The following is a 461,373-nucleotide window of genomic DNA, read 5'->3' on the forward strand; positions in this document are numbered from 1 at the left end:
GAGTTGATCAGATCATGGCGGAAAGGGGTTAGCAGGTGGGCACTGATATCGCCGGAGTGCGCTTCGACGCCGTCCGCAACTACAACCGGGTCATCCGACTGCAGGGCCGACTGAGCCTGGATGCCGACGACAACGAGCAGCACGCGATCTATGACCGCCGGTCCCGCGCCGCCGCTGCCGACTTGGGCAGTCCTGGCCCCCGACCCGGCATCGCGGGTACCGCCGTAGTCCCGCGCACCACACCCGATGCCTTCGCGCTGTCGGTCTCCGGGGGCTCCCTGATGATCGGGACCGGCCGAATGTACATCGACGGAATTGCCGCCGAGAATCACGGAGTTCCATCGGCGCCCGGACCCGTCCCCGTCGATCCACTGCTGGGCGGCACCGAGTACGGAACGCCGGTGCCGTACCCCACTCAACCGTATTTCACCCCGGCACCTGCCCTCCCCACTACCGGTACCCACCTGGTGTACCTGGACGTGTGGGAGCGGGAGATCACGGCTGTCGAATCGCCGGATCTGATCGATGACGCCCTAGGCGTGGACACTACCGCTCGTTCACAGGTGGTGTGGCAGGTGCGGGTACACGCCCCCGACAGCCCCGGAATAGACTGCAAAACCATCGATTCCGCCATCCCGGGCTGGATCGAGGTCATCGCCGCATCGGCGGGTCGATTGACCGTGGAAACCACCCCCGTCGACCCCGACGACAACCCGTGCTGCCTTCCGCTATCCGGGGGGTTCCGCGGCCGCGGCAACCAAACCTACCGAGTGGAGATTCACGACCCCGGACCCGCGGGAACCGCCACCTTCAAGTGGTCCCGGGAAAACGCTTCCATCACCCTGGCGGTCACCGAGGTCCTCCCGGACCACCGGCTCCGCCTGACCTCGCTCGGTCACGATGACATCCTGGGACTGCACACCGATGACTGGTGCGAAATCATCGATGACCATTGTGAACTCGATGGCCGCCCAGGAGCCATGCGCCGGATCATCGTGGACACCGACCGCAACGAGGTGAGTTTTGACAGCGCGCTTCCCGCCGAGCTCGCTGTTGATACTGCAGGCGCACTACAGCGTCACCTCCGGGTGCGGCGCTGGGATCAGTCCGGACTGGTCCGCACCAACACCGGCGCGACTGTTGCCGACCTCGACCTACCCACCGCCACGGGCATTCTGACTGTTCCCGCGGTTGCCACCCCGATCGTGCTCGAGGACGGGATCACGGCCACTCTCACCGCACCCGGTGGCGTTTTCCACACCGGCGACCATTGGATCTTCGAGGCGCGCACCGGCACTGCCTGGGTCCGCCCACTCGTGGATGCACCCCCCGTCGGACCCCTGCACCATTACGCACGGCTTGGCATCCTGGTCAACGGCGTTCCCGCCTCGGATTGCCGAGTCCCCTGGCCACCGGAGCCCGGCGGCGACTGCGGAGACTGCGCGGTGTGCGTGAGCGCCGAGGAACACAACAGCGGAGCGCACACCATCCAGATGGCCATAGACGACATTGCGGCCACCGGCGGTGTGGTGTGCCTGGGACCCGGCGACTTCGTGCTCGATCGTCCGGCGGAACTCATCAAGATCGGCGACGTGCACATTCATGGTCAGGGCGCCGCCACCCGGCTGGTCGGGTCTAACGACATTTTCGTCATCATGGTCTCATTCGGAATCACGCTCAGCGACTTCGCCGTTCTGTCCGGCGGCCTGAGAACATCTGTCCCCCTCATCGACTACGAGGGGCCGGCTGCGGCGATTCGGATCATCAGTGCCGAACGCATCCACGTCGAGCACCTCGCCATCGACATCAAATCTGTGGCGGATCAGCCGGGCCGTGCAGTCAAGATGCACGAATCACTGCTCGATGCCACCTTCAGGAACAACAGAATTCACGCTCCGATCGGATTCTGCGGCTGGGAGAACAACGATCATCCACTGCTGCTAGACAACGTCGCGATCCGGGAGAACACCATGGTGGTCGAGGCCGCCGGTGTCCATATCGACGGCCAGGCATATTTCCGCGGCGATGTCACCGTCGCGGACAATCGGATCAGCGGTTCGGCCCAGAGGGCAGCGATTACGGCACGCGGGTCGACAAGCGACGACGGTGCGACACTGGTGAAACGTAACCACATCACCATAGCCGAGGGCGCCGGGATCCTCGTCGGCTCGGCGGGAATCACCGTCACCGACAACATCGTGACAGCGCATCCACCCGACATTGCGGACATATTCGTCGCCAACGGCATCACCAGCGACCCCAACGGAGAGAAGAGCGAAAACTCCTGTCCCACGCGCATCTGTGGTAACCAGGTGTCGGGCTTCCTCGGCGCTGCCATCGACGTGCGACACGCCACCGTCGCTATCGACGTATGCGACAACCAAGTGCACGACACCGGAGATGGCATCGCAATCCGCTTTCAGGTTTCAGATATGTCGGCCCGAGTATCCGGCAACACGTTGCGCGACATCTTGTCACGTTTCGGTGGCGGTGCGCAGATGGTCGCGGGGATCCTCATCGCCGGCGCCGCCGGCGCCGAGGTCGCCGACAACACCGTGATCCGGGTGGGCCCGGAACGAAACCCCGAATGCACAGCGGTGGGCGTGCTGCTGTACGGGATTGCCGGGTGCCGGGTGCTCGGCAACGACATCACCGATGTGGGATATCCGATGGACCCGGGGCAGTCGTTCGACTGTACCGTCCTCGCGGTAAGCCGAATCACTCTGCACGGCAATCAATCGGCCCGACAACGTGGATACCCCACTGCTGACAGAGCGAGAGGAGTCGGGTTGCTGGTGCAGTCCGTGCTGGGTGATTTCGCGGCAGCGCTGAACCCCGATACCGCCTACATTGACGACCAGGTGGTCTATTCGGACGGCGGATCCTGGCTGGGCAATCCAGCCCTGGAACCGGCATGCGCCATCGATGGGAACACCTGGACGGGCAGCATCGAGCAGCCCGCCGTGGTCATCGAGACGCGCGAACATCCCGTGGTGCTGGCCAATAATATTTGCAACGCACCGGACTTCAGTACGGCGTTCACCGTCCAAATCGCGGGCCATTCGGCAGCAATTACCGGCAATCACATTCGGGGTGGCCAGCACTCGCTCGCCCTGGGGGTGTCCAACACACGGCTGAGTGTGCTCGGCAATCTGGTCTCCGCAGGTTCGATCAGCGGTCTTCCAGCAGGATTCGCACCCTTCAACATCTACGGAGTGAACTGATGCCCTACCTCATCACCGGCAAGCGGATCGGCGTCGATCGGCTGGTCGACGGACTGCTCACCGCCCGGGCCGGCACGACACAGCGGGAATGGGCGAAAACCGCCCTGATCGACGCCAATCCGGCGCTCGGCCGCGCAGCGGTGCCCAGGGGCACCCTGTTGCGGATCCCGAAGATGACGAACCTGCGGCAGGATCTCAGCGCCCTCGGCGAGGTGCTCGAGAGCGCCCGTCGTGCCGACGTTGCCGCGACCATCGCCGGGTTACCCGCTCGCGCGGCCAAGGACTGCGCCGCGGCGCGCAACCTGCAGAAACAGCGGTCCGAGCATCTCGATCGACTCGCGGCCGGCGCCGCCAATCGCGGACCTGGTCTGGGCAAGCGCAGCCTCAGCCGGCTCCGCAACGGCCTGGATCAAACTGTCGCAGACGCCGATGCCCGCGCCGAACGACTTTCGGCGGCCGTACCGAACTGGCTGGACCGCCTAGCGGCGCTCGACGAGCTGCAAGCCCAGCGACGGTACTAGCGCACACGCGACGGGAGGGTGTGATGCCATGAGCAACGCGCGGGCGGCGGCTGGCGTCACCGCGGCATTGGTCACGCTGGTGCAGCAGGCCGTCGACACCCTGGGCATCACGCCCGGCCCGGTGGTCACCGCCTCCAGTCTGGAGGACAGCGGCGATCACGGCCGAATCAGCATCACGCTGTACCGAATCACGCGAAACGGATACCTCGGCAACGACACCCTGCCCAGCCGGCACGGTACCGGGCGAATACACACGACCCCTCGGGCAGCTTTCGATCTGCACTATCTGCTCTGTTTCCGTGCCGATTCAGATTTCGACGCCCACACCATGCTCGCAGCGGCGGCCGTTGCCGTGGAGGCACAGCCCACAGTGTCGGCGAACCTGCTGGCGCTGGCAGCGGCCGATCATCCGGAGATCGTCGGCAACGACCTTGCCGACGCTGCCGAGTACGTGCGATTGAGCACCGAAACCCTCGGCTCCGACGAGGTCGCCCGGCTCTGGGCGCTGTACCCGCCCGGTTCCTTCGCTCCGACCCTCGCCGTCACTGCCGGGCCGGTGGTGATCGACTCGACCTTGGTGGCCCCGCCGACGTATCCGGTCCGCACGGTGGGCAATTCGATTCGGCCGAGCACGGCGGGCCCGCGGCTGGATACCATCGCGGGGCCCGACGGTATCGGGGCGCCGATCCGAGCCACATCCGCGCCGGCGCCGCTTACGTTGCGCGGTGCCGGATTTTGCGCCGGCGGGCAAATGGACGCACTCATCGACGGCGTTGTCGCACCTACCACTGTCGTCGACGACGGCGAGATCACTGTCGCGACGCCCATTCTCGACGCCGGCGGCCATCGGATTCAGGTACGCCGCAGCGATCCCCCGGGAGACAGTCAGGTGTCAAGCACTCGACAGCTCCAGTTCAGCGAAACCCGGGTGGCCTGGATCGTGCCGAGCATCGACGGCACACCCACGGTGGCGGCCGCGGCACCCCCGGCCATCGGCTCGGGGGTGATCAGCGCAACGGTGCACCCCCCGGTTCGGCGGGGTCAGCGGGTTTCGCTGATCCTGGACACCGACGCACGTACTCTCGTGCTGCCGTGCGCACCCCTCGCGGATGCCCCCGGCACCGGCGTGGACTTCCCCTTCCTAGACCTGCCCTCGGCTACCTATCGGATCACACTGGACGTCAACGGGGTACGCAGCATTCCGCCGGTCGATGCCAGCGACAGGTACGCACCGATAGCGGTGACGCTGTGAACAGCCCCGACCCACGCTGTCCATCGGCGACTGCAGAACTGCAGCGCTGGTGGTATCGCGAGAATCAACGCCATCTGGCGCTTTCTGCCGCTGCCGTCACCGCTCGGCTCGTCGGTGACCTGGCTGCCGCCGAGACCGGTGAGCAGGCCGCCAGGGATGTGGCCAGCGACGTATTGCATCGCACCGGCATCCGGGTGGGAATAGAAACTGTCTCCACACTGTTTGACCTGACCCGGTTTGAAACCAGCATTGTGGTGGCCGCCGCAGCCCCCGAGCTGGGCGTGGCGGAACCCGGCGGCATCAGCTTTCAGCAAGCCCTGGAGAACTTGCCGGAACCGCACTGGAGTGCGGTACTCCCGGACCGGCCGTTGCGAGGTTGGCGACTGCTGACTCTTCCGGGGTCCGCTACCGGCATCGGGATGACCAACATCGCCCTGACGCTCGATGAGCGGGTCCTACACGGACTGCTCGGGGCCCGCACCGTCGACGGGCAGCTCGCCGGGCTGGCCGAACTGGCCAGCCCGGTGTGCGAACTGACCGACGCACAGACGACCTCAGCGCAGCGCCTGGCCCGGATGTGTGCTTCGGCGGCCGGCGGGGGGCCAGGCTTCGAACCGGTGGTGCTGACCGGCGAGGATCAGTTGACTCGCCGTCAGGTCACAATCACCGCCGGCGCCGAACTCAGCTATGAGGCGCTGGTGGTGCGCGGTGACGGGCTGCGGCCGGCGACGCGTCTGCCCGAGCATCCGGCGGACCGGGCGGCTCTCACTCGACTGCTGGCGCGTGAAGCGGGCCTGGGCCGGCGACTGCTTCTCATCGAGGCCGAGAGCCTCGACGATATCGCAGAATTCGGCCGCCAGACGGCCGCGCACGGCGCTCCAGTAGTGCTCTCGGTGCCCGTGGTGTCAGCTGAGAACAGCCATTCCGATCTACCGAGAATCCTCATCCCACCGTGCACCGTTGCCGACCGCGTGGCGCTGCTGCAGGCCGATCTCAGCCTGCACGGGCGGCCGATCGAGAGCGACGCTGCGCGCGACCTTGCCGCCAGGCATGCACTGACCGCCGCGCAAGTTCCCACCGTGGTTTCCCGTGCCGTCCGATTGACCGCCGAAGACGGTCCGGTATCCCTCAACGAACTGGAGGAGGCCGCGCACTCCGCTGCCGCTCAACCTCTCTCAGGACTGGCGATGGTGCGTCGCGCCCACGCCCAACTGTCCGATCTGGTGTTGCCTGATTCGGCGCTGCGCAGCCTGCACGCCTTGGTGGCCACCGTGCGCCAGCGCGAGCGGGTGTACGGCGAGTGGGGTTACCGCACCCGGCTGCGCGGCACCGGTGTCACCGCCATGTTCGCCGGGCCGTCGGGCACCGGGAAGACCACCGCGGCCGAAGCCGTCGCGCACGAGCTGGGGCGCGATGTCGTCGCCGTGGATCTCAGCCAGGTGGTGAGCAAGTACATCGGCGACACGCAGAAGAATCTCGCCACGCTGTTCGCCGCCAACGAGGGCGGTTCGGTCCTGTTGTTCGATGAGGGGGATGCGTTGTTCGGCCGTCGCACCGCTGTGCGGGACAGCCATGACAGGTACGCCAACCTCGAGGTGAGCTATCTGCTGCAACGTATGGAGACATTCGACGGCATTGCGATCATCACCACCAATACCCGGGAGAACGTCGACTCCGCCTTTACCCGCCGATTTCGCTTCGTGGTGAATTTCCCGTTCCCCGATCAGGCCCAACGTGCGCAGCTGTGGAGCGCCGCATTTCCGGCCGGGGTGCCTACCGAGGGCCTGCAACCGGAGCGACTGGCCCAGCTATCGGTCAGTGGCGGCACGATCAGCCAGATCGCCATGCACGCAGCGTTCCTCGCCGCCGACGAAGGCTGCCCGGTGACCATGTCACATCTGCTGCAGGCCGTGCGCATCGAATGTGACAAACTGGAACGCGCGCTGGCAGCCAATGAGGTCAAGGGCTGGGTTACCCAGTGACCGAACCCCGCGATGGCAGTCGCGACTGGGTCGCGCCGCCGGCCCCCTACACAGTCGACTACGGCGGCGAGCAACGCACCATCACCCGGGAACAGTGGAGCCCGGAAGATCCCACGTTCGCCCGGATTAACCTCGGAGCGTTCAACATTCCGCGGTCCAAGGGCCCATGGCAGCAGCACTATGACAGGTTGGCGAAAGACAATGCCCTGCAGGCGGTCACCTCGGTCAGCTCCGGGAGAATCAGTGCGGCGCTGTGGCAGCAACGGGCGCCCACCGCCGAGCTGCGCAACCTGTGGCTGCTGCGGATGGGATGGCCCAGGGCCCAGGCCCCCAGCTGGTGGGAAGAAGCCGGCGGAAACAACAGCGACGGAACCGAGTTCAATCCCCGTGCCGGTGGCAAAGCCGCCCAAATCGACCACATCGTGGAACTGCAGCTCGGGGGGACCAATGTGCCGGAGAACCTTGCACCGCACACCGACACCGACAATACGGCCAGCGGGCGCGAGATTTGGACGGGTCTGCGCAGCGCGGCGCAGTCCGCTGCCACTGAGATAGCCAAGCGGCCGGGCGGCAACAAGCTGACAAGCCTGGCGCTGCACTTCGATTCGGCAAAGCAGTCGGGCGCCTATGACCTCGGGGATCCACTTCCCGAGCTGCCGGCTCCCGGTGCCTCCAATCGAGCAGAGGTGCTCGCCAGCCGCAAGGGCAAGGCGAAAACGGCGCTGCGTGTGCATTTCACCGCGGAGAAGGATCGCGAAAACCGGACGCGGCCGACCGAAGCGGATATGACTGTTCAAGCGGCGATGAACTCGACGCTGCCGGAGTACCCCATCCGGGCCGCGACCTCGGCTGTGCTTCGGGTATCCGAGACCGCAGACAAGGACCAGATCGAGAACTCCACTATTCCTGAGAACCACGCGGCTCGTGAGTTGATCAGCGGGATGGTGCTATCCCAGCTGCACCGCCCAAAGGGTTCCGGCAAGACCCACACCATCGACGCCTGGCTGGATTCACCCGCCCATCCCGCCGAGGGCGGCCGTAAGAAGACGCGCAATCCCATCAAGTTCGACCAGGGCGACAAACCGATCAAGCTCACCGTCACCGATCCCAAGGGCACCGGGAAGCTTCAAATGCCGGACAAGGGGACGGCCGTGGCCTTCACTTATCCGTATCTGTCCCGCGGCCAGATGACGCTCAAACTCAACGACGCCGGCGAACTTTCCGGACACGGCACGTTGACCCCAAGCGTACCGCTGCTGTCCAAGGTGCCGATCATCGTCGACTGGGATTCGACGGGATTGCGCGGATCGATACAGCCGCCTGTTGACAAGCTCAGCCTGCCGCCCTTCCGGATCACCGAGGCGGCTCTAACGGTTTCATTCGCCCCCGAGTTGTCGGCCGGCGGGCACATCGCCTTCGTGATCGGCAGCTTCGCCGAGGGGCGGATCACCGCCGGAGTCGACACCCGGGGGCTTTACGCCACCGGCGACCTCGCTGCCAAGATACCGGGGCTGGACGCCGCCGGCGGCCATGTCGAGTACCGACCGTCCACGGGTTTGACCGGGTGGGCCGAGGCGCGCGCCAGCAAGGGCACCGGCGTGATCCGATCCGGGTTGTTGAGGGTTGACCTCGCCCAGGGTAATTGGAGCGTCCAGGGCGAAGTTTCCGCGATGCTGCCGGGTGACTCGCCGGCCGTTCTGTCTGCCAAGCGGGTCGGCGACAAAGTGGTGTATTCGGGTCGGGCCACACTGAATGTCCCCGGCCTGCATCCCGTAGAGGTCACCGACCTCAGCTATGACGGCACACAAGTGTCCGGCAGCGCCCGTACAACATTTTCCGTTCTCGGAGCAACGGGCACGTTGGTGCTGGGTTACCGCGACGGTAAGTTCACCGGCCGCGGGGACGCTGAGCTGAAGCGAGGCAAATTCACCGGTAAGCTCGGCGCCGAACTGCATCCGACCGGAGCGCTAACCGGGACGGGTTCCGGACAGATCGAGTTCAAGCCTGGCTTGGTCGGGGCCGTCAGGCTCGAGTACGGAGCGGACCGACGGTTGAAGACAACCGGCGAAATACGTTTCCCGCCTTACACTTTCCTGCAGCCACACAGCAACCGAAGGCAGATATTTCAACGCAGCTTACCCGATATTCCGCTATTCGCCATCCCGCTCGGAGTCGGGGCAGTGGGGCTCGTGGGACGCATCGGCGGCGGTTTGGCGGTGCGGTACGGATACGGGCCGGGTGTGCTGCGCGACATGGTAATTCGCGCGACCATGTATCCGCTCGAACCGGATCATCAGCTCGAGGCGGCCGCCGAGGCCACCCTGGACCTGCCCGCCGAGGCCGGTATCGAACTGTCAGTGCGGGCCGGGATAGGGGCATCGGTGGCCTTTGCCAGTGCTACCGGGGGAATCACCGTTGTCGGTGGCGTGCTGCTGCGCGGCGGCATGTCGGCAAAGGCGACGCTGAGCTACGCGCGCGATGTGCTGATTCTCGATGCCGCCGCGAAGATTTCCGCCACTCCGATTCTCACGCTGCGGGTTGACGCCGACATCGTCATCGAGGCGGTGACCGGCGGCTCGTGGCGCTGGCCCTACAACCTGGCCGCCTATTCGTTGCCGCTCGGTGGCGAGTTCGGTTTGATCGCGCCGTTTTCCTACCGCAGTGATCAACCCCTGCGCCTACCGGCGGTAAGCGACATCCGGTGGATCGTGCCCGACATCGATGTCACGGCCCTTGCTACCCAGGTCGGCAACCGCGTTCGCGCGGCGATCAGCAGCTAGCCAAGCACGCAGTAGACAACCAATCTGTGCCAGCACGGTGTCGGCAGGCCTACAGCAGCGCGGCCTGGATGTCGCTGGCGGCCTCGGGGCCGTAGGCGCCGCGGATGCGCTCGATGCCGGCTTCCTTGTTCCAGGTCCATTCCTGGGTGCCGTCGGTCTCCAGCACCAGCACCGCCACCAGCGAGCCCAGCTCGGCGCATCGTTGCAGGCTCAGCCCGGCGCTGCGGCCGGTGAGGAAGCCGGAGCGGAACGCGTCGCCGACGCCGGTCGGGTCGACCTTGGCGGTCTCCGGGACGACGTCGACGTGCAGCACGGTGCCGTCGGGGTCGACGATGTCGACGCCCTTCTCGCCGAGGGTGGTGATCCGCAGCCCGATCTGGGACATCACCTCGGCCTCGGTCCAGCCGGACTTGCTCAGCAGCAGGTCCCACTCGTAGTCGTTGGTGAACAGCAGCTCCGCGCCGCCGATCAGGGCCCGGATCTCCTCGCCGGAGAGCCGGGCCAGCTGCTGCGACGGGTCGGCGGCGAACTTCAGACCGAGCGTGCGGCACTCCTGGGTGTGGGCGAACATCGCCTCGGGGTCGTTGGCGCCGATGATCACCAGCTCGGGGGTGCCGATGCGGTCCACCAGCTTCGCCAGCGAGATGTCGCGGGCCTGCGACATCGCGCCGGGGTAGAACGACGCGATCTGCGCCATGTCCTGGTCGGTGGTGCAGACGAACCGGGCGGTGTGCGCGGTCTGCGAGATCAGCACGTCTTCGCAGTCCACACCGACGGACTCCAGAGCGCTGCGGTAGTCGGCGAAGTCCGCGCCTGCCGCGCCGACCAGCGCGGCGTTGCCGCCCAACACGCCGATCGCGTAGGCCATGTTGCCGGCCACGCCGCCGCGGTGGATGACCAGGTCGTCGACCAGGAAGCTCAGCGACACCTTCTGCAGGTGCTCGGCCAGCAACTGTTCAGAGAACCGGCCGGGGAAGCGCATCAGGTGATCGGTGGCAATGGATCCGGTCACAGCAATGGTCACGAACGGCCACCCTTTCGAAGTTCTGCGGCGAAGGTTACCCAGGCTACCCAACCAGCCAACCAGCCCGAACTGGGGTGCGCGCCGCCACCGGCCCGGCGCCACCCCGGTTGGCCGGGTAGTTTTGCGGGGGCAGGCGGCCAGACGCCTGCCCGACGCCAATCAGGAGAACCCTCGATGCACGACGCTCCCCCGCCGTCACCGGACCCCCAGCCCGACGGGCCGGTGGGCGCCGCACCGGAGTCGGTGGACACAGCGCAGGCCGTCGCACCCGAGACCGCGGAGGCCGTCGCACCCGCGGCCGCGGAGGCCGTCGCACCCGCGGCCGCGCAGGTCCAGCCCGCGCCGTCCGAGCCGGCCGCCGAGGAGTACCCGTCGGGCTACGCCGAGCCCTATCCTGATCCCGCGGCGCAGCAGACCTATGTCGCGCCGCCGATGACCTATCCCGGCTACCCGGGCGCGGCCACCGCGCCGGCGCCGTTTCCCGGATCACCGGAGTACCGCCAGCTCTACGGTTCCAGCCCGGGCTACCCCGGCACCATGCCGCCGCCGGTGGCCTATCCGGCCCGGCGCCGACGCTGGCGCACCTGGGCCGGCGCCGCGGCGGCCGCCCTGGTCGCCGCGGGCGCGGTGTTCGGTGTGGCGGCCCTGGCCCGCAGCCACGGCTCCGGCAGCGTCGGGTCGATCACCGATGCCACCGCCAAGGACTCGATCCAGCGGTTCCTCAACGCCCTGGCCGAACAGGACCTGGAGACCATCTCCCGCAATCAGCTCTGCGGCCTGTACGACGGGATCACCGACCGGCGGGCCGACGAGGCGGTGGCGAAGCTGGCCAGCGCGGCGTACCGCAAGCAGTACTCCAAGACCGAGGTGACCTCGATCGACGCGCTGGTGCCGACGTCGGACCTGGCCGCCCAGGTGCTGTTCACCATGAAGGCCACCCCGGCCGGAAGTCAGCGCGGGACCGCCGAGCGTCAGGGCATCGCGCAGGTACAGCTGGTCAAGGACCAGGTGCTGACCTGCTCGTACATCCCGCACGTCGCGATGACCTTCTGATCCGCACAGCCTGACCCGCACAACGCAGCGCGGCCGCACCCGGATCGGGTGCGGCCGCGCTGTGCTGTGCTGTGAGGTCAGTTGAACGAGTCGCCGCAGGCGCACGAGCCGGTGGCGTTGGGGTTGTCGATGGTGAACCCCTGCTTCTCGATGGTGTCAACGAAGTCGATGACGGCGCCCTGCACGTAGGGGGCGCTCATCCGGTCCACGGTCAGGTTGACCCCGGCGAAGTCGACGACCAGGTCGCCGTCGAGGCTGCGGTCGTCGAAGAACAGGTTGTAGCGCAGGCCCGCGCAGCCGCCGGGCTGGACCGCGATGCGCAGCGCCAGGTCGTCGCGACCTTCCTGGTCGAGCAGCGAGCGTGCCTTGCTCGCCGCCGCCTCGGTCAGGGTTACGCCGTGTGCCTCGGTTGCGGCCTGAGTAGCCGCGTCGTCCTGAACAGTCATTGTTTCTCCTCGATTGCGCGGCGCACCGGCCGCGGAATGTCCAGCTGCTTTAACGGTACCCCGAATGCCGGTTATTCCCGAGTCGCCCACCCGTCGACGCCCTCGGCGGTGACTAGGGCCAGGCCGTGCAGCTGGTTCGCGGCGTCGTCGATGGCCAGGCGCAACGAGCCCGCGTAGTCCACCAGCGAGGCCGCCCGGGCCACCCCGGCGGCGTTCAGTGTCCGCTCGTCGAGGTCGACCTGCCCGGCCAGCACCACCACCGGTACCAGGCGGCGACCGGCCGCGACGGCCAGCGCGCTGATCACCTTGCCGTGCAGCGACTGGTCGTCGATCCGGCCCTCCCCGGTGACGATCAGGTCGCTGCCGTCGATATCGGCGCGCAGCCCGGTGTGATCGGCGATGACGGCCGCGCCGGACTCGCGGCGCGCGCCGAGCGCCAGCAGCGCCGCACCCAGTCCCCCGGCGGCCCCGGCACCCGGCAGCCCGGATACCGGCCCGGCGCCCATCCCGTCGAGCACGACCGCCCATTCGGCCAGCCGGTCTTCGAGTTGCGCGACGGTGTCGGCGTCGGCGCCCTTCTGCGGCCCGAACACCGTCGCGGCACCGCCGGGGCCCAGCAGCGGGTGTTCGACGTCGGTGGCGGCGATGAGCTCGACGCCGGACAGACGGGCCCGGGCGTCCACGGGACCACCGAGCGCCTCGATCATGCCCCGGCCGCCGTCGGTGCAGCAGCTGCCGCCCAGCCCGACGACGATCCGGCGCGCCCCGCCGTCGCACGCCGCCGCGATCAGGTCTCCGACGCCCCCGCTGTGCGCGGCCAGCGCGGTGTGCGGCGTGGGCGGTCCGGGCAGCAGCGCCAGCCCGCAGGCCTGCGCGGATTCCAGGTAGGCGGTGTCGCCGATGGACACCCAGTCGGCGTCGACGGTGTCGGCCAGCGGGCCGGCGACCGGTACCCGGTGCCTGGTGCCGTTTCGGGCGGCCAGCACGTCGACGAACCCCGGGCCACCGTCGGACTGCGGCGCCAGCTTCAACACGTCGTCGGGCCGCGCGCTCCGCCAGCCCGCCGCGATGGCCTCGGCGGCCGCCACCGCGGTCAGGCTGTCACCGAAACAGTCCGGAGCGATCAGCACGCGCAGCACGGTCATCCCGGCAGGGTACGGTGATCTGCGTGAAGTTGCTGGGCCGAAAGCGCGACGACGACGGCACCGAGGACCCCGAGGGTGCGTCCGACGCCGTCGAAATCACCACCTCAGACGCCTCCGAAGAGGGAGCGAAGCGGACCACCGCGCCCAAGGGCCGGCCCACGCCCAAGCGTGACCAGGGCCGGCGCGGCCCGGTTGTCGCCGCGCCGCAGACCATGGCCGAGGCGCGGGCCCGCCGCAAGCAGATGGCCGGGCCGAAGCTGAGCAGGGAAGAACGCAAGGCCGCGCGGCTGGAACGGCGCGCCGTGATGGACGACCGCCGGGCTCGGATGATGGCCGGCGACGAGCGCTACCTGATGCCCCGCGACCAGGGACCGGTCAAGCGCTACGTCCGCGACCTGGTGGACTCCCGGCGGTTCAGCCTGCTGGGCATGTTCATGCCGGCCGCGCTGGTGATGCTGGCGATGATGTTCGCCATGCCGCAGCAGGCCGCGGTATTCGGCTCCACCCCGATGCTGATGTTGATGCTGATGATGGCGATCGACGCGGTCCTGCTGGGCCGTCAGGTGTCGCGGCGGGTCGACGAGAAGTTCCCGGACAACACCGAGGGCAAGTTCCGCCTCGGCATGTACGCCGCCGGGCGGGCTTCCCAGCTGCGCCGGATGCGGGCACCCAAGCCCATGGTCAACCGTGGCGCCGACGTCGGCTGAACCGGGCACCCGGGTCCTGATCCTGGGCGGCATCCGGTCGGGAAAATCCGTTGTCGCCGAACAGATCATCGCCGAGCTCGCCTGCGGCATCCCGGTGCGCTACCTGGCCACCGGCACCGGCAACGACGAGGAGTGGGAACGCCGGGTCGCCGCGCACCGGCTGCGCCGGACGCACGGCTGGATCACCGTGGAGAGCACCGACGTCGCGGGCATCCTGACCGACGACACCGTGCCGACCCTGGTCGACGACCTCGGTGGCTGGCTGACCTCGATCTACGACCAACGTGGGTGGTGCGGCTCCGTCGAACCCGAGATCGACGCGTTGGCCACCGCGGTCGACGGCCACCGCGGCGCGGTGGTGCTGGTCAGCTCCGAGGTGGGCCTGACCCTGGTGCCGACGACGGCCTCCGGGCGGCTGTTCAGCGATGCCCTGGGCACCGTCAACCAGCGGCTGGCCGCGGTGTGCGACCGGGTACTGCTGGTGGTGGCCGGGATTCCCGTGGAGATCAAGGGGTCTGCCGCGGCCAAGGGCCTGCGGTGACACCGTTTACGGTGACCTGGCCCAAGATATCCCCGCCCGATGCGGCCGCAGCGGCCGACGCCCGGGCCCGCCAGGACCGACTGACCAAACCGGCCGGCGCGCTGGGCCGGCTTGAGCAACTGTCGATCTGGGTGGCCGGATGCCAGGGCGCGTGTCCCCCGCGCCAGTTCACCCGCGCCCGGATCGTGGTGTTCGCCGCCGACCACGGGGTGGCCGCGGCCGGGGTGTCGGCCTACCCCAGCGAGGTGACGGCCCAGATGGTGGCCAACATCGAGGCCGGCGGCGCGGCGATCAACGCGCTGGCCGCCGTCGCCGACGCCGGGGTCCGGGTCGTTGACATCGCGGTGGACTCCGAGGCTCCCGGCCCGCACCGGGTCCGGCGAGCAAGCGGCAACATCGCCGTCGAGGACGCGCTGAGTCCCGCCGAGGCCGACGCCGCGCTGGCCGCCGGGCGGGCGATCGCCGACGAGGAGGTCGACGGCGGCGCGGATCTGTTGATCGCCGGGGATATGGGCATCGGCAACACCACCGCCGCCACCGCCCTGGTCGCCACCGTGTCCGGCACCGAACCGGTGGCCGCCGTCGGGCGCGGCACCGGCATCGACGACGCCGGCTGGATGCGCAAGACGGCCGCGGTCCGCGACGCCATGTTCCGCGCCCGTCGTGCCGAACCGGCGGAACTGCTGCGCATCGCCGGCGGCGCCGATCTGGCCGCGATGACGGGATTCCTGGCCCAGGCCGCGGTGCGGCGCACCCCGGTGCTGCTCGACGGCCTGGTGGTCACCGCCGCGGCCCTGCTGGCCGAACGGCTGGCGCCCGGCGCCCGCGCCTGGTGGCAGGCCGCCCACCGCTCCCCCGAACCGGCCCACACGCTGGCATTGAATTCCCTTGGCCTGGAACCGATCCTGGATCTCGGCATGCGCCTGGGCGAGGGCACCGGCGCGGCGGTGGCGCTGCCGGTGCTGCGCGGTGCGGTCGAAACGCTGAGCTCAATGGCGACCTTCGACGCGGCCGGGGTGACCGACCGGGCTTCCCGGTGATCCGGTCGCTGGCCGGGGCGCTGACCTTCGGCACGGTGGCGCCGGTCCGCAGTTCGACGCCGCCGGGCCGCGGGGTGCTGACCGCGCTCCCGGTGGTCGGTGCCGCGCTGGGCGGTATGGCGGCCGCGGTCGTCGTCGGTGCCCGCGAGGTGTTCGGTGCCGGCTCTCCGCTGGCCGGACTGTTGGCGGTGGCGGCGCTGGTGCTGGCAACCCGCGGTCTGCACATCGACGGGCTGGCCGACACGGCCGACGGGCTGGGTTGCTACGGCCCGCCGGAGCGGGCGCTGGCGGTGATGCGCGACGGCAGCACCGGTCCTTTCGGGGTGGCCGCGGTGTTTCTGGCACTGGCGTGCCAGGCCATGTCGTTCTCGGTGCTCGCGCCGGCGGCGATTGCGCTGGCCGTCGGGACCGGCCGGGTGGCCGCGGTGTGCGCGGCGCGGCGCGGGGTGCCGGCCGCGCCGGGCAGTTCGCTGGGCGCCGAGGTGGCCGGCAGTCAGCCGGTCTGGGTGGTGGCGGCGTGGGTGGCCGTCGCCGCGGTGGCCGCGGTGTTCGTCACGGCGCGCCCGTGGCAGGGCCCGCTCGTCGTCGTCGCGGCATTGCTGCTGGTCGCCGGGCTGGTCGCGCACTGCGTGCGGCGGTTCGGCGGGATCACCGGCGATGTGCTGGGCGCCGGGATCGAGCTGACGGTCACCCTGGTTGCGCTGGGGCTGGCAGCGAGCTGACCGGCACGGGCCGGCCCGTCGAGGATCGCCGGCGGCGCACCACCGCCTTCTCCAGCTCGACGACGACGAACACCATTGCGCCCACACCGGCGGCCTTCAGCCAGTCCAGATGGCCCAGCGGGGTCGATCCGAACACCGAGTTCATCGCCGGGAGGTAGGTGAACGCCAGTTGCAGCCCTACGCACGCCGCCACCGCGGCCACCGCGACCTTGTTGCCGAACAACCCGGTCCAATTGAGCACCGGGGCCAACAGGTACCGGTTGTTGAGCACGTAGAACATCTCGGCCACCACGATCGCATTGACCGCCATGGTGCGGGCGGTCTCGACCGAGGTGCCGGCGCGCAACTCCAGCAGAAACATGGTCAGAGCTCCGCCGGCCATCAGCACCGACACCAGGCACACCCGCCAGAGGAAATACCCGGACAGCAGGCTCTCGCCGGGCGGGCGGGGATCGCGGGCCATCACGTCGGACTCGGACCGCTCGAACGCCAGCGCCACACCGAGCGTGGCCGAGGTCACCAGGTTCACCCACAGCACCTGCGCGGGAGTGAGCGGCAACGTCAGTTCGAACAGGATCGCGGCGACCACGACGAGCGCCTCACCGCCGTTGGTGGGCAGCATGAACAGGATGAACTTGCGGATGTTGTCGTAGACGGCGCGCCCCTCAGCCACCGCCGCCGCGATGGTGGCGAAGTTGTCGTCGGCGAGCACGATGTCGGACGCTTCCTTGGCCGCTTCGGTTCCCTTGCGTCCCATGGCCACACCGACATCGGCGCGTTTGAGCGCGGGCGCGTCGTTCACCCCGTCGCCGGTCATCGCCACCACGTCGCCATTGGCCTGCATCGCTGTGACGAGTCGCAGTTTGTGTTCGGGACTGGCGCGGGCGAAAACCTCCCGCTCGCGTACGAGTTCGCGTAGCGCGGCGTCGTCGGCCGCCTCGATCTCCGGGCCGGTCACCGCCGGTTTGCCCGCGCCGATGCCGAGCTCGGCGCCGATGGCGCCGGCCGTCGCCGCGTGATCGCCGGTGATCATCGCCACCCTGATCCCCGCCCGGTGGCAGTCCCTGATCGCCGCAGCCGCCTCCGGCCGCTGCGGATCGATGAACCCGATCAGACCGAGCATGGTGAATCCGCCCGCAACATCGCCGCGGTCCAGCCCCCGGCGGTCGGCTCCGCTGTCCCGCCGCTGCGCGACGGCGAGCACCCGCAGTCCCTGCCCCGCGGTCTCGGCGGCCTGGCGCTGCCAGTAGTCGGCGTCCAGCGGCTGCTCGCCGCGTGCGTTCAGCTGGGTGCCGCACAGCGCCACCACCTGTTCGGGGGCACCCTTGACGAACACCACCGAACCGTCGCCGTCGGCGTGCCGGGTGGCCATGATGCGGTGCTCGGATTCGAACGGCAGCTCGCCCGTGCGGGGCAGTTCGGCCGCCGCACTGCGATACGGCAGGCCCATCTTCTCCCCGAGCACCAGCAGCGCCGCTTCGGTGGGATCGCCGGTGATGGTCCATTCGCCGTCGGACTCGTCGAGCTGGGCGTCATTGCAGAGCAGCCCGGCCCGAACGGCCGACCGGAACGTGGGATAGCGGTCGGGATCGATGACCCGGCCGTCGACGCTGACGTCGCCGACCGGTGCATAGCCGACCCCGCCGACGTCGAACTCGTGGCCGCCGCACAGCACCCGTTGCACCGTCATCTCATTGCTGGTGAGCGTGCCCGTCTTGTCCGAGCAGATCACGGTCACCGAACCGAGCGTCTCCACGGCGGGCAGCCGCCGCACGATCGCCTGCCGGCGCGCCATCCGCTGCACGCCGATCGCCAGGGTGACCGTCAGGATCGCGGGCAGCCCCTCCGGGATCGCCGAAGCCGCCAGCGCCACCGCCATCATGAACATCTCGTCGACCGCGTGCCCCCGCCACAGCACACCGAGGGCGTAGGTGACGGCGGCGAGGACGACGATGACCTGCGCGAGGATTCGGCCGAAGCGGCCGATCTGGCGGAGCAGCGGGGTACTGGACACCGAAATGCCGGAGAGCAGCACGTCGATCCGCCCGATCTCGGTGTCGCTGCCGGTGCCGACGGCCACCCCGGTCGCCATCCCGTGCACCACCAGCGTTCCCGAGTACGCCATCCCCGTACGGTCACCGACCGTGGCATCCTCGGCCACCGCCGCAACGGATTTCTCCACGGGCAACGACTCCCCGGTCAGCGCCGCCTCGTCGATCCTCAACTCGGTGGCCGACACCAGACGCAGGTCGGCGGGAACGCGATCGCCGGATTCCAGCCGCACCAGGTCCCCGGGTACCAGATCGGCGGCGTCCACGTCGATGGTGCGTCCGCCGCGCACCACGGTCGCGTGCGGAGACAGCATCGACCTGATGGCGTCCATCGCCGCCTCGGCCTTGCCCTCCTGCAGGAAGGCGACCACCACGTTGACCAGCACCGCGGCCATCAGCACCGCGGTGTCGACCCAGTGTTGCAGCAGGGCCGTGATCACCGCAGCGGCCATCATGACGTACAGCAGCACGTTGTGGAACTGCCGGATGAAGCGGACGACGGGGTTGGGCGGCTTGGTCCCGGGCAGCCGGTTCGGGCCGTGCTCGGCCCGGCGCCGCGTCACCTCGGCGGCATCGAGTCCCAGCGGCCCGCAACCGAGTTCGTCGAGTACCTCCTGCGCCGCCATGCCGTGCCAGGACTTCCCGGATGGGCTCGTCGACCGCCCGGATTGCCGGTGCTGCTCGGTGAGGGCGTCCATGACACCCTCAGTCTGCGCTTCGGTGGGTGGCGCGCGACATCGGGCGCAACACCCATTCTTCCGGGGATCGGAGCCGTATGGACAAGCCGTCGCAGAGCACTCAGTCTGGATGGATGGACTGCCGGGCGTCGTTGCGGCGACGCGGCCACCCGACGGGCAACGCCGTGAACGCACTGTTCCTTCGGCTATTCACGATCAACGGCCTGATTTTCGCGGCGGGCACGCTGGTGCTGGCGATCTCGCCGGCGTCGGTGTCGTCGCGGGTTCAACCGGCCGAGATCCCGGTCCTGGTGGTCGGCCTGGTGCTGATGGTGGCCGCGAACGCGGTTCTGCTGCGTTCCAGTCTCGCGCCGCTGGACCGTCTGGTCGGCGCGATGCGCCGCGTCGACCCGCCGTCGGTGAGTGACCGCGTCCTCGACCGGGGCAACGGAGATCTCGATCACCTGATCTCGTCGTTCAACGCGATGCTCGACCGGATGGAGGCCGAGCGGGCGTCGGCCAATGCCGCCATCATCTCGGTGCAGGAGAACGAGCGGCAACGGATCGCCCGCGAGCTGCACGACGAGATGGGCCAGAGTCTGACCGTCGTACTGCTGACGCTGAAACGGACGATGGATCGTGCTCCGGACGCGTTGCGCGATGAACTGCACAGCATTCAGGAAACCGTGCGGGAGTGTCTCGACGAGGTCCGCGAGATGGCCCGACGGCTGCGGCCCGGCGTGCTGACCGATCTCGGCCTGCACAGCGCGCTCAACGCGTTGTGCAGCGAGTTCACCGCCGCGACGGGAATCGGGGTCGTCAAGCGTATCGGCGGGCAACCGTTGACCCCCGATGTTGAACTGGTCTGCTACCGGATAGCCCAGGAGAGCCTGACCAACGTCGCGCGTCATGCCCGGGCCAACCGCGTCACACTGGACCTGCACACCGACGTCGGGCAGCTGACCCTGCGCATCGTCGACGACGGCGTGGGCGGCATCTCCGACTACGGCGGCGGGATCACCGGGATGCGCGAACGCGCCCTGCTCGTCAACGGCCGATTCACAGTCTGCACCTCACCGGGCGGTGGCACCGAGGTCCGGCTGACCGTTCCGCTGACCCCGGAGCACCAGCGGTGACCGCCGCCTCGCCCGCGCGCATCGTGCTGGCCGACGACCACGCCCTGGTCCGCAGCGGGCTTCGGCTGATCCTGGACGCCGAGCCGGATCTCCAGGTGGTGGCCGAGGCCGCCGACGGATACGAAACGCTGGCCGTGCTCGACCACACCCCCGCCGATCTGGTGATCCTGGATATCGCGATGCCCCGGATGACGGGTCTGCAGGCGGCCCGGGAGATCCACCGCGCACACCCGCACCTGCGGATTCTCATCCTCTCGATGTACGACAACGAGCAGTACTTCTTCGAGGCGCTCAAGGCCGGCGCGTCCGGTTACGTGCTCAAATCGGTGGCCGACCGGGATCTTCTGGAGGCGTGCCGGGCGACGCTGCGCGGCGAGCCCTTTCTGTATCCGGGTGCCGTCACCGCCCTGATTCGCGAGTTTCTGCACCGCACCTCCCAGGGCGAAGCCCTGCCGGCCAATCTGTTGACACCCCGCGAGGAGGAGGTGCTCAAGCTGATCGCCGAAAGCTACTCCGCTCGTGAGATCGCCAAAACGCTGGGCATCAGTGCGAAGACCGTGGATCGTCACCGCGCCAACGTGCTGAAAAAACTCGGGCTGCGGGACCGCCTCGAACTCACCCGCTACGCCATCCGGGTGGGTCTGATCGAACCCTGAACCGGCGCCGGGCTATCCCAGCCGGGTCATCCAGCCGTGGGTGTCGGCGAAGGTGCCCCGCTGGATCCCGGTGAGGGTGTCGCGCAGCGCCATGGTCACCTCGCCGGGGGTGCCGTCGCCGATGGTGAACTCGCCGCCGTCGTAGCGGACGGTGGAGACCGGAGTGATGACGGCCGCCGTGCCGCAGGCGAACACCTCGGTGATCTCCCCGCTGGCCGCGCCCTTGCGCCACTCCTCGACGTCGATCTTGCGTTCCTCGACGGTGAATCCCGCATCAACGGCCAACTGCAGCAACGAATCCCGGGTGATTCCGGGCAGCAGTGAGCCGGACAGCTCGGGGGTGACCAGGCGCGCCGACCCCCCGCTGCCGAGGACGAAGAACAGGTTCATCCCGCCCATCTCCTCGACGTAGCGCCGCTCGGTGGCATCCAGCCACACCACCTGGTCGCAGCCCTGCTCGGCGGCCTGGGCCTGGGCCAGCAGCGACGCCGCGTAGTTGCCGCCGAACTTGGCCGCGCCGGTACCGCCGGGGCTGGCGCGGACGTACTCGGTGGACAGCCACACGCTGACCGGGGTGATCCCGCCGGAGAAGTAGGCGCCGGCCGGCGAGGCGATGACCAGGTAGCGGTACTGCTTGGCCGGGCGCACACCCAGTCCGGATTCGGTCGCGATGGCGAACGGCCGCAGGTAGAGCGCCGCTTCCCCGCCGGCGGCCGGCACCCAGGCCTCATCGACGGCGATCAGCTCGCGCAGCGAGGCCAGGAACAGTTCCTCGGACAGTTCCGGCATGGCCAGCCGGTGCGCCGAGGCCTGCATCCGGGCGGCGTTGGCCTGCGGCCGGAACGACACGATGGAGCCGTCGGGCCAGCGGTAGGCCTTCAGCCCCTCGAAGATCTCCTGGGCGTAATGCAGCACGACGGCCGACGGGTCCAGCTCGATGGGCCCGTAGGGCAGCACCTGCGCGTCGTGCCAGCCGCGGCCGGCGTCGTAGGTGATCGACACCATGTGATCGGTGAAGTACTTGCCGAATCCGGGGTTGGCCAGGACGGCGTCCCGCGCCTCATCGCTCGCCGGGTTGGGGTTGCGGGCAAGCGTGAACTCCAGCGGCGCGTCGGTCATGAAAGCGATTCTATAGCCGCGCGTCCAGCCGATATTCGCCGCGGTCGGCGGCTATTTGGGTGCGGCGGTGACGAACGGCGGCTTGACGACCTCGCACTCGATACCGCGGCCGCGGACGTCGACGGTGACGGTGTCCCCGTCGGCGATCCCGGCCGCCGAATCGATCAGCGCCAGGGCGATGCCCGTTTTCAGCGTCGGGGAGAAGGTGCCCGACGTGGTGACCCCGACCCGGTTGCCGTCGGCCAGCACGTCGAGGTCGGCGCGCAGCACTCCGCGGCCCAGCGCGCGCAGGCCGCGCAATCGGCGCTTGGGGCCGGCCTCCTTCTCGGCCAACAGCGCATCGCGTCCCCAGAACGCGTCCTTGCGCCACCCGACGGCCCAGCCACAGCCGGCCTGCACCGGGGTGATGGCGGTCGAAAGTTCGTGGCCGTGCAGCGGATAACCCATCTCGGTGCGCAGGGTGTCGCGGGCGCCGAGCCCGGCCAGTTCGCCGCCGGCGGCACCGACGGCGGCGACCAGCGCGTCGAACACCACGGGCGCCTGATCCCACGGCGGCAGGATTTCGTAGCCGTGTTCGCCGGTGTAGCCGGTGCGGCACACCCGGACCGGAACACCGGCGTACTCGGCGTCGGCCCAGGCCATGTAGTCCATGTCGGTGGGCAGTCCCAGTTCGGTGAGCACCCGGGTCGACTCCGGTCCCTGCACGGCCAGCACGGCGCGCGAACGGTGTTCGTCGGTCACGGTGATGCCTTCGGGTACAACGGCTTTCATCGCGGCGACGACGGCCGCGGTGTTCGCCGCGTTGGGTACCAGGAAGACCTCGTCATCGGAGACGTAGTAGGCGATCAGGTCGTCGATCACCCCGCCGTCGTCGGTGCAGCACAGCGTGTACTGGGCCTGGCCGGGTCCGATCCGGTTCAGGTCGTTGGTCAGCGCGGAGTTGACGAACGCGGCGGCGCCCGGCCCGCGCACCAGCGCCTTGCCCAGGTGGCTGACGTCGAACAGGCCGACGGTGCCCCGGGTCGCGTTGTGCTCGGCGACGGTTCCGGCGTAGGACACCGGCATCAGCCAGCCGCCGAACTCGGCGAAGCTCGCACCCAGGGCGCGGTGGCGATCCTCCAGGGGCCCGTGCAGCAGGTTATCGGTCACGGGCGTTCAGCCTAGTGGGTGATTACTGTGGGTCCTCGTGAGCACCGAATCCGACCGCCAGTCCCCCGCCGTCACCGTCGCCGCGACCCTCTCCGACGCCGTCTCCGCCACCGATACCCGCGATCCTCAGCCGCGGGCGCTGGTGGTCGGGATCGTCGCCGGAGAGGACGGCGGCCCGGCCGTCGTGCTGGCCAACCCGTTCCTCGACGCCGAAGCCACCGGGGAGATCGAGAGCCAGCTGCGCGCGCTGGGCGCCAAGACCGGCCCGGAGCAGGTGACCCGGGTGGTGGTCCCGTCGCTGCCGTTCGAACAGGTACTGGCCGTCGGCGTGGGCCGCAGCGCCGAGGACCTGTCCGCCGATCTCGTCCGGCGCTGCTCGGGTGCGGCGGCCCGCGCCGCCTCCGGGGTCCCGGTGCTGGTCACCGCGCTGGCCGACGTCGACGTGGCGGCGGCGGTCGAGGGCACGGTGCTCGGCGGCTACCGGTTCGCCGAGTTCCGCAGCGCCAAGACCGCGCCGACCGACCCCGCGCTGAACACGGTGGTGGCGCTGTCGGTGGCCGCCGACGCCGAGGCCACCGCCAACCGGGCCGCCCTGGTCGCCGACGCCGTCGCGACCGCCCGCGACCTGGTCAACACCCCGCCGAATGCCCTGTTCCCGAAGTCGTTCGCCAAGCGCGCGCGCAAGCTCGGCGAGGCCGCCGGCCTGGAGGTCGAGGTGCTCGGCGTCGAGGAACTGGAGAAGGAGGGCTTCGGCGGCATCCTCGCGGTCGGCCAGGGCTCGACGCGTGCGCCGCGGCTGGTGCGGCTGCGGCACAAGGGCGCCAAGGGCGGCAAGAAGGTGGCGCTGGTCGGCAAGGGTGTCACCTTCGACACCGGTGGCATCTCCATCAAGCCGGCCGCTTCCATGCACCACATGACCTCCGATATGGGCGGTGCCGCGGCGGTGATCGCCACCGTGGTGCTGGCCGCCCGGCTCAAGCTGCCGATCGACGTGACCGCGACGGTGCCGATGGCCGAGAACATGCCGTCGGGTTCGGCGCAGCGTCCCGGGGACGTGCTGACCCAGTACGGCGGCACCACCGTGGAGGTGCTCAACACCGACGCCGAGGGGCGGCTGATCCTGGCCGACGCCATCGTGCGGGCCTGTGAGGACTCCCCCGACTACCTGATCGAGACCTCGACGCTGACCGGGGCGCAGCTGATCGCCCTCGGCGCGCGGATACCCGGGGTGATGGGCTCCGACGACTTCCGCGACCGGGTCGCCGCGCGCTCGGCCGACGTCGGCGAGAACGCCTGGCCGATGCCGCTGCCCGACGAGCTCAAGGACGACCTGAAGTCGACGGTCGCCGATCTGGCGAATGTCAGCGGCCAGCGGTTCGCCGGCATGCTGGTGGCCGGGGTGTACCTGCGCGAGTTCGTCGCCGACGGCGTGGACTGGGTGCACATCGACATCGCCGGGCCGTCGTACAACACCGGCAGCGCGTGGGGCTACACCCCCAAGGGCGGTACCGGTGTTCCGGTGCGGACCATGCTCGCCGTCCTGGAGGACATCGCAAGCAACGGCTGAGGCCCACCCAAAGCTACTGGTGGGTAATAAATATCTGGTGTCGACCTCGGTGGGAAGCCCAGCGGTAACAGTGACAGGATGGTGTCGTAAACCGCCTGCCACCCGGCCGACCCGTCGTTGTGGTAAGCCAGAGCCGTACCCGTCGCGCCAGAGTCTTCGAGGAGCCAAACACATGGCCGTGTCCGTACAGATGCCCGCACTCGGTGAGAGCGTCACCGAGGGGACCGTCACCCGCTGGCTCAAGCAGGAGGGCGACCCGGTCGCGGTCGACGAGCCGCTGCTGGAGGTGTCCACCGACAAGGTTGACACCGAGATCCCGTCGCCGGTGGCCGGCGTCCTGACCAAGATTGTTGCCGCCGAAGACGATGTGGTCGAGGTCGGCGGCGAGTTGGCGGTCATCGGCGAGGCCGGCGAGGCGCCCCCGGCCGCGCCCGCGCCCGAGCCGGCGGCAGCCCCCGCGCCCGCTGCGGCACCGGAGCCGGCGCCCGCTGCGGCACCGGCTGCACCCGCGGCGACCCAGACTCCCTCGCCGTCGGTCGCCACCGCCGCCGCCGCGGCGTCGATCGTGATGCCCGAGCTCGGCGAGTCGGTCACCGAGGGCACGGTGACCCGCTGGCTGAAGAAGGTCGGCGACCCGGTCGCGGTCGACGACCCGCTGGTCGAGGTGTCCACCGACAAGGTCGACACCGAGATCCCGTCGCCGGTCGCCGGCGTGCTGTTGTCGATCACCGCCGAGGAAGACGTCGTCGTCCCGGTCGGCGGCGAGCTCGCCGTGGTCGGTGCCGCCGACGCCGCGCCCGCTCCGGCTCCCGCCGCACCCGCGCCCGCTCCGGCTCCGGCTCCGGAGCCCAAGCCCGAACCTGCGCCGGAACCCAAGCCGGCCCCGGCCGCCGCCGCACCGGCGGCACCTGCCCCGGCCGCGGCCGCGCCGTCGGCCGGTGACGACGGCCCGTACGTCACCCCGCTGGTGCGCAAGCTGGCCGCCGAGCACAACGTCGACCTGTCCGCCGTCACCGGCACCGGTGTCGGCGGGCGCATCCGCAAGCAGGATGTGCTGGCCGCCGCCGAGGCCCAGAAGCCCGCCGCGGCTCCGGCTGCCGCCCCCGCGACCGCGGCGCCCGCCGCTGCCGCACCGACCCCGTCGGTACCCGCGGTCTCCTCGGCCCCGAGCCCGCTGGCCCACCTGCGCGGCACCACCCAGAAGGCCAGCCGGATCCGGCAGCTCACCGCGAAGAAGACCCGCGAGTCGCTGCAGGCCACCGCGCAGCTGACCCAGACCCACGAAGTCGACATGACCAAGATCGTGTCGCTGCGGGCCCGCGCCAAGGACGCCTTCGCCGAGCGGGAGGGCGTCAACCTGACCTACCTGCCGTTCATCGCCCGCGCGGTGATCGACGCGCTCAAGCAGCACCCGAACGTCAACGCCAGCTACAACGAGGACACCGCCGAGATCACCTATTTCGACGCCGAGCACCTCGGCTTCGCGGTGGACACTGAGCAGGGCCTGCTGTCGCCGGTCGTGCACAACGCCGGTGACCTGTCACTGGGTGGTCTGGCCCGGGCCATCGTCGACATCGCCGCCCGCGCCCGCTCGGGCAACCTGCGGCCCGACGAGCTGTCCGGCGGCACCTTCACCATCACCAACATCGGCAGCCAGGGCGCACTGTTCGACACCCCGATCCTGGTCCCGCCGCAGGCCGCCATGCTGGGCACCGGCGCGATCGTCAAGCGCCCGCGCGTCATCGTCGACGACTCCGGCAACGAGTCGATCGGTGTCCGTTCGGTCTGCTACCTGCCGCTGACCTATGACCACCGGCTGATCGACGGCGCGGACGCCGGCCGGTTCGTCACCACCATCAAGCGACGCCTGGAAGAGGGCGCGTTCGAGGCCGAACTCGGCCTGTAGAGCCGATGGCGCCCGACCGGTCCGTCGTCGCGATCGCCGGCTCGTCGGGCCTGATCGGTTCGGCGCTGGCGGTGGCGCTGCGCGACGCCGGCCGGCCGGTGCTCCGGCTCGTCCGGCGTCCCCCGGCCGGGCCGGACCAGCGGTACTGGAACCCCGACACCGGCGAGCTGGACCCCGGCGTCCTCGACGGCGTCGCGGCAGTGGTGAACCTGTGCGGTGCCCCGGTTGCCGGGCGGCGGTGGTCGGGGGCCTATCAGCAGCAGCTGCGCAACAGCCGCATCATCCCGACCGACGTGCTCGCGACGGCCGTCGCCCGAGCCGGCGTTCCCGTGCTGGTCAACGGCAGTGCGATCGGCTTCTACGGGGACACGGGATCCCGCGCGGTCGACGAAACCGCCTGCGCCGGTGCAGGATTCCTGTCCGGACTGTGTGTGGACTGGGAGGCCGCGACCGCCCCGGCCGCGGACGCCGGCGCCCGGGTGGTCAACATCCGCACCGGCCACGTGCTGTCGGCCACCGGCGGCCTGCTCGGGGCGCTGCGGCCGCTGTTCCGGCTCGGCCTGGGTGCCCGGTTCGGCGACGGGCGCCAGTACCTGTCCTGGATCAGCCTGGCGGACACCGTTGCGGCGCTGCAGCTGATCATCGACGACCCGGGGATATCCGGGCCGGTGAATCTGACCGGGCCCGAACCGGTCACCAATGCCGAGTTCACCACCGCACTGGGCCGGGCGCTGGGCCGGCCGACACCGCTGCGGGTGCCGGGTTTCGCCGCCCGGGCGCTGCTGGGCGAGTTCGCCGAGGAGGGTCTGCTGACCGGCCAGCGGGTGTTGCCCGCGGCGCTGGCCGCCGCCGGATTCCAGTTCCGGCACAACACCCTCGGCGAGGCCCTGGACTACGCGGTCCGCGGGTAGATCCCGGCGGCCGGGTCCGCGGTGATCTGCTCGGTTTCGGCGTCGTAGTCATACAGCTCGCCGTAGCGGCCCCAGTCGACGGCGGTGTCGAGTTGCCGGCGCGCGTCCTCGGGTCCGAAGCCGCGGCGCAGCACGTCCAGGAAGAACCCGGCCCGCAGGGTCCCGTCGGCGGAGGCGCCCAGGGCCCGGCAGACGGTCCGGACCAGCGGCGCGCGCTCGCGGGCCTGCGCCGCGAAAATCTGCTTGCTGCGCCGGATGTCGGCCGTGGTGAACTCCACGCCGACCGGTGTCACCGAGATGCGGCCGGCGCTGACGGTAATGAACCCGAGCAGCTCCGCGGCGTCGACCAGCGGCAGCAGATCGTCGAGTTCGAAGTTGAGCTCGGCTGCGATATCGGGCAGATCGAGGTGTCCGCCGGCGGCGTGGGCGATCTGCACCAGGCCGGCCAGCCCGCCCACCGAGGCCTCCGGCAGCGGCCGGCCGGTGGCGCTCGCCGCGGCGGGCGCGGGCGCCGGTGCGGACCCGGCGGCGCCGGTCAGCAGCGCGTACAGCTTGTCGACGACGGCTTCGAACCCGGCGGCGCGCCGGTCCCGCGGCCGGTCCAGGCCGACGGTCAGCTCGGCGCGGATGCGGCCGGGGTTGGCGCCGAGCACGATCACCCGGTCGGCCAGCAGCACGGCCTCTTCGATGTTGTGGGTGACCAGGCAGATGGCCTTGGTGGGGAACTCGTTCCCCGACCACAGCTGCATCAGTTCGTTGCGCAGGTTCTCCGCGGTCAGCACGTCCAGCGCCGAGAACGGCTCGTCCATCAGCAGCAGATCCGGTTCGAGCACCAGGGCGCGGGCGAATCCGACGCGCTGGCGCATGCCGCCAGAAAGCTCCTTGGGATAGGCGGATTCGAAGCCGTCCAGGCCGATGGTGTCGATGGCGGCCAGCGCCCGGGTCCGGCGTTGGGCGGGTGGCACCCCGCGGGCGGCCAACCCGAGTTCGACGTTGTCCTGCACGGTCAGCCACGGCATCAGGGCGAAGGTCTGAAACACCATCGCGGTGCCCGGGTTGGCGCCGTTGAGCTCCCGGCCGCGGTAGCCGACCATCCCGGAACTCGGTGCGATCAGTCCGGCGATGGTACGCAGCAGGGTGGATTTGCCGGAGCCGGACCGGCCCAGCAGCGCGACGATCTCCCCCTCGCGCAGGTCGAGGTTGATGTCGTCGAGCACCAGCAGCTGCTCGCCCGACGGTCCGGGGAAGCTCTTGGTGAGGTGATCGAGCGAGACGATCACCGGAGTGTTGTCGGTCATCGGTGGTTCTCCCGTTCGGGTCAGGCCGGCGAGTAGCGGCGTTCGGCGAGCACGTAGAGGCGCCGCCAGAGGGTGCGGTTGGTGCCGACGACGAACATGCTCATCACCATGACGCCGACCAGGATTCGGCCCCAGTCGCCGTCGGCGGTGGCGGCGGTGATGTAGGAGCCCAGGCCGGTGGCGGTCAGCGTCTGGCCGCGGTAGGTGACCACCTCGGCGACGATGGACGCGTTCCAGGCGCCGCCGGCCGCGGTGATGCCGCCGGTGACGTAGCCGGCGAAGATCGCGGGCAGGATCAGCCGGCGCCATTTCAGCGCGGTCGGCAGCCCCAGGTTGGCGGCGGCCTCGCGCAGGTCATTGGGGATGGCGCTGGCACCGGCGATGACGTTGAACAGGATGTACCACTGCGAGCCGAGCGCCATCAGCACGATGCCGCCGATGTCGAGGCTGACGCCGGTGGCGATCAGGGCGGCGGTCACCAGCGGGAACAGGAAGTTCGCCGGGAACGAGGCCAGCACCTGGACCACCGGCTGGGCCAGCCGGGATACCCGCGGGTTCATCCCGATCCACACCCCGACCGGCACCCAGATCAGCGTGGACACCACCACGACGACGGCGACCCGCGCGAAGGTGGCCAGGCCGAGCAGCCCGGCGTGGCCGACTTCGGCGAACCCCACGCCGTCGTGGATGAACCTCACCGCACGGTAGGCGCCGTAGCCGATGATGGCGGCCACGGCCGCGGCGAACACGACATCGCCGAGTCGGCGGCGCGCCACGGGAGTGCGCAGCGGGTGGTCGGCCACACCGAAGACCGCCATCACCCGGTCCAGCGGGTACACCAGGTGCCCGAGCGGTCGGCCGACCAGACGCGGGAGCCGGGACCGGCGCAGCACCTCGAGGGTGAGGCTGCGCGGTGCCTCCGCGGATTCGGACTCCTCCACCCGGAACCGTTCGGCCCAGGCCGTCAGCGGCCGCCAGAATGCCACGTTGACCGCGATGACCAGCGCGATCATCACCAGGATCGCCAGCCCCACCCGGCCCAGTTCCCCATTGTCGCCGGCGGCCGCGACATAGGCGCCGATGCCGGGCAGCGCGAATTGGTGCCCGTTGACGCTGAGTGCCTCCGAGGCGGTCAGGAAGAACCAGCCGCCGCCGAAGCTCATCATGCCGTTCCAGACCAGCGGGATCATCCCGCCGGGCAGGTCGACCCGCCAGAACCGTTGCCAGCGCGACAGCCGCAGCAACCGGGACGCCTCGTCGAGGTCGCGCGGCTGCGACTTCAGCGAGTAGTAGAACGCGAACGTCATGTTCCACGCCTGCGAGGTGAAGATCGCGAAGACCGACGCGCATTCCAGGCCGAGCTGCGAGCCCGGGAACAGCGCGATGAACCCGGTGACGGTGATCGACAGGAAGCCCAGGATCGGCACCGACTGCAGGACGTCCAGCGCCGGGACGAGGACCTTCTCGGCGCGGCGCGAGCGGGCGGCCGCGGTGGCGTAGACGAAGGTGAACACGATCGAGACGCCGAGCGCGATGAACATCCGCAGCAGCGAACGGGCCGCGTAGTAGGGCAGATTCGCCGGGTCGGTGGACGCCGACGGCGGCGCGGTGTCGACGGTCCACGGCACGCTCGCACCGGAGCCCACCCGGACGAGCAGCCAGACCAGCGCGGCGGTGCCGACGAAGACGGCGGCGTCGGCGGTGCGGCTGCGGATGGGCCGGGCGGCAGCCCGGGCGGGAACGGAGGCAAGCGAAACCATGCGCGGGTCACCCCGGCTTTCCGGTTTGGGCGCGACGGTGGTGCGCGGTGATCAGCCGATCACGCGCACCGTCACGGCGACGGGTCAGGAGCCTGTCAGAACCGGATCCGGGCGGCGGTGTGCACTGACGACCGACCGGACCCGCGACTACTTCCCTCGATCATCGGCACTCACCTCCCAGCGTCTGCCCGCGCGCCGTCGTTCGGTGCGCTGCCGGGGCGAACCCTACGTTCGCCGCGCCGCCCGGGTCAAGCCGAATCACCTGCGGGATTGCGGACAATGCGGCGCGCGTAGCGTGAGGCAGATGACGCCTTCCATCCGGTCCTCGACCGCCCCGGTCGACGTCCGCAACCTGGGGCTGATCGACTACACCGCGGCCTGGGATCTGCAGCGGGAGTTGGCCGACGCCCGGGTGGCCGGCGGCCCGGACACCCTGCTGCTGCTGCAACATCCGCCGGTGTACACCGCGGGACGGCGCACCGAGGCCCATGAACGGCCGTTCGACGGCACACCCGTCATCGACACCGACCGCGGCGGCAAGATCACTTGGCATGGGCCCGGGCAGTTGGTGGGCTATCCGATCATCGGCCTCACCGAACCCCTGGATGTGGTGAATTTCGTTCGGCGCCTTGAGGAATCGTTGATCGAGGTGTGTGCGACATTCGGCCTGGACGCCGGGCGGGTGGACGGGCGGTCCGGGGTGTGGCTGCCCGACGACGGCCTGCGCCGCACGCGCAAGATCGGGGCGATCGGGATCCGCGTTGCCCGCGGCGTCACCCTGCACGGGTTCGCGCTGAACTGCGACTGCGATCTGAGCGCCTTCGGCGGCATCATCCCGTGCGGCATCGCCGACGCCGGTGTCACCTCGCTGACCGCCGAGCTGGGCCGACGGGTGAGCGTCGACGACGTGCGCGCGCAGGTCGCCGACGCGGTGTGCCGGGCCCTGGACGGAGAGCTGCCCGTCGCCGAGCACAACCTGACCGAGGCCAGCCGCGTAGCATCACAGCCGTGAGTATCGATCCCGGGAACCGCAAGCTGCTCCGGCTGGAGGTGCGCAACGCGCAGACCCCGATCGAACGCAAACCCTCGTGGATCAAGACCCGCGCCAAGATGGGCCCGGAGTACACCGAGCTGAAGTCCCTGGTGCGGCGGGAGGGCCTGCACACGGTGTGCGAGGAGGCCGGCTGCCCCAACATCTACGAGTGCTGGGAAGACCGCGAGGCCACCTTCCTGATCGGCGGCGACCAGTGCACCCGGCGCTGCGACTTCTGCCAGATCGACACCGGTAAGCCGGCCGAGTTCGACCGTGACGAGCCGCGCCGGGTGGCCGAGAGCGTGGCCACCATGGGGTTGCGCTACGCGACGGTGACCGGGGTCGCCCGTGATGATCTGCCCGACGGCGGTGCCTGGCTTTACGCCGAAACCGTGCGCGTCATCAAGGAGTTGAACCCGGGCACCGGGGTGGAGCTGCTGGCGCCGGACTTCAACGGTGACGAGGATCTGCTGCGCGAGGTCTTCGAGACCCGCCCGGAGGTGTTCGCGCACAACGTCGAGACGGTGCCGCGGATCTTCAAGCGGGTCCGCCCGGCGTTCCGCTATCAGCGCAGCCTCGACGTGCTGACCGCGGCGCGCGAGTTCGGTCTGGTGACCAAGTCGAACCTGATCCTCGGTCTGGGTGAGACCCCCGAGGAGGTCCGCGAGGCGCTGGCCGACCTGCTCGACGCCGGCTGCGACATCGTCACCATCACCCAGTACCTGCGACCCTCGGCCCGCCACCATCCCGTCGAGCGCTGGGTCAAGCCCGAGGAGTTCGTCGAGCATCAGCGCTTCGCCGAGGAACTCGGCTACGCCGGGGTGCTGGCCGGGCCCCTGGTCCGCTCGTCGTATCGAGCGGGCCGGCTGTACGCGCAGGTGATGGCCTCGCGCGCGGCGGCCCAAACCGGTGCCGCGGCGTCGGTGCCGAACGCCGCCGCCGTATCCTGAACCCATGGCAAAACCCCGTAACGCTGCCGAGACGAAGGCGGCCAAGGCCGAGGCCCGCAAGGCCGCCAAGGCGGCGTCCAAGGCGCGCCGCCAGCAGCTGTGGCAGGCGTTCAACATCCAGCGCAAGGAAGATCGTCGGCTCATCCCGTACATGGTGCTGGCGTTCGTCCTGGTGGCCGGCGCCTCGGTGGCGATCGCGGTGCTCACCGGGACCGGGCCGATCAGCACCACGCTGTTCTGCGTCTTCGGGGTCGTGCTGGGTGCCCTGGTTGCGTTCATCATCTTCGGGCGCCGTGCGCAGAAGTCGGTGTACGCCAAGGCCGAGGGCCAGACCGGGGCGGCCGCCTGGGCGCTGGACAATCTGCGCGGCAAGTGGCGGGTGACCCCAGGGGTGGCCGCGACCGGGCATTTCGACGCCGTGCACCGGGTGATCGGCAAGCCCGGGGTGATCTTCGTCGCCGAGGGTGACCCGGGACGGGTGAAATCGCTGCTGGCACAGGAGAAGAAGCGCACCGCCCGGCTCGTCGGCGAGGTGCCGATCTACGACATCATCGTCGGCAACGACGAGGGCCAGGTTCCGCTGGCCAAGCTGGAGCGGCACCTGAATCGGTTGCCCGCCAACATCTCGGTCGCGAAGATCGACACCATCGAGTCCCGACTGACGGCGCTGAGCACCAAGGGCGGCCCGGGCGCGATTCCCAAGGGCCCGATGCCCGGTGGCGCCAAGATGAAGGGCGTGCAGCGGCGCGTGCAAAGGCGCTGAGTCGGCCGGAGCTCGCAGGCCCTCTTCTACCGGCGGACCACGGCCGTCGCGGTGACCCGGTCCTGGACGCCGCGGCCGTCGGAGTCGGTGAACAACGCCGGCACCACCAGACCCACCAGCACGCCACGCACCAGCGCACGGCCGATCCCGACGTGCAACCGGTTGTCCACCGAGGCCACCCGCAGCCCCAGGGCCAGCTGGCCGGGGGTGAATCCGTACAGCCGTACCGAGATCACACCCAGGATCAGCCAGATCACCAGCACCGCGGTCGACAACCACTGGATCGGGTAGATTCCGAGCGCCATCAGCAGTCCGGCCAGCCCGTAGGCGATCAGCCAGTCGACCAGCAGCGCGGCCAGCCGTCGGCCCATCCCGGCCAGCGATCCCGGCCCGCTGGGCGGCAGGCCCATGCGCTGTCCGGGATAGTCGCCCCGGCCGGTGCCGGGTTCGGGCAGTTCCGCCCCGGACAACCAGTCCCCATATGGTCGGCTCATGACCTCCAGTTTAGGTGGCCCGATTCGTGTCACCACCGACCTCACCGCGCGGCACGGCCCGGGTCCGGTGATTGTGTAACCTCCGCGCAACATTTGGTTGACTGCCGCGCAACATCGACTTCATAGCGTCAGCCGCGAGTGATCCGCACGCTTGTGCCCGATGCAGTGCATATGCGCGACTTGGTTCGGATACATACGCAAAGGAGCAGTTCGTGGCCGAAACCACCCGCGACGACGTTTTCAAGCTGATCAAGGACGAGGGCGTCGAGTATGTCGACATCCGGTTCTGCGATCTGCCGGGCGTCGTCCAGCACTTCTCGATCCCCGCCGAGGCGTTCGACGAGAGCGTTTTCGAAGACGGCCTGGCGTTCGACGGATCGTCGGTCCGTGGCTTCCAGTCCATTCACGAGTCCGACATGATGCTGCTGCCGGATCCCGCCACCGCGCAGATCGACCCGTTCCGCAAGGCCAAGACGCTGAACATGATGTTCTTCGTCCACGACCCGTTCACCCGCGAGGCCTACTCGCGCGACCCCCGCAACGTCGCCCGCAAGGCGGAGAACTACCTGACCAGCACCGGGATCGCCGACACCTGTTACTTCGGTGCCGAGGCGGAGTTCTACATCTTCGACTCGGTCGCCTTCGATTCCAAGATCAACGGCACCTTCTACGAGATCGACTCCGAGTCGGGCTGGTGGAACACCGGCCAGCCGACCGAGCCGGACGGCTCCCCCAACCTCGGTTACAAGGTCCGCCCCAAGGGCGGGTACTTCCCCGTCGCACCGTATGACCACTACGTCGACCTGCGCGACGAGATGTCGACCAACCTGATCAACGCTGGATTCACCCTGGAGCGCGGCCACCACGAGGTCGGCACCGCCGGGCAGGCCGAGATCAATTACAAGTTCAACACCATGCTGCATGCGGCCGACGACGTGCTGCTGTTCAAGTACATCATCAAGAACACCGCGTGGCAGAACGGCAAGACCGTCACCTTCATGCCCAAGCCGCTGTTCGGCGACAACGGTTCGGGCATGCACGCCCACCAGTCGCTGTGGAAGGACGGCAAGCCGCTGTTCCACGACGAGGCCGGGTACGCGGGCCTGTCGGATCTGGCCCGGCACTACATCGGCGGCATCCTGCACCACGCCCCGTCGCTGCTGGCGTTCACCAACCCCACGGTGAACTCCTACAAGCGCCTGGTGCCCGGCTACGAGGCCCCGATCAACCTGGTGTACAGCCAGCGCAACCGGTCCGCCTGCGTGCGTATCCCGATCACCGGCAACAACCCGAAGGCCAAGCGCCTGGAGTTCCGTTGCCCGGACAGCTCGGGTAACCCGTACCTGGCCTTCGCAGCCATGCTGATGGCCGGTATCGACGGCATCAAGAACAAGATCGAGCCGCTGGCCCCGGTCGACAAGGACCTCTACGAGCTGCCGCCGGACGAGGCCGCCAACATCCCGCAGGCGCCCACCTCGCTGGCCGCGGTGATCGACAAGCTCGAAGAGGACCACGAATACCTCACCGAGGGTGGCGTGTTCACCGAGGACCTGATCGAGACCTACATCGCCTACAAGCGGGAGAACGAGATCCTGCCGGTGCAGATCCGTCCTCACCCGTACGAGTTCAGCCTGTACTACGACTGCTGAGACAGGTGGGAAAAGCCGGGCGGCGCGCGAGTGCCGCCCGGCTTTTTCTCGAGCGATAGGGTGATCGGCGTGGCTGCGACAACACCGAACCCCTGGCAACGCATCACCTACGCCTACGGTCGCCGGCTGCCCGACTCGATGAGGGATTGGGTGCGCCAGGACCTCACCGGCCCGGGCGCGGTCCGCCGTCACCTCATCCGGATGGCGATTCCGTCGGCGCTGGTGCTGGCTCCGGTGTGGTTGCTGCCGGCCCCGGTGTCGATCCTGCTCCAGATGACGGGACCGCTGTTCTTCTGGGCGGTGGTGATGGCGATGGCGCTGAACAAGCCGTGGCGGCGCCACCGGCTGGCTCAGCACGGCCTGCCGATGGAGCTGATCGAGGCCAAGAAGTCCAAGCGCGCCCAACGGATGCACGACAACTACATCGAGAAGTATGGGCCGCGCCCCGAAGAGGCGCGCTGGCAGGCCAACAGCAGCCCGTTCTGACCCGTGCGGGTTCTGCTGCAGCGCGTCACGTCCGCGCAGGTGCACGTCGACGGTGAGGTCGTCGGGGCCATTTCGCCCGCCACCCAGGGCCTGGTGGCTCTGGTGGGTGTCACCCACACCGACGACGCCGCGGTGGCCGCCAAGCTGGCCGAGAAGTTGTGGCGGCTGCGGATCCTCGACGACGAGCGCAGCGCCGCCGATATCGGCGCCCCGATCCTGGTGATCAGCCAGTTCACCCTGTATGCCAACACTGCCAAGGGCCGGCGACCGGCGTGGAACGCCGCCGCGCCCGGGCCGGTGGCCGAACCCCTGGTCGAGGCGTTCGCCGAGGCGCTGCGGGGGCTCGGCGCCGAGGTCGCCACCGGCGTGTTCGGCGCCCATATGCACGTCGAGCTGATCAACGACGGCCCCGTGACCCTGCTCCTCGAATCAGAAAGATAGAGTGATCTATATGGTGACGAAGTACATCCCCTCCTGGTACGACGACGAGGTCAGCGCCCTCTACGAGCTGGCGCTGGGCTTCTTCGAGCGCGAGGTCGTCGGGCAGCACGAGAAGTGGGACGCCCAGCGTCACATCGACCGCAGCGTGTGGCTGGAGGCCGGCAAGCTGGGTCTGCTGCTGTGCTCGGTGCCCGCCGAGTACGGCGGCGGCGGTGGCACCTTCGCCCACGACCTGGCCGTGCTGGAGGCCCAGGGCTACGCCGGGGACCTGTCGCTCGGGGTGGGCGTGCACAGCGGGATCGTCGCGCACTACGTCCTGGCCTACGGCTCCGAGGAGCAGAAGCGCTACTGGCTGCCGCTGATGGCCAGCGGTGAGGTGCTCGGCGCGATCGGTATGACCGAGCCCGGCGCCGGTTCCGACCTGAAGGCCATCCGCGCCACCGCCATCCGCGAGGACGACCAGTATGTGATCAACGGCTCCAAGACCTTCATCACCAACGGTGGTTCGGCCGACATGATCGTGCTCGCGGTCAAGACCGACCCGAAGGCCGGCGCGCGCGGTGTGTCGCTGCTGATCGTCGACCTGCGCGATTGCCCCGGCTACCAGGTGACCCGTGTGCTGGACAAGGTCGGTATCCACGGCGGTGACACCGCCGAGTTGGCGTTCACCGATGTGCGGGTACCGGTCAGCGCACTGCTGGGCCCCGAGGAGGGTAAGGGCTTCGGCCAGCTGATGGCCCAGCTGCGCCAGGAGCGGCTCACCATCGCCGCCTCCGGAGTGGCCGGCATGGAGCGCGCCGTCGACGACACCGTGGCCTACACCAAGTCTCGGGAAGCGTTCGGGCACAGCATCTTCGAGTTCCAGAACACCGCGTTCGAGCTGGCCGAGTGCAAGACCATCGCGCGGACCGGGCGGATCTTCTACGACCACTGCGTCCAATCCCATTTGCGCGGCGAGCTTTCCGACACCGACGCCGCGATGGCCAAGTACTGGCTGACCGACCGCAAATGCGAGGTCATCGACCGGTGCGTGCAGCTCTACGGCGGCTACGGCTACATGCGCGAGTACCTGATCGCGCGGATGTACGAGGATGCCCGGGTGGAGCGCATCTACGGCGGCGCCAACGAGGTGATGAAGCAGATCATCGCCCGCTCGCTGTAGCGGGAGTTCCGCGGCCGCCACTGCTAGAAGGGCGGGGCGTCGTCCCAGGGTTCGCTGGTGATCTCGGTGGCGCCCACACCGAACCCCGGCGCAGTCGGGTCACACCACCGATCGAGGTAGTCGACGATTGAGCGGCCGGACAACGGCCCCTCAGTCCAGCCCGTTGTCCACCCGGAAGCGGCGCAGCCCGTCGATCTTCTCGGCCAGGGGCGCATCGGGTGTGCAGTAGAACATCCACGGGGCGGTCAGCACGGCGCTGACTCCCCCGGCCTCGGCCCGCGCGTACTGCTCGGGGGTGAAGGCGTCGGCCAGCGGCGTGATGACGGTGAAATCATCCATGCCCAAGCCCTTTTCGGCCCGCAGATCCCGAATCCGGGCGATCGAGGCGATGACCCGGTCGGTACTCAGCAGGTCGCCGATCCAGCCGTCGTAGCGGGCGGCGCGGCGCAGCGCGATGTCGGACTGGCCACCGATGTAGATCGGGATCCGCGGCGGTGTGGGTTCCATCTCCAGGCGCGGCGCCCGGTAGAACTCGCCGTCGAACTCGGTCCAGCCCGGCGACCACAGCCGCCGCATCAGTTCCAGCATCTCGTCGGTGCGCCGGCCACGGTTGCCGAAATCCTGTTCCATCAATGCGAATTCGTCGGCGCACCAGCCCACTCCGGCACCGAGCTCGACCCGGCCGCCGGCCAGTTCGGCCGCCGTGCCGATGGATTTGGCGGCCAGGTACGGGTTGCGCAGCGCCGGGACCGTGACGGTGGTGACGAACCGGATCTGCCGGGTGACGGCGGCCATCGCGCCGATCAGCACCCACGGGTCGGGCCACGGGGTGAACGGCTGCCAGCGGGGCTTGCCGTCGCTGGTGTACGGGTAGGGGGTGGTGAGGGTTTCCAGGTTCACCACATGCTCGGGAATGGCGATCCCGTCGTAACCCAGATCATCGGCCGCCCGGGCGATCTCGACCGCCTCGTGGACGTCCATGAAGGCCGTTCCGACGTAGAACCGCATCAATTCTCCTCTCGTGCCCACGCGGGTGTGATGAACACGCCTTCGGCCTGCACGGTGGGCCCGTCGGCGTCGGCGATATGACCGCGCGCGTAGGTCTTCACCCCGTCGACGCGTTCGATGAACGCCTCGGCCCGCAGCGCACCCAGCGGGGTGCCGCGCAGATAGCGACAGCTGATGGTGCCAGTGAAGTTCGGCTTGGTCAGCCCGTCGCTGGCGGCCTCACCCAGCAGGTGGTCGAGGATCAGGGCGCTCATGCCACCGTGCACGTGCCCGGGCGGACCCTCGTACGGCGCGCCGAGGACGAACTCGGTCCAGACCCGCCCGCCGGGTTCGCGGTGGATCTCCACCGGCGGCGCGATCGGGTTGCGCACCCCGATCACCGGATTCCCCCAGGTGACCCCCTGGCCGTCGGGCATGAAACGCACTCCGTGCGTGCCGTCGATCTGGCGCTCGGTCAGTAACGCGGTGACCTCGTCGATCGTCCGGCGCGCCCGGTCCACCTCGTCCTGGTCGGCCTCGGTCCGGATACACGCATCGATGAGTGCGCGCACCGACTGGGCCAGCGGCTCGTAGCGGGCGCGCAGCCGCTGGTATTCGGCGGTGTCGATTAGTTCCTCGGAGAACTTCACCGAACCTTCATAACACCGCGCAGTTTCGACGGCGCCCGCGGACACCCAAACGCCTCAGGCGAAGCGTCAGCCGAACACCTCTCGGACCACGGCCTTGGCCCGCCGTGTCACCCGCAGGTAGTTGTCCAGGAACTCGCCGCCGTCGTCGGTGGGCCAGCCGGCGGCGACGGCGACCGCGTTGAGGAATCGTCCCGGACCGGGCAGTTGATCGATCGGTTTCCCCTTGACCAGCACCAGCGCATTGCGGCTGGCGGTGGCTGTCAGCCAGGCCCAGCGCAACTGCGCCACCTGGCCCGAATCGAGCAGACCGGCCTCCTCGATCGCGTCCAGGGTGTCCAGCGTCGAGGTGTTGTGCAGACCGGGCACGTCGTGGGCGTGTCGCAGCTGCAGCAGCTGGACGGTCCATTCGACGTCGGCCAGTCCGCCGCGGCCCAGCTTGGTGTGGGTGTTGGGATCCGCGCCGCGTGGCAGGCGCTCGGCGTCGACGCGGGCCTTGATCCGGCGGATCTCCTGCACCGTGGCGGGCGAGATGCCGTCGGCCGGATAGCGGAATTCGTCGATCATCAGCAGGAACCGGTCACCGAGATCCAGATCGCCGGCCACCCGGTGGGCGCGCAGCAGCGCCTGGATCTCCCACGCCTGGGCCCACTGGGTGTAGTAGGCCTGATAGGAGGCCAACGTGCGCACCAGCGGCCCATTGCGGCCCTCCGGGCGCAGGTTCGCGTCCACCTCCAGCGGCGGATCGGCGCTCGGGGTGCCCAGCAGGGCGCGTACCTGCTCGGCGATGGTCGTCGACCATTTGACCGCGGCGACGTCGTCGAATCCCTCGTTGGCCTCGCAGACGAACATCACGTCGGCGTCCGAGCCGTAGCCGAGTTCGCCGCCCCCGAGCCGGCCCATCGCGATCACCGCGAACCGCGCCGGAACCCGCCCGTCGGCGGGTGTGTGCGCCCGGATCACCGCGTCCAGCGACGCCTGCAGCACCGCCACCCACACCGAGGTCAGCGCCGCGCACACCGACCGCACGTCCAGCAGGCCCAGCAGGTCCGCCGAGGCGATCCGGGCCAGTTCCCGGCGGCGCAGGCTGCGCGCGGCCTGGATGGCGTGCACCGGATCGCGGTGCCGGGCGGCGGCGGCCACCAGCGACTTGGCCACCCCGTCGGGATCGGTGTCGAGCAGCTTCGGCCCGGTGGGCCCGTCGCCGTAGGCCTGAATGATCTCTGGGGCCCGGATCAGCAAATCCGGGAGGTACGCCGAGGTGCCCAGCACGTGCATCAGCCGCTTGGCGACCGCGCTCTCGTCGCGCAGGGTGGCCAGATACCAGCGCTGGTCCGACAGCGCCTCGCTGAGCTTGCGGTAGGACAGCAGCCCGCCGTCGGGATCCGGGGTGTCCGACAGCCAGTCCAGCAGCGTCGGCAGCAGCACCGTTTGGACCCGGCCGCGCCGGCCGGTCTGGTTGCTCAGCGCCGACAGGTGTGTCAACGCGCTCGCCGGTGCCCGGTAGCCCAGGGCGGCGAGCTGACGCTCGGCCGCCTCGGTGTTCAGTCCGGAACCCAATTCGACTGCGCCGCCGACGCTTTCCAACAGTGGTTGGTAGAAGAGCTTGGCGTGCAGCCGGGACACCCGCAGGCTGTGCCGCTTGAGGTCCTCGCGCAGCATGCCCAGGGCGTCGTAGTTGCCGCCGGGGCGGATGTGCGCCGCACGCGCCAGCCAGCGCAGCGCCTCGGCATCGTCGGGTGCGGGCAGCAGGTGGGTCCGCTTGAGCCGCTGCAACTGCAGCCGGTGCTCCAGCAACCTCAGGAACTCGTACGACGCCGTCAGGTTCGCGGCGTCGTCGCGCCCGATGTAGCCGCCCGCGGCCAGTGCGCCCAGCGCGTCGACGGTGGAGGCGACCTGCAGCGACGTGTCGTTGCGGCCGTGCACGAGTTGCAGTAGCTGAACGGCGAATTCGACGTCGCGCAGTCCCCCGGTGCCCAGTTTCAGTTCCCGGTCGCGCACCTCCGCGGGTACCAGTGCCTCCACCCGGCGACGCATGGCCTGCACGTCGGGGACGAAGTCCTCGCGTTCGCGGGCGTTCCACACCATCGGCATCAGCGCGTCGATGTAGGCGCGGCCCAGCTCCGGGTCGCCGACGGCCGCCCGGGCCTTCAGAAGTGCCTGAAACTCCCAGGTTTTGGCCCATCGCTGGTAGTAGGCGATGTGACTGTCCAGGGTGCGGACGAGTTGTCCGGCCTTGCCCTCGGGCCGCAGCGCGGCGTCGACCTCGAAGAAGGTGTCCGAGGCGAACCGCATCATCTCCCCGGCCACCCGGGTGGTGACCGAATCCGCCTCCGCGCCGACGAAGATGATGTCGACGTCGGACACGTAGTTCAGTTCGCGCGCACCGCATTTGCCCATGGCGATGACGGCCAGCCGGGGCGCCTCCACACCGTCGGTGCACACGGTCGCCACGGCGATCTGCAACGACGCGGCCAGCGCCGCGTCGGCGAGATCCGACAGGTGCGCACCGACCGCCGGGAACGCCAGCACCGGTTCGTTCTCCACCGTCGGGGCGGTGTCGAGTGCGGCGAGCACCAGCAACCGGTCCCGGTAGAGCTTGCGCAACGCCGAAGACACTGCCGGACCGGCGTTTTCGTCCGCGCAGGCGCAGAACACGGTGCGCAGCTCGTCGGCCGACGGCAGCCGCACCGAACCGGCCAGCAGTTTCCACGACTGCGGGTGGGCGACCAGGTGGTCGCCGAGGGCCAGTGACGACCCGAGCACCCCGAACAGCCTGCCGCGCAATCCCCGGTCGGCCAACAAAGCGGCGGCCAGCTCGTCGAAATCAGGCCCCAGCGACTCCGCGAGCCGCACCATCGCCTTCAGCGCGGCGTCGGCGTCGGGTGCGCGCGACAGCGACCACAACAGTTCGACGTGCCCGGGGGTGTCCCACCCCAGCTGGGTCAGGCTCGCCCGCGCCCCTGGATCGACCAGTCCCAGCCGTCCGGTACCGGGGATGGTGGGGCGACCGGTCGCCGGCCGGGCGGGAGACTCGCGCACGTTCGCCACCGTAACGCACCGCCGAACCCCGAACGGGGCCGGTTACAGCGACAGGTACTGCTTGAGCTCGTACGGCGTGACGTTGCTGCGGTAGTTCTCCCACTCGGTGCGCTTGTTGCGCAGGAAGAAGTCAAACACATGCTCACCGAGGGCCTCGGCCACCAGCTCGCTGCGCTCCATCGCCTCCAGCGCCTGGCCCAGGCTGTTGGGCAGCTCCCGGAAGCCCATCGCGCGGCGCTCCTCGGGGGTCAGGGTCCACACGTTGTCCTCGGCCTCGGGCCCCAGCACATAACCCTGCTCGACGCCGCGCAGCCCGGCGGCCAGCAGCACCGCGAAGGTCAGGTACGGGTTGCACGCCGAGTCGGGGCTGCGCACCTCGATGCGCCGCGACGACGCCTTGTTCAGCGTGTACATCGGCACCCGGACCAGCGCCGAGCGGTTGGCCGCACCCCAGGACGCCGCCGTCGGCGCCTCGCCGCCGTGCACCAGCCGCTTGTAGGAATTCACCCACTGGTTGGTGACGGCGCTGATCTCCACGGCGTGCTCCAGGATGCCGGCGATGAACGACTTGCCGACGTTGGACAACTGCAGCGGATCGTCGGGGCTGTGAAAGGCGTTGTTCTCCCCCTCGAACAGGCTGATGTGGGTGTGCATCGCCGAGCCGGGGTAGTCGGTGAACGGCTTGGGCATGAACGACGCCCGCACCCCCTCGCCGAGGGCGACCTCCTTGACCAGGTGCCGGAAGGTCATCACGTTGTCGGCCATGGACAGCGCGTCGGCGTAGCGCAGGTCGATCTCCTGCTGGCCGGGAGCGCCCTCGTGATGGCTGAATTCGACGGAGATGCCCATCTTCTCTAGCGCCTCGATGGCGTGCCGCCGGAAGTTGGGGGCACCCTCGTGCACGGACTGGTCGAAGTAGCCGCCATTGTCCGCGGGCACCGGCACGCTGCCGTCGTACGGGCCGGGTTCGAGTAGGAAGAACTCGATCTCCGGGTGCACGTAGCAGGAGAACCCCAGATCGCCGGCCTTGGCGAGCTGGCGGCGCAGCACGTGCCGGGAGTCCGCCCACGACGGCGACCCGTCGGGCATGGTGATGTCGCAGAACATGCGTGCGGTGTGGAACGCGCCGTCCTCGCTGGCCCGCCACGGCAGGATCTGGAAGGTCGACGGGTCGGGCCGGGCCACCGTGTCCGATTCCGACACCCGGGCGAAACCCTCGATGGAGGAACCGTCGAAGCCGATGCCCTCCTCGAAGGCACCCTCGAGTTCGGCGGGCGCGATCGCCACCGACTTGAGAAATCCGAGCACATCGGTGAACCACAGCCGGACGAAGCGAATGTCGCGTTCCTCCAGCGTGCGCAGCACGAATTCCATCTGGCGATCCATGCTGGCGACCCTAGGCGTCGGCTGTTAATTCCGTGTTACGGCCCGGGCGGTTCGGCGAGGCTCGGCGGCGGTGGCGCGAGCGGAGCGAGTGCCGGCGCAGCCGAGGGGAAGCCGGGACCGACCGCAAAAAAACCGTCAGGCGCGGCACGTCAACCCGGACTGCGGCACCGTCTGGTTGAGCAGGAAGTCCAGGATCGCGGTGTCGATGCATTCGTAGCCGTTGAACACCACCGTGTGCTGGGTGCCCTCGAAGCTGACCAGTGAGGCGCCGAGCTGTCGGGCCAGGTCCACACCGGACTGGTACGGGGTAGCCGGGTCGTGGGTCGTGGAGACCACCACCACCTGACCGGGTGCGGCCGGGCTGGCCGCCTTGGGTGTCGAGGTTGCCGGCACCGGCCAGAACGAGCAGATGTCGCGCGGGGCATTGCCGGTGAACTGACCGTACGACGAGAACGGGGACACCTGGCGGACCCGCTTGTCGGCGGCAATCCACACCGCGGGGTCCGTCGGTGACGGCGCGTCCACGCAGCGCACCGCGTTGAAGGCGTCCTGGTCATTGCTGTAGTGCCCGCGTTCGTCGCGACCCTGATATTCGTCGGCCAGCATCAGCAGGTCGCCGGGGTCGGTGCCGCGGGCCAGGCCCAGCAGGCCGCTGGTCAGGAACCGCCAGAACTGCGGCGTGTAGAGCGCGTTGAAGGTGCCGGTCAGCGCGTCGGCGTAGGACAGCCCGCGCGGGTCGGCGGTGCGGGCCGGTTTGGTGACCAGCGGATCGACCAGCTGGTGGTAGCGGGTGACGGCCTGGGCCGGGTCGTTGCCCAGCGGGCAGCCCGCGCTCTGCGCGCAGTCGGCGGCGTAGTCGTCGAAGGCGGCCTGGAATCCGGCCATCTGCCGGATCATCGACTCCACCGGGTCGATGCTGGGGTCGATCGCGCCGTCGAGCACCATGGCCCGCACGTGCGAGCCGAACTGGTTGACGTACTGGGTACCGATCGCCGTGCCGTAGCTGAAGCCCAGGTAGTTGATCTTGTCGTCGCCGAGCATGCGGCGCACCGAATCCATGTCGCGGGCGACCTCGCGGGTGCCGACGTGCCCGAGTACCGCGGTCCCCATCCGCGCGGCGCAGCTCTGCGCGTACTGCTTGTTGAGCGCGTCGATACGCGCCACCCCGGCGGGGCTGAAGTCGACCATGGGTTCGCGCCGCCACGCGTCGAACTCGGCGTCGGTGCGGCAGCGCAGCTCCGGGGTGGAGTAGCCGACGCCGCGCGGGTCGAAGCCGACGAGGTCGAAGTGGTCGGTGATCGGGCTGCCGGCCAGCGCCGAGCCGATGCCGACGACGGTGTCCACCGCCGAGGCGCCCGGCCCACCCGGGTTGACGAACAGCGAACCGATGCGTTGTCCGGTCGCCGGGATCCGGATGACGGCGAGCTTGACCGTTCCGGTGGAGGGCGCGTCGTAGTCGATGGGGACGCTGAGCATGGTGCACTGGGCGCCCGGCAGATCGGCCGCGGTCTTCACCGCCGGGGTGCAACTACCCCAATTCGCCTGTGCCACCGCAGGGCTGGGTTCCGCGGCGGCGATCGGTGCGGACATGCTGAAGACAAGCGCCGCCGAGAGCAGCGCAGAGCCCAGCCGAGCGGTGCGCTGCATGTGCACATCGTCGCATGCCGAAGGTGCACAACCCGCACCGACGAGGTCACGCGTCGATTGCGATCCGCGGCCCGGCTACGGGCACTTGGCGCCCTCCGGCGGCAGGGTGTTGTCGATCAGGTAGGCGGTTGCGTAGTCGTCAACGCACTTCTGCCCCTGGAACACCACGGTGTGCTGGGTGCCGTCGTAGGTCAGCAGCGCGCCGCCGAGCTGACGGGCCAGTTCCACGCCGGCCTGGTACGGGGTGGCCGGGTCACCGGTGACCGACACCACCAGCGGTGGGGCCAGCCCCTCGACCTTCACCTCATGCGGCTGGCTGGTCGGCGCCACCGGCCAGAACGCGCACGTGCCCAGCGGGGCGTGGCCGGTGAATTCGCCGTAGCTCATGAACGGTGCGACCTCGCGGCTGCGCCGGTCGGCTTCGATGACCTTCTCCCGGTCGGTGACCGCGGGCCGGTCCACACAGTTGATGGCCACCCGCGCGTCGGTGGAGTTGTCGTAGTGCCCGTCCTTGTCGCGGCGCATGTACAGGTCGGCCATCTTCAGCAGGGTGTCGCCCTCGCCGTTGCGCAGCTCGGTCAGCCCGGTCTTCAGATGCGGCCAGAAATTCGGCGAGTACATCGCCAGGATGGTGCCGACGATGGCGTCGTTGTAGCTCAGGCCGCGCGGATCCTTGGTCTTGGCCGGATTCTTGGCCAGCGGTTGCACCATCGACAGGTACTCGGCGACCGCCTGGTCCGGGTCGGTGCCCAGCGGGCAGTCCGCACTCTTGGCGCAGTCGGCGGCAAAACTGTTGAACGCCTTCTGGAATGCGGCGGCTTGGTCGATCTCGGCTTCGATCGGATCGGCGTTGGGATCGATCGCGCCGTCGAGGATCAGCGCCCGCACGTTGTGCGGGAACATCTCGGCGTACACCGCGCCGATCCGGGTGCCGTAGGAGTAGCCGAGGTAGGTCAACTTGTCGTCGCCGAGGGACGCCCGCAGCGCATCGAGATCCTTGGCCACGTTGACGGTTCCGACGTTGGCCAGGAAGTCCTTGCCCATCTTGTCGACGCAGCGCTGGACGAACGCCTTGGTCTCGGACTCCATGTGCTCGACGCCCTCGGGGGTGTACTCCACGATCTGGTCGGCCCGGGACTTGTCGTTGTCGGCGTCGGAGTTGCACCACAGTGCCGGCTTGGACCGGGCGACCCCGCGCGGGTCGAAGCCGACCAGGTCGAACCGCTGGCGGATCGCCTCGGGCATGCCCTGCACGAGGTTCATCGCGGCCTCCAGGCCGGACTCGCCGGGGCCGCCGGGATTGATCACCAGCGAGCCGATCTTGTCCCCGGTGGCCGGGAACCGGATCAGCGCCAGCGTGACGATGCCGTCGTCGGGCTTGTCGTAGTTCACCGGGACTGTGATGGTGCCGCACTGCCCCGAGCGCAGGTAGTCCGGCGCGGCGTCGGTGAAGGCGCACGGATGCCACTCGACCGGGGCCCCGATCTGCGGGGCTTCCCGCACCGCCTGCCCGTCGACGACCTGAGCGCAGCCGGACAGCAGCGTCAGCGTCGACGCCACGGCGACGGCCAGGCCCGCCCTGGTGCCCGGGCGCGCTCGTTTTCGCGGGTTCATGGCACCACATGCTGCCATGCGTACCCAGCGAAGCCGCTGAGCGTCGCTCAGTCGCGGGTCGCGGCGACCAGCGCGGCGAGCTCGGTGGCGAATCCGTCGGCCATGTCCCAGAGGTCCGGCAGCAGGTCCGGACAGGAGATGATGCCGACGTCGAGCTGCCCGGACAGCGACATGACGGTGATGTTGAGCCCCGATCCGTGGAACAGCGGCCCCAGCGGGTACATGGCCGACACCTCGGCGCCCAGGAAGTACAGCGATTCCTGCGGGCCCGGGACGTTGGAGACGACGAGGTTGTGCACGGGACGGGCCTCGGTCAGCCGGGAGCTGGCGTAGACCCGCATGGCGACACCGAATACCGCGGGCGCGGCGAATTGGGACCAGTCCTGCAGCAGGCTGGCGGGGATCGCCGAGCTGTGTTCCTTGGCGACGGCGCTGGCCGCGGCGATCGCCCGCAGCCGCTCGGCCGGGTCGGCGATGTCGCTGTGCAGGCCGGTGAACATACCCGACACCTTGTTGCGGCCGGGTCGGTCCGAACGCCCGTGCACCGACACCGGGACCATCGCGACCAGCTGCTGTTCGGGCAGTTCACCGCGGTTGAGCAGGTATTGCCGCAGCACCCCGGCGACCAGCACCATCACCACGTCGTTGACCTTCACATCGAAGTGGTTCTTCACGGTCTTGACGTCGTCGAGGTCGAGCCGGGCGAACGCGACGTTGCGCCGCGGGGTGACGGTGGCGTTGAAGGCGGTCTTCGGGGCATTGAACGGGCTGGCCATCGCCGCGCCGTTCACCGCGCGGCGCACGGTGTCCACCACGGTCCCGACGGTGTCCGGCAGCACCCGGGTGGCCAGGTTCACCGGCCGGGTGGCGAAGCGGGCGAATCCGCGGGCCGCGATGACCAGCGCTCCCGCCCCGCCCGGGGCCTCCACCGGCTCGGGTGCGGGGGCGTCGGGCTCGGTGGAACACAACTGCGACATCAGGTTCGCCCCGGTCACGCCGTCGACGGCGGCGTGGTGGACCTTGGTGACCACCGCCAGCGGGCCGCCGGCGCGCGCATCGGTGCCGTCGATGTTCTCCACCACCAGCATCTCCCACAGCGGCCGGCTGCGGTCCAGCGGCAGCGACGCGAAATGCCCGACCATCTCGGCGAGTTCCTCGCGGCCGCCCGGGGCGGGCAGGCCGATCCGGTGCACGTGGTGGTCGACGGCGAATTCGGGGTCCTCCACCCAGACCGGATGGTCGATGTTGAGGAAGCTGTCGGACAGTTTCATCCGGAACTCCGGCATCGCCCGGACCCGTTCGGCCAGGGTCGCCAACAGGCCGTCGAAGGTGTAGCCGCCCGGGATGCTGGTGGTGTCCAGCTCCAGGATCGAGCAGACGTGCAGCGGCTGGCTGGTGTTTTCGAGGTAGAGAAAGCTGGCGTCCAGGCCGCTGAGTCTCTGATATCCGGGCATGGCGCCGATGCTATGTCGTGCACCGCGGCGATTGTGAGGAAGTCCACTCACCTGGCGTGTTCTTTCCCGTGGTCACCGATGGCAGACTGAACGGGTCAGACGACCCGGGGACCCGGATGGGCCTCGAGGAAACGAACCGACAAACAACACTGAGGACGATGATGTCTGAAACACCGGTATACGGCGCTGTCGCCGACTCCACCGTCACCCGCCCCACCAAGGTCCGCACCCACCACCTGCAGCAGTGGAAGGCCGAAGGGCACAAGTGGGCCATGCTCACCGCCTACGACTACTCCACCGCGTGCGCCTTCTCCGACGCCGGCATCCCGGTGCTGCTGGTCGGCGATTCCGCCGCCAACGTGGTCTACGGCTACGACACGACGGTGCCGATCTCGGTCGACGAGCTGATCCCGCTGGCCCGCGGCGTGGTGCGTGGCGCGCCGAACGCGCTGGTCGTCGTCGATCTGCCGTTCGGCAGCTACGAAGCCGGGCCCACCCAGGCACTGGCGACGGCGACCCGGTTCCTCAAGGAGACCGGTGCGCATGCGGTGAAGGTCGAGGGCGGCGAGCGGATCGTCGACCAGATCGCCACCTTGACCCAGGCCGGGATTCCCGTCGTCGGCCATCTGGGCTTCACCCCGCAGAGCGTCAACAGCCTGGGCGGGTTCCGCGTGCAGGGCCGCGGGGACACCGGCGAACAGATCATTCACGACGCCATCGCCGTCGCCGAGGCCGGCGCCATCGCCGTCGTTCTGGAGATGGTGCCCGCCGATCTGGCCACCCAGATCACCGGCAAGCTCACCATCCCCACCGTCGGGATCGGCGCCGGGCCCAACTGCGACGCCCAGGTTCTGGTGTGGCAGGACATGGCCGGGATGACGACCGGACGGACCGCGAAGTTCGTCAAGCGGTTCGGCGACGTGGGTGCCGAGTTGCGCCGCGCGGCCGGCGACTACGCGGCCGAGGTGGCCAGCGGGGCGTTCCCGGCGGAACAGCACAGCTTCTGAGGCGTACGCTGCGCGGTCATGTCGGATTTGCAACTGCGCGACCGCGCAATCGTCGTTGACGATCCCCAATACGACATCGATCGCGGCCGGGCGCTGCGCAGCCAGTCACCGCGCAAGGCACTGGCCGAACTCACCGTCGCCGACCGGACCGCGACCGAGATCCTGGTCGACCAGAACCGCTCCCGGGTGCCCGAGCTGATCGGGCTCCGGTTCGCCCGGATGCTGGTCAGCCCGCTGACCTTCTACCGCGGCGCGGCGGCGGTGATGGCCGCCGATCTCGCCGCCAGCCCGACCAGCAACATCGAAGTGATGTCCTGCGGCGACGCCCACCTGTCGAACTTCGGGGTCTTCGCCACCCCCGACCGGGCGCTGGTGTTCGACCTGAACGACTTCGACGAGGCGGCCATGGCCCCGGCCGAATGGGACCTGAAACGGCTGGTCACCAGCGCGATCCTGGGTGCCCGGCAGCTGAAGTTCCCGGAAACCGCCGTCAGCGACATCGCCCACGGGGCCGCCGGAGCGTACCGCGATGCACTGGTGGCGATGATGCAGATGAGCGTGCTGGACCGCTTCTACCTGCGGGCCGAGCCGATCAAGCAGAGCGACCTGGTCTCCGCCCCGTTCGGCGAAGTCATCCACCGGACCGTCGAGCGGGCGCGCAAGCGCACCTCGGAACGAGCCTTCGCCAAGCTCACCGAGCTGGATGCCGAGGGCACCCCCCGGTTCCGGGAGGACCCTCCGCTGACCCGGCATGTGCCGCTGTCGGATGAAACCGCGCTGCTGCAGGCCGTCGACGAGTACATGACGTCGGTCCCGGTGGACGTCCGGCTGCTGCTGGCGCACTTCCGCGCGACCGACATCGCCATGCGGGTGGTGGGGGTCGGCAGTGTCGGCACCCGCTGCTATCTGGCCTCGGTGGTCGACCGGTACGGCACCCCGCTGATCCTGCAGATCAAGGAGGCCAAGCGATCGGTCCTGCAGGAGTACGGGAAGCGCACCCAGCTCCCGTTGCTGACCGCCGCGATCGCCGCCCACGGCGAGGGCCGCCGCGTCGTCGACGGGCAGCGGATCCTGCAGTCCATGTCCGATCTGCTGCTGGGCACCATCCGCATCGACGGGGCCGACTTCTACGTGCGCCAATTCCACGACATGAAGGGCAGCGTCGACCTCGGCGAACTCAACGCAGAGACGTTCGCCGAATACGCCGCCGGCTGCGCGGCGATCCTGGCCCGCGCACACGCCCAGAGCGCCAACGCCGCGGTGCTGCGCGGCTACTTCGGCAGCGGCGGCAAGGCCGCCGAAGCCGTCGTCACCTGGTGCTACCGCTACGCCGACAAGACGGTCGACGATTTCGATCAGCTGACCGCGGCCGCCCGCGACGGTGCCATCGAGGTCGCCGACAGCCCGGAGATGAAATAGCTCAGCCGAAAAGCGGCGCCCGCTTGTTGACGAACGCGTCGATGCCTTCGCGGCCGTCGGCGGCCTCGGCGTTGCCGGAGATCGTCGCCGACTCCAGGTCCAGCTGGGTGGCGTAGTCGTTGTGCTGGCTGGCCGACAGCAGCCGGCGGACCGACGACTGGGCGGTGCCCGATCCGGCGGCCATCGCCTCGGCCAGCGCGTCGGCGCGGGCGGCCAGCTCGGCGTCGGAGACCACCTCGGTCACCATCCCCCAGTCCAGGCCCTGCGCGGCCGAGAGCCGCCGGTTGGTGAGTATCAGCTCCTGCGCGCGCCGCAGCCCGACCAGGCGCGGCAGCAGGTAGGAGGCGCCGCCGTCGGGGCTCAGTCCGGCGCGGGTGTAGGCCATGGTGAACGACGCCGATTCGGCCGCGAGCACCAGATCGCCGGTCACCGCGAGGGAGAAGCCGGCACCGGCGGCGGCCCCGTTGACGGCGGTGATCAGCACCGCGTCCATCTGCGCGAAGGCCTTCAGCGCGGCGTGCAGGTCGTCGGCGATGCCCTTGACGAACGCGCTCGGCCCCAGCGGGGAGGACGCCATGGCCTTGAGGTCGCCTCCGGCGCAGAAGAACCGACCGGTGCCGGTCAGCAGGACCACCTTGACGTCCGGATCGGCGCACCGGCGCGCGGCGTCGGCGAGCTCGGTGCACAGCGCGTCGTCGAGGCCGTTGGCCGCGTCCGGCCGGTTCAGCGTGATGCGGGTGATGCGGCCCGGCTCGAACAGCAGCGTCTGGTATGCCATCCGCCGACGGTAGCCGGTGCGCCGTCACCGACCGCCGCCGGGTTGCCACCGACCTCCGGCGGTTATGGCAGGGTAGGGAGTAATCCCCGAGCGAAGGTGACGTGAGCCGGTCATGGCCAAAAAATCCAAGGAAGTTGAACGCAAGTACGACGTCGCGGACGCCACCGTGTCGCCGTCGTTCGAGGGCCTTGCGTCGGTGTTGCGCATCGAGCAGCTACCGGCCCAGCAGCTGGACGCCGTGTACTACGACACCGCCGATCATCGCCTTGCCGCACACCGGATCACGCTGCGGCGCCGCACCGGTGGCGACGACGCCGGCTGGCACCTGAAGCTGCCCGCCGGCACCGACGCCCGCACCGAAATCCACGCCCCGCTGGCCGACACCGTGCCCGAGGAACTCCGCGACGTGGTGCTGGCCATCGTGCGCGACACCGAACTGGTCCCGGTGGCCCGGATCCGCAACGAGCGATTCGCCCAGCGGCTCTACGGCGCCGACGAGGCGGTGCTCGCCGAGTTCTGCGACGACCATGTGCACTCCACCGCCGGAGACGACGAACAACGTTGGCGGGAATGGGAATTGGAGCTGGTGGCCGATCCCGAGGACCGCGAGCTGCTGGAACGCCTCGGCCATCGGCTGCTCGACGCCGGCGCGACGCCGTCCCGCTCGGCCGCCAAGCTGGCCCGCGTGCTCGGCGATCCGCCCGCGTCGGCGCCCGTCCCGGCCGACCCGATCCACCGCGCCGTCGCCGAACACGTCGACGAACTGATCGTCTGGGACCGGGCGGTGCGCGCCGACGAGTGGGACTCGGTGCACCAGATGCGGGTGACCACCCGCAAGCTGCGCAGCCTGCTCAAGGACTCCGAGGCGTCGTTCGGGCTGACCGACGACGCCTGGGTGCTCGACGAGCTGCGGGTGCTGGCCGCGATTCTCGGGGTCGCGCGCGACGCCGAGGTGCTGGCCGAGAAGTACGAACACGCCCTCGGCGAGCTGGAGCCCGGGCTGATCCGCGGACCCGTGCGGGAACGGCTGGTCGACGGGTCACGACGGCGCTACGAGGCCGGATGGCGGCGTTCCCTGGCCGCGATGCGCACCCCCCGGTACTTCCGCCTGCTCGACGCCCTCGACGAACTGGCCACCGCCGCGCCGGTCCCGGTCGAGCAGCACGGTGAGCAGCCGGGCAACCTGAGCGGCGCATACGCGCGGCTGCGCAAATCGGTGCGAACCGCCAAGGCGGCCGAGAAGTCCCACGACCCGCACCGGGACGAGGCGCTGCACCGGATCCGCAAGACTGCCAAGCGGCTGCGCTACACCGCCGCGGCGGTCGGCCGGCGCCGGGTGACCGATGCCGCCAAGACCATTCAGACGCTGCTGGGCGACCACCAGGACGCCACCGTCAGTCGCACCCACTTGGCGCATCAGGCCGAGGTCGCGCACGCCGCCGGTGAGGACACCTTCACCTACGGGTTGCTGTATCAGCGCGAGGACGACCTGGCCCACCGCTGCCGCGCCGAGCTCGACGACGCCTTGGCCAAGCTGAAGCGGGCGATGAAGTAGGGGCGAACGAGCTGGCCTGTAAGCCGGATTCTGTGACCGTGTTTCCACGGCGGCGACCATCCATCTGGGCACACCGTCACCGGGTGCCTCAAGCGGCCTACCCGCAGGCGTGGGCGAGCAACCTTCCTGCGCAGTCGCAAGCGACCTCTTGGCCTTGCTTCGGGTGGGGTTTACCGAGCCATCCCGGTCGCCCGGGATGCTGGTGCGCTCTTACCGCACCGTTTCACCCTTACCTCCCGGACCGAAGCCCGGGCGGCGGTTTGTTTTCTGTGGCACTGTCCCGCGAGTCACCTCGGATTGCCGTTAGCAATCACCCTGCTCTGTGAAGTCCGGACTTTCCTCGGATTGCTCCGCGGCCGCCCGGCCAACTCGTTCGCGCTGGTCATGGTAGTGCCAATTGCCGCCGCGGGCCAGCGGCGGCCGCGCTCAGCCGCGCGGCACCCGCTGCACCACGATGACGTTGTCGATCAGGTGCGCCGGCTTGTCGTCGGGCCCGATGGCGTCGCGTTCGGCCGGCCCGCACCGCAGCACCCGCCAGCCCTCGCCCAGCGCGAGCCCGTCGAGCACCTGCTGCGCGCTGGGGAACTCGTGGTGGTGGGCGGCCATGGTCGACGCCCACGGCGGGGCCTCGCCGTGATCCACGATCAGCAGGATGCCGTCGGGTGCCACCGCGGCCGCCGCCCGTCGCAGGATCTGCTCCCGCTCCAGCGGGGCGTGCGAGTGCAGGAACTGCGCCGACACCAGGTCGTACTCCCCGTCGGGAAACGAGGTGTTCAGGTCGTGCTGCTGGAATTCGATGCGCTCGGCCAGTGCCCCGGCGTCCTCGGCGCCGCGGGCCAGCGCGGTTTCGGAGATGTCGACGGCCACCACCCGCCAGCCCGCCCGGGCCAGCCAGATCGCGTCGGCGCCCTCGCCGGCGCCCAGATCCAGCGCCCGGCCCGGCGCCAACCCGTCGGCCACCTCGGCCAGCCGGGCATTGACCCGGCCGCTCCAGATCCGCTCGGATTCGGCGTAGCGCTGCTCCCAGCTGGTGTGCGCGTCGCCGTGGGTGTCGTGTCCGTCGGTCACGGTGTCACCGTCCCAGGTAGTCGGTCTGATTGACCAGGCGCACCGAGCTCAGCCCGTCGGAGTAGAACTCGGCGATGCTCAGCGACGCGAGGTCCAGGTGCAGCCGGTAGAGCAGGTCGGGGCCGGCGTTGAGCGCCATCCGCAGTAGCGTCTTGATCGGCGTGACGTGCGAGACCACCAGCACCGTCGCACCACCGTAGCTGGCGATGAGCCGGTTGCGGGCCCGTCGTACCCGGTCGCCGACGGCGTCGAAGCTCTCCCCGCCCGGCGGCACGATGCTGGTGTCCCCCAGCCAGTTTCGGTGCAGTTCCGGATGCGCATCGGCGGCCTCGGTGAACGTCAGGCCCTCCCAGGCACCGAAATCCGTCTCGGTCAGGTCCTCGTCGACGGTCACCGGCAGACCCAGCGCATCGGCCGCGGCGGTGGCGGTCTGGCGGGCCCGGTCCAGCGGCGAGGACACCACGGCGGCGATGCCGCCGCGGGCGGCCAGATACGACGCGGCCAACGACGCCTGCCGCCGACCCAGGTCGGTCAGTTCCGGGTTGCCGCGCCCGGAGTAGCGGCGCTGCACCGACAATTCGGTCTGCCCGTGACGCAGCAGCAGCAGCCGGGTGGGAGTTCCGCGAGCACCCGTCCAACCGGGGGCCTTGAGGGCCGAATCAGGTTGGACTTTGGGCTCTTTCGGCGACTCGGCGGGCCGGTGGACGGTGGGTTCGGCGTCGGCTAGGCCCTCGGCCGCCGCATCCATCGCCTCGTTGGCCAGCCGGTCGGCGTGCGAGTTCTTGGCCCGGGGAATCCAGCCGTAGGAGATGCGGGAGAACCCCGACGCCAACTGGCGGGCCTGCCGGTTCAACTCGGCCATGTCCGGGTTCTTCACCTTCCAGCGCCCGGACATCTGCTCGACGACCAGCTTGGAGTCCATCCGGACCTCGACCTCGGTGGCGCCCAGTTCGGCGGCCTCGGTCAAACCCGCGATCAGACCGCGGTATTCGGCGACGTTGTTCGTCGCCCGCCCGATGGCCTGTTTGCTTTCGGCCAGCACCGTGGCGCGGTCGGCCGACCACACCACCGCCCCGAAACCGGCCGGGCCCGGGTTACCGCGCGATCCGCCGTCGGCCTCGATGAGCACCCGCACCGCTCAGGCCTCGATTCGCAGCAGGATCGCTCCGCATTCCGGGCAGCGCACGACCTCGTCGGCGGCGGCCGCGGCGATCCGCGCCGATTCCCCGCGGTCGATCTCGATCCGGCAGGCGCCGCACCGGCGGCCCTGCAGCACACCGGCGCCCGATCCCGTCGTCGCCCGCTGGCGCTCGTAGAGGGCCAGCAGATCGGCATCGATCTGGCCGGTGAGCTCACTGCGTTCAGCGGCCAGACGTGTTTGGCTGGACTCGATCTCGGTGCGCGCGGCATCCCGGGCGGCGATCGCCTCGGCGAGGTCGGTGCGCGCCTGCTCGCATGTCGTGGTGTTCTCGTCGCGGCGCGCAGTCAGCGTCTCGCGTTCCTCCATGATCTCCAGTTCGGAGTCCTCCAGCGCCGACTGCCGTCGTTCCAGCGTTTCCAGCTCGTGGGCCAGCTCGGCCTGCGCCTTGCCGTCCACCCCGGAGTCGAGCAGCTTGCGGTCGCGCTCCTCGCGTTTGCGGACCCCGTCGATCTCGCTCTCCAGCTTGGCGATCGCCCCGTCCAGGTCATCGAGGGCCAGGCCGACGACGGCGACGGCATCCTCGGCGGCGGTCACCGCCACGGTGAGCTCATCGACGCGTTTCTGCTCGGCCAGGTTCGCGGCGCGGTGGGCGGCGCGGGCCAGCTCGGTGTCGAGCTCGACGAGCTTGCGCAGGTGATGCTGTTGCCACGGATCGGCTTTCATCGATCGTCCTTCGGTGGGTGGGTCCCCATGTTCCAGGGGTCGGTTCGAATGGTGCTGACGCTCACCGGGAGCCGGTCGCCGAACGCGCCGCGCAGCAGCCCCGCGGCCTGCGCGCACCACGGGTACTCCCCCGCCCAGTGCGCGACGTCGACCAGCGCCATCGGGCTGCGGCGGCGCTGTTCGTCGGCCGGGTGGTGCCGCAGATCCGAGGTCAGGTAGACGTCGACGCCGGCCGCCGCGGCGGCGCCCAGCAGGGAGTCCCCGGAGCCACCGGACACCGCGACCCGGGAGACCACGGCGTCGGGATCACCGCTGGCGCGCACACCCCAGCTGGTGGCCGGCAGCCGGGCACCCACCCGGGCGACGAACGCGGCGAGGGTTTCCGGCTCGGGCAGCACCCCGATGCGGCCGATACCCACCGGCGCCGGCAGCGGGGCCAGTTCCAGGACGTCGAACGCGGGTTCCTCGTAGGGGTGCGCTGCGCGCATGGCGGCCAGGATCTGCGCCCGCAGGCGTGCAGGAGCGATGACCTCGACCCGATCTTCGGCCAGACGCTCCACCTGCCCGACGGTTCCGATGGCCGGGTTGGCGCCGTCGTGGGGCAGGAACTGGCCGGTGCCGCCGACGCTCCAGCTGCATTGCGAGTAGTCGCCGATGCGCCCGGCGCCGGCGGCGAACACCGCGGCGCGCACCGCTTCGGCGTCCGCGGCGGGCACGAAGATCACCCACTTGTCCAGGGCCGGGCCCGCCGGCACCGGTTCCAGCACGTCGGTGACGGTGATGCCGAGGGTTTCGGCGAGTGCGTCGGACACCCCGGGGTTGGCGGCGTCGGCGTTGGTGTGGGCGGTGAACAGCGAGGCGCCGGTGCGGATCAGCCGGTGCAGCAGGGCACCCTTGGCGGTGGAGGCGGCGACGGTGTCGACGCCGCGCAGCAGCAGCGGGTGGTGTACCAGCAGCAGTCCGCCGTCCGGCACGGTGTCGACGACGGCGTCGGTGGCGTCCACGGCGATGGTCACCGACGTGACGCGATCGCACGGGTCCCCGCAGACCAGGCCGACCGAGTCCCAGGACTGGGCCAGCGCCGGTGGGTACGCGGCGTCGAGCACCGCGATGATCTCGGCCAGTGTCATCGCATCACCTCCGCAAGAGCCTCGACCAGCAGCGGCCACTCCGGGCGTACCGTGGCCCGCAGGTACCGGTCCGTCAAGCCGACGAAGGTGTCGCCGCGGCGGATCGCAATCCCGTTGTCCGCCAGTCGGTTACGCACCAGTTCGGCGTCCTCGACGGTGAACAGCACGAACGGCGCCTGGCCCGGGACCACGTCGACGCCGATCCCGGTCAGCCCGGCGGCCATCTGCGTGCGCAGTTCGGCCAGGTCCGCGGCCTCCGCGGCGGCTTGGGCCACCGCCTCCGGGGCGCAGCACGCCGCGATGGCCTCCAGCGCCAGGGTGTTGACCGGCCAGTGCTGGCGCCGGGCGGCCAGTCGGGTCAGCAGCGCCGGGTCACCGAGGGCGTAGCCGACCCGCAGGCCGGCCAGGCCCCAGGTCTTGGTGAGGCTGCGTAGCACCAGCACGTCGCCGTCTGCCGGATCCAGCCGCTGCCCGGCCAGCGACTGCGGTTCGCCGGGGATGGCGTCGGCGAACGCCTCGTCGACCACCAGCAGCCGGCCGGGCCGGCGCAACGCCAGGATGTCGGCCCGGGTGTGTGTCACGCCGGTGGGATTGGTCGGGTTGCCGACGACGACGAGATCGGCCTGCTCGGGGACCCGGGCGCCGGCCAGCCCGAACGGCGGGTCCAGCACCACGTGTTCGATCGGCACCCCGGCGGCGGCCAGCAGCGCCTCCGGTTCGGTGAACGACGGGGCGATCAGCGCCGCGCACCGCGGGCTCAGCGCGGGCAGCAGGGCGAACGCCTCGGCCGCGCCGGTCAGCGGCAGCACCTCGTCGGCGCTTCGGCCGTGCCGGGCCGCCACGGCGTCGACGGCGGCCTCGGTGTCGGCTGCGCTGGGATAGTTCCCCAGGTCGGCCAGCCGAAACGCCAGCCGTCGGGTCAGCCAGCCGGGTGGGCGGGCCCGGCGGACGTTGACGGCGAAGTCCAGCAGGCCGGGCGCGGCCGCGGCGTCGCCGTGGTAGCGCGCCCCGGCCCGGACGGTATCGACGCCGGTGATGGACACGGTGCAAACAGTAGTGGTCGCCGCATCGGGGACAATGGAGGCGTGACCGATCTCTGCTGCGCCACCAGACCCGAGCTGGTGCTGTTCGACCTGGACGGCACCCTGACCGATTCGGCGCCCGGGATCGTGGCCAGTTTCTGCCACGCCCTGGCCCAGGTGGGGATGCCGGCACCCGACGGTGACATCGCCGCCCGGATCGTCGGGCCGCCGATGCACCACACCATGGGCGCGCTCGGCCTCGGCGGTCCCGGGGACCCCGCGATGCTCGCCTACCGGGCGCACTACACCAGCGAGGGCTGGTCGATGAACACCCCGTTCGACGGGATCGCCGAACTGCTGGCGGATCTGCGGGCGGCCGGGGTGCGGCTGGCGGTGGCGACGTCGAAGTCGGAGCCGACGGCGGTGCGGATTCTGGAGCATTTCGGCTTCGCCGGGTTCTTCGAGGTGATCGCCGGCGCCACCCCCGACGGGTCCCGCTCGGCCAAGTCCGACGTGATCGCGCATGCCCTGGCCCAGCTGGGGCCGCTGCCGGAGCGGGTGCTGATGGTCGGTGACCGCAGTCACGACGTGGAGGGCGCCGCCGAGCACGGCATCGACACCGTCGTCGTCGGATGGGGTTACGGCGCGGGTGATTTCGACGATGACGCGGCAATCGAGCGGATCGCCGACGTCGCGACCTTGCGCGAGGTGCTCGGTGTCTGAGCTGCACGTTACCTTCATCTGCTCGGGGAACATCTGCCGCTCCCCGATGGCGGAGAAGATGTTCGCCCACCAGCTCGCGCAGCGCGGCCTGGCCGAGCGGGTGCGGGTGTCCAGCGCGGGCACCGGCGGCTGGCACATTGGCTCCGGCGCCGATGAGCGGGCGGTGGCGGTACTGCGCGGGCACGGATATCCCAGCGAGCACCGCGCCGCACAGATGGACGACGAGCACCTGTCGGCCGACCTGGTGATCGCCCTGGGCCGCAACCACGAGCGGCTGTTGCGCCAGGCCGGGGTGGATCCGGTGCGGCTGGCGATGCTGCGGTCCTTCGATCCCCGGTCCGGGGCGCACCCCGAGGATGTCGAGGACCCGTACTACGGAACCATCGCCGACTTCGAGGAGACCTTCACCGTCATCACCGCGGCGCTGCCCGGGCTGCATGACTGGGTCGATGAGCAGCTGGGCGCGTCGTGAAAAGACTCGCGTTCCTCTTGCGCCCGAGCTGGCTGGCCCTGGCCGCCGTCGTCGCGCTGTTCGCCTACCTGTGCTTCACCGTGCTCGCGCCCTGGCAGCTCGGCAAGAACGCGCGGGTGTCCAAGGAGAACGACCAGATCAGCGCGTCGATGACGGCCGACCCGGTGCCGGTGGCCACGCTGCTGCCGCACCAGGATTCGACCGCCACCGATCACGAGTGGAGCCGGGTCACCGCCACCGGTCACTATCTGCCCGGCAAGCAGGCGCTGGCCCGGTTGCGGATGGTGCAGGGCGCCACGGTGTTCGAGGTGGTGGCCCCGTTCGCGGTGGACGGCGGGCCGACGGTGCTGGTCGACCGCGGTTGGGTGGCACCGCAGGCCGGTTCGCGGCCGCCGGAGATCGACGCGCCGCCGTCGGGCACCGTCACCTTGGCGGCGCGTCTGCGCGACGGCGAGACCGCCCCGCCGGATAAGGCTCCGTTCGTCGCCGATGGCGCCCAGCAGGTCTACGCGATCGACCCGGGCCAGTTGTCGTCGTTGCTCGGTGTCCCGCTGGCCGGGTCGTATCTGCAGTTGGCGGCCGATCAGCCGGGTGGGCTGGGGGTGCTGGAGTTGCCGCATCTGGACAGCGGGCCGTTCCTGTCCTACGGGATCCAGTGGATCGCGTTCGGCATCGTCGCACCGCTCGGGCTGGGCTATTTCGCCTGGTCGGAAATACAGGCCCGGCGCCGCGAGCGCGCGGCCGCCGAGGCGTTGTCGGCCGGTGAACCAGCCGGTGAGGACACGCCGGAACCGCAGGCGCAGCCCGCGCCGCGTGCGCCCAGCGTCGAGCAGAAGCTCACCGACCGCTACGGCCGCCGCCGATAGCCAGTGCCACGGCGGCCACCAGAGCGGCGGCGCACCCCTGCACCAGGGTGGACAGTCGTACGGCGCGGCGCAGGTCCGCCGTCGTGGGCGGGTGCCCGTCGCCGAGGGTCGGCCGGTTCTCGACGCCGTGGCGGTACGGCGTGCGCCCGCCGAGCTGCACCCCGAGCGCACCGGCGAAGCTCGCCTCCACCACCCCGGCGTTCGGGCTGGGATGGCGGGCCGCGTCGCGTCGCCAGGCCAGGGTCGCCGTCGACGGCGCACCGCCGATCAGCGGAGCGCAGGCCGCGACCAGCAGCCCGGTGACCCGGGCCGGCAGGTAGTTCGTCATATCGTCGAATCGTGCTGCCGCCCAACCGAATCGGGTGTAGCGGTCGGATCGGTAGCCGATCATCGCGTCGAGGGTGTTGGCGCCGCGGTAGACCAGCACCCCGGGCAGCCCGGCCACGGCTCCCCAAAGCAGCGGTGCGACGGTCGCGTCAGCGGTGTTCTCCGCCACCGATTCCAGGGCGGCGCGCGCCAGCCCGTCGGCGTCCAGGGTTGCCGGGTCGCGTCCGCACAGCGACGGCAGCAAGGCGCGGGCGGCGTCGATGTCACCCGAGTCGAGCAGGTCGGCCATCCTGGCTCCGGTGCGGGCCAGCGACCGGCCACCGAGGCTGGCCCAGGTGCCCAACCCGACCGCCACCGCACCCGAGACGCCGCGCTTCGGCGCAGCAGTGGCCAGGATTGCCAGGCCACCGAGCAGGACGACGACGTGCCCGACCCCGGCGGCACGGTCGTCGCGGTAGTCGGCGCGCTCCAGCGCGGCCGCGACGGCGCCGAACCCGGCGACCGGGTGGCCGCGGCGCGGGTCGGCGAACGCCAGGTCGGCCAGGTATCCGGCCAGCAGCCCGGCGGCGCGTGCAATCACCCCGGCAGCGTCTCACAAACTCTCGACCCCACGGGGCGGCCGGACCCTAGGCTGGGCGGCATGACCGATGCCGTCCTCGCCGCCGGAACCGTCGTGACCATGAACGAGGCCGCGCCGCGGGCGCAGGCCGTCGCGGTCTCCGGCGGGCGGATCGTCGCCGTCGGGACACTCGCCGAGTGCCGCGCCGCACTCCCGGAGGCCGAGGTGGTCGACACCGGGGCGGCCGTGCTGGCACCGGGTTTCGTCGAGCCGCACGGTCACCCGCTGATCTCCGGTATCGCCACCCAGCCCCCGGTGCGTTCCATCGCACCGTGGGACACCCCCACCTGGGCCGACGTGCTGGACTGTTTCGCCGACGCCCTGGCTGGCGCGCCCGCGTCGGAGCCATTGTGGTTCAACGGTTTCGACGCGCTGCTGCACGGCCGGCCGGCGCCGCGGGCGACAGACATCGACGCCATCTTCGGTGACCGCGAGGTGATGATCACCGACAACTCCGGGCACGGGGTGTACTTCAGCACGGCGTTGATCCGCGCCCGCGGCTGGGATGTCAGCCCGCCGCCGGATCCCGTCGCCGCACATTTCGGCCGCAATCCGGACGGATCGCTCAACGGCCAGGGCTTCGAGCTGCCCGTCGTCACCGCGGTCGCCGGGCCGCTGTTGGCCACCCTCGGCAATCCCCTGGTCTCCGGGGCGGAGTTCTACGTGCAGATGGCCCGCGGCGGGTACACCAGCACCTCGGACATGACCTTCGACCCGGGGTTCGCCGCCGGCTACCGGGCGCTGGCCGCGGCCCCGTCGTGCCCGCTGCGGGTCAGCATGTGGGAGGTGTCGAGTTCGGCCAGCTACCCCGAGCCGGTGGCGTTCGAGGACCCGCTGATGCTGACCAAGGCCGGGGTCAAGCTGTGGACCGACGGATCCCCCTGGGTCGGCAACATCGCGATCTCGTTCCCCTATCTGGACACCGAGGTCACCCGCACGGCCGGGATCGACCCGGCGACGGCCGGTGGAGCGCGGTCGATGAACTACACCCGCGAACAACTCGACGCCATCATCGACCGGGCCGTTCCGGCGGGCTGGCCGCTGGCCTTTCACGCCAACGGGGACCTGGCGATCGATCTGGCCCTGGACGCCTACGCCGACGCCCTGGCCAGGCACGGGCTGCTCGGCACCGACCACCGCTGGCGGCTGGAGCACTGCGGTGCCGGTACCCGCGCCCAGTTCGACCGGGCCGCCGCGCTCGGTGTGCACGTGTCGCTGGCGCCGTTCCAGTACTACTACTGGGGCGACCTGCTCGACGGCGCGATGTTCGACCACGCGCACGGGGCCCGATGGGCGGCGTTCGCCGACGCCGTCGGGTCCGGTGCGTGCGTTTCCCTGCACAACGACGGGTCGGTGTCCCCGCCGCTGCCGGTCACCAATGTTGCGACCGCGGTCACCCGTCGTACCCGATCCGGCGCGATCCACGATGCGGCACAGGCGATTTCGCTGGACCAGGCGTGGCGGGCGCAGACCATCGACGCCGCGCGCACGCTGCGCCGCGACCACCTCGTCGGGTCCATCGAGGTCGGCAAGCTCGCCGATTTCGTCGAGCTCAGCGCCGACCCGTGGGCGGTGGACCGGGACCGGTTGATCGACGAGGTGCAGGTGGCCGGCACCTGGCTGGGCGGACGGCGCATCGACCTCGACGAGTTCCTGAGCGCCGTCGCCGCGGCCAGCCATCCGGGCCTTCCGCCTCGGACGCACCAGGGGTGCTGCTGAGCGAGGTACGCCGCGCACCCCCCGATCAACCTCCCGATACAGCATCTCCTGAATTCAGATTTCGATGTACGGTATTGCGGTGCAGACGCTCACCCACACCGATGCGCTGGCGCGCTTCGGTCATGCACTGTCGGACACCACCCGCACCCGGATTCTGCTGGCGCTCGCCGAGTCGCCGAACTATCCGGCGGAGCTGGCCGATCAGATCGGCGTGTCCCGGCAGACGCTGTCCAACCATCTGGCCTGCCTGCGCGGCTGCGGTCTGGTGGTTGCCGCGCCCGAGGGACGGCGAACCCGCTACGAACTCGCCGACGCCCGCATCGGAAAGGCGCTCGGCGACCTGTTGGGCCTGGTGCTGGCGGTGGACCCGAACTGCCGATGCGTCGGCGCCGACGGTGAACCCTGCGGGTGCCGGTGATGGCCGCCGTGCCCACGCTCTCCCCGGACCGGCGCGCGCTGCTGGCCCGGCGGATCCGGTGGTTCGTCGCCGCGACGATCAGCTACAACGTCATCGAGGCCGTCGTCGCGCTGTCGGAGGGCGCCCGGGTGTCCTCGACCGCCCTCATCGGGTTCGGTCTGGACTCGGTGATCGAGGTGTCCTCGGCGGCCGCGGTCGCCTGGCAGTTCGCATCGCCGACCCCGGAGGACCGGGAGAGGGTTGCGCTACGGATCATTGCGTTCTCGTTCTTCGGGCTCGCCGTCTACGTCACGGTCGACGCCGTGCGTTCGCTGCTCGGCGTCGGCGAGGCGCAACATTCCACCGTGGGCCTCGTACTGGCCGGACTCAGCCTGGTGATCATGCCGGTGCTGTCCTACGCGCAGCGACGGGCCGGGCGCGAACTCGGATCACTGTCGGCGGTGGCCGATTCCAAACAGACGCTGCTGTGCACCTACCTGTCGGCGGTGCTGCTGGTCGGCTTGGCGCTCAACAGCCTGTTCGGCTGGTCCTGGGCCGACCCGATCGCCGGTCTGGTCATCGCCGGCATCGCCGTGAAGGAGGGCATCAACGCTTGGCGGGGCGATACCTGTTGCCCGGCCCCGGGGTCCCTGCTCGCTGCCGAGACCACCGGTGATGAGTGCGGGTGCGACTGCTGCCCGGACTAAGTCAAGCGCCCGCGTAGGTTCTTCAACCATGAGAATCGGTTTGATGGTCGGCTCGGACCGGGAGCGTTCGCGCGCCGATCGACTGCCGGGCCTGCTGGACGACGCCCGCGGCGCCGAGGCGGCCGGTTTCGACTCCTTCTGGATGCCGCAGGTGCCCGGCTATCTCGACGCGTTGACCGCCGTGGCGCTGATCGGCCAGGTGACCGAGCGCATCGAACTCGGTACCGCCGTCGTGCCCATCCAGACCCGGCACCCGCTGATCATGGCGCAGCAGGCACTGACCACCGACCTCGCCTGCGGCGGCCGGTTCACCCTGGGCCTGGGCCCGTCGCACCACTGGATCATCAGCGATCAACTGGGTCTGTCCTACGACCGTCCCGCCAAGCAGGTGCGCGACTACCTCGACGTGCTCACTGCCTCGGTCACCGCTCCCGGGCCCGTTCAGGTGAGCAACGACGGCTTCACCGTCAACGCGTCGATCGACGTCGCGGATGCCCCGAGCATGCCGATTCTGCTTGCCGCACTGGGGAACACGATGTTGCGGATCGCGGGCGAACGCGCCGACGGCACCATTTTGTGGATGGCCGATGAGCGCACCATCGCCGATCACGTCGTGCCTCGGATCACCGCCGCGGCCGGCAGCACCGGGCGGCCGGCGCCGCGGATCGTCGCGGGCGTTCCCGTCGCACTGTGCGGAGCCGACGAGACCGACCGGGCCCGCGCCTACGCCAGTGAAGTTCTCGGGCACGCGGAGCTCTCGCCGAACTATGTGCGGCTGCTGGAGCACGGCGACGCCCGGGACGTCGGCGACACCATGGCAGCCGGTGACGAGGCGGCCGTGCTGGCCCGGCTGCGCCGCTACCGCGATGCCGGTGTCACCGACCTCGCCGCCCGGATCGTGCCGCTCGGCGACGACGCCGCGGCCCGGGCCGCCTCACGCGCGCGGACCAGTGAGTTCCTGGCCTCGATCAGACTGTGACGGCCCGGGAAATTCCTGGTGGGCGCGGACGGTATCGAACCGCCGACCGCTGGTGTGTAAAGGAACCGTAGAAAGTGAACACCCGTTCTACCGTGTCCAGTGTGTGCAGCTCAGAGCGGCGCGCGTGTCCGGCCGATGGCGTCGTGTCCACTGCGTTAGGCGGTGTCTTGGCAACTTGGCGGCAACACGACGAACACCCGTTCGGCGGTCTCGCGGCGCTGCTACCCGGTCATGAGGTTGCCGCCAGCGCCTCCGAGAGCGCCGACCGCAATCTGGTACGCCGCACCGCGCAGCGACAGCGCGAGTTGGCGGAACCGCCCGCGTTCCTCGTCCTGGCGCGACTCGTCGTCAGCGGCGCTCTCGATTGCGACGATCAGTCGTTCGAGCTGCGCCTCGGGCGACGGCCACTGTCCTGCGACCCTCAGCGCCTCGCTGGTCGGGGTGCCAACCATGATGAGTCCGCCGCCCCACGACCCGTTGCCCTTCGTGAAATAGGGCTGGGTGTAGAGAGCGCGCAACGCCCGTTGCACCGTGTCACCGTCAAACCCGGTGCGCTGCTGGACGGCGGTCACTCGCGGACCTCTGCCGGTTTCCTCGTACAGCTCCACAACGGCCCTAAGCACAGGCAGGTCTCGGGATGTCCAAGTGTCGTCAGTCATGCCGGGAGTATCGCGCATCGCTGCGACATCCACCGGCGAGCCCGCGGTCAGTCGGGCAACCGCTCCACACGCAGTCCGTCATAGGTGGTCTTCGATACGCCAGCTGTGGACACCGAGGTCTTCATCTGCGCGGTGATACGAACCCGATCGAGAATTGCAATTCCCACGGTCTGCTCATGCGGGATGCTTGCGTGCTTGATCGCGACCGGGTCGCCGTCGGTCGGTTCGATTAGCCATTGTTGGCTCTGGACAGTACTGACGGTCAGCACGCGTCCTTCGATGATGACTGGCTCGGTATCGGACTCTGAAAGCTCGATGGCCCTGGCGATCAGATCAGCTTTACCCGCGCCGAGGTGGACCCGCGCTGTCGCCCGCTGAGGCTGTCGCCACTCGACATCTACGTCGAACTGGCTGCGGTGAACAGAACGCGTGAAATCACGCATACAAGCGGCAGTGCGAGGCCCCAACTCAACGATGCCGTCGATGAAGTCCGAGCCGGTCAGTTCCGGCGATAAGTCATTACCCCTCGTCAGCAGGGTGATTGCCTCAACGACGGCATGGTCGATCTGTTGGTCGTCATCGCTGGGCTCGCGAAACATGGATACGGCTCCCTGCGGGCCGTCTCCGACCTCGTCGGCTGGCGACGACTCGGGCATGAGGTCGAACACCAGTGATCCCCGACCAGGGCTTCCAGCGATCATCAGTCTGCTTTTGCGCATCACCGCGGCACTGGCCTGCTTCCCAAGTTCCTTGTCGCCGTCCTCTGCCGCGGCTATCGCAGTGGTGAGCCGCTGGAAGTGGTGCAGTGCTCGGGTCACCTCGGATAGTGGTGCGGCCGAGTGCATTACACCTGAGCCGCTGAATCGCAAAACGCCTAGCGACGGCAGCGTGCGAACGATCGACAGATCGGCAGCGAGTGCCTCGAAGCTCATCCGGCTCACGTCGCCCGGTGTCTGCCAGCCCGCGGGTCCGGACGCCGACGCCATGATGACGTGTTCGAGGTCTTCGAGGCTCGGATCATTTAAAGCCATCGAAGATCACCTCCAAGTAGCCACGGCGCGGTAAAGCGTCGGTCCGGACGGCTGGCGCGCCCTTGGGACCAGACCTCATTCTGGCCCAAAAGTCGTCCCAGTGACCACGTGCCGCCCAATAATCCCTGGTATCGGGCATCGCCTGAGTGATATCTGGGCAGCAGTTCCAGGCGACGACGAAAGTATCTACCCGAAGGCCGACAAGTCCCCGAAGCTGATCCTTCTTCGAGAACACCTCGACCATGTGCGCGCTCGCCGGGTTTAGCTGCGCAATCTTCAATGCCATGTAGTCGACCCAATACACGCAGTCGATGTCATCCGGCGCATCCTTGCTGGTGAAAAAGCTGCCGCTGACCCATGTCGCCAGAATCGCGACATGCTGTTGAAGCAGCGCCGTGGCCTTCTGCCAGTCGTTCCACACCTGTTCGCGAGCAGACCCCTTGCCGTCGACAAATTCAGCCTGGATCTCGGCGAGCTGTGCGGGGTAACGCCCGACCGGCAACGCGCCGGTCGACGCGTCGAGTGCTGGAATCAACGTCCCCCCGAACCATCACCGCTCCGACTATGTGCTGACGATCTGCCATCATCGCCGCTGTGGTCAGCAACCGGGTCAACAACCGGATATCAAAGGGATCACGATAACGCCTACGCCGTCGGGCTCCGCATACTGCTCAGGCACACGGGACGCTCGCCCGACCGGTCAGCAGTGGGTCGGGCAGCCGCCGCCGTCGATCGACGCGGCCACCGCCCCGAGCGCGTACAGCACGGCCTCGCGGTCGCTGACGTGGCGCAGCGTCAGCTCGGCCTCGATGCCGCCCAGCGGGGCGTCCCTCGCCGCACACCGCGGACAGCGGCAGCCCGACCCCGACGGCGGGGACATAGCTTCGGGTGGGCAGGATTTCGATGATCTGGTGGTTGGCGACATCGGCGACGGTGGTCGCATACGAGCGGCCCCGACGGCCGGCGAGTTTGACGAACGAGGTCTCGTCCAAGCCGATCGCGGTGGTGGCGTTGAGGCGACGCCGATCAGCAGCCAGCAGCGCCGCACCGTAGGTCATGACTGCGTCGTTGACGGTATGCCAGTCACACGAGAGCTCACCGGCGACATCGGAGACCGCACGACCGGTCCCGACCTGCAGAGTCGCCCATTTGGCGCACCGGGTCGTCAGCAGGCAGTTCTTAGCGGCGATGCGGTGATCGGCACTGGTCCAGCTCGCCCCCGCACAGTCGGGTCGCCGGCAGATCAACCGGTGCTTGCGCCACGCCAGCCGCATCGGCTGGCCGTACACGGGCAGGTCAACATAGCGCACGGTCGGCCGTTCCTTGATCTGGCCGGGAACCCCGCAGGTCGGGCAGGTTCGCTCGACGACGGTCTGCTCGATCACCAGCTCGACATCGGGACCGATGCGCCGGTAGGCCAACACGCGGACGTCCTTGAGCCCGACCAGGGCTTCGACGATCTGACTAGGCTCACAACCGACGAAGGTGCTTTTGGATTTGATGGTCGCGCTTCAAAGACTCAGGCACCTTCGCCCCTCACAACCGCAGGGCACGCCGACCTCAAAGCCAACACCGGACCCCGCTGCAATCCGAAGAACCGCTAAATCCCCCTGTTGAGCTGGTGGGCGCGGACGGTATCGAACCGCCGACCGCTGGTGTGTAAAACCAGAGCTCTACCACTGAGCTACGCGCCCGGACCGGTGCAGGTTACCCGCCGCGGGCGGCAACCCCCAAAACCGCAAGCCCCGGAAACCGCAACCCGCGGAAACCTCAGCCCCGGGAAACCGTCAGGCCAGGGAAGCTAGCGCGGCGGTCCACACGCTCTGGTCGCGGACCTCACCGGGCTGCTTGCACTCGGCGAAGCGGACCACGCCGGCCTTGTCGATGACGAAGGTGCCGCGGTTGGCCACGCCCGCGCCGTCGTTGAACACCCCGTAGGACTGCGCGACGGCCCCGTGCGGCCAGAAGTCCGACAGCAGCGGGAAGGTGAACCCGTTGGTCAACGCCCACACCTTGTGGGTGGGCGACGGCCCGACGGAGATCGCCAGGGTGACGGTGTCCTCGTTCTCGTAGACGTCCAGGTTGTCCCGGATCTCGTCGAGTTCGCCCTGGCAGATGCCGGTGAACGCCAGCGGGTAGAAGACCAGCAGCACGTTGCGCCCGCCGCGGAAATCCGCCAAGCGCACCGGCTGGTTGTTCTGATCCTTGAGGGTGAAATCCGGTGCCTCATCGCCGACCGCAACCACGTCAGCGTTGCTTTCCGGCGGCCCGGGGTTGCACCAGCCGGCTGCCGATCCAGGTTCCCAGGTTGGCCGAGGAGGTCTGCATCAGGCCCGCCGTCGGCGCGCTCTCGGCGATGTCAGCGGGCTGCACGTGTCCGGGCCGGCCGGTCTTGGGTGTCAGCACCCAGATGACACCGTCATCGGCCAGCGGGGTGATCGCGTCCATCAGCGCGTCGACCAGGTCGCCGTCCTCGTCGCGCCACCACAGCAGGACCACGTCGACGACCTCGTCGGTGTCGTCGTCGAGCAACTCCGATCCGCAGGCCTCCTCCAGGTCGGCGCGGATGTCGTCGTCGGTGTCGGAGTCCCAGCCCAACTCCTGGACCACCTGACCTTTTTGCACGCCCAGGCGCTGGGCGTAGTTCGGGGCGCCATCGGCCGCCACCACCGTGAGTCCTCCTCGAAGATTCGTCGCTCACCGATACCGACTGCCTATCGTCGCACAGCGAGCCCCGCCAGAAAACGGGCATCACCGATACGTTGCATCACAGAGCTCCAGCGCTCGCTTGCGGGTGGTGTTCACCTGGTCCACCGCGGTGTTGAAATCGGCCGGCGCGGCATCGGTGGTGATCGCGGTGGCGGTCGCCCGCGACGCCGTCACCCAGGCGGTCAGCGCATCGCGCAGGTCCCCGGTGACCGGATCCGAGAGCGTCTTCTCGACGTTGTCGGCGCTGTTGTTGAGGGCGTCGACGGCCGGCTTCTTGGCGGCCTCCACGTCGCCGTCGCCGTTGACCGCCGACACGTAGGTGTTGACGGCGCTGACCGCGTCGGCGCTGCCGGTCGCCAGCGTCTCGCACACCGCGTGGATGGCCTTGGTCGTCGAGGTGGCGGCCCGCTCGGCGGCCAGCGCGCTGGAGGTGGCCGCCGACGCCGACGCCGACCGCGACATCGAGGTGCGGAACACCGGCGCATCGGCGGCATTGGGAGTGGCGGTGCCGCCGGTCATGACGGTGCAGCCGATGACCCCCATCGAGATGATCGCGACGCCACCGGCCAGCCGGCCGGCCAGCCGGATTCGGCGCGCATCGATCACAGACGCAGACGTTACCGGCTGGCACCGCCGCGCACCGATACACCGTCCGCGCGGTCGAGAAAAAAGTTACCCACCGGTACCCCAGGCGACCGAACACGACGGTCCGCGTTGGGGTTTGATAGGAGGTGCACCACGCACTTGTCTATACCGAGGAGCCGACGTTGACCACCGAGTTCAATCGCGACAACAAGGCTCGCACCTCCGAGCACGACCGGGTCCGGGTGATCCGCGAGGGCGTCGCGTCGTACCTGCCCGACATCGACCCCGACGAGACCGGTGAATGGCTGGAATCGTTCGACGACATGGTGGGCCGCTCCGGCCCGGCCCGCGCCCGCTATCTGATGCTGCGGCTGCTGGAACGCGCCGGCGAGCAGCGGGTGGCGATCCCGGCACTGACCTCCACCGACTACGTCAACACCATCCCCACCGAACTGGAGCCGTGGTTCCCCGGCGACGAGGAACTCGAGCGCCGCTACCGGCTGTGGATCCGGTGGAACGCCGCGATCATGGTGCACCGCGCCCAGCGACCGGGCATCGGGGTGGGCGGGCACATCTCCACCTACGCCTCCTCGGCCAGCCTCTACGAGGTCGGCTTCAACCACTTCTTCCGGGGTAAGGCCCACCCCGGCGGCGGTGACCAGATTTTCATCCAGGGCCACGCCTCCCCCGGCATCTACGCCCGCGCCTTCCTGGAGGGCCGCCTCACCGAGGACCGCCTCGACGGGTTCCGCCAGGAACACAGCCATCGCGGCGGCGGCCTGCCGTCCTACCCGCACCCCCGGCTGATGCCCGACTTCTGGGAGTTCCCGACGGTATCGATGGGCCTGGGCCCGATGAACGCCATCTACCAGGCCCGGTTCAACCACTACCTGCACGACCGCGGCATCAAGGACACCTCCGACCAGCACGTGTGGGCGTTCCTGGGCGACGGCGAGATGGACGAGCCGGAGAGCCGCGGGCTGCTGCAGGTCGCGGCGAACGAGGGCCTGGACAACCTCACCTTCGTCATCAACTGCAACCTGCAGCGCCTGGACGGTCCGGTACGCGGCAACGGCAAGATCATCCAGGAGCTGGAGTCGTTCTTCCGGGGTGCGGGCTGGAACGTCATCAAGGTGGTGTGGGGCCGGGAATGGGACGCCCTGCTGCACGCCGACAAGGACGGCGCGCTGGTCAACCTGATGAACAACACCCCCGACGGCGACTACCAGACGCTGCGCGCCAACGACGGCGGGTTCATCCGGGAGAACTGGTTCAACCGGGACCCGCGCACCAAGGAACTGGCCAAGAACCTCTCCGACGCCGACATCTGGCGGCTCAAGCGCGGCGGCCACGACTACCGGAAGGTGTACGCCGCCTACCGGGCGGCGCTGGATCACCACGGGCAGCCGACGGTGATCCTGGCCAAGACCATCAAGGGCTACACGCTGGGTACCCACTTCGAGGGCCGAAACGCCACCCACCAGATGAAGAAGCTGGCACTCGACGATCTCAAGGCGTTCCGCGACACCGCGCGGGTGCCGATCACCGATGCCCAGCTGGAGGCCGATCCCTACCTGCCGCCGTACTACCACCCCGGCCCCGACGCCCCGGAAATCCGCTACATGCTGGATCGCCGCCGCGCGCTCGGCGGGTTCGTTCCGGAGCGCCGCACCAAGGCCAAGGCCCTGGAGATTCCCGGGACCGACATCTACGCCTCGGTGCTGAAGGGGTCCGGGAACCAGGAGGTCGCCACCACCATGGCGACGGTCCGGGTGTTCAAAGAACTGTTGCGGGACAAGAACATCGGCTGGCGGATCGTGCCGATCATCCCCGACGAGGCCCGCACCTTCGGCATGGACTCGTGGTTCCCCACGCTCAAGATCTACAACCGCAACGGGCAGACGTACCGCTCGGTGGACTCCGAACTGATGCTGGCCTATCGGGAGAGCGAAGACGGGCACATCCTGCACGAGGGCATCAACGAGGCCGGGTCGTCGGCGTCGTTCATCGCCGTCGGCACCTCGTATGCCACCCACGACGAGCCGATGATCCCGATCTACATCTTCTATTCGATGTTCGGGTTCCAGCGCACCGGCGACAACTTCTGGGCCGCCGCCGACCAGATGACGCGCGGGTTCGTGCTCGGCGCCACCGCGGGGCGGACCACGCTGACCGGTGAGGGACTGCAGCACGCCGACGGGCACTCGCTGCTGCTGGCCGCGACCAACCCGGCGGTGGTCTCCTACGATCCGGCGTTCGCCTACGAGGTCGCCCACATCATCGACAGCGGCCTGCACCGGATGTTCGGCGAGAACCCGGAGAACGTCTACTTCTATATGACGATCTACAACGAGCCCTACCCGCAGCCCGCCCAGCCCGAGGACCTCGACGTCGACGGCCTGCGTCGGGGCATCTACCGCTACCGCGCCGCCACCGAGCGCCGCGCCAACACCGCCCAGATCCTGGCCTCCGGGGTGGCGATGCCCGAGGCGCTGCGCGCGGCCGACATGCTGGCCGCCGAATGGGACGTCGCCGCCGACGTGTGGTCGGTGACCAGCTGGGGCGAGCTCAACCGGGACGGCGTCGCCGTCGAGCGGGAGTTGCTGCGCCACCCCGAACGGTTCGGCGCGGACGCCCCGCAGCCCTATGTCACCCGGGCACTGGCCAACAGCGCGGGCCCGGTGGTGGCGGTGTCGGACTGGATGCGGGCGGTGCCCGAGCAGATCCGGCCGTGGGTGCCCGGCACCTACGTCACGCTGGGCACCGACGGCTTCGGCTTCTCCGATACCCGCCCCGCCGCCCGGCGCTACTTCAACACCGACGCCGAGTCGGTGGTGGTGGCCACGCTGCAGGGACTGGCCCGCGACGGTGCCATCGACCCGTCGGTCGCGGTCGCCGCGGCCAAGCAGTACCGGATCGACGACGTCTTCGCCGCCGCGGTCTCCTATCGGGACACCGGTAGCGCGTAGCGTTTCCTCTGTGCCCGATACCCGGTTCGTGCCCCGCTCGGCGCTCGAGGTGCTGGAGAACGTCCCGGAGTCGACGCTGCGCCGGATCAAGCAGTACTCGGGGCGCCTGGCCACCGACGCCGTCGGGGTGATGGCCGAACGGCTGAGCTTCTTCGAGGACCTGACGGCCGATCAGCGGGCCAGCGTGCAACTCGTGGTGCAGACCGCGGTGGCCAAGTTCGTCGAGTGGATGGCCGACCCGCAGTCCAACACCGACCACACCGCCGAGGCGTTCGCGCTGGTCCCGGCGGATCTGACCCGGACCATCTCGTTGCGTCACACCGTCGACATGGTCCGGGTGGCCATGGAGTACTTCGAGCAGGTGGTGCCGCTGCTGGCCCGCTCCGAGGAGCAGCTGACCGCACTGACCGTCGGCATCCTGCGCTATTCGCGGGACCTGGCGTTCGCGGCGGCCTCGGGCTACGCCAACGCCGCCGAGGCTCGGGGCAGCTGGGACGCGAGGATGGAGGCCAGCGTCGTCGACGCCGTCGTCCGCGGTGACACCGGCCCCGAGCTGCTGTCCCGGGCGGCGACGCTGAACTGGGACACCACCGCGCCGGCCACCGTCGTCGTCGGCACCCCGCACCCGGGCACCGACGAGAAACACGCGATCGACGAGATCCGCCGGATCGCCACCCGGCACGGCCGCGCCGCCCTCAGCGACATCCACGGAACCCTGCTGGTGACCATCGTCTCCGGCCAGCTCGGCCCCACCGACCGGTTCCGCTCCGATCTGCTGACGGCGTTCTCCGACGGCCCGGTGGTGCTCGGGCCGACGGCGCCGACGCTGACCGCCGCCTCGCACAGCGCCCGCGAGGCGATCTCCGGTATGAACGCCGTCGCCGGCTGGTCCGGGGCACCGCGGCCGGTCGCCGCGCGCGAGCTGCTGCCCGAGCGTGCGCTGATCGGCGATCCGACCGCGATTGCGACGTTGCAGCTCGACGTCATGCGTCCGCTTGCCGAGGCCGGACCGGCACTGACCGAGACCCTGGACGCATATCTCGATTCCGGCGGCGCCATCGAGGCGTGTGCGCGCCGGTTGTTCGTCCACCCCAACACCGTGCGCTACCGACTGCGCCGGATCGCCGACTTCACCGGCCGCGACCCCGCCGTCCCGCGCGACGGGTATGTCTTGCGGATCGCCTCCACCCTGGGCCGGCTGGGCCTGCAGTCGTCCGGGCCGCAGCACGCGGACGTCGCGGAGCCGGCGGCCGTCGACCCGGGGCATCCCGACGGTTTCCCGCCTGTGGAGTCCCTAAATTAAGGAAGTAACCCGTCTTTCTGGAGAGATCCGAGACACAACCGGCCTACTTCCTAGCTCCCCCACCCGCCGTTTTGTGGGATACCTACAAAAATCCAAGACGACATTCATAATGTCGCACACCGCGCAAAACACCCTTCACAGTGTTCTCTTAATTACGTGCCCGAATCGACTATTGCGCTGCTCGCACCCGGCCAGGGATCTCAGACCCCCGGGATGCTGAGCCCTTGGCTCGAACTGCCCGGCGCCGTCGACCAGATCGCGGCCTGGTCCGCCGCCAGCGGCCTGGACCTGGCCCGCCTCGGCACCACCGCCGAGGCCGACGAGATCACCGATACCGCCATCACTCAGCCGCTGGTGGTCGCCGCGACCCTGCTGGCCGCCCGTCAGCTGCGCGAACGCGGGCTGCTGGCCGACCGCCCGACCATCCTCGCCGGCCACTCCGTGGGCGAGATCGCCGCCTACGCCATCGCTGGGGTGATCAGCCCCGACGATGCCGTCGCGCTGGCCGCCACCCGCGGCCGGGAGATGGCCAAGGCCTGCGCCGAGGTGCCCACCGGCATGTCCGCGGTGCTCGGCGGTGACGAGACCGAGGTGCTGGCGGCGCTGGCCGATTTGGACCTGGTCCCGGCCAACCGCAACGCCGCCGGCCAGATCGTCGCCGCCGGCCGGGTCGAGGCACTGGCCAAGCTGGCCGAGAACCCGCCGGCCAAGGCCCGGGTCCGCCCGCTGGCCACCGCCGGCGCGTTCCACACCCACTTCATGGCATCGGCCCAGGACGCCTACGCCGCCGCGGCGGCCGGGATCGCCCCCAGCGAGCCGACCACCACGCTGCTGTCCAACGCCGACGGCCGGCCGGTCACCTCCGCCGCGGACGCGATGGAAAAGCTGGTCGCGCAGATGACCCGCCCGGTGCGTTGGGACCTGTGCACCGCCACCATGCGCGACGCCGGCGTCGCCGCCGTCGTCGAGTTCCCGCCGGCCGGAGCGCTGGCCGGGATCGCCAAGCGGGAGCTGAAGGGCACCCCGACGCACGCCATCAAGACCCCGTCCGACCTGGACGGACTCGCCGAGATCTGACCGTCCAGGACGAAAAGACCAGCACCACCGAAAGACCAGCACCACCGCAGTACCAGCACTACCTGAAAGCAGCTGGCAACCGTCAGCTGTCCGTTGATAAATAGAAGGAGCCCCCGTGGCCACCACCCCCGAGCAGGAACGAATCATCGCCGGCATCGCCGAGATCATCGAAGAAGTGACCGGCATCGAGCCGTCCGAGGTCACCATGGAGAAGTCCTTCGTCGACGACCTGGACATCGACTCGCTGTCGATGGTCGAGATCGCCGTGCAGACCGAGGACAAGTACGGCGTGAAGATCCCCGACGAGGACCTGGCCGGTCTGCGTACCGTCGGTGACGTCGTCGCCTACATCCAGAAGCTGGAAGAAGAGAACCCCGAGGCCGCCGCCGCGCTGCGCGAGAAGTTCGGTTCGGACTCGTGACCCGTCCTTCCACTGCCAATGGCGGTTTCCCCTCGGTCGTCGTAACGGCTGTCGAGGCCACCACGGCGCTCGCGGCGGATGCCGAGGGCACGTGGAAGGCCCTGCTGGCCGGCGAGAGCGGTATCCGCGTCCTCGAGGACGATTTCGTCACCAAGTGGGACCTTCCGGTCCGCATCGGCGGCCACCTCGTGGACGACATCGACGACCACATGACGCGAATCGACATGCGCCGCATGTCCTACGTCCAGCGGATGTCCAAGCTGGTCTCCGGTCGACTGTGGGAGTCCGCGGGTAATCCCGAGGTCGACCCCGACCGGTTCGCGGTGGTCATCGGTACCGGTCTCGGCGGCGGCGAGAAGATCGTCGAAACCTACGACGCGATGAACGAGGGCGGGCCCCGCAAGGTGTCCCCGCTCGCCGTTCAGATGATCATGCCCAACGGCGCTGCCGCCGTGGCCGGCCTGCAGCTCGGCGCCCGCGCCGGGGTCGTCACCCCGGTCTCGGCGTGTTCGTCGGGCTCGGAGGCCATCGCCCACGCGTGGCGCCACATCGTCATGGGTGACGCCGACTTCGTCGTCTGCGGCGGCGTGGAGGGCGGCATCGAGGCGTTGCCGATCGCGGCGTTCTCGATGATGCGCGCCATGTCCACCCGCAACGATGACCCGGCCGGGGCGTCGCGCCCGTTCGACAAGGACCGCGACGGCTTCGTGTTCGGTGAGGCCGGGGCCATGATGATCATCGAGACCGAGGAGCATGCACTGGCCCGCGGCGCCAAGCCGCTGGCCCGCCTGATGGGTGCGGGCATCACCTCCGACGCGTTCCACATGGTGGCTCCGGCCTCCGACGGTGCACGCGCCGGCCAGGCGATGAAGCGGGCGATCGAGACGGCGGGCTTGTCCGCCGGCGACATCTCCCACGTCAACGCGCACGCCACCGCCACTCCGATCGGCGACGTCGCCGAGGCCAACGCCCTGCGCGTGGCCGGTGTGGACCACGCCGCCGTGTATGCCCCGAAGTCGGCGCTGGGTCACTCGATCGGCGCCGTCGGTGCCCTCGAGTCGATCCTGACCGTGCTCGCCCTGCGCGACGGCGTCATCCCGCCGACGCTCAACTACGAGACACCGGATCCGGAGATCGACCTCGACGTCGTCGCCAAGGAACCGCGCTACGGTGACTACCAGTACGCCATCAACAACTCGTTCGGGTTCGGTGGCCACAACGTCGCGCTGGCATTCGGAAAGTACTGATCGCAGCAGAAGGGACCTGAGCTAGATCCATGGCACCGCTGGCTACGGGCAACGGTCTGCCCAACGTCGTCGTCACCGGAATTGCGATGACGACCGCGTTGGGGACCAGCGCCGAAGACACCTGGAAGAACCTGCTCGACGGGCAGTCCGGCATTCGCACCCTCACCGACTCGTTCGTCGAGGAGTACGACCTCCCGGTCCGCATCGGAGGTCACCTCCTCGAGGAGTTCGACGACGAGTTGTCCAAGGTGGAACGCCGGCGGATGTCCTATCTGCAGAAGATGGCGGTCGTACTGGGCCGCCGGGTCTGGGAGAACGCCGGTAATCCGGAGGTCGACACCAACCGTCTGATGGTGTCGGTCGGCACCGGGCTGGGATCGGCCGAGGAGCTGGTCTTCGCCTACGACGGCATGCGGTCCCGCGGTCTGCGGGCGGTGTCCCCGCTCGTCGTGCAGATGTACATGCCCAACGGCGCCGCGGCGGTCATCGGCCTGGACCGCGGCGCCAAGGCCGGCGTCTGCACCTCGATCTCGGCGTGCGCGTCGGGCTCGGAGGCGATCGCCAACGCCTGGCGCAACATCGCCTACGGCGAGGCCGACATCGCCATCTGCGGCGGCGTGGAGACCAAGATCGAGGCGGTGCCGATCGCCGGCTTCGCCCAGATGCGGATCGTGCTGTCCAACTCCAACGACGACCCCCAGGGCGCCTGCCGGCCGTTCGACCGGGACCGCAACGGGTTCGTCTTCGGTGAGGCCGGCGCGCTGCTGGTCATCGAGACCGAGGAGCACGCCAAGGCCCGCGGCGCCAACATCCTGGCCCGCATCATGGGTGCCTCGGTCACCTCCGACGGTTTCCACATGGTGGCTCCGGACCCCAACGGGGAACGCGCCGGGCACGCCATGAGCCGGGCCATCGAACTGGCCGGCCTGGTGCCCACCGACATCGACCACATCAACGCCCACGCGACGGGCACCAACGTCGGTGACGTCGCCGAGGGCAAGGCCATCAACCGGGCGATGCGCGGGCACAAGCCCGCGGTGTACGCGCCCAAGTCGGCGCTGGGCCACTCGGTCGGCGCCGTCGGTGCGGTCGAGTCCATCCTGACCGTCCAGGCGCTGCGCGACGGGATCGTCCCCGCCACCCGCAACCTGGTCAATCTCGACCCCGAGATCGATCTCGATGTCGTCGCGGGTTCCCCGCGTACCGGTGACTACCAGTACGCCATCAACAACTCTTTCGGATTTGGCGGGCACAACGTCGCGATCGCCTTCGGAAAGTACTGATCACATCTAGGAGTTCCATGACAGCCCCGGCCCCCGACGCGGTGAACGAGTCCGTAGACCCCCGTGACCCGCTGCTGCGGCTGTCCACGTTCTTCGACGACGGCACCGTCGAGCTGCTGCACGAGCGCGACAAGTCGGGCGTGCTGGCCGCCGGCGGCAACGTCAACGGCGTGCGCACCATCGCCTTCGCCACCGACGGGACCGTGATGGGCGGCGCCATGGGCGTCGACGGCTGCGCGCACATCGTCAACGCCTACGACGTCGCCATCAACGAGGGCAGCCCGATCGTCGGCATCTGGCACTCCGGTGGCGCCCGGCTGGCCGAGGGCGTGCGCGCCCTGCACGCCGTCGGCCTTGTCTTCGAGGCGATGATCCGGGCGTCCGGCTTCATCCCGCAGATCTCGGTGGTCGTCGGCTTCGCGGCCGGCGGCGCGGCCTACGGCCCGGCGCTGACCGACATCGTCATCATGGCGCCCGAGGGCCGGGTGTTCGTCACCGGTCCGGACGTGGTGCGCAGCGTCACCGGCGAGGACGTCGACATGGAGTCCCTCGGCGGCCCGAACACCCATCACCGCAAGTCCGGTGTCTGTCACATCGTCGCCGACGACGAGCTCGACGCCTACGAGCGCGGCCGCCGGTTGATCGGCTACTTCTGCCAGCAGGGTCACTTCGACCGGTCCAAGGCCGAGGCCGGCGACACCGACCTGCACGCCCTGCTGCCCGAGTCCGCCAAGCGCGCCTACGACGTGCATCCGCTGGTCGAGGCGCTGCTCGACGCCGACGCGCCGTTCGAGGAGTTCCAGGCCAAGTGGGCGCCGTCGATGGTGGTGGGGCTGGGCCGGCTGGCCGGGCGCACCGTCGGTGTGCTGGCCAACAACCCGCTGCGCCTCGGTGGCTGCCTGAACTCCGAGAGCGCGGAGAAGGCCGCCCGGTTCGTCCGGCTGTGCAACGCGTTCGGCATCCCGCTGGTCGTGGTGGTCGACGTGCCCGGGTATCTGCCCGGCGTGGACCAGGAGTGGGGCGGCGTGGTTCGCCGCGGCGCCAAGCTGCTGCACGCCTTCGGTGAGGCGTCGGTCCCCCGCGTCACCCTGGTGACCCGCAAGATCTACGGCGGCGCGTACATCGCGATGAACTCTCGCTCGCTGGGCGCCACCAAGGTGTTCGCCTGGCCGGACGCCGAGGTCGCCGTCATGGGCGCCAAGGCCGCCGTCGGGATCCTGCACAAGCGCAAGCTGGCCGCCGTCGAGGACGCCGCCGAGCGCGACGCCCTGCACGAGGAACTCGCGCTCGAGCACGAGCGGATCGCCGGCGGCGTGGACTCGGCCGTCGAGATCGGCGTCGTCGACGAGAAGATCGATCCCGCGCACACCCGGTCGGCACTGGCCCAGGCACTGGCCGAGGCCCCGACCCGACGCGGGCGGCACAAGAACATCCCGCTGTAATCCCCAACCGACGCGATCGCCCGGGCTCATGCGAGCCCGGGCGATCGTGTTTTTCGCGAGGTGGCCGTTTACAGCGCGTTCCAGCGCCCCTGTTCCCAGTAGCCCCAACCGCGGCCGTCCCCCGAGCGCATCGGGTCGACGCGGTGACCGTTGTGCCAGAACGCCTGGTGGTCGCGGCGGGCGTCCTCGAGGCCGCGCTGCTCCAGCGGACGTCCGCCGACCTGGCAACCCGGGTGGTCGCAGCGGCCGTAGTCGGCACTGGCGGTGCCCATGGCCAGACCCAGCCCGGCCGCACCCAGCCCGGCCACCAAGGCCGATGCCACGAAATAACGACTCATTGTCACAATGTTCTCCTTGCTTTTCGATGCTCGGGTGTTCACCCCGATGCGAGTGAAATTAGGGAGACGACGTTGGTGATCGCTGCGCCGGCGCTGGCGGCGGGCTGGCAAACCGGTCGCGTTTGGGTGTCGATACCGTCTCGGAAAGAGTTTTGCGCTTTACGGTCAAGCCTGACACGGATGTGGTTTATGTGATCTCTGTTGCAGGGGTGGCGGGTGTTTCAGGTACTGAACTGCGACTATCAGGACCTGCTGCACGACGGCTGGCAAACGGGTGGGAGCCGAAGGGGGCGAAAAGAGAATCGCCCGGACCCCGTTCGGGGTCCGGGCGACTCGCCGGCAAGTCTGCGGAGGGGTTACAGCCAGTTCCAGATGCCGCCGTCCCAGTAGCCCCAGCCACGGCCATCACCCGAGCGCATCGGGTCGACCCGGTGGCCGTTGTGCCAGAACGGCTGGTGGTCACGGCGAGCGTCGTCGATGCCGCGCTGCTCGATCGGACGTCCCCCAATCTGGCAGCCCGGGTGATCGCAGCGGCCGGGGTCGGCGGCGGCGGTGCCCATGGCCAGGCCCAGGCCCGCGGCGCCCAGACCCGCCGCCAGCGCGGAGGCGGCAACAATGCGGCTGATCGTCATGGTTTATCTCCTGTTCTGTCGGGCGGTCGACCCGATGGCACCGACGGTAGGGAGCGGACGTGGGTGGCAGCTTTGGCCGCGCTGGCGGGCCGCTGGCAAACGGGTCACGGATCGACCACCGGAGCTGGGGCGGCACAGGATTCAAGCCTGACACGCCCGGGGCCCCTGTGAAAAAAGTGACAATTGTGCAGGCTGCGCTATACAGTGGTGCCGACTTTCCGAACCTGTGAGTCGTTGCGTTTTCGCTGTAAGTTCGCTGCGGCCGGGATTGGATGGCAGTCATACGTCGGGGGGTCGACGGAATTCAGGGAGCGGTTGCGTGAAGTCTTCAGCAATTATCGGTCGGGTCGGCACACTGGCGGTGGTGCTGGGCGTCGGCGCCGCGATATCCGGCGTGACCGGGATCGCCCAGGCCGACAACCCCAAGCACAACGACCGCAATTCCTCGGCCTCATCGGACAACAGGCCCGGCAACTCCCGGGCCGAGCGACGCGCCGCCCGGGCTGCGGGGTCGGGGCAGGACAAGGGCGCCGATGCCGGCGGCAACCAGGAATCCGGCCAGGCCCGGGCCTCGCACACCCCCAAGACCAAGACGACCCCGTCGGCCGCCGGTGACACCGACAGCACCAGTCCGGATCCCCGGCCGCGGCTGGGCGAACGCCTGCGCACGATCACCGGCAGCCTGACCGGATCGGCCCCCTCGACCGGCGCGCCCAAGACGACCACCCGCACCGTCGAGGAGAGCGCCCCGGCCGCCCAGCCAGAAACTCGGGCCCCGCGGCCGAAGGTGCGCGACCCGTTCGCGGGCGTGCAAGAGGCCGTCGCGAACATTCCCGCGGTCGTCGCCAAGACGCCCGCCCAGTTGGTCGACCGGTCGGCCTCCGGCCTGGGTGCCACCCCCATCACCCGCCCGGATGCCGCAGACGTCCCGACGCGCTCGAACAATCGACGCTCGATCACCGACGTCGCCGCCCGACTGGGCGCCGCGGCGACTCCGGCCGTCACCATGGCCACCGGCCGCGCGGCCGACGTGCCCGCGCTGAGCCGCGCCGCCCTGGCCAAGGCAGAGAACACCGTCGACTCCCAGGGCAGCCCGTTCCGCGGCCTGTCCGTCTTCGGCGAGAAGCAGCTGAGCGATACCCCCGCACCGGTGCAGGCGTTCGTCGCCAATGCGTCCGGCACGCTCGCGAACACTTCGCTCCCCAGCGTCGACGTTCCGGGGGTGAAGCCCGGCGCCGCGGCCACCCTGGTGTCCAGCCTGCTGGTGGCCACCGGGCTCTCGCCGCTGGCCGGCGGTGGCCCCGGGACGCCCACCCAGTCGCCGTTCGCCTGGGCGCTGGCCGCCTGGACCCGCAAGGAAGCCGACAAGGACCTCGAGATCGACGGGGTGGAGGTCAAGTCGGCCAAGGACGGCGAGTCGGTGGGAACCGGCGCCGCGCCAATCACCGCCAGCAGCAACACCGCGATGCGGACCATGGCGGTGGCGCAGAACCAGGACAGCACACCGCAGGTCGGCGAAACCGTGACGGGACCCGGACAGAGCAAGGCCCCGGTGCTCTCCGGCGATATGAGCTCCAAGCAGGTCGGCTGGACCACGGGCCCCAATACCAACACCATGCAGAACTGGTACGTCGGCGGCACCGACCTCGGCATCACCTGGGTCGGTGGCACCGACAAGAACGGCAACCCAGTCGTCTACTCCATCTTCGGCGACACCTACAACACCGGCGGCGCGCCGAACGAGGGCAACGGCTGGCGAGACAATGTGCTGCTGCGCTCGAACGACCTGGATCTGACCAACGGCATCCAGTACAACGACGCCGTGATCAGCCCGGGCGGGGACTACACGAAGAACGCTTGGTGGAACCCCAGCCGCTGGAAGGTCACAGACAACCCGGACGGCAACCGGGCAGGTGCTACCCAGATCATCCCCGACACGGAAATCGACCGGATCGACAAGACCCAGGGCAACAACGTTAAGACGTTCACCCTCATCCCGACCGCGGGACTCGGGGGGAAAGCCGTGATTGACGAAACCGGTCAACAGGCCATCGACGAAGATGGCAACCCGGTGTTCCGGCAGTACGCCACCGTCATGTCGATCAAGCAATGGGGCCAGGCGGGTAGTTGGACCACAAACTGGTCGGCAGTGGCGCATTCCGATGACGGCGGCAAGACCTGGACGATCGATGACAGCAGCGTCCGCCCGTCGACCGGCGGTAATGCCAACTTCCAGCAGAACGCCATGACCTACGGCAAGCCGGGTGATCCCAACTCCTATGTCGACGGGGACACCGCCGGCGAACGCTATGTGTATGTGTACGGCACCCCATCCGGGCGACAGGGCAACGCCTATCTGGCCCGGGTTCCGGAGAACTCCATCGGCGACCTCGACAGCTATCAGTACTACGCCGGTGACAACAAGGACGGCACGGGGAACTGGGTCGTCGGCAAGCCGGACCAAGCCGTCGCCGTGATCACGGCGAATGGCACGAACACCTCGGTGTTCCCGGAGACCGGAATCATCGGCACCATCCTGAAGCCGTTCGTCGGCTTGCTGAAGCTGGTCTACCCGTCAGGCTTCAAGCCCGGTGGCATCTTCTCGTCCAGCAACGGCAACGGCAATGTCAGCGAGATGTCGGTGCAGTACAACGAGTACCTGGGCAAATACGTCGTCATGTACACCGACGGCGGGAACAACGTGGTGATGCGGGTTTCGGACACCCCTGAGGGCGCCTGGTCCAATGCGGTGGTCGTACAGGGCAATGACGGCTACCTGCCCAACACCTCGATGTACGCGCCGATGATCCACCCGCTGTCCGGCACCGGGCAACTCGCCGGCGGAAAGCAGTACCTGTACTACAACCTGTCCCAGTGGAATAACACCGGCAATGGCAGCAATGACTACAACCCGCGGATGATGCAGACCGACCTGTCCAAGTTGAAGATCAGCTACGCCTGATGAACCGCCGCTCGCTCGCCCTGGCTGCTGCCACTGCAACGGTGACCGCAGCCCTCGGCGCGGCCTGCGCTTCCGCCGACCCTGGCCCTGATCCGGCACCGACTCAGGCCGGATCGCCACAGTCCGGGGCCGTGTGCGCGGCGACGCTGGACGGCGCGGTGACGCAACTGCCGGACCAGTCCACCGAGCCCGGCGCCCGCAAGAGCCTGTTGGAGTGCAAGGACGGCTCGTGGCAGGACTACCGTGCCGAGTACCCCAACTCCGACCGGTGGCTGTCCACCGGCCCCGAGCTGGTGCTGCACGGTCAAGGGGTGCGGAACCCGGAGTTCATGGCCGGCCACTGGACGGGTACCCCGCAGGAGTCGGACGCCATCTGCCATGCGACGTATGTGCAGGGCGGCGACGACAACCCGAAGATCACCCAGACCCACGAGGTCAACGGTGATGCCGGCAAACCGGTCGAATTCGAAGCGCCGGTCCGGCTGTTCACCGTCACGCTCACCGGCAACTGCCTCTGGGAGCGCTCCGAGTAGGTCTCGGCTGCAATGCCCGCAGCGACGTCCGTCGGGCGGTCGTCCGAACGTATGAATCTGGTTGCCGGCCCAGGATTCCCGGACACACCACGCCCATGCTGTCGGCCAGCGCCACCTGCAGAAAGGTGGGGGACCTCAGTATCCTCTCGTTCGACAACGGCATGTGTGGTGCCGCGGGAAACAACCAATTCCTCAATCTCCGCTGACGAGTCAACCGGAGAAACGCAGTTGAGCCGCTGACGGGGTCAGCGGCTCAACCTCTCTGCCGTGGGCTTGCGCCCCAAGATCTGGGTCCCGGCCAAGTACTACGTCCCGACGGCGCGGCCCAGCCAGACGGTCTCGGCGACCTCGCCGCCGTTGCGGTAGGGCTCCAGGGCCTCGTCCCAGGCGGTGCCCAGCACGTTGTCGAGTTCGGCGGCGAGGGTGTCGGCGCCGGCGTCCATCAGCGACCGCAGGCGCATCTCCCCCACCATGATGTCGCCGTTGGCGCTCATGGTGCCGCTCCACAGGCCCAGGCTCGGGGTGTGGCAGAAACGCTGTCCGTCGACGCCCTCGCTGGGCTCCTCGGTGACCTCGAAGCGCAGCACCGACCAGGACCTCAGGGCCGACGCCAGCGCGGCGCCGGTGCCCACCGGACCGACCCAGTTGGTGATCGCGCGCAGTTGTCCGGGCAGCGCCGGCTGCGGCGACCACTTCAGGTTCGCCCGGGCATTGAGGGTCGACGACAACGCCCACTCGACGTGTGGGCACACCGCCGCGGGTGAGGCGTGGATGTAGACCACGCCCGATGCCACGTCGGCGAATTGGTTCGACGCACGCATGACTGCTCCTTCAAGTTCGACGAGGGACGTCTTCCCCAACGACCTCTGCCGATCCGAAGCATCACAATGTGTGTGTCTCGCGTGTCTATTGTGCCTCGTGTGGCACCTGTTGCGCTAGTCTGCGCCGATTTCTCTCAGAACCTCATCAGAGAGCGCCGGCCACAGCGGCTTCGCCCAGTCCCCGAAGTCCCGGTCGGTCAGCACCACCAGGGCCAGCTCGGCGACCGGATCGGCCCAGATGAACGTGCCGGACTGGCCGAAATGGCCGAACGTCGACGGGGAGTTCGTCGCACCGGTCCAGTGCGGTGACTTGCCGTCGCGCAGCTCGAAGCCCAGCCCCCAGTCATTGGGCCGCTGGGAGCCGTAGCCGGGCAGGATCCCGCCCAGGCCGGGGAAGGCCACGGTGATCGCCTCGGCGTGCATCTGCGGGGACACCGTCACCGGCGAGAGCAGATCGGCGGCGAATCGGGACAGGTCGGCGACCGTCGACTCCCCGCCGTAGCCCGCGGTCTCGGCTCCCCCGGGCAACGACGAGTCGGCCATGCCCAGCGGCGCGAAGACCGCCTCGGCCAGGTACTCGCCGAACTCGATGCCCGCCCGCTCGGCCACCGTCTGCGCGGCGACCCGGAAGCCGGTGTTGGAGTAGATCCGCTTGATGCCCGGCGGGGCGAGGATCGCGTCGTCGAGCATGGCCAACCCCGACGCGTGGGCCAGCAGGTGGCGCAGCGTCGATCCGGGCGGCCCGGCCGGGGTGTCCCAGTCGCAGGCGCCCTCCTCGACGGCGACCTGCACGGCTCGGGCCACCAGCGGTTTTGTCACCGACGCCAGCCGGAACCGGCGGTTCACGTCGCCGTGGACGGCCAGCACCCGGCCGTCGACATCGATGACCGCGGCGGCGGCGTTCGGTACCGGCCAGTCCGCGATTGCGTCGAGGGCGCTCACTCGCCGAGCAGCCGCCGGATGGCGGCGGCGGTGGCCGAGTCGGCCTCGGCGGCCGCCGAGTCACCGAGGCTGCGGTGGGCCATCATTCGCCACTCGTAGGCGTCGGCGACGTCACGGTGCGGCTGTAGCACTCGGTATTCGCACAATGCGGCGGACAGTGCTTCCACCGCCCGGCGGTGCGCCCCGGTGCGGACGGCGACGACACCCCGCGCGTGCGACGCCCAACCGCGATACAGCCCGCCCAGCCCCAACCGCTCACACCAGCGGTCCATGGCGTCGGCGCCGCGGGCGCTGGTTGCGAGCTCACCGTCGCGGCGCAGGTGGCGCAGCGCGGTGCCGTAGACCTCGCCGGCCCATTCGATCGGCACCCGGGGGTCGTCGGCGCCCGCCAGTGCCTGCGCCAACAGCCGGTGACCGGCATCGGCACGGTCGTCGGCCAGCGCCAGCCGGCCCCGGGCGACCAGGGTCAGCGCCCGCACGGCCGGGTTGGCCAGCAGATCGTCGAGCGCGGCGAGCTCGTCGGTCCCGGCGGTGGCGTCGTCGACCCGGTGCTCGTCGGCCAGGATCGACACCTCCAGATAGGCCAGATAGCCACTGCCCGGTCCGGCGCCGTCGGTCAGCGCGCGCGCCCGCTGGATCCAGCCGCGCGCACTCACCCGGTCACCGCGGGTCAGCCAGGCCAGGGCCAGCTCGGTGGCCTGTTCGCCGGCCAACACCGGGTCGCGGCGGGCGTAGCGGGTGAAGACCAGCTCGGCCAAGCGGGTGGACTCGGCCAGTCGGCCCAGCCGACGGGCCGCGATCGCCAGCGCCGCCAGGTCCTCGGTGTCCAGGGGGCCCAGCGAGCTGGCGGCGGTGAAGCCCGCATAGCTGCCCTGCCAGTCGCCCGCGGCATGCGCGGTCCGCGCCGCAGCCGTCAGGCCGCGCCGCACGTCATCGCGGGATTGCGCGGAGGTGGTCATACCACCCCACGGTACTGCCGTCGCGGACTCGCGCAACGTGCGCCGCGCCCGCTCAGGCCACCGAGACGAGTGTTTGGACACCATTCCAACAAACCTTGCGCGGGGCGCTAGGTTGATAGCCATGAGCCAGACAGTGCGCGGTGTGATTTCTCGGAAAAAGGGCGACCCGGTCGAGCTGGTCGACATCGTCATCCCCGATCCCGGCCCCGGCGAGGTCGTCGTCGACGTCATCGCGTGCGGCGTCTGCCACACCGACCTGACCTACCGCGAGGGCGGCATCAACGACGAGTACCCGTTCCTGCTGGGCCACGAGGCCGCCGGCACGGTCTCGGCCGTCGGGCCCGGGGTCAGCCACGTCGAGGTCGGCGACTTCGTCGTGCTGAACTGGCGCGCGGTGTGCGGCGAATGCCGGGCCTGCAAGCGCGGCCGGCCGCAGTACTGCTTCGACACCTTCAACGCCACCCAGAAGATGACGCTGACCGACGGCACCGAGCTGACCCCGGCGCTGGGCATCGGCGCGTTCGCCGAGAAGACCCTGGTCCACCAGGGGCAGTGCACCAAGGTCGACGCCGCTGCCGATCCCGCGGTGGCCGGCCTGCTGGGCTGCGGCGTGATGGCCGGCCTGGGCGCGGCGGTCAACACCGGCAACGTCGGGCGCAACGACACCGTCGCGGTGATCGGCTGCGGCGGCGTGGGCGATGCCGCCATCGCCGGTGCCGCGCTGGTCGGCGCGAAGACCATCATCGCCGTCGACACCGACAACCAGAAGCTGCGCTGGGCGCGGGAATTCGGCGCCACCCACACCATCAACGCGAAAGAGCTCGACGTCGTCGCGACCATCCAGGACCTCACCGACGGGTTCGGCACCGACGTCGTCATCGACGCGGTCGGCCGCCCGGAAACCTGGAAGCAGGCGTTCTACGCCCGCGATCTGGCCGGAACTGTTGTGCTGGTGGGTGTTCCGACGCCCGACATGCAACTGGAGATGCCGCTGGTGGACTTCTTCTCCCGCGGCGGATCACTGAAGTCGTCGTGGTACGGCGACTGCCTGCCCGAGCGCGACTTCCCCACCCTGATCAGCCTCTACCTGCAGGGTCGGCTGCCGCTGGACAAATTCGTCACCGAGCGCATCGGCCTGGAAGCCGTCGAGGATGCCTTCCACAAGATGCACGATGGCGGGGTGCTGCGCTCCGTGGTGGTGCTCAAGTGAGTCCACAGCCCGGGATCGAGCGCGTCGTCACCCACGGCACCTTCGAACTCGACGGCGGCAGTTGGGAAGTCGACAACAACATTTGGATCGTCGGTGACGACAAGGAGGTCATCGTCATCGACGCCGCCCACGACGCGGCGGCCATCGAGTCGGCCGTCGGCAATCGGCATGTGGTGGCGGTGGTCTGCACGCACGGCCACAACGACCACATCACCGTCGCCCCGCAGCTGTCGAAGGACTTCGACGCACCGGTGCTGCTGAACCCGGCCGATGAGATGTTGTGGCGAATGACCCACCCGGACAGCACATTCCGGACTCTGACCGACGGCGAGACGCTCCGCGCCGACGGTATCGAACTGCACGCCATCGCCACTCCCGGGCATTCGCCCGGATCGACCTGTCTGTACGCGCCGGACCTCGGCGCGGTGTTCTCCGGGGACACCCTGTTCCAGGGCGGGCCAGGCGCCACCGGTCGGTCGTTCTCCGACTTCCCCACCATCCTGGGGTCGATCAAGGACAAGCTGGGCAAGCTGCCCGCCGACACCGTCGTCTACACCGGACACGGGGACACCACCCGCATCGGTGACGAGATGGTGCACTACGACGACTGGGTCGCCCGCGGTCACTGACCGTGGTGGCCCCGCGCGTCGGGGTTGGCAGTGGAAGCCGGTGACCCGGCCGACGGTGCCGGCTCCTGAGGTTCGGGTTCCTGGCGCTTGGGTGCCGGGCTGGGGCTCGGAGCCGGGGCGCTGTGCGTCGGGCTGGGCGGCGTCGCGGTTGACGACGGGGCGCTCGGCTCCGGTGACTTCGGCGTCGGGCTCGGGGAACTCGGCGCCGGCTTCGGACTGGACGGCTCCGGACTCGGCTTGGGGCTGGGCGCCGGTGAGGTCGGACTCGGCGTGGGCGATGCCGGGGCCTCACGCGGCTGCGACGGCTGGTTGCCGCGCGGCAGGCCGTCGCCGAGGATCGGCAGGCCCAGCGTGAGGTCGGGGATCTGCAGGCTCGGCACCGGGAACGGCACCGCAACGGGGTCCACCGCCGGCGCGGGTATCTCGGCGGGCGCCGCGGCGGGTTCGGGTGCCGGAGCCGCCGCGATCGGCCGCTGATTGTTGACCTGGACCACCGGACCCTGGACAACCTGCGGCGCTTCGGCGACAGGTGCCGCCGGGGCGGCGACGGTCGGCGCGACGGGCGCGGTCCCGGTCTGCGCGACGGGCGTGGCCACCGGGGCCATCGTCGGCGCGTCCGCCTGCGGAGCGGGTGAAGCCGCCGGGGCGGCGGTGACCGGAGCTGCCTGCGTCGCCGTGGAGGACTCCGAGGAGGTGTAGGTGAGCGCAACGGCCACCCCGCTGATCCCGCCGGCAATCAGCGCCGCCGCCACCAGGGCCGTCAGCACCGGATGGCGACGCCGGGTATCCGGGACGGCGGGCGGTTCCGGGACCGGGTCGAAGGCGATCAGCGGCCGGGCCGTCGTCCGGTTCTCCCCGGCCTCGGCCGGCTCCCGGTCGACATCCGGGCCGTAGCTGTCCGCGTCGTCGATGTCCGCGTCGAGGGCCGCCAGGTCGATTTCCCCGGTGAACGGCACCGGTTCGGGGGCGTCGTCGCACTCCGACCAGGCCAGCGCCAGCACGGGCGCCGCGTTGGCGAGCTCGGTCGCCGGGGCGACCGCGGGTGCGACGGCGGCGGACTGCAGTGCGGTGGCGGCCTCGGCGGCCGGGTTGCGCACGGCGCGCAGCGCCGCACCGGTGGCTGCGGTCAGCGCCGGTGCCGGCGCGGTGATCACCGGGACGCGCAGCCGCTGTGACAGCGCGGTGGTCACCGCGGGCATGGCGGCCATCCCGCCGACGGTGGCGACCGCGGCCAGCCGCGACGGCCCGATGCCGTGGTCGGTCAGCAGGCTCTCCATCTCGTCGAGCAGACGGCGCAGGCCCGGCGCGGTCAGCTCGTCGAGTTCGGCGCGGGTCAGCCGCAGCTCGGCCGGCCCGCCGGGCAGGTGCGCGGTCACGGCGGTGACCGTCGCGGCCGACAATCGGTGTTTGGCATCGCGGCATTCGCGGCGCAGTTCGCCGAGGGTGCCGATCGCGGAGGTGGCGGTGGCATCCAACCGGCCGGGCAGCGCGTCGAGCACATGAGTCAGCACGGTGCGGTCGACCAGGTCCCCGCCGAATTCACCCGATCGCCGGGTCTCCCCCACGCGGCGGTAGCCGTTGTCGGCGTCGAGCAGGGTCAGCGATGTCCCGCTGCCGCCGATGTCGCACAGCGCGATGATTCCGTGGGTCGGCAGGCCGGGCCGTCGTATCAGCGCGGCGACGGCGGCCGCGTAGTCGGGCAGCAGCACGGGTGGGGTGCCGTCGAAATACCGGGGAAGTGCGTGGCGCAGGGCGGTGACCGCGGCCGGGCTCCAGTGGCCGGGCAGGCTGATCGCCAGGCCCGGTGGACGCCGACGGCCGCCGAGCGCGACGTCGGCGATATCGCGCAGCGCACCGGCCAGCAGGTCCTCGGCGCGATGGGCCCCGCCGCGCTCGTCGATCACGGCGATCGGGTCGCCGACCCGGTCCACGAACCCGCCGATCGGCGCGGCGCCCGCGCCCTCTGCGCCGACTCCGCCTGAGTCTGCGGCGGACCTCGTGCTCGCGGAACTACACCGCTCGCCGAATCCGCCGGGCAACCGGCGCACCGCATCGCCGGTGATGCCGCGTTCGGCGGTCACCGCCGCCAGCCGGGTAGCACCGACCGAGAGCCCGATACCGGGGACGTCCGCCATCTCACCCGCCCAAGTAATTAGTTCCACGAACCTTTCGTTGGGTTTCTCGGCGGGCGGCGCGCAAGCGTTACATCACCGGATGGTGCCGGTCCCCGGGATCAGCGGCAGGTCCAGCGCGGTGACCCAGCCGGGCGGCAGATCGTTGACGGCAGGCACCGCGTTGAGTGCCCGCAGCCCCGTGGCCAGGCAGCCCGCCGTCGCGGCGTCGCGACCGGACCCGTCGGTGAACCGGAACGCGGTCTCCTGCGAAATGCTGGGGGTGCCGTCGATGTCGACGCGGTAGACATCGTCCTGGGTGCCCGACGGCCAGTCCGGCGCGGCGTCGCGGCCGATGCGGTTGACGTGCTCGATCTGGATGCGGGTTTCGCCCCGGTAGACACCGTTGATGGTGAACCGGACGGCCGCGACCCGGCCGGGTTCGATCACGCCCTTGACGGTCCGGCGCGGGGTATCGGTGACCCACTTGTCCCAGGTGGTGGTGATCTCGTCGAGCTCGATCCCGGCGGCGTGGGCGATCATCGGGACCGTCGCACCCCAGGCCATGATCAGGATGTCACGGTGTTCGAGCAGCGGACGGTAGTCGGGCTCGCACCCGATGCCCATCTCGAACTCGTAGTCGCCCTCGTAGTTGGTGTAGTCGAGCAGTTCCGAGGCGCGGACCCGGCGCACCCGCGAGCACAGGCCCATCAGGGTCATCGGGAACAGGTCGTTGGCGAAGCCGGGATCGATGCCGGTGGTGAAGCAGGACGCGCCGCCCTCGGCGCAGGCCTGGGTGATGGGCTCGATCCAGCCCGGCGGGTTCAGCGACATGGCCGGCCACACCCACGGCGTCATGGCGGTGGAGCACACGTCGATGCCGGCCCGCAGGAAACGGCCGATGACCTCGATGTTGGCGTCGGCGTGCGCAGCGGTGGGCCCGTAGTGCACCAGCGCGTCGGGCCGCAGCGCGATGAGCGCGTCGATGTCCCGGGTGGCGGTGATGCCCAGGGGTTCCAGGCCGCAGATCTCGCCGGCGTCGCGACCATCCTTGTCCGCGCTGCTGACCCCGACGCCGACCAGCTCGAATCCGGGGTGGTCGACGATCTCCGCGATCACCATCTTGCCGACGAACCCGGTACCCCAGACCACCACTCGTTTCATGGCGTCACCATAAGCGCCCGGGGCGGCCGTGCCGTAGCATTCCCGCTGGGTCCGGGGAGATTCTGGGGATTTGGTCATGGGTAACCGAGCAGGCGGCCGACACCGCGCGCAGCCGGTCCGACGGGCTCGCCGCGTTCTCCCCACTGGCCAGGTCCGCCGGGCAACGGGCCTGCCGGTCGCGGGCATCGCCGTCGCCGGGGCGACCATGCTCGCCCTGACGCCGGGGCTGGCGCCGGTTGCGCAGGCCGCGGACACGACGCGGACCGTCAGCGCGGATGCCCGGTTGGCCGGGAACGTGTACTACCTGCGCGGGACGAATATCGGCAACGAGCCCACCGACAACCAGTACGTGGACTTCGTCGATAGGGTGCTGACCGGCACGAACATCGGTGGTGTCGCGGATGATGGCGGCAAGATCAACTATCCCGCCAGCATTTGGCCCGTGTCCAAGGGTTACTTCAACGACCCGAAATGGAACGACTCGGTCGCCGAGGGCGTCGACAATCTCGGCGAAAAGCACCCAACAACCGGCGACGTGGTTTTCGGCTTCTCACAGGGCGCCGTCGTCGCGTCCAAATACAAGGCGGACCATCCCAGCACCGCGGCCAATCCCGGCCCGACATACGTCCTGGTCGAGAACCCCAGCCGACCCAATGGCGGCGTCATGGCGCGCTTCGCCGGGCTGACGGTACCGATCATGGACCTCACCTTCAGCGGCGCGACGCCGGTGGGAGACGAAACTTCGCCGAGCAAGACGATCGACGTCGCCCGTCAGTACGACGGATGGGCCGACTTCCCGACCTATCCGCTGAACCTGCTGGCCACCGCGAACGCCATCATGGGCATCGTGCTGGTGCACGGTAAGACCCAGACCGAGCTGACCGACCAGAACCTCGTCGACGCCAAGGGCAACGGCACGGACAGCATGTACTACCAGCAGCACGGCGACACCACCTACTACCTGATCCGCACCGACACCCTCCCGCTGCTCATGCCGGTCGCGGCGATCTCCCCGCAGCTGGCCGCCGCGCTGGACCCGCCGCTGCGGGCGCTGATCGAAACCGGTTACGACCGAACCGATTACAGCAAGCCGACCACGGCCCAATTGTTCCCGTCGCTGAGCGCACTGCAGAAGTCCCTGGACAACACCGCCACCGACGCCGACGTCATCGCGGGCAACGCCTCCGGCGCGGAGAAGCTCAGCGCGCAGGCAACCGGTTCGGTCGCCGGTGCCATCGCCACCGCGCTCAAGCCGCTGACCCCGCAAACGACGACCACCACGACCAACCAGCTGCTCCGCAAGAGCGGGCCCGCCGAAGCCGCCGCGGTCTCCAACACCGACGACCTGACGGACGGCCCCGCCGACCCCGAGAAGCCCACACCCGCCAAGCAGTTCACGCTGCCGCAGCTCAAGGCCGGCCAGTTCACCCTGCCGAAGCTCAAGCCCACCACCGCGAGCCGCCTCTTCACGGCGAAGCCGAAGCCCGAGGCCGCACCCGCCGTCAAGCCCGAGAACGAAACCGAGCGCCAGGCGCAGCAGCCCAACCAGAGCCAGTACTCGGCCAACGACACCACCGATCACCGGGCGTCCGGGTTCGGTCGGCACCGCAAGGGCACCGGCGATGAGTCGGCGGGCTCGAACGCACGGACCCATGCGGATCACAAGGACCGCAAGGACAACGGCGCCAGCTCCTAGCGGTCGGCGCATTCCGGCGGCGATCAGCCGTCGATAGTGATTCACTCATGTCAATGAGATCTGGAGGGGGCGACGAGCGTGTCTGCGGGAACCTCACGGGCCGGTAGCCGGTTCGGGAAGTATGAGCTGGTCGCGCTGCTGGGCCGAGGCGGGATGGGCGAGGTGTACGAGGCCCGCGACACCGAGAAGGACCGCACCGTCGCGCTGAAGATCCTCTCCGAGCAGTACACCCAGGACGCCGAGTTCCGTCAGCGATTCACCCGGGAGGCGCACGCCGCCGCCAAGGTCGAGGACCCGCACGTCATCCCCATTCACGACTGGGGCGAGATCGACGGCAACCTGTACATCGACATGCGCCTGGTCAAGGGCGATGACCTGCACGCGATCCTGACCCGCGGGCCGATGGCACCCGAGCGCTCGGTGAACGTCATCGGCCAGGTCGCCGGGGCGCTCGACGCCGCGCACGCCGCGGGCCTCATCCACCGCGACGTCAAGCCCGCCAACATCGTGCTCACCGCCGACGATTTCGCCTATCTGCTCGACTTCGGTATCGCCGAGGGAGCCGGTGAATCGCACCTGACCCAGACCGGGATGACCGTCGGCTCGTTCGCCTATATCGCGCCCGAACGCCTGTCCGGGGAAGAGGCCACCGCTGCCGTCGACATCTACGCACTGGCCTGCGTCCTGCATGAAACCCTCACCGGCGCAAGACCGTTCGGTGATGGCACCGCGCAGCAGCAGCTCACCGCGCACCTGACCAAGCCGCCGCCACGGCCCAGCCTGGTCAATCCCGCGGTACCCGCGGCGATGGACGCGGTCATCGCGCGCGGCATGGCCAAGGAGCCCGGCGACCGCTACTCCACCGCCGCCGGGCTGGCCCGCGCCGCCGCGGACGCCCTGCGCGCGCCGGTCGAGGAAGCGCCCTCCCCGACCCGGCAGGCCGGTACCGGCGACTGGTTCAACGCACTGCACACGCCCGGTCCCGACGATCCGCCCGTCTCCTCGGGCGCACCCGTGGGCTACGGCCCCACGCACTCGACCGGGCCACGGCCGCAGCAGCCGCCGCAACCCACACCGCCACCGAGTGGACCCGTCCCCTACCCGCCGCAGCAGAGCGGGCCCTCGGGGTACCAGACCGGGCCAACGCCCTACTACGCCCCGCCGATGAGTAGCGCCGGACCGGCCTACCCGCCGCCGGCCGCGCCTCCGGTGATGGCCCAGCCCACCGGCGGCAACAACAAGCCCTGGCTGATCCCGGTACTGATCGCCGTCGCGGTGATCGCCGTGGTGCTCGGCGGCATCGGCATCGTCGTCGGCATGTCCGACAACGGCTCGGATACCGCGACCGCACCCACCACCAGCCGCGGCCGGTCCACCGAGACCGGTAGCTACGCCAGCCCCACCTCCAGCGTTCCCACCCGCCCGGCCGCGCTGCCGCCGGGGGTGCACGGCGCCGACAGCCTGGGCAACTCCTGCGACGCCGGATTCAGCCACGGCAGTTCGACGGAGTTCGGCAGCCGGGCGGTACGCGGTACCGACGGCACCAGCTGCACCTTCGCCCGCAACATCCTCGACGCCTACTGGGCGGCGGGCACCCCCGACTCCGGCCGCCGGACACTGAGCGTTCCGGGTGCGGTCCTCTGCAAACCCGCCTCGCAGCGCTGCAACGGCAGCAATTTCGTCGTGGAATGCTTCAAACTGTCCACCGATGACTGGATCACCTGCGAGGGAGGCACGTTAGCGCGTGTCTACATCTACTAGACGCGCGTGCCGTCGGCTGCGCGCCGCCGCGTCCGCCGTCGCGGTCCTGATGACGTTAACCGGTTGTACCGCAGTCAAACACGGTGAGGCGACGCGTATGCCCGGCGTCGAGGTGCCCGCCGAAACCCCCGCCCCGGAGACCACCGAACCGGCTGCCCCGGCCGCGCTGGCCGACAGCTTCGCGGGCCTGGACCTGCCCGGCGGTCAAGTCGGAATCGCGGTCACCGACGGCACGACGACGTTGACCTTCGGCGACTGGACCCGCGGCCCGGCCTGGTCGACGATCAAGGTGCCGCTGTCGATCGCCGCGGTCCGGCACGCGCAGCAGTCGCAGTCCGATGCCCCCGGCGCCGACATCGCCTCGGCCATCACCCAATCCGACAACGCCGCCGCCGACCGGTTGTGGAACGGGCTCGGCGGCGGCGAGCAGGCCGCCCAGGCCGTGCAGCAGGTCCTCGCCGATGCGGGTGACAGCGAAACCGTCGTACAACCCTGGCAGGTCCGCCCGCCGTTCAGCCCGTTCGGGCAGACCGACTGGCCGCTGAGTCAGGCCGCCCGGCTGGCCTTCGAGCTGCCCTGCCTGGCGGGCTCGGAATCGGTGCTGACGCAGATGCGTCAACTCGGCGGAAATCAGCAGTGGGGCCTGGCCGTCGATGACGGCGTCGCCGCCAAGGGCGGTTGGGGTCCGGACACCTCGGGTGGCTACCTGGTGCGACAGGTGGCATTGATACCCAGCGGGGAAGCCACCATCGGGGTGGCGATGGCCGCCTATCCGGCCAACGGCAGCTTCGACACCGGCACCTCGATGCTCACCGCCCTGGGTCGCTGGCTCGACGAGCACCGCGCCGAGCTGCCCGCCGGGACCTGCAAGCCTCGATAATCGCCCCCGGACCCTGCGGGTCACGACTTCCAAATGGGTTGGTAACAACGCAATCACGGCGCGCGCCGTGAACCGGTCTCTCGATCCTCCGCTGCTAGCTTCACCAGCGATGAGCGCGTCGAGGAGGTCAGCTGTGATCGGCACTATCGCACGGCGCTGCGCGCGGACGGCGGCCTCGGCGGTGGCCACCGTCGCGATGCTGGCGGCCATTCCCACACCGACCGCCGCCGCGTTTTCCCGCGAAGGGCTGCCGGTGGAGACCCTCAACGTGCCGTCGCCGTCGATGGGCCGCGACATCAAGATCCAGTTCCAGAACGGCGGCTCGCATTCGGTGCTGCTGCTCGACGGCCTGCGCGCCCAGGACGATTTCAACGGCTGGGACATCAACACCGCGGCGTTCGAGTGGTTCTACAAGTCGGGACTGTCGGTGATCATGCCGGTCGGCGGCCAGTCCAGCTTCTACACCGACTGGTATGAGCCGGCCAAGGGCAACGCGGGCACCTTCACCTACAAGTGGGAGACGTTCCTGACCCAGGAGCTGCCGACCTGGATGGCCGCGCACAAGAACCAGGACGCGCTGGGCAATGCGGTGGTCGGGGTGTCGATGGCCGGTGGCGCCGCGCTGACGCTGGCCACCTGGCACCCCCAGCAGTTCCTGTTCGCGTCGGCACTGTCGGGGTTCCTCAACCCGTCGCAGGGCCTGTGGCCCACGCTGATCGGCGTGGCGATGAACGACGCGGGCGGGTTCAATCCGCGCAATATGTGGGGTCCGAGCAGCGACCCGGCCTGGCAACGCAACGACCCGATGGTCAACATCCCGCGGCTGGTCGCCAACGGCACCGCCCTGTGGGTGTACTGCGGCAACGGCACCATGGCCGAGTTCGACACCGGTGGCGACTTCGGGCTCAACTTCTCCGCGTCCTACCTGGAGAACATCACCATCTCCACCAACAAGGAGTTCCAGCAGCGCTATGTCGCCGCCGGCGGCCGCAACGCCGTCTTCAACTTCCCGTCCAACGGCACGCACAACTGGGGCTACTGGGGTTCGCAGCTGCAGCAGATGAAACCGGAGATCCTCAAGGTGCTCCGGGTCGGCGAATACGCCCCGCCGCCCACGCCGACACCTGCGCCGGTCGCCGTCGACCCTGCGACCGGAGCCGCGGCCACCGGCGCGGCACCCGCGGCAGCACCGGCGGCTGCTGCCCCCGCGGCAGCACCGGCCGCCGTTGCTCCGGCGCCGGTACCGACCCGGTAGGTCAGCGGGTCTGCAGGGTCAGTCGCTCCAGCCGGCGGACCAGGATGCTGGGCAACCACTGTCCGACGTCGACGGCATCGACCCAGTTGGTGTTCTCGATCAGGTGACCCAGGACGATTCGGGCCTCCAACCGGGCCAGCGACGCGCCGACGCAGAAGTGCACGCCCTTGCCGAAGGTGATGTGCGCCTTTCCATTAGCACGATCGAGCCGGAATTCCTCCGGGGATTCGAACTGCGCCGGATCGTGGTTCGCCGCGCCCCACAGCAGCAGCAGGTGAGAACCCGCCGGAATGTCCACCCCGCAGAGCGCCGTGTCGCGCCAGACATGCCGGTAGTGCCCCCGGAAGGGCGCCTCGAAACGCAGGGTCTCCTCGATGAACGGCCCCAGCAGAGCTGGGTCTTCGCGTACCCGCCGTTGAACGTCGGGCTCGGTGGCCAGAATCCACGCTGCGCTGCCCAGCAGGGACGCGGTGGACTCACCGGCGGCGCTGAACAGCGTCAGCATCATGCCCATCGCTGTGATCTGCTCCAGCTCGCCCGAGGCGTACCTCTGTGCCATATCGGCGATCAGGCCGGAACCCCGTGTCGCCACGCCGGGTTCACCCGTCGCCTTCTCGAAGTTCTCCATCACATAGCCGGCCAGCTCCATCGCGGCGGCGCCCGCGGCGGCGATCTGCTCCGAATCGACGATGCCGTCGAGCAGGGTGGTCGTCGCGTAGCCCAGCCGGATGAGGTCGTCGACGTCGGTGTCGGGTAGCCCGAGCAGCCCGGCCACCACCATCATCGGCAGCCGGTTGGCGACGGCACTCATCCACTCAATCCTGTTGTCATGCAGGTTCTCCACCCACAGACGTTCGACGGTAGCGGCGGCGAACTCCTCGATGACCTGCACGCGCCGCGCCGACAGATGCGGTAGCAGGATCTTGCGGTGCACGGCGTGCACCGGATCGTCCGCGGTGGCCAGCGAGTGGATGGACCCGCCCGGCTCCCCCATCGACAGTGCCGTCACCGAGCCGTCGGCGTTGAAGACCATGGTCGCGGTGAGGTTCGACGAGAAGTCGTCCACCCGGGTGACCGCATCGACCACCGCGTCCCAGCCGCACACCGCGTAGAACTCGGAATCACCGACGCGGTGCACGGGCGCCTCCGCGCGCATCCGGGCGTACAGCGGATACGGGTCCTGGATGGCGTCGGCGCCGAAGAAGCTCCGGGGGTCCGCCAGCACTGTCATCCGCCCAGGCTGTCCCGGACGAGTGCACGGGTCAAGGACTGAGCAGAATATTGATCATCACACCGACGTGATCTCGGGGCAGTAATTCTCACCGCACCCGTCTGGACTGCAGTTTCTTCACTCACGGTAAGGCAATCGGTTCTCACTGTGAGAATCTGACCGCCTAAGGTGTGAGCTTCGAGACCAACCGCCGGGAGGGTGCATGGCGAAGCGGCAGGATTGGCTGATCGGCGGAGACCGGAGAACCGAAGCGGTGGAACGGATCTTCGCCGCGGCCGCACAGCTCGTCTCCCAGCAGGGGTTCGACGCATTCACCATCGAGGCGTTGTCGACGAAGGCGCACTGCTCGCCCGCCACGATCTACCGGCATGTCGGCGGCAAGGCCGTGATCACCGAAGGTCTGTTGCAGCGACTTTCCGCGCGCATCGTGGAGCGGGTTTCGAAGGCGATCGAGGGTCTGAACGGTTCCGAGCGGGTCGTCACAGCCCTGGTCGTCGCTCTGGATCACATTCGCTCCGAGCCACTCGGCCCGGCGGCGATGGGCACCATCAGGCCGGACCGGGACAACAGCTGGCTGACGGCGTCGCCGCTGGTCGCCGGGCTTGCCGAGCACATGATGGGACGCTCCGATCCGTTGGCTGCGCAGTGGCTGATCCGAGTCACGCTGGCCCTGTGGTACTTCCCGATGAAAGATCGGGATGCCGAGTACGAGCTGGTGGCCCGCTTCGTCGGCCCGGGATTCTGCCCGGAAGCCTGACCGCGGCCGGCGGTGCATACAGGCTCAGCAGGTGATGGGGATCTTCGGGTCGCTGGTGTAGTCCAGGAACTTGCCGTATTTGCCCGGGCCGGCGGCCCGGACCGCGGTACACAGCTCAGACATGCTGCGCCCGCCGTAGCGGTACACCGCATAGATGGCGTTGCCTTTGTCGTCGACCGGCCGCAACGACGGGCAGGCTTGGTCGGTACGCAGGTACGACGCACCCGGGTACTGCGCCAAGGCTGAGGAGATCTCCTGCGCGTACTGCCCAGGGGTGACCGCGTTGTACAGCACGACGATGCCCTGGCCGTCGCACTCCGGGCGGGTCATCGGGGTGCTCAGCCCGAGGTCGCCGGGCACCACGGTGGGCGTCGGCGGCGCGGCGACGGTCTCCGAGGTCGGCACCACCGGCGCCGCGGCCAGGGTGCCAGTTCCCGAGGTCGACGGGGCGGTGCGGGTCCGGGTGGTGGCCACCGGGGTCTCGTCGTGATCGCCCCAGATCCGCGTGCCGGCCCAGATCCCCGCCGCCACCAGTGCCAGCACCACGGCGACGGCGCCGACCAGAAGGCCGGTGCGCGGTCCCGACGGCGGCGGGACCGGCGCCATCGGGTACTGCCCCATCGGGCCGGATCCCATCGGTCCGGATCCCATCGGAGGCCCGATCGGCCCGGAAGGCATAGTGCCGGACGGTATGGCGGCGGGGCCCGTCGGCGGCGGGCCGACCGGCGGCGTCGGCGTCCATTGCGGTGTGCCCACCGAGACCGGTGCTTCGGTGGGGATCAGCGCGGTCGGTGCCGGTGGCGGCTCGGCGGCACCGGCGCGCAGGGCCGCGGCGAATGCCGCGCAGCTCTCGAACCGTTCACCGGGCTCCTTGGCCATCCCCCGGGCCAGCACCGGGTCCAGCCCGGCCAGCTCGGGGTGCACGTCGGACACCCGCGGCGGTGGCGCCGACAGATGCCGCCCGATCACCACCGCCGGGTTCGAATCGGCGAACGGCTTCACCCCGGTCAACAGGTTGTAGGCGGTGGCCGCCAACGCGTACTGATCGGCCCGCCCGTCCAGCGCCGACCCGGTCAACTGCTCGGGCGCCGCGTAATTCACCGTACCCAGGGTGAAGTTGGTGGCCGTCAGACCTGCCGTGTCCTCCATACCCCGGGCGATGCCGAAATCGGCGAGCAGCACCCGCCGCTTGCCGCCCTGGTCGGCGATCAGCAGATTCGCCGGTTTGACGTCGCGGTGCAGCAACCCGCTGTCATGCGCGAAATCGAGCGCTCCCGCAATGGCGTCGATGATCTCCACGGCATCGTCGACCGGCAAGCCGCCGGGGTGGGACTCCAGCAGGCTGTCGGCGTCGGCACCGTCGACGTAGTCCATCGAGATCCACAATTGACCGTCGTGCTCACCGCGATCGTGCACACCGACGACGTGCGCATGCCACAGCCCCGCTGCCAGATCGGCCTCCCGGACGAACCGCGCCCGGTACTCCTGGTCGGCCGACAGCGCCACCGGCAGGACCTTGAGCGCGTCGCGACGGTTCAGCCGCGGATGCTGCGCCAGGTACACCTCGCCCATTCCGCCCGAACCCAGCGACGCCACAATCGTGTAGCCGGCGAACTCGTCCCCCTCGGTCAACCGCATGACGGCATGGTACGGCGCCGCCGGTGGCCGGTCGTGGCGAGCATTGGTGCTGCAGAACCGTCGGGGCGGTGTTAGCTTCCGGTCGGACGCATTGACCGCCGGCCTAAGGATGACGATGAGCGACGTTATGGACGATCTCGGCGAAGACGAACAGCGCAGCCCGACGGGCCTGTCCCGCACCGGCATGACGGCGCACGCACTGCGGACCGCCATCGCCGATCATCTGCTGTACTCCATCGCCAGCCCCCCGGCGATCCTGACCACCCAGCACTACTACCACGCGCTCGCGCTGGCCATCCGGGACCGGATGCAAGCCCGGTGGATGTCCACCGTGCAGACCGGCCTGAGCCAGGGCCTCAAGGCGGTCTGCTACCTGTCCGCGGAGTTCCTGATGGGGCCGCAGCTGGGCAACAACCTGATCAACCTGCAGATCGAGGACGAGGCGCGGGAGGCGCTGGCCGACCTCGGTCAGGACTTCGACGAGGTGCTGGCCTGCGAGGAAGAACCCGGCCTGGGCAATGGTGGTCTCGGCCGGCTGGCGGCCTGTTATCTGGATTCGCTGGCGACACTGCAGCGCCCATCGGTCGGCTACGGCATCCGCTACGAATTCGGCATCTTCGACCAGCAGATCCAAGAGGGCTGGCAGATCGAGAAGACCGACAACTGGCTGGTTCGCGGAAATCCCTGGGAGATCGCCAAGCCCGACTCGACCCACGATGTCTTCTGGCGCGGACACACCGAGAAATACGTCGACGTCGCCGGGCATTTCCGGGTGCGCTGGGTGCCCGGGCAGGTGATCAAGGGCGTCGCCTACGACACCCCGATCCAGGGCTACGACGTCATCAACTGCAACCACCTGCGCCTGTGGAGCGCCCGGGCCATCGAATCCTTCGCCCTGGACGCGTTCAACACCGGCGACTACTACAAGGCCGTCGAAGAGGAAGTCCACGCCGAGACCGTCACCAAGGTGCTCTACCCCAACGACGAGCCCGACATCGGCAAGCGCCTGCGGCTGCTGCAGCAATACTTCTTCGTCACCTGCTCGCTGCAGGACATCATCCACATCCAGATCGACGTCGCCGGGCTGCCGCTGCGCGAGCTGCCGAACAACTGGGCCGTCCAGCTCAACGACACCCATCCCTCCATCGCGGTGGCCGAGCTGATGCGCCTGCTCGTCGACGTGCACCACCTCGACTGGCACGAGGCCTGGAAGATCACCGTGGCCACCTTCGGCTACACCAACCACACCCTGCTGCCCGAGGCCCTGGAGACCTGGCCGCTGAGCCTGTTCGGTGAGTCGCTGCCGCGGCACCTGGAGATCATCTACGAGATCAACCAGCATTTCCTGGAGCAGGTCCGCGACCGTTTCCCCGGCGACGAGGACCGGGTGCGCCGGATGTCGCTGATCGACGAGAGCGGCGGCAAGAGCGTGCGGATGGCGTACCTGGCCACGGTCGGCAGCCATGCCGTCAACGGTGTGGCCGAGCTACATTCGGAGTTGCTCAAAGCCAGTGTGCTCAAAGACTTCTACGAGATGTGGCCGGAGCGGTTCGGCAACATCACCAACGGGGTGACGCCGCGGCGCTTCCTGGCCCTGTCCAACCACGGGCTGCGGGAACTGTTCGACGACACCATCGGCGACGGCTGGCTGACCGACCTGGGCAAGCTGCGCGAGTTGGAGAACTACGTCGAGGACGACGAGTTCCGCCGCCGCTGGCGGATGGTCAAGCGCGCCAACAAGGCCCGGCTGGCCGAGTACGTGCACGCCACCACCGGCATCGAACTCGATCCGTCCTGGCTGTTCGACATCCAGGTGAAACGGATCCACGAGTACAAGCGCCAGCATCTCAACGTGCTGCACATCATCACCCTGTACCACCGGCTGAAGACCCAGCGCCGATTGTCAATCCCGCCGCGGGCCTTCATCTTCGGCGGCAAGGCCGCGCCCGGCTACCACATGGCGAAGCGGATCATCAAGTTGATCAACGCCGTCGGCGAGACGATCAACAACGACCCCGACGTCAACCGGTTCCTGCGGGTCGCGTTCCTGCCGAACTTCAACGTGCAGAACGCGCATCTGATCTACCCGGCGGCCAACCTGTCCGAGCAGATCTCCACCGCCGGCAAGGAGGCCTCCGGCACCGGCAACATGAAGTTCATGATGAATGGCGCGTTGACCATCGGTACGCTCGACGGCGCCAACGTCGAGATCCGCGAGGAGGCCGGACCGGAGAACTTCTTCCTGTTCGGGCTGACCGTGGAGGAGGTCGAGCACCTGCAGGCGACCGGCTACCGGCCCGCCGACTACATCGAGCGCAACCCCGAACTCACCGCGGCGCTGCAGCTGATCGCCGACGGGACATTCACCCACGGCGACACCGAAATCCTTCGGCCGCTGTTGGATTCGCTGGTGTTCCATGATCCGTTCCTGGTGCTGGCGGACTACGCGTCCTACATCGAATGCCAGGACCGGGTGGACCAGGCGTGGAAGGACCGCGACACCTGGTCGAGGATGTCGATCCTCAACGCCGCCCGCAGCGGCAAGTTCTCCTCGGACCGGTCCATCCGCGAATACTGCGACCAGATCTGGAATGTTCCGCCGATGAACGTGCGCACTTGAGCGACGGGATCGGCACCCGGCTGGACCGGTTCTTCGAGGTAACCGCCCGCGGCTCGACGGTCGGCACCGAATTGCGCGGCGGGCTGGTCACGTTCATCGCGATGGCCTACATCCTGGTGCTCAATCCGATCATCCTGTCCTCGGCCGCCGACGTCGACGGACACCGGCTGGGCTTCGCGCAGGTCTCCGCGGTCACCGCACTCGCCGCGGGTGTGATGACCGTGGTCTTCGCGGTGGTGGCCCGGCTGCCGTTCGCATTCGCCGCCGGCCTGGGCATCAACTCGTTTCTTGCCAGCTCGGTGGTGGGATCGCTGACCTGGGCCGAGGCGATGGGCCTGGTGGTCGTCAACGGTCTGATCATCGTGGCGATGGCGGCCACCGGTGTCCGCAAGATGGTGTTCGACGCCGTCCCGATTCAACTCAAGCTGGCGATCACCGCCGGCATCGGACTGTTCATCCTGTTTATCGGCCTGGTCAATGCCGGCTTCGTCGCCGCGACCGGAAGTCCCTCTCCCCCAGTCGGACTCGGACCGCAGGGAGCCGGGTCGATCAACGGTGCGCCGACCGCGGTGTTCATCGTGACGCTGCTGGTGACCGGGGTGCTGATCGTGCGCAAGGTGCGCGGCGCGATCCTGATCGGACTGGTGACCGGCACCGTGCTGGCGGTGGCCGTCGAGGCGATCTGGCATCTCGGTCCGGCGAACGAGCACCCGGGCGGGTGGCGGCTGTCGGTGCCGTCGCTGTCGGGTTCACCGGTCGCGGTGCCCGACCTGTCGCTGCTCGGCGACGTCAGCTTCGGCGGGTTCGGCCGGATCGGCGCACTGGCCGCGCTGATGCTGGTGTTCACCCTGGTCTTCACCAACTTCTTCGACGCCATGGGCACGTTCACCGGGCTGTCGCGCCAGGCGGGTCTGGCCGATGTCGACGGCAACTTCCCGCGCCTGCAGTCCGCGCTGGTCATCGAGGGCACCGGCGCCGTCGTCGGCGGCCTGGCCTCGGCGTCGTCGAACACGGTGTTCGTCGAGTCCGGTTCGGGTATCGGCGAGGGCGCCCGCACCGGGCTGGCCGGCATCACCACCGGGCTGCTGTTCCTGTCCGCGATGTTCCTGACCCCGGTGGCCGAGATCGTGCCGTCGGAGGTTGCCGCGGCGGCCCTGGTGGTGGTCGGCGCGATGATGGCCGGCAACCTGCGCGACATCGACCTGTCCGATTTCTCGGTCGCCCTGCCGGTGGTGCTGACCGTGGCGGTGATGCCGCTGAGCTACTCGATCGCCAACGGCATCGGGGTCGGATTCGTGTCCTGGGTGGTGATCCGGTCGGCGGCGGGCCGGGCGCGTGAAATCAACCCGCTGCTGTGGGTGGTCGCGGCCGGCTTCCTGCTGTTCTTCGTGCGCGATTCGCTGGGGACCCTGTTCGGCTGACGCCCGGGCGGGGAACTCAGCGCGGCGCCGCGTCGACCATCGCGCGTTGCACCATCCAGGTCTCCATCCCCCACTTCTTGGCGATGTCGCGGTAGGCCCCGGTGTCGATCAGATGCTGCAGCGCCTTCTGCAGCGATTCGGTCAGCGTCGAACCCTTCGCAACGGCCCAGCCGTAGGGCACCCGGTCGAAGGTCTCACCGGCTGCCTCCAGGCTGCCGTGGCTGAGCCCGATCGCGTAGCCGGTGACCGGCGCGTCGGCCGACATCGCGTCGATGCGCCCGTCCAGCAGGGCGGCGGTCACCTCGTTCTGGGCGTCGAAGTTCACCACATCGACCGCCGGCAGGCCCGCGGCCACGCACGCCGCGCTCTTGGCGGGCAGTTCGGCACTGAGCTGCAGTCCGCTGGTCGCGCCCACCCGCAGGCCGCACGGTTGCGCCGGGTCCACCGCCGATCCGGTCCGGCGCGCCCACAGCGTGCCCGACCGCAGGTAGCCGACCATCCGCACCTGCCGCTCCCGCTCCCGGGTGTCGGCGATCGAGGAGGCTCCGACGTCGAGGTCGCCGTCGACGACACCGGTCACGATGGCGTCGAATTCGGTTTCCCGGTAGTGCGGTTTCAGGTTCAGCGTGTCGGCGATCGCGTTCATCAGGTCGATGTCGAATCCCTGGAGCCGGCCGTCGGCACCGCGAAACTCGTTGGGCGCGTAAGGCACATTGACGCCGATCACCAGGGTGCCGCGGTCCTTGATGTCCTGTGGAACCCCGGCGGCGATGGACGCGAGAGTGTCCCCGGGCGCCGGCGCGGGCGATTGGGCAGACCGGTCGCGCCACACCCACCAGCCGGTGACCGCGCCGACGAGGATCAGCAGCGCGGCGGCAGCGAACGCCAACCGTTTGGGAGTCACGGTTCGCGTCGGCATCGGTGCCGAGTGCCGACCCGAACCCGCGCGCACCGGGACGGCCAGCGCCTTGCGCGCGGCCTCGCCGAGTGCCGCACCGGTCTGGTAGCGCCGTTCGGGGTTCTTGGCCATCCCCTTGGCGACGACCTCGTCGAAGGCCGCCAGCCGGGGCCGGTTCGCCGACGGTTTGGGCGCCGCGTGGCGCACGTGCGCCGACAGCTGCGCTTCCAGACTGTCGCCCTGGAAGGGACGCTCCCCGGTCAGGCACTCGTAGAAGACGGCGGCCAGCGCATAGATGTCCGAGCGCGGATCGGTGACCGTGTTGTCGAATCGTTCGGGCGCCATGTAGGCCAACGTCCCGAGGGTGCTGCCGGCCGTCGTCAACCCGGAGTCCCGGGCACCGCGGGCCAGCCCGAAGTCGATCAGGTACGCAAAATCGCTGCCGGTGACCAGGATGTTCGACGGTTTGACGTCGCGGTGGGTGATGCCCTCGGCGTGCGCGGCGTCCAGCGCCGCACCGATCTGCTCGACGATGCGCACACAGCGTTCCGGGGGCAGGCCCGTCGGCCCGTCCTCGGTGATCACCGTGTCCAGCGTTCGCCCCTCCACCAGGCGCATGTCGAGATACAGCCGGCCGTCGACGTCGCCGTAGCCGTGGATCGGGACCACGTGCGGTTCGGTGATCGCGGCCACCGCGTGCGCCTCGCGGCGGAAACGCTGCTGGAACGCCTCGTCCTCGGCAAGCTCCGGCGGCAACAGCTTGAGTGCCACCTCGCGATCCGTGCGGGTGTCGTAGGCGCGGTACACCTCGCCCATCCCGCCGCGACCCAGCCGCTCCCGCAGCTCATAGTGGCCAAACGGTCTGGCTTCCACCCCGATCTCCTCGCTACCCCATGCGTGGATCTGAAGCTACAACACCGGGGTGGACATCGGCGGTCGACGCGCTCCGGCCGGCGGCGGTGCGAGGACACGGTCTGGTCAACAGGGGAACCGCCGTCGCACCGGTGGTCAATAATGCACGCCATGGCCATCCTGGCGGCGATCATCGTCATCCTCACCCTGGTGGCGATGGCAAGCGGCCGGGTCCAGCCGGTGCTCGCGTTGATCACCGGGCTGGTGGTCGCCGGGCTGGTCGGGATCGCCACGCCCACCGAGCTGTTCGGCGGGCTGAGCAACGGCGGCGTGATCACGATCGCGGCAATGCTGGTGATCGCCAAGGGCGTACTGCACACCGGGGTGATCTCCCGGGTCACCTACCGGCTGCTCAACGGGGTGGACAGCTCCCGGCACGCGCTGCTGCGGCTCATCCCACCGGTCGGAACCATTTCGGCGCTGATCAACACCACCCCGATCGTGGCGATGCTGATCCCGGCGACCCGGGAACTGGAGCAGCAGTCCGGGGTGCCGGCCCGCAGCGTGCTGTTGCCGATCGCGCACGCCACCACCCTGGCCGGGTCGGCGACGCTGATCGGCACCAGTTCCAACCTGCTGATCGCCGGGCTGGCCGCCCCCCAGGTGCACATGTCGATGTTCTCCTTCGCGCCGATCGCGGTCCCGGTGGCGCTGGTCGGCTGGGTGGTGCTGGTGGTCACCAGCCGCCCGATGCTGCGCGGCACCCCGCACCGCCACCAGCCCGAGCTGTCCTGGCGCGCGGAGATCCCGATCGCCTCCGGCGCCATCGCCGTCGGCCACACCGCGGCCGAGGTGGGCGTGTCCACCACCCCGGAGTTCGAACTCGTCGAGGTGCAGCGCTGGGGCCGCAGCATCCCCGACAACGAGGTGCTGGAGAGCGGCGACGTGCTGGTCTACCGGGCCAGCGAGTCCGGTGTACGGATGTTGTGGGCCAGTCCGCGCTTCGGCCAGTCACCGCAGCACCTCTACATGGTGTCGATCGCCACCGACGAGCAGGCCACCATCCGCGACCTCGAGGAGGACGAGGACGTCGAGGTGATCGCCGCCGAGACCGACGAGCTGCTGCGCGACACGCCGGCACGCCCCGGGGAGATGTGCATGGTGACCGCCCGCTCGGTCGACGTGCTGGAGAACCATCCGCTGGTCGGCCTGTGGCAGAAGGTGTCCGACAAGGCACCCGAAACCGGCAAGACCTGGGTGGCGTTGAGCATCCTGGCGGCGGTCATCGTCGCGGGGTCGATGGGCCTGGCCCCCATCGAACTGGCCGCGACCACCGGCGCGGCCCTGATGGTGATCACCCGGGTGCTGACGCCCCGATCCGCGGTTCGGGCCCTGAACTGGCAAATCCTGACGATCATCGCGGGCTCGGTCGGGCTCGGGGTGATCGTCGTCAAGAGCGGACTGGGCAACTACATCAGCGACGGGTTGCTGGCCATCGGACAGGGCAATATCGCCGTGGAGGTGGCCGCGATTGCGATCGCCACCACCGTGCTGACCAATTTCGTCACCAACGCCGCCGCGGCGGCCATCCTGACCCCGATGGCCCTGGTGGTCGCCGACAAGATGCAGATGGACCCGGTCATGCTGCTGGCCCTGATCGGAACCTGCATCTCGTTCACCTTCCTCAACCCCTACAGCCACCAGTCCAACCTGATGGTGCTCAAACCCGGTCGCTACACCAACGGGACGTTTTTCCGGTTCGGTCTGCCGCTGACCGTGGTGTGCCTGGCGACGGTGATCGGCATCGGATACCTATTACTGTCCTGACCTGCGGTTTCGCGTCGCCGGTTCGTCGCTGTCCGGCGAGCTGTGCGAGGATGCCCTAATGCTTTCTCGCCTGTCTCTCAGCGGCCTGCTCGCCGCCGCCGTACTGACCCCGCTGTCCGTGGCGGCCGCCCCGGCCGCAATCGCCGACGACTGCCCCCGCGCCGAGCTGGTGTTCGCCCGCGGTACCGCCGAAGCCCCCGGACTGGGCCTCGTCGGCGACGCGCTGGCCGCCGCACTGACCAACAAGGTTTCCGGCATGGGCACCTACGCGGTGAACTATCCGGCTAGCTACAACTTCCTGAACACCCAGAACGGCGCCAACGACGCCGCCGCGCACATCGCGTGGATGGCGGATAACTGCCCGAACACCAAGATCGTGCTGGGCGGCTATTCGCAGGGCGCCGCCGCGATGTCGATGCTGGCCGGGGTTCCGCCGGTGGGTGAGCGGATCGGCATGTTCGGTTCGGCCCCGGCACTGGCGCCGGATCTGGCCAACAACGTCGCCGCGGTGGCGGTGTTCGGCAACCCGGGCCGTCGCTTCGGTGAGCCGCTGTCGTCCAACGGTCAGTTCGCCGGCCGCACCATCGACCTGTGCAGCCCGGGTGACCCGATCTGCTCCGACGGCCGGGACCGCTCGGCGCACAGCAACTACGAGCAGTCGCCGTACCCGCAGCAGGCCGCCAGCTTCATCGCCGCTCGCGTCTGATCCGGTCTGCCCGTCCCGCCGACGACGGCGGAACCACCGGCGCGCCGGGGTAGGTTAGGCTCTCGTAACGACCTCTAGATAGACTAGATACCTGCCGCGGGAGGAAGGAGCGCCGACGCCCGTGTCGGAGGCACCCCCGGCCGTTGACCAAGCGGCGCAGACCAATACGCACCGCGGCATCGGACGATTCCTGCGCCGCTACGCGGTGTTCGTCGTGCTCGCCTGGATCGGGTTGATCGCGGTCCTGTCCACCACCGTTCCGCAGCTCGAAGTGGTCGGCGAAATGCGTTCGGTGTCGATGAGCCCGGACAACGCCCCGTCGATGATCGCGATGAAGCGCATCGGCGTGGACTTCGACGAGTTCAAGTCCGACGCCTCGGCGATGATCGTGCTGGAAAGCAAGGACCCGCTCGGCGACGCCGCGCACCGCTACTACGACGAGATGGTCGCCCGGCTGCGCGCCGACACCGCCCACGTCGAGCACGTGCAGGACTTCTGGGGCGACCCGATTACCGCGGCCGGCGCCCAGAGCAACGACGGCCTGGCCACCTACGTGCAGGTGTATCTCAAGGGCAACATGGGTGAGGCCCTGGCCAACGAGTCCACCCACGCCGTCCAGGATCTGGTGCGCGATCTGCCCCGGCCCGACGGCCTCGACGTCTACGTGACCGGGGTGACGGCGCTGGCCGCCGACCAGCAGGTCGCCGGCACCAAGAGCGTGCGGATCATCGAGTTCACCACCTTCGGGGTGATCATCGGCATGCTGCTGTGGGTATACCGCTCGATTACCAGCGTGCTGGTGATGCTGTTCATGGTGATGCTGCTGTTGGCGGCTGCGCGCGGTGTCGTCGCCTTCCTGGGCTACCACGATCTGATCGGGCTCTCCACGTTCGCCACCCAACTGCTGGTGACGCTGGCCATCGCCGCGTCCACCGACTACGCGATCTTCTTCATCGGGCGCTATCAGGAGGCGCGGTCGGCCGGCGAGGACAAGGAGTCGGCCTACTACACGATGTTCCACGGCACCGCACACGTGGTGTTGGGCTCGGGTATGACGATCGCCGGCGCACTGTTCTGCCTGCACTTCACCAATCTCCCGTACTTCCAGACCCTCGGCATCCCCATCTCGGTCGGGATGACGGTGGCCGTGCTGGCCGCGCTGACCCTGGGGCCGGCCATCATCAGCATCGCCACCCGGTTCGGCAAGCTGCTGGAACCGCGGCGCGCCATGCGGATCCGGGAGTGGCGCCGCCTGGGTGCGGTGGTGGTGCGCTGGCCGGGCGCGGTGCTGCTGGCCACCATCGCGCTGTCACTGGTCGGCCTGCTGACCCTGCCCGGGTACCGGACCAACTACAACGACCGCAACTACCTGCCGAAGTCGTTGCCCGCCAACGAGGGATTCGCCGCGGCGGACCGGCATTTCTCCCCCGCCCGGATGAACCCGGAGATCCTGCTGATCGAGACCGATCACGACCTGCGCAATTCGGCGGACTTCCTGGTGCTGGAGAAGGTGGCCCGCACCGTGTTCCGGGTGCCGGGCATCGGCAGCGTGCAGGCGATCAGCCGGCCCGACGGCAAACCCATTGATTTCACCACTCTTCCGGCGATGATCAGCCGCAGCGGCGTGATGTCGGAGATGAACCGCAGCTATCAGGAGAAGGGCCTGGCGGACATGCTCACCCAGGCCCAGGACATGCAGACGACCATCGACACGATGGAGTCGATGGTGAAGCTGATGGGCGAGATGATCGGCACCATGAACTCCATGGTGACCAAGATGCACACCATGTTCGGTGACATCGACGATCTGCGGAATCACATCGCCGACTTCGAGGATTTCATCCGGCCGCTGCGCAACTATCTGCAGTGGGAGCCGCACTGCTACAACATCCCGATGTGCTGGTCGATCCGGTCGATCTTCGACGCGATCGACAAGATGGACCCGATGCTGGACACCTTCAATTCGATGATGTCCGACATGGACCGTCTGGTCATCCTGATGCCGCAGATGCTGGCGACGCTGCCGACGCAGATCGAGACCATGCGCTCGTCGAAAACCATGATGCTGCAGATGTATCAGGTGCAGAAGGGCATGCAGGATCAGGGCAACGCCATGTCCGACGGCCAGACGAAGATGGGTGACGCGTTCAACAAGGCGAAGAACGACGACTCGTTCTACGTGCCGCCGGAGATCTTCAACAACGCCGATTTCAAGCGCGGGATGAAGAGCTTCATCTCCCCCGACGGCAAGGCTGTGCGGTTCATCGTCTCCCACGACGCGGACCCGCTCACCGCCGATGGCATCAAGAACATCGATGCCATCAAGCAGGCCGCCCGCGAGGCGATGAAGGGCACCCCGTGGGAGGGCTCGAAGATCTATCTGGCCGGTACCGCCTCGGCGTTCAAAGACATGCAGGAGGGCAACAACTACGACCTGCTGATCGCCGGAATCGCCGCGCTGAGCCTGATTTTCATCATCATGCTGATCATCACCCGCTCGGTGATCGCAGCGGCGGTGATCGTGGGCACGGTGCTGGTATCGCTGGGCTCGTCGTTCGGCCTGTCGATCCTGTTGTGGCAGCACATCATCGGCATCGAGTTGCACTTCATGGTGATGGCGATGGCGGTGATCGTGCTGCTCGCCGTGGGTGCGGACTACAACCTGCTGCTGGTGGCCCGATTACGCGAGGAACTGCCCGCCGGTATCAACACCGCGATCATCCGGGCGATGGGCGGTTCCGGGTCGGTGGTCACCTCGGCCGGGTTGGTGTTCGCGTTCACCATGATCTCCATGTCGGTGAGCGCGATGACGGTGGTGGCCCAGGTGGGCACCACCATCGGGCTGGGCCTGCTGTTCGACACCCTGGTCATCCGTGCGTTCATGACACCGTCCATCGCGGCGCTGATGGGACGCTGGTTCTGGTGGCCGCAACTGGTGCGGCCCCGTCCCAAGCCCTCTCCCTGGCCGGAGGTGCCGACCAGGGACGAGGAACCGGCCGGGGTTTAGCGGGTACGGGTCAGCACAGCTCCCGTAGCTGCTCGATGAGCGCGACCCGCTCGGCCGGGGTCCCGGCCAGCGGCACGACGTTGAGCACGGTCACGCCGGCCTCCCGGTAGGCCGCCACCCGCTCCTTGACGAAGCCGAGCGGCCCGATCAGCGACACGTCGCGGACCAGATCGTCGGGCACCGCCTGCGCCGCGGCCTCCTTCTCCCCGGCCAGGTACAGCTCCTGGATGCGGTCGGCCGCCGCACCGTAGCCGTACCGGGTGGCCAGGTCGTGGTAGAAGTTCTTGCCGCGCGCACCCATGCCGCCGATGTAGAGCGCCAGGTGCGGTTTGATGAGTTCGCGCAGCGGCTCAACGTCCTCGCCGATGGCCAGGGCCGGCCCGGCGTAGACGTCCAGCGGTCCGAGTGCCGGGTCCCGTTTGGCGGTACCCGCGGCGAGCGCGTCGCCCCAGACGTCGCCCGCGCGCTCGGGCAGGTAGAAGATCGGCTGCCAGCCCTCGGCGATCTCCGCGGCGAGTTCGACGTTCTTGGGCCCGAGGGCGGCCAGCAGCACCGGAATGCGTTCCCGCACCGGCTGATTGATCAGCTTGAGCGGCTTGCCCAGGCCGGTGCCCCGGTCGGCCGGCAGCGGGATGGTGTAGTAGCGGCCGTCGTATTCCAGCGGTTCGCGCCGCCACACCCGCCGGCAGATGTCGACGACCTCGCGGGTGCGCCCGATCGGCGCGTCATACGGCACGCCGTGGAACCCTTCGATCACCTGCGGGCCGGACGCGCCCAGCCCCAGGATGTAGCGGCCGTCGGAAACGTAGTCCAGGCCGGCGGCCGTCATGGCGGTCAGCGTGGGGGTGCGGGTGTAGAGCTGCAGGATTCCCGAGGCCAGTTGCACCCGTTCGGTTTTCGCGGCCAGGTAGCCCAGCGCGCTGACCGCGTCGAAGGAGTATGCCTCGGGGACGAAGACGACGTCGAGGCCGGCGCGTTCCAGGTCGGCGACCTCGGCGGCAACCTCCTTGAATCCGCCCGCGTAGTTGATGCCCAGGCCGATTCGCATATCAGCTCTCCCTCTGTTGTGCGGCGAGGCTATCGAGTGGCGGTCGGGATGTCCAGACGCACGCCGCGGCGGCGCCGGTATTGACCGATCAGCACGTCGACGGCCAGGAACGCGGCCAGGCTAATGCCCAACAGCGGGATGAACCAGCCGATCCCCGCCGCCACCAGGAGCGTCGCGACCGCCGGTGCGGACCCCATCGCGGCCAGCGCCCCGCGTCCGGGCGGGCGGCCGAATCCGCAGCGGGTGGGCCGGCGCTGCCACCACATCCGGTAGCCGTACACGATCAGCACCACCAGGGCTACGGCCAGTGCGAGCAGCACCACCTGGTTGGCCAGGCCGAACAAGGTGCCCATGTGCAGTTGGATACCCCACGCCGACAGCTTCGCGGCCAACGGCCAGTCGGCGAACCACGAGACGTCGGTGAGAGTCCCGGTGGCGCCGTCGACGGCGACGGCGTTGTTCGACAGCACCCAGGGCTGACGGGTCTGGGCGACCGTGAACGCCGTCGTCGCCTCGGCCGGGATCCCGATCTGCACCGGGCCGTCGAGCCCCGCGTCTCGCGCCGCCGCCAACACCCGGTCCAGGTCGGCGATCGGCGTTCCCGACGGTGCGACCGCCGGCGCGGCGGTCATCGGGTGATGGTGTCCGGCGTGCTCACCGGCCATCGGAGTGGACCCGCCGGGGACCAGCTCGGTGCTGACCGACGGCGTGGTCCACGACAGCGCGGCGCGCAGTTTATCGACGTTGGCTCCGGCGTAGGTCGACCAGGTCAACCCGGTGGCCGACAGGAACAGCAGGCCCACGGCGATCCAGATGCCGACGACGCCGTGGCGGTTCAGCGTGCGCCGTCGGCCCTTGGCTGTACGTTCCACGGTGAGTAGCCGGGCCCGCGCGGAACCTTGAGCCCGCATCCGCCGGTACCGCCGGATCCACATCCACAGGCCGCCGAGGGCGATCACCCACAGCCAGGAGGCGGCCAGTTCGCTGTAGAGCCGGCCGGGTTCCCCAAGGTGCAGGCTACGGTGCAGATTGTCCAGCCAGGTCCGCACCGGTAGTGCGCCACTGCTGCCGTAGACGGTCAGCTCACCGGTTGAGGCGCCGGTGACCGGGTCGATGAACACCGCCCGGGTCTCCGACTCCCCCAGCATCGGGTCGGTGAACATCACCCGGGTGGTGTCCGACGGGCGCTCGGCGGGGCGCACGGCCGACACCACCAGATCCGGCCGCACATCCTGGGCGGCGCGTACCTGATCGGCCAGCGGCAGGGCCGGGCCCCGGTTGGCGGTGTGCAACTGGTCGCGGTACATCCAGGATTCGATGCTGGGGGCCACCGCATACAGGCCGCCGGTGAGCGCGGCGATCAGCAGGAAGGGGCCGACCAGCAGGCCGGCGTAGAAGTGCAGCCGGACGACCAGGAAGCGGTGGCCGGTGCGGGCGAGCGGTTCGGCGCGGTCGGCTTCGACGGTCGACAACCGGGCCTCTCTTCCGGGGGTGCGAACCCGCCGGGCGGGCAGGCATTTCGCCTACCGTCGCATGCGCTCGGCGACCTGCGCAAACAGCGAGAAAACCCGGGTACGGCCGGGAACTTTTCGGCCGTTCGCTCCGACTAATAGGGGTTTTCCGACCGGTTTCAGCGGCCGAGCGCGGTTTCCAGTTCGGTCAGCGCAGCCTCGGTGTGCCCGATCAGCGTGTCGACGTCGGGCACCAGGTTGCGCCCGGCGACGTAGCCGAAGGACACCGTGTCCGCATAGGAGCAGATCGTGGCGTTGAGGCCGAAGCCGTCGAACACCGTGGAGACCGGGTACAGCGCGTCCAGGTGGGCGCCGTTGAAGTACATGTCCTGCGCCGGCCCGCGGACGTTGGAGATCGGCACGTTGTAGCCGGTGCGCCATTTCGGCGTCAGCGGGAGCATGGACAGCAGCAGGGTGGGGACCAGGTTCGGTGTGGTCAGCAGGACCGTGGCCGCCGAGCCCCGACGGGCCACCTGGTCTTTGGCCCAGGCCATGGCCCGGTGGACCAGGGTCAGCCGGGCCACCGGATCGGCCAGGTCGGTACCCAGCGGGCACTGTTGCAGGCCGAACATGTTGCCGGTGCCCGATCCGGCGCTGCCGTCCCCGGCGCGCACGCTGATCGGGCAGAAACCGATCAGGGAGCTGGCGGGGAGCTCGTCGTGATCCTGCAGCCAACCGCGCAGCGCCCCGGAGACGACGGCGGTCAGCACGTCGTTGATGGTGACGGTGTCGGCGATGCCCTCCCGCGCCACCTGGGTGACGCTGCGGAATCGTGGCAGTGGCCAACTACCGCCGGCGGCCGCGCGTTTGAATCCCAGGGCGTCGTTGAACCGGGTGAACGGCGCGCTCAGCGGTGCCGGGCTGATGCCCTCGGCTGCAGCGGCAAGGTAGTCGATGCCGCCGCCGATGAGGTTGCGCGCCAGCCCGATCGACGATCCGGCGGTCGAGGCGATCGCCGATAGCAGCGACAGCGGGTTCGGCGGGCCGCCCGCGGCCTCGGCCCTCGGTTCGGGCGCGTGCACGCCGGCGGAGTAGAAGGGTTTGACGTCGCGGGCGTCGGGGTCGGTGGTGAGACCGTCGGCGATCATCTGCATCCCTTCCACCCCGTCGACCAGGGTGTGGTGCAGCTTGATGTAAAACGCGAACCGGCCGTCGGGCAGCCCGTCGATCAGATAGGCCATCCACAGCGGGCGGTGCCGGTCCAGCGGCAGGCTATGCAGGTCGGCGACCAGCTGCCACAGACCGGCTTCCCCGGACTCCGGCGGCAGCACCCGCCGCTGCACATGGCTGTACAGGTCGACGTCGACCTCCTGCCAGACCCAGCGGCCGAACGTGCCCGCCCCGATGTGCGGGCGCTTGCTGAGCCGGGGATCGACGCCGCCGAGGTGGAGCAGACCGTCGCGGAACAGGTCGTCGACGTAGTGGCAGTCGGAACCGGGCGGCGGGGTGAAGATGAGCAGCGCGGCGACGTGCATCGGGTTGGTGAGCACGTCTCCGGTCATCATCGCCGCGTCCAGCGCGGCCATCGGTCGCTCGGTGGCCATCGACGGAGAGTAGTGCTTCCCGACCGGTCCCGACCGCACAACTCCGCAAACCCGGTGCGGAATTGCCCGTGGCCTCAGGGGCCGGATCCGGAAAATCGAATTTCCCGGGGTCGATGGGCGGTCGACCAGCCGCCGGCGGGATACCGGGAATCGAACTTCGCCGAGTCTTTCTGGCGAATTCCGTGTTAGGGTGGGTACGCGCGCATTTTGGTTGTCGCGTTTTGAAATGAGAGAAGTAGATTCAATGGCACAGGGTACTGTGAAATGGTTCAACGGCGAAAAGGGCTTCGGCTTCATCGCTCCGGACGGCGGCGCGGCTGACGTTTTCGTCCACTACTCCGAGATCCAGGGCAGCGGATTCCGCACGCTCGAAGAGAACGCTCGGGTTCAGTTCGAGGTCGAGCAGGGCGCCAAAGGCCCGCAGGCCGTAGGCGTTTCGGCCATCTGATCAAGACGCAAACTTCAGAACAGGGCTGGTGCGGTATGCACCAGCCCTGTTCTTTTCGTCTACCGGATCTGGCGATTCATCCGGTGCCCGCGTCGCATCCGCGGTGGGTCCAGGACAGGCTCTCGGCACGCGCGGCGACCACCACCCGCTGAGCCTGCCGCGTACCTTCGCCAGAGTCATCTGATCCGCGGATCGGAAGTCCGGCAGCAACTTTGAGCACCAACGTGCCGAACTCCACCGACGTCAAGCTCGGAATGACCAACAGTTTCGCCGAACTGCGGGCACCACGGACCCACATCACCCTGGGCCGCCGATGCAATCCCACAGGCGCAGCAGGTTCCATCGCAACGGAGCGAAGATCGGACGCACCTTCGGTCGCCGACCAGTTGATCTCGATGCCGTCAACCTCGCCCAGCCGCGTTCGCAGCACCGACACCAGCTCCGGTAGCTCACCGGCCACGGATGCGTGCCTCGGCCACCAGGCCCCGTCGATGTCTGAGCCGAGCCGGGGCGCAAGCGCCAGGCGTACCGGGCGCGCCAACCGCCGGGCGGTCATCGTGTGGATTCGATCCGCTTGACGTGCCGAGCGGGCGGGGAGGCGGGAATATCCGAAAAGACCAGCGCTACAACGTTATTACTGTCGATCACCGGGGGCGAACAGGTCTCGTCGGGATGGGAGAACAAAGATGCCGAATCCATTGCGCGTTTTCCTAACGTCGCGGACGTCTGTGCGGGGCCTGCGCAAGGCGCGCGGAGCGCAATATGACGTGAGAGCGGTGGAGCCGTACCGGCATCCTCCGCCTACAACGCTACACGTACCGGCGGTAATCAAACACAATTCGGTTTTTATGTACCCGTGCGAAAGTAGCTAACGGTTTCCCACCAGCCCCGACTGCACCAGCGCCGCATCGACGAATTTCTGTACCGGCCGGGCGGTGAAGAACCCGGCATGGCCACCGCGGTACCAGACGATTTCGGGTTTACCCCAGTGTTCCCAGAGCTTGACCACCTGGTCCCGGGGATGCACGACCCGGTCGGCGACGCCGCCGTAGATGAACCGGCCCTTCGGTGGCACCTTCGGTTCCAGCGACAGCGGTGTCACCATGGCGGCCAGCGGTGCAGCGTCCTGCAGGGTCTGATAGCGCGGGTCGCCGGGGGCGAAACCCGAGTGCCGGCCGAGCAGGCTGATCAGGTCGGCGACGGGTACCCCGAGGATCGCGCAGGTGAGGTGGGGGTCGAGGCTGGCTACCAGCGAGGACACATAGCCGCCGAGGGAGATGGCGTTGAGCCCGATCGGCGCGGCCGGTTCCTGCCTGCGGATCCAGGACAGCACCCGGCGCACATCCCAGACGGCCTGGGCCGCGAAATGCACGTCGTCGAGGACCTCTTCGCCCGGAATCGCCTTGCCGCGGGGCAGATCTCGCGCCCGCGGGCCGTGCAGCGGCATGACCGGAAGAATGACGTTCAGGCCGAAGTCCTCGTGCAGATGCCGCGCCCGAAACAGCGCCAGGTCGATACCGGCGCGACCCATTTCGGCGCCGTGCACACATACCAGCCAGGGGCGGGGTTCATTGTGCCGCAGCAGCAGGCCGTACACCTGCGCGTTGGCGGCGTAGGACGCCCACCGCTGGGCCCCCGGCTCGTCGGGATCGGGGTGGTAGCTGCTTTCGAACTCAAACCGCGAATAGGATCGGCCGCGGCCTTTGACCTTGTGGATCTCAACCTCGGCGACTTCGAGCTCCGGTGGTGCGGCGAAGAACGCCTCGGGGTTTTCCAGGAATCCCCGTTCGCCGTAGAAGTCCAGCGCGGCGTGGACTTCCCGATCGATCCGCTGGAATGCCTTCGGGCGGCTCAGCGGGCGGGTGGTGCGCAGCCCGGTGAGCACGATCTCGTCGCGCAGCGCCTGGCCCAGCAGCGCCACCGTCGGGCGCGCGACCGGCAGTCCGGACTCTGTGTCCGCGCCGCCCAGGTAGTGGCGCCAGGCGCCGGCATAGAACCGGCCGGTGCGGGTGATGGGCCCGAGCGCGGTCTGCACCGCCGCGGGCATCCGCGGGCCCGCCTTCTTCGGCGAGTTCTCGGTGCCCGGCTGGGGCGAGGCCTGCTCGGCCGGAGACTGCTCGGCCGGAGACTGCTCGGCCGGGAACGGTTCCGGGGGCGTTTCGGCACTGGCGGGTGTCACCGGCTCACTCTTGCGCACGGCGGCCGTGGGAGCAAATGCCGCGTTGCGAAGCTCGCCCGGCAGCGGCCCGGGGACGCGGCCTGGGGATCAGCGCTCTGATAGCCCCAGTGCCCGCACAATGGTGAAGAACAGGTCGGTCTGATCACTCAGACCGACGACATTGGCCGCGCCCGGACCGTAGCCGGCGATCCGCAGCTGGGATCCGGTGTGACCCTGGTCCAGCACGTCCAGGTTGTCCGAGGTTCCGTAGGAGACGGTCAGCGGTGCGCCGTCCTTGCCGCGCAACACCCGGGTCAGCCCCGGGTAGATGGCGTCCCGGGCGATCGGCCACGACACCTTGGCCTCGTCGGCGGCCGCCTGCACGTCCTGGGCCGTCATCGACTCGACGACCTGGCTGCTGTGCGCGTGATCGGCGGTGACGATCACCAGGGTGTCCTTGTTCTGCCGGGCGAAATCAAGGGCCACCTGGGCCGCCTCGTCGAGGTCGACGGTCTCGCCGATCTGGCCGCAGGGGTTGGCGGCGTGGTCCTGCTTGTCGATCGAGGCGCCCTCGACCTGTAGGAAGAATCCGTTTTCGTTGTGACCGAGCAACTCGATCGACTTCTTGATCATCGTCGCCAGCGTCGGTACCGCCGCGGAGCGCGCGGCGTTGTCGGTGCACTCCACCGCGGGCTCCAGGTAGCCGCCCCTGCTGGCAACGGGGCCGGTCCAGCGGGTCGGCATGTTGCCGTCGGCGAACAGGCCCAGCAGCGGCGCGTCCTGGCTCGCCGCGGTGGTCGCCGCCAGTTCATCGGCGGTGCGCACGATGTGGAAACCGCGTTCCTTGGCCTGCACCTCGAGTGTCTTGCCTTGGTGGTCACCGGCCTTGGCGACCTGCTGGAAAGTCTTGGCCCCGCCGCCGAACACCAGGTCGGCGCGGGTGGTCAGCAGTTGCTCGGTAATCGAGCCGGCGCCACCGTGTTCCAGCGCGTTGGTCGGGCATTTGGCGCTGGTCTCCTCGGGTCCGTAGCAGCGACGGGAGGCGACGTGGGCGACCTGCACGGCCGGGGTGGCGTCCTGGACTTCGGCGGTGGAGATGTCGCCGGTGGCCTTGCCCGCCTCCTTTGCCAGTTGCAGCAGCGTCTTCTGGTCGTGGCCGGCGATGTCCACCGAGATCGCGCCGTTGTAGGTCTTGGTGCCGGTGGCCCAGGCCGAGCCGCTGGCGGCGGAGTCGGTGACGTAGCTGGGCTTGCCGTCCTTGGTCAGCGAGTAGTGGGTGTACTGGCCGGTCAGCGGGAAGGCGTCCAGGGCCGCGAATGCGCCACCGGCGCCCCGGGCGTAGTTGCGGGCCACGGTGATCTCCGAGTCACCCATGCCGTCGCCGATCAGCAGGATGACGTTGCGGGCGCCGCTGTTACGGATGGAGTCGGCGATGAGCTGGGCGCGGTTGTCCCCGGCCCGAGTGGCGCCGCCGTGTTCGGACAGCGTGCCGGTGGCCATGGGATCGAGCAGCGGCGGCGCGCCCTGATCGTTGGTGCCCCCGCTGCAGCCGGCCAGCAGGACACCGGCAATGGCGGCCGTCACCAGATAGCGCATGCGGATCATCCTCGGTCTCCCCGTCGTCGTCGGCTTCAGGCTCTCCCATGCTCGAAGCCCGAGGTGAACAGGCGCCGACCGGAAGGCCACGCCCAGATTGCGGGACGGAATCGTATGTGGGTTGGCGCGGCACGTGGGATTCTGAGCAGCATGAACCCGGGATCACGAACACTGGCCGCGACGGTGCTCGCCGCCGGTCTGTTGACCACCGCGTGCGGCGGGTCGTCGAACCCGGGGACGGCCTCCTCGGCCACGGGCTCGCCGACGCCGGCCTCCACCGTCGCCGCGGCTGACCTGCCCGCGCTGGTGCCCACTCCGGCGCAGGCGACGGTGACCAAGGGGCCCGACGGCATCGCCGACGGCGGTATCCATCTGCACTTCCAGGCCGACGGCGCACCGGCGGAGGTAATGGCGGCCTACGAGAAGGCGCTGCAGGATAAGGGCTGGCAGGTCACCACGATCATCACCTCCGGGGGCTCTGGCGGCGGTGGCGCCACCTACACCGGAACCCACGGCGAGGCGTACGGGGTGTTCGACGGCGGCGGATTCAACACCACCACCTACCTGGATGTGTGCGCCTGGCCGACCAAGCCCGCCGAACCGAATTGCAGTCGCAGCCAACGCTGATCAGCGCCAGTAGCCCCGATGCGCTTGTGCGGCTTCATCTTCCAGAAGCGGCCCGACGACCGTCACCGGGCGCGCCCCGTGCGTCAGAACTTCGCGCGACGGTAGCGCGAACGACGCGTGATCAGGTGTGTCCCCGGTGAATTCGAGCAGCCGGGCGACGGAAAGCCCGTAGACCACGCGCCCGATCCCGGTCCAATAGGCGGCGCCGGAGCACATGGTGCACGGCTCGGTGCTGGCGTACAGCGTCGCCACGGCCATGCCGTCGTAACCCAGGGTCCGCCAGGCCGACGACGTCGCGACCAGCTCGGCGTGCTGGGTCGGGTCTCCCCCGGACAGCGACGACGTGTTGCCCTGTTCGGCGACGACGTTGCCGTCGACGTCGGCCACCAGTGCCCCGTAGGGCGCTCCCCCGATGCTGCGCGCCTGCTCGGCCAGCGTGAAGGTGCGCCGCAACAGGTTCAGATCCACCCGTTCATCGGGGTCGGCGCGGGCCGTTGGCGCGGTGCGGGTGGTCCAGCCCGCCAGGCCGGCCAGAACCCCCGCGCCGAGCAGTATCGCGCGCCGGTCCACATCCCGCATGGGAGCCGATGCTAGCGGCGAGAGGGACGCTGCCCGGGGTTTTGGGACACGCGTGTACACCAGCACCAGGGCGGTGCGTGTTCGGTGGAGCTCTTCAGCGGGGCAGTTCAGTGGGGCGACCGGGGCTCGAACCCGGGACCAGCGGATTATGAGTCCGCGGCTCTAACCGACTGAGCTATCGCCCCCAGCGTTTTGCGCGGGACCCATGTTCGCACGCCGCCGCAGCCGGCACCGCCCTGGGTGATCCGACAGCCATGTGTGACACCTAGAATCGAAGTGTTACACTTCGCGGGTGCCGACCAGTCACCGGCGCCACGCCGTCACCGAAACCGAGGACATCGCCGAGGCCCTCGGAATCGCCCGACGCCGATGGCCGGAACTCGCGGCCAAGCCCGGCCTGCTGCTGCGCCGCCTCATCCTCACCGGCGGCGACGCACTGGCGCGGATGGACTCCGAGGACCACCACCGCCGTCAGGACGCGATCACCGAAACCAGCGGAGCACTGACCGGGGTCTTCGGACCCGGCTACCTCGACGAGCTCCGCCGCGACTGGCCCGAATGATCGTTCTCGACGCCAGTGTCTTGATCGGCCATTTCGAGTCCACCGACCTCCACCACCGGCGGGCATCCCGCCTGCTCACGGCGAACGCAGCCGAGGAGTTCGCTTCCAGCGTGGTGACACTCGCGGAGCTCTACGTCGGCGCCGCCCGGGCAGGACGCTCCGACCGGCTCACCGAGCTGATCCGCCGCCTGGGCATCCGGACACTGGAGCTACCCGCCGAAGCAGCCCAGCGGCTCGGAGCGATCCGGGCCGCAACCGGTCTGAAGCTGCCGGACTGCTGCGTGCTCTATGCCGCAGAGACATCCCGGGCCGCCGTCGCAACCTTCGATCGGCCCCTCGCCGCGCGCGCCCGGGAATGCGGACTGACCGTCGTCGACTCCCCGGCCCCGGCCTGATCGATACTCGGCTCAGCTCCCGGCGAACCGGTTGCTGCCCAGATGACCGATGAACGCCGGGCCGCGGCGGTCGAGGTCGCGCCGGTACTGCCCCGCCCAGGCGCCGAAGGCATGCTTTGCCAGGTATTCGTTGCGGAACCGGTCGTCCTCGGACACCTCGGTGATGCAGAAGTCGGGGATCTCCAGATCGATCACCGGCCCGCCGCGCTCCACTTCGGCCAGCACCAGCGGCGCATTGCCACCGAGGAACCGATCCAGCACCCAGCCGTCCTCGCCCAACCACACCGAGTAACGAACCTTGACCACGACGTCGTCGGCGCGGCGGACAATCTGAGAAGCGACCTGTGCGTCCAGTTCCCGCTCGGCCTCGTAGCGGGTGCCCCCGACGGCGGGCCCCTTCGCGGTCATGGTGCCCACCGCGTCGTCACCGAGTGCGTCGAGCAACGCCGGCACCGGCGCATCCACCGTGGCCGGCGCCGAGCCCTGCACCCGGATGCGGACGGCATAGCCGTCGACGCCGAACAGGTAGGCCTGCACGATCAGTCCTGGGGCCGGGTCCGAGGCCGCCACCGCGGGCAGCCCGTCGACGAAGAACTTCCGCTCGAATTCGAAATCCCCGTAACCGGCATCCGACATTGGCCAACCGTATCCCGTCCGGCGCCGAATACCGGGTATTGCGCGCCTGCTCAGCCGTAGATCGGCAACCCGTCGGGGCCGATCCGGTAGTTCTCGGTACCCTCGGCGACCCGGGCGGCGTCGGCACCGAGTGACACCGCGATCTTGTTGCAGGAGTTGCGCAGGATGTCGAAGGTGAGCTCGACGGCCGCGTCGCGGTCATAGTGCGACAGCAACTCCGCACCGTCGAGCTGCGACGGCGTCCAGATCATCGCGTCGGTGTAGCGCAGCGCCGCCTTGTGCGCCACCGACAGGTCCGAGCTCTCGTAGTCGTCGATCCGGGAGTACATGGACTCCGACGCCCCGGCGTCCAGCGCGCTGGTCTCCCGCAGTGACTTGCACAGCCGACAGTTGTGGGCGCGGGCCACCCGCAGCCGCACCACCTCGGTGGTCACCGGGTCCAGCTGCTGGCCCTGTCCGATGCGGCCGACCATCTTGCCCAGCAGCAGCGCCCCCGGATCGGTGCGGTGGTCCCACTCGGTCACCTCGGTGGTGATGTCCACCCCGAGTGCGCGCAGTCCGGCGATCACCCGCGGGACGAAGTCGGCGACGTAGATGAGCAGGGTCACGCTTGCCGCGTCCGTCCCGAGCAGCTCGGTGTAGGCGGCGCGCTGCGCCGCGGTGATCCCGGAAACGTCGGCGCTGAACTGTTCGGCGAATTCGGTGATCATCGGGTCCACCGCGCCGCCGGGTGATTCCGCGGGCAACGGCGCCAGGCCGATCGTCGTCGCGCATACTTCCCGCACCGCGGCGTTGGTCGCCGAGTGTGCGGGCGGCGAGATGGCCACCAGGCGTTTCAGATCTGTCAGCACCCTGCCAGTATCGGCCATCGACGCGCGTGTGTCGCCTGCTCTACTGAGCCTGGCTGACCGAGGACATGTGGAAATCCGGGATGCGCAGCGACGGCATCGCGGCTCGGTTGAACCAGTCGCCCCACTCTCGCGGCAGCGTCGTCTCGGTGCGGCCGGCCTCGGTAGCGCGGCGCAGCAGATCCAGCGGCGATTCGTTGAACCGGAAGTTGTTCACCGCGGCGGTCACCTCGCCGTCGGAGATCAGGTACACCCCGTCGCGGGTCAGCCCGGTCAGCAGCAGCGTGGTGGGGTCGACCTCGCGGATGTACCAGAGCGTGGTCAGCAGCAGACCCCGCTCGGTGGCGGCGACCATATCGGCCAGATCGGCGTCACCGCCGGTCATCAACAGGTTCGAGGCGCCGACGGCGACCGGCGCATCGAATTCCGCCGCAGCGGCACGCGGGTAGGCCAGCGCGTTGATGCGCCCGTCGCGGATCCAGTCGACCCGCGCGACATCCAGTCCGTTGTCGAACACCGACGTGGTGTCCGACGAGCTGGCGGCCGCGACGAACGGGGCGCATTCCAGACCGGGGGCATCCGGATCGGAATACAGGGTCAACCCCAGATCGCCGAGCCGTTCCCCCACCCTGGTGCCGCCGCCGGGGGCGGCCAGTGCGGTCCGGCCCTCCTGCGCGCCGCGGCCGCCCATCGTCCAGCCCAGGTAGATCATCATGTCGGCGACGGTCGACGGCGGCATGATCGTCTCGTACCGCCCGGCCGGCAGCTCGACGCGCCGCCGCGCCCAGTCCAGCCGCATCGACAGCTCGGCCAGCATCCCTTCGGTCGGTACGTCGACGAACCACGGGGTGGAGACACCGGCCCAGGCACTGCCCCCGTCCCGTTTGGCGTTGATCTCCACCGACCCGGTCGGCTGGGTATAGCGCCGGCGCACCCCGGTCGAGGTGGCCAGCCAGGTGGTCTCGACGACATGATGGGCGAACCCGTAGAGCGTGTCGGGCCCGGTGAAGCCGCGGGCCAGATCGGCGGCGACCGAGCCGAAGGCGTCGACCCCGGTCCCGGGGGCGGGAGTCTCCCAATCCGGCGGGGTGGTGCCGGCGCCCAGCAATGGAAAGGCATCCCGTGACGGTGGTGCACCGCGGGCCGCGGCGGCCGAGGCCGCCACCAGCGCGGGGATGTCGTCGGGATCGACCTGGGCGGTCGACAGCGAGCCCACCCGGGCCACCCGGCCGTCGCGCACGATGGAGATGACGGTGAGCTGTCGCGAGGTGGACACGCCGTTGGTGGTCATGGTGTTCCCGGCCCAGCGCAGTGCGGCGGTCGCGGTGTCGGTGACCAGGACGATGGTCTCGTCGGCGACGGCCGCGGCCAGCGCCCGTTCGACGACCTGATGCGCGGGGATCATCGGTGGCCCGCCTCGGTGACGGTGTTGAGCACGTTGATGCCGCGGAACAGCGCCGACGGGCAGCCGTGGCTGACGGCGGCGACCTGGCCGGGTTGCGCCTTGCCGCAGTTGAACGCGCCGCCGAGGCGCCAGGTGCCGGGCCCGCCGACGGCCTCCATCGCGTTCCAGAAGTCCGTCGTCGTCGCCTGGTAGGCGACGTCGCGCACCTGACCGGCCAGCCGCCCGTCGCGGATCCGGTAGAAGCGCTGCCCGGTGAACTGGAAGTTGTACCGCTGCATGTCGATTGACCAGGATTTGTCGCCGACGATGTAGATGCCGTCGTCCACCCGAGAGACGAGGTCGTCGGTGGAGATGTCCTCGGGGGCCGGGGCCAGTGACACGTTGGCCATCCGCTGGATCGGCACGTGGTGCGGCGAGTCGGCGTAGGAGCAGCCGTTGGAGCGCGTCTTGCCCAGTCGCGGCGCGAAGACGCGGTCCAGTTGGTAGCCGACGAAGATGCCGTCGCGCACCAGGTCCCAGGACTGGGCGGCCACCCCCTCGTCGTCGAAACCGATGGTGGCCAGGCCGTGCTCGACCGTGCGGTCGGCGGTCACGTTCATCACCTCCGACCCGTAGCGCAGGGTGCCCAGCTTGTCCGGGGTGGCGAACGAGGTGCCGGCGTAGGCCGCCTCGTAGCCGATGGCCCGGTCGTATTCGGTTGCATGCCCGATGGATTCGTGGATGGTCAGCCACAGGTTGGTGGGGTCGATGACCAGGTCGGTGGGCCCGGGGGTGACCGAGGGTGCCTTGGTCTTCTCGGCGAGGTACTCGGGCAGCCGTGCCAGTTCGGTACTCCAGTCCCAGACGTCGTCGCCGGCCAGTGCCTCCCAGCCGCGGCCCATCGGCGGGGCCAGGGTGCGCATCGATTCGAAGTGCCCGGCGGCGGCGTCGACGGCGACGGCCTCCAGCGTCGGCATCACCCGCACCCGCTGCTGGGTGATCGACGAGCCGAACGTGTCGGCGTAGAAGACCTGCTCCTTGACCGCGTTGAGCCCGGCCGAGACGTGGTCGACGCCGTCGGCGGCCAGCAGTCGCTCCGAGTACTCGCCGAGCACCGCGATCTTGTCACCGGTGGGGATCACGAACGGGTCGATGCCGTAGCTCGACACCCACTGCACACCGGCATAGACGGGTTCGTCGGCCAGCTCGATGGCTTCGGCGTTGAGCGCGGCCAGGGTGTTGGCGACCTCGACCGCGCGCCGGGCGGTGGCGGCGGCGACGTCGACGCTCAACTCGGCGTGTGAGGCGAAGCCCCAGGTGCCGGCGACGATCACCCGGACCGCCAGGCCCAGTTCGCGGGTGAGCACCGAGCTCTCCAATTCGCCGTCGCGCAACTGGATGATCTCGGTGCTGATGCGGTGCACCCGCAGGTCGGCGTAGCTGGCCCCGGCGGCCACCGCCGCCGACAGGGCGGCGTCGGCCAGTTCCACCCGGGGCAGCGACAGGAACTCGGCGTCGACGGCGTTCACGTTGAGCTACCGTAGCGGCCCGGCCGCGCCCTGTGCCGGACATCCGCGCGGTTTAATGGCCTCATGTCCCGGCGGCGCGACACCACGCTCGGCTATGCGCTGTTGGCGCCGAGCCTGTTCGGGGTGCTGGTGTTCCTGCTGCTGCCGATGTTGGTGGTGATCTGGCTGAGTTTCCGCAGTTGGGACCTGCTGGGGCCGATCGGCTATGTGGGGACCGACAATTGGCGTTCGGTGTTGACCGATGCGTCGTTCGGGAATTCCCTGCTGGTCACCTTGGCATTCATCGCCCTGGTGGTGCCGGTGCAGATCGTGCTGGGGATGGCGCTGGCGGCGCTGCTGGCCCGCGACCTGCCCGGCAGCGGTTTCTTCCGCACGGTGTACGTGCTGCCGTGGATCTGCGCGCCGCTGGCCATCGCCGTGCTGTGGCGGTGGATCCTGGCGCCGACCGACGGCGCGGTGGCGACGGTGCTGGGCCGTCACGTCGAGTGGTTGACCGACCCGGGGTTGGCGTTGCCGGTGGTCTCGGCGGTGACGGTGTGGACCAACGTCGGTTATGTGGCGTTGTTCTTCCTGGCCGGGATGCTGTCGATTCCGCCCGCGGTGCACGACGCCGCCCGGATCGACGGTGCCACGTCCTGGCAGCGGTTCTGGCGGATCACCCTGCCGATGCTGCGCCCCACCCTGTTCTTCGTCGCCGTGACCGGGGTGATCAGCGCCGCGCAGATCTTCGACACCGTGTACGCGCTGACCGGCGGTGGGCCGGCCGGGCGCACCGACCTGGTCGCGCACCGCATCTATGCCGAGGCGTTCGGCAACGCCGCGATCGGGCGGGCCGCGGTGATGGCCATCGTGTTGTTCGTGTTGTTGGTCGGCGTCACCGTCGTCCAGCAGCTCTATTTCCGCCGCCGGATCAGCTATGACCTGCACTGAGTCCCGGGCGCTGCGCCGCGGTGGCGTGTACCTGCTGTTGGCGGCCGCGGCCGTCATCACCCTGGTGCCGTTCGCGCTGGGTCTGGTGACGTCGTTGACGTCGGCGAGTCAGTTCGCCACCTCGGCCGGCCTGGCGCTGCCCGCACCGCCGACGGTGCAGAATTACGCGGCGCTCTCGGGTGCGGGGTTCGGCCGGGCGGCGGTGGTCACCGCGCTGATGACGGCGGTGATCCTGGTGGGTCAGTTGACGTCGTCGGTGGCGGCGGCGTATGCGTTCGCGCGGTTGAGTTTTCCCGGCCGGGACGCGCTGTTCTGGGTGTACTTGGCGACGTTGATGGTGCCGGCCACGGTGACCGTGGTGCCGCTGTATCTGATGATGGCGTCGCTGGGGCTGCGGAACACCTTCTGGGCTTTGGTGCTGCCGTTCGTCTTCGGTTCGCCGTATGCGATCTTCCTGCTGCGGGAGCATTTTCGCGGTATCCCGCGGGATCTGGAGCGCGCGGCGCGGCTCGACGGGGCCAACACCCTCGACGTGCTGGTGCATGTGATCATCCCGGCGAGTCGCCCGGTGCTGGTGACGTTGACGTTGATCACCGTGGTGTCGCAATGGAATTCGTTCATGTGGCCGCTGGTGATCACCAGCGGCGGCAAGTGGCGGGTGCTGACGGTGGCCACCGCGGGCCTGCAGTCGCAGTACAACGCACAGTGGCCGCTGGTGATGGCGGCCACCACCGTCGCGATGCTCCCGTTGCTGGTGCTGTTCGTGGTGTTTCAGCGTCACATCGTGAAATCCATTGTGCTGACGGGCCTAAAATGAGGCTGCGGTTTTCGACGTACGCGGCGCTGGTGATGGGACTGGTGTTGGTGCTGCTGCTGTCGGCGGCGGTGCTGCTGGGCCGCGAACCCGGTCCGTCGGACCGCACGGTGTTGACGCTGCGGCTGTGGGATCCGCAGATCGGTGCGGCCTACCGCAAGTCGCTGGATGCGTTCACCGCCGCGAATCCCGACATCGAGGTCCGCATCGACACGGTCGCCTACGCCGGGTATTTCGACTCGCTGCGCGCCGACGTCGCCGGGCACAGCGCCGATGACGTGTTCTGGCTCAACAGCAGTTATCTGGCGCCGTATGCCGACAGCGGGCGGCTGCTGCCGATCGAGGCCGACCCGGACTGGGAGCCCAGCGTCGTCGGACAGTTCACCCGCGGCGGCACGCTGTGGGGGGTACCGCAGCTCACCGACGCCGGCATCGCGCTGTACTACAACCGCGATCTGCTGGCCGCCGCCGGCGTGGGTCCCGACGATCTGGCCGACCTGCGCTGGGGCACCGACGCCGACACCCTGCGACCGCTGCTGGCCCGGCTGACCGTCGATACCGTGGGCCGCAGTGCCGCCGATCCCGGCTTCGATGCCGGGCGCACCCGGACGTGGGGCTACAACGCGGCCAACGACCTGCAGGCGATCAACCTGAACTACCTGGCGTCGGCGGGCGGGCGCTTGGTCACCGAGGACGCGTTCACCTTCGACAGTCCGGCCGGGCGCACGGCGTTCGGCTATCTGGTCGCACTGATCAATACCGACCGGGTCGCCCCTCCCGCGTCGGCCACCAACAACAACGGCGATTTCTCCCGGAATCAGTTCCTGGCCGGGAAGATGGCGCTGTTCCAGTCCGGGACCTACAACCTGGCGATGATCGCCGGGTCGGCCGACTTCGGTTGGGGTATCGCCCCGATGCCCGCCGGCCCGCAAGGCCGGGTCAGCGTCACCAACGGCATCGTCGCCGCCGGCAACGCCGCGACCGCCCATCCCGAGCAGGTACGACGGCTGCTGGCCTGGCTCGGCAGCGCCGAGGCCAACGCGTATCTGGGGGCCGACGGGGTGGCCATCCCGGCGGTGCGGTCCGCCCAGCACGGTTACCTGCAGTACTGGGCCGGGCGCGGCGTCGACGTCGCGCCGTTCTTCGATGTGTTGGCCGGCCCGCACGCCGAGGTGCCCGCCGGGGCGGGCGTGCCGGCAGGATTGGCCGCCATCAAGCCGTTTTTCGACGAGATGTTTCTCGGCCGGCTGCCGGTGGATACCGCGCTGGCCCGAGCGCAGGCGGCTACAGCGCGATAACCGCGACGCAGACCAGCGCCACGATCGCCAGCGCCACCGCGTCGCTGCGGCCGGGCCGGGCGGTGCTTGCCGAGATCTGGCCCATGCCGCCGCGGGCGGTGATCGCATCGCCCATCTCGTCGGCGCGGCGCAGCGCGGCGGTGATCGCCGCGACCAGCATGTCGACCAGCTCGAACAGGAAACGCCGCCACCGCATCCGGCGCATGGGCAGCACCGTCCGGGGCCGCAGCTTGCGGGCGGCGTAGAGCACCCGGAACTCCTCGATCAGCATCGGGAAGGAGCGCAGCGCCAACGCGATCGCTACCGCCCACTCGTCGACCGGGATGCGCAGGAATTTCAGCGGCCGGCCCAATGTGGCCAGGGCGGGCGCGATTTCGGCGACATTGGTGGTCCACGACACCATCATCGACAAACCCAGCAGCACCACGGCCAGCGTGGTCACCCGGGTGAACGTCAACAACCCGCCGAGGGCCACATTGGTGTCGAAGAGCTGCACGATGGGTTCACCGCCACTGAGCGCCGCGGTGAACGCGCCGAAGGCGATCAGCAGCCACAGCACCTTGGGTACCGACGGCAGCACCCCGAACGGGATGCGGGCCAACGCCGCGGCGAGGACGACCACCGCCGCCACCGCACCGATGCCCACCCAGCCCGGATAGAACGTAAGCAGCGCCGACAACACGAATACCGTCAACAGCTTGGTGCCGGCCCACAGCCGATGGATGACCGAGTCACCCGGGACCGGGCGCAGCAGCACCACCGGCCGCGGTTGTTTCGTCGCGGGTTCTTCGCGGGTCATGACACTCCCTCCGCCGAGGCCGACGCGGGCTCCAGCACACCGCCGGACAGGTGCAGGATCCGGGGGCACAGGCCCTCCAGCCCGACGAAGTCGTGCGAGATGACGACGACGGTCAGCCCGGTGTCGCGGCGCAGATCTTCCAGCAGCCGCACCAGCTTTCGCTGATTGGGCGCGTCGACACCGGCGAGCGGTTCGTCGAGGATCAGTACCCGCGGCCGCCGGGCCAGCAGTCCGGCCAGCACCACGCGGCGCATCTGGCCGCCGGAAAGTTGGTCGATGCGACGCCGGGCCAGCGAGGCGTCCAGGCCCACGGTGCGCAGCGCCTCGGCGACGCGCGCCCGGTCGTCCGGGGAGAAGCCGGCCGCGGAGGCGACCTCCAGATCCACCCGGGGCCGCAGCAGCTGCAGCCGGGCCGCCTGGAAGGCGACCGCGACCTCGCCGTGCTGGCTGCTCGCGGGACGGCCGGCCACCCGGCATTCGCCGACCGTCGGCGTCACCAGCCCGGCCATGATCCAGGCCAGCGTCGACTTGCCCGACCCGTTGCCGCCGTGCACCAGAACCCCGTCACCGGCGCGGACGGTGAAGCTGACGTCGCGCAGCGCGGTCTTGGCCCACGGAGTGCCGGCGTTGTAACGGTGGGTGATGCGGTCGCATTCGATGACGACCTCGCCCAGGCTCTCGGGGGCCGCCGCCGACGGCACCGCGGAGGTCTCCACCATGGTCGTGTTGTCCAGCGACTCGGACAGGGTGACTATCCGGTCGGCGGTCTGCGCCTCGCCCGCGTAGTGGGTGATCTGCACGACGCTCATGTCGTGGCGCTCGGTCAGCCCGGACATCATCGAGGTCAACGCGTCGCGGCCGGCCTGGTCGATCATCGAGGTGACCTCGTCGGCGATGAGCAGATGCGGATCGCGCGCCAGCGCGCCGGCGAACGCCAGCCGCTGCAGTTCGCCGCCGGACAGGCCGCCGGTGTCGCGCTCGCCGAACCCGGCCAGCCCCACCTCGGTGAGCAGGCCGTCGACGTCGACGCGGCGCTGCGGCGGCAGTCCCCACACCACGTCGTCGGCGACCCGGGTGCCGAGTACCTGGGTTTCCGGATGCTGCAGCACCACGGCGGTGCCGCCGGGCTCACCGAGCCCCACCGCGCCGGGGCGCACGATGGTGCCCGACGTCGGTTCGCGGCCGGCCAGGATCAGCATCAGCGTGGTCTTGCCGGAGCCATTGGCGCCGGTCACCGCGACGTTCTCGCCTGGCTCTATCTCCAGGCTGACCGGGGCCAGTGCGTCGTGGTCGGCGCCGGGATAGCGGAACGCGACGTCGTCGAGACGGACCGGTACCGGACCGGGTGCACCGGGCGGGGGTGTCTCCAGCTTGTGCACATCGGGGATGCCGCGCAGCCGCTCCAGTACCCGCGACAGGATCCACCAGCCGAACATGGTGACTCCCATGATGATGACGACGGAGTAGCCGCCGATCAGCAGCGGCCAGTACCGCAGGGCGCCGTCGACCAGGTTGCGCAGCGGCTCGGCGGGCCCGCGGATGATGTCGGCGCTCTGCTGGCCATTGGGCAGATCCAGCCGCTGGACACCGTCGGCCATGGCCTCCAGGAACCGCGCGGTGCCCTCGGCATTGGCGCGCACTGTGTCGAAGATCAGTTCACGCAGCCGGGACAGTACCGCCAGGGCGGCGACGACGAACGCCCCGAACGCCACGCCCGCGACGAACGATGCGGCGAGCACGGTCGGGGTGCCCCGGCCTTTGCGCTTGACGACCCCGGCCAGCCCGCCGATGTAGGCGCAGTTGACCACCGTCATCAGGCCGCCGACGCCGGCGACCAGGAACGCAATGGCCGAGCCGGCAACCGCGGCGGCCAGCAGTACGCGCGGCCGGTACCGGTAGGCCAGCAGTCCCATCGGGACCATGCCCAGCAGTGATGCCCCCTGGGCGAACGGAACGACCACCGCTATGACCGCGCAGGCGGCGGTGAGCGCCGCGGTGACGGCGGCGTGGGCGGTTTCGGTCGGCTGCAGGGAACGCGACGGTCGGCGTGCGGCCGGCGGGCTGTCTGCAGTCACCGCCCAATTCTGCCAGGTGACCGGTGCATGACCGGACGGCCCTTCGCGGGGCACGGTATATGGTTGATGTATATAGCAATGCTATGTAACTTGGTGGTATGACGTCCGGCGCACCGAAAACCGAGCTGGGCTCGGCGCTGCTGACGGTGGTCACCCAGCTCAACCGGCTGGCCACCCAGCGCACCCGGCTACCGCTGCCCTGGGCCCAGGCCCGGCTGCTGTCGACCATCGAGGGCTGCGGTTCGGCTCGCATCTCCGACTTGGCGACGCTGGATCACTGCTCTCAACCCACCATGACCACCCAGGTGCGCCGGCTCGAAGACGCCGGCCTGGTCACCCGGACCACCGATCCCGTGGACGCCCGCGCGGTGCGCATCACCATCACCGAGGCCGGTGTGGCGACGCTGGCCCGGGTGCGCGCCGACCGCGCCGCCGTCATCGACCCGCTGCTGGCCGACCTCGACGACGACGAACGCCAGACGCTGGGTTCCGCGGTGGAGATTCTCGGTCGGCTACTGGCCGCCGGTCACAACCGGTAGCCGCGTCACTGGTTGGGGATCGGGTCCAGCGCGGCCAGCTTGCCGTCGTTGCCGATGCCGAACCGGACGCTGCCGATACCGGTCGGGCAGCAGTTCGGCTCGTCTCCCTTGAGCCACTGGTACTGCAGCGTCACAGTTTCGGCGCCGGTCTCACGGACGGTCAGGTACGGCTTGGGCTCCGGGGTCGCCGGGCCCAGTGGGGTGTTGCGGTCGAAGAACAGCACCTGCGACGGCGACGAACCGGTGGCGTGCTCGACGGAGATCTGCACCCAGTACAGCCGGCAGTTGCCGGTGTGACCACGCCCGGTCTCCTGCCAGGTCATCCCCTGGGGTGCGGCCACCCCGGCGATCGCCGCCGACACGGTAGGCGCCGTCGGGCTGTCCGCCTCGGTGCAGGAGTCAGCGGGTTTTGCCTCGGGACCCGACGGACTCCACCCGCAGCCGGTCAGGGTCAGCCCGAGAATCGCGAGCAGAACGGCGATCAGCCGTGGAATCCTCATCCGGTCAGCGTAGAGCGCCGAATGTGCAACAGGCCAGAGGAAACATCGCCGAGAGCGCGGAGTTCGGTGTTGCTCCCCCGGATGGACTCGAACCATCAACCGCCCGATTAACAGTCGGGAGCTCTGCCAGTTGAGCTACAGGGGATTGGCCATCCGCGGCGCGCGCGGACCGAGGCATGACTCTAGCGCACAGCACCCGCCGGGCGCCAAAACGGGTGGTTCGGCGAGCGCAGGCGGAGGTGGCGCGAGCGCAGCGAGTGCCGGCGGAGCCGAAGCGAAACCGGGACCGCCCGCAACTACAACGGGTGGTTCGGCGAGCGCAGGCGGAGGTGGCGCGAGCGCAGCGAGTGCCGGCGGAGCCGAAGCGAAACCGGGACCGCCCGTGACCAGATCGGGTGGTCGCGCGCCGGGCGCGTGCACGGCCGCCTCGACATCAGGCAGGATGGACACCGAACGAAGTTGTCGGGAGGCAGTGGATTGTTGGGATATGTGGCCGTGCTCGGCGTCGGCTATGTGCTGGGCACCAAGGCCGGACGTCGCCGGTATGAGCAGATCGTCGTCGCCTACAAGGCGGTGTCGGAGAGTCCGGCCACCAAGGCGATCGTCGACGCCGGCCGACGCAAGATCGCCAGCCGCGTCTCCCCCGACCGGATGCCCGTCATCACCGAGATCGACGAGGTCACCGTGATCGAGCCGCCGAAGAAGCGCTAGACCCCGCACGTGCCTTACGCGCCTTCCTGACAGCGTCGCCCCACTACCGCAGCGGGTGCAGCATCTCGGCATCCCGGCACTGTTCGGGCACACCGAATCCGTCGACCAGCAATTCGGCATACGGGCGCAGGGTGCGGCAGCGTTCATTGATCCCCCGGGTGACGGCCTTGGCCCGTTCGGTGGACAGGAACCGATGCTCAATGAACCAGGCCTTGTCCTGCTCGATTGTCGATAGCGCGTAGAGGTCGCAGACCATCTCCAGAACCTCGCGGGCCTGATCGTCCCGACAGGAATCGATACCGGCGACGAAGGCTTCCATAATGATCCGGTCGACATGGGCCTTGGCGGCGTGCAGCACATGATCCTGCACGGCGTTGAAGGCGTCGAACTCCGAGGACTCCTTGGATTTGCCCTGTAGCCGCCGGGCCACCGAGGACAGCGTGTACTCCTCACGGTCCTCGAACATCTTGACCTGGGTGCCGCGGTTGAACAGGCTGCCCTCCTCCTCGTTGTCCTGACGGGTGTCGAGGATGGTCTGGATGATGGTCTCCGCCGCGGTGCGTTTGAGCACCCGCTCCCCGGCGAAGTTGGCGGCGAACCGCACCCAGCCGACCGGGCTCATGCTCTTGATGTCGTCGGCGTATGCGGTGAGCAGTTCCTTGGCCACCAGCTGAGTCAGCACGACGTTGTCGCCCTCGAAGGTCGTGAACACGTCGGTATCGGCCTTCAGTGCCACCAGCCGGTTCTCAGCCATATAGCCCGCCCCTCCGCAGGCCTCGCGGCACTCCTGGATGGCCCGGGTGGCATGCCAGGTGTTGGCGGCCTTCAGCCCGGCCGCCCGGGCCTCCAATTCACGCTGCTCCTCCGGGTCGGGGCCATCGGTGGTCTGCAGCTCGTGACACTTGGCCACCAGCTCGTTCTGCGCGAACTGCAGCGCATAGGAACCGGCGATCAGCGGCAGCAGCCGCCGCTGATGCGCCAGGTAATCCATGATCAAAATCTCCGGGCCGCCGCCGGGTGCGTCGAACTGCCTGCGCAGCAGGGCGTAGCGGGTCGCGATGTCGAGGGCGACCTGCGCCGCGGCGGCTGCGCTGCCGCCGACGGTGACCCGGCCCCGGATCAGGGTGCCGAGCATGGTGAAGAACCGGCGGCTGGGGTTCTCGATCGGCGAACTGTAGGTGCCGTCGGGGGCCACGTCGGCGTATTTGTTGAGCAGGTTCTCCCGCGGCACCCGCACCCGGTCGAACGTGATCCGGCCGTTGTCCACCCCGGGCAGCCCACCCTTGAACTCGCAGTCGGAGGTGGTGATCCCGGGCAGGTCGTTGCCGTCGTCGTCGCGGATCGGCACCACCAGGCAGTGCACCCCGTGGCCCTGGCCGTCCGGGGTGATCAACTGCGCGAACACCGCTGCCACCCGGGCCGATGCCGCCGCGCCGCCTATGTAGTCCTTGCGCGCGGACGGCGTCGGTGAGTGGACGACGAATTCCTGTGTGCCCGGATCGTAGGTGGCGGTAGTTTCCAGGGATTGCACGTCGCTGCCGTGACCGGTCTCGGTCATGGCGAAACAGCCCAGCAGATCCAGGTCGATGATCTTGCGCACGTAGGCGCGGTGGTGCCGCTCGGTACCCAGGTTCTCGATGGCCCCGCCGAACAGCCCCCACTGCACCCCGGCTTTGACCATCAGCGACAGATCGGACATGGCGATCATCTGGGTCTGAATGATCGCCGCGCCGACGTCGCCGGTGCCGCCGTTCTCCTTCCGAAACCCGTCCGCCGCTGCGCCGAACGCAGCGACGATCCGCAGCTGTTCGGCAACCCTCGACCGGGCGATCACGGTGTTGGGCGTGTACTGCGGCCGGAACGGCTGGGTACCCAGTTCCGCGCGAATCCTGTTCTTCACGTCCCGCCAGCGCCCGTCGAGGGTGTCCCGCAAATGCTCCGCAACTGAGTTCATACCCGAAGGTATCCCGAGCCAGCGCGCGATAAACGTCTCTGGGGTGCGGTGGCAAGAAATATAACGGCCGGCTCTTCAAGAGCCGGCCGCCGGAGGTCTGTGGCTCAGCCGACCGGGATCGACCCGCTCACCGAGGTGCCCGGCAGCATGGGCCCGGACTGGACGCCGCCGTTGCCGACGCCGATACCCGGAGTGCCCGCCGAAATGCCGCCGCTGTTGGACATCGAGTAGCCGATGCACTTGCCGGTGCCGCGGGCACCGATCCAGGCCAGGCATTTGGGGCCGGCCTCGTGGGACACCGTCGGGGCGGGAATCGCGGCGATCGCCGATCCGGCCACGGCGGTCAGCACCGCTGCGGCGGCGACGAGCCGTCCCACGCGTGTACCCATTCGGGCCCCTTTCCCACTGGTGCAGTTGCTCCACCCTAACCGGTGCGCGTCCGCGATGCGTGGTGTTGGCGCGCCGCGCACGGCTCAGGCCGACACGTCGTCGCCGACGGCCTGAGCCAGCAGGCTGCGCCTATAGGCCTCCATCGCCACCAGGTCGCCGAACAGCTCGTGATATTCCTCATTGTCGTCGACCGGCGACATGCGCTGCAGTTTCGACTTCATCTCGGCGATCTGGCGGCCCACCCAGACCTCCTGCAGCCGGGCCAGCACCCCGCCGATGTAACGCGGCAGCTTCTCCTCCTCGACGTTGATGCTCTCCACGCCGAGTTCGCTGATCAGCGCCGCGGCCGCCGTCGATGACGTCTGACGGCGGACCGCGTCGATCCAGGTCGGCCCGGAGATCGCGGCCGAGGTGCCGCCGGCGGCGGCCAGCGCCGTGGCGACGGCCGCGTAGCCGGGATGGGTGAAGCTTTCCACCGTCAGCGAATCGAACACCGGTCCGGCCAGTCCCGGGTACTGCAGCGCCGCCTTGAGCGCCTCCCGCTGCGGCCACAGGGTGGGGTCCCGTGGGTCGGGACGACGGGCCGGTTCGGTACGCGCCGGTTCGGCGCCGCGCTGCTCGGTGCCCCGCGCCGGGGTGCCGGCCGGCCGCGGCCCGCTGCGGGCGGTGTCGCGGACCCGTTTGAGCACCATGGCGACGTCGTCCCAGCCGACCCAGCCGGCCAGCTGACGGGCGTACTCGTCGCGCAGGGTGGATTCCTTGATCTGGGCGACCATCGGCACGCAGCGCCGCAGCGCGGACACCCGGCCCTCGGCGGTGTCCAGGTCGAACTCGGTCAGCGCGGTGCGGATGGCGAACTCGAACAACGGGGTACGCCGTGCCACCAAGTCCCGCAGGGCGGCATCGCCATGCGCCAGCCGCAGATCGCAGGGGTCCATTCCGTCGGCGGCGACGGCCACGAACGACTGGCCGGCCAGGTTCTGCTCACCGGCGAACGCCTTGAGCGCGGCCGCCCGTCCGGCCGCGTCGCCGTCGAACACGTAGATCAGTTCGCCGCGGAAGAACTTGTCGTCCATCATCAATCGGCGCAGCATCGACAGGTGCTCGTCGCCGAACGCGGTTCCGCAGGAAGCCACCGCGGTACCGACCCCGGCCAGGTGCATGGCCATCACGTCGGTGTAGCCCTCGACCACCACCGCCTGGTGGCCTTTGGCGATCTCCCGCTTCGCCAGGTCGATACCGAACAGCACGTGAGACTTCTTGTACAGCACCGTTTCCGGCGTGTTGACGTACTTGGCCTCCATCGGGTCGTCGTCGAACAACCGGCGCGCCCCGAAGCCCACCACCTCGCCGGACGCCCCGCGGATCGGCCACAGCAGCCGGCGGTGGAACCGGTCCATCGGGCCGCGGCGGCCTTCCCGGGACACGCCGGCGGCCTCCAGCTCCTTGAACTCGAAACCCTTGCGCAGCAGGTGTTTTGTCAACCGGTCCCAGCCCGATGGCGCGTACCCGCAGCCGAACCGGTTGGCCGCGGCGGCGTCGAAGTTGCGGTCGGTCAGGTACTTTCGCGCGGTCGCCGCCTCGTCGGAGCCGAGCTCGCCGGCGTAGAACTCGGCGGCGGCGGCATTGGCGGCGATCAGCCGGCTGCGGCTGCCGCGGTCGCGCTGCACGTTGGTCGCCGAGGCGCCGGTGTAGCTGATGGTGTGCCCGACCCGGTCGGCCAGCAGTTCGACGGCCTCGACGAAGCTGACGTGCTCGATCTTCTGCAGGAAGGCGTAGACGTCGCCGCCCTCGCCGCAGCCGAAGCAGTGGAAGTGCCCGTGGTTGGGCCGGACGTGGAACGACGGGGACTTCTCGTCGTGGAACGGGCACAGTCCCTTCATCGAGTCCGCCCCGGCCCGACGCAGCTGCACGTAGTCCCCGACCACGTCCTCGATCCGGACCTTCTCACGGATCGCCGCGATATCGCGATCGGAGATACGGCCGGCCATGGGCACAGTGTAGGCACTGGCCGGTGCGACAAACTGCCGCGGTGACCGGGGCTGCGCACTGCTTACGCTGATCTGACGACCGGCGACGAGCGAACGGGAGGCGAGCGGTGATGACGTCGGGCTACGGCGCCGCGGCCCCCGCACCGAAGATCTCCCGGTGGTGGCGGGTGAGGATGGCCTTGACGACGGCCGCGGCGGCGGTGTGCTGCCTGGTCGGCGTGGCGGCGGACCTGCGCTGGGTCGACCTGCTCCCGGGCAGCCTGTTCGGCGTTTTCGGGCTACTCGGCTGCGGCCTGGTGTGGCTGGTACTGGTGATCATCGGTTTGGCGCAGTTCACCGGCCGGCGCCGCGGCGTGCTCGGCTGGGCGGCACCGGCGGTGCTGGGTGTGGCGGCGAGCCTGGCGATGATCGACGTCGGGCCGAAGCTGCAGTGGGCGGTGTCCCGCGATGCACTGGCGCGCACCGCCGAGCAGTGCCCGCAGAGCTCGTCGACGAGCTGGTCCGGCGCGGTCCGATTGGCCAGGGTCCAACGGATCAACGGGCACTGTCATCTGTTTCAGTACGCGCCGTTCATGACCCAGACCGGCTGGGTCCGACTGCCCGCCGGGCCCCCGGAGCGCCCGGCGAAGGGAATGGGCTACACCCACCTCGACGGCGACTGGTACCGGTTCTCCTGGGATCCGTTCTGACCGTCTGCCGTCAAGAGCTGAGCAGGAGCCGCTCCAGCCGGGTCTCGGTGCACGACGCGATCTGGTCGACGACGGCCCGTTTGCGGGCGGCGTCGTCGGGCGCGTTCTCGAACACCGGTGCCAGCAGCGGGTCCAGCGAGCCGGGGGCGCCGTGCAGCAGCAGGTCGTACACCGCGGCGATGCGCTCACGTTGCACCCGCTGGATGGCCAAATGCCGCGGGTCGCTCATGATGAACTGCAGCGCCAGCGTCTTGAGGACGGCGACCTCGGCGCGCACCAGCGGCGGAACCGCCAGGTCGGCGCGGTAACGGCGGACCGGCGTCGGCCCGACCTCCTCGCGGGTCGCCGCGACGGCGGCGTTGGCGAACCGTCCGACCAGCTCGCTGGTCAGCCGCTTGAGGGCGCCGGAGGCGGCGAGGCTGCCGTCGTAGCGGCCGACGGCGGCGACCACCGGCATGACCGAGAGCCGCTGGGCGGCGGCCAGCAGGTCGTCATAGTCGGCGCCGTGGCTGGAATCGCCGAGTTCCGCCAGCGCCGCGGCGGCGTCCGGGTCGGCGAGCACCCGCAGGTCGATGCGCCCGGAGATGACGCCGTCCTCCACATCGTGCACCGAGTAGGCGACGTCGTCGGCCCAGTCCATCACCTGGGCCTCCAGGCACGGCCACGCCGACGGGGCACCGGAGCGCATCCACCCCGCGGCGGGCAGGTCGTCGTCGTAGAACGCGAACTTGGTGGGCCCGGTCCGGCCGGGCTCGCGCGGCCACGGGTACTTGGTGACGGCGTCCAGCGCCGCGCGGGTCAGGTTCAGCCCGGCCGAACGCCCGTCGGGACCGAACACCTTGGGCTCCAACCGGGTCAGGATCCGGAAGTTCTGCGCATTGCCCTCGAACCCGCCGTACTCGGCGGCCAGCCGGTTCAGTTCGCGTTCGCCGTTGTGCCCGTAGGGCGGATGCCCGATGTCGTGCGCCAGCCCGGCCAAATCGACCAGGTCCGGATCGCAGCCCAGCCCCAGCGCCATGCCGCGGCCGATCTGTGCCACCTCCAGCGAATGGGTGAGCCGGGTGCGCGGGGTGTCACCCTCGCGTGGCCCCACCACCTGGGTCTTGTCGGCCAGCCGGCGCAGCGCCGCGCAATGCAGCACCCGCGCCCGGTCCCGCGCGAAATCGTTGCGCGCCAACGCGTCGGTGCCGGGCAGCCCCGCGGTCTTGGGGGCCTCCTCGACGGCGCGCTGCCGGTCGTGGTCGGTGTATTGCTCGCAGGTCTGGGCGTTCACGATGGCCACAGCATAGATTGGCCGTCATGCGCATCCTCCGTTTGCTGGCCGCGTTGCTGGCGGTACTGCTGACCGCGTGCGCGGTCGCCCCCGCCGCCGTCGCCGATACCCCGGCCCGGCTGATCAGCCGGATCACCGACAACTCCGGTGTGCTGTCGGCGTCGGACCGGGCCTCGGTCACCGGCGCGCTCAACGATCTCTACGACGGCCACCGGATCAAACTCTGGGTGGTCTACGTCGACGACTTCTCCGGCCAGAGTGCGCTGAACTGGGCGAAGCAGACGATGACCGTCTCCGATTTCGGCGACAACGACGCGCTGCTGGCGGTCGCGGTCAAGGACCGCTCGGTGGCGTTCCAGGTGCCCGTCGAGCTGACCGGCGGCACCGCCGCACCCGCGGACGTCATCCGGCGCAACTACATCGAACCGGCGCTGAGCCGCGACGATTGGGCCGGTGCCGCGATCACCGCCGCCCAGCAGCTGGGCACCGTCGGCAACGACACCGAAAGCCGCGGGAACCTGCCGTTGACCACGGTGGCGCTGATCCTGGGACTCGTCGTGCTGGCCATGTTGGGGCTGTGGCTGTGGTCGCGGCGCAGCCGTCGCCGCCGCCGGGCCGCCGAGCTGGAGGCCGCGCGACACGTGGATCCGACCGACCCGCGGGCGTTGGCCCGGGTGCCGCTGGAGGCGCTGGACGGGCTGAGCCGCCAGATCGTCGTCGACGTGGACAATGCGGTGCGCACCAGCAGCAACGAATTGGCGTTGGCCGAAGAGGAATTCGGCACCGCGCGCACCGCACCGTTCCGCGCCGCGGTCGACGCCGCCCAAGCCGCGCTGGCCAAGGCGTTGCACACCCGCCAGATCCTCGACGACGCCATCCCGGAGACGCCGCAGCAGCGCCGCGAGCTGCTGACCGCGGTGATCGTCTCCGCCGCCCAGGCCGACCGGGAGCTCGACGCGCAGACGCACGCCTTCGACGAGCTGCGCGACCTGGTCATCAACGCTCCCGAACGCCTGGATGCGCTGGCCCAGCAGCTGGTGGCGCTGACCGCGCGGGTGGATCCGGCCGAGGCGACACTCGGCGCGCTGCGCAACCGGTACACCGAAACCGCGTTGGCGTCGGTGGCCGGCAATGTCGAGGAAGCCCGGGACCGGGTGCGGTTCGCCGACGAGACCATCGCGGCGAGTCGCACGCTGATTGCCGCACCCGCAGCGGATCAGACGGCCCTGGTCGACCGCGTGCGGGCCGCCGAGGCGGCGCTGCAGCAGGCCCAGGCGCTGCTGGATGCCATCGACACCGCATCCGGCGACATCGACCGGGCCACGGCGGCGCTGCCGCAGGCGATCGCCGATCTGGGCGCCCGGATCGGCGAGGCCGAGCAACTCGGGCCGGGCGTGCCGCCGGAACTGCAGACCGCCCACGACGCGGCCACCCGCGCCGTCGCCGACGCCCAAACCGGCTCGGCCACCGATCCACTGGGCGTTTTCGTCCGGTTGACCCGCGCCGACGCGGACCTGGACCGGGTGCTGACCCAGGTCACCGAGGCCCGCCAGGCCGCCGCGGCCCAGGCACAGGTGCTGGCCCAGTCCCTGTTCGCCGCCCAGGCGCGGGTCGGCGCCGTGTCGGAGTACATCGACACCCGCCGCGGCAGCATCGGTCCGGAGGCGCGCACCCGGCTGGCCGAGGCCCGTCGTCAACTGGAGGCCGCCCAGGCCAAGAAGGACGCCAATCCGGGCGAGGCCATCGCGTACGCCAACGGCGCGACCACCCTGGCCGCCCAGGCCCAGGCGTTGGCCAACGACGATGTGCGCGCGGCGCAGCGGTCCTACGCCGGTGACTACGGGCAGCAGTCCGATCTGGGGTCGGTGCTCGGCGGGATCCTGATCGGCAGTGTGCTGCGCGGCGGGGGTGGCGGTTTCGGCGGAGGTTTCGGGGGCGGCTACGGCGGTGGCCGCAGTTCGGGGCGCCCGACGTCCTACGGCGGCGCCGCGCGGTCGTCGGGCCGCAGTTACGGCGGGGGCAGCGGCCGGTTCTGAACCGCTACTCTCCTCACCCGGGGGTCCCGGGTCAGCAGCCCTTGAGCCGGCTCGCCAGGTAGTCCGACACCCGGTCGATGCCGACGCGTTCCTGGGTCATGGCGTCGCGTTCGCGGATGGTGACCGCGTTGTCCTCCAGGGTGTCGAAGTCGACGGTGACGCAGTACGGGGTGCCGATCTCGTCCTGGCGGCGGTAGCGGCGCCCGATCGCGCCCGCGTCGTCGAACTCGATGTTCCAGTAGCCGCGCAGTTCGGCGGCCAGGTCACGAGCCTTGGGCGACAGGTCGGCGTGCCGCGACAGCGGCAGCACGGCCGCCTTGACCGGGGCCAGCCGCGGGTCCAGCCGCAGCACGGTGCGCTTGTCCACCCCGCCCTTGGCGTTGGGGGCCTCGTCCTCGGTGTACGCGTCGACCAGGAATGCCATCAGCGAGCGGGTCAGCCCGGCCGCCGGTTCGATGACGTAGGGCACGTAGCGGGTGTCGGTCGCCTGGTCGTAGTAGGACAGGTCGGTCCCGGAGTGTTCACCGTGGGTGGTGAGGTCGAAATCGGTGCGGTTGGCGATGCCCTCCAGCTCACCCCAGCCGCTGCCGGCGAAGCCGAACTTGTACTCGATGTCGGTGGTGCCGGCGCTGTAGTGCGACAGCTTCTCCAGCGGGTGCTCGTAGAGCCGCAGGTTCTCCGGGTCGATGCCCAGGTCGATGTACCACTGCAGCCGGTGCTCGATCCAGTACCTGTGCCACTCGGGTGCGGTGGACGGCTCGACGAAAAACTCCATCTCCATCTGCTCGAACTCGCGGGTGCGGAAAATGAAGTTGCCCGGGGTGATCTCGTTGCGGAAGCTCTTGCCGATCTGGGCGATGCCGAACGGCGGCTTGCGCCGGGCCGTGGTGACGACGTTGGCGAAGTTGACGAAGATGCCCTGGGCGGTCTCCGGGCGCAGGTAGTGCAGGCCTTCCTCGGACTCGATCGGACCCAGGTAGGTCTTGAGCATCATGTTGAAGTCGCGGGGCTCGGTCCACTGCCCCTTGGTGCCGCAGTCGGGGCAGACGACATCGGCCATCGGGATGTCGTCGGGATCGACCGTGGTGCCCTTGGCGGCCAGCTTGGCCGCGACGGCTTCCTGCATGTGGTCCTGGCGGTGCCTTTTGTGGCAGTTGAGACATTCCACCAGCGGGTCGTTGAACACCGCGACGTGGCCCGAGGCCACCCACACCTGGCGCGGCAGGATGATCGAGGAGTCCAGGCCGACGACGTCGTCGCGGCTGGTGACCATGGAGCGCCACCACTGGCGCTTGATGTTCTCCTTGAGCTCCACCCCGAGCGGCCCGTAGTCCCACGCCGATTTGGTGCCGCCGTAGATCTCGCCGGACTGGTAGACCAGACCGCGGCGTTTGGCCAGGTTGGCGACGGTGTCGATGATGGACGCCACGATGCTCGGCACTCCTTGGTGGGTGGTTGAGACAGTCCGATCAGCGTAGACGAGGCGCAGAGCGGCACTTTGCACGTGGGCTCCGAGGGCGGGCACCCGCCTGGGCGAGGTCGACGCCCGAAACCACGCTCACCGCACTCCCGAACACGCTCACCGCACTGCCGACACCCAAGAACCGGCCCGGCACAGGGGTTCGGACGCGCCGATATGCGTAGAACCGCATGGTTCCCAATTTTCAGCTAAACTGAAAACGATTTCCAATAACGGCGCAGGGAGCCCGATGACGATCACGACCGACGACGAGACGCAGCCAGACCGTGACGGCACCTCGCCCGAGGCGCCCGACCCGGCCCTGCTGGACGCCGCGGGCGATCTGCTGCGGGCACTGGCCGCTCCGGTGCGCATCGCGATCGTGTTGCAGCTACACCAGACTCCGCGCCGGGTACACGAGCTCGTCGACGTGCTGCGGGTACCCCAGCCGCTGGTCAGCCAGCATCTGCGAGTGCTCAAGGCCGCGGGCGTGGTGTCCGCCGAACGGTCCGGACGCGAGATGGTCTACCGCCTCGTCGACCACCACCTGGCGCACATCGTGCTCGATGCCGTCGCGCACGCCGGCGAGGGCCACGCATGACGGCGACCCGCTCCACCCGCCAGCGCACGGCCATCGGCGACCTGTTGGAGACCATCGACGGCTTCCGGTCCGCCCAGGAGCTGCACGACGAGCTGCGCCGCCGGGGCGAGAACATCGGGCTGACCACCGTCTACCGGACCCTGCAGTCGATGGCCGCGGCCAACCAGGTCGACACGCTGCGCACCGACACCGGCGAGTCGGTGTACCGGCGCTGTTCCGAGCACCACCACCATCACCTGGTGTGCCGCCAGTGCGGCGCCACCGTCGAGGTCGACGGGCCCGCGGTGGAGGAATGGGCGACCGAGGTCGCCGCCGCCAACGGTTTCACCGATGTCAGTCACACCGTGGAGATCTTCGGGGTGTGCGGGAAGTGCGACTGATTCAGTTCGCCTGAGCGCGAACCCAATCCAGCACCGCACCGACGGTGAGCGGGGCCAGCTCGACGTCGCCCGGGGCATGGGGATCCACCCAGGCCAGCTCGTCGATCTCGGCGCACACCCGCGGCGGCGCGTCCAGCTCGACGAGGAACAGATCGGCCTCGACCGTGTGGCCGGGCTCGTTGGCCGCAGGCGCCTCACGGTGGCCGATCTCCCGCACGGTCAACACCCCGGCACCGAGTTCCTCGCGGACCTCACGGACCAGGGCCTCCGCGGGGGTCTCCCCCGGCTCGACCTTGCCGCCGGGCTGGATGAATACCGTCGTGCCGCGTTTGCGCACCACCAGCAGCCGCCCGTCGTCGTCGAGAACCACGGCGGCCACGATCCGGATGACGCTCACGACGCCAGGTCGGCCCGCAGGTCCGCGCCGTTGGCCAGCACCATCAGGATCAGGGTGCGCAGCGCCTCGTCGGACAGCCCGTTACCCGGGAAGTTGTAGCGCAGCATCACGTCGGCGACCTTGCTCGCCGGCGCCTTCCGCCGGGCCCCGCCGGACGAATCGCCGTTGGCCGCCACCTCCTCGGTCCGCTCGACCAGCGTGACGGTGCCCAGCATGGTCGCCGCGGCGTGCCGCAGCACCTGCTCGCGGGTCTTGGCGTTGCACGGCAGGTCCCAGGCCAGCGGCTGGTTGAGCGAGACGATGTCCAGCCCGTCGGCGATGCCGACCACCCGCACCGAGGCCACCGATCCGGCGGCGGCGACGGTCAGCGCACCGTCGGGTTCGACGGTCACCGTGGCCGCCTCGCCGAGCACCCCGGCGAGCCGGTCCACCAGCGCCGGGGCGCCCATCTCAGGCCCGACCGAAACGCCGGTTGCGCGACACGTACTCCTCACACGCCGCCCAGAGGTCGCGGCGGTCGTAGTCCGGCCACAGCTTGTCCTGGAAGACGTATTCGGCGTAGGCGGACTGCCAGAGCAGGAAGTTGCTGGCCCGCTGCTCCCCGGAAGTCCGGATGAACAGGTCCACGTCGGGGATATCGGGGCGGTTCAGGTGCGCGGCGACGGTCTCCTCGTCGACCCGCTCGGGGTCGAGTTTCCCGTCGGCGGCCAGCCGGGCGATCTCCTTGGCGGACTCGGCGATCTCGGCGCGCCCGCCATAGTTGACGCAGTAGTTGACGGTGATGGTGTCGTTGGTGAGCGTCATCTGCTCGGCGATCTCGAACTCCTTGATGACGCTGCGCCACATCCGCGGCCGCGATCCCACCCAGCGCATGTTGACGCCCATGATGTCCAGGGCCACCCGGCGCCGGCGCACCACCTCGCGGTTGAAGCCCATCAGGAAGCGCACCTCCTCGGCCGACCGGCGCCAGTTCTCCGTGGAGAAGGCGTACACCGACAGGTGCTTGATGCCGATTTCGATTGCCCCGCAGGTGATGTCGATCAGCACCGCCTCGCCCATCTTGTGGCCGTCGGTGCGGGCCAGGCCGCGCTGCTGGGCCCAGCGGCCGTTGCCGTCCATCACCACCGCGACGTGGTTGGGCAGCTGATCGGCCGGGATCTGCGGGGCCGAGGCCTTGGACGGGTGCTGCGGGGGGCGCCGCGGCCCGCCGTCGGGGGCCTCCGGCAGCTCGGGGAACACCACCGGCCAGGTGGAGATGTCCGGGAAGACCGGGTAGTCGTCAGGCGCCGGCGGCAGCTGCGGATAGCCCGTCGGCTTCCGGTCCCGTTTCAATGCCATGCGCCACATCCTGCCCGACCACGGCGTAAACCTGGCGATCGACCCGCTCGGAATGCTCCCCCACCCGCTCGCCCGAAGACCGCTCCACCAGCGCCAAGGTGCGCAGCTTGCGCTCCAGGTGCCACTGCAGATGCGCGGCCACCAGACCGCTGGCCTGGCTGCGGTGCGCGGCGGTGGCCACCTCGGCACCGGCCCAGTCCCCGTCGTGCAGCGCCGCCATCAGGTCCAGCACCTGTTGCGGCGGGGTGACCGAGCCCGACGGCCGGCAGTGCATGCACACGCTGCCACCGGCGGCGATGTGGAACGCCCGGTGCGGTCCCGGGGCCGCGCACCGGGCGCATTCGGTCAGCGCCGGCGCCCAGCCGGCGATCGACATGGCGCGCAGCAGGTAGGCGTCGAGCACCAGGTCCTTGGGCCGGGACCCGTCGGCGACCGCGCGCAGCGCTCCGACGGTCAGCCGGTGCAGCGACGGGACCGGGGCGTGTTCCTCGCCGGCGAGGCGTTCGGCGGTCTCCAGGATCGCGCAGGCGCTGGTGTAGCGGCCGTAGTCGCTGACGATGTCGGCGGCGAACGCGTCGATGGCCTGGACCTGGGTGACGATGTCGAGGTTGCGGCCCGGGTGCAGCTGCACGTCGATGTGGGCGAACGGCTCCAGCCGGGCGCCGAACTTGCTGCGGGTGCGCCGAACCCCCTTGGCGACGGCGCGGACCAGGCCGTGATCGCGGGTCAGCAGGGTGACGATGCGGTCGGCCTCACCGAGCTTGTGCTGACGCACCACCACCGCCCGGTCCCGATACAGCCGCATGGGGACACAGTCTGGCACCGGATGCCGACAGTGCGCGGGACGCGCGCCGCAGAGGCGTTGGGGTGCCGCTCACACCCAGAATGGCTCCCGTCGGGTTCACCGCCACCGATACGCTGACGGCACCATGGCCTTCTCCGAATTCCCCACCGTCGCGCATCAGCTGTACCAGCTCGCCGGCGGCGAACGCACCGCGCTCGAGCTGACCCGGCGGTCGCTGGCCGCCATCGAAGCCAGCCAGCCGACGCTGAACGCCTTTCGGGTGGTGCTGGCCGAGCGGGCGCTGGCCACCGCGGCCGAGGCCGACCGCCGCCGCGCCGCCGGGCAGAGGGCGCCGCTGCTCGGTGTGCCGATCGCCATCAAGGACGACGTGGACCTGGCCGGGGCGCCGACGGCGTTCGGCACCGACGGCTGGATCCCCCCGGCGGCCACCGACGCCGAGCTGGTCCGCCGCCTGGACGCGGCCGGCGCGGTGATCGTCGGCAAGACCAACACCTGCGAGCTCGGCCAGTGGCCGTTCACCAGCGGGCCGGGCTTCGGGCACACGCGGAATCCGTGGAGCCGCAAACACACCCCGGGTGGTTCCTCCGGTGGCGCCGCGGCGGCCGTCGCGGCGGGTCTGGTGGCCGCGGCGATCGGCTCCGACGGGGCCGGCAGCGTCCGCATCCCGGCGGCCTGGACGAATCTGGTCGGCATCAAACCGCAGCGCGGCCGCATCTCGACGTGGCCGCTGCCGGACACCTTCAACGGCATCACCGTCAACGGGGTGCTGGCCCACACCGTCGCCGACGCCGCGCTGGTGCTCGACGCGATATCCGGCAGCACCGACGGCGACGTGCACATCCCCGAGCCGGTGTCGGCGTACGACGGCGTCCGCAGCGCACCGGGGGATCTGCGGGTCGCGCTGTCCACCCGGTTCCCGTTCACCGGGTTCCCGGCCCGGCTGGATCCGCAGATCGCCGCGGCGCTGAGGACGGTGGCCGGTCAGCTGACCGAGCTCGGGCACACCGTGGTCGAGGGCAACCCGGACTACGGGCTGCGACTGTCCTGGAGTTTTCTGGCGCGCTCCACCTCCGGACTGCTGCCCTGGCGGGAACGGCTGAGCCCGGGTGCCCGCTGGGACCGTCGGACATTGTCGAATTTCACCATGGGGCAACTACTTTCGCAGCGCATCTTGAAGCGGGCCCGCCGCGAGGAGAAGAACCAGCAGCGCCGGATCGGCGCGATCTTCGACCTGGTCGACGTGGTCCTGGCACCGACGACGGCGCTGCCCCCACCCCGGGTGGACGCGTTCGACGGCCTGAGCCCGACGGCGACCGACCGCGCGATCATCGCCGCCTGCCCGGTGTGCTGGCCGTGGAATGCGCTGGGCTGGCCGTCGATCAACATCCCGGCCGGGTTCACCACCGACGGGCTGCCGATCGGCGTGCAGTTGATGGGCCCGGCGAACTCCGAGCCGCTGCTGGTGTCGCTGGCCGCCGAACTGGAAGCCGTCAGCGACTGGTCCGGGCGCCGGCCGCAGCGCTGGTGGGACGCCCCGGCTCGGCCCCAGCCCTAAAAGCCCAGCCGGCCCAGCTGTTTGGGGTCGCGCTGCCAGTTCTTGGCGACCTTCACCCGCAGGTCCAGGAACACCTTGGTGCCCAACAGTTTTTCGATCTGGCCGCGCGCGGCGGTGCCGACGTGGCGCAGCCGCGCCCCGCCCTTGCCGATGACGATGCCCCTCTGCGAGTCCCGTTCGACGTAGAGCACGGCGTACACGTCGACCATCGGGTCGTCCTCGGGCCGGTCGGGGCGGTCCTCGACGCTCTCGATGACGACGGCCAGCGAGTGCGGCAGTTCATCGCGCACGCCCTCTAAGGCGGCCTCCCGGATGAACTCGGCCATCAGGGTTTCCTCGGGCTCGTCGGTGAGTTCGCCGTCGGGGTAGAACGCCGGGCCCGGTTCCAGCAGGCCGGCCAGCACGTCGATGACCACGTCGACCTGCTGTCCGGTGGTCGCCGAAACCGGCACGATCTCGGCGGCGTGCTCACCGAATTCGGTTGCCACCGAGGCCAATTGCGCGGCGACCCGGTCCTTGGACACCTTGTCGATCTTGGTGACCAGCACCACCAGGGCGGTGCGCGGGGCGACATCGCGGATCTGCTGGTAGATCCACCGGTCGCCGGGGCCGATGGGCTCGTCGGCCGGGATGCACAGACCGATCACGTCGACCTGCGAGTAGGTGTCGCGGACCAGGTCGTTGAGCCGTTTGCCGAGCAGGGTACGCGGCCGGTGCAAGCCGGGGGTGTCGACCAGGATGATCTGGAAACCGTCGCGGTGCACGATGCCGCGAATGGTGTGCCGGGTGGTCTGCGGCCGGTTCGAGGTGATGGCCACCTTCGCCCCCACCAGCGCATTGGTCAGGGTGGATTTCCCGGCGTTGGGCCGGCCCACCAGACAGACGAAGCCAGAACGGAATTCGGTCACGATGCCTCCACACCAGGTTCGACCAGCACGGTGTTGACCCGCATCCGGCCGCGCTGATCACGCCCGCCCTCGGCGCGCAGCCGAAGACCGTGCGCGGTCACCTCCGAACCGGGCAACGGCACCCGGCCCAGCTCGAGGGCCAGCAACCCGCCGACGGTGTCGACGGTCTCGGACTGGTCCTCGTCAAACTCGATGCCGTAGAGCTCGGCGAGGTCGTCGATCGGCAACCGCGCCGACACCCGGTACCGCCCGTCGCCGAGCTCGTGGATCGGGGCGATCTCCGCGTCGTCGTACTCGTCGGCGATCTCCCCGACGATCTCCTCCAACACGTCCTCGATGGTCACCAGCCCGGCGATGGCGCCGTACTCGTCGACCAGCAGCGCCATGTGATTGCGGGTGCGCTGCATCTCGGCGAGCAGGTCATCCAGCGGTTTGGTGTCCGGGACGAACACGGCCGGGCGCATCACCTGGGACACCTGGGTGTCGCGGCCGCCCGTCGTCGAGGTGTAGGTGCGGCGCACCAGGTCCTTGAGGTAGACGACGCCGAGCACGTCATCGACGTTGTCGCCGATCACCGGGATGCGGGAGTGTCCGCTGCGCACGGCCAGCGAGGTGGCCTGCCCGGCGTGCTTGTCGTGCTCGATCCAGACCATCTCGGTCCGCGGCACCATGACCTCGCGAGCGACGGTGTCCCCCAGTTCGAACACCGACTGGATCATCCGGCGTTCCTCGTCGGCGACGACGCCGCGTTGGCCGGCCAGCTCGACGACCTCGCGCAGTTCGATTTCCGAGGCGAACGGTCCGTTGCGGAACCCGCGACCGGGTGTCAGCGCGTTGCCGATCAGGATCAGCAACCGGCTGATCGGCATCAGCAGCACCGAAATCGCCTGCAGCACAGCGGCGGACATCAGCGAGATGGAGTAGGCGTTCTGCCGACCGACGGTCCGCGGCCCGACGCCGATGAGGACGAAACTGGTGACCACCATGATGGCCGCGGCGACCACCAGCGCCCAGCCCAGGCTCATATGCGCGCTGAGGTAGGCGACCAGCAGCACCGTCGCGGTGGTCTCGCAGACGATGCGCAGCAGCACCACCAGGCTGACGTAGCGGGGCCGTTCGGCGATCACCGCCGAGAGCCGCACGGCGCCGGGCCGCTCCTCGCGCACCATCTCCGACACCCGCGCGATCGACACCGTGCCGATCGCCGCGTCCAGCGCCGAGAACAGTCCGCCGAGCGCAACCAGGGCGATCGCGCCGACCAGCGCGGCCGGTCCGCTCACCAGCTTCCCAATTCGCTGCGCGCAGGCTCCGGTCCTCGCTGCGCTGCGATCCTCACCGGCGCTGCGCTCACAGGCCGTCGGACTGGTTGTGGAACTCGTTGGACCGGTCCAGCAGGTAGCGGTCCTTCTCGCCCTGGCGGTTGCGGTGATACAGCTTCTCCTGATCGCGGTACCACTCGGCCAGCAGCCGGTTCTGCAGGGCGAACATCTCCTTCTCCTCATCCGGCTCGGCGTGGTCGTAGCCGAGCAGATGCAGCACGCCGTGCACGGTGAGCAGGGCGAGTTCGTGGGCCAGCGGATGTCCGGCGGCCTTGGCCTGTTCGGCGGCGAACGGCGGGCACAGCACGATGTCGCCGAGCATCGCCGGGCCGGGCTCACCGGCGTCCGGGCGACCGCCGGGCTCCAGCTCGTCCATCGGGAAGCTCATCACGTCGGTGGGACCGGGCAGGTCCATCCAGCGCAGGTGCAGATCGGCCATCGCCTCGGAGTCGAGCAGGATCATCGACAGTTCCGCGCCGGGGTTGACCTCCATCGCCGCGATGACGAACCGGGCGACGCTGATCAGCTCCTCCTCGCTGACGTCGACGCCGGATTCGTTGGACACTTCGATGGTCACGGCCGGACCTCCCGCGGTCCCCGCGACGGTCGCCGTCGCTGCTCCCGGTTGGCCGGCCCCTCGGCACGCGCGTACGCGTCGACGATGTCGGACACCAGCCGGTGGCGGACCACGTCGGCGCTGGTCAACTGGGCGAAATGAATGTCGTCGATGCCGTCGAGAATATCCACCGCGGCGGCCAGCCCCGAACGTGCCCCGCCGGGCAGGTCCACCTGGGTGATGTCGCCGGTGACGACGATCCGGGAGCCGAAGCCCAGCCGGGTGAGGAACATCTTCATCTGCTCGGCGGTGGTGTTCTGCGCCTCATCGAGGATGACGAATGCGTCATTGAGGGTCCGGCCGCGCATAAATGCCAGCGGCGCCACCTCGATCACCCCGGCGGCCATCAGCTTCGGGATCGCCTCGGCGTCCATCATGTCGTGCAGGGCGTCGTACAGCGGCCGCAGATAGGGGTCGATCTTGTCGGCCATCGTGCCGGGCAGGAAGCCCAGCCGCTCGCCGGCTTCCACCGCCGGGCGGGTGAGGATGATCCTGGTGACCTGCTTGGTGCGCAGTGCGTTGACGGCCTTGGCCATCGCCAGATAGGTCTTGCCGGTGCCGGCCGGGCCGATGGCGAACACGATGGTGTTCTTGTCGATGGCGTCGACGTAATGCTTCTGGTTCAGCGTCTTGGGCCGGATGGTCTTGCCGCGACGGCTCAGGATGTCCAGGCTGAGCACCTCGGCCGGCGAGGCGACGCCGGAGTCGGTCATCATGCCGACGCTGCGGCGCACGCTGTCCGGGGTCAGCGCGTGCCCGGCGGCGACCAGGGCGATGAGTTCGCTGAGTACCCGGTCGGCCAGCGCGACGTCGGCGGGTGCGCCGGTGACGGTGACGGTGTTGCCACGGACGTGCAGATCGGCGGTGAGGGCCTGCTCCAGCACCCGCAGGTTCTCGTCGGCGGAACCAAGCAGCGCGACGACAAGGTCGGAGGGGACTTCGATGGTGCTGCGCACCGAGTTGCCGGGCGCGGGATCGCGGGGGGTCACGTGGGGTGTTTTGCCTGCCTGTCGGTTCACCGGAACACCTGGAGTCTACCGCCGGGGCTCAGGCCCACCGCGGGGTCAGCACCCCCAGGGCGCCCAGTGCGACGGCGGCGGCGGTGGACGTGCGCAGCACGGTGGGGCCCAGCCGCACCGGGTGCGCGCCGACGGCGGTGAGGGCGGACAGCTCGTCGTCGCCGATGCCACCCTCCGGGCCGATGATCAGCGTGATCGACGACGCGGCGGCGGGCTCCAGCGTCGCCAGCGCAACGACGGCGTCCTCGTGCAGTACCAGCGTCAGGGTGCCCGGGGCGGCGTCGGCGATGCGGCGGGCCAGTTCGGCGGTGTCGATGACGCCGTCGACCGGCGGGATGTGTGCGCGGCGGGACTGCCGGGCGGCCGAGCGGATGACCGCCGACCAGCGGCGCAGCCCCTTCTCGGCCCGCGGGCCGTCCCAGCGGGCCACGCAGCGCGCGGCCTGCCAGGCGCAGAAGGCGTCGGCGCCGGCCTCGGTGGCCAGCTCGACGGCCAGCTCGGAGCGCTCGGATTTGGGGATGGCCTGCACGACAGTGACCGGTGGCGTCGGGGCCGGAACGGTGGCCCGGGTCTGCACCTGTGCGGTCAGTTCCTTCTTGGCGACGTCGATGACCTCGCAGTCGGCGACCTCACCCGCGCCGTCGCTCAGCACGATCGCTTCGCCCACCCGCAGCCGGCGTACCGAGGCGGCGTGGAAGCCCTCGTCGCCGTCGAGCAGTACCCGGGCGCCGACCGCGGGCAGCGCGTCGACATAGAACAGCGGCTTGGACACCGGTCAGCGGCCGGTGAAGGTCTCGCGGAGTCGGCTGAAGATGCCGCCGCCGTTGTGGGCGGCCGCCGAGCGGGTCGCGGTGACCTCGCTGCGTTCGTGTTGCCGGTTGGCGCGCAGTTGGCCCAGCAGTTCGGTGTCGCGGGCGTCGAGCCGGGTCGGCACCACCACGTTGACGTGCGCGTGCAGGTCACCGCGGGCCCCGGAACGCAGGTGCGGCATGCCGCGGCCGCGCAGGGTGACGACGGTCTCCGGCTGGGTGCCGGCGGGCACGGTCAGCTCGGTGGGGCCGTCGAGGATCACGTCGATGCTGACGCTGGTGCCCAGCGCGGCGTCGACCATCGGGACGTCGATGCTGCAGTGCAGGTCGTCGCCGTCGCGCTCGAACAGCTCGTGCGGCTTTTCGTGCACCTCGACGTACAGGTCACCGGCCGGTCCGCCGCCGGGGCCGACCTCGCCCTGGGCGGCCAGCCGCACCCGCATGCCCTCGCCGACACCGGCCGGGATCTTGACGCTGATGTCGCGGCGGGCCCGGACCCGGCCGTCGCCACCGCAGTTGTGGCACGGATCGAGAATGACCTCGCCGACGCCGCGGCAGGTGGGGCACGGCCGGGACGTCATCACCTGGCCGAGCAGGGAACGCTGCAGGGTCTGCACCTCGCCGCGGCCACCGCAGGTGTCGCAGGTGCTCGGCCGGGAGTCGCCGTGGGTGCCGCGGCCCTGGCAGCCGTCGCACAGGATCGCGGTGTCGACGGTGACCTGCTTGGTGACGCCGGTGGCGCATTCGGTCAGGTCGAGGCGCAGTCGCAGCAGCGAATCCGATCCGGGCCGGACCCGCCCGACGGGTCCGCGGGAGCCGCCGCCACCGCCGAAGAACGCCTCGAAGACGTCACCGAGGCCGCCGAACCCGCCGAAGCCGGCACCGCCGCCGCCCATGCCGGTTTCCATCGGGTCGCCGCCCAGGTCGACGATGCGGCGCTTCTCCGGGTCGGTCAGCACCTCATAGGCGACCGAAATCTCCTGGAACCGGATCTGCGCCTGCTGGTCGGGGTTGACGTCAGGGTGCAATTCGCGGGCCAGTTTCCGGTAGGCGCGCTTGAGCTCCGCGTCGGTGGCGCCTTGGGCGACGCCGAGCAGACCGTAGTAATCCCGAGCCACGCTTGTCCCACACCTTCGCCAAATCCGGCCGGGGCCAGTCAGCGGCTGCCCAGCACCTCTCCGATATACAACGCAACAGCGGCGACGCTGGAAATGGTTCCCGGATAATCCATCCGGGTCGGTCCAAGCACGCCCATGCCGCCGTAGACGGTATCCATTGTGCCGTATGTAGTGGTAACCACCGAGGTCCCGGCCATCTCCCCGGCCCCGGCGGCCACCTCCGTCTCGTGGCCGATGCGCACGGTCACCTTACCGGCCTCCTGCTGCGCGGCCAGCAGCTTGAGCACCACCACCTGCTCCTCCAGCGCCTCCAGCACGGTGCGCAGCGAGCCGCCGAAATCGGCGGTGTTGTGCGTGAGGTTGGCGGTCCCGCCGGTCAGCAGCCGCTCCTCGCGATGCTCGACCAGGGTCTCCACCAGCACGGTCGCGGCCCGGCCGATCGCGTCGGCCAGCGGATTGCCGGCGCCCATCGGCTGGTTGCGGTCCCCGCCGACCAGCTGGCCGGCCAGGTCCGCCACCGCGATCGACGCGGCCGAGAGACTCTTGCCGTCCAGTGCCTTGCCCAGCAGATCCCGCAGCTGGGCCAGTTGATGCTCGTCGAGGGGGTTGCCGAGCTCCACGATGCGCTGATCGACCCGGCCGGAGTCGGTGATGACCACCAGCAGCAGCCGGGCCGGGGTGAGCGCGACGACCTCCAGGTGGCGCACCGTGGACGCCGACAGCGTCGGGTACTGCACGACGGCGACCTGGCGGGTCAGCTGCGCCAGCAGTCGCACCGCCCGGCGCAGCACGTCGTCGAGGTCAACGCCGGAGTCGAGGAAGTCCAGGATCGCGCGGCGCTCTGGGGCCGACATGGGTTTGACGCCATCGAGCCGGTCGACGAATTCTCGGTAGCCCTTCTCGGTGGGGATGCGCCCGGAGCTGGTGTGCGGCTGGGTGATGTAGCCCTCGGCCTCCAGCACGGCCATGTCGTTGCGGACGGTGGCGCTGGAGACACCCAGGTTGTGGCGTTCGACGAGGGTTTTCGAGCCGATCGGTTCGCGGGTCGCGACGAAGTCGGCCACGATGGCCCGCAGCACCCCGAAACGGCGGTCGTCGGCGCTGCTCACGGTAGGTGTCTCCCCTCTGCTGCGGTGTTGCGCCCAGCTTACGGCGGCCCGATACCCGAGCGGTTAACGTGTGCACATGATCTTCAAGGGTGTCCGGGAGGGCAAGCCGTATCCCCCACACCAACTACAGCATCGGGACTGGGCGAAGATCCCCCCTCGACAGATCCGGCTCGATGAGCTGGTGACCACGACGACGGTGCTGGCCCTGGACCGCCTGCTGTCGGAGGACTCGACGTTCTACGGCGACCTCTTCCCGCACGCGGTGAAGTGGAAGGGCGTGGTGTATCTGGAGGACGGTCTGCACCGCGCGGTGCGGGCCGCCCTGCGCAATCGGACTGTGCTGCACGCCCGGGTGTTCGACATGGACACCGGCCTGATCCCGCCGGCCGGGCCGCCGTCGGGGCCGCCGAGCATCGTCCGCGGCTGACTCTTGCGTTCGTCCGCGCTGACTTTTCCGCGCTCGTTCGCGTCTCCCGCGCCGGCTCTTCCGCGCTTACTCGAGGCTCGGCCCCAAGTTCTCTAGCTGCGTAGTGTTCCGGTGGTTCTGGGTCGGTGGTGGTAGCGGGTGAGTAGGCGCACCGGGTGGTGGTAGTTGTTGACCCGCGGTCCGTCGGTGTCGAGTTTGGGGGGTGGGACCCATTCGACGAGGCCGTCTTTGCGCAGGCGGACGGTCCAGCGGGTGTTGGGGTGGCCTTCGGTCATCCGGTGATGGCCCGGACAGGTTTGGGCCATGGCATCGACGTTGGTCTGTCCCACACCGCGCCAGGGGTCGCAGTGGTGGATCTCGCACCGGTACCCGGGAGTGGTGCAGGTGGGGAACGTGCACCCCAGATCGCGGGCGTAGAGCACGATCCGCTGCCCCGGACTCGCGGTGCGCCGGGTGCGTCCCAGGTACAGGGGGATGTTGGTGTGGCGGTCGAACACCGTGAGGTAGTGATAGGCCTCGCGGGCTTCGCGGATCACATCCGACATGGGCAGGACGGTGCCCCCGGCGGTGATGCCCACTCCGGTCGCGTCGGTCAAATCTTGCAGGGTGGTGGTGATGACGATGGTCGCCGGTAGGCCGTTGAGTTTGCCGAGGCTGCCGGAGGCGAGGACGGCACGTGCGGCGGCCAGTAGCGCGTCGTGGGTGCGCTGCTCCACACTGCGTTTGTCACCATCGATCTGTTCGGCCGACGGGGTCCCCTCAACGCAGGGATCCTTCGGGGTGGGGTCGCACATGCCGGGGGCGCCGAGTTTGGCGCAGATCACTTCGACGGTGGCCCGCCACTGCGGGGTGACCCAGCCGGTGAGTTTGCTCATCCCGTCGACGCCTTGGGGGCCGATGACGATACCGCGCCGCCGCGCCCGGTCTTCGTCATCGAGGGGCCCGTCGGTGTCGATCATCGACGCCAACCGCAACGCCAGGGTGCGCAGGTCTTCGGGGGTGGCGTCGGTGGCGTATCCGGCGAGCTCGGCTTCCACCTCGGCGCGCAGTTCCGGGTCGACGCGCTGGGGCAATCTGGCCATGAAGTCGGCGATGACGGTGACGTGTTCGCCGCTGATGCGCCCGTCGGCGACCCCGGCCGCGGTTGCGGGCAGTTTCGGCGGCAACGCCGGGCCGGTGACGGTGAGCTGCGGGGACAGTAGGGCCGCGGCGCGCAGCCGGGTGTGGACGGCGCGGCGGCTGATCCGCAAACGGGTCGCGAGCAGCTCCACCACACTTTTGGCGCCGAACTCTCGCGGGCTGAGCCGGGCCAGGCGGCCCATGACTCGGTGATCGGTGACCGCATGGGAGCGGGTCATGGCTTCTAAACGCTCGGCGACGGCCAGCACATCGGCCTCGGTCAGTGCGTCGAGGTTCAACGCGTCGAAGTCGGAGGCGGCGGCCTCCAGCCGGCCCAGAGCGGCGGCCACGGTCCCGCGATCCGCCAGCCGGCCCACCAGCCGGGCCACCCCCGGCTCCGGGAGCCCACATCCGGGAATCCCCTCCCCGGGAACCGTCGTCGAACTCATACCCAAACGCTAGTTCGAGCCACTGACAAAAACGCCGGTCAGACCGACAAAACAAGACCCCAAACCCTAAGAATCCTGTGAGAAATTATCGGGGCGGGTCGCCATCGGCGCCAGCGGCGGAAGGGCTGCGTCAGCGCCGCCGCCAACGGGCTCGACAGCGTCCGTTTCGGCCGGGCGATCGTCGGCCTCCCCGGTCAGCACCGCCCCCGCGGCGACCCGGTCCACCCGGCCCTCGGCGGTATACGGCAGCCGGCCGGTCAGCCGGATCACCGTGGGAACCTGGTGTACCGGCAGCAGCCCGGACATCGCCCGGGCCAGCCGCTCCTCGGTCATCTCCGGGTCGTCGACCTGCACCAGCGCGGCCAGCACGCCGCCGTCGTCGCCGGGCAACGCGAGCACGACCGCGCCGGCGACCCCACGGATGCGGTGCACGGCTGTGGTCACCTCGTCGAGATTCACCCGCCGGTCACCGATCACCGCCTCGTTCCCGGCCCGGCCGACGACTTCCAGCGTGCCGTTCGGCCAGTACCGGGCCCGGTCGCCGGTGCGGAACCACCGGCCGCCGTTGTCGTCGGTGAATCGCAGGGCGGTCAGCTCCGGGTCCCCGGAGTAGCCCTGCGCCAGTCCTCGCCCACTGATCAGCAGCTCCCCGACCACCCAGTCCGGGCAGTCGGCGCCGTCGGCGGTGACCACCCGGCAGGCGGTGTTGGGCAGCGGCCTCCCGTAGGGCAGCCCGGTCCAGTACGACGGGATGATCGCCGGTTCGCAGAAGCAGGCGGCCAGCGCCGTCTCGGTCGAGCCGCCCAGGCCGATGAATCGGGTCTGCGGAGCCTCCCGGCGCACCGCGGTGGCCAGGTCGACGTGGATCGGATCGGAGCCGGTGACCACCACCCGCAGCGACCCGAGCCGCCCGGCCCCCGCCTCGATGAGTTGCCGCACGGCGCCGGGGGCGGCGTTGAGCACGGTGACGCCGTAGGCGGCCACCAGCCGGGCCCACGCCGCCGGGTCGCGCCGGCGCGCCTCGTCGACGACGACCACGGTTCCGCCGGTGGCCAGGGTGGCGAACACGTCGAGGATCGTCCAGGCGGTGGCCGACGGCGACACGGCCAGGACCCGGTCGGCGGGGCTCAAACCGAAGTGGCGGGCCGCGAATTCGACGGTGTTCATCAGCGCGTCGTGGGTCAGCTCGACGGCCCGGTGCGATCCGGCAGTGAACAGGATCGCCGCCCGGTCGCCCGGATCGCCGTCCACCGGCTCGGCGCGGTGACCCTCGGCGACCGCGTCGGCCACCGACAGCGCGCCGGTGACGGGTTCGGCCGCCGCGGACAACACCAGCGCCGGCTGCACCGGCAGGTCGGCCGGATCGGTGACCGGCAGGAAGGCGGCCCCGGCGGCCAGTGTGCCCAGCAGCGCGGCGATGTAGTCGATGCCGTCGCCGGTGACCGAGACGATGTCACCGCGGCCCACCCCGCGCCGGGTCAGCGCCGACGCGACCGCCAATGCCCGCCGGGCCAGGCCGAGGTAGCTGATCTGGCCGGTGGCCGCGATCACCGCAATGGCGCTCGGCTGCACCTGCGCGGCACGGAAAAGACCGTCGTGCAGGCGTTTTCCGCTCGGCACCGAGGTCGCGGCGTTCAGTGCGGCGCGGATGGAGAACTGGCCCTCGGGCACCACCGAGCTGGCCGCGACGGTCCACGGGTCGACGTCAGCGGTGGTGTCGGCCAGTCGCACCAGTTCGTCGACATAGTGCGCGAACATCGCGTCCATGGCGCCCGGGCGGAAGACGTCTTCGCGCACGCTCCAGTTCACCAGCAGCTCACCGCCGACCTCGATGACCTGGACGTCCAGGTCCACCCCGGGTATCCGGGTGGTCAGCCAGACCGGCTCGCCGAACGTCGCGGTGACCGCGGGGGTGAAGAAGTCACCGGCGCCGAGCAGGCCGGTGAACGCGACCGGGGCTGCCTTTTCCCGGTGCACGGCCAGCTCCTCGAGCACCGCGCGGCCGGGGTAGCCGGCGTGCGCGGCGGCCTCGCCGACGGCGGCGGTCACCGCGCGGGCGCAGTCGACTGCGGTGACGGCCGCGCCCGGATCCACCTGCACCGGCAGCACCGAGCTGAAATCGCCGACCAGCCAACCGACTTGGGCGTGCACGGGGCGACGGTCGAAGATCATCAGGGCCAGCAGCATCGGTGATCGCGACGACCAGGCGGCCAGCGACGAGGTCAACACGGATGCGGCGGCGGCCGGGACGCTGACGCCGTGCTGGTGCGCCGCGCGGTACAGGCCGTCGCGGACGGCGTCGCCCAGTCGTCGGGAACGACGGGTGATGCGACGGGGGTCGGTCTGTTCCCAGCGGGGCAATGTCGGCAGTCCCGGCGCCGGGGCCAGTCCCGGCAACCGCTCCCGCCACCACGCGCGGTCGCGGGACACCGTGGCGTCGTCGGGCGGCGGGACGGCCCGCCGGTACTGCTCGACGGTGACGTTCAGCTCTGGAGTCTCGGCGCCGGTGTAGGCCGAGGCCAGGTCCGCCATCAGGATGCCGAGGCTCGGCAGGTCGGCGTCGTGCAGGTCCAGGTGGACGTGCAGCCGGGCGCGCCCGCCCGGCAGTCGGGTCAGGCCCAGCCGCAGCGGGCTGGTCCCGAGCCCGGCGGCCGTGCCGGCTTCGCGGATGGCGGTCAGTTCCCGCTCGGCGTCGGTGTCCGGACGCTCGCGAAGGTCGTCGACCGGGATCGACGGGTCACCGGCGGTCTCGCCGACGCGCAGCTGCGGGTGCCGTGCGGTCAGGGCCGCCGCGGCTCGCGTCAGGCGCTGCGGGTCGAGGTCCGGGCCGTCGAATTCGGCGTAGAGCTGTCCGTGATCGTCGTCGTCGGCCATGGGGCTATCGTCTCGTGCGGCCACCGGCGCCGTGCAGGCACCCCGACCCCCGGTCCGGCGGGCGTGTGCTAGTTCGCCAGCGCCTCACGCAGGCTGCGCGGGCGGATATCGGCCCAGTTCGCCTCGACGTAGGCCAGGCAGTCGGTGCGGGGCGCCGGGCCGACGGCGATCGTCCAGCCCGCGGGGACCTCGGCGAACGACGGCCACAGGCTGTGCTGCTCCTCGTCGTTGACCAGGACGTAGAAGGTGCCGTTCTCGTCATCGAACGGATTGGTGCTCATCGGTTCTCCTTCGCGTGGGGTGCGGGGCAGCCAGGTCGGAACCCAATACCCGGTCGGACAGCAGGCCCAGGCAGCTCAGGTTCGGGAACCCCGGTCCCTGATTGAGCCCGGACAGGTTGGGCAGGAACAACTTCGGCGTCAGGTGTTCGACGGATAGGTCGTGGCCGATGGATTCGGCGAGCCGCTCCCCCGTCATCGGGCCGCCGAGGCCCAGCTCGATCAGGTCCAGCGCGTCCTGGCTGAACAGCTCGGTGAACCACAGCGTGTCGGCGCCGGAGCCGTCGATGACCAGGTCGAAGCCGTGCACGGTCTCCGACGGCTCGCCGGCCCGATCGCTGTGCAGGGTCAGCCGGATCTGCTCGTCGCGGGCGACCGCATGCGCGACCCGGCCGCGCAGGTGCCGGATGCGGTCGTCGGCCAGCAGTGACTCCTGCACCCGCGCGGAGAACACCCCGCGGTCGGTGCGGGCGATGGCGTCGCGGCGTTCCGCCGAGGTCAGGCCGGCCCAGTGGGTCGGGTCGGAGAACAGGCTGTTCTCGAAGAATCCCTCGCCGCGGGTGAACAGGGTGACCTGCGGGGAGATAACGGTGATCGTCGAAACCCGGTGCGCGAAAAGCTCGTTGAGGATCGCTGCGGCGCTCTCCCCGCCGCCGATGACGACCACCCGTTCGGCGGTGATCCGCTCGTGCCCGGCGGCACGGTGCCAGAACTGGGCGATGGACAGCACCCGCGGGTTCCCCGGCAGGATGGACCGCTCGGCCTGGCCGGGGCCGGTGACCAGCACCCCGTCGGCGACGGTGCTGCTCGGGCCGTCCTCCCCGTCGACAGCCAGGGTCCAGCGCGACCCGTCGACGCCGAGGGCGGTGACCTCACCGGGCACCACGGTCATCTCGACCTGATCGGCCACCCAGTGCAGGTAGCGCGCCCAGTTGCGGTGCCGGGGTGCGGGCCGGCCGCGATCCACCCATTCGGCGAACTGCCCGGTGGCCACCAGGTACGCCTGCCAGCTATAGCGAAGCATCCGCTCGTCGACCTCGCTGTTGCGCCGCGGCACCAGCGACGAGCGGTACGGGAAGCCGATGTCCTTCTCCGGTCCGGTGCCCAGCCGGTGGTTGCCGTCGGTCCAGCCGCCGCTGGCCTGCCAGTTGGCGCCGACGGCGGTGCGTTCCACGCTGATCACCTCGGGCGTGGGGACGCCCATGGAGCGCAGTACCGCGGCCTTGGCCGCCACCGCGACGGCCTTCGGTCCGGCACCGATGATCGCCAGTGTCGCCGTCATGAGGCCACCTCCGCCAGTGCGTCCTGCCACAGTGACTGCAGCACCGTGATGTCCTCCGTGGTGAAAATTTCAGGCAGCCAACGCCATTGGGTGGCCAGCACCGGGTCGTCGCCACCGTCGGGGTCGAGCATGATGGCGGCGATGACGGTCAGTTCGTGGTAGACCGCCAGGTTCTGCTCGGGTACCAGGGAGACCCCGTTCAGCAGGCTGCGGTCCTGCATGGCGGCCCCGCCGCCGCCGATTTCGGTGCGGCCCAGGTAGTTCAGCATGAGTTGCGGATCTCGATGGGAGGCCAGCCGCTCGGCGGTGTCGGGCCGCAGATAGCGCAGCAGGGCGTAGTCGATGCCGTCTCCCGGGATCTGGGGAACCCCGGTGTCCTCGGGGACCCGGACCGGGTAGATGGCGCTGAGCAGGCCGAGGGTGTCGGCGGTGTCGGTGATTCCGTCCGGGTCGACGGCGGCGTCGGCGCGGCCGTGGGTTTCCAGGGCCAACAGCGGCGCCGGGGTCGACTGGTGTCGCCGGGTCCGCCACGCGGTGATCATCCGGGCGGCCGCGGCGGCGAGCAGTTCGGTGATCGGCCGATCGTCGGCCAGCAGGGCGGCGGTCAGGACGGGATCACTGATCGACACCGAGATCTGCAGGTCGGCGGCCCGGTCGGTGTCCGGCCGTACCGGGCGCGCACCGAGAACCGGGTCGGGGCCGCGTAATTGGGTCTCCCAGAACTCGCAGGTGTCCAGTGTCCGGGCCCGCTCGTGCAGCAGTTGCGACCAGCGCCGGTAGCCGGTCTGTTCACCCACCGGTGCGAGCGCCCGCCCGCACGCCAGGGTGTGCCAGTGGGCGTCCAACTCGCCGATGAGGATGCGCCAGGACGCCGGGTCCAGGGCCAGCACGTGGCCGGTGAGCACCAGCACGCCGGACTCGCCGGGCGCGTGCAGCCAGGCGGCCACCAGCAGCCGGCCCTGTTGCGGGTCAAGGCTTTCCACGGCGTCGGCCGTCTGCTGCCGGACCGCGGCGGCCAGGTCGCCGGCGATGATCACCTCGGTCAGCGTCACCGGGTCGGCGTCGGGAATCAGCGTCATCTCGGTCAGATCGAGCCGGCAGCGCAGCACCTCGTGCCCGGCCACCGCGGCGGCCAGCATGGCGCGCAGCTGTTCGCCGGTGACCCCGGCCGGCAGCCGGATCGCCTCGGTCTGGGCGAGCCGGCGCGGGTCACCGTGCCGGTAGAGCCAGTGCACATTCGGCAGCACCGGGATCGGCCCGCTGCCGGCGTCGGCGCCGAGGTCCGGGTGCACGGCCGCGTCGTCGACGGCGGCGGCCAGTTCCCGGATCGAGGCGCACTCCAGCATCAGGCGGGCGCGCAGTGCCAGCCCGCGGCGCCGCGCCGCCTGCACCACCGACAGCGCGACGATGCTGTCCAGGCCCAGGTCCAGCAGGTCCGCGGTGACGTCTACGGCGGGGACGTCGAGCAGCTCCGCCACCACCTCGGCCAGCACCGTCTCGGTCGGGGTTTCCGCGGCGGTCGCCACGGCCGCGTCGTCGGCGGTGTCCAGGGCGGCCAGCGCCCGGTCGTCGACCTTGTCGTTGGGCGTGAGCGGCAGGTCGTCGAGCACCTGGATGCGGTGCGGGATCAGATAGCGGGGCAATCGGTCCGACAGCCTGCGGCGCAGGGCGGTGACCGGAAGTTCGGCGCCGCCGGTGCCGACGTAGGCCATCAGCCGCGGTCCGGCGCGGTGTTCACGGACGACGACGTGCGCGGTCTTGACCTCCGGGTGGGCCAGCAAGACGGCGGCGACCTCGCCGGGTTCGACGCGGTAGCCGCGGATCTTGGTCTGGTCATCGCTGCGGCCCAGGTAGTGCAGGGACCCGTCCGGGGCGCGGCGCACCACGTCCCCGGTGCGGTACATCCGGTGACCGGAGTGCAGCGGGTCGGCGACGTAGCGGGCGGCGGTTTCACCCGGCCGACCGAGATAGCCGCGGGTCAGCTGGTCGCCGGACAGGTACAGCTCGCCGGCCGCACCGTCGGGCACCGGCCGCAGCCAGGAGTCGAGGATCTGGATTCCGGTGCCGGTGGTGGGGCGGCCGATGGTCGGCCGCAGGTGGCGGTCGATCTCGGCGACCACCGCCTCCACCGTCGTCTCGGTGGGTCCGTAACAGTTGTAGGCCGCCATGCTGGTGCGTTCGCACGCCTGGCGGATCGCGCGCCAGGTGGCCACGCCGATCGCCTCCCCGCCCAGCGCGAGGACGGCCAGGTCGACGTGCGTGAGCAGGCCGGCGTTGTGCAGCTGGGCGAACATCGACGGGGTGGTGTCGATCATGTCGATGCGGCGGGATTCGATGGCCTCGACGAGTCGTTCGGCGTCGCGGCGGATGTCGTCGCCGACGATGTGCACGCGGTGGCCGTCGAGCAGCCCGGCCAGCGGCTGCCAGGCCGCGTCGAAGGTGAACGACCAGGCGTGGGCGATGGTCAGCGGCCGGTCCAGCCGCGCCGCGGCGGGCCGCAGCACGTGGTCGGCGTGATCGGCGGCATAGGCCAGCAGGGCGCGGTGGGTTCCGATGACGCCCTTGGGTTTTCCGGTGGTGCCGGAGGTGAACACCGCGTAGGCGGCCCGGTCGGGGTGCACGACGGCGGGCCGGTAGCCCGGCGGGGGTTCGGCAGCCGGGATCGGCCAGTCTTCGTCGATGATGATGCGAGCGCCGGATTGGGCGAGGATGTCGGCGATACGTTCGGCGGGCATCTCCGGTTCCAGCGGGACGATCATGGCGCCGGCCTTGAGGACGGCGAGCATCGCGATCACGTAGCGGGATCCGCGGCTCAGCGAGATCGCCACCGGTTCCTCTGCGGTGACGCCGCGGGCCAGCAGGTCCGCGGCCGCCCGGTCGGCCGCGTGGTCCAGCTCGGCGTAGGTCAGCGTGCCGGCGGCGTCGGACAGCGCCACCCGGTCGGGGTATTCGGCGGCCACCGCGGCGAACCGGGTGTGCACCGAATCCCCCTCGGTGACCGAGGATTCGGTCGGTCCGGTGGGGGCGGTCTCGTCGTCGATCAGGGTGCTGACCTCGGCCAGCGGCCGGTCCCAGCAGCCGATCAGCCGCTGCACCAGCTCCAGCACCCGGCGGGCCAGGCCGGCCCGGGTCATCATGCCCAGCGCGCCGTCCAGGGACTCCACCAGCACGGTGAGTTCGTCGGCGACCAGATGCGCGGCGACGGTGACCGGGAAGTGCGCCAGGCTTTCCAGCGCGGCGGGTTTGAAGGTGGCGCCGTTGACGGTGAACTCCCCGCCGCCCACCAAGGCCCCGGGCGGGAAGTTCTCGTAGACGAGCAGGGTGTCGAACAGCTCGCCGATGCCGGCCACCCGGCGCAGGTCGGCGTGGGTGAGGTGACTGTGGTCGCGCAGTGCGGCGGCTTCGCGTTGCAGCCGAAGGCACTGCTGCCCAACGGTTTCGGCCGGGTCGAGGCGGACCCGAAGTGGCACGGTGTTGATGAACAGCCCGACCATCGTCTCCACCCCGGCGATCTCGCCGGGCCGGCCCGACACGGTGACCCCGAACACCACATCGCTGCGCCCGGTGCACGTGGACAGCAACCGGGCCCAGGCCAGCTGCACCAGGGTGTTGACGGTGACGCCGCGGCTCCGGGCGGCCTCGGTCAGCGCCCGGGTGGCCGCGGGGTCCAGCCGGACCTCGGCTGTGCCGGGCAGCCCCGGCGCGGGTTCCTCGGCGGTCAGCGCGGGGGTCAGCAGCGTCGGGTCGGACAGGCCGTCGAGGTGACGGCGCCACAGGTCCAGGCTCTGCTGGTCGTCGCGGTCGGCCAGCCAGCCGATGTAGTCGCGGTAGGGCCGGGGAGCGGGCGGCAGCGCGGCGGTGTCGCCGCCGGCGCGGTAGGTGGCGATGAGCTCCCCCACGAACAGCGGCAGCGACCATCCGTCGATCACGATGTGGTGCGCCACCACCGCGAGTCGCCAGTGGGCGTCCGGGAGTTCGATCAGCAGGAACCGGATGACCGGGCCGTTGCCGAGGTCGAACGGTGTGGCCCGTTCCTCGGCCTCCAGTCGCAGCGCCTCATCGCGGTCGGCGGCGGGCAGGTGCCGCCAGGGCAGCCGCACCTCGGCGGGGATCACCTGGACGGGTTTGCGCAGGTCGCCGCGGTAGAAGCTGGCCCGCAGGTTGGGGTGGCGGACCAGCATGGCGGTCGCGCAGTCGCGCAGCAGGTCGACGTCCAACGGGCCGTCGATATCGGCGGCCATCGCGATGGTGTACGGGTCGACGCGGCCGCCGTCCCCGTCGGCGAAGGCGGCCATCGAATACAGGCCGAGTTGCAGTGGGCTCAGCGCGATGACGTCCTCGATGGTCGCCCCGGCTGCGCTCACTCGGTACCGCCCCAGGATGCGGTGAGGGCGGCCAGCTCGTCCTCGGAGAGGCCCGAGACGCTCATCGGCGCGTGATGGGTGTCGGCGGGTTCCTCTGCGGGGTCGGCGTTTTCGGCGGCGGCGGCCAGATCGGTGAGCACCGGGTGCTCGAAGATCATCCGGGCGGTCACCGCCAGTCCGGCGTCGCGGGCGCGGGCGGCCAGCTGCACGGCGAGGATGCTGTCACCGCCGAGGGCGAAGAACTCGTCGTGCCGGCCGATCTCCTCGGTCTCCAGCAGTTCGCCGAGCAGGGCGGCCAGCCGTCGCTCGGTGTCGGTCGCCGGTTCCTCGAAGGTGTGCGTCGCCGCCGCTGTCCCGCCGGGCGCGGCCGTCGTGACCGGCTCGCCGAGGTACTCCAGGACCCCGTCGTCGGACCAGCGGGCCCGCTCCCCGGTGCGGTAGAGCCGCGATCCGGCCGGGGACCCGAACGGATTCGCCACGATCCGGGTCGCCGTCGAGGCGGGGGCCTCGCGGTGCCCGGCGGCCTGTACGCCGCCGACGTAGACGTCGCCGGCCACGCCGACCGGTACCGGGGCCAGGGTGCCGTCGAGGAGGTACACCGGCGCCACCGGGCCGCCGCTGAACTCGGTGAGGATCCGCTGCCGTTCGGCGGCGTCGTTGACGGCGACGTCGGCCAGCGCGGTGTCGGGGTCGGCGGCGAAGGCCGCGACGACGCGGGCCAGCCAGTCGGCGAAGCGTTGTACGGTGGCCCGCCGGTAGAGCTCGGGGCGGAACATGATGTGCCCGCGGTAGCCGTCCTCGCGAGAGAAGAAGGCCAGCGACAGGTCGGCGTGCGCGACGTCGAAAACCGGTTCCAGCGCGGTGAATACGGTGTCGCCGTCCGGGCCGGAGGCGAGTACCTGGCCGGTCGGGACCTGTTCGCGCACGTGCACGACGACCTGGAACAGCGGGTTGCGCGACAGGGTCCGCGTCGGGCTGACCGCGTCGACCACCTGGTCGAACGGCAGGTCCTGGTTTCCGTACGCGGACAGCGCCATATCGCGGGCGCGCACCAGGATCTCGCGCAGCGTGGGGTTTCCGCCCAGGTCGTTGCGCAGCGTCAGGATGTTGACGAAGAACCCGACCAGGTCGTCGAGTTCGGTTTCGCTGCGTCCGGCGACCGGCGTCCCGATGGGGATGTCGGTGCCGCTGCCGGCCTTGCTCAACACCACCGCGACGGCGGCCTGCAGCAGCATGAACTCGGTGGCGTTCTCGGCCCGGGCCAGCTCGGCCAACCGGTCCCGGGTCTGCGCATCGATGGTGAACTCGACGGTGTCGGCGGCTCCGCTGGGCATCGGGGGCCGCGGGAAGTCGGTGCGCAGTCCGGTCTCCTCGGGCAGCCCCGCCAGTTGGCCGCGCCAGTAGTCGCGTTGCGGTTCGGCGATGTCCCACGCCTCGCCGAGCAGTTCGGCCTGCCAGGCGCCGTAGTCGCCGTACTGCACCGGAAGCGGCGCCCAGTCGGGTCCGTGGCCGCCGGTGCGAGCCAGGTGGGCGGTGAGCAGATCGCGGAACAGCACCCCGGCCGACCAGTGGTCGCCGGCGATGTGGTGCACCAGCAGCGACACCACGTGTTCGTCGCCGGTGCTGAAGATCGCCGCGCGCACCGGCCATTCGTTCTCCAGGTCGAACGCGTAGCGGCGTTCGGCGTCGAGTTCGGCCAGCGCCCACACCACGTCGTCGCCGCGCACGGTGCGCACCGGCAGTCCGGCGGCGGGATGGACGATCTGGTGCGGGACACCGTCGATCTCGCGGTAGGTGGTGCGCAGGATGGCGTGCCGGTCCACCACATCGGCGATGGCGGCGGCCAGCGCGTCGACGTCGCAGGGCCCGGACAGGCGCGCCGCGAACGGGATGTTGCTGACCGCGCTGCGCCCCTCGATCCGGTAGGAGAACCAGCTGCGCAGCTGCGCCGACGACAGCGGGGGCGGGCCGTCGCCGGTGGCCGGGGCCAACCGGGGTCGCTGCGGGCCCGATGCCATCGCGCGGCTGTCGATGTGACGGGCGAGTTCCCCGACGGTGGGGTGCTCGAAGATGTCGCGGACTTCGATCTCCACCCCGCAGCCGGATCGCACGGCCGCGACCAGCCGGGTCGCCAGCAGCGAATGTCCGCCGAGGTCGAAGAAGGAGTCGTCGGCGCCGACGCGGTCGTGACCGAGCAGTTCGCCGAAGATCTCGGCCAGCCGGTATTGCGTGCTGTTCTCCGGTTCGCGGTATTCCGTGGCGGCGCTGATCTCCGGTTCCGGCAAAGCGTCCCGGTCGATCTTGCCGTGGTTGGTGAGCGGGATCTCCTCGAGTACGACGTACCCGGCGGGCACCATGTATTCCGGTAGCGCGGCGGCGACTCGGGCCCGAATCCGTTCCACCTCAACTGATTCGATCAGTTGGCCGGCCGCCGGGGTGAGGTAGCCGACCAGGCTGCGACCGAGCCGGTCGAGGTTGCGCACCAGCACGACGGCCTGGCCGACGCTCGGGTCGACGGAGATCGCGGCGGCGACGTCGCCGAGTTCGATGCGGAAGCCGCGGATCTTGACCTGCTCGTCGGCGCGGCCGACGAATTCGATGTCGCCGTCGGCGTTGCGCCGGGCCAGGTCACCGGAGCGGTACATCCGGGCGCCGGCCACGAACGGGTCGGCGACGAAGCGCTCCGCGGTCAGCCCGGGCCGGCGGTGGTAGCCGTGCGCGACATGGGTTCCGCCGATGTAGATCTCGCCGATCACCCCGACCGGCACCGGCGCCAGGTTGTCGTCGAGCAGATAGATGTTGGTGTTGATCTTGGGGGTGCCGATCGGCACGATGCCCGCGCCCTGCTTGCCCTCCACCTTGTAGCGGCTGGCGTTGATCACCGTTTCGGTGGGGCCGTAGAAGTTGTGCAGCATCGCGTCGAAGGTGGCGTGGAACCGGTCGGCGACCTCACCGGGCAGCGGTTCTCCGCCGATGGGCACGCGCTGTAGGGTGCGCCACTGGTTGACACCGGGCAGCGACAGGAACAGCCCGAGCAGCGACGGCACGAAGTGCATGGCGGTGATGCCCTCGTTGCGCAGCAGTTCGGTCAGGTAGCCGATGTCGGCCAATCCGCCGGGCTTGTGCACGACGACCCGCGCCCCGCAGGCCAGGGTCCCGAACACCTCGGCCAGCGAGATGTCGAAGCTGGGCGAGGCGACCTGCAGCATGCGGTCGCCGGCGCCGACGTTGTAGTCACCCTTGAACCAGACGAAGTATTCGGCGATCGGGCGGTGCGGCACCGGGACGCCCTTGGGGGTTCCGGTGGTGCCGGAGGTGTAGATCAGGTAGGCGGTGTTGTCCGGGGTCAGCGGCCGGATCCGGTCGGCGTCGGTGGGGTCGCCACTCGGCTGTCCGTCGAGGTCGCCGACGGGTTCCCGGATGACGAGTTTGGCGTCGCAGTCGGCCAGGATGAACTCCAGGCGCTCGGGCGGGTAGGTCGGGTCCACCGGCAGGTACACCGCACCGGACTTGGCCACGCCGAGTGCGGTGATCACCAGTTCCGGGGATTTGTCCAGCAGCACCGCCACCCGGTCCTCGGTGCCGATGCCCGCCGAGATCAGCCGGTGGGCGATCCGGTTGGCCTCCTCGTTGACCTCGCGGTAGGTGTAGTTGCGGCCCTCGTAGACCATGGCGACCGCGTCCGGGGTCCGGGCGACCTGCGCTTCGACCAGATCGGCCAGGGTGGCCGGTTCGGTGTCGAAATCCTCACCGCGGGAGACCTTGTCCAGCCAGTTGGCTTCCTCGGCGCCCAGCAAGTCGAGCCGGTACAGCGGTTCGTCGGGGCGGGCGAGTGCGTCGCCGAGCAGGATCACCAGGTGATCGAGCAGCTGGCGGGCCAGCGCCGGGGTGAGGATCTCGATGAGGTATTCGGCCTCGATCAGCACGCCGCCGTTTTCCGAGGCGTCGAATTCGGCCATCAGGCCCAGCGGCAATTGGGTGAGGTGGCCGCGCAGTTCGGCGCGCCGGCAGCCGATGCCCGGCGGGCAGAAGCCGCCGCCGTCGGGCTCGCGGAATCCGAAGCTAACCCGGGTCTGTCGTTCGGCGCCGTGGCGCCGGTCGACGTTGAGTTCGCGGACCACCCGGTCCAGGTTGACGCGCTGGTGGCTGAACGCACCGACCGCGACGTCGCGGGTGTGTTCCAGCATCTCCCGGAAGGTCATCGTCGGGGACGGCCGCAGCCGCATGGCGACGGTATTGCCGTAGTAGCCGATGGTGTCCTCGGTCTGCCCATCGCGGTTGAGAACGGGTGCGGCGACCAGGAAGTCGTCGCTGTGGGTGTAGCGGTGCATGAGCACGCCGAACGCCGCGAGCAGCGCCATGTACGGGGTGGCGCCCACGGTTCGGGCGAGCTCGGCCAGCGCCACCGCGGTGTGCGCGGGCAGCCGCACGTCGACGCGGCCCGAGCGCCAGCCGGTGGGCACCGCAGACCCGTTCGAGCCCGGAAGTTCCAGGGGCTCGGGCATATCCGCCATGACCGCCCGCCAGTACGCCAGATCCTCCTCGAGGGTTTCCGGGCCGGGTAGCGCGGCGGCGGGCGCCGGCGGCAGGTCTCCGTCGCGGTAGGCGCGGGTCAGGTCGGCGAAGAACACCCGCCAGGAGCCGTCGTCCCAGGCGATGTGATGGGCGACCAGCAGCAGTACGTGTTCGTCCGGGCCGATCCGCACCAGGGTGATGCGCAGGGGCGCGTCGGTGCCGAGATCGAAGGGGGCGGCGAACTCGCGCTGGGCGATGACCTCCAGGCGCAGCGCACGGGCCTGTTCGGAGAGCCCGGACAGGTCATGTTCGGTGAACGACGGGCACAGGTCGTCGTGCACGGTCGGCACCGGGTCGCCGTTCTCGTCGGCGCGGTAGGTGGTGCGCAGCACGGCGTGGCGCCAGGCCACGGTGGCGATCGCGCGGCGCAGCTGTGCCGGATCGAGCGGCCCGGTGATCCGGTAAGACACCGATACGTTGAGCAGGGCGCCGCTGGGATCGGCGTTGTGCACGAACCACATTCGCCGCTGGCCGTCGCTGGGCCCGTCGGGCGCGGCGGCCGTGGGCTGCGGCTGCCCGGTCAGACCGCGCTGGGCGAGCCGGCGGCGCAGCAGCTCCAGTCGCGGGTCCTCGATCCGGGCGGCTGTTTCGGTGGTATCAGTCACGCGAGGAATCCACTCTCTGTGCTCCTTCGGATGGTTGCCCGCCGTCCCCGGCGAGTTCGTCGATCAGTGCGCTGCCGGTCACCCCGCCCAGCAGGGTGGCCAGCGCGATCTTGCGGCCGGTGGCTCGTTGCAGGCGCTTGCGCAGGTCCAGTGCCAGCAACGAGTCGATGCCCAGGTCGAACAGCGACGCCTGCAGGTCGAGCTCGGCGGGCTCGGCGACGCGCAGCACGGCGGCCAGCTCGGTGCGTACCGCGGCGGGGATGTCCTGGATGTCACCACCGGGACTCGGCGCCCGGTCGTCCGGGTCGGGTTCGCGGTGTCCGGTACGCAGGTCGGTGTCGACGAACAGGCGCAGCCGCTGGCCGTCGATCGCCATCACCATCGGGTCGACGTCGAACTCGTGTAGGCAGGCCTCGATGGCGGCGTCCGGCGGCATCGGGCGCAGCCCGGAGCGGGCGATCTGGGCCCGCTCGGCGGCGTCGGCGATGCCGTCGACCGGCCACAGGCCCCAGCGGATGGAGGTGGCAGACTGGTTCTTGGCGCGCAGCTGGCCGGCCAGCACATCCAGCATGCGGTTGGCCGCCGGGTAGGCGGGATGCCCGCGCCCACCCCAGACGCCCGACACCGAGGAACACAGCACGATCCGGGCCTGCGGGCGCAGCGGCCAGTGCTCGGCCATCCGGGTCAGGCCGATCACCTTGGCGCCGAAAGTATCGGCGAATTCGGCTGGAGTCCACCCTGTTCCGGAGCCGAGGGTGGCCACCGCGGCGGTGTGCACCAGCAGGCTCGCCCCGGTTCCGCCGAATTCGGCGGCGGCTGCCCGCACCTGCTCGGGGTCGGTGATATCGCAGCGCACCGATGTCACGACGGTGCCGTGTCGTTCGGCCAGGCTGGCCGTCGCGGCGGGGTCGGCGCCGCGGCGGCTCAGCAGCAGGATGCGCCGCGCCCCCCGCGCCGCGAGGTAGCGGGCGAACTCCGTTGCGACGCCGCCGCTTCCGCCGGTGATGACGACGTCGTCGAGCAGACCGTCTCCGGTCGCCAGGGCGGGTGTCGGCGCGGCGTCGACCAGGGTGCGACGGTAGAGCACCGGGCCGGACCGTCCGGCGCGCAGCGCCGCCTCGCCGAGGTCGCTGAGCGCGACTGCCGCAGCAGCCTCGGCGGTGCGCGGGTCCAGCTCCCAGGACGGCAGGTCCAGGTGGCGGAACTGCTGGTCGGTGTGCTCGGAGCCGATGCTGCGGTGCATCGCGGCCATCGCCGCCTGGGCGGGCAGCGCCACCGGTTCCTGCGCGTCGACCTGCTCTCCGCCCACGGTCAGCAGCCGCACGTCGCGGCAGTGGGCTCCGATGCCGGATGCGTAGTCCAGCAGTCCGTGGCCGACCAGGGCGGTGAGTTCCTCGGCCGAGCGGGCGGCGTCGGGATGGTCCAGTTCGGGCGCCACCACCAGCAGCGTCTCGGCGTCGGCGGCGGGCACCGGCACCACCCCGAGGACCGCGGTCAGCGCGGCGATCAGTTGCCCGGCCAGCGGCGTCCGGGCGCCGGGGCCGACGACGGCGACGCGGCGCCGGGCCCCGGTGGCCGGTTCGGGCAGGGCCTGCTGTTCCCACCGTTCGACCGCGACGGTGAGTTCGACCGGGGTGGCGGCCGCGCGCGGGGCCAGCCAGTGGTGGTCGGTCTTCATCGGCGCGTTGGGGAATCCGGGCAGTAGCGGTTCGGTGCCCGAGAGGTAGTCGCGCCAGGGGTGCTCGGGGTCGGCCACGGCCGCCGCGCCGATCTGTCCGGCGAGTTCGTCCATCGGGTCGGTGTCGCGCCGCCCGGAACACAGGGTGAGCACCGTCTGGGGTGTGTCCTCGGTCAGCTCGTTGAGGGCCATCAGCAACGCCGGGTGCGCGGACAGTTCGACGAAGGTGCGCGCGCCCAGGTCGACGGCGGTGCGTACAGCCGCGTCGAAGCGCACCGCGGTGCGCAGGTTGTGTCGCCAGTAGCCGGCGAACTCGGTGTCCCCGGGTACGGCGGCGCCGGTGGCCGCGCCGATGAACGGGATGGCGGGGTGGGCAAAGCGCAGATCCGGCAGTCCGGCGGCCATGGCTTGCGCGGCGGAGTCCAGCCGGCTGGTGTGTGCGGGGAAATCCACCGCCAGTTCGCGGACGAACGTTCCCTCGGCGGCGACCCGGGCGGTCAGCGTCGCGATGGCGTCGCGGTCTCCGGAGACCACCACCGACGACGGTGAGTTGACCACGGAAAGTTCGAGCCAGCCGGGGGTTTCGGCGATCAGCGCCTCGGCGGCGTCGGGCGAGATGCCCAGGACCGCCATGCCGTAGCGGCCGGTGAAGCCTTCCACGGCGCCGGCGCGCGCGGTGATCGCGGCGACTGCCTCCGGCAGGGCGATGGCGCCGGCCAGATGCGCCGCGGCGATCTCGCCGAGGCTGTGGCCGACGGTCAGATGCGGTGCCAGGTGGTGGGATTCCCAGACCCGGGCCAGTGCGAGGGCGTGGATGAACTGGGCGCCCTGGATTTCCACCTGGGTGACCGGCGCCGTTCCGGCCTGCTCGGCGGTGAGCAGGTACCGCAGCGGGGACACCGCGCCGATGCCGGCGAAGGCGGCGGCGCACCGGTCGGCCTCGGCGCGGTAGGCGGCCAACCGCCGGTAGTGGGTCGCGCCCATTGCGGGCCACTGGCCACCCTGGCCGGGGAAGACGAAGGCCCGCGGCGCGGTGGCGCTCGCCGAGGACCGGGCCAGCAGCGGGTGCGCCGCGCCGTCGACGACGGCCCGCAGGCCGTCGGCGAGTTCGCCCGCGTCGGCGGCCCGCACCAGTGCGCGGTGCCGGCGCACCCGTCGGGTCCGCAGGACCGCGGCGGCGACGGCGGCGACGCCGGGGTCGCGATCCAGATAGCGCAGCAGCGCCGCGGCGTCTCTGGCGAGCAGGCTCTCGTCGTGGGCGGACAGCAGTACCGGGATCCGGCCGTCCGGGAACACCCGCGCGGCGGTCATGCGGCGGCTCCCCGGTCCGGCATGGCGAGGATCACGTGCGCGTTGGTGCCGCTCATGCCGAACGCCGAGACGGCCGCCACCCGCCGGCCCGCGGTGGCCGGCCAGTCGGTGAGTTCCCGGGCCAGGCGCAATCCGGTTTGCCGCCAGTCGATCTCGGTGCTGGGATCCTCGACGTACAGGGTCGGGGGGATCTGCCCGTGTTCGGCGGCGACGAGGACCTTGGCCATCCCGAGAGCGCCGGCGGCGGCCTGGGCGTGGCCGATGTTGGATTTGACCGAGCCGAGTACCGGACCGGTGCCGGGTTCGCCCGCGCCGTAGGTCTGCGCCAGGGAGCGCAGTTCGGTGCGGTCCCCCAGCCGGGTGCCGGTGCCGTGGCCTTCGATGACGTCGACGTCGCCGGGACCGAGGCCGGCCCGGTCCATGGCGCGGGCGAACAGTCGGGCCTGCGCGGACTCACTCGGTGCGGTCAGCCCGGGTGTGGTGCCGTCGGAGTTCAAGCCGCTGGCCAGCACCTCGGCCAGTACCGTGTGGCCGTCGCGCTCGGCCGTCGACCGTCGTTGCAGCAGGAACATGGCCGCGCCTTCGGCCCACACCGTCCCGCCGGGCTGTGCACTGTAGGGGCGGGCGCGTCCGTCCTCGGACAGGGCGTGCTGTTTGGCGAATTCGACGAAGTAGCCGGGTGATCCCATCACGGCGACCCCGCCGGTCAGGGCCAGGTCGCAGTCACCGTCTCGGACGGCGGTGACGGCGGTGTGGAAGGCGGTCAGCGACGACGAGCAGGAGGTGTCGACGGTGAGCGCCGGACCGGTCAGACCCAGCAGGTAGGCGATCCTCCCGGAGATCACACCGAGCGAGGTGCCGGTGAGCAGATGCCCGCTGTGCGGGGAGAATTCGGACATCGGCGGCCCGTACTCCAGCGCGGACGCCCCGACGTAGCAGCCGACGTCGCGGCCGGCCAGGTCGTCGGGGTTGATTCCGCCGTTCTCCACCGCGCGCCACGCCTGCCGCAGCGCCACCCGCTGCTGGGGGTCCATCGCGATCGCCTCACGCGGCGAGATGCCGAAGAAGGACGGGTCGAATTCGGTGGCACTGGACAGGAATCCGCCGAGATCGCTGATCGGGGTGTAGCCCTCCCGACACGATCCGGCGAGCAGTTCGGCCACCGGCCAGCCACGGTCGGCGGGGAACTGGACCAGCGCGCTGCGCCGCTCGGCCAGCAGCGCCCAGTACTGCTCGGGGGTGCCGACTCCCCCGGGTGCCTCCACCGCCATGCCGGTGATGACGACCGGGTCGGCTTCGGTGCTGCGGTCAGCCACGGCCGATCAGCTCCGCGACGGTGTCGGTGTGATCGTTGATGTAGAAGTGGCCGCCGTCGAACAGCGTGCAGGTGAAGGCGCCCGAGGTGTGAAACTCCCAGCCGCGCAGCATGTCCTCGCTGATCCGGTGGTCGTCTCGCCCGCCGAGGACGTGCACGTCGGCGTCGATGCGGGTGGTGCGGTCGCAGGAGTAACGGTTGAAGGCGCGGTAGTCGGCGCGCACGGCCATCAGCAGGAGTTCGACGAAATCCTCGTCGGCGAGCAATCGCGGGTCGGTGCCGTCCAGGTCGACCATGTCGGCGAGCACCTCGCGGTCGGTCAGCGGTGCCGGCGGGGAGCCGGCGACCGTCCACGGCGCCTGCCCGGCCGAACACCAGACCTCGGCGACCGGCACCCCGCGGCGTTGCGCGGCGCGGGCGAATTCGAAGGCCACCAGGGCACCCATGCAGTGGCCGAAGAGCCGCAGTCTGCCGGCCCGGCGCCAGTCACCGGCGGCGAACAGTTCCTCGGCGATCTCCTCGATGGACTCCGGTGCGGGATCGGCGAGCCGGTCGGCCCGCTGCGGGTACTGCATGACGAAGGTGTCGGCACCGGTGGCCGCCAGGGCGCCGGCCAGCGGGCGGTAGGCGGTCGCCGCGCCGCCGGCGTGCGGGAACAGCACGGTGGCCCCGGTTCCGGCATCGCCGGGGAAATGCTTGATCCACGGCTGGAGGGCAAGCGTGCGGGTGTTCATCGCGCCTCGGCTTCCAGTAGGGATTCGGCCTGGCTGCGGTCCATCCCGGCCACCTCCAGGTAGATCTCGGCGACCTGGGTGAGCCGGTCGCTGCCGGGTTCGCGCCCGGTCAGCAGTGCGGCCAGGCCGGCGACCGTGCGTGCGGCGAACACGTCGGCCACCATCAGGGTCGGGGTGTCCAACCAGTCGCGGATCCGCGCGATCAGCGCGGTGGCCAGCACGGAATCACCGCCGAGGGCGAAGAAGTCGTCGTCGGCGCCGACCCGCTCGAGGCCCAACAGGGTGGCGGTGATGTCGGCCAGCGCCGTTTCCAGCGGTGTCGCCGGTGCCCGTGATCCGGCCAGGGGTGCGGCTTCCCGTCGGCGCGCCTCGTCGACCAGCCGGGCCTCGGCGGTCTTGCGGTCGGTTTTGCCGGCGACGGTGTAGGGCATCGCCGCGACGGTGAGCACCAGGTCCGGAATCATGTGCGGCGGAACGAATCCGGCCATCGCCGCGGCCAGCTGCGGTTCGCCGAGTGTGTCGTCGTCGACGGCGACCAGCGCGCCGAGCTGGACGCCCGCGCGCCCGCCGGTGCACGGTAACACCACGGCCACCGCGCCGTGCACGCCGTCGATCCGATTCAGGGCTGCTTCTACTTCGCCGAGTTCCACCCGGTAGCCGCTGATCTTGACCCGGTGATCGGCGCGACCGACGAATTCCAGTGTCCCGTCGGGCAGATAGCGGACCAGGTCCCCGGTGCGGTACCAGGTCAGGCCGTCATGCTCGACGAATCGCTGTGCGGTGAGGTCGGGCCGGCCGCGGTAGCCGTCGGCGATGCCGCGTCCGCCGACCCACAGTTCGCCGGGCACCCAGTCCGGGCAGTCGGTGCCGTCGGCGGCGACCACCCGGCAGGCGTTGTTGGGCAACGGAATCCCGAACGGTACCGCCGACCAGCGCTCGGGCAGCTCACCCGGTTCGCAGATGGTGTTGTGGATCGCGGTTTCGGTGGCACCGCCCAGGCCCGCGGCGCGGACCCCGGGGGCTTGGCGGCGCAGCGCGCGGACCATGTCGGTGCGCACCCAGTCCCCGCCGGTGGGCACCGCCCGCACCGTGGACAACCTGCCCGAGCGGAGGGCAACCAGCATCTCCAGCCAACCGGTCAGCCAGTGCAGCACGGTGACCCGGTGTTCCTCGATCAGCCGGGCCCAGGTGTCCGGGTCACGGCGGTCGCCCTCGTCGACGACGACGAGGGCGCCACCGGCGGTCAGCATCCCGAAGACGTCCAGCACGGAGATGTCGCCGTCGAGGGTGGACAGCGCCAGTGCTCGATCGTCCGGACCGATGTCGAAGTGGGCGTTGATGAATTCCACGGTGTTCATCGCCGCGGCGTGGCTGACCTGGACGCCCTTGGGTTCCCCGGTCGAGCCGGAGGTGAACAGCACATAGGCCACAGCGGTGTCGTTACCGGGCAGCGGTGCGGGCAGCGGCCTGCGCGCGCCGCGGCGGATCGCCTCGGTGACGCTGATCACCGGCACGGGCAGATCCTCGATCGCGGGGCCGCCGACCAGCGCCGCGGCGACGGCCGCGGTGTCCAGGATGCGCCGGGCCCGGTCGACGGGTTGGTCGGTGCCGATCGGCAGGTACGCCGCACCGGCGGCGTGGATGCCCAGCACGGCCGGAATCTGTTGGACGCCTTTGGGTCCCAGTACAGCGACGACGTCGCCAGGTGCGACCCCGAGGTCGATGAGGGCGGCGGCAACGGCCAGCGCCTGCGCGGCGAGTTCGCGGTAGGTCAGTTGACCGCGGGAGTGATACACCCCGTCGGGGGGGTGGTACACCGCCGGCGCAGACGGCTGCTCGCCGGCCCGGCGGAAGAAGCCGTCATGCAGGCGTTCGCCGGACCGGGGCGCGAGAACGCTGTTGATCGCGGCGCGGCGCTGCTGCTGGTCGGCCGGCACGGCCGGCGGGTCGGCGGCCTCCCAGGCGCCGGGATCGCCGGCCAGCCGGTGCAGTTCGGCGATGTGATGTTCGAACATCGCGTCGATGACGCCCGGGCGGAACAGGTCTTCGCGGACGTCCCAGTTCACCAGGATGCCGCCGTTGAATTCGGTCACCTGGGCGTCCAGCAGCACCTGCGGGCCCTGGGAGATGATCCAGACCGGCTCGCCGAATTCGGTGACGACGTCGGCGGAGAACAGGTCGCCCAGGCCCAGGGCGCTGGTGAACACGACGGGCGCGTAGCTGGGTTTGCCGCGATGTCGGCCGAGGTCGCGCAGCACCTGCAGACCTGTGTAGCCGGAGTGCGCGGCCGCGGTGTGCAGGGTCTGCTGCACCGAGCGGGCACGGTCGAGGGCGGTTGTCGCGCCGTGCAGGTCGACGTCCAGCAGCAGCGAGGAGGTGAAGTCGCCGACCAGCGCGTCGACGTCGGGGTGGCGGGGTTGGCGGGCGAACATCGGCACGTTGAGCAGGAATCGCGGCCCGGTCGACCAGCGGGCCAGGGTGCCGGAGAAGGAGGCCGCCACCGCCATCGCCGGGGTGATGCCGTGGCGTTGGGCGGACGCGCACAGCGCGGTAGCGGTCTGCGGGTCCAGCCAGTGCCAGCGGCGGGTGCTGCGGCGCGGGTCGGCCGCCTCGGCCGGCGGGACCGTCGGCAGGCCCGGGGCGTCGGGCAACTCGGGGATGCGTTCGGCCCACCAGGTCCGGTCGGCGTCGGCCCTGGCGTCGGAGACGGTGGCCTCGCACCGGTATCGGCGGTAGCTGTAGCCGAGTTCGCCCAACTCCTCGCCACGGTAGAGCCGAGCCAGGTCGTCCATCAGGGTCCGGTAGCTGACCGCGTCGGCGGCCTGCATGTCCAGGTCGACGTGCAGCCTGGTGGTTCCGCCGGGCAGCAGGGTCAGGCTCAGCTGCAGCACCTCGCCGGTCAGCAGCTGGTGGGACTTCGCCTCCCGGGTGTGCTGCAGCCGGGCCGCCGCGTCGGCGTCGCCGAGCCCGCGCAGGTCGTCGACGGTGACCGGCAGGGCGCGCCGGCTGATGCACTGGGTGCCGTCGGGCAGGAACTCGACCCGCAGCATCGGGTGTCGCCGGGCCAGCGCATCGGCGGCGGCCCGCAGCCGGTCCGCGTCGATCCGGCCGCCGTCGAATTCGACGTAGAGGTGCCCGGCCACCCCGCCGAGTTCCTGGTTGTCGTTGCGCCCGACCCACATTGCGTGCTGCATGGGTGCCAGTGGGAAGGGCGCGTCTTCACCGTCGTCGGTGTGCGTATCCTCGGCGGGTGGGGTGACGGCTGCGGGCGCGCCCAGCAGCTGCGCCCAGCCGGTGATGGTGGGGTTGGCCGCCAGCGCGGCGAAGTCGACGTCGAAGCCCTCGCGGCGCCAGCGTCCCGATAGCGACATCATCCGGATGGAGTCCAGTCCGGCGGCGATCAGGTCGGCATCGAGGTCCAGCGTCTGCGGGTCGACGTCGAGCAGTTCGGCGACCAGGCGCCGTACGTCGGTCGGATCTGTCGCAGCGCGCACCACGATTAACCCTCCCAAAGCATGAATAGAGGCTATCCTAACTTTGAGAAGGCTACCCTAGGTAGTTGCGTTCAAAAACGCCCCCCCAAAACCCCTGCTCAGCTGGTGTTCTGCGCCCGGAGCGCGCGGATCGCCGCGATCGACTTGACGCAGGCGGCCAGCACCGGAGCGCCGATGACCATGCCCAGCAGCCCGGCGACGGTGCCGCCGATCATGGTCGCCAGCAGTACCGCCACCGGATGCAGCCGCAGTGAGGAGCCCAGCGCCCAGGAGTTGACCGCGCTCTGAATCGTGCCGTTGGAGATGATGAAGGTGATCCCGATGATCAGCGCCGCGCTCGGCCCGCCGGTGCCGAGCGCGATGAGCACGGCAAAGGCCCCGGTGATCCAGGCGCCCAGGAACGGGATGAAGGACAGGAAGAAGTACAAGATGAAGATCGGCACCGCCAGCGGGATGCCCAGCAGCACCAGCGGCACCATGAAGATCGGGGCGGTCACCACCGCGGTAATCGCGGTCCCCCGGAAATAGCCGCGCACCGATTCCCGTGACAGCGCCACCACCTCGGTGACCTCGGCCGGATCGAACCCGCCGGTGCGTGACAGCCAGGCCGGGAAGCGGTCCGCGTCGCGCAGCGTGAAGAACAGGAAGAACAGGGCGAAGAAGATGCCCATGAACAGCGACAGCGCGCCGTAGAACGTGCTGGCCACCGCGCCCACCACGCCCTCGGCCAGGCCGGCGGCGTGGCCCTCCAGCGCCACCCGGGCCCGGTCGAGGACGTCGGCCTCCAAGTCGAGGCTGCGCACCCAGTTCAGCAGCGAGCTCCAGCCGGCCATCAGCTGCCGATAGATTTCCGGCCACTGGGCCAGGAACCCGCGCACGACGACGGTGACGGTCACGGCGCCGACGACGACGGCCACCAGCAGCGCCAGCACCACCGACAGGGTCGGCGGGACGCGGAACCGCCGCAGCAACGCGGCCAGCGGTTCCAGCACGATGCCGAGCAGCACCGCGACCACCAGCGGCACCAGGATGCCGCTGACCGCGCTCAGGCCGAGGGCCACCACCACCGCCAGCGCGATGATGCCCAGCGCCGACCAGCTCGCCAGGCCGGCGCGGCGCAGCGGGCCCGACCATGCGTCACTGCTGTTCATCGGGTCACATCCTGCCCGACCGGCCCCGCCGGGGCGGGACCGCGCCCGGCACTCAGCCCAGAATGTCGCGAACCACCCCGTCGGCCAGCAGCCGGCCGCGGTCGGTGAGCACCAACCGGTCCCCGGCACGGGTCAACAGGCCGTCGGCCACCGCGGTCTCGGCGCGTGAGCGTTCCGCGCCGTCCAGCAGCGACACCGGCAGCCCGTCGCGCAGCCGCACCCGCAGCAGCACCTCCTCGACGTGCGCCTCCTGCGCGCCGAGTTCCTCGAAGCCGGCGACCGGCAGTGCACCGCCGTCCAGTGCTTCGGCGTAGGCGTTGGGGTGCTTGATGTTCCACCAGCGCAGCGCGCCGAGATGACCGTGCGCGCCGGGTCCGGCGCCCCACCACTGACCGCCGTTCCAATAGCCCAGGTTGTGCCGGCAGGCACCGCCGTCGCGGCTCCAGTTCGACACCTCGTACCAGTGCAGGCCGGCGCCGGACAACCGCGCGTCGAGCAGCTCGTAGCGGGCGGCCAGCACGTCGGAGTCGACGGCGGGCATCTCGCCGCGGCGAACCCGCCGGGCCAGGGCGGTGCCGTCCTCGACCACCAGCGCGTACGCCGAGACGTGGTCGACGCCGGTGGCCACGGCCGCATCGACCGAGCGGGCCAGGTCGTCGTCGGTCTCCCCCGGCGTGCCGTAGATCAGGTCCAGGTTGACGTGCTCGAACCCGGCGCGGCGGGCCTCCCGGGCGGCCTCGGGGGCCCGGCCGGCCGAGTGCACCCGGTCCAGCAGCGCCAGCACCCCGGGGGCACTGGACTGCATGCCCAGCGACACCCGGGTGTAGCCGGCGTCGAGGATCCCGGCGAAGAACTGCGGGGAGGTGGACTCGGGGTTGGCCTCGGTGGTCACCTCGGCGTCGCCGGCAAGGGTGAAGTTGGCCCGCACGGCATCCAGCGCGGCCGCCAGCCCGTCGGCCCCCAGCAGCGACGGGGTACCGCCGCCGACGAACACGGTGTCCACCCGCCGGGGGCCCCCCGGGGCCGTTGCCAGCAGGTTCGCTGCCAATTCCAGCTCCCTGCCCAGCCCCGCCAGCCAGCCCGCCGGCGTCGACCCCGCCGGGGTTTCCGCGGCACCGGCCAGCTCGGCCGGGGTGTAGGTGTTGAAATCGCAATATCCGCAGCGAGAGGCACAGAACGGCACGTGCAGGTAGATGCCGAACTGGCCGTCGGCGCGCACGGCGACGGGCGGCAGCACGGGCACGGTCACGGTGCGCAATTGTCCTCCAGTCCGCGCCCACCCCCTTCATGCGGTCTCCGGGGTGGGCGCGATTGGGCGAACCGGCGGCCCCCGTGGCAGAATGGCCAGGTGACCGCCGTAGCCCACCAGACGCCCTCCGTGTCGGTGACGCTGCCTCGGCACTTCGACCTCAAGCAAGCCCCGCACTGTCGCTGTCAGTCTTGATGTTGCGTTGATTTCGGAAGACCTGCCCGCCCCCGCATATTCAGCTGGCACCCGGATCCGCGCCCGCCGGGTCAGCCACCGGTCGTGAGCGAGTTCCGTACGCCGGCTCCTTGAAATCCAGAGGAGCACCGAATGACCGAGACGACCGAGCGTCCCGCCCGGGCCGCGAAAACCCGCGACGAGGGGCAGTGGGCGCTGGGCAGCCGGGACCCGCTGAACCACAACGAGGAGTTCAAACAGCTGGACGACGCGCTCAACGTCCGTGCCAGGATCCTCGACGAATACTCCAAGCAGGGGTTCGACTCGATCAGCATGGACGACCTGCGCGGCCGGTTCCGCTGGATGGGTCTCTACACCCAGCGCGCCGAGGGCTACGACGGCACCTTCACCGGCGACGACAACATGGATCTGCTTGAGGCCCCGTACTTCATGATGCGGGTGCGCACCGACGGCAAGGCGATGTCGGCGCGGGCGATTCGCACCCTCGGGCAGATCTCCATCGACTTCGCTCGCGACAGCGCCGACATCACCGACCGCGAGAACCTTCAGTACCACTGGCTGCGGATCGAGGACATTCCGGAGATCTGGCGGCGCCTGGACGAGGTCGGCCTGCAGACCATGGAGGCCTGCGGCGACTGCCCGCGCGGCATGCTCGGGTCGCCATTGGCCGGTGACTCACTGACCGAGGTGCTCGACCCGACCCCGGCGCTTCATGCGATCGAAGAGCGTTACATCGGCAGCCCGGAGTTCTCCAACCTGCCGCGAAAGTTCAAGACCGCGGTCTCTGGCCTGCAGGACGTCGCGCACGAGGTCAACGACGTGTCGTTCATCGGGGTGAACCACCCCGAGCACGGACCGGGTCTGGACCTATGGGTGGGCGGCGGCCTGTCGACAAACCCGATGCTCGCCCAGCGCCTCGGCGTATGGGTTCCGCTGGACGAGGTGGCGGACGTCTGGGCCGGTGTGATCGGCATCTTCCGCGACTACGGCTACCGCCGGCTGCGCTCCAAGGCGCGACTGAAGTTCCTGGTGAAGGACTGGGGTCCGGAAAAGTTCCGAGAGGTCCTGGAGACCGAGTACCTGCACCGCAAGCTGATCGACGGCCCGGCGCCCGAGCCCGTCGCGCACACCATCGACCACGTCGGGGTGCAGCGGACCAAGAACGGCCTCAACGCCGTCGGGCTGTCGGCAATCGCCGGCCGGGTCTCGGGTTCCATTCTCACCCAGGTGGCTGATCTGATGGAGGCGGCGGGTTCGGACCGCGCCCGGATGACGGCGTATCAGAAGCTGATCATCCTCGATGTGGCCGACGACAAGCTCGATGCGCTGCAGGCGGGCCTGGACGCGCTGGGTTTGCAGTCACGACCCTCACATTGGCGCAAGAACCTGCTGGCCTGCACCGGAATCGAGTACTGCAAGCTGTCCTTTGCCGACACCCGCGGCCGCGCCCAGTATCTGGTGCCGCAGCTGGAGGAACGCCTGGCCGATCTGAACGCCGCGCTGGAGGTTCCGGTCACCGTCGGGCTCAACGGCTGCCCCAACTCGTGCGCCCGAATCCAGGTGTCCGACATCGGTTTCAAGGCCCAGATGGTCGACGAGGGCAACGGGCCCGAGGAGGGCTTCCAGGTGCACCTGGGCGGCAGCCTCGGCCTGGACAGCGGCTTCGGCCGCAAGCTGCGTCAGCACAAAGTGCTGGCCACCGAGCTCGTCGACTACATCGAGCGGGTGGTCCGCAACTACGTGGAACAACGCGAGTCCGGTGAGCGTTTCGCCGTGTGGGCCGTGCGGGCCGACGAGGCGCTGCTGCGCTGACCGCCGGTTGCGATTCGCACGAGGGATGACGACCAGATGACCGTTGACACCAACAGCGCCGACACCGACCAGCTGCGCGAGATCGCCGAGCGCGGAGCCGCCGAACTCGACGGCGCGAGCGCCGAGGAACTGCTGCGCTGGACCGACGAGACGTTCGGTGGGTTCGTCGGCGCGGGCGGCCGCAGCGGCTACGTGGTGGCCTCCAATATGCAGGATGCGGTGCTGGTCGATCTGGCCGCCAAGGTCCGCCCCGGCGTCGACATCCTGTTCCTGGACACCGGCTATCACTTCGCCGAGACCATCGGCACCCGCGACGCGGTGGAAACCGTGTACGACGTGCACGTCCTCAACGTCACCCCGGAACTGACCGTCGCGCAACAGGACGAGCGGTACGGCAAGGACCTGTTCGCCCGGGACGCCGGTGCCTGCTGCGGCATGCGCAAGGTGGAACCGTTGAGCAGGTTCCTGCGCGGCTATTCGGCGTGGGTCACCGGGATCCGCCGGGTCGAGTCACCGACCCGGGCCAACGCCCCGCTGATCTCCTTCGACGAGGGTTTCGGCCTGGTCAAGATCAACCCGCTGGCCGCGTGGTCGGACGAACAGATGCAGGACTACATCGACGAGCACGGCATTCTGGTGAATACCCTTGTCGACGAGGGCTATCCGTCGATCGGCTGCGCCCCCTGCACGGCCAAGCCGGTGCCCGGCGCCGATCCGCGCAGCGGCCGGTGGGCGGGCCAGACCAAGACCGAATGCGGTCTGCACGTCTCGTGATACCCACCCTCATCCTGACCGCGCACGGCAGCGCCGATCCGCGGGCCGCGACGGTGACGCACGCCGTCGCCGGCCGGATCCGCCGGCTGCGCCCGGATCTGGCGGTGCGGGTCGCGTTCTGCGAGAAGCACGGACCCAACCTCGCCGAGGTGCTGTCCGGCCTCGACGGTCCCGCGGTGGTGACCCCGCTGCTGCTCGCCGACGCCTACCACGCCCGGGTGGACATTCCCGCGATGATCGCCGCGTCCGGCGCCACCGGTGTCCGCCAGGCCCCGGTGCTGGGTGCGGATCCGGCGCTGCTGGCCGTGTTCCGCCAGCGCCTCACCGAAACGGGCGTGTCCCGCCACGACGGTGACGTCGGGGTGATCGTCGCGGCGGTCGGTTCCTCGGATCCGGCCGCCAACGCCGTCACCGCCCGGGTCGCCGCCACACTCGGTGCCGGAACCCATTGGGCCGGAGCCACTCTCGGATTGGCCACCCGACCGCACCCGAGCCTCGCCGACGCCGCGCTGCGCCTGCGCGCCGCCGGTGCGACCCGGCTGGTCATCGCCCCGTGGTTCCTGGCGCCCGGTGTGATCACCGACCGAGTCGCCGAATACGCTCGCGCCCACCAGATTCCGATGACCGAGCCGCTGGGCTCGCACAACCTGGTGGCCGCGACCGTGCTGGACCGCTACGAGATGACGGTCTCGGGCACCTTGGCCGCCTGAACCTCACCGGCGATCGGCGGGATCCGGGTGGCGCGCACGTAGACGGTCTCCCCCGCCTCGATGCGCAGCGCCTCGGCGTCACCGCGGGTGATCTGCGCGAGGAACGGGGCACCGGTCAGCGCGCTGGTCAACTCGACGCGCACCTCGAAGCCCAGGTACACCACCCGGTCGACGACAGCCCGGGTCACCCCGGCGCTCTCGGCGGTGCCGTCGCCGGCGGCGATCGCCAACTCCGGGTTGCGTCCGACGCGAATGTCGTGCGGGCGCACCAACACACCGTTGAGCGACGAGACCGTTCCCAGGAACCCCATCACGAAGGCGTTGGCGGGCGAGTCGTAGACCTCGGTCGGCGACCCGACCTGTTCGACCCGGCCCTTGTTCAGCACGGCGATCCGGTCGGCGACGTCGAGCGCCTCGGCCTGGTCGTGGGTGACCAGCACCGTGGTGACGTGCACCTCGTCGTGCAGGCGGCGCAACCATACCCGCAGATCGTCGCGGACCTTCGCGTCCAGGGCGCCGAACGGTTCGTCGAGCAGCAGCACCTCGGGGTCGACGGCCAGCGCGCGGGCCAGTGCCATGCGCTGGCGCTGACCACCGGAGAGCTGGCTCGGGTAGCGGTTCTGAAAACCGGCCAGCCCCACCACCTCCAGCAGGTTGTCCACCTTCTCGTTGATCTCGGCCTTGGGGCGTTTGCGGATTTTCGGTCCGAAGGCCACGTTGTCGCGCACCGTCAGGTGTTTGAACGCGGCGTAGTGCTGGAAGACGAAGCCGATACCGCGCTTCTGCGGCGGCACCCCGGTGACGTCGCGGCCGTTGATGGTGACGGTTCCCGAATCCGGGTGATCCAGGCCGGCGATGGCGCGCAGCAGCGTCGACTTGCCGGAGCCGCTGGGCCCCAGCAGTGCGGTCAGCGAGCCCTTCGGCACCACGAAGTCGACGTTGTCGAGGGCGGCGAAGTCGCCGTAGTGCTTGTTCGCGCCGGCGACGGTGATCGCGTTCACCGCGTCGGTCACCGGGCCGCCATCGGCGGGCATGCTGTGCTTGGACATGAATGTTCTCCTTGGCCAGGTTTATTGTGCGGCGTTGTTGCGGCGGGCGTCGAGGATTATCTGCACGACGAGCACCAGCACGGCGGTGGCCATCAGCAGTGTCGACAGCGCGTACGCGCCGTATTCGTTGCCGCGGTTGTAGCGGTCGGCGACCAGCAGGGTCAGCGTCTGGGACTGTCCCGGCAGGTTCGACGACACCATGATCACCGCACCGAACTCGCCGAGGGTTCGGGCGATGGTCAGCACGACGCCGTAGGTGAGTCCCCACCGGATCGACGGGAGGGTGATCCGCCAGAAGGTCTGCCACCAGGTGGCGCCGAGGGTGGAGGCGGCTTCCTCCTGGTCGGTGCCCAGTTCGTGCAGCAGCGGTTCGACCTCCCGGATCACGAACGGCACGGTCACGAAGATCGACGCCAGCACGATGCCGGGCAGGCCGAAAATGATCTTGATGCCGAAGTCGTTCTCCACGAAGCCCAGCAGCCCCGAGGAACCCCACAGCAGGATCAGGGCGACGCCGACGACCACCGGCGACACGGCGAACGGCAGGTCGATGACGGCCTGCAGTGCGCCTTTGCCGCGGAACTTGTTGCGCGCCAACACCAGTGCGGTGGGCACCCCGAACACCACGTTCAGCGGCACCACGATGGCCACCACCAGCAGGGTCAGCTGCAGCGCCGAGATGGCCGCCGGGGTGGTGATCCAGTCCCAGAACTGGCCCAGGCCGGGCTCAAAGGTGCGATACAGGATCAGCCCGACCGGCACCGCGACCAGCACACCGATGTAGGCCAGTGCGGTATAGCGCAGCAGGTACCGGACGGCGGGCGACAGGGTCATGAGCTGAGCTCCTCACGCCGCGCGGCGCGGGAGCCGAGCAGCCGCAGAACGAAGAGGACGGCGAACGAGAGCGACAGCAGCACAATGGAGATCGCTGCGGCACCGGTCCGGTCGTCGTTCTCGATCAGGGTCCGAATCCACTGCGAGGACACCTCGGTCTCCCCCGGGATGGCACCGCCGATGAGCACCACCGAGCCGTATTCGCCGATGGCCCGGGAGAACGCCAGTCCGGCGCCGGACAGCAGCGACGGCAGCAGCGCGGGCAGTATCACCTTGACGAAGATGATCCGGCCGTTGGCGCCCAGGGACGCCGCGGCCTGTTCCACCTCGGTGTCCAGTTCGATGAGCACTGGCTGCACCGAGCGGACGACGAATGGCAGCGTCACGAACAGCAGTGCCACCCCGATGCCCCACCGGGTGTGCTGCCAGTGCAGCCCGACCGGGCTGCCCGGCCCGTACAGCGCCAGCATCACCAGGCTCGCGACGATGGTGGGCAGGGCGAACGGCAGGTCGATGACGGCGTCGACGATGCGCTTGCCGGGGAAGTCGTCGCGGGTGAGCACCCAGGCGACCAGCAGGCCGAACACCGCGTTGACCAGCGCCACGCCGAACGAGATGGTCAGCGTGACCCGGAAGGACTCCAGTGCGGCGTTGGAGGTGATCGCGGCCCAGAAGCCGCTCCACCCGCCCTTGGCGGACTGCCACAGGATCGCCGCCAGCGGCAGCAGCACGATCACCGACAGCCACAGGGTGGCCGCGCCGACCCGCAGCGACAGTCCCCCTCGGTGCACCGCCCGGGCGGCCACCGGGGGCGGCGGGGCGGTGTCGGTCTCGGTGATGGTCATCCCGTCGCCTTCTTGTAGATCGCGGTGATGGAGCCGTTCTCCTTGTCGAACAGCGCCGAGTCGACGACCTTCCAGCCGCCCAGGTCCGCAATGGTCCACAGTTTCGCCGGGGCCGGGAAGTCGTCGGCGAACTCCGCGGCCACCGCCGGGTCGACCGGGCGGAAGCCCGACTGGGCCCACAGCCGCTGACCGGCCGTCGTGTAGAGGAAGTTGTTCAGCGCCACCGCCTGCTTCTGGTGGGCGCTGTTGCTGGTCACGGCGACCGGGTTGTCGATCTTGAACGTGTCGGCGGGCACCACGTAGTCGATGGCGTCGCCCCGGCGCTTGGTGTTGATGGCCTCGTTTTCGTAGCTGATCAGCACGTCACCGGTGCCGCGCAGGAACACGTCGGTGGCCTCCCGGCCGGAGCCCGGGCGGGTCCGGACGTGGCCGTTGACCAGCTCGTTGATGTAGGCCAGTCCGGCCGCCGGGTCCGCGCCCCCGGCGCTCTTGGCGGCATACGGCGCCAGCAGGTTCCACTTGGCCGAACCGGAGCTCAGCGGGCTGGGGGTGACCACCTCGATACCCGGCGCCAGCAGGTCGTCCCAGGAGTGGATGTTCTTCGGGTTGCCGGGGCGGACCACCAGCGCGACCACCGAGCCGAACGGGATGCCGTGGGTGACCCCGGAGTCCCAGTCCGCGGCGACCTTGCCGGCCTTCACCAGCCGGGTGATGTCGGGTTCGACGGAGAAGTTGACGATGTCGGCATTCTTGCCGTCGACGACCGAGCGGGACTGGTCCCCGGATGCGCCGTAGGAGGTGGTCACGCCGACATCCGCGCCGTCCGGGGTGGCCGTGAACGCCGGGATGATCACGCTCCACCCCGGTTCGGGGACGGCGTAGGCGACCAGCGTCAAGGTAGTCGCCGCGTTGCCGGACCGGTCGCCGGGAACGTCGCTGGCGCCGCCACCGCACCCGGTCAGCACCGCCAGCGTCGCGGTCAGCGCGACCGCCGGGCGCCATCGCCATCGGGATCGGGATGTGTTCATGAAAGACAGCCTTCCGGGGAACTCAACGGGGAACAAGCGGATCCCGCGAGCACGGAAGAGTGACGCCGCAACAGCACGGCGGATCCAGCTCCGCCGACACCCCCAGACCGTGCACGGGTCAGGTTCAGCGACAACAACACGAATCGGCGACGGTGAACCCGTCCACAACGGTCAGGGCCGACTGCCCCGCCCCGTGTCCCGCCGATTTCATGGGCCGAACAGTAGCAGAACCCCTCGTCGTGCGCGCGCCGAGCGGGCGCCGGGCTACCGGTTGAGCAGCCACACGACGATGACCAGCGCCAGCAGCAGCATCAGCGCCAGCGTCACCCGGGACCGGGGCATCCCGCTCATCGGTGGTCCATCCGGCGTTTGTAGGTCAGGCGCGCCACCCGCAGGCCGCGCAGCAGGTAGCCCAGCGCGGCGTCCCCGGCGACCGCCAGGCCCCAGGCGAGCAGCAGCGCCACCGGCATCACGATGACCACCTGCAGGATGAAAGGCAGGCCGGTCAGCCACAGCTCGACCCCGTCCCACCAGCTCAAAATCGCGTTCATCGGGTTCCAGCCTACGGTCCGGCGGTCTCAGCGCTAGACGGCACCCGCGCGACGGCCGATCATGTGAGCATGACCTCCGATGACAACTCGCCGGCACCGCTGCGCAACGCGTTCCCGCCGATCGCCGACTACGGGTTCCTCTCGGATTGCGAGAACACCTGCCTGGTGTCGGCGGCGGGGGCGGTGGAGTGGTTGTGCATCCCGCGGCCGGACTCGCCGAGTGTGTTCGGCGCCATCCTGGACCGCGGCGCCGGGCACTTCCGGCTGGCGCCGTACGGGGTGTCGGTGCCCTCGGCGCGGCGCTATCTGCCCGGCAGCCTGATCCTGGAGACCACCTGGCAGACCCACACCGGCTGGCTGATCGTGCGTGAGGCGCTGGTGATGGGGCCCTGGCACGACCTGGAGGCCCGGTCCCGCACCCACCGGCGCACCCCGATGGACTGGGACGCCGAGCACATCCTGCTGCGCACCGTGCGCTGCGTGTCGGGCACCGTCGAGCTGACCATGACCTGTCAGCCGGCGTTCGACTACCACCGGGTCCGGGCGGCCTGGGAGTACTCCGGACCGGCCTACGGGGAGGCGACCGCCCGCGCAGTCACCGACGCCGACGCCCATCCGGCGCTGCGGCTGACCACCAGCCTGCGCCTGGGGCTGGAGGGCAACACCGCCCGGGCCCGCACCCGGCTGTCCGAGGGTGAGACCGCGTTCGTCGCGCTGAGCTGGTCCAAGCACCCGCAACCGCGCACTTTCGACGAGGCGGCCAAGAAGATGTGGACCACCAGCGAGTGTTGGCGGCAATGGATCAACATCGGGGATTTCCCGGATCACCCGTGGCGGTCCTATCTGCAGCGCAGTGCGCTGACGCTGAAGGGCCTGACCTATTCGCCGACCGGCGCGCTGCTGGCCGCCAGCACCACCTCACTACCGGAAACCCCGCAGGGCGAACGGAACTGGGACTACCGGTACGCCTGGGTCCGGGACTCGACCTTCGCGCTGTGGGGCCTCTACACCCTCGGGCTCGACCGGGAGGCCGACGACTTCTTCGCGTTCATGGCCGACGTGTCCGGCGCCAACAACGGCGAGCGGCACCCGCTGCAGGTCATGTACGGCGTCGGCGGCGAACGCAGCCTGCCGGAATCTGAGCTGCACCACCTGTCCGGCTACGACGACGCACGTCCGGTCCGCATCGGCAACGGCGCCTTCGACCAGGTGCAGCACGACATCTGGGGCACCATGCTCGATTCGGTGTACCTGCACACCAAGTCCCGCGACCAGGTCCCGGACAACCTGTGGCCGGTGCTCAAAGAACAGGTCGAGGAGGCCGTGAAGCACTGGCGCCAGCCCGACCGCGGGATCTGGGAGGTCCGCGGCGAGCCGCAGCACTTCACCTCCAGCAAGATCATGTGCTGGGTGGCGCTGGACCGCGGCGCCAAACTCGCCGGACGCCAGGGCGAGAAGAGCTACGCCCAGCAGTGGTCGGCCATCGCCGAGGAGATCAAGGACGACATCCTGACGCACGGGGTGGACTCCCGCGGGGTGCTCACCCAGCGCTACGGCGACGACGCGCTGGACGCCTCGCTGCTGCTGGCCGTGCTGACCCGCTTCCTGCCACCCGACGATCCGCGCATCCGGGCGACCGTGCTGGCCATCGCCGACGAACTGACCGAGGAAGGCCTGGTGCTGCGCTATCGCACCGACGAGACCGACGACGGCCTGTCCGGCGAGGAGGGCACCTTCACCATCTGCTCGTTCTGGCTGGTGTCGGCGCTGGTGGAGATCGGCGAACTGCACCGGGCGCGGCATCTGTGCGAGCGGCTACTGAGCTTCGCCAGCCCGCTGCACCTGTACGCCGAGGAGATCGAGCCCCGCACCGGCCGGCACCTGGGCAACTTCCCGCAGGCGTTCACCCACCTGGCGCTGATCAACGCCGTCGTGCACGTCATCCGCGCCGAGGAGAACTGCAGCGCCGACGCCGCCGGGATGTTCCAGCCCGCACACGGCCCGGTCTGACGCCGGGGTGTTCACCAGGCGAGGTCGAACTCGACCACCGACTGGGTGGGCACCACCAGCGCGACCGGAGTGAACCGCTGCGAATTCTCTTCGCGCGCAACGCCGGTCAGCACCCGCCCGCCGTGCCCGTCGCTGCGCCCGGGCACCTTCATGGTCAGCGTCACCGACCTCCTCGCGCGGGCGTGCGCCCCCAGACTCAGGTAGAAGGCGGCGCCGGGCTCCAGCGGTCCGTCGATCACCGTCCCGGTGGCATCGACCACCTGCGCGCCGTCGCCGGCCAGCGCGGCGGCCGAGCCGGCGCACAGTCGGAACGGCCCGATCACCGCATCGTCCTGCGTGACGAGGACCCCGGCCGCGCCGACGGCGGGCGCGGCGCTGTGGGCGCGGGCCCATCGTGCACCCTCGATCAGGTAGCGGTAGGCGTGCACGATGCGCGGTGAGTTGCGGTACACCGCGCAGCCGGCCAGCGAGAAGGCCGTCTCGCCGATGGTGGCCGGCCCGTCGACGGTCAACCGATAGTGCCGGTGCCCGCGGCGGGTATGCCCGTGGCCGTGCGACACCGTTGCACCAACGCCCAGTGGCTTGTGGTGCTCGCCGGAACCGGCGGTCAGCGCCGAGGCCGCGACCTCGTCCCAGCGCTGTCCGTCGACCGACTTGTGCAGCCGCACCGTGACCGGGCCGGATCCGGCGATGTCCACGGTGTAGCCGTCGAGTTCGATGTCGTCGGCGAATTCGACGGTCACGCCGCGCTCGTCGTGCACGACGCGGTCGGGCCGGTTGCGCGGGCGGGTGTCCAGCGCCAGCCCGTTGGTGAAGTGCCAGATCGCCGCCTGGGTGGCGGCGATGGCCTCGTGCTCGCCGATGTGCCCGGCGCCCAGCGGGTATCCGGCGTCTCGCAGTCGTCGGCTCAGTTCCGCGGCGCGCAACGTCGGGAAGGAGTTCCGCAGGATCCAGTCGATCTCCACCTCGAACGAGCGGGCCCGCGCATTCGGCAGGGCGGCAAAGGACTCCACGTCGTAGCGCGACGGCCGCAGCGGCGCGACGCCGGTGAAGTCCAGCGAGTAGGCCTCCACCCCGGGGTTGAGCCGGATCAGGTCGGTGCGGGCGAATGTACCGTCGGTGAACACGATTCGGTCGACGGTGTGCGAGTAGGTGCCGCCGTGATAGCGCGTCAGCCGGGACAGTTCGATCGCCGGGCGCGGCTGGATCCGGCGACGCACGACGACGGGACGCGCGGCGGGCAGCAGGCGCCCGGCGGCTATGGGTAGGGAGGTCATGGCTGGTTGTCGGCTTTCGCATACTGAGGCGGCGCGCTCGGGATCACACCGCCGGATTCAGGGCGGATCCACGACGCAGGACGGAGGCGTCAGATACAGCGACAACAACGCACGGCGAAGCATCGCGACATGGCGATGCGCTGCGGTGCGTCAGACATGGGCCCGAGCATACGGCACCGTCGGCAGCTGCGCCAAGCAAGGCGACCTGTCAAAAAGCCGGCCTGCTCCCCGGCGGTTGCCAGGTTCAATTCAGCCTGCGCGCAATTCGTGCACCCGGGCACACCGGGGCGCATCATGGACCCGGCAAGCCACGTGCCAGGCGATGACACGTGGCTTCAGTCCATATTTCGATCACTCCCGTCGTGGAAAGAGGAACGTCGATGACATCGGCCCAGAACGAATCCCAGGCACTCGGCGACCTCGCCGCACGGCAGCTTGCCAATGCCACCAAGACCGTCCCCCAGCTGTCCACGATCACTCCGCGGTGGCTGCTGCACCTGCTGAGCTGGGTGCCCGTCGAGGCCGGCATCTACCGGGTGAACCGGGTGGTCAACCCCGAGCGGGTCGCCATCCACACCGAGGAGGGCGCGGGCACCTCCGAGCCGCTGCCGCAGACGTTCGTCGATTACCAGACCAGCCCGCGCGAGTACACGCTGCGCGCCATCTCCACCCTGCTGGACGTGCACACCCGAGTCTCGGACCTGTACTCCAGCCCGCACGATCAGATCGCCCAACAGCTGCGGCTGACCATCGAGACGATCAAGGAACGCCAGGAGTCCGAGCTGATCAACAACCCGGAGTACGGGCTGCTGGCGCAGGTCACCCCGGAGCAGACCATCAAGCCGCGCACCGGCGTCCCGACGCCCGACGACCTGGATTCGCTGCTGACCAAGGTGTGGAAGACGCCCGGCTTCTTCCTCACCCACCCGCTCGGTGTCGCCGCGTTCGGCCGCGAGGCCACCCGGCGCGGTGTGCCGCCGGTCGTGGTCAACCTGTTCGGGGCGCAGTTCATCACCTGGCGCGGCATCCCGATCATCCCCAGCGACAAGGTGCCGGTGCAGGACTCCAAGACCAAGTTCATCCTGATCCGTACCGGCGAGGAGCGCCAGGGCGTGGTCGGGCTGTTCCAGCCGGGCCTGGTCGGCGAGCAAGCCCCGGGGTTGTCGGTCCGCTTCACCGGGATCAACCGGTCGGCGATCGCCTCCTACCTGGTAACGCTGTACAACTCGCTCGCGGTGCTCACCGAGGATTCGCTCGCCGTGCTCGACGGCGTCTCGGTGGACAAGTTCCATGAGTACAAGTAACGAGCCGGCCGGGGTCCCGACCGCCGAGGAGATCGCCGCGCTGGCCGGTCAGATGTACTCGTCGGGTGTACGGCCCGGCCCGGACACGCCGCCGCAGCTGGTTCCGGTGGCACCGCGGGGCAGCGCACCGGCCGATCCGCTGCTGCCCGACCTGACGGCCTTCGCGGTGCCCTCGGGCCTGGTCCCGACGGTGCCCGGGGTGCTGGCCGGGGCCCGGCCCACCGCACCGGTCGCCCCGCGGGGCTCGGCGCCTGCGTGGCCGGACTCGGCACCGAGCGTGCCGAGTGGGATCTGGTCACCGGCGCAGCCGCAGACTTCGGGCAACGAGGCCGACTATTACTTCCTGTCCGGGCCCTCGGCCCGGCCGGGGGTGCTGGCCCCGGCTCCCGACGTCCCGGATTCGCACGAGGTCTTCGATGTGCACGCGCTGCGGGCCGATTTCCCGATTCTGGGAGAGACGGTCAACGGCCGGCCGCTGATCTGGTTCGACAATGCGGCGACCACCCAGAAGCCGCAGGCGGTCATCGACCGACTGGCGCACTTCTACGCGCACGAGAACTCCAACATCCACCGGGCGGCGCACGAGCTGGCCGCCCGGGCCACCGACGCGTACGAGGATGCCCGGGAGACGGTGCGCCGGTTCATCAACGCACCGCGGGCCGAAGACATCGTGTTCGTCCGGGGCACCACCGAGGCGATCAACCTGGTCGCCTACGCATGGGGCGGCAAGAACCTCGGCCCCGGTGACGAGATCGTCCTCACCCACCTGGAGCACCACGCGAACATCGTTCCGTGGCAGTTCGTCGCCCGCCAGACCGGTGCGGTGATCAAGGTCGCCCCGGTCGACGACGCGGGGAACCTGCTGCTGGCGGATTTCGAGCGGCTGCTGGGTCCGCGGACGAAGCTGGTGGCGGCCACCCACGTGTCGAACGCCCTGGGCACCGTCACCCCGGTGCACGAGATCGTCGAGCTCGGCCACCGCTACGGCGCCCGGGTGCTGATCGACGGGGCACAGTCGATCCCGCACATCCCGATCGACGTGGCATCGCTGGGCGCGGATTTCTTCGTGTTCTCCGGGCACAAGATCTTCGGGCCCACTGGCATCGGGGCGCTGTACGCCACCGAGGACGCGCTGGCCGAGACCCCGCCGTGGCAGGGCGGCGGGAACATGATCACCGACGTCACCTTCGAGCGGTCGCTGTTCGCACCGCCCCCGGGCCGGTTCGAGGCAGGCACCGGGAACATCGCCGACGCAGTCGGGCTGGCCGAGGCGCTGCGCTATGTGGAGAAGGTCGGCATCGAGCGGATCAACGCCTATGAGCATGCGCTGCTGGACTACGCCACGCCGCTGCTGGCCGACATCCCCGGGGTACGGCTGGTCGGCACCGCCGACGAGAAGGCCAGCGTGCTGTCGTTCGTGCTGGCCGGCCACGAGCCGTTGGAGGTCGGCAAGGCCCTGAACGCCGAGGGTATTGCGGTGCGCGCCGGGCATCACTGCGCCCAGCCGATTCTGCGCCGGCTCGGTTTGGAGGCAACGGTGCGCCCGTCGTTCGCCTTCTACAACACCTTCGACGAGATCGACGTGTTCATCGCCGCGGTGCGGCGGATCGCGGCCGACGGCTGACTCGGCGGCGGCTGCGGGGCACCCGCCCCGCGGCCGCCGTCGGGGACTGTGGTGCAGTAGTCAGAGGGATTGCCTCGCGGAAGGGATGAAGGGCTGATGAGCAAGATTTACGACAACGTCACCGAGTTGGTCGGACGCACCCCCCTGGTACGGCTGAACCGGCTCACCGAGGAACTCGGCGCCCAGGTCGTTGTCAAACTCGAGTTCTACAACCCCGCCAACAGCGTCAAGGACCGCATCGGAGTGTCCATCATCGACGCCGCCGAACGCGTCGGCGCGCTGCGTCCGGGCGGCACCATCGTGGAGGCGACCAGCGGAAACACCGGTATCGCGCTGGCCATGGTCGGCGCCGCCCGCGGCTACCGGGTGATCCTGACCATGCCGGACACCATGTCCCTGGAACGACGGGCGATGCTGCGGGCGTTCGGCGCCGAGATCGTACTGACCCCGGGCTCCGAGGGGATGGCCGGCGCGGTCAACAAGGCCCGGGAGATCATCGCCGAGACCGACAACGCGGTGGCCGCCGACCAGTTCGCCAACCCCGCCAACCCGGAGATCCACCAGCGGACCACCGGCGAGGAGATCTGGAACGACACCGACGGCGCGGTCGACATTTTCGTCGCCGGCATCGGCACCGGGGGCACGCTCACCGGCGTCGGCCGCAATCTGAAGGCCCGCAAGCCCGAGGTGCAGGTGGTCGGAGTCGAGCCCAAGGATTCGCCGATCCTGACCGGCGGGCAGCCCGGCCCGCACAAGATCCAGGGTCTGGGCGCGAACTTCATCCCGGAGGCGCTCGACCGGTCGGTGTACGACGAGATCATCGACGTCGACGCCGACGACGCGATCCGGGTGTCCCGGGAGCTGGGCACCCGGGAGGGCATCCTGGGCGGCATCTCCGCCGGCGCCAACGTGTGGGCCGCGCTGCAGTTGGCGGGCCGGCCGGAGAACGCCGGCAAGCTCATCGTGGCCGTCATCCCCGACTTCGGCGAACGCTACATCTCGACCGTTCTGTTCGACCACGTCAGAGAGTAGATAAACATGGCCCTGCTGTCGGTGCTGCGCGAAGATCTGCGCAATGCACGCGGCCACGATCCGGCCGCCCGCGGCGACCTGGAGAACGCACTGGTCTATTCCGGGCTGCATGCCATCTGGTCCTACCGGTTGGCGCACCGACTCTGGACCCGGCCCGGCCTGCAGGGCCTGGCCCGGCTGCTCTCCCAGTTCACCCGGTTCGCCACCGGTATCGAGATCCATCCGGGAGCGACGATCGGCCGGCGGTTCTTCATCGACCACGGCATGGGCGTGGTGATCGGCGAGACCGCCGAGATCGGTGACGACGTGATGCTCTATCACGGTGTCACCCTGGGCGGGCGCAGCCTTCAGAAGGGTAAGCGTCACCCCACCCTCGGCGACCGGGTCACCGTGGGGGCCGGCGCAAAGGTGTTGGGGCCCATCATGATCGGCGACGACAGCGCCATCGGCGCCAACGCCGTGGTCACCCACGACGTGCCGGCCGAGGCGATTGCCACCGGCATTCCCGCGGTGGTGCGCCCGCGCACGGAAAAGCAGCGCGAGCCGCTGGTCGACCCGACCAGCTACATCGACCCGGCGATGTATATCTAGCGCGCGTAGGCCGCCAGGTTGGCGCCCAGTTCGGCGAAGATCGCCTGGTTGAGGCCGAACGCCACCTTCACCTCGTCGACGATCCGCGCGGTGTCGGCATCCGACAGCTCCAGCGCGTCGAGGCGGTGCCGGTAGGCGTCCTTGTACAGCTTGGGTTTTGCGATGGCCGGGAAGTCGTAGAAGGCCAGCCCCGCGCCGTGCAGGTGGTAGGTGCGGTTGAGGTTCTTGCCGATGATCCGCCCGCCGGACAGGTCCCCGAGGTAGCGGGTGTAGTGATGCGCCAGCAGCGCGCCGCCCCAGTCGGCGTCGCGCAGCCGGGCGGCGTAGGCGGCCGCGGCCGGACTGTCGGTGTCGCGCGGCTGTCCCGGGGCCCAGTGCGCAAGGTCGGACTCCAGGGCCGCGCGGCGCTGCAGCGCCGGGTCGTAGACCGCGGCGACCAGCCGATCATGCCGGTGGGCGAAGACCGCGGCCTCCAGCGCCGTGTAGATCGTGAGCAGCCGGCGCAGGTAGTCGGCGTAGCCGGTCTCGTTGATCCGGCCGTCGAGCAGTTCGGTGACGAAACCGGAGTTCTCGGCGTCCTCGTGCTCAGCCTTCGACCCCTCCCGCAGCGCCACCGACAGCGGCTGCCGCAACAGTTCAGGTGCGATGGTCATCAGGCTCCCGTCGTGGCCATCCGGATTTGTTAGCCAATCATAACTTCCCGTAGGTCTGGGCACGGACCGCGCTAACGTGGCCCGATGACAACGGAGAACGGCGCCGCGCACTGGTCGATCGCCGACGGCGGGCGCTGCTACCTGCGATCGCTGCCGGTGCTCACCGGTGACGCCCCCGGCTTCGACGAGGCCAAGGCGCCGGCGGAGCCGGTGACCCTGTTCGTCGACTGGCTGCAGACCGCGGTGGCCGCCGGTGTCCCCGAACCGCATGCCATGACGCTGTGCACGGTGGATGAACAGGGTTTCCCGCGTGCCCGGGTGCTGATCCTGAAGGCCGTCGACGAGCGGGGCTGGCATTTGGCGGTCAGCTCGGTCAGCCAGAAGGGCCGCGAACTGGCCGCTCATCCGGTCGCCACGCTGACCTTCTACTGGCCCGCGCTGGTCCGACAGGTCCGGGTCGTCGGCGAGGTGGTCGACGATGGGGAGCGGGCGAGCGCCGAGGATTTCCTGGCCCGCCCGCCGGGTTCGCGGGCGATGGCCTGGACCCGCCGGCAAAGCCAGCCGCTGACCGACCCCGCCGAGCTCGAGCACGAGCTGGTCAAGGCCCACCGGCGGCTGCGCGAGGACCCTGATGCGGTTCCCGCCGAATGGATTTCGTACGCGGTGCGCCCGCACCAGGTCGAGTTCTGGGAGGGTGCACCGGACCGTCGGCACCGCCGGCTCAGCTACACCCGCGACGGGCAGGGGTGGGCCCGAACCGTGTTGTGGCCGTAGGAGTTATTTCTTGGCTGTCTTGCTGTCGGCGGGGGCATCCGTGGACAGCGCGGCAACGAACGCCTCCTGGGGGACCTCGACGCGGCCGATGGTCTTCATCCGCTTCTTGCCCTCCTTCTGCTTCTCCAGCAGCTTGCGCTTGCGGGTGATGTCACCGCCGTAGCACTTGGAGAGCACATCCTTGCGGATGGCCCGGATGTTCTCGCGGGCAATGATCTTCGATCCGATGGCGGCCTGCACCGGAACCTCGAACTGCTGACGCGGGATGAGTTCCTTGAGCTTGGTGGTCATCTTGTTGCCGTAGGCGAAAGCCGAATCCTTGTGCACGATCGCGGAGAACGCGTCGACGGCCTCGCCCTGGAGCAGGATGTCGACCTTGACCAGCTCGGCCTCCTGCTCGCCGGCCTCCTCGTAGTCCAGCGACGCGTAGCCGCGGGTACGGGACTTCAGTGAGTCGAAGAAGTCGAAGATGATCTCGCCCAGCGGCATGGTGTAGCGCAGTTCGACGCGTTCGGGCGAGAGGTAGTCCATGCCGCCGAGTTCGCCGCGGCGGGACTGGCACAGTTCCATGATGGTGCCGATGAATTCGCTCGGCGCGATGATCGTCGTCTTCACCACGGGTTCGTAGACGGTGCGGACCTTGCCCTCGGGCCAGTCCGACGGGTTGGTGACGATGAGTTCGGTGTTGTCGTCTTTGACCACGCGGTAGACGACGTTGGGCGAGGTGGAGATCAGGTCCAGGTCGAATTCGCGTTCCAGGCGTTCGCGGGTGATCTCCATGTGCAGCAGGCCGAGGAACCCGCAGCGGAACCCGAACCCCAGGGCCACCGAGGTTTCCGGTTCGTAGGTCAGCGCGGCGTCGTTGAGCTGCAGTTTGTCCAGCGCGTCGCGCAGGTTCGGGTAGTCCGACCCGTCGACGGGGTACAGCCCGGAATACACCATCGGTCTGGGTTCGCGGTATCCGGTGAGCGCCTCGGTGGCGCCGTGGCGCGCCGTCGTGACGGTGTCACCGACCTTGGACTGGCGCACGTCCTTCACGCCGGTGATCAGGTAGCCGACCTCCCCGACGCCGAGGCCTTTGGACGGCTTCGGTTCGGGCGAGACGATGCCGACCTCGAGCAGCTCGTGGGTGGCGCCGGTGGACATCATCGCGATCCGCTCGCGGGGGGTGATCTTGCCGTCGACGACGCGGACGTAGGTCACCACGCCGCGGTAGATGTCATAGACCGAGTCGAAGATCATCGCCCGGGCCGGCGCGTCGGCGTCACCGCGTGGGGCGGGCACCTGGCGCACCACCTCGTCGAGCAGCTCGGCCACGCCCTCGCCGGTCTTGCCGGACACCCGCAGCACGTCGGTGGGCTCGCAGCCGATGATGTGGGCGAGTTCGGCGGCGTAGCGGTCCGGGTCGGCGGCGGGCAGGTCGATCTTGTTGAGCACCGGGATGACGGTCAGGTCGCGGTCCAGCGCCAGGTACAGATTCGCCAGGGTCTGCGCCTCGATGCCCTGGGCAGCGTCGACCAGCAGCACCGCGCCCTCGCAGGCCTCCAGCGCCCGGGACACCTCGTAGGTGAAGTCGACGTGGCCGGGGGTGTCGATCAGGTGCAGGACGAAATCCTCGCCTGCGTTTTCGCCTTCCCGGACCGTCCACGGCAGCCGGACGTTCTGCGCCTTGATGGTGATGCCGCGTTCCCGCTCGATGTCCATCCGGTCCAGGTACTGCGCGCGCATCGACCGGTCGTCGACGACGCCGGTGAGCTGCAGCATCCGGTCGGCCAGCGTCGATTTGCCGTGGTCGATGTGAGCGATGATGCAGAAGTTCCGAATCTGCGCCGGCGCGGTGAACGTTGTGTCGGCGAAACTGCTGATGGGAATCTCCTGGTGAGCGGTGCGCGTGGCAGGGGGCGGACCCTGCCAGCCTATCCAGCGGCCGTGCTCGCGACACAATCGCTGGCCTATGCTGGCCGATATGGCATCGCAGTGGAAGACGGTGCAGCGATTCGCCGAGCGGCTGGTGTTCGAGGAGGCACCCCGGTTCGTCAAGGGATTGCAGCACCCCGAGGGCCTGCGACGCGGTTTCCAGACCACCGTGCAGCAGAGCCTGGTGCAGGCGCTGACCATCGGCATCGACGTGCTCAGCGAGGCGGCGCTGCAGCAGCGCGCGCTGACCGCCGGGCGCCCGGTCACCCGCGACGGTGTGCCGACCGCCCACCGGGCGCGGCGCATCAGCTACTCCCCGGCGCTGGACGGGCGCGCCGACCCCGGCGAGATCGTCTGGACCTGGGTGGTCTTCTCCGACGACCCGACGCGCGGCAAGGACCGGCCGGTGCTGGTGGTGGGCCGCGACCGCAAGACGCTGCTGGGGCTGATGCTGTCGAGTCAGGCGTACCACGCCGAGGACCCGAACTGGGTCGGGATCGGCAGCGGAACCTGGGACGACGACGGCCGGGACAGCTGGGTGCGGCTGGACCGGGTGCTCGACGTCCCCGAGGAGGGCATCCGCCGCGAGGGCGCGATCCTGGACCGTGCGACGTTCGAGACCGTCGCCGTGCACCTGCGCACGCGCTACTCCTGGTCCTGAGCACCTCGGTGCGCCGTCGCGGTTTTCACCCGGGGTTGCGCCACATCTGCCACAGGGTGGGGCCGTCCGGAACGACGATTTCGCCGGTCACCGTGAAGCCGAATCGCTGATAGTAGGGCACGTTGTCGGCGTTGCTCGACTCCAGGTAGGCCGGCGCGAATTCCCGGTCGCAGCGGGACAATCGGGAGCGCATCAGCGCGGCACCGTAGCCGTCACCACGGACATCGGGATCGCTGCCGATAATCCCCAGATACCAGTGCGGTTCCGCCGGGTGTCGGGCCTGCATTGCGTCGTCGACTGCCTTTCCCCGCAGCACATCGCGGCCCAGCGCCCGCAGCATGGCGGGCGCCATCGCCAGAAACTCCCGGGGAGTGCTCTGCCAGTGCTGCGGCGGCGCCCACAATGCGGCGGCTCCGATTCGGCCGGCGCCGCCGGTAGCGACCTCGGCCCCGCCCCCGCGCAGATAGTGGTGCCGGGTCAGGGCTGCGTACAACCGCGGCAGTGCCACCTCGCGTCGCCGCGGGTCCGGCACCATCCAGGACATCACCGGATCGTCGCGGAATGCCCGCGCCAGCGCCGCCGATAGGTCCGCGATATCAGCGGCAGCTGCAGGCCGGGCCACAACAGGAGTCATCGGGTTCCAGCCTGCCAGACGACGCCCGGTTGGATGGGGCGTCAGGTGGATGGGGTGTCAGGCCAGCCGGGTGATCTCCACCACCACGTCGAGGTCGGTGGACCCCTCACCGGAGTAGATGCCCTTCAGCGGCGTCACGTCGGCGTAGTCGCGCCCGGTGCCGACGGTGATGTACTGCTCGTTGATCGCGCAGTCGTTGGTCGGGTCGTAGTCCCACCACGACCCGGTCCAGGCCTGCACCCAGGCGTGGCTCTGACCCTCGACGGTCTCCCCGACCGCGGCCTTGCGCTTGGGGTACTGGTAGCCGGATACGTAGCGGGCCGGGATGCCCATGCTGCGCAACAGGATCAGCGTCAGGTGCGCATAGTCCTGGCAGACGCCCTTGCCCTCGGCGAGTGCGTCCAGGCCTGAGGAGTGCACGGCGGTGGAGCCGGGAACGTAGTCCAGTTCCGAGCGCGTCCACTGCGCCGCGGCGATCACGGCCTCGGTCGGATCGTATTGGCGCGCCAGGGTTTTCCCGACGGCGGATACACGCCGACTGGCCGGGGCGTAGCGGGTCTGGCCGAACAGCTCGTCGTACTTGTCGGCGACCGCATCGGTGCGCAGCGCCGCCCAGTCGAGCCGTTTGGCGGGCGGTTCGGGGACGTCGGTCTCCACCACCGAGGATCCGGTGACCTCAAGTTCGCTGTGCGGGGCGTGCAGGTCGAAGGCCGTGACGGCGGTGCCCCAGTAGTCGACGTAGCGGTAGAGCCGGGTGGCCGGGGTGGTCTCCACCCGGTTGAGCACGACGTTCTGCCGCAGATCCGACCGCGGGGTCAGCCGCGCCTCGTTGAACGACGCCCGCACCGGCGACTTGTAGGCGTATCCGGTGGAGTGCACCACCCGCATCCGCCACATCAGAGTTCCGCCGATTCCAGCGCGTGGTCGCCTGCGCGACCGGTGTCGGTCCAGGCCACCCAGGGTGCGGAGTGGAAGTACTGCAGGGCCAGCGCCTCGCCGACGTCGATGCACAGTTGTTGCAGCCCGGCCAGGCGTTCCTCGAACGACTCCAGGAGTTCCCCGGCGCGCAGGAACTCCAGTTCGCTGCGCGCGCGGCCGAGCAGGCGCCGCGCCTCGGCGGTGGTGCCGACCCGGTTGGACGGCCGGTTCATCAGCGCGTCGACGCTGTGTTCGGCGACCTTGAGCGAGTAGAACACCGACCGCGGGAACAGCCGGTCCAGCAGCAGGAACTCCACCACCCGGCCGGCGTCGAGCACTCCTCGGTAGGTGCGCAGGAACGCGTCGTGCGCCCCCGCCGAGCGCAGCACCGTCACCCACGCCGGCGACGACGCACTGTCACCGGCCCGGGCGAACAGCAGCCGGGCGGTCATGTCCACCCGCTCGATGGCCCGGCCGAGCACCAGGAACCGGTAGCCGTCGTCGCGGGCCAGGGTGGAGTCGGCCAGCCCGGCGAACATCGCCGCCCGGTTCTCGATGAAGGCCAGGAATTCGTGCGGGCCGAGTCGGCGGGCGGCGTCCTCGCGTTCGGCCAGGGCGTTGTAGGTGGTGTTCAGGCACTCCCACATCTCGGTGGAGGTGACCTCCCGCGACGAGCGGGCGTTCTCCCGGCCGGCGGAGATCGCGTCGACGATGGAGCAGCCGCTTTTCAGGTCGCGGCTGAACGCCACCAGGTTGGTCAGCGACCACATGTCCAGTTCGTCCTCCGGCGCCTCGATGCCGAGTACCTGCAGCAGCTGGCGGCAGGTGCTGTCGGCGTCGACGCTGGAGTCCTCCAGCAGCTGGTGCACGGTGACGTCGAGGATGCGTGCGGTATCGTCTGCGCGCTCGACGTAGCGACCGATCCAGTACAGAGCCTCTGCGTTGCGGGCCAACATCAGCCGATCACCCCCTGTTGTTGTTGCTGCTGCTGTTGCTGTTGGCCCGGGGTCGCGGACTCGCCGCCGCGCTCGGGTGCGGGCGCGGTCACCGGGGCCCGCGAACCGCCCTTTTTCGCCTTCGACGCTGGCAGTGAGCGCACCAGTTCGGCCGCCCCGAGCTCCCGGTCCACCGCCGAGGTGCGCGGCGCCAGCACCCAGGTGTCCTTGGACCCGCCGCCCTGGCTGGAGTTCACCACCAGCGACCCCTCGGTCAGCGCCACCCGGGTCAGCCCGCCGGGCAGCACCCACACGCCGTCGCCGTCGTTGACCGCGAACGGGCGCAGGTCGACGTGGCGGGGCACTAGGTGGTCGCCGACCTGGGTCGGCACGGTGGACAGCTGCACCACCGGCTGGGCGATCCAGCCGCGCGGGTCGTCGCGGATCTTGCGGGCGACGGCGTTTCGCTCCCGGGCGCTGGCCTGATGGCCGAACACGATGCCGTAGCCGCCGGAACCCTCCACCGGCTTGATGACCAGCTCACCGATCCGGTCCAGCACCTCTTCGCGCTCGTCGTCGAGCCAGCAGCGCAGGGTGTCGACGTTGGCGAGCAGCGGTTTCTCACCGAGGTAGTAGTCGATGATCGTCGGGACGTAGGTGTAGACCAGCTTGTCGTCGCCCACCCCGTTGCCCACGGCGCTGGAGATGACCACGTTGCCGGCCCGGGCGGCGTTGAGCACACCGGCCACCCCGAGCACCGAGTCAGGGCGGAAGTGCATCGGGTCGAGGAACACGTCGTCTATGCGCCGGTAGATGACGTCGACCTGGCGCTCCCCCTCCGTGCTACGCATGTAGACGGTGTTGTCTCGGCAGAACAGGTCGCGGCCCTCAACCAGCTCGACACCCATCTGCCGGGCCAGCAGAGAGTGCTCGAAGTAGGCGGAGTTGAACGGGCCCGGGGTCAGCACAACAACGGTCGGGTCGGCCTCGTTGGTCGCCGCGGCGTTGCGCAGCGCGCGCAGCAGGTGCGCGGAGTAGCCGTCGACCGCCCGGACCCGGTGGGTGGCGAACAGGTTCGGGAAGACCCGCGCCATAGCGCGGCGGTTCTCCATGACGTAGGAGACGCCCGACGGGGACCGCAGGTTGTCCTCCAGCACCCGGAAGACGCCCTGGTCGTCGCGGATCAGGTCGATGCCGGCGACGTGGATCCGCACCCCGTTGGGGGGTTTGATCCCGGCGGCCTCCCGGTGGAAGTGCTCGCACGAGGTGATCAGCCGGCGCGGCAGCACGCCGTCGCGCAGGATCTCCTGCTCGCCGTAGATGTCGTCGAGGAAACATTCCAGGGCTCTCACCCGCTGGGCGATGCCCTTCTCCAGCCGCGACCACTCGCCGGCCGCGATCACCCGGGGCACCAGGTCCAGCGGGAAGGGGCGCTCCTGGCCCGACAGTGAGAAGGTGATGCCCTGGTCGATGAACGCCCGGCCCAGCGCCTCGGCGCGGGCGGCCAGTTCGGCGGTGTTCGACGGGGTCAGCTCGGCGTGGATGCCGCGGTAGGGCGTCCGGACGTGCCCGCGCTTGTCGAACATCTCGTCGAACGCCGCGGCGTAGCTCGGCACGTCGTCGCGGCTGGCGTAGGCGCCGAAGATCGCCGGACGTTCGGACGCGGCGGTGGATACAGATCGCGGGCTCACGCCGGTAATGCTGCCGCAGAAACGGCGTCTCTGCAGGCCAGGCGTTCGAGTTGGGGAGAGCCGGGCGGGACTGATAGCCTGGATAACTGCTGCCCGTGATCCGGGCGCCCAGAAGCATCCCCGGTAAGAATTCGTAAAGGAACTCACGCGTGGCCAACATCAAGTCGCAGCAGAAGCGCATCAAGACCAACGAGCGCCGCCGTCTGCGCAACCAGTCGGCGAAGTCCTCCCTTCGCACGGCTGTCCGTGGCTTCCGTGAGGCCGTCGAGGCCGGCGAGAAGGAGAAGGCCGGCGAGCTGCTGGTCTCGACCAGCCGCAAGCTGGACAAGGCCGCTTCGAAGGGCATCATCCACAAGAACCAGGCCGCCAACAAGAAGTCGGCGCTGGCCCTGGCGTTCAACAAGATCTAGTCTTCGCCAGACCCAAAAGAACCGGCCCCCGCGGGCCGGTTCTTTGGCGTTCCGGGCCGGTTACCGGCGGCCGGTCTGCCCGCCGGCGGCCAGCTCGGCCACCCGGCGCACCGCGTGCTCCAGGGCGTAGTCGGCGTCGGCGGCCGCGCCCTTGACGTCGGCGTTGAGCTGGGCCACCGTGGTGATCGCCTGCGCGACGCTGTCGCGGCCCCACCGGCGGGCCTGGCGCTGCACCTTCTTGATCCGCCACGGCGGCATGCCGACATCGGAGGCCAGCCGGAACGGGTCCCCCGACAGCGGCCCGATCCGGGCGATCGCGTGTACCGCCTCGGCCAGCGCGTCGGCCAGCACCACCCGCGCCTCCCCCGCCGACATGGCCCAGCGCAGCGCCTCGGCCGCGCCGCCGACGTCCCCGGCGACGGCCAGGTCGGCGATGTCGAAGCCGCGGACCTCGGCCCGGCCGCTGTGATAGCGGCGGACGGCGGCGACGTCGATGTGGCCGTCGGTGTCGGCGACCAGCTGCGAGCAGGCCGCGGCCAGCTCGCGGATGTCGGAGCCGACGGCATCCAGCAGCGCGGTGACCACGTCCTCGGACACCCGCTGGCCGACGGCGGTGAACTCGGCGCGGACGAACGCGGCGCGCTCCTCGGGCTTGGTGATCTTGGCGCACGGGTACACCCGGGCACCGGCGTCGCGCAGCTGGGTGGCCAGCGCCTTGGCCCGTCCGCCGCCGGAGTGCACGACGACCAGCTCGGTGCCCGGCGGCAGATCGACCGCGACCGTCGCGATCAGCGCGGCGGCGTCCTTGCCCGCCTCCCCGGCGGACTCCAGCACGACGACGCGTTCGTCGGCGAACAGCGACGGGCTCAGCAGCTCGGCGAGCTCACTGGTGCCGACCTCCCCGGCGCGCAACCGGTCCACCGGGATGTCGGGCGTCCCGGCGCTCTCGCGCGCCGCGCGCAGCACGTCGGCCACCGTCCGCTCGACGAGCAGCTCCTCGTCGCCGAGGATCAGATGCAGTCCCGGTTGACTCACGCCTGTGATGGTGTCACGCCGCACCGACATCGCGCCGATGGGCCCGCAGACGCAGGTGACGGACGCCCAGGGCCACCAGCACCGTCGCCGCGCCGACGAACAGGAACCCGGCCGGGCCCGAAGGCACCCCGAGGACGGCCGCCGGGGCGGCGGCACCGTAGTGCGCGACGGCCAGCACCCACCACACCAGCGGCCGGACCGCGCGGATCAGCACCGTCGCGGCAGCCGGCCACACCCCGGTCAGTGCCGCGGCGACGGTGCCCGCCACAGTGATCGGCGCGACGACGACCGTCACCGCGAGGTTCGCGACCACCGCCACGACACTGAAGGTCCCGGTCAGCGCGGCGATCAGCGGCGCGGTGCACAACTGGGCGGCGGTGCAGACCGCGACGGCGTCGGCCAGCGGCTTGGGCCAGCCGCGGGCGGTCAGCCGCCGTGACCAGCCCGGCGCGACGAGCACCAGCCCGGCGGTGGCGGCCGCCGAGAGGGCGAAGCCGATGTCGACGGCCAGTTGCGGCGCGAGGATCAACAGCACCAACACCGCGGCCGCCAGCGCCGGCAGGGCGTTGCGGGGCCGCGCCGTGACCACCGCCAGCAGCCCGATCGTGCCCATCACCGCCGCCCGCACCACCGAGGCCGACGGCTGCACCACGAGCACGAACCCGGCCAGGGCCGGTGCGGCGACGAGCACGGCGATCCGCGGTCCGGCCAGCCCGGCGACCAGCACCACCGCTCCCACCACGATGGACACGTTCGCCCCGGAGACCGCCATCAGGTGGGTCAGACCGGTGGCGCGGAACTCGGCGGCGGTCGATGCCGTCACGGCCGATGTGTCCCCGAGGATCAGGCCGGGCAGGATCGCGGCGGGGCCATCGGGCAGCACCGTCGCCGCGGTCGCGAACCTCTCGCGTATGCGTTGGGCCACCCGTTGCACCGGGGGTGCACGGCCCAGCGTCGGCCGGCCGGTTGCGATCAGCACCGCCACGCTGAGATCTCTGCGGTCCGGTTTGCCGACCCGGGCGCGGAAGCCCACCGGTTGCCCGACACCGACCTGCCCGTAGTCCGCCGACGGTGCGAATACCGTTACCAGTCCACCGATTTCGGTGTCTCCGACCGAGACCAGTGGCCCTTTCAGCAGTACCCGCCCGGAGCTGATCTCGCGTGGGCTTTCCGACGGCGTCATCACCACCGACACCGTCTGGCCGGTGCGCCCGGCCAGCGGATGGTGCGCGACGGCGTGGTTACGCAGCGTGATGGCCAGGGCGAATCCGGCCGAGACCGCCGACGCCGCGGCAACCGCGACGGCCACCGTGCGCCCAGGTGCCCGGCGCAGCCGGTGGCCGGCCACCATTGCCGCGAGGAAAACCAGCAGCGCCGCGGCCACCAGCACCGGCCCGGTCTGCCACCGGATCCCGGCGGCGGTGACCAGCCAGGCCGACAGCGCGGCCGGTACCAGCCGCAGGTCCACCGGGTCGCGGTCAGACTCGGACATGCTCGCGCAGCCGCGCCAGCCGCGCCGCGCCGATGCCGTCCACCTCGGCCAACTGGTCCACGGTGGTGAAGGCTCCGTGGGCGTCGCGCCAGGCGATGATCGCCTCCGCGGTGACCGGCCCGACTCCGGGCAGCGTGTCGAGTTCCTCGACGGTGGCGGTGTTGAGGTTCACCGGGCCGTCCGGTTTCGGTGCAGCGGTGGGCCGCTTACCGGGTGCGGTGGGGCGCCCGGGTGCGGTGGGGTGCCCGGGTGCGGCGGAGGTGGCCGCGGGTGCGGCCGCTTGGTCGCCGGGGCCGACCGAACTGCCGAGCATGGACCGCTGCCCCGGGCCGGCGGCGATGCCGACGACCACCTGCTCGCCGTCGGACAGCGGCCGGGCCATGTTCAGTCCGGTGGTGTCGGCGCGGGCCAGCGCGCCGCCGGCGGCGGCCAGCGCGTCGGCGACCCGGGCGCCCGGGGCGAGGGTGACCACCCCGGGGGTGGTGACCAGTCCGACGATGCTGACGACGACCGGGCCCTCGGGTGCGGCGGTGGTGATCGGCGCGGCCGAGGACACCGCGGCGACCGGTGGCAGGTTCACCGCCGACACCGGCGGGGTGTCGTCGCGCAGCAGGCTCCACGCGGTGACGAGCACGGCGATCAGGGCGACGGCGCCCAGACCCATCATCCCGGCCCGGCCCGGGTCCGCGCGGGCGCTCGCCCACCAGCCGGCGGGTTCCTCGGGTACCTGCGGCAGCCAGCGCGGCAGCAGTGAACGCTGGTCGTCCTCGTCGGTGTCCCCTGTATCGGAGTCGGCGGTGACCCACGGGGGCTCGTCGGCCCGGCGATTGGCACTGTCCTCGGTCATGTCGGCGACCGTAGATCTCCGGTTCCGGTGGTGCGGTGCCGATTCGGTTCCCGCTGTGCAGGAATCGCGATGTGTGGACAGGCGGGCGCGGGTCAGCGCCGGGCGAGAACCACCCCGAGCGCCCCGGACCCGACGTGCAGGGCCAGTACCGGCCCCAGCTCGGTGATCATCGCCGGGTCGCACTGCGGCAGCCGAGCCGCGAGTTCGGCAGCGACCTGATCGGCCCCGTCGGGGTTGGCGACGTGGTGCACCGCCAGCTCGGCGTCGCCGCCACCGACCGTTTCGGCCACCCGGTCGATCATGGTGGCGATCGCCTTGCTCGCCGTGCGCACCCGCTGCGCCAGAACGAGTTTGCCGTCCTCCACCCGCAACAGGGGTTTGAGGGACAGCGCGGTGCCCAGCCAGGCCGCGGCCCCGCCGATGCGGCCGCTGCGGCGCAGATTGTCCAACCGTTGCACGACGATGTAACCGTCGGTGCGCCCCGAAACCGACTGGGCCCGGGCGGCAACCGATTCCAGGTCGGCACCGTCGGCGGCAGCGGTGGCCGCGGCCAGCGCGACGAATCCGGTGCCCATCGCCGCGGACCGGGAATCGACCACCCGGATCTGCGGCCCGACCTCGGCGGCGGCCAGCTCGGCCGCCGCGCAGGTGCCCGACAGCTGCCCCGACAGGTGCACGGCGACCACGCCGTCGCCGGCGCTGTCGGCCAACGCCGCGCGGTAGGCCGCGGCCAGCTCGGCCGGGGACGCACCCGCGGTCGAAGCCACCCGGTCGTCGAGGTCGGCGAGGAGGTCGTCCACCCCGTCGCGCAGGTCGGCACCGTCGATCAGGATGTGCAGCGGAACCACCCGGATCCCTTTCGCGACAGCCAGTTCCGCGGGTATCCGGGCCGACGAGTCGGTGACGACGGTGACCGTCATCGACTCAGCCGTCGCTTTCTGCCGCGGTCACCCCGGCCAGCCGCAGGGCCGTCAGCATCAGCTCGGCTACCGCGTCATGTCCCTCGAAATTCCAGTGGATACCGTCGGGATTGCCCCGGCCCGCCCAGATGTGCTCGGCGACCGCGGCTTTCAGGTCGACCAGCGCCACCTGGTGCCGGTCGGCCCATTCGGTGATGGCCGCGACGGTGTCGTCGCGCCAGCGGTGCGACCGGCCGTAGGTTTCGGCGATGTGCACGCTCGGCAGCGCGGCCACCATCGGGATGCCGGGGCGGTTGAAATCGATGGCACCGCGGGTCATTTCGAGGTAATCGGCAGTCAGCTTCGCCGGCAGTGCGGGCCGGGCTAACGGGGACAGCCGCGGCTGCAGCCAGCCGTAGCCGTCGCGGACCCACCGGCGCAGCCGCGGCGGCCGGACGTAGCGGATGAGTTCCCGGGCGGCGGTCGGCAGCGGGGAGGGCAGCGAGTCCATCCCGCTGGTGGCGAAGATGACCGCACCGGCGCGCGGCAGCGCCGCCCACGCCCGCGGGTCCTGGGTGGCGGCCCACCAGACGTCGCGGCTGGTCCAGCCGATCCGGCCGATCAGCTCCAAATCCCAGCCCAGCCGGTCGGCGACCTGATTCGGCCAGATCCGCGGGTCGTCGGACGGCAGGCCGCCGGTCGGCCCGTAGTAGGACAGGGAGTCGGCGAAGACCAGCAGGGTCTTGCGTTCTGCGGAACCGTTCTCAGAGGACATCGTTGGCCACCTGCGCCGAAGCGTTCCACACGTCCAGACGCCACCGGATGTCGTCGAACGACGCCGGGTCACCGCCTACGGCGGTATGGCCGGACAGCTGCACCCAGCTGGCATTGCCCATGCCGCCCAGCACCGGCCAGTTGTCCACCGGCAGCGCCAGCAGCGCCGCGGTGAGCGCGGCGATCAGGCCGCCGTGCGCGACCAGGACCACCGGACGGTCCGTGTCTCCTTGGCCCCAATCCCCCACCGCCGTCACCAGTTCGGCGACCAGCGGCACACTGCGTTCGGCGACGTCGACGCGGTTCTCCCCGCCGTGCGGAGCCCAGCGGGCGTCCTCGCGCCAGGCCAGCCGGGCGCCGGGCGCCGCGGCGTCGACCTGCGTGTGGGTCAGACCCTGCCAGTCCCCGAGGTGGGTCTCGCGCAGCCGGGTGTCCACCTCGACGGCGACGTCGCAGCGCTGCCCCAGCGCCACCGCGGTGTCGTAGGCGCGGCGCAGATCCGAGGAGACGATGGCCACCGGCGCCCGCTTGGCGAGCACCTCGGCGGCGGCGACCGCCTGGGCACGGCCCAGGTCGGTCAGGTCGGTGTCGAGTTGACCCTGCATGCGGCTGTCGGCGTTGAACTCGGTTTGGCCGTGCCGAAGCAGCACCAGACGGCGGATCGTCACGACGACGAATCCGTCCCGGCGTCATCGGGCGTGACGTCACTCAGGTCGACGGCGACCGTCGGGCAGTCGCGCCACAGCCGGTCCAGCCCGTAGAACTCGCGCTCCTCGGTGTGCTGGATGTGCACGACGATGTCGATGTAGTCCAGCAGCACCCAGCGGCCCTCCCGGGTGCCCTCGCGGCGGGCGGGTTTGTAGCCGGCTTCGCGCATCCGCAGTTCGACCTCGTCGACGATGGCGTTGACCTGCCGGTCGTTGCTTCCGGTGGCGATGACGAAGCAGTCGGTGATGGCCAGCTGCTCGGAGACGTCGATGACGACGATGTCGGTGGCCAGTTTGGCGGCGGCGGCACGGGCAGCCGTCCGGGCCATCTGCACGGCTTCCTCGGTGGCGGTCACGGGTTCTCTCCTCCGGTCCTCGGGACACCGGCGTTGCGGTAGAGCCCACGTTTGGACACATATTGCACGACGCCGTCGGGCACCAGGTACCAGATGGGCCGGGATGCAGCGGCCCGGCCGCGGCAGTCGGTCGACGAGATCGCCAGCGCCGGGATCTCCACCAGAGTGAGCGCGTCGGCGGGCAGTTCGGTGATGGCTTCGGCGATGTGCTTGCCGTGCAGTTCGAACCCGGGCCGGCTCACCCCGACGAAGCGGGCCATGGTGAACAGGTCCTCCCAGTTCTGCCAGGACAGGATCGAGCCGAGCGCGTCGGCACCGGTGATGAAGTACAGGTCGGCGTCGGGGTTCTGGGTGCGCAGGTCGGCCAGGGTGTCCTTGGTGTAGGTGGCGCCGCCGCGGTCGATGTCGACGCGGCTGACCGAGAACCGGGGGTTGGCCGCGGTGGCGATGACGGTCATCAGGTAGCGGTCCTCGGCGGCGGTGACCGGCCGGCCGTGCTTCTGCCAGGGTTCGCCGGTGGGCACGAAGATCACTTCGTCGAGGTCGAACAGGTCGGCGACCTCGCTGGCGGCGACCAGGTGCCCGTTGTGGATGGGGTCGAAGGTCCCCCCCATCACGCCGAGCCTGCGCCGAGTCACGATTGGCCAGCTTACGGCAGCGGGTCAGACCGGCAGCAGGCCGTCGATGACGCCGGCCAGCTGCTTTGCCGACCGGCATTCGTGCATGGGGATCAGCTCGGCGTAACGCGGGGCGGCCGAATCACCGCTGCCCCACTGATTGCGGGGTTCGGGGTTGAGCCAGTGCGCATGCCGACTGGCGGTCGCCAGGTGCTCCAACGTGGCCAGCTGCGGGTCCCGGTAGTTGGTCCTGGCGTCGCCGAGGATCAGCAGTGAGCTGCGCGGGGACAGCACCTCGTGGAAGTTGTCCACGAACGAGGTCAGCGCGTGCCCGTAGTCGCTGTGCCCGTCGCGGGTGTAGACACCCGCTTCGCGGGTGATGCGCTGCACGGCGACGGCCAGGTCGGCGTCCGGGCCGAACAGGTGGGTGACCTCGTCGGTGGTGTCGATGAACGCGAACACCCGGACCCGGGAGAACTGCTGGCGCAGCGCGTGCACCAGCAGCAGGGTGAAGTGGCTGAACCCGGCCACCGATCCGGACATGTCGCAGAGCACCACGAGTTCCGGGCGGGCGGGGCGCGGTTTGCGCAGCACCAGGTCGATCGGCACGCCGCCGGTGGACATGGATTTGCGCAGGGTGCGGCGCAGATCGATGGCGCCGGCGCGGTGCCGCCGGCGTTTGGCCGCCAGCCGGGTGGCCAGCATCCGGGCCAGCGGTGCGACGGTCTTGCGCATTTGGTTCAGCTGTTCGCCGGAGGCGCGCAAGAATTCGACGTTCTCGGCGAGCTCGGGGATGCCGTAGGTCTGCACGTGCTCGCGGCCCAGCTGTTCGGCGGTGCGTCGTTTTGTTTCCGCCTCGACCATCTTGCGCACCGCGGTGATCCTCTGGGCGGCAATTGCTTTGGCGATCTGCTCTTGGGTGGGCGTGGGATCGTCGCCGTACTGGGACAGCAGCCCGGCCAGCAGCCGGCCCTCCAGGTCGTCCAGCGCCATGGCCTTGAGCGCCTGATACGACGAGTACGACGGCCCGCGGCCGGACTGGTAGCGCCCGTGCGCCTCCACGATCGCGGCGATCATCGCCAGCAGTCGGTCGTCGATGGCCGCGAGGTCCTCGTTGTCGGCCAGCAGGTCCAGCAGCATGTCCCGCATCATCTCGATGTCCTCGGCGGGCAGTCCCGGGGCATCGTCGCCGTCGTCGTCGTCGGTCTCGTCGAGGATGGTGCGGGCCCCCAGCGCGGCGGGCCACCACAGGTCGAACAGGGCGTCGTAGGTATCGCGGTGGTCGGGCCGGCGCAGCAGCGCACAGGCCAGGCCCTCGCGCATCACCTCGCGGCTGCCCAGGCCAAGGGTGGCCAGCACCCGTCCGGCGTCGACGGTCTCCGACGGCCCGACCGCGATGCCGCGGGCCCGCAGTGCCTCGACGAACCCGACCAGGTGCCCCGGCAGCCCGTGCGGAGCCAGCGGTTGGGCGGGGCGGATTCTGCGGGGCGTCATCGGGACCGATTCACCTAGTTGAGCCGCAGTTCACCGGCGGCACGCACCTGGTCGGACTGGTGCTTGAGCACCACCCCCATGGTGGCGGCCACGGTGGCGTCGTCGACGGTGTCCATGCCCAGTGCCAGCATGGTGCGTCCCCAGTCGATGGTCTCGGCCACCGACGGGGTCTTCTTGAGCTGCATGGAGCGCAGCACCCCGATGATCCGCACGAGCTCACTCGCCATCCGCTCGGGCAGTTCCGGCACCCGCGACGCTAGGATCCGTCGTTCCAGATCGGGGTCCGGGAAGTCGATGTGCAGGAACAGGCAGCGGCGCTTGAGCGCCTCGGACAGTTCCCGGGTGGCGTTCGAGGTCAGCACGACGAAGGGTTTGCGGGTGGCGGTGATGGTGCCCAGTTCCGGGACGGTCACGGCGAAGTCGGACAGCACCTCCAGCAGCAGGCCTTCGATCTCGATGTCGGCCTTGTCGGTCTCGTCGATCAGCAGCACGGTCGGCTCGGTGCGCCGGATCGCGGTCAGCAGCGGGCGGGACAGTAGGAACTCCTCGCTGAACACGTCGGTGCGGGTCTGGTCCCAGTCCTCGGCCGCGCCGGAGGCCGCCGCGTGCGACCCGGCCTGGATCCGCAGGATCTGCTTGGCGTGGTTCCACTCGTAGAGCGCACGGGATTCGTCGACACCCTCATAACACTGCAGTCGCACCAGGCCCGATCCGGTGGCGGCCGCGACCGCCTTGGCCAGCTCGGTCTTCCCTACGCCGGCGGGGCCCTCGACCAGCAGCGGCTTGCCCAGCCGGTCGGCGAGGAACACCGCCGTCGCGGTCGCGGTGTCGGCCAGGTAGCCGGTCTCGGCCAGCCGGGCGATCACGTCGTCGGTGTCGATGAACAGCGGCACGGTGGAAGTCGGGGTATCCAACGGTTTCTCCTCGGTGGGTGACGGATCGGGTCAGGCCGGCCGAACGTGGCCGTCGCCCCAGACGATCCACTTGGTCGAGGTCAGCTCGGTGAGCCCCATCGGCCCGCGGGCGTGCAGTTTCTGGGTGGAGATGCCGATCTCGGCGCCGAACCCGAACTGCTCCCCGTCGGTGAACGAGGTGGCCGCGTTGACCATGACGGCGGCGGCGTCGACCCGGTCGGTAAACCGTTGCGCGGCAGCCAGATCGGTGGTGACGATGGCCTCGGTGTGCCCGGTGCCGTAGGTGTTGATGTGCTCGACGGCGGCGTCCACCCCGTCGACCACGGCCACCGCGATGTCCAAGGTGAGGAATTCCGCGCGCAGCTGGTCCTCGGTCGGGTCGGTGTGCACCCGCACCCCGGCCTCGGTCAGCGCGTCGCGCAGCCGCGGCAGGGCGATGTCGGCGATCGCGGCGTCCACCAGCAGAGTCTCGGCGGAGTTGCACACCGACGGCCGGCGGGTCTTGGAGTTCAGCACGATGGTCTCGGCGACGTCGAGGTCGGCGGCGGCGTCCACGTAGACGTGGCAGTTGCCGACGCCGGTCTCGATGGTCGGGACGGTGGCGTCCCGCACGACGGCGTCGATCAGCCCGGCCCCGCCGCGCGGGATGGCGACGTCGACCAGACCGCGGGCCTGGATGAGATGGGTGACGGTAGCGCGGTCGGCCGAGGACAGCAGCGCCACGGCGTCGGCGGGCAGGCCCTCGTCGACCAGTGCCCGTCGCAGTGCGGTCACCAGCGCGGCGTTGGAGTCGGCCGCCGAGGAGCTGCCGCGCAGCAGCACGGCGTTGCCGGATTTCAGCGTCAGCCCGAAGGCGTCGACCGTCACGTTGGGCCGGCCCTCGTAGACGATGCCGACCACTCCGAGCGGGACGCGCTGCTGGCGCAGCCGCAGACCGTTGGGCAGGGTCCGGCCGAGCAGCACCTCGCCGATCGGGTCAGGCAGCCCGGCGACCTGACGCAGTCCGGCGGCGATGCCGTCGATGCGCTGGGGGTTCAGCGCCAGCCGGTCCAGCATCGCCTCGCCGGTGCCGGCGTCGCGGGCCCGGTCGAGGTCGGTGGCGTTGGCGGCGAGGATGTCCGGCGCCGCGGCGAGCAGCGCGTCGGCGGCGGCGTGCAGCGCCCGGTCCTTGACGACGGTGCTGAGCGTGGCGAGTTCGCGGGAGGCGACCCGGGCCCGGCGGGCGGCGGCGTGGACGTCGGCGCGCAGCTGCTCGTTGTCGGTCATCGCGGCAGCTTCAGCGGTCATCAGTGCAGCTTATCGGGTGTGCATGCGTCTCACGCGGGCCGGTGGATCACCAGGGGCAACACCGCCTTGGCTCCGGCGTCGCGCAGGTGCGCAGCGGCGACGGTGACCGGCCACCCGGTCGAGGTCACGTCGGCGACCAGCAGCACCGTCCGCCCGGACACCGCGTCCAGCAGGGCGCCGTCGACGCCGATCGCCGTACGCCAGTACGCGGCCTGCTCGGCGCCGGCGGCGTCGCGCCCCGGTGGCGTCCCGGCGGCCACCGGTATGACCGTCCGCGGCAGCCGGCCGACCTCGGCGATCCGGTCGGTGACCGGGCCCACCGGCGTCTGCGATGCGGTGAGCTGCAGGGACACCGCGACTTCGGGGCGGGCGATCCACTCCGAGCGCCACCGACCGAGCACGCCGACGGCGGCCTCGGCGAGCTCTGCGATGGCACCGGGATTCCCGGCGGTAGCGGCCGGGATCACCCCGGTCCATTCCGGGGCGTCGGCGTGCACGAGTACCCGGCCCGGTTCGGCTGCCAGTTGCGCGGGGATCTTGCCGCGGGCGCCGAACGCACCGCCCGGCCACATCTTGCGCGGTTCCAACACGGTGGCGTTGGCCCGCAAGGTGCGGGCGACGGTGCGGGTGAGGTCGTCGTCGGCGGGTTCGGCCAGCCCGTCGGGAACCCGGCCCAGGCAGACCGAGCACCGTCCGCACGGCTGCTCCCGGGGGTCGTCCAGCGAGGCGGTGAGCAGCTGCATCAGGCACTGCTTCCCGTGCGTGTAGGCGGCCATGATGTCGGCTTCGCGGCGCCGCGTCGCGACGATGCCGGCGTAGTGCTCGGCGTCGTAGTGCCACGGCGTCCCGGTGACCCGCCAGCCGCCGTCGACCCGCTCGACCGCACCGTCGACGGCGAGCTGTTTGAGCATCAGGTCGACCCGGGTGCGCCGGATTCCGGTGGCGGCCTCCAGCGCGACCGCCGACGCCGGCTGGTCGCCGGTCTGCGACTCGTCGGCCAGCGCGGCCAGCAGGCCCTGCATTTGGTCGGGGTCGGGGATGGTGGCGGTGGCGAAGTAGTCCCAGACGCCGGTGTCGGACTCCGACGGCAGCAGCACCACCGTCGCGTTGTCGATGGCGCGGCCGGCCCGGCCGACCTGCTGGTAGTAGCTGACCGGTGAAGGCGGCGAACCGATGTGCACGACGAAGCCCAAGTCGGGTTTGTCGAAACCCATACCGAGCGCCGAGGTGGCGATCAGCGCCTTGATCCGGTTGTCGCGCAACGCATCTTCGCACCCGGCGCGGGTATCGGCGTCGAGCTGACCGGTGTAGGCGGCGACCTTGGCGTTCGGGTGCACCGATTTGACCGCATCGACCAGGCGTTGCGCGTCGACGACGGTCAGGACATAGACGATGCCCGATCCCGGCAGTTCGTCGAGGTGGCGGGCGACCCAGGCGTAGCGGTTCAGCGGGGACATCGAATCGAGCACGTTGAGTTGCAGTGACCGCCGCGCCAGTGGGCCGCGCAGCACCAGGGTCGCGTCGCCGAGCTGACCGGCGACGTCCGCGGTGACCCGGGCGTTGGCAGTTGCGGTGGTGGCCAGCACCGGGGTCGCCGGATTGAGCCGGGTCAGGACGTCGGCGACGCGGCGGTAGTCGGGCCGGAAGTCGTGGCCCCAGTCCGAGACCGCGTGCGCCTCGTCGATCACCAGCAGCCCCATGGTGCCTTCCAGCGCGGCGAGCACCCGTCGTCCGAACGACGGGTTGGCCAGGCGCTCCGGGCTCACCAGCAGCACGTCGATCTCCCCGTCGTGCAGACGGGCTTCGATGGTGTTCCATTCCTCGAAGTTCGACGAGTTCAGGGTGGCGGCGCGCAGGCCCGCCCGTTCCGCGGCGGCGACCTGGTCACGCATCAGCGACAGCAGCGGCGAGACGATCAGTGCCGGGCCGGCGCCCTCGGCCCGGCGGATCGCGGTTGCCACCCAGTACACCGCCGACTTGCCCCACCCGGTGGCCTGCACGACGAGTACCCGGGCGGCTGGTTCCAATAGTGCGGCGACGGCTCTCTGCTGGTCCTCGCGCAGGGTGGCGCCGGGGCCGGCGAGGGCTTCGATGACCTCGCGGGCCCGCTGTTCGCGGGTACCGCTCAACGGTTCGGTCACGCTGGCCTCCTCCCCTCGTAGTCCGCTCCACCCACGCTATCGGGCGGGTACGACATCTTCGTCGCCTCGTGGGAGGACCCCCGCGCCGGCGCGATTGGTTCTACGCTCGTTCCATGACGGAATCGCTGAGCCCGTGGATGCCCGCGGTCGCCCTGTCCCTGCTGCTTGTCTACGGTCTGCTCGGTTTCGGGTGGCGCAGCTGGCTGCAGTACCGGCGGACCGGTTCGTCCGGTTTGAAGGGGGTCAGCGGAGCGCTGGGCTCGGCGGAGTGGTTCGCCGGCGCCGGGTTCGCGGTCGCGATCGTGGTGGAGGTGGTTGCACCGGCGCTGCAGTGGGCCGGCGTGCTGGCGCCGATCCCGGCCTTGGTGACGCCGTGGCTGCAGGTCACCGGGATGGTGCTGGCCGTCGTCGGCATTGCGGGCATGATCTATGCGCAGCTGGACATGGGTGCGTCCTGGCGTATCGGGATGGACCCCGCCGAGCGGACGGCGCTGGTCCGGTCCGGGGTGTTCGCGCGGGTGCGCAATCCGATCTTCACGACGATGCTGGTGTTCGGCGCCGGTATCGCGTTGGTCACCCCGAATGTGTTGGCGCTCATCGGGTTTGCTCTGCTGCTGGTGACCATCGAGATGCAGGTTCGGATGGTCGAGGAGCCGTATCTGGCGTCGGTGCACGGCGCGGACTATCACGGATACACCGCTACCGTGGGCCGGTTCGTTCCGGGCGTCGGGCGGATCCCCGACGCACAGTAACCACATTGGCTCTACGCTGGCCGAATGTCTTCGGTCGCGGTGGTGGGCAGCGTCAACATGGACCTGGTGTTCGACGTGACCGCCCTGCCACAGCCGGGACAGACCGTGTTGGCCGCCGATGTGCGCCGCAGTCCGGGCGGCAAGGGTGGCAACCAGGCGATCGCGGCGGCGCGGGTCGGCGCGTCGGTGGACCTGGTCGCCGCCGTCGGTGACGACGAGGCCGGCGCGGAGCTGACCGAACATCTGCGCGCCAACGGCATCGGGACCGACGGCGTGCTGCGGTTGCCCGGGACCAGCGGAACGGCGGCCATCGTGGTGGGCGCGGCTGCATCGTCGGGAAGGGGGAGAACATAATCGTCGTCGCCCCCGGGGCCAATGCGCATCTGAGGCTGGACGACGCGGCTCTGCGTGCGATCGTCGCCGGCGCCGATGTGGTTTTGGTGCAGTTGGAGATTCCCGTCGAGACCGCGGTTGCCGCCGCACGTCAGGGTCAGCACAGCGGAGCGACGGTGATCGTCAACGCTTCCCCCGCCGGTGCCGACCCGCAGCAGCTTGCCGATCTCGCCTCGGCGGCCGACGTGGTGGTGGTCAACGACACCGAGGTTGACGAATGGCAGTGGCCGGTCCCGTATCTGGTGGTCACCCGCGGTGGCGCCGGCGTCACGCTGATCGCGGGCGAGACCGCGGTCGACGTACCTGCCACGGCGGTCGAGCCGATCGACACCACCGGGGCCGGTGACGTGTTCGCCGGGGTGCTGGCGGCCAGCTGGTGCGCCATGGCGCCACAGGCCGCGGTGCGCCGCGCGGCAGCCGCTGGTGCGCTGGCGACGCTGATTCCGGGTGCCGGCGACTGCGCGCCGACCGCCGAGATGATCGAGGACGCGCTGAGCCGCTGAACGTAAATCCGTTCCAGACGACACCCGATCGACCACTTCGTGGCACATGACGATATGGCCCTGAAGCGAATCACCACAACGGTGGACCAAGACGATCTCGCGCTGGTCAGGGAGCCCGCACGCCGTGAGAGCCGGTCCGTGACCGAGGGGACGCCACTTCCCACCGTGGACTTCCCTCGGCCGATCTGCGCGAATTCGCCGGGTAGCGGACTCCGGCTACAGCACCTCGGGGATGTCACTCTCGATCTCGGCGAGCCAGGTGCGGGCGGACATGTCCGACGGGGCGCGCCAGTCGCCGCGCGGCGACAGCGAACCACCGCTGGAAACCTTGGGTCCGTTGGGCATTGCCGATCGCTTGAACTGGCTGAACGAGTAGAACCGCTGCGCGAACACCTTCAGCCAGGACCGGATCTCGGTCAGCGAGTACTGCGGCCGTTCCTCGTCGGGATAGCCTTCGGGCCACTCGCCGGCCCCCGCGTCATGCCAGGCGTGCCAGGCCAGGAATGCGATCTTGGCCGGGCCGAATCCCCAGCGCAGCGCGTGGAACAGTGAGAAGTCCTGCAGTGCATAGGGTCCGACGACGGCCTCACTGCTCTGCACCGGGTTGTCGTCGTCGGTGGGCACCAGTTCCGGGGTGATCTCGGTGTCCAGCACGCTCTGCAGCACGTCGCTGACGTCGCTGCCGAATTCACCGTTGGCCATCACCCACCGGATCAGGTGCTGGATCAGGGTTTTGGGCACTCCGCCGTTGACGTTGTAGTGCGACATCTGATCACCCACGCCGTAGGTACACCACCCCAGCGCCAGCTCGGACAGGTCGCCGGTGCCCAGCACGATGCCGCCGTGCTGGTGGGCCAGCCGGAACAGATAGTCGGTGCGCAGACCGGCCTGCACGTTCTCGAAGGTGACATCGTAGACGTTCTCGCCCTTGCCGTAGGGGTGGCCCATCTTTTGCAGCATCAGCTTGGCAGTGTCGCGGATGTCCAGTTCGGCGAATGTCACCCCCAACGCCCGGCTCAGCGCGATGGCGTTGTTCTTGGTGTGCTCGCCGGTGGCGAACCCGGGCATGGTGTAGGCCAGGATGTCGCTGCGCGGGCGGTTCTCCCGGTCCATGGCGCGGGCCGCGACGATCAGCGCGTGGGTGGAGTCCAGCCCGCCGGACACCCCGATGACCACCTTCGGGAAGTTCAGCGCACGCAGCCGCTGCTCCAGCCCGGACACCTGGATGCTGTAGGCCTCGTAGCAATCCTGTTGCAGCCGCTCAAGATCCGCCGGCACGAACGGGAACCGCTCGATGGTGCGGCGCAGGCCGATATCGGTGGACGGCGGATCCAGGGTGAACTTGATGCGGCGGAAGTCACCGGCCTGCCGGTGGTGGCGGCGGTTGTCGTCGAAGGTGCCCATTCGCCGCCGTTCGGAACGCAGCAGCCCGGTGTCCACGTCGGCGACGCAGCGCGCCGCGCCGCGCGGGAACCGGTCGGATTCGGCCAGCAGCTCGCCGTTTTCGTAGATCATCGTCTGGCCGTCCCAGGCCAGATCGGTGCTGGACTCCCCCGCGCCCGCGGCGGCGTAGATATAGGCGGCCAAGCCCCGGGCCGACGCCGAGGCGGCCATCAGCTTGCGGTCCCGTTCGCGTCCGATGGTGATCGGGCTGCCCGAGGCGTTGGCGATGACCGTCGCGCCGGCCAGCACGGCGTTGGAGCTCGGTGGGATCGGCACCCACATGTCCTCGCAGATCTCGGCGTGCAGGACGAATCCCGGCAGATCGGTGGCGGCGAACAGCAGGTCCGGCCCGAACGGGACGTCGCACCCGGCGACCCGGATGGTGCCGCTTTCCCCGGCCCCCGACGCGCACTGGCGGCTGTCGTAGAACTCGCGGTAGGTGGGCAGGTAGGACTTGGGCACCACACCCAGGATGCGGCCGCGGTGGATGACGACGACGGTGTTGTAGATGCGGTGCAGGTGCCGCAGCGGCGCGCCGACCACCAGCACGGGCAGCAGTTGCTCGCTGGCGGAGACCAAATCGGCCAGCGCGTCGTCGACCGCGTCGAGCAAGGTGTCCTGCAGCAGGATGTCGTCGAGGGAGTAGCCGGTCAGGGTCAGTTCGGGGAAGACCGCCAGCCCGACGCCGTCGTCGTGGCACTCGCGGGCGGTGGACAGCACGGCGGCGGCGTTGGCGGTCGGGTCGGCGAGGGTGGTGTGCAGCGTGCAGGCGGCCACCCGCAGGAACCCGTGCCGGTAGGCCGAGAAGAAGTCCGCATCAGCTGTACTCACGTGGGCAATTGTGTCAAAGCCACCCACGTGTGCGAGGCACTACCGGCGCTACCGGGGACTCAGCGTCCCCGCCCGCAGCACGGTTCCGAGATTGGCCATCACCCGGTCCAGCAGCGCCGCGTAGGAGCCGCCGTCGTCGCGCAGCCTGCGCAGCCCGTTGCGATTCAGATAGGCGTCGACCCGCCGATCGATCGACCAGTTCGCATATGGCTTGCCGGTGAATTCAGATCGCAAGAACTTCAACGCAACCTCATCGAGATCGCCTACTGGCATTCCACACCCCTTGCACCCGCCGCGGTAATTCCATACTGCGTCCCCACCGCGTTCGATACTAGTGACGAAAGTCATTGTTGTCCGGTGTTGTGATCACCGCGATCTTGACCGGGGCGGTCAGGCGGCGATTCTTGACCGGGGCGGTCAGGCGGCGATTGAGGTGCCCCGGGTCGAGCCACCCGGCGGGATCCCGACGGTATCGAAGGCCTTCGTGACCGCCGCGAGCTGCTCGTCGGTGAAGTCTTCGTTGCGCGCCGCGAATTCAACGGCAGCGCGGGCGTCGGCGAACGTCGCGTTTTGAGGCAGCACCTGCATCGACGCGTAGTAGACCGCCGCCCACTGATCGTCGGAGATGTCCTTCGTGCGGGTGTCGGTCATCATCAGGTACGCCGCGTTGCTGAAGACCAGGCTGTTGTCGTGCACGTCGGCATCTTCCTTGTAGGTGGCCGAGGTGCGCATGTCGCGGACAGGGGGCGCGGTCGACTCCTCACCGATCGTCCAGCGGGTCGGGTCGTCCTTGGCCTTGTTTTCGACCTTGGCCTCGATCAGGCTGCCCGTGATATCGGCGTAGGACTCGTTGAGCGCGCCGGTCTGGCCGGTGTTGGAGGCGGGGTTGACGACGGAGGTGAACACGGCGTGGGTGTACTCGTGGCCGGCCACGTCCAGGGCGCCCGCGTAGCCGCCGGCGTCGCCGAACGCCAGCTCACGCTGGTCGGGATCCCACTGGGCGTTCTGGTATGGCGAAAACAGGCCGAGTAGCCGACCGTTGGGGTTGTAGTCGATGACGACGCTGATCGGCGCCCCCGCGTTGTCGTAGGACGTCCGATCCAGCGTGACGAGGTAGAAGTCGTACACCTCGGCCATATTGGACTGCGCGGAGACCGCGGTCGGGTTCCAGCCGGTCAGCAGGCTCTTCATCACCGGCGGTCCGGGGATGAGCCCGAAGAGGTAGGGCGCCTCGTAGGTGGTGATGTTGCGGTCGTCGTCGCGCAGAGTGTCGATGTTGAAGATGATCAGGCTGATCCGCTGCACGTTGAACTGCTGGGTGACGCCGTGCAGGTCGGTCCCGGATGTCCTGACCTTCGTGATGGGTGCGCCGGCGGCATCGACGATGGCCGTGCCGGCGTCCGCGCCGTCGGCGTAGACGTAGTAGGAGGTGGCCGGCCCGGCCTCGGTCAGCCCGAGCTGCGCCAGTGGGTCGGACGGGCCGACGGTCACCCGCCAGGCCAGCCGCGGTGGCGCGTCGGGATCCAGGTCGTAGATCACCAGCTGCCGGTCGACCGGCGACAGCACCAGCGACGGCAGCAACGCCAGCCCCGACGGCGAGCTGAGCATGGCCCGCCCCACCGCCTCGACGACCTCGAACGGCTGATCCATCCGGGCATTCGGCGTGACGTCGACGTCGGCGACGCGGGGGTCGTAGTAGTTGAAGACGCCGGTCACCGTGCCGTCGCGGTCGGTCACCAGGATCACCTGGCTGCCCTGTACCGGCACGCCGTTGACGGTGGGCGAGAGCCGGTAGTAGGTCTGGCCGGCCCGGGAGACGGTGATGTCACCCGCGCTGGCGAAGCCGTCGGATGCACCCAGCACCGGTGCCAGCTGGTTGAGCACCCGCGCGGCGTCCTCGTTGCTGGTCACCGTCTCGTCGGTGAAGGTGCCGTCGATGACGTGCACGCTGCCGTCGTCGCGCAGGGTCACGTTCACGTCGGGCCGGGACGCCACATCGGCGAGCGCGATCGGGTCCGGCCCGGCGATACGGTCAGTGGGCACGGCCGAGGTGGTCTGCTGGGCGGCCGGTGACTGGCCGGTCAGCCGGTACTCGGTCTCCCGCACCGCCAGCCACAGGGACTGGGCCACCCAGCTCAGCGGTGCGCCGGGGGTCGGCACCCCGGTCGCCGACGAGCGCAGCCCGGTCCAGCTCAGCACGTCGGCCACCACGCGGGCCAACGTCATCGGCGCGGCGGTCGGAGCGGCAGCCGGGGGCGAAACGGCGAACACCGTCGGCTCGGCGGGCAGGCGGGGGGCGACAACGGCGGTCACCGCGGGCGTGATCCCGGCGGCGGCCTCAACCGCCTCCTGAATCAGGGCGCGTGGGGTCTCGCCGGTTAGTTGCGACGCGAGGCGGGTGGCGTCGTCCGGCGCGGCCGTATTCGCCGCCTCGATGCGCGTCGCCAGGATTCGCGTGCGCAGGCCCGTGTCGCGCGCCGGGAACCGCGAACGGCTGCCGGTGCGGGGCACGTCGGTATCGGCGATCCGGGCATCCACCGGCTGAATGCCCGGGTCCCTGGGATCTGTGAACCCGGTGTCGACCGGCCCAGCAGTGATCGCAGCTGCCTTGTTCTCGGTGAGCGCTCCGATGCGCAGCCGCCCGGGATTCAACCGCTCCAGCGTCGACTGCAGCCGCTTGGTGAACCGCGGGGTGTCGGTGGCGTCCGCGGCGCTCTCGGCCGTCGCGGTCCGGGCGGCCCGCTTGGGTACCTGGCCGAGCGACCGCGGCGCCCGCGCTTGACGGGCACCGTCACCGTCGCGGTGCCTGGTCTGGCTGCTGTGATCCGTGCCCGAGTCGTCCGGCGTCGCGGCGGCCACACCGTGGCCGAAGGTGACGGCGGCGCCGAGGCCGACGGCGAGGGCCCCGGCACTCATCCATTGTTTGCACGCATCCCCGGCGTGCCGGCGTTCCCGTGCGACCACGGCTCGATCTCCCCGAATCAGCACCGCTCGGTGCCGACGGCTTCGGCGGTTTGCGGTGCGTTTGGGGGAAAACTACCAGGAAGGCGGCCGGAAACCGGCTCAGACCGCCACAAGATCGTCCGCGTGCACCGCGGGTCGGCGCAGTTCGGCGGGCAGATCCGCCGTCGAGGACCCCAGCATGGTGGCCAGCTCGGCGGCGTCGTAGGCGACCATACCGCGGCCGATCAGGTGCCCGTCGGGATCGCGCAGCTCGACGACGTCGCCACCGTGGAAGCGGCCGGACAGCGCGGTGATCCCCGCGGGCAACAGCGATCGGCGGTGTTCACGGACCGCACGGACCGCACCGGCGTCCAGGGTGAGCGCTCCCGAGGTCTCGGCGGCGTGCCGCAGCCAGAACCGTCGCGACGACATCCGGGCCGGGCGGGCGGCGAAGACCGTGCCCACCGAGGCGGCCGACAGTGCCGCGGCGGCATCTGAGGCGGCGGCCAGCAGCACCGGGACACCGGCGTCGGCGGCCAGCAGTGCCGCCGACAGCTTCGAGGTCATACCCCCGGTGCCGAGGTGACTGCCTTCACTGGCGACCACCCCGTCGAGGTCCCCGTCGGCGGCGATCTCGGGGATGAATCGGACGGGTCGGTCTTCGGTGGCCTTGCGGGGGTCTCCGTCGTAGAGGCCGTCGATGTCCGACAGCAGGATCAGCGCGTCGGCGCCCACCAGATGGGCGACCAGCGCGGAGAGCCGGTCGTTGTCACCGAACCGGATCTCGTTGGTCGCCACGGTGTCGTTCTCGTTGACGATGGCCACCGCGTGCAGCGAGCGCAGCCGGTCGAGGGTGCGCGCGGCGTTGGTGTGCTGCACGCGCTGGGAGATGTCGTGGGCGGTCAGCAGCACCTGGCCGACGGTGCGCTGGTAGCGCCGGAAGGCCGTGCTCCAGGAGTTCACCAGTGCCACCTGACCGACGCTGGCCGCGGCCTGCTTGGTCGCCAGATCCCTTGGCCGCTTGGACAATCCGAGCGGATCCAGGCCCGCGGCGATGGCACCCGAGGAGACGATGACGACGTCGGAGCCGGCTTTCATCCGGGACTCGATCGCCTCGGCGAGGTCGTTGAGCCGGGCGACGTCGAACTCACCGGTGGGGGTGGTCAGCGCGGTGGTGCCGATCTTGACCACGACGCTGCGCGCGGTGCGAATCGCCGCGCGGTGCGACGATTCGGTCATTGCGATTCACCGGATTCGGGTGCGGGCGAATCGGATGCCGCACGGCGGTCCTTGCGGGCCTGTTTGCGTTCGGCGGCGCCCACCCGGTCGGTGCGCTCCAGCCGGATGTCGGTGCCGCGGCCCGACGGCGTGACGTCCACCCCGGCCGGGGTGGTCGGCTCCCAGTCGAAGGTCATGTCGCCGATGGTGACCGCGCAGCCGGGTTTGGCGCCGCAGCGCAGCAATTCGTCCTCCACGCCGAGCCGGGCCAGCCGGTCGCCGAGATAACCGACAGCCTCGTCGTTGTCGAAGTTGGTCTGGGCGATCCAGCGTTCCGGGCGCGTGCCGCGAACCAGGAAGCCGCCGTCGCCGTCGGGCAGGACCTCGAAGGCCTTCTCGTTGACCGGAACCGGCCGGATGACGGGCCGCCGCGGCACCGGCGCGGGCTGCGCGGCCCGGTAGGCGGCGACCATATCCCACAGGCCGAAGATCAACGGCCGCAGTCCGATACGGGCGACGGTGGAGATCTCGAAGACCGGCCAGCCGCGGGCCTCGATGTCCGAGCGGACGATGTCGGCCAGGTCTTTGGCGTCGGGGACGTCGATCTTGTTGAGCACCACCGCGCGGGGCCGCTGGGCCAGATCGCCCAGGGTCGAATCCCCTTCCAGCGTCGGCGAATAGGCGGCGAGTTCGGCCTCCAGCGCGTCGATGTCGGAGAGCGGGTCGCGCCCGGGCTCCAGCGTCGCGCAGTCGACGACGTGCACCAGCACCGCGCAGCGTTCGATGTGCCTCAGGAAGTCCAGTCCCAGTCCGCGACCGGTCGAGGCGCCGGGGATGAGGCCGGGCACGTCGGCGACGGTGAAGGTGTGGTCGCCCGCACTCACCACGCCGAGGTTCGGCACCAGGGTGGTGAAGGGATAGTCGGCGATCTTCGGTTTGGCCGCCGAGATCGCAGAGACCAGTGAGGATTTACCGGCCGAGGGGAAGCCGACCAGGCCGACATCGGCGACGGTCTTGAGCTCCAGGGTGAGCTCGCGTTCCTCGCCCTTCTCGCCCAGCAGGGCAAAACCCGGAGCCTTGCGGGCCCGTGAGGCCAGCGCGGCGTTGCCCAGTCCGCCACGACCGCCGACGGCGGCCTCGAATCGAGTGCCTGCGCCGACCAGATCGGCCAGTACCCGGCCCCGCTTGTCGACGACGACCGTGCCGTCGGGAACCTTGATCTCCAGGTCGGCGCCCGCGGCGCCCTCGCGATTGCTGCCCTGCCCCGGTTTGCCCGACGGCGCGACCACATGGGGATGGAAATGGAAGTCCAGCAGGGTGTGTACCTGCGGGTCGACGACCAGCACGATGCTGCCGCCGCGGCCGCCGTTACCGCCGTCCGGGCCGCCGAGTGGCTTGAATTTCTCCCGGTGCACCGAGGCGCAGCCGTGGCCGCCGGAACCGGCGCGCGCATGGATGACGACGCGGTCGACGAAGCGCGTCATGCCGGTTCCTTTCGCCCACGAATTCGCCGGGGCTAGGTCAGTCGCAAATGCGCCCCGGCGTCACATTCGCGAAGCTCAGACGTCGGCCGGAACGATGTTGACGGTCTTGCGGCCGCGCTTGACACCGAACTCGACCGAGCCGGCAGCCGTCGCGAACAGCGTGTCGTCGCCACCGCGGCCGACGTTGACGCCCGGGTGGAAGTGGGTGCCGCGCTGACGGACCAGGATCTCGCCGGCCTTGACGACCTGGCCGCCGAACCGCTTGACCCCGAGCCGCTGGGCGGCGGAGTCACGACCGTTGCGCGAGCTGGATGCGCCCTTCTTGTGTGCCATGAAAAGCTCCTGTGAGGTGTGTGGGTGACGGGTAGCCGCGGGCTACTTGATGCCGGTGACCTTGAGGACCGTCAGCTGCTGACGGTGGCCCTGCCGCTTGTGGTAGCCGGTCTTGTTCTTGAACTTGTGGATCCGGATCTTCGGGCCCTTGGTGTGCTCGAGGACCTCGCCGGTAACGGCGACCTTGGCCAGCGCCGCGGCGTCGGTGGTGACGGTGGCGCCGTCCACGACCAGCGCGACCGGCAGCGACACCGAGGCGCCCGGCTCGGCGTCGAGCTTCTCGACCTTGACGATGTCACCGGCGGCGACCTTGTACTGCTTGCCGCCGGTCTTGACGATCGCGTAGGTGGCGTTCTGTGTGGCCATCGAGGTCTTTCCTTCGGTGCGTCTTCTCACGGGGCGCGCGCCACCCGGAGGCTGCGAGCGCGGGTCTTTGGGTGCGGGGGCCGTTACCTCCCCGCCGCTGCGGGCTCAAAAGCGCGCAGACAACCTTGGTAGGTTACGTGACCAGCGTCGGGAGGGGCAAATCAGCCGGTCACCGGCGGACCGGCCGGCCGTGCCGCGGCGCGGCGGCGACGCGGCCGTTCGGGAGCCGGATTCACCGCCTCGTCGACGGGCTCGGGTTCGGCGGCGTCGTCCTCATCGTCACCGTCGGTGTCGTCGTCGACGAGGTCCTCGTCGTCCTCATCGCCGTCGTCGTCCTCATCGGAGTCGTCCTCATCGAGGTCGTCCTCGTCAGAGTCCTCGTCCTCAGAGTCTTCGTCGGCGTCCTCGTCATCGGCGTCACCGTCGACGAGATCGATGTCATCGAGGTCGTCGTCCTCCTCGTCGTCGTCGCCGTCGAGATCGATCTCCTCCTCGTCGGCCTCGACATCGTCCTCGTCGTCGAGATCGGCCGCGGCGGTCTCCTCGGTGACCTGCTCGGCCGTCTCGGCCTCGACGATCTGCTCCTCGGCGGTCGGCGTCTCATCATCATCGTCGACCGGGACGGACTCACCGTCCTCGTCCTCGTCGCCGTGCCGGTGCGCCATCGCCTTGAACATCGGGTGGTCCCCGACCGAGTGCGCCGGGATCTTGGCCACCGGCGTCTCCTCGACCTTCCCGGGCTTGCGGGCCCGGCGATTGCGCCGGTTCTCGGTCTTGCGAGGGGCCGGCGGCGCGGAATCGACCGGATCGGCGTGCAGCACGATGCCGCGACCCGCGCAGTGGGTACAGGTGGTGGAGAACGCCTCGACCAGACCGGTGCCCAGCCGCTTACGGGTCAACTGGACCAGCCCCAGCGAGGTGACCTCGGAAACCTGGTGCCGGGTGCGGTCGCGGCCCAGCGCCTCGGTGAGCCGGCGCAGCACCAGATCCCGGTTGGACTCCAGCACCATGTCGATGAAGTCGATCACCACGATGCCGCCGATGTCACGCAGCCGCAGCTGGCGCACGACCTCCTCGGCCGCCTCCAGGTTGTTCTTGGTGACGGTCTGTTCCAGGTTCCCGCCGGCACCGGTGAACTTGCCGGTGTTGACGTCGACAACGGTCATCGCCTCGGTCCGGTCGATCACCAGGGTGCCGCCCGATGGCAACCACACCTTGCGGTCCATCGCCTTGGTCAACTGCTCGTCGATGCGGTGCACGGCGAACACGTCGGGCCCACCGTCGACCGGCTCGTACTTGGTGACCTTGGAAACCAGCTCGGGGGCAACCGAACTCACGTATTCGTCGATGGTCTCCCAGGCACTCTCCCCCTGCACGGTCAGCCCGGAGAAGTCCTCGTTGAACAGGTCGCGGATGACCTTGACCAGAACGTCGGGTTCCTCGTAGAGCGCGACGGCCGCACCGGCGGCGTTGGCGGTGGTCTGCGCGGCGGTGGCCTCGATCTCGGCCCAGCGTTCCTGCAGCCGGGCGACATCGGTGCGGATGTCGGATTCCTTCACGCCCTCTGACGCGGTGCGGATGATGACGCCGGCGTCGGCGGGCACCACCTCGCGCAGGATCTCCTTGAGGCGCTGGCGTTCGGTGTCGGGCAGCTTGCGGCTGATCCCGGTCGAGGACGCGCCGGGCACGTAGACCAGGTAGCGTCCGGCCAGCGAGATCTGCGTGGTGAGCCGGGCACCCTTGTGCCCGACGGGGTCCTTGCTGACCTGCACCACGACGTAGTCGCCGGGCTTGAGGGCCTGCTCGATCTTGCGGTTGGCGCCACCGAGACCGGCGGCCTCCCAGTTCACCTCACCGGCGTAAAGCACACCGTTTCGGCCGCGGCCGATGTCGACGAACGCCGCCTCCATCGAGGGCAGCACGTTCTGCACGATGCCCAGGTACACGTTGCCGACCAGCGACGCCGATGCCGCCGAGGTGACGAAGTGTTCGACGACGATGCCGTCTTCGAGCACCGCGATCTGGGTGTAGCGGGCGCCCTCGTGCGGGGGTTCGGTGCGCACCTTGTCGCGGACCACCATCACCCGGTCGACGGCCTCGCGCCGCGCCAGGAATTCGGCCTCGGACAGGATCGGCGGACGGCGACGGCCCGCGTCGCGGCCGTCACGGCGGCGCTGGCGCTTGGCCTCCAGCCGGGTCGATCCGGTGATGCCCTGGATCTCGTCGGGATCCTTGTCGCCCTTGCCAGAGCGCCGTCCGACACGCTCGTGCACGACGGTGTTCGGCGGGTCGTCGGGAGAACCGGCATCCGAGTCGTCGGCGGCGACGGCGCCGGACTTGCGGCGACGCCGACGCCGGCGGCGCTTGGTGGCCCCTTCGCCGCCCTCGGCACCTTCTTCGCCCTCGGCGTCCTCGTCTTCGTCGCCCTCGGCGTCCGCTTCGGCCTCGTCGGAGTCGGCTCCGGTGTCCTCGGCGCCCTCGCCGTCGGTTTCCTCACCCTCGTCGGCGCCGGCCTCTCCGCCGCGGCCCCGTCCGCGCCCTCGGCGGCCGCGGCGCCGGCGACGGTTGGCCGGGCGGGCGCCCTCGTCCTCGCCACCCTCGGCGTCGGCGTCGCCACCCTCGGCGTCGTCCTCGCCACCCTCGGCGTCGGCGTCGGCGTCGGTGCCCTCGGTGTCGGCATCCTCGGTGTCGATGTCATCGGTCTCTTCGACCTCGACCGCGTCGGAGACGTCGGCAGCCGCGTCATCGGCGGGCTCGGGTGTCGGCGGCAGCACGATCGGCTGGGGTGCGACGAACAGCGGCACGTCGACGGGCTGGGTCTCGGCGGGCGGCGTCTCCAGCATCAGCCGGGATTCCGGCTCCTCGGCAAGCGTCTCGGCGGCGGCCAGCAGGTCGCGGACCCGCACGGCCTCCTCGCGGTCGACGCCGGAGTGCGCGCTGCGGGCGCGACCGTCGAGTTCGACCAGGGCGTCGAGCACCTTGCGGCTGGTGGTGCCCAGCACCCGGGCCAGCGAATGCACCCGCAACCGCTCGGGCAGCTCGGGTTCGGCGGGTGCCGGAGTCAGCTCACCGCTGATTGCGGTGGTGTCGTCGGTGTTGTCGGCTGTGAAGTCATCGTCGTGCACGTAGGCTCCTTCGACCCCCGGGCGCGTCGGCTGGACGCGGCCGCGCGGGGGCCTCGCTATGAACCCGGAACATCGCGAACCGGGTTTGTCGTGGTCTCGCCCCGGGTAGCTCTTGTGAAGCCCGCCCGGTGCCTGGGTCGGGTGAAAACCGCCGCGGCCCGCGCCGCACCGCCGAAGCGATGGTCGCGCTCGTTTAGGTCCTCACTCAGGCTTGCGCCGCCGGCCAGGATATCCGGTCGCGACGTTCACCTGTGATCAGTATCCCACACCGGTACAGAGCGGTTGACCAGGCAGGGCCGAGTCAGAGGCCGGGGAACCAGAGCGCGATCTCGCGGGCGGCGGATTCCGCCGAGTCCGAGCCGTGCACCAGGTTGTACTGGGTCTCCAGGCCGAAATCACCGCGGATGGTCCCGGGAGTCGCCTTCTCGACGGGGTCGGTGCCGCCGGCCAGCTGGCGGAACGCCGCCACGGCGCGGGGTCCCTCCAGGACCGCTGCCACCACCGGGCCCGAGGTGATGAACTCCAGCAGCTCACCGAAGAACGACCGCTCGGCGTGCTCGGCGTAGTGCTCGCGGGCCACCGCCTCACTGACGTTCACCAGCGACAGCGCCACGATGTTCAGGCCCTTGCGCTCGATCCGATTGAGGATCTCGCCGACCAGCTTGCGCTCGACGCCATCGGGCTTCACCAAAACCAGAGTCCGCTCAGTCACGGCGCAAAGCGTAAGGGACACCGCGGCGACCCACAAATGCGGGGCGCCGGTGGCCGATCACTGCTGGCTGGGCAACAATCCCCGGCGCTGCCGGCGCAGCACCTCCCCGCGCAGATAGGCAACGAGCAACCAGACGCCGGTGAAGATCAGGCCCATCACCCCGACCAGCGAGTAGATCCACCAGCCGCCGATCAGCACCAGCTGAAGGCCCAGGTTCGCCCAGATCGCCCAGGGCCGGCCCTGCAGGCCGGCCATCAGCACCAGCAACGCCACGAAGCCCAGCAGGTAGGCGCGCGAGGCCGGGGTCAGCCCCGGGCCGACGGCACTGACGACCGGCAGTGCCAGGGCCACCACGATGGCCTCCAGCAGCAGGATCCCGGACATCACGCCGCGGAAGCTCTTCCACGGATCGCCGACGGGCGGTGCCGGGTTCTCCTCGGGTTCGGTCATGCCGGGTCCTTTCCGAACAGGGTGCGCGCGGCGCCGGCGGTCAGAACCGATCCGGTGATGACGATGCCGGCTCCCGACATCGACGTGCCGGCACCGGACTCCTCGACCAGCGCGGTGGCCAGTTCGATGGCATCACTGAGGTTCTCGGCCGCGTGCACCCGGTCGGGGCCGAACTCCTCGGCGGCCAGGGCGGCAAGCTCGGCGACCGACAGCGCCCGCGGGGATCCGTTGTGGGTGACCACCACCTGGTCGAAGACCGGTTCCCAGGCGGCCAGCATGGCGGCAACGTCCTTGCCGTCGGACACGCTGAGCACGCCGATCAGGAAGTGGAAGTCGAATTCGTCGGCCAGGGTCTGAGCCAGCGCGGTCGCGCCCGCCGGGTTGTGCGCGGCGTCGATGAACACCGACGGCGCGCTGCGCATGCGCTCCATCCGGCCGGGACTGGTGACGGCCGCGAAGCCGGCGCGCACGGCGTCGACGTCGAGCTGCCGGTCGGCGCCGGCACCGAAGAAGGCCTCCACCGCGGCCAGTGCGACGGCGGCGTTGTGCGCCTGGTGCTCGCCGTGCAGCGGCAGGAAGATGTCCGGGTAGACGCCGCCGAGTCCCTGCAGGGTGAGCACCTGGCCGCCGACGGCGACCCGGCGTTCCAACACCGCGAACTCCGAGCCCTCGCGGGCGACCGCGGCGTCGACGCGGGCGGCCTGGGTCAGCAGCGCGTCCATGGCGGCCGGCTCCTGACGGGCGATGATCGCGACGGTGTCCACGCTGCCGGAGCCCGGACGGATGATGCCGGCCTTCTCGGTGGCGATGCCGGCCAGTTCGTCACCGAGGTACTCGACGTGGTCGATGCCGATCGGGGTGATGACGGCGACCGGCGCGTCCACGACATTGGTGGCGTCCCAGCGCCCGCCCATCCCCACCTCGACGACGGCGATGTCGACGGGTGCGTCGGCGAACGCCGCGAACGCCATCGCGGTGAGCACCTCGAACTTGCTCATCGCCGGGCCCGGCTCCCCCATCGCCCCGGTCAGCGACTGCTCGTCGACCATCAGCACGTACGGCTCGATCTCCCGGTAGGTCTCGACGTAGCGAGCCGGCGAGATCGGTTGGTCGTCGACGGCGATGCGCTCCACCGCGGACTGCAGGTGCGGGCTGGTGGTACGCCCGGTCCGCCGGTGCAGCGCGGTCAGCAGCGCGTCGACCATCCGGGTCACCGAGGTCTTGCCGTTGGTGCCGGTGACGTGAATGGCCGGGTAGCTGAGCTGCGGGTTGCCCAGCAGGTCCAGCAGCGCGGTGATCCGGGCCAGCGACGGCTCGATCTTGGTCTCCGGCCAGCGGGCGTCGAGCAGGTGCTCGACCTGCAGCAGCGCGGCGACCTCGTCGGGCGTCGGTGCGCTCACAGCGCGGCCAGCCGCGCGGTGATCCGTTCGACCTCTTCGGTGGCCAGCTGGTGGCGACCGCGGATCTTCTGCACCTCGGATTCGGGGGCCTTGGCCAGGAACGCCTCGTTGCCCAGTTTGGCGCCTGCTCCCTTGAGTTCCTTCTCGGCGGCGGCCAGCGCCTTCTCCAGCCGGCGTCGCTCGGCCTCGACGTCCACCGCGCCGGAGGTGTCCAGTTCGACCAGCACCGTCGCGTCGGTGAGCCGAACCTCGACCGAGGCGGTGGGGGTGAATCCGTCGGCGGCCTCGGTGAGCCAGGCCAGCGCCGCGACGGCCGGCAGCTGGGCGTCCAGGTCGGCCTCGGTGACCCGCGCCAGCCGGGCCGAGACCTTCTTGCGGTCGGCCAGGCCCTGATCGCTGCGGAACCGCCGGATCTCGGTGACCAGCGCCTGCAGATCCGAAATCCGTTTGTCGGCAACCCGGTCCGACCGGATGCCGGACGGCGTCGGCCAGTCGGCGATCACCAGCGACTCCTCGCCGGTGAGTGCGGTCCACAGGCTTTCGGTGACGAACGGCATCACCGGGTGCAGCAGTTTGAGCAGGGTGTCGAGCACGGCGGCCAGCACGGCGGTGGTGTGTTCGGCACCCGAATTCAGCTGCACCTTGGCCAGTTCCAGGTACCAGTCGCAGAACTCATCCCAGGCGAAGTGGTAGAGCGCCTCGCAGGCCCGATTGAAGTCGTAGTCGTCCAGCGCCGAATCCACCTCGGCGCGAACGGTTTCCAGCCTGCCGAGGATCCACCGGTCGGCGTCGGTGAGTTTGGCGGGCTCCGGCAGCGGCGCCGGAGCCGCGCCGTTCATCAGGGCGAACCGGGTGGCGTTGAACACCTTGGTGGCGAAGTTGCGCGACGCGCGGGCGTGGTCCGGCCCGATGGACAGGTCACCGCCGGGGCTGGCGCCGCGGGCCAGGGTGAACCGCAGGGCGTCGGCGCCGAACTCCTCGACCCAGTCCAGCGGGTCGATGCCGTTGCCCTTGGACTTGCTCATCTTTGAGCCGTGTTCGTCGCGGATGAGACCGTGCAGGAACACATTCTCGAACGGCACCTGCGCGCCGCGGGTGCCACCGGCGGTGATCGCGTCGTCGTCGCCGACGAACGTGCCGAACATCATCATCCGGGCCACCCAAAAGAACAGGATGTCGTAGCCGGTGACCAGCACGCTGGTGGGATAGAACTTCTCCAGCTCGGGGGTCCGGTCCGGCCAGCCCATGGTGGAGAACGGCCACAGCGCCGAGGAGAACCAGGTGTCGAGCACGTCGGGGTCCTGGGTCCAGCCGGCCGGCGGGGTCTCGTCGGGTCCGACGCACACCTTCTCCCCGTCCGGACCGTGCCAGATCGGGATGCGGTGACCCCACCAGAGCTGGCGCGAGATGCACCAGTCGTGCATGTCGTCGACCCAGCCGAACCACCGGGGCTCCAGGCTCTTGGGGTGAATGACGGTGTCGCCGCCCCGGACCGCGTCGCCGGCGGCCTTGGCCATCGACTCGACCCGGACCCACCACTGCAGGCTCAGCCGCGGTTCGATCGGTTCGCCGCTGCGTTCGGAGTGCCCGACGCTGTGCAGATACGGGCGCTTCTCGGCGACGATGCGGCCCTCGGCGGCCAGCGCCTCGCGCACCGCGACACGGGCCTCGAAGCGGTCCATGCCGTCGAATCGTGTTCCGGTATCGGCGATCCGGCCGGCCTTGTCCATGATCGTCGGCATCGCCAGCCCGTGCCGCTGGCCGATCTCGAAGTCATTGGGGTCGTGCGCCGGGGTGACCTTGACCGCGCCGGTGCCGAATTCGGGATCGACGTGCCCGTCGGCGACGATGACGATCTCCCGGTCGGTGAACGGGTGGGCCAGGGTGCGCCCGACCAGGCCGCGGTAGCGGTCGTCATCGGGATGCACGGCGATCGCGGTGTCGCCGAGCATGGTCTCGACCCGGGTGGTGGCCACCACGATGTGGGGCTCGTCGTCGTTCATCGAGCCGTAACGGAAGGAGACCAGTTCGCCCTCGACATCGGAGTATTTGACCTCGAGGTCGCTGATCGCGGTCTGCAGTACCGGCGACCAGTTGACCAGCCGCTCGGCCTGGTAGATCAGCCCGGCGTCGTAGAGACGTTTGAAGATGGTGCGCACGGCCCGGGACAGGCCGTCGTCCATGGTGAAGCGGTCGCGGCTCCAGTCCACCCCGTCGCCGATACGGCGCATCTGCTCACCGATGGTGCCGCCGGACTCGCGCTTCCAGTCCCAGACCTTCTCGACGAAGGCCTCCCGGCCCAGGTCCTCCTTGGTGGTCCCGGCGGCGGCGAGCTGCTTTTCCACCACCGACTGGGTGGCGATGCCGGCGTGGTCCATACCCGGCAGCCACAGCACCTCGAAACCCTGCATGCGCTTGCGGCGGGTCAGCGCGTCCATCAGCGTGTGGTCGAGCGCGTGGCCCATGTGCAGGCTGCCGGTGACGTTCGGCGGCGGCAGCACGATCGAGTACGGCGGCTTGTCACTGGTGGGGTCGGCGGTGAAATACCCGGCGTCGACCCAGCCCCGATACAGGGCGTCTTCTACCGCACCCGGATCCCACGACTTGGGCAGGGACGTCTGGGCATCAGAATGGGCGCTGGTCACCGGTTGATTCTAGGAAGCCGGTGCCGCCCGGCGCGAAAGCCCCCGTCGGCGGAGGCTTTCGGCGCCGGGTGACCGGTGCTGATTACTTCTTGCCGCCCAGCAGGCCGCCGAGGATATCCCCGATCGGGTTGTTGGACTTGCCGCCGCCGAGCACGCTGCCCAGGATGCTGCCCAGCGGGTTGTTGCCGCCGGAGGCGCCCGCGCCGGCTCCGCCGAGGATGCCGCCCAGCAGGTCGCCGAGGATGTTGCCCGACCCCTGCGCCTGGTTGCCCGCGTCGGCGGTGCGGTTGGCGAACTGCTTGCCGATGTAGGCCAGCACGATGGGAGCCAGCAGCGGCAGCAGCTTCTGCATCAGGCCGCTGTCGGCGCCGCCCTGACCGGCCAGCGCCGAGGCCACCGCCGAGCTGTCGTTGCCGCCGAAGATCCGCGCGACGGCCTGGTCGCCCGCGGCCTCGTCGACGTCGTCGACGACCACGCCGCCGTCCAGCAGACCGCTGGCCGCGTGCTCCTCGGCGACCTCCGCGATCTTGTCGGCCGCGCCCTCCTCGGCGTTGGCCTGCATGCCGCCGACCATCACCGGGACCAGCGTCTGGATGGCCTTGTTCACGTCGTCTTCGGAGGCACCCACCCGAGCTGCGATGTCGGCAACCGGGATCTGCGCGAGCAGATCGTCGAGGTCAGCCATGTCTGTCCACCCTTCGTCATCGGCGGCCGCACCCACGTCGGCCGCGCTGCCGATGACCCTAGTCGCCGCCGGTGGCCGCTACTACCCCTCAGTACCGCGTCAGCGCTGCGCCTCAGACCAGCCGCTCGACGTCGAGACGGACACCGGCCGCGGGCAGCCGCGTCAGCAGGGCGTCGCCCATCGCCGAGGCGGGGGTGAGCACGCCCAGCAGGTCCGACAGCTTGTCACGGTCCAGAGCCAGCGCCAGACCGCTCTCCCCCAGCAGCACGGCGGTGGCCTTGTACCCGGGGTCGCCCTGCTGGGCGATGGTGGCCCGGTAGCGGGCGCCGCCGGAGGTGCTGGTGTAGGTCTCGATGGTGTAGTGGCCGTTCTCCCGGGCCGCCTCACTGGGCCCGTTGCCCGGCTTGGGCACCACCTTGTCGACTAGGGTGCGAGGCAGCTTGTTGAAGAACCGGGTGCCCAGGGCTGCCGAGGCGGCCTGTACGCCGGTGACCAGTCCCGCGATCACCGGTGCGGCCACCGAGCGGCCGAAGCTCATCTGTTCGGCGTAGGCGAAGCGGCGGCCGTAGACGTAGTCCAGCAGTGCGTTGCTGCGGCGGACGATGCGGGTGTTGGAGCCCGCCATCACGAACGCGCCGGTCCAGTAGCCGGCCAACTCGGGGGCGATCTCGGCGCCGCGGTGCCAGCGAGTGTCGGACTGCCCGCCCAACTCCGGTTCTGCGCCGCGGTCGGGGCTCAGCGTGTAAGGGTCTTCCAGCACCCGGCGCAGCTCGGGGTCGGCCGACGCCTCGTCGAACATCTCCAGCGCGGAGGCGACGGTGCCGCCGGACACCCCACCCGACATCGACCGAACCACCAGGTTGGTGTCCAGCAGGTCCCCGGTGCCGTCGGCCTCGGCGCGGCGGTGCAGCGCGAAGACGGTCAGATCCGACGGGATCGAATCGAAGCCGCACGCGTGCACGATGCGGGCGCCGGTGTCGATGGCCTGCTTGTGGTGGCCGTCGATGCTTTCCAGGATGAAGTTCGGCTCGCCGGTCAGGTCGGCGTAGTCGGTACCGGCCGCTGCACAGGCGGCAACCAGGGGCAGACCGTACTTCGCGTACGGGCCGACGGTGGTGACCACCACCTGGGTGCGGGCGGCCATCGCGTCCAGGGTCTCCGGCCGTCCGGCGTCGGCGATGACGATCGGCCACTTGCGGGCCGCCTCACCGAGACCGTCGCGGACGGCGACCAGCTTGGACTCGGATCGACCGGCCAGCGCAATCCGCGCGTCGCCGGCGACGACGGCGGGGTGAGTGGACAGGTATTGCGCGGTCAGGCGACCGACGAAGCCGGTCGCGCCGTACAGGACGATGTCGAATTCACGCTGCGGTGTGGGCATGACCGAAAACCTACCCGCACCCTGCCGCAGCGGCCGTCGCGTACGTTCCTTCTCATGAGCCGTCGGATCGTGGTGATCGGAGCGGGCATCGCCGGTCTTGCCACCGCCGCCGCACTGCAGGGCCGCGGGCACCAGGTGTCGGTGATCGAAGCGCGCGAGGACACCTCGTCGGGCGCCGGCATCAGTATCTGGCCCAACGCGCTGGCCGCGCTGGACGTCATCGGGGTGGGCGACGACGCGCGCGCCGCGGGCGGCCGGATCGGTGCGGGCGCGGTGCGCTGGCGCAGCGGCGCCTGGCTGCGCCGCCCGGAACCGGAACGCATCATCACCGCCCTGGGCGAGCCGCTGGTGGTGGTGCGGCGCTCGGTGCTGCGCGACATCCTGACCGCGGCGCTGTCCCCCGGCACCGTCAGGCACGGCCTCGCCGCGACGACGGTGCTCGACGAGCCGAGCCCGGTGCGCATCCGGTTGTCCGATGGCACCGTCGCCGAAGCCGACGCGGTGGTGGGCGCCGACGGTACCCATTCCATGCTGGCGCGTCACCTCAACGGGACGCTGACGCAGCACTACGTGCGCTATACGGCGTGGCGGGGTGTGGCGGACTACCCGCTGGACCCCGATCTGGCCGGCGAGACGCTCGGCCCCGGCCTCGAAGTCGGCCACGTGCCGATGGGCCCGGACCACACCTACTGGTTCGCCACCGAAATGACACCGGAGGGCGGGAGCTCACCGGGTGGCGAGCTCGCCTATCTGCGGACCAAGTTCGCGGACTGGGCCGAACCGGTGCCGTCGATCCTGGCCGCGACGCCCGAGGACGAGGTGCTGCGCAACGATCTGTACGACCGGACGCGAGCCCGGACCTGGGCGCGGGGCGCGCTGGTGCTGGTCGGCGACGCGGCCCACCCGATGCGCCCGCATCTGGGCCAGGGCGGCTGCCAGGCCATCGAGGACGCCGCGGTGCTGGCGGCGCTGCTGGACGCCGACGTCGATCCGGCGGTCGCCTTCGCCCGGTTCGCGGCGTTCCGCCGACCCCGGGTGCGCGCCCTGGTGCGCGAGTCGCGGGTGATCGGGGAGGTCGTCAACCTGCGGCCGGTGCTGCTCGGTGCGGCCGCCGCGCGGGCCAGCAGGCTGATCCCTGAGGCACTGGTCACTCGGCACCTGGCCACCATCGCCGCGCGATCGGCGTTCCGGCTGCCCGGATAGCCGACAGTGCCGGGCACCCGAAGGTGCCCGGCACTGTCGTCAGAGATATAGAGGCGAAGATCAGCCGCGGCGGCCGCACACCGGCCAGGCGCCCCGGCCCTGCGAGCGCAGCACGTTCTCGGCGACCCGGATCTGCTCCTCACGGCTGGCGTTGTGCGGCGAACCGTTGCCGCCGTTGGCCCGCCAGGTGCCCAGGGAGAACTGCAGGCCGCCGTAGTAGCCGTTGCCGGTGTTGATGGCCCAGTTCCCGCCGGACTCGCACGCGGCGACCGCGTCCCAGTTCATTCCGTCGGCCGACGCGGTGGCGCTGGAGAAGGCGAGCGGGGTGGCAATGATCGCGCCACCGAGCAGGGCCATTCCGGCCGACTGAGCGAGCTTGGTACGGAGGTTCGTCAACGTCGTTCCTTTCGCCGCGCGCGCGCCGTCCGGCCGTCCATCGCTGTGGACGCCGCGGGTTGCCCTGGTCGGGCTGTGGATTCGGTTCGTGCCGTCTCGGTCGGGCACGACAGCGGGTGCATTCGCCGGATTCGGATACCGGTCGGCTTCGCTACATCGACCGCCGGGCCTGCCGGCCGTCTGCGGTCCCGCTCACACGCAAGGTTTATTGGTTTTAAGTTGTGTGTCCCGGATGGAACGAAATTGACCGTACGGAGTAATTCGCGTCGAGTCACATCGGCGACACGCCTATATCGGTTTGATAACGGGACGATCACAACCAACCCTATGAGGAGTCTGTGCAGGTCAATAGGCGGTTCTTAGATAGCGCCGCAATGACGGACTTCGCAGGTCAGCGTGATCGACGTCACGGGCATTCTGTGAGCCCGACCACTCGAATTCAGGCTGATCGGCGCCGTTATAGAGACGAGATAGGGGCGTATGGCGTTACCCACGGCCGCGGCGGGCCGGATCCAATTGCGTAACATAAGTCACATTACGCACCATTGTTCACACGGTTACCAGTTAGGGGGCTTAACGAAATATACGGGATTGAAATCATTGAATCAATTTCCGTGGCGTGTCATTGTCGAATTCATTCAGCATGCATGGTAGGCAACGCCGACGGGCCCAAAAAACACCGGCCGTGCGCATCCTGGGGTGCGCACGGCCGGTGTCGGAGGCGTCGGGACGCGGTCAGTCCACCGTCCAGGTATCCCGACCGCGCAGCAACGACTGCAGCGCGGCGGTGTCGTGCGGCGTCGCCGCCATCGCCTGGGCCAACTGCGCCTGCGCCTCGTCGTTGTACACCGGGCGGTTCACCTGACGGAAGATGCCCATCACGGTGTGCTCCAGGTTCTGGTCGGAGAGCCGCGACAGCGCAAAGGAGTAGGACGAGTCCTGCTGCGACGGGTCGTGCACGACGATATCGGCCGGGTCCACGTCGACCGTCTTGGCCACATCCAGGCCGAATCCGGATTGCACGACGGCGTACTCGCCGTTGGCGCCGAAGGTGATGGGCTGGCCGGGGGTCACCTTGATGACCCGCTCCTCGGCGCCCTCCTTGCGCAGCACGTCGAAGGAGCCGTCGTTGAAGATCGGGCAGTCCTGCAGGATCTCGACGATCGCCGCACCGCGGTGCTCGGCGGCTGCCCGCAGCACCTCGGTCAGGCCTGCGCGGTCGGAGTCCAGGGCCCGGCCGACGAACGTGGCCTCGGCACCCAGGGCCAGCGACACCGGGTTGAACGGCTGGTCCAGCGAACCCATCGGGGTCGACTTGGTGACCTTGCCGACCTCCGAGGTGGGCGAATACTGCCCCTTGGTCAGGCCGTAGATCCGGTTGTTGAACAGCAGGATGGTGATGTTCATGTTCCGGCGCAGGGCGTGGATCAGGTGGTTGCCACCGATGGACAGCGCGTCGCCGTCACCGGTGACCACCCACACCGACAGATCACTGCGGGCCAGCGACAGGCCGGTGGCGATGGTCGGGGCGCGGCCATGGATCGAGTGGAAGCCGTAGGTCTCCAGGTAGTACGGGAACCGGCTGGAGCAGCCGATACCGCTGACGAACACCATGTTCTCGCGCCGCAGCCCGAGCTCGGGCAGGAAGTTGCGGATGGTGTTGAGGATGACGTAGTCACCGCAGCCCGGGCACCAGCGGACCTCCTGGTCGCTGGTGAAGTCCTTGGCCTTCTGCGGCTCGTCGGTGGTCGGGACCAGGCTCATCTTGGACAGCGGTTCCAACCCCAGGTCGGTACCGCCGTGGCTGCCGATCAGATCAGTCATGAGCGCGGCTTCCCTTCATCACGTCGTTCTGCATCGTCGGCCGGGTCATGCCTCTGCTCCTACGCCGCTTCCGACGGTCACCGCACCGAGGCGGGCGACCATCGTCTTGTCCTGCTCGATCTCTGCCAGTGTTCCACCGAGGGCGGCACGGATCACGCGACCGATCTCGTCGGCCAGGAACGCCAGGCCCTGCACCTTGGTGACCGACTGCACGTCCACCAGGTACCGGGCGCGCAGCAGCAGCGCCAGCTGCCCCAGGTTCATCTCGGGGCAGACCACCTGCGGGTAGCGGGCCAGCACGTCGCCGAGGTTGGCCGGGAAGGGGTTGAGGTGACGCAGCTGGGCGTGGGCCACCTTGATGCCCTTCTTGCGCGCCTGGCGGCACGCCTCGCCGATCGGGCCGTAGGAACTGCCCCAGCCCAGGATCAGCAGCTCGGCGTCGCCGGTGGGGTCGTCGACCTGCAGATCCGGCACCTCGATACCGGCCACCTTCGCCTGGCGCAGCCGCACCATCAGGTCGTGGTTGCCCGGGTCGTAGGAGATGTTGCCCGACCCGTTGGCCGATTCCAGGCCGCCGATGCGGTGTTCGAGGCCCGGGGTGCCCGGGATCGCGAACTGGCGGGCCAGCGTCTCGGGATCGCGCGCGTAGGGCTGGAACGGCTCGCCGGGCTCGGCGAAGGTGTGCTCGATCGGCGCGTAGCCCGCGATGTCCGGGATCCGCCAGGGCTCCGAGCCGTTGGCGATCGCACCGTCGGACAGCACTACCACCGGGGTGTGGTACTTGATGGCGATGCGGGCAGCCTCCACCGCGATGTCGAAGCAGTCCGACGGCGAGCGCGGCGCCAGCACCGCCACCGGCGACTCGCCGTTGCGGCCGAACATCGCCTGCAGCAGGTCGGCCTGCTCGGTCTTGGTGGGCAGGCCGGTGGACGGCCCGCCGCGCTGCACGTCGACGATCACCAGCGGCAGCTCGGTCATCACCGCCAGGCCCATCGCCTCGGACTTCAGCGAGACGCCCGGGCCCGAGGTGGTGGTGACGCCGAGCGCCCCGCCGTAGGACGCGCCGATGGCCGCGCCGATGCCGGCGATCTCGTCCTCGGCCTGGAAGGTCAGCACGTTGAAGTTCTTGTGCTTGGACAGCTCATGCAGGATGTCGCTGGCCGGGGTGATCGGGTAGCTGCCGAGCACCACCTGCAGGTTCGCCAGATGCCCGGCCGCCACCAGTCCGTAGGCCATGGCGGTGTTGCCGGAGATCTGCCGGTACTCGCCGGAGACCAGCTTGGCCGGCGCCACCTCGTAGGTGGTGCCGAACGCCTCGGTGGTCTCGCCGTAGTTCCAACCCGCGCGCAGCGCCAGCACGTTCGCCTCGGCGATATCGGGTTTGCGGGCGAACTTCTCCCGGATGAACGTCTCGCTGGTCTCGATCGGACGGCCGTACATCCACGACAGCAGGCCGAGCGCGAACATGTTCTTGGCGCGCTGGCCGTCCTTCTTGGTGGCGCCGATCTCCTCGACCGCACCGAGGGTCAGCGTGGTCATCGCGACGGCCTGCACGACGTAGTCGGACAGGCTGTCGTCGTCGAGCGGGTTGGCGTCGTAGCCGACCTTGGCCAGGTTGCGCTTGGTGAATTCGTCGGAGTTGGCGATCACCAGGCCGCCGCGGGGCAGGTCGTCGATGTTGGCCTTCAGCGCCGCCGGGTTCATCGCGACCAGCACGTCGGGCCGGTCGCCCGCGGTGAGGATGTCGTAGTCGGCGATCTGGATCTGGAACGACGAGACGCCCGGCAGGGTGCCCTGAGGTGCACGGATCTCGGCCGGGTAGTTGGGCTGGGTCGCCAGGTCGTTGCCGAACAGCGCGGCCTCGGAGGTGAATCGATCACCGGTGAGCTGCATGCCGTCGCCGGAGTCACCGGCGAACCGGATGACGACACGTTCCAGCTTCTGCCGCGGCTGCGACCCGGTTCCATTGCTGCTGGGACCCACGTCCCCGCCTTTCCTCAGCTGACTCTGTACTGCGGCGTGCCGACCGTCCCATGCGCACCACCGGGGCGCTGCGTCCGAGGGGCGCATCGCCGGGTGAATACAGCGGGGCGAGTTGGTGTCACTCGCAGTACCGATTATTGCACTTCTCTTAGGGAGCCCTTCACTCCGGGGTCTGCCGACACGCCGATCGGACCCGGAGAAACTCCCAGGTCACCGGCACGACGAAATCATTACTAGGACAATAATGTGGTTTCCGTCACGTAATGACGGGAGTCAAGTCTAAGAATTCCGGGTACCCGTCGGTAACTTCGCCACGCTGTACGCTGAGCAACTGCTCAGCGCTACTTTCCACCATAATTTTCTGCGCCCGGATGTCAAATCTCGGGCCCTCCAACGCCGAGCGTGCGTGTCCCCGGCGGGGACACGCACGCTCGGCGTATTGAGCGATCAGGCGGGTGTGCAGTTGCTCCAGACCACATAGGAGCCGAAGATGCTGCTCGGATGGCGCTCGCGGGCGATCCGATCGGCATCGCCGGCATCGGCCGCGTTCTCCACGAACTCGAAGTTCGGATTGCCCCACGCCGCCCACCCCGAGCCGATGCCCAGGACGCAGTTGAAGTTGTCCGCCTGGGCGACACCACCGGACAACGGGCCGGTCAGTGCCACCACGGCGCCCGTCGCCATCGCGACGAGCAGTCCGGTGAAACGGTGTTTGGTCATGTCAGTCCTCCAATAGGTCGTTGACGGTGGTGCCGGTCAAGAGGTGATCGGGCGGTCGCGGCTGGGCATCAATCCGGGATGACCCAGTTCGACCAGGTGTCGACCGGATTGACCGAATAGGAGCTGGGATAGACCCGCGCCATCGCCTGCCGGAGCGTCTCGCCGCCCATGGGATGGGTCACCGGAGGTCCCCAGTAAACGCAGGAGAGTTCAGTGCCGAAGAAACCGAAGTTGATTGGGCCGGTCCCGGGTACCAGGTCCTGGCACGCCTGGGTCGGGGTCAGGGTGCGGTCGGCATGCGCGACGGGCGCCACCACCAACGCCGCACCGACCAGCGTCACTGCAATCAGATGCCTCATGTCGTCCCCTCCCCCGCGGTCTGCCGCCGCCGAAGCGATCTCGTGACCTCAGGGAACCCCGGATCCGCGGCGGGCGCGAGGCGGCGTCCCGGCCAGTGGAACGAGGTGTGCGCCTAGCATCAGGGTCATGAGTTCCGGTGTGCTGCAGGTCGGTCCGCTGATCCCGTCGCTACAGGAGGCATTGCGGACGTCGTATGACGTCGTGCGGTTGCCGGACAATCCCGGCGAGCGTCCCGCATTCCTCGCCGCGAACGCCGATGCCGTCCGAGTCATCGTCACCGCCGGCGTCACCGGCTCGCCGCGCATCGACGCCGAGCTGATCGCGTCGCTGCCGAGACTGGCCGCCGTCGTCTATTGCGCGGTCGGCTACGACAGCATCGACCTGTCGGCCGCGGCGGCCCGGTCCATCCGGGTGAGCAACACCCCCGATGTACTCACCGACTGCGTCGCCGACGCCGCCGTCGGCCTGCTGATCGACGTGTTACGAGGGTTCAGCGCCGCCGACCGCTACCTGCGCGCCGGCCGGTGGGTCACCGACGGCCCGTACCCGCTGACCCGCCGCGTCACCGGCAGCCGGGTCGGCATCCTCGGCCTGGGCCGTATCGGGGCGGCAATCGCCCGTCGACTCGAGGCGTTCGACTGCCGGATCGGCTACCACAACCGCACCCCGGTGCCCGGCTGCGCGTACCAGTACTTCGACTCACCGACAGGGTTGGCGCACGGCGTCGACGTCCTGGTGGTGGCCACCCCGGGCGGCGCCGGAACCCGCGCGCTGGTCGACGCCGACGTGCTCGCGGCCCTCGGCGAGACCGGCTATCTGATCAATATCGCCCGCGGCAGCGTCGTCGACGAATCCGCGCTGGCCGACGCGCTGACCAGCGGACGGCTCGCCGGCGCCGGCCTGGACGTCTTCGCCCACGAGCCAAACGTTCCCGAGGCGCTCCTCGGGCTGGACAATGTGGTGCTGCTGCCGCATATGGCCAGCGCGACGGTACAGACGCGCGCGGCGATGGCCGAGCTGGCGCTGCGCAATCTGGCGAGTTTTTGCGACCGCGGCGAGCTGGTCACCCCGGTCGAGGTGCCTTAAGCGGTACCCATTTCGCCGGACTCCTCATCGCGGCTCGTTCCTCGCCGCTTGATCGTCGCCCGGGTGCCGCTTGATCGTCGTCAGGCGGTCTTATCCCGGCGCTCGGAACGCGACGGCTTGCGCGGGACGATCGTCGGGAGCACGTTGTCCTCGACGGTCTCCTGGGTGACGACCACCTTGGCGACGTCATCGCGGCTGGGGATGTCGTACATCACCGGCAGCAGAACTTCCTCCATGATGGCGCGCAGGCCGCGGGCCCCGGTGCCACGGTGGATCGCCTGGTCGGCGACGGCTTCCAGCGCCTCGTCGGTGAACTCCAACTCCACGCCATCCATCTCGAACAGCCGGACGTACTGCTTGACCAGCGCGTTCTTCGGCTCGGAGAGGATCTTGACCAGCGATTCCTTGTCCAAGTTGGTCACCGAGGCGACGACCGGGAGCCGGCCGATGAACTCCGGGATCAGCCCGAACTTGATCAGGTCCTCGGGCATGACCTCGGCGAAGTGGTCGGCGGTGTCGATGTCGGCCTTGGAGTGCACCTCGGCGCCGAAGCCCAGGCCGCGCTTGCCAACCCGGTCGGAGACGATCTTCTCCAACCCGGCGAACGCACCGGCGACGATGAACAGCACGTTGGTGGTGTCGATCTGGATGAACTCCTGGTGCGGGTGCTTGCGGCCGCCCTGCGGGGGCACCGACGCCTGGGTGCCCTCCAGGATCTTCAGCAGCGCCTGCTGCACACCCTCGCCGGAAACGTCGCGGGTGATCGACGGGTTCTCGCTCTTGCGGGCGATCTTGTCGACCTCGTCGATGTAGATGATGCCGGTCTCGGCGCGCTTGACGTCGTAGTCGGCGGCCTGGATCAGCTTGAGCAGAATGTTCTCGACGTCTTCACCGACGTAGCCGGCTTCGGTCAGGGCGGTGGCGTCGGCGATGGCGAACGGGACGTTGAGCATCTTGGCCAGCGTCTGCGCCAGGTAGGTCTTGCCGCAGCCGGTGGGGCCAAGCATCAGGATGTTGGACTTGGCCAGTTCGACGGCCTCGCCGCCGCGGCTCTTCTCCCCGGCCTGGATGCGCTTGTAGTGGTTGTAGACGGCAACCGCGAGGGTGCGCTTGGCGGCGTCCTGGCCGATGACGTAGCTCTCCAGGAATTCACGGATCTCGGCGGGCTTGGGCAGCTCGTCGAGTTTCACGTCGTCGGCGTCGGCGAGTTCTTCCTCGATGATCTCGTTGCACAGGTCGATGCACTCGTCGCAGATGTACACACCGGGGCCCGCGATGAGTTTCTTGACCTGCTTCTGACTCTTCCCGCAGAACGAGCACTTCAGCAGGTCACCGCCGTCTCCGATGCGCGCCATGAGATGAGGCCTACTTCCTGTCGCCGACCTGTCAGGTGTTCTTCCCCCCGACGCTACCCGCACTCCCGGTGATGGTGCGACCGATAAGGCGAATAGCGCCGGTGGGATTCGTGTGCGGAAAACATATCCCCTACCGCACCGGTCGGCGCTGTCCGACGCGCGCGGTTATCAAGCTGTTTCCCACCGCAAGAAGTACGCCGGGCACATGGCCCGTCCGGCTACTTCTTCGCCGAGAGCTTCCGGTACTCCAGCACGGTGTCGATGATCCCGTAATCCTTGGCCTCCTCGGCCGTCAGGATCTTGTCGCGGTCGGTGTCCTTGCGGATCACGGCGGGATCCTTGCCGGTGTGCCGCGCCAGAGTGGTGTCCATCAGCGTGCGCATGCGCTCGATCTCGGCGGCCTGGATCTCCAGATCGGAGACCTGGCCCTGGATCGCCCCGCCGACGGCCGGCTGGTGGATCAGGACACGGGCGTTGGGCAGCGCCATCCGCTTGCCGGGGGTGCCGGCGGCCAACAGGACGGCGGCCGCCGAGGCGGCCTGCCCCAGGCACACCGTCGAGATGTCGGCGCGCACGTACTGCATGGTGTCGTAGATCGCCATCAGCGAGGTGAACGAACCACCGGGCGAGTTGATGTACATGATGATGTCGCGGTCGGGATCCAGCGACTCCAGCACTAGCAGCTGGGCCATGACGTCGTTGGCCGACGCGTCGTCCACCTGCACGCCGAGGAAGATGATGCGCTCCTCGAACAGCTTGTTGTACGGATTGGACTCCTTGACGCCGTAGCTGGAGTGCTCGATGAACGACGGCAGGATGTAGCGCGACTGCATCGAGTTCACGCCGTGGGCGGGGTTGGTCATTCGGCACTCCCGTTCAGGTGGGCGCGGGTGATGATGTGATCGACGAAGCCGTAGTCGAGGGCCTCCGGCGCGGTGAACCAGCGATCGCGGTCGGCGTCGGCCTCGATCTTCTCCAGGGTCTGACCGGTGAACTCGGCGTTGAGCCGGTTCATCTCCTTCTTGGTCAGGGCGAACTGCTCGGCCTGGATGGCGATGTCGGCGGCGCTGCCGCCGATACCCGCCGACGGCTGGTGCATCATGATCCGCGCGTGCGGCAGGGCGTAGCGCTTGCCCTTGGTGCCGGCGGCCAGCAGGAACTGGCCCATCGAGGCGGCCATGCCCATCGCGTAGGTCGCCACGTCGCACGGCGCGAGCACCATGGTGTCGTAGATCGCCATACCGGCGGTCACCGAACCACCCGGTGAGTTGATGTAGAGGTTGATGTCCTTGGTGGGATCCTCGGCGGCCAACAACAGGATCTGCGCGCAGAGCCGGTTGGCGATGTCGTCGTCGACCTGGGTGCCCAGGAAGATGATCCGCTCGGCCAGCAATCGCTCATAGACGGAGTCCGTGAGGTTGAGGCCGGACAAGCCGGAACGCATGTTGGTCACGACCGGTACCTGCTTTCTCGTGTGTGGTTCACGTTCGACACTAACCAACCGCGGCGTCCGCGCACTCCCTTGCGGGGGCGCGTTCGCTCACAGCGTCACCGACTAGTCGTCCTCGTCGTCGGCGGCGGCCAGCGCGTCGGCGACGACGTCGGCGTCGGCCTCGGCGGTTTCCGGGCTGGCCTTACCGAAGAACTCGGCGGTGTCGATGACGTTGCCGTCGGTGTCGGTCACCGTGGCGGCCTCGACGACGGCGGCGACGGTCAGCCCGCGGCGCACGTCGGCGAAGACGGCCGGCAGCTGGTTGTTCTGCTGCAGGATCCCGATCAGCTGCTGCGGCTCGATGCCGTACTGGCGCGACATCAGCACCAGGCGCTCCATGATGTCCTGCTGGCCGACCTCGATCTCCAGGTCGTCGGCGATGGCGTCCATCAGCAGCTGGGTCTTGACGGCCTTCTCGGCGTTGCTGCGGGTGTCGGCGTCGAACTCCTCGCGGGAGCTTCCCTGCTCGGTGAGCAGCTCGGCGAACCGGGCCTCGTCGTGGTCGAGCTCGTGGATGGCGTTGTGCACCACGTCGTCGATCTGGGCCTGCACGATCTTCTCCGGCAGGGCGACCTCGACGGTCTCCAGCAGGGTCTCCAGCGCGTTGTCGCGGATCTTCTCGGCCTGCTGGATGCGCTTGAACCGCTCGACCTGCTCGCGCAGGTTGGCGTTCAGCTCGTCGATGGTGTCGAACTCGCTGGCCAGCTGGGCGAACTCGTCGTCGGCGTCGGGCAGCTCGCGCTCCTTGACCGAGACGACGGTGACGGTGACCTCGGCGTCCTTGCCGGCGTGCTCACCGGCGACCAGCTTGGTGGTGAAGGTCTTGGTCTCGCCGGCCTTCAGACCGGTGACGGCCTCGTCCAGGCCCTCGATGAGCTGACCGGAGCCGACCTCGTGGCTCAGGCCCTCGGTCTTGGCCTCCGGCACGTCCTCGCCGTCGACGGTGGCCGACAGGTCGATGGAGATGAAGTCGCCCTCGGCGACCGGCCGGTCGACGCCCTTGAGGGTGCCGAACCGCTCGCGCAGGGACTGCAGTTCCTTGTCCACGTCGGCGTCGTCGATCTCGATCGGGTCGACGGAGATGGTCAGGCTGGACAGGTCCGGCAGGGTGATCTCGGGGCGGATGTCGACCTCGGCGCTGAAGGCCAGCTGCTCGCCGTCCTCCAGCTTGGTGACCTCGATGTCGGGCTGGCCCAGCGGCTTGATGTCGTTGGCGGCAACGGCCTCGCTGTAGCGCGCCGGCAGCGCCTCGTTGACGACCTGCTCCAGGATCGCGGCGCGGCCCACGCGGGCCTCCAGCAGCTTGGCCGGGGCCTTGCCGGGCCGGAAACCGGGCAGCCGGACCTGCTGGGCAAGCTGCTTGAACGCACGGTCGAAGTCGCTCTTGAGCTCCTCGAAGGGCACCTCCACGTTCAGGCGAACCCGGGTGGGGCTCAGGTTCTCGACGGTGCTCTTCACAGGTGCTCCTCGCGGTGATTCGGTCGTTCTGTCATGGGTCAAGTCGTGCGGGTCGTGCTGGTCGGGGTGACAGGATTTGAACCTGCGGCCTTCCGCTCCCAAAGCGGATGCGCTACCAAGCTGCGCTACACCCCGGTCGCTCCTGGCGGTATGCCGAGGCGCCCACGGCATCCTACGGCCTGGGCGCCGACGGCGGCCAAGCCGCCCGGACCTGAGCGGACCCGGGTTGGCCTTTCCCACAGGCCATACAGTCGCGCGTCGGGCAGCACGCGCAGGCGCCACCACCCCAGTCTTGCCCAGTTCACGCCTGCCGCGGCGTCATGAGAAGGCGATCGCGGTTGATCAGCAGGTTCCCCTGAACTCCGGTTTCGGTGCCCGCAGCACCGCCCACGACGTCGTCTCGCGTCCGTCACCCCCGTGCGCAAAAGCGGCGCGAGAGGTCACCCTTTCCTCCGCGACCGGCCAACCAGTGCCTTCTTTCCGCCGCGAGCGGCCAGTTGGGGCACGAGCGGCCAGCCAGGTACGCATAAGCCCAGGACCGCCCAGCGCGGGCCGAACACCATGGAGCGCTGGTGCGCCAACTGGCCGCTCGCGTGGGTTCTCGCGCCAAAAGTGGCCTCCCGCGGGGTTCTCGTGCGGCAACTGGCCGCTCGCAGCGCTCCGGTAATGGAAGATCGTCCCCGGCGCCCCGTCAGCGTCGGTTTACGCCCGCCGGGTCGTCTGTGACCGGGTGGCGATCCAAGCCGGAAATCGCCACTGAAGTGCTGGTGGCCGCTTCCGTGTGGTGCAACGCCCCCCGGCTTGGCATTTGGCTCGGCGGGGCCGTACAGTCTGGCTTCGAGCAGCACATGCGGGCGTAGCTCAATGGTAGAGCCCTAGTCTTCCAAACTAGCTACGCGGGTTCGATTCCCGTCGCCCGCTCCAAACCGCCTGGCGACGGCCGGTTTTTGCTTTCGCAGTCCTACAGCTTGTGCAGCGCGGAACCCTTGTGCATCGCGATGTGATCGGTCTTGTCGCTCTTAATTTCGTACTGCGGTTCGGCGGGGCTGGCGTGGTGCGTGTAGCCCTTGTAATCCACGTCCCGGGTATGGACGGCGATGATCGTTCCGCTGACGTGGCCGGCCTCGGAGTTCCACCCGACGTGGTCCCCGACCTGGAATTGTGTGTTCGATGGCTTCGACATCACGCTGATCAATCGGCGGGATTCAGTGGACTGATCCGGACGAATCCGCGGCTGCGCAGCAGGTCGTTCGCGACGAACAAGGCGGTGCGTTTGTTTCTGTCCTCGAACGGCTGTGCTTTTGCCAGGGCGACGAAGAGATCCGGTGCGTTATCGCGCACTTCGTCACCGGCAGTCGCGACGTCGATGATCGCGGACACGGCACACCCCTTCGCTCTCGCACTCCAATGGCTCCGGAATCATTCTCTCGCGCCTCACCGACAATTCGGTTGAGAAACCACCCACCAACCTGCCGCTGATCCCGAGCTCAGCTATCCACACCGACCACGACGAGTTACGGCCGACGGCCGCGGCCCGACGGCAAACCCCCGTCGGCATAGCGGGCACCCGTCGACTTATACGGATACAACCGTGACTAGGCCTTCAAGGCCACGGAAATCGTCCGCATTGCGCGTGTAGAGCGGGAGCCCTGCGGCCAGCGCCGTCGCTGCAATGAGCAGGTCGACCGCGCGCCGCCGAGGCTGGCGCCCGGCAGCCACAACGGCGGCATAGACGCGCCCATACTCCCTTGCACAGTCGGCGTCGAACGCCAGCGGTTCGACCCAGGATTCGAGCTGCTGCAGCCGGTCTTGGCGTCGAGCCCGCTCGGCTGGATCATCAGTAGCGTGCGTACCGGCGGAGAGCTCCGCGAGCGTGAGTGCGCTGACCGAAGTCTCATCGGGCAAATCAGCCGGCTCGATGACGTCCAGGTCGATCACCACCGACGTGTCGAGCAGGCCGCTGTCCGTCTCAGCCACGCGGGGTGATGTCCTGATCGACGGCTCGGTCCAAATCCTCGCGGAACTGCCGGCAGTCGATATGCGGGGCGCCCCGGAACGCCTCAGCCAACGCCGGCCCGTTGACGACACGGCGGCGGCGCAGCGGGACCAACTCCCCCACCGGAACACCATTTCGGGTGACGACGAAAGCTTCCCCCTGGTCCAGGCGGCGCATGATCTCACCGCTGCTGTTACGCAGCTCGCGCTGGGTGATTTCACTGGCCATCGACTAACTGTAGCACCGACGCTACAGCCCGGCGCGAGATCGCAGCAGCCCAGCGCGGACCAGCAACAATCAGCGTTGTGCGTCCGGCCGCGGGCCCAGGCACGAGTACCAATAGGTCAGGCCGGCGGCCACGAACTCCACGACGCCGGCGACGACGAAGACGGGATCCGGCAGGCCCACGGCGATGATCGAGACAACACGCGTCAGCGCCAACAGGGCCATGCTGGCCGCGAGGAATCGCACCGCGACGACCGGGATCTCGGCTTTGCGGATCGCCCAGAGGTAACCGACACCCAAGGCAATCAACAGGGCACCCGCCGCACGCGTCTCGCTGTCCATGGTCGCCGTCACCGCGCCGGCACCGGGGATGGTCTCCAAGGGGAAGAAGATGCGGCCCGCCCCCAGGACCATCAGGGAGACCCCGGTCACCCAGCCAAGAATCTTGAGGGTTCTGACGATCACAACGTGCTCCTTTGCTGCCATCTCGGTCCCGACGGCATCGTCCGGGCAGGGCATCCGCGGCGGTGTGCCAGAATGCGGTCTACCAGGCATTGTCCGCTGGGTGTGTCGCCGGAGGCCACCGGGTGCACACCGAACGTCTCGGGGGGATCGCGTTGACCGACGGTTGGTCGGGCTATTGCCCACGGGGACACCAGCTCCCGGACGAAACCAGCCCATGCCCGTCCTGCGCGATCGAGGACGACCAAGCCCGTATCGACGCCCAGGCGTCGGCCGCCGTTGCACCACCGCAATACGAAAACCAGCCCCAGGCCGCGGTCAACTACTCCCACGACGACTCCGCCGAGGCCCCGGTCAGCCAAGCCCAGTTTGGGCACACTCAGGTGCCCTATCAGCAGCAGTGGTCGCCGGAGGCAACCGGTCCGTATCCGGTGCCGTCCGGAGGCGGATCGAAACTGCCGATCATCATCGGCGTGGGGGCGCTGGTAGCCGTGGTGCTGGTCGCGCTGGCGGTATTCGGGCTCCGCGGTTCATCGAGTGACTCCGGCGATTCGCCGAGGGCATCCGGCGGTTCACCCTCGGCAGCGGCCGGCACTTCAAGCTGGACGGCGTCGCCCAGCACCACCGTCGCCATGCGGGGTTCGCCTCGTCAGTTCGTCAACGTCGCGCTGTGGCCCTTCGATTCCCCTCAGGCCGCCGACCAGTGGGTGCAACAGGCCGGGGACAGCGACGCCTGGCGGTTCGACGCCGGCCAGACCGCCCTGCGATTTGTCAACGAGTACCTCGGATTCACCGAGGTCAATCAGATCGTCGGCGTCGACGAACGCGGCGATCACGCGTGGGTGAAGGTCGGACAATCCGTCGGAAACAGCACACACACCGCGGCGAACATCCACCTGCAGCGCGTGGGCAGCGCCGTCGTCGCACCGTGGGTGGTCGTCGGCACCGAAGACAACCTCCTGACGCTGGACAGTCCAGTCTACGGTTCTACCGTTGCCGGACAGACGATCTCGGCCGGTGGGAAGATCACCGGCGTCGACGAGTGCATCGGCGTCCGGATCCTGCAGCAGGGGCGGACCCTGGGCGAGGCGCGCTGTGTAATGGCGGGCGGGTCCTCGTCGCCCTGGTCCAACCCGGTCACCATCAGTGGCGTGCAAACCGGCCCGGTGACCGTGGTGGCGTGGACCGGCGGGCACGTCGAGCGGGTCGAGACTTTCGCGATCACCGGGCTGCACGCGAACTGACGGTCAGGGCGCGACGGGCTCGTGCCAGCGGTTGGACATCCCGAGCAGCCGGTCGCCGCTGGGTTTACGTTCCAGCAGCGGGATATCGCTGCAACCCGATTGATTCAGGGCCCATTTCAACCGGTCCAAGTCGAACTTCGACGCCGGCACCGACACCCGCGCCGGCAGATCGCCGAGCACCGCGTCGGACCGCACGGGCATCGGGTTCACCGGCACTCCGGGCACCGGAACCACACCGATCTCGACCATGCCGGGCTCGTTCGCGCGGGCGATGATCACCTTGCCGACGGCGTTCCACCCACCGGCGAAGTCCTTGTCCCGCGCGAAGGTCAATCCGTCCGCGTTGCCCAGGAACAGAGTGGACCAGCGGGCGTACTGCTTCAGCACGAAGACGCCGGTACCGATCGCCGCCACGATGACGGCGATACCGGCCTTGCTGCCCTCGAATCCCAACGCCTTGATCAGCTCGACGAGCCCCCAGCCGACCAGGCTGACCGCTGCCACGGCCGCCGGGCCCACCAGCAGCCAACCGAATTCGCTGTGCGGCCGGGTGATCCGGTAACCGGTCCGCTGCGCCACCGCCCAGATCCACCAGGCACCGGCCACCGCAGCGAGCAGTCCGGCCGCGGTGATGACCCAGGCTTCGGTGTTGGCCGGATCGAGGTCGATGTTGTACACGCCGAGCATCACCGCGAACCCGCCCGCGAAGACCACGACGTACGGGTACTTGTACCAGCGTGATGTCTTTTCCTTCGCCGCGACGGCCTGCGCGCGCGTCACCGGCTCCAGTGAATACCGAGCCATTCCCCCACCCTCCGATCGGTGTCGGTTCCACCCTAATTGCGTACACAACGGGGCCGTGACACTGATTTCCCGGGGGGATCAGCCCTTGTTCAGCAGCGGCTCGATGTTGGCGACGCCGTGGATGCCGGTGTTGCGGTCGCTCTCCAGCACGACAAAGCCGGTGCCCTGCTTGTTCTGGGTGATCAGCATCGTCTCGTGCTCCATCCCGGCGCCGGAGTGGGACTTCTTCAACGGCTTGACGATGTCGTCGTTGAGCTTGGCGAAGAAGTTGTAGTCCATGCTGTCGGTGTTCCAGGCGCGGTAGGCGTGCTTGTTGTCATTGCCGTGCTGGTCGTGGCCGGTGACCTCGATGACCGACTTCTGCCAGTCGTGCTCGTTGCGCGGAACCTTGTTCTCCTTGACGGCCCTGTCGATATCGGCGCGGGCCGGGCCGTAGAGCCGGGTGAGGTGGATGTGCAGCTGGTCCTGGTCCCGCTCGTCCTTGGAGTTGATGCCCAGAGCCCAGTCCGGACCCTTCATCAGGCTGACTTCGGAGTAGGCGTCGTTGAAGTAGTGCGGCGCGGCGGCGTCGAGCAGGTTGTCGCACTCGATGCCGTGCTCGCGGACCGTCGGCACTACCAGCAGGTTGACGTCGCTGCGCGGCTTGGCCTGCCCGTCGTGCACGGCGTAGCCGAGCGAGCGGTCCTTGTTCGGGAAGACGACGTCGCGGTTGCCGAGCTTGAGCATGGGAGTGGCGTGCTTGACGCCGTTCCAGATGTGGCTGGTGGTGTCCTTGGGGTTGCCGCACGGGGAGAAGGCGGGCGTCGCACCCGTCGAGGCCTGGGCCATCGGGGACAGCGCCAGGCCCACCACCGGTGCGGCCGCCAGGGTGGCGATCACGGCGAAGCGGTGCAAGCGGGCGGGGCGAAGGGCGGTGGTCACTGGTGGGCTCCTGACGGGTGTCGTTGTGTTGCAACAACGATCCCGTCATCGCGGCGTCCGGTCAGTCCGCCGGCCGGCCCGAACCCGGGGGGAATTTTGGGTCCACCGATCGGTGGACCCCGTCAGCTCAGAACCGGCTCTCCAGACGCGCGGTGACGCCGGCCTCCTGCAGATCCAGGCGTTCCAGCATCGCCCGGGCCGCCTCGTCCTCGATGTTGCCGGCATCGAGCTCGGCGATCAGTGCCGCCCGCTGGGCCACCAGCACATTCCGGTAGAGCTTGGAATAGACCTCGGCGCGCGGGGTGTGCTCGTCGGGATCGGGCATCTGGTCGGCGTCGTCGGATTGCCGCGCGATGGTGGCCAGGATCTCCTCGGCGAGCTCGCCGTCCACTCCGGCCGGCGGGTTATCCCGGAACGCGGCGAACACCCCTTCGGCGGCATCGTGCACCACCTGCGCAGCCCTGAGAGACTCCGCGAGCTCGGCGTCGGCGTCGGCGCGAATGTGCAGGCGGCGGATCAGCAACGGCAGCGTCCAGCCCTGCAGCAGTAGCGTTCCCACGCTGACCAGGAAGGCGATCGCCTGGATCGAGGCCCGCTCCGGGAACGGCTCTCCGGAGGCCGTCGTCACCGGGATCGCCGCGGCGGCGGCCAGTGTCACCACCCCGCGCATGCCGGTCCAGGACACCACCAGTGATTCCTGCCAGGTCAGTTTGGCGTGGTCCACCCGGCGACGCCGCAACCGAAGCCGCCAGCCGCGCTCTCCGTTCTCGACGGTGGGCAGGCGTACTCGGGCACCGACGTGCTCGGTCAGCTTGCGGCGCCCGAAGATGACGAACACCGACAGCGGCCGGATCAGCAGCACGACGGCCAGCACGATCAGCGAGGCGACGACGACCTCCATCAGCGATTCGTGCGCCTCCTGCAGGTGCACCAGGACGAATCGCAGGTGCAGACCGATATAGGCGAAGACGAACGCCTCCAGCAGCACGTCGAGGGCATTCCAGACGTGCCGTTCCTGCAGTCGGGTCTGGTAGCCGGCGCTCAGCGTGCCGTTGCCGACGATGAACCCGGCGACCACCACCGCGAGCACACCGGAGGCGTGCAGTTCCTCGGCGGTGATGAACGCCGCGAACGGCACCAGCAGCCCCTGCGCGGTCTCCAGGCCCGGACTCTCCAGCTGGTTGCGGATCCACAGCGTGATGTAGCCGAGCGCCGCGCCGACCAGGGGCCCGACGACGGCGCTGTAGCCGAACAGTGCGACGGGGTTCTCGATGAACGTCTTGGTGCCGGCCACATGCGCGACGGCGAAGCTGAACAGGGTGAGCGCGGCGGCGTCGTTGATCAGGCTCTCCCCGGTCAGGATCGCCATCATCCGCCGCGGCAGGCCGAGCTTGCGGCCCACCGCCACCGCGGTGACGGCGTCCGGTGGCGCCACGATGGCACCCAGCACCAGGGCGATGCCGAAGGACAGCGGGACCGCGTCGGCCCAGGCGGAGAACCCGGCGACGGCGAACGCGGTCACCACCACCAACCCCACGCCGAGGCCGAGGATCGGGCGGATGTTGCGCCGGAACGTCGGGAAGGAGAAGTTCAGGGCGGCCGAGTAGAGCAGCGGTGGCAGCACCAAGGTGAGCAGGACGTGCGAATCCAGTTCCGGCGGTTCGAAATCCGGCAGGAACGACACGGCGATACCGACGACGACGATGACGAGCGCGGGTTCCAGGCCCCGGCGGTGCGCCATCACGGTGATCACGATCGCCCCGACGACGACGAGTATCAATTCCACGGGATCATTGTGCCGGGTGATGTCCCGCGATCGCGCGGCCGAGCCGCCGAGCCGGAGCGGGACGGCGGTTTCAGAGGACGACCAGGACCTGTGCGGCGATCACCTTGACGATCATCGCGGTGGGATAGGCCAGCGTGTAGCCCAGAGACACCCGGGCGTCGTAGCCGGTGCGTTCGTTGGCGAAACCGAGCAGCGCCGGCTGGGTCTGCACCCCGCCGAGTACCCCCGAGCTGCGCACGCCGCCAAGGGAGAACACCCACCGGGTCAGCGCATAGCTCCCGACGGCGACGACGGCCGACGCGGCCGCGCCGACCCCGACGAGTTTGACCACCTCGCCGGATGCGAACGCCACGGCGATCAGGCCGCCGGCCTTGCATCCGGCGTAGGCCAGGAACAACATCAGGCCGATCTCGGCCAAGACCGTCGCCGAGGTCACCGGCATGCTGGTCAGGATCGGGCCGATCCGGCGCATCCGGCCCATCACCAACCCGACCAACAGGGTGCCGGCGGCCGCGCCGATCGAAACCGTCAGCCCGCCGGGCAGCGAGATCGGGATCAGGCCGATGCCCAACCCGATCGCCAGTCCACCGCCGAGCGCCAGGGGCGCGAACGCCGTCTGCCCGCGATTGGAGTCACCCAGCAGTTCGGTCACCGCGTGCATGTTCTCCGGCGGCGCGACCACCCGCAGCCGGTCACCGAGCTGCAGTCGCAACGACGGCTCGCTGACCAAGTCGACGTCACCGCGCCGGACCCGGGACACCGTCGCACCGTGGCCGGCGAAAGGAAGATCGGCGACGCGGTGTCCGCCGAACCGCGGGTTCGACAGGGTGATGCGCCGGAAGTCCAGGCCGGAACGGTCGTCGGTCAGGTCGTGGCTGGAGCGGTGGCCGAGCCGGTCGGCGATCGCGTCGATGTCGTCGGCCTCCCCCACCACCGACACCTTGTCGCCGTGGCCGAACTGGGTGTCCGGGGTGACGGCGGTGACCTCGGACTGGCCCGCGTGGCAGACCCGGACGAGTTTGACGGCGCCGCCGATCCGGCTCTGCACGTCGGCGGCGGTCACCGGCTGGTGGCGGTCGACCCGGATGGTGGCGCCGACGATGGGCTGCGGGGCGTCGGTGTCCGACGCTGCCCGGCGCAGCGACCACGCCGTCGCCGCCAGCATCGCCAACACACCGAACAGATACGCGGAGGCATAGCCGACGGTGGCCTCGGCACCACCACCGGCGGCGGCCAGCGCCGGGGTGTTGGTCTGCGAACCGGCGAACACCCCGGCGATCGCGTCGCTGTCCAGTCCCATCGCCCGACCGAGGATCAACGTCACCGCGGCGGCCGCGAAGATCACCCCGGCCGCCGACAGCATCAGCGGCCAGGACGTGCGGATCGCCGCGAAGAAGCCGGGCCCGGACACCACCCCGGTGGCGAAGGCGAACAGGGCCAGTCCGAACGACCCGAGCGCGTCGGGCACTTCGATATTCACGCCGGCGGCGGCACCCCAGGCGGACAGCCCCAGCGCCGCGAACAGGATCCCGGCCGCCCCGAGCTGGATCCCGCGTATCGACACCGCCCCGAGTGCGGTCCCGGCCATGATCACCAACGCGACCGTGATCAGCGGTTGGTCACCCAGAAACTGCAGAACTGCGTTCACTCGGCCTCCACCCCGACGCGGACGCTCTCACCCTAGGGCGTCGACGGCGAACGTGCCGGACCGAAGAGGTCAGTGCTGGCAGGCGGGACACCAGAACAGGTTTCGGCCTTCCAGCTCGGTGGTGAGCACCGGTGAACCGCAGATCCGGCAGGGCTCTCCGGCCCGCCGGTAGACGTAGGTGCGGGGCCGCCCGGCGCGATACGACGGTGCGCCGTGGTCGTCCTCGGGGCGCACGACGACGATCTGCCCGCGGCGTTGCCCGACCTTCATCATCGCGACCAGGTCGGCCCAGATGGCGTCGAACTCCTCGGCGCTGATCGACGTGCCGGGCCGCATCGGGTCGATGCCGTGCCGGAACAGCACCTCACTGCGGTAGATGTTGCCGACGCCGGCCAGCACCGACTGGTCCATCAGCAGGGCGCCGATGCTGCGCCGAGATTTCGAGATCCGCCACCAGGCTTTGTCCGGCTCGGCGTCGGCGCGCAGCGGGTCGGGTCCGAGCCGGTCCAGCACGTCGGCGATCCCGCCGTCGTCGAGCACCTCGCAGACCATCGGTCCGCGCAGGTCGGTGCCGTAGTCGGTGCCCAGCATGCGCATCCGCACCTGCCCAATCGGATCCGGGGGCCCGTCGCCGTCGAGGGCGTACTCGGAGAACGCGCCGTAGATGCCGAGGTGGATGTGCACGGCGCGGCCGCCGTCGTAGTGGTGGAACAGGTGCTTGCCCCAGGCGTCCGCCCGGCGCAAGACCCGGCCGTGTACCAGAGCGGCGCCGTCGTCGAACCTGCCCTGCGGGCTGCCGACGGCCACCGGGTGCCCGCCGAAGCGGCGCTGGTGCAGCCGCGCGAGGCGGTGCAGGACGTGCCCCTCCGGCATGGGTCAGCTCAGGCGGGGGCGCCGGGGACCGGCGGTGCGGCGTGGTCGACCTCGTAGGCGGTGAGGATGTCGATGCGGCGCTGGTGGCGCTCCTCCCCCGACCACGGAGTGGCCAGGAAGGTGTCGACGATGGCCAGTGCTTCTTCGCGGCTGTGCATCCGGCCGCCGATGCCGATCAGCTGCGCGTTGTTGTGCTCGCGGGCCAGCGCGGCGGTCTCGGTGCTCCAGGCCAGCGCGCAGCGCGCCCCGGGCACCTTGTTCGCGGCGATCTGCTCGCCGTTGCCGGAACCGCCCAGCACGATGCCGAGGCTGCCCGGGTCGGCGACGACGCGACGTGCGGCGTCGATGCAGAACGCCGGGTAGTCGTCGACGGCGTCGTATTCGAACGCCCCGCAATCCACCGGTTCGTGCCCGGTGTCGGTCAGGTGCTCGATGATGGCCTGCTTGAGTTCGTAGCCGGCGTGGTCGGCACCGAGGTAGACGCGCATGCGGGTAACCCTAACCGGGGCGGGATCAATCGAACACAGGTGACTCGGTGCGGCTGCGCTTGAGCTCCCAGAAGTGCGGGTAGGACGCGAACGTGACGGACGCGTCCCATAGCTTGCCGGCTTCCTCGCCGCGCGGGATGCGGGAGAGCACCGGACCGAAGAACGCCACGCCGTTGACGTGAATGGTGGGTGTGCCGACATCGGTGCCGACGGGATCCATCCCGGCGTGGTGGCTGGCGCGCAGGGCGTCGTCGTACTCGGTGGAGGTGGCGGCCTCGGCGAGTGAGGCGGGCAGCCCGACTTCGGCCAGCGCTTCGGCGATGACGACGTCGGGATCCTTGATGCCCTGATTGTGGACGCGGGTGCCCATCGCGTTGTACAGCGGGCCCAGCACCTGCGGACCGGCCAGCTGCTCGGCGGCGATGGCGACCCGCACCGGGCCCCACGCCCTGGTCATCAGCTCGCGGTAGTGCTCGTCGAGGTTGTCGCGGCCCTCGTTGAGGACGGCGAGGCTCATGACGTGGAAAACCACGTCGATGTCACGGACCTGCTCGACTTCGAGGATCCAGCGTGAGGTGATCCAGCACCAGGGACACAGTGGGTCGAACCAGAAATCGGCGCGGGACTTCTCGGACATATCGGCGGTCCTCTCGATGATGGCGGGCGTACTCCCCTACGGGTGCAACCCGCGCGGTGCGCGCGGTGTTCCGGCCGCAGCCGCTACGGTGGTTAACACAGCGGTCCGCGGCTGCGACACACATTGTGTGCAAGTCCTGACCGAACCGTGTCGTCATCGTTACCAACGACGACCATTGTTACCAAAGCGACATCTGTTACCCAAGTGAGATGTGGTCCCGCAGGGCGTTCCTATTGCCCGACCCAATTCCAGGAGCCCACGACATGACCATCACGTTCTCCCGTACGGCGCGGCGAACCGCCGGCGCGCTCGCCGCGGTGACCGCGGCCGTACTGATGACCGCCGCCCCGGCCCAGGCCGACGGCGACGACGACTTCATCTCAGCGCTGAGCAACGCCGGGATGTCGACCAGCGATCCCGGCATGACGGCCGCCCTGGGCGAGTCGATCTGCCCGGCGCTGGTCAAGCCCGGATCCTCGTTCGCCGAGGCCGCGGCCACCGCCCGCAACGGCGGAGTGCCCCCGCAGCTCGCCGGCTTCTTCGCCGGCCTGGCCATTCAGCACTACTGCCCGCAGATGATGACCTCCATCGGCGACGGCACCATCATCAACCAGCTCTCCGGACTGCAGGGCCTGACCGGCATTATCGGCGGGTAGCCCGCAGCACGGTTAGGGTGAGTGGTTGTGGCACTCCCCAACCTCACCCGGGACCAGGCAGCCGAACGCGCCGCGCTGGTCACCGTCGCGAACTACCGCATCGACCTCGACCTGACCGACGGCGCCGGCGCGCCCGGTGAGCGCACCTTCTCCTCGGTCACCACCGTCGAGTTCGACGCCCTGGCCGGCGCCGACACCTATCTGGATCTGGCGGCCGAGCGCGTGCGTCGGGCCACCCTCAACGGCCGCGAAATCGACGTCTCCGGCTACGACGAGTCGACCGGGATCCCGTTGCGCGGACTGACCGCCCACAACGTCGTGGTGGTCGAGGCCGACTGCCGCTACTCCAACACCGGCGAGGGCCTGCACCGATTCGTCGACCCGGTCGACTCGCAGGTCTACCTGTACTCGCAGTTCGAGACCGCCGACGCCAAGCGGATGTTCGCCTGCTTCGACCAGCCCGACATCAAGGCCACCTTCGACGTCACGGTCACCGCACCCGCGCACTGGCAGGTGATCTCCAACGGCGCGCCGGTGTCCGCCGAACGCGGCGACCTGGACGACACCACGGTGCACACCTTCGCCACCACCCCGCGGATGAGCACCTATCTGGTCGCACTGATCGCCGGTCCGTATGCGGTGTGGCGCGACGTCTACACCGACGCCCACGGCGAGATTCCGCTGGGCATCTTCTGCCGCGCATCGCTGGCGCAGTACATGGACCACGCGCGATTGTTCACCGAGACCAAGCAGGGCTTCGGCTTCTATCACGAAAACTTCGGTGTGCCTTATGCGTTCGGCAAGTACGATCAGCTGTTCGTGCCGGAGTTCAACGCGGGCGCGATGGAGAACGCCGGCGCAGTCACCTTCCTGGAGGACTACGTCTTCCGGTCCAAGGTCACCCGGTATTCCTACGAGCGCCGGGCCGAGACCGTGCTGCACGAGATGGCGCACATGTGGTTCGGCGACCTGGTCACCATGACCTGGTGGGATGACCTGTGGCTCAACGAATCCTTCGCCACCTTCGCCTCGGTGCTGTGCCAGGCCGCCGCTACCGAGTACACCCAGGCGTGGACCACGTTCGCCAACGTCGAGAAGTCCTGGGCCTACCGTCAGGACCAGTTGCCCTCGACGCACCCAGTCGCCGCCGACATCCCCGACCTGCACGCCGTAGAGGTCAACTTCGACGGGATCACCTACGCCAAGGGCGCCAGCGTGCTCAAGCAGCTGGTCGCCTATGTGGGGCTGGACGCCTTCCTGGCCGGACTGCGCGCGTACTTCGCCGAGCACGCGTTCGACAACGCCCGGTTCGCGGATCTGCTTGGCGCACTGGAGCGCTCCTCGGGTCGGGATCTGTCCGGCTGGGGCGCGCAGTGGCTCAAGACCACCGGCCTGAACACCCTGGCCCCGGACTTCGACGTCGATGCCGACGGGCGCTTCACCCGGTTCGCCGTGCGTCAGGGCGGCGCGGCGCCGGGCGCCGGGGAGACCCGGGTGCACCGACTGGCCATCGGCATCTACGACGACGATCCCGCGGGGTCTCCCAAGCTCGTCCGGGTGTACCGCGAGGAGGTCGACGTCGACGGTGAGTCGACGGATATTCCTGCGCTGCAGGGCATTTCCCGCGGCAAACTGATCCTGGTCAACGACGACGACCTGACCTACTGCTCGCTGCGGCTGGACACCGAATCACTGGAGACGCTGCTGGAGCGGATCGCCGATATCGCCGAACCGCTGCCGCGCACGCTGGCCTGGTCGGCAGCCTGGGAGATGACCCGCGACGCCGAGCTGCGGGCCCGGGACTTCGTCGCGCTGGTACAGCGCGGCATCGGTGCCGAGACCGAGGTGGGCGTGGCGCAGCGGCTGCTGCTGCAGGCGCAGACGGCGCTGGGCTCCTACGCCGAACCCGGGTGGGCCCGCGAGCAGGGCTGGCCCGGCTTCGCCGACCGGCTCGCCGCACTCGCGCATGAGGCCGACGCCGGCTCGGATCACCAGTTGGCCTTCGTCAACGCGTTGTGTTCGTCGGTGCTGGCTACCCGCCACGTCACGCTCCTGGCGGATCTGCTGGATTCCGATCCGGCCGATCTGGGCCTGCCGGGCCTGCAGGTCGACACCGATCTGCGCTGGCGGATCGTGACGGCGCTGGCCGGCGCCGGGCACATCGACGCCGACGGACCGGAAACCCCGTTCATCGACGCCGAGGCCGCCCGCGACAACACCGCCGCCGGGCGACGCAGCGCTGCCGCTGCGGCGGCCGCCCGCCCGCAGGCCGCGGTCAAGCAGGCCGCCTGGACCCAGGTGATCGAGGACGACACCCTGGCCAATATCACCGCGCGCTCGATCATCAACGGGTTCGTCGCACCCGGGCAGGCCGCGGTGCTGGCGCCGTTCACCGCGCGCTACTTCCACTCGGTCTCCGGGGTGTGGGAGCGCCGCTCCAGCGAGGTCGCCCAGACCGTGGTCGTCGGGCTGTACCCGTCGTGGGACATCAGCGAGGAAGCCCTGGCGGCCGCCGATATGTTCCTGTCGGACCCGGAGTTGCCGTCGGCGCTGCGCCGACTGGTGCTCGAGGGCCGCGCCGGGGTCGAGCGGTCCCTGCGCGCGCGGAACTTCGACAACTCGTAGCGACCCACCCCGCGTGTCGGACCGGGAACACGCACGCTCGCGCAAAAGAGGAGGGCCCCGCCGGCGGCGGAGCCCTCCTTTACAGCTCGTGCGCTACGGACGCGCGATGGACGCCGACATCACCCGAATGGCGCTGACCAGGCCGTCGATCAGGTTGCCCTCCTGGAAGCTGGCCTTGGCCGCAGCGATGCCCAGCGGCGCGGCCGCCTCGGCGCCACGGCCGCGCACGTGCGAACCGAAGACCACCTCGATGGCCTTCTGGTTCGGCGAGACGGCCAGCAGCACCGCGTCGTCCGGGGTCGGCACCCGGCCGAGGATCCGCTCGGCCTCGGCGCGCGGGTCACTGCCCAGCTCGCCGAGGTAGATCGCGAACCGCGCCTTGGACTGACGGGTGCCCCACTTCAGCGCCTCGTCGACCTTGACCCGGTCGGCAATGGAGAAGGGGCTGTCATCGCTGAGCTCGCCCGGCTCCGCGGTCCCGGAAACCCGGCCGCTGGAGGTCACCACCGAGCCGTAGGGCAGTCGCTCCGGATGCGCGACGACGGGGAATTCACCACTTGCCACTTGCGCCACCTCCCACGGTGTAGGCGTGCCCACCATGACCATGCCCGTGACCCGAGCCGACCACCTCGTCGGTGGCGGCCCACAACACCGGGGCGTGGGTCCAACGCTCGGCCAGCGTGTATGACGGCGGACGCGGGCCCTTCTTCAGCATCGTCATCAGGTACAGCACGATAAACAGCAGGAGCGGAACGCCCCCGAGGATCATGTGTGTAGTTCCGGTCTCGCTCACCGGTTCAACTTAACCCACCGCCGCCACGCGCACCGGCCGGACCCCGAAGAATCTCAGGCCGCGCCGTCGTCCAGATAGCGCAACCACGCCGGGTCGAGGTCGGTGATCGTCGACAGCAGCCGCCAGTGCCTGCCCGACGGCGGCAGCGGCACCGCCGACAGGGTCCAACCGATCTCGGTCAGCAGCCGGTCCGCCTTGCGGTGGTTGCAGGTCGAACAGCACGCCACGCAGTTCTCCCAGCTGTGCTCCCCACCCCGGCTGCGGGGCACCACATGGTCGACGGTGTCAGCCTTGGCGCCGCAGTAACCGCAGCGAAAACCGTCCCGGCGCATCAGGGCCGCCCGGGTCATCGGCACCCGGGCGCGGTAGGGCACCCGGACGTAGGCCCGCAGCCGGATCACCGTCGGGACCGTGACGCTGGTGGTCGCGGCGTGCAGCACCGCGCCGTCGGCGTCCTCGTGCACCACCTCGGCCTTGCCGCACAGCAGCATGACGACGGCACGCCGCAGCGGCAGCGCAGTCAACGGCTCGTAGGTGGCGTTGAGCAGCAGCACCCGACGCCGGCTGAAGACCGAACCGGGATCGCGCGGGGGCGCACAGTTTTCGGCCCGGTGCAGACCCGAGGCCGCAACCGGACCCAAGCGACTGACCGTGGCTCGTCGAGCCCGGTGAGGGTTTCGCTGCGCCATGAATCCTCCGCAGGACAGTTCACCACGGATCAGGTCCACCCGCATCCGAATTCTCGACGTGCCCGCAGGTCAATCCGGTTAACCTCCGGTGTCCACCGGGTTGAACCAGGAGGCCGCGCCCGCCCCCGCGGGACCGCCCACGTGGCCGACCGGGGTGGCCCGCACAATGAAGAGGTGCAGCCAACACAGCAGTCCTTCTATGACGAGATCGGCGGCCACGCCACCTTCGACCGCATCGTGTCGCGGTTCTACGAGCTGGTCGCCGACGACGAGCTCCTGCGGCCGATGTATCCCGAGGAGGACCTGACCGGCGCCGAGGATCGGCTGCGGATGTTCCTGGAGCAGTACTGGGGCGGCCCGCGCACCTACTCCGACCAGCGCGGACATCCCCGCCTGCGGATGCGGCACGTGCCGTACCGGATCGGCTATCTGGAGCGCGATGCGTGGCTGCGCTGCATGCACACCGCGGTCGCCGAGATCGACTCGCAGACCCTCGACGACGCGCATCGGCGCGAGCTGCTGGACTACCTGGTGATGGCCGCCGACGCGATGGTCAACGCCCCGTTCTGATCGATCAGTGCAGGACCACGTTCGGGTCGCCGCGGCGGCGGTAGACCGAGCCGAAGCGGGTGTCCACCCGCAGCCAGCCCGGTGTCGCCCGGACGCGTACGATCTCGTCGGCACCGACCGCGGCCGGGTCGGTCGGCAGGAAACTCATCCCGGTCAGCGCGAACACCGCGCGCATCTCGACGCCGATCGCCTCGCCGTCGTCGCCGGTCACGGTGATGACGTCCTGACTCAGCAGCGACGCGGGTGCGCCGGGGGTGCCGGCGTCGCGGGCCGCGTCCGACCCGCGCCGGCCCAGCTCGATGACGGCGGCGGCCGGCAGGTCCTCGACATGGCTGAACCCCGATCGTGGCGGCAGCATGGCGTGCCAGGAGGAATCCATCGACCAGCCGGGGTCACCGAACCCGTCGGGTCGCGCGGCGGCCAGCCCGGCGGCTACCGCGTCGGCACCGGCGCACAGATCGTCGGGCGCGACGCGGCCGGCCACCAGCCGCATCGCGAGCACGTCCAGGCCGGTGTTGACCCACACCTCGAAACAGTCGGCGTCGCGGGTGCGCAACCGCAGCACCGCGGCCGGATCCAGCCGGCAGGCTCGGTCGGCGAACACCGCGAGATCGGCCCGGGCGCTGCGCTCCGGTACCCAGACGCCGCGTTCGGTCACCGCGACCAGCGTTCCAGGAACTCCCGGTGGTGTGGCGCCAACCGGACCAGCTTCTGCTCTTCGATGTCGAACGCCGCCAACTGGGTTTCGGCGACGACGGCGGCGCGGGAGTCCGGCGCGGCGTGTACCGACCGCACCTCGTAGCCGATGGTGAAGTCGACCGCGCGCAGCCGCTTGATCCACATGGTGACCTGCAGCGGCGAATCGGTGAGCCGCAGTTGGCCCTTGTAGCCCACCTTCACCTCGGCGATCAGCAGCCCGGTGGTGGCCACGTCGACGGCGAACGCCTGCTTGAGGAACACCACCCGCGCCTCTTCCAGGATGGTGACCATGACGGCGTGGTTGACGTGCTGGTACATGTCGATGTCGGACCAGCGCACCGGCACCTCGGCGACGAATCCGGGTTCACCACTGCTCACCGGCGGTCCCCTGCATTCATCCCTGGCTCCCCGTTCCCGTCGTGGCGGTCATGTTCCTGATCTGGCGCGCGGCCACCGACAGCGTAGCGAGGTCGTATTCGCCGTCGGCGTCTATCTCGGCCAGCGTGCGCGAGGCCCGGCCCAGTCGCGAGGAGTTCATCTGCTGCCACTCGGCGATCTTCTCCTCGCCGGTCTCGTCGGGTTCACCGACGGCCAGCACGTCGAAGGTGAGCAGTCGGATCGAACTGTAGATGTCGTCGCGGACGGCCAGCCGGGCCAGCGCGTGCCAGCGATCGTCGCGCGGCAGCCGGGACACCGCCGACAGCAGCCGGTCGGAATTGAGATGGTCCAGCAGGGTGAAATAGGTGTCGGCCACCTCCTCGGTGTCCCGTTCGGCGATGTCGGCGATGTCGATGACGTCGAGCAGGCTGTACTGGTAGAGCCCACTGGCCACGGTGTAGGCCAGCTCTGCGGGTACGCCGGCGTCGATGAACTCCGCGGTCACGCTGGTGACGATCTTCTCGTCGTCGCCGCGCAGCCAGTCCGGCATCCGCGGAGTCAGGGCCGCGACCTTGGCGGCGAACCGGTTGATCTCCGCCCCGACGGCCAGCGGCTGCGGCCGGTAGTTCATCAGCCAGCGGCCGGCGCGGTCGATCAGCCGCCGCAGATCCAGCGTCATCCGGTCGCTGACGGCCACCGGCACGGTGTTGCTGCGGCCCACCTCCCGAATGGCCGCCCAGGTCTTGCCGACCCCGAAGATCGCGTCGGTGGCCGCGAACGCGCGCACGGCGTCCACCGAGGACACCCCGGTGTCCTCGACGATGCGGAATCCGAAGGTGATGCCCGCGGTGTCGATGACGTCGTTGACCAGCATGGTGGCGACGATCTCCCGGCGCAGCTGATGGCCGCGGATGTCCCCGGCGAACCGCGAGCGCAGTTGCTGCGGAAAGTATTCCGGCAACCGGGAGGCGAACACATCCTGGTCGGGCAGCTCAGTGGCAAGCAGATCGTCCTTGAGCGCAAGTTTGACGTGCGCCATCAGGGTTGCCAGCTCCGGTGAGGTCAGCCCCAGCCCGGTCTCCTGCCGGCGGGCGATCTCCTTGGGACCGGGCAGCGCCTCCAGTTCGCGGTTGAGCCCGCGGGTTGCCTCCAGGTCGTCGATCTGACGCGCATGGACATTGAGCAACGAGGGTGCCTGCGCCCGGCTGGTGCCCATCAGATCGTTCTGCGCGGCGTTGTCCACCAGAACCAGTTCGGCGACCTCATCGGTCATCGACTCCAACAGCGCGGCCCGCGCGTCGGGGGCCACCGTGCCCTGGCTGACCAGCGAATCCACCAGGATCTTGATGTTGACCTCGTGATCGGAGCAGTCCACGCCGGCGGAGTTGTCCAGCGCGTCGGTGTTGATCCGCCCGCCGGACAGATCGAACTCGATGCGCCCCCGGGAGGTGACGCCGAGGTTGCCGCCTTCGCCGATCACCTTGGCGCGCACCTGGTTTCCGTTTACCCGCACGGCGTCGTTGGCGCGGTCTCCGACGTCGGCGTCGGACTCCGTCTCGGCCTTGACGTAGGTGCCGATGCCGCCGTTCCACAGCAGATCGACCGGCGCCTGCAGGATCGCCTTCACCAGCGCGGGCGGCGCCATCTCGGTAACCGTCTCATCCAGTCCGAGCGCGGCTGCCATCTGCGAACTGATCGGGATCGACTTCTGCTGCCGGCTGAACACCCCGCCCCCGGGCGAGATCAGCGCGGGGTCGTAGTCGTCCCAGCCCGACCTCGGCAGCTCGAACAGGCGGCGCCGCTCGGGAAACGATCTCGCCGCGTCCGGGTCGGGGTCGACGAAGATGTGCAGGTGGTTGAACGCCGCCACCAGCCGGATGTGTTCGGAGAGCAACATTCCGTTGCCGAAGACGTCACCGCTCATGTCGCCGATGCCGACGACGGTGAAGTCCTGGCGCTGGGTGTCGACACCCATCTCCCGGAAGTGCCGTTTCACGCTCTCCCATGCGCCCTTGGCGGTGATGCCCATGGCCTTGTGGTCATAGCCCACCGATCCGCCGGAGGCGAAAGCGTCGCCGAGCCAGAAACCATATTGGGCCGCAACGTCGTTGGCGATGTCGGAGAACGATGCGGTGCCCTTGTCGGCGGCAACCACCAGGTAGGCGTCGTCCCCGTCGCGGCGCACCACCTGCGCGGGCGGCAGCACCGCACCGTCGGACCGGTCCACGTTGTCGGTGAGATCCAGCAGCCCGGCGATGAACAGCCGGTAGCAATTGACCCCCTCGGTGCGGGTGGCGTCGCGGTCGGCAGCGGGGTCCCCGGTCGGCGCCGGCGGGTTCTTGACGACGAAGCCGCCCTTGGCGCCGACGGGCACGATCACGGCGTTCTTGACCGCCTGCGCCTTGACCAGCCCAAGAACCTCGGTGCGGAAGTCCTCCCGGCGGTCCGACCAGCGCAGCCCACCGCGGGCGACCGCACCGAAGCGCAGATGCACCCCCTCGACACGGGGCGAATACACGAAGATCTCGAATCGCGGTCTGGGCAGCGGCAACTCGTCGATCAGCCCGGATTCCAGCTTGATCGCCAGCACGCCATTGGCCCGCGCCGAGTCTTCTTTGGTGACAAAGTAGTTGGTGCGCAGGGTGGCCTGGATCAACGAGGCGAATGCCCGCAGCACCCGGTCGGTGTCCATGCTGACCAGGGCGTCGATGTCGGCGGCCACCGCCACCGCTGCGGCCTGGGCGCGGGCGGCGCGCTCGGCGTCGGCCAGACCCGGATCGAAGATCGCCTCGAACAACGCCACCAGGGCCCGCACGGTGCGCGGATTGTCGTTGAGCACCGACTCGATGTAGGGCTGACTGTAGGGAAAACGTGCCTGCCGCAGGTACTTTGCATAGGCACGCAGGACGGCGACCTGCTGCCAGGTCAGGCCGGCGCGCAGCACCAGCTCGTTGAACCCGTCGATCTCCACCCGCCCCTGCCAGATGGCGGTGACCGAATCGGCGAACCGGTCGGCGACATTGCTCTCGGCATCGACGTACGCAGCCTGATCCGCGGCGATATCCGCGCTCAGCGCAATCCGGAACCGGTAGATCCAGACCTCCATGCCGTCGGGGCGGGTGACCGAGAACGGCCGCTCGTCAAGCACTTCCACACCCATGGACTGCAGCATCGGCAGCAGGTCCGACAGCGAGGCCGCCCGACCGCCCAGATACCAGGTCAGCGTGGCGACGTCGTCGCCGTCCTCGTCGGGCTCCTCACCGCCGTCGGCGAACACCAGCCGTACCGAGTCGTGGTGCAGCGCCTCGATGATCGCGATGTCGCCAATGGCGTCGTCGGGGGTGTGGAACTGCCGGTAGGTCGCGGAGAACGCCGACGCGTAGTGCTCGGCCGTGGCGAGGTCGATCCGGCCGTCGGCGACCGCACCGTAGAGCCGATCACTCCAGGTCCGTGCCGCCGCGGTGAGCAGACCCTGGATCCGGGCCGCGTCGGCGGCGGAGACATCGGCGGCCGACGCGGACTCGCCCTCGGGCAGACGGACGGTGAAATGAACAACCGCCCAGGGTGATTCACTGACCCGGGCCGAATAGTCGATCCCGGTTCCGCCGAGTTCGCGGACCAGGATGTCCTGAATCTCCAGGCGCACGGCGGTGGTGTAGCGATCCCGGGGCAGGTACACCAGACACGAGACGAAGTGCCCGAGCGAATCGGTACGGGCGAACAGCAGCGTGCGCCGGCTGGAGCCCAGCCCGATCACGGTGCTCGCCATGTCGTAGAGCTCGCGGGCCGACAGTGCGAACAGTTCCGGGCGCGGGATGGTCTGCATGACGTCCAGCAGCAGCGCCCCGGGGTTGGTGGGGTCGTCGGCGGCCAGGGCCAGGGCGCCGCGCACCCGGCCGGCGACCAGCGGGATGTCCAGCACGTTGGCGTTGACGGCGGCGACGGTGAACAGGCCGACGAAGCGGTGCTCGACCGCATCGTTGCCCGGGTGCTCGCGAACCACGACGATGTAGGGGTAGGCGCCGTAGCGCAGGTAGCTGGGCACGGTGGCATGCGCGAGCACCAGCGGATCGTTGTTATCGGTCAGCTGCGGCAGCACCTCGGTGCGCCGGAGCATGGTGCCCAGCCGGGAGTCGGGGTCGACGGTGGCCCTGCCGTCGCGGACCGGGCAGCGCTGATAGCCCAGCAGCACGAAGTGCCCGTCGGCCAGCCAGCGCAGCAGCGCGGCGACATCGGCGCGGTCGGGACCCGGGAACCGGTCACCGGAATCGGCGGCGATCTGCTCTGACAGCGACAGCAGTTGAGCGTTCATGGCGTCGGCGTCGCAGCTCACCTGGTAGGCGTCGCCCAGCACGTCGGGCAGCTGCCGGCGCAGTTCGGCCAGCGCCGAGCGGTCGACCGTCGGGGCCAGCCGCACGTGGATCCAGACCTCATCGACACCCGCGCCGTCCCCCGGCCCGGCCGGGGCGATGCCGAGCAGCTCGCCGTCGTCATTGCGCTCCGCCCGCAGCACCGGGCTCATGATGGCGGCGTAGCCGACGCCCAGACGGTGCAGCAGTACCGTCAGCGAGTCGGTCAGCATCGGCCCGGCGTCGGTGATCACCTGCAGCACCGCGCCGCCGTCACCGGAATCCGGGGCCTCGTCGACGGTGACCAGGGTCTGACCGGCGGTGCGCCGCCGGCCCAGTCGCAACGCGGCGGTCAGCAGGTCCCCGGGCACCCGGGCGGGACCGGTGGCCGTCGTCGCGCTCTGCGGGGCGTCACCCTGGGGTGCGCGGTAGGCCGCCGCGTAGGCGGCCGCGAGCTGTTCGGCCGCTTCCGGCGACAGATCCGACCAGTCTCCGATGGGCTCCGTCCGCGCGCGTTGCGCCATGCCACACCCCTGCGTTCACCGGGTACCGTCCGCCGTTGGACGGGGCCGACCGGTACGGCCCACGGGTACCAAAGCAACCCTAATCGGGGACGCCGCCCCGGCGCCTCGAGAACGCCAAAGCGGTTGCCGTGACGCGCTAGTCGCGGGTGAGGCGGCGGTGGGTCACCCGGTGTGGGCGCGCGGCCTCGGCGCCGAGGCGCTCGATCTTGTTCTCCTCGTAGGCGCCGAAGTTGCCCTCGAACCAGAACCACTTGGCCGGGTTGTCGTCGTCACCTTCCCAGGCCAGGATGTGGGTACAGGTGCGGTCCAGGAACCAGCGGTCGTGGCTGATCACCACGGCGCAGCCGGGGAACTGTTCCAACGCGTTCTCCAGCGAGCCCAGGGTCTCGACGTCGAGGTCGTTGGTGGGCTCGTCGAGCAGGATCAGGTTGCCGCCCTGCTTGAGCGTCAGCGCCAGGTTCAGCCGGTTGCGCTCACCGCCGGAGAGTACCCCGGCCGGCTTCTGCTGGTCGGGGCCTTTGAAGCCGAAGGCCGACACGTAGGCGCGCGACGGGATCTCGTTCTGCCCGACCTCGATGTAGTCCAGCCCGTCGGAGACCACCTGCCAGACGGTCTTCTTCGGGTCGATACCGGCGCGGTTCTGGTCGACATAGCTGAGCTTGACCGTCTCCCCGACCTTCACGGTGCCGCTGTCGGGCTCCTCCAGTCCGACGATGGTCTTGAACAGGGTGGTCTTGCCAACGCCGTTGGGGCCGATGACGCCGACGATGCCGTTGCGCGGCAGGGTGAAGGACAGGTCCTTGATCAGCTGCCTGCCGCCGAATCCCTTGTCCAGGTGCTCGACCTCGACGACCACGCTGCCCAGTCGCGGGCCGACCGGGATCTGGATCTCCTCGAAGTCGAGCTTGCGGGTCTTCTCGGCCTCGGTGACCATCTCCTCGTAGCGCTGCAGGCGGGCCTTGTTCTTGGCCTGGCGGGCCTTGGCGCCGGAGCGCACCCAGGCCAGCTCGTCCTTGAGCCGCTTCTGCAGTTTCTGGTCCTTCTTGCCCTGGACCTCCAGGCGCTTGGCCTTGGTCTCCAGGTAGGTGGAGTAGTTGCCCTCGTACGGGTAGGCCCGGCCGCGGTCGAGTTCCAGGATCCACTCGGCGACGTTGTCCAGGAAGTACCGGTCGTGGGTGACGGCCAGCACCGCACCCGGGTAGCTCGCCAGGTGCTGTTCCAGCCACAGCACGCTCTCGGCGTCCAGGTGGTTGGTGGGCTCGTCCAGCAGCAGCAGGTCCGGCTTGCTCAGCAGCAGCTTGCACAGCGCGACGCGGCGGCGCTCACCACCGGACAGCTTGGTGACCGGCTCGTCCGGCGGCGGGCAGCGCAGTGCGTCCATGGCCTGCTCGAGCTGCGAGTCGATGTCCCACGCGTCGGCGGCGTCGAGCTCCTCCTGCAGCTTGCCCATCTCCTCCATCAGCTCGTCGCTGTAGTCGGTCGCCATCAGCTCGGCGACCTCGTTGTAGCGGTTGAGCTTGGCCTTGATCGGCACGCCGTCTTCGACGTTCTCTCGGACAGTCTTGGTGTCGTCCAGCGGCGGCTCCTGCAGCAGGATGCCGACCGTGGCGTCCGGGGCCAGGAATGCATCGCCGTTGTTCGGCGTGTCCAGACCGGCCATGATCCGCAGCACGCTGGACTTGCCGGCGCCGTTGGGGCCGACGACGCCGATCTTTGCGCCCGGGTAGAAGCTCAGCGTGACGTCATCGAGGATGACCTTGTCGCCGTGCGCCTTGCGGACCTTCTTCATCGTGTAGATGAACTCAGCCATGCCGCAGTGTTGCCTTTCTCGTCGGGCAGGAAGCTCCGACGCGTCACGCGCGTCGAAGACCTCGGTGGCTTCCCATCCTAGGAGTCCGGCCAAATCGGCACCCGGGGGCCCGCGCCCGCACGCCCCCGGGCGCCTGGGTCCTCAGGCCACCTCGACCTCGACCTGCCCACCGATGTCGGCGCCGGGGCCGTCGTCGCCGTCGGCGGTCTGGTCGGCGCCGGGCCTCGTGCTCGCAGAACTACACCGCTCGCCGAACCCGACGGTCTCGGCGTCCCGATCACCGGGGAAACCGTCGCCGACGCCCGGCGCGGGCTCGGCGGGCACACCGTGCTTTTCCAGCCTGGTGATGTAGCGGTTCAGATCGGGCCCGACGGCGGTCGCCCGCAACTCCAGCGAGGAGCGATGCTGCCCGTCCCGGTCGTCGTATTCGCTGGTGTAGAGGTGCCCGACGACGATGACGGCGTCGCCTTTCTTCAGGCTGGCGGCCACGCCGGTCACCAACCGGCCCCAGCAGTTGACGTTGACGAACAGGGTTTCGCCGGTGACCCAGCTGCCGTCGTCGGCGCGACGGCGGGAATTGCTGGCCACCCGGAACTTGACGACGTCGGAGTTCCCGGTGTCGCGGCGCCGGGGGTCGGTGACGATGCGGCCGACGACGGTGATGGGGGTCTCGTACATGGTGATGTCCCTTCCGGTGATGGTTGCCCGCACCGACGCGATGCGGGCTGCTTCCATTCACCGCCGGAACACCGACAACTGCGTTCGCCGACGGCGCGGTTCAGGCCGCGCTGGGGAACGATCGAGGACTGTGGATAACCGAGGGGGTGCAGATCACCCGGGCTCGGCGCCCGGCACGGGTTCGGCCGTCGCTTCGGAGTCTTCCCACAGCACCGCGCTGATGCACGCGGTCAGCACCCAGCCGGTGCCGATCACCCCGGCCCAGATCAACAGCGTCATGGCGACGCCCATCGGGCCGAACTCCTCCCAGCTGCGCAGGATGATGGGAAACACCAGCCGGGCCACCAGCGGAATGACGATCCCGTCGATGACGACGCCGGCCAGACCGGCCCGCGCGAGGTAACGGGCTCCGCGCCCACCGTCACGCACCAGCAGCAGCGGCGTCATCGCCCAGAAAATCCAGGCCGGCACCAGGCCGACGGCGAACAGCAGCACCCGCACCGGGCCGGAGTGGTCGCCGCCGAACGCGACGAATTCGCGGACGGCCACCATGACCAGGTAGAGCAGGAACCACAGCGCACCGCGGCCCAGGCCCTGACGCCAGCCGAACGGCGCCCGGCGCCACGCCTTGGCCCAGATCCCGGCGATGGTCATCGACATCGGGATACCCCACAGCAGGAATCCGCCGAGGCCCAGGATGGTCCAGTCCCGGCGCAGGCCCGACGCGTTGCCGAACGCATCGCGCACCCAGTCGCTCAACGGCCGCACCAGGCCGAGTTCCCGGGTGATGAGAACACCGGGGCTGGCGTTCTCGGCGAACCCGGAGAGGTAGCTGAACCCGAGGATGATCAGCGGGATGACGGTGGTGAACAACTGCAGTGAAACCAGTCCGCCCAGGGAGCTGCCGTCGATCTCGCGGAATCGGGCCATGGCCCGCGCGGGCAGCCGTTGGCGGTGTTCGTCGATCAGTCGGCGAACACCGCCACCGGTTTCGGACAACTTCGTCGTCCCTCGGGCGCTCAGTGCTCGCCGGTGTCCGGATCGGGAACCCGATCGGAGGACCGTTGCGTCTCCCGGCTGATGAACTGCCGCAGCGAGATCGTGTTGAGGCGGTCCATGTCGGCCAGGATCGCCCGCAGCTCGGCGCGAAACGCCCGCCGGCGCTCGGGCAGATCGGCCGAGGCGGTGAGCAGCCCTTGGTCGGCGACCACCTGCCGCGCGGTGGTGAACAGCAGCGCCGATACCGCCTCGTTGCTGCGGATCAGCTTCTGCGCGGCGTACTGCCGGCCCAGCCCCAATGCGCGTTCGGTGAGTTCCTTCTCACCGATGTCTGCCGACGCGTCGCACAGCACGTCGGCCACGATGGAGTACGCCTCGATGAACGGCCGCAGCATGGCGTGGGCCATCATCGGCCGTTTGGCCTCCAGCAGTGTGTTCACCCCGGCGACGCCGGCCGACACGCTGTCCTCCCAGTTGGCGTGCCAGTCCATCTCCTCGGCGATGTTGCGGCGGAACGCCGCGGTGTCGGCGAAGTAGAACTCGAACTTCAGCAGGTCGCGGAGCCGCATGGCCTGATCCCAGAACGCGGTCAGCCGGTCACCGTCGGCGCGCGCCACCGAGGCCAGAGCCAGCTCGACGATCGAGGTCTCCAGGAAGGCGTGGATGAGGGTGTTGCGGTAGAACGCGCCCTGCAGCTCGTCCTCGGGCTTGATCCGCCACACCGGTTCCCGGCCGCCGTCGGTGCGGGTGACCGGCTGCCCGCCGGAGAGTGCGTCCAGGGCGGCCCGCACGCCGTCGGTGCTGCGCAGCCTGCGGGTGCTCTCGGTGAGCGGTGTGTTTTTGCGTTCCAGGTAGTCGAGAGAGTCCTGCAGCGTGTGGTGCACCTGGCCCACGGTCATCGCCGCGCCGCGGGTGGTCAGCAGCAGCGCCGAGACCAGCGCGGTGGCGTTGATCGGCGTGGTTCGCAGGATCCGCCAGGCCACCTCGAAGGCCATCTTCTGCAGCGCCAGGCGGAACTCGGCCGAGCCCTCGGCCGGTTCCGAGCCCGGTTCGCCGAGGTAGTCACGCATGGACACCGCCGCGGGGAACCGCACGTAGATCTTGCCGAAGTTCCGTTCGCCCTGTGCCTTGATGTAGTTGTACAGCCAGCCGACCCCCTCGGGGGCCTTCTCGCCACCGCGCGCATAGGCGGCGTACTCGGCCGTCTCGTGCAGCTGGTCGAAACTGATCGAGACCGGTTGCAGCAGGATGTCCTCGCTGCGGCCCTCCACGTAGGCATCGGCCACGTACGACAGCAGACCGAGCTTGGGCGGCAACATCTTTCCGGTTCGTGACCGGGTGCCCTCGATGGACCAGGACAGGTTGAAGCGCTTGGCCACCAGGTAGCCTACGTACTCCTTGAGCACGTACTTGTAGACCGGATCGGACCCGACGTTGCGGCGGATGAAGATGACCCCGGACCGGCGCAGCAGCGGCCCCATGAACCCGAAGGACATGTTGATGCCGGCGAACAGGTGTGCGCGCGGCAGCTGATTCTCCTGCAGTGCCACGGTGAGCACCGCGCTGTCCAGATTGGACCGGTGTGACCACAGCATCACCGCGGGATGGGTCTCCAGCGCCGTCCGCATGGTCTCCACCTGGTCGGTGTCGTAGTCGATCTGCGGATCGAAGCCGCGCCCGTAGAGGAACCGGGAGAACGACGGGATGAGGTCGACGGAGAACCGACTCCAACCGGTGGCCAGCTCGTCGAGAATCGCACCGGCGGCGTCGACGGTGGCGCCGGGCACCTTGGCCAGCCCGTCGCGGAACCTGGCCGAGGACAGCATCTCCGGCTTGATCAGCCGCGGCGATTTGTACTCCGGGCCCAGCAGCCGGTATTCGATGCGTTCCACCGCGAGCTCGGCCCGGCGCAGCACGAAGCGGGCGAAATCGCGGGGGTGGCCACCTCCGGTGTTCTCCTGCCACTGCTCACGCAGCGCCGACACCTGGGCCGGCTCGCCGGCGACCACCCGGGCCCGGCTCGGATCGCGTTGCAGAATGCGGCGCTGCAGCATCTCCGGCGGTCGGTAGGTGTCGCGTCCGGCCAGCAGTCCGACGACCTTGACCCGTGTCGGCAGTCCGGCGGCGTTCCAGAACACCCGCACCGGAACGACGGTGCGGTCCTGATCCCGCGCCAGTTGGTCGACGAGCTGGGCGACGACCGGCGCCGGCGGCTCCTCGCGGGGCAGCTGGAGGACCTCGATGTCGGCGTCGGGATGGGCCCGGCGTTGTTCGTCGACCCAGGCGTTGAGCAGGTCGAGTTCGGCAGCCGAGGACACCGACGCCAGCACCAGGGCAGCACCGTCGATCGCGGGGGCGTCGTGTTCGGTCATGACCGGGTGTCCGACTCGGGGGCCTGCTCGACGGCGGTCGGTCCGGATGGCGGGGCGGCCTTTTTGGCCGGCACCTTTTTCACCGGTGCCTTCTTGGCCGGCGACTTCTTCGCAACGGCCTTCTTGGCGGGGGCCTTCTTGGCCGGCGCCTTCTTGGCCGGCGCCTTCTTGGCCGGCGCCTTCTTGGCCGGCGCCGCTGCGTCGACGCCGAGATACGGTGCGATATCGGGCAATTCGCCGTCCGGCCAGTCCTTCAGGGTGTCCAGATAGAGCCGGCGGATACCGTCGATGTGCTCGGCGAGATCATCATGGGTCCAGTCGGCGACCGAGACCGGCGGGAACACCACGATGTCGACGGTGCCCGGGTTCATCGTCGAGGAATCACGAGCGGCGATCGCATCCGCGTTGCGGATGACCACCGGGACGACGGGCACACCGGCGGACATCGCCAGCCGGAACGGGCCCTTCTTGAACGGCCCGACCTCGGTGGTGTCCAGCCGGGTGCCCTCGGGCGCCATCAGAATCGACAGCCCTTTGGCGATGGCCTCTTCGACCTGCTGCAGGGACGCCACCGCTGAGGCGGTGTCCTCCCGGTCGATGAAGACGCCGTCGAGCAGTTTGCCGACCGGGCCCAGCAGCGGGTCGTCGGCGAGTTCCTTCTTGCCGACGCCGGTGACGTTGTCCCCGATCAGCGACGCGGTGATGATCGGGTCGAAGTTGTTGCGATGGTTGAAGATATAGACCGCCGGCTGCTGCTTCTTCAGATTGTCCCGGCCGATCACGTTGAGGTTGACCCCGTTGATCGACAACCACAGCGGGAAGAAGGTGCGGGTGAACAGGTTGACGCCCCGGCGGCGATTCCGGTTCAGCAGCCCCCACCCGACGGCACCGGCGGCGACCGGTCCCATCGTGGAGATGCCGGCGATGTTGCGCACCAGCCCGGAGATGCCGCTGCCACTGCGGCTGTTGAACTTCAGCACCGGCCAGCCCCGTTGTTTGGCCAGCGCCTCCATTTTCGGCTCGGGATTGGTGGGACGCGGATTGCCCACCAGATACATCAGCGCGACGTCCTCGTCGCCGTCGGCGTAGAAGTAGCTGTCCTTGAGGTCGATCCCGTGTTCGGCCGCGAACTTCTGCACCGCGTTGGCCTTGCCCGGCCCCCACAGGATCGGTTTGGCCACCTCGCCGGTGAGCACGCCGTCGTCGTCGACCTCGAAGATGTTGGTCAAGGTGTTGGGGATGCTGAGGTAACGCGCCACGGGTTCGACCTGGATGGTCAGCGCCGACGAACTCAGACAGACCGTGTGCCCGCGCTCCAGGTGGGCACGGACCAGCTCCCGCATCTCCGGGTACACCCGGTTGCGGATCCGCTGGTGGAACAGCCGCTCCCCCACCTCATCCAGGTCGATCAGCGACCGGCCGCGCATGGCCTGGGATGCCTTGCGGATCAGGCCCTCGAACTCCAGGCGCCCCAGCTTGTGACTGATTCCGCCCTCGATCATGCCGATCAGGTCGCCGATGCCCAGCTGGCGGGACAGGAACTGCTCCTGGGTCAAGATGACGCCGGTGAAGCCGGCGACCAGGGTGCCGTCCAGGTCGAAGAACGCCCCGATATGCGGGCCGGCGGGGCTGGCCTGGATCTCGGCGACCGATCCGGGCAGCCGCATGTCCTTGGAGCCGGTCATGACCGTTCCACCTTTCCGTCGTCTCCGTCGTCGAACGATGCCGGTCGGGCGGTGCCCGCGGCGTCTCCGGCCAATGCCAGTACCTCGTCGAATCCCTCCCGCAGGCAGCGGGCGAACAACTCGGGGTCGCTGATGGAGGCACGGTCATACCGTGCGGTGATCGTGGCCCACCCGCCGCGCGTCACCAGCACCACCATCATCGCGACTCCGGGCAACGGCCCGACTCCGTACTGCCGCAACACCTTTGATCCGGCGATGTAGGTGTCGCCGGGGAAGCCCGGCACGTTGGATGCCTGGACATCGGAGACGACGACCGATCCGGTCATGGCCTCGAGCACCGGGTCGGGAAGCAATGACAGCACCGGGGCGACGGCGCCCATCACCCCGATGGCGGCCTCCTCGCGGCGTTTGATCATCTGGCTGCGGATGCGGGCCATCCGCCGCTGCGGGTCGGCGGTGCCGATCGGCGCGGCCAGGTTCACCCCGGCGAACCGGTTGCCGCCGGCGGGATCGGAATCGGAACGCAGATTGACCGGCACCGCCATCGGCAGCGTGGCCACCGGCATCCCCATCGCCTCGTGATAGCGGCGCAACGCCGCGCACACACCGGCCAGATAGGCGTCGTTGATCGACCCGCCGACGGCCTTGGCCGCCCGGTGCAGGTCGGAGAACCGGATGTCGATCGATTCCGTGCGGCTGGACAGACTGCGCCGGGCCAGCAACGGGGAATGCTCGGCGGCCGGTCGCATCACCCGGGCGCCGGACGCGAGGTAGCCGACCGTCCCGGTCACCGCACCGATCGGATTGCCGAGCACCCGGCCGATCCCGCCGGCCGCGCCGCCGATCAGGCCCAGGGCCCCGCCGGCGATGGCCGACGGCAGGTGTCGCAAACCCTCGCGCATGAGGTCGTTGCTACTCAGATCCTGCGGGATCAGCAGCGGGGGTGACGGTCTGGGCGAAGGTTCGGCTTCCAGGTCGTAGATGCTGGCAAACATCTCCACACCACCGACACCGTCGGTGATCGCGTGACTCAGATGCAGAATCTGCGCCGCCCCGCCGTCGGCCAGCCCCTCGACCAGGGTCGCGGTCCACAGCGGCCGGGAGATGTCCATCGACGACTGCAGCGCCACCTCCGCCAGGTCCAGCACATCGCGCAGCGTGCCGGCGCCCGGGGCGCGTACACGTCGCACATGGAAATCGAGGTTGAAGTCCGGGTCGACCACCCAGCGCGGCGCCGCCGTCGGCAGAGTCGGCATCACCACCTTCTGGCGCAACCGTTTGATTTCCTGCGACGCCCGCTCATAGGTGCTGCGGTAGCGCGACCAGTCCGGCGTCGTTTCCAGGAGTTCCACCGCCATGATGCCCGAGCGGGTGCGCGGGTTGGCCTCCCCGCGATGCAACAGCTGATCCACGGCACCCAATTCGTCGGGCAATCCGGCTGCCGCCGATTCGGTCACGGTCGGTTCTCCCCTCGCGGCGTGCTGACTCTGGGCGTCAGCGCATCGGTCATGCCGCAGCAACGCTAGCCCGCGCTGCGGCGGCACGCTGTCGATTGTGCCGAACGGCGCCGCGGGTGTCAGAGCGTGGTCGCCGCGGAGGAGGACACCGGGACTACACCGCCTGACGTACCTCGCCCGAGGCGAGATGACGCGCGTAGGTGATACCCAGGAACGACGCCACCGCCGAGGCGGTGAGCTGGGACCGCAGGGTGCCCAGCACGTCGAAGGCGTGGTGCGCATTGGGCAGGTCGGCGTGCACGACGGTGGACGCTCCCGCCGAGCGCAGCGCATCGACGAACGCCGTGGCCTGCCCGCGCGGGATCACCGCGTCGTGGCTGCCGTGCAGCACGAAGAACGGCGGTGCGTCGCGATGCACACGGTGGATCGGCGAGGCCTGGTGGAACAGTTCCGGGCGGTCGGCGATCCGGGCGTGCATGACGAACTGCTCGAGGAACGGCATCATCAACGTGCACATGTTGCTCGGGTCGGTCAGGTCGTAGGCGCCGTAGTACGGAACGGCGGCGGCCACCCGGGTGTCGACGTCCTCGAATCCCGGCTGCAGGCTCAGGTCGTCGGCGGTAAGCGCGGCCAGCGACGCCAGGTGCCCACCGGCCGAGCCGCCGGTGAGGGCGATGAAGTCGGGATCCCCGCCGTAGTCAGCGATGTTCTCCCGCACCCAGGCGATGGCGCGTTTGACGTCGGTGATGTGCGCGGGCCAGGCGGAGAACGGGCTGCGGCTGTAGTTGATCGCCACGCAGATCCAGCCGTGCTCGACCATCCGGCTCATCAGCGGGTAGGCCTGGCCGCGCTTCTCGCTGATCGCCCAGGCGCCGCCGGGAATCTGCAGCAGCACCGGCGCGCGGCCGTTGGCGGGCAGCTCCGGCGAACGCCAGATGTCGAGGCGATGGTCACGGCGATGCGGACCGTAGGAGATCTCCTTGGTGGTGGCCGCGTAGCGGCGACGACGCTGGGAGGCGTGCCAGACACCGGCGGCACTGTGGCGTGGGCGGTGGTCCTCGAACGGGTGACGAACCTGGGTTTCGAACCCCTCGCCGAACTCCGCACCGAGGGCCTCGGTCAGCACCCGACCGGCACGCTGACCGCCCCAATGGTGGGTCAGCCCGTGCAGTCCGGCGTGTCCGACGGCCGAGAGCGCATGTCCGGCCACCGCCTCGGGAGCGAGTTCGGTGGCTGCCCAGCCGGCGACCCAGCCGGCAAGGGTCGGCGCGCCGCGCAGCAGCACTGAGGTGGACCGCATGGTGTTGGCAGGGCTCACGGCCGGTGCACTCCTCGGATTCCTCGGTGCCGGGCCCCATCGCCCAGCAACCAGCGCGTCACCGTTACAAACAACGTGGCGCGCGTCACACATTAGCGGACTTACGGAGCGTAGGAGCGCATTTGTCGCCGAATCGTGTCACCCCGGGCCGCGCCGACGGTCCGGTACACCCGTCCCACAGACGCGCAAAACGCACAAAACCCACGCAAAGGCCCACAAGCGTGCGTTGTGATCTGGACTACAGCGATTCTGACCGACGGATCCCCATCACCTCAGCGCAGGAGGACGGCATGCTCACAGTTCTGGGATTGACCATGGTGGCCACGTTCATGGTGGTCATCATGACCCGGCGCGCCACGCCGATTGTCGCCCTTATCGCCGTGCCGGTTACCTTCGGCCTGATCGCCGGCTCCGGCACGCGCATCGGCGCGATGATCATCGACGGCATCGAAGATCTCGCACCGACCGCCGCAATGCTGTTCTTCGCCATCATCTACTTCGGGGTGATGATCGACGTCGGCCTGTTCGACCCGATCGTGAAGGTCGTGGTCCGACTGGTGCACAACGACCCGGCGCGCCTGGTGCTGGGCACCGCTGCGCTGTCGGGCGTCGTCTCCCTCGACGGCGACGGCTCCACCACCTACATCATCACCACTTCGGCGCTGTTACCGCTGTATCTGAAGCTGGGCGTGAGCCCCGTCGTGCTCACCGTCGTGGCCGGCCTGGCCAACGGGACGATGAACATCGTGCCGTGGGGCGGACCCACCGCGCGGGCCGCGGCCGCGCTCAAGCTCTCCCCCTCGGAGGTCTTCGTGCCGATGATCCCCGCACTCGTCGCCGGCCTGGCCGTGGTCTTCTCGTTCGCCTGGCATCTCGGCGTGCTGGAACGCCGGCGCATCGGCTCGATCGTGGTCCGCGAGCGGGTACTCGCCGGCGTCGGCGACAGCGCGCTGATCGCCGCCACCCCGCCCGGTGGGGACGAAACCACCGGCAACGGCGGCATCTCCGGTCAGCACGCCCGACCCCGGCTGATGTGGGTGAACGCCGCGCTCACCATCGCACTGCTGAGCGTGCTGACCCTCGACATCCTGCCGATCGCCGTGCTGTTCATGATCGCCGCCGCCGTCGCACTGGCCATCAACTTCCCGAAGGTCGCCGAGCAGCAGTCCGCCATCACCCGGCACTCCTCCTCGATCGTCGCCGTGGTCGGCATGGTGCTCGCCGCCGCCGTACTCACCGGGATCTTCAAGGGCACCGGCATGGTCGACGCGGTCGCCACCTGGGTGGCTCACGTCATCCCGACGAGTATGGGCTCGCATCTGGCGATCATCACCGGGCTGCTGTCGATCCCGTTCACCTTCCTGATGTCCAACGACGCCTTCTACTTCGGCGTGCTGCCGGTTCTGTCGGAGACCGCCGGGAACTACGGCATCAGCGCGGCGGAGATGGCCCGCGCATCCATCACCGGGCAGCCGTTCCACATGCAGAGTCCTCTGGTGCCGGCGATTCTGCTGCTGGTGTCGCTGGCCGGAGTGAGCCTGGCCGACCACCACAAGAAGGTGTTGTGGCGCGCCGCCGTGGTGGCGATCGTCATGCTGGTCACCGGCACGGTGATCGGCGCCATTCCATTCTGACCGCCCGATCCCGCGTTCTGCGTAGGTTGCAGGGATGCCCCGCTTCCGGCTGCGCACCCAGATTCTGCTGTTGCAGACGGCGGTGATCATCGCCAGTCTCACCGCCGGCTTCGCGTTCGTCTTCGACCGGATGGACACCGCCACCCGCGACCAGTACGCCCAGCGCGCACAGGGGATCGCCGAAGCCGTCGCCTCTGATTCCGACGTCCGCGCCGCCGCCGCGGCCCAGACCGCGCGACGCCGATCCGGAAGCCCGGCCGAGCCGGCCGAACTGGCGAACTCGGAACTGCAGCGGCAGACCGCAACCATCACCGCCCGCACCGGCGCGCTGTTCGTCGTCGTCGCCGACGACGACGGCTACCGGATCGCCCACCCCGACCGCACGCTGCTGGGTCAACGGGTCAGCACCGATCCGTCGGCGCCGCTGCACGGTCGGCTGGAGGTGGCCGAGGACACCGGAACGCTGGGCGGTTCGGTGCGGGCCAAGGTGCCGGTGTTCGGACCCGACGGAGCCGTTGTGGGGTTGGTCAGCGTCGGTATCTCGACCGACGCGGTGGATCGAGCCAGCCGGCACAACCTGGCGATTCTGCTGGGACTGGTGGTGGCCGGCCTGCTGGTGGGCGTCGGCGGGTCGGCGTTGCTGGCACGACACTGGCGCCGGGTCACGCTGGGACTGGAGCCCGAGGAGATGGCCGAGTTGATCCGCGAACAGCACGCGGTCCTGCACTCCGGCGCCGAGGCGGTCATCGCCTTCGACGCCGCCCTGGTGGCGCGGGTGATCAATCCGCAGGCGCGAGAACTACTGGGCGTCACCGCGCCGACCGGGACACCGCTGCGCGACCTGGGACTGACCGCCCGGGTGGCCGGCGTGGTGATCGCACCCACGGATGTGCCCGTCGCCGCGGCGGTGAACGAACGCATCGTGCTGCTCAGCTGCCGCCGGGTGCACCGGGACGGCACCGACCTCGGCACGGTCCTGACGGCGGTCGATCGGACCGACGTCGAGCAATTGACCCGGGAACTCGATTCGGTGCAGGCGATGAGTTCGGCACTGCGCGCCCAGCGGCACGAAACCGCCAACCGCATGCATGCGCTGGCCGGCCTGTTGCGCGATGATCGGCCCGGGGAGGCGCTGGCCTACCTGGACGAGATCGCCGGCCGCACGGGGATCGCGGCCATCGCCGGCCTTGAGCGCGTCGGCGAACCGCATCTGACGGCGTTCCTCGCCGCCAAGGCCGCACAGGCCCGCGAGCGCGGGGTGAGCCTGCGAATCGGCGAGGACACCGCGCTGGTCGGTGCGCTGTCCCATCCGGTGGACACCACCACGCTGGTGGGCAACCTCATCGACAATGCGATCGATGCCGCGTGCGACGGACCCGCGCCTGCCGAAGTGGAGATCGACGTGCTGCGCGACGGTGCGACACTGGTCGTCGTGGTCACCGACACCGGACCGGGATTTGCCGTCGAGGATCCGTTCTCCGAGGGCGTCACCACCCGCCGTGACCCCACGGTGCCGGGTGGTCGCGGCATGGGCCTGGCCATCGCCCGGCAGGTCGCCCGCTGCCACGGCGGCGATGTCACCGTCGGCTCACCGGGCGGTCCGGACTGTCCCGAGCCAACAGCGGTGATCGCCACCCTGCCCGACGGGATCCGCCCCGATGAGACCTGACCTGCGGGTGCTCGTCGTCGACGACGATTTCCGTGTCGCCGGCCTGCACGCGAAGGTCGTCGACACGATGGCCGGCCTGACCACCGTGGGTTCGACGCGCACCCTCGCCGAGGCGCGCAAGCTGGTGGCTGCCGGGCCGGTGGATCTGGCCCTGGTCGACGTCTATCTCCCGGACGGGTCGGGCCTCGATCTGGTTCGGGAATTGCGTTGCGACGCTTTCATTCTCGGCGCTGCCGATGATGCCGCGAGTGTCCGTTCCGGGCTCGCCGCCGGGGCGCTGCACTACCTGATCAAACCGTTCACCACCACGGAGCTGGCGCACCGGCTGGCGGCCTACTGCGCGTATCGGCGGATCCTGGCCGCGCCGACGTTACGCCAGGACGACGTCGACGCCGCCCTGGGCGCACTGCGCTCCGGCCGCACCTCGACCACTCGCCCCGAGACCGTCTCGGTCACTGAGAACAGGATCGTCGCCGTGCTGAGCACCGCCGACCGACCGCTGCCGGCCGACGACATCGCCGCGGAGGTCGGCGTGTCGGTACCGACGGCGCGACGCTATCTGGCGGACCTGGTGCGCGCCGGGACCGTCAGCATGCACCTGCAGTACGGCTCGACCGGGCGCCCCCGTCAGCTGTACGCAGCGGGCACGGTGACCGGGTGAGCGGACCAGACGCAGAGAGAAGCGCCCCCGGCAGGAATCGAACCTGCGACCTAGGGATTAGAAGGCGCTAGAAATAGGGCCTGACCTGGCCTTATGTTGTTTTTGGGCACTTGCGGACGCCTGCGGTTGGTAGCGGTAAAAATATGGCCTCACCTGCGTTAATTCCGACTATCCGGGCCAACACTCGCCAACACTGGCCAGCGTGGTGCGGACTGACTGCGGACTAACGGACTACTCGGGCAGTAGGTGCTCCACGCTCAGCAGGTACTCGATGAACTCCCAAAACTCAGCCCGGGTAGGTAGCTCAACGGTGCCGTCGATGAACGCTGCGGCCTCGCCGGGGGTGGACTCGTCCACGCCGACCTCGCCACGGCCGAACGTTCGGCTGGCCAACAGTCGGTAGTAGTCATCGGGGATATCTGTCGTGTCGGTGGTCGTCATGGGCCGGGACGGTAAGGCCATCCGGGAGTACGGCGCGGGTACGGCCAGGCCGTGCGGCGTGTCGCGGTGCGGATGGTGGGCAGTACCTCACCCGTAACCCAATCTTGGAACCTCTCAGCACCGGGGACGTTGGACCGCATGATGAGCCGGTACAAACCGGGCTCATTGATAAGCGTCATGTTCTGGAACCCGGTAGCCGAAGCGGGCATCGGGATACGCGATGCCCGGGACTGACCTGCGGAAACGTGGTCTCTGACAGCCTTAGGTCCGTTGGCATATCCAAGTAGGTCGGTCACGTCCTTAGCAACAAACCAAGGCTCACCCTCAACCAACACCACCCGCACAGCAAACCCGACTAACCCCGATTAAAACGCCTGTACCTGGCCTAATGGCTTTGCCGGCCAAGCAGGTCAGCAAAGGTTGGGCCCGGTCGATGTTCCTCACACCGACCGGGCCCCGCCCCCGGGACCACACTCATTAGCGGTAGAGAATCCGCAAGCATGGCCCCTTATATGACTCAACACATTTCGTTACTTTTTGTATGTAAAGCGGGCAAGTGGTTGGTCCTATGAGACCAGCATTCCCCTCCCATTAGCTAGTGGGAACCCATTGGTTCCCACTAGTAACTCATACCCGCCGGAACCTAATTGTTCCGGCGGGTTGTGGCAGCACACGGCAAGCCGCTAAGGACTCTCCACCACCTAATTAATAGGAGTCACCGCGTGCCTTATCCACGTCGCACGGTTCCTAAGCCGCGCGACAACCACCCAACCTAAGCCAGGTGGAAAATTATTTACTGGGCGCGTTCGCGGTAACGGTTTAGAACATACAGTTCGTTAGTCGTCCACCCCGTAAACCCATCCCTATACGAGACCGCAAAGGGCCCCATTCGTTCATCGGTAACCATCTGCGACGTATCGGTGAGAAGCCGCGCAGCCGCGGTAAGGATCACGGCCCGAATATCACTACTCGGTTCCCCTGCCATGTCCCAACCGCGACCGCGCGTGTAACTCTTAGCCTGAGCCGAAACAATCGCTATGATCGCCTCGGCCTGGCTAGCGTTAACACTCTCACCAACAAACGCCGACAAATCAGCCACAGTCGGCGCAGCCATAATTTAAGCCGCGGTCAGCAGCGTCACAGCCTTAGGCTGCAACAAAGCCACATCAAACCGAGCCGTCACACGGATAGCCTTGGTGTCATAGTTCGCCAGGGTATCCTCGGCCACGTAAACCTCGCTGTCGTTGTCGCGGACCACGGCCACCCGGCTAAAGTCCACCAAACCGACACGGGCCTTACCCGACGCATTCGGAATGTGGTTGGTAACGATCACCGGCAGTCCCAAAAGCTGGAACGCGGTACCGTTCTGCACCGTCTGCGGGTCGATCACGTAACGCGCATCGGTGGAACCAACCTTGATTTTACGGAAAGCGGCGAACGTCGCCGGGGTCATCACCCAGTGAGTCGGCTGCACAAAGTTAGCCTGAGCCGTCGCCACCGCATCAATCAAAGAATCGACATCGGTCACGTCCAGAACACCCGTAGCAATACCGGACTGCCGGAAAATACCCTTAATGGTGTTCGATGCTCCGGTGCCGTCCCACATAGCAGTGTCGAGCGCGTTAGCGACATCGGTCACGAGGCGGGTCTTAAGCACGCTATCGAGACCAGCCACAGCACTACCACGCAACAGTTCATTACTGACCGGCAGCCACACCTTAATGGACTGCAAAGTGGACGGGAGTGCCGTTACCTCGTCAAAGGTCACCGAGCCATCGGAAATAAGTTGGCCCTCGCCGACAAACCCGGCGGTAGTACCCGACACAATGCGCGGGATACGAACCTGTTGGTTACTGTCGATAATCAGCGGGCCAGCACCCAAAAAGGTAGATACCTGTTCCAGCGGCTCAATAAGCAGCTTCTGTACCTGAGCCTGTAGCAGGGTTGAATTACCCGAAGTAGTTTGAATCGTCAATTTTATTCACTTGTCCTTATTAAATTGTTTGTTAAGTTGTTTAGCTTCCCGCCTCCCGGGCGGTATTTGTGTTTGCGCTCCTGGCGCTTAGCCGGTAACAGCCTCAAGCTGATAGGCGACGTTTTTGGGAGTGTTCCCGGTAATCGGGTGCGGGCCGTCCCACATTGGTCCGCCGACGACGGCGAACACTTGCCCGGATGCGCGTGTGATTCGGTCGCGGGCCCGTAGGTCGGTACCGGCTTTCACATACAGTTCGGGTGCTCCGCTGGCAGATTCCGCGCGTTGGCCGGTTGCCCTCGTGAATCCGTGCCAGGCGATCACGCCGACAACCTCATGGGTGCCGGTGTTCTCGCGGTTGCCGAACCTGTCAGTTGCGCCGCGGGTGACGGTGAGGGTTTCCCCGGCGATCACTTGCCGCCCCGCAGGATGCCCAACAGATCAACACCCGGATCGGCCCCGCCGCGCTTGCCCTGCCCGGCATCCCCGACGACGGCACGCTTCGCCCGCCCGGGGCGCTCAGCCAGCAACGCATCCAGCGCGGCCGTGAGTTTCGTGTCATCGTCCAAGTGCTCAGGATCAAACGGGAGATCGTCGGCATATTCCAACCGATGCGTCGATTCAACGAGGGCCCGGTGCAACCGCCGAGCGGCCTTGTCGGCCAGTTCCTCGGCTGCCTTGGTCCGGGCCCGCAAAGCCGCGTTTTCGTTCCGCAGCCGCCGCAGGTCGTCCAATGTCTTGGAATTGTCCGCATTGCCGTCTAGCTGCCCGTCTCCCGGGTTATCTACCGTCTCGGCGGTATCCGTATCCGTAGCGTCGGTTTCGTCATTGTCTGCGCCATCTGGGCGCGTTTCTGTATCACTCATGCCGCATAATCCCCCGTCTTATCATTGTGGTTAAGCATTAGCTCGGCGTGCTTACTGACCGCCATAGAAAACTCAGGATTAGCCGTCGCCATAGCGTCACGCTCGGCGTAATAGAGTTCCTTCTCAATTTCCGGTTCGGTGTACCCCAACCTGCGCAGCGCGCCAGACTTACTCAGAATCCCGGACTGGACAAGTTTGGTAACAGCATCAGATTCCGCCGCGATGCTGGTTGAACTCGGGTCGCGCCATTGCACAATCACCGGCACAACGTCTACTTGCGTGCGGTTCCGCACCGCGACCATGAGCCGCGCCACCTGTTCCCAGGACCGGCCAAACACGGCCTGCCGTTGTTCCGCCCGCGCAGTAAGTGCCGATTCACTGGCCCTAATAGCCTCGGATGAACTGGGATTCTCGGTCGTAATTCCGCACATATGCGCAGGCAATGCTGATACGGCCATGATTTGACCGAGCCAAATCCTTACCGCGGCCTCATACCCGGACAGATCGGCACCGGGAAGCTGGCCAAACGCCGCCTTTTCCGCCTCGCTGATCATGGCCCGATTGCCCTCGGGAATAGGGTTGACCGCTTCCATAACGGGTTCCCCGTCGTCACCGATGACAGGCTCATTATTGGCGTCGAGCAGCGGCTTTTCGACCAGCTCAATACCCGTCGCCCACCGTCGCGGCCGGGCCGTGTACTCCTGCGCAACAGCCAAACCGCTTAGCGTGGCGTTAAGGCCGTCCACCAGCGGGATAATGTCATCCAGCTCAGAATGCCCATCACCAAGAATCCACTTTTGATTACGAAAACCGACTACCGGCACAACACCCAAAACATGCGGGATAGTTTCGATAAGTTCAAACGCGCTACTAGCCGCGCCCGCAGTAAGTGCCCGCCAATGTTCTAAACGATCCGCCAAATACACCATTGCATGAGTCTCGGTCTTAGTGGTCCACCGCTTAACTGCCGCGGTAATCTCCCGTGTCGCCGGATCATAAATAGCGGCCACCTGCTTAGGGGACTCAATCGAGACAAGCGGCGACCCGTCCGGCCGCGCCCACACAATCGCGTAAGCATCCCCGTACGTCAAAGCCTCACGATGCAGATTAACCGCAAGCTGATCGAGATTATTGGCCAGCCAATCGTCCCAAACATCTAAACCACGAAAACCAGTCACCTTAAGCCGCTCAGCCAAACTAGACACCGCAAGATCACACAAGTTAGTGCCTATACGGTTCAGCGACGGCAACGCAATACGCGCCTCCGGGCTCAAATAAGCTAGCTGTTGGCGGTTAGTGGCGTATTCTTCCAATTCCCGATAATAGTGTTGCGGCCCGTCGAGCTTCTGCAACAAATCCACCAATAGTGGAGAAGTCATATGTTTTCCTTACTTTTTCAGTTGCGCTAAGCGGCGAACGACCACGCCCGTTTACGCTTAGGTTTCTGCGACGCTAACCACGATGCCCTCGAATGAGCCATCATTAACGCCGTACACAAGTCGATTTTCCCGGCCCGTTTAGACCGCGAAGTTTTAGCCAAACGCAAACCCGTACCGGTATCCAATACCGTCGCATTCAGCACATGACGCCTAAGGTCCGCATCGCCAGAATGTGTGAGACGACCGTTAACCGCATCCGAATACAGATCGGTAGTCGCCGCTGTCTGCCGCGACGGTGATTGCCGAAACTCCACCATAGGGATGCCCTCGACCGCCAAGGCTTGCGCTGAGCGGGTCCAGAGATACGGGTCGAATGCAACCTCGCGCACCCGCCACCGCTTACAAGCCTCACGTATGGCCTGTTCCACGTCCAGTACGGGCACCCGCCATTCGTCATTATCCGGCGGCTTCTCCCACACACCGAGCGTGTCAAAATGCGGTACCCCGGCCACGGTGCCGACAACTAGCGCAGTGCTGTCATCCTTAAGCGACCCGTCCAGGGCCAGGACCACATCAGCCCCGTCCGGGATCGCACCCGCCACGGCAAGGCCGTCCCACACGGCCGATTCCAGAAACGGAGTCTCGTTAACGTCAATCGGCTGGCACAACCGGGCCCGCCTAAAGTGTGCCTCGGTCATCTTCGGCGGCAACAGGGCCCGCAAAGCATCCCTATGCAAAAAGTCATCTAAGGCCGGATTGGCCAGCTCCCAACAATGCTCACAACCCGGCGAATGATCCTCAAACCCCGCCGCGCTGAACTCCTTGTAAACCTGACTGGTGTCCTCGGGATGCTCAATCGAATATGCCCGCAGCCGCGCCAGAACACTATCCGTGTTAGTACTGGGAGTGCCGATGCCGATAAGGGTTGATCGTTCCTGCTTACCCTGCGCTAGGGCCACAACCTCCCACGTTTCCGGGAGAATACGGCCGATCTCGTCGCAAATGGCTAGGTGGTAATCCAGGCCCTCAAGTGACGCCGGGGACGCCGGTAGGCACTGAAAAGTGCCGCCCCGGCCCGTCTCTATACGTTCCTTAAAGACCTGTACTCGCTTTTCGAGTTCCGGGTGCAAAGCGACCATGCGGGCCGCGATACCGAACACAATCCCGGCTTGGCGTTCATCAACCGCCGCCACAATCACCGACGTACCGATATCGCCCTCAAGTAGGGCGTACAGGGCGTACACCGCGCACAACGTCGATTTACCCTGGCCTCGTGGTAGACACCACCCCGCAATACGAGGTTGAGTCTCGGCGTCCATTACCGACCCAACGAGGTCGAGCTGCCAGTCCCGCAGTTTCATCGGCTTACCGGCCCCGGTGCCCTTAGGTACCCGAATGAAGCGCTCAACCCAAGCGGCGAAACGGGCCGTACCCGATTTCGTGGACCGGAACGGAAGCCGTGTTGAGTCCAAAAGTTTGGGACGGCTCATAAGCTGCCACCCCCTTATGAAGTTGTAAGCGCTGGTCAGCGCATGTTTTACTAGTATTTGGTGCCCTATCGCGCGGCTCCGGGCTGGCCGTTCGAGTAGCCTGGACGGCTTAGCTGGGGTCACTCCCCACCGGCTGCGTCGGCCACACTGTTTCCGCAGGTCAAAGCCTTTTTGGTGCTTAGCGTTAAGGCTAAGGTTTGTTTGCTGCGGGCTGTCGTTAGCGTTGCGCTTAGCGTGCTTAGCCGCTGGTCACGGCCTTAGCGTTGGCCTTAGCGGTGTTTGTGCAGGTCAGGCTCAGCCATATCGGATTGATACTCCCGGTGCGGATCGCGCACACCCTCACTGTTGGCTTGCGTAGAAGCGCGCTAGCCGTTGCTTACGCCGAGTGATCGCATCGAGTACCTGCTTACGTTCGGCGTCGGTTGCTCGGTTGCCGCGTGATCGGTTACAGGTTCGGCATAGGACGCGCGTGTTAAGCGGTTCCAGTGCCAGGTCTGGTCGTTCGGCCAGCGGGATTATGTGATCGCATTCGAGCGTTTGGGTACTGCCGCAGCGTTCGCAGAATGGGCTGGCTTTTCGTTGTTTGGTTGAGAGTTGCCGCCAGCGGTGGTCGTATCCGCGTTCGGGTGCGGTGCGTTTGGGTTGCGGTCGGCATGGGCCGCATCGGCTGCCGCTACCTATGAGCTTTCCGCAGCCAAGACAAGGCCGTTGTATGCCGCTCACCATTCCCGCGGTTCGCGGCCCGCGAGGTAATCGCTATGTGCGACCAGTGCGCGGCCGACGTACTGCGCGCTCTGCGCGGTCATTGCGACGGTCAACCCCTGGCCGTCTGCGAGTACAAGACCGAGACCGATATATGGCTGGTCGTGGCTGTCGGTGTCTAGTGAGAACTCGAAAGCCTCGGGAGTGATTGTGTTCATGGATTAGTGTCCTGTTCTGCTAAATCTATCAGTGCATTGCACACGTTGGTTAGGTCGTCTTTGCCTAAAACCATTCGGGTGTGTTCACCGTCTGCTAGCTGTCTGCTGATAAAGGTGGCACCCGTTCGTGTGCGGTTTATGCGGTATGGGTTGCCGCCGTCTGCGGCGGGTACCTTAACCCTCACGGTTGATTGGATACCGTTGCGGCGGGGGCGCTACTCGGCGCATCCGTGCCTTAGCCGGTGTCCGTGCCGTGGGTGGCCGGTAAGTGAGTTGGGATAGTTCTTCTGGTGTGAGGTCCGTTAGGACTATGCCGGTTATGTGGCCGTCGTGATCGCGGACTGTTTGCAGTGTTGACATTGGTTCCCCCCGTTTTACGTCTGTGCGGCGTTCTAAGCCGCAATAATTGGTTCTGTAGGCAATCCCACTAGGGTTACCCTGTTTGTGTCTTAGGATTGAAGCTAGGCCGCTTTAATCGCTGGTTCCTAGTATCCGGTCGGCGTGCTCCCGTAGTTCTAACCATTCTTGCCTAGACATGAGTATTGCGTGGCCGCTCTGACTCACCACAATTCCCGGACGGCCGTCCTGGCGCTCTTTCACGTTGATATGCGCCCGACGCTTACCCGTATCAGTTCTAACCTTCATCGTCGTATGCCTCCCAGCTAGAAAAGTCTTGGTAGTAATCGTTGTCGTATCCGTCTGCCGGGTACGGCTCACTGTCGGGCGGTGCCTCGCTCCTCAACATCTCTTTGAATTGGTCGATGGCCGCATAGGTGGCGGCGTCGTCCTGTCCCTGATTTTTTTGATCGGTCGCGTCCGGTGTGGTCACGTCTGGTGACGTACCCGGCTCACGTAACCACGTACCCGAAGAAGCGTCCGAAGAAATACCCATAGAAGAACCCATAGCGGTAGACAGTGGAGTCACCCCTAACGGTCTGCATTGTCTACCCTGGCGGTCTCTAGAGTCACCCCTACCGGTCTCTATTGTCACCCCTGAATCACTAGGGGTGACTGTGCTGTCACCTCTAATTTCGGGCATCACCAACCGGTATCGGGCTGAGTGCCGCCGGTCCGCATCCCGCGTCACCCACAGCAGGCCGTGCGCAACCGCCGCAGCCCTGGCCCGTGTGACCGTCCTAGTCGTCACACTCAACCGCTTTGAAATAGTCGCATTATCTCGCCAGGCATCATTACCGTTTTGGTCGGCGGTCGCGCCGATATCCATAATCACCAGACGTTGATCCGCCGGGATATCGGTAGCCTGCCGCACCGCGTCCATCCATGCCAATTTGCTAAAACTCATTCAATTGTTCCGATCTGCGCCTAAGTTGGCGCTATCCAATCAACCCCCTAAAGGGGTTCCCTTGTGCCCGCCGAAGCGGGCCCTACTAACTTGCCGCAGCGCAGCGGGAAGTAACCCGACCACCCCGCAACGTCAGCGCCCGCTGATCGGCCAGCCACCGATCCAACGCGCAACGCTCATACACAACCCGACCATTCAACTTGAACGACTGCGGCCCAATGTCCAGACTCCGATACCTGCGCAACCCGCAGACCGAAACACCCGTGTACTGTGCCGCCGCCGTAATTGACAGCAACTCACTTTCCATAATTTTCCCCCTCTGAAATGCAGAAACGCACCCAAGGGTGACGCTCAGCGTCCGGGTGCGAATGATTGGTTTGACCTGCTTTTGCGCATGGCCGTTGTGCCCTTAGTGTATCGTTACTAATTGCCACATTCGGGCACGGTTAGTAATTACTAACTATTTTTGCGCATGGTTGTTGTGCCCTTACTTTATCATGATTAATTGCACATTTTTTCGCAGTTAATCATGATTAAGTATTCTTGCGCAGATTTGTCCAAACCAAGCGTAATTTGATTACCCGATGGATATCTGTGGATATTCGATTGTTGTCACTGTTGCCACCGGTTAAGCGTTGGCGAATTGGTCATCGAGCCACGCAACCACATCAGCGCGCCGATACCGCAGATTCTTACCGATCTTGATTGCCTTAGGGCCGTAGCCCTTTTGCCGCCAGTAGTAGGCGGTGCCTTTGGTGATGCCAAGCATTTCGCAGAACTCGGGAGAGTCGAGAAGGTCAGTCATTTGGTGTAATCTGGTGATAATTAGGTACCGCCCTTTTGGCGATATCCGTGAGTGCTCCGCCCCTATTCGCGGTCACCATATTTAACACTCACTGATTCCCACATTACCGGCCAAGTGCCCGAAATCGAAGGGATACACTCGAAAATGTGTTCGACCTGCGATTATGCGACGGTGGTCGCCTTGTCCATCGCCGCCGCAAGGTTGTCGAAGTCGTCCGGCAGCATGTGCGAGTAGACCCGCAACGTCGTCATAGGGTCCTTGTGCCCGAGCATCCGCTGCACCACCGTCACCGACGCACCCTCTGCAAGCGCCAAGCTCCCCGCAGTGTGCCGAAAAGTCTTGGGAGTCACATCGGTAAGACCCGTTGCCCGGCAAGCCTTGTCGACCCGCCACGCCACATAGTCATTGGTCATCGGCCCGCCATCGGGCCCCGGAAACAGGTAGTCATCACCCGCGCGGCCCGCCATCACGTCGCGCAGAGTGTCGGCCAGTGCCGTCGTCAGGATCGGCACCATGCGCTCCTGACTGGTCTTAGTGGTGTCCTCGACCAAGCCAGCGCCGGTCACCTGAGCAACCCCCTTGGCCACATGGATACGCCGCCGCGTCAGATTCACATCGGCCACCCGCAGCGCCGCAAGCTCTCCGAACCTCATGCCCGTGTAGCCCAGCGTCAGCAGGATCGGACCGAACCCCTCATCGGCAGCGGCCACCAACGCGGCAACCTCGTCGTGACTGAGCGCCCGATCCCTCTTGCTGACTACGCGGGGCAGCTCCACGCCCTTAGCCGGATTGGCCGCTAGGCGCTTAGTGCGCACCGCGAAGTCGAGCACTTGGCTTAGCCTCCCGTGCGCTTGCACGGCACGCCTTGCTGACAGCGGCTTGCGCTTAGCGTTGGTGTCGGCGTTCTTGCTCCGGGGTTGCCGCGCATCTTTGTTTGTCGTCAACCACGCCACCCACTCCTGTACGTCGGCGTGCGTGATGTCTGACAGCTTCACGTCTCGCCAGCGCGGAAGGATGGTCATATCAAGTAGGGAACGGTAGCCAGCAGCCGTCGACTGTTTCCACTTGGGGCACACCGCCGCGAACCACTCCTCGGCCACCGTCCCGAACGTGGCCGACGAACTCTGCTTGTCTACGTAGGTGCCGATATGAAACTCGGCGCGAACCTCGTTCGCCTTGGCCTCGGCGTCGGCCTTGCGGACAAAGCTCGCGGTCTCCTCGTTGTTGTTGTGTACCCACCGGGCCAGCCAACGTCGCCCCGAGTTGTGTCGGCTGGTGCATACGAGGGTGCCCGGTTTGCCGTGCTTGGCGTCGGTACACCAGTCGGCGTCGGTCTCGTCGGGGCGCGGCTTGCGGTGCCAGCGGTCCTCGACTCCTGCGCGGTCCTTGCGTCGGGTGGTCGCGCGTTCCTCGGCGGCGGTCATACGGCAAGGGTAGCGCTCTGCGGACTGATTGCGGACTGACTGCGGCGTGTCAGTCGGACTCGGCAGAGAAAATAGTGCCTGACCTGCTCAGAGAAGCGCCCCCGGCAGGAATCGAACCTGCGACCTAGGGATTAGAAGGCCCTTGCTCTATCCAACTGAGCTACGGGGGCTCATCTCTGCGCGCCCATGCTAATGGATGATCCGGCCCGAACCGGTGCTCGATCCACCGCACGTCGGCGAAGTTCACCGGCAATCAACGACACCGCTGCCGGACGCAGCCGGGTTCGCACGGTTGTCGATGATCGCGCCGAGGCGTAGGGTTTGAATCGGTTGAGTTCACAGCCGCTGCATATGTCGAGTTGACATCCGGGCGGAACTCGCGCCCCCGGTCGGTCGGCATCACCGCAGTACGAATACACGTATTCCGACTGATGGAGTGACCATGGCTACCATCTCACCGATCCCCGCCGTGGCGGCGGGACGCCGCCCGACGGCGTCATTCACGACGACGTGGCTATCGCCGGGAACCGCCGTGATCAGCGTCTTCGGCGAACTCGACGCCGCCAGCGCGCCGGAATTCGACGCCTACGCCGATCGCCACACCCAGCAGGCCGACAAGATCGTCATCGACCTGTCCGGCGTCGCGTTCTTCGGAACATCGGGACTCACCGCGCTGTCCGCATTCGGCGAGCGCTGTGGCACCAGCAACGTTGCGTGGAGCCTTGCATCCGGACGCGAGGTCGGCCGATTGCTCGAAGTATGCGACGTGGACCTGCCGGCGCACCGGACGGTCACCGCCGCCCTTCACGCCGTGCGGTCCAAGACCACCCGGTCAGTCAAGCTGATCACGTAGTTTCTGCAGCGACCTGGCGAGCAGCCGCGACACATGCATCTGCGAGACGCCGATGCGTTCGGCGATCTGCGTCTGCGTCTGGCCCTCGAAGAAACGCAGCAGCAGCACCGTACGGTCGCGCTCGGGCAGGGCGGCCAACGCCGGCCGTAGCGTCTCCCGGTTCTCAACCCGCTCCAGCGCGGCGTCGAGGTCTCCGAGGGAGTCCCCGATCGACGGTGCGTCTTCCTCACCGCCACCGCCGCTTTCGATGGACACGGTGTTATAGGAACTGCCGGCGATGAGACCCTCGACCACTTCCTCGCGGTTCATGTCGAGTTCGGCGGCGAGTTCGGAGGCGTTCGGCGCCCGACCCAGCTTCTGGGACAGTTCGGCACTGGTCGAGCTCAACAGCAGGTGGAGTTCTTTGAGCCGACGCGGCACCTTGACCGACCAGCTGTTGTCCCGGAAATACCTTCGGACCTCGCCCATAATCGTTGGGACGGCGAACGATTCGAAATCCGAACCGGCATCCGGATCGAACCGGTTCACTGCATTGAGCAGCCCGACCCGGGCCACCTGAACGAGATCATCGTGGGCTTCGCCGCGACCGCCGAAGCGCCGAGCTATGTGGTCGGCCAGCGGTAGGCAGCGGGTGACGATCCGTTCCCGCTGTTCGGTGTGGGCGGATGTGCCTTCGGCCATACCGCTCAACGTGCGGAACATCGGCACGACATCCGCATATTCCGAGGTCACTGCAAGTGACTCGCTCGCCTGGTGAGTAGGGATATCGCGGCGCCCCCGGCCTGCTCGGCCCCGTCGCGCGGCGGCTGCGTGGTGACCTCGTCGACCAGTGAACTCATCACATGCCAGCTGAAGGTGCCGGGTGCGACGGCGGCGCCCCCACCGTGGTTCGTCGACGCGGTGATCAGCAGTGCATCCTCGCGTGGATCGATGACCAGCAGCAACTCGGCGTCGGGAAGCGCGGCGCCGATCAGCGCCGTACACGCCTCATCGACGGCCAGGCGCAGATCCGCCACCGCGTCCAGGTCGAAATCCTCGGAGGTGGCGATGGCGGCCACGACCGCCCGCACCGTGGCGAGGTTCTCCACCCTGGCCGCCACCTTGATCTCCACCGACCGCGAGCCCGGACACGGCGGAGTCGCGAAGAATTCCTCGTGTCCCATCAGACCTCCAGAGATTTTGTGGACACCCTACTCCGCTCGCCCCTCTCCGATCGTTCTGCGACGCCGCTCCGGTCAACTGTTCGGGGGTTGCCGAACCTCGTCGGGATGCTCCGCATACCAACGGTCTTCAATCCGTCGCACGCGCCGGTGCTCCAGCGCGAGCCAGGCGAGGCCGATGACGAACCCGACCGCGGCCGACCCACCCAGGATCATTCCGATCCCCGCCCGATAGGTCGCAAACGCCACCAGCGACGTCACGAACAGCACCAGGGACACCGAGAGGACGGCCAGCGCCGGCATGTTCCCGGTGTCGGTCATCGTCTCACCGGCATGCGGCCGGGTGGTCCGCGCGTGGTCGACGGGATCTTCGGATGTCTTCATCGTTGGTTCCTTTCGCTTGGTTGGCGGCTTCCTTGGTTGGCGGCGAGGTCAGTACCAGTACCGGCGGCCGGCGACCGGGCGGCCGACCATGCCGAGCAGCCAGAAGGCCACGCCCACCACCAACAGCACAACCCCGAGTACCCACAACACATAGATGCCCAGCACCCACCCGAGAATGAGCAGAATCGCTCCGACGGCAATCATCGTGACCTCACTTCCAGTGATCGTTCAATTCGCAACATGACAAACGTGACTACTGGCTCGGTTCGGGCAGCCGGCACTCACCTGCCTGCGGGTTGACCCCCAGGTAGTTGAGGGGCCCGGCGATGACGGTGACTCCGATGTCGGCAGCCACGGCGCAACTCGGCGCTCCGGCACCGAAGTATCCGCGCTGCCATACTGCGAAAACGCCTATGAGCAGCCAGATCAACACAATCGTCCCGGCAATCCGCGAGATCCTCATGGGCAGCGGGTACCCGTCACGCCGTCATCCAAACCTAGAACCAGGATTCGTAATTACTGGGAGATAACAGGTTTCGGAATCCGCAGGAGCGGTTAACCCGTGATCATGAGCAATTTCAACCTGAAACCCAGAATTGTCCTTCGCGCTGCACCCCTGCTGGTCGCGGGTGCTGTGGTCTCGGCGGTCAGTGCGGCTCCGTTTGCCGCCGCGAGTTTCACCGAGGCGAATCTGCTGCCCGGCACCATCACCACGACGCACAGTTCCATCGAATTTCCGCTGGATCCCGGCGGCGGCGGCTGCGTCGGTGACCACTGCGGCTCGGGCGGAACCGACAGCGGTCCCGGCGGCGGCGCCGGTGGGCAGGGCTGTGTCCCGACGGCCGGCGGAACCGCCTGTGGTTCCGGAGGGGTCAACGGCGGCCCCGGCGGCGTTCCGGGCGGACAAGGCTGTATCCCCGGCGTGGGCTGCGGCTCCGGGCACGGCTGATCAGACCATCACCGCGGTGGGGCCACTCAGCACGAGTGGCCCCACCTTTCTTGCGCCGTGGCCGTTTCGGACCGGCCCATCGGGGGTATATCCGCACGGTATGACCGCCAGCACAACAACTTCGCCCGCTCGACTCGACCAACCCCGTCTACCCACCCCTCGTGGGCCGGTATCGGCGATGGTGGTCGAGGCGTTGACCCACCCCGCCGTGGACACCGTCCCGCGCGACCCCGCACCGGGTGAGATCGACCCGTTCGGCTCGGATCTGCAGCTGGCGCTCACCGTGTGCTACGAGCTGCACTACCGGGGATTCGCCGGCGTGGACCCGGAGTGGGAATGGCACCCCGACCTCCTGCGGTTGCGCTCGGGCATGGAGCGGACGCTGCTGTCCGCACTGCACCGGGAAATTGCGCCGGTGGACCCTGCGACCACGGTCGCCGACGAGTTGGCTCGACTGTCCGCCGAACCGGTCCACGGCTCGGGTGTCAGTCATCGGTTGCGCGAGCGCGGTACCTGGGCGCAGATGCGCGAGTACTTCGCACACCGCTCCATCTACCACCTCAAGGAGGGCGACCCGCACGCCTGGCTCATTCCGCGGCTCGCCGGTCCGGCCAAAGCGTCCTTCGTCGCCGTCGAGTTCGACGAATTCGGCGCCGGCCGGGCCCACCGGGCGCACCACCGGCTCTTCGCCGACCTGATGGGCGCGGCGGACCTCGATGCGCGCTACCTCGGCTACCTCGATGCGGTTCCCGCGACGTCCCTGCTGGTGGTCAACCTGATGTCGCTGTTTGGCCTGCACCGACGGCTGCGCGGTGCGGCGGCGGGGCAGTTCGCCGCGATCGAGATCACCTCGTCGCCGGGTTCGCGTCGCATGGTCGATGCACTGCGGCGGCTGGCGGCGCCGGCGGCCTGCGTGCATTTCTACGCCGAGCACGTGGAGGCCGATGCGGTGCACGAACAGGTGGTCCGCCACGAACTGATCGACGAACTGCTGCGCACCGAGCCGGACCTGGCCCCCGACGTCATCTTCGGTATCCGGGCGTGGGAGTTCACCGAGGACCGCCTCGATGCCCACCTGCAGCGCAGCTGGGACCGCGGGGACGGCTCGCTACGCCGTCCGCTTGGGTGATCGGTGGCTGGTATCGCAGAGCGGGTAGCAGCTCGAGCGACGGCAGGTGCACAGTGCGACCACGAACCGGTCCGACTCGACGGTTCGGCCGTCGGGCAACTCGATACACACCGGGCCGTCCACCAACACCGGACCCCGCTCCACGATCCGCACGCGCGTCGGGACTCTCATGGCTTGTCCGCCCGGATGACCACCAGACGCTCGGTGCGGCGGCCCGGCGCCAGTCGCCCCGCGGACTGCAGCCCGTCCGCCACGGAGAACAACACCGGACCGAAGGGGATGGTATGTGCAGCAACAATTTTCGCCTGGAGACCGGCGTCGCGGAGCCTTCCCAGTGAATCGTCAATACCGGCGTACTCGGACTGGACGACGAGCAACGTCCCCCCGTCGCTCAGCATCTCCGGCGCGGCCGCGCACAGCGGGTCGAGAACCCGTCGGCCGTCCTCACCGCCGTCCCAGGCCTGCCGCGGGCCCGCCCAAGCGGGCGGCGCCGGTTCATCCGCCTCGGCCGTGACGGGCACATACGGCGGGTTGCACAGCACCACGTCGAAGGGGTCGCATTCCAGTGCGCGGGTCCACGAGCCGAGTCGCACCGTCACTTCGGCACCGTCGGCGGCGATATTCGCGCGGGCACATCGCACGGCGCTCGCCGAAATGTCGAAAGCCGTCACCGATTCCGCACCCATTCCGGCGGCGGCCAGCGCCACCACCCCGGTGCCGGTCCCGAGGTCGGCGACCCGCCGCCCGTTCATGTCTCCCATCGCAGAAAGCGCGTCGATGAGCAGGTGTGAATCCTGCTGCGGCCGGTAGACACCGGCGAAGGCGGTGGTCATCTGGGTCCTCTCGGTCGATGACCCTCTGTACCCGCCGGCGCGCAACGGTAAACATCGCCCGGCCGCTACCGTTGGCCGGCGACCCGCCGATGCGCGGTGAGCAGCAGGCGGTCGAAGACGACCCGGGACGGCAGCGTCTCGCTGTAGTCCAGGCTCGCGAAGTCCGCGACGATCTGTTCGGCCAGTGGCCGCAGCTTGGTGTTGGTCTCCTGCGACCGCCACCGCAGCAGGTCGAAGGCCGCCTCGGCGTCTATCCCGTAGACCACCATCAACATGCCCTTGGCCTGTTCGATGATGCCGCGGTTCTCGGCGATCTCCGCGACGGCATCGCTGACCACCTGCTGGTGGACATCGGAGATGGCCGGTGTCACTTCGACGTAGAAGCCCTGGGTGCCCACGACGGCGCCGTCGTCGTCGAACAGTTGGTCCCCGACCACCACCACGTGATGGACGACGCCGGCCGTGTCGATGATGCGGTGCCGGGTGCTGAACGCCGCCCCCGTGCGTCGCATCGCCTCCAGCGTCGAGGCCACTTGGCGACGGTCCGCGGGGTGCTTGTGCGAGAGCACCAGCTCGGTGGTGGGTTTGGCCGTGCCGGGGGCGTAGCCGTGCATGCGTTCCACCTGCGGTGACCACTCCCAGCGTTCGCCGTTGAGCAAAAACCGGAACCACCCGACACGAAGCGGCTCGCCGCCGGCCAGAGCGTGCTCGACCGGGGATTGCGGGCCGGGCCCTATCGCGTCGTCCGCCATGGTTGCCCCGTGGCCCTCCCCCTCGACCGCGGTCGGAGCGTTGTGCCCGACACCCGAACCTGCAGCCTACGACAGTTTCGGACGTCGCCTATTTACTAGGACGCACGGTCTCGGTAAAGTCGAGTTACGGACTCCGCTACCGCAAGGAGGCAATGATGCCGCCGGTCTCGGCACCTGCGACCACCCACGACCCCGATTACGACGCGCTGCTGGCAGTGCTGTCCGCCGGGTCGGTACGGCGCAACTTCAACCCGTACGACGACATCGACTGGGACGCGCCGCACATGGCGATGTCCGCCGACGATCCCCGCTGGGTGCTGTCGAAGACGGTGGACTCCCTGGGAGCCACCGCCTGGTACCAGAGCCAACCGCTGGAGCGCCAAATCGCGATCGGCCGCTGGCGCACCATCAACACCGTCAAGGTGGGGGCGGCGTTCGAGAGCATTCTGATCCGCGGCCTGATGGCCTTCATCATGGGCCTGCCGAACAACTCCCCGGAGTTCCGCTACGCACTGCACGAGATGACCGAGGAGTGCAACCACATCCAGATGTTCCAGGAGCTGGTCAACCGATCCGGGGCCGACGTACCGGGCATGAGCCCGTTGTTCCGCCGCATGGCCCCCTTCATCGGTCTGGTCGGCCACATCTCACCTTCGGCGTTCATGGCCGGGATCCTGGCCGGCGAAGAGCCCATCGACCATTTCCAGAAGGCCCTGATCCGCGAGGGTGCCGATATCCCGCCGGCGGTGCTGCGCACCATGCAGATCCACATCGCCGAGGAAGCCCGGCACATCTCCTGGGCGAACGAGTTCCTCAAGACCCACTGGTCGCAGCGCTCCTGGCGCTTCCGCGCCTTCGCCACCGTCGCGTTCCCGGTGTTGCTGCGCTACCTGGCCTTCGAGATCATGACGCCGCAGAAGAAGGCCTTCATGGCCGAATTCGACATTCCCCAGTCGGTGTTCCGGGAGGCCTTCTGGCGCGGGCCGCGGGCTCGCCAGATCATGGCCGGGTACTTCCCCGAGATGCGGGCGCTGGCAGGCGAACTCGGGTTGATGAACCGCGTCGGACGCCGGATCTGGAAGCTCTGTCGCATCGACGGCGATGCCGCGCGCTATCGCAGCGCACCGGATCGCGAAGCGATTGCGATCTCCTGATGCCCCACGTCATCACGCAGTCCTGTTGCAGCGACGCGTCCTGTGTCTATGCCTGCCCGGTCAACTGCATCCACCCCACGCCGGACGAGCCGGATTTCCACACCGCGGAGATGCTCTACATCGATCCGCAGGAGTGCGTGGACTGCGGCGCCTGCGTCACCGCCTGTCCGGTCGATGCCATCCGGTTCGACGGATCGCTGGCTCCGAACGAAACGCTGTTCGCCGAGCTGAACGCGGACTTCTACCGCGACGGCCGCGACCGGCCGCTACTCGCTCCGCCGGTGCCGGCGCTGCGGGTCCGCCGCGGTCAGGACCTGCGGGTCGCCATCGTCGGGTCCGGACCCGCCGCGATGTACGCCGCCGACGAGATCCTGACCATTCCCGGTGCGCGAGTGCGGATCTACGAGCGGCTGCAGACACCGTTCGGTCTGGCGCGCTTCGGCGTCGCACCGGACCATCAGCGGACCCGCGGTGTGCTGCGTCAGTTCGATCGCATCCTGGCCGATCCGCGGGTGGAACTGGTGCTGGGCACCGAGGTCGGAATGACCATCACGCACGACGATCTGCTGGCGTCCCACCACGGCGTCATCTACGCGGTGGGCGCATCGGCGGATCGCGCGCTCGACATCCCGGGCGCCGACCTGGCCGGTGTGACCTCGGCGACGCAGTTCGTCGCCTGGTACAACGGCCATCCGGATTTCGCCGACCGTCGATTCGATCTGTCGGGATCCCGGGCGATCGTCATCGGCAACGGCAACGTCGCCCTCGACGTCGCCCGCATCCTCACCATGGACCCGGACCTGCTGGCGGACACCGACATTGCGCCCTACGCACTGGATGCGTTGCGCGACAGCCGAATCGAAGAAGTCACCGTCGTCGGGCGACGCGGGCTCGAACAGGCCGCGTTCACCGTCCCCGAACTGATCGGCCTGTGCGCCACCCCCGGCGTCGACGTCGTCGTCGCCGAGGAGCAGCTGGGGATTCTGCCCGCCGACGACGCCCGCGCGGTTGCGCTGCGCGGCGCCTCTCGGCGCGACGGCAACCGCCGGGTGGTGTTGGACTTCCTGCTCTCACCGACCGCTCTCTCCGGCACGGAGTCAGTGCGCACGATGGAATTCGTCCACAACGAGCTGATTCCGGCGGCGGACGGATCGATGCGGGTCAAGGCGACGGGCGAGGGTCACACCAAGGAGGCCGGGCTGGTGCTGACGTCGATCGGCTACCGCGGCCGGCCGGTGCCCGGGTTGCCGTTCGACGAGGCGACGGCCACGGTCCCCAACGACGCGGGCCGGGTCATCGGTGCGCGCCGCGCATACGTGACCGGCTGGATCAAGCGCAGAGCACGCGGCTTCATCGGGACGAACAAGTATTGCGCGCAGGAGACCGTCCGCTCCCTGATCGACGACTACAACTCGACCGGCTGAGACGACAACGGGTCCGGCCCGCCGGCCCGGGTGGTCAACGCAGCGATCATCGAGGCGAACGGCTCGTCCGGGGCGATCTCGACACCGGCGGCCCGCGCCGCCCCGTCCAGCACATACCAGGCGTAGTCGGCCAGGTCGGCGACGATGTCCTCGCGCGAGCATTCCGGTGCCGCACCGCGGATCCAGGCCGACAGGGTGGCCTCCACCATGGTCACCACGGCGAACGGCACGGACCGGAAGGGTGCGTCGTCGGCGTGTAGTACCTGCGCCACCGAGGCGATGATGCCCTCGGCGTGCGCGGCGATCCGCTGCTTGAACTGGCTCAACGCATCCAGCGAGCCGTCGCTTTCGAAAATCGGTCCGCGCCGCACGAACTCGTCGAGCCGCGAGTGGTCGCGCATCCAGTCGGCAACGGCGGCGACGGTGCGACGCAGGATCTCCCGCAGCGAGCCGTCGGAGAGGTCGAGGTTGTCTTCCAACACGGCCGCGAACTCGGTGAAGATCAGCGACCGCATCCGCCGTTCGAGTTCGTCCTTGCTGCCGAACTGGCGGTACACCACGGATTTCGCCAGGCCGGCGCGGCGCGCGACCTCGCGCATCGCCAGATCCGCATCCGCCGGGCCCTCCTCGAGCAGCGCGATCGCCGCCCGCACGATCTGACCGCGCCGCTCGCTGTTGTGCTGCTCCCAGCGCGCCTCATAACCGCTGACGGCGGCGGCTTCCGGTGCGATCGACACGGTGTCCAGGGTACTCAACGGGTACGGTTTGCCCATGGTGAGTCGGCGATGAGCGCGGGACTGTTCGCCCTGCTCGACGACGTCGCCGCGCTGGCGAAGCTGGCTGCGGCGTCCGTCGACGACCTCGGCGCGGCGACCGGGCGCGCCGCGGCCAAGACCGCCGGCGTGGTCGTCGACGACGCCGCAGTCACCCCGCAGTACGTGCACGGCGTCGCGGCGGAGCGGGAACTGCCGATGGTCAAGCGCATCGCCATCGGATCGTTGCGCAACAAGTTGCTGATCATCCTGCCGCTGGCGCTGCTGCTCAGCCAGTTCGCGCCGTGGGCACTCACCCCGATCCTGATGGTCGGAGCGACGTTCCTGTGTTACGAGGGCGCCGAGAAGGTGTGGGGCCGGCTGCTCGGACACAGCGAGCACGCTCCGGTGGCCGCCGGTACCGGCGCCGACGCGGAATCCACCACGGTCTCGGCGGCCATCCGCACCGACCTCATCCTATCCGCCGAGATCATGGTCATCGCCCTCTACGAGGTCGCCGAGCAATCGTTTTGGCCGCGGCTGATGATCCTGGTGATCGTTGCGATCGTGATGACCATCGCGGTGTACGGCACCGTCGGGGTGATCGTCAAAATGGACGACGTCGGATTGCGTTTGGCGCAAGGTGATTCGGCCCCGGTGCGGCGGTTCGGCCGGGCCCTGGTGTCGGCCATGCCGAAGGTGATGGCCACGCTGTCGATCGTCGGAGTGGTCGCGATGCTCTGGGTCGGCGGCCACATCCTGCTCACCGGCACCGACACCCTCGGCTGGCACCCGATCTACGCCTTCGTCCACCACCTCCAGGAGTCCGTGGCGCACGCCACCGGCGCGGCTGGACCCGCGTTGGGCTTCCTGACCAACACTGCGGCGTCGGCGGTGATCGGGCTGGTGGTCGGAACCGTGGTGTTCGGCGTCATCAGCCTGCTGCCGTGGTCCCGGGACTCACACGACGCGGAGTAGCGTGGCCAGCCATGAGCGCAGACCTGGTGCTGATGGAGCTGACCGAACCGTCGGAGTCCGGCGGGCGGACGGCCGTCATCACGGTGAACGACCCCGATCGCCGCAACGCCGTCACCGACGCGATGTCCGCCCAGCTGCGGACGGCGGTGGACGCCGCGGAGGCCGACCCCAGCGTGCACGCCGTCGTCGTCACCGGCGCCGGGAAGGCGTTCTGCGCGGGCGCGGACCTGTCGGCACTCGGTGCGGCGGCCGAAGAGGGACTGCTGCGGATCTACGACGGGTTCATGGCGATCGCCGGGTGCTCACTGCCGACCATCGCCGCGGTCAACGGCGCCGCCGTCGGCGCCGGGCTCAACCTGGCCCTGGCCGCCGACGTCCGGATCGCCGGGCCGCACGCTGTGTTCGACGCCCGGTTCCAGAAACTGGGCATCCACCCCGGCGGCGGCGCGACGTGGATGCTGCAGCGCGCGGTCGGCCCGCAGGTCGCCCGGGCGGCGCTGCTGTTCGGCATGCGGCTGGGCGCCGAGGACGCCGTCCGGCACGGCCTGGCCCTGTCTCTGGCCGAGGACCCGCTGGCTGCGGCCCTGGAGATGACCGAAGGTCCGGCGAACGCGCCGCGGGAAGTGGTGCTGGCCACCAAGGCCAGCATGCGGGCCACCTGCCACCCAGGCGAGCAGGACACCGAGGTGCACGAGTCGGCGATGCGCATCGAGTTGGGCCCGCAGGCCGCCTCCATCCGGTCCCCGGAGTTCCAGGAGCGGCTGCGCTGGGCGATGAAGCACTGAACCGTCAGGATTGTCGCGGGTCAGAGCTCCGCGAGCGCGAGGTCGGGTTCCTCGATCAGCTCGCGTAGTGCCACCAGGAACGCCGCAACCTGCGCGCCGTCGGCGACCCGGTGATCGAATGCGCAGGTCAACCGCATGGTGGACCGTACGGCCAAGGCTCCGTCGACGACGACGGCCCGCGGCCGGATCGCCCCCATCCCCAGGATCGCCGCCTCCGGGTGGTTGATCACCGGGACACCGTCATCGAGGCCCAGCGGACCGAAGTTCGACACGGTGAACGTCGAGCCGGTCAGGTCGGCCGGCGCGATCCGGCCGGCGCGGGCGGCGTCGACGAGGCCGGTCACCACCGCCGCAAGTTCCCGGGTGGTCCGGGTCTGGGCGTCGCGCACCACCGGAACCAGCAGCCCGCGTGACGTGGCAACGCCGAAGCCCAGGTGCACGTGGCGGTGCAGCTGCACGCGGGGGCCGTCGGGACCGTCCACCCAGCGCCCGTTGAGGATCCGGTGGCTGCCCAGGGCCAGCACCAGCAGCCGCAGCACCAGCACGAACGGGCTGATCTGCAATCGCTCTTGCAGTGCCAGCAGCCGGGTGCAGTCCACGTCGACGCCGGCGTGCGCGTCGGGGATCTCCCGGCGCGAAGTGGCCATCCGGGTGGCCATCTCGGCCTGGACCCCGCGCACCGCAGTGCTGTCGTTCTCCGCGTCCCCGGCGGTTGCGCCGGCCGTGGCCAGTACCGCCTCCCGGGTGATGATGCCGTTTTCTGCGGGGGCTACGGCGTTCAAGTCAACCTGCAGTTCGGCGGCCAGCTTGCGGACCGACGGCCGGGTGCGTGGGCGCTGAGACTGCGGTGGGCGACGACTCCGGTCGGCCTCGGCGTCGGTGCCGTAGCCGACCAGTACCCCGCCGCTGGAGGGAGCGGGATCGAAGCGCACCAGGATCGCACCGACCGGCAGCACGTCACCCTCGGCCCCGCCGAGTTCGACGACTCGACCGGCGACCGGGCTGGGGATCTCGACGGCGGCCTTGGCGGTCTCCACCGTGCACAGCACCTGGTTGAGTTCCACCTGGTCGCCGACGGCCACCTGCCACTGCGACACCGTGGCGTCTTCCAGCCCTTCGCCGAGGTCGGGAACCGCGAAGTCGATCACGGTGCGTCCAGGGCGCGCTCGACGCAGTCCAGCAGCCGGTCCACACCGGGCAGCCAGAGTTTCTCCAGCCGGGCGGGTGGGTAGGGCGTGTCGAATCCGGTGGCGCGCAGCACGGGAGCCTCCAGGTCGTAGAACAGCTCCTCGGCGACTCGCGCTGCCAGCTCCGCGCCGAATCCCAGGGTCCGGGGCCCCTCGTGCATGATCACGCAGCGCCCGGTGCGGCGTACGGATTCGGCGACGGTGTCGAAGTCCAGCGGGCTCAATGACCGCAGGTCGACGACCTCCAGGCTCCAATCATGTTCGGCTTCGGCCGATTCGGCTGCCGCGCAGGCGGTCGCCACCAGGCCGCCGTAGGTGACGACGGTGACGTCGGTGCCCGTCCGGGCGATCGCCGCGCGGCCGATCGGCGGGCCCGGCCGGGTGGTGTCGACGACGCCGCGGCTCCAGTACCGGCGTTTGGGTTCCAAGAAGATCACCGGGTCCGGGCAGTCGATGGCGTGGCGCAGCAGCCAGTAGGCGTCCGAGGGGTTCGACGGCGCCACCACCTTCAGGCCCGCGGTGTGTACCCAGTAGGTTTCGGTGGATTCCGAATGATGTTCGACCGCACCGATTCCGCCGAACGACGGGATGCGGATCGTCACCGGCAGTTCGATGTCGCCGCGGGTGCGCATGCGGTATTTCGCGAGGTGACTGACGATCTGGTCGACGGCCGGGTAGGCGAAGCCGTCGAACTGGATCTCCGGGACCGGTAGGAGGCCGCGGATGGCCAGCCCAATGGCAATACCGACGATGCCGGACTCGGCCAGCGGGGTGTCGAAACAACGAGTGTCACCGAAGGTTTCGGCCAGACCCTGGGTCACCCGGAACACTCCGCCGAGGCGGGCGACGTCTTCGCCGAACACCAGCACCCGTTCATCGGCGGCCATCGCGTCGTGCAGCGCGCGATTGATCGCCGCCGACAGGGCGATCTCGGGCTCGGTGTGCAACCGGGTGAGCAGCGGTGGCCGCTCGTCGATCTGGGTCATTGTCCGGCCCCCCTCGCCAATTCGGTGCGCAGCTGGTCGCGCTGGGCGGCCAGCTCCGGGGTGATGTCGTGATAGACGGAGTCGAACAGTTCGCCGGGGTCCGGGTCGGGTGCGCCGACGGTGGTGTTGCGCGCCTCGGCGGACAATCGGGTTGCGTGGGCCTCGGCGCGTTCGGCCAGCCGCGGTGTCCACACGCCGGTGTGCTCCAGGTAGCGACGGTAGCGCTCGATCGGGTCCAGGTCGGCCCAGCGGGCGAGCTCGGCCGGATTGCGGTAGCGCGCCGGGTCGTCGGAGGTGGTGTGCGGGCCCATCCGGTAGGTCAGCGCTTCGATGAGCACCGGGCCGCCCCCGCCGCGCACCTGCGCGGCGGCGGAGTCCATCACCGCGTAGCAGGCCAGCACGTCGTTGCCGTCGACCTGGATGCCGGGCATGCCGTAGCCGGCGGCCCGGGCGGCGATGCTGCCACCGGCGACCTGCTGCTGCACCGGCACGGAGATCGCCCAGTGGTTGTTCTGGACGAAGAACACGCACGGGGCGCCGAAGACGGCGGCCATATTCAGGGCTTCGTGCACATCGCCCTCGCTGGTCGCGCCGTCACCGAGGAACCCGACGGTCACCGAGTCCTCCCCGAGCCGCTGCGCGGCCATCGCGGCGCCGACGGCGTGCAGCTGCTGGGTGCCGATCGGGATGGAAATCGGGGCGCAGTGCCGGGCGGTGAATCCCAGTCCGCCGTGCCAGGATCCGCGCCAGACGGCTCCCATCTGCGCGACTGTGATGCCCCGCACCAGGAATACGCCGAGCTCACGGTACTGCGGAAACAACCAGTCGGTCTTGCGCAACGCGGCCGTCGCACCGATCTGGGCGGCCTCCTGACCGCGGCAAGAGGCGTAGAGGGCCAACTCGCCCTGGCGCTGCAGGTTGGTGAACTCGTCGTCGACGGCGCGGGTCGCGACCATCATCTCGTAGAGCCAGGACAGGGTTTCCGGCGGCAGGTCGCGACGGTATCGCCGCTCGGCGGTGGGCGCACCGTCGGGCGCGACGAGTTGCACGGGCTCGAGAGCCACCGCGTCAGCCATACCGCCTCCTGGTCCGGCGACGGCAGGTCACACCGTCGATCCGCGAGGTCTCAGTGGGTGGGCGTCAGCGGGAGGATCGCTCTGCTCGACGCCGTCACTGGGGCACTTCCCAGTATGCGCCCGACCGGGGGTCGGTGCCGGGATGCGGCGGTGACGTTTCGGGCTCGGTTACGGCGCGAGCGCGACGATCCGCTCGGCGCGGCGCAGGATCGGGGCGTCGATCATCAGCCCGTCCAGGGCGAAGGCACCCCGGTTGGTGACGGCCGCGTCGAGCACCCGTTTCGCCCAGGCGACCTGTTCGACGGTGGGCCGGTAGCCGTCGCGGATCACGGTGACCTGGCTGGGATGCAGCGCCACCTTGATGTCGAAGCCGACCGCGACGGCGTCGTCGACCTCGGTGCGCAGGCCGTCGAGGTTCTTGATGTCGATGTAGACCGAGTCCAGCGCGAGCTTTCCGTGCGCCTTGGCGGCCAGCAGCGACTGGGAGCGGACGTGAACGGCGACGTCGCGGTAGCTGCCGTCGGCGAACCGGTTGGCAGTGCCCCCGAGTGAGCCGAACAGATCCTCCGCACCCCACATCACCCCGACGGTGTTGTCCACCGCCGCGGTATCGGCGACCCGCAACGCGCCGAGCGGGGTTTCCACGATCAGCACCACATCCCGCGGCGCCAGCGCGCTGACCTGCTGCGGCACCTCGCATTTGGGCAGCATCACGGTGTGGTAGCCGGTGCGCTCGAGGACGGTCAGGTCCAGCCGCTGGTCCTCGGTGCCGGCCGGGTTGATCCGGATGACGGTGCGGTCGGGGTCCAGCGGGGTGTCGAGCAGCGCGTGGCGGGCGGCGGGTTTGTCGCCGGCGCCGTCCTCCAGATCGAGGATGACGATATCGGCTGCCGCAGCGGCCTTTTCAAAACGTTCCGGGCGATCGGCCGGGCAGAACATCCAGGCCGGACCGGTGGCGGCAAGCGGCATCAGGACTCCTGCCCGGTCGGGCGCATCCGCACCATGGTCTTGCGGGTGGCCGTCGCGACGATGTCGCCGTGCTGGTTGCGGCCGGTGTGAGTGAGGGTGACGATGCCCTCCCCCGGCCGGCTGCGCGATTCGCGCTTGTCGGTCACCACGGACTCGGCGTACAGCGTGTCGCCGTGGAAAACGGGCTTCGGGAAGGCAATTTCGGAGAAGCCGAGGTTCCCGACGATGGTGCCCTGGGTCAGTTGCGCCACCGACAGGCCGACCAGGGTCGACAGGGTGAACATCGAGTTGACCAGCCGCTGGTTGAACGGCGGCAGCGCATCGGAGAACGCCGCATCCAGGTGCAGGGCCTGGGTGTTCATGGTGAGCGTGGTGAACAGGACGTTGTCGGCCTCGGTGATGGTGCGCCCGGGCGCGTGCAGGTACCGCACACCGATCTCGAATTCCTCGAACCACAGGCCGCGTTGGCGGACCACACGCTGCCCGTCCTCGCCCACCAGAGCGTCGTCCACCACAATGCACCCCATTCCGTTCCGGTCCATCGCCGTTCGGCAAAACCGCGTTTCATCACTACCAGATCACGATGCGGGCGCGGCGAGGCGGTCGGATCCGCCTCGGCGGGGCAATCGCCGTGGCGCACGTGTGACGCCCGGGTAGCCTGGCGGGCCAGGAGGTTGGGTATGAGTGATGCACGGCGACCGCACGGCGCCGGCGACGGTTCCGTCGGCGGGTCACCGTCTGGCGGCGGACCGTCGGCACCCGATCCCGCCTACGCCCAGCAGTACGTCTACCCGGCCCAGTTGCCGTCGTCGGCGGAGACCCGGCCGCTGCCCGCGTACTGGACCCAGACGCAGACCCCGACTCCCGCGGGGGCGGCACCGCCGCCCGACGAACCGGAACCGCCTAAGCGCTCCCGGCGCTGGCTGTGGCTGGGCGCTGCCGCCGCGATCCTACTGGTCGCGGCCCTGATCCTGGCCCTGGTGATCACCAGCGGCTCGCCGCGCAAGACGACCGCGACAGCACCGTCGACGACCACCACTACCCGGGTGCCGAGCACCACCACGAGACCGCCGATCACCACGACGACGGCGCCGACCACCACGACGGCGCCGACCACCATCGCACCGCAGCCCACCGTCCCGCCGGCCACCACGACCCCGCCGCGCACCACGGCGACCACCAGCCCGGGCGGCACCGACACCGTCGTGTACTCGGTGTCCGGCACCGGCCGGGCGATCAACATCACCTACATCGACGACGGCGGGGTGGTGCAGGTGCTGTTCAATGTTCCGCTGCCGTGGTCCCAGCAGGTCAGCCTGGCGGCCCCGGCGAAGAACCTGGCCAGCGTCACCGTCGTCAACGCCGGGCGCAACATCACCTGCTCGTTGAGCATCAACGGCCAGGTCGTCAAGCAGCGGACCGGCGCCGGGCTGACCGTCTGCGCCTCGATCAACTGACGGTGCGGGGCGCGGGGCTGCGCACCGTCAGCATGGCGGCCAGCCCGGCGGCCAGCACCACCGCGACACCGCCCAGACCCGCGCGCACGGAATCGAAAGCGTCGACGAACAGGGCGAACATCCACGGTGCGAGGAAGGCCACCGCGCGGCCGGTCATGGTGTAGAGCCCGAACACGACGCCCTCGCGGCCCTCGCCGGTCATCCGCAGCAGCATGGTCCGCGACGCCGACTGGGTCGGCCCGATGAACAGGCACAGCGCCAGTCCGAGCCCCCAGAACGCCGCCGGTCCCGATACGGAGAGCAGCGCGGCGGTCAGCAGCACCATGGCACAAAGCGACACGACGATGACGGGTTTGGCGCCCACCCGGTCGTCGGCGATCCCGCCGGCCAGCGCGCCGAGGGCCGCCACCACACTGGCGGCCACGCCGAACAGCAGGATGTTGCCGGCCGATACCCCGTAGGCCGTGACTCCGACGACGGCCCCGAAGGTGAACACCCCGACCAGCCCGTCCCGGAAGATCGCGCTGGCTGCCAGGAACCGCACCAGGTTCGGGTCGCGCCGCCATTCCGCGCGCAGGTCGACCCACACCCGCCGGTAGGCACCGGCCAGGCCGCCCGGTTCCGCGTCGGGAACCGCGACGGGTGCCGCCCGCATGATGTGGCCGGCCCGGACCAGCAGGGCGGTGCCGAACACTGCGAACCAGGCCGCCGCCGCCAGCATCGCCGCCCGGACGTTGGCGCCGTCGGCCAGCGGGATGTCCAGCGCACCGCGGGTGGATCCGTCGCCGCGCACGAATCCCGTGTAGATCAGCGCCAGCAGCACCACGCTGCCCAGATATCCGGCCGCCCAGCCCAGCCCGGAGATGCGACCGGCGGTCGCCGGTGTGGACAGCTGACGCAGCATGGCGTTGTACGGCACGCTGGCCAGGTCCCCGGCCGCGGCGGTGGCGGCCAGCAGCGCCAGTCCCGGGAACAGGTACGACGGGTCGGCGCGGACCATCGACATGGTGGCGGTCAGGGTGACCGCCAGCACGGTCAGGACGGTCAGCGCTGCCCGCCGCCGGGTGGGGGCCTGCACGAGTTCGCCGAGCGCGGGCGCCAACACGGCCACAGTGATCCCGGCGATGGTGAGTGCGACGCCGAGTGCCGATTCCGGGATGACGCCGGGGCCGGCGTCCAGCCCCACGGTGTTGGTCAGATAGACCGAGAAGACGAAGGTGACGACGATCGCGTTCATGCCGGTCGATCCGCAGTCCCACAGCGCCCACGCGAGGACGTCACGGCGCCGCGCCCCGGGGACGCGGGCGGGCCTGGTCATGGCGGGAACTCTACGATGGCCCCATGCCCGTACCCTCTCCCAGCCCGGATGCCCGCGCCGTCGTCACCGGGGCCTCGCAAGGCATCGGTGAAGCTCTGGCCACCGAGCTGGCCGCCCGCGGCCATCATCTGATCGTTACCGCTCGCCGCGGCGAGGTGCTCGACGGGCTGGCTGCCCGGTTGACGGAGCAGTACGGCGTCGTCGTCGAGGTGCGCGCGGTGGATCTGGTCGATCCGGTCGCCCGCGGCGTGCTGTGCGACGAGCTGGCCGATCGCAACATCTCGATCCTGTGCAACAACGCCGGGACGGCGACCTTCGGTCCGATCGCCGGGCTCGATCCCGCCGGTGAGCGGGCGCAGGTGCAGCTCAACGTGAACGCCGTGCAGGATCTGACTCTGGCGGTGCTGCCGGGCATGCTGTCCCGGCGCGCGGGCGGCATCCTGACGTCGGGTTCGGCCGCGGGTAACTCGCCCATCCCCAACAACGCCACCTATGCCGCCTCGAAGGCCTTCGCCAACACCTTCAGCGAGTCGCTGCGCGGCGAGCTGAAGAAGGAGGGCATCCACGTCACGCTGCTGGCTCCGGGTCCGGTGCGCACCGAGCTGCCCGATGAATCCGAGCAGTCCCTGGTGGAGCGGCTGATCCCGGATTTCCTGTGGATCAACACCGAGTACACCGCCAAGCTGTCGCTGGACGCCCTGGAGCGCAACAAGATGCGCGTCGTGCCGGGCTTGACGTCGAAGGCCATGTCGGTGGGCGCCGGCTACGGCCCCCGCGGCATCGTCGCGCCGATCACCGGGGCGATCTACAAAAAGCTCGGCGGGCAGTAGCCGGGATCGCTCGCTACCATCGGCGGGTATGCGTATTCGAACTGCACTGGCCACCGGATTGGGTGCCGCCGCCGCGGCCGTCGTCGGGACTGTGGCGAGCAAGCCCAATATCGACACCTGGTACGCGGGGCTGGACAAACCCCGGTATGTGCCGCCGAACGCGGTGTTCCCGATCGCCTGGACCTCGTTGTACGCGACGATCGCGTGGACCTCGGCGGCGGCGATCGACCGGCTGCGCGCGAACGGCCGCGACGCCGAGGCAGCGGCCTACGGGCGTGCGCTGGCCACCAACTATGTGCTCAACGGCGCGTGGAGCTGGGTGTTCTTCAAAGGCCACCGGTTGCCGGCGGCGGCCGTCGTCGCGGCGGTGCTGGCCGCCAGCAGCGCGGACCTGACCCGGCGCGCCGCATCTGCCGACCCCAAGCTCGGCGCGGCGCTCGCGCCGTACCCCGCTTGGACCTCATTTGCCACGGTGATGTCCGCCGACATCGCCCGGCTCAACCGCTGACCCGGCGGAACGGAACTAACTCACCGGGGTCAAGGTGAACGGCACGCCGTCCGTGTCAAGCCCGGGCAGCGCATTGCAGGCGCCGCTGTCGTCGGTTGCCCAGGTCTGGCCGACCAGAGTGACCGGGTCCCAGGAGAAATGGGCGGAGTCGGGATGCTCGGAGCCATCGGAGACGCATTTGACCGCGGTTGGGTTATCCAGTTCGTCCAGTCGCCGTTGACCACGCCGACGACGTCGCCGAGACCCGGGTTCTGGCCGCGGACAGGGCGGTGATCATCGCGGCCGCGGTAATCCTCGTCGCTGTCGTGGTCATTGCCGGCCCGTTGGCCGCGCCCGTCGCGGCCGCCGTGCCGTTGGCCTGGTGAACACCGGGCCGGTATTTCCACCGATAGCCCGAAACCCCCGTCTGCCTGGGCAGACGGGGGTTCCTTATCGGGGTGGCTGACGGGACTCGAACCCGCGACAGCCAGGATCACAACCTGGTGCTCTACCAACTGAACTACAGCCACCATTGCCGGCACCGGCGAACCGGTTAACGCAGCGTGGACGATACTAGCGGCAAATGGCCGTCGCGCCGAATCGGTTTAGTGCGCGCCGTCCGGCGGCGGGCCCAGCTCGGCTGCCACCGCGGCGATGTCGCTGGTAGACGGCCCGGGTGGGGCGACGAACGCGGTCTGGCGGTAGTACTTGAGTTCCCGGATCGACTCGTGGATGTCGGCCAGCGCCCGGTGGGCCAGTCCCTTGTCCGGCTGGCCAAAGTAGATCCGCGGGTACCAGCGCCGGCACAGTTCCTTGATGGAGCTGACGTCGATCATCCGGTAGTGCAGGTAGGAGTCCAGGGCCGGCATGTCGCGGGCGATGAACCCGCGGTCGGTGGCGATCGAGTTGCCGCACAGCGGCGCCACCTTGGCCGTCTTGACATGGGCCTTGATGTAGTCGAGGACCATGGCCTCGGCAGTCGCCACGTCCAGGGTGGCGGCCCGGACCTCGTCGATCAGCCCGGATTTGGTGTGCATCGCGGTGACCACCTCGACCATGGAGCCCAGCGCCGCGTCGTCGGCGTGGATCACCACGTCGATGCCGTCGCCCAGCACGTTGAGCTCCGCGTCGGTGACCAGCGCCGCGATCTCGATGAGCTTGTCGGACCGCAGGTCCAGCCCGGTCATCTCACAGTCGATCCACACCAATTCGTCGCGCACAGGGCTCACAGTAGAACCACGTTAGACGATGCGGGGACTTCCGAATCCAGGCAGGACCGCCGAGGGCCGGCTTCCCGTCGCACCCGCGCCGTCGGAGCAAAGTAGTCTCAAGCACTGGATGCGACCGGGCGGCACGACCCGGTGCATCCCTGGTGAAAGGACCAGCAGGTGAGCACAGAACCGACCGCGCCGTCCTCGGCGATGACTCCCGCGCAGCGCATCGCCGCCGGTTACGCCGTCGACGCCGCCTCCCTGGAACTGGGCACGGTCGTCGTCGACGGCCAGGTGGACCCCAAGGCCCGGGTTCGGATCCCGCTGGCCACCGTCAACCGGCACGGCCTGATCGCCGGCGCGACCGGTACCGGCAAGACCAAGTCGCTGCAGTTGATGGCCGAGCAGCTCTCCGCCGCCGGGGTTCCGGTGGTGATGGCCGACGTCAAGGGCGACCTGTCGGGGCTGTCGCGGCCGGGCGAGGCCGGCGATCGGACCACCGCGCGGGCCGCGGACACCGGAGACGACTGGACGCCGACGGCCTTCCCGGTGGAGTTCCTGTCCCTGGGCACGGGAGGATCCGGGGTTCCGGTGCGGGCGACCATCACCAGCTTCGGCCCGATCCTGCTGTCGAAGGTGCTGGGGCTCAACGCCACCCAGGAATCCACGCTCGGCCTGATCTTCCACTGGGCCGACACCAACGGCCTGCCGCTGCTGGACCTCAAGGACCTGAGGGCGGTCATCTCCTTCCTCACCAGCGACGAGGGCAAGCCGGAGCTGAAGAATCTGGGTGCGGTCAGCCCGGCGACGGCCGGGGTCATCCTGCGGGCGCTGATCAACCTGGAGGCCGACGGCGGCGACACCTTCTTCGGCGAGCCGGAGCTGGAACCGAAGGATCTGATGCGGCTGGATCCGTCGGGCCGCGGTGTCATCACGCTGCTGGAGCTCGGCGACCAGGCGACCCGGCCGGTGCTGTTCTCCACCTTCCTGATGTGGGTGCTGGCCGACCTGTTCACCGGCCTGCCCGAGATCGGTGACGTCGACAAGCCGAAGCTGGTGTTTTTCTTCGACGAGGCGCATCTGCTGTTCAGCGACGCCTCCAAGGCGTTCCTGGAGCAGGTCGAGCAGACGGTGAAGCTGATCCGGTCCAAGGGGGTGGGCGTGTTCTTCTGCACGCAGCTGCCCACCGACGTGCCCAACAATGTGCTCTCCCAGCTCGGCGCCCGCGTCCAGCACGCGCTGCGCGCCTTCACCCCGGACGACCAGCAGGCGCTGTCCAAGACGGTGCGCACCTATCCCAAGACCGACGTCTACGACCTGGAGTCGGCGCTGACCTCGCTGGGGATCGGCGAGGCCGTCGTGACGGTGCTGTCCGAGCGCGGCGCCCCGACCCCGGTCGCCTGGACCCGGATGCGCGCACCCCGGTCGTTGATGGCCTCCATCGGCGACGACGCGATCAAGGCCGCCGCGGCGGCCAGCCCGCTGCAGGCCACCTACGGCCAGAGCATCGACCGGGATTCGGCCTACGAGCGATTGACCGCCAAACTCGCCCCGCCGGCGGACGCACCGATCTCCGTCGGCGGTGAAGCGTCGGGGACGGCGCGCGAGGAGGGCGCGCCGTCGGGGCGTGCGGCGAAGCCGGAACCGTCCACGGTGGACAAGGTGATGGCCAACCCGGCGTTCAAGAGCTTCATTCGCTCGGCCGGCACGGTACTGGGCCGGGAGATCACCCGCAGCGTGCTGGGCACCGGTCGGCGCCGCTGAGGCCCGGCGATTCGCGGGGTCACGCGGCAGGTGGAACCCGGGGCGACGCGGCCTGTTCGTCGTCGGCGGAGCCGGTGATCAGCTCCTCGATGATCGGCAGCGCCACCCGGCTGGCGAGTTCCAGGGCGTTGCGTTCATCGGCCGTCAGTTCCGCCAGCTTGGCGGCCAGCCGCGCCCGGATGCCGCGATGGCGCCGCTGGACGAACTCCAGTCCCACCCCGGTGAGCACGACCAGCGTCGCGCGACGGTCGGTCGGGTCGGCGTCGCGCGCCACCAGTGACTGTCGCTCCAGCCGTTGCACCACCTGGGTCATGGCGGGCTGACTCACCCCGACCGCGGTGGCCAGTGCGGTCAGCCTCGTCGGTCCGTCGGTCTGCAGGCGGTGCAGCACCTCGGCCGCGGTGATGCTGATCTCGGCGCGGTCGATGAGATGGCGGAAGATGAGCGTGGACGACGCCTCCAGCGTCGACGCGATGGCGTCGACCTCGATACCGGCGCAAGGCTCCACGGCATCCAGATTACATCAGTGACTTATGTGATTTGAGAAATATTTACGCCCGTTGGTTTGAAGCTCACCGGGTTCATAGCTAATCTACATTCATTCCTTATGGAGATCGGATCGGGCTCACCCGCCGACCGAACGCTGAACCCCACTCGCCACACGAAGGCTTAGGAGACGCCGCGTGCTCTACCGGTTGCTCAAGAAGACCTGGATACCGCTGACCATCGTGGTCGTCGTCGCGCTCGGTGCCTACGCGATCCTGCGGGTCCGCGACTCCACCACGCACCACGACACGACGACGGCGGAGGGCAGCGGAATCACCGAGAACTTCAACCCGAAGCACATCACCTACGAGGTGACCGGGTCCGGCGGCACCGCGAACCTCAACTACCTCGACGAGAACGGCCAGCCGCATCTGGTCGAGAACGCCACCCTGCCCTGGTCGTACACGATCGTGACCACGCTGCCGTCGATGTCGGCCAACATCATGGCCCAGGGCAGTCGGAACGTGGCCGGCCTCGGCTGCCGGGTGGTCGTCGACGACGAGGTCCGCGACGAACGCTCCAGCGGCGACCACATCAAACCGTTCATCTACTGCCTGGTGAAATCCGTATGAGCACGACAACCGCGCCGGAGAAGCCCCACCGGCCGTTCCTGGGCCATATGATCCGGGTCTTCTCCCTCCCGGTCATCGTGTTCTGGGTGCTGGCCGCCGTCGCTCTCGGCGCCCTGGTCCCCTCGCTGGACGAGGTGGCGGCCACCCGGTCGGTGCCGATCAGTCCGACCAACGCGCCGTCCTACCAGGCCATGCTGAACATCGGCAAGGTGTTCCAGGAGTACGACTCCGACTCGTCGGCGATGGTGGTGCTCGAGTCCGACGACCAGCTCGGCGACGCCGCGCACGCCTTCTACGACAAGATCGTCGCGAAGCTCAACGCCGATCACCAGCACGTGCAGAACGTGCAGGACTTCTGGAGCGACCCGCTGACGGCCGCGGGTTCCCAGAGCGTGGACGGCCATTCGGCCTATGTGCAGATCTTCCTCAACGGATCCCAGGGCACCACCGCCAGCCACGAGTCGGTGGAGGCGGTGCGCGACATCGTCGCCTCAGTGCCCCCGCCGCCGGGGATCAAGGCCCACGTCGCCGGTAACTCGGTGCTCAACGCCGACACCCGGGTGGCCGGGCACCAGAGCCTCTCACGCATGGAGGGGATCTCGGTCGGCGTCATCATCGTGATGCTGCTGTTCATCTACCGCTCGGTGGTGACGATGCTCATCTCGATGGTGATCATCGGACTGGAACTCATGACCGCCCAAGGGGTCACCGCCCTGGCCGGCTACTTCAACATCGTCGGCCTGACGCCGTACGCGGTGAGCATGGTGACCATGCTGTCGCTGGCCGCCGGCACCGACTACGTCATCTTCCTACTGGGCCGATATCAGGAGGAACGGGTCAACGGCCTGGATCGCGAAGCCGCGTTCTACAAGTCGTATCACGGTGTGTCACACGTGATCCTGGGCTCGGGGCTGACCATCGTCGGCGCCTGCATGTGCTTGACCATGTGCACCCTGCCGTACTTCACCACGATGGCCCTGCCCTGTGCGCTGGCAATCCTGGTGATCGTCGCGGCCGCGCTCACCCTGGCACCGGCGGTACTGACCATTGCCTCGAAGTTCGGCCTGCTGGACGCCAAACGTGAACTGTCCACCCGCAACTGGCGCAAGGTCGGCACGGCCGTCGTGCGTTGGCCGGTGCCGATCCTGTTCGTGACGATCCTCATCGCGGTGATCGGCTTCGCGGCGCTGCTGACCTACATCCCGCAGTACAACGACAAGAAGTTCACCCCGCCGGACATGCCCGCGAACCTCGCGATGGACGTCGCGGACCGGCACTTCTCCCAAGCCCGGATGAACCCCGAACTGCTGATGCTCGAAGCCGACCACGACCTTCGCAACTCCGCCGACATGCTAGTCATCGACCGGGTCGCCAAGGGCGTCGTGCACATGCGCGGCATCGAACGCGTGCAGACCATCACCCGCCCGCTCGGGGCCCCGATCCAGCACAGTTCCATCCCGTTCCTGCTCGGGGCACAGAACTCCGGCACCCTGCAGGCCGCCAAGTTCAACAACGATAACTCCGCGCAGATGCTCGAACAGGCCGACGAGATGGGCCGCACCGTCGCCAGCATGGAGCGGATGTACACGATCATGTCGGAGCTGACCGCGACGACGCACAGCATGGTGGGGCGCACGCACGAGCTGGTGGACACCACCAAGGACATGCGCAACAGCATCGCCGATTTCGACGACTTCTTCCGGCCGATCCGCAACTACCTGTACTGGGAGCCGCACTGCTACGACATCCCGGTCTGCTGGTCGATGCGGGGCATCTTCGACACCATCGACGGCATCGACGCCCTCACCGACCAGATGGACGGGCTGCTCATCGATCTGGACCGGATGGATGTGCTCATGCCGCAGACGCTTCCGGTTCTGCGCAGCACCATCGATTCGATGACCAAGATGCGTGATTTCATGATCGCCACGCACTCCACGATCGCGGGCACCCAGGCGCAGCAGCAGGAACTGGCCAAGGGCGCCACCGAGATCGGGCTGTTCTTCGACCAGGCCAAGAACGACGACTTCTTCTATCTGCCGCCCGATGTGTTCACCAACCCGGATTTCGAACGCGGACTGAAGATGTTCGTCTCCCCCGACGGCAAGTCGGTGCGCTACATCATCACCCACCAGGGCGACCCGGTCTCCGTCGACGGCATCGACCACGTCCGGGACCTCAAGGGGATCGTCGCCGACTCCGTCAAGGGCACCCCGCTGGCCAACGCCAAGGTGTCGCTGGCCGGCACCGCCTCCATGTACTCCGACATGCAGGACGGCGTGGTCACCGACCTGATGATTGCGCTCATCGCCTCGATGATCCTGATCTTCTCGATCATGCTGATCATCACCCGCAGCGTCATCGCGGCGATGGTGATCGTCGGGACGGTGGCCGCGTCACTGGGCACGGCCTGCGGGCTGTCGGTGCTGCTCTGGCAGGACATCCTGGGGCTCGGGGTGCAGTGGATCGTGATCCCGCTGTCCATGGTGATCCTGCTGGCGGTCGGCTCGGACTACAACTTGCTGGTGGTGTCCCGGCTCCGCGAGGAGATCCACGCCGGTTTGAACACCGGCATCATCCGCGGCATGGGCGCCACCGGGCGGGTGGTGACGGCAGCCGGGCTGGTGTTCGCCTTCACCATGATGTCGATGATCGTCAGCGACCTGCGGGTGGTCGGCCAGCTGGGCACGACGATCGGCATCGGCCTGATCGTCGACACGCTGATCGTGCGGTCGTTCATGACGCCGTCGATCGCCGCGCTGCTGGGCCGCTGGTTCTGGTGGCCGCTGGATGTGTTCAAGATCCTCGACCGCTACCGGCGGCCCACGACACCGGCGCTCAGCACCCCGGCGGAGACATAAGTGCGCCCCGGTCGCAGCCATGGGGGGTTGGGCGACCGGGGCAGTGCCGACATTATCCGGCGCCCCTGCGCGCGGGCTGGCGACGGACTGTGAAAATGCCAGAGCTCCTCGGGCCCGGCCGCCGTGACACCAACGGTATTAGGTTAGCCTTAGTCAGCAGTCCCGGAATGCGCCAGGAGCCTCGATGCCAGAGCCCGAAACCGCCGGCGGCACGGTCGGCTTTGTTCCCTTTCCGCCGGATCGGGCCGCCCGGTACCGCGACGAGGGCCTGTGGACGGGCCGGCCGCTGGACACCCTGCTGCGTGACACCACCGTCGCCGCGCCGCAGCGCACCGCCGTCGTCGACCCCCACGGGCGGCTGAGTTACGCCGAGCTCGACGCGGCCGCCGACGCCGCAGCGGCGGGCCTGACCCGCCTCGGCATCCGTCCGGGCGACCGGGTCCTGCTGCAGCTGCCGAACCGAAACAGCTTCGCGGTGGCCCTGTTCGGCCTGCTGCGCGCCGGCGCGTGGCCGGTGATGTGCCTGCCCGGGCACCGGGAGGCCGAACTGGGGCACTTCATCGAGGTGGCCGGCGCTACGGCGCTGATCGTCGCCGACGTGCACGGCGGCTTCGACTACCGCGAGATGGCCGCCGGACTGTCCGACCGGCATCCGGGCCTGCGCCACGTCGTCGTCGACGGCGACCCGGGTGGGTTCACCCCGTGGTCGGCGGTGGTCGCTACCCCCTTCGGACCCACCGCACCCGTCGCCGTCGACACGTCCGGTCCGGCGGTGCTGCTGGTCTCCGGGGGCACCACCAACGTGCCGAAGCTGATCCCCCGCACCCACGACGACTACCGGTACAACGCCGTGGCCGCCGCGCAGGCGTGCGGGCTCACCGCCGACGACGTGTATCTCGCGGTACTGCCCGCCGGCCACAACTTTCCCCTGGCCTGCCCGGGCCTGCTGGGTGCGATCGCGGTCGGCGCAACGACGGTCTTCGCCACCGACCCCAGCCCGGAATCGGCGTTCGCCGTCATCAACACCCACCGGGTCAGCGCCACCGCCCTGGTGCCGTCGCTGGCGACGCTGTGGGCGCAGGCGACCGAGTGGGAGCCGGCCGTGCCGGATTCGCTGCGGCTGCTGCAGGTCGGGGGCGCCAAGCTGGCCGCCGCCGATGCCCGCCGGATCCGGGAGTGCCTCACCGAGGGGGTGCAGCAGGTGTTCGGGATGGCCGAGGGACTGCTGTGCCTGACCCGCCCCGGCGACCCGGCCGACATCGTGGACAACACCCAGGGACGGCCGTTGTCGGCGAGCGACGAGATCCGCATCCTCGGCTCCGACGGCACGCCGGTCCCGCCGGGTGAACCGGGCGAGTTGGCGGCCCGCGGGCCCTACACGATCAACGGCTACTACCGCGCCGAGGCCGCCAACCGGTCGTCGTTCGACGCCGAAGGCTTCTACCGCAGCGGCGATGAGGTCCGGCGGCGTCCCGACGGCTACCTGGAGGTGACCGGACGGATCAAGGACGTCATCCTGCGGGCCGGGGAATCACTGTCGGCCGCCGAGCTGGAGACACATCTGCGGACCCATCCCGCCGTCCGGTCGATCGCGGCGGTCGGGCTCGCCGATGCGTTTCTGGGCGAACTCGTCTGCGCCGCGGGCACGTTTGACGGCGATCCGCCGTCGGTCGCGGACCTCAACGAGCACCTGCGCGCCCGCGGGGCGGCGACCCAGCTGCGGGTGGACCGGGTGGCGGCGGTCGCCGCGCTGCCGCTGACCTCGGTCGGCAAGGTCGACAAGCGGGCCCTGGCAACGGCTTTGGCCTGAGCGCCGGGCCTATCCCCGGCGCGGCACCAGATAACCGGCGATACAGGACAGTTTCTCGCAGGTTTCCTCGAACTCCCGCTCGGGATCGGACTCGGCGATGATGCCGGCTCCGGCGCGCAGCCAGGTCCGGTCCCCGTGCTGGTAGAGCGAGCGCAGCACCAGTGCGGCGTCCAGGCCGCCGTCGGGCGAGAACATCGCCATGGCACCGGAATACATGCCGCGCGGCGCCTCGTCGAGACGCAGAATCGCCTCCACGCCGGCCCGTTTGGGAATGCCCGACGCCGTGACGGCCGGGAACAGCGCGGCGAGCGCGTCCATCCGGGTCATCGGTGAGCGCAGCCGCCCGCCCACCGTCGAGCCGAGGTGCTGGACGCTGCCGCGTTCGCGCACCGACATGAAGTCGGTGACCGCCGCGCTGCCGGGTTCGGCCACCTCGCCCAGCTCGGACAGTGCCGCGCGAACCGATATCGCGTGTTCCACAATCTCTTTGGAGTTGGACTCCAGGTCCTGGCGCGCCCGGCGGTCATGTTCGGCGCCGCGCCCGAAGGCCCGGGTGCCGGCCAGCGGCTCGGTGAGCACCGAACCGTCGGCGCCGACCGCGGTCACCACCTCCGGGCTGTAGCCCAGCGCCCGGACCGGGCCCAGCGACAGCAGGAAGGACCGGGCGGGAGTGTTGTGGGTGCGGCCGAGCCGATACGTGGAGGGGAAGTCCACCGGGAACGGCACCGGCATCGGCCGCGACAGGATGACCTTTTCGTAGCGGCCGGAACGGATCTCCGCCGTCGCCGCGGACACCCGGTCCCGGTAGTGAGTGTGATCGGCGCGGATGTCGACCGGCGCGGGCGTCCCCGGCCCGGTGTACCCGGCGGCGAGCACCGCCTGCGCTGCGGCGTGGTGGCGCGGATCGGCGGTCCGCACCCCGTCGGCGGTGATCAGCACCTCGCTGCGCGGGGCGAACAGCCGGGCCAGCGGCGTCCCCGGGCTCAGCAGGTGCTGCAGCCCGAACCGGTAGGCCCCGAATTCGAAGCAGATCCAGCCGAACACCCGGTGCGTCCCGGCGGCGATCCGCCGGACCGCCTGCTCCAGCGCCGGGCCCGGATCCCCGGTCAGCAACCGGTGCTCGGCGGTGCCGTCGATGTTGACCCGTAGTTCACCCGCGTCGAGTTCGACACCGGCCCGGGCGCCGATCCCCAGAATCCATTGGCCGTCGCACTCGTAGAGCAGGTAGTCCTCGCCGTCGCGGTCGGCGAGCTCGTGGGCCAACAGCCCGGCGGCGTCCGACGGCTCCAAACCGAACGGAAGCGGAATCGATTGCCCGACTTCCGAATACCGGTCGTTCATCTGCAGCATGACACTTCCTGGCTCATCGGTCGGGCGACGCGGCCGCGACGGTGCGGACGGTCGCGGCACCGGTGGTGATCGTGATCGTGACCTGTCGCCGTCGAGGGGACGGGATCCATCCGCACGCTACCAGAACTTAGGATAGCCTCTACAAAGTGTCGGGGCTGGCCTCCCCTGCGGCACGGCCCCCAACTCGACTGCGCGGAATTGGTGCAGAAATGAGTGTGCCCCGGCCGCAACCATGGGGGGGATGGGCGACCGGGGCGTTATTGAAACTATCGAGTCAACCTGACAGGAACCTGAGGGCGACATGTGGCGTCCCAGAGAACCGAGACGACAGCCGGCCTCTGAGTCGCCTCGCAACGATCAGTTGACGGCGACCAGCACGATTCCGAAGATCGTGAATGCCACCGCCATCAGGAACCAGGCCTGCAGGTAGATCGGCCCTTCGGGATCCTGGTACTTCGGCGAATCGGCAACGGGGAGTTCACGAGTAGTAGTTTGCGAAGTCATGCTAACTACTTTTGTCGATTTTGCGCCGGGCTTCAATGTATTGCTCAGCGCATCGGTCCCCCCGATGAGACGCGCGCCACAACGAGGCTCGGGTGAAACGTGAAAACCCCTCCTGCACCGAGGGGCAGGAGGGGTCTTGCTGTGCGCCGTCAGGGTTTCGAACCCCGGACCCGCTGATTAAGAGTCAGCTGCTCTACCAACTGAGCTAACGGCGCGTGAACGCTCAGGAACAATAACAGGAGTGCCGACCCGGAGGAAAATCGAGACGGTCTCCCCTGGTCACCGGCGCATCGCCTTACCGGAGAGCCAGTTGCCGAGGAATTGCGCGGCCTGTACCCCGGCGATGATGGTCAGCACCGCCACCCCGGTGACCGCCCAGTTGAACCGCTGATAGCCGTAGACGATGGCGAAGTTGCCCAGCCCCCCGCCACCGACCGATCCAGCCACCGCCGTCATGTCCACGATCGAGATGAACACGAACGTGTAGCCCAGGATCAGCGGTGCGAGCGCCTCGGGCAGCAGCACCCGGGTGATGATCCGCCAGGGTGAGGCGCCCATCGCCTGGGCTGCCTCGATCACCCCGGGATCCACCGAGACCAGGTTCTGTTCGACGATCCGGGATATCCCGAACGTCGCGGCGATGACCAGGGCGAAGATGGCCGCCCGGGTGCCGATGGTGGTGCCCACCACCCCCAGGGTCAGGGGGCCGATCGCGACGATGAAGATGATGAACGGGATCGGCCGCACGAAGTTCACCCCGATGTTGAGCACGGTGTAGACCCACCGATTGGCCAAGATGCTTCCCGAGCGGGTGGTGTAGAGCAGCACGCCGAGCACCAGCCCGAGGAAGCCGCCGAGCACCAGGGTGACGACCACCATCTGCAGCGTCTCCCACAGCGACTCCCAGAAGACCGGCCGCAGCAGTTCCCAGTCGGTGTTCACCGCCGGGCCCCTTCGACGGTGGCGCCCAGCTCGTCGACCCGGGCGTGCCGGCGCAGCCGGGCGATCATCTCGTCGACGTCGGCGTCCGGGCCGCTGAGCGCCAGGGTGACGTTGCCGACGGAGCGGCCGCCGAGCGCCGAGATGCCGCCGTAGACGAATTCGAAACCGGCCGCGGTGGTCCGCACCGCGTCGGCGAGCACCGCACCGATGCGTTCGGTATCGCTGACTCCCACGGTCACCAGCCGGCCCTCATGGCGGCGCGCCAGGGCGGCGGCGTCGTCGGCCGACGGCCTGTCGTGCAGCGAGCCGGCGACGAAGCTCGCGGTCAGCTCGGCCTGCGGATCGGCGAACACGTCGTAGACCTCGCCCTGTTCCACCAGGTGCCCGGCGTCGAGCACGGCGACCCGATCGGCGATCTTGCGCACCACGTCCATCTCGTGGGTGATGACGACGACGGTGATGCCGAACTCGGCGTTGACCTTGCGCAGCAGCCGCAGCACGTCGTTGGTGGTCTGCGGATCCAGCGCCGAGGTGGCCTCGTCGGCCAGCAGGATCTGCGGTTGGGCCGCCAGCGCCCGGGCGATGCCGACGCGCTGCTGCTGGCCGCCGGACAGCTGCGCGGGATAGGCCCAGGCCTTCTCGGCCAGCCCGACGAAGTGCAGCAGCTGCGCGATCCGGTCCCGGTGCTCATCGCGCGGGACGCCGGCGGCTTCCAGCGCGAACGCGACGTTGCCGTACACGGTCCGCGAGCCCAGCAGGTTGAACCGCTGGAACACCATCCCGATCCGGCTGCGCAGCCGCCGGATCTCCCGGGCCGACAGCGTGGTGATGTCGACGCCTTCCACCAGCACCCGTCCCGAGGTGGGCGTCTCCAGCGCATTGATCATCCTCACCAGGGTGGACTTGCCGGCCCCGGATCCGCCGATCACCGCCGAGATGCTGCCGGCCTCGATGGCCAGGTTGATGTGCGAGAGCGCCTCGGAACTCGCCGTTCCGGCGCCGGCCGGGTAGCGCTTGGTGACGTCGACGAACTCGACGATCGGCACCGACTTCCGTTGTGCCTCAGGACTTCCCACCGCGCAGCACCTCCTCCAGATCGGTGGTTATTTGCTCCAACTCCCGTCCCGGCAGGTCGACGATGACGGCGGTGTTGCGCGACTGCGCAACCACCACCCGGGTCACCTCCGGATCGTGGTAGAGCTCGACGATCCGTCGGTACACCGGGTTGTCGCGGTCCTGCGCGCGGGCGACGAACGCATTGATGTAGGGCCGCGCCTGCGGTGTGTTGGGGTCGTCGGCGTAGATGGCCGAGGACGGGTCGATGTCGGCGTCCATGGCGAAGCCGTTGTTGATGACGGCCGCGGCCACCGACGGTAACGCGGCGACGGTCTGCTGGGCGCCCAGCGGCACCACACTCACCCGGGACGCGTGCGCGTCGATGTCGGCCGGGGTGGACACCACGCTGCCCCCGCCGCGCAGCTTGATCAGGCCGGCCTGTTGCAGCACCAGCAGCGCGCGGGCCTGGTTTGTCGGATCGTTGGGCACCGCGACCTGGGAGCCGGCCGGGATCGTCGCGACGGACTTGTAGCGCTTGGAGTACACGCCCAGCGGGACGACGACCGTCGACCCGACCGGCACCAGGTTCTGTCCGGCCGAGACGTTGTAGCCCGCCAGGAACACCAGGTGCTGGAACAGGTTGAGGTCGACCTGTTTCTGCGCGAGGGCGGGGTTGGGGGCGGCGTAGTCGCTGAAACTGACGATACGGATGGTGATGCCCTCGGCGGCGGCCAGCCGCCGCAGCACCGGCCAGAAGTCGGCCGCGGCCTCGGTGGTACCGATCGTCACCACGGTGCCGCCGGGGCCGCCGTCGACGCGCACCAGCGCACTCGGACCGCCGAACAGCGAGAACACCACTCCGGCGACCAGCGCGACGGCCAACAGCGATCCGGCGATCAGCAGCGAGCGGGGCCGCCGGGGTTTCGGCGGCAGCCACAGCGGATCGGTCGGGTCCCGCTGCACCGGCTGCCCCACCGTCGTCAACCGGTCAGACGAGGCTGCTGCGCAGCATGCGGCGCGTGCGCACCCGGCGGATCGCCAGCAGCAACACCAACGCCACCACCCCGGCCACCGTCAGCTTCACCGCGGGCTGGTTGAGGAAGGCCACCGCCTTCGACTTGGCGTCGTCGGCGATGCGGCGCGGATTGGCCCGGTCGGCCAAAGTGTCGACGGTGGCGGCCAGCTGAGTGCGCGTCGATTCGATCTCGGCCTTGATGACCTCGGGATCCCGATCCACCACTTGACGCCTCCTGAGGATTCGCTGTCGTTCTGCCGCACTACCCTAGACCCCATGACCGAGAACGTTCGTCTGCAACCGGGCGACAAGGCCCCTGCATTTGCGCTGCCCGACGCCGACGGCAACGTCGTCAAGCTCTCCGACTACGCCGGACGCAAGGTGATCGTCTACTTCTACCCCGCCGCGATGACCCCGGGCTGCACCAAGCAGGCCTGCGACTTCCGAGACAATCTGGCTGAGTTGAACGGCGCCGGTCTCGACGTCATCGCCGTCTCCCCGGACAAGCCGGAGAAGCTGGCGAAATTCCGTGACCGCGACGGCCTGACCTTCCCGCTGCTGAGCGACCCGGACCGCAAGGTGTTGACCGCGTGGGGCGCGTTCGGCGAGAAGAAGCTCTACGGCAAGGTCGTCACCGGGGTGATCCGGTCCACCTTCCTGGTCGACGAGAAGGGCAAGATCGAGCTCGCCCAGTACAACGTGAAGGCGACCGGTCACGTCGCCAAGCTGCGCCGCGACCTGGGCGTCTAGGACTCGATTCGCGCGGGTGGGGGTCGCAGCAGGACCGCTGCCATCAAAGTCTTGACCCGGGCCCGTGACTGTTCGGTGGTGTCGTAGCCGACCAACCGCCCGAGGTCGACGACCAGCGCGAACGCCGCGTGCACCGCGAATCGGGCACGCTCTGGCGGCAGTTCCGGGCGCGCAGCCACCGCCAGCCGTACCCATGCCTCCACTGTCGCAAGCTGAACGTTGTGCAGGAGCGCGCGATCGGCGTCGGGAAGGTTGCCACGCTCGGTGTAGTAGGCGGTCGCCAGATCGGGATCGGCGAACGAGCGGGCCACATAGGCGTCGATCAACATGTTCAGCGCTCGCTCCGGGTTCTTCTCGGCAGCGAGAACATCGGCGATATCGCCGGACACCCGATCGGCGGCCCGGCGGAAGGACGTCGCCAACAGCTCGGGCTTCCCGGTGAAATAACGGTAGATCCCGGAAGCCGGCATCCCCACCGCCGCCGCGATGTCTTCCATGGATGTCTCGTGGTAGTGCTGCGTGCTGAAAAGGTGCATGGAGACCCTGAGCAGTGCCTCATAGCGACCCGCCGCCCCCGAAGTGGCGGTCACGACGGCCGCGTCGGGTTCAGCCCGATCCCCCGGTGCGGACGCGATGGTGGGCAGTTCGGTGCGCAGCACCGCATGCGCGAGCTCCCGCAGCACGTCGTGGATGTCGGCAGAGGCCAGCCGGGCCCGGTGGTCGGCGATGCTGCCGATCACACTGAGGGCCGCCGAGGACAGCGTCCAGCGTTGCCACGAATCCAAATCCGGCCGCAGTTCGGCCAACGGCCGCTGTATCCGGCGATTGACCAGTTTGATCTGGTCCTCGAGCACGGACTGATCCCCATCGTTGAGGTATCGCCCCTCCCAGCGGTAGAGCCCACCCGAATCGCGATTGGCCATCGAAGTATCGATCAGCGCACGAATCACCTGATCCAGCAGGTCGGCGGCGGACACCTCGGACGTCGCCTGGTCCGCGAACGCCGTCTGCTCCACCAATTGCTCCCCCAGGCTGATCACCGCATCCCGAAAGAGCTCGTACTTGCTGGATGCATGCCGGTACAGCCCCGCTGCGGAGATCCCCACCCTGGACGCGATATCACTCATGCTCACCGCGTGGTACCCGAGGGCACTGAACGCCTCGGCCGAGGCGCGCGCGATCTGCGCTTTACGGTCCTTCGGCCGGCGTTTCACCGCCGACCTCGGGTCCACTTGCACTGTTGGCATGCCTCAGCCTACCCCGCAGCGCAACCGCACATAGGAATGATCACTCGCAACCAGATCCACGCTGACACCCGATCAGTTCATTTATCCCATTGAGATGAAACCTCTTTCGACGGTCTGATGCCGTCCGTGCCCATGCCGCAATCGTCATCAATTATCAGAATGACGATTAACTTAGCTCTTGCGCAGCCGAGTTCGAAGTGACATGCTTCACACGACAGCCAGACGTGTGCGATCGGGGAAACAGCACGATGACCTACGAGCTACCCGCTCCCAGGGGGCCGATACGCGACCTGATGATGCAGGCCGGCTACATCGTCGGATTCTCGGTTCAGGCGCTGGTCAGCGTCGTCCTCGCCACCGTCAAACGACGCCTCTCCGTCTACGAGGTGGTGACCCAAACCCTGTTCATCGGGCGGGTGTGCACGGGTCCCTCACTGCTGCTGATGATGCCGATCGGCGTTTTCATCGCCGTCTCGGTCGGCGAACTGGCCGGACGCATCGGCGCGGGCGGCTACTCCGGCGCGGTGGTGGCGTTCATCATCGTCGGGCAGGCCGCCGCCCTGGTCTGCGCTCTGATGATGGCCGGTGTCGCCGGCGCGGCGATCTGCACCGACCTGGGGTCCCGGAAGATCCGCGAGGAAATTGACGCCATGGAGGTCATGGGGCTCGATCTGGTGGAACGGCTGGTCGCCCCGCGCCTGGTCGCCGCGGTGATCGTCTCCATCGCGCTGTGCGCCATGGTGACCTTCGCCGGAATCCTGGCGTGCTACCTCTACCACATCTACCTGCAGCATCTTCCCGCCGGCGCATTCCTGGCAACCTTCAGCCAGTACGGTCGGGCGTCAGACTTCGCAATGGCGCTGATCAAAGCCGCGCTATTCGGCCTCACCGCCACCCTGGTGGCCACCTTCAAGGGCTTACATGCCCGGGGCGGCCCACGCGGTGTTGCCGACTCCGTGAACGAAGGCGTCGTCATGGCCTTCGCCCTGGTGTTCATCCTCAACACGATCCTCTCGGCGCTCTACACGGTCGTGGTTCCCGCGGTTGGCAATTACCGATGACCGCCGTCACCACCTCCGCCTCCTGGCACCGCGTCAGCACGCCGGCTAGCACCGCATACGCCGGCCTGATCACCCTCGGCCGTCACGTCAGCCTGTACACGGTGACCGTGCTGACATTGCCGCAAGCGCTCGTGCGCTACCGCAAGCACACCTTCGGTCAGATCGGCGAGGTCACCTTCGGCACCCGGTCCCTGCTGTCCGGCGGCGGCACCATCGGCATCGTCTTCGCGATGTCACTTGCCGCAGCGATGATGCTGGGTGTCGAGACCCAACGCGGCCTGGAACTCGTTGGTATGAACACCATGTCGGGGATGCTGGCAGCCATCGCCAACACCCGCGAACTGGCCCCCGTTGTGGTCGCCATCGCGCTGGCCGCCAAGGTCGGAACCGGGTTCACCGCGCAGATCGGCGCGATGCGCATCTCCGATGAGATCGACGCGCTCGACGCCATGGGCATCAACTCTGTTCCGTATCTCATCGGAACCCGATTAGTCGCCGCCGTCACCTGCGTGATCCCCATCTACATGATCGGCCTGTTGGCCAGCTACCTGTCCACCCGGACCGTGGTGGTGTTGTTCAACGGCGCCTCGGCCGGAACCTATGACTACTTCTTCCATCTCGCACTCGGCCCGAAAGACCTGCTGTACTCGGGACTCAAGGCCGTCGTCTTCGCCATCGCGGTTGCCCTGGTGCACTGCACCTACGGCTACTTCGCCTCGGGCGGACCCGCAGGTGTGGGGCAAGCCGCCGGACGCGCACTGCGGACCGCCATCCTCACCATCGGCATTCTCGACGTACTACTCACCTTCGCGTTGTGGGGACTCGTCCCGGAGATTCCCGGAATGGGCATATGAGAGCCCGGCGTCGTGGAACCAGTGGGCCGGTCCTGGCTCTGCGCGGCCTGTGCGCGACGATCGCGGCAGCGTTGATCGCCGCGCTGCTGGTCGGCCGCGCCTCCGGCCGGCTGGATCCCGTCGACGACGTGTTCGTCGACGTCCCCGTCGCCGCTGGGCTGATCAGCACCGACGCGCCGATCCGCTATCACGGCGTCAATGTCGGCCGAATCGCCGAAATTACCTCTGGCACAAAACTCTCAACTGTCCGGCTCGCCATCGACAAGACCGCAATAGGTCTCATCCCGAGCTCGGTGGTGGTCCGAGTGGTACCGCGAACATTCTTCGGAGACATCTATCTGCAGCTGGCCGACGGGCGCCACCGCGACGTAGAGACCACGCTGCGCGCCGGCGCGGTCATCACGATCGACGACAGCGAGGACGCAACGTCGATGTACGACGTCTTCCGCAAGATCGTTGCGCTGTTCGCCCAGATCAAACCGGAGAAGATGCAAACCGCTCTCACCGCACTGAGCCAGGGACTGGCCCATCGAGGCAAGGACATTGGCACCACCATCGACAACCTCAGCGAAGCCGCCGACGGCCTCACCCCGGCCGCAATGCAATTCCTCGATGCGACACCGCAATTCCGCGACGTCATGGACGCGCTGCACACCGCCACCCCGGACATCATCAGAACCCTGTCCAACGTCACCGATGTGTCGAACCGGATGGTCGGCGACCCCAACTTCGGGCAGGCTCTGGATGCACTCGCGGATCTGGGTTCGGTGCTGGCCCCGTTCTTGGCCGACCATCGGGAGCAATTGATCACCATCATCGACGGGGCCGGCGCGATCCTGGCCACCACAGCGGCCCGGCAACAAGGACTTGTCGACACCCTCACCGAGGCAAAGACGTTCGCCGACGCCGGCTCGCGGACCTTCTCCACCGGCAAGTTCAGCATCACCGCGGTGGCCACATTCGCCGGGCCGATGCCGTACTCGGCCACGGACTGCCCCGTCTACGGCGGTTCGCGAGGCGCCCAGTGCGCGGCATCCACCCCGATCGACCCGGACAGCGGAGCACCGACCCGCTACGGCACCCTATCTCCGGTGGAACCGTCCACCCCGGCGGCCAACATGCCAAGACCCCAGCAACTGATCGACCCCGACGGGCAGCCCGTCGCCGCACCCTCGGGCGCGAACCCGCGTCCGGTTGTCCCGCCGACCCCGGCCCCGCAACCCCACTATCCGGCCGAGGTAGCACCCTCCTCGGCGATCGTCGGCGGCGAACCAGAAACTCGCGCGCTGACACTGCTGCAAAACACGGTGCTGGGCACCCACGAGGACTCGGAGCGCCCGAACATCGCCACGGTGGTCATGCTCGGCCCGCTGGTCCGCGGAACAAAGGTTCGTGTGGCATGAAGCTGACATGGCAGGCATGGGCCAAACTCGGGCTGTTCTGCGCCGTGGGGATCCTGTGCGGACTGCTGGTGGTCAACACCTTGTCGGTCCCGGTGCGCGGAAAGACGGTCGACTACATCGCGCAGTTCAGCAGCGTCGAAGGCCTCAACGTCGGCAACCCGGTCATGATGAATGGCATCAGGATCGGACGTGTCGACTCGATCCGGTTCGCCGACAACGGAAACGGAACCGCTCGCGCGGACGTGGGACTGGAGGTCACCGCCGGGTTCTCGCTGTCGTCGAAAGTCAATGCCGCGATTCGGTACGGTGACATGCTCGGCGCTCGCTACGTCGCACTGTCGGACCCCGGTGGCGCCATCAAGGCGGTGTCCACCGGCGACGACGCACCGCGGCTGCCGGCCGGTGGCACCATCGAACTCTCCCGGACCACACCCGCCGTCGATCTCACCGCCCTGCTCAACGGATTCAAACCACTGTTCGACGCGCTCGAACCCGACAAGGTCAACGCGTTGACCCGCGGCCTCACCGAGACGTTCGCCGGCCAGAGTGAGACGCTCAACTCGCTGCTGGCCCAAATCGCCGTCATGACAACGTCGATGGGACGCAACAAAGAACTCTTCGGCACGGTGCTGACCAATCTCTCGACCATGGCGGTATCCGTCGATGCACGCCGGCCGATGCTCGTCGACCTGCTCACCGGACTGCAGCGCCTGACCGCCGCCGTCGAGGGACCCGACGGCCAGCTGGACCTGCTGCTCGATCAAAGCAACGCCGTGCTGACGACCCTCGCGGCGACCATCGCCGACTCGGGTGAGGCGTACGGCACCGCGATCACCGATCTGAACAACATGCTCGGTGCCTGGACGAACGCCACGCCGGAGTTCACCCAGTTCGTCGAGAAACTCCCCCGGTTCGCCGACGCGATCAACCGCTCCACCAGCTATGGCGGGTTCGTCAGCCTCTACCTGTGCAATTTCACCCTGAAAATCGCCAAGCACGAGGCGAACATCTTCGGCAGCCGGCATTCGGAGGTGTGCCTGCCATGATGTTCCTGGTCAAACTCATCGACCTCTTCGTCGGCGCGGTGCTGTTCCTGTTCTCCAAACAGCGCCGGTACAACCCCTCGGTGCCACTGGCGCTCGGCACCATCGGGACGCTGGCCCTGATCATCGTGACGCTGGCAACCGTGGCGCTGCCGCGGGTCTGGTATCAGCTACGCACCAACGAGTATGCCGCCGACCTGGCCAATGCCAGCGGGCTGACCACCAGAGACCCGGTTTATGTCGCCGGGGTGCCGGCCGGACAGATCGAACACATCGCCCTGGCGGGGGACCATGTCCGCATCGGCTTCCGCCTCGATGCACACCAATCGCTGGGAAACCAGACCACCGCCACGGTCCGGTTGCGGACGGTACTGGGCAAGCGATTCCTTGACGTGATGCCCGCCGGGCAGATCGACCCCGGTTCGCCGAATGTCATTCCGCTGGCCCGCACCACCGTGCCGTACAGCATCGAGGACGTCGGACGCAAGGCCGTCGCCGCGGCCACCGGGGTGGATCGGCACGCGCTGACCGAGGCGATGCGCACCGTCGCCGGGTCCATTCCCGGCGACAACACCGATCTGCGCGCGACACTGGCCGGAATCGGCAGCGCCGGAGCCGTTTTCGCCGACGATTCGGAAAAGGTCGATTCGCTGCTGCGGATATCGCGCTCGCTGTCGGACATGCTGGTCGGACAGAACGATGCACTCGCCGACACCGTCGCGAACACGCGCGGCATCGTCGCCACCCTGGTCGCCCGTCGCGATGCGCTCGGTCAGTCCGTTGGGCACATGTCCGCCGTGCTGGCGCAGCTGGCGACCGTGTACCGGGACAAGCAGCAGGAGTTCGGCGACCTGCTGACCAAACTCTCCGCCGTCACCGCCGCCCTGAAGAACAACGCCGCCGCCATCGACCAGACGCTGTCGAAAGTGCCGCCGGCGATCCGGGCGATCACCAACGCCACCGGCAACGGGAACTGGGCCGACGTCAACTCGCCCAGCGTCGTCATGCCCGACAACATGCTGTGCGCCCTCAACATCCAGCGGGAGTGCCGATGACACGCCGGTCCTGGGTCATCCTGGCCCTGCTCGTACTTTTCCTGGGCAGTGCGACGTGGTTCGTATTCCGGCGGACCGACAACGCCACCGTCGTCCGGGCGGACTTCGCCTACGTCAACGGAATCTATCCCGGAAGCAACGTGACCATCCTGGGGGTCCCCGTCGGGAAGGTCACCGAGGTGGTGCCGCAGGGCACATCTGTCCGGGTGAGCATGTCCGTTCCCGGTGACGTCTCGCTGCCCGCCGATCTCCAGGCCTACATCGTCAGCCCGGCACTGATCAGCGACCGCAGCGTCGATCTCGGGCCCGCCTACTCCGGATCGGGACCGACGTTCACCGACGGGCAGGTGATCCCCATCGACAAGACCCACGCGCCGATTACCTTCGACAGCATGCTCGGCAGCCTGAGCACCCTGTCGGCAGCGTTGAGCCCCGATCAGGGCGACCTGGCGGCCCTGCTTTCCCGCGGCGCCGACCAATGGCACGGTCAGGGCCGCCAATTCAACACCGCGATCCGCAACCTCAGCACCGCTACCGCGGTCGTCGGCGCCCGCGGCGACGATATCGGGGCAATCGTCACGAACCTGTCGACCATGATGTCAGCCTTCGACCGCCGCCAGCTGACGCTGAACCAGTTCGTCGAGCAGCTCGGTCAACTCGGTGACAGCTGGGCAAGTCAGCGTATCGACGTCACCGCAACCGTCAACGACCTCAAGACCGTGCTCGACCAGCTGTCGCAGGTCGTCGACAAACACGGCGCTGAGCTCGGTGACATCTCCGGCAACCTCAACGCCGTCGGCGATCTGCTGGTCCGGCATCAGCCCGACCTCGCCGAGTTCATGGATCTGGTTCCGCTGATGATGCAAAACATGAAGGAGACCGTCGGGCCGGACCGGCGGGGCCGCATCCGACTGAACGTGTCATCTGTGCTCACCCAGTTCGCCGCCGCACACGACTTCTGCGAACGCACCCGCTGGCCAATCTGCTCGGGCATGGGACTGACCAACCCGGTCTCCTACCCGATCAGCCGGTCGGATCCGCTGGGCATCGTCACCGCCGTCACCGGCGCCACCCCGCCCCCCAACCCCCGGTATCCGAGGTGAGTACCGTGCGAAGCCGCAGCGGCACAAGCCTTGTCGCCTTCGGTGCCGTCGGCTTTACCGCGGCGGCGCTGTGGACGATGTCCGACCTCGGAGTTCAGGACCTTCCCGTCGGACGCGACGCGGCCGGCCCGATGATTTCCATCACGGTGGAACTTCCCACCGCCGACGGGATAACCCTCGGCGCGGACGTCCGCGACGGGCAGCAGATCGTGGGCCGGGTGGCCGGCATGCGAACCGTCGCCTCGGGTGCCTCGGTGACCTTGTCGGTTCGCGACGACAGCCGGCTGCCGTCGAACAGCACGGCCAGCGTCGAACTCCCGTCCGCGCTCGGCAACGCGTTCATCAGACTGGCCTCGCCCGATCACCCGTCGCAGGCCGTACTGCGCGACGGTGATGTCATACCGCCGAGCCGAACCGAACTGGGCCCCCAGATCGAAAGTGCACTGGCCACCTTCGGTGCGTTGCTGTCGCGCAGCGGCGTCGACCAACTGTCCACCATCGTCACCGAGCTCGACCAGGCGTTCAGCGGTCGGACCGAGAAGATCCGCGGACTCGTCGACCGGATGTCGGTGCTCACCGGCAAGGCCGATGAGCACCAAGGCGAGTTCGATCAGGCGGTGGCGCTGGCAGCCCAGGTCAGCAGCCAATTCGCCAACCAGCAGCACACCGTGGACAACTACCTGGACGCCATGCCGAGGCTGGTGGCCATGCTCGATATCCAGCGCGCCAAGATCCAGTCCCTGCTCGCGTCCACCACGGCGTTGGCGGCAACCGCGAATTCCGTTGCCGCCAACCATGACATGAGCGCAATCGTGCGGGATGCGGGCAGCGTCGTGACCGCACTGGACAGCTACAACGACCGACTGGGCTCGACGCTGAGCTCGATGAACACCTTCCTGACCCGGATCGCCGACTCGGTCAAGGGCGACTACATGGTGTTCGACGGCGCACTGGACATCCCCGGGAGCCTGGACAAGCTGCTCACCGGCGGCCTGCTGGTCAACGGCATCCCGATCAGCGGCGCCGAGGCGCTGGACGGCTTCCTGTCGGGCGGGCTGCGATGAGGCGGCTCGTCGTGGTCCAACTGGCCATGTTCGCCGTCATCGCGGCGGTGGTGATTCCGTTCGGGATCCGGTTCGTGGCCGGCCCGGCCGGTCTCATGCCGCCGATGACGCTGCATGCCACCATGTCCGACGCCTTCGGCCTCACCAAGGGCACCACCGTGACCGTGCGTGGGGTCGAGGCCGGAGCGGTTTCGGACGTGCGGCTCGGTCCGGACGGGACCGCCCGGGTGACGCTGGCGATCCATCCGGGAACACAGATCCCTCGCGACGCGATCATGACGGTCGGGATGAGTACCGCGGTCGGCATCCAGAGCGTGGACATTCTGCCGCAGACGAGTTCGGGTCCGTACCTGGCCTCCGGCGATACCATCGAGGCTCCCGCCGACCGGCAGCCGGTGCAGATGGACCGGGTCATGCGCGACGCCGCTGCGCTGATCGGCAGCATCGACGTCCGCTCCGTCGGGGCCGTGTCCGACGAGCTGTCGGCGTCCTTCGACGGTCTCGGCCCGAGTCTGGCAACCCTGATCGACAACGGCGCCGGTATCTCCCGGCGCATCCGCGATCAGCTCGGGCAGCTGACGCCGCTGCTCGAAGGCACGGCGCGCCTGGTCACGACGATGGCGGCCCAGGGCGGCAACTTCGTCCGCGGAATGAGCGCGGTGGCCGGATTCTCCGGACAGGTCAACGACAGTGGGCCGGTGCTGCTGTACCTGACCGACCACGCGCCCGCGACGCTGGCCTCGGTGCGCGCGGTGCTCGACACCTACCGCAACACCTTCGGCGCCACCCTGGCGAACCTGGCGACCGTCACACCGATCATCGCGGATCGCACCGACTCGCTGGACACCGGCCTCACCAGCATTCCGGCCGGGCTCAACGCGCTGGCCTCGATCGTCAAGGGAGATCGGGCCGACTTCGCACTGGTGGCCACCCAGGGACCGGTATGCGTGTTCGACGTCGACCGGCGCGCCATCGGGGACGTCAGCCCTGTCGAGCCGAGTCTGGTGCGCTACTGCCCGCCGACGCCGGACACCCAGATGCGCGGCGCCGTCAACGCGCCTAGGCCCAACCAGCTGGGCATGCAGAACTCCACGGCGCCCGGCGAGATCGTCGGCCCCGCTGTCGTGCCCGACCCGATCAAGATCCCCACCCTTGCCGAGCTCGCCTACAAGTGGCGAATGATACTGAAAGGCAACAATGTTCCCAACTGATACCGAGCCGGCCCGCACCTCATCGGACCGGTCGGACGAAACACCGCTGCTGTCGGCCGAGGAACCGAACGACGACGAAAACCCTTCGACACCGGCGGATTCCGACGGCGAACCCGATGACGACGGTCCGGAGCCGACGGAGGACACCGGCGACGCCCGGGTGACACGCCGCGCCTCCCCGCGAAGGATCGCGGGCGCCCTGCTGCTGGCGGGTTTCGTCGCCGTCTCCGCAGCTCTGGGATACACCCTCTACCAGCAGAGTGAGCTGAGCCGGCTGCAGCACGAGGCGGTGGACACCACCCGCGGATACCTGGCGGCCATGTCGTCGTTCGACTACCAGAATCTCGACGCCAACAAGGCCGAAATCACCGCCGAATCAACTCCGGACTTCGCCAAGCGCTACGACGAGATGGTCACCGCGCTCCGCGACATCGTGATCGCCGGAAAGGGCGTGGCGACGGCAACCACGATCCATGCGGCTACCGAAAGTCTCGACGAGCACTCCGCGACGGTCATCGCGTTCGTCGATCAGAGCGTCACCAACGTCACGGCGCCCAAAGGCAATCAGCAGCGGTATCGCATGGTCGTCACCTTGGCGCGCGAGGGTGACCGCTGGTTGGTGAGCAACGTCGAAACTCTCTGAGAACCCCGAACCGGAAAGGAATACCCTCCGATGCCGATGCACTATCTGGCCGACCAGGCCGCCGAACCGCAACTGCCGACGCTGACCTGCCAGGAGACGCGAATCCAGATCACCCAACGCACCCGCAGATGGAACAGGAAACCGGTGGTCACCGTCGTCGACGCACTGGATTTCTGGTCGGCCGCGGCGTCGGCGGCCAACGTCGTCATGCAGCTGAGCTGGCCCGAGGTCGGCTACGGTGTCGCCGAAAGTCGGGTCCATTCCGGAGCATTGATGTATCACCCATGGAAGCGCCTGCGGACCACCGCGCAGTACATGGCCGTCGCGATCCTGGGTACCGAAGAGGAACGCAAGGCCTACCGCGAGGCGGTCAACGTCGCCCATCGGCAGGTCCGGTCCACAAACGAGAGTCCGGTGAAATACAACGCCTTCAACCGCGAACTCCAATTGTGGGTGGCCGCCTGCCTGTTCATTTTCTACGAAGACACCTACCAGCTTCTGCACGGAAAGTTGACCGAAGAGCAGGCCGATGCCTTCTTCCGAAGCGCCATGCCGATCGGCACCACCCTGCAGGTCACCGAGGACATGTGGCCGGCCACCCGTAAGGACTTCGACGTCTACTGGAACACCGCATGCGAACGGATCCAGGTCGACGAGTTCGTCCGGGACTTCCTGATGGACCTGGTGAACCTGAAGATGATCAACGTCGTGCCCCGGCTGATCCTCGCTCCGCTGTTGCGCTTCCTCACCGTCGGTTTTCTGGCACCGGTCTTCCGGGAGCAGCTCGGATTGGAATGGACCGACACCGACCGGCGGCGGTTCGAGCATCTGTTCCTGTTCGTCGCCGTGGTGAACCGCTGCATCCCCAGACGACTGCGCACCTACAACTACACGGTGCTGATGCGAGATCTGCGCTGGCGCCTCCGGCGGAAGAAGCCGTTGATCTGAACGGCATGCTTCGCCGGTACCTCGCCGACCGGCGCTTCCTCCTGATGCTGCCGCGGGCGATCTGTCTGCAGATGCTGCACCCGGCCATCGCGGCCGGGATCTACCAGCACTCGGTGTACCGGGAACGGATCTGGCAGCACGAGCGACGGACCATACCCGTCGTCATCGAGATTGCCGGGTCCGCGCGGGATATGCGGCCGGTCATCCGGTTCGCCCACGAACACGTCAAGGGCCTCGACGAGCGCGGTCGGCCCTACCACTCGCTGAACCCGGACCTGTTCTTCTTTCAGCACGCCACACTGGTGGACACCCTTTTCACCATGGTGGAAAGCAGTATCGGTGTGCTCGAACCCGACCGGAGTGAACAGCTGTATCAGCAGTGCTGCGGCTGGTACCGGCGGTATGGCATCTCGACCCGCCCAATGCCGGACAGTTGGCCGGATTTCCGGGATTACTTCGAGAGGCGCTGCACCGACGAACTATCCGCCGGTCCGCATTTCGACCCTTTCCGCACGGAGATCTTCGCGCCATCGGACTGGTGGCCGCGGCTGGCGCCGAGACGGGCGGTGCGCGCCATGCAGCATCCCAGGGCCCGGGAACTGACCGGCGTCACCGTCAGCGAGACCGATCACCGATCGCTGCGGAGGTTCCTCAAGACCGCCGCCATGCTGCCACCGGGCAAGTACCCTTGGACAACCGGATCCGCCTCGACGGCGGAGATCACGGAATGCCCGTCCGCACCCCCGGTTCAGCCTCGGCGGACCGGACATGGGGCTCGACTCGCCCGATCGAGCCCACCCAACCCCAGGAGGCCGATGTGACCGACCCCGCTCCCGCCCCGCGGTACCTCGATGACCGAATCGCCCACTGGGCGGCGACCAAACCCGACGCCGAGGCGATGAGTTACCTGGGCCGGACGTGGACCTGGACGCAGTGGTACGACCGGGTCCGGCGGCTGGCCGGGGCGCTGACGCAGCGCGGAATCGGCCGCGGCGATGTGGTGGCGTTCCTGGACAAGAACCATCCCGCCGGGGTGGAGTTGACGCTGGCGGCGGCCTCGATCGGGGCGGCCACCGTGGTAGTCAATTTTCGGCTGGCCGCCGACGAGCTGGTCTATGTGCTCAACGACAGCGAGGCGAAGCTGCTGATCGTCGGCGCGGAGTTCGCTCCGACCGTTGCCGAGGTCGCCGACCGTATTCCCGGCCTACACACGATCATCGCGGTCACGCCCGACGGTGCCGATGGCGACGAATACGAACAGCTGCTCAGCGCATCGACGCCCGTGGAGGTTTCCGACCAGCGCGACCCCCACGACACCGTCCTGGTCATGTACTCCTCGGGCACCACCGGCCGGCCCAAGGGGGTGGAGATCACCCACGCGAATCTCCTTGCCCACATCCGCTATTCGCACGAGGGCTGGGAGTTCGACGACGGCGACAAGTGCATGGTGTCCATGCCGCTGTTCCACGTCGGCGGGTCCTCCTATGTCCAGACGCCCATCAGCGACGGCGTCCCCGCGGTGATGACTCGCGACGTCGACGGCGCCGCGCTCGCCGGCGCCATCCTGGCCGGCGCCAACCGCACCTTCCTGGTGCCGGCGGTGCTGGCCAAGGTGCTCGAATCCGGCCCCGATGCCGTCGCGCTGTTCGGCGCGCTCAAGACGTTCAGTTACGGCGCGTCGCCGATGCCGCTGCCGCTGCTGCGCGCGGCGCTGGAGGCCTGGCCGAACACCGACTTCATCCAGGTCTACGGGCTCACCGAGGTCTGCGGGGTGATCACCCACCTGGGGCCCGAGGACCACCGAGACACCGAACACCCGGAGCGGCTGGTCAGCGCAGGGAAACTCGTCGCCCACGCCGAGCTGCGCGTGGTCGACCCGGACACCCTGACCGACAAGCCGGTCGGTGAGCAGGGTGAACTCTGGTTCCGCACACCCCAGTTGATGAAGGGCTACCGGAACCGGCCGGCGGCCACCGCCGAGGCCATCACCCCCGATGGCTGGTTCCGCACCGGCGACATCGGCCACATCGACGCCGACGGGTATGTGTTCGTCGAGGACCGGCTCAAGGACATGATCATCTCCGGCGGGGAGAACATCTACTCACTGGAAGTGGAACGGGTGCTGGCCGAACATCCGGCGGTGCTGGAGGTCGCGGTGTTCGGTGTACCCGACGAGAAGTGGGGCGAGGCCGTGCACGCGACCGTCGCGCTGGCTCCCGACTCCGGATCCGCCGATGTCGACGCGGACGCGTTGATCACCTGGTGCCGTGAGCGCCTCGCCCACTACAAATGCCCCAAGGCCGTCGACCTGATGCCGGAACTACCGCGCAACCCCACCGGCAAGATCCTGAAAAAGGATCTGCGCCAGCCGTTCTGGGCCGGCCACTCCCGCAGTACCGTCTAGGGCGCGAGTTACCCGCAAGCGGGGGCGAGCGCGGCGAGCAGCAGGGCCTCGGTGCCGGCGGCCTTCTCCAGCACGCCCAGGTCCAGGCTCTCGTTGATGCTGTGCGCGGCGCTGGCCGGATCCTCCGGGCCGGTCACCAGGATGGTGGCGTCCGGGAAGGCGGCGGCGAATTCGGCGATGAACGGGATCGACCCGCCCATCCCCATGTCGACCGGAGCGACACCCCAGGCCGACTCGGTGGCGGCGCGGGCGGCGTCGTAGACCGGGCCGGTCGCGTCGATGGCGTACGGGGCGCCGACCTCGCCGTCGACGACGCGCACCCGGGCGCCCCACGGCGCATGCGATTCCAGGTGCGCCCGCAGCGCCGCCAGATGCGCGGCGGGATCCCCGCCCGGTGCCACCCGCAGGCTGATCTTGGCCCGCGCTGACGGGATCAGGGTGTTCGACGCCGCGTCCACGCCGGTGGTGTCGATACCGATGACGGTGATCGACGGCTTGTGCCACAGCCGTTGCGGCACCGTCCCCGAGCCGACCTGGGTGACTCCGGGCAACAGCCCGGCCTCGGCGCGAACCTGCTCGCCGGGGATATCCAGGTCTGTCGCAGCTGGGGGTTCGTAGAGGCCGGCGATGGCGACGTTGCCGTCGTCGTCGTGCAGTGAGGCCAGCAGGCGCACCAGCACCGCGAGCGCGTCGGGCACCACACCACCCCAGATCCCGGAGTGCAGGCCCTTTTCCAGCGTGGACACCTCCACGACGCAGTCGGCCAGCCCGCGCAGCGAGACGGTCAGGGCGGGCAGCTCGGTGCTCCAGTTGCCCGAGTCGGCGATGACGATGACGTCGGCGGCCAGCGCCTCGCGGTGCGCCGTCAGCAGCGCACGCAGCGTCGGCGACCCGGACTCCTCCTCGCCCTCGACGAACACCGTCACCCCAACCGGCGGGTGCCCGCCGAAGGCCCGCATGGCGGCGAGGTGACAGGCGATGCCGGCCTTGTCGTCGGCCGACCCGCGTCCGTACAGCCGCCCGTCTTTCTCGGTCGGTTCGAACGGCGGGGAAATCCATTGCGCCGGATCGCCTTCGGGCTGCACGTCGTGGTGGGCGTAGAGCAGCACGGTCGGCGCGCCGGGCGGGGCCGGATAGCGGGCGATGACCGCTGGTGCTCCCCCGGCAGCCACCACTTCGACGTCGGGGAATCCCGCCGCGGTCAGCAGCCCGGCAACGGCCTCGGCGCTGCGGACCACCTCGACCCGGCGCGCCGGGTCGGCCCACACCGATTCGATCCGGATCAGGTCCTCCAGGTCGGCGCGCACCGAGGGCAGGACCGCTTGCACGGCGGCGAGCACATCGTTCACACCCGCGACTGTAGTTGCGGTACCGAATCGGTACTCACCCGGCGAGGAATCCCGCAACTGCCGCATCCGGGGGCCTCGCCGGCGCACTAGGCTGGCATCCGTGAAAACCCTGGTCCGGCTCGCGGCGCTCGGCGCCACGCTTCTGTTGCTCGCCGGCTGCGGCGGCACGGTGGACGGCAAGGCCACCTCCTCGCTCTGGGATCCGAACCGGGTGGCCGGCCTGCCGGTCACCGACGGCCCCACTGGCATCCGCACCGACGCGCCCGAACCCACCGGGACGGTGGAGGACACCGACGGCGGCCAGATCGACAAGCTCGCGCTGCTGTCGATCAACGACATCGAGGACTACTGGTCACAGCACTACTCCCCCGGCCTCAACGGCACCTTCAAACCGGTCGACACCCTGCGGTCCTACGACCCGCACGACCGCGATACCGAGATCTGCGGTGAATCGACCTACGGCTCCATCAACGCGATGTACTGCAACGACGACCGGTCCATCTCGTGGGACCGCGCGATGCTGCTGCCGACCGCGGCGAAGTTCTTCGGCGACTTGGCGGTGACCGGCATCCTGGCCCACGAGTACGGCCACGCCATCCAGAAGATGGCCGGGCTGGTCAGCCGGAAGACCTCGGTGCTGGTGCTCGAGCAGCAGGCCGACTGCTTCGCCGGGGACTACATGCGCTGGGTTGCCGAGGGCGAGTCGAAGCGATTCGAGCTCAGCACCGGCGACGGACTCAACCATATGCTGGCCGGGCTGCTGACCATGCGCGACCCGGTGCTGACACCGCTGGACAACCCCGACAACGGCCACGGCACCGCCTTGGACCGCATCAGTGCCTTCCAGCTGGGCTTCACCTCGGGGGCGGCGCTGTGCGCCGAGATCGACGCCGACGAGGTCGAGCACCGCCGCGGCGACCTGCCGCAGTCGCTGCTGGTGGACCCGACGGCCGGGCTGCTCAGCCGCGACGTCGGCGTCACCGAGTCGGTGTTGACGTCGCTGATGGAGATCCTCAACGTCGTCTACTCGCCGGCCAACCCGCCGACGCTGTCCACCGGGGGCGGGTCCTGCCCGGATGCCGAGGCGACGCCGCCGGCGTCCTACTGCCCGTCCAACAACACCATCTACGTCGACCTGGACGCGCTGGCCAAGCTCGGCCAGCCGGCCACCGAGACCAAGAACTATGTCCTGCTGCAGGGCGACAACACGGCCATCTCGGTGCTGACGTCGCGGTACGCGCTGGCCGTGCAGAACGGTAAGGGGCTGTCGCTGCGCGGCGCCACCACCGCGCTGCGCACGGCGTGCCTGACCGGTGCGGCACAGCGGGCGATGGCCTCGGAGATCTCCACGCCGTCGGGGCAGCCGTTGATTCTGACCGCCGGTGACGTCGACGAGGCGGTGGCCGGGCTGCTGAGCAACGGGCTGGCCGCCAGCGATGTCGACGGCGGCACCGTGGCGGCCGGCTTCACCCGGATCCAGGCGTACCGCGCCGGGCTGGTCGGCACCGACATGGACGCCTGCAACACCCGGTTCCCGTAACGGGTCAGGCGGTCTCCAGGATCGCCACCGCGGCGGCGGTGTCGCCGTCGTGGGTCAGCGACACGTGGATCGTGACGTCGGCCAGGTGCTTGGCGACCTCCCCGGTGAGCCGCACCTTCGGCCGGCCCCACATGTCGGTGACCACCTCGATATCGCGGTGGATCGCCTCCTTGAGCACCGGGCGCTGGGCGAACCGGGAGCCCGACCAGGCCTTGATGACGGCCTCCTTGGCCGCCCACCGGCCGGCCAGGTGCCGGGCCGCCACCGACGACTTGTCGGCGGCGTCCCGGCGCTCACCGGGGGTGAACGTCTCGGCGAATGCCGTACCGGGCTGATCGACCTGTTCGGCAAACTCCGGAATGGACACCAGGTCGATTCCGACTCCCACTATCGCCACGGTGGCACACCTTAACCGACGTACACGTCGTCGTCGCCGAGCCGGGCGTTCGGATCCAGCAGCATGTCCGACTCGGCGACCTTCTCCGGCACGTCGTGGCCGAACCGGCGGTCGGCGGGACGTTCGTACATCGGGGCGCCGCCGGCGATGGCCGACGCCAGCCGTCGCTGGCCGTCCAGCAGGCGCCGGTTGGCCCGCGCCTGGTAGTCGGCGCGCTGCTCCGGATCCAGCGTGGCCAGGAACGCCTGCGGGTGCACCAGCGCCACCAGACCCGACACGTGCCCGAATCCCAGGCTGGTCACCAGACCTGCCTTGAGCGGGAACTTCTCACCCAGGTTCAGCGGCTCGCGCACCCAGACGAAGTGCCCGGCACCGGCCAGTTCGTCGTCGACGCAGTCCAGGCTGCGGTTGGGCGGGATGACGCCGTCGCGCAGGATCTGGGTCAGGCCCAGCATCTGGAACACCGCCGCGCCGCCCTTGGCGTGCCCGGTCAGCGTCTTCTGGCTGACGATGAACAGCGGCGCCCCGGCCGACCGGCCCATCGAGTCCGCGAGGCGTTCGTGCAGCTCGGTCTCGTTGGGGTCGTTGGCCAGCGTCGAGGTGTCGTGCTTGGAGATCACCGCGATGTCGTCGGGACCGACGCCCAGGCGGGCCAGCGAACGGGCCAGCTGCGACTGCCGGCCGCCCCGGCCGGCGCCCAGCGCCCCCAGGCCCGGCGCCGGGATCGAGGTGTGCACGCCGTCGGCGAAGCTCTGCGCGTAGCCGACGACGGCCAGCACCGGCAGACCCATCTTCAGCGCCAGGTCACCGCGGGCCAGCAGGATCGTGCCGCCGCCCTCGGCCTCCAGGAAGCCCAGCCGGCGCCGGTCGTTGGCGCGGGAGAACTTGGAGTCACTGATTCCCTTGGCCCGCATCATCTCGGTGTCGGCCGTAGCCGCCATATCGGCGAACCCGGTGACGGCCTCCGTGGTCATATCGTCGAAGCCACCCGCAACCACCAGTTCGGCCTTGCCGAGCCGGATCTTGTCGACGGCCTCCTCGACCGAGACGGCGGCTGTCGCACACGCGCCGACCGGGTGGATCATCGCGCCGTAGCCACCCACGTAGGACTGCATCACGTGTGCGGCAACGACATTGGGCAGCACTTCCTGCAGGATGTCGTTCGGCTTGGCCTTGCCCAGCAGGTTCCCGTGGAACATGGTCTGCATGGAGGTCATGCCACCCATGCCGGTGCCCTGGGTGCTGGCCACCAGGCTGGGGTGCACCCAGCGCATCAGCTCCGCCGGGGTGAACCCGGAAGACAGGAACGCATCCACGGTGGCCACGATGTTCCACAACGCCACCCGGTCGACCGAACCCGCCATGTCGGCACTGATACCCCAGACCTTCGGATCGAATCCGGTGGGCAGCTGTCCGCCGACGCTGCGCGCCAGGTTGATCTTGCGGGGAACGCGTATCTCGGTGCCCGCCTTGCGAATTACCTCCCAGTCACCGGAATCGGGTACCGGCCGGACAACGGTGTGTTCGGGATCGAAGCTCGCGAAGGCGCGGGCATCCGACTCCGAGGACACCACGAAGGACAAGTCGCGATCGAGAAATACACTGACCAGCAGCGGGACCCTGTGGTCGCCTTCGATGGCGCCGTCATCGACGAACTCCCGGATGCCGCAGCGGGCCACCACCTCGTCGTGGTAGCGCTCGACGAGTTCGTCCTCGGGCACCAGGTCGCCGGTAGCGGTGTCGTACCAGCCCGGCTTGGGGTCGTCCTCCCAGACGATCAGCCCGGTGGTCCAGGCCAACTCCAGCACGCCGGCGGCCGACAGTTCGTTGTCGACCTCCATCTCGTAGCGGGTGCGCGACGAACCGTAGGGCCCGAGCTCGGCGCCACCGACGATGACCACCAGGTCGGCCGGGTCGACGTCGAGGTCGGCCCACACCGGCGCCGGGGCTCCGCGCTGCCCGCGCGGCGGGGACGGCAGCGCCCGGATCCGGCCCTCGTCCAATTCGGTTTCTTCCGAGTCGGTTTCGGTTGCCATCTCCTCGCGTGCCCGGGCGGCGAGCTCGGCCATGTCGAGCTGCACGTCGGCCAGGCCACCGGTCAGATCGGCCTCGATCGGCGCCGCGGAGGCGGCCACCTTGGCGTCCACCGTGCACAGCTTGAGTAGCATGGCGGCCATCTCGTCGGTGCTGTAGGTGACCACACCGGCCTCTTCGACCGCGTCGACGATGACGTCGTTGTGGCCCATCAGGCCGGTGCCCTTGGTCCAGCCGATCAGCGCGTGCGCCAAGCTGACCCGCTTGGCCCACGACGATTCCGCGCTCCACCGCGACACCACCGCGTCCAGCGCGGCCTTGGCCTCGCCGTAGGCCCCGTCACCGCCGAACATGCCCCGGTTGGGCGAGCCGGGCAGCACCACGTGCAGCCGGGAGGCGATATCGCGTTCGGCGCCGATGGCCGACAGCCCGCCGATGAGCCGCTCGACGGCCCACAGCAGCACCTTCATCTCCATCTCGGCGCGCGAACCGGCATCCGACAGATCACCGATCACCCGCGGCGCGGCGAACGGGAACAGCAGCGTCGGGGTCTGCGCGTCCTTGATGTGAATCGATTGCGGCCCAAGGTTTTCCGCTTGGTCGGAGCCGACCCAGGAGACCAGCGCGTCGATATCGGCGTAGGACGCCATGTTCGCCGGCACCACCCACAGCACCGCGCCGAAGCGGGCGTTGTCGCGGTAGAGCTTCTTATAGAACGCCAGCCGGTCGTCGTCGAGCCGGGAGGTGGTGGCGATCACCGTCGCCCCGCCGGCCAGCAGCTGACCCACCACCGACGCCGCGATGGAACCCTTCGAGGCGCCGGTGACGACGGCGACCTCATCGCCGTAGCGGCCCCGGCCGGGGTTCTCCGCGCCGGCGGCGATCCGGCCGAAGAGCGAGGCGTGGATGTTGCGGCCGGTCGCCAGCGAGCGGCCCTGCCACCAGTTCGCCTGGGTGGCGACGGCGTGCCCGGCGCCCTCGAAACGCTCGGCGATCTGCAGCCAGTCGGCGTCGATCTCGCTCTCCTCGGCCAGCCACAGGCGGGCCAGGTCCTCGCGGGCGCTGGCCCACCGGTCGTCCAGGACGACGGCTTTGCGCTTGTCGAACGCGGGCGCGACCAGACGCGGCCAGTCCGACCCCAGTTCGGCGGTCACCAGCTCGATCAGCTCGGCGTCGGTGGAGGCCTCCGGTGCGGTCGCCGCGGCGTCCAGCCCGAGCTGGCCCAGCACCATCCGCGCGGCCGAGGCCAGCACGCCGTCGCGGCCGGTGACCTGCTCGGCGAACTCGGTCAGCGCGGCGGAGTCCACCACGCCGCCGGCGGCCGCACCGGCCGACGGCAGGGCCACCGCGATGCCGCGGCGGGCACCGACGGCGGCGACGGCCGCGTCGATCACGTTGTCCACGGCCGCGGTGTCGGCGAGGGCGCCGTCGGCCAGTCCGCCCAGGTCGCCGCCGCGGACGCTGGAACCCTCACGGGTGCCCAGCGCCACCTCGACGGTGACGTGCTTGGCCCAGCCGGGTCCCAGCTCCCAGGTCTTGGCGATCCGCTCGGCGATGTAGCCCGGCCGCTTGCCGGACGGGCCGAGGACCGTGCGCAGCTGGTCGTTGGTGGCGTCCGAGAGCACCGGGCCGAACGGCTTGTAGGTGCGGGCCAGCTTGGACACCTGGCCCTTGAGCGCACCCAGATCCGCCTCCGCGGCACCGTCGATGGCGCCGAGGTTCAGCTCCGAGCCGAGGTCGACCAGCAGCTGGTTGCGCCGCGACGATGCGCCGTCGGTGATGGTCTCGATGGAGTCCAGCGCCTCGATCTGATCGATGCGCATCTTGGCGCTCAGGGCGATCAGGGCGATGGTGGCGTCGGCGGCGTCGAACGCGATGTCGTCCGGACGCGGGCCTCCGGCAGGCGCTGCCGGCGCCGCGGCGGCGACCGGCGCGGCCTCCGCGGGGGCCGACTCCGCCGCGGGGGCCTCGGACTCGGCGGGCTCGTCCTCGGGCTCCGGGTCGGTGTCGGTGGCGAACAGCACCGCGGCGTCACGCTCGGCGTTGAGCACCTCGACGCATGAGTGCGCGAACTCCGGCAGCTTGAGGGTATTGGTGGCCAGACCGGCGACCGTCGGCGCGTTCTTCACGCCGATCTCGACGAACCGTTCCACGCCGAGACCGCCGGCGGCCTCCTCGATGAACAGCAGGTCCTGGGTCTCGATCCAGCGCACCGGGCTGGCGAACTGCCAGGCCAGCAGTTCGATGACGACCTTGCGGCACAGTTCGATCGGCCGCTCGCTGCGCCAGGTGTCGTAGTCGGCGAGGATCTCATCCAGCGGCTCGGCGGGCACCAGATCGCGGATCTCCTGGATGAAGTCGCGGTCGAGGGTGAACGGCCGCGGCACCAGGTTCGGGATGTAGCGGCCCACCACCAGTTCGGGACCCCGGTCGCGGGGCAGCACCCGCTCCAGGCTGCGGCGGAAGTCGTCGACCCCGACGCGCAGCACGCTGGAGTGGAACGGCACGTCGATGCCCGGCACCAGGATGAACGAGCGTTTGCCGCCGCTGATCTCGCGGCGCCGCTCGACCTCTGCCTCCAGTGCCTCCAGCCCGGCGACGGTGCCGGCGATGGCGTACTGGCTGCCGCGCAGGTTGAAGTTCACGATCTGCAGGAACTCGCCGGTGCGCTCGGCGATCTCGGCGACGAACGCGGTCACCTCGTCGTCGGGCAGGTCGATCTGCGACGGCCGGATCGCCGCGAGCCGGTAGTTGGACCGGCCGCGCTCGTCGCGCGGCACGATGTCGTGCATCTTGGAGCCGCGGTGGAACACCGCCTCCAGCAGGCCCTCCAGCTCGATGACGCCGGACACGCAGGCCAGCGCGGTGTACTCGCCGACGGAGTGCCCGCAGGCGATGGCGCCCTCGACGAACGCGCCCTGCTCACGCATCTCGGCGACCTGGGCGGCCGCCGTCGTCGCCATCGCGACCTGGGTGAACTGGGTCAGGTACAGCACGCCCTCGGGGTGCTCGTAGTGCACACCGCCGGCGATCAGGCTGGTCGGGTTGTCGCGCACCACGTGCAGCACCGAGAAGCCCAGCGCGTCGCGGGTGAACTTGTCGGCGCGGTCCCAGACCTTGCGGGCGGCCTTGGACCGGGCGCGGACCTCCATGCCCATGCCCTTGGACTGGATGCCCTGTCCGGGGAAGGCGTAGGCGGTCTTGGGCGCGGCCAGCCGGGCGGTCGCCGACATCTTCAGCTCGGAACCGACCCGGGCGGAGATCTCCAGCACCTCGCCGCCGAGATCGACCCCGACCCGGTCCACCCGGAAGTCGACCTCGTCGCCGGGGTTGATCATGCCCAGGAAACGGGCCGTCCAGCCGAGCAGTTTGGCCGGCGGGACCGGACGGCCGTCGGTGGCGGTGACCACGTGCTGGGCGGCGGCCGAGACCCACATGCCGTGCACGATCGGTGCCGGCAGCCCGGCCAGCAGGGCGGCGGCCCGGTCGGTGTGGATCGGGTTGTGGTCGCCGGAGACCACCGCGAACGGCCGCATGTCGACCGGTGCGGTCAGGGTGACGTCGCGGCGACGGCGGCGCGGGGTGTCGGTGGCGTTGTCGGACACCGCACCGCCGGCGGTGACCGGATCGGTCAGCTCGGTGGCGCCGGTGCGGCCGCGGATGGCGAACCGCTCGCCCAGGGTGGCCAGCACGGTGCCGTCGGCGTCGCTGACGGTGACGTCGACGGGGACGACCCGGCCGACCTCGGTGTCGTAGGCGGTGCCCGCGGTCGCGGTGACGGTCAGCCGGGCCCGCTCGGTGGGCAGCGCGGTGTGCAGCGCGGCGGCGTGGTCCAGGTGCACCAGGCTCAGCAGGCCCTCGACCACCGGGAAGCCCGCGTCGGTATGCGCGGCGCCGATGGCGGCGAACACGGCCGGCCAGCACCGGCCGACCAACGCGTCGGGTACCACCGACAGGGTCGGGGCCAGCGGAGCGCCGAAGGTGGCGGTGACCCCGGTGTGGTCGGCGACGCGTTCGGGGTCCCAGTCCACGGTGACGGTGGTGGCGCCGTCGACGACGGGCGGCAGCGCGTCGGGCCCGTCGACGCCGGCGGCGATGGCCAGCACGGCGCGCATGGCGGTGCTGGCGTCCTCGGTGGAGACCACCGGGGCGCCGCCGTCGACGGTGGTGGCGGGCAGGGTGAAGGCGATGTCGATCCAGGTGCCCGACAGCGGCGCGGACAGCACCACCTTGTCGCCGCGGACCTCGAGGCGGGCGCCGGTGCCGTGCTCGATGGCGATGCCGTTGTCCTGCACCTGCCACTTGCCCGGCGCGGCGATTCGGTGCACCGGGTTGCTGGCGATCCGGCCGGCCCACAGCACGTCGGGGGCGGCCAGCACCAGGGCCAGCGGCCCGGTGACATCGCCGAGCCGGGACAGCACGGGCTCCGGCTGCGCGCCGGTGGCCAGCACCTGCTCGACGGCGGCGGCCTCGAAGCGGTCCAGCAGCTCGCCGACGGGCTCGTCGACCCGGGTGATGCCGGCGACGGCGGCGGTGCCCGGGATGATGCAGACCGCATCGGCCGGGTAGCGGGCGTCGTGCGCCTGCCACAGCGAGTCGCTGCGCCACCAGCGCCGCACGTCCTTGTCGATGACCGGGACGAAGTTGACCGGCTTGCCCGGTGTCTTGCACAGCTCGACGAAGAACGGAACGTCGGCGGGGTGCAGCGCGACCGCGCCGGCGTCGGGATAGGTGACCAGCAGTTCGGCCAGCGCCCGGGTCGGCTGCTCCAGCAGCGCGATGCCCGCCTCGGTGTCGCCGAAGTGGGTGTCGATCGGGCCGGAGTCGACCGGCGACAGCCGGGCCTCGGCGCGCTGCAGCATGGCCTGGAAGCGGTCGCGCCAGGTGATGTCGAGCCACGGGGAGTCCGGCCGCTTGCTGTCCGCGGTCGAGTCGTCGTCGCCGATGGCCAGTTCGACGTAGCGGCGCAGCCAGTTCAGGTAGGTCATCTCGGCGACATCGCCGAAGTACGGCTTGGCGGTCAGCTCCATCGCGGCGATGATCTCGTCGCGCCGGGCCGCCACCGCCTCGGCGTCACCGGCGACCTCGTCGAGCAGCCGGCCGCAGCGGGATGCCACGTTGTCGATCTCGTGGATGTCCGCGCCCAGCTGGCTGCGCCCGGACGCCATGCCGCCGGAGGCCTTGCCGGCGCCGACCCAGGAGTCGGTGCCGACGGTGTCGACCAGCAGCTGCTTGACCGCCGGCGAGGTGGTGGCCTCCAAGGTGGCCATGGCGGCGGTGCCGACCAGAATGCCGTCGACCGGCATCAGCGGGTAGCCGTGCGCCTCGGCCCAGCGGCCGGACAGGTACTCCGCGGCGCGCTCGGGGGTGCCGATGCCGCCGCCGACGCAGATGGTCAGGTTGGACCGGCCGCGCAGCTCGGAGTAGGTGGTCAGCAGCAGGTCCTCGAGGTCTTCCCAGGAGTGGTGGCCACCGGCGCGGCCGCCCTCGATGTGGGCGATGACCGGGGTGGTGGGCACCTCGGCGGCGATCCGGATGACCGAGCGGATCTGTTCGACGGTGCCCGGCTTGAACACCACGTGCGGGATGCCGGCGTCGTGCAGTTCGCCGATCAGGTCGACGGCTTCCTCCAGGTCGGGGATGCCGGCGGTGACGACGACGGCGTCGATCGGCGCGCCGGAGGCGCGGGCCTTCTGCACCAACCGCTTGCCACCGACCTGCAGCTTCCACAGGTAGGGGTCCAGGAACAGCGAGTTGAACTCGATCTCCCGGCCGGGTTCGAGCAGGGTGGTCAGCTCGGCGATCCGGCGTTCGAAGATCTCCTCGGTGACCTGGCCGCCGCCGGCCAGCTCGGCCCAGTGCCCGGCGTTGGCGGCAGCGGCGACGATCTTGGCGTCGACGGTGGTCGGGGTCATGCCGGCCAGCAGGATCGGGGACCGCCCGGTCAGTCGGGTGAACTTGGTGGACAGCTTGACCGCACCGCCGGGCAGGGTGACCACCGAGGGGGCGTAGCTGGTCCACGGGCGGGCCACCTCGGGCACCGCGCCGACGGTGAACAGGTTGCGCTGTCCGCCGCGGGTGGCGGCCGGGACGATGCCGATGCCCAGACCGCGGATCACCGGGGCGGTGAGCCGGGTGAGGATGTCGCCGGGGCCCAGGTCCAGGATCCAGCGGGCGCCGGCGGCGTGCACGGTGTCGAGTTCGTCGACCCAGTCGACCTCGTCGATCAGCAGCGCCTCGGTCATCCGGCGGGCCAGGTCGGTGTCGATGCCGACGGCCGTGGCCCAGCCGACCACGATGTCGACGGCGTCCGACAGCCGGGGGGTGTGGAAGCCGACTTCGACCGCGACCGGCTCGAACACCGGCGCGAACACCGCGCCGCCGCGGATCTTGTTCTTGCGCTCGGCTTCCTCGGCATCGGCGACCTGCTGGCAGTACAGCTCGAAGCGGGACAGCTGCTCGGGGGTGCCGGTGATGACCATGGCGCGCCGGCCGTTGCGGATGGACAGCACCGGCGGTGCGACGGTCCGGACGTCCTGGGCGAACTCGTCGAGCAGCTCGCGGATCCGTTCGGGTTCGGCGTTGGTCACCGAGATCATCGGCGGGCGGTCGCCGAGGATGGTGATGCCGCGGCGGCGGGCCACCAGGGTGCCGGCCGCGCCGATGAGCTGGGCCAGCGCCAGCAGCGCCACGTCCTCGGCGCCGCCGGTGGCGACGGATTCGACGGCCAGCACGCCCTGGGAGTGCCCGACGACGGCGACCGGCGGCGTGGCGGCCAGGTCCATGCCCTGACGGGCCAGGGCCCGCACGGCGGCGATCTGGGTCAGCAGCACGCCGGGCAGCGACACCGCGGCCGAGGTCAGTTGCTTGTCGGTCGGGACCGCCTCCTCGGCGGCCAGCGCGCGCACCCAGCGCAGCGGTTCGAAGCCGATCGGGCGGACGACGACGAGTTCGTCGGCGACGGGTTCCAGCAGCAGGTCGGCCTCGCCGACGAGGTTGACCAGATCCGATTCGATACCGGCGGCCGAGACCAGCTCCTCGAGGGTGTCCAGCCAGGCGGTGCCCTGCCCGCCGAAGGCGACGGCGTAGGGCTCGCCGTCGATGAGCCGGTCCACCAGGGCATGGTCGGATGTCCCCGGCACCGAGGCGTTGCCGTCGTCGTTCGCGGACATCCGGTCGTGCTCGTGGATCGTCACCTTGTTGTTCTCCCTGCGTTGATACTTCGTCAGTCACGTCCGAGGCAGGCCGTCGGCAACGTCCGGTGCCGCGGGCTGCATGGCAGCGCGTCGGCACGGCGTCGCGGTCTGAAATTCCTCGTCGAATCCAGGCTGGTCGACCACCGTCACGCGGCCCTGGGCGAACACCCGGGACACCCGGGCGGACGTCGGGCCGCTGCTATAAGAGTGTCATAAGGAAGGCCCGGGAATCGTCGGCAAAAATCGTTACTCCCGGGTCTACGGACGGGTAACCGCACTCTCCCCCGCCGGGCGGCGCGGCGCCGCGAAACACTAGGAGGACAAACGTCCTGTTGGCGGGTGGTTACGCTGGAGTAAGAACAACACCGCAGATCACAGCCGTTTCGTTATCAAATTGTTATGTCTAATTTCCGAGCCTCGGACCACATCGGCACTGATTCCGTCCCGGCCGGCCCGGGTTTCTCCAGCCGTGGGCGGGGCGCCGGAGAAAGTTTGCTGGAAACTTACCGATCGGTAATGTCTCGCCGGGCCGGTGAGATCAGTCCCACTGGCCGAATGCGGGCTTGAGAATATGGTTGACGTCGACGCCGACCCCGCCGACGCTGCGCTGATCGATCTCGACCTGGTGCAGGTGCGCGGCCGGGTGCGCGACACGGCCCGGCGACCCCCAGTCGTGCTGCCAGAAATAGGACCCGATGCCGTCCTGGATCGCCCACTCGATGGTCTTGGAGTTGGCGTAGATCCCGGTGCGCTGATGGCCGATCACCGACTCCCAGGCCCGCAGGTAGGGCGCCACCTGCTCCTTGTACTGCGCCGGCGTCGGGTCGTCGTCGATCGAGGCGTAGACCGGCGCGCCGATCGGGCCGCCGGCGGCGGTGTGCAGCGCCCAACCCCGCTTGGCGTGCTTGACCCCGGCCGCCTGCCCGCCCAGCCAGTCGGCGGTGTCCTTCTTGCCGTACTGGTAGCAGGACACGATCTTGAGCCCGCTGCGATACAGGTCGCGGGTCTCGGGGAGCTGGATCGGCTTGCCCAGCATCCACTCCCCGCCCGGTCGCCGATCCGACACATAACGAATGGCGCCCAGCGCCCCCGACGCCTTGATATCCGCCGCCGGGATCACACCGGCGGCATAATCCAGCAGCACGCCCAGCGGCGCGGCGCCGGCGGCGCCGGCGGACAGTGATGCGGCGGCCGACCCCATCGCGATCACCGCGGGGGTGGCGGCTGCCAGCTTCAGCAGATCGCGCCGCGACAGACCGGCCGACATGAGCCTCAGAGTACGACAGCTTTCACATTCGACCCGTGAACCTCGGCGGCCACAGGAGTGTCGTCAATGCGTCGGTTCGCATGCCGGACAATGTCCCGGTGAACGACGACCCGACACCCACCGCGACCAGCCGTCGCGCATGGGTCGTCTGGTCGGCCGGGCTGCTGGCCTACGTGGTGGCGGTGCTGGACCGCACCTCGCTCGGGGTGTCGGGTCTCGACGCCGCCCACCGCTTCGGCGCCAGCCCCGGCGTGCTGTCGACGTTCGTGGTGCTGCAGGTGGTGGTGTACGCCGCCGCCCAGGTGCCAGCCGGGCTGCTGCTGGACCGGGTGGGGTCGAGGACGATGATCGTGACCGGCGGCATCCTGATGGCCGCCGGGCAGTTCGCGCTGGCGGTGTCCGAAACCCTGCCCGCGGCGATGGCCGCGCGCGCCGTGCTCGGGCTCGGCGACGCCTTCACCTTCATCTCGGTGCTGCGGCTGGTGCCGTACTGGTTCCCGGAACGACGGATCCCGCTGGTCAACCAGCTGACCGGCATCTGCGGGCAGTTGGGCCAGGTGCTCTCGGCGCTGCCGTTCCTGGCCATCCTGCTCGGTCACGGCTGGCGCGCGGCCTATCTGTCGGTGACCGCGTTCGGGGTGCTGGCGGTGGCGCTGGTGGTGGCGCTGGTCCGCGACACCCCGCGCGGGCGGGCCGCCAACCTGCACTCGGTCGGGGTGGCGGAGACCTTGGGCAGCCTCAAGAAGGTGTGGCTGCGGCCGGGCACCCGGCTCGGCTTCTTCACCCACCTGGGCACACAGTTCTCGGTCACCGTGTTCGCGCTGATGTGGGGTGTGCCGTACCTGACGGTCGCCCAGGGCATGTCCCGGGAAGCCGCCGGCGCCATGCTCGTGGTGTCGGTCGCGGCCGCGATCGCCGCCGGCGTGGTGATCGGGGTCTGGACCAGCCGCCACCCACACCGGCGGTCCCGGCTGGTGCTGGGCATCATCGCCGCCAATGCGCTGATCTGGACCGTCGTGCTGGCGCTGCCCGGCCCCGCACCGGTCTGGCTGCTGGTGCTGCTGGTCGTGGTGATCTCGGTCGGTGGCCCGGGGTCGATGGTGGGCTTCGACTTCGCCCGCACGTTCAACCCCAGCGGCACCCTCGGCACCGCCCAGGGCATCGTCAACATGGGCGGGTTCATCGCGTCGCTGCTGGTCATGCAGGCGATGGGCGTGGTCATCGGCGCCGCGGGCGGCTACTCGTTCACCGCGTTCCGGCTGGCCTGGTGCGTGCAGTACGCCGGCTGGGCGTTCGCCGCCGTCGCGATCCTGATCAGCCGCCGCAAGGCGCGGCGCACCATCGGCCAGATCGAGGAGAGTCGGTATCTGCTGCGGTTCCTCGACGACGGGTCTACACCTCGATCCTGATGGTCGGTTCCGGCCCTCACCGGCTCCGCAAGCTCCACCGGCTCGGCCTACACCTCGATCCTGATGGTCGGTTCCGGCCCTCACCGGCTCCGCAAGCTCCACCGGCTCGGCCTACACCTCGATCCTGATGGTCGGTTCCGGCCTTCACCGGCTCCGCAAGCTCCGCCGGCTCGGCCTACACCTCGATGGGCGGGTACAGCCGTTCCATCGTGTACTGCCGGTTGCGCCGGGCCGCCCATGACGTGGCGGCCAGTGACACCGCCGTCAGGCCGAACAGCACGGCGACTGCGACCCACAGCCGGGAGTCGATGCCGCCGACGGTCAGCTCGCGCAGGCCGTTGACGGCGTAGGTCATCGGGTCGAACGGGTGGATGTACTGGAACGGCTTGGCCGTGGTCTCCACCGGGTAGATCCCGCCGGCGGACACCAGCTGGAACATCAGGAACGCCAGCGTCACCACCCGGCCCACCGCCACCCCGAACAGCGCGTTGAACGCCTGGATGATGGCCAGGAACGCGGCCGAGATCAGGGTGAGGAAGGCGACCGTCGCAGTCGGGTACTTGGCCTGCAGACCCACGCCGAAGTGCACCACGGTGTACATCACCACCACCTGGCACACCACGATCAGCATGGCCGGCCAGTACGACGCCAGCGTCACCCGCAGGGCACCCAGGCCGTGCACGATGGGGCGGGTCTGCAGCGGCTTGAGCTGCATCCAGATGATCAGCGTGCCGATGAACAGCGCCAGCGGCATGAAGAACGGTGCGAAGCCGGTGCCGAAGGTGGGCACCGGATTGTGGTCGATCAGCTCCAGGGTCGCCGGCGCGGCCAGTGTCTTGGCGACGGTGTCGCGCTGCTCCGGCGTCCAGGACGGCACCTGGCTGGACCCCTCGCGCAGCTTGCCGGCCAGCTCCTGACTGCCGGCCTTGAGTTTTCCGGTGCCGTCGGCCAACTGCACAGCGCCGGTGCGCAGCTGGCCGCCGCCGGCCGCCAGCTTCACCAGGCCGCCGTTGAGCCGCTGCGCACCGGCGTCGAGCTCCCGGACACCGTCGCGCATGGACACCACATCGGCGCGCAGCTGCCCGTTGACGGTCTTGGTCAGCAGCGTGCGCAGCTTGCTGTTGGGGTTGCCGAGGTCGGCCTCCAGCTTGGCCGCGTTGCCGCGCAGCTTGGCCAACCCCTCGTCGGTGGCCGGGTCGATGCCCCGCGCGGCCATCAGCCGCTGCGCGCCGGCCAGGAACTCCCCGGTGTGGTGCAGGGTCTCGTCGGGGCTGTTGCGCAGGGTGGCCACCACCTGGTCGACGATGACGGCGGCCTGGGCGTAGTTGAGGTTCAGCGCAGCGATCCGGTCCGTCGTCGAGCGGACCGCCGTGGACAGGTGCTCGGCGGCGACGCCGACCTCGTCGGGGTCCAGCTGCGCGTTCGCGACATCACCGAGCACTTCGAGAAGCGGATCCGTCGCGGTGGTCACCGCATTGGACAGCTTGCGGGTGCCCACGGCCAGCTGCGCCGACCCGTCCCGCGCGCTGACCAGACCTGCGGACAGGGTGGTCGCACCAGTGGCGAGCTGGTGGGCACCGGTGTCCGCGGCAACCAGTCCGTTGTTGAGTGCATCGGCGCCGTCGGCGGCCTTGACCAGCCCGGCTCCGGCATCGGTCAGCCCGCTGAGCACGGTGCCCACCGAACGCTCCCCGATCTCGGCGTTGACCTTGTTGATCACCTCGCGGGCGGCGTTCTGCCCGATGATCGACGCCAGGTAGTTGTTGGCGCCGTTGAAGGTGAACTGGACATTCGCCTGCCGGGGGTCTCCGCTGTTCGGCGAGGCGATCCGGGTGCTGAAGTCCTCGGGCAGGGTGATGGTGAAGTAGTAGCGGCCCGACGCCAGCCCGTCGGCGGCCTCGGTGGCATCCACCTCGGTCAGGTCCAGCTCGTGCGATTCCATCAGCGCGGCGGCCACCTGGTCGCCGGCGTGCAGCGGTTTCCCGTCCACCACCGCGCCCCGGTCGGCGTTGACCAGCGCCACCGGCACCTTGTTGACCTCGTTGAACGGGTTCCAGAACGCCCACAGGTACATGGCGCCGTACAGCAGCGGCAGCAGGATGACCGTGACGATCGCGATCCGCGGCAATGCGCCCCGGCTGAACCGCTTGATGTCGGTGCCCAGTGACATTCCGGCAAGCATGGCTACCGGTCTCCCTTCGATTTGCCGGCGAGTTCGATCCGCGACACGTTGGCCACCCGGATCTGCGCGTGCACGTCGTGACCGGTCAGCTCGTTGCATGTGCTGGTGACCACCGTCTGGCTGCGGCCGAGGGCGATCAGCCGTTCCACCAGCACGTCGCGGTCCTCGTCGCTGGTGACCTTGTCGAGATTGCCCACCACCAGCAGTTCTGGGGTGTTGATGTTGGCCACCGCGATCCGCAGCAGCATCCGGTCCAGCTCGCTGACCTCGCCGACGTATTCGTCCAGCGGCGGCATCTCCAGGTCGCCGAACACCGGGCCGCAGACCCGCCGGCGCACCTGCTCGTCGGCCCGCGGCACCATCCGGTACCACGGTGAGTTCCACCGGACCTGTTCGGTGAGCAGGTCACGGACGGTCACCGACTCGTAGACGTTGTCCAGTTCGCCGATGCCGGCCAGCGCACTATGGGCGAAGATGTCGGTGGCGCGGGTGCGGCCGAACACGCTCAGCGTCCCGGATTTGGGGCGCATCCGGCCGGCCAGCGTCATCTGCAGGGCGGTGCGCCCCGAGCCGGCCTCGCACAGCAACACGGTCACCCCGCCCTCGTCGATGTCGAGGTCGACGGGTCCGTAGACCGGCCCCCACGGGCCGTTGACCCGGATGCCGCGGGCGACGACGGCGACCACCGGCGCCGCCTCCGTCTGCCCCGGCCCGGATACCGGTCCGGCCACGGATTCACTCACGGACTGACCTCCCATCGGCGGGCTGGGCCCGACGCCGTTTCCCGATCCGGCCAATCCCATCACATCTCTCCTCGACCTGCGGGAACGTCGGGGATGACGGGACGTCGCGGCACCGCGATGAGTACCCGACTTGCAAAATATGGAAACGATATTTCCGCTGGTGGTAGCGTCTCGGTGCGGTTCACGCCGGGCGCTGCCGGAGCCAACCCCAGCAGCCGGGGAGTACCGTCGTTTGCGCACATGTCGACGCCGAGCAGGAGGTAACCCCGGGCAATGCCGAAATTGTCCAGGCGCTCGGCGCGGCCGTCGAAGCGGGATGGGACCGCCGCCGGCGCCCGACCCGACGACACCGAGCTCATCGAGGCCGAGCTGATCAAGGCCGATGTGCTGGCGCTGGCCGCCGAGGCCGAGGCCGAAGCGGCCGAGGCCGAAGCCGAAGCCGCCCGGGCGCGCGCCGCGCTGCTCGACCACGCCGATGCCGCCGACGACGTTCCCGCTGAACCGCCGGTCACGACCTGGGAGCCCAGCGCCGAGGAGCTGGCCGCCGACGCTGAATCCGCCTCCGATATCGAGGCGGACGACGACGGCGTTGACAGCACCGACGAAGACGAAACGCCCGGCGACAAGGCTGCCCCGCGACGCCTGGCCGCGATCTGGCCGTGGCTGGCGGCGGCCGTGGCCGCCGTCCTCACCGGTGCGCTGATCGGCGTCAGTGTCTTCCTGGTCTGGCACCACCGCGAGCAGGACGCCGTCCAGACGCGCCGGGCCGAATTCGTCGCCGCCGCCAACACCGGGGTGGTCAACCTGCTGTCCATGGACTTCAGCAAGGGCGACGCCGACCTTCAGCGCCTGATCGACAGCACCACCGGTGAGTTCCGGTCGGACTTCGAGAACACCCGCGGCGCCTTCCTGAACGTGCTGCGGGCATCCAAGGCCACCACCACCGCCACCATCAAGGAAAGCGCCGTCGCGCAGATGGGCCGGGACTCCGCACTCGTGCTCGTCGCCGCCGGTTCGGAGGTCTCGAACACCGCGGCCGCCAAGCAACCACCGCGAGCCTGGCGGCTGGCGGTGACCGTCCGTCGTGACGGAGACCAGATCAAGATGTCGAAGGTGGAGTTCGTGCTGTGAACACTCCCGAGACGCCAACCGGACGGAAGACGACCATCGACACCCAGCCCAGCACCGATGTGCCGGACGTCATCGAGGACGAGACCACCGAGGCAGCCACCGAGGAGGCCGCCGGTGACACCGCCGACGCCGCACACACCGCCGACGACGCGCAGGAGTTCGACGAAGCGTTCGACGAGGCCGCTGCCGAGAGTGCGCGGCGCTGGGGCCGGATCGGCGCAATCGTCCTGGCCGTACTGCTGGTGATCTCCGCGATCACCGCCGCGACCCTGTATTTCGTGGTGTACCAGCCCGATCAGGCCACCGGGCCCAGAGCCCAGGACGCGGTGCTGGCCGATGCGAAGGCCGGTGCCGCCGCGGTCCTGTCCTATTCGCCGGACTCCCTCGAAGGCGATCTGAGCAAGGCGAAATCACACCTGACCGGTGAATTCCTGAACTATTACTCCGATTTCGTGGAGAGCACGGTCCGCCCGGCGGTCCGCACCAAGCATGTGTCGACCAGCGCTGAGGTGGTGCGGGCGGCCATCATCGAGATGCACCCAACCACGGCAAAGGTTCTCGCCTTCGTCAATCAGGCCACCACCAGCGACACTCTGGTCAGCCCCAAGGTGTCGCAGAGCAGTATCCGGATGGAGTTGCAGAAGGTCGGCAGCAGCTGGCTGATATCGGATTTCAAACCGGTCTGACGCCCTCAGCTCACCTCGACCACACCCACGTACTCCCCCACGAACAGCGACGGGTATACCCCGGTCCCGGCTTCGGACATCCAGTCGGCCGCCGGATCGTGACGGCGCACCCAGGCCCGGGCGCTGGCCTCGTCGTCGGCCTCCTGCAGGATCAGCACCTCGCCCGGGTCGTCGAATGCGCCGAACACCCAGACCTTCCGGATGCCGGCCCCGGCGAACTCCGCGCTCGACGCCCGGATCCGGGCGGTCAGCCAGCCCACGTCGTCGACCGACGCCATCGCCGCGATGACAGCGTGCCCGCCCGGGTCGGGTTCCCGGTGTTCGGTGAAGTCGAAGCGCGCCAGGATTTCTCCGGCGAACACCGCCGGGAAGTCGGTGATCCCGACGGCGTCGAACCACTCGTGGAACACCCCGGAGCGCAGCAGCTCGGTGATCGGTTCGCGGCTGCGCACGCCGAGCATCACCAGTACCCGGCCGGGATCCCGGATGGACCGGTAGACCATGGCGTGATGCGCCCCGAGATCGACCAGGCGGTCGCGGTTGCGTACCAGCAACGGGCGTACCCGGTCGGGATCGGGAATCCGGAAGTCCGAGGCGAGCACCAGTGAATGGCGGTACACGTCGGAGAAGGGCACCCTCACATCGTCGCCGCGCCCCGGGTTTACCGCAAGTGGTTAGCGCAGCAGGTCCTTCTGCACCTTGCCGGTGGCGCCCAGCGGCAGCGCGTCGAGGAAGACCACCGTCCGCGGCGCCTTGTAGCCGGCCATCCGGTCCTTGCTCCACCGGATCAACTCGGCCTCGGTGACCGAGTCGGCGCCGGCAGCGCGCACGACGAATGCCTTGCCCACCTGGCCCATCCGCTCGTCGGGGGTGCCGATGACGGCCACCTGGTCGACACCGGGATGTTCCAGCAGGTACCCCTCGATCTCCGCCGGGTAGGCGTTGAACCCGCCGACGATGAACATGTCCTTCTTGCGCCCGACGATCCGCAGCCGCCCGCTGTCGGTGAACTCACCGAGATCCCCGGTGTGCAGCCAGCCGTCGGCGTCGATGGCCGCGGCGGTGGCCTCGGGGTCGTCGAGATAGCCGGCCATCACGCCGTAGCCTCGGACCAGCACCTCGCCGTCGTCGGCGATGCGGACCTCCACCGACTCGCACGGCAGGCCCGCGGTGGTAGCCACGTCGGCGAACGAGTCACCGGGGCGCGACAGCGTGACATTGCCCGCCTCGGTGAGCCCGTAACCGGTCATCAGGGTCTGGAACGGCAACTCTTCGTGGATGCGGCGGACCAGGTCGACCGGGATGTCCGCGGCCCCGGTGACCCCGGCGCGCAGCGTCGAGAGCCCGGATTTGTCGGCGACGGCCAGCAGTGAGTAGTAGAGCGTCGGCGGTCCGGGCAGCATGGTGACGCGTTCGCTCTCGATGAGGGCGACCACGGTGTCGGGGTCGAATACCGCCACCGGGAGCATGGTCGCGCCGCGCAGCAGCGAGGCCACCAGCCCGGCCTTGAGTCCGAAGGTGTGGAAGTACGGGTTGACCATCAGATAGCGGTCGCCGCGGCGCAGGTCGGCCAGCGCGGCCCACTCCTCGTACATCCGCAGCGTCTGCCGGTGATTCATCATGGCGCCCTTGGGCCGCCCGGTGGTGCCCGAGGTGTAGATGACGTCACAGATGTCGTCACCGCTGAGCCAGTCCGCCGGCTCGACGGCGAACGGCGCTGCCTCGGTGAGGAAGTCGGACTTCACGTCGACGACGCGGACGCCTGGGAGCTCGAAATCCTGTCCCAGGAAACCCTTCTGGACCAGCACCACCCGGGCGCCGCTGCGGGCCACCACGTCGGCGGCCTCCTCCGGCCGGAATCGGGTGTTGACCGGGACCAGGACCGCGCCGGCGGTCATGATGCCGAAGGCGGCGATGATCCACTCGGCGCTGTTGGGCGCCCACAGCGCCACCCGGTCCCCCTTGGCCACCCCGATACCCGCGAGCGCGCCCGCCGCGAGGCGGACGCGCTCGGCGAGTTCGGTGAAGGACAACCGCAACGGACCGTCGACGACGGCCTCGGCCGCGCCGAAGCGGTCCGCTGCGCTCAAGACCATCTCGGGGATGGTCTGCCACGGTTGCCCCGGGGTCACACCGTCACGAGGCGAGACAGGTTGCCGCCCATGATCTTCGCCTGGTCCTCGACCGAGAGGTGCTCCAGCGCGGTGACATAGTGCGTCGGCTCGGCCAGGCCCTCAGGGTGCGGCCAGTCCGAACCGTAGAGCACCTGGTCCACGCCGATCAGGTTGATCAGCTCGTCGATGCCCTCTTCGTAGAACGGGCTGACGTAGATGCGGTTCTTGATCTCCTCGATCGGGTTGCCCAGGAACGCCTCGGGGGCCTTCTTGTACACCTCGGCCATCGAATCCAGCAGCGGGAACATCCATTTCGAGCCGGCCTCGACGATGCCGACCTTCAGCTTCGGGTGCCGGAACAGCGCGCCGTGGATGACCCAGGAGGCCACGGCGTCCTGGATCGGGCGCCACTCGTTGAGGATCGACATGGCGTTGGTCTGGAACGGCAGCATCTCCTCCGCCGCGCCGTCCCACTCCGAGGTGTAGCGCGAGTAACCGCTGTCGGAGGAGTGCATGCCGACGAACACGTCGTACTCCACGCACTTGGCCCAGAACGGGTCGAACTCCGGCAGCGCGAACGAGCGCGGGCCGCGGAAACCGGGCACCGGCGCGGGCCGCACCAGGATGGCGCGGGCACCGCGCTTGACGGCCCAGTCCAGTTCCTCGATGGCCTTCTCCACGATCGGCAGCGTGATGACCGGGGTGGTGAAGATGCGGTTCTGGTAGTTGAAGCCCCAGACCTCGTCGAGCCACTGGTTCAGCGAGTGGATGAGCACGTGGATGGCCACCGGATCGTCGCGCAGCCGCTCCTCGATGAGGCTGGCCAGCGTCGGGAACATCAGCGAGCGGTCGACGCCGAGCTGGTCCATCAGCTCCAGTCGCGGCGCGGGCTCGAAGAACGCGGGGATGGAGCGCATCGGCTCACCGAACAGCTCCCGCTTGCTCTTGCCGTCGGGGTTGCCGAACTTGAAGTACTCCTCCCAGGCGCCGGGCTTGGCGACGACGGAGAAGGTCGGGTTGGGGATGTAGTTGCTGATCTGCCCGCGGACGGCGATCTTGGTACGCCCGTTGACCTCGACGTACTGGACGATGTCCTTGTACTCCTTGGGCAGGTACTTGGTCAGCGCCTCCGGCGGTTCGTAGAGGTGGTTGTCCGCATCGAACAGCGGAAACGGGATGTCGACCTTGTGCGAAAGTTGGCCCATGCGAATGCTCCTATCCGTTCGGGAGAATCATATTCTCACAGGTCCGCGGAAAGCAATAAGCGACGCCTCCAGCCGGCTCGCATGCACTCGGCTTTGTACGCAAGGAGCATGTCGAACGGCTCGCCGAGGCCGACCAAACCGTCGGCCTTATCTGGCAACGATCAGGCAGGTGCTGCTGGCAGTTGCGAGGACAGTGCCGTGACCGTCACGGAGATCGGCCTCGGCGAAGCCCGCCCGCTTCCCGGCCTTGGTTACCCACCCCCGGGCGACGATGTCGCCCTTGTACGCCTGGATCGGCCGCAGGAAGCTGACCTTGATCTCGATCGAGCTATAGCCGAAGCCTGCGGGAAGGGTCGAATGGACCGCGCAGCCGGCCGCGGAGTCGAGCACGGTGCAGGCCAGCCCGCCGTGCACCATGCCGATCGGGTTGTAGACCGATTCGTCTGGCGCACAGGCGAAGGAAACCTCCCCCTCGGCCACGTCGACCAGCCGGAAACCCATCAGCTCGCCCATCGGTGCACCCGGGATGTCGCCGCGCATCCACTTCGTGAGGAAGTCCCGTCCGGAGAGTCCGCGACCGAGCTCCGCTGTGGCGAGCGGATCGTGCCATCGGACCGTCCTGGTCCGGACGCCGTGGGCCGCGGAGAGATCGGGATCGTTCGTGTGCGGGAAGGTGGTCATCGTCGTTTTCTCCTTCATGTGCTCGTAGTCGGCAGGCACCACAGACGCACGTACCTGCCACTCGGGTGTCCGCTCTAGCTTCTTTAAAGAAAGTTAGCTAGACTCTATCTGACTGTCAATATCGAAGTGAGGTGCATCGTGGACTGGCTCAGCCTCGACACGCAGAACTGCCCCGTGCAACGCACGCTCGCGCTCGTCGGCGAAAAGTGGAGCCTGCTTCTCATTCGCGAAACGATCAACGGCGTCCGCAGGTTCGACGACTTCCGGGACCATCTGGGCATGTCCGAGGCCGTCTTGTCGGACCGGCTCCGCAAACTCCTGGCCGCCGGCATCCTCGACACCCGCCCGTACCGCCCGGAAGGCGGTCGCACCCGCAACGAGTACGTACTCACCGACAAGGGCTGGGACCTCTGGCCGGTGATCGTCTCACTCATGCAATGGGGCGACAAGTACACCGCGGACCCCGAAGGGCCGTTCCTCGACGTCCGCCACGCCGACTGCGGCGCGCCGGTTCGCGTGATCGTCGAATGCAGCGACAGTCACGAAGAAGTCACACGCACGCAGATCACCGTCAACCCGGGGCCGTCGGCCCGCGAGCGCACAGTGGCCCGAAACCTGGAGTCACGATGATCGACGCACGTCAGCACCCCCCACTCGGCACCACGGACCTCCTCGTCCTGGCGACCGACTTCGACGACCGCGGCGGCTGGGTGCTCGATTCACAGTTCCAGTCCCAGATGGGCGGCGCGTACCTCCTGGCCCACGGACTCGGGAGCCCCGTCGCCGATGCCTCGGCCTCCGTCCAGATCCCGCACCCGGGCGAGTACCACGTCTGGGCACGTGCCAAGGACTGGGTGCCGGCGCACCACCCGGGGCGCTTCACCGTCACCATCGGCGATCAGACCCTGGAGACGGAGTTCGGTGCGAACGGTCAAGACTGGTCGTGGGAACGCGCTGGCACCGTCAGCCTCTCCGAGGGCGCCGCGCGAATCGAGCTGCACGATCTGACCGGCTTCGACGGACGGTGCGACGCCATCTACCTCAGCCTCAGCGATGTCCCGCCGCCGGAGGGGAACAACGCCGTCACCCGGGCCTGGCGCCGACGCCTGCGCAGGCTGCCCGCCAGCCCAGAGAACGCCGGCAAGTTCGACGTCATCGTGGTCGGTGGCGGCGTTACCGGTGCCGCCGGAACTCTCGCCGCAGCGCGGCTGGGGCTGCGCGTGGGCCTGATCCACGGCCGACCGGTACTCGGCGGCAACGCGAGCGTCGAGATCGGACTCACGCCCCGCGGGGAGACCGGCCCGCTCGTGCACGAGCTCATCGCGCGGCATCCCGACGGTGACCTGCTCGCCCGCGACGTACTCGACCGGGAGGCGAACGTCTCGGTGTTCACCGAGCACGAGGTCTTCGACGTCGTCGTCGACGGCCGGCGGGTCACCGCGGTCGATGCCCGCGACACTCGCACGGGGGCGGAGTACCGGTTCACGGCGCCGATTGTGATCGACTGCAGCGGAACGGCGATCGTCGGCTTATTGGCCGGAGCACGCACCCTGTTCGGAAACGAATCGGCGGCCGAGTACGGCGAGCCGTCCGCGCCGGCCGAGCACCTCGACCAACATCACGGCCACACGGTGTTCTTCCGCACGCGCGAATCGGATGCGGCGGTGACCTTCCCGGACGTCCCTTGGGCGCAGGAGGTCGCCAAGGACTACGCGAACCTCAACGGTCAGCTCAGCGAGCCCGGCGTGGACAACGTCCCCGGCCCCGTCGCCGGTCGGTTCCGTACGCCGGACCCGGAGATCCGCCGGCGGATGCTGGTCCCCGCCACCCACTTCTGGGAGTACGGGCAGTGGCTGGACCCGTACACCCAGGGCGAACAGATCCGCGACCACCTCCTCCGCGCCGTGTACGGGACCTTCGCCAACGTCAAACAGATCGAGCCCGAGACCTACGCGAACCTCGCGCTGGACTGGGTGGCCTTCGTCGCGGGGCAGGGCGAGTTCCGGCGCTACCTCGGCGACTACGTCCTCACCGAGACCGACATCCGCGAGCACCGGGAGTTCCCCGACGCCGTCGCGCTGAACTCCGGTCCGTTCTGCCTGCACTACCCGATCGACAAGGACTACGACTTCCGGCTCCGCGACTGGAAGTGGGACACCCGCGACGGGCTGCCCTTCGAGGTGCCCTTCCGCTGCCTGTACTCCGCGGACCTCGACAACGTCATGATGGCCGGCAAGCACATCAGCGTCACCCACATCGCCGGTTCGACCACCAAGTTCATGGGCAACGGCGCCCAACACGCCATCGCCACCGCCGCCGCCGCGGCACTGTGCCTAAAGCACGAGGTGACTCCGCAACGACTCGCAGCCGACCACATCGATGAACTCCAGCGAACGGTGGCGGGGCTGACCGAGGCCGGCGTGGGAAGTGCACAGTCGTAGGAGCTGATGAGACGTGCAAGACGCTTCACCTGCCCGCGACCGGGGGGAAGGGCTGCGTCACCATCCATCGCGTGGAATCAGGCGTTCTCCCAGCTGGTCGGCGCCGCGTCGAGGTCGATCTCGAGCGTCTCGAGAAAGCGCGCCGTCATCATGTAGAACCCGGTGAGCAGGGAGACCGTGGCGGCACCCTGCTCACCGAGGACGGCCACGGCACCGTCGAACGCCGCGGTACCCGCCTTCGGCTGCGCAACCATGTCGTCGACGAACCGCAGAACCGCGCGTTCGCCCTCCGTCAGCGTGCTGAACTCCCCAGACTGAATCGCTGCGAGCTCGTCCTGGCCCACGCCGACCGACGTGGCGATATCGGCGTGCTGCATCCACTCGTAGGAACTGCCGCAGAGGACGCCGACGCGGAGAATGACCATCTCCCGGATCCGGGGTGCCAGAGGCGAACTCGACAGCGCTGCCCCCAGAGCAAGATAGCCGTCCGCGATGTCGGGCGTCGTTCGCAGCAGGCCCGCGACGAGGTTCGCGGGGAATCGGTGGTAGATCGTCTTCTCCCGCTCGGTTGCGACCGAGGTGTCGACGAGGGCGATCCTTGCCATGATGTCTTCCTGTTCAGTCGGTTTCGTCGAAGACCTGCTGGACGGTGCGCATCGCGGCCAACGAGGCGGGCGCGCCGCAGTACCCCGCGGTCTGGATGATCGCCTCGACGATCTCCTCGCGGCTCAGGCCGTTGGTGAGCGCCCCGCGGACGTGCCCGGCCAGCTCGCCCTCGGCACGCAGCGCGGTCAGCATGCCGATGTTGAGCAGGCTACGATCCCGGCGGCTCAGGCCCGGCCGGTTCCAGACGGCGTCCCAGACGTGTTCGGTGACGTGCCGCTGCAGCTCCTCGGATGCCGTCCCCGCGGTCCGGGCGAGAGCACGATCGACGAAATCGTCGCCCATCACCTGCCTCCGCGTCGCCATCCCGGCGTCGTACGCACTCTCGTCGGTCACGCGGACTCCCGATTCACCTGGATCGACGGTCCATGCCCGGGAACGATCGTGCGAGCGGGGTGGTTCTCGAGAAGCCGTGCACTGTCGCGCGTGCGGGCCTCGTCCTGGTTGAAGAACGCAGGCAAGATCTGCGGACCGGAACACGGGCTGAGCGGGTGCCCGGTGACGAGGGCGTCACCGGAGAACAGCACGCCCTCGCTCTCCAGGAAGTACGCCGTGTGCCCCGTTGTGTGGCCTGGTGTCGCGATCGTCGTCAGTCGCCCGGGCAGGTCCACGTCGTCGGCGCTGACGGCCGACGGGACCTTCAGGTCCATGCGCCCCCGGACCGCGATCATGGTCTGGGCCACCCAGCGCCGGCCCGCGGAGTACGTGAGCTGTTGGAGCATCTCCTTCGGCGTGATCTGCTCCAGGTACTCGCGCCGGGCGTGCGGCACCTCGGCTGCGCCGGTGTAGACCGGCATCCCGACCTTCTCGACGAGAGTGGGGATCGCGCCGATGTGGTCAAGGTGCGCGTGGGTGATGAGGACCGCGGCCACGTCGGCAGGGTCGTGCCCGATCTCACCCAACGACTTCAGCAAGTCGGCCGTGTCGCCGTAGTAGCCCGCGTCGATGAGCGTCACGCCGGCATCGCTGGTGACCAGCGCCCAGTTGACGTTCGTCCCCGCCACCGCGTAGACCGAGTCGGATACCTGGTCGATCTTCATTCTTCTCCTCCGATGAGGTGCTCGACGACCCCGATGCCGTCGATCTCGAGCCGCAGCGTCTGGCCGGGGGCGAGCCAGCGCCCCAACTCCATTCCCGATCCGCCGGGCAGCGTCCCCGTCGAGAACAGTTCTCCGGGGAAGAGCTGCTCGCCCTGCGAGCAGTGCGCGATCGCCTCGCCCAGCGAGTACCGCATTCCCTCTGTTCCCGTCTCCGCGACCAGCTCACCGTCGATCGTCACGCTCGCCGTCCGCCGATCGAGATCGGCTTCGAGGTCCGGCCCCGTGACCGCGGTCGACGACATGGAGCTCACGAAGTGCTTGGACCGCTGCGGCCCGAAACCCGATTGCATCTCGGCAAGCTGCACATCCCGGGCCGAGAAGTCGTTGATGACGACGAGGGCGCCGATGGCCGCCGCCGCCTCCTCCGGTGAGGCGTTGAGCAGCGGGCGCGCCAGCACCGCACCGAGCTCCAGCTCGAAGTCGAGCGCTGTCGTGTACGCCGGGGCGTGGACCGGCGCACCGGACGGGATGATCGTGAGAGCGTTGGACATGTAGTAGATCGGCTGGCGGTACCACAGCGAGTTCGGGCGGAACTGCGGGAAGCTCTCGCCGTTCTCCCGCTCGAAGGCGACGGCCTCCTCGTAGACCTGAGGCATGAATCGTCGGGCCATCCCACGGGAGGCGTCGATCACGTGCTTCTCGAAGAGCATGAAGTCGCGAAAGGACCCCGGGCACACCGGAAGCACCGCGGCACCGTCGGGCATGCCCGCGTACCGCGCGAGCTCGAAGTCCTGCCGGAACGGCGACTGCCAGGCGAGCTGCTCGCTCGCCCGCCAGCCCTCGCCGGTGTCGGCCTGCGCCTCGATGCCGCCGCCGGCACGGTTGAGCAGTCGCCGAATCGTGTTCCGGCTCATGACCGCACCGCCCCGTCGGCGGCGAGCAGGTGGCGACGGAAGAAGTCGTACGACAGCCGAATCCAGTCATCGCCGTGGCCCATGGCGCAGTGGTCATCACCGTCGTACAGCACAAGCTCGCCGTGGGGTGCGCCGATGGCGATGTCGATCGAGTCCTGGGTGCTGACGAGCGTGTCGTCGGCCCCGTTGATCACCAACAACGGGATGGGAATGCGCGCGTAGTAGTCGGCGATCGGCATGGCCCCGAGCTTCTTCAGGGTGTCCGCCATGCTCGTCGCACCCGCGGCGTTGCTCAGCGTGGACACCATGATCTCCGGCAAGCCGAACGATGCGGCCGGTCCGAAGCTCCGGTTCGTGGGCGCCCCGTTCGCGACGGCAACCTTCAGGCGCGGGTCGACCGCCGCCATACGGGTGGCCCAGTAGGCGCCGAAGCTGAGGCCCATCAGCCCGATGCGCTCGCCGTCCACCCGAGGATCGCCGGCGAGGAAGTCGATGACCTTCGTGTACACGCGCTCAGCGGCGGGCGACAGCGACTCGCGGTAGGCGTAGGTGCCCGGCATCTCCATGACGAACATCGCGATGCCGCCTGACCGGTACTTCAGCAGCGGGAGGAGGGCCTCGGCCAGCGTGCCCTCGACGCCGTTGGTCAGGAGCACGACGGGCGGCTTCTCCGCGCCGTTCGGGACCACGAAGTAGCCGCGCACCAGGTCCCCGTCGCCGAAGGGGATCTCCACCAGCTCGATCGTCACACCCATCGCGGGCGCCAGCGCGGTCAGCAGGATCTCGCCGAGGACGTGCGAGCGCTCGTAGGCGCGGAGCCGGAGCGGGCTCCAGCCCGGCCAGGCCGCGACGAACTCGTAGGTCATCGCCTTGATCAGGCCGTCGAGTGCGGTCGCCGCATCGGCGTGGACGGGATTCTCCGCGCAGAAGCGATCGGCCGCAAGAGGATCGGCTGCGGCATCACGATCGGCGAGGATCGTGACGGCGGGGGCGAGCAGCTCGCCCAGGGCGCGGACATCTACCGTTCCGCCGCCGAGCAGTTCGCTCGTGCCCGGCCCTCCGAGCTCGGCGAGCGCAGCGTCGGCCGCAGCCAAGTGCCGGTCGGCGATGGCCTCCCAGTAGCCGGCCCAGTTCGCGTCCTCGAACGATCGACACCCATCCAACTGCTGATGGAACTCATCCTTGTCGATCCCGCCGAGGTGCGTGAATCGGTCGGCGAAGAGCTTCGGCAGGAAGGGCGCCGGGCCGAGCCGGCGAGTCGCCGCCTCGGTCGTGTGTGTGAGAGCGCAGGCGGTCACCATCGCTCGCTGGGCCAGGTCGGTCAGGGACATCGTGGTTCCTCCGGGATGCTACTACCGCAGAATCCTCTGCTTTTGGATGATGCTACGACTGAATTCAGGCAAACGCAATAGTTTCTGCGTTAACATGCCCCTGTGGCCGAATCCGAAGCGCTCCGCCGACCAGGAGGTCGTTCTGCTCGCGTGCGCGACGCCGTCCACCAGGCCGTCCTGGAGACGGTGATCGAGCTGGGGGTGGACAAGGTCGGCATCCCCGAGGTCAGCCGCCGCGCCGGCGTGCGCGACAGCTCGATCTACCGACGCTGGGGAACGCGCGAGAACCTCCTCGTCGACGCGCTCGTGTCCGCCAGCGAGGATTCGCTCCCCGTGCCGGACACGGGATCCCTCCACGGCGACCTCACGGCCTTCGCGAGCGCTCTCATCGACTACCTGGGCACTCCCCTGGGCGACGGACTCGCGCGGACACTCGCCTTCATCCCCGACTCCGAGGGCATCCGGTCCGCGCGGGAAGAGTTCTGGAACGCCCGACTGCAGACGCTCCTGCCGATGATCGCTCGGGCGATCGAGCGCGGTGAGGTGCCGCCGGACGTCGACGGGCGCATCCTCATCGAGCTCGTCATCGCACCGATCCACTTCCGGCATCTGCTCACCCGGGAACACACCGACCACGCACTCGCGAGCAGCCTCGCAGCCACGGCAATTCGGGCAGCACAAACCACCCCGGTTTCATCGTCGGAAACCTCGGTTGACCATGAACAGGCTCACCGCGCGGCCCGTCCGGTGGCCGGCGTGACGTGTGCCCCTGAACCCATCAAATGATGGGCATGCCGGACCCGGCCGATCAGCAACTCTCCGATGTCACTCGGACGGCTGATCCGCGGCCACCCGGCTGCGCCAATCCTCGGGCAGCCGGCGCGGTCCCTCCAGGAAGGCCAGCCAGCGGTGGGCGAACTCCTGGGTCTCGGCGTGCCCGACGGTCATGTCGAGCAGTTCCTCCTGGACCAGGACCTGCGTCGCGCCGGTCAGCAGCACGATCAGCACCGTCGGGCTGAACTCCTCGAACGGCACGTCGTAGCGCGACATGGCCTCGGTGAACACCCGAATCTGTTCTCGCCGGAACAGCTCGCCGAACTTGGCGATCTCGGCGCGCAGCGTCTTGCGGTGGTTGGCCAGCGCGACGAATTCCATGGTCATGCCGGTTCCGGCCGGGTCGGTGTTGAGCTCCCACAGCGCCCACAGCGGCTGCTCGGATTCCAGGGCGAGTTCCTGGTAGTACTGCATCTGTTCGGCGCGGCGCCGGAACAGCTCCAGGAACAGCTCGTCCATGGTGCGGAAGTAGTAGTGCACCAGCTGCGGTTTCAGCCCCGCCTTGTCGGCGACCCGGCGCGACGTCACCGCCGCATACCCCTCGTCGCGCATCAGCGCCTCTGCCGCGTCGAGCAGAACCGTGCGGTTCTTGGCCTCCGGTGCGCCCAGTCGGCGCCCGGCTCCGACGGTGCTTGCCGCCGACGATGTCATGCCCACAACTCCGAACTGTCGATGCTTTACGGCCGGTCCCGGCTTCCCCTCGACACGCTGCGCGTCATGGTAATGCAGCGGGGCGATCCTTGACCGTGTGACGCACCTCATGCTAAGCAGGTGCTCAGCACCTGTCAGCCCTTTCAGGAGAATTCGCCTTGACCCAAACCGAGCCCGGTGTCGACTTCGACAACATCGACTACTTCACCGACCCAGCGCTGGTTCCGGATCCGTACCCCTACTACGACCACCAGCGCTCCCAGTGCCCGGTGCTCAAGACCAAGAACTACGGGGTCGTCGCCGTCACCGGCCACGAAGAAGCGTCGATCGTCTACAAGGACGCCGACCTGTTCTCCTCGTGTATCGCGGTCGGCGGACCGTTCCCCCCGCTGCCCTTCACCCCCGAGGGCCCCGACATCACCGAGCAGATCGCCGAGCACCGCGACCAGCTGCTGATGAGCGAGCACATGGTCACCATGGACCCGCCGCAGCACACCCGCGCCCGGTCGCTGCTCAACCGGCTGCTGACGCCCAAGCGCCTCAAGGAGAACGAGGCGTTCATGTGGCCGTTGGCCGACCAGTTCCTCGACGACATCGTCCCCAAGGGCCGCTGCGAATTCCTGGAGGAGTACGCCAAGCCCTTCTCGATGCTGGTCATCTGCGACCTGCTCGGGGTGCCCGCCGAGGACCACGAGGAATTCCGCCAGATGCTGGCGCCGCGGCCGGGCAACGCGGTGGGATCCCTCGACGGCAACACCATGGATCACAACCCGCTGCAGTGGCTGGAAGACAAGTTCAGCGCATATCTGGAGGACCGCCGGGCCAATCCGCGCGATGACATCCTCACCGGGCTGGCCACCGCCAAATACCCCGAGGGCGACACCCCGGAGATCATCGACGTCGTCAAGAGCGCGACATTCCTGTTCGCCGCGGGCCAGGAGACCACCACCAAGCTGCTGTCCGCGGCCATGCGGGTGCTCGCCGAGAATCCCGCCGTCGTCGAACGCCTGCGCAACGACCGCACCCGCATCCCGAACTTCGTCGAGGAGATGCTGCGGATGGAGAGCCCGGTCAAGTCGGCCTTCCGGCTGGCCAAGAAGGACACCGTGCTCGCCGGCGTGGAGATCCCGGCCGGCACCATCCTGATGATCAACCCGGGCGCGATCAACCGCGATCCGCGCCGCTTCGAATGCCCGCATGAGTTCGACATCGACCGGCACAACGTGCGCGAGCACCTGGCGTTCAGCCGCGGCGCGCACTCGTGCCCGGGCGGCCCGCTGGCCCGGGTCGAGGGCCGGGTGTCCATCGAACGGATCCTGGACCGGATGACCAACATCGCCCTGGATCCCGAGTTCCACGGCCCCGACCGCGACCAGTTCAACTACGAGCCGACGTTCATCCTGCGCGGTCTGACCGAAATCCACATCACGTTCGACGCCATCGACAACCCCGTGGAGCACTGAGATGACCACGACCGAAGCCGATCTGTACTACGACCCGTACAGCGTCGAACTCAACATGAATCCCTACGCCGTGTTCGCGCGGCTGCGGGAAGAAGCCCCGCTGTACTACAACGAGGCGCAGGACTTCTACGCGCTGAGCCGCTTCGACGACGTCAACAAGGCCGTCATCGACCACGAGACGTTCATCTCCGGCCGCGGTGCACTGTTGGAGATCATCAAGTCCGGCATGGAGATTCCGCCCGGCACGTTGATCTTCGAGGACCCGCCGATCCACAACATCCACCGCAACCTGCTGTCCCGGATGTTCACCCCCCGCAAGGTGCTGGCACTGGAACCGCAGATCCGCGAGTTCACCGCCCGCTGCCTGGACCCGGTCGTCGGCACCGGCAAGTTCGACTTCGTCAACGACCTGGGCGAGCAGATGCCGATGCGGGTGATCGGCATGCTGCTGGGCATCCCCGAGGACCAGCAGCGCGCCATCACCGATCACGGCGAGGAGACCCTGCAGAAGGAGAAGGTCGACGCGCTGGCCACCGGTGAGGTGTTCGGCGAGTTCCTCGACTGGCGCATCGATCACCCCTCCGACGACATCATGACCGAACTGCTCAACGCCGAGTTCACCGACGAGACCGGCGTGCGGCGCAAGATGACCCGCGACGAGCTGCTGATGTACCTGATCGTCATCGCGACCGCGGGTGCCGAGACCACCACCCGGCTGATCGGCTGGGCCGGAAAGACATTGGCGGACTACCCCGAACAGCGGGCGCAGCTGGCCGCCGACCCGAGCCTGATCCCGCAGGCGATCGAGGAGATCCTGCGCTGGGAGCCCCCGGCGCTGCAGATCGCCCGGTACGTCGCGCGCGACGTCGAGTACTACGGCCGGACGGTTCCGGAGGGCTCGGCGATGCTGATGCTCATCGGCGCCGCCAACCGCGACCACCGGCGCTTCCCGCCCGACGGCGACGTGTTCGACATCCACCGGGAACAGCGCTCGCACATGACCTTCGGCGCGGGCACCCACTTCTGCATGGGCAACGCGCTGGCCCGTCTGGAGGGCCGCATCGCGCTGGAGGAGATCCTGCGGCGTTTCCCCGAGTGGGAGGTGGACTGGGCGAACGCCAAGCCGTCGCCCACCACCGCGGTGCGCGGCTGGGAGGCCATGCCCGCCTTCGTCGGCTGAACACCGAACATTTCCCGACCACCGAACATTTCCCGACCACCGAATTCCCAAACAACACAGAAGGACTGAAATGGCAGGACGTCTCGAAGACAAAGTCGCGTTCATCACCGGCGCGGCGCGCGGACAGGGTCGCGCACATGCGGTGCGACAGGCGCAGGAGGGCGCCGACATCATTGCGATCGACATCTGCGGGCCGATCCGGCCGGGTACCGAAACCGCCATCCCGGCGTCGACGCCGGAGGATCTCGCAGAGACCGCGGAGATCGTCAAGAACCTGGGTCGCCGGATCGTGACCGCCGAGGTCGACGTGCGGGATTTCGACGCCGTCAAAGCCGCGGTGGACAGTGGTGTCGAGCAACTCGGCCGACTCGACATCGTCGTTGCCAATGCCGGCATCGGAAACGGCGGCGACCTGCTGCACGAGACGTCACAGCAGGACTGGGACGAGATGATCGATACCAATCTGTCCGGAGTCTGGAAGTCCGTAAAGGCCGCTGTCCCGCACATCATCGCCGGCGGCCGTGGCGGTTCCATCATTCTGACGAGCTCGGTGGGCGGCCTCAAGGCGTACCCCCACTGTGGCAACTACGTGGCCGCCAAGCACGGAGTGGTGGGCCTGATGCGCTCCTTCGGCGTGGAGTTGGGCCAGCACATGATCCGGGTCAACAGCGTGCACCCGACCCACGTCAGCACCGACATGATCATGAACGAGGGAACCTGGAAGCTGTTCCGTCCCGATCTGGAGAACCCGGGCCCCGACGACATGGCCCCGATCTGCCAGCTGTTCCACACCTTGCCGATTCCGTGGGTGGACGCCGAAGACATCGCCAACGCCGCGCTGTTCTTCGCCTCCGACGAATCCCGCTACGTCACCGGAGTCACGCTGCCGGTCGACGCGGGCAGCTGCTTGAAGTAGCGACGACGTCAAAAGCCACCTCCGCGGGATCGCTCCGCGGAGGTGGCTTTTTTCAGCGATCGGGGTGGCAGCGGGCCGAACGGCGCAGGACATGGAAGCATTACCTGTCCAGTTCCCGCGGAAGCGCTGTGATACCCGACGCCGCTGGGGTAGTACTCAACCATGGCAAAGACTGACCAGGCTCCCCCCGGCACGGTCGACGGTTCCCGGGCCCCGCTGATCGGGCCAAAGATGTGGGTGCTGTTCGCCGTCGTCACGGCATGTTTCACCGCGTGGGGCGTGGCCGCGGACCTCACCACCCCGATGGTCGCAGGTTTCAAGAACATCTTCGTGATGAACACGTTCCAGGCCTCCCTGGTGCAGCTGGCGTACTTCGGCGCCTACTTCCTGCTGGCCATCCCGGCGGCGTTCATCAACAACCGGTTCGGCTACAAGGCCGGTCTGCTCAGCGGCCTGCTGCTGGCCGCGGCCGGATCCCTGGCGTTCTATCCGGCCGCCCACATCATGACCTACGGGGCCTTCCTCGCAGCGCTGTTCCTGATCGCCGCGGGCTGCTCCATCCTGGAAACCTCGGCGAACCCGTTCGTGCTGTCCCTGGGCCCGGAGGAGACGGCCACCCGCCGGCTCAACCTGGCGCAGGCGTTCAACCCGGTGGGCACCAACATCGGCGTCTTCCTGGCGGCGATGCTGATCCTGCCCAAGCTGGAGACGCCGGTGAACCTGGCCAGCCTGAGCCCCGAGGAGGCACGGACCATCCGGGCCAGCCAGCTCGCCGCGGTGATGGGCCCGTACCTGGGCCTGGGTTTCGTGCTCATCGCGATCGCGCTGACCATCGCGTTCAGGAAGGCGCCGAAGGCCGTCGACGAGTTCCCCGACGCCGGCGCTGCGGGCCCGGGCGTGTTCCGGAAGCTGTTGTCCAACAAGCACTACACGCTGGGCGTCGTCGCACAGTTCTTCAACGTCGCCGGCCAGGTGTGCACCTGGACCTACATCATCCAGTACACCCAGCAGGCGCTGAACGGATCGCTGAAGCTGGGCGGGATCGTGCTGCAGATCAGCCTGATCGTGTTCCTGGTCTCCCGCTTCGTGATGACCTGGGTGATCGGCCGGATCCGGGCCACCAAGGTGCTGGCGGTGCTGGGCGCCCTCGGTGTGGCGCTGTGCCTGTTCGCGATGGCCTCCCCCAACATCTACGGCGTCATCGCGTTGATCTCGGTGTCCATCTCGATCTCGCTGATGTTCCCCACCATTTACGGGGTCGCACTCAAGGGACTGGGCCCGGCCACCAAGTTCGGGGCGGCGGGACTGGTGATGGCGATCGTCGGCGGCGCCATCATGCCGATGATCCAGGGCCGGATCCTCGACGCCACCACCCCCGCCGTCTCGTTCATCATCCCGGCGGTGTGCTTCGCCGTCGTCACCGCTTACGCGATCTTCGACCTCACGGCCCAGCCACAGCAGTCGGGAGCCCACGCATGAAACGTCTACTGATCGCCCTGCTCGCGCTGGTCGTCGCGGCGTGCAGCAGCGGCGGCGACACCGGGAACTTCACCGAGCCCACCGACCGCCTCGAGGTGCTGTCCTGGTGGGTGTCGCCGTCCGAGCGCCCGGCGTTCCAGTCCCTGGTCGACGCATTCACCGCCGCCAACCCGCAGGTGAGCGTCATCGACAACACCATCTCCGGCGGCGCCGGCGCCAACATGCAGGTCACCCTGGCGTCGCGGCTGGTGGCCAAGGACCTGCCCGACGTCTGGCAGACGCTGGTCGGAACCTCCGTGCGAGGCTGGGCCGACGCCGGACACATCGTCGACGTGTCGGACATCGTCACCGAGACCGGCCTGGCCAACACCATGCCGCAACCGCTGCTGGATTCGCTGACCGCCGGCGGAAAGCAGTGGGGGGTGCCGACCGGGGCGCACCGTGGCAACAACCTGTGGTTCAACCTGCACGCGCTGGCGCGGGCGGGGATAGCTCCGCCGCAGGCCGGCTACACCGCCGATCAGTTCTCCGCCGACCTGCGCGGGGCGGCCGGGGCCGGGGTGACGCCGCTGTGTCTGGGGGCCAAGGACCGCTTCGCCGCCGTCGAGCTGTTCGAAAACACCCTGCTGAGCGTGATCGGGGCCGACGGCTGGTCTCGGATCGCCGCGGACAAGTTCGACTGGTCGGGCCCCGAGGTCCGCGAGGCGCTGGGCAGGTTCGCCGACTACGTCGACCACGCCGACCCCAAGGCCCGCGATCTGGGCTGGAGCGAGGCGGCCGGCAAGCTGGCCCGCGGCGAGTGCGCCTTCCTGGTGATGAACGATTCGGTGTACGGCGAGCTGACTGCCGGCCACGTCACCGACGGCGTCGACTTCGGGCGCGCCGCCTTTCCCGGCACCGACAGCTATTACATCGCCATCGTGGACGCGTTCGTCGCCGCCAAGACCGCCCGCAACGGGGTCAACGCGCTGAAATTCCTGCGGACGATCGCCGACCCGGCGACCAACCTGGCCTTCAACAAGCTCAAGGGGTCGGTGCCGGTCCGCGCGGACGTGGACACCTCCTCGCTGCCGCCGTACCAGCGCGCGGCGTCCCAGGCGCTCTGGCACGACACCATCCTGTTGTCGATGGCCACCGCCGAGCTCGGCAGCCCGGCGTTCCAGCAGGGTCTCTACGACGCCGTCTACGCGTACCTGGGTTCGCACAACGAGCGGGCATTCATCGACACCGTGCAGAACTCGGTGACCGTTCCGATCGCCGGCCGGTAGTGCGGCACCGCCCGACCGACGGTAGACATTCCGTCTGGTAAAAAATCGGATAGTCTGTTCACTAGACATACTGTCTAGTGAGGAGCTCGACCCGATGACACAGACGGTCACCCCGGGCCCGCAGCCGGCGGAGTTCGACGCGGAATGGGTGCGCGCGAAGTACGCCCAGGAGCGCGACAAACGGCTGCGGCCGGAGGCCGTCGACCAGTACGTCGAGGTCACCGCCGATTTCTCGCACTACGCCGACGATCCGTACACCGAGCAGGTCGACCGCGATCCGGTGCACGACCACGTCGGGGTCGCGATCATCGGCGCCGGGCTGGGCAGCATCGTCGCCGCGGCCCGGTTGACCGAGGCCGGAATCGGCGACATCCGGGTCATCGACACCGCCGGGGACTTCGGCGGCACCTGGTACTGGAATCGCTACCCGGGCGTGCAGTGCGATATCGAGTCCTACATCTACCTGCCGCTGCTCGAAGAGCTGAACTACGTCCCGACCGAGCGCTACGCCCACGGCCGGGAGATCCGCGAGCACCTGCAGGCGGCCGCCCGACACTACCGGCTCTACGACAACGCACTGCTGCAGACCACGGTCACCGGGATGCGGTGGGACGAGGAACGCAGGCTCTGGGAGATCACCACCGACCGCGGCGACGCCTTCACAGCAACGCTGGTGGCGGTCTCCCCCGGGTCGCTGACCCGGCCGAAACTGCCCGGGATTGCGGGCATCAACGAGTTCGCCGGCCACACCTTCCACACCAGCCGGTGGGACTACGGCTACACCGGCGGCGACGAGACCGGGCATCTCGAGCGACTGGCCGACAAGCGGGTCGGCATCATCGGGACCGGGGCGACCGGACTGCAGTGCGTCCCGCACCTCGGCGAGTGGGCCGAGCAGCTCTACGTGTTCCAGCGCACCCCGAGCACGGTCGGCGAGCGCGGCAACCGCCCCACCGACCCGGCATGGGCGGCGAGCCTGAAACCCGGCTGGCAGCGCGAGCGGATGGAGAACTTCACCCGGGTCACCTGCGGTGTGGAGATGATCACCGATCTCGTCGACGACGGCTGGACCCGCAACGCTCTGTCGCTCAACGATCCCGCGGTGGCCCGCGAGACCGCGCGCCTGGGCCGGGAGATGACACCCGAGGAGATCGCCGAGTTCCTGTTCCGCACCGACTGGGAGGTCACCCAGCGGCTGCGCGCGCGCATCGACGCGACGGTCGACGATCCGGCGACTGCCGAGTCGCTGAAGGCGTGGTACCGGTTGAACTGCAAGCGAACCGGTTTCCACGACCAGTACCTGGAGACCTTCAATCGGCCGAACGTCACCCTCGTCGACACCGACGGCCGCGGCGTGGCGCGGTTCACCGAGAACGCCGTCGTCGTCGACGGCGTCGAGTACGAGATCGACGCACTGATCTTCGCCACCGGCTTCGAGGTCGGCACCGAGTTCACCCGTCGGCTCGGGTTCGAGATCATCGGCCGCGACGGTGTGCGACTGTCCGACAAATGGGCCAAGGGCATGCGGACGCTGCACGGCCTGCAGACCCACGGCTTCCCGAACTGTTTCTTCCTCGGCTACACCCAGTCCGGGGTCTCCCCCAACTACACGCACACCGCCGAGGAACGGGCCCGGCACTTCGCCTACCTGGTATCCACCTTTTTCCAGCGCGACGCCACCACCATCGAGGCCACCGCCGAGGCCGAGGATGCCTGGCTGGCGGCGATGAACGAGGCGGGTGAGAAGGCCAAGGCCTTCTATGCCGACTGCACGCCGAGCTACCTGTCCTCGGAAGGTGACAAGGACAATCCGCACGGCATGCTGGCCACCAACTTCGGCGGCAAACCCGTCGAGTTCTTCGACATGCTGGCGTCCTGGCGCGCCGCCGGCACCTGCGAGGGGGTGAGGATCGAGTGACCGAGGCGGTCGAAACCACCGGCGCTGAAACGAAACTCACCATGCGGGACCGGCACCGGATCCTCACCCGCGAGCACATCACGGCCGCCGCGCTGGAGGCGTTCGCCGAGCGCGGCTACGTCGCGGTGACCGTCGACGACATCGCCCGACGGGCCGGGATAGGCCGGGCGACGTTCTATCTGCATTTCGACGGCAAGGCCGCGGTGCTGCGCGAGCTGCGCGACACCCGGATGGCGGTGTGGTCCCGCGATGACGCGCCCCGCGGCGGCAGCCGGAAATCGATCCGGGTGTTCTTCGAGAAGGTGGTCGACTTCTACACCTCGGCCCCGCAGCTCTACCAGGCCCTGCATCAGGCCCGGGCCGCCGATCCGGAGTTCGCCGCGGCGCACCGGGCCACCATGGAGGCCAACGTCGACGAGTGGATCGCCGCCGACGCCATGCCCGGAGCCGGCGAGGCCGAGATCCGCACCGCCATCGCGATGATGTACACGATGGTCGACTCGTTCATGCATCTGTGGCAGGCCGACGGATGGCCGCTACAACGCGAGGCCGCGATCGAGGCGATGACCGACGCCCTGTACGCGACCATGCGCTGATCGACCGACGACAGGAGACCCGATGGCCGAGCGACGCTATCTGCATCTGAACCTGGTGGCCAATGACATCAACCTGCACCAGGGCGCCTACGGCTACGAACGCGCACACGGCATCGCCGAGCGCTCCACATTCGAAAGGCTGCTGGAATACGGCAGATTCGGCGATCAGGGCCTGTTCACCGCGCTGTTCATCGGTGACATTCCCGGCATGCAGGGCTCACCCGCGTTCGACGGCGGCCCGGCCGAACCGATCACCGCGCTGACTGCCATCGCCGCGCACACCCGCCACGTCGGGCTGATCGCGACGGCATCGACGACGTTCTACGATCCGTACAACCTGGCCCGGCTGCTGGCGTCGCTGGACCAGGCCTCGGACGGCCGGGCCGGCTACAACGCCGTCACCTCGGTGATCGACGACTTCGCCCTCAACTACAGCCTGGCGCAGCACCTGGACCGCGAGGCCCGCTACGAACGCGCCGACGAATTCCTCGACGTGCTGCGCTCGCTGTGGGAGAACCGGGAACTGCGCCGGGATCCGGACGGCCGCCTGCGGTTTTACGCCGAGCCGATCAACCACCGCGGCAAGCGGTTCCAGGTGACCGGGCCGCTGAACGTGGCGCCGAGCCGGCAGGGCCGCCCGCTGATCGCCCAGGCCGGCGGCTCCGGTGCCGGGATCCGGGTTGCCGCGAAGTACGCCGAGATGGTGTTCACCAATTCCTCTACCCGCGAGAGTGCGGCCGAATACCGGCGCACGCTGGACACCGCGCTGGCCGAGGCGGGCCGGGCTCCGGGCTCGGTGCCGGCGATCCCGGGGCTGATCCCCTACCTGGGCCGCACCGCCGCCGAGGCGCAGGAAAAGCTGGCCGAGCTCGACGGCTACGTGGACTGGGCCCCGATCGCGCCGTTCGCGCTGGGCCAGTTCGGCATCGAGATACCGCTCGGCGACATCGACGCCCCCTTCCCGACCGAGGCGCTGCCGGTTCCGGCGGACGTGGAGGCCACGATCAAGAGCACGTTCGGCAACTATGTGGGACTGTACAACTGGATTCAGCAGCGCCCCGGCGTGAGCGTGCGAGAGGTGGTGGCACAGGCCGTCGGCCGCGGCGGGGCCACCCACCGCAAGTTCGTCGGGTCCTACGACGACATCGTCGAGGACTTCGCCGCCTGGTTCGCCGACGGCAACGTCGGCGGGTTCAACCTGATGTTCTCCGCCGGTGCGCAGTCCATCGGCGAGTTCATCGACGAGGTGGTGCCCCGGTTGATCGATCGCGGCATCTACCGGGCCACCCCCGACGAACGGCCGCTTCGCGAGCGGTTCTAACCTTACCGCCGGATCGCGGTGCCGATGACGCCGTCGGCCTCCAGCGCGGCGATCTCGTCGGCGGACAGCCCCAGCTCGGTCAGCAGTTGGTGGTTGTGTTCACCGAGTAGCGGCGCGGGGCTGCGGTGCAGGCTCTCGGGCCCGTCGGCCAGCACCGCCGGCAACGTGCTGTGCGGGGCGGTGTCGTTGACCGGGTGCCCGACCTGCTGGAAGAACCCGCGGTGGGTCAACTGTTCCAGCTCGGTCTGCCGGTGCGGTTGCATCACCTTGGCCACCGGAACACCGGCCGGCCAAAGGGTTTCCACGATCTGCTTACCCGAGCGGGCCCGGCACCAGGCGCCCAGCCGCTCGTCGATGAGGTCGTGGTGCGCTCGGCGCTGCGCCGCGTCCCAGGATCGCTGCGCCCACGCCGGATCGCCCAGCGCCGTGCACAGAGCCGCCCACTGCCCGTCGGTGGCGACGGCGATGGCCACCCAGCTGTCGTCGCGGCCGAATTCGTCGATCTCGTTGCTGCGGTAGATGTTCTGCGGTGCGGCGGTGGGGCCGCGGTTGCCGTCGCGGTCCAGCAGCGCGCCGTAGGCCGAGTATTCGATGACCTGCTCGGCGGCGATGTTGAGCGCGGCGTCGACCATCGCCGCCTCCACCAGCACGCCGTGGCCGGTCCGGCGCCGGTGTTCCAGTGCCAGCAGCAGACCGTTGAAGGCGTGGATTCCGGCGTTGGGGTCGCCCACCGAGTAAGGCTCGAACGGGGTGCGGTCGGGAAAGCCGGTGAGCCAGCTCAGGCCGGTGGCGTCCTCGATGATGTAGGCGAACGCCGGGTTGTCGCGCCACGGGCCATCCAGGCCGAAGCCGGGCATGCGCAGCATGATGATGTCCTCGCGCAGTTCACGCAGTGCGTCGAAGTCCAGGCCGATGGACTCGATCACCCGCGGGGTGAAGTTCTCCACCACCACATCGCAGGTGGGGATCAGCCGGCGCAGCACGTCGCGGCCGGCGGCGGTCTGGAAATCCAGGGTCAGCCCGCGCTTGTTGGTGTTGAGCGCGCTGAAGATCGGTGAGCGTTCCCACCACTGCTCGACACTGGCCGGGATTCCGGCGATCAGCCGGGTGCCGTCGGGGCGCTGGGTGGATTCCAGGTGGATCACCTCGGCGCCGAGCATGGCGAGCAGGTGCGTGCACGACGGCCCGGCCCAGAACGTCGTCATGTCCAGCACCCGCAACCCGGACAACGGGAGGCGGTCCCCGACGGGCGGGCTGCCGGGCGGCTCGGCGTGCGGCGGTGGGGCCGCAATCAAACCCGTGTCGGCGCCCAGTCGCGGAGCGGGTGCCGGCGGCTCCAGCAGCGGCGGGGTGAACCGGTACGGCGGCGCGGGTGCGACGAAACCGTCGGGGTTGGCCACGAAAGACTCCCGCGCCAGGTAGTGGTCCATGGCGGTGACGTTCTGCCCGTTGCCGACCGGGGAGTTGGGAATCCGGAAGGCCGACGCCAGCTCGCGGACGTCGTCGACGTTCTGTTCCCGCAGCCAGGCGTAGAGCTCGTCGGCGTGCAGGTTGGCCTGCTCGGTGATGGTCAGCTCGCCTGCCTCGTCGATCCACTCCTGGTGCCCCGACATCGCGCACAGGTCCCACCACTGCTGGGCGGTACCGCAGCCGAGTGCCACCAGGCCGTCGGCAGCCTCGGCGATGCCGGGCACCGTCGGGCGGCGTTCGGTGCGCCACGGGTGGCCCAGCATCTGGAAGTAGGTCACCGGGTAGTAGGTCAGTCCCAGCACCTGGGTTTCCAGTTTGGACAGGTCGATCAGCTCGCCGCGGCCGTCGCGCAGCGACCGGGCCCGCAGCGCCAGCGTCAGTCCCGCCGCGTAGGCGCCGGCCAGCCAGTCGCCGACTTGACCGCCGATCGACACCGGCGCCCGGTCCTGGGTGCCGCGGCCGATGCCGATGGCCCCGCCGGACAGTGCCTGCAGGGTGAATTCGGTGGCCGGGCGGTCGTGCCACGGGCCGTCGAGACCGAAGTCGGTGATGGCCGTGACAATCAGGTGCGGGTACCGCTGCCACAGATCGGCCGGTGAGATCTGCTGGGCCAGTGCCGATTCCGGTGACCAGATGACGGCGTCGGCACCGGCCAACAGCGGCTGGATCTGCTCCGGATCATCGGCGAGCACCGAGCGCTTGCCGCCGGCCAGGAAGCGAAATAGCGCACCGTCGCGGCCCTCGGGGATCGCCGCACCCGAGGCCGACCAGCCCCGCAGCGGGTCACCCTCGGGTGCTTCGACCTTGATCACGTCGGCGCCGCCGTCGGCGAGGATCTTGGTGGCGTAGCCGCCGGCGATGCCGCTGGAGAGGTCGACGACGGTGTATCCGTGCAGTGGTGGGGTCATCGGTCAGTCGGGTTTGGCCCGGTTCTTCTTGCTCAGCCGGAAGTCCGGCGGGAACTTACTGTCGTTGTCGTTGACGGCGGCCGACAGGCCGGAGTCGATCGACTCGAACATGTCCAGGTCGTCGTCGCTGTCGTTGGCGACCCCGTTGCCCATCGACTCGAAGAACGCGGACAGCAGGCTGCCCATGTACTCGCCCTGCTGCTGCTTGAAGATCTCGAAGAACATCTTCTGCTGAAAGACGGTGTCCACCGGCCGGTTCCGGGCGCACGCCAGCGCGTACTTGGCGACCTCGTCCGCCAACTGATCGCGGGGCACGACCTTGTTCAGGAAGTTGCAGTCGTACATCTCGGCGGCGGTGAACGGCCGTCCGGTGAAGACCATCTCCTGGAACTTGCGCAGGCCCATCATCTGCACCCAGGTCCACATCCGTGGGCCCCAGCCGTGATAGCGGAACGAGGGGTGCCCGAACAGCGCGTCGTCGCTGGAGATCACCAGGTCGGCGTCGGCGCACTGGTAGAAGTGCCAGCCGTAGCAGTAGCCCTTGGCCTCCACGATGCTGATCTTCTTGAAGTCCTGCAGCGCCCGGTTGCCCGCTTGGGAGTTCGCGTACCACGCGCTGATGGTGGCTCCGTTGCGGAAGGTGCCCTTCGGCGGGTAGGTCACCTCGCCGACACCGTCATCTTCGAGGCGCAGTTCGGCTAGCCGGGCCGCCGGATTGTCGTTGCCCTCCATGAACTCCGGCAGGTCGGCGCCGCTGCCGAGGTTGTCCCCGACGCCGCGGATGATGACCACCTTGACGTCGTTGTCGGCGTTGGCCGCGCGCAGCACGTCGGCATAGCGCAGCCGGGCCATCGACGTCGGCGCGTTGAGGAACTCCGGGCGGTCGAAGGTGATGGTCGCGATCTTGGTCTTCGGGTCCTTCTCGTAGCGGATGATCTGTTCGGGGGTGGGTCGCTGTGGCGTCACGCGATCCCCAGGAACTTCTGCACGTTGGTGGACACGATCTTGGCGGCGTCATCGGGCCCAACGGCCTCTACGACGGTTGCCAGCGACTTCTCCGAGTACCCCCAGGTGCTTTCGTTGTGCGGGTAGTCGCTCGACCACATCACCTTGTCCACCCCGATCTCGTCGATGAGGCGCAGGCCGAGCGGATCCACCATGAACGACGCGCTCATGTGGGTGTCCCAGTAGTAGCGGATGTCATGCTCGAGGGTGTGGTTGAACATGTGCTGATAGGAGGCCAGCAGGTGTTCGGCGTCCTGCAATGCGGTTGGCACCCAGGCGATTCCGCCCTCGAACCAGCCCACCTGCAGGCTGGGGTGGCGGTCCAGGATGCCGGAGAACAGGTACTTGGCGAACTGCTCGCGGAACGAATCGACGTTGACCATCATGCCGACCACCACGCTGTTGTTCTCGCAGGGTGTCTTCGGCGGGGTCTCACCGATGTGATGGGTGACCGGCAGCCCGGCGTCCTCGATCTCGTCCCACACCGGGTCCATCGAGCGGGCGCCGAAGTCGTAGATGTTGCCCTCGTCGTCCTTGCCCGGGTTCAGCGGTAGCAGGAAGGTCTTGAGCCCCAACGATTTGAGCTCGGCCAGCGTGCTGCGGGTGCCCTTGGGGTCCCACCAGTTGATCAGGCCGACGCCGTAGAAGTGACCGTTGGACCGTTCCTGCAGGTCGGCGATGTGTTCGTTGTAGATGCGGAAGACCCGCTCACGGATCCCCTTGTCCGGGTAGTGAAACAGCGCCAGCACCGCGTTGGGGAATGCGAGTTCCTTCTCGATGCCGTCTTCGTGCAGTTCCCGGATGCGGGCCTCGATGTTGTTCGATGCCGCGCCGGCGAGGTCGTCGTACTGCATGAGCACCCGGCCGAAGTCGCCGCCGACCCAGGACTTGCCCTTCATGCCCACCATGTAGGCGCCGTCCTCGTACCAGATCCGCGGCGCGGCGGCCTTGAGGTCGTCGGGGAACCGTTCGTAGAAGATGTCGTCGGCGACCGAGATGTGATTGTCGGCCGAGAATACCTGGGTCCCGGCCGGCAGCCCGAAGTTTCCGGTGGCGTGGCCGCGCCGGTCCTTGGGCGCGCCGAACCCACCGGGGGGATACAGCGTCGCGGCGGTGGACTGTGTGGACATCGTTGACCCTCCTTTGGCGCGCCGGCACCCGAACGCGGTGCACCGACACTGGTAATGACGTTATCAGCCGTGGACCGGCGAGGACAGTCAATGCGGGTATCCGGCACTGCGGTCGGGGGCCGAGTGCTGCGGAAATGATGTTCTCGGTTTTCGAGAGTGGATTCTCTACGGATGCCGCCCGGTCGCCCCACGCCGCACCGGACGCTCCAGGGACCCGGTCCCGTCGGCAATTCTGCCGATCCTCTTGGTTTCCAGTCAGAGACTGATAGTCTCCACAAGGAAACCAAGGAGTGCGATATGCCACGTGTGACCCCACAGGCCCCCGATTGCGCCGCGCTGACCCGTTGGCTGGACTCCGCCGGCGCACCGGGAACCGGCGAACCCGCGGTCGCCGAGCTGCTCAGCGGCGGGTCGCAGAACACCCTGTTCCGGATCCGGCGCGGGGACGCGTCGATGGTGCTGCGGATGCCCGGGCCGCAGGCCGATGGCGAGCGGCTGCGCGGGCTTGGTCGTGAGATCCGGCTGGTCCGGGCACTGGCGGGCACCGGCGTCCCGCACGCCGAGCTGATCGCCGCCGACGACGGCTCGGTCCTGGGCACCCCGTGTTACGTGATGGCCGATATCGACGGCTGGAGCCCGATGAACGGCGGCTGGCAACCACCGTTCGACACCGACCTCGACGCCCGGCGCGAGCTTGCCTTCCAGCTCGTCGAGGGCGCCGCGCTGCTGGGCTCGGTCAACTGGCAGGCCCGGGGCCTGGAAGGTTTCGGCCGCCCCGAGGGCTTCCACGAACGGCAGGTGGACCGCTGGCTCGACTTCCTGTCGGCCTACCGGTGCCGGGAGCTGCCCGGGCTCGACATCGCCGCGGACTGGCTGCGCGCCAACCGCCCGGCGAGCTACACACCGGGCATCATGCACGGGGATTACCAGTTCGCCAACGTCATGTTCGCCCACGGCGCCCCGGCCAGGCTGGCGGCCGTCGTCGACTGGGAGATGACCACCATCGGTGACCCGCTGCTGGACCTGGGCTGGTGCCTGCTGGGTTACGACGGCGAGGAGCCCGCCGGCGACGGTTACTACCTGGACATGACCGGGATGCCGAAACGCAGTGAGCTGCTGGCGCATTACGAGACGGTCAGCGGTCGCTCCACCGAGAACATCGACTACTACCTGGTGCTGGCGAACTGGAAGCTGGGCATCATGCTGGAGAAGACCTACGCCGCCTCGCGGCAGCCGGGTAACCGGGTGGACCCGCAGGTGGCCGCCGCCATGGGACCCATGGTGCTGGAACTCATGCGCACCGCCGCCGGGCTCGCCGGGGCGGCGGCCTGACATGGATCGGAGGGCTGAGATGGGATTCGCACAGGAACTGTTCGACCTGTCCGGAAAGGTGGTTCTGGTCACCGGCGGCAGTCGCGGCCTGGGCCGCGAGATGGCGTTCGCCGCCGCCCGCTGCGGCGCCGATGTCGTCATCGCCAGCCGCAAGCTGGACGCCTGCCAGGCCACCGCCGCCGAGATCGAGGCCGAAACCGGCCGTACCGCCATGCCGTACGCGGTGCACGTCGGGCACTGGGACGAGCTCCCGGGTCTGGTCGACGCGGTGTACCGGCGATTCGGCACCGTCGACGTGCTGGTCAACAACGCCGGCATGTCCCCGGTCTACGAACACCAGACCGACGTCACCGAGAAGATGTTCGACGCCGTGGTCAACCTCAATCTGAAGGGCCCGTTTCGCCTGTCGGCCCTGATCGGGGAAAAGATGATGGCCGCCGACGGCGGCTCGATCATCAACGTCAGCACGCACGGCTCGCTGCGTCCGCACCCGTCGTTCATCCCGTACGCGGCGTCCAAGGCCGGACTCAACGTGATGGGAGAGGCGCTGGCCCAGGCATTCGGGCCGAAGGTCCGGGTCAACACGCTGATGCCCGGGCCGTTTCTCACCGACATCAGCAAGGCCTGGAACTTCGGTGACGCCAATCCGTTCGGCCACTTCGCGCTGCAGCGCGCCGGGAATCCACCCGAGATCGTCGGCGCTGCGCTGTTTCTGATGTCCGACGCGTCCAGCTACACCACCGGATCGATCCTGCGGGTCGACGGCGGCCCACCCTGATCTGCTACCGCTCCGCCGCCACCGGACGCACACGAAGGAGAACACCGACATGGCCTGGGATTTCAGCACCGAACCCGAATTCGAAGAGCAGCTGGAGTGGATCCGCACGTTCGTGGCCGAAGAGGTCGAGCCGCTCGAGGTGGCGTTCCCGGGTTGTGAGTTCCTGCCGCTGGACGAGGTTCGCCGGCCGATCGTCGACCCGCTCAAACAGCAGGTCCGCGACCGCGGCCTGTGGGCCCCGCATCTGGGTCCGGAACTGGGCGGGCAGGGATTCGGCGCGGTCAAGCTGACGCTGATCAACGAGATCCTGGGCCGCAGCTCCTGGGCGCCGATCGTGTTCGGCACCCAGGCCCCCGACACCGGCAACGCCGAGATCCTGGCCCGCTTCGGCACCCGGGAACAGAAGGACACCTACCTCGCCGGCCTGCTGTCCGGGGAGATCTTCTCCTGCTTCTCGATGACCGAGCCCCAGGGCGGTTCGGATCCGCGGGTGTTCACCACCGCCGCGGTGCGCGACGGGGACGACTGGGTGCTCAACGGCGTCAAGTACTTCTCCTCCAACGCCACGGTGGCGTCGTTCTTCATCGTCGTCGCCATCACCGACGCGGAAGTGCCGGTGCACCGCGGCGCGTCGACCTTCCTGATCCCGGCCGGCACTCCCGGTGTCGAGATCGTCGCCACCCACCAGCTGGCCGGGTCGCTGCCGCACGAGGCCGGGCACTCGCTGATCCGCTACGAGGACGTCCGACTGCCCGCCTCGGCGATGCTCGGCGAACCCGGCCACGGCTTCGAGATCCTGCAGGCCCGCCTTGCCGGTGGCCGCATCCACCACGCCATGCGGTCGATCGGCGTCGCCCAGCGGGCTCTCGACATGATGGCCCATCGCGCGAAAAGCCGGTACACCCAAGGTAGTTCGCTGGCCGACAAACAACTCGTCCAGGCGTTCATCGCTGACTCCTACGCCGAGCTGCTGCAGTTCCGGCTCACCGTGCTGCACACCGCCTGGCTCATCGACACCGCCGGTGAGCACGCCGCCCGCAAGGAGATCGGCGTCTGCAAGATCCTGGCGTCCTCGGTGCTGAAGTCGATCGGTCTGCGCGCCATCCAGGTGCACGGCGCCATGGGCCTGACCGACCAGTTGCCGCTGACCACTGTGGTGCTCGGCGGCATCGCACTGGGGCTGGCGGACGGGCCGACCGAGGCGCACAAGGTCAACCTGGCCAAGATGATCCTGCGCGGTTACCAGCCCGAGGATCCGGAATGGCCCAGTGAGTTCCTGGAGCGCCGGGTCGAGGCCGCGAGGCTCAAGTACCAGGGCCGGCTGACCGAGATCCCGGCGCTGCCCGGGTCGCCCCGGTGACTGCCACCCGCGCCGCGGCGGCCGTCGAGCGCGCCCTCGACGAACGCCACCGCGCGGCCGGCGAGGAGGTGGAGCGGATCCTGGCCGCGGCGGTGCGGGTGATGGACCGCTGCGCCCCGGAGGCCCCGACGGTCACCGACATCACCGTAGAGGCCGGGGTGTCACGCAAGGCGTTCTACCGCTACTTCGCCGGCAAGGACGATCTGCTGCTGGCGGTGCTGGAACGTGGCGTCGCGATCATCGTCTCCTATTTGGAGCACCAGATGGCCAAGGAGTCTGATCCGGCCGATCAGATCGCCCGCTGGATCGAGGGTGCGCTGGCCCAGGTCGCCGATCCGCACCTGATCAGCATGAGCCGCGCGGTGGCCGGCCAGTTGCCCGAGGGCAGCGGTGGTGCCGACGCGATCATGGACCCGATGCGCGACCTGCTGACCGCGCCGGTGACCGCGCTCGGCGGCGGAGGACACGAGGTCGACGCCGTCTTCACCCTCACCGCCGCGACCATGCGCCGCTACGTCGGCTCGGCGGTGCGGCCCACTGTCGACGACATCGCCGCGCTGGTCCGGTTCTGCCTGCGCGGGGTCGGGGCGGACCGCAGAACCGTTGCCGGAGGCGAAAGATGAGGGCGATCCGCTGCCTGGAGTTCGGTCCGCCGGAAGACCTGGTGCTGACCGAGGTGGCCGAACCCGAGCCCGGACCCGGTCAACTACTGGTGCGGGTGGCCGCGGCCGCGGTGAACTTCCCGGATGTGCTGTTCCTCTCCGGTGGGTACCAGGTGGCGGTGCCCCCGCCGTTCACGCCGGGCAGTGAGTTCGCCGGCGAGGTCACCGCGCTCGGCGCCGGGGTCACCGAATATCGGCCCGGGGACCGGGTTTCCGGGTCGCTGCTGGTCGGGGCGTTCGCCGAGTACGTGGTGATCGACGCGCGGGCGGTGACCCGGGTGCCCGAGGGCATCGGGTTGGACGCGGCCGCGGCCTTCGGCGTCACCTACCGCACGGCGTATTTCGCGCTTCGCTCTGTTGCCGAGGTCAAGGCGAAGGACACCGTGGTGGTGCTCGGTGCGGCCGGCGGTGTGGGTCTGGCGGCGGTGGATCTGGCCGTGGCGATGGGCGCGCGGGTGATCGCGGCGGCGGCGTCGGCGGAGAAGCTGGCGCTGTGTTCCCGGCGCGGCGCGCACACCGTCGTCGACTACGACCGGCAGAACCTGCGCGATGCGATCAAGGCCGCCACCGACGGCCGCGGCGCCGACGTCGTGCTCGACCCGGTGGGTGGGCACTACTCAGAACCGGCGTTGCGTGCCCTGGGCCGCGGCGGGGTGTTCGTCACCCTCGGCTACGCGTCCGGGCAGATCCCGTCGATCCCGCTGAATCTGGTGTTGCTCAAGGGCATCACGGTGCGCGGCATGGAGATCCGGACGTTCTTCACCGACCACCCCGAGGCCGCGCTGCGCGATACCGCCGAGCTGCACGAGATGTTCGCCGCGGGCCGGGTCGGCCCCTACATCGGTGCCCGGTTCCCGCTGGCCGAGGCCGGGGCGGCGATCCGCTTGGTCGCCGATCGCCGCGCCCTGGGCAAGGTGCTCATCGAGATGCGCTGAGGGGCTACCAGGTGACCGGCAGGCTGTAGACGCCGTAGGCCAGCCGGTCGTCCTTGAAGTCCACCTCGTCGAGCGGGATGGCCAGGCGCATCGTCGGGATCCGGCGGAGCAAGGTGTGGAAGACGATCTGCATCTCGGCGCGGGCCAGCTGCTGGCCGACGCACTGGTGCCGGCCGTAGCCGAAGGCCAAGTGATGATTGGCGTTCTCCCGGTCCAGCTGCAGCCGATCCGGGTGGGCGAACGTCGCACCGTCCCAGTCGGCCGGGGCCAGATCGAGGATGACGCCGTCGCCGGCCTTGATCGTCACCCCGTCGATCTCGATGTCCTCCACCGCGATCCGGCGCTGGCCATTCTGGATGATGGACAGGTACCGCATCAGCTCCTCGACGGCGTTGGCGATCACCTTCGGGTCGTCGGTGTTGCGCAACAGGTCGGCCTGCTCGGGGTTCTCCAGCAGCGCCAGCACACCGATGCCGATCATGTTGGCGGTGGTCTCGTGCCCGGCGATCAGCAGCCCGGTGCCCAGCTGGGCGGCCTCCTTCACGCTGATCTCCCCTGCGGTGACCCGCTCGGCCAGGTCGGACACCGCGTCCTCGGCCGGGTTGGCCTGCTTCTCCTCGACCAGGTCGATCAGGTACTGGTGCAGGCTCATCGCACCCTTCTGCATGGCGTCGGCCGCGGCGAACCGGGCCAGCCCGGCGTTGGCGTGCTCCTGGAAGAACTCGTGGTCTTCGTAAGGGACGCCGAGCATTTCGCTGATCACCCGGGTCGGGACCGGCAGTGCGATCTGGCTGACGATATCGGCGGGCGGACCGGCGGCCAGCATGGCGTCGATGCATTCGTCGGTCACCTGCTGGATGATCGGGCGCAGGCCCTCCACCCGCTTGAAGGTGAACGGCTTGGACAGCATCCGGCGGAAGCGGGTGTGCTCCTCGGCGTCGGAGGTGAACACCGAGCGCGGCCGCTTGTCGACGGTGGCCAGCATGTGCTCGTTCCAGTGCGGGAAGCCGGGCTTGCGGTCGTCGACGCTGATCCGCGAGTCGGCGAACAGCGAGCGTGCCGTGTCATAGCCGGTGACCAGCCACGGGGTGCTGCCGTCCCAGATCCGCACCTGGGTCAGCGGCGCCTCGTCGCCCAGGGCGAGCATCTGCGGGGGCGGGGAGAACGGACAGGTACGGTCGCGCTCCATCGGGTACTCGGGAATGTCGGTGCGAGTGACGGTTTCGGTCATGGCGGGTCCTTTGCGGGTAGGTCAATCCGTGGGCTGGGTGTTGACGACGGCGGTCAGTCGGTCACTGCGATGGCGCGGCCCGGGCAGGCCAGGGCCGCGGCGTGCACGGCGGCGGCGTGTTCGGCCGACGGGTGGGGGTCCAGCAGCACGACCACGCCGGCGTCGTCGTCCTGGTCGAAGACCTCCGGGTCGTTGAGTACGCAGTTGCCGCTGGAAACGCAGCGGCTCTGGTCGACGGTTACCTTCATGGCGTGTCCTCGGGCTGGATCGGGCTGGGCTGGTGACTAGGGAGCAGCGGAGACCGGGGCCGACAGCATCCCGGTGATGGCATCGGTCACGGCGGCGGCCGTGGAATCCCAGTCGGCGTGCGGCGTCGGCTGCCCGGCGGCCACCGCCCGCTCCCGGTCGGCGAACATCGCCACGATGAGGTGCCGCGCCATCGTATTGCGTTCCACCCGAACCTCTTCGGAAAATCCGGGCAGGGCTCCGCGCAGTCCTTCGATCATCCGCAGCACGGCCGGCGAGGTCAGCGATTCGGCCGAGGCGATGTCGCGGTGGGCGGGGTCGGGCATCAGCTGGGCGGAGAACCGGGCGTACCAGCTGGGCTCCCCCAGTTCGGTCAGGTAGCGGGCCAGCGGATAGACCAGCGCGCTCACCCAGTCCCGCAGCGTGGCGTCGGGCCCGAGGCCGTCCACCATCTGCTGGCAGATCCGCTCGACGGCCTCGTTGTGCCGGCGCACGATGGCCCGGATCAGGTCGGCCTTGGTGCCGAAGTGGTAGCCCACGGCGGTGTTGTTGCCGCAGCCCGCCGCCTCGCTGATCTGCCGGTTGGACACCGCCGCGATGCCGTCCTCGGCGAAGAGCCGCTCGGCGGCGGCCAGGATCGCCTCCCGCGTCGCGTCGGCGCGGTCACGACGAACGGTCGAGGTGGCCATGTCATCCAGTGAAGCAATCCGCGCAATTTAAGTCAAGTGATTGACTTAAATTCTGTCTACCCCGCCTGGTCGGGTTTGGAGCTGCGGATCACCTTGCCGGCGACCGTCCCGCCGTCGATCGGCAGCACCGTGCCGGTGATGTAGGCCGACCGGTCACCGGCCAGGTACACCACGGCCTCGGCGACATCCTCCACCGTGCCCTCCCGCTTGAGCGGGCGGTCGGCGCGCATCTGCGCCCGGATACCGGCTTCGAAGGCCTCCAGTCGCTCCCGGTCGGCACCCGCGGCCGACTTGCTGACGATGGCGGTCCGGATATTGCCCGGTGCGATCGCGTTGACCCGGATCTCGTGGCGGGCCAGCTCGATGGCGGCGGACTTGGTGAACTGGATCACCGCGGCCTTCGACGCCCGGTAGGTCTGCACTCCCCCGCCGGCCTGGATGCCGCCGATGGAGGTCAGGTTGATGATCGAGCCGCCGCCGTGTTCGGCCATGTACCGCGCGGCGTCGCGGGTACCGGCCATCACGCCGAGCACGTTTACCGCCATCACCTGGTGGAAGTCGGCCAGGTCGTCGTCGAGGAACCGCCGGTGCATGGTGCCCGACACCCCGGCATTGTTGACCATGATGTCCAGGCCGCCGAATTCCGTGATCGCCAACTGCACCAGGGCGCCCACCTGCTCGATGTCGGCGACGTCGGTGCGCAGGAACAGCGCACCCTCCGGTAGATCGTCGGGTTCGGTGACGTCCCCGATGGCGACCTGGGCGCCCTCGGCCGCCAAGCGCTCGGCAATGCCGCGGCCCAGCCCGGCGGCGCCACCGGTCACCACCGCGACCTTGCCCTCCAATTCGCCTGCCATGTGCGCGTCCTATCTACTCTGCTCGGTGAGGAAGTCGATCAGCAGCCCGGCGACGGCGTCGGGCCGTTCGATCTGCGGGCAGTGCCCGGCGTCCGGCACGACGGCCGAGCGGGCACCGGGGATCTGCGCGGCGATCTCGGCCGCCCAGCCGGCCGGCAGCAGCTTGTCCGCGCCACCCTCGACGATCAGCGTCGGCACCGAAATCCGTTGGTAGTCACGAGCACTGGATACCGGCGGGGCCGGCTCGGCGCCCGGGCGGCGGAACCGGGCCGCGGCGATGGCCTCCCACGCGCCGGGCAGCGTCGCCGATTCGTGGCGCCGGGCCACCAGGGCGTCGTCGGCCGCGTACGCCGGGTCGGCGAACAACGCGGTGACGATGCGCCGCATGGAGTCGAAGGTGGCGTCGTAGTCATACAGCGCCGCCATGTGTTCGTTGCGCTGGATCTCCCCGCCACCGCAGATGGCCACCAGAGCGTTCATCGGCAGCACCGGCGTCTCGCCGGTGGCGTCGACCAGCAGGTTGATCGCCCCCATCGAGTTGCCGACGAAGGCCGCCGACTCGATACCGAGAGCCCGGGTGAAAGCGGCGATGTGCCGGATCCGCATACCGCGGCCGTCCACGAAGTCCAGTACCTTCGCCGATTCGCCGTAGCCGAGCTGGTCCGGGGCGATCACCCGGAAGTGCTGTGCGAGTGCGGGAATCAGCTCCGACCAGCCGATCGGGGCGCTGGCGCCGAATTCGCCGCCGTGCAGCAGGATCACCGGGTCCCCGGATCCGGCCTCCAGGTAGCCGGTGGTCAGGCCGTCGACGACGATCCTCGAGTACGCGATATCGCTCATGGGCTCAGTTCGGGATCAGCGGCCCGACGGGCCGGGTGGTGGTGGCGTGGACCAGCAGCGCGGCCAGCTCGGCCGGCCGGCTCAGAAACGGTGAGTGCGAAGTGTCGATGGACAGTTGCTCCACGCCCAGCCGACGGGCCACGGTGTCGGCCAGCCAGCGCGGCATGGACCGGTCCTGTTCGCAGACGATGAAGCTCCGCGGCAGGTCGGCGTCCCAGAACCGCGAGATGGACACCGGGGTGATCGTGGTGTCGCCGAATCGTTCCGGGCCCAGCCGCTCGAACGCCCACCGGGCGGTGGCCTCGTCGCAGTCATGGTAGAAGTAGCGCCACGCGCCGTCGAAGTCGGCGAACGTCATCGCGCCGTCGGAGTCGAAGTGCAGGTAGCCGAGCATCTCGCCGGTGTCGGCGTCGAACTCACCGTCTTCGTGGTCGCGCATCGCCATCGCCTCGGGGTACGTGCGGCCCTCCCGCGGCAGCGCGGCGGCCAGGTAGACCAGATGCGACACCAGATCCGGTGCGGCATCGGCGGCCAGGGTCATGTCGAAACCGCCCCCGGAGTGCCCGACCAGCACATCTCGGGGCTCCATCACGGTGGTGATCGCCTCGGTGCGGTTGGCCAGGGTGGATTCCTCATCGACTCGGGCGCCGTGACCGGGCAGATCCACCGCTACCGCGTCGTGGCCGAGCTTGTTCAGCTCGGCGATGGTCGCATCCCAGCACCACGCGGCGTGAAAGCCGCCGTGCACCAGGACGAACCGCATCTAGGCGCCCCGATCCGGCCGGGCCGCGGCGAACGACGTGGCGAACGTCAGCACCTGATTGGCCAGCAGCTCAAGCTGATTGCTGACGGTGGCATCCGTGAGCGCTCCGCTCTCGTCCCAGATCGGGTCGGCGGAGTTGATCGCCACGCCCAGCGGGGTGGGCCAGGCGCGCAGCGAATGGCCGATGACCCGCAGTTGGCCCAGGGTGCCGACGGCGGCCTGCCAGCCGTAGGCGCAGGTAATCACCCCCCACGGGGTGTTGTCCAGGTAGACGCGTGGGTCGCTGCGCAGGTCCTCGATGTAGTCCAGGGCGTTCTTCACCAGACCGGAGATCGCGCCGTGGTAGCCCGGGGAGGCGACGACGACGGCGTCCGCCTCGCGCAGCGAGGCCACCAGTTCGGCCGCCTTGGGGGTGCGCTCGAGGTTGTGCGGGGCGTACATCGGCAGGTCCAGCTCCGGTCCGCCGTACATCTTGGTGCGCCCGCCGAGGCGTTCCACGGCGTCCAGGCAGTGCTTGAGCGCACGTTCGGTCGAGGAGTCGGCGCGCAACGTGCCGCCGATACCGACGACCAGGGGGGCCCGCTTGTTTTCGGTCACGTTCGTGCTTCTCCTATTTGATTGCAATCGGATTAACCGGTGAGCCGACCGCACCGACCACCCGGAGCGGCGGTGCGATCAGCTGGAAATCGTAGCGCCGGTCGGAGGCGCAGTCGGCGGCCAGGGCGCTGAGATCCCAGTATTCGCCGAGCATCAAGCCCATGTCGCGCAAGCACAGCATGTGCATCGGCAGGAAGGTGCCGGCCACGCCGGATTCCGGGTCGGGGTCCTCGACCATCAGGTTGTCCGCGGCCACCGCGGCGACCCGATGATCGTGCAGCCAGGACGCGGCGCTCCAGTGCAGCCCGGAACCCGGCGCCCCGCCGTCGCCGGTCTCGGTGAAGCGGGTCCACCAACCGGTGTGCACGACGACGATATCCCCGAGCTCTATGGTCACGCCCTGGGCGCGGGCGATGTCGTCGAGCTCGGCGGGTGTGATCGGTTGTCCCGGAGGCAGATACGTGTCGGCGCCGCGGTGGGCGACGACGTCGAGCAGCACGCCGCGGGAGGTGATGCCCTTGACGTCGACCTTGTCGATGCCGCAGTGCCGGGCCCCGAAGCTGGTCACCGAATCGGCCGGGAAGCCGTTGTAGAGCTTGTCCTCGTAATACACGTGGGAGAAGGCGTCCCACTGCGAGGCGGCCTGCAGGTTCATCACGATCATGTCGTCGTTGAACCGGAAGGGGTTGTCGGCGAAGAACGATGCGACGTCACCGGCGACCGGGTTGGCCAACCAGGACGGCCCGTACTCGGCCAGGGTGGCGGCATCCCCGCCGTCGACGGTCATCACGTGCGTCGGGTTGGCGCGGAACCGGAAGGCGCCCTGCGGCCCGCCGGAACCGAAATCCGATCCGAGGGCGAAGATCTTGCCCGAGCGCACCGAGGCGGCGGCCTGGGCGACCTTGTCGGGCGTGATGAAGTTCAGGGTGCCCAGTTCGTCGTCGTCGCCCCAGCGTCCCCAGTTGCGGACGTCGTCGGCCACCCGACGGAATTCGGCCATGCTCGCGGCGGTCATCGCGGTTCTCCTGTCAGTTCCCGAGCCCACGCGTCTCCCAGGATCCCGCCGTCGACCCAGATCACCTGCCCGGTCAGATAACTGGCGGCCCGGCTGCCCAGGAACAGCAGGACGTCGGCCTGTTCGCCGGGCTCGGAGTTGCGGCCCAGCGGTGCGGCGAAGGTGTCGAGAAACTGCGGGCCGTAGGCGCTGCGCAGCTGGTCGAGGATCGGGGTGTCGGTGACCCCGGGTGCGACTGCGTTGATCCGGATGTCGCGGGCACCCAGCGGACCGGTCAGCCGCATGCCCCACAGGATGACGGCTTCCTTGGACAGCCGGTAGCCGCCGTCGGCTAGCGCCGCGGGATTGGCGCGGCACCAGTCGATTCCGTCGTCCATGGTGGCGGTGTCGAGCAGCCCGGTGGTCACCGCCGCGTTGTCCCGGTAGTTGCGGGCGGCCAAGGAGGAGACGCTGACGATCGCACCGCCCGGGTTGAGTCTGGGCAGCAGCGCCTCGGTGAACGCCCGGGTGCCCAGGAAGTTGATGGTGACCACCGCCAGCGGATCACCGATACCCGAGGAGACCCCGGCCACGTTGAACAGCACGTCGACGTCGCCGGGCACCGCCGCGGCGGCCGCAGCCACCGATTCGGCATCGGCGAGATCGACACCGATGAACTCGGTCAGCGGTGAACCCGGCCCGAGGGGCTGCCGATCCAGGCCGGTGACTCGGGCCCCGAGGCGCGCGCACGCCTCGGCGACCCGGGCCCCGATCCCGGATGCGGCGCCGGTTACGACGGCATGCGCGCCGTCGTACCGGACGAGTTCAGTGGCCAATGCTCAGCTCGCGGATTCCCGCGCTGCCTTCTCGGCCTGCGCGGCCTTGACCCGACCCTCGTTGATCTCGGCCATCGCTTCCGGGATTTCACCGGCGGTGAACTTGTCGCGGCCGGTGGGCAGTCCGCCGAAGGCGTAGGTCTCGTCGAATAGCGGGGCGTCCGACGGCGTGCGGCGCGCCTCGACCTTCTCGATGGCCGGGGCGAGCCGGACGGCCTTGTCGGCCACGTGCTTTGCATCGCGTTCGATGAACTCCGGCAGGATCTCCTTACCCATGATCTCGATGGATTCCATGGTGCCCTCGTGGCTGCGCGGGTTCATCAGCAAGATGATCTCGTCGACGCCGGAGGCCTCGTAGCTGCGCAGGAACTCCCGCACGGTGTCGGGGCTGCCGATGGCGCCGCGGCCCGGGCCGTAGGCCAGCGTCGGGTCCTCAGCGACGGCCTGCTGGTAGCGCTCCCACACCTTGGTGCGGCCCGGCGTGTGCATGCCGGTCAGGTAGTAGTGCATGATGCCGAACGAGAAGAACCCGCCGCCGATGCCGAGGCGCCGCAGCGCCTCCTCGTCGGTCTTGGCGACCATCATCGACAAGTCACCGCCGATCGCCAGGATATTGGGGTTGATGGCCGGGGTGACCGGGGCCCCGGTGGCCTCGAACTCGTCGTAGTAGCCCTTGACCCGGTCGGCCAGGGCCTCCGGGCCGGTGTAGGCGAAACTCAGTGCGCCGATGGCCTTGCTCGCGGCCATCTGTACCGACGCCGGCCGTGTGCAGGCCACCCACACCGGCGGGTGCGGCTTCTGCAGCGGCTTGGGGATCACGTTGCGGGCCGGCATTTCGACGTGCTCGCCCTTGAAGCCGGAGAACGGTTCCTCCACCATGCAGCGGATGGAGACCTCCAGGGCCTCCTCCCACTGGGCGCGCTTGTCGGCGGGGTCGATGTTGAAACCGCCGAGTTCGGCGACCGAGGAGCCCTCGCCGGTGCCGTATTCGACGCGCCCGTTGGACAGGTGGTCCAGGGTGGCTACCCGCTCGGCGATGCGGGCGGGGTGGTTGATCGGCGGCGGCAGGTGCATGACGCCGAAGCCGAGCCGGATGTCCTTGGTGCGCTGGCTGGCGGCGGCCAGGAACATCTCCGGTGCGGTGGAGTGGCAGTACTCCTCCAGGAAGTGGTGCTCGGTCAGCCACACCGTGGAGAAGCCGGCCTTGTCGGCGGCCTCCACCTCGTCGAGGCCGTCCTGGAACAGCTTGTGCTCGTCGTCGGAGCCCCACGGCCGCGGCAGTGGGAATTCGTAGAACAGCGAAATCTTCATCGGGTCATCTCCTTGTTGGTGCTTGGCCGGTTCAGGGCAATGGGTCGTAGGGAATGAGGCGTTGGGCGATATCCACGGCGGCGAGGTAGCCGAAGGTCATGGCGGGTCCGATGGTGGCGCCCGCGCCGGCGTAGCTGCGGCCCATCACCGGGGCCGAGGCGTTGCCGACGGCGTAGAGGCCGTCGATCACGGTGTCGTCTTCGCGCAGCACCCGGGCCGCCGCGTCGGTGCGCAGTCCGCCGGAGGTGCCCAGATCCCCCAGGATGATCTGGAACGCCAGATAGGGCGGCTTGCCCAGCGGGTGCAGGTTCGGGTTGGGCAGCGTCGGATCGCCGTAGTAGTTGTCATACGCACTGTCGCCGCGGTCGAAGTCGTCGTCGTGTCCGGCGCGCGCGAGTTCGTTGAAGCGGTCCGCGGTGCGGCGCAGTTGCTCCGGTGGCACGCCGATGGCGACGGCCAACTCCTCGAAACCATCGGCCTGCTTGACGATTCCGGAATCCAGCCACGCCTGGGGCACCTTGCGGCCGGTGGGCACCGGTGCGAATGGGATCTTCGGGATGGGCAGGTGCCCGCCGACGACGTAGCGGTGGAAGGAGTCGATGTCGGTGATCAGCCAGCACGGGATGTGCTCGATGCCACCGCGCTGTCCCTCGATCATGGCGTGCGCGAAGTCCATGTAGGGCGCGGCCTCGTTGATGAAGCGTTTCCCGGCGCCGTTGACGATGAACTGGGCGGGCATCATCCGCTCGTTGAGCATGAACTGCAGCCGGCCGTCGGGCCAGCACATGGCCGGGAACCACCAGGCCTCGTCCATCAGATCGGTGGCTGCGCCGACCTTTTCGCCCGCGACGATGCCGTCACCGAGTGATGCTGGGTTGCCGAAGCTCCAGTCGTGCCCTCCGCCGGCGACCTCGGCGACGCGGTCCAGGACCGGCAGTTCCCGGCGCCGCCAGGCCATGTCGTGGTCGAATCCGCCGGAGGCGATGATCACCCCGCCGCGGGCTCCGATGCGCTGGTCGCCGCCGTCGCACTGCACCACCGCGCCGATCACCCTGCCGTCGGCATCGGTGATCAGCTCGGTCATCGGCGAGTTCAGCCACAGCGGCACACCGCGTTCGGCCAGTGCCAGGCGCAGCCGGGCGGCCAGTGACTGGCCGATGGCGGCCATCCGCTCGCCGAGCACCCGGGCCCGGACCATCCGCCAGATCAGTTTGATCAGCACCGCCTTGCCGCGCCAGTTCTGCCGGACCTGGTAGAACAGCCGAAGGTCCTTGGGGCCGAACCAGATACCACGCGGGGCGAGTGCCAGCGGTGCCAGCAGCTCCGATTCCATCGGGCCGAGGTCGCGCAGGTCCATCGCGTCGACGTTGATGGTGCTGCCCAGCGCCGAGCCGCCGGGCAGCTCCGGGTAGTAGTCCGCGTAGCCGGGCTTCCAGACGAATGCCAGCCAGTCGCTGCGGTTCTCCAGGAACTCCATCATCCTCGGTGCGGCGTCGACGTAGGCGCGCAGCCGTTCATCGTCGACCAGTCCGTCGGTGATCTGTTTGAGGTAGCCGAATGTCTCGTCGGGGTCCGGGGTGTATCCGGCCGCCCGCTGCGACGGTGCGCCCGGGACCCAGATGCCGCCGCCGGACAGTGCGGTGGATCCGCCGAAGTGCGCGGCCTTCTCCACCATCAGGGTGTCCAGGCCGGCCGAGTCGGCGGCCAGCGCGGCGGTCATGCCACCGCCTCCGCTGCCGATGACCAGCACGTCGACAACCATGTCGAAGTTCATGCCTTGTCTCCTACGCCGTCTCCTGCGCGCTCCGGTCCTCGCTGCGCTCCTCGCTCGTTCCTCGCTGCGGTGCTCGCTGCGATCCTCACGCACACTCGACTGCGGGTGGTCACACGGGCACCGCCGTTCGGATGGCAAAGCCCGCGATGAGTTCGGGGGCGGGTCGGTAGTAGTGGTTGCCGGTGCGGTAGGGCCCGGCGGTGGCCAGCGCGGCGAACGCCGCCACCCAGGTGCGCACCTCGTGAGCGGAATTGCCCGCTTCGGCGGCGATCCGGTCATTGGTCCAGCCGTCGAAGGCGGCGAGGTTGCCGGTGTCCAGCAGGTCCAGCAGGGCGGCGTCCCAGTCCGGGTTCAGCGGCCGGCACGATCCGGCACCCGCGGCGAATTCCGCGGCGGCGGCCACCACCTGTTGCTGGCGGGCGGTGCGGCCCTCGGGCCCCATCGGTTCGCCGTCGACGATGCGGGCCCGCGCGGCCGCCGGGGCGGAGGCCAGGGTGGGCACCGGTGGGTCGTGCGACAGACCCCCGGAGGCCAGCAGCAGCACCCGCCGATCCAGCCCGGCGAGGAACCCGCCGATCGCCGCCCCGAGTGCGCGAGAGCGGGCGATGGGTCCCAGCGGGATGGCCACCGAATTGATGAACACTGGGATGACGGGCACCGATGCGGCGTCGCCGAACAGCGCCTGCAGCGGTTGGGTGGTGCCGTGGTCGACGTCGATGCCGGCCGAGATCGCCACGTCCACACCGGCGTCGAGCACCGCGGCGGCGCAATCCAGGGCGATGTCCGCGGGGACGGCCAGCGGCCCGGCGTGGCTGCCGTAGTCGCCGACGCCGGAGGCGGCGGTGCCGATGCAGAACGGCGGCATCAGCTTGTAGAAGAACCCGTTGTAATGGTCCGGCGAAAACGCCACCACCAGTTCGGGATCGAAGGCGGTGACGAAGTCGCGCGCCGCACCGATCGCGGCGCCGATGTCATCGAGCAGCTCAGCCGACGGGCCCGGCAGGTTCAGCAGCGGGCTGTGCGACATTGCGCACAGGGCGAGTTGGGGCGGCAATCCGATCACCACCTTCGGCGCCGTCGATCAGAGCCAGCGTGGCGAACAGCCGAGCGGAGTGTTCCGGCGCCAACTGCGCGATGCAGGCTGCTGCGATGCACCGGTCCGGGCGCAGGAACAGCACCGATTCGGCCCGGGTATCGAAGAATTTCTTGAGCGCACCGGTGCGGTCACCGATGACGATCACCTCGCCGGGGTCCACGGCGCCATCGGGGTCCCAGTGCAGTTGGGTGTTGGGCCGCAGGGCGGCGAACGTGGCTCCGGCTGCGCGCCAGCGGGCGAACTCCCCGGGCCCGAGGATCGATTCGGGGTCGTTGTTCCAGCACAGCACGGCGAATCCGGAGCCCAGGACGTCGTCGAGCCGCACGCCGGTGGCGGTGCGGGTGTCGACGGTCGGCTGGATGAACAGCGTGCCGACCACCGAGTCCGGTGCCGGCGGATTGCTGTTGTGCAGCACCGCACCCGCGTCATAGCGCGGCATCGGCTTGAATCGCATCTCCAGCACGTAGCGGCGCAGCGCCGGCAGGATCGCCGCGGCGCGGATCAGTCCGTCGCGCAGTCGGGCGACGGTGCGGTTGGTCGGCGAGATGACCCGGCCGACCATGGTGGACAGGTCGATCATCGCGCGGGCGTGCTTGCGGCGCTCGACGTCGTAGCTGTCCAACAGCCGGTCTTCGGCGCGGCCGTTGACCACGGCGGCCAGTTTCCACCCGAGGTTGAACGCATCGCGGATGCCACTGTTGTAGCCCTGGCCCTGCCAGACCGGCATCAGGTGCGCGGCGTCGCCGGCCAGCAGCAGCCGACCGTGCCGGAACGATCCGGCGATGCGGGAGTGGTGGGTGTAGAGGCGGTGTCGGATGATATCGACACGGTCGGGATGCGGGACGAAGGTGGACAGCAGCCGGGTGACGAACGCCGGGTCACAGGCCTGCTCGTCGGTCTCGTCGGCGTGGATCATGAACTCGAAGCGCCGGATTCCGTGCGCGATCGAGATCGACGCGTACGGCCGGTCGGGGTCGGCCCCGACCTCGCTGTTGGGGTGCCCGAGCGGGTCGTTGGCGACGTCGATGACCAGCCAGCGGGTCGAGGACGTGGTGCCCTCGAAGCTGACGCCCATCAGGTGCCGGGTGGTGCTGCGGCCGCCGTCGCAGCCCACCAGGTAGGCCGCGCGCAGGGCGGTCCCGTCCGCCAGGGTGACGGTGACGCCGTCGGCGTCTTGGGCGGCCGCCGACATCCGGGATCCCCAGCGCACCCTCACCTGGTCGAATCGGTCCAGGCCGCGGCACAGTTCGGCGTCGACCAGCGGCTGGACGAACCCGTTGCGCTTGGGCCAGCCGAAGCGGGCGTCCGGCGGTGCCATCTCCACCAGCAGTTTTCGGTTGGAGTCGGTGAATCGCAGGATCTGGTTGGGCACGGTGTGTGGGAGCACCGCGTCGATCAGGCCGATGGACTGGAAGGCGCGCATCGATTCGTCGTCGAGACCCACCCCGCGCGGGTAGTCGATGAGGGCGTCGCGTTCCTCCAGGATCACCGTGCGAACACCCTGTGCGCCAAGAATATTGGCCAGCGTCAGACCGACCGGGCCGGCGCCGACGATGACGACGTCCACCTGTTCTGTCGTGACGGGCAGCGACATCCCTCAGCGCCCCAGCAGGAAGTCGATGTGCAGCCGGTTGAATGCGTCCGGGTCTTCGTACTGCGGCCAGTGTCCGCAGTCGGGCATCACCACGAACTTCGCGCCGGGGATCATCTCCGAGATGCGCCGGCCCTCGCTGACGTCGGCGGTCGGGTCGTCGGAGGTCCACAGCACCAGTGTCGGTGCGGTGATGGAGCCGTATTCCTTGGGGCCCAACAGGTTGCGCGCTCGGATGACGGGATCCTGCAGTGCCATGATGTCGCTCATCGCGGCGACGAATCCGGGCTGTTGGTAGACGTGCCGGCGGCTGGCGACGATGTCGTCGTAGTCCTTGGTCTTGTCGGCCATCAGCCATTTGATCCGGGCGGATACGGTCTCCCAGGACGGGTCCTCGGCGGCGGCCATCGATAGCGTGATGATCCGCTTCATCACCTCGGGGTCGGCCTGGGAGCCGCCGGCGGTGTTGAGCACCAGCCGGACGATCCGATCGGGGTGGTCGACGGCGGCGCGGGCCGCCACCCAGCCGCCGAGGGATTCCCCGGACAGGTAGACCCGATCGGCGCCGATGGTGTCGAAGAATGTCGTCAGGTGGTCGACGTAGTGCGAAACCTCAAGTGGGTGACCGGGCTTGTCGGTGTAGCCGTGGCCGAGCATGTCGATGGACCAGGTGCTGAAGTGTTCCGAATGCGCCGCGAGGTTGCGTACGTAGGCCTCGGCGTGGCCGCCGCTGCCGTGCAGCAGCACCAGGGCGGGCAGGGCCGGGTCACCGGCCTGCAGGTAGCGGGTGCGCACGCCGCCGACGTCGAGGTAGCCCTGGGAGAACGAAACGCCCTGCAGATCGCTCCAGATGCTCTCGAACTCGGCCACGGGACCCCTTTCTACATGCGATAATACCGTTCTCACTTATTGATAACACAGATCTCTTTTTCAGAATCGAGATTGTGCTAAAATCGCACATATATGTGCAATATATATAGAGCATTGCTTCCGCGGTGACGACTGTCAAGGGTGGACGGGATCCACAGGAGCGAAACGGCGCACCGGGCTCACAGACCCTGGCCCGCGGCCTGTCCGCATTGCAGGCGGTCGCCGACGCCCGGGACGGGCTGAGCATCCAGCAGGTCGCCGATCAGATCGGCGTGCACCGCACCATCGCCTACCGACTGCTGGCGACCCTGGCGCAGTTCGGCCTGGTCACCAAGGGTGAGGATGGCCGCTACCGGCCCGGCGCCGGGCTTGCGGTGCTCGGCGCCTCGTTCGACAACAACGTGCGCCAGCTGTGCCTGCCGACCCTGCGCGAGCTAGCCGACGAACTCGGCGCCACGGTGTCTCTGCTGGTGGCCGAGGGTGATCAGCAGGTGGCGATCGCCGTCATCGTGCCCACCCACGTCCCCTACCGGCTGTCCTTTCATGAGGGCAGCCGATACGGGCTCGACCGCGGCGCCGCCGGCGTCGCACTGCTGGCCGGGATGCCCGCGCGCCCCGGTGAGCGCGACCTGGTGACCGCGACCCGCGAGCGCGGCTGGGTGATCACCCACGGCGAGATCGAACCGAATACCTACGGCCTGGCGGTGCCGGTCCCGCGCGACCGGCCCGCCCCGCCGACCTGTATCAACCTCATCTCCCACCGCGAGGACGTCCTGATTCGCGGCCGCAAGGCGGTTCAGGCCGCCGCACACACCTTGGCCGGCATCCTGGCCGGCCCACAGCACAGTTGACGAAGGGAACACCGTGAGTGCCAACACCGAGATCGCCTGGGACCGCCAGACCGACGTCGTCGTCCTGGGCACCGGCGGCGCCGGCCTGACCGCGGCCCTGGCCGCATCCGTCGCCGGAGCCGAGGTCGAGGTCTTCGAGCGTGCGGAGACCGTCGGCGGAACCACCGCCGTCTCCGGGGGCATCGCCTGGATCCCCGCGCACAACCGCAGCCCGGACGGTGAGCTGAGCGTCGCCGACGCGATGGCCTACCTGCGGGCCCAGTCCTTCGGTGCCATGGACGACGAGCTGGTGGAGACTTTCGTGCGCACCGGCCCGGTCATGCTGGACTTCGTCGAGGCCAACAGCGACGTGCGGTTCGAGATCGCCACCGGGTTCCCCGACTACAAGCCGGAGCTGCCCGGCGGCCGACCCGGCGGCGGCCGGTCGCTGGGCCCGGCACCGTATGACCTGGAGCGGGTTCCGGAATTCAAGGACCGGATCACGTCGTTCCCGGCGGACTTCTCCAATGTCGGGATTGACGCCGAGACCCGGGCGCGGTTGCACGCCGACATCGGCGCCGACGCCGACCTGGTGGTGGCCGGCGCGGCGTTGATCGGTGGTCTGCTGCGCGGCGTGCTCGACCGCGGCGTCACCGTGCAGACCGGCGCCCGGGGCATCGAGCTGCTGACCGAGGGCGGCCAGATCGTCGGGGTGCGGGTCGCCGTCGGCGACGACGTCGTGACCGTGCGCGCGCGCCGCGGCGTGGTGCTGGCCAACGGGGGGTTCGAATGGGACCCCCGGCTGGTCGAGGCATTCCTGCGCGGGCCCATGCACGGCCCGGTGTCACCGCCGGCCAACACCGGCGACGCGCTGCGAATGGCCATGGCGCACGGCGCGGACCTGGCGAACATGGGTGAGGCGTGGTGGGTGCCGGTGATCCAGATTCCCGGCGACACCATCGACGGCCACCAGCGCAGTCGCAGCGTCCGATTGGAGCGCACCCGGCCGCGCAGCATCATCGTCAACACCGCCGGCAAGCGGTTCGTCAACGAGGCCAGCGACTACAACTCGATGTCCGGGGCGTTCCAGTACCTGCACCCGCGCGAGGGCTACGTCAACGACCCGTCCTGGATCGTGTTCGACGCCGGCCACCTGAAAAAGTACGGCTTCCTCGGTGTGGAACCCGGCGGTGCGCCACTGGACTGGTTCAACGAATCGGCCGATCTGGGCGAACTGGCCGCCAAAATGGGCGTCGACGCCGACGGGCTGGCTGCCACGGTTGCCGCGTGGAACGCCGAGACTACCGGTGAGGATCCGCGCGATCCGGAGTTCGGCCGGGGCGCCAGCGCCTACGACGGGTACTGGGGTGACCCCGAGGCGCCCACGCCGGCCGGTCAGACCCTCGGGCCGCTGGACACCCCGCCGTACTACGCGGTTCCGGTGGCGATCGGGGCGATGGGCACCAAGGGCGGACCGCGCACCGACGGCGACGGGCGGGTGCGCCACGTCACCGGACCGGTCATCCCCGGCCTGTACGCGGCGGGTAATGCGATGGCCGGGGTGACCGGCCGCGCCTACGGCGGTGCCGGCGGAACCATCGGCCCCGCCATGGTTTTCGGCTTCCGGGCCGGCCATCACGCGGCGACGGGAACCCCGGCCGCCACCGTGTGACCCACGCCCGGGTCACCCCGGATGGGCATCCCCGGCGCGGTTCGGCGCTACCCTCACTGTCATGGCGTCATCGGACGGGTCGACCCGCGAGAGCAAGCGGCTGGCGACCCGGGAACGGTTGCTGGGTGCGGCAATCGCCGAGTTCAAGCGTTCCGGGATGGCCGATGCCGATGTCGCGGCGATCGTTTCGGCGGCGGGCGTCGCGCACGGCACGTTCTTCTTCCACTTCCCCACCAAGGAACACGTGCTGCTGGAGTTGGAGCAGCGCGAGGAGGACCGGATCGCCCGGGCCTACGACCGGTTCCTGGCCAAGCCGCACACCCTGGAGGCCGCGCTGCGCGAGGCGCTGCGCCTGGTGCTCGGGCTGGAACGCCGGCTCGGCAACCCGCTGTTCAAGGACTTTCTGGCGCTGCACTTTTCGCAGACCCGGCCGCCGGCCACCGACGACCAGACCCATCCGGTGATCGCCGGGGTGGCCGGCGAGATCGAGGCGGCTCAGCGGCGTGGTGAGGTCGATGCCGCGGTCACGCCGTGGAACAGCGCGGTGTTCTACCTGCTGGGTTTCTACGCGCTGCTGATCACCACCAACGACTGGCCGATCCGCGACGCCCTGCTGGAGGACTTCGTCGCGCGCACGCTGCACGGCCTGCAGGCCTGTTCGGTCAGCGTCAAACCCTGACCGACTCGATCCGACACCCAACTCGTCCGGTGTGCTTGCGCGCCGACTTTCAATGACTATAGTCAGTCAAATGTTCGCCGGACGCGCCCCCGGGGCGCCGCTGTCACCGTCGGCGTCCACCGGCGCGGCCGTGTTCGGCACAGCCGAACACGACGAGGCCTCGCGGCTCGCGCAGCGCCGGGCGGACCAGTGGATGATCGGCGGCTCGCTGCTGATCGGCAGCGCCGTACTGGGGATCTTCGGGCTGCCGCTGTTCCTGCGCGGCATGTGGCTGCAACGGCGAGCCCAGCGCGCGGGTCTCGCCGTACGGCCGATGATCGTCACCCTGCTCGGCTACCTGGTCATCATCGACGCCGCGATCAACGCGATGGGCTGGGCGCTGGACCTGGTCGGCAACCACAGCCTGCTGGCCCGGGTGCTGCTGACCGGCTGGGGAAACATGTTCGACGCCGGGTACTTCTGGCACTTCAACGAACTGTGGGTGGGCGGGGCCGCCGGACCCGGCGAGAAGTCCTGGGAGGCCGCCCTCATCCTCACCGTCTTCACCATGCGAATCGCGGCGGCCATCGGGTTCCTGCAGATGAAGCGGTGGGGCCAACAGTGGATGATCGTCACCTGCTGGATGGGCGTGGTCATCTGGTGCGGCTACGTGTTCAACATGACCATGTACGCCGACGTCCGCTACGCCGGCGTCATCTTCCCCGTCATCGGCTGGTGGCTCTACGACATCTTCTACATCACCCCCTTCCTCGCCATCCCCTACCTGCACACCGTCAACCGCGAAATCTTCACCGACTGACCCCCACTTACTGACTCCTGTCAGCGTCGCCAGTTCGCTGCCGGCGCACCCCACCACCGAGGAGGACCGATGTTCTGGGAAATCTGCCGCTATCTCGCGGCCTGGGGCGGAACGGCCCTGATCATCTGGTTCTGGTACTGGATGTTCTCCTCCATCGGCACGTTCTGAGCCGCCCGTGCCCGACAACGACGCGTCCTTCCTGGAACGCAGCGCCGCCCTGACGGCCGTCGCGCTGAGCGACGGCCGTCGCGACGGCGTGCGGCTGATCACCGGGGAACAGCGGAGTTTCGGTCTCAACGCGGCATTGAGTCTGGTCCAGGTGCCGTACCCGCCCGCCGGAGCGGGCTGGACCCGCCGGTCGGTCACCGCCGGGGTGGCGCTGCAGTGCTCACCGTCCAAGGACGCGGTGGTGGGATTCCGGCTGGGCGAACTGTCCGCCCGGGAGCTACGCGCCCTGACCCTGGTGGAAGCCCGGGTGGCGCTCGGCTGGATCGGTGGCCGCTGGCCCGGCCTGGTCGGCGAGATCGCGCGCCTGCTACCGGAGTTGACCGCGGCCGAGCCCGAGATGACCGGCCAGGAGATGCTGCGCCGCGCCGTCGAGCTGGCCCGCGAGCCCGGCACCCTGGTCGTCGACCCGCTGCTGGGTTGCCTACCCGTGGCGCACACCGCCCCCGCCGGTTTCACCGAGGCGCTGCGCCGCCGGTTCGGCAGGCTGCCGTGGACCAGCAACCAGAAGCGGTTGCCCCGGCCGTATTCGGTGCCGGTCGGCGGTGACGGCGGGGTCCGCAATCCCAACCTGCCGCCGCCGAGCCGGCCGCAGGACGACGAGCTCGACGCCACCCCCGCGCACCGGCCCGGTATCCCCTACCCGGAGTGGAACGCGTGGACGAACTCTTTCCTGCGCGACCACGTCGCCGTGCTGGAATACCCGCGGCCACCGCACATCCGCCCGGAGACCCCGGCCTCGGCGGATCTGCGCGCCTGGTTCACCGAGCACACCCACCGCGCCATGGTCGATCACCGCGACGACGGCTCCGACCTCGACGTGGCCGCCTACGTCGAGCACCGCATCGACCTCGCCTCGGGGGAGGCCATGGAGCCGCGGGTGTTCCGCGAGCTGCTGCCGAGTCGCCGGGACGTCACCACCGCGCTGCTGCTCGACGGCAGCTCGTCGCTCGGGGTGCACGGCGGCCGGATCTTCGCCCTCGAACTGGCCTGCGCCGACGCGCTGTCCCGGGCGATGTCCGCGGCCCGCGAGCGGCACGGCATCTTCGTCTTCACCGGCAACACCCGGCACCGGGTGGAAGTCCAGTGCCTGAAAGACTTCGAGGACCGCCGGTTCGTCCCGCCGAGCGCGGCCGGCCTGGTCACCGGCGGCTACACCCGCCTGGGTGCACCGCTACGGCACCTCACTCGCCGCCTGCTCGACCAGCCGTCGCAGCGGCGGCTGCTGATCGTCATCGGCGACGGGCTGATCTCCGACGAGGGATACGAGGGCCGCTACGCGTGGGCCGATGCCGCGCATGCGGTGGACGAGGCCCACGACGCCGGGGTGTCGGTCTACTACGTCGGCGTCGGGCCGACCCGGGTCGATCCGCTGCCCGAGGTGTTCGGACCCCGTCGGTCACAACGCATCCGCCGGGTCGAGGAACTGCCCCGGGTGCTCGCCCACGTGCACCGCGAACTGGTCGCCGTCTGAACGCCCGCCACACCACCAAGGAGATCCGTGAACACCCAGAACTACCTGGCCGGCGGCAACGAAGTCCGGCTGTTCGAGCAGGCGCAGGGACGCCGGCTGCCGGTGATGCTGACCGGGCCCACCGGCTGCGGGAAGACCCGCCTGGTCGAGCACATGGGTTCGCTGCTGGGGCTCCCGGTGGTCACCATCAGCTGCCACGACGACCTGACCAGCTCGGACCTGGTGGGCCGGTTCATGGTCACCGGCGGCGACGTGGTGTGGACCGACGGGCCGCTGACCCGCGCGGTCAAGGCCGGTGCCATCTGTTATCTCGACGAGGTGGTGGAGTCCCGCCACGATTCGCTGGCGATCCTGCATTCGCTGACCGACCACCGGCGCACGCTCTACCTGGACCGGGCCGGCGAGGAGGTGAAAGCACCGGAGAGCTTCATGCTGGTGTGTTCCTACAACCCGGCCTACCGCAGCTCCCTCAAGGAGCTCAAACCGTCGTTCCGGCAGCGGTTCGTGACGGTGCCGATGGGCTATCTGCCGCCCGAGGGCGAGGCGGAGGTGATCGTCGCCGAGACCGGTGTCGACGCCGATGTCGCGGCGCGCCTGGTCGGCTGCGCGACGGCGATCCGCAACTCCGATGCGGCGTTCCATTTCGAGCCGCCGTCGACCCGGGTGCTGGTGACCGCCGCCGATCTGATCGTCGCCGGCGCGACCGAGCACGAGGCCGTCGAGGCTGCGGTGCTGGCGCCGCTGAGCACCGACGGCGCGATCAACGAGGGCCTGCGCGAAATCGCCGCGGCGTGCCTGATGTCCGACGAAAGGGAGATCCGATGAATGAGCAGGATCGAAAGCGCAAGCACGCGTTGATCGTTCTGCAGCTGGTGGTCTACGGCTATCTGGCGATCATGTTCGGCATCCAGCTGTACATGTCGTTCGCCCGCGGCTGGTGGGACCTGTGAGCTCCCCCGCGCCCCTGGCCACGGTGGGCGCCGACGAGCACGACGAGGCCTCCCGGCTCGCCCAGCGCCGCGCCGACAAGTGGATGATCGCCGGCGCCCTGGGCATGGGCATGTGGATCCCGGGGCTGATCGGCTTCCCGATCTTCATGCGCGGGGTGTGGCTGCAGCGTCAGGCCCAGCGCGCCGGACTGTCGGTGCGCCCGATGATCGTCACCCTGATCGGCTATCTGGTGCTGATCGACGGTGCGCTCAACAGCCTGGGCTGGGCGCTGGACCTGGTGGCCAATCACACCCTGATCAACCGGGTGCTGATGGTGGGCTGGGGCAACATGTTCGACGCCGGCTACTTCTGGCACTACAACGAGTTGTGGATCGGCGGCTCGGCCGGGCCCGGCGAGAAGAGCTATGTGGCCGGGCTGATCCTCACGGTCTTCGCCATGCGCTGCGCGGCGGCCATCGGGTTCCTGCAGATGAAGCGGTGGGGCCAACAGTGGATGATCGTCACCTGCTGGATGGGAGTGGTCATCTGGTGCGCCTATGTGTTCAACATGACCATGTACGCCGACGTCCGCTACGCCGGCGTCATCTTCCCCGTCATCGGCTGGTGGCTCTACGACATCTTCTACATCACCCCCTTCCTCGCCATCCCCTACCTGCACACCGTCAACCGCGAAATCTTCACCGACTGAACGGAGTTCACCATGACGACAACACCGGTCGGGTCCGCCAGCGGCGATTCTTCCGACACCGACGCCACGCTGCCACCGGGCACCGCCCCGTACTACGCGCGCATGCACCGCTGGATCCAACGCGCGGTGCTGGTGTGCCTGGTCGCCCTGGTCATCGAGGGCGGCTTCACCCTGCCGTTCATGGCGGTCTACTACGGCTATCCCACGCTGAGTCTCACCGAGATCTGCAGCGAGCTGCTCAAGGTCCGCTATTCCAACGACGAGTTGGAGTGCCAATATCCGTACCCGCCGTTCGGGCCGCCCGAGGGTGCCGCGGGCAAGGCCACCGCCCAGGACGACTGGGGCATCCAGCCGGTGCCCAAGTACCACCGGCTGGGTTTCCGCGAGCTGGTGCGGATCCACGAGGAAAGGATCCAGAAGCAGCAGGCCGACGGGAAGTAGGCGTCGGGTTCAGTCGAGGGTGGACCTATCGTCGGCGGCGGGCCTCGTGCTCGCAGAACTACACTGCTCGCCGAACCCGCCGGCGACCATCTGGCGAACCTTGTACTTCTGCACCTTGCCGCTGGCGGTGCGCGGGAAGTCGCCGACCGCCACCAGTTGCTCGGGCCACTTCTGCCGAGCCATCCCGACGGACTCGAAATGCGCACGCACATCCTCGATTCCGGGCAGGTCGTGACCGGCGAGCATGCGCAGCACGGCGGTCGCGTGCTCGCCGTAGCGTGGGTCGGGGGTGGCGACGACCACCGCCTCCGCGATGCCCGGCATCCCCAGCAGGGCCTCCTCGACCTCGACGGCGCTGATGTTCTCACCGCCGCGGATGATGACGTCGGACAAACGGTCAGTGATGGTGAGGTAGCCGTCGTCGTCGAAGACCCCGACGTCGCCGGTGTGGTACCAGCCGTCGGAGTCGAATGCCCGGGCGGTCAGCGCGTCGTCGGTGTAGCCCAGGCACAGATCGGGCCCGCGGGAACAGATCTCACCGTCGGGGGCCAGCCGGATCTCCACACCGGAGAGGGCGCAGCCGTCGGTGTAGAGCCGCTTGTCGGCCGGCGCGTCCCACCGCGACCCGGTGATCGACGGGTGCTCGGTGCTGCCGTAGGACCGGAAGACGTTGATGCCCAGGCCATCCAGCCGCTCGGTGACCGCGACCGGCACCGTCGATCCGCCCAGCCCGACCGTCTGCACGCCGGCCAGATGCTCGGTGGTGAAGTCGGGATGCTCCAGCAGGCTGGTGACGAAGTACGGCGGCCCGCCGCCGATGGCCAGATCGTCGCTTTTCATCAGGGCCAGCGCCAGCCCGGGATCCCAGACGTCGGTCAGGTTGATCGGCGCGCCGGACAGCACCGGCATCAGCAACGCTCCGACCATGCCGATGAAATGCCCGACCGGGGTGGCGGTCAACAGCTTTCCGGGCTTGTCCCGGTTCTGCCCGACCAGCTGATGGGTTTCGTGCACCAGCGAACGGTGGCTGTGGATCACACCTTTGGGCACGCTGGTGGTGCCCGAGGTGTAGGCGATCAGCGTCGGAGCCGCGGGGTCGACGGCCGCCACCCCGGCCATCGGCTCCTCTGCCAGCAGCTCGTCGAAGTCCCGGCCGACCACGCCGACGATCGGCACGTCGGCGCAGATGTCCGGCTCGAACGTCATCCGCCCGAACGATTCCGCGGTGATGAACACCTTCGGTCGGGCGTCGCCCAGGATGTGGCTGAGTTCTTTGCGTCCGTAGAAATGCACGATCGGCACCACGACGGCGCCCAGCAGCGCCGAGGCCCAGAAGGTGGCCGCCGCCTCCATCCAGTTGGGCAGCTGCATGGCCACCACGTCACCGGGTCCGACGCCCCGGTCGCGCAAACCGGCGGCCAGCCGGCGCGCGGAGGCCTCGACATCGGTGAACGTCCCGCTGTACGGCCGCACCGCCGAGTGCACCCGGAACTGCGCGTCGGGGGCTGCCGCGAGGCCTCGGGCCAGCAGGTCGCCAAGGGTGTCGGCGGTCCACCAGCCCTCGTCGTAGTACCGCTGAACCAGCTCGGCCGGGATCGTTCGCATGCTCGGTCACACCTCCGTTCTCAAGTGAGGATATTATTCTCCGATGACGAGAATGCCAATCTCATCCACGTGCCGTACAGATCCCGGTTCCGGCGTGCCGGGGCCCGTTCTCGTTCTATAGTCAGCCGAGCAATCCCGGCGGTGTGGAGGACGCAGTGAAATCGGTAGTAATGGGGGCGGCGGTGGCCACGGCGATGGCCTCGATCGCGCTGGCACCCCCGGCGTCGGCCATGGAGTACGGGAACTACAACCTGATCATCCCGGACCGCCGCGACTTCCACACCTGGATCCTGTCGGCGACCATGCCGTGCCGCGACGGGAACAACCAGAAGATCTGGACCTGCATCGATGCCATGCTGGTACCGCAGCCGGTGGCCAAGGCGGTCTACTCCCACTCCAAGATCCAGATAGACGGCAGCACCTACAGCATGACCGTCGACGATCCATTCGGACTGCGCTGCGGCGACATCTACTACGGCCCGACGGTGCCCACCCACGACGTCTACACCTGGGACGGCAACACCCGCGCCGGCCAGATGGTCTCGACCTTCGACGAGGGCTGCGACGGCGCCCCTGGCGGCAGTCTGACTTACCCGTTCACCCTGGAGAGGATGTGAGGATGCGCGGGACGTTCGGTCGAACCCTGTTGGCGGCGCTGCTGTTCGGTGGGGCCTGCCTGACCGCCGTCCCGGCGCTGGCCGACGACGACGATCCGCCGGCCGCCGACGACGCCCCGCCGCCCCCGCCGGCGCACACGGTGAAGTACACGGTCACCTCGGACAACCCGGTCTGGTCCTACATCTACTACCGGGACATTGAGCCGGCGGTGTTCTCCGACTACAGCCACAACCCCTACCAGTTCACCCCGCGCGCCGACGTCGATCTGGGACCCGGCAAGCCATGGGTGTTGGAGACCCGGCTCAACGACCCCAACACCTGGGCGATGGTGACCGTGCAGAGCGGCGAGGACGTGTCCTTTCCGCCGAACACCACCTTCCGCTGCGAGCTGGCCATCGACGGCGTGGTGGTGAAGAAGAACAGCGGCCCCAAGGGCGCTGTCTGCTCCGTGCGCAACTGGTACTGAACCACAGCAGGTAGCACGCGAATGGGGACCGGCCACAAGCCGATCCCCATTCGATAGACGTGCTCAGAATCGCTCAGGTGTCGCCACGCACCCAGACGGTCTTACCGTCGATGGCCTGGCAGTACAAGAACAGACCGTCCGGCGCCTGGGCGACGGAGAACTCGTTCCCCAGGCAGGTGCTGCCGAGGTCCCGGATGCCCAGCATCGGTGGTGAGCGGAACCAGCGCGGCTCGTACCGGCGCGGCGAGCCGCAGAAAACCAAGCGGCCCTCGTTGATCGACGGCCCGGCCACTGCGGTCCCGAAAACGTAATAGGTGGTGTTGTCGCAATTGCTGCCCAGCACCACCCCGGGGGTGATACCCGGAGTGCAGAACGCATCATTGCAATGCTCGGGGCCGGCACCGGCCGCCGGTGCGGTCAGCAGTCCGGCGGCTAACATCGACACGCCGATCGATATCGCATACGGGGCGCCGGCCCCCTCGGTCACACGCACGTCCACCACTTTCGCACAGCATGAGAATACCGTTATCGGTTTCTGCGAAGATCGACAGTGGCAGAACATATCCAGGAGGTCGCCATGCCGGAAGTCCCCCCCGCCGACGACGCGTCGCGCGAGCCGGACGCCGAGCAGCCCGCCGGTCTCAGCGCTCGCGAAGAAGCCGAGCGCGCAGCCACCGAGGCGGCCGAGCGGGCCCGGGCCGCCCGCGAGCGTGCCGAGGCGTTGCGCCGACTAGCCGAACAGACGCTGGCCGCCGCCGAACGCCGCGGTGGCGGACCGTTACTGGACCCCGAAACCGCGGCCGCCGCACCGGCCGCCGAGCGTCGCCGGCTGCCCTGGCGGCCGGTGGCCGCCGGATTCGCCGCCCTGGCCGTGACCGGACTGACGGCCGCAGCGGGAGCCATGTTCTGGACCCATCGCGTCGCCGATACCCGCGCGCAGCGGGTCGCCGAGTACACCGCTATCGCGCGCCAGGGCGTCATCAACCTGATGTCGCTGGACTACAACGACGCCAAGGGCAGCGTAGCGCGCATCCTGGACAGTTCCACCGGTCGACTGCACGACCAGTACGCCGAACATGCCGACGCCCTGGCGGAGAATCTGCAGAAGTCCAAAATCGTCACCGTGGTGACCATCGGCGTGGTGGCGGTGGAAACACTGTCGCCAGATTCCGCAGTGGTACTGGTGTCCACCAAGTCACAGGCCACCAACGTCAAGGACGGCCGCCTGGAGCCGGAGGACTTCCGCATCGCGGTCACGCTGCAGCGCGACGGCGGCCAGATGAAGATCGCCGACCTGGATTTCATCTGAACCCGCCGCCGGGAATCAACCCATTGCCCGTCGGCAGTCCCCGAGCCAATGTTATTCTGCGACTTTGCGAATAGAATTCTCTCTCGCACGGAGGTGTATGGACATGCCGGCCAGCAGAACCGCTTCCGCCGCCACCCTGGCGGCGGTGGCGCTGACCGCCGGGCTGTTGACCGCCGCACCCGCCGGCGCCGAACCAAACGGCATTAACGGCCGCTTCGCCGTCAACTCCAACGGCGAATTCGCCAAGATCAACGAGCGCTACGAAAACCAGCCCAGCGAGCGCGAAGACTGGACCGTCAGCACCCAGTGTTCGGCGCCGAGCATGTGCACCGGCACCGTCGTCAGCACCGCGGGCTGGACCGCGCCGATCTACACCATCAACGGACTGTGGCTGGTCAAGCGGGCAATTCCGAACTGGCGGTACTGCGAAGACGGGGTGCCGATCGACGGACTCAAGACGTACAAGATCTACCCCGTGGCCCGCGACGGTAGCTATGACGCCTTCTATTCCAGCGGGGAGTTCGCAGGTGAGAACTACACGCTGGGCCCGAGCGGAGCCTGCGGCCGCAACCAGCCGACCGCCATCCGGATGCCGTTCTACATGCGCAAGATCTAGTTCCGTCCCGCGGAATCGAGAATGGCCGACCCTCAGGGTCGGCCATTCTCGTTGTGTCACCGGGCCGGCGGGCCCGACACGATCAGGTCGGCATGAGATCCTGCCAGGACTTCGGCTGGGCGACCAGGTTGGCCTGCTGGTAGAGCTGACGATCCGAGCCCATGTACTCGCCGTTACGCGGGTCGTACTGGGCCACCCGCACCGACGGTCCCGACGGGGCGGCACCGTTATAGGCCGACGGTGCAACGTAGGGCGCGCCCTCCCCCATCATCGGAACCTGTTGTACCGGACCGATTCCGGGCACCGTCGGCAACTCGGTGTTCTTGGGCATTTCGGTCGGCGGCAGCGGCGCGGTACCCGGGTTCGCGTCCGGGGGCAGGCCTGGCGTCGTGCCCGCCGGCGGCTCGAGAAACGTCGGCTGACCCGGCAGCATCGGGCCGGGGCCCATACCGGGGAACCGGGCAGGTGGCTGCGGCTCCGGCTGGGCGCCCTGTGGCCGGTCGGTCATCCCGGCCGGCAGCGGCGTACCCTCCACCGGCCCATAGATATTCGAGTCCGGTGTCGCGCGCGAGTCCACCGGGACGCCCTGTGAGATCAGGTTGGGGTCCAGGGGGTAGGGCCCGAGAATGTGCGGACGTTGCGCCAGCGGCTGGAAGCCCTGCGGGTCGTCGCAGAGCTCGACCGTCGGCGCCCGCTTGCCGGGATGCTCCATGCACGGGTAGTTGCGCGCTCCGCGGACCGCGATCGGGGAATCCTGCGGCAGCTTGCAGTACAGATTGTCCGGGGTGTCCATCTCGGAGGTGTCCTCCGGGCTGCGCCAGGCCGACGGCGGCAGGAAGCCCACGGTGCACGGCTGCGGATCACCGATGCCCAGCGAGAAGTCACCGTTGGGCACACCGGCGGGGTTGTTGACCATCATCCCGTAGGTCTGATACTGCGAGACGTACGCCGGCAGCAGCACCAGCAGCTGTTCCAGCGAGGCATGGTAGGCGACGCCGATCTGGCCGATGGTGCTCAGGTTCGCCAGCAGCACCGGAAGCGTCGGTTTGATCTGGTTCAGCAGGCTGCCGGTCTCCTGGGCGAATCCCGGGCCGTTGCGCAGCAGTCCCCGGACGTCGCCGTCGTTCTTGGCGACCTGCCCGGTGATGCCGGCCAGGCTGCGGCTCCACACCCGCATCGAGTCGGTGGTCTGCGCCTGGGCCGCCAGGAACGGCACCGAATCATCAACCAGCGCACGGGTCTTGTCCGAGATTCGGTTCGCCTCGCCGGTGATCTTCGACGCCGAGTCCAGCATCGAGGCGAAGTCGTAGCCGGTCCCGTTGAACGCCTGGTAGGTCTCGTCGAGCAGCTGGCTGAGCTTGTCCTTGGGAATGGTGTCGACCAGCGCGCTGAGCTTGTCGAGCATCGGCCCAACCGGCTGCGGAATGCTCACCCGCTCCCGGGGGATCACCGAACCGCTGGTGAGGTAGGGCCCGGAGTTGGTGTTGGGCAACAGATCCACGTACTGCTCACCCACCGCCGACATGCTTTTGACCTCGGCCTGCAGATCCGCCGGCACCTTGGGCGAGCGGTCCAGCGACAGCGTTGCCTTCGCCCCGGTGTCGGTCAGGTCCACCGCGGTGACCTTGCCGATCTGCACGCCGCGGTAGGTGACGTTGCTGAACTGGTACAGCCCACCGGTTTCCGGCAGATCCATGGTGACCGTCACCCGGCCGATACCCAACAGTGTCGGCAGTTGCATGTAGGTGAACAGCATGACGGCCACACCCACCATCGAGGCGATGGTGAACAGGATCAGCTGAGTCCTGACGAAACGAGTGAGCATCAGCCACCATTCCCGTACGGTCCGGCAAAGATCGAGTCACCGGTCGCCGGAGTGGCGGTCGGCACCAGTCCGCCGAGCACCGGCGCCCCCGGAACCACCGGCAGCAACGGCCCGGTACTGGCCATCGTCTGCGCCTGCGCCGGTGCCACCTCGGCCGCGCCACCCGTCGTCGCCGACGTGGGATTCGCCGGCGTGGAATTGGGCGGAAGCGGTGTTACCCCGGTTCGCAGCGGATCGTAGGTGTAGTTCAGGAAGGCCGGATCACCGATCGTCGGCACATGACCGGTGGCCTGGTCCTCCCAACGGGTGCCCAGCATCATGCTGCGCTTGAACCGCGGAACCGAGAAGTCGAAAACCGCGTACAAGTTCATGAAGTCGCCGCGGATCGCCCGGTCGATGAAGCTCTGGGTGAACGGGAAATGGCCGATGTACTCCACAATCTGCGGCAGTTCCGGTCCGACGTTGGCCAGTGCGTCCAGTGCGGGGACCAGGTTCGACAGGTTGCGGACCAGATCGGCTTGGGACTCCGCGGCGAACTGATGCGTGGTCTGGCCGAAGGTGCCGAGCTTCTGCAATGCGGTGACGAACTGCGGCCGTTCCTTGATCAGCACGTCCAGGGCCGGCGGGATCTTCACCAGCGCCTGGGAGATCACGTCACGCTGACCGGCGAAGGTGGACGCCAACTTGTCCAGCGACCGGATGGAGCTGACCAGGTTGTTGCTCTGGGCGTCCATCACGCCGACGAAATCATCGAGGCGGGTGAGCAACTGCCGGAACTCACCTTCGCGGCCGTTCATCGCGACGCTGAAGTTGTGGATCACGTCGCCGATCTGCCCCAGTCCACCGCCGTTGACCACCGTCGCCAGTGACGACAGCGTCCGCTCGGTGGTCGGATAGGTCGAGGAGTTGTTCAGCTCGATGGTCGCGCCGGGTGCCAGCGCCCCGGACGCCGGCTGGCCCAGCGGGGTGTTCAGCGCCAGGTGCATGGACCCCAGCAGGCTGGTCTGGCCCACGCTGGCAACGACATTGGCCGGCACCGCGATGTCCGGCTTGACCGAGAACTCGACATCGGCGTGCCAGTTCTTCACGCTCATCTTACGGACGCTGCCGACCACCACGTCGTTGAGCATCACCGGCGAATTCGGTTCCAGCGTCGCGACATTGCCGATTTCAACGTGGTACACCAGCGCATCGGGACCGCGGCCCACCGCGCCGGGCAGCGGCAGCGAGTTGACCCCCTGGAATGCACAGCCGCTGGTGCTCACCGCGACGATGCTGCCCGCCGCGATGGCCAGCCGCGTGCGGTTCATGGCACCCCTTTTCACGGACTTGGCGTTCACTGGCCACCGCCCGGGTTGAGCAGCGCCGGAACCGAATTCGGCTGGGAATAGACCGACGCCGGCACATTGGGCGGAGAGTACGGGCCGCCCGGTAGCTGCTGCGCGATTCCCGGCGGCGCTTCACCCGGCGCCCGGCCGGTGAACGGCGCCGGACCCGGTGCCACCCCGTCGTAGGCGGAGACCGTCAGCGGCTGCTCGGGCGGCGTCGGGCTGCCACCACCGCTGCCGGGCGCCAAACCGGGCTCGGAGTAGACGATGTTCTCCGGGCTGGCCGACGGCATCAGGAACGGGGCGATCGGGAACGGCAGCGTGTTGAAGTTCGCCAACCGCAGTGCGGGCCCGAGGTACTGCGCACAGAGCTTCGCGGATTCGGGTCCGGTGACATTCGATACCGCCCCGACTGCACCGCAGATGAACTGCAGCGGACTGGCCATGTTGTTGAAGACGAACTGCCCCACCGCACTGCCGGTGTCGGGGTTGTAGATGTTGTAGGCGTTGATGAAGGCATTTGGCGCGATGTGCAGAATGTTCTTCAGGTTCATCTGGTTGTCCACCAGGTTCTGAGTGACATTGCTCAGCCGCTGCACCTGTTCCACGGTCTTGTCCCGGGTACCGGAGACGAACCGCTGCACCTCGACGGTGGCCGCCGACAGGTTGACCAGCGCCGAATCCAGATCGCTGCGGCTGCCGTCGACCAGGCTGGTCAGGGTGGCCAGCCGGTTCTGGAACGACATCACCTGCTGATCACTGTCACGCAGCGCGGTGACGAACAGCTGCAGGTTGGTGATGATGTCGACGATATTGCCGCTGCCCTCGGCCAGCACCCGGGAGACCCCGGATAGCTGCTTGATGGTCTCGTTCAGCTTGGGGCCGTTGCCCTCCAAGGCGTTGGCCGCGCTCTCGATGACCCGCGAGACCGAGGTGCCCTCCACCCCGCTGCGCGGTCCCAACTCGGTGGCCATCCGCATCAACTGGGTCTTCACCTTGTCCCATTCCACCGGAACGGCGGTGCGGTCCTTGGGGATTTCGGTGCCGTCGGCCATGGTCGGCCCGTCGCCGCGATAGGCCGGGGCCAGCTGCACGAACCGGGCGGCCACCAGGTTCTGCGCGACAATAACCGCCTTGGCCTCCTCCGGCACCGGCACCTTGCGGTCGACCTTGAGGGTCAGCCGGGCTTGCGTGCCCTCCGGGGTGATCGAGTCGATGGTGCCGACCTTCACCCCGGACACCCGGACCTCGTCACCGGGGTAGATACCGCTGGCGGATTCGAAGATCGCGGTGAACGTCCGCGGCGCGAAGAACAGCCGATTGACCAGGAAGCCGCCGCCCACGACCAGTGCGATGACCAGCGCCAGCGCACCGAGATTCTTCCAACGCTTGTTCATCAGCGCGATCCTCCCGGAATCCCGTTGTAGGGCAGGGGAAGCTCGGCTCGCGGCCCGGCATTGTCGGCCGGCTGGCCGGCGTTCACGCCGCGGCGGAAGCCGAACGCGTAGTCCAGGAACGGCTGTGTCGCCACCTCCGGCAGCGCCAGGTTGGGCACGAAGGCGTTGTAGTACGGGCCGTTGGCCAGGGTTTCACCCTGGGCCAGCATGTATTTCTTCAGGTCCGGCAGCATCTTCGAGATGTTGTCCCGGTTCTTCTCCAGAATCGCGGTCACCGAGTTCATCCGGGCCAGCGTCGGCGCCAGCTGCTCCTCGTTGTCGGCGACCAGCCCGCGCAATTGCTGGGCCACCACGGAGGTGTTGGTGATCAGGCTGACGATCGCCTGACGCCGGTCATCGAGCACGGTGATCAGATCGTTGGCGTTGAGGATCAGTGTGTTGAGCTGCGCGGACCGCTCACCGAGCACCTTGGTGACGGTGGCGGCGCTCTTGAGCAGTGACGCCAGGTTCTCGTTGCGCCCGTTGATCGACTTGGACAGCCGGCTCAGCCCGTCGAAGGTCGGCCCGAGCTTCGGGGCGATCTCGTCCAGGGTTGCCGAGAGAGTGTCCAGCGACTGGTTGAGCTTGGCGGTGTCGGTGCCCGCGGTATTGGTGGTGAGATCGCCGATGGCGTCGGTGAGCGAGTACGGCGAGGACGTCCGCGAGGTCGGAATGACGTCGGTGGGGCGCAGCGTGCCGCTGCCGTCGGATTCCAGTGTCAGCACCCGCTCGCCGAGCAGCGATCCGGTGCGGATGTGCGCGGTGGTCAGCGATCCCAGCGGATAGCGGCCCTCGGTGGTGAAGCTGACCAGGGCGTCACCGTTTTCCAGTGACACGCCCGTCACGGAGCCGATCTTCATGCCGGACAGCGTCACGTCGTTGCCGACGGCGAGACCGCCGGCCTCGGTGAACAGCGCCTGGCGCTGCACCGAGGTGGCCCACTGCAGCAGTCGCTCCGGCTGCAGCCCGACCGCGATGATCAGCAGGATCACCACGGTGCCGAGGATGCCGGCCCGGATCAGGTTGGATTCGCGGTATTTACGCATCAGATGTCAGCGCACCTTCCACCTTCTTGCTTCACCCAGGGGAAGACGGCGGTTCGGCCCTGCAGGTCGGTGACACGGGCGGTCAGACCGCAGAGGTAGTAGGCGATCCAGCTGCCGTAGGAACCGAGCCGGGCCAGCTTGTGGTAGTTGCCCGGGCTGCGCGCCAGGCCGGCGTCCAGGGTCGCCTTGCCGTTGTCGAGCAGGGTGGCGGTCCGGTTGAGTTGCGTGATGGTGGCCGCCAGCGGACCGCGGGCCTCGGACAGCAGGCTGGCGATCGACGCGGTGCCGTTGTCCAGTTGAGTGACCGCGTCGCCGATGGTGTCGCGGTCCTGGGCCAAGCCGGTGACCAGTTTTTCCAGCCGGTCGATGGCGCCGGAGAACTTGTCGCCGTCGCGCGACAGCGTGCCCACCACGGTGTTGAGGTTGTCGATCAGCGACTGGATGACGTCGTTGTTGTCCGCCAGGTTGTTCGAGAACGACGACGTGCGACTCAGCAGGGACGTCATGGTGTCGCCCTGGCCCTGCAGGATGTCGACCAGCGCTCGGGATAGCGCGTTGACGTCCTCGGGGTTCAGTCCCTGCACCACCGGTTTCAGGCCGCCCAGCAACAGGTCCAGATCCAGTGCGCCCGAGGTGCGTTCCTTGGGGATCTGCGAGCCCGCGGGTGCCAGTTGGGTGTCGGCGCTGGGTGCGTCGATGAGCTCCAGGTAGCGGTCGCCGACCAGGTTGAGGTAGCGCACGGCGGCCTTGGTGCCGGTGGTCAGCCGGATGTCGCGGTCGGCGTCGAACTTGACCAGCACGCTGCGATCGTCCTGCAGGGACACCCCGTTCACGGTGCCCACCCGCACGCCGGCCACCCGGACGGAGTCGCCGGACTTGAGCCGGGACGCGTTCTCCAGCACGGCGGTGTACTTGTTCACCGACCCGGTGCGGTATTCGGCGAATGCCATGAACAGCGCAACGGTGGCCACCACCATGACGGTCGCGAAAACCCCGAACTTGACCAGGGTGCTTCTGGCGCGGGTCATCCCGGTTGTCCGATCTGTGCGGTGTTGCGCGGCGGTCCGTCCAGCGGTCCGAACAACAGCTGCTTGAGGCCGTCGGAGTTCAGTACCACGCCCTGGTTGCCGTACTGCCACGGGTTCGAGTTGGTGTCGGTGACCAGGAACTTCGCCTTGTTGCCGTAACCGATGTAGGGCAGGCCCATGCACTTCGGCCCGCCCTTGGCGGCCACCTTGGGCAGGTTCGCCGGATACCGGTAGCGGTCGATGTGCATGGTGAAGTTGACGGCGACCAGCGCGCCCGGGTCCATCTGCGGCGCCTGATCCATCATGTTCTGCATGCCCTGCAGCGAGCACTGCAAAGCGGGCGCGTATTCGTTGAGCAGATCGGTGGTGGGCACCAGCAGGTTCAGCGTCTTGCTCAGCGCGGGCCGGTTGCTGCCGATGACGTCGTTACCGGTGTCGGCCAGGCCGGTCAGGCTGACCAGGAAGGTGTCCAGGTTCTTCTGCTCGTCGACGATGCTGGAGCTGATGGTGGTGGTGTTGCGCACGGTCTCCAGCAGCGCCGGCGCGGAATCGGCGTAGGCCGCCGACACCGGCGCCATCAGCTCCATCACCTTGCCCATGTTGTCCAGGCTCGGCTCCAGGGTGCCCAGCAGCGCGTTGAGGTCGGTGACGGTCTTACCGAACTGCTCACCGCGGCCGCCGAACGCCTCCGACATCGCGCCCAGGGTCTGGTTCAACTTGACCGGGTCGATCTTGTCGAGCACCGAGACCAGTTGCTGGAACACGGTATTCATCTCGACGGTGACGTGCTCGGCGTCCAGGGTCTGGCCGGGCTGCAGGGTGCCCGAGGCCACGTCCGGCGCATTCAGCTGCACGTACTTGGCGCCGAACACCGTCGTCGCGGCGATCTCGGCGCGCACGTTCCCCGGGATCAGGTGCATCTGGGCGGGATTCATCGCCAGGCGCAGTTCGGCCGTGCCGTCGGGCAGCGACTCGATCGACTCGACCTTGCCGACCTGCACGCCACGCATCTTGACCTTGGCGTCGGTGTTCATCACCAGGCCGGCCCGCTTGGCCTTGATGGTGACCGGGACGGTCTTGGTGAAGCTGCCGTTGAACAGGCCAATCGCTACGGCGAAGACGAGAATCAGGGCCAGCACCGCGACCAGACCGACCAGCGGGCGCACATAGCCCGGGACGTGACGCCGTTTGGTGGGCGCGCGGCGGGGCGCGTTCGCGCCCAACTCGGTCACGGGCGGTCCCGGTTGCGTCGTCACTGCAGTCTCCCCTAGCCGCTCAGGTTGAAGTTGCCGTTGGAGCCGTAGATCGCCAGCGAGACCAGCAGCGTCACCGAGACGACGACGACCAGGCTGGTGCGCACCGCGTTGCCGACCGCCGCACCCACACCGGAAGGACCGCCGGCGGCGAAGTAGCCGAAGTAGGTGTGGATCAACAGGATGGTGACCGCCATCAGGATCGCCTGCAGGAAGGACCAGAACAGGTCGATCGGGTTCAGGAAGGTGTCGAAGTAGTGGTTGTACAAACCACTGGACTGACCGAACAGCACCACCGTGGTGAACTGGCTGGCCAGGAAGGACAGGATCACCGCGATCGAGTACAGCGGGGTGATGGCGATCATCCCGGCGATGAAGCGGGTGGAGACCAGGTATTCGACCGGCCGGATGCCCATCGACTCCAGGGCGTCGATCTCCTCGTTGATCCGCATGGCGCCCAGCTGGGCGGTGACGCCGGCGCCGAAGGTGGCGGCCAGACCGATACCGGCCACCACCGGCGCCGCGATGCGCACGTTGATGAAGGCCGACAGGAAGCCGGTGAGCGCCTCGATGCCGATGTTGCCCAGCGAAGAGTAGCCCTGGATGGCCAGGGTGCCACCGGCGGCCAGGGTGAGGAAGCCGACGATCACCACGGTGCCGCCGATCATCGCCAGCGTGCCGGCGCCCATCGCGATCTCCGCGATCAGCCGGATGACCTCCTTGCGGAAGTGCACCGCGGCGTGCGGGACGCCGCCGAGGGCGCGCCCGTAGAACAGCACGTGGTCGCCGATGCCGCTGAGCATGGTGACCGGCCGCTTCGCGCTACGGACCAGTCGCGGGAAGCGGGCCCGCACGATCTGTGTGGTGCTCATCGGGGCATCACCGCGTTGTCATCCGGATGCCGATGGCGGTGACCACCACGTTGACCACGAACAGCGCCATGAAGGCGTAGACCACGGTTTCGTTGACGGCGTTGCCGACGGCCTTGGCGCCACCGCCGGTGATGGTCAGCCCCCGGTAGCAGGCGACCAGGCCGGCGATCAGCCCGAACAGCAGCGCCTTGACGCAGGAGATGAAGACCTCGGGGACACCGGTCAGCAGCGTCATACCGGCGGCGAATGCGCCCGGGTTGACGTCCTGGATGAACACCGAGAAGGCGTAGCCGCCGAGGATGCCGATAATGACGACCAGGCTGTTGAGCAGGAAGGCGACCAGGCCCGAGGCCAGCATCCGGGGGGTGACCAGGCGCTGGACCGGGTTGATGCCCAGCACCTCCATGGCGTCGATCTCCTCGCGGATGGTGCGCGACCCCAGATCGGCGCACATCGCGGTGGCCCCGGCGCCGGCGACGATCAGCACCGTCACCATCGGCCCGAGCTGGGTCACCGCGCCGAACGCGGCGCCGGCTCCGGACAGGTCGGCCGCACCGAGTTCGCGCAGCAGGATATTGAGGGTGAACGACACCAGCACGGTGAACGGGATGGCGACCAGCAAAGTCGGGGCCAGCGACACCCGGGCGACGAACCAGGACTGCTCGAGGAACTCGCGCCACTGGAAGGGGCGCACGAAGGCGAACTTGACGGCGTCGGCCGCCATGGAGAACAGGCCGCCGATGGCCTGCGCCGGGCCTTCCAGATTGCGTATCTGCGGGAGTCCCACCGACCAACGCTCTGGGCCTTTAACAGCCAATTCCCGGTCCTTCCAACGTCGTCCCACCGGCCGCGGCGCTCATCTGCACGCCGCGTCCGTCGGCACGGTCTGAATCTTCATAGCGGAATGGGCACAGTCCGGTGAGGAAATTGCCGTTTCCGATTACATCCGTGTCGAAAGTTGTAACGCGAGTTATGGTGCGCCGGACCGTCGATCGCGCGCCGGACCGTAGCGAAGGTACGCGACCGCCCGCTCCGACCGTCACCCGGGCGGGGCGTGTCACGAATGTCGCGGCGCGTTTCATCAGGTGACGGCGCCCACCGTCTTGAGTTCGATGATGCGGTCCCAGTCCAGACCCAGCTCCAGCAGAATCTCGTCGGTCTGCTCGGCGAAGCCCGGCGCGGGACCGGGATCCGGCGCGGTGACGTCGAACTGCACCGGGTTGGCAACCAGTTCCAGCTCGCCGGCCTGGATGATGTACTCGTTGGCCCGAACCTGATGATCCTGGGCGGCCTGCAGGGTGTCCTGCACCGGCGCCCACGGACCGGCCAGCGTGGCGAACTGCTCGCTCCACTCGGCCAGCGGCCGCTTGGCGATGGCCGCGCCGATCAGCTCGACGGCCTCATCGGTGTGCTCGGCGACCGATTCGGCGGTCGCCCACCGCGGGTCGTCGGCCAGTTCGTCCAGCCCGACGTGCCGGCAGACGTCGGCCCAGAACTTGGTGGGCTGCATCATCACGAACGAGATGTAGCGATCGTCGGAGGTCGCGTAGAGGTGCACCAGCGGGTTGATCGGCGATCCGGCCGCCGTCGGCGGCGGGTTGACCAGCAGCTCGTCCAGGTGCGAGGTCAGCGCGATCAGGTGGCCCATCGCCCACAGTCCACTGCCCAGCAGCGAGACGTCGACCACCGACGGCTCACCCGTGCGTTCCCGGCGGAACAGCGCGGCGGCGATGCCACCGGCCAGGTTGGTGCCGGAGATGGTGTCGCCGTAGGCCGGGCCGGGCGGGCCGATCATGCCGTCGATGGCGTCCGGGGTGATCGACGCGGCGGTGCCGGCCCGGCACCAGAACGCCGTCATGTCGTAGCCGCCCTTGACGGCCTCCTCGCCTCGGGGGCCGAACGCCGAGCCGCGGGCGTAGATGATGTTCGGGTTCACCGCGCGGATGGCGTCGACGTCGATGTCGAACTTGGCGCGGTGCCCGGGCAGGAAGCTGGTCAGGAACACATCGGCGCGACGCGCCAGCTCCAGCAGCACCTCCCGGCCCTCGGGTGTCCCCATCTGCAGGCCGATGCTGCGTTTGCCGCGGTTGGCGTGCTCGATGTTGGGGTTGGGGTCACCCTCGACCCGCAGTGACCCGGTTTGGCGCAGCCCTCGCTGCGGATCACCGGTCACGGCATGTTCGACCTTGATGACCTCCGCACCCCACTCGGCCAGCACTGCGCCGGCCGAGGGCACGAAGCCGTACATGGCGACCTCGAGGACCCGGACACCTTCCAGCGGTTTGTTGCTCATCGCCTACCCCACCACCGTCGCGAAGGTCTTGGACTCCAGGAACTCCTCGAGTCCGGATCTGCCCATCTCGCGGCCGATGCCGGACTGCTTGTAGCCGCCGAAGGGCGCGTCGGGGTTGAAGTAGTTACCACCGTTGATGCTGAAAGTTCCCGTGCGGATCCGTCGGGCTACCGCCAGTGCACGCTCCTGACTGCCGAACACCGCCCCGGACAGTCCATAGATGGAGTTGTTGGCGATGCGCACCGCGTCGTCGTCGTCCTCGTAGGCGATGACGGCCAGTACCGGGCCGAACACCTCTTCCTGGGCGATCTCGCTGTCGGGGTCGACGTCGGCCAGCAGGGTCGGGGTGTAGAAGTATCCGGGGTCCTTCTTCTCTCCCCCGGTGACCAGGGTGGCGCCGGCGGCGACCGCGCGCTGCACCATGGAATCGACCTTGTCGCGCTGCTTCTCACTGATCAGCGGCCCCATGTAGACGCCCTCGTCGTTGGGGTTGCCGTAGCGGACGTGGCTGAAGTGGGTCTTGATCATCTCGACGATCTCGTCCTTCTTGGACCGCGGCACCAGCAGCCGCGAGGTCAGCGCACAGCCCTGACCCGCGTGGGTGACCATCGAGAAGGCCGCGAAGATGGTGGCCATATTGAGTTCGGCGTCATCGAGGATGATGGCCGCAGACTTGCCGCCGAGCTCCAGGAACACCTTCTTGAGGGTGTCGCTGGCCGCGGACATGATGGCGCGTCCGGTCGGAGTGGAGCCGGTGAAGGTCACCATGTCGACGTCCGGGCTGGTGGTCAGCGCCGCGCCGACGGCCGGGTCGGCGCCGGAGATCACGTTGACCACGCCGGCCGGGATGTCGGTGTGGTTGGCGATGAGCTCGCCCAGCGCCAGGGTGATCAGCGGGGTGTCGGGCGCAGCCTTGAGCACCACCGTGCAGCCGGCGGCCAGGGCCGGGGCGAGCTTGGCCAGTGCGAGCTGGTTCGGGTAGTTGTAGGCGATGATGGCCGCGACGACGCCGGCGGCTTCCTTCTCCACCCAGCGGTGGTGCTGCATCCCGCGGCTCTCGATGTTGCCGAGGTCCTCGGTCATCGGGAAGGTCTTGAGCAGGTCGGCGTAATACTTGACGATCGCGACCGGCTGGTCGTACTGCGCACCGGCCAGCAGCGCGGGGGTGGCGCCGACCTCGTCGGTGGTGAGCTGTCCCATCTCGTCGCGGTGCTCGACCAGCGCGGTGTGCAGTTGTTCCAGGCAACGGATCCGCAGGTCGACGTTGGTGGACCAGTCGGTTTCGTCGAACGCGCGACGGGCGGCCGCGACGGCGGCCTCGGCGTCAGCGACGGTCGCGTCCGGCGCGAACGCCAGCACCTCGCCGGTGGCCGGGTTGAGGCTGGCGTAGGTCGCCCCACCTTGGGCTTCGACGAGTTTTCCGTCGATGAGCAGCCGCCGGGCGGGCTGCCGCCCGTCAGTGGCGGTCGCGCCGGTGGTGGATGCCGCGTCTGGGGATGCCATTCAGTCTCCTGAGCTCGCTATGGAAACGCCATTCTCATTCGCGGCGAATCCTACAGCTCCATGTTGAGAACACTAACCCGGCGGGCTTCGGTCCGGGGATTGCCAAGATAACGCACTCGTTCGGCCGTGAGGCGAAAACCCGCATTACAAGACTGTCAGTCCACAAACCTTGTGTCACGTTGTCCGCCGAGAGTAGGATTCTCATAATCGAAATCGGCATTCTGTGAAAGGACCACAGTGGGACGCGTTCAGGGCAAGGTCGCATTCATCACCGGCGCGGGGCGCGGCCAGGGTCGTAGCCACGCATTGCGGCTGGCCGAAGAGGGTGCCGACGTCATCGCCGTCGACATCTGCGAGGACATCCCGACCATCGGCTACCCGATGGCCTCCCAGGAAGACCTGGACGAGACCGCCAAGCTAGTGGAGAAGACCGGCCGCCGCATCGTGGCGGTCAAGGCCGATGTCCGCGAGGCCGCCCAGCTCAAGGCTGCGCTGGATGCCGGACTGGCCGAGTTCGGCAAGCTGGACATCGTGGTGGCCCAGGCCGGTGTCGCGGCGATGAAGGGCAAGCCCGCCATGCAGGCTTGGACCGACGGCATCAACACCAACCTGATCGGCACCATCAACGCCATCCAGGTCGCGCTCCCCCACCTGGGCGAGGGCGCCTCGATCATCGCCACCTCGTCCGCCGCGGCCCTGATGGACGCGCACAGCAAGCCCAACCCCGGTGGCGACCCGGGCGGCATGGGCTACATGGTCTCCAAGCGGATGATCGCCGAGTACGTACACTACCTGGCCACCGAGCTGGCCGTGCGCGGTATCCGGGCCAACGTCATCCATCCCACCAACTGCAACACCGACATGCTGCAGAGCCCGCCGATGTACCAGTCTTTCCGACCCGACCTGGAGAACCCGACCCGCGCCGACGCCGAGCCGGTCTTCGCCGTCCAGCAGGCCATGCGGGTGCCCTACGTCGACCCGGAGGACATCAGCAACGCGGTGCTGTGGCTGGCGTCGGACGAATCGCGCTTCGTCACCGGCATGCAGCTGCGCGTCGACGCGGGTGGCTACCTGAAGTGGTACGACTACCACGTCTGATCTGCCGGGAAAGCAGCCAGACCTGTTGCAGAACAGCATGATTCGGCGATAAGGATATTAACCATGAAGGTATGGGTTGACCGCGACAAGTGCCAGGGACACACCCTGTGCGCGATGATCGCCCCCGACTCATTCGTCCTCGACGACGTTGACGGTCACTCCACCGCCATCAACGAGATCGTGCCCGACGATCAGCAGGATGCGGTGCGCGAGGCCGCCCACTCCTGCCCCGAGCAGGCAATCATCATCGAATAGCCGGGTAGTTCGGACCGGTTCATCGTTACCCAAACAAGGAGATCATCCCGTGAGCATCGACGATGCCAGCGTCGCCGACGCCAAGCCCGCCCCGTATCACTTCGACCGGCACAGCCCGCAGTACCGCCTGCAGTTCGAGTCCATCACCGAGGACATGCACGCCAAGTGCCCGATGGCCTGGACCGAGACCTACGGCGGGCACTGGGTGGCGGCCGGCAGCAAGGAAGTGTTCGAACTCGCCCGCTGCCCCGCGGTCTCCAACGATCACGACGTCACCGGTGAGGGCACCGGCTACCAGGGCATCAGCATCCCGGTAGCCAGCCGCGCCTCCTACGTGCGCGGCGGGATTCTGGAGATGGACGAACCCGAGCACAGCAACTACCGCGGGGTGATGAACCCATACTTGTCGCCGGCCGCCATCAAGCGCTGGGTGCCGTTCGTCGACGAGATCACCCGCGCCGCGATCGACGAGAAGATCGAGACCGGGCACATCGACTTCGTCGAGGACCTGGCCAACGTGGTGCCCGCGGTGCTGACGCTGGCGATGATGGGCGTCGACCTGAAGAAGTGGAAGGTCTACAGCGAGCCGACGCACGCGTCGGTGTACACCCCGGAGGATTCCCCGGACCGCGAGCGCATCAACGAGATGCACCGCGAGATGGGCCTGGACATCGTCAAGGCGATGGTCGAGGTAAAGGAGAATCCGCGGCCCGGTCTGGTCAGCGCCCTGGTGCACGCCGAGATCGACGGCAAGCCCGCGCCGGAGATCGAGATCCTGGGCAACCTCGGTCTGGTCATCGGTGGCGGCTTCGACACCACCACCGCTTTGACCGCGCATTCCCTGGAGTGGCTGGGCGAGCATCCCGAGGAACGCAAGCGGCTCTCCGAAGAACGCGACACCCTGCTGGCCCCGGCCACCGAGGAGTTCCTGCGGTTCTTCACCCCCGCCCCCGGCGACGGCCGGACCTTCTCCGCCGACACCGAGTTCGAGGGTTTCCAGTTCAAGGAAGGTGAGCGGCTGTGGCTGTCCTGGGCGATGGCCAACCGTGACCCGGAAGTCTTCGAGGACCCCAACGAGATCGTCCTGGACCGGAAGGGCAACCGGCACTTCAGCTTCGGACTGGGTGTGCACCGCTGCGCCGGCTCGAACGTGGCCCGCACGGTGTTCAAGTCCATGCTGACTGCCGTCCTCGACCGGATGCCGGACTACGTCTGCGACCCCGAGGGCGCCGTGCACTACGACACCATCGGCGTCATCCAGGGCATGCGCCACCTGCCCGCCACCTTCACCCCCGGCAAACGCCTCGGCCCCGGCCTCGACGAAACCCTGGCCAACCTCCAGCGCATCTGCGACGAACAGGAACTCGCCCGGCCCATCACCGAACGCAAAGAGATCGCCGTGATCGACTGGAAGTAGGGGAATTCGCTCCACTTGGGCCCTGGCGCGGGAACGATTGCTCGCCTCAAATACTCGTCGCGAAGAGTTGTCGGTGGCCGGTTCTACCATGGAAACATGAGTTCGAATGGGGCCTTGACCAGCGTTTATACGCCTCCCGGCAACCGCCGGGACGAGCGGCTGCGGGTGCTCTTCGACGAACTGAGTGAGCTGTGCGGCCAGCGCAACGCGATCGACGGCCAGATCGTGGACATCGTCGCCGAAATCGACCACGACGAACTGTGGGGCAGCACCGGCGCCCGTTCCGTCGCGGGGCTGGTGGCCTGGAAAACCGGCAGCACCACCGGACATGCCGCCGCGATCACCGCCATCGCCCACCGCGTCGAAGAATTCCCCCAGTGCACCCAGGCGCTGCGCGACGGGCAACTGTCCCTCGACCAAATCGGGGTCATCGCCGCCCACGCCGGCAAAGGCTCCGACGCCCACTACGCCCAACTCGCCTCGGTCGCCACCGTCACCCAGCTGCGCACCGCGGTGAAACTGGAGCCACGCCCCGACACCGACCCGAAACCGGGCCCGCGCCCCGGGATCCACAAGACCGGTGCTGACGACTACGACAACTGGCGCATCACCCTCCCGCACATCGAATCCGCCAAATTCGCCGCCGCCCTGGCGTCGCATCGTGACGCCCTGTTCGCCCAATGGACCCGCGACCACGACGGCCGCCAACCCGACGACGAGCAGCGCCGCGGCCAGGCCCCCGACAACGAGGCCCCGGTGCCGACGAATCTGGATGCGTTCCTGCGGCTGATCGAGCACGGCTGGGACACCGAAGCCACCGCCCGCCCGCACGGCCAGCACACCACCGTCGTCGTACATCTGGACCTCGCCACCAAGATCGCCAACCTGCACCTGGGCCCCCTGCTGCCCGACGCAGATCGCCAGTACCTGACCTGCGATGCCACCTGCGAGGTGTGGTTTCACCGCGACGGCACCCTCATCGGCGCCGGACACCGCACCCGCACCATCAACCATGCGCCGCGCCCTGGAACACCGCGACCACACCTGCGTGGTACCCGGCTGCGCAGCCACCTGCGGCCTGCACGCACACCATCTGATCCACTGGGACAACGGCGGCCCCACCGAGCTGTGGAACCTGGTACTCGTGTGCCCCTACCATCACCGGCTGCACCATCGTGGTGTCATCACCATCACCGGCCCCGCCGACCGACTGAAAGTCACCGACGCCGAGGGAGAAGAACTGTTCGGCGGATCGCTGGCCCACCCACCCCAGAACCCGCCGCCGGCCGTCGCCCGCTACCCCGGACCCACCGGCGAACGCGCAAACTGGTGGTGGTACAACCCCTTCCAACCCCAAGCACCACCGGCCATCGAATAGGTGACAATGGGGAAGACCAATCAGGTGGCTTCCCAAAGGACGTCGGTGGCACCGGACGGGAACGTCGGACGTCGGACGTCGGCCAAAGAGCCCAACCACCGGTCCGTCGGCCCACAGTTATCGGCCGACGAACCAGAGGCTCTCTTCCCGCAGTGACCTGCTGCGCCAACCGGCATCACCGCGAACCAACTCGTGGTGGTAATACCCACCGCATGAGGTGAGCTCAGTGGCCCCGGGCAGCCGGAACGGGTTGTAGAACATCGCCCGCACGGTCGCGGAGTCCCCATCGTAGTCGAGCAGTTCGATGTTCGTGATGTAGTGCATGCTCATCTCGATGACGCCGAAGTTCTCGGCCATCCACGCCACCACCTCATCACGCGGTCCGGCGATCACCCCGGCCGACGAGTAGTCGATGAAGGCGTCCTCGGTGAACACCGACCGGTAGAGTTCCCAGTCTTTGCCGTCGACCGCCCGCGCATAGGTGTGGAGCAGCTCGGAGATCTCCGCGCGGTCGATAACCCGCGCAATGTCGTTGGCGGAAGGGCTCATTCCGGCATTCCGATGGTCTTGATGTGCAAATATTCCTCATAGCCGTGGGTGCCGTTGCGGTAGCCGAGACCGCTCTGACCGGTACCGCCGAACGGGCTGTTGATACCGAAGTGGCTCTTGCCGTTGATGCTGACGTTCCCGGTCCGCATCCGGGCGGCGATGGCGAACGCCCGGTCCACGTCGGCGCTGCTGACCTCGCCGGACAGTCCGTAGATGCTGTTGTTGGCGATGGCGACTGCCTCGTCGTCTGTGTCGTACGGCGTGACGGTCAGCACCGGGCCGAAGATCTCCTCCTGCGCGATCCGGCTGTTCGGGTCGACGTCGACGAGCAGGGTGGGCTGGGTGTAGTAGCCGACCGGCAGGTTCCCCGGGATCCCGCCACCGGTGACCAGCCGGGCGCCGTCGTCGATGCCGTCTCGGATCAGGCCGAGCACCTTCTGGCGTTGTGTCTCGCTGATCTGCGGGCCCTGCATGACGCCCGGGGTCCACGGGTCGCCGACCGGGAAGTTCTCCATCATCTGCTTGAGCCCTTCGATACCCTCCTCATAGCGGCTGCGCGGCAGCAGGATTCGGCTGGGCAGCACACAGCTCTGGCCGGACATCACGCAGGCCATCATGGCGGCCAGCGGCATGGCCGAGCCGAGATCGGCGTCGTCGAGCACGATGTGCGCGGATTTGCCGCCCAGTTCCAGCAGCGTCTTCTTCACCGTCGGGGCGGCCGCGGCCAGGATGGCGCGGCCGGTCGCCGTCGACCCGGTGAAGGTGATCATGTCCACCCGCGGGTCGGCGGTCAGCGCCGCGCCGACCTCGTTGGCGTTGGACACCACCACGTTGAACACCCCGGCCGGGATGTCGGTCTCCTCGGCGACGATCCGGCCGAGTTCGGTGCCCGACCAGGGGGTGAGCTGGGCGGGCTTGAGCACCACGGTGTTTCCGGCCATCAGGGCCGGAACCGTCTCGGCGACGTTGAGATACAACGGCACATTCCACGGGGTGATCGCGCCGACCACGCCGTGGGGTTCGTAGCGCAGCACACGTTTGGCCGGGCCGAGCGGGGTCTCGTGCACGCCGTTGTAGCGCAGGTAGTCGAAGGCGGCTCCGAACTCGGCCCAGTGCGCGACCTCGTGAATCGGTGCCTCGATCTGGGATCCGGTGACCGTTACCGGGCAGCCGACCTCGGTGATCAGGATCCGCCGCAGCCGTTCCTTGTTACGGTCGAGCGCCTCGTGCAGCTGCATCAGGCAGTGCCTGCGGAATTCGACGTCGCGTGACCAATCGCCGGCGTCGAAGGCGCGCCGAGCCGCGCCGACGGCGGCTTCCATGTCGGCGACGGTTCCGTCGGTGGCCACACCGGCCACCTGCTCGCTTGCCGGGTGGATGACGTCGAAGGTGGCACCGCTTGCGGTGTGCCGGAGTTCGCCGTCGATCAGCATCCGCTCGTCGCCGGCCAACACACCCGTCTCGTTCTGCTCACTCTCCACAGCGGCTCCTCTGGTTTCTTCGGTGACGTTCGATTACCGTTCCGGATGACGCCAAATATGGCTTCCCGCCGATGTTTTCGATTACCCGGACAGTTGCGAGTGACTCTAACTAAGTTGGAGTGGCACGGAGGCGGTATCGCGCAAGAGGAGCGAGATGACACTGAATCTGGACCTGTCCGGCCGCACCGCCCTGATCACCGGGTCCGGCCAGGGCGTCGGGCATGGCCTGGCCCGCACGTTCGCCGAGGCCGGCGCGGCGGTCCTGGTCAACGACCTGCGGGTACAGCGGGCAGAAGAAGCGGCCGCCGAGATCCGCGCCGACGGCGGGAAAGCCCGGGCACTTCCGTTCGACGTGACCGATTTCGCCGCCGTCACCGCGGCACTCGCCGATGCCGGGCCGGTGGACATACTGGTCAACAATGCTGGCAACGCGGGTCCGGAGGGGTTCGGCAGCCGCGGCCGGTTCGCCGACTCCGACCCCGGCCAGTGGGAGCCGTTCCTGCGGGTCAACCTCTACGGCGTGCTGTACTGCACCCGTGCCGTGCTGCCGGCGATGGAGGAGCGCCGCTGGGGGCGGGTCCTCACGATCATCTCCGACGCGGGGCGCACCGGCGATGCGTACGGCGCGGCGTACGGGGTGTCCAAGGCCGGCGCCGCGGGTCTGACCCGGTCGATCGCCCTGGAGTCGGGCCGGTACGGGGTGACCGCCAACAACATCTCGCTGGGCACCATGCGCACGCCGATGACCGAACCGGTGTGGGCCGACCCGGATTCGCCGCAGGCCAAGGCGATTCTGTCGGCCTACGCCATCCGCCGGCCCGGTACGGCCGATGACCTGGCGGCCCTGGCGGTGGTGCTGGCCGGCGAGCAGGGTTCCTGGATCACCGGCCAGACCATTCCGGTCAACGGCGGCTATTCGTTCGCGCTGTAGCCGGCTGCGCGGAGTTCCGCCGGGGGTGTGGCTTCGGCGGTGATGTCGGAGTTGCGCATCTGGAAGCTGGGGACGGCCTTCATGATTGCGGTCAACACCAGCCTCAGCAGCGGCGAGCGCCGCATGGACATCATCGCCCGGCGGAAGACCATCGCGGCCCGATTGGGCGGGGTGAACAGCAACGCGCCCTGGGCGCCGGCCTGCTGGTAGGCGGTGATGTAGGGCCGCAGACGTCGTTCCCATTCGGTAAGCGCGCCCTCCAGCGATCCGGGGTGGGTTTGCAGAACCGTACCGAGCAGCTCCGCGCCGGCCATGCCCGAGTACAGGGTGGGGCACCACGCGGAGTCGCCGACCAGCACCACCCGGCCGCGATGCCAGCAGTCCATCTTGACCTGCTCAGCCGAGTCGAACAGAAAGTACTCGGCATGTTCGAGGCCGTCGATCACCTCGTCGAGGAGCCTGCCGTACGGCGCCGGCCCGTAGACGGCCCGAATCCGCTCGACGGGTGACTCGGTGAACTCGGCGTCGATGTCGTCACTGGCGTAGGAGAACAAAGCGGTCGGCAGGTGGTCGGCGAACGGGTAGACGATCAGCGAGCGGTCGATTTCGAACTGCATGGCCCCGTCGCTGGGTCCGAGGCCGGTGGGAACGCGCGGCAGCTGGAACGCCGCGACGATCCGCCCGAGCCGGTGCAGGTAGCGCTCGTGCGGCCCGAACACCAGCGCCCGCACCGTGGACCGCAATCCGTCGGCACCGACGACGAGATCGAAGCGCTCGGTGGTCTCGGCGCCGCTCACCGTGTTGCGCAGCGTGACGTCCACGCCGTCGGCGTCCTGCGCGATGGCCGTCGGTGTGGTCTGGCACCGTACCTCGACATCGGCCGGCAACGCGTTGAACAGCGCCTCTTCGACATCGCCGCGCAGCTGCAGCATCGGTTTGGGTTTGAGCGGGATGTCGAAGATACCCACCGACTTTCGCCGCTTTCCGGACCGTTCGACCTCGAAGTTGCAGCTGGTTGACGGCGGGGTGCGGTCGGGCAGCGCGTCGAAGATGCCGAGCCGGTGCGCGGCGGCCTGGCCGGTGCCCATCGTCGCGATGAAGTAGCCGTCCTTGCGGCGCCCGGGTGAGCGTTCCACGATGACCGGTTGCCAACCGGCCCGGTGCAGCCGGATCGCCGTCGACATGCCGCTGATGCCCAGCCCCACCACCAGTGCCCGGCCAGGGGTGATTCCGTCGCTCATCTCTGCGGTTCCCTTCGATCCCACGCTCGCCGTCGCCCGGCGAACCTATATGCGAATTACTATTCGCATTTATATCACGATCCGTATAATCGCGCGAGTATTCACCTGACAGTGCAATGAATACCTGGCCTTTCCGCCCCGGTATCGACCGGAGCATACGTTCCTGTTTTGAGACAAGACTCCCGTCACCCGGTAACGTCATCGGACATGACCACATCCGATGCGCCAACCGGGGTCATCCCACCGCGCCAGGCCCGCAGCCGCGCCGCGCTGGAACGACTGTTGGCCGCAGCTCGCGAGGTGCTGGCAACCCAGGGATTCGACGAGTTCACCATCGCCGCGGTCGCCGAGCGGGCCGGCGTTTCCGTCGGCGGCGTCTATCGTCGTTTCACCGGCAAGGAGCAGCTACTCGAAGCGGTCATCGACGGCGCGCTCGAGGACCTGCAGACCACCATCGCCGGGGCGCTGTCGGCGCGTGCCCCCGGTATCGACGGGGTGCTGGATGCGTTCACCCACGGCTTCGCCGAGTACCTCGCCCGGGTCGGCCCCCTCTACACCGCTGTGCTGAGCGCACCCCGACCGGCGGATCGCCACGAGAGCGGGCTGGCGGCCATCGCCGGGGTGCAGCGCCTGTTCTTCGACGCCGCGTTACCGCACAGCGCCGAGATCACCCACCCGTCGCCGTCGACCGCGCTGACCACCGCGATGCGCACCGTTCTGGCCGCCGGCGTACACCGCGCCGCGGTGGCGCCGTGGTGGCCCGACGGGCTCGGCTGGGATCAATGGGCCGACGAAATCACCGCCATGACAACGGCGTATCTCACTGCCTGAGCGCGGGCCGTCAGTGCGTCGGCATCCCGAGGCCGCGGGCGATGATGTTGCGCTGAATCTCCGACGTGCCGCCGGCGATGGTGCCGGCGAAGCTGCGGAAGTACCGTTCCATCCAGCTGGCCGACAGATAGTCCAGATCGTAGGGGGCATACGGCGCCGTCGTCGCCGGGTGACGCAGGCCGTCGATGCCGGCCGCTTCCAGCGCCGCCTCGGTGGCGTCGCGCTCGGCCTCCGAGCCGAGCACCTTGAGCACCGAGATCGACGGGAGGTCCGCCTCCCCGCGAGCCGCGGCGGCCACCGCCCCGGAACCGATCAGCTGCAGCGCCCGGTGGTCCATCAGCAGCGTGGCGTAGCGGTCGCGCTCGATCTCGGTGCGCGGCTCGAAGTCGGTGATCAGGTTGTGCAGCCGGTCGGCGTACTGCATCCACATCATGGTGCGCTCATGCCCCAGTGCGCCGTTGGCGACCCGCCAGCCTCCGCCGGCCGGGCCGATGAGGTTCTCCTTGGGCACCCGCACGTCGGTGAAGAACACCTCGTTGAAGTCGACGTCGTCGGCGTGGCAGATGGTCGGGAAGGGCCGGCGGACCAGCCCCTCGGACTCGGTGGGGATCAGCAGCACGCTGATGCCCTTGTGCTTGGGCGCCTCCTGGTCGGTGCGCACGAAGGTCAGCAGCACGTCGGCGTCGTGCGCCCCGGACGTCCACACCTTCTGCCCGTTGACCACGAAATGATCGCCGTCGGCATCGGCGCGGGTGCGCAGCCCGGCCAGGTCCGACCCGGCGCCCGGCTCGCTCATACCGACCGATGCGGTCATCTCCGCGCGCAGGATCGGCACCGCCCAGCGTTGCTTCTGCTCCTCGGTGCCGAACGACAGGATGGACGCCGCGACGATGCCCACGCCCTGCGGGTTGTAGGTGTGGTAGATCCGCCGCCGGGACAGCTCCTCGCGGTGCACGTACTGCTGCACGACGGTCGCATTGCGACCACCGAACTCCGGCGGGTTGCCCGGCAACAGCCAGCCGGAGTCGAACTGCAGCCGCTGCCAGCGCCGCGCCCATTCCGGGATGTGCGAACAGGTCCGGGAGCGTTCGGCGGTCTCGGCCTCCGGCGGCAGGTTCTCGTCGAGGAAGGCCACGAACTCGGCCCGGAAGGCCTCGACGTCCGCATCAAAGCTCAGCTGCATGAAGACCCTCTCCCGATGGCGACCGGCACCCCGCGTCCGCCGCGGATACCAGCGAGAATATCATTCTCAGATGTCGGCCCACCGCCATCCCGCGCACCAATCACACCCGCACGCGAGGCCCTGCCAAACTTTCGAGAATAACGTTCTTAAAACCGAAGAACGTCGTTGTACGATGAGGTCATGTTCGAGCTCGCCGACGGCACCCGCACTCCCGTGATCGACGCCAGCGTGCACATCTTCTTCGGATCCAACAAGGACCTGCGGGAGAACTACCTGCGCGAACCGTTCCGCAGCCGCGGCTTCCCCGACTACGAGATGGACTGGTACGGCGCTCCCGGCGGTGAGTACGCCAAGGGCACCAAGGGGCCCGACGGCCAGTACCCCGGCTCGGACGTCGACGTCGTCGCCAAGCACCTGTTCGACGACCGCGGCGTGGACATCGCGGTGTTGCACCCGATGACCCGCGGCATCATGCCCGACCGCCACCTGGGCTCCGCTCTGGCCGCCGCGCACAACGAGATGATGGTGTCCCGCTGGCTGGAGCACCCCGAGTTCGGCCCGCGGTTCCGCGGCACCATCCGCGTCGACCCCGACGACATGGCCGGCGCGCTGCGCGAGATCGCCAAGTACAAGGACCACCCGCAGGTGGTGCAGATCGGCATTCCGCTGCAGTCTCGCGAGCTCTACGGCAAGCCGCAGTTCTGGCCGCTGTACGAAGCCGCGATCGACGCGAGCCTGCCGATCGCCGCGCACATCGAGGTCGGCGCCGGAATCGCGTTCCCGCCGACCCCGTCCGGGCGCACCCGCACCCACGAGCAGTTCGCCGGGTTCATGGGCCTGAACTACATCTATCACCTGCTCAACATGATCGCCGAGGGTGTTTTCGAGCGGTACGACGCGTTGAAGTTCGTCTGGGCCGACGGCGCCGGGGACCTGCTGACCCCGTTCATCTGGCGGATGGACTGTTTCGGCCGGCCGCACCTGGAGCAGACCCCGTGGGCACCGAAGATGCCCAGCGACTACCTGCCCGGCCACGTGTACTTCGTCCAGGGCGCCTTCGACGGCCCCGGTGACACCGAGTTCGCCGGCGAGTGGTTCGGCTTCACCGGCAAGGACGACATGACCATGTTCGGCTCCAGCTATCCGCACTGGCACCTGGCCGAGCTCAAGGTCCCCGCCTCCTACACCGAGCAGCAGCGCGAAAAGTTCTGCTGGCGTAATGCCGCCGAGCTCTACGGCATCGAGATTCCCGCCGGGCTGGCCGCCCACTAGGGCGACGGCAGGCACAACAGGAAGGGGCAGCGCCATGACCACCACCGCGGTCACCTCGACCACCGACCGGGTCACCCCCACCGAGCGCATCCCGGTGCGCTGCGTGGACTCCGATGTCCACCCGGTGCCGCGACGCGGAGAGATGGTCGGCTACATCCCCGAGCCGTGGCGCAGCAAGTACTTCCTGTCCCACCGCGTCGGGGAACAGATCTTCTACGACGCCCCCGACTACGCGCACTCCTACGCCATGCGGGTGGACTCCTTCCCCGCCGACGGCGAGTTCGCCTGCAGCGACCCCGATCTGGCGCTCAAGCAGCTGATCATGGAGGCCGGATCCGACATCGCGATCCTGGAACCCATCCATGGCGAGATGCGCATTCCCGAGGCCACCTCCGCCTTCTGTACCGCCACCAACCTGTGGCTGGCCAACCACTGGCTCGACGACCACAACAACTGGCACCAGCGCTGGCGCGGCTCGATCTGCGTGGCCATCGAGGAGCCCGCCGCCGCAGCCGCCGAGATCGACTCCTGGGCGCAGCACCCGTACATGTCGCAGATCCTGATCAAGGCCGAGCCCCGCCCGTCCTGGGGCGACCCGCGCTACGACCCGGTGTGGGCCGCGGCCACCAAACACGACCTGCCGATCAGCTGTCACCTGGCCCGCGGTCAGTTCGAGACGCTGCCGATCCCGCCGGTCGGGTTCCCCAGCTACAACCACGACTTCATGTGCAGCTACTCGCTGCTGGCCGCCAACCAGGTGATGTCGCTGATCTTCGACGGCGTCTTCGACCGCTTCCCGGCCCTGCGCGTGGTGTTCATCGAGCACGCGTTCACCTGGATCCTGCCGCTGATGTGGCGGATGGACGCCATCTACGACGCCCGCAAGGGCTTCATGGACATCAAGCGCAAGCCCAGCGAATACGTCAAGGAACACATCAAGTTCACCACCCAGCCGCTGGACTACCCCGAGGACAAGACCGAACTCACCCGGGCGTTCGAGTGGATGGACTGCGAGAAGATCCTGCTCTACTCCAGCGACTACCCGCACTGGACGTTCGACGACCCGCGCTGGCTGGTCAAGCACCTGCCCGAACACGCCCGCGAGGCGGTCATGTTCAAAAACGGCATCGAGACCTACCACCTGCCCGACACCGTGCCCGCCCTCGAAGGACAAGTGAGAGTCTTCTGACCGTGAGCAACGATCCCAAGGAGCCTCGGCTCGCTCAGGGCCGCGAACACATCGTGGCCACCGTCGACGAAATCCCGCCCGGCACACACAAGCTCGTGCCGATCGGCCGCCACGGTGTGGGTGTTTACAACGTCAACGGCACGTTCTACGCGATCGCCAACTACTGCCCACACGAGGGTGGACCGCTGTGCTCCGGGCGCGCCCGCGGCCGCAATATCGTCGACGAGAGCGTGCCCGGCGACGCGGTGATGGTCCGCGATCTCGAGTTCATCTACTGCCCGTGGCACCAATGGGGTTTCGAACTGGCCACCGGCACCACCGCGGTGAAGCCGGAGTGGAGCATCCGTACCTATCCGGTCCGGGTCGTCGACAACGACGTCCTGGTCCAGGCCTGAGCGAAGGGATATCCGTGGCCATCGACCTCAAAGAGGGTGAGCAGGTTTTGGAGATCAACGGCGGCAACGTCGTCTACGAGATCCTGGGCAAGGAAGGCGAATTCATCGCCCTGACACCCGGCGGCCGGTTCAGCAAGGACATTCCGGGGCTGCGTCCGCTGGCCGAGGCACTGGTGGCCGGCGGCTACCGGGTGCTGCTGTGGGACCGCCCCAACTGCGGCAAATCCGACGTGCAGTTCTACGGGCAGAGCGAATCTCACATGCGCGCGGAAACCCTGCACGCGTTGATCACCGAGCTGGGCATCGGACCGTGCATCCTGGCCGGCGGCTCCGGCGGTGCCCGCGACTCCATGCTGACCACCATGCTGTACCCGGGGATGGTCACCAAGCTGGTGGTGTGGAACATCGTCGGCGGCGTGTACGGGTCGTTCGTCCTGGGGTCCTACTACATCGTGCCGAGCATCCTGGCCGTGCGCGGCGGAGGCATGAAGGACGTCGTCAAGATCGGTGAGTGGAAAGAACGCATCGCCGAGAACCCCGACAACCAGACCCGCATCCTCGGTCAGGATCCGGACGAATTCCTGAAGCTGATGCTGCGCTGGCTCAACGCGTTCGTGCCCAAGCCCGGCCAGACCATTCCCGGGGTCGAGGACGAACTGTTCGACAACATCACGGTGCCGACCCTCATCATCCGGGGTGGGGAGAACGACATGGACCACCCCAAGCGCACGTCGCTGGAGATCAGCTGCCTGATCAAGGGCTCCACCCTGATCGACCCGCCGTGGCCGGAGGACGCCTGGGAGCGCGCCGGTGAGGACCGCGCGTCGGGGAAGGTCAAGCAATTCAACATGTTCGACACCTGGGTGCAGGCCGCGCCGGCCATCCTGGAATTCCTGGGCCGCTGATGCGCCCCTCCCCTTCAGGCGATGCGGATATGGATCTCGGCGTTGGTCGCCGATTCCAGCGCGGTGTGAATCCGGCTCTCCGGGATCCGCGCCACGTCGTCGCGGCGCAACGTGACGGTGATGATGTCCCAGCCCAGCTCCCCCGGCACCCGCTGGATGTCGCCGCCGATGCCGAAACCGGCCAGCACGCCGGCGGCGTCCTCATCGGTGCCGTGACTGACGAAGGTCAGAACGCCGGCCACCGGATCGGTGCCGAACACGTTGGCGCACATGGCCATCGCGGTCGCCTGCAGGGCATCGGCGTCGGCGCCGGTCATCAGCAGTTCGACCTCACGTCGGCTCGGCGGCATGGCGGCCAGGTTGTTGTCGATCAGTTCCAGTCCCGCCGCCGCGGCCGATGCGGCCAGATCGGCTTGGCGGGCGGTCAACTGTTCGGGCGTCAATGCACCCGTCGGGTCGACCTTCACCCGCACCACAGCTGTTCTCACGAATTTCAGCCTAGCCACGGCCGGGCACCGGTTCGCAGGAGGTATTCATGACCGCCCACGCCGACACCGCGCGACTGTCCGTCGTGGGCTGGCCCGGCCTGCAGGCCCGGCTGCTGCGCACCGATCCGGGCACCGAGTCACTGGCCGACTACACCGCCGCCGGCGGGTACCGACCCCTCGGTGACGCCGACACGCTGCTTACCGAGGTCACCGCGGCCGGTGTCCAGGGCCGCGGTGGTGCCGCGTTCCCTCTCGGGGTGAAGTTGGCCACCGTGCGGACCTCGCACCGGGCCGGCTGGGACACCGTCGTGCTGGCCAACGGCGAAGAGGGCGAGCCCGCCTCGGTCAAGGACCGCTGGCTGATGCGGAACCGTCCGCATCTGGTGCTCGACGGGCTGCGGCTGGCCGCGCACCTGGTCGGCGCCCGGCACGCCCACGTGTACGTCTCCGATCCCGCCGCGGCGGCTGCGGTCAGCGCCGCACTGACCGAGCTCGGCCCCGACGCGCTGGGCGACGTGTCGGTGAGCCTGCGCGTGGTGGATCCGGGCTATGTGGCCGGTGAGGAGACCGCAGCGGTGCGGGCCATCAACGGCGGTCCGGCCAAACCCAGCGACAAGCCGCCGAGGCCCTTCCTGGAGGGCATCGGCGGGCTGCCCACCCTGGTCAGCAATGTGGAGACGCTGGCGAACCTGCCCTATATCGCCGCCCACGGCGCCGCGGACTACCGCTCCGTCGGCACCGACGCCAGCCCGGGCAGCTTCCTGGCCACCATCACCGTCGCCGGACGCGATCCGGTCCTCTACGAACTGCCGCACGGAATCGGCGTCGCCGAACTGCTCGCGCACCACGGTGTTGCAGGCGATTCCGTTCGCGGGGCACTGCTCGGCGGCTATTTCGCCGGGCTGGTCAACCGCGAGGTGCTCGACGCGACCGTCGACCACGCCGGGTTCGCCGCGATCGGCAGCGGCCTGGGCTGCGGCGCCATCGCACTGATCACCGACGAATGCCCGGTGGCGGTGGCGGCCTCGGTGCTGGAGTACTTCGGCCGGGAGAACGCCGGCCAGTGCGGCTCGTGTTTCAACGGCACCGCGGCGATGGCCGCAGTCGCAGTCGCGCTGCGCGAGCACACCGCCGACGCCGAGGACCTGGCGCGACTGCGCCGCTGGTCCCAGGTGCTGCGCGGCCGGGGCGCCTGCGGCACCCTGGACGCGGCCACCAACATCGCCGCCAGCCTGCTGAACAAATTCGGCGCCGACGTCGACGCACACCTGGGGAACAGCTGCGCGGTGTGCGCCGCGGGTGCCTATGTCGCCGAGCGGCCGTTTGAGGTGGAGGCGCGATGAGGAGCGAGCGCAGCGAAGCAAGCGAGCGATCGAATCGCCAGGAAGCCCCCGATGAGGAGCGAGCGCAGCGAAGCAAGCGAGCGATCGAATCGCCAGGAGGCCCCCGATGAGTGAACAGATGCGGATCAAGTTGGATCGCACGCTGTGCGACGGGTTCGGGATCTGCGCCCGGCACGCCCCGAAGTACTTCTCCCTCGACGACTGGGGTTATGCAGTCCTGGTCGGCAACGGCATCATTGGGCCGGAGGATCGCGACGACGTACTGCGCGCGCTGATGGACTGCCCCATCCACGCCATCATGGAAGTCGACGAGCGACGGCCCGACGATCCACCGCCGCCGTCGTCACAGACCGGTGACCCGGATCCCGCCGAACATCTGAAAGTCGATCACAACGAGGCCGAGTGGGGGTTTACCCGGTGAGTCAACGAATTCTGCTGCCGCAGCTGACATTCGACAACGAGTTCTTCTGGAAGTCCGGCGAGGACGGCAAGCTGCGGATCCAGGAATGCCGGGCGTGCTCGGCGCTGATCCACCCGCCCCAGCCGATCTGCCGGTACTGCCGCAGCCACGACATGGGTGTGCGGGAGGTCTCCGGGCGCGCGGTGCTGTCGGCGTTCACCGTCAACGAGCGCTTCGCCATTCCCGGTCTGAAACCGCCATACGTGATCGCCCAGGTGGCCATCGAGGAGGACCCGCGGGTCCGGTTGACCACCAACATCATCGGCGAGGATCCCTCCGGAACCTTCGACGGTGCCGGGCTGGAGATCGGCCAGATCGTCGAGGTGTTCTTCCAGCAGTACGAGGACGTCTGGCTGCCGCTGTTCAAACCGGTCAGCCCGGTTGAGCACGGGGCGCTGCCGGTCGACGAGATCGCGCCGACCGACTTCGCCAAACACGTGCGCCCGATGCTGACCCGCAAGAAGTTCGAGGACAGCGCCGCGATCACCGGTATCGGCGCCTCGAAGATGGGCCGCCGGCTGATGGTGCCGCCGCTGTCGCTGACCATCGAGGCGTGTGAGGCCGCGGTCGCCGATGCCGGGTTGACCCTCGATGACATCGACGGCATGTCCACCTACCCGTCGATGGACGCCGTCGGGATGGGCGAGGGCGGCGTCACCGTGCTGGAGGGCGCCCTGGGCATCAAGCCCACCTGGATCAACGGCGGCATGGACACCTTCGGTCCGGGCGGGTCGGTGATCGCCGCGGTGATGGCGGTGGCGACCGGGATGGCCAAACACGTGCTGTGCTTCCGCACCCTGTGGGAGGCCACCTATCAGGCACTGGCCAAGGAGGGCAAGGTTTCTCCGCCCGGTGGCCCGCGCTCGAACAGCTACCAGCTGCCGTTCGGGGCGATGTCGGCCGCGCACACCCTGGCGCTCAACGCCCAGCGGCATTTCCACCGCTACGGCACCACCCGGGAGACCCTGGGCTGGATCGCGCTGAACCAGCGGGCCAACGCCGCGCTGAATCCGACGGCGATCTACCGGGATCCGATGACCATGGAGGACTACCTGTCGGCCCGGATGATCACCACGCCGTTCGGCCTCTACGACTGCGACGTGCCGTGCGACGGCGCGGTGGCCGTCGTGGTCTCGGCGGTGGACGCGGCCGCCGACCTGGCCAAGCCGCCGGTGCGGATCGAGGCCGTCGGCACCCAGATCATCGAGCGCACCGACTGGGACCAGACCACACTGACCCACGAGCCGCAGGTGCTGGGCCAGGCCGCGCACCTGTGGACGCGCACCAACCTACGGCCTGCCGACGTCGACGTCGCCCAGCTCTATGACGGGTTCACCTTCAATTGCCTGTCCTGGCTGGAGGCGCTGGGCTTCTGCGGCATCGGCGAAGCCAAGGATTTCCTGGACGGCGGTACCAATATCGCCCGCGACGGGGTGATCCCGGTCAACACCCACGGCGGCCAGCTCTCCCACGGCCGTACCCACGGCATGGGCCTGATCCACGAGGCCGTCACCCAGCTGCGCGGCGAGGCCGGCGAGCGTCAGGTGCCCAATGCCAAAGTGGCGGTGGCCTCCTCGGGCGGTCTGACACCCAGCGGGGTCATGCTGCTGCGGTCCGACTCGTAATGACCGACCGGCCCGCGGTGGCCGTCGAACCGGCGCCGAGGGTGACACTGGTCGACGGGGTCCCGATGTCCGGGGTGCTTGCGGCGGTTCCCGCGCCGCGCGCGACGATCGTGGCGCTGCACGGCGGTGCGACGACCGCCGCGTACTTCCATCCGCCCGGGCATCCGGAGTTGTCCCTGCCGCGCCTGGGTGCCGCGGCCGGGTTCACCGTGCTTGCGCTGGACCGACCCGGTTTCGGCGCATCGGGTGCCTTCGCCTCCGAATTCGACGACACCACCCGGCGGGTGGACATGGTCTACCGGGCGATCGACACGATCCTCGGTGACCGCGACCGCGGCGCCGGACTGTTCCTGCTGGCGCACTCCAACGGCAGCGAGCTGGTGCTGCGGATGGCCGGCGAGCATCCGCAGGGCGACACTCTCCTCGGTATCGAGATCTCCGGTACCGGTGTCGAGCAGCAGCCGAACGCCCGCGCGATCCTGGCCGGCGCCACCGCCGAGCGGATCCCGACCGGATTGCGGGAACTGCTGTGGGAGCCCGCCGAGCTGTATCCGGACCGGGTGGCCGGCGCCGTGCGGATCACCGGCGGCCCGATCTCCCCCGGCTACGAGGCCACCCTGGTCAGCAGTTGGGGCGAGACGTTCCCCCGGCTGGCCGGTGCGGTCCGGGTGCCCGTGCGCTACAGCCTCGGCGAACACGAACGGGTTTGGCGCAACGACGATTCCGCCATGGCCGAGGTCGCCGCGCTGTTCGGCAACGCCCCGCGTGTGACGGTGGCCCGCCACCGGAATGCCGGGCACAACCTGAGCCTGGGACACACCGCGGCCGACTATCACCAGAGCGTACTGTCGTACATACAGGAATGCATTCAGTAAGAGGGCTAGGGAGGCCACGTGACACGAGTCGGATTCATCGGACTGGGCAGCCAGGGCGGGCCGATGGCCCGGGCGATCGTCGAGGCGGGTATCCCGACGACGCTGTGGGCGCGCCGCCCCGAGTCGCTGGAACCCTACGCCGACACCGCCGCGACCTACGCCGAGACCCCCGCGGCACTGGCCGCCGCCAGCGACGTGGTCTGCCTGTGCGTGGTGGGTGACGACGACGTCCGCGAACTCGTCTACGGCGGCCTGCTGGACGCGATGACCGAGGGCTCGACCCTGGTCATCCACAGCACCGTTCATCCCGACACCTGCCGCGAGTTGGCCGAACGCGCCGAGGCAAAGGGCGTATCGGTGCTCGACGCGCCGGTGTCCGGCGGCGGCCCCGCGGCCGCGGCCGGCACGCTGCTGGTGATGGTGGGCGGCGACGAGGCGGCACTGGTCCGGGTCCGCCCGGTCTTCGAGACCTACGCCAACCCGATCGTCCACTTGGGCCCGGTGGGCGCCGGCCAGATCACCAAGATCCTCAACAACCTGCTGTTCAGCGCCAACCTGGGTGCGGCGATCTCGATGCTCGAGCTCGGCGAGTCCCTGGGCGTGCCCCGGGACAAGGCCTGCCAGGTGATGACCAGCGGTTCGGCCAACAGTCGCGCGCTCGGTTCGATCGCCGCGTTCGGCGGCACCCTCGACGCGCTGGCGCCAATCGCCGGGGCGCTGCTGCAGAAGGACGTTCGGCTGGCGGCCAGCCTGGCCGATGCCGCGGGCGCCCCGCAGGGCAAGGTCTTCCACGCCGCCGATGCCGCCCTGGATTCGATGGGCCATCCCCGGTGAGAGTCGGCTTCGTCGGGGCCGGCCGAATGGGCGCCCCGATGGTGACGCGGTTGACCGCGGCCGGCCACGACGTGCGGGCGCTCGGCCGCACCGAGCAGAGCCGCGCCGCCGTCACCGAACTCGGTGCCACTGCGGTCGCGGACGCGGCGTCGGCGGCCGACGGCGCCGACGTCGTCGTCGTGTGCGTCTTCACCGACGACCAGGTGAACGCCGTCGCACCGGAGCTGATCGCGGCCATGCCCACCGGCTCGGTGCTGGTGCTGCACACCACCGGCAGCCCGGATACCGCCGCAGTGCTCGCCGAATCGGCGGGCCTGCGCGGCGTCGCGGTGCTCGACGCGCCGGTGAGCGGTGGCCCGCACGACATCGCTGCGGGTGCGGTGACGGTGTTCGTCGGCGGTGACGACGAAGCGCTGCAGCGGGCCCGGCCGGTGCTCGCCGCCTACGCCGAGCCGATCCTGCATGCCGGCGGCGTCGGGGCCGGACAGAAGATGAAGCTGGTCAACAACACGCTGTTCGCCGCGCAGATCGGCCTGATGGCCGAAGCCGTCCGGCTCGGCGACCGGCTGGGGCTGACCGAACAAGCGCTGCTGACCGCGCTGCCACAGGGCAGCGCAGCCAGCGCGGCGATGACCAATATCGCCCGGGCCGGTTCCACCGGGGCCTTCATCGCCGCGGTCGCCGAGTTCATCGGCAAGGACGTCGCGGTGGTGCGTGGCACCGCTGCCGAGTTGGGTACCGATCTCGGCCGGCTCGAACCATTGGTGGACGCCGGTCTGGGCCGCTGATCCGGCCGATTCCCACCGCCGAGGAGGGAAAAGTGCTAGCGTTACAGATTATCTAACATTCGTAACTTCCCGCCCATCAGCCACAGCGGAGGAGCAGCAGATGACGAAGCCCTCGGTGGTGTTCGATCCGTTCTCGGACGAGTACTACAACGATCCGTACGACATCTACCTGCGGATGCAGGACGAGGCGCCGGTCTACTACAACGAAGAGCACGACTTCTACGCACTGACCCGGCACGAGGACGTCGCCGCCGCGCTCAAGGACCACGAAACGTACTCGTCGTCCAAGGGCTGCGACCTGTCGATGATCCGGTCCGGGGAGAACGTGGTGAAGTCCATCATCTTCATGGACCCGCCCGAGCACCGCTACATGCGCAGCCTGGTGAACAAGGCGTTCACCCCGCGGGCCATCCAGTCCCAGCGCGAGACCGTCGAAGGACTCATCGACCGGTACCTGTCCAAAGTGGATGCGGACAACTTCGACGTCGTCGCCGACTTCTCCGGGCCTTTCCCGGTGGAGGTCATCACCCGGATGGCCGGAGTCCCCGAGGAGTACCGGCAGAAGGTCCGCGAGTGGATCGACATCTCGCTGACCCGCGAGCCGGGCAACATCGGCTACACCGAGGCCGGGATGGCCGCGGCCATCGAATCCGGCACCTACTACTACCAGCTGGCACAGGAGCGGCGCGCCAACCCGCAGGACGACATGATCAGCCGGCTCATCGCGGCCGAGGTGCCCGACGACCACGGCGGCACCCGCAAACTCGATGACATCGAGATCGCCGGCTTCACCTCGCTGCTCGGCGGCGCGGGCGCGGAGACCGTCACCAAGCTGGTGGGCAGCGCCATCGTCACCTTCGCCCGGTACCCGGATCAGTGGCAGAAGCTGCGCGACGACCGCAGCCTGCTGCCCGGCGCCGTGGAGGAGATGCTGCGCTTCGACGGGCCGGTGCACTACAACGTCCGGTTCACCCTGCGCGAGGCGACGCTGCACGGCGTCACGATCCCGGCCGGTAAGCCGGTGTTCCTGATGAAGGCCGCCGCCAACCGCGATCCCCGCGCCTTCACCAACGCCGGGGTGTTCGACATCGAGCGCGATCGGACCGAGGCGCAGAACCTGGGCTTCGGCTACGGCATCCACAGCTGCCTCGGTGCGGCGCTGGCCCGGATGGAAACGACGATCGCGATGGATCGGCTGCTGGACTTCATGCCCTCCTACGAGGTGCAGTGGGACGGACTGGAGCGGGTGCACATGCAGAATGTGGCCGGCTACCACCATGTTCCGGTGAAGGTGCTCCGATGACGAAGGGAACCGCAGTGGCGAAGAAGAAGGTTGTCGTCGATTTCGAGATCTGCGAATCCAATGCCGTCTGCATGGGCATCATCCCCGAGGTGTTCCAGCTCGACGACGACGACTACCTGCACGTGCTCGACGACGAGGTGACGCCCGAACGGGAGCAGCTGATCCGCGAGGCCGTGCGCCAGTGCCCCCGCCAGGCCATCTCCATTGTCGAGGAGGAGTAGGCCGAGCTGGCGGAGCCAGCGCTGGCCGGATCCGACCATTGAGCAGGAGGAGTAGGCCGAGCTGGCGGAGCCTGCGGAGCCAGCGCTGGCCGGATCCGACCATCGATCTCGCGGAGTAGGCCGAGCTGGGTCAGCGGCGGTTGCGGTTCCATTCCATCCAGCCGACGCCGCGGCGTCCGTCGCCGGTGGTGACTGTCACCCAGGCGCGGGGAAATTCGGCGACCCGCCCGTCGTCGGCGACCAGCCGCACCGGCGCGTGACCGACCGGCGTCACGTCGACTTCGAGGTCACCGGGTTGCACGCTGACGTGCGCGCCCGCGGGTAGCCCGTCGGGCCTGAAGTCCTCGGTGGCCCGAACACTCCGCAGCTCGTCGAGGTTCCCGTCGGGATCCTGGAGGTATCCGAGAGCGACGGGGTCGAGGCCCGGAATACGGACTTCGACGGCGTGCAGGTGAGTGCCGTCGTCCAGGTGGATCGCACTCCACACCCAGTCCATGCTCCACCAGTCCCGCACACCCCAGGAGTGATCTCGTTGCCCCGCTGCGGCTTTCACGTCGTAGCTGCGCTCCCCCACGGTGACGGTTCCGCTGACCGTGCACGGGATCTCGTAGCGGGTGGCCAGCCGGTATCGGTAGGGGCGGCCCGCGGTGGACCAGACCAGATCGATCGAAACCGGTACCGGCGAACCGTCGCCGTCGCGCAGCAGTTCGGCTGGATCGTCGAAGCTGCGGCCCTGGCCGTGCATCACCACCCGGTAGGACCGCAACGGCTCGATCGCGTGGTGCGACAGCGTGATTCCGCTCGCCTGGGTGTTG

Annotated in this window: 409 protein-coding genes, 8 tRNA genes, 1 other RNA gene and 3 pseudogenes (2 of these 421 cut by a window edge); 171 read left to right on the top strand and 250 right to left on the bottom strand. The window is 69.0% G+C overall.

Features of this window, described 5'->3' with window-relative positions:
* The 6 genes in view from G6N16_RS15665 to G6N16_RS15690 are tightly spaced (at most 28 nt apart) and all read left to right on the top strand, a layout consistent with a single transcriptional unit that may run on beyond the window.
* Nucleotides 1-7, top strand: the end of a protein-coding gene (locus G6N16_RS15665; RefSeq protein WP_083032258.1) for a hypothetical protein. Its footprint begins 2,192 nt before the window's first position; 7 of the gene's 2,199 nt are visible here — the last part of the coding sequence; the start codon falls outside the window, past its left edge; it ends in the stop codon at nucleotides 5-7.
* 28 nt (nucleotides 8-35) lie between these two features.
* Entirely contained in the window at nucleotides 36-3,224 is a 3,189-nt protein-coding gene (locus G6N16_RS15670) for a DUF6519 domain-containing protein (RefSeq protein WP_083032260.1), read from the top strand.
* Nucleotides 3,224-3,745: a hypothetical protein gene (locus G6N16_RS15675; protein WP_083032261.1), complete on the top strand. Its 522-nt coding sequence runs from the start codon at nucleotides 3,224-3,226 to the stop codon at nucleotides 3,743-3,745. The genes G6N16_RS15670 and G6N16_RS15675 overlap by 1 nt, the downstream gene beginning before the upstream one ends.
* 28 nt (nucleotides 3,746-3,773) lie before the next feature.
* Complete coding sequence (locus G6N16_RS15680; protein WP_083032263.1) at nucleotides 3,774-4,997, top strand: Pvc16 family protein; 1,224 nt, start codon at nucleotides 3,774-3,776, stop codon at nucleotides 4,995-4,997.
* Nucleotides 4,994-6,979, top strand: a complete 1,986-nt coding sequence (locus G6N16_RS15685) for an ATP-binding protein (RefSeq protein WP_083032264.1) — start codon at nucleotides 4,994-4,996, stop codon at nucleotides 6,977-6,979. Before G6N16_RS15680 ends, G6N16_RS15685 begins: the two co-directional genes overlap by 4 nt.
* Entirely contained in the window at nucleotides 6,976-9,759 is a 2,784-nt protein-coding gene (locus G6N16_RS15690) for a hypothetical protein (protein WP_083032266.1), read from the top strand. The genes G6N16_RS15685 and G6N16_RS15690 overlap by 4 nt, the downstream gene beginning before the upstream one ends.
* Nucleotides 9,760-9,808: 49 nt before the next feature.
* Here G6N16_RS15690 and G6N16_RS15695 read toward each other — a convergent pair whose 3' ends face one another.
* Nucleotides 9,809-10,783, bottom strand: coding sequence for a carbohydrate kinase family protein (locus tag G6N16_RS15695; protein ID WP_083032267.1), 975 nt, complete (start codon nucleotides 10,781-10,783; stop codon nucleotides 9,809-9,811).
* Between the two features lie 174 nt (nucleotides 10,784-10,957).
* On the opposite strand from G6N16_RS15695, the gene G6N16_RS15700 reads away from it, so the two are divergent.
* Complete coding sequence (locus G6N16_RS15700) at nucleotides 10,958-11,836, top strand: Rv0361 family membrane protein (protein WP_234805939.1); 879 nt, start codon at nucleotides 10,958-10,960, stop codon at nucleotides 11,834-11,836.
* 77 nt (nucleotides 11,837-11,913) lie between these two features.
* Here the strand turns inward: G6N16_RS15700 and G6N16_RS15705 are convergent, their stop codons facing one another.
* Together G6N16_RS15705 and G6N16_RS15710 are read right to left on the bottom strand one after the other, a co-directional pair.
* Nucleotides 11,914-12,282 (bottom strand): HesB/IscA family protein, encoded by a 369-nt coding sequence (locus tag G6N16_RS15705; RefSeq protein ID WP_083032269.1) that lies wholly within the window; start codon nucleotides 12,280-12,282, stop codon nucleotides 11,914-11,916.
* 71 nt (nucleotides 12,283-12,353) lie between these two features.
* Entirely contained in the window at nucleotides 12,354-13,427 is a 1,074-nt protein-coding gene (locus G6N16_RS15710) for a glycerate kinase family protein (protein ID WP_110810909.1), read from the bottom strand.
* A 23-nt stretch (nucleotides 13,428-13,450) separates the two neighbouring features.
* On the opposite strand from G6N16_RS15710, the gene G6N16_RS15715 reads away from it, so the two are divergent.
* The 4 genes from G6N16_RS15715 to G6N16_RS15730 are packed head-to-tail and all read left to right on the top strand — an operon-like array spanning nucleotide 13,451 to nucleotide 16,437.
* Nucleotides 13,451-14,134, top strand: coding sequence for a DUF3043 domain-containing protein (locus G6N16_RS15715; RefSeq protein ID WP_083032276.1), 684 nt, complete (start codon nucleotides 13,451-13,453; stop codon nucleotides 14,132-14,134).
* Nucleotides 14,115-14,675, top strand: a complete 561-nt coding sequence (locus G6N16_RS15720) for a bifunctional adenosylcobinamide kinase/adenosylcobinamide-phosphate guanylyltransferase (RefSeq protein ID WP_083032270.1) — start codon at nucleotides 14,115-14,117, stop codon at nucleotides 14,673-14,675. Before G6N16_RS15715 ends, G6N16_RS15720 begins: the two co-directional genes overlap by 20 nt.
* Nucleotides 14,672-15,715 (top strand): nicotinate-nucleotide--dimethylbenzimidazole phosphoribosyltransferase, encoded by a 1,044-nt coding sequence (gene cobT / locus G6N16_RS15725; protein WP_083032272.1) that lies wholly within the window; start codon nucleotides 14,672-14,674, stop codon nucleotides 15,713-15,715. Before G6N16_RS15720 ends, cobT begins: the two co-directional genes overlap by 4 nt.
* Nucleotides 15,712-16,437, top strand: a complete 726-nt coding sequence (locus G6N16_RS15730; RefSeq protein WP_083032273.1) for an adenosylcobinamide-GDP ribazoletransferase — start codon at nucleotides 15,712-15,714, stop codon at nucleotides 16,435-16,437. Before cobT ends, G6N16_RS15730 begins: the two co-directional genes overlap by 4 nt.
* Here G6N16_RS15730 and G6N16_RS15735 read toward each other — a convergent pair.
* A complete protein-coding gene (locus tag G6N16_RS15735; RefSeq protein ID WP_163787979.1) occupies nucleotides 16,403-19,114 on the bottom strand; it encodes a cation-transporting P-type ATPase in 2,712 nt (903 codons plus the stop codon). The genes G6N16_RS15730 and G6N16_RS15735 overlap by 35 nt on opposite strands.
* Before the next feature lie 185 nt (nucleotides 19,115-19,299).
* Here G6N16_RS15735 and G6N16_RS15740 point away from each other — a divergent pair, with 185 nt between their 5' ends.
* Together G6N16_RS15740 and G6N16_RS15745 are read left to right on the top strand one after the other, a co-directional pair.
* The gene (locus G6N16_RS15740; RefSeq protein WP_083033837.1) at nucleotides 19,300-20,301 is read left to right on the top strand and encodes a HAMP domain-containing sensor histidine kinase; all 1,002 of its coding nucleotides are present in this window, start codon (nucleotides 19,300-19,302) and stop codon (nucleotides 20,299-20,301) included.
* On the top strand, nucleotides 20,298-20,957 hold the full coding sequence (locus tag G6N16_RS15745; RefSeq protein ID WP_083033835.1) for a response regulator: 660 nt from the start codon (nucleotides 20,298-20,300) through the stop codon (nucleotides 20,955-20,957). Before G6N16_RS15740 ends, G6N16_RS15745 begins: the two co-directional genes overlap by 4 nt.
* A gap of 12 nt (nucleotides 20,958-20,969) precedes the next feature.
* Here G6N16_RS15745 and G6N16_RS15750 read toward each other — a convergent pair whose 3' ends face one another.
* The gene (locus G6N16_RS15750) at nucleotides 20,970-22,076 is read right to left on the bottom strand and encodes a branched-chain amino acid aminotransferase (RefSeq protein WP_083033834.1); all 1,107 of its coding nucleotides are present in this window, start codon (nucleotides 22,074-22,076) and stop codon (nucleotides 20,970-20,972) included.
* Between the two features lie 51 nt (nucleotides 22,077-22,127).
* Nucleotides 22,128-23,225: a glycine cleavage system aminomethyltransferase GcvT gene (gene gcvT / locus G6N16_RS15755; protein ID WP_083033831.1), complete on the bottom strand. Its 1,098-nt coding sequence runs from the start codon at nucleotides 23,223-23,225 to the stop codon at nucleotides 22,128-22,130.
* A gap of 37 nt (nucleotides 23,226-23,262) precedes the next feature.
* Here gcvT and G6N16_RS15760 point away from each other — a divergent pair, with 37 nt between their 5' ends.
* The 3 genes from G6N16_RS15760 (at nucleotide 23,263) to G6N16_RS15770 (ending at nucleotide 27,609) form a co-directional block, all read left to right on the top strand.
* Complete coding sequence (locus tag G6N16_RS15760) at nucleotides 23,263-24,792, top strand: leucyl aminopeptidase (RefSeq protein ID WP_083033829.1); 1,530 nt, start codon at nucleotides 23,263-23,265, stop codon at nucleotides 24,790-24,792.
* Nucleotides 24,793-24,964: 172 nt separating this feature from the next.
* Nucleotides 24,965-26,698, top strand: a complete 1,734-nt coding sequence (gene sucB / locus G6N16_RS15765; RefSeq protein WP_083033828.1) for a 2-oxoglutarate dehydrogenase, E2 component, dihydrolipoamide succinyltransferase — start codon at nucleotides 24,965-24,967, stop codon at nucleotides 26,696-26,698.
* 5 nt (nucleotides 26,699-26,703) lie between these two features.
* A complete protein-coding gene (locus G6N16_RS15770; RefSeq protein ID WP_083033826.1) occupies nucleotides 26,704-27,609 on the top strand; it encodes a TIGR01777 family oxidoreductase in 906 nt (301 codons plus the stop codon).
* Here G6N16_RS15770 and G6N16_RS15775 read toward each other — a convergent pair.
* Nucleotides 27,591-28,907, bottom strand: coding sequence for an ABC transporter ATP-binding protein (locus G6N16_RS15775; RefSeq protein WP_083031934.1), 1,317 nt, complete (start codon nucleotides 28,905-28,907; stop codon nucleotides 27,591-27,593). The genes G6N16_RS15770 and G6N16_RS15775 overlap by 19 nt on opposite strands.
* Nucleotides 28,908-28,927: 20 nt before the next feature.
* Nucleotides 28,928-30,667 (bottom strand): ABC transporter permease, encoded by a 1,740-nt coding sequence (locus G6N16_RS15780; protein ID WP_083031933.1) that lies wholly within the window; start codon nucleotides 30,665-30,667, stop codon nucleotides 28,928-28,930.
* A 304-nt stretch (nucleotides 30,668-30,971) separates the two neighbouring features.
* Here G6N16_RS15780 and lipB point away from each other — a divergent pair, with 304 nt between their 5' ends.
* The 3 genes from lipB to G6N16_RS15795 are packed head-to-tail and all read left to right on the top strand — an operon-like array spanning nucleotide 30,972 to nucleotide 33,413.
* The gene (gene lipB / locus G6N16_RS15785) at nucleotides 30,972-31,679 is read left to right on the top strand and encodes a lipoyl(octanoyl) transferase LipB (RefSeq protein WP_083031931.1); all 708 of its coding nucleotides are present in this window, start codon (nucleotides 30,972-30,974) and stop codon (nucleotides 31,677-31,679) included.
* The gene (gene lipA / locus G6N16_RS15790; RefSeq protein WP_083031929.1) at nucleotides 31,676-32,650 is read left to right on the top strand and encodes a lipoyl synthase; all 975 of its coding nucleotides are present in this window, start codon (nucleotides 31,676-31,678) and stop codon (nucleotides 32,648-32,650) included. Before lipB ends, lipA begins: the two co-directional genes overlap by 4 nt.
* A gap of 4 nt (nucleotides 32,651-32,654) precedes the next feature.
* On the top strand, nucleotides 32,655-33,413 hold the full coding sequence (locus G6N16_RS15795; protein WP_083031928.1) for a DUF4191 domain-containing protein: 759 nt from the start codon (nucleotides 32,655-32,657) through the stop codon (nucleotides 33,411-33,413).
* A gap of 26 nt (nucleotides 33,414-33,439) precedes the next feature.
* Here G6N16_RS15795 and G6N16_RS15800 read toward each other — a convergent pair whose 3' ends face one another.
* Nucleotides 33,440-33,907 carry an RDD family protein gene (locus G6N16_RS15800; RefSeq protein WP_083031926.1) on the bottom strand — a complete coding sequence of 156 codons (468 nt, stop codon included), beginning with the start codon at nucleotides 33,905-33,907 and terminating at the stop codon, nucleotides 33,440-33,442.
* A 212-nt stretch (nucleotides 33,908-34,119) separates the two neighbouring features.
* Here G6N16_RS15800 and glnA point away from each other — a divergent pair, with 212 nt between their 5' ends.
* The 4 genes from glnA to G6N16_RS15820 all read left to right on the top strand — a co-directional run bounded on the left by glnA (nucleotide 34,120) and on the right by G6N16_RS15820 (nucleotide 37,645).
* Nucleotides 34,120-35,556 (top strand): type I glutamate--ammonia ligase, encoded by a 1,437-nt coding sequence (glnA, locus tag G6N16_RS15805; protein WP_083031925.1) that lies wholly within the window; start codon nucleotides 34,120-34,122, stop codon nucleotides 35,554-35,556.
* Nucleotides 35,557-35,625: 69 nt separating this feature from the next.
* Nucleotides 35,626-36,042, top strand: a complete 417-nt coding sequence (locus G6N16_RS15810) for a DUF5313 domain-containing protein (protein ID WP_083031947.1) — start codon at nucleotides 35,626-35,628, stop codon at nucleotides 36,040-36,042.
* Between the two features lie 3 nt (nucleotides 36,043-36,045).
* Entirely contained in the window at nucleotides 36,046-36,483 is a 438-nt protein-coding gene (gene dtd / locus G6N16_RS15815; RefSeq protein ID WP_083031923.1) for a D-aminoacyl-tRNA deacylase, read from the top strand.
* Between the two features lie 10 nt (nucleotides 36,484-36,493).
* Nucleotides 36,494-37,645, top strand: a complete 1,152-nt coding sequence (locus G6N16_RS15820; RefSeq protein WP_083031945.1) for an acyl-CoA dehydrogenase family protein — start codon at nucleotides 36,494-36,496, stop codon at nucleotides 37,643-37,645.
* Nucleotides 37,646-37,795: 150 nt separating this feature from the next.
* On the opposite strand, the gene G6N16_RS15825 is transcribed toward G6N16_RS15820, so the two are convergent.
* From G6N16_RS15825 to G6N16_RS15855, 7 genes are all read right to left on the bottom strand, one after another.
* The gene (locus G6N16_RS15825) at nucleotides 37,796-38,653 is read right to left on the bottom strand and encodes a TIGR03619 family F420-dependent LLM class oxidoreductase (protein ID WP_083031922.1); all 858 of its coding nucleotides are present in this window, start codon (nucleotides 38,651-38,653) and stop codon (nucleotides 37,796-37,798) included.
* The gene (locus G6N16_RS15830; protein WP_083031920.1) at nucleotides 38,653-39,282 is read right to left on the bottom strand and encodes a PaaI family thioesterase; all 630 of its coding nucleotides are present in this window, start codon (nucleotides 39,280-39,282) and stop codon (nucleotides 38,653-38,655) included. The genes G6N16_RS15825 and G6N16_RS15830 overlap by 1 nt, the downstream gene beginning before the upstream one ends.
* Nucleotides 39,283-39,348: 66 nt before the next feature.
* Nucleotides 39,349-42,321 (bottom strand): bifunctional [glutamine synthetase] adenylyltransferase/[glutamine synthetase]-adenylyl-L-tyrosine phosphorylase, encoded by a 2,973-nt coding sequence (locus G6N16_RS15835; RefSeq protein WP_083031944.1) that lies wholly within the window; start codon nucleotides 42,319-42,321, stop codon nucleotides 39,349-39,351.
* A 42-nt stretch (nucleotides 42,322-42,363) separates the two neighbouring features.
* Nucleotides 42,364-43,707 (bottom strand): glutamine synthetase family protein, encoded by a 1,344-nt coding sequence (locus G6N16_RS15840; RefSeq protein WP_083031919.1) that lies wholly within the window; start codon nucleotides 43,705-43,707, stop codon nucleotides 42,364-42,366.
* A 135-nt stretch (nucleotides 43,708-43,842) separates the two neighbouring features.
* A complete protein-coding gene (locus G6N16_RS15845; RefSeq protein ID WP_083031917.1) occupies nucleotides 43,843-45,354 on the bottom strand; it encodes an alpha/beta hydrolase in 1,512 nt (503 codons plus the stop codon).
* 75 nt (nucleotides 45,355-45,429) lie between these two features.
* A complete protein-coding gene (locus tag G6N16_RS15850; protein ID WP_179961209.1) occupies nucleotides 45,430-46,968 on the bottom strand; it encodes an alpha/beta hydrolase in 1,539 nt (512 codons plus the stop codon).
* A gap of 47 nt (nucleotides 46,969-47,015) precedes the next feature.
* Nucleotides 47,016-48,422: a WS/DGAT/MGAT family O-acyltransferase gene (locus tag G6N16_RS15855; RefSeq protein ID WP_083031914.1), complete on the bottom strand. Its 1,407-nt coding sequence runs from the start codon at nucleotides 48,420-48,422 to the stop codon at nucleotides 47,016-47,018.
* Between the two features lie 161 nt (nucleotides 48,423-48,583).
* Here G6N16_RS15855 and panB point away from each other — a divergent pair, with 161 nt between their 5' ends.
* On the top strand, nucleotides 48,584-49,429 hold the full coding sequence (panB, locus tag G6N16_RS15860) for a 3-methyl-2-oxobutanoate hydroxymethyltransferase (RefSeq protein WP_083031942.1): 846 nt from the start codon (nucleotides 48,584-48,586) through the stop codon (nucleotides 49,427-49,429).
* An 18-nt stretch (nucleotides 49,430-49,447) separates the two neighbouring features.
* Nucleotides 49,448-50,848, top strand: a complete 1,401-nt coding sequence (locus G6N16_RS15865) for a DUF2252 domain-containing protein (RefSeq protein ID WP_083031913.1) — start codon at nucleotides 49,448-49,450, stop codon at nucleotides 50,846-50,848.
* A 1-nt stretch (nucleotide 50,849) separates the two neighbouring features.
* Here G6N16_RS15865 and G6N16_RS15870 read toward each other — a convergent pair whose 3' ends face one another.
* Complete coding sequence (locus G6N16_RS15870; RefSeq protein WP_083031911.1) at nucleotides 50,850-51,626, bottom strand: enoyl-CoA hydratase/isomerase family protein; 777 nt, start codon at nucleotides 51,624-51,626, stop codon at nucleotides 50,850-50,852.
* Between the two features lie 112 nt (nucleotides 51,627-51,738).
* Between G6N16_RS15870 and G6N16_RS15875 the strand changes: the two genes are divergently transcribed.
* Entirely contained in the window at nucleotides 51,739-53,181 is a 1,443-nt protein-coding gene (locus tag G6N16_RS15875) for a CYTH and CHAD domain-containing protein (RefSeq protein ID WP_083031910.1), read from the top strand.
* 3 nt (nucleotides 53,182-53,184) lie between these two features.
* On the opposite strand, the gene rnpB is transcribed toward G6N16_RS15875, so the two are convergent.
* From rnpB to cobC, 6 genes are all read right to left on the bottom strand, one after another.
* An RNA gene (rnpB, locus tag G6N16_RS15880) (RNase P RNA component class A) lies at nucleotides 53,185-53,553 on the bottom strand.
* Between the two features lie 54 nt (nucleotides 53,554-53,607).
* Entirely contained in the window at nucleotides 53,608-54,249 is a 642-nt protein-coding gene (locus G6N16_RS15885) for a class I SAM-dependent methyltransferase (protein WP_083031908.1), read from the bottom strand.
* A gap of 4 nt (nucleotides 54,250-54,253) precedes the next feature.
* Nucleotides 54,254-55,384, bottom strand: coding sequence for a bifunctional RNase H/acid phosphatase (locus tag G6N16_RS15890; RefSeq protein ID WP_083031907.1), 1,131 nt, complete (start codon nucleotides 55,382-55,384; stop codon nucleotides 54,254-54,256).
* A gap of 3 nt (nucleotides 55,385-55,387) precedes the next feature.
* Nucleotides 55,388-56,113, bottom strand: coding sequence for a zinc ribbon domain-containing protein (locus G6N16_RS15895; protein ID WP_083031905.1), 726 nt, complete (start codon nucleotides 56,111-56,113; stop codon nucleotides 55,388-55,390).
* Nucleotides 56,110-57,243 (bottom strand): Nif3-like dinuclear metal center hexameric protein, encoded by a 1,134-nt coding sequence (locus tag G6N16_RS15900; protein ID WP_083031904.1) that lies wholly within the window; start codon nucleotides 57,241-57,243, stop codon nucleotides 56,110-56,112. Before G6N16_RS15900 ends, G6N16_RS15895 begins: the two co-directional genes overlap by 4 nt.
* A complete protein-coding gene (gene cobC, locus G6N16_RS15905) occupies nucleotides 57,240-58,280 on the bottom strand; it encodes an Rv2231c family histidinol phosphate aminotransferase CobC (protein WP_083031941.1) in 1,041 nt (346 codons plus the stop codon). Before cobC ends, G6N16_RS15900 begins: the two co-directional genes overlap by 4 nt.
* 48 nt (nucleotides 58,281-58,328) lie before the next feature.
* On the opposite strand from cobC, the gene G6N16_RS15910 reads away from it, so the two are divergent.
* Genes G6N16_RS15910 through G6N16_RS15920 form a run of 3 tightly spaced genes read left to right on the top strand, consistent with a single transcriptional unit; the run spans nucleotide 58,329 to nucleotide 60,326 of the window.
* A complete protein-coding gene (locus G6N16_RS15910) occupies nucleotides 58,329-58,988 on the top strand; it encodes an HAD-IA family hydrolase (RefSeq protein ID WP_083031902.1) in 660 nt (219 codons plus the stop codon).
* The gene (locus G6N16_RS15915) at nucleotides 58,981-59,460 is read left to right on the top strand and encodes a low molecular weight protein-tyrosine-phosphatase (RefSeq protein WP_264024769.1); all 480 of its coding nucleotides are present in this window, start codon (nucleotides 58,981-58,983) and stop codon (nucleotides 59,458-59,460) included. The genes G6N16_RS15910 and G6N16_RS15915 overlap by 8 nt, the downstream gene beginning before the upstream one ends.
* A complete protein-coding gene (locus G6N16_RS15920; protein ID WP_083031899.1) occupies nucleotides 59,457-60,326 on the top strand; it encodes an SURF1 family cytochrome oxidase biogenesis protein in 870 nt (289 codons plus the stop codon). Before G6N16_RS15915 ends, G6N16_RS15920 begins: the two co-directional genes overlap by 4 nt.
* Here G6N16_RS15920 and G6N16_RS15925 read toward each other — a convergent pair.
* Nucleotides 60,298-61,233 (bottom strand): cobalamin biosynthesis protein, encoded by a 936-nt coding sequence (locus G6N16_RS15925; RefSeq protein ID WP_083031897.1) that lies wholly within the window; start codon nucleotides 61,231-61,233, stop codon nucleotides 60,298-60,300. The genes G6N16_RS15920 and G6N16_RS15925 overlap by 29 nt on opposite strands.
* Nucleotides 61,234-61,293: 60 nt before the next feature.
* Between G6N16_RS15925 and G6N16_RS15930 the strand changes: the two genes are divergently transcribed.
* From G6N16_RS15930 to G6N16_RS15945, 4 genes are all read left to right on the top strand, one after another.
* Nucleotides 61,294-62,991 (top strand): amidohydrolase, encoded by a 1,698-nt coding sequence (locus G6N16_RS15930; RefSeq protein ID WP_083031896.1) that lies wholly within the window; start codon nucleotides 61,294-61,296, stop codon nucleotides 62,989-62,991.
* Between the two features lie 79 nt (nucleotides 62,992-63,070).
* On the top strand, nucleotides 63,071-63,409 hold the full coding sequence (locus G6N16_RS15935) for an ArsR/SmtB family transcription factor (protein ID WP_110810895.1): 339 nt from the start codon (nucleotides 63,071-63,073) through the stop codon (nucleotides 63,407-63,409).
* Nucleotides 63,409-64,095 (top strand): cation diffusion facilitator family transporter, encoded by a 687-nt coding sequence (locus tag G6N16_RS15940; protein WP_083031939.1) that lies wholly within the window; start codon nucleotides 63,409-63,411, stop codon nucleotides 64,093-64,095. The genes G6N16_RS15935 and G6N16_RS15940 overlap by 1 nt, the downstream gene beginning before the upstream one ends.
* Before the next feature lie 28 nt (nucleotides 64,096-64,123).
* The gene (locus tag G6N16_RS15945; protein ID WP_083031893.1) at nucleotides 64,124-65,074 is read left to right on the top strand and encodes an LLM class F420-dependent oxidoreductase; all 951 of its coding nucleotides are present in this window, start codon (nucleotides 64,124-64,126) and stop codon (nucleotides 65,072-65,074) included.
* Nucleotides 65,075-65,295: 221 nt separating this feature from the next.
* Here G6N16_RS15945 and G6N16_RS15950 read toward each other — a convergent pair whose 3' ends face one another.
* The 8 genes from G6N16_RS15950 to G6N16_RS15985 form a co-directional block, all read right to left on the bottom strand.
* The gene (locus G6N16_RS15950; RefSeq protein ID WP_234805909.1) at nucleotides 65,296-65,646 is read right to left on the bottom strand and encodes a hypothetical protein; all 351 of its coding nucleotides are present in this window, start codon (nucleotides 65,644-65,646) and stop codon (nucleotides 65,296-65,298) included.
* Between the two features lie 134 nt (nucleotides 65,647-65,780).
* Nucleotides 65,781-66,764 (bottom strand): hypothetical protein, encoded by a 984-nt coding sequence (locus G6N16_RS15955; protein WP_133052963.1) that lies wholly within the window; start codon nucleotides 66,762-66,764, stop codon nucleotides 65,781-65,783.
* Nucleotides 66,751-67,299, bottom strand: a complete 549-nt coding sequence (locus G6N16_RS15960) for a DUF6932 family protein (RefSeq protein WP_234805908.1) — start codon at nucleotides 67,297-67,299, stop codon at nucleotides 66,751-66,753. Before G6N16_RS15960 ends, G6N16_RS15955 begins: the two co-directional genes overlap by 14 nt.
* A gap of 136 nt (nucleotides 67,300-67,435) precedes the next feature.
* Nucleotides 67,436-68,188 carry an ISL3 family transposase gene (locus G6N16_RS15965; protein ID WP_163787902.1) on the bottom strand — a complete coding sequence of 251 codons (753 nt, stop codon included), beginning with the start codon at nucleotides 68,186-68,188 and terminating at the stop codon, nucleotides 67,436-67,438.
* A gap of 195 nt (nucleotides 68,189-68,383) precedes the next feature.
* Nucleotides 68,384-68,458 (bottom strand) — tRNA-Val (locus tag G6N16_RS15970).
* A 93-nt stretch (nucleotides 68,459-68,551) separates the two neighbouring features.
* Nucleotides 68,552-69,010 carry a peroxiredoxin gene (locus G6N16_RS15975; RefSeq protein WP_083028912.1) on the bottom strand — a complete coding sequence of 153 codons (459 nt, stop codon included), beginning with the start codon at nucleotides 69,008-69,010 and terminating at the stop codon, nucleotides 68,552-68,554.
* Between the two features lies 1 nt (nucleotide 69,011).
* Entirely contained in the window at nucleotides 69,012-69,434 is a 423-nt protein-coding gene (locus G6N16_RS15980) for a DUF3052 domain-containing protein (protein WP_083028911.1), read from the bottom strand.
* An 81-nt stretch (nucleotides 69,435-69,515) separates the two neighbouring features.
* Nucleotides 69,516-70,079, bottom strand: coding sequence for an Rv2240c family protein (locus G6N16_RS15985; protein ID WP_234805686.1), 564 nt, complete (start codon nucleotides 70,077-70,079; stop codon nucleotides 69,516-69,518).
* A 161-nt stretch (nucleotides 70,080-70,240) separates the two neighbouring features.
* Here G6N16_RS15985 and aceE point away from each other — a divergent pair, with 161 nt between their 5' ends.
* The 7 genes from aceE to G6N16_RS16020 all read left to right on the top strand — a co-directional run bounded on the left by aceE (nucleotide 70,241) and on the right by G6N16_RS16020 (nucleotide 79,800).
* Nucleotides 70,241-73,027: a pyruvate dehydrogenase (acetyl-transferring), homodimeric type gene (gene aceE, locus G6N16_RS15990; RefSeq protein WP_083028931.1), complete on the top strand. Its 2,787-nt coding sequence runs from the start codon at nucleotides 70,241-70,243 to the stop codon at nucleotides 73,025-73,027.
* A gap of 10 nt (nucleotides 73,028-73,037) precedes the next feature.
* Nucleotides 73,038-74,330 carry a PucR family transcriptional regulator gene (locus G6N16_RS15995; protein WP_083028910.1) on the top strand — a complete coding sequence of 431 codons (1,293 nt, stop codon included), beginning with the start codon at nucleotides 73,038-73,040 and terminating at the stop codon, nucleotides 74,328-74,330.
* 156 nt (nucleotides 74,331-74,486) lie between these two features.
* Nucleotides 74,487-75,407, top strand: coding sequence for an ACP S-malonyltransferase (locus tag G6N16_RS16000; RefSeq protein ID WP_083028909.1), 921 nt, complete (start codon nucleotides 74,487-74,489; stop codon nucleotides 75,405-75,407).
* Nucleotides 75,408-75,522: 115 nt separating this feature from the next.
* Nucleotides 75,523-75,828: a meromycolate extension acyl carrier protein AcpM gene (acpM, locus tag G6N16_RS16005; RefSeq protein ID WP_083028908.1), complete on the top strand. Its 306-nt coding sequence runs from the start codon at nucleotides 75,523-75,525 to the stop codon at nucleotides 75,826-75,828.
* The gene (gene kasA / locus G6N16_RS16010; protein WP_083028907.1) at nucleotides 75,825-77,075 is read left to right on the top strand and encodes a 3-oxoacyl-ACP synthase KasA; all 1,251 of its coding nucleotides are present in this window, start codon (nucleotides 75,825-75,827) and stop codon (nucleotides 77,073-77,075) included. The genes acpM and kasA overlap by 4 nt, the downstream gene beginning before the upstream one ends.
* Before the next feature lie 29 nt (nucleotides 77,076-77,104).
* Complete coding sequence (gene kasB, locus G6N16_RS16015) at nucleotides 77,105-78,358, top strand: 3-oxoacyl-ACP synthase KasB (protein WP_083028906.1); 1,254 nt, start codon at nucleotides 77,105-77,107, stop codon at nucleotides 78,356-78,358.
* A 17-nt stretch (nucleotides 78,359-78,375) separates the two neighbouring features.
* Nucleotides 78,376-79,800, top strand: a complete 1,425-nt coding sequence (locus tag G6N16_RS16020; RefSeq protein WP_083028905.1) for an acyl-CoA carboxylase subunit beta — start codon at nucleotides 78,376-78,378, stop codon at nucleotides 79,798-79,800.
* 68 nt (nucleotides 79,801-79,868) lie between these two features.
* Here the strand turns inward: G6N16_RS16020 and G6N16_RS16025 are convergent, their stop codons facing one another.
* Together G6N16_RS16025 and G6N16_RS16030 are read right to left on the bottom strand one after the other, a co-directional pair.
* A complete protein-coding gene (locus G6N16_RS16025) occupies nucleotides 79,869-80,138 on the bottom strand; it encodes a hypothetical protein (RefSeq protein WP_083028904.1) in 270 nt (89 codons plus the stop codon).
* Nucleotides 80,139-80,494: 356 nt separating this feature from the next.
* Complete coding sequence (locus G6N16_RS16030; protein WP_083028903.1) at nucleotides 80,495-80,770, bottom strand: hypothetical protein; 276 nt, start codon at nucleotides 80,768-80,770, stop codon at nucleotides 80,495-80,497.
* A 319-nt stretch (nucleotides 80,771-81,089) separates the two neighbouring features.
* Here G6N16_RS16030 and G6N16_RS16035 point away from each other — a divergent pair, with 319 nt between their 5' ends.
* Nucleotides 81,090-83,732, top strand: coding sequence for a glycoside hydrolase family 183 protein (locus G6N16_RS16035; RefSeq protein WP_133052850.1), 2,643 nt, complete (start codon nucleotides 81,090-81,092; stop codon nucleotides 83,730-83,732).
* The gene (locus G6N16_RS16040; RefSeq protein ID WP_083028901.1) at nucleotides 83,732-84,265 is read left to right on the top strand and encodes a hypothetical protein; all 534 of its coding nucleotides are present in this window, start codon (nucleotides 83,732-83,734) and stop codon (nucleotides 84,263-84,265) included. The genes G6N16_RS16035 and G6N16_RS16040 overlap by 1 nt, the downstream gene beginning before the upstream one ends.
* Before the next feature lie 305 nt (nucleotides 84,266-84,570).
* Here G6N16_RS16040 and G6N16_RS16045 read toward each other — a convergent pair whose 3' ends face one another.
* From G6N16_RS16045 to G6N16_RS16055, 3 genes are all read right to left on the bottom strand, one after another.
* Nucleotides 84,571-85,086 (bottom strand): DUF3145 domain-containing protein, encoded by a 516-nt coding sequence (locus tag G6N16_RS16045; protein ID WP_083028900.1) that lies wholly within the window; start codon nucleotides 85,084-85,086, stop codon nucleotides 84,571-84,573.
* A gap of 114 nt (nucleotides 85,087-85,200) precedes the next feature.
* Nucleotides 85,201-86,028: a serine hydrolase domain-containing protein gene (locus G6N16_RS16050; RefSeq protein WP_083028899.1), complete on the bottom strand. Its 828-nt coding sequence runs from the start codon at nucleotides 86,026-86,028 to the stop codon at nucleotides 85,201-85,203.
* Complete coding sequence (locus G6N16_RS16055) at nucleotides 86,025-86,987, bottom strand: hypothetical protein (protein ID WP_083028898.1); 963 nt, start codon at nucleotides 86,985-86,987, stop codon at nucleotides 86,025-86,027. The genes G6N16_RS16050 and G6N16_RS16055 overlap by 4 nt, the downstream gene beginning before the upstream one ends.
* Nucleotides 86,988-87,108: 121 nt before the next feature.
* On the opposite strand from G6N16_RS16055, the gene G6N16_RS16060 reads away from it, so the two are divergent.
* Nucleotides 87,109-88,197, top strand: a complete 1,089-nt coding sequence (locus tag G6N16_RS16060; RefSeq protein ID WP_083028897.1) for an S-(hydroxymethyl)mycothiol dehydrogenase — start codon at nucleotides 87,109-87,111, stop codon at nucleotides 88,195-88,197.
* On the top strand, nucleotides 88,194-88,826 hold the full coding sequence (locus tag G6N16_RS16065) for an MBL fold metallo-hydrolase (protein ID WP_083028896.1): 633 nt from the start codon (nucleotides 88,194-88,196) through the stop codon (nucleotides 88,824-88,826). The genes G6N16_RS16060 and G6N16_RS16065 overlap by 4 nt, the downstream gene beginning before the upstream one ends.
* On the opposite strand, the gene G6N16_RS16070 is transcribed toward G6N16_RS16065, so the two are convergent.
* A complete protein-coding gene (locus tag G6N16_RS16070) occupies nucleotides 88,820-90,961 on the bottom strand; it encodes an Hsp70 family protein (RefSeq protein ID WP_083028895.1) in 2,142 nt (713 codons plus the stop codon). The genes G6N16_RS16065 and G6N16_RS16070 overlap by 7 nt on opposite strands.
* 72 nt (nucleotides 90,962-91,033) lie before the next feature.
* Complete coding sequence (locus G6N16_RS16075) at nucleotides 91,034-92,101, bottom strand: NAD(P)H-dependent amine dehydrogenase family protein (protein WP_083028894.1); 1,068 nt, start codon at nucleotides 92,099-92,101, stop codon at nucleotides 91,034-91,036.
* Between the two features lie 76 nt (nucleotides 92,102-92,177).
* On the opposite strand from G6N16_RS16075, the gene G6N16_RS16080 reads away from it, so the two are divergent.
* The 4 genes from G6N16_RS16080 to G6N16_RS16095 all read left to right on the top strand — a co-directional run bounded on the left by G6N16_RS16080 (nucleotide 92,178) and on the right by G6N16_RS16095 (nucleotide 97,693).
* Nucleotides 92,178-93,797, top strand: coding sequence for a PE-PPE domain-containing protein (locus G6N16_RS16080; protein WP_083028893.1), 1,620 nt, complete (start codon nucleotides 92,178-92,180; stop codon nucleotides 93,795-93,797).
* 78 nt (nucleotides 93,798-93,875) lie between these two features.
* Entirely contained in the window at nucleotides 93,876-95,558 is a 1,683-nt protein-coding gene (locus G6N16_RS16085) for a serine/threonine-protein kinase (RefSeq protein WP_083028892.1), read from the top strand.
* A 97-nt stretch (nucleotides 95,559-95,655) separates the two neighbouring features.
* Nucleotides 95,656-96,438, top strand: coding sequence for a serine hydrolase (locus G6N16_RS16090; protein WP_083028891.1), 783 nt, complete (start codon nucleotides 95,656-95,658; stop codon nucleotides 96,436-96,438).
* Between the two features lie 196 nt (nucleotides 96,439-96,634).
* Nucleotides 96,635-97,693: an esterase family protein gene (locus tag G6N16_RS16095; protein ID WP_234805689.1), complete on the top strand. Its 1,059-nt coding sequence runs from the start codon at nucleotides 96,635-96,637 to the stop codon at nucleotides 97,691-97,693.
* Nucleotide 97,694: 1 nt separating this feature from the next.
* On the opposite strand, the gene G6N16_RS16100 is transcribed toward G6N16_RS16095, so the two are convergent.
* A complete protein-coding gene (locus tag G6N16_RS16100; protein WP_083028889.1) occupies nucleotides 97,695-98,924 on the bottom strand; it encodes a cytochrome P450 in 1,230 nt (409 codons plus the stop codon).
* Between the two features lie 202 nt (nucleotides 98,925-99,126).
* Here G6N16_RS16100 and G6N16_RS16105 point away from each other — a divergent pair, with 202 nt between their 5' ends.
* Nucleotides 99,127-99,681: a TetR/AcrR family transcriptional regulator gene (locus G6N16_RS16105; RefSeq protein ID WP_083028888.1), complete on the top strand. Its 555-nt coding sequence runs from the start codon at nucleotides 99,127-99,129 to the stop codon at nucleotides 99,679-99,681.
* Nucleotides 99,682-99,705: 24 nt separating this feature from the next.
* Here G6N16_RS16105 and G6N16_RS16110 read toward each other — a convergent pair whose 3' ends face one another.
* Entirely contained in the window at nucleotides 99,706-101,319 is a 1,614-nt protein-coding gene (locus G6N16_RS16110; protein WP_083028887.1) for a serine/threonine protein kinase, read from the bottom strand.
* Between the two features lie 115 nt (nucleotides 101,320-101,434).
* Here G6N16_RS16110 and G6N16_RS16115 point away from each other — a divergent pair, with 115 nt between their 5' ends.
* On the top strand, nucleotides 101,435-103,939 hold the full coding sequence (locus tag G6N16_RS16115; RefSeq protein WP_083028929.1) for a glycogen/starch/alpha-glucan phosphorylase: 2,505 nt from the start codon (nucleotides 101,435-101,437) through the stop codon (nucleotides 103,937-103,939).
* Nucleotides 103,936-105,360 (top strand): NCS2 family permease, encoded by a 1,425-nt coding sequence (locus G6N16_RS16120; RefSeq protein WP_234805685.1) that lies wholly within the window; start codon nucleotides 103,936-103,938, stop codon nucleotides 105,358-105,360. Before G6N16_RS16115 ends, G6N16_RS16120 begins: the two co-directional genes overlap by 4 nt.
* A gap of 16 nt (nucleotides 105,361-105,376) precedes the next feature.
* Here G6N16_RS16120 and stpK7 read toward each other — a convergent pair whose 3' ends face one another.
* Entirely contained in the window at nucleotides 105,377-107,131 is a 1,755-nt protein-coding gene (gene stpK7 / locus G6N16_RS16125) for a serine/threonine protein kinase StpK7 (protein ID WP_083028886.1), read from the bottom strand.
* Nucleotides 107,132-107,281: 150 nt separating this feature from the next.
* Here stpK7 and G6N16_RS16130 point away from each other — a divergent pair, with 150 nt between their 5' ends.
* The 3 genes from G6N16_RS16130 (at nucleotide 107,282) to G6N16_RS16140 (ending at nucleotide 112,650) form a co-directional block, all read left to right on the top strand.
* Nucleotides 107,282-108,937 carry an SLC13 family permease gene (locus G6N16_RS16130; protein ID WP_083028928.1) on the top strand — a complete coding sequence of 552 codons (1,656 nt, stop codon included), beginning with the start codon at nucleotides 107,282-107,284 and terminating at the stop codon, nucleotides 108,935-108,937.
* A gap of 112 nt (nucleotides 108,938-109,049) precedes the next feature.
* Nucleotides 109,050-109,643, top strand: coding sequence for a cutinase family protein (locus G6N16_RS16135; protein WP_407663698.1), 594 nt, complete (start codon nucleotides 109,050-109,052; stop codon nucleotides 109,641-109,643).
* Between the two features lie 121 nt (nucleotides 109,644-109,764).
* Nucleotides 109,765-112,650, top strand: coding sequence for an MMPL/RND family transporter (locus G6N16_RS16140; RefSeq protein ID WP_083028884.1), 2,886 nt, complete (start codon nucleotides 109,765-109,767; stop codon nucleotides 112,648-112,650).
* Nucleotides 112,651-112,660: 10 nt separating this feature from the next.
* Here the strand turns inward: G6N16_RS16140 and G6N16_RS16145 are convergent, their stop codons facing one another.
* The 3 genes from G6N16_RS16145 to G6N16_RS16155 all read right to left on the bottom strand — a co-directional run bounded on the left by G6N16_RS16145 (nucleotide 112,661) and on the right by G6N16_RS16155 (nucleotide 116,753).
* Complete coding sequence (locus G6N16_RS16145) at nucleotides 112,661-113,698, bottom strand: LLM class F420-dependent oxidoreductase (RefSeq protein ID WP_083028883.1); 1,038 nt, start codon at nucleotides 113,696-113,698, stop codon at nucleotides 112,661-112,663.
* Between the two features lie 29 nt (nucleotides 113,699-113,727).
* Nucleotides 113,728-115,170: a PepSY-associated TM helix domain-containing protein gene (locus G6N16_RS16150; RefSeq protein ID WP_083028882.1), complete on the bottom strand. Its 1,443-nt coding sequence runs from the start codon at nucleotides 115,168-115,170 to the stop codon at nucleotides 113,728-113,730.
* Nucleotides 115,171-115,328: 158 nt separating this feature from the next.
* Nucleotides 115,329-116,753: a wax ester/triacylglycerol synthase family O-acyltransferase gene (locus tag G6N16_RS16155; protein WP_083028881.1), complete on the bottom strand. Its 1,425-nt coding sequence runs from the start codon at nucleotides 116,751-116,753 to the stop codon at nucleotides 115,329-115,331.
* Nucleotides 116,754-116,997: 244 nt separating this feature from the next.
* Between G6N16_RS16155 and G6N16_RS16160 the strand changes: the two genes are divergently transcribed.
* Complete coding sequence (locus tag G6N16_RS16160; RefSeq protein WP_083028880.1) at nucleotides 116,998-117,201, top strand: cold-shock protein; 204 nt, start codon at nucleotides 116,998-117,000, stop codon at nucleotides 117,199-117,201.
* 76 nt (nucleotides 117,202-117,277) lie between these two features.
* Here the strand turns inward: G6N16_RS16160 and G6N16_RS16165 are convergent, their stop codons facing one another.
* From G6N16_RS16165 to phoA, 3 genes are all read right to left on the bottom strand, one after another.
* A complete protein-coding gene (locus tag G6N16_RS16165; RefSeq protein ID WP_133052849.1) occupies nucleotides 117,278-117,757 on the bottom strand; it encodes a DUF5994 family protein in 480 nt (159 codons plus the stop codon).
* A 312-nt stretch (nucleotides 117,758-118,069) separates the two neighbouring features.
* Nucleotides 118,070-119,248, bottom strand: a complete 1,179-nt coding sequence (locus tag G6N16_RS16170) for an alpha/beta hydrolase family protein (protein ID WP_083028926.1) — start codon at nucleotides 119,246-119,248, stop codon at nucleotides 118,070-118,072.
* A 219-nt stretch (nucleotides 119,249-119,467) separates the two neighbouring features.
* Nucleotides 119,468-120,964, bottom strand: coding sequence for an alkaline phosphatase (gene phoA, locus G6N16_RS16175; RefSeq protein WP_083028879.1), 1,497 nt, complete (start codon nucleotides 120,962-120,964; stop codon nucleotides 119,468-119,470).
* 141 nt (nucleotides 120,965-121,105) lie between these two features.
* On the opposite strand from phoA, the gene G6N16_RS16180 reads away from it, so the two are divergent.
* Nucleotides 121,106-121,582, top strand: coding sequence for a hypothetical protein (locus G6N16_RS16180; protein ID WP_083028878.1), 477 nt, complete (start codon nucleotides 121,106-121,108; stop codon nucleotides 121,580-121,582).
* Here the strand turns inward: G6N16_RS16180 and G6N16_RS16185 are convergent, their stop codons facing one another.
* A complete protein-coding gene (locus G6N16_RS16185; protein WP_083028877.1) occupies nucleotides 121,583-122,161 on the bottom strand; it encodes a nucleoside deaminase in 579 nt (192 codons plus the stop codon).
* 111 nt (nucleotides 122,162-122,272) lie between these two features.
* Nucleotides 122,273-122,346: transfer RNA gene (locus G6N16_RS16190), tRNA-Ile, on the bottom strand.
* Nucleotides 122,347-122,453: 107 nt separating this feature from the next.
* On the opposite strand from G6N16_RS16190, the gene G6N16_RS16195 reads away from it, so the two are divergent.
* On the top strand, nucleotides 122,454-122,723 hold the full coding sequence (locus tag G6N16_RS16195) for a hypothetical protein (protein ID WP_083028876.1): 270 nt from the start codon (nucleotides 122,454-122,456) through the stop codon (nucleotides 122,721-122,723).
* A complete protein-coding gene (locus tag G6N16_RS16200) occupies nucleotides 122,720-123,118 on the top strand; it encodes a type II toxin-antitoxin system VapC family toxin (RefSeq protein ID WP_083028875.1) in 399 nt (132 codons plus the stop codon). The genes G6N16_RS16195 and G6N16_RS16200 overlap by 4 nt, the downstream gene beginning before the upstream one ends.
* Nucleotides 123,119-123,130: 12 nt before the next feature.
* Here the strand turns inward: G6N16_RS16200 and G6N16_RS16205 are convergent, their stop codons facing one another.
* From G6N16_RS16205 to G6N16_RS16220, 4 genes are read right to left on the bottom strand one after another with little or no spacing between them, the layout of a single operon-like run.
* Nucleotides 123,131-123,754 carry a CYTH domain-containing protein gene (locus tag G6N16_RS16205; RefSeq protein WP_083028874.1) on the bottom strand — a complete coding sequence of 208 codons (624 nt, stop codon included), beginning with the start codon at nucleotides 123,752-123,754 and terminating at the stop codon, nucleotides 123,131-123,133.
* A gap of 50 nt (nucleotides 123,755-123,804) precedes the next feature.
* Nucleotides 123,805-124,623 carry a carboxymuconolactone decarboxylase family protein gene (locus tag G6N16_RS16210; protein WP_083028873.1) on the bottom strand — a complete coding sequence of 273 codons (819 nt, stop codon included), beginning with the start codon at nucleotides 124,621-124,623 and terminating at the stop codon, nucleotides 123,805-123,807.
* A 22-nt stretch (nucleotides 124,624-124,645) separates the two neighbouring features.
* On the bottom strand, nucleotides 124,646-126,007 hold the full coding sequence (locus G6N16_RS16215) for a metallopeptidase TldD-related protein (protein ID WP_083028872.1): 1,362 nt from the start codon (nucleotides 126,005-126,007) through the stop codon (nucleotides 124,646-124,648).
* A complete protein-coding gene (locus tag G6N16_RS16220) occupies nucleotides 126,004-127,515 on the bottom strand; it encodes a TldD/PmbA family protein (protein WP_083028871.1) in 1,512 nt (503 codons plus the stop codon). The genes G6N16_RS16215 and G6N16_RS16220 overlap by 4 nt, the downstream gene beginning before the upstream one ends.
* 63 nt (nucleotides 127,516-127,578) lie before the next feature.
* On the opposite strand from G6N16_RS16220, the gene G6N16_RS16225 reads away from it, so the two are divergent.
* The 3 genes from G6N16_RS16225 to G6N16_RS16235 are packed head-to-tail and all read left to right on the top strand — an operon-like array spanning nucleotide 127,579 to nucleotide 130,557.
* Nucleotides 127,579-128,445 (top strand): carbohydrate ABC transporter permease, encoded by an 867-nt coding sequence (locus G6N16_RS16225; protein WP_083028870.1) that lies wholly within the window; start codon nucleotides 127,579-127,581, stop codon nucleotides 128,443-128,445.
* Complete coding sequence (locus tag G6N16_RS16230; protein ID WP_083028869.1) at nucleotides 128,432-129,262, top strand: carbohydrate ABC transporter permease; 831 nt, start codon at nucleotides 128,432-128,434, stop codon at nucleotides 129,260-129,262. Before G6N16_RS16225 ends, G6N16_RS16230 begins: the two co-directional genes overlap by 14 nt.
* The gene (locus tag G6N16_RS16235) at nucleotides 129,259-130,557 is read left to right on the top strand and encodes an ABC transporter substrate-binding protein (protein WP_179961210.1); all 1,299 of its coding nucleotides are present in this window, start codon (nucleotides 129,259-129,261) and stop codon (nucleotides 130,555-130,557) included. Before G6N16_RS16230 ends, G6N16_RS16235 begins: the two co-directional genes overlap by 4 nt.
* On the opposite strand, the gene G6N16_RS16240 is transcribed toward G6N16_RS16235, so the two are convergent.
* The gene (locus tag G6N16_RS16240; RefSeq protein ID WP_179961211.1) at nucleotides 130,544-131,356 is read right to left on the bottom strand and encodes a CbiQ family ECF transporter T component; all 813 of its coding nucleotides are present in this window, start codon (nucleotides 131,354-131,356) and stop codon (nucleotides 130,544-130,546) included. The two genes, G6N16_RS16235 and G6N16_RS16240, sit on opposite strands and share 14 nt — an antisense overlap.
* Nucleotides 131,353-133,431 (bottom strand): ABC transporter ATP-binding protein, encoded by a 2,079-nt coding sequence (locus G6N16_RS16245; RefSeq protein ID WP_083028868.1) that lies wholly within the window; start codon nucleotides 133,429-133,431, stop codon nucleotides 131,353-131,355. Before G6N16_RS16245 ends, G6N16_RS16240 begins: the two co-directional genes overlap by 4 nt.
* Before the next feature lie 98 nt (nucleotides 133,432-133,529).
* Between G6N16_RS16245 and G6N16_RS16250 the strand changes: the two genes are divergently transcribed.
* The gene (locus G6N16_RS16250; protein WP_083028867.1) at nucleotides 133,530-133,970 is read left to right on the top strand and encodes a MarR family winged helix-turn-helix transcriptional regulator; all 441 of its coding nucleotides are present in this window, start codon (nucleotides 133,530-133,532) and stop codon (nucleotides 133,968-133,970) included.
* A gap of 5 nt (nucleotides 133,971-133,975) precedes the next feature.
* Here G6N16_RS16250 and G6N16_RS16255 read toward each other — a convergent pair whose 3' ends face one another.
* Both G6N16_RS16255 and G6N16_RS16260 read right to left on the bottom strand, forming a co-directional pair.
* On the bottom strand, nucleotides 133,976-134,470 hold the full coding sequence (locus G6N16_RS16255; RefSeq protein WP_083028866.1) for an LppP/LprE family lipoprotein: 495 nt from the start codon (nucleotides 134,468-134,470) through the stop codon (nucleotides 133,976-133,978).
* Between the two features lie 72 nt (nucleotides 134,471-134,542).
* Nucleotides 134,543-134,615, bottom strand: a tRNA-Asn gene (locus G6N16_RS16260).
* A 332-nt stretch (nucleotides 134,616-134,947) separates the two neighbouring features.
* Here G6N16_RS16260 and G6N16_RS16265 point away from each other — a divergent pair.
* Nucleotides 134,948-135,181, top strand: a complete 234-nt coding sequence (locus G6N16_RS16265; protein WP_083028865.1) for a hypothetical protein — start codon at nucleotides 134,948-134,950, stop codon at nucleotides 135,179-135,181.
* 43 nt (nucleotides 135,182-135,224) lie between these two features.
* Here the strand turns inward: G6N16_RS16265 and G6N16_RS16270 are convergent, their stop codons facing one another.
* The 3 genes from G6N16_RS16270 to dnaG form a co-directional block, all read right to left on the bottom strand.
* The gene (locus tag G6N16_RS16270; RefSeq protein WP_083028864.1) at nucleotides 135,225-137,135 is read right to left on the bottom strand and encodes an acyl-CoA dehydrogenase family protein; all 1,911 of its coding nucleotides are present in this window, start codon (nucleotides 137,133-137,135) and stop codon (nucleotides 135,225-135,227) included.
* A 104-nt stretch (nucleotides 137,136-137,239) separates the two neighbouring features.
* A complete protein-coding gene (locus G6N16_RS16275) occupies nucleotides 137,240-137,524 on the bottom strand; it encodes a DUF7155 family protein (RefSeq protein WP_083028863.1) in 285 nt (94 codons plus the stop codon).
* Between the two features lie 84 nt (nucleotides 137,525-137,608).
* Nucleotides 137,609-139,522 (bottom strand): DNA primase, encoded by a 1,914-nt coding sequence (dnaG, locus tag G6N16_RS16280; protein WP_110810673.1) that lies wholly within the window; start codon nucleotides 139,520-139,522, stop codon nucleotides 137,609-137,611.
* Between the two features lie 104 nt (nucleotides 139,523-139,626).
* Between dnaG and G6N16_RS16285 the strand changes: the two genes are divergently transcribed.
* A complete protein-coding gene (locus tag G6N16_RS16285) occupies nucleotides 139,627-140,205 on the top strand; it encodes a hypothetical protein (protein WP_083028861.1) in 579 nt (192 codons plus the stop codon).
* A gap of 10 nt (nucleotides 140,206-140,215) precedes the next feature.
* On the opposite strand, the gene G6N16_RS16290 is transcribed toward G6N16_RS16285, so the two are convergent.
* Nucleotides 140,216-141,478: a deoxyguanosinetriphosphate triphosphohydrolase gene (locus G6N16_RS16290; protein ID WP_083028923.1), complete on the bottom strand. Its 1,263-nt coding sequence runs from the start codon at nucleotides 141,476-141,478 to the stop codon at nucleotides 140,216-140,218.
* A 26-nt stretch (nucleotides 141,479-141,504) separates the two neighbouring features.
* On the opposite strand from G6N16_RS16290, the gene G6N16_RS16295 reads away from it, so the two are divergent.
* Nucleotides 141,505-143,514: a TPM domain-containing protein gene (locus G6N16_RS16295; protein WP_083028860.1), complete on the top strand. Its 2,010-nt coding sequence runs from the start codon at nucleotides 141,505-141,507 to the stop codon at nucleotides 143,512-143,514.
* A gap of 31 nt (nucleotides 143,515-143,545) precedes the next feature.
* On the opposite strand, the gene G6N16_RS16300 is transcribed toward G6N16_RS16295, so the two are convergent.
* Nucleotides 143,546-144,943, bottom strand: coding sequence for a glycine--tRNA ligase (locus G6N16_RS16300; protein WP_083028922.1), 1,398 nt, complete (start codon nucleotides 144,941-144,943; stop codon nucleotides 143,546-143,548).
* A gap of 280 nt (nucleotides 144,944-145,223) precedes the next feature.
* On the opposite strand from G6N16_RS16300, the gene G6N16_RS16305 reads away from it, so the two are divergent.
* Both G6N16_RS16305 and G6N16_RS16310 read left to right on the top strand, forming a co-directional pair.
* A complete protein-coding gene (locus G6N16_RS16305; protein ID WP_083028859.1) occupies nucleotides 145,224-145,574 on the top strand; it encodes an ArsR/SmtB family transcription factor in 351 nt (116 codons plus the stop codon).
* Nucleotides 145,571-145,954, top strand: coding sequence for a Fur family transcriptional regulator (locus tag G6N16_RS16310; RefSeq protein WP_083028858.1), 384 nt, complete (start codon nucleotides 145,571-145,573; stop codon nucleotides 145,952-145,954). The genes G6N16_RS16305 and G6N16_RS16310 overlap by 4 nt, the downstream gene beginning before the upstream one ends.
* 1 nt (nucleotide 145,955) lies before the next feature.
* Here G6N16_RS16310 and G6N16_RS16315 read toward each other — a convergent pair whose 3' ends face one another.
* Genes G6N16_RS16315 through recO form a run of 4 tightly spaced genes read right to left on the bottom strand, consistent with a single transcriptional unit; the run spans nucleotide 145,956 to nucleotide 148,494 of the window.
* Nucleotides 145,956-146,351 carry an NUDIX hydrolase gene (locus tag G6N16_RS16315; protein WP_083028857.1) on the bottom strand — a complete coding sequence of 132 codons (396 nt, stop codon included), beginning with the start codon at nucleotides 146,349-146,351 and terminating at the stop codon, nucleotides 145,956-145,958.
* Nucleotides 146,348-146,800 (bottom strand): hypothetical protein, encoded by a 453-nt coding sequence (locus G6N16_RS16320; RefSeq protein WP_083028856.1) that lies wholly within the window; start codon nucleotides 146,798-146,800, stop codon nucleotides 146,348-146,350. The genes G6N16_RS16315 and G6N16_RS16320 overlap by 4 nt, the downstream gene beginning before the upstream one ends.
* A 1-nt stretch (nucleotide 146,801) precedes the next feature.
* Nucleotides 146,802-147,689 carry a decaprenyl diphosphate synthase gene (locus G6N16_RS16325; protein WP_083028921.1) on the bottom strand — a complete coding sequence of 296 codons (888 nt, stop codon included), beginning with the start codon at nucleotides 147,687-147,689 and terminating at the stop codon, nucleotides 146,802-146,804.
* On the bottom strand, nucleotides 147,631-148,494 hold the full coding sequence (recO, locus tag G6N16_RS16330) for a DNA repair protein RecO (protein WP_083028855.1): 864 nt from the start codon (nucleotides 148,492-148,494) through the stop codon (nucleotides 147,631-147,633). The genes G6N16_RS16325 and recO overlap by 59 nt, the downstream gene beginning before the upstream one ends.
* Before the next feature lie 124 nt (nucleotides 148,495-148,618).
* On the opposite strand from recO, the gene G6N16_RS16335 reads away from it, so the two are divergent.
* Nucleotides 148,619-150,049 (top strand): amidase, encoded by a 1,431-nt coding sequence (locus G6N16_RS16335; protein WP_083028854.1) that lies wholly within the window; start codon nucleotides 148,619-148,621, stop codon nucleotides 150,047-150,049.
* On the opposite strand, the gene era is transcribed toward G6N16_RS16335, so the two are convergent.
* From era to hrcA, 7 genes are all read right to left on the bottom strand, one after another.
* A complete protein-coding gene (gene era / locus G6N16_RS16340) occupies nucleotides 150,046-150,957 on the bottom strand; it encodes a GTPase Era (RefSeq protein ID WP_083028853.1) in 912 nt (303 codons plus the stop codon). The genes G6N16_RS16335 and era overlap by 4 nt on opposite strands.
* Entirely contained in the window at nucleotides 150,954-152,237 is a 1,284-nt protein-coding gene (locus G6N16_RS16345; protein ID WP_083028852.1) for a hemolysin family protein, read from the bottom strand. The genes era and G6N16_RS16345 overlap by 4 nt, the downstream gene beginning before the upstream one ends.
* A 67-nt stretch (nucleotides 152,238-152,304) precedes the next feature.
* Nucleotides 152,305-152,853 carry an rRNA maturation RNase YbeY gene (ybeY, locus tag G6N16_RS16350; protein WP_083028851.1) on the bottom strand — a complete coding sequence of 183 codons (549 nt, stop codon included), beginning with the start codon at nucleotides 152,851-152,853 and terminating at the stop codon, nucleotides 152,305-152,307.
* Entirely contained in the window at nucleotides 152,850-153,881 is a 1,032-nt protein-coding gene (locus G6N16_RS16355; protein WP_083028850.1) for a PhoH family protein, read from the bottom strand. Before G6N16_RS16355 ends, ybeY begins: the two co-directional genes overlap by 4 nt.
* Before the next feature lie 58 nt (nucleotides 153,882-153,939).
* Nucleotides 153,940-154,683, bottom strand: coding sequence for a 16S rRNA (uracil(1498)-N(3))-methyltransferase (locus G6N16_RS16360; protein WP_083028849.1), 744 nt, complete (start codon nucleotides 154,681-154,683; stop codon nucleotides 153,940-153,942).
* Between the two features lie 3 nt (nucleotides 154,684-154,686).
* Nucleotides 154,687-155,838 carry a molecular chaperone DnaJ gene (gene dnaJ, locus G6N16_RS16365; protein ID WP_083028848.1) on the bottom strand — a complete coding sequence of 384 codons (1,152 nt, stop codon included), beginning with the start codon at nucleotides 155,836-155,838 and terminating at the stop codon, nucleotides 154,687-154,689.
* Nucleotides 155,839-155,876: 38 nt separating this feature from the next.
* The gene (gene hrcA / locus G6N16_RS16370) at nucleotides 155,877-156,947 is read right to left on the bottom strand and encodes a heat-inducible transcriptional repressor HrcA (RefSeq protein ID WP_163787903.1); all 1,071 of its coding nucleotides are present in this window, start codon (nucleotides 156,945-156,947) and stop codon (nucleotides 155,877-155,879) included.
* Between the two features lie 76 nt (nucleotides 156,948-157,023).
* Between hrcA and G6N16_RS16375 the strand changes: the two genes are divergently transcribed.
* On the top strand, nucleotides 157,024-157,374 hold the full coding sequence (locus G6N16_RS16375; RefSeq protein WP_083028846.1) for a type II toxin-antitoxin system VapB family antitoxin: 351 nt from the start codon (nucleotides 157,024-157,026) through the stop codon (nucleotides 157,372-157,374).
* Nucleotides 157,375-157,466: 92 nt separating this feature from the next.
* Here G6N16_RS16375 and G6N16_RS16380 read toward each other — a convergent pair whose 3' ends face one another.
* The 12 genes from G6N16_RS16380 to hemW all read right to left on the bottom strand — a co-directional run bounded on the left by G6N16_RS16380 (nucleotide 157,467) and on the right by hemW (nucleotide 183,861).
* Nucleotides 157,467-158,942 carry an HNH endonuclease signature motif containing protein gene (locus G6N16_RS16380; protein WP_083028845.1) on the bottom strand — a complete coding sequence of 492 codons (1,476 nt, stop codon included), beginning with the start codon at nucleotides 158,940-158,942 and terminating at the stop codon, nucleotides 157,467-157,469.
* Between the two features lie 66 nt (nucleotides 158,943-159,008).
* Nucleotides 159,009-161,816 carry an AMP-binding protein gene (locus tag G6N16_RS16385; RefSeq protein WP_083028844.1) on the bottom strand — a complete coding sequence of 936 codons (2,808 nt, stop codon included), beginning with the start codon at nucleotides 161,814-161,816 and terminating at the stop codon, nucleotides 159,009-159,011.
* Nucleotides 161,817-161,884: 68 nt separating this feature from the next.
* Complete coding sequence (locus G6N16_RS16390; protein ID WP_083028843.1) at nucleotides 161,885-162,097, bottom strand: MbtH family protein; 213 nt, start codon at nucleotides 162,095-162,097, stop codon at nucleotides 161,885-161,887.
* Nucleotides 162,075-163,376, bottom strand: coding sequence for an NADPH-dependent L-lysine N(6)-monooxygenase MbtG (mbtG, locus tag G6N16_RS16395; protein ID WP_083028842.1), 1,302 nt, complete (start codon nucleotides 163,374-163,376; stop codon nucleotides 162,075-162,077). The genes G6N16_RS16390 and mbtG overlap by 23 nt, the downstream gene beginning before the upstream one ends.
* Nucleotides 163,373-167,740, bottom strand: coding sequence for a non-ribosomal peptide synthetase (locus G6N16_RS16400; protein WP_234805683.1), 4,368 nt, complete (start codon nucleotides 167,738-167,740; stop codon nucleotides 163,373-163,375). Before G6N16_RS16400 ends, mbtG begins: the two co-directional genes overlap by 4 nt.
* Entirely contained in the window at nucleotides 167,737-172,920 is a 5,184-nt protein-coding gene (locus G6N16_RS16405) for a non-ribosomal peptide synthetase (protein ID WP_083028840.1), read from the bottom strand. The genes G6N16_RS16400 and G6N16_RS16405 overlap by 4 nt, the downstream gene beginning before the upstream one ends.
* Nucleotides 172,913-175,909 (bottom strand): mycobactin polyketide synthase MbtD, encoded by a 2,997-nt coding sequence (gene mbtD, locus G6N16_RS16410; RefSeq protein ID WP_083028839.1) that lies wholly within the window; start codon nucleotides 175,907-175,909, stop codon nucleotides 172,913-172,915. The genes G6N16_RS16405 and mbtD overlap by 8 nt, the downstream gene beginning before the upstream one ends.
* Entirely contained in the window at nucleotides 175,906-177,225 is a 1,320-nt protein-coding gene (locus tag G6N16_RS16415) for a beta-ketoacyl [acyl carrier protein] synthase domain-containing protein (RefSeq protein ID WP_083028838.1), read from the bottom strand. Before G6N16_RS16415 ends, mbtD begins: the two co-directional genes overlap by 4 nt.
* Nucleotides 177,218-177,958 (bottom strand): thioesterase II family protein, encoded by a 741-nt coding sequence (locus G6N16_RS16420; protein WP_083028837.1) that lies wholly within the window; start codon nucleotides 177,956-177,958, stop codon nucleotides 177,218-177,220. Before G6N16_RS16420 ends, G6N16_RS16415 begins: the two co-directional genes overlap by 8 nt.
* Nucleotides 177,955-181,455, bottom strand: coding sequence for a non-ribosomal peptide synthetase (locus G6N16_RS16425; protein WP_083028836.1), 3,501 nt, complete (start codon nucleotides 181,453-181,455; stop codon nucleotides 177,955-177,957). The genes G6N16_RS16420 and G6N16_RS16425 overlap by 4 nt, the downstream gene beginning before the upstream one ends.
* A 95-nt stretch (nucleotides 181,456-181,550) precedes the next feature.
* Nucleotides 181,551-182,603: an AI-2E family transporter gene (locus tag G6N16_RS16430; RefSeq protein ID WP_083028835.1), complete on the bottom strand. Its 1,053-nt coding sequence runs from the start codon at nucleotides 182,601-182,603 to the stop codon at nucleotides 181,551-181,553.
* Nucleotides 182,604-182,655: 52 nt separating this feature from the next.
* On the bottom strand, nucleotides 182,656-183,861 hold the full coding sequence (hemW, locus tag G6N16_RS16435) for a radical SAM family heme chaperone HemW (RefSeq protein ID WP_083028834.1): 1,206 nt from the start codon (nucleotides 183,859-183,861) through the stop codon (nucleotides 182,656-182,658).
* A 318-nt stretch (nucleotides 183,862-184,179) separates the two neighbouring features.
* Here hemW and G6N16_RS16440 point away from each other — a divergent pair, with 318 nt between their 5' ends.
* From G6N16_RS16440 to G6N16_RS16450, 3 genes are read left to right on the top strand one after another with little or no spacing between them, the layout of a single operon-like run.
* On the top strand, nucleotides 184,180-185,859 hold the full coding sequence (locus G6N16_RS16440) for a nitrite/sulfite reductase (RefSeq protein WP_083028833.1): 1,680 nt from the start codon (nucleotides 184,180-184,182) through the stop codon (nucleotides 185,857-185,859).
* Nucleotides 185,860-185,895: 36 nt separating this feature from the next.
* Nucleotides 185,896-186,633 (top strand): phosphoadenylyl-sulfate reductase, encoded by a 738-nt coding sequence (locus G6N16_RS16445; RefSeq protein ID WP_083028832.1) that lies wholly within the window; start codon nucleotides 185,896-185,898, stop codon nucleotides 186,631-186,633.
* The gene (locus tag G6N16_RS16450) at nucleotides 186,612-187,343 is read left to right on the top strand and encodes a sirohydrochlorin chelatase (protein ID WP_083028831.1); all 732 of its coding nucleotides are present in this window, start codon (nucleotides 186,612-186,614) and stop codon (nucleotides 187,341-187,343) included. Before G6N16_RS16445 ends, G6N16_RS16450 begins: the two co-directional genes overlap by 22 nt.
* Here the strand turns inward: G6N16_RS16450 and G6N16_RS16455 are convergent.
* From G6N16_RS16455 to G6N16_RS16475, 5 genes are all read right to left on the bottom strand, one after another.
* Nucleotides 187,307-188,392 (bottom strand): sulfate/molybdate ABC transporter ATP-binding protein, encoded by a 1,086-nt coding sequence (locus tag G6N16_RS16455; RefSeq protein WP_234805682.1) that lies wholly within the window; start codon nucleotides 188,390-188,392, stop codon nucleotides 187,307-187,309. The genes G6N16_RS16450 and G6N16_RS16455 overlap by 37 nt on opposite strands.
* A gap of 21 nt (nucleotides 188,393-188,413) precedes the next feature.
* Complete coding sequence (gene cysW, locus G6N16_RS16460) at nucleotides 188,414-189,226, bottom strand: sulfate ABC transporter permease subunit CysW (RefSeq protein ID WP_083028830.1); 813 nt, start codon at nucleotides 189,224-189,226, stop codon at nucleotides 188,414-188,416.
* Nucleotides 189,223-190,071 (bottom strand): sulfate ABC transporter permease subunit CysT, encoded by an 849-nt coding sequence (gene cysT / locus G6N16_RS16465; RefSeq protein WP_083028829.1) that lies wholly within the window; start codon nucleotides 190,069-190,071, stop codon nucleotides 189,223-189,225. The genes cysW and cysT overlap by 4 nt, the downstream gene beginning before the upstream one ends.
* Nucleotides 190,068-191,099 carry a sulfate ABC transporter substrate-binding protein gene (locus G6N16_RS16470; protein WP_083028828.1) on the bottom strand — a complete coding sequence of 344 codons (1,032 nt, stop codon included), beginning with the start codon at nucleotides 191,097-191,099 and terminating at the stop codon, nucleotides 190,068-190,070. The genes cysT and G6N16_RS16470 overlap by 4 nt, the downstream gene beginning before the upstream one ends.
* A 347-nt stretch (nucleotides 191,100-191,446) precedes the next feature.
* On the bottom strand, nucleotides 191,447-191,650 hold the full coding sequence (locus tag G6N16_RS16475) for a hypothetical protein (RefSeq protein ID WP_083028827.1): 204 nt from the start codon (nucleotides 191,648-191,650) through the stop codon (nucleotides 191,447-191,449).
* 69 nt (nucleotides 191,651-191,719) lie between these two features.
* Between G6N16_RS16475 and G6N16_RS16480 the strand changes: the two genes are divergently transcribed.
* A complete protein-coding gene (locus G6N16_RS16480) occupies nucleotides 191,720-193,660 on the top strand; it encodes a glycoside hydrolase family 15 protein (RefSeq protein WP_083028826.1) in 1,941 nt (646 codons plus the stop codon).
* 11 nt (nucleotides 193,661-193,671) lie between these two features.
* Here the strand turns inward: G6N16_RS16480 and G6N16_RS16485 are convergent, their stop codons facing one another.
* Complete coding sequence (locus tag G6N16_RS16485; RefSeq protein ID WP_083028825.1) at nucleotides 193,672-194,937, bottom strand: thioester domain-containing protein; 1,266 nt, start codon at nucleotides 194,935-194,937, stop codon at nucleotides 193,672-193,674.
* 380 nt (nucleotides 194,938-195,317) lie between these two features.
* Here G6N16_RS16485 and G6N16_RS16490 point away from each other — a divergent pair, with 380 nt between their 5' ends.
* The 4 genes from G6N16_RS16490 to epsC all read left to right on the top strand — a co-directional run bounded on the left by G6N16_RS16490 (nucleotide 195,318) and on the right by epsC (nucleotide 199,488).
* Nucleotides 195,318-196,241, top strand: coding sequence for a family 2A encapsulin nanocompartment shell protein (locus G6N16_RS16490; RefSeq protein ID WP_083028824.1), 924 nt, complete (start codon nucleotides 195,318-195,320; stop codon nucleotides 196,239-196,241).
* A complete protein-coding gene (locus G6N16_RS16495) occupies nucleotides 196,228-197,865 on the top strand; it encodes a family 2A encapsulin nanocompartment cargo protein cysteine desulfurase (protein WP_083028823.1) in 1,638 nt (545 codons plus the stop codon). The genes G6N16_RS16490 and G6N16_RS16495 overlap by 14 nt, the downstream gene beginning before the upstream one ends.
* 96 nt (nucleotides 197,866-197,961) lie before the next feature.
* A complete protein-coding gene (gene cysK / locus G6N16_RS16500; RefSeq protein WP_083028822.1) occupies nucleotides 197,962-198,897 on the top strand; it encodes a cysteine synthase A in 936 nt (311 codons plus the stop codon).
* A gap of 6 nt (nucleotides 198,898-198,903) precedes the next feature.
* Nucleotides 198,904-199,488: a serine O-acetyltransferase EpsC gene (gene epsC, locus G6N16_RS16505; RefSeq protein ID WP_083028821.1), complete on the top strand. Its 585-nt coding sequence runs from the start codon at nucleotides 198,904-198,906 to the stop codon at nucleotides 199,486-199,488.
* Here the strand turns inward: epsC and G6N16_RS16510 are convergent.
* Nucleotides 199,485-200,141, bottom strand: coding sequence for a biliverdin-producing heme oxygenase (locus G6N16_RS16510; protein ID WP_083028820.1), 657 nt, complete (start codon nucleotides 200,139-200,141; stop codon nucleotides 199,485-199,487). The genes epsC and G6N16_RS16510 overlap by 4 nt on opposite strands.
* A gap of 84 nt (nucleotides 200,142-200,225) precedes the next feature.
* Here G6N16_RS16510 and G6N16_RS16515 point away from each other — a divergent pair, with 84 nt between their 5' ends.
* The gene (locus tag G6N16_RS16515) at nucleotides 200,226-200,915 is read left to right on the top strand and encodes a pyridoxine/pyridoxamine 5'-phosphate oxidase (RefSeq protein WP_083028819.1); all 690 of its coding nucleotides are present in this window, start codon (nucleotides 200,226-200,228) and stop codon (nucleotides 200,913-200,915) included.
* A gap of 3 nt (nucleotides 200,916-200,918) precedes the next feature.
* Here G6N16_RS16515 and lepA read toward each other — a convergent pair whose 3' ends face one another.
* Nucleotides 200,919-202,859 (bottom strand): translation elongation factor 4, encoded by a 1,941-nt coding sequence (lepA, locus tag G6N16_RS16520; RefSeq protein WP_407663661.1) that lies wholly within the window; start codon nucleotides 202,857-202,859, stop codon nucleotides 200,919-200,921.
* 22 nt (nucleotides 202,860-202,881) lie between these two features.
* Here lepA and G6N16_RS16525 point away from each other — a divergent pair, with 22 nt between their 5' ends.
* Complete coding sequence (locus G6N16_RS16525; protein WP_110810679.1) at nucleotides 202,882-203,493, top strand: type II toxin-antitoxin system PemK/MazF family toxin; 612 nt, start codon at nucleotides 202,882-202,884, stop codon at nucleotides 203,491-203,493.
* 25 nt (nucleotides 203,494-203,518) lie between these two features.
* Here G6N16_RS16525 and G6N16_RS16530 read toward each other — a convergent pair whose 3' ends face one another.
* Genes G6N16_RS16530 through G6N16_RS16545 form a run of 4 tightly spaced genes read right to left on the bottom strand, consistent with a single transcriptional unit; the run spans nucleotide 203,519 to nucleotide 207,566 of the window.
* On the bottom strand, nucleotides 203,519-204,127 hold the full coding sequence (locus tag G6N16_RS16530) for a GNAT family N-acetyltransferase (RefSeq protein ID WP_083028817.1): 609 nt from the start codon (nucleotides 204,125-204,127) through the stop codon (nucleotides 203,519-203,521).
* 57 nt (nucleotides 204,128-204,184) lie between these two features.
* Nucleotides 204,185-205,024 (bottom strand): transglutaminase family protein, encoded by an 840-nt coding sequence (locus G6N16_RS16535; RefSeq protein ID WP_083028816.1) that lies wholly within the window; start codon nucleotides 205,022-205,024, stop codon nucleotides 204,185-204,187.
* The gene (locus G6N16_RS16540) at nucleotides 205,024-206,001 is read right to left on the bottom strand and encodes an alpha-E domain-containing protein (protein ID WP_083028815.1); all 978 of its coding nucleotides are present in this window, start codon (nucleotides 205,999-206,001) and stop codon (nucleotides 205,024-205,026) included. The genes G6N16_RS16535 and G6N16_RS16540 overlap by 1 nt, the downstream gene beginning before the upstream one ends.
* Entirely contained in the window at nucleotides 206,001-207,566 is a 1,566-nt protein-coding gene (locus G6N16_RS16545; protein WP_179961265.1) for a circularly permuted type 2 ATP-grasp protein, read from the bottom strand. Before G6N16_RS16545 ends, G6N16_RS16540 begins: the two co-directional genes overlap by 1 nt.
* 254 nt (nucleotides 207,567-207,820) lie before the next feature.
* Here G6N16_RS16545 and rpsT point away from each other — a divergent pair, with 254 nt between their 5' ends.
* Nucleotides 207,821-208,081 carry a 30S ribosomal protein S20 gene (gene rpsT / locus G6N16_RS16550; RefSeq protein WP_083028814.1) on the top strand — a complete coding sequence of 87 codons (261 nt, stop codon included), beginning with the start codon at nucleotides 207,821-207,823 and terminating at the stop codon, nucleotides 208,079-208,081.
* Between the two features lie 60 nt (nucleotides 208,082-208,141).
* Here the strand turns inward: rpsT and holA are convergent, their stop codons facing one another.
* The 12 genes from holA to G6N16_RS16610 form a co-directional block, all read right to left on the bottom strand.
* On the bottom strand, nucleotides 208,142-209,116 hold the full coding sequence (holA, locus tag G6N16_RS16555) for a DNA polymerase III subunit delta (RefSeq protein WP_407663662.1): 975 nt from the start codon (nucleotides 209,114-209,116) through the stop codon (nucleotides 208,142-208,144).
* Nucleotides 209,117-209,129: 13 nt separating this feature from the next.
* Nucleotides 209,130-210,608 carry a ComEC/Rec2 family competence protein gene (locus tag G6N16_RS16560; RefSeq protein ID WP_110810672.1) on the bottom strand — a complete coding sequence of 493 codons (1,479 nt, stop codon included), beginning with the start codon at nucleotides 210,606-210,608 and terminating at the stop codon, nucleotides 209,130-209,132.
* Nucleotides 210,595-211,455 carry a ComEA family DNA-binding protein gene (locus tag G6N16_RS16565; RefSeq protein ID WP_083028812.1) on the bottom strand — a complete coding sequence of 287 codons (861 nt, stop codon included), beginning with the start codon at nucleotides 211,453-211,455 and terminating at the stop codon, nucleotides 210,595-210,597. Before G6N16_RS16565 ends, G6N16_RS16560 begins: the two co-directional genes overlap by 14 nt.
* Nucleotides 211,456-211,547: 92 nt before the next feature.
* Nucleotides 211,548-212,375: a DegV family protein gene (locus tag G6N16_RS16570; protein WP_083028811.1), complete on the bottom strand. Its 828-nt coding sequence runs from the start codon at nucleotides 212,373-212,375 to the stop codon at nucleotides 211,548-211,550.
* Between the two features lie 4 nt (nucleotides 212,376-212,379).
* On the bottom strand, nucleotides 212,380-213,129 hold the full coding sequence (gene octT / locus G6N16_RS16575; protein WP_083028810.1) for a diglucosylglycerate octanoyltransferase: 750 nt from the start codon (nucleotides 213,127-213,129) through the stop codon (nucleotides 212,380-212,382).
* Nucleotides 213,119-213,796 carry a glucosyl-3-phosphoglycerate phosphatase gene (gene gpgP / locus G6N16_RS16580; protein WP_083028809.1) on the bottom strand — a complete coding sequence of 226 codons (678 nt, stop codon included), beginning with the start codon at nucleotides 213,794-213,796 and terminating at the stop codon, nucleotides 213,119-213,121. The genes octT and gpgP overlap by 11 nt, the downstream gene beginning before the upstream one ends.
* Complete coding sequence (gene rsfS / locus G6N16_RS16585) at nucleotides 213,793-214,191, bottom strand: ribosome silencing factor (protein WP_083028808.1); 399 nt, start codon at nucleotides 214,189-214,191, stop codon at nucleotides 213,793-213,795. The genes gpgP and rsfS overlap by 4 nt, the downstream gene beginning before the upstream one ends.
* Nucleotides 214,188-214,832, bottom strand: coding sequence for a nicotinate-nucleotide adenylyltransferase (nadD, locus tag G6N16_RS16590; RefSeq protein WP_083028807.1), 645 nt, complete (start codon nucleotides 214,830-214,832; stop codon nucleotides 214,188-214,190). The genes rsfS and nadD overlap by 4 nt, the downstream gene beginning before the upstream one ends.
* 21 nt (nucleotides 214,833-214,853) lie before the next feature.
* Nucleotides 214,854-216,302 carry a vWA domain-containing protein gene (locus G6N16_RS16595; protein WP_083028806.1) on the bottom strand — a complete coding sequence of 483 codons (1,449 nt, stop codon included), beginning with the start codon at nucleotides 216,300-216,302 and terminating at the stop codon, nucleotides 214,854-214,856.
* A 14-nt stretch (nucleotides 216,303-216,316) separates the two neighbouring features.
* Nucleotides 216,317-217,216, bottom strand: a complete 900-nt coding sequence (locus G6N16_RS16600) for an AAA family ATPase (protein WP_083028805.1) — start codon at nucleotides 217,214-217,216, stop codon at nucleotides 216,317-216,319.
* A 30-nt stretch (nucleotides 217,217-217,246) separates the two neighbouring features.
* A complete protein-coding gene (locus G6N16_RS16605; protein WP_083028804.1) occupies nucleotides 217,247-218,503 on the bottom strand; it encodes a glutamate-5-semialdehyde dehydrogenase in 1,257 nt (418 codons plus the stop codon).
* Between the two features lie 29 nt (nucleotides 218,504-218,532).
* A complete protein-coding gene (locus G6N16_RS16610) occupies nucleotides 218,533-220,644 on the bottom strand; it encodes a DEAD/DEAH box helicase (protein ID WP_083028803.1) in 2,112 nt (703 codons plus the stop codon).
* 113 nt (nucleotides 220,645-220,757) lie between these two features.
* Between G6N16_RS16610 and G6N16_RS16615 the strand changes: the two genes are divergently transcribed.
* Nucleotides 220,758-221,396 carry a methyltransferase family protein gene (locus G6N16_RS16615; RefSeq protein WP_234805681.1) on the top strand — a complete coding sequence of 213 codons (639 nt, stop codon included), beginning with the start codon at nucleotides 220,758-220,760 and terminating at the stop codon, nucleotides 221,394-221,396.
* A gap of 24 nt (nucleotides 221,397-221,420) precedes the next feature.
* A pseudogene (locus G6N16_RS16620) lies at nucleotides 221,421-222,292 on the top strand (ribokinase).
* A 216-nt stretch (nucleotides 222,293-222,508) separates the two neighbouring features.
* On the opposite strand, the gene G6N16_RS16625 reads toward G6N16_RS16620, so the two are convergent.
* The 14 genes from G6N16_RS16625 to G6N16_RS16690 all read right to left on the bottom strand — a co-directional run bounded on the left by G6N16_RS16625 (nucleotide 222,509) and on the right by G6N16_RS16690 (nucleotide 241,308).
* A complete protein-coding gene (locus G6N16_RS16625) occupies nucleotides 222,509-224,566 on the bottom strand; it encodes an NAD(+) synthase (RefSeq protein ID WP_083028802.1) in 2,058 nt (685 codons plus the stop codon).
* A gap of 48 nt (nucleotides 224,567-224,614) precedes the next feature.
* Nucleotides 224,615-224,839: a hypothetical protein gene (locus G6N16_RS16630; protein ID WP_083028801.1), complete on the bottom strand. Its 225-nt coding sequence runs from the start codon at nucleotides 224,837-224,839 to the stop codon at nucleotides 224,615-224,617.
* A gap of 144 nt (nucleotides 224,840-224,983) precedes the next feature.
* On the bottom strand, nucleotides 224,984-227,482 hold the full coding sequence (locus tag G6N16_RS16635) for a M4 family metallopeptidase (RefSeq protein WP_083028800.1): 2,499 nt from the start codon (nucleotides 227,480-227,482) through the stop codon (nucleotides 224,984-224,986).
* Nucleotides 227,483-227,629: 147 nt separating this feature from the next.
* Entirely contained in the window at nucleotides 227,630-228,748 is a 1,119-nt protein-coding gene (gene proB / locus G6N16_RS16640; RefSeq protein ID WP_083028799.1) for a glutamate 5-kinase, read from the bottom strand.
* A complete protein-coding gene (gene obgE / locus G6N16_RS16645) occupies nucleotides 228,745-230,211 on the bottom strand; it encodes a GTPase ObgE (RefSeq protein WP_083028798.1) in 1,467 nt (488 codons plus the stop codon). The genes proB and obgE overlap by 4 nt, the downstream gene beginning before the upstream one ends.
* 75 nt (nucleotides 230,212-230,286) lie before the next feature.
* Complete coding sequence (rpmA, locus tag G6N16_RS16650; RefSeq protein WP_083028797.1) at nucleotides 230,287-230,544, bottom strand: 50S ribosomal protein L27; 258 nt, start codon at nucleotides 230,542-230,544, stop codon at nucleotides 230,287-230,289.
* Nucleotides 230,545-230,586: 42 nt separating this feature from the next.
* The gene (rplU, locus tag G6N16_RS16655; RefSeq protein ID WP_083028796.1) at nucleotides 230,587-230,910 is read right to left on the bottom strand and encodes a 50S ribosomal protein L21; all 324 of its coding nucleotides are present in this window, start codon (nucleotides 230,908-230,910) and stop codon (nucleotides 230,587-230,589) included.
* A 161-nt stretch (nucleotides 230,911-231,071) separates the two neighbouring features.
* Entirely contained in the window at nucleotides 231,072-234,035 is a 2,964-nt protein-coding gene (locus G6N16_RS16660; protein ID WP_179961212.1) for a ribonuclease E, read from the bottom strand.
* Between the two features lie 301 nt (nucleotides 234,036-234,336).
* On the bottom strand, nucleotides 234,337-234,747 hold the full coding sequence (ndk, locus tag G6N16_RS16665; RefSeq protein ID WP_083028795.1) for a nucleoside-diphosphate kinase: 411 nt from the start codon (nucleotides 234,745-234,747) through the stop codon (nucleotides 234,337-234,339).
* Between the two features lie 57 nt (nucleotides 234,748-234,804).
* Nucleotides 234,805-235,197, bottom strand: coding sequence for a DUF4233 domain-containing protein (locus tag G6N16_RS16670; protein ID WP_083028794.1), 393 nt, complete (start codon nucleotides 235,195-235,197; stop codon nucleotides 234,805-234,807).
* Nucleotides 235,194-236,597, bottom strand: a complete 1,404-nt coding sequence (folC, locus tag G6N16_RS16675) for a bifunctional tetrahydrofolate synthase/dihydrofolate synthase (RefSeq protein WP_083028793.1) — start codon at nucleotides 236,595-236,597, stop codon at nucleotides 235,194-235,196. The genes G6N16_RS16670 and folC overlap by 4 nt, the downstream gene beginning before the upstream one ends.
* A complete protein-coding gene (locus tag G6N16_RS16680; protein WP_083028792.1) occupies nucleotides 236,594-239,242 on the bottom strand; it encodes a valine--tRNA ligase in 2,649 nt (882 codons plus the stop codon). The genes folC and G6N16_RS16680 overlap by 4 nt, the downstream gene beginning before the upstream one ends.
* A gap of 82 nt (nucleotides 239,243-239,324) precedes the next feature.
* Nucleotides 239,325-239,927 carry a DUF937 domain-containing protein gene (locus G6N16_RS16685; RefSeq protein ID WP_083028791.1) on the bottom strand — a complete coding sequence of 201 codons (603 nt, stop codon included), beginning with the start codon at nucleotides 239,925-239,927 and terminating at the stop codon, nucleotides 239,325-239,327.
* A 112-nt stretch (nucleotides 239,928-240,039) separates the two neighbouring features.
* A complete protein-coding gene (locus G6N16_RS16690) occupies nucleotides 240,040-241,308 on the bottom strand; it encodes a saccharopine dehydrogenase family protein (protein WP_083028914.1) in 1,269 nt (422 codons plus the stop codon).
* A gap of 54 nt (nucleotides 241,309-241,362) precedes the next feature.
* Between G6N16_RS16690 and G6N16_RS16695 the strand changes: the two genes are divergently transcribed.
* Nucleotides 241,363-242,511 carry an FAD-dependent oxidoreductase gene (locus G6N16_RS16695; protein ID WP_083028790.1) on the top strand — a complete coding sequence of 383 codons (1,149 nt, stop codon included), beginning with the start codon at nucleotides 241,363-241,365 and terminating at the stop codon, nucleotides 242,509-242,511.
* Between the two features lie 60 nt (nucleotides 242,512-242,571).
* On the opposite strand, the gene G6N16_RS16700 is transcribed toward G6N16_RS16695, so the two are convergent.
* The 5 genes from G6N16_RS16700 to G6N16_RS16720 all read right to left on the bottom strand — a co-directional run bounded on the left by G6N16_RS16700 (nucleotide 242,572) and on the right by G6N16_RS16720 (nucleotide 247,793).
* Nucleotides 242,572-242,868 carry a transglycosylase family protein gene (locus G6N16_RS16700; RefSeq protein WP_083028789.1) on the bottom strand — a complete coding sequence of 99 codons (297 nt, stop codon included), beginning with the start codon at nucleotides 242,866-242,868 and terminating at the stop codon, nucleotides 242,572-242,574.
* 774 nt (nucleotides 242,869-243,642) lie between these two features.
* Complete coding sequence (locus G6N16_RS16705; RefSeq protein ID WP_083028788.1) at nucleotides 243,643-244,731, bottom strand: 2-oxoacid:ferredoxin oxidoreductase subunit beta; 1,089 nt, start codon at nucleotides 244,729-244,731, stop codon at nucleotides 243,643-243,645.
* Nucleotides 244,732-244,776: 45 nt separating this feature from the next.
* Nucleotides 244,777-246,714: a 2-oxoacid:acceptor oxidoreductase subunit alpha gene (locus G6N16_RS16710; RefSeq protein WP_083028787.1), complete on the bottom strand. Its 1,938-nt coding sequence runs from the start codon at nucleotides 246,712-246,714 to the stop codon at nucleotides 244,777-244,779.
* Between the two features lie 447 nt (nucleotides 246,715-247,161).
* Nucleotides 247,162-247,434: a hypothetical protein gene (locus tag G6N16_RS16715; protein WP_163787905.1), complete on the bottom strand. Its 273-nt coding sequence runs from the start codon at nucleotides 247,432-247,434 to the stop codon at nucleotides 247,162-247,164.
* 68 nt (nucleotides 247,435-247,502) lie between these two features.
* Nucleotides 247,503-247,793, bottom strand: coding sequence for a hypothetical protein (locus tag G6N16_RS16720; RefSeq protein ID WP_133052847.1), 291 nt, complete (start codon nucleotides 247,791-247,793; stop codon nucleotides 247,503-247,505).
* 127 nt (nucleotides 247,794-247,920) lie between these two features.
* On the opposite strand from G6N16_RS16720, the gene G6N16_RS16725 reads away from it, so the two are divergent.
* Nucleotides 247,921-248,880 carry a 2-hydroxyacid dehydrogenase gene (locus tag G6N16_RS16725; protein ID WP_083028784.1) on the top strand — a complete coding sequence of 320 codons (960 nt, stop codon included), beginning with the start codon at nucleotides 247,921-247,923 and terminating at the stop codon, nucleotides 248,878-248,880.
* Nucleotides 248,881-248,960: 80 nt separating this feature from the next.
* On the opposite strand, the gene clpX is transcribed toward G6N16_RS16725, so the two are convergent.
* From clpX to G6N16_RS16750, 5 genes are all read right to left on the bottom strand, one after another.
* Nucleotides 248,961-250,235: an ATP-dependent Clp protease ATP-binding subunit ClpX gene (gene clpX / locus G6N16_RS16730; RefSeq protein ID WP_083028783.1), complete on the bottom strand. Its 1,275-nt coding sequence runs from the start codon at nucleotides 250,233-250,235 to the stop codon at nucleotides 248,961-248,963.
* A gap of 218 nt (nucleotides 250,236-250,453) precedes the next feature.
* A complete protein-coding gene (locus G6N16_RS16735) occupies nucleotides 250,454-251,068 on the bottom strand; it encodes an ATP-dependent Clp protease proteolytic subunit (RefSeq protein ID WP_179961266.1) in 615 nt (204 codons plus the stop codon).
* Nucleotides 251,069-251,094: 26 nt separating this feature from the next.
* Nucleotides 251,095-251,679 (bottom strand): ATP-dependent Clp protease proteolytic subunit, encoded by a 585-nt coding sequence (locus G6N16_RS16740; RefSeq protein ID WP_234805687.1) that lies wholly within the window; start codon nucleotides 251,677-251,679, stop codon nucleotides 251,095-251,097.
* Nucleotides 251,680-251,790: 111 nt separating this feature from the next.
* On the bottom strand, nucleotides 251,791-253,185 hold the full coding sequence (tig, locus tag G6N16_RS16745; protein ID WP_163787906.1) for a trigger factor: 1,395 nt from the start codon (nucleotides 253,183-253,185) through the stop codon (nucleotides 251,791-251,793).
* A gap of 58 nt (nucleotides 253,186-253,243) precedes the next feature.
* A tRNA-Pro gene (locus tag G6N16_RS16750) sits at nucleotides 253,244-253,320 on the bottom strand.
* Between the two features lie 715 nt (nucleotides 253,321-254,035).
* Here G6N16_RS16750 and G6N16_RS16755 point away from each other — a divergent pair.
* Nucleotides 254,036-254,109 (top strand) — tRNA-Gly (locus tag G6N16_RS16755).
* Between the two features lie 37 nt (nucleotides 254,110-254,146).
* On the opposite strand, the gene G6N16_RS16760 is transcribed toward G6N16_RS16755, so the two are convergent.
* The 5 genes from G6N16_RS16760 to G6N16_RS16780 form a co-directional block, all read right to left on the bottom strand.
* Complete coding sequence (locus G6N16_RS16760) at nucleotides 254,147-254,368, bottom strand: hypervirulence associated TUDOR domain-containing protein (protein ID WP_083028779.1); 222 nt, start codon at nucleotides 254,366-254,368, stop codon at nucleotides 254,147-254,149.
* A gap of 8 nt (nucleotides 254,369-254,376) precedes the next feature.
* Entirely contained in the window at nucleotides 254,377-254,565 is a 189-nt protein-coding gene (locus G6N16_RS21840; RefSeq protein WP_234805680.1) for a hypothetical protein, read from the bottom strand.
* Nucleotides 254,566-254,760: 195 nt separating this feature from the next.
* Entirely contained in the window at nucleotides 254,761-255,162 is a 402-nt protein-coding gene (locus tag G6N16_RS16770) for a type II toxin-antitoxin system VapC family toxin (protein ID WP_110810671.1), read from the bottom strand.
* Nucleotides 255,155-255,409, bottom strand: coding sequence for a type II toxin-antitoxin system Phd/YefM family antitoxin (locus G6N16_RS21845; protein ID WP_110810670.1), 255 nt, complete (start codon nucleotides 255,407-255,409; stop codon nucleotides 255,155-255,157). The genes G6N16_RS16770 and G6N16_RS21845 overlap by 8 nt, the downstream gene beginning before the upstream one ends.
* A gap of 69 nt (nucleotides 255,410-255,478) precedes the next feature.
* Entirely contained in the window at nucleotides 255,479-255,871 is a 393-nt protein-coding gene (locus tag G6N16_RS16780) for a DUF4345 domain-containing protein (protein WP_163787907.1), read from the bottom strand.
* Between the two features lie 122 nt (nucleotides 255,872-255,993).
* Between G6N16_RS16780 and G6N16_RS16785 the strand changes: the two genes are divergently transcribed.
* Nucleotides 255,994-257,112, top strand: coding sequence for a hypothetical protein (locus G6N16_RS16785; RefSeq protein ID WP_163787908.1), 1,119 nt, complete (start codon nucleotides 255,994-255,996; stop codon nucleotides 257,110-257,112).
* A 3-nt stretch (nucleotides 257,113-257,115) separates the two neighbouring features.
* Here G6N16_RS16785 and G6N16_RS16790 read toward each other — a convergent pair whose 3' ends face one another.
* The 7 genes from G6N16_RS16790 to G6N16_RS16820 form a co-directional block, all read right to left on the bottom strand.
* Nucleotides 257,116-257,892, bottom strand: coding sequence for a hypothetical protein (locus G6N16_RS16790; protein ID WP_133052845.1), 777 nt, complete (start codon nucleotides 257,890-257,892; stop codon nucleotides 257,116-257,118).
* Between the two features lie 102 nt (nucleotides 257,893-257,994).
* Nucleotides 257,995-258,837 carry a CDP-diacylglycerol diphosphatase gene (locus tag G6N16_RS16795; RefSeq protein ID WP_083028773.1) on the bottom strand — a complete coding sequence of 281 codons (843 nt, stop codon included), beginning with the start codon at nucleotides 258,835-258,837 and terminating at the stop codon, nucleotides 257,995-257,997.
* 127 nt (nucleotides 258,838-258,964) lie between these two features.
* The gene (locus G6N16_RS16800; RefSeq protein WP_083028772.1) at nucleotides 258,965-260,623 is read right to left on the bottom strand and encodes a cation:proton antiporter; all 1,659 of its coding nucleotides are present in this window, start codon (nucleotides 260,621-260,623) and stop codon (nucleotides 258,965-258,967) included.
* 70 nt (nucleotides 260,624-260,693) lie between these two features.
* Entirely contained in the window at nucleotides 260,694-262,271 is a 1,578-nt protein-coding gene (locus G6N16_RS16805; RefSeq protein WP_234805679.1) for an aspartate-alanine antiporter-like transporter, read from the bottom strand.
* Nucleotides 262,272-262,340: 69 nt separating this feature from the next.
* Nucleotides 262,341-263,144 carry an Fpg/Nei family DNA glycosylase gene (locus G6N16_RS16810; RefSeq protein WP_083028771.1) on the bottom strand — a complete coding sequence of 268 codons (804 nt, stop codon included), beginning with the start codon at nucleotides 263,142-263,144 and terminating at the stop codon, nucleotides 262,341-262,343.
* An 8-nt stretch (nucleotides 263,145-263,152) separates the two neighbouring features.
* Entirely contained in the window at nucleotides 263,153-263,632 is a 480-nt protein-coding gene (locus G6N16_RS16815) for a ribose-5-phosphate isomerase (protein WP_083028770.1), read from the bottom strand.
* A 25-nt stretch (nucleotides 263,633-263,657) separates the two neighbouring features.
* Nucleotides 263,658-264,269, bottom strand: coding sequence for a mycothiol-dependent nitroreductase Rv2466c family protein (locus G6N16_RS16820; RefSeq protein ID WP_083028769.1), 612 nt, complete (start codon nucleotides 264,267-264,269; stop codon nucleotides 263,658-263,660).
* Between the two features lie 263 nt (nucleotides 264,270-264,532).
* Here G6N16_RS16820 and G6N16_RS16825 point away from each other — a divergent pair, with 263 nt between their 5' ends.
* Both G6N16_RS16825 and pepN read left to right on the top strand, forming a co-directional pair.
* On the top strand, nucleotides 264,533-264,925 hold the full coding sequence (locus G6N16_RS16825; protein WP_083028768.1) for a DUF732 domain-containing protein: 393 nt from the start codon (nucleotides 264,533-264,535) through the stop codon (nucleotides 264,923-264,925).
* Between the two features lie 27 nt (nucleotides 264,926-264,952).
* The gene (pepN, locus tag G6N16_RS16830) at nucleotides 264,953-267,550 is read left to right on the top strand and encodes an aminopeptidase N (protein WP_163787909.1); all 2,598 of its coding nucleotides are present in this window, start codon (nucleotides 264,953-264,955) and stop codon (nucleotides 267,548-267,550) included.
* Between the two features lie 93 nt (nucleotides 267,551-267,643).
* Here the strand turns inward: pepN and G6N16_RS16835 are convergent, their stop codons facing one another.
* The 3 genes from G6N16_RS16835 to G6N16_RS16845 all read right to left on the bottom strand — a co-directional run bounded on the left by G6N16_RS16835 (nucleotide 267,644) and on the right by G6N16_RS16845 (nucleotide 269,032).
* Nucleotides 267,644-268,114, bottom strand: coding sequence for a DUF5130 family protein (locus G6N16_RS16835; protein ID WP_179961214.1), 471 nt, complete (start codon nucleotides 268,112-268,114; stop codon nucleotides 267,644-267,646).
* Nucleotides 268,101-268,319 (bottom strand): aa3-type cytochrome oxidase subunit CtaJ, encoded by a 219-nt coding sequence (gene ctaJ, locus G6N16_RS16840; RefSeq protein WP_083031404.1) that lies wholly within the window; start codon nucleotides 268,317-268,319, stop codon nucleotides 268,101-268,103. The genes G6N16_RS16835 and ctaJ overlap by 14 nt, the downstream gene beginning before the upstream one ends.
* Before the next feature lie 77 nt (nucleotides 268,320-268,396).
* The gene (locus tag G6N16_RS16845) at nucleotides 268,397-269,032 is read right to left on the bottom strand and encodes an HNH endonuclease (RefSeq protein WP_083031459.1); all 636 of its coding nucleotides are present in this window, start codon (nucleotides 269,030-269,032) and stop codon (nucleotides 268,397-268,399) included.
* Between the two features lie 174 nt (nucleotides 269,033-269,206).
* Here G6N16_RS16845 and G6N16_RS16850 point away from each other — a divergent pair, with 174 nt between their 5' ends.
* On the top strand, nucleotides 269,207-269,602 hold the full coding sequence (locus tag G6N16_RS16850) for a globin (protein WP_083031461.1): 396 nt from the start codon (nucleotides 269,207-269,209) through the stop codon (nucleotides 269,600-269,602).
* Between the two features lie 4 nt (nucleotides 269,603-269,606).
* Here the strand turns inward: G6N16_RS16850 and G6N16_RS16855 are convergent, their stop codons facing one another.
* From G6N16_RS16855 to G6N16_RS16900, 10 genes are all read right to left on the bottom strand, one after another.
* Nucleotides 269,607-270,269, bottom strand: a complete 663-nt coding sequence (locus G6N16_RS16855; RefSeq protein ID WP_083031464.1) for a DUF8185 domain-containing protein — start codon at nucleotides 270,267-270,269, stop codon at nucleotides 269,607-269,609.
* Nucleotides 270,257-270,679, bottom strand: a complete 423-nt coding sequence (locus G6N16_RS16860; protein ID WP_110810869.1) for an acyl-CoA thioesterase — start codon at nucleotides 270,677-270,679, stop codon at nucleotides 270,257-270,259. Before G6N16_RS16860 ends, G6N16_RS16855 begins: the two co-directional genes overlap by 13 nt.
* Nucleotides 270,680-270,695: 16 nt before the next feature.
* On the bottom strand, nucleotides 270,696-275,552 hold the full coding sequence (locus G6N16_RS16865; RefSeq protein ID WP_110810870.1) for an NAD-glutamate dehydrogenase: 4,857 nt from the start codon (nucleotides 275,550-275,552) through the stop codon (nucleotides 270,696-270,698).
* A gap of 136 nt (nucleotides 275,553-275,688) precedes the next feature.
* Nucleotides 275,689-277,362, bottom strand: coding sequence for an energy-dependent translational throttle protein EttA (gene ettA / locus G6N16_RS16870; RefSeq protein ID WP_083031405.1), 1,674 nt, complete (start codon nucleotides 277,360-277,362; stop codon nucleotides 275,689-275,691).
* A 141-nt stretch (nucleotides 277,363-277,503) separates the two neighbouring features.
* Nucleotides 277,504-278,040 carry a single-stranded DNA-binding protein gene (ssb, locus tag G6N16_RS16875; protein ID WP_083031466.1) on the bottom strand — a complete coding sequence of 179 codons (537 nt, stop codon included), beginning with the start codon at nucleotides 278,038-278,040 and terminating at the stop codon, nucleotides 277,504-277,506.
* Between the two features lie 153 nt (nucleotides 278,041-278,193).
* Nucleotides 278,194-279,039, bottom strand: a complete 846-nt coding sequence (locus G6N16_RS16880) for a hypothetical protein (RefSeq protein ID WP_234805879.1) — start codon at nucleotides 279,037-279,039, stop codon at nucleotides 278,194-278,196.
* A 20-nt stretch (nucleotides 279,040-279,059) separates the two neighbouring features.
* Entirely contained in the window at nucleotides 279,060-281,411 is a 2,352-nt protein-coding gene (locus G6N16_RS16885) for a glycerol-3-phosphate 1-O-acyltransferase (protein ID WP_083031408.1), read from the bottom strand.
* Nucleotides 281,408-283,096, bottom strand: a complete 1,689-nt coding sequence (locus tag G6N16_RS16890; protein ID WP_163787910.1) for an HAD-IB family hydrolase/lysophospholipid acyltransferase family protein — start codon at nucleotides 283,094-283,096, stop codon at nucleotides 281,408-281,410. The genes G6N16_RS16885 and G6N16_RS16890 overlap by 4 nt, the downstream gene beginning before the upstream one ends.
* A complete protein-coding gene (locus G6N16_RS16895) occupies nucleotides 283,093-284,553 on the bottom strand; it encodes a wax ester/triacylglycerol synthase family O-acyltransferase (protein ID WP_083031410.1) in 1,461 nt (486 codons plus the stop codon). Before G6N16_RS16895 ends, G6N16_RS16890 begins: the two co-directional genes overlap by 4 nt.
* A 154-nt stretch (nucleotides 284,554-284,707) precedes the next feature.
* Nucleotides 284,708-285,871: an alpha/beta hydrolase gene (locus G6N16_RS16900; protein WP_234805880.1), complete on the bottom strand. Its 1,164-nt coding sequence runs from the start codon at nucleotides 285,869-285,871 to the stop codon at nucleotides 284,708-284,710.
* Between the two features lie 290 nt (nucleotides 285,872-286,161).
* Here G6N16_RS16900 and G6N16_RS16905 point away from each other — a divergent pair, with 290 nt between their 5' ends.
* From G6N16_RS16905 to G6N16_RS16915, 3 genes are read left to right on the top strand one after another with little or no spacing between them, the layout of a single operon-like run.
* Nucleotides 286,162-287,505 (top strand): CitMHS family transporter, encoded by a 1,344-nt coding sequence (locus tag G6N16_RS16905; protein ID WP_083031413.1) that lies wholly within the window; start codon nucleotides 286,162-286,164, stop codon nucleotides 287,503-287,505.
* A 34-nt stretch (nucleotides 287,506-287,539) separates the two neighbouring features.
* The gene (locus tag G6N16_RS16910; protein WP_083031414.1) at nucleotides 287,540-289,174 is read left to right on the top strand and encodes an ATP-binding protein; all 1,635 of its coding nucleotides are present in this window, start codon (nucleotides 287,540-287,542) and stop codon (nucleotides 289,172-289,174) included.
* Entirely contained in the window at nucleotides 289,164-289,835 is a 672-nt protein-coding gene (locus G6N16_RS16915) for a response regulator (protein WP_083031415.1), read from the top strand. Before G6N16_RS16910 ends, G6N16_RS16915 begins: the two co-directional genes overlap by 11 nt.
* Before the next feature lie 231 nt (nucleotides 289,836-290,066).
* Here the strand turns inward: G6N16_RS16915 and G6N16_RS16920 are convergent, their stop codons facing one another.
* The 14 genes and pseudogenes from G6N16_RS16920 to G6N16_RS16980 all read right to left on the bottom strand — a co-directional run bounded on the left by G6N16_RS16920 (nucleotide 290,067) and on the right by G6N16_RS16980 (nucleotide 300,605).
* Complete coding sequence (locus G6N16_RS16920; RefSeq protein WP_083031417.1) at nucleotides 290,067-290,276, bottom strand: hypothetical protein; 210 nt, start codon at nucleotides 290,274-290,276, stop codon at nucleotides 290,067-290,069.
* Entirely contained in the window at nucleotides 290,273-290,620 is a 348-nt protein-coding gene (locus tag G6N16_RS22150; RefSeq protein WP_083031418.1) for a BRO-N domain-containing protein, read from the bottom strand. Before G6N16_RS22150 ends, G6N16_RS16920 begins: the two co-directional genes overlap by 4 nt.
* Nucleotides 290,621-291,393: 773 nt before the next feature.
* A complete protein-coding gene (locus tag G6N16_RS16930) occupies nucleotides 291,394-292,251 on the bottom strand; it encodes a phage major capsid protein (RefSeq protein WP_083031421.1) in 858 nt (285 codons plus the stop codon).
* Nucleotides 292,252-292,338: 87 nt separating this feature from the next.
* Nucleotides 292,339-292,662 carry a hypothetical protein gene (locus G6N16_RS16935; protein WP_083031423.1) on the bottom strand — a complete coding sequence of 108 codons (324 nt, stop codon included), beginning with the start codon at nucleotides 292,660-292,662 and terminating at the stop codon, nucleotides 292,339-292,341.
* Nucleotides 292,659-293,114 (bottom strand): hypothetical protein, encoded by a 456-nt coding sequence (locus G6N16_RS16940; protein WP_083031424.1) that lies wholly within the window; start codon nucleotides 293,112-293,114, stop codon nucleotides 292,659-292,661. The genes G6N16_RS16935 and G6N16_RS16940 overlap by 4 nt, the downstream gene beginning before the upstream one ends.
* Complete coding sequence (locus G6N16_RS16945) at nucleotides 293,111-294,493, bottom strand: phage portal protein (protein ID WP_083031426.1); 1,383 nt, start codon at nucleotides 294,491-294,493, stop codon at nucleotides 293,111-293,113. Before G6N16_RS16945 ends, G6N16_RS16940 begins: the two co-directional genes overlap by 4 nt.
* A 26-nt stretch (nucleotides 294,494-294,519) precedes the next feature.
* Nucleotides 294,520-295,983, bottom strand: a complete 1,464-nt coding sequence (locus G6N16_RS16950) for a terminase large subunit domain-containing protein (RefSeq protein WP_083031427.1) — start codon at nucleotides 295,981-295,983, stop codon at nucleotides 294,520-294,522.
* 339 nt (nucleotides 295,984-296,322) lie between these two features.
* The gene (locus G6N16_RS22155) at nucleotides 296,323-296,709 is read right to left on the bottom strand and encodes an HNH endonuclease signature motif containing protein (RefSeq protein ID WP_083031429.1); all 387 of its coding nucleotides are present in this window, start codon (nucleotides 296,707-296,709) and stop codon (nucleotides 296,323-296,325) included.
* Entirely contained in the window at nucleotides 296,703-296,903 is a 201-nt protein-coding gene (locus tag G6N16_RS16960) for a hypothetical protein (RefSeq protein ID WP_083031430.1), read from the bottom strand. The genes G6N16_RS22155 and G6N16_RS16960 overlap by 7 nt, the downstream gene beginning before the upstream one ends.
* 634 nt (nucleotides 296,904-297,537) lie before the next feature.
* A complete protein-coding gene (locus tag G6N16_RS21850; protein WP_083031432.1) occupies nucleotides 297,538-297,732 on the bottom strand; it encodes a hypothetical protein in 195 nt (64 codons plus the stop codon).
* 273 nt (nucleotides 297,733-298,005) lie between these two features.
* Nucleotides 298,006-298,206 (bottom strand): annotated as a pseudogene (locus G6N16_RS22160) (helix-turn-helix domain-containing protein); the annotation flags it as partial.
* 628 nt (nucleotides 298,207-298,834) lie between these two features.
* Nucleotides 298,835-299,011 (bottom strand): helix-turn-helix transcriptional regulator, encoded by a 177-nt coding sequence (locus G6N16_RS16970; protein ID WP_083031435.1) that lies wholly within the window; start codon nucleotides 299,009-299,011, stop codon nucleotides 298,835-298,837.
* Nucleotides 299,012-299,172: 161 nt separating this feature from the next.
* A complete protein-coding gene (locus tag G6N16_RS16975; protein ID WP_083031436.1) occupies nucleotides 299,173-300,435 on the bottom strand; it encodes a tyrosine-type recombinase/integrase in 1,263 nt (420 codons plus the stop codon).
* Nucleotides 300,436-300,531: 96 nt separating this feature from the next.
* Nucleotides 300,532-300,605: transfer RNA gene (locus G6N16_RS16980), tRNA-Arg, on the bottom strand.
* A 272-nt stretch (nucleotides 300,606-300,877) separates the two neighbouring features.
* Between G6N16_RS16980 and G6N16_RS16985 the strand changes: the two genes are divergently transcribed.
* On the top strand, nucleotides 300,878-301,288 hold the full coding sequence (locus tag G6N16_RS16985) for an STAS domain-containing protein (RefSeq protein ID WP_133052942.1): 411 nt from the start codon (nucleotides 300,878-300,880) through the stop codon (nucleotides 301,286-301,288).
* Here the strand turns inward: G6N16_RS16985 and G6N16_RS16990 are convergent.
* The 5 genes from G6N16_RS16990 to G6N16_RS17005 all read right to left on the bottom strand — a co-directional run bounded on the left by G6N16_RS16990 (nucleotide 301,268) and on the right by G6N16_RS17005 (nucleotide 303,295).
* Complete coding sequence (locus G6N16_RS16990; RefSeq protein WP_234805881.1) at nucleotides 301,268-301,990, bottom strand: SigB/SigF/SigG family RNA polymerase sigma factor; 723 nt, start codon at nucleotides 301,988-301,990, stop codon at nucleotides 301,268-301,270. The genes G6N16_RS16985 and G6N16_RS16990 overlap by 21 nt on opposite strands.
* A gap of 26 nt (nucleotides 301,991-302,016) precedes the next feature.
* Nucleotides 302,017-302,451 carry an ATP-binding protein gene (locus G6N16_RS16995; RefSeq protein ID WP_083031439.1) on the bottom strand — a complete coding sequence of 145 codons (435 nt, stop codon included), beginning with the start codon at nucleotides 302,449-302,451 and terminating at the stop codon, nucleotides 302,017-302,019.
* Between the two features lie 72 nt (nucleotides 302,452-302,523).
* Nucleotides 302,524-302,832: a protein UsfY gene (gene usfY, locus G6N16_RS17000; RefSeq protein WP_083031441.1), complete on the bottom strand. Its 309-nt coding sequence runs from the start codon at nucleotides 302,830-302,832 to the stop codon at nucleotides 302,524-302,526.
* A 48-nt stretch (nucleotides 302,833-302,880) separates the two neighbouring features.
* A complete protein-coding gene (locus G6N16_RS21560; protein ID WP_165756834.1) occupies nucleotides 302,881-303,036 on the bottom strand; it encodes a hypothetical protein in 156 nt (51 codons plus the stop codon).
* 49 nt (nucleotides 303,037-303,085) lie between these two features.
* Nucleotides 303,086-303,295 carry a hypothetical protein gene (locus tag G6N16_RS17005; RefSeq protein ID WP_083031442.1) on the bottom strand — a complete coding sequence of 70 codons (210 nt, stop codon included), beginning with the start codon at nucleotides 303,293-303,295 and terminating at the stop codon, nucleotides 303,086-303,088.
* A gap of 105 nt (nucleotides 303,296-303,400) precedes the next feature.
* Here G6N16_RS17005 and G6N16_RS17010 point away from each other — a divergent pair, with 105 nt between their 5' ends.
* The gene (locus G6N16_RS17010) at nucleotides 303,401-303,781 is read left to right on the top strand and encodes a PE-PGRS family protein (protein ID WP_083031470.1); all 381 of its coding nucleotides are present in this window, start codon (nucleotides 303,401-303,403) and stop codon (nucleotides 303,779-303,781) included.
* 100 nt (nucleotides 303,782-303,881) lie between these two features.
* A complete protein-coding gene (locus G6N16_RS17015; protein WP_083031444.1) occupies nucleotides 303,882-304,910 on the top strand; it encodes an iron-containing redox enzyme family protein in 1,029 nt (342 codons plus the stop codon).
* On the opposite strand, the gene G6N16_RS17020 is transcribed toward G6N16_RS17015, so the two are convergent.
* The 3 genes from G6N16_RS17020 to G6N16_RS17030 all read right to left on the bottom strand — a co-directional run bounded on the left by G6N16_RS17020 (nucleotide 304,890) and on the right by G6N16_RS17030 (nucleotide 306,495).
* A complete protein-coding gene (locus G6N16_RS17020) occupies nucleotides 304,890-305,081 on the bottom strand; it encodes a CDGSH iron-sulfur domain-containing protein (RefSeq protein ID WP_083031445.1) in 192 nt (63 codons plus the stop codon). The two genes, G6N16_RS17015 and G6N16_RS17020, sit on opposite strands and share 21 nt — an antisense overlap.
* Entirely contained in the window at nucleotides 305,078-305,743 is a 666-nt protein-coding gene (locus tag G6N16_RS17025; RefSeq protein WP_083031447.1) for a HemK2/MTQ2 family protein methyltransferase, read from the bottom strand. Before G6N16_RS17025 ends, G6N16_RS17020 begins: the two co-directional genes overlap by 4 nt.
* Before the next feature lie 65 nt (nucleotides 305,744-305,808).
* Nucleotides 305,809-306,495 (bottom strand): PAS and ANTAR domain-containing protein, encoded by a 687-nt coding sequence (locus G6N16_RS17030; protein ID WP_083031448.1) that lies wholly within the window; start codon nucleotides 306,493-306,495, stop codon nucleotides 305,809-305,811.
* A gap of 155 nt (nucleotides 306,496-306,650) precedes the next feature.
* Between G6N16_RS17030 and G6N16_RS17035 the strand changes: the two genes are divergently transcribed.
* Both G6N16_RS17035 and G6N16_RS17040 read left to right on the top strand, forming a co-directional pair.
* Nucleotides 306,651-307,649, top strand: coding sequence for an AurF N-oxygenase family protein (locus G6N16_RS17035; protein WP_083031471.1), 999 nt, complete (start codon nucleotides 306,651-306,653; stop codon nucleotides 307,647-307,649).
* Nucleotides 307,649-309,073, top strand: coding sequence for a 4Fe-4S binding protein (locus G6N16_RS17040; RefSeq protein ID WP_083031450.1), 1,425 nt, complete (start codon nucleotides 307,649-307,651; stop codon nucleotides 309,071-309,073). Before G6N16_RS17035 ends, G6N16_RS17040 begins: the two co-directional genes overlap by 1 nt.
* Here G6N16_RS17040 and G6N16_RS17045 read toward each other — a convergent pair.
* Nucleotides 309,055-309,810 carry a TetR/AcrR family transcriptional regulator gene (locus G6N16_RS17045; RefSeq protein WP_110810874.1) on the bottom strand — a complete coding sequence of 252 codons (756 nt, stop codon included), beginning with the start codon at nucleotides 309,808-309,810 and terminating at the stop codon, nucleotides 309,055-309,057. The genes G6N16_RS17040 and G6N16_RS17045 overlap by 19 nt on opposite strands.
* A 48-nt stretch (nucleotides 309,811-309,858) precedes the next feature.
* On the opposite strand from G6N16_RS17045, the gene G6N16_RS17050 reads away from it, so the two are divergent.
* On the top strand, nucleotides 309,859-310,803 hold the full coding sequence (locus G6N16_RS17050; RefSeq protein ID WP_083031453.1) for a DUF808 domain-containing protein: 945 nt from the start codon (nucleotides 309,859-309,861) through the stop codon (nucleotides 310,801-310,803).
* Nucleotides 310,804-310,814: 11 nt separating this feature from the next.
* Complete coding sequence (locus G6N16_RS17055; RefSeq protein ID WP_083031455.1) at nucleotides 310,815-311,588, top strand: enoyl-CoA hydratase; 774 nt, start codon at nucleotides 310,815-310,817, stop codon at nucleotides 311,586-311,588.
* A 20-nt stretch (nucleotides 311,589-311,608) separates the two neighbouring features.
* Here G6N16_RS17055 and G6N16_RS17060 read toward each other — a convergent pair whose 3' ends face one another.
* The 5 genes from G6N16_RS17060 to G6N16_RS17080 form a co-directional block, all read right to left on the bottom strand.
* Nucleotides 311,609-312,736: a dihydrolipoamide acetyltransferase family protein gene (locus G6N16_RS17060; RefSeq protein ID WP_235674076.1), complete on the bottom strand. Its 1,128-nt coding sequence runs from the start codon at nucleotides 312,734-312,736 to the stop codon at nucleotides 311,609-311,611.
* Nucleotides 312,733-313,761 carry an alpha-ketoacid dehydrogenase subunit beta gene (locus G6N16_RS17065; RefSeq protein WP_163787911.1) on the bottom strand — a complete coding sequence of 343 codons (1,029 nt, stop codon included), beginning with the start codon at nucleotides 313,759-313,761 and terminating at the stop codon, nucleotides 312,733-312,735. Before G6N16_RS17065 ends, G6N16_RS17060 begins: the two co-directional genes overlap by 4 nt.
* Nucleotides 313,758-314,837: a pyruvate dehydrogenase (acetyl-transferring) E1 component subunit alpha gene (pdhA, locus tag G6N16_RS17070; protein ID WP_083030358.1), complete on the bottom strand. Its 1,080-nt coding sequence runs from the start codon at nucleotides 314,835-314,837 to the stop codon at nucleotides 313,758-313,760. Before pdhA ends, G6N16_RS17065 begins: the two co-directional genes overlap by 4 nt.
* Before the next feature lie 168 nt (nucleotides 314,838-315,005).
* Entirely contained in the window at nucleotides 315,006-315,806 is an 801-nt protein-coding gene (locus G6N16_RS17075; RefSeq protein ID WP_083030357.1) for an HpcH/HpaI aldolase/citrate lyase family protein, read from the bottom strand.
* Nucleotides 315,806-316,318 carry a MaoC family dehydratase gene (locus G6N16_RS17080; protein ID WP_407663664.1) on the bottom strand — a complete coding sequence of 171 codons (513 nt, stop codon included), beginning with the start codon at nucleotides 316,316-316,318 and terminating at the stop codon, nucleotides 315,806-315,808. The genes G6N16_RS17075 and G6N16_RS17080 overlap by 1 nt, the downstream gene beginning before the upstream one ends.
* Before the next feature lie 168 nt (nucleotides 316,319-316,486).
* On the opposite strand from G6N16_RS17080, the gene G6N16_RS17085 reads away from it, so the two are divergent.
* Nucleotides 316,487-317,263 (top strand): MmpS family transport accessory protein, encoded by a 777-nt coding sequence (locus G6N16_RS17085; RefSeq protein WP_083030355.1) that lies wholly within the window; start codon nucleotides 316,487-316,489, stop codon nucleotides 317,261-317,263.
* Here the strand turns inward: G6N16_RS17085 and G6N16_RS17090 are convergent.
* Nucleotides 317,256-318,581 carry an MFS transporter gene (locus G6N16_RS17090; protein WP_083030354.1) on the bottom strand — a complete coding sequence of 442 codons (1,326 nt, stop codon included), beginning with the start codon at nucleotides 318,579-318,581 and terminating at the stop codon, nucleotides 317,256-317,258. The genes G6N16_RS17085 and G6N16_RS17090 overlap by 8 nt on opposite strands.
* Before the next feature lie 23 nt (nucleotides 318,582-318,604).
* Here G6N16_RS17090 and cmrA point away from each other — a divergent pair, with 23 nt between their 5' ends.
* The 3 genes from cmrA (at nucleotide 318,605) to G6N16_RS17105 (ending at nucleotide 320,284) form a co-directional block, all read left to right on the top strand.
* Nucleotides 318,605-319,411 carry a mycolate reductase gene (gene cmrA, locus G6N16_RS17095; RefSeq protein ID WP_083030353.1) on the top strand — a complete coding sequence of 269 codons (807 nt, stop codon included), beginning with the start codon at nucleotides 318,605-318,607 and terminating at the stop codon, nucleotides 319,409-319,411.
* Between the two features lie 28 nt (nucleotides 319,412-319,439).
* On the top strand, nucleotides 319,440-319,919 hold the full coding sequence (locus G6N16_RS17100) for a TspO/MBR family protein (protein ID WP_083030352.1): 480 nt from the start codon (nucleotides 319,440-319,442) through the stop codon (nucleotides 319,917-319,919).
* A gap of 188 nt (nucleotides 319,920-320,107) precedes the next feature.
* A complete protein-coding gene (locus G6N16_RS17105) occupies nucleotides 320,108-320,284 on the top strand; it encodes a hypothetical protein (protein WP_163787912.1) in 177 nt (58 codons plus the stop codon).
* Between the two features lie 71 nt (nucleotides 320,285-320,355).
* On the opposite strand, the gene G6N16_RS17110 is transcribed toward G6N16_RS17105, so the two are convergent.
* Nucleotides 320,356-320,428: transfer RNA gene (locus tag G6N16_RS17110), tRNA-His, on the bottom strand.
* Nucleotides 320,429-320,503: 75 nt separating this feature from the next.
* Entirely contained in the window at nucleotides 320,504-321,118 is a 615-nt protein-coding gene (orn, locus tag G6N16_RS17115; protein WP_083030351.1) for an oligoribonuclease, read from the bottom strand.
* A 168-nt stretch (nucleotides 321,119-321,286) separates the two neighbouring features.
* On the opposite strand from orn, the gene G6N16_RS17120 reads away from it, so the two are divergent.
* A complete protein-coding gene (locus tag G6N16_RS17120) occupies nucleotides 321,287-322,873 on the top strand; it encodes a helicase HerA-like domain-containing protein (protein ID WP_083030350.1) in 1,587 nt (528 codons plus the stop codon).
* Between the two features lie 19 nt (nucleotides 322,874-322,892).
* Here G6N16_RS17120 and G6N16_RS17125 read toward each other — a convergent pair whose 3' ends face one another.
* Nucleotides 322,893-323,381 carry a MarR family transcriptional regulator gene (locus G6N16_RS17125; protein ID WP_163787913.1) on the bottom strand — a complete coding sequence of 163 codons (489 nt, stop codon included), beginning with the start codon at nucleotides 323,379-323,381 and terminating at the stop codon, nucleotides 322,893-322,895.
* 187 nt (nucleotides 323,382-323,568) lie between these two features.
* Between G6N16_RS17125 and G6N16_RS17130 the strand changes: the two genes are divergently transcribed.
* From G6N16_RS17130 to G6N16_RS17140, 3 genes are all read left to right on the top strand, one after another.
* On the top strand, nucleotides 323,569-323,991 hold the full coding sequence (locus G6N16_RS17130; protein WP_083030371.1) for an MmpS family transport accessory protein: 423 nt from the start codon (nucleotides 323,569-323,571) through the stop codon (nucleotides 323,989-323,991).
* Entirely contained in the window at nucleotides 323,988-326,852 is a 2,865-nt protein-coding gene (locus tag G6N16_RS17135; RefSeq protein WP_083030348.1) for an MMPL/RND family transporter, read from the top strand. Before G6N16_RS17130 ends, G6N16_RS17135 begins: the two co-directional genes overlap by 4 nt.
* 184 nt (nucleotides 326,853-327,036) lie before the next feature.
* Nucleotides 327,037-328,662 carry a (2,3-dihydroxybenzoyl)adenylate synthase gene (locus tag G6N16_RS17140; RefSeq protein ID WP_083030347.1) on the top strand — a complete coding sequence of 542 codons (1,626 nt, stop codon included), beginning with the start codon at nucleotides 327,037-327,039 and terminating at the stop codon, nucleotides 328,660-328,662.
* Nucleotides 328,663-328,671: 9 nt separating this feature from the next.
* On the opposite strand, the gene G6N16_RS17145 is transcribed toward G6N16_RS17140, so the two are convergent.
* The 7 genes from G6N16_RS17145 to G6N16_RS17175 form a co-directional block, all read right to left on the bottom strand.
* Entirely contained in the window at nucleotides 328,672-330,012 is a 1,341-nt protein-coding gene (locus G6N16_RS17145; protein ID WP_083030346.1) for a salicylate synthase, read from the bottom strand.
* A gap of 357 nt (nucleotides 330,013-330,369) precedes the next feature.
* Complete coding sequence (locus tag G6N16_RS17150) at nucleotides 330,370-330,516, bottom strand: hypothetical protein (protein WP_163787914.1); 147 nt, start codon at nucleotides 330,514-330,516, stop codon at nucleotides 330,370-330,372.
* A 142-nt stretch (nucleotides 330,517-330,658) separates the two neighbouring features.
* A tRNA-Lys gene (locus G6N16_RS17155) sits at nucleotides 330,659-330,731 on the bottom strand.
* A gap of 64 nt (nucleotides 330,732-330,795) precedes the next feature.
* The gene (locus G6N16_RS17160) at nucleotides 330,796-331,458 is read right to left on the bottom strand and encodes a methionine ABC transporter permease (protein ID WP_083030345.1); all 663 of its coding nucleotides are present in this window, start codon (nucleotides 331,456-331,458) and stop codon (nucleotides 330,796-330,798) included.
* Nucleotides 331,455-332,534 carry a methionine ABC transporter ATP-binding protein gene (locus G6N16_RS17165; RefSeq protein WP_179961215.1) on the bottom strand — a complete coding sequence of 360 codons (1,080 nt, stop codon included), beginning with the start codon at nucleotides 332,532-332,534 and terminating at the stop codon, nucleotides 331,455-331,457. The genes G6N16_RS17160 and G6N16_RS17165 overlap by 4 nt, the downstream gene beginning before the upstream one ends.
* Nucleotides 332,521-333,477, bottom strand: coding sequence for a MetQ/NlpA family ABC transporter substrate-binding protein (locus G6N16_RS17170; RefSeq protein WP_197913113.1), 957 nt, complete (start codon nucleotides 333,475-333,477; stop codon nucleotides 332,521-332,523). Before G6N16_RS17170 ends, G6N16_RS17165 begins: the two co-directional genes overlap by 14 nt.
* Nucleotides 333,478-333,502: 25 nt before the next feature.
* The gene (locus tag G6N16_RS17175; protein ID WP_083030343.1) at nucleotides 333,503-333,754 is read right to left on the bottom strand and encodes a DUF3618 domain-containing protein; all 252 of its coding nucleotides are present in this window, start codon (nucleotides 333,752-333,754) and stop codon (nucleotides 333,503-333,505) included.
* 51 nt (nucleotides 333,755-333,805) lie between these two features.
* Here G6N16_RS17175 and bcp point away from each other — a divergent pair, with 51 nt between their 5' ends.
* Nucleotides 333,806-334,279 (top strand): thioredoxin-dependent thiol peroxidase, encoded by a 474-nt coding sequence (bcp, locus tag G6N16_RS17180; protein ID WP_083030342.1) that lies wholly within the window; start codon nucleotides 333,806-333,808, stop codon nucleotides 334,277-334,279.
* Here bcp and G6N16_RS17185 read toward each other — a convergent pair.
* Nucleotides 334,276-335,526, bottom strand: a complete 1,251-nt coding sequence (locus G6N16_RS17185) for a TetR/AcrR family transcriptional regulator (RefSeq protein ID WP_083030341.1) — start codon at nucleotides 335,524-335,526, stop codon at nucleotides 334,276-334,278. The genes bcp and G6N16_RS17185 overlap by 4 nt on opposite strands.
* 248 nt (nucleotides 335,527-335,774) lie before the next feature.
* On the opposite strand from G6N16_RS17185, the gene G6N16_RS17190 reads away from it, so the two are divergent.
* Genes G6N16_RS17190 through G6N16_RS17245 form a run of 12 tightly spaced genes read left to right on the top strand, consistent with a single transcriptional unit; the run spans nucleotide 335,775 to nucleotide 348,315 of the window.
* Nucleotides 335,775-336,587, top strand: coding sequence for an MlaE family ABC transporter permease (locus G6N16_RS17190; RefSeq protein ID WP_083030340.1), 813 nt, complete (start codon nucleotides 335,775-335,777; stop codon nucleotides 336,585-336,587).
* Complete coding sequence (locus tag G6N16_RS17195; RefSeq protein WP_083030339.1) at nucleotides 336,584-337,441, top strand: ABC transporter permease; 858 nt, start codon at nucleotides 336,584-336,586, stop codon at nucleotides 337,439-337,441. Before G6N16_RS17190 ends, G6N16_RS17195 begins: the two co-directional genes overlap by 4 nt.
* On the top strand, nucleotides 337,438-338,844 hold the full coding sequence (locus G6N16_RS17200) for an MCE family protein (protein WP_083030338.1): 1,407 nt from the start codon (nucleotides 337,438-337,440) through the stop codon (nucleotides 338,842-338,844). The genes G6N16_RS17195 and G6N16_RS17200 overlap by 4 nt, the downstream gene beginning before the upstream one ends.
* Entirely contained in the window at nucleotides 338,841-339,890 is a 1,050-nt protein-coding gene (locus G6N16_RS17205; RefSeq protein WP_083030337.1) for an MCE family protein, read from the top strand. Before G6N16_RS17200 ends, G6N16_RS17205 begins: the two co-directional genes overlap by 4 nt.
* Complete coding sequence (locus tag G6N16_RS17210; RefSeq protein ID WP_308205387.1) at nucleotides 339,887-340,942, top strand: MCE family protein; 1,056 nt, start codon at nucleotides 339,887-339,889, stop codon at nucleotides 340,940-340,942. The genes G6N16_RS17205 and G6N16_RS17210 overlap by 4 nt, the downstream gene beginning before the upstream one ends.
* On the top strand, nucleotides 340,939-342,045 hold the full coding sequence (locus G6N16_RS17215) for an MCE family protein (RefSeq protein WP_083030368.1): 1,107 nt from the start codon (nucleotides 340,939-340,941) through the stop codon (nucleotides 342,043-342,045). Before G6N16_RS17210 ends, G6N16_RS17215 begins: the two co-directional genes overlap by 4 nt.
* A 5-nt stretch (nucleotides 342,046-342,050) precedes the next feature.
* Nucleotides 342,051-343,109, top strand: coding sequence for an MCE family protein (locus tag G6N16_RS17220; protein ID WP_133052918.1), 1,059 nt, complete (start codon nucleotides 342,051-342,053; stop codon nucleotides 343,107-343,109).
* Nucleotides 343,106-344,320: an MCE family protein gene (locus tag G6N16_RS17225; protein WP_083030336.1), complete on the top strand. Its 1,215-nt coding sequence runs from the start codon at nucleotides 343,106-343,108 to the stop codon at nucleotides 344,318-344,320. The genes G6N16_RS17220 and G6N16_RS17225 overlap by 4 nt, the downstream gene beginning before the upstream one ends.
* Nucleotides 344,307-344,963 (top strand): Rv1363c family protein, encoded by a 657-nt coding sequence (locus G6N16_RS17230; RefSeq protein ID WP_083030335.1) that lies wholly within the window; start codon nucleotides 344,307-344,309, stop codon nucleotides 344,961-344,963. Before G6N16_RS17225 ends, G6N16_RS17230 begins: the two co-directional genes overlap by 14 nt.
* 30 nt (nucleotides 344,964-344,993) lie before the next feature.
* The gene (locus G6N16_RS17235; protein WP_083030334.1) at nucleotides 344,994-345,911 is read left to right on the top strand and encodes an oxygenase MpaB family protein; all 918 of its coding nucleotides are present in this window, start codon (nucleotides 344,994-344,996) and stop codon (nucleotides 345,909-345,911) included.
* A gap of 5 nt (nucleotides 345,912-345,916) precedes the next feature.
* Nucleotides 345,917-346,732, top strand: coding sequence for an oxygenase MpaB family protein (locus G6N16_RS17240; RefSeq protein WP_083030333.1), 816 nt, complete (start codon nucleotides 345,917-345,919; stop codon nucleotides 346,730-346,732).
* On the top strand, nucleotides 346,729-348,315 hold the full coding sequence (locus tag G6N16_RS17245) for a long-chain-fatty-acid--CoA ligase (protein WP_234805800.1): 1,587 nt from the start codon (nucleotides 346,729-346,731) through the stop codon (nucleotides 348,313-348,315). Before G6N16_RS17240 ends, G6N16_RS17245 begins: the two co-directional genes overlap by 4 nt.
* 8 nt (nucleotides 348,316-348,323) lie before the next feature.
* Here the strand turns inward: G6N16_RS17245 and G6N16_RS17250 are convergent, their stop codons facing one another.
* Entirely contained in the window at nucleotides 348,324-349,664 is a 1,341-nt protein-coding gene (locus G6N16_RS17250; RefSeq protein ID WP_179961216.1) for a dipeptidase, read from the bottom strand.
* A gap of 100 nt (nucleotides 349,665-349,764) precedes the next feature.
* On the opposite strand from G6N16_RS17250, the gene G6N16_RS17255 reads away from it, so the two are divergent.
* A complete protein-coding gene (locus tag G6N16_RS17255; protein WP_407663666.1) occupies nucleotides 349,765-351,204 on the top strand; it encodes a neutral zinc metallopeptidase in 1,440 nt (479 codons plus the stop codon).
* 4 nt (nucleotides 351,205-351,208) lie between these two features.
* On the opposite strand, the gene acpS is transcribed toward G6N16_RS17255, so the two are convergent.
* The 3 genes from acpS to G6N16_RS17270 all read right to left on the bottom strand — a co-directional run bounded on the left by acpS (nucleotide 351,209) and on the right by G6N16_RS17270 (nucleotide 362,098).
* On the bottom strand, nucleotides 351,209-351,601 hold the full coding sequence (acpS, locus tag G6N16_RS17260) for a holo-ACP synthase AcpS (protein ID WP_083030331.1): 393 nt from the start codon (nucleotides 351,599-351,601) through the stop codon (nucleotides 351,209-351,211).
* Nucleotides 351,602-351,612: 11 nt separating this feature from the next.
* Nucleotides 351,613-360,831 carry a type I polyketide synthase gene (locus G6N16_RS17265; protein WP_083030330.1) on the bottom strand — a complete coding sequence of 3,073 codons (9,219 nt, stop codon included), beginning with the start codon at nucleotides 360,829-360,831 and terminating at the stop codon, nucleotides 351,613-351,615.
* A 538-nt stretch (nucleotides 360,832-361,369) separates the two neighbouring features.
* Nucleotides 361,370-362,098 (bottom strand): DUF1906 domain-containing protein, encoded by a 729-nt coding sequence (locus G6N16_RS17270; RefSeq protein ID WP_083030329.1) that lies wholly within the window; start codon nucleotides 362,096-362,098, stop codon nucleotides 361,370-361,372.
* A gap of 98 nt (nucleotides 362,099-362,196) precedes the next feature.
* On the opposite strand from G6N16_RS17270, the gene G6N16_RS17275 reads away from it, so the two are divergent.
* Nucleotides 362,197-363,507: an MFS transporter gene (locus G6N16_RS17275; RefSeq protein ID WP_234805799.1), complete on the top strand. Its 1,311-nt coding sequence runs from the start codon at nucleotides 362,197-362,199 to the stop codon at nucleotides 363,505-363,507.
* A 175-nt stretch (nucleotides 363,508-363,682) separates the two neighbouring features.
* Here the strand turns inward: G6N16_RS17275 and G6N16_RS17280 are convergent, their stop codons facing one another.
* Nucleotides 363,683-365,689 (bottom strand): YhgE/Pip domain-containing protein, encoded by a 2,007-nt coding sequence (locus G6N16_RS17280; RefSeq protein ID WP_110810802.1) that lies wholly within the window; start codon nucleotides 365,687-365,689, stop codon nucleotides 363,683-363,685.
* Between the two features lie 2 nt (nucleotides 365,690-365,691).
* Nucleotides 365,692-366,432, bottom strand: a complete 741-nt coding sequence (locus G6N16_RS17285) for an ATP-binding cassette domain-containing protein (protein ID WP_234805798.1) — start codon at nucleotides 366,430-366,432, stop codon at nucleotides 365,692-365,694.
* 273 nt (nucleotides 366,433-366,705) lie between these two features.
* Here G6N16_RS17285 and G6N16_RS17290 point away from each other — a divergent pair, with 273 nt between their 5' ends.
* Both G6N16_RS17290 and G6N16_RS17295 read left to right on the top strand, forming a co-directional pair.
* Nucleotides 366,706-367,563 (top strand): Rv1363c family protein, encoded by an 858-nt coding sequence (locus G6N16_RS17290; RefSeq protein WP_083030327.1) that lies wholly within the window; start codon nucleotides 366,706-366,708, stop codon nucleotides 367,561-367,563.
* Nucleotides 367,560-368,249, top strand: coding sequence for a hypothetical protein (locus G6N16_RS17295; RefSeq protein ID WP_083030326.1), 690 nt, complete (start codon nucleotides 367,560-367,562; stop codon nucleotides 368,247-368,249). Before G6N16_RS17290 ends, G6N16_RS17295 begins: the two co-directional genes overlap by 4 nt.
* Before the next feature lie 5 nt (nucleotides 368,250-368,254).
* Here the strand turns inward: G6N16_RS17295 and G6N16_RS17300 are convergent, their stop codons facing one another.
* The 4 genes from G6N16_RS17300 to G6N16_RS17315 all read right to left on the bottom strand — a co-directional run bounded on the left by G6N16_RS17300 (nucleotide 368,255) and on the right by G6N16_RS17315 (nucleotide 372,288).
* Complete coding sequence (locus G6N16_RS17300; RefSeq protein ID WP_083030325.1) at nucleotides 368,255-368,884, bottom strand: fatty-acid--CoA ligase; 630 nt, start codon at nucleotides 368,882-368,884, stop codon at nucleotides 368,255-368,257.
* A gap of 39 nt (nucleotides 368,885-368,923) precedes the next feature.
* The gene (locus G6N16_RS17305; RefSeq protein ID WP_264024347.1) at nucleotides 368,924-370,381 is read right to left on the bottom strand and encodes a FadD3 family acyl-CoA ligase; all 1,458 of its coding nucleotides are present in this window, start codon (nucleotides 370,379-370,381) and stop codon (nucleotides 368,924-368,926) included.
* A complete protein-coding gene (locus G6N16_RS17310; protein WP_083030324.1) occupies nucleotides 370,378-371,568 on the bottom strand; it encodes an amidohydrolase family protein in 1,191 nt (396 codons plus the stop codon). Before G6N16_RS17310 ends, G6N16_RS17305 begins: the two co-directional genes overlap by 4 nt.
* A 147-nt stretch (nucleotides 371,569-371,715) precedes the next feature.
* Nucleotides 371,716-372,288, bottom strand: coding sequence for a PaaI family thioesterase (locus G6N16_RS17315; protein WP_234805797.1), 573 nt, complete (start codon nucleotides 372,286-372,288; stop codon nucleotides 371,716-371,718).
* A 99-nt stretch (nucleotides 372,289-372,387) separates the two neighbouring features.
* Here G6N16_RS17315 and G6N16_RS17320 point away from each other — a divergent pair, with 99 nt between their 5' ends.
* Both G6N16_RS17320 and G6N16_RS17325 read left to right on the top strand, forming a co-directional pair.
* On the top strand, nucleotides 372,388-372,879 hold the full coding sequence (locus G6N16_RS17320; RefSeq protein ID WP_083030323.1) for a winged helix-turn-helix transcriptional regulator: 492 nt from the start codon (nucleotides 372,388-372,390) through the stop codon (nucleotides 372,877-372,879).
* The gene (locus G6N16_RS17325) at nucleotides 372,876-374,690 is read left to right on the top strand and encodes an FAD-dependent oxidoreductase (RefSeq protein WP_083030322.1); all 1,815 of its coding nucleotides are present in this window, start codon (nucleotides 372,876-372,878) and stop codon (nucleotides 374,688-374,690) included. Before G6N16_RS17320 ends, G6N16_RS17325 begins: the two co-directional genes overlap by 4 nt.
* Nucleotides 374,691-374,767: 77 nt before the next feature.
* Here G6N16_RS17325 and G6N16_RS17330 read toward each other — a convergent pair whose 3' ends face one another.
* From G6N16_RS17330 to G6N16_RS17350, 5 genes are read right to left on the bottom strand one after another with little or no spacing between them, the layout of a single operon-like run.
* Entirely contained in the window at nucleotides 374,768-375,295 is a 528-nt protein-coding gene (locus G6N16_RS17330) for a carboxymuconolactone decarboxylase family protein (RefSeq protein ID WP_083030321.1), read from the bottom strand.
* A gap of 13 nt (nucleotides 375,296-375,308) precedes the next feature.
* On the bottom strand, nucleotides 375,309-375,659 hold the full coding sequence (locus G6N16_RS17335; RefSeq protein WP_083030360.1) for a carboxymuconolactone decarboxylase family protein: 351 nt from the start codon (nucleotides 375,657-375,659) through the stop codon (nucleotides 375,309-375,311).
* A gap of 26 nt (nucleotides 375,660-375,685) precedes the next feature.
* Nucleotides 375,686-376,393 carry an MBL fold metallo-hydrolase gene (locus G6N16_RS17340; RefSeq protein ID WP_083030320.1) on the bottom strand — a complete coding sequence of 236 codons (708 nt, stop codon included), beginning with the start codon at nucleotides 376,391-376,393 and terminating at the stop codon, nucleotides 375,686-375,688.
* Complete coding sequence (locus tag G6N16_RS17345; protein ID WP_083030319.1) at nucleotides 376,390-377,307, bottom strand: fumarylacetoacetate hydrolase family protein; 918 nt, start codon at nucleotides 377,305-377,307, stop codon at nucleotides 376,390-376,392. The genes G6N16_RS17340 and G6N16_RS17345 overlap by 4 nt, the downstream gene beginning before the upstream one ends.
* Nucleotides 377,304-378,638 (bottom strand): alpha/beta hydrolase family protein, encoded by a 1,335-nt coding sequence (locus G6N16_RS17350; protein WP_083030318.1) that lies wholly within the window; start codon nucleotides 378,636-378,638, stop codon nucleotides 377,304-377,306. The genes G6N16_RS17345 and G6N16_RS17350 overlap by 4 nt, the downstream gene beginning before the upstream one ends.
* Before the next feature lie 102 nt (nucleotides 378,639-378,740).
* On the opposite strand from G6N16_RS17350, the gene G6N16_RS17355 reads away from it, so the two are divergent.
* Nucleotides 378,741-379,424, top strand: a complete 684-nt coding sequence (locus tag G6N16_RS17355; RefSeq protein WP_083030317.1) for a TetR/AcrR family transcriptional regulator — start codon at nucleotides 378,741-378,743, stop codon at nucleotides 379,422-379,424.
* A 39-nt stretch (nucleotides 379,425-379,463) separates the two neighbouring features.
* Here G6N16_RS17355 and G6N16_RS17360 read toward each other — a convergent pair whose 3' ends face one another.
* The gene (locus G6N16_RS17360) at nucleotides 379,464-380,123 is read right to left on the bottom strand and encodes a TetR/AcrR family transcriptional regulator (RefSeq protein ID WP_083030316.1); all 660 of its coding nucleotides are present in this window, start codon (nucleotides 380,121-380,123) and stop codon (nucleotides 379,464-379,466) included.
* Between the two features lie 158 nt (nucleotides 380,124-380,281).
* On the opposite strand from G6N16_RS17360, the gene G6N16_RS17365 reads away from it, so the two are divergent.
* From G6N16_RS17365 to G6N16_RS17400, 8 genes are all read left to right on the top strand, one after another.
* Complete coding sequence (locus G6N16_RS17365) at nucleotides 380,282-381,586, top strand: cytochrome P450 (RefSeq protein ID WP_083030315.1); 1,305 nt, start codon at nucleotides 380,282-380,284, stop codon at nucleotides 381,584-381,586.
* A gap of 1 nt (nucleotide 381,587) precedes the next feature.
* A complete protein-coding gene (locus G6N16_RS17370) occupies nucleotides 381,588-382,766 on the top strand; it encodes a cytochrome P450 (protein WP_083030314.1) in 1,179 nt (392 codons plus the stop codon).
* Nucleotides 382,767-382,836: 70 nt separating this feature from the next.
* Entirely contained in the window at nucleotides 382,837-383,682 is an 846-nt protein-coding gene (locus G6N16_RS17375; RefSeq protein WP_083030313.1) for a mycofactocin-coupled SDR family oxidoreductase, read from the top strand.
* A gap of 162 nt (nucleotides 383,683-383,844) precedes the next feature.
* Entirely contained in the window at nucleotides 383,845-385,161 is a 1,317-nt protein-coding gene (fucP, locus tag G6N16_RS17380; RefSeq protein WP_083030312.1) for an L-fucose:H+ symporter permease, read from the top strand.
* On the top strand, nucleotides 385,158-386,429 hold the full coding sequence (locus G6N16_RS17385) for an ABC transporter substrate-binding protein (RefSeq protein WP_083030311.1): 1,272 nt from the start codon (nucleotides 385,158-385,160) through the stop codon (nucleotides 386,427-386,429). Before fucP ends, G6N16_RS17385 begins: the two co-directional genes overlap by 4 nt.
* Before the next feature lie 94 nt (nucleotides 386,430-386,523).
* Nucleotides 386,524-388,347, top strand: a complete 1,824-nt coding sequence (locus tag G6N16_RS17390; RefSeq protein ID WP_083030310.1) for a flavin-containing monooxygenase — start codon at nucleotides 386,524-386,526, stop codon at nucleotides 388,345-388,347.
* On the top strand, nucleotides 388,344-388,943 hold the full coding sequence (locus tag G6N16_RS17395) for a TetR/AcrR family transcriptional regulator (RefSeq protein ID WP_083030309.1): 600 nt from the start codon (nucleotides 388,344-388,346) through the stop codon (nucleotides 388,941-388,943). Before G6N16_RS17390 ends, G6N16_RS17395 begins: the two co-directional genes overlap by 4 nt.
* A gap of 22 nt (nucleotides 388,944-388,965) precedes the next feature.
* The gene (locus G6N16_RS17400) at nucleotides 388,966-390,264 is read left to right on the top strand and encodes an NtaA/DmoA family FMN-dependent monooxygenase (protein WP_083030308.1); all 1,299 of its coding nucleotides are present in this window, start codon (nucleotides 388,966-388,968) and stop codon (nucleotides 390,262-390,264) included.
* Nucleotides 390,265-390,266: 2 nt separating this feature from the next.
* On the opposite strand, the gene G6N16_RS17405 is transcribed toward G6N16_RS17400, so the two are convergent.
* From G6N16_RS17405 to G6N16_RS17415, 3 genes are read right to left on the bottom strand one after another with little or no spacing between them, the layout of a single operon-like run.
* A complete protein-coding gene (locus tag G6N16_RS17405; RefSeq protein WP_083030307.1) occupies nucleotides 390,267-392,642 on the bottom strand; it encodes a CaiB/BaiF CoA-transferase family protein in 2,376 nt (791 codons plus the stop codon).
* A 3-nt stretch (nucleotides 392,643-392,645) separates the two neighbouring features.
* A complete protein-coding gene (locus G6N16_RS17410) occupies nucleotides 392,646-393,608 on the bottom strand; it encodes an enoyl-CoA hydratase/isomerase family protein (RefSeq protein ID WP_083030306.1) in 963 nt (320 codons plus the stop codon).
* Entirely contained in the window at nucleotides 393,605-394,777 is a 1,173-nt protein-coding gene (locus G6N16_RS17415) for an amidohydrolase family protein (RefSeq protein WP_083030305.1), read from the bottom strand. The genes G6N16_RS17410 and G6N16_RS17415 overlap by 4 nt, the downstream gene beginning before the upstream one ends.
* Nucleotides 394,778-395,074: 297 nt before the next feature.
* On the opposite strand from G6N16_RS17415, the gene G6N16_RS17420 reads away from it, so the two are divergent.
* The 5 genes from G6N16_RS17420 to G6N16_RS17440 are packed head-to-tail and all read left to right on the top strand — an operon-like array spanning nucleotide 395,075 to nucleotide 399,844.
* Entirely contained in the window at nucleotides 395,075-396,109 is a 1,035-nt protein-coding gene (locus tag G6N16_RS17420) for a phosphotransferase family protein (RefSeq protein WP_083030304.1), read from the top strand.
* Between the two features lie 19 nt (nucleotides 396,110-396,128).
* Nucleotides 396,129-396,887 (top strand): SDR family NAD(P)-dependent oxidoreductase, encoded by a 759-nt coding sequence (locus tag G6N16_RS17425; protein WP_083030303.1) that lies wholly within the window; start codon nucleotides 396,129-396,131, stop codon nucleotides 396,885-396,887.
* Nucleotides 396,888-396,936: 49 nt separating this feature from the next.
* On the top strand, nucleotides 396,937-398,247 hold the full coding sequence (locus G6N16_RS17430; RefSeq protein ID WP_083030302.1) for an acyl-CoA dehydrogenase family protein: 1,311 nt from the start codon (nucleotides 396,937-396,939) through the stop codon (nucleotides 398,245-398,247).
* Nucleotides 398,244-398,870, top strand: a complete 627-nt coding sequence (locus G6N16_RS17435) for a TetR/AcrR family transcriptional regulator (protein WP_083030301.1) — start codon at nucleotides 398,244-398,246, stop codon at nucleotides 398,868-398,870. The genes G6N16_RS17430 and G6N16_RS17435 overlap by 4 nt, the downstream gene beginning before the upstream one ends.
* Nucleotides 398,867-399,844, top strand: coding sequence for an NADPH:quinone oxidoreductase family protein (locus G6N16_RS17440; RefSeq protein WP_083030300.1), 978 nt, complete (start codon nucleotides 398,867-398,869; stop codon nucleotides 399,842-399,844). Before G6N16_RS17435 ends, G6N16_RS17440 begins: the two co-directional genes overlap by 4 nt.
* A 4-nt stretch (nucleotides 399,845-399,848) precedes the next feature.
* Here the strand turns inward: G6N16_RS17440 and G6N16_RS17445 are convergent, their stop codons facing one another.
* From G6N16_RS17445 to G6N16_RS17510, 14 genes are all read right to left on the bottom strand, one after another.
* Nucleotides 399,849-401,075 (bottom strand): cytochrome P450, encoded by a 1,227-nt coding sequence (locus G6N16_RS17445; RefSeq protein WP_083030299.1) that lies wholly within the window; start codon nucleotides 401,073-401,075, stop codon nucleotides 399,849-399,851.
* Nucleotides 401,076-401,128: 53 nt separating this feature from the next.
* The gene (locus G6N16_RS17450; protein ID WP_083030298.1) at nucleotides 401,129-401,323 is read right to left on the bottom strand and encodes a ferredoxin; all 195 of its coding nucleotides are present in this window, start codon (nucleotides 401,321-401,323) and stop codon (nucleotides 401,129-401,131) included.
* Between the two features lie 36 nt (nucleotides 401,324-401,359).
* On the bottom strand, nucleotides 401,360-402,010 hold the full coding sequence (locus G6N16_RS17455) for a TetR/AcrR family transcriptional regulator (protein ID WP_083030297.1): 651 nt from the start codon (nucleotides 402,008-402,010) through the stop codon (nucleotides 401,360-401,362).
* Between the two features lie 56 nt (nucleotides 402,011-402,066).
* Nucleotides 402,067-402,867, bottom strand: a complete 801-nt coding sequence (locus G6N16_RS17460; RefSeq protein WP_083030296.1) for an SDR family NAD(P)-dependent oxidoreductase — start codon at nucleotides 402,865-402,867, stop codon at nucleotides 402,067-402,069.
* A gap of 9 nt (nucleotides 402,868-402,876) precedes the next feature.
* Entirely contained in the window at nucleotides 402,877-403,707 is an 831-nt protein-coding gene (locus tag G6N16_RS17465; RefSeq protein ID WP_083030295.1) for an alpha/beta fold hydrolase, read from the bottom strand.
* Between the two features lie 4 nt (nucleotides 403,708-403,711).
* Nucleotides 403,712-404,470 carry an alpha/beta fold hydrolase gene (locus tag G6N16_RS17470; RefSeq protein ID WP_083030294.1) on the bottom strand — a complete coding sequence of 253 codons (759 nt, stop codon included), beginning with the start codon at nucleotides 404,468-404,470 and terminating at the stop codon, nucleotides 403,712-403,714.
* Nucleotides 404,471-405,067: an NADPH-dependent FMN reductase gene (locus G6N16_RS17475; RefSeq protein WP_163787915.1), complete on the bottom strand. Its 597-nt coding sequence runs from the start codon at nucleotides 405,065-405,067 to the stop codon at nucleotides 404,471-404,473.
* Between the two features lie 13 nt (nucleotides 405,068-405,080).
* The gene (locus G6N16_RS17480; RefSeq protein ID WP_083033293.1) at nucleotides 405,081-406,067 is read right to left on the bottom strand and encodes a cyclase family protein; all 987 of its coding nucleotides are present in this window, start codon (nucleotides 406,065-406,067) and stop codon (nucleotides 405,081-405,083) included.
* Nucleotides 406,068-406,078: 11 nt separating this feature from the next.
* Nucleotides 406,079-406,897, bottom strand: a complete 819-nt coding sequence (locus tag G6N16_RS17485; protein WP_083033285.1) for a coniferyl-alcohol dehydrogenase — start codon at nucleotides 406,895-406,897, stop codon at nucleotides 406,079-406,081.
* A 3-nt stretch (nucleotides 406,898-406,900) separates the two neighbouring features.
* On the bottom strand, nucleotides 406,901-408,208 hold the full coding sequence (locus G6N16_RS17490) for an LLM class flavin-dependent oxidoreductase (protein ID WP_083033284.1): 1,308 nt from the start codon (nucleotides 408,206-408,208) through the stop codon (nucleotides 406,901-406,903).
* A 31-nt stretch (nucleotides 408,209-408,239) separates the two neighbouring features.
* Nucleotides 408,240-409,982 (bottom strand): FAD-binding protein, encoded by a 1,743-nt coding sequence (locus G6N16_RS17495; RefSeq protein ID WP_083033282.1) that lies wholly within the window; start codon nucleotides 409,980-409,982, stop codon nucleotides 408,240-408,242.
* Nucleotides 409,983-410,091: 109 nt separating this feature from the next.
* Nucleotides 410,092-411,009 carry a 3-carboxyethylcatechol 2,3-dioxygenase gene (locus G6N16_RS17500; protein ID WP_083033281.1) on the bottom strand — a complete coding sequence of 306 codons (918 nt, stop codon included), beginning with the start codon at nucleotides 411,007-411,009 and terminating at the stop codon, nucleotides 410,092-410,094.
* A complete protein-coding gene (locus G6N16_RS17505) occupies nucleotides 410,966-412,672 on the bottom strand; it encodes a bifunctional 3-(3-hydroxy-phenyl)propionate/3-hydroxycinnamic acid hydroxylase (protein WP_083033279.1) in 1,707 nt (568 codons plus the stop codon). Before G6N16_RS17505 ends, G6N16_RS17500 begins: the two co-directional genes overlap by 44 nt.
* A 3-nt stretch (nucleotides 412,673-412,675) precedes the next feature.
* Nucleotides 412,676-413,539: an alpha/beta fold hydrolase gene (locus G6N16_RS17510; protein ID WP_083033278.1), complete on the bottom strand. Its 864-nt coding sequence runs from the start codon at nucleotides 413,537-413,539 to the stop codon at nucleotides 412,676-412,678.
* Between the two features lie 125 nt (nucleotides 413,540-413,664).
* Between G6N16_RS17510 and G6N16_RS17515 the strand changes: the two genes are divergently transcribed.
* From G6N16_RS17515 to G6N16_RS17550, 9 genes are all read left to right on the top strand, one after another.
* Nucleotides 413,665-414,390 carry an IclR family transcriptional regulator gene (locus tag G6N16_RS17515; protein ID WP_083033276.1) on the top strand — a complete coding sequence of 242 codons (726 nt, stop codon included), beginning with the start codon at nucleotides 413,665-413,667 and terminating at the stop codon, nucleotides 414,388-414,390.
* A 13-nt stretch (nucleotides 414,391-414,403) separates the two neighbouring features.
* The gene (locus tag G6N16_RS17520; RefSeq protein WP_407663668.1) at nucleotides 414,404-416,041 is read left to right on the top strand and encodes an FAD-dependent oxidoreductase; all 1,638 of its coding nucleotides are present in this window, start codon (nucleotides 414,404-414,406) and stop codon (nucleotides 416,039-416,041) included.
* Between the two features lie 61 nt (nucleotides 416,042-416,102).
* Entirely contained in the window at nucleotides 416,103-416,720 is a 618-nt protein-coding gene (locus G6N16_RS17525; protein ID WP_083033275.1) for a TetR/AcrR family transcriptional regulator, read from the top strand.
* Nucleotides 416,721-416,913: 193 nt separating this feature from the next.
* Nucleotides 416,914-417,519 (top strand): hypothetical protein, encoded by a 606-nt coding sequence (locus G6N16_RS17530; RefSeq protein WP_110810962.1) that lies wholly within the window; start codon nucleotides 416,914-416,916, stop codon nucleotides 417,517-417,519.
* Between the two features lie 175 nt (nucleotides 417,520-417,694).
* Entirely contained in the window at nucleotides 417,695-419,218 is a 1,524-nt protein-coding gene (locus G6N16_RS17535) for a nitric oxide reductase activation protein NorD (protein WP_083033273.1), read from the top strand.
* 27 nt (nucleotides 419,219-419,245) lie between these two features.
* Nucleotides 419,246-420,043 (top strand): CbbQ/NirQ/NorQ/GpvN family protein, encoded by a 798-nt coding sequence (locus G6N16_RS17540; protein WP_083033272.1) that lies wholly within the window; start codon nucleotides 419,246-419,248, stop codon nucleotides 420,041-420,043.
* Complete coding sequence (locus G6N16_RS21980; protein ID WP_264025119.1) at nucleotides 420,040-420,168, top strand: hypothetical protein; 129 nt, start codon at nucleotides 420,040-420,042, stop codon at nucleotides 420,166-420,168. Before G6N16_RS17540 ends, G6N16_RS21980 begins: the two co-directional genes overlap by 4 nt.
* Before the next feature lie 83 nt (nucleotides 420,169-420,251).
* Nucleotides 420,252-420,857 carry a hypothetical protein gene (locus tag G6N16_RS17545; RefSeq protein WP_234806011.1) on the top strand — a complete coding sequence of 202 codons (606 nt, stop codon included), beginning with the start codon at nucleotides 420,252-420,254 and terminating at the stop codon, nucleotides 420,855-420,857.
* A 12-nt stretch (nucleotides 420,858-420,869) separates the two neighbouring features.
* Nucleotides 420,870-421,298: a hypothetical protein gene (locus tag G6N16_RS17550; protein ID WP_083033269.1), complete on the top strand. Its 429-nt coding sequence runs from the start codon at nucleotides 420,870-420,872 to the stop codon at nucleotides 421,296-421,298.
* Between the two features lie 9 nt (nucleotides 421,299-421,307).
* Here G6N16_RS17550 and G6N16_RS17555 read toward each other — a convergent pair whose 3' ends face one another.
* Nucleotides 421,308-422,903 (bottom strand): AMP-binding protein, encoded by a 1,596-nt coding sequence (locus G6N16_RS17555; RefSeq protein WP_083033267.1) that lies wholly within the window; start codon nucleotides 422,901-422,903, stop codon nucleotides 421,308-421,310.
* A gap of 155 nt (nucleotides 422,904-423,058) precedes the next feature.
* On the opposite strand from G6N16_RS17555, the gene G6N16_RS17560 reads away from it, so the two are divergent.
* On the top strand, nucleotides 423,059-423,520 hold the full coding sequence (locus G6N16_RS17560) for a hypothetical protein (RefSeq protein ID WP_083033288.1): 462 nt from the start codon (nucleotides 423,059-423,061) through the stop codon (nucleotides 423,518-423,520).
* Between the two features lie 2 nt (nucleotides 423,521-423,522).
* On the top strand, nucleotides 423,523-423,987 hold the full coding sequence (locus G6N16_RS17565; protein WP_083033266.1) for an Rv2576c family protein: 465 nt from the start codon (nucleotides 423,523-423,525) through the stop codon (nucleotides 423,985-423,987).
* 73 nt (nucleotides 423,988-424,060) lie between these two features.
* Here G6N16_RS17565 and G6N16_RS17570 read toward each other — a convergent pair whose 3' ends face one another.
* Nucleotides 424,061-424,426, bottom strand: a complete 366-nt coding sequence (locus tag G6N16_RS17570; protein WP_083033287.1) for a hypothetical protein — start codon at nucleotides 424,424-424,426, stop codon at nucleotides 424,061-424,063.
* 138 nt (nucleotides 424,427-424,564) lie between these two features.
* Here G6N16_RS17570 and G6N16_RS17575 point away from each other — a divergent pair, with 138 nt between their 5' ends.
* Both G6N16_RS17575 and G6N16_RS17580 read left to right on the top strand, forming a co-directional pair.
* Complete coding sequence (locus G6N16_RS17575) at nucleotides 424,565-425,296, top strand: Rv1363c family protein (RefSeq protein WP_133053002.1); 732 nt, start codon at nucleotides 424,565-424,567, stop codon at nucleotides 425,294-425,296.
* 103 nt (nucleotides 425,297-425,399) lie between these two features.
* Complete coding sequence (locus G6N16_RS17580) at nucleotides 425,400-425,912, top strand: Rv2253/PknI dimerization domain-containing protein (RefSeq protein ID WP_163787916.1); 513 nt, start codon at nucleotides 425,400-425,402, stop codon at nucleotides 425,910-425,912.
* Nucleotides 425,913-425,994: 82 nt separating this feature from the next.
* On the opposite strand, the gene G6N16_RS17585 is transcribed toward G6N16_RS17580, so the two are convergent.
* The 10 genes from G6N16_RS17585 to G6N16_RS17630 form a co-directional block, all read right to left on the bottom strand.
* The gene (locus tag G6N16_RS17585; protein WP_083033959.1) at nucleotides 425,995-427,737 is read right to left on the bottom strand and encodes an MlaD family protein; all 1,743 of its coding nucleotides are present in this window, start codon (nucleotides 427,735-427,737) and stop codon (nucleotides 425,995-425,997) included.
* Complete coding sequence (locus G6N16_RS17590) at nucleotides 427,737-429,047, bottom strand: MCE family protein (RefSeq protein ID WP_083033957.1); 1,311 nt, start codon at nucleotides 429,045-429,047, stop codon at nucleotides 427,737-427,739. Before G6N16_RS17590 ends, G6N16_RS17585 begins: the two co-directional genes overlap by 1 nt.
* A 26-nt stretch (nucleotides 429,048-429,073) precedes the next feature.
* Nucleotides 429,074-430,462, bottom strand: a complete 1,389-nt coding sequence (locus G6N16_RS17595; RefSeq protein WP_083033593.1) for an MCE family protein — start codon at nucleotides 430,460-430,462, stop codon at nucleotides 429,074-429,076.
* Nucleotides 430,462-431,547, bottom strand: a complete 1,086-nt coding sequence (locus tag G6N16_RS17600; protein ID WP_083033591.1) for an MCE family protein — start codon at nucleotides 431,545-431,547, stop codon at nucleotides 430,462-430,464. Before G6N16_RS17600 ends, G6N16_RS17595 begins: the two co-directional genes overlap by 1 nt.
* A complete protein-coding gene (locus G6N16_RS17605; RefSeq protein ID WP_083033589.1) occupies nucleotides 431,547-432,575 on the bottom strand; it encodes an MCE family protein in 1,029 nt (342 codons plus the stop codon). The genes G6N16_RS17600 and G6N16_RS17605 overlap by 1 nt, the downstream gene beginning before the upstream one ends.
* Nucleotides 432,572-433,798 carry an MCE family protein gene (locus G6N16_RS17610; RefSeq protein WP_234806027.1) on the bottom strand — a complete coding sequence of 409 codons (1,227 nt, stop codon included), beginning with the start codon at nucleotides 433,796-433,798 and terminating at the stop codon, nucleotides 432,572-432,574. Before G6N16_RS17610 ends, G6N16_RS17605 begins: the two co-directional genes overlap by 4 nt.
* 44 nt (nucleotides 433,799-433,842) lie before the next feature.
* Nucleotides 433,843-434,700, bottom strand: coding sequence for an MlaE family ABC transporter permease (locus G6N16_RS17615; protein ID WP_083033588.1), 858 nt, complete (start codon nucleotides 434,698-434,700; stop codon nucleotides 433,843-433,845).
* A gap of 7 nt (nucleotides 434,701-434,707) precedes the next feature.
* Entirely contained in the window at nucleotides 434,708-435,517 is an 810-nt protein-coding gene (locus G6N16_RS17620) for an MlaE family ABC transporter permease (protein WP_083033586.1), read from the bottom strand.
* Nucleotides 435,518-435,781: 264 nt separating this feature from the next.
* The gene (locus tag G6N16_RS17625; RefSeq protein WP_083033584.1) at nucleotides 435,782-436,993 is read right to left on the bottom strand and encodes a CaiB/BaiF CoA transferase family protein; all 1,212 of its coding nucleotides are present in this window, start codon (nucleotides 436,991-436,993) and stop codon (nucleotides 435,782-435,784) included.
* Between the two features lie 3 nt (nucleotides 436,994-436,996).
* Nucleotides 436,997-438,496 (bottom strand): aldehyde dehydrogenase family protein, encoded by a 1,500-nt coding sequence (locus G6N16_RS17630; RefSeq protein WP_083033582.1) that lies wholly within the window; start codon nucleotides 438,494-438,496, stop codon nucleotides 436,997-436,999.
* Nucleotides 438,497-438,733: 237 nt separating this feature from the next.
* On the opposite strand from G6N16_RS17630, the gene G6N16_RS17635 reads away from it, so the two are divergent.
* The 4 genes and pseudogenes from G6N16_RS17635 to G6N16_RS17650 all read left to right on the top strand — a co-directional run bounded on the left by G6N16_RS17635 (nucleotide 438,734) and on the right by G6N16_RS17650 (nucleotide 442,644).
* Nucleotides 438,734-439,594, top strand: a complete 861-nt coding sequence (locus G6N16_RS17635) for a mycofactocin-coupled SDR family oxidoreductase (RefSeq protein ID WP_083033580.1) — start codon at nucleotides 438,734-438,736, stop codon at nucleotides 439,592-439,594.
* A 63-nt stretch (nucleotides 439,595-439,657) separates the two neighbouring features.
* Nucleotides 439,658-439,849, top strand: coding sequence for a ferredoxin (locus G6N16_RS17640; protein WP_083033578.1), 192 nt, complete (start codon nucleotides 439,658-439,660; stop codon nucleotides 439,847-439,849).
* A gap of 49 nt (nucleotides 439,850-439,898) precedes the next feature.
* Nucleotides 439,899-441,266 (top strand): cytochrome P450, encoded by a 1,368-nt coding sequence (locus G6N16_RS17645; RefSeq protein ID WP_083033576.1) that lies wholly within the window; start codon nucleotides 439,899-439,901, stop codon nucleotides 441,264-441,266.
* Between the two features lie 96 nt (nucleotides 441,267-441,362).
* Nucleotides 441,363-442,644, top strand: a pseudogene (locus G6N16_RS17650) (DUF222 domain-containing protein).
* 117 nt (nucleotides 442,645-442,761) lie between these two features.
* Here the strand turns inward: G6N16_RS17650 and G6N16_RS17655 are convergent.
* Nucleotides 442,762-443,193, bottom strand: a complete 432-nt coding sequence (locus G6N16_RS17655) for a nuclear transport factor 2 family protein (protein ID WP_083032327.1) — start codon at nucleotides 443,191-443,193, stop codon at nucleotides 442,762-442,764.
* A complete protein-coding gene (locus tag G6N16_RS17660; protein ID WP_283165929.1) occupies nucleotides 443,190-444,626 on the bottom strand; it encodes an aldehyde dehydrogenase family protein in 1,437 nt (478 codons plus the stop codon). The genes G6N16_RS17655 and G6N16_RS17660 overlap by 4 nt, the downstream gene beginning before the upstream one ends.
* Before the next feature lie 202 nt (nucleotides 444,627-444,828).
* Between G6N16_RS17660 and G6N16_RS17665 the strand changes: the two genes are divergently transcribed.
* Nucleotides 444,829-445,605: an SDR family NAD(P)-dependent oxidoreductase gene (locus tag G6N16_RS17665; protein ID WP_083032324.1), complete on the top strand. Its 777-nt coding sequence runs from the start codon at nucleotides 444,829-444,831 to the stop codon at nucleotides 445,603-445,605.
* Here the strand turns inward: G6N16_RS17665 and G6N16_RS17670 are convergent.
* Nucleotides 445,587-446,846: an FAD-dependent monooxygenase gene (locus G6N16_RS17670; RefSeq protein WP_110810911.1), complete on the bottom strand. Its 1,260-nt coding sequence runs from the start codon at nucleotides 446,844-446,846 to the stop codon at nucleotides 445,587-445,589. The two genes, G6N16_RS17665 and G6N16_RS17670, sit on opposite strands and share 19 nt — an antisense overlap.
* Before the next feature lie 207 nt (nucleotides 446,847-447,053).
* Between G6N16_RS17670 and G6N16_RS17675 the strand changes: the two genes are divergently transcribed.
* Nucleotides 447,054-447,677 carry a TetR/AcrR family transcriptional regulator gene (locus G6N16_RS17675; RefSeq protein ID WP_083032323.1) on the top strand — a complete coding sequence of 208 codons (624 nt, stop codon included), beginning with the start codon at nucleotides 447,054-447,056 and terminating at the stop codon, nucleotides 447,675-447,677.
* A 10-nt stretch (nucleotides 447,678-447,687) separates the two neighbouring features.
* Here G6N16_RS17675 and G6N16_RS17680 read toward each other — a convergent pair whose 3' ends face one another.
* Complete coding sequence (locus G6N16_RS17680) at nucleotides 447,688-448,860, bottom strand: acyl-CoA dehydrogenase family protein (RefSeq protein WP_083032321.1); 1,173 nt, start codon at nucleotides 448,858-448,860, stop codon at nucleotides 447,688-447,690.
* A gap of 180 nt (nucleotides 448,861-449,040) precedes the next feature.
* Between G6N16_RS17680 and G6N16_RS17685 the strand changes: the two genes are divergently transcribed.
* Genes G6N16_RS17685 through G6N16_RS17700 form a run of 4 tightly spaced genes read left to right on the top strand, consistent with a single transcriptional unit; the run spans nucleotide 449,041 to nucleotide 452,621 of the window.
* Nucleotides 449,041-450,132: an amidohydrolase family protein gene (locus tag G6N16_RS17685; RefSeq protein WP_083032335.1), complete on the top strand. Its 1,092-nt coding sequence runs from the start codon at nucleotides 449,041-449,043 to the stop codon at nucleotides 450,130-450,132.
* Between the two features lie 34 nt (nucleotides 450,133-450,166).
* On the top strand, nucleotides 450,167-451,321 hold the full coding sequence (locus G6N16_RS17690) for an amidohydrolase family protein (RefSeq protein WP_083032320.1): 1,155 nt from the start codon (nucleotides 450,167-450,169) through the stop codon (nucleotides 451,319-451,321).
* Between the two features lie 2 nt (nucleotides 451,322-451,323).
* A complete protein-coding gene (locus G6N16_RS17695; protein WP_083032318.1) occupies nucleotides 451,324-451,716 on the top strand; it encodes a Rieske (2Fe-2S) protein in 393 nt (130 codons plus the stop codon).
* 14 nt (nucleotides 451,717-451,730) lie between these two features.
* Nucleotides 451,731-452,621 carry an alpha/beta fold hydrolase gene (locus tag G6N16_RS17700; protein ID WP_234805943.1) on the top strand — a complete coding sequence of 297 codons (891 nt, stop codon included), beginning with the start codon at nucleotides 451,731-451,733 and terminating at the stop codon, nucleotides 452,619-452,621.
* A gap of 14 nt (nucleotides 452,622-452,635) precedes the next feature.
* Here G6N16_RS17700 and G6N16_RS17705 read toward each other — a convergent pair whose 3' ends face one another.
* Nucleotides 452,636-453,109 carry a hypothetical protein gene (locus G6N16_RS17705; RefSeq protein WP_083032317.1) on the bottom strand — a complete coding sequence of 158 codons (474 nt, stop codon included), beginning with the start codon at nucleotides 453,107-453,109 and terminating at the stop codon, nucleotides 452,636-452,638.
* Nucleotides 453,110-453,156: 47 nt separating this feature from the next.
* Here G6N16_RS17705 and G6N16_RS17710 point away from each other — a divergent pair, with 47 nt between their 5' ends.
* The 8 genes from G6N16_RS17710 (at nucleotide 453,157) to G6N16_RS17745 (ending at nucleotide 460,558) form a co-directional block, all read left to right on the top strand.
* Nucleotides 453,157-454,452, top strand: coding sequence for an NADH-ubiquinone oxidoreductase-F iron-sulfur binding region domain-containing protein (locus G6N16_RS17710; protein ID WP_083032315.1), 1,296 nt, complete (start codon nucleotides 453,157-453,159; stop codon nucleotides 454,450-454,452).
* A gap of 118 nt (nucleotides 454,453-454,570) precedes the next feature.
* Complete coding sequence (locus G6N16_RS17715) at nucleotides 454,571-454,873, top strand: ferredoxin (RefSeq protein WP_083032332.1); 303 nt, start codon at nucleotides 454,571-454,573, stop codon at nucleotides 454,871-454,873.
* Nucleotides 454,870-456,537, top strand: coding sequence for a thiolase C-terminal domain-containing protein (locus tag G6N16_RS17720; protein ID WP_083032314.1), 1,668 nt, complete (start codon nucleotides 454,870-454,872; stop codon nucleotides 456,535-456,537). The genes G6N16_RS17715 and G6N16_RS17720 overlap by 4 nt, the downstream gene beginning before the upstream one ends.
* Nucleotides 456,537-457,412 carry an alpha/beta fold hydrolase gene (locus G6N16_RS17725; RefSeq protein WP_083032312.1) on the top strand — a complete coding sequence of 292 codons (876 nt, stop codon included), beginning with the start codon at nucleotides 456,537-456,539 and terminating at the stop codon, nucleotides 457,410-457,412. Before G6N16_RS17720 ends, G6N16_RS17725 begins: the two co-directional genes overlap by 1 nt.
* A gap of 18 nt (nucleotides 457,413-457,430) precedes the next feature.
* The gene (locus tag G6N16_RS17730) at nucleotides 457,431-458,246 is read left to right on the top strand and encodes an NAD(P)-dependent oxidoreductase (protein WP_083032311.1); all 816 of its coding nucleotides are present in this window, start codon (nucleotides 457,431-457,433) and stop codon (nucleotides 458,244-458,246) included.
* Complete coding sequence (locus tag G6N16_RS17735) at nucleotides 458,243-459,034, top strand: NAD(P)-dependent oxidoreductase (protein WP_083032309.1); 792 nt, start codon at nucleotides 458,243-458,245, stop codon at nucleotides 459,032-459,034. The genes G6N16_RS17730 and G6N16_RS17735 overlap by 4 nt, the downstream gene beginning before the upstream one ends.
* Before the next feature lie 100 nt (nucleotides 459,035-459,134).
* Nucleotides 459,135-460,337, top strand: a complete 1,203-nt coding sequence (locus tag G6N16_RS17740; protein WP_083032307.1) for a cytochrome P450 — start codon at nucleotides 459,135-459,137, stop codon at nucleotides 460,335-460,337.
* Nucleotides 460,334-460,558: a ferredoxin gene (locus tag G6N16_RS17745; protein WP_083032306.1), complete on the top strand. Its 225-nt coding sequence runs from the start codon at nucleotides 460,334-460,336 to the stop codon at nucleotides 460,556-460,558. The genes G6N16_RS17740 and G6N16_RS17745 overlap by 4 nt, the downstream gene beginning before the upstream one ends.
* A gap of 130 nt (nucleotides 460,559-460,688) precedes the next feature.
* Here G6N16_RS17745 and G6N16_RS17750 read toward each other — a convergent pair whose 3' ends face one another.
* Nucleotides 460,689-461,373: the 3' portion of a DUF7064 domain-containing protein gene (locus G6N16_RS17750; protein WP_133052971.1), read on the bottom strand. Its footprint extends 260 nt past the window's final position; 685 of the gene's 945 nt are visible here — the last part of the coding sequence; its start codon lies off the right edge, out of view — the gene reads right to left on this strand; it ends in the stop codon at nucleotides 460,689-460,691.

The sequence above is a fragment of the Mycolicibacterium insubricum genome, from assembly GCF_010731615.1.
Taxonomy (GTDB): domain Bacteria; phylum Actinomycetota; class Actinomycetes; order Mycobacteriales; family Mycobacteriaceae; genus Mycobacterium; species Mycobacterium insubricum.

Bases quoted from the DNA above. Each gene is read 5' to 3' on its own strand.
- G6N16_RS16690 (WP_083028914.1), bottom strand. From the start codon at position 241,308: ATGCCCACACCGCAGCGTGAATTCGACATCGTCCTGTACGGCGCGACC.
- G6N16_RS17585 (WP_083033959.1), bottom strand. From the start codon at position 427,737: ATGCTCACTCGTTTCGTCAGGACTCAGCTGATCCTGTTCACCATCGCC.
- G6N16_RS17685 (WP_083032335.1), top strand. From the start codon at position 449,041: ATGTTCGAGCTCGCCGACGGCACCCGCACTCCCGTGATCGACGCCAGC.
- G6N16_RS16320 (WP_083028856.1), bottom strand. From the start codon at position 146,800: ATGGGCGCCCCGGCGCTGGTGGACCGGCTCGCCGGGGTGCTCGGCGAG.
- G6N16_RS16285 (WP_083028861.1), top strand. From the start codon at position 139,627: ATGACGTCGGGCTACGGCGCCGCGGCCCCCGCACCGAAGATCTCCCGG.
- G6N16_RS15680 (WP_083032263.1), top strand. From the start codon at position 3,774: ATGAGCAACGCGCGGGCGGCGGCTGGCGTCACCGCGGCATTGGTCACG.
- G6N16_RS16445 (WP_083028832.1), top strand. From the start codon at position 185,896: ATGACCGTTGACACCAACAGCGCCGACACCGACCAGCTGCGCGAGATC.
- G6N16_RS16205 (WP_083028874.1), bottom strand. From the start codon at position 123,754: ATGTCGGATGCCGGTTACGGGGATTTCGAATTCGAGCGGAAGTTCTTC.
- G6N16_RS17195 (WP_083030339.1), top strand. From the start codon at position 336,584: ATGACCGCCGTCACCACCTCCGCCTCCTGGCACCGCGTCAGCACGCCG.
- G6N16_RS16440 (WP_083028833.1), top strand. From the start codon at position 184,180: ATGACCGAGACGACCGAGCGTCCCGCCCGGGCCGCGAAAACCCGCGAC.
- G6N16_RS16305 (WP_083028859.1), top strand. From the start codon at position 145,224: ATGACGATCACGACCGACGACGAGACGCAGCCAGACCGTGACGGCACC.
- G6N16_RS17340 (WP_083030320.1), bottom strand. From the start codon at position 376,393: ATGAAGATCGACCAGGTATCCGACTCGGTCTACGCGGTGGCGGGGACG.
- G6N16_RS16375 (WP_083028846.1), top strand. From the start codon at position 157,024: ATGATCTTCAAGGGTGTCCGGGAGGGCAAGCCGTATCCCCCACACCAA.
- G6N16_RS16515 (WP_083028819.1), top strand. From the start codon at position 200,226: ATGACAACGGAGAACGGCGCCGCGCACTGGTCGATCGCCGACGGCGGG.
- G6N16_RS16810 (WP_083028771.1), bottom strand. From the start codon at position 263,144: ATGCCGGAGGGGCACGTCCTGCACCGCCTCGCGCGGCTGCACCAGCGC.
- G6N16_RS15845 (WP_083031917.1), bottom strand. From the start codon at position 45,354: ATGCAGCGCACCGCTCGGCTGGGCTCTGCGCTGCTCTCGGCGGCGCTT.
- G6N16_RS16335 (WP_083028854.1), top strand. From the start codon at position 148,619: ATGGCCTTCTCCGAATTCCCCACCGTCGCGCATCAGCTGTACCAGCTC.
- G6N16_RS17570 (WP_083033287.1), bottom strand. From the start codon at position 424,426: ATGTTAGCCGCCGGACTGCTGACCGCACCGGCGGCCGGTGCCGGCCCC.
- G6N16_RS15800 (WP_083031926.1), bottom strand. From the start codon at position 33,907: ATGAGCCGACCATATGGGGACTGGTTGTCCGGGGCGGAACTGCCCGAA.
- G6N16_RS16630 (WP_083028801.1), bottom strand. From the start codon at position 224,839: ATGCCAGTAGGCGATCTCGATGAGGTTGCGTTGAAGTTCTTGCGATCT.
- G6N16_RS17025 (WP_083031447.1), bottom strand. From the start codon at position 305,743: ATGACCACCGCCTTCGCCGGTGTCTACCGGCCGCAGCAGGATTCACAC.
- G6N16_RS16960 (WP_083031430.1), bottom strand. From the start codon at position 296,903: ATGAACACAATCACTCCCGAGGCTTTCGAGTTCTCACTAGACACCGAC.
- G6N16_RS17205 (WP_083030337.1), top strand. From the start codon at position 338,841: ATGAAGCTGACATGGCAGGCATGGGCCAAACTCGGGCTGTTCTGCGCC.
- G6N16_RS16940 (WP_083031424.1), bottom strand. From the start codon at position 293,114: ATGAGTGATACAGAAACGCGCCCAGATGGCGCAGACAATGACGAAACC.
- G6N16_RS17385 (WP_083030311.1), top strand. From the start codon at position 385,158: ATGAAACGTCTACTGATCGCCCTGCTCGCGCTGGTCGTCGCGGCGTGC.
- G6N16_RS17415 (WP_083030305.1), bottom strand. From the start codon at position 394,777: ATGTCCACACAGTCCACCGCCGCGACGCTGTATCCCCCCGGTGGGTTC.
- G6N16_RS16235 (WP_179961210.1), top strand. From the start codon at position 129,259: ATGAGGCTGCGGTTTTCGACGTACGCGGCGCTGGTGATGGGACTGGTG.
- G6N16_RS16270 (WP_083028864.1), bottom strand. From the start codon at position 137,135: ATGAACTCAGTTGCGGAGCATTTGCGGGACACCCTCGACGGGCGCTGG.
- clpX (WP_083028783.1), bottom strand. From the start codon at position 250,235: ATGGCGCGCATCGGAGACGGCGGTGACCTGCTGAAGTGCTCGTTCTGC.
- G6N16_RS17085 (WP_083030355.1), top strand. From the start codon at position 316,487: ATGAGTGATGCACGGCGACCGCACGGCGCCGGCGACGGTTCCGTCGGC.
- G6N16_RS15865 (WP_083031913.1), top strand. From the start codon at position 49,448: ATGTCGGATTTGCAACTGCGCGACCGCGCAATCGTCGTTGACGATCCC.
- G6N16_RS15930 (WP_083031896.1), top strand. From the start codon at position 61,294: ATGACCGATGCCGTCCTCGCCGCCGGAACCGTCGTGACCATGAACGAG.
- G6N16_RS17135 (WP_083030348.1), top strand. From the start codon at position 323,988: ATGAGCACGACAACCGCGCCGGAGAAGCCCCACCGGCCGTTCCTGGGC.
- G6N16_RS16485 (WP_083028825.1), bottom strand. From the start codon at position 194,937: ATGACCTCCCTACCCATAGCCGCCGGGCGCCTGCTGCCCGCCGCGCGT.
- G6N16_RS16450 (WP_083028831.1), top strand. From the start codon at position 186,612: ATGCGGTCTGCACGTCTCGTGATACCCACCCTCATCCTGACCGCGCAC.
- G6N16_RS16820 (WP_083028769.1), bottom strand. From the start codon at position 264,269: ATGTCCGAGAAGTCCCGCGCCGATTTCTGGTTCGACCCACTGTGTCCC.
- G6N16_RS16480 (WP_083028826.1), top strand. From the start codon at position 191,720: ATGACCTCCGATGACAACTCGCCGGCACCGCTGCGCAACGCGTTCCCG.
- G6N16_RS17035 (WP_083031471.1), top strand. From the start codon at position 306,651: ATGCCGCCGGTCTCGGCACCTGCGACCACCCACGACCCCGATTACGAC.
- G6N16_RS17525 (WP_083033275.1), top strand. From the start codon at position 416,103: ATGGCGTCATCGGACGGGTCGACCCGCGAGAGCAAGCGGCTGGCGACC.
- G6N16_RS17020 (WP_083031445.1), bottom strand. From the start codon at position 305,081: ATGAGAGTCCCGACGCGCGTGCGGATCGTGGAGCGGGGTCCGGTGTTG.
- mbtG (WP_083028842.1), bottom strand. From the start codon at position 163,376: ATGACGGCGACACTGGCGATCATCGGTGCCGGACCGAAGGCCGTCGCG.
- G6N16_RS16230 (WP_083028869.1), top strand. From the start codon at position 128,432: ATGACCTGCACTGAGTCCCGGGCGCTGCGCCGCGGTGGCGTGTACCTG.
- G6N16_RS16950 (WP_083031427.1), bottom strand. From the start codon at position 295,983: ATGAGCCGTCCCAAACTTTTGGACTCAACACGGCTTCCGTTCCGGTCC.
- G6N16_RS17215 (WP_083030368.1), top strand. From the start codon at position 340,939: ATGACACGCCGGTCCTGGGTCATCCTGGCCCTGCTCGTACTTTTCCTG.
- G6N16_RS17290 (WP_083030327.1), top strand. From the start codon at position 366,706: ATGCCGAAATTGTCCAGGCGCTCGGCGCGGCCGTCGAAGCGGGATGGG.
- G6N16_RS17350 (WP_083030318.1), bottom strand. From the start codon at position 378,638: ATGTCCCTGACCGACCTGGCCCAGCGAGCGATGGTGACCGCCTGCGCT.
- G6N16_RS16090 (WP_083028891.1), top strand. From the start codon at position 95,656: ATGCCCGGCGTCGAGGTGCCCGCCGAAACCCCCGCCCCGGAGACCACC.
- G6N16_RS16105 (WP_083028888.1), top strand. From the start codon at position 99,127: ATGGCGAAGCGGCAGGATTGGCTGATCGGCGGAGACCGGAGAACCGAA.
- G6N16_RS17615 (WP_083033588.1), bottom strand. From the start codon at position 434,700: ATGAGCACCACACAGATCGTGCGGGCCCGCTTCCCGCGACTGGTCCGT.
- G6N16_RS15700 (WP_234805939.1), top strand. From the start codon at position 10,958: ATGCACGACGCTCCCCCGCCGTCACCGGACCCCCAGCCCGACGGGCCG.
- G6N16_RS17450 (WP_083030298.1), bottom strand. From the start codon at position 401,323: ATGAAGGTAACCGTCGACCAGAGCCGCTGCGTTTCCAGCGGCAACTGC.
- G6N16_RS16115 (WP_083028929.1), top strand. From the start codon at position 101,435: ATGAGCGACGTTATGGACGATCTCGGCGAAGACGAACAGCGCAGCCCG.
- G6N16_RS17575 (WP_133053002.1), top strand. From the start codon at position 424,565: ATGCCGGAAGTCCCCCCCGCCGACGACGCGTCGCGCGAGCCGGACGCC.
- G6N16_RS17555 (WP_083033267.1), bottom strand. From the start codon at position 422,903: ATGCGAACGATCCCGGCCGAGCTGGTTCAGCGGTACTACGACGAGGGC.
- G6N16_RS17030 (WP_083031448.1), bottom strand. From the start codon at position 306,495: ATGGCGGACGACGCGATAGGGCCCGGCCCGCAATCCCCGGTCGAGCAC.
- G6N16_RS16570 (WP_083028811.1), bottom strand. From the start codon at position 212,375: ATGACGGTCACCGTCGTCACCGACTCGTCGGCCCGGATACCCGCGGAA.
- G6N16_RS17310 (WP_083030324.1), bottom strand. From the start codon at position 371,568: ATGGGCCAACTTTCGCACAAGGTCGACATCCCGTTTCCGCTGTTCGAT.
- G6N16_RS16990 (WP_234805881.1), bottom strand. From the start codon at position 301,990: ATGTTCCGCACGTTGAGCGGTATGGCCGAAGGCACATCCGCCCACACC.
- G6N16_RS16325 (WP_083028921.1), bottom strand. From the start codon at position 147,689: ATGGCATTGAAACGGGACCGGAAGCCGACGGGCTATCCGCAGCTGCCG.
- G6N16_RS17145 (WP_083030346.1), bottom strand. From the start codon at position 330,012: ATGCTGCAGATGAACGACCGGTATTCGGAAGTCGGGCAATCGATTCCG.
- G6N16_RS17405 (WP_083030307.1), bottom strand. From the start codon at position 392,642: ATGACCCCACCACTGCACGGATACACCGTCGTCGACCTCTCCAGCGGC.
- G6N16_RS17740 (WP_083032307.1), top strand. From the start codon at position 459,135: ATGACGAAGCCCTCGGTGGTGTTCGATCCGTTCTCGGACGAGTACTAC.
- G6N16_RS17465 (WP_083030295.1), bottom strand. From the start codon at position 403,707: ATGAGCGATATCGCGTACTCGAGGATCGTCGTCGACGGCCTGACCACC.
- G6N16_RS16250 (WP_083028867.1), top strand. From the start codon at position 133,530: ATGACGTCCGGCGCACCGAAAACCGAGCTGGGCTCGGCGCTGCTGACG.
- G6N16_RS17600 (WP_083033591.1), bottom strand. From the start codon at position 431,547: ATGCGTAAATACCGCGAATCCAACCTGATCCGGGCCGGCATCCTCGGC.
- G6N16_RS16110 (WP_083028887.1), bottom strand. From the start codon at position 101,319: ATGCGGTTGACCGAGGGGGACGAGTTCGCCGGCTACACGATTGTGGCG.
- G6N16_RS15675 (WP_083032261.1), top strand. From the start codon at position 3,224: ATGCCCTACCTCATCACCGGCAAGCGGATCGGCGTCGATCGGCTGGTC.
- G6N16_RS15735 (WP_163787979.1), bottom strand. From the start codon at position 19,114: ATGGCGGCGCAGGAGGTACTCGACGAACTCGGTTGCGGGCCGCTGGGA.
- G6N16_RS15940 (WP_083031939.1), top strand. From the start codon at position 63,409: ATGGCCGCCGTGCCCACGCTCTCCCCGGACCGGCGCGCGCTGCTGGCC.
- G6N16_RS16165 (WP_133052849.1), bottom strand. From the start codon at position 117,757: ATGACCGCCCGGCGGTTGGCGCGCCCGGTACGCCTGGCGCTTGCGCCC.
- G6N16_RS17605 (WP_083033589.1), bottom strand. From the start codon at position 432,575: ATGACCCGCGCCAGAAGCACCCTGGTCAAGTTCGGGGTTTTCGCGACC.
- G6N16_RS17005 (WP_083031442.1), bottom strand. From the start codon at position 303,295: ATGAGGATCTCGCGGATTGCCGGGACGATTGTGTTGATCTGGCTGCTC.
- G6N16_RS16915 (WP_083031415.1), top strand. From the start codon at position 289,164: ATGAGACCTGACCTGCGGGTGCTCGTCGTCGACGACGATTTCCGTGTC.
- G6N16_RS17470 (WP_083030294.1), bottom strand. From the start codon at position 404,470: ATGCGGTTCGTCCTGGTGCACGGCGGCTTTCACGCCGCGTGGTGCTGG.
- G6N16_RS16615 (WP_234805681.1), top strand. From the start codon at position 220,758: ATGACGGAATCGCTGAGCCCGTGGATGCCCGCGGTCGCCCTGTCCCTG.
- G6N16_RS16910 (WP_083031414.1), top strand. From the start codon at position 287,540: ATGCCCCGCTTCCGGCTGCGCACCCAGATTCTGCTGTTGCAGACGGCG.
- G6N16_RS16215 (WP_083028872.1), bottom strand. From the start codon at position 126,007: ATGATCCCCGCGCATCAGGTCGTCGAACGGGCGCTGGCCGCGGCCGTC.
- G6N16_RS17710 (WP_083032315.1), top strand. From the start codon at position 453,157: ATGACCGCCCACGCCGACACCGCGCGACTGTCCGTCGTGGGCTGGCCC.
- G6N16_RS15900 (WP_083031904.1), bottom strand. From the start codon at position 57,243: ATGACACTGGCCGAGATCATCGCGGTGCTCGACGCCGCGTACCCACCG.
- G6N16_RS15875 (WP_083031910.1), top strand. From the start codon at position 51,739: ATGGCCAAAAAATCCAAGGAAGTTGAACGCAAGTACGACGTCGCGGAC.
- G6N16_RS17530 (WP_110810962.1), top strand. From the start codon at position 416,914: ATGATCGGCGGCTCGCTGCTGATCGGCAGCGCCGTACTGGGGATCTTC.
- G6N16_RS16495 (WP_083028823.1), top strand. From the start codon at position 196,228: ATGAGTACAAGTAACGAGCCGGCCGGGGTCCCGACCGCCGAGGAGATC.
- G6N16_RS16715 (WP_163787905.1), bottom strand. From the start codon at position 247,434: ATGACCAAACACCGTTTCACCGGACTGCTCGTCGCGATGGCGACGGGC.
- G6N16_RS17185 (WP_083030341.1), bottom strand. From the start codon at position 335,526: ATGCCAACAGTGCAAGTGGACCCGAGGTCGGCGGTGAAACGCCGGCCG.
- G6N16_RS16740 (WP_234805687.1), bottom strand. From the start codon at position 251,679: ATGCGTTCCGGCTTGTCCGGCCTCAACCTCACGGACTCCGTCTATGAG.
- G6N16_RS17235 (WP_083030334.1), top strand. From the start codon at position 344,994: ATGCCGATGCACTATCTGGCCGACCAGGCCGCCGAACCGCAACTGCCG.
- G6N16_RS17190 (WP_083030340.1), top strand. From the start codon at position 335,775: ATGACCTACGAGCTACCCGCTCCCAGGGGGCCGATACGCGACCTGATG.
- G6N16_RS15705 (WP_083032269.1), bottom strand. From the start codon at position 12,282: ATGACTGTTCAGGACGACGCGGCTACTCAGGCCGCAACCGAGGCACAC.
- G6N16_RS16595 (WP_083028806.1), bottom strand. From the start codon at position 216,302: ATGACGCCCCGCAGAATCCGCCCCGCCCAACCGCTGGCTCCGCACGGG.
- G6N16_RS16385 (WP_083028844.1), bottom strand. From the start codon at position 161,816: ATGGCCGACGACGACGATCACGGACAGCTCTACGCCGAATTCGACGGC.
- G6N16_RS16905 (WP_083031413.1), top strand. From the start codon at position 286,162: ATGCTCACAGTTCTGGGATTGACCATGGTGGCCACGTTCATGGTGGTC.
- G6N16_RS15850 (WP_179961209.1), bottom strand. From the start codon at position 46,968: ATGAACCCGCGAAAACGAGCGCGCCCGGGCACCAGGGCGGGCCTGGCC.
- G6N16_RS16185 (WP_083028877.1), bottom strand. From the start codon at position 122,161: ATGCGGGATGTGGACCGGCGCGCGATACTGCTCGGCGCGGGGGTTCTG.
- G6N16_RS16560 (WP_110810672.1), bottom strand. From the start codon at position 210,608: ATGTCCGAGTCTGACCGCGACCCGGTGGACCTGCGGCTGGTACCGGCC.
- G6N16_RS17480 (WP_083033293.1), bottom strand. From the start codon at position 406,067: ATGGCCGAATTCCGTCGGGTGGCCGACGACGTCCGCAACTGGGGACGC.
- cysW (WP_083028830.1), bottom strand. From the start codon at position 189,226: ATGACCCTGTCGCCCGCCGTCCGGTACCTGCTGCGCTATACCGCACTG.
- kasB (WP_083028906.1), top strand. From the start codon at position 77,105: ATGGCACCGCTGGCTACGGGCAACGGTCTGCCCAACGTCGTCGTCACC.
- G6N16_RS17090 (WP_083030354.1), bottom strand. From the start codon at position 318,581: ATGACCAGGCCCGCCCGCGTCCCCGGGGCGCGGCGCCGTGACGTCCTC.
- G6N16_RS17050 (WP_083031453.1), top strand. From the start codon at position 309,859: ATGAGCGCGGGACTGTTCGCCCTGCTCGACGACGTCGCCGCGCTGGCG.
- G6N16_RS17495 (WP_083033282.1), bottom strand. From the start codon at position 409,982: ATGAACTTCGACATGGTTGTCGACGTGCTGGTCATCGGCAGCGGAGGC.
- G6N16_RS16200 (WP_083028875.1), top strand. From the start codon at position 122,720: ATGATCGTTCTCGACGCCAGTGTCTTGATCGGCCATTTCGAGTCCACC.
- G6N16_RS16095 (WP_234805689.1), top strand. From the start codon at position 96,635: ATGCTGGCGGCCATTCCCACACCGACCGCCGCCGCGTTTTCCCGCGAA.
- G6N16_RS16145 (WP_083028883.1), bottom strand. From the start codon at position 113,698: ATGCGAATCGGCCTGGGCATCAACTACGCGGGCGGATTCAAGGAGGTT.
- G6N16_RS16735 (WP_179961266.1), bottom strand. From the start codon at position 251,068: ATGCAGTCGCGCTACATCCTGCCGTCGTTCATCGAGCACTCCAGCTAC.
- G6N16_RS16760 (WP_083028779.1), bottom strand. From the start codon at position 254,368: ATGTCGAAGCCATCGAACACACAATTCCAGGTCGGGGACCACGTCGGG.
- G6N16_RS16080 (WP_083028893.1), top strand. From the start codon at position 92,178: ATGGGTAACCGAGCAGGCGGCCGACACCGCGCGCAGCCGGTCCGACGG.
- G6N16_RS16970 (WP_083031435.1), bottom strand. From the start codon at position 299,011: ATGACTGACCTTCTCGACTCTCCCGAGTTCTGCGAAATGCTTGGCATC.
- G6N16_RS17630 (WP_083033582.1), bottom strand. From the start codon at position 438,496: ATGGCATCCCCAGACGCGGCATCCACCACCGGCGCGACCGCCACTGAC.
- G6N16_RS17240 (WP_083030333.1), top strand. From the start codon at position 345,917: ATGCTTCGCCGGTACCTCGCCGACCGGCGCTTCCTCCTGATGCTGCCG.
- ctaJ (WP_083031404.1), bottom strand. From the start codon at position 268,319: ATGATCCTCGGGGGCGTTCCGCTCCTGCTGTTTATCGTGCTGTACCTG.
- G6N16_RS16430 (WP_083028835.1), bottom strand. From the start codon at position 182,603: ATGAACAGCAGTGACGCATGGTCGGGCCCGCTGCGCCGCGCCGGCCTG.
- G6N16_RS17420 (WP_083030304.1), top strand. From the start codon at position 395,075: ATGCCACGTGTGACCCCACAGGCCCCCGATTGCGCCGCGCTGACCCGT.
- G6N16_RS16055 (WP_083028898.1), bottom strand. From the start codon at position 86,987: ATGACCACCTCCGCGCAATCCCGCGATGACGTGCGGCGCGGCCTGACG.
- G6N16_RS17655 (WP_083032327.1), bottom strand. From the start codon at position 443,193: ATGAGCCCTTCCGCCAACGACATTGCGCGGGTTATCGACCGCGCGGAG.
- G6N16_RS17370 (WP_083030314.1), top strand. From the start codon at position 381,588: ATGACCACGACCGAAGCCGATCTGTACTACGACCCGTACAGCGTCGAA.
- G6N16_RS17640 (WP_083033578.1), top strand. From the start codon at position 439,658: ATGAAGGTATGGGTTGACCGCGACAAGTGCCAGGGACACACCCTGTGC.
- G6N16_RS17400 (WP_083030308.1), top strand. From the start codon at position 388,966: ATGGCCGAGCGACGCTATCTGCATCTGAACCTGGTGGCCAATGACATC.
- G6N16_RS16945 (WP_083031426.1), bottom strand. From the start codon at position 294,493: ATGACTTCTCCACTATTGGTGGATTTGTTGCAGAAGCTCGACGGGCCG.
- G6N16_RS17670 (WP_110810911.1), bottom strand. From the start codon at position 446,846: ATGAGCGACGGAATCACCCCTGGCCGGGCACTGGTGGTGGGGCTGGGC.
- G6N16_RS16295 (WP_083028860.1), top strand. From the start codon at position 141,505: ATGCGCATCCTCCGTTTGCTGGCCGCGTTGCTGGCGGTACTGCTGACC.
- G6N16_RS16180 (WP_083028878.1), top strand. From the start codon at position 121,106: ATGAACCCGGGATCACGAACACTGGCCGCGACGGTGCTCGCCGCCGGT.
- G6N16_RS17500 (WP_083033281.1), bottom strand. From the start codon at position 411,009: ATGTCGCACAGCCCGCTGCTGAACCTGCCGGGCCCGTCGGCTGAGCTG.
- bcp (WP_083030342.1), top strand. From the start codon at position 333,806: ATGACCGAGAACGTTCGTCTGCAACCGGGCGACAAGGCCCCTGCATTT.
- G6N16_RS16310 (WP_083028858.1), top strand. From the start codon at position 145,571: ATGACGGCGACCCGCTCCACCCGCCAGCGCACGGCCATCGGCGACCTG.
- G6N16_RS16075 (WP_083028894.1), bottom strand. From the start codon at position 92,101: ATGAAACGAGTGGTGGTCTGGGGTACCGGGTTCGTCGGCAAGATGGTG.
- G6N16_RS15945 (WP_083031893.1), top strand. From the start codon at position 64,124: ATGAGAATCGGTTTGATGGTCGGCTCGGACCGGGAGCGTTCGCGCGCC.
- panB (WP_083031942.1), top strand. From the start codon at position 48,584: ATGTCTGAAACACCGGTATACGGCGCTGTCGCCGACTCCACCGTCACC.
- G6N16_RS16695 (WP_083028790.1), top strand. From the start codon at position 241,363: ATGAGCCGTCGGATCGTGGTGATCGGAGCGGGCATCGCCGGTCTTGCC.
- rpmA (WP_083028797.1), bottom strand. From the start codon at position 230,544: ATGGCACACAAGAAGGGCGCATCCAGCTCGCGCAACGGTCGTGACTCC.
- G6N16_RS16420 (WP_083028837.1), bottom strand. From the start codon at position 177,958: ATGAACACCCGCACGCTTGCCCTCCAGCCGTGGATCAAGCATTTCCCC.
- G6N16_RS17690 (WP_083032320.1), top strand. From the start codon at position 450,167: ATGACCACCACCGCGGTCACCTCGACCACCGACCGGGTCACCCCCACC.
- G6N16_RS16885 (WP_083031408.1), bottom strand. From the start codon at position 281,411: ATGACCGAACACGACGCCCCCGCGATCGACGGTGCTGCCCTGGTGCTG.
- G6N16_RS16225 (WP_083028870.1), top strand. From the start codon at position 127,579: ATGTCCCGGCGGCGCGACACCACGCTCGGCTATGCGCTGTTGGCGCCG.
- G6N16_RS15820 (WP_083031945.1), top strand. From the start codon at position 36,494: ATGGTGACGAAGTACATCCCCTCCTGGTACGACGACGAGGTCAGCGCC.
- G6N16_RS17330 (WP_083030321.1), bottom strand. From the start codon at position 375,295: ATGGCAAGGATCGCCCTCGTCGACACCTCGGTCGCAACCGAGCGGGAG.
- recO (WP_083028855.1), bottom strand. From the start codon at position 148,494: ATGCGGCTGTATCGGGACCGGGCGGTGGTGGTGCGTCAGCACAAGCTC.
- G6N16_RS16670 (WP_083028794.1), bottom strand. From the start codon at position 235,197: ATGACCGAACCCGAGGAGAACCCGGCACCGCCCGTCGGCGATCCGTGG.
- G6N16_RS17595 (WP_083033593.1), bottom strand. From the start codon at position 430,462: ATGAACAAGCGTTGGAAGAATCTCGGTGCGCTGGCGCTGGTCATCGCA.
- G6N16_RS16030 (WP_083028903.1), bottom strand. From the start codon at position 80,770: ATGACGATCAGCCGCATTGTTGCCGCCTCCGCGCTGGCGGCGGGTCTG.
- G6N16_RS15710 (WP_110810909.1), bottom strand. From the start codon at position 13,427: ATGACCGTGCTGCGCGTGCTGATCGCTCCGGACTGTTTCGGTGACAGC.
- G6N16_RS17430 (WP_083030302.1), top strand. From the start codon at position 396,937: ATGGCCTGGGATTTCAGCACCGAACCCGAATTCGAAGAGCAGCTGGAG.
- G6N16_RS17140 (WP_083030347.1), top strand. From the start codon at position 327,037: ATGCCAGAGCCCGAAACCGCCGGCGGCACGGTCGGCTTTGTTCCCTTT.
- G6N16_RS17725 (WP_083032312.1), top strand. From the start codon at position 456,537: ATGACCGACCGGCCCGCGGTGGCCGTCGAACCGGCGCCGAGGGTGACA.
- G6N16_RS16475 (WP_083028827.1), bottom strand. From the start codon at position 191,650: ATGAACGCGATTTTGAGCTGGTGGGACGGGGTCGAGCTGTGGCTGACC.
- G6N16_RS17665 (WP_083032324.1), top strand. From the start codon at position 444,829: ATGACACTGAATCTGGACCTGTCCGGCCGCACCGCCCTGATCACCGGG.
- G6N16_RS17075 (WP_083030357.1), bottom strand. From the start codon at position 315,806: ATGCCGCTTGCCGCCACCGGTCCGGCCTGGATGTTCTGCCCGGCCGAT.
- G6N16_RS16525 (WP_110810679.1), top strand. From the start codon at position 202,882: ATGGCATCGCAGTGGAAGACGGTGCAGCGATTCGCCGAGCGGCTGGTG.
- G6N16_RS16720 (WP_133052847.1), bottom strand. From the start codon at position 247,793: ATGAGGCATCTGATTGCAGTGACGCTGGTCGGTGCGGCGTTGGTGGTG.
- octT (WP_083028810.1), bottom strand. From the start codon at position 213,129: ATGTCCTCTGAGAACGGTTCCGCAGAACGCAAGACCCTGCTGGTCTTC.
- G6N16_RS22155 (WP_083031429.1), bottom strand. From the start codon at position 296,709: ATGGTGAGCGGCATACAACGGCCTTGTCTTGGCTGCGGAAAGCTCATA.
- G6N16_RS17625 (WP_083033584.1), bottom strand. From the start codon at position 436,993: ATGAGCAACAAACCGCTGGAAGGTGTCCGGGTCCTCGAGGTCGCCATG.
- G6N16_RS17445 (WP_083030299.1), bottom strand. From the start codon at position 401,075: ATGACCGAAACCGTCACTCGCACCGACATTCCCGAGTACCCGATGGAG.
- cmrA (WP_083030353.1), top strand. From the start codon at position 318,605: ATGCCCGTACCCTCTCCCAGCCCGGATGCCCGCGCCGTCGTCACCGGG.
- G6N16_RS17280 (WP_110810802.1), bottom strand. From the start codon at position 365,689: ATGCTTGCCGGAATGTCACTGGGCACCGACATCAAGCGGTTCAGCCGG.
- G6N16_RS15840 (WP_083031919.1), bottom strand. From the start codon at position 43,707: ATGGATCGCCAGATGGAATTCGTGCTGCGCACGCTGGAGGAACGCGAC.
- G6N16_RS16565 (WP_083028812.1), bottom strand. From the start codon at position 211,455: ATGACCGAGGACAGTGCCAATCGCCGGGCCGACGAGCCCCCGTGGGTC.
- usfY (WP_083031441.1), bottom strand. From the start codon at position 302,832: ATGAAGACATCCGAAGATCCCGTCGACCACGCGCGGACCACCCGGCCG.
- G6N16_RS16380 (WP_083028845.1), bottom strand. From the start codon at position 158,942: ATGAGTTCGACGACGGTTCCCGGGGAGGGGATTCCCGGATGTGGGCTC.
- sucB (WP_083033828.1), top strand. From the start codon at position 24,965: ATGGCCGTGTCCGTACAGATGCCCGCACTCGGTGAGAGCGTCACCGAG.
- G6N16_RS16255 (WP_083028866.1), bottom strand. From the start codon at position 134,470: ATGAGGATTCCACGGCTGATCGCCGTTCTGCTCGCGATTCTCGGGCTG.
- G6N16_RS17680 (WP_083032321.1), bottom strand. From the start codon at position 448,860: ATGCAGCTGAGCTTTGATGCGGACGTCGAGGCCTTCCGGGCCGAGTTC.
- G6N16_RS16995 (WP_083031439.1), bottom strand. From the start codon at position 302,451: ATGGGACACGAGGAATTCTTCGCGACTCCGCCGTGTCCGGGCTCGCGG.
- G6N16_RS15955 (WP_133052963.1), bottom strand. From the start codon at position 66,764: ATGGCTTTAAATGATCCGAGCCTCGAAGACCTCGAACACGTCATCATG.
- G6N16_RS16705 (WP_083028788.1), bottom strand. From the start codon at position 244,731: ATGACTGATCTGATCGGCAGCCACGGCGGTACCGACCTGGGGTTGGAA.
- G6N16_RS17590 (WP_083033957.1), bottom strand. From the start codon at position 429,047: ATGAACCGCACGCGGCTGGCCATCGCGGCGGGCAGCATCGTCGCGGTG.
- G6N16_RS21560 (WP_165756834.1), bottom strand. From the start codon at position 303,036: ATGATTGCCGTCGGAGCGATTCTGCTCATTCTCGGGTGGGTGCTGGGC.
- fucP (WP_083030312.1), top strand. From the start codon at position 383,845: ATGGCAAAGACTGACCAGGCTCCCCCCGGCACGGTCGACGGTTCCCGG.
- G6N16_RS17745 (WP_083032306.1), top strand. From the start codon at position 460,334: ATGACGAAGGGAACCGCAGTGGCGAAGAAGAAGGTTGTCGTCGATTTC.
- G6N16_RS16725 (WP_083028784.1), top strand. From the start codon at position 247,921: ATGAGTTCCGGTGTGCTGCAGGTCGGTCCGCTGATCCCGTCGCTACAG.
- G6N16_RS16155 (WP_083028881.1), bottom strand. From the start codon at position 116,753: ATGGCCACCGAGCGACCGATGGCCGCGCTGGACGCGGCGATGATGACC.
- G6N16_RS16470 (WP_083028828.1), bottom strand. From the start codon at position 191,099: ATGAACACATCCCGATCCCGATGGCGATGGCGCCCGGCGGTCGCGCTG.
- G6N16_RS17565 (WP_083033266.1), top strand. From the start codon at position 423,523: ATGCGCGGGACGTTCGGTCGAACCCTGTTGGCGGCGCTGCTGTTCGGT.
- G6N16_RS16985 (WP_133052942.1), top strand. From the start codon at position 300,878: ATGGCTACCATCTCACCGATCCCCGCCGTGGCGGCGGGACGCCGCCCG.
- G6N16_RS15795 (WP_083031928.1), top strand. From the start codon at position 32,655: ATGGCAAAACCCCGTAACGCTGCCGAGACGAAGGCGGCCAAGGCCGAG.
- obgE (WP_083028798.1), bottom strand. From the start codon at position 230,211: ATGACGCGCTTCGTCGACCGCGTCGTCATCCATGCGCGCGCCGGTTCC.
- G6N16_RS16210 (WP_083028873.1), bottom strand. From the start codon at position 124,623: ATGGCCGATACTGGCAGGGTGCTGACAGATCTGAAACGCCTGGTGGCC.
- G6N16_RS16025 (WP_083028904.1), bottom strand. From the start codon at position 80,138: ATGAGTCGTTATTTCGTGGCATCGGCCTTGGTGGCCGGGCTGGGTGCG.
- G6N16_RS17100 (WP_083030352.1), top strand. From the start codon at position 319,440: ATGCGTATTCGAACTGCACTGGCCACCGGATTGGGTGCCGCCGCCGCG.
- G6N16_RS17150 (WP_163787914.1), bottom strand. From the start codon at position 330,516: ATGACTTCGCAAACTACTACTCGTGAACTCCCCGTTGCCGATTCGCCG.
- G6N16_RS15825 (WP_083031922.1), bottom strand. From the start codon at position 38,653: ATGCGGTTCTACGTCGGAACGGCCTTCATGGACGTCCACGAGGCGGTC.
- rplU (WP_083028796.1), bottom strand. From the start codon at position 230,910: ATGGCCACACAGAACGCCACCTACGCGATCGTCAAGACCGGCGGCAAG.
- G6N16_RS16240 (WP_179961211.1), bottom strand. From the start codon at position 131,356: ATGACCCGCGAAGAACCCGCGACGAAACAACCGCGGCCGGTGGTGCTG.
- G6N16_RS16535 (WP_083028816.1), bottom strand. From the start codon at position 205,024: ATGTGGCGGATGCGGGTGGTGCACTCCACCGGATACGCCTACAAGTCG.
- G6N16_RS17055 (WP_083031455.1), top strand. From the start codon at position 310,815: ATGAGCGCAGACCTGGTGCTGATGGAGCTGACCGAACCGTCGGAGTCC.
- G6N16_RS16100 (WP_083028889.1), bottom strand. From the start codon at position 98,924: ATGACAGTGCTGGCGGACCCCCGGAGCTTCTTCGGCGCCGACGCCATC.
- G6N16_RS16635 (WP_083028800.1), bottom strand. From the start codon at position 227,482: ATGAGTGCCGGGGCCCTCGCCGTCGGCCTCGGCGCCGCCGTCACCTTC.
- ssb (WP_083031466.1), bottom strand. From the start codon at position 278,040: ATGTACGAGACCCCCATCACCGTCGTCGGCCGCATCGTCACCGACCCC.
- G6N16_RS16530 (WP_083028817.1), bottom strand. From the start codon at position 204,127: ATGACTCCTGTTGTGGCCCGGCCTGCAGCTGCCGCTGATATCGCGGAC.
- cysT (WP_083028829.1), bottom strand. From the start codon at position 190,071: ATGACCATCACCGAGACCGACACCGCCCCGCCGCCCCCGGTGGCCGCC.
- G6N16_RS17505 (WP_083033279.1), bottom strand. From the start codon at position 412,672: ATGTCGCTGCCCGTCACGACAGAACAGGTGGACGTCGTCATCGTCGGC.
- G6N16_RS16545 (WP_179961265.1), bottom strand. From the start codon at position 207,566: ATGTTCGACAAGCGCGGGCACGTCCGGACGCCCTACCGCGGCATCCAC.
- G6N16_RS17040 (WP_083031450.1), top strand. From the start codon at position 307,649: ATGCCCCACGTCATCACGCAGTCCTGTTGCAGCGACGCGTCCTGTGTC.
- G6N16_RS16845 (WP_083031459.1), bottom strand. From the start codon at position 269,032: ATGGCGCAGCGAAACCCTCACCGGGCTCGACGAGCCACGGTCAGTCGC.
- G6N16_RS17675 (WP_083032323.1), top strand. From the start codon at position 447,054: ATGACCACATCCGATGCGCCAACCGGGGTCATCCCACCGCGCCAGGCC.
- G6N16_RS17460 (WP_083030296.1), bottom strand. From the start codon at position 402,867: ATGGCAGGCGAATTGGAGGGCAAGGTCGCGGTGGTGACCGGTGGCGCC.
- G6N16_RS16890 (WP_163787910.1), bottom strand. From the start codon at position 283,096: ATGACCGGCTCCAAGGACATGCGGCTGCCCGGATCGGTCGCCGAGATC.
- G6N16_RS17230 (WP_083030335.1), top strand. From the start codon at position 344,307: ATGTTCCCAACTGATACCGAGCCGGCCCGCACCTCATCGGACCGGTCG.
- G6N16_RS15775 (WP_083031934.1), bottom strand. From the start codon at position 28,907: ATGACCGACAACACTCCGGTGATCGTCTCGCTCGATCACCTCACCAAG.
- G6N16_RS16275 (WP_083028863.1), bottom strand. From the start codon at position 137,524: ATGGGTACACGCGTGGGACGGCTCGTCGCCGCCGCAGCGGTGCTGACC.
- G6N16_RS21845 (WP_110810670.1), bottom strand. From the start codon at position 255,409: ATGGCCAGTGAAATCACCCAGCGCGAGCTGCGTAACAGCAGCGGTGAG.
- G6N16_RS17335 (WP_083030360.1), bottom strand. From the start codon at position 375,659: ATGGCGACGCGGAGGCAGGTGATGGGCGACGATTTCGTCGATCGTGCT.
- G6N16_RS17010 (WP_083031470.1), top strand. From the start codon at position 303,401: ATGAGCAATTTCAACCTGAAACCCAGAATTGTCCTTCGCGCTGCACCC.
- G6N16_RS17660 (WP_283165929.1), bottom strand. From the start codon at position 444,626: ATGCTGATCGACGGCGAACTCCGGCACACCGCAAGCGGTGCCACCTTC.
- G6N16_RS16490 (WP_083028824.1), top strand. From the start codon at position 195,318: ATGACATCGGCCCAGAACGAATCCCAGGCACTCGGCGACCTCGCCGCA.
- G6N16_RS16040 (WP_083028901.1), top strand. From the start codon at position 83,732: ATGAACCGCCGCTCGCTCGCCCTGGCTGCTGCCACTGCAACGGTGACC.
- G6N16_RS17325 (WP_083030322.1), top strand. From the start codon at position 372,876: ATGATCGACGCACGTCAGCACCCCCCACTCGGCACCACGGACCTCCTC.
- G6N16_RS17545 (WP_234806011.1), top strand. From the start codon at position 420,252: ATGATCGCCGGCGCCCTGGGCATGGGCATGTGGATCCCGGGGCTGATC.
- G6N16_RS17015 (WP_083031444.1), top strand. From the start codon at position 303,882: ATGACCGCCAGCACAACAACTTCGCCCGCTCGACTCGACCAACCCCGT.
- G6N16_RS17210 (WP_308205387.1), top strand. From the start codon at position 339,887: ATGATGTTCCTGGTCAAACTCATCGACCTCTTCGTCGGCGCGGTGCTG.
- G6N16_RS17425 (WP_083030303.1), top strand. From the start codon at position 396,129: ATGGGATTCGCACAGGAACTGTTCGACCTGTCCGGAAAGGTGGTTCTG.
- G6N16_RS17225 (WP_083030336.1), top strand. From the start codon at position 343,106: ATGAGGCGGCTCGTCGTGGTCCAACTGGCCATGTTCGCCGTCATCGCG.
- lipB (WP_083031931.1), top strand. From the start codon at position 30,972: ATGACGCCTTCCATCCGGTCCTCGACCGCCCCGGTCGACGTCCGCAAC.
- G6N16_RS16020 (WP_083028905.1), top strand. From the start codon at position 78,376: ATGACAGCCCCGGCCCCCGACGCGGTGAACGAGTCCGTAGACCCCCGT.
- G6N16_RS15780 (WP_083031933.1), bottom strand. From the start codon at position 30,667: ATGGTTTCGCTTGCCTCCGTTCCCGCCCGGGCTGCCGCCCGGCCCATC.
- G6N16_RS16865 (WP_110810870.1), bottom strand. From the start codon at position 275,552: ATGGCGCAACGCGCGCGGACGGAGCCCATCGGAGACTGGTCGGATCTG.
- G6N16_RS15740 (WP_083033837.1), top strand. From the start codon at position 19,300: ATGGACTGCCGGGCGTCGTTGCGGCGACGCGGCCACCCGACGGGCAAC.
- G6N16_RS16160 (WP_083028880.1), top strand. From the start codon at position 116,998: ATGGCACAGGGTACTGTGAAATGGTTCAACGGCGAAAAGGGCTTCGGC.
- G6N16_RS16700 (WP_083028789.1), bottom strand. From the start codon at position 242,868: ATGGCCCTGCTCGGTGGCGCGATCATTGCCACCCCGCTCGCCTTCTCC.
- mbtD (WP_083028839.1), bottom strand. From the start codon at position 175,909: ATGACCGCCGCGCGGGTGTTCCCGGACGGCCGGATCCCGGTACTGCTG.
- G6N16_RS17550 (WP_083033269.1), top strand. From the start codon at position 420,870: ATGACGACAACACCGGTCGGGTCCGCCAGCGGCGATTCTTCCGACACC.
- G6N16_RS15855 (WP_083031914.1), bottom strand. From the start codon at position 48,422: ATGCCCGGATATCAGAGACTCAGCGGCCTGGACGCCAGCTTTCTCTAC.
- ettA (WP_083031405.1), bottom strand. From the start codon at position 277,362: ATGGCTGAGTTCATCTACACGATGAAGAAGGTCCGCAAGGCGCACGGC.
- G6N16_RS16685 (WP_083028791.1), bottom strand. From the start codon at position 239,927: ATGGCTGACCTCGACGATCTGCTCGCGCAGATCCCGGTTGCCGACATC.
- G6N16_RS17390 (WP_083030310.1), top strand. From the start codon at position 386,524: ATGACACAGACGGTCACCCCGGGCCCGCAGCCGGCGGAGTTCGACGCG.
- G6N16_RS15895 (WP_083031905.1), bottom strand. From the start codon at position 56,113: ATGAAAGCCGATCCGTGGCAACAGCATCACCTGCGCAAGCTCGTCGAG.
- G6N16_RS21980 (WP_264025119.1), top strand. From the start codon at position 420,040: ATGAATGAGCAGGATCGAAAGCGCAAGCACGCGTTGATCGTTCTGCAG.
- G6N16_RS16455 (WP_234805682.1), bottom strand. From the start codon at position 188,392: ATGTCCAAGCACAGCATGCCCGCCGATGGCGGCCCGGTGACCGACGCG.
- G6N16_RS17360 (WP_083030316.1), bottom strand. From the start codon at position 380,123: ATGACATCGTCGGCGGCAAGCACCGTCGGAGCCGGGCGCCGACTGGGC.
- G6N16_RS16605 (WP_083028804.1), bottom strand. From the start codon at position 218,503: ATGACCGCTGAAGCTGCCGCGATGACCGACAACGAGCAGCTGCGCGCC.
- G6N16_RS16540 (WP_083028815.1), bottom strand. From the start codon at position 206,001: ATGTTGGCCCGCAACGCAGAGGCTCTGTACTGGATCGGTCGCTACGTC.
- G6N16_RS17345 (WP_083030319.1), bottom strand. From the start codon at position 377,307: ATGAGCCGGAACACGATTCGGCGACTGCTCAACCGTGCCGGCGGCGGC.
- pdhA (WP_083030358.1), bottom strand. From the start codon at position 314,837: ATGGCTGACGCGGTGGCTCTCGAGCCCGTGCAACTCGTCGCGCCCGAC.
- G6N16_RS16975 (WP_083031436.1), bottom strand. From the start codon at position 300,435: ATGACCGCCGCCGAGGAACGCGCGACCACCCGACGCAAGGACCGCGCA.
- G6N16_RS16825 (WP_083028768.1), top strand. From the start codon at position 264,533: ATGACCATCACGTTCTCCCGTACGGCGCGGCGAACCGCCGGCGCGCTC.
- cysK (WP_083028822.1), top strand. From the start codon at position 197,962: ATGAGCAAGATTTACGACAACGTCACCGAGTTGGTCGGACGCACCCCC.
- G6N16_RS17065 (WP_163787911.1), bottom strand. From the start codon at position 313,761: ATGACCCAGATCGACGAGCGGCCACCGCTGCTCACCCGGTTGCACACC.
- G6N16_RS17715 (WP_083032332.1), top strand. From the start codon at position 454,571: ATGCGGATCAAGTTGGATCGCACGCTGTGCGACGGGTTCGGGATCTGC.
- G6N16_RS15770 (WP_083033826.1), top strand. From the start codon at position 26,704: ATGGCGCCCGACCGGTCCGTCGTCGCGATCGCCGGCTCGTCGGGCCTG.
- phoA (WP_083028879.1), bottom strand. From the start codon at position 120,964: ATGATCCGCATGCGCTATCTGGTGACGGCCGCCATTGCCGGTGTCCTG.
- G6N16_RS17200 (WP_083030338.1), top strand. From the start codon at position 337,438: ATGAGAGCCCGGCGTCGTGGAACCAGTGGGCCGGTCCTGGCTCTGCGC.
- G6N16_RS17270 (WP_083030329.1), bottom strand. From the start codon at position 362,098: ATGTCGGCCGGTCTGTCGCGGCGCGATCTGCTGAAGCTGGCAGCCGCC.
- proB (WP_083028799.1), bottom strand. From the start codon at position 228,748: ATGACCGAATCGTCGCACCGCGCGGCGATTCGCACCGCGCGCAGCGTC.
- G6N16_RS17580 (WP_163787916.1), top strand. From the start codon at position 425,400: ATGCCGGCCAGCAGAACCGCTTCCGCCGCCACCCTGGCGGCGGTGGCG.
- G6N16_RS15870 (WP_083031911.1), bottom strand. From the start codon at position 51,626: ATGGCATACCAGACGCTGCTGTTCGAGCCGGGCCGCATCACCCGCATC.
- G6N16_RS16510 (WP_083028820.1), bottom strand. From the start codon at position 200,141: ATGACCATCGCACCTGAACTGTTGCGGCAGCCGCTGTCGGTGGCGCTG.
- epsC (WP_083028821.1), top strand. From the start codon at position 198,904: ATGGCCCTGCTGTCGGTGCTGCGCGAAGATCTGCGCAATGCACGCGGC.
- G6N16_RS16920 (WP_083031417.1), bottom strand. From the start codon at position 290,276: ATGACGACCACCGACACGACAGATATCCCCGATGACTACTACCGACTG.
- G6N16_RS15750 (WP_083033834.1), bottom strand. From the start codon at position 22,076: ATGACCGACGCGCCGCTGGAGTTCACGCTTGCCCGCAACCCCAACCCG.
- G6N16_RS16170 (WP_083028926.1), bottom strand. From the start codon at position 119,248: ATGCCCGCGGCGGTGCAGACCGCGCTCGGGCCCATCACCCGCACCGGC.
- G6N16_RS16130 (WP_083028928.1), top strand. From the start codon at position 107,282: ATGGCCATCCTGGCGGCGATCATCGTCATCCTCACCCTGGTGGCGATG.
- G6N16_RS16815 (WP_083028770.1), bottom strand. From the start codon at position 263,632: ATGCGCGTCTACCTCGGTGCCGACCACGCCGGCTACGAACTCAAGCAG.
- G6N16_RS16060 (WP_083028897.1), top strand. From the start codon at position 87,109: ATGAGCCAGACAGTGCGCGGTGTGATTTCTCGGAAAAAGGGCGACCCG.
- G6N16_RS16390 (WP_083028843.1), bottom strand. From the start codon at position 162,097: ATGAGCACCAATCCGTTCGATGACGAGAACGGCACCTTCTACGTCCTG.
- G6N16_RS16045 (WP_083028900.1), bottom strand. From the start codon at position 85,086: ATGCGTGCGTCGAACCAATTCGCCGACGTGGCATCGGGCGTGGTCTAC.
- G6N16_RS16070 (WP_083028895.1), bottom strand. From the start codon at position 90,961: ATGGCGGACGTCCCCGGTATCGGGCTCTCGGTCGGTGCTACCCGGCTG.
- G6N16_RS17440 (WP_083030300.1), top strand. From the start codon at position 398,867: ATGAGGGCGATCCGCTGCCTGGAGTTCGGTCCGCCGGAAGACCTGGTG.
- G6N16_RS17455 (WP_083030297.1), bottom strand. From the start codon at position 402,010: ATGGCCACCTCGACCGTTCGTCGTGACCGCGCCGACGCGACGCGGGAG.
- G6N16_RS17375 (WP_083030313.1), top strand. From the start codon at position 382,837: ATGGCAGGACGTCTCGAAGACAAAGTCGCGTTCATCACCGGCGCGGCG.
- G6N16_RS17490 (WP_083033284.1), bottom strand. From the start codon at position 408,208: ATGAAGATTTCGCTGTTCTACGAATTCCCACTGCCGCGGCCGTGGGGC.